Source organism: Paraburkholderia sp. SUR17 (genome assembly GCF_029536165.1).
GTDB classification, from domain to species: domain Bacteria; phylum Pseudomonadota; class Gammaproteobacteria; order Burkholderiales; family Burkholderiaceae; genus Paraburkholderia; species Paraburkholderia kururiensis.
In genome coordinates this window covers 1,320,958-1,782,330 of record NZ_CP120509.1, presented here as the reverse complement: position 1 = coordinate 1,782,330, position 461,373 = coordinate 1,320,958, and the positions used below count along the sequence as shown (strand labels likewise).

Genomic DNA, 461,373 nt, shown 5'->3' with positions numbered 1-461,373 from the left:
GTAACGCAGCAGCCGCGCCCAGACTTCTTCGCGGCTGAACGGTTTGCCGCCGATATAACGCGTCACCTGCGGGTCGGACCACATGGCGAGACTATCTTCGAAGTCGTCCGCGGTATGCGGGCGTAGAACGAGGCGTGGCGTTTCGAGCGTCGTGGCGGGCTGCATGGCGTGTCCTCTTAGTCCTCGTGCCGCACGAAGTCCGCGATCGCGGCATTCAATGCGGCGGGCGCATCGCGATGCGGCGAGTGTCCGCAGTCAGTCAGCTTCACGAGGTGTGCGTGCGCCACGCTACGCTGGATTGCATCGATCTGTTCCATCGTGCCGTATTCGTCGTCGTGGCCTTGCACGGCGAGCAGGCGGCAGCGAATGTCGGGCAGCACCGCCGTGATGTCCCAGGCCCGAAACGCGGGGTCGAGCCAGATGTCGTTCCAGCCGAAGAACGCGGAGTCCACGTCGTCGTGATAACGCGCGAGCTTGTCGCGCAGATTGCCGTCGTCGTACTCGATCTTCGCTTTCGCGATGCTCTCGACCGAAACCTGCTCCACGACCACGTGCGGCGCGATGACGACAGCGCCGGCGAGCGCCTGCGGAAAAGCGCAGGCGTAAAGCAGTGCGATGGATCCCCCGTCGCTATGACCCACGAGCCACATGCGTTCGCGTTCAGCGGCATCGATGCCGAGCGCGTCGAGCAACTCCGGCAGAATCTCTCGTGCCTGCTGGTGCATGAATTCAACGGGCCATCTGGCCTCCGCGGCGCGCGGCGTGGACTTGCCGTAGCCGGGACGCGAGTAGACAAGCCCGCGAAAACCCAGTGCGTCGCAGAGCGTTTGCGGCCATTGCTTCCACATCGCCACCGACCCGAGCCCCTCGTGCAGAAAGATGGCGAGCGGCGCATCGTGCAGTCCGGCGTTGAGCCAACGGTATTCGATGCGCAGCGGGCCGTGCGAGCGCGTAGCCGGCAGCGCGGCAAACGCGTGTTCCGTGGCGGTGGTGCTGGGCAGGACGCTGGCGGAATCGGACATAACGGACATGAACACGCACCTCAAAGCAGTTCGCGTAGTTTGAACCGTTGAATCTTACCCGTTGCGGTCTTCGGCAGGTCGTCCACGAACTGGATGTCGCGCGGATACTTGTGGGGCGCGAGCCGTTCCTTCACGAATGCCTTCAGCTCGTCCACGAGCCTATCGAGTGGCGCAATGCCGGGCTTGAGCACAACGAAAGCCCGCGTTTTCACGAGCCCGCCGTGATCGACGCCCACTACCGCGGCCTCCAGCACCGCCTCGTGCTGCACGAGCACCATCTCGACTTCCACGGGCGACACGTATTGGCCGCTGACCTTCAGCATGTCGTCGCTGCGCCCCGCGTAGACGTAGCAACCATTGGGCAGTTTGCGATATTTGTCGCCGCTGCGCAGCCATTCGCCCAGAAACGTGGCGCGGCTTTTCTCGCGATTGCCCCAGTACATGAGCGCGGCGCTAGGCCCCTTGATATAGAGGTCGCCCACTTCGCCTTCGGCCACAGGCTGCCCGGCTTCGTCGCGCAGTTCGACCTCGTAGCCCGGCACAGGGCGTCCCGTCGTGCCGTACTCCACTTCGCCCGGCCGATTCGAGAGAAAGATGTGCAGCATTTCCGTCGAGCCGATGCCGTCGAGAATTTCGCAGCCGAAATGCGCAGTAAAGCGCTCGCCGACTTCGCGTGGCAAGGCCTCGCCGGCCGAGGCGCACACGCGCAGTGCCACATCGTCGCGAGCGGGCAATTGAGGTGACGAGAGCATGTTCGCGTAGAGCGTCGGCACGCCGTAGAAGATGGTGGGGCGGTGCTTCGCGAGGCGCTCGAACACGGCGGCGGGCGTGGGGCGCTCAGCCATCAGTACAGTCGTGGCGCCCACCGAGAGCGGGAACGTGAGGCCGTTGCCGAGTCCGTACGCGAAGAAAAGCTTGGCCGCAGAGAACACTACGTCATCCTCATGAATGCCGAGAACGGGTTTGGCGTAAAGCTCCGCGGTCCAGTACAGGTTCGCGTGAGTATGCACGGTGCCCTTGGGCTTTCCCGTTGAACCCGACGAGTAGAGCCAGAAGGCGATGTCGTCGGCACCCGTGGATGCAGGCTTCGCGGCGGGCGCGGCCTGATCGGTCAGCTCGTGCAGCACGCGCTGCGGTGCTTCGGCGGTCGCGTCCATGGGACGCGAGACGATCAGCATGCAATCGTCGCTTTCGGCGCCCGCGAGCGCTTCGCGCACGTTGGCGAGTACGGGGCCCGACGCGATCACGGCACGCGCGTGGCTGTGCGAGAGCATGTAGGTGTAGTCGGCCGATGTGAGCAGCGTATTCGCCACCACAGGCACGACGCCCGCGTAGAGCGCGCCGAGGAACGCCACCGGCAACTCGACCGTATCCTGCATGACGAGCAGCAGGCGCTCCTCGGCGTGAATGCCGAGGGCTTGCAGTGCACTGGCGAAGCGCCGCGCGCGGTCTTCGAGATCGCCGTAGGAGGTGGCGCCTGCATCGTCGATATAGGCCGCCTTGCTCGCACGCGCCTGGTTCAGACGGAACACGTGCGTCGCGAAATTGAACTGCGCCGGCGGCGGTTCGGCAATCGATACGGGCCGGTTGGCCGGCGTTTCCAGCAAGGCTTCCATGGTTCCTCCAGGCTTGTGCGGCCAAGGGCCGATCTGCGTCGGGCTCTGCGGGCCGCGTGTGTCTCGTCTCTCTGATCTCAATGCGCTTGCATGTGCCGGCTGAACGCATTGCCGTTCGTTGACGGCTTTGACGTGTGGCGGGTTGTGTCTCTCGGGTCTATCGTTTTGCTGCGAGTTACGGTTGATCGATTCGCGTGGTGAGTTGCGCGATCGCGTCGATTCCCCCGGCGGCCTGCTGGATCGCGGCACGCCGGTGATAGAAATGCAGCGCGCGCCGACCGCCCAGTTCTTCTCCGCCGCCTGCGCGGCCGGGGCCGCCGTGGAGCGACATCGGCATGACGTTGCCGTGGCCGGTGTGACTGGTCTGCGCGTTCGGCGAGACGACGTGCACGCGACCGTGCGAATCGGCAAGCGCCAACGCCACGCGGGCGAGGTGGACGTCGTCGTCGCCATAGACGGATGCAACGAGCGACCCGTGAGCGCGCCGCGCGAGTGCGATGGCATGCGCTTCGGGCAAGGTGTCGCCTGAAGGGATGCCTGCGCTTTCGATGCGGTACGGTGCCACTGTGGCCACAGGGCCGAACACTTCGACGTCATGGAGGTGCTTCGCGGTGTCGGGGTCACGCATGGCGAAAAGATGCGGGCCGATGCATGCGGCAACGGAGGCGTTCGCATCGACGAGTTGCACGGTCGATCCGTCGAATGCGAGCGTGGCCTCTTCGCGCAGCAGCGCAATGCCTGCGCGCACGTTCTCGAGTTGAGCACGGCTCACAAGCGACCCCATGTGTACGCTTTCGTTGCGCGGGTTGCCCACCGTGACCCCGGCGAGTTTGGCCTTGAGCGCTTCCACAGCCTCGTCGAAAAGCGGCGCCGGCACGAACGCGCGGCGAATCGCCGTGCATTTCTGGCCGGACTTCACGGTCATTTCACGCGCTACCTCGTTCACGAACAGGTCGAATGCGGGCGAGCCGGGCGACGTGCCCGCGCAGAGCATTGCGCTATTGAGGCTGTCGGCCTCCACGTTCAGCCGCGCGCCGCGCTCGACGAAAGCAGGGTGAGCGCGCAGCGTCGCCGCAGTTTGCGCGGAGCCGGTGAAGGAAACCACGTCGAACGCCTGAATCTGATCGAGCAGACCCGCCGCGCTGCCGCAGATGACGGAGAGCGCGCCGGGCGGCAGGATGTTGGCCTCCACGACGTCGGCCACCATGCGGTGCGTGAGCCAGGCCGTCGCGGTGGCGGGCTTGACGATGATCGGTACCCCCGAAAGCAGGGCGGGGCCGGCTTTTTCCCACAGTCCCCACGAAGGGAAGTTGAACGCGTTGATGAGGAGTGCCACGCCGTGCGTGGGTGTCAACACGTGCTGAGCGGCGAACGACTGGTCCTTGCTGAGCGACACGGCGGCGCCTTCGCGCAGCGCGCGCACGGACCCGAGCGATGCGCCCAGCTTCGCGTAATACGAGAGCGTGAAAATGCCACCGTCGATGTCGACAGCCGAGTCGTTGCGTGTCGTGCCGGAGTTGGCGGTGGCGATCGCGTAGTAGTCGTCGCGTTTCGATTGCAGCAGCTTCACGATGTCAGCGAGCCGCGCGGCGCGCTCGGCATAAGTGAGCTGACGCAGCGCGCTGCCGCCTTGCTCCCGCCCGAAGCGGAATGCATCCGGCAGATCGATCCCGTCGCTCGACACGCGCACGAGCGCTTCGCCCGTTACAGGATCACGCAGCATCGTGCCGTCGCCCTGGCCGGCAACCCAGCGGCCGCCTGCATGATTCTTCAGAAGCTCAGTCATGGGTGTGTCTCGCCTCGTCAGGATGCGGTGAACTCGATTGCGCCTTCCGGCAGCAGATAGAGCACCAGTGCGCGGCCTTCGGAAACTGTGGGCCGATGCGCGCTGCCCGGGCCGTACACGCACCAGCCGGCAGAGCGGCCGTCGAATAAGGCGCCTTCGGTGAGCGGCATGATCAGGTCGATCTCGCCGTTGGGGTGACGATGATGTGGACCGGCAATCTCGTTCATGTCCACCACGTCGACAGAAAAGCCATGCAGCTCCGGCACTGGCTTGAAGACGCGCCCGTAGAGGATGCCGCCCGCTTCCCGGTTACAGAGCCAGCCTTGGGTCACGCCCGCGCGGCACGCGTCCGCCAGGTCCCGGAACATCGGGCTGTCTTCTGGCCAGGTTGCGTTGAGCCATGTGGAAAGGGCATCGTCTAGCGGTCTGCCGGCGATCTGTTCCGTCACGCCTGCAATCAGGCGCTGGAATTCCTGAGGGGACATGCCTGTCTCTCTCCAGTGTTTGGCGTATGCACGCAAGTTCATGCGGCTGCGTGGCTAGCGCGTGCCCGGGGTGCGATGTGGGCAGCGAGCCTGGCAGGTGCAGCGGCGGCAATGAATTGCCGTTGCTGCCTGCTTCGGCGCGGCAGAGACGCATCGGACTCCGATCGAGGCGCAGCGGAAGATTTGTGATCGAAGTCATTTGTGGCGAAAATTAACCGTTCGCCATGATGCATGTCAAGCACTATAGTACATCTACCGATAAGCATGGACCGCAAAACATGAAGCAAACTTACGCCGGAGAGCTGCGTGCCGAGGCCGCGGAAGAACTGGGCAAGACCGAAGCAGAGCGTGAAACACGCGATCCCTTCCTGTCGGCAATGGGCGAACGCGTGCGTCTGCTGCGGGCGCGCCGGGGCATGACCCGCAAGTCGCTGGCCTCTGAGTCGGGGCTTTCGGAACGCCACCTTGCGAATCTGGAGTCCGGCACGGGAAACGCCTCGGTGCTTGTCCTGCGGCAGATTGCGGCCACACTCAACTGCGCGCTGGCGGAGATCATCGGCGACGAAACGACTTCGTCGGCGGAGTGGCTGCTGATTCGCGAACTGCTGCACGGGCGCGACCAGGCCGCGCTGCAACGCGCACGCATTGCGCTTTCCGAGATGTTCTCGCAGGCGCCGCGCGACCCGCACCGCCAGCACCGCATTGCGTTGATCGGCCTGCGCGGCGCCGGCAAGTCCACGCTGGGCCGCATGCTGGCGCAGGAACTCAAGGCGCCGTTCGTCGAACTCACGCGCGTGATCGAGCAACTGGCCGGCTGCCCGCCCGCTGAAATTCACTCGCTTTATGGCGCGAGTGCCTACCGTCGTTATGAGCATCGCGCGCTGGAGGCCGTGATCCGCGAGCATGAGCGGGCTGTAATCGCCTCGCCTGGCGGGCTCGTTTCCGAACCCGGCACGTTCAACACGCTGCTTGCGCACTGCTTCACGGTCTGGCTCCAGGCGAGCCCGGAGGAGCACATGCGCCGGGTGGTGGCGCAGGGCGACCTGCGTCCCATGTCCGGCAACAGCGAGGCGATGGACGACCTCAAACGCATTCTGGCGGGACGCGACGAACTCTACGGCCGCGCCGACATGACCTTCGATACGAGCGAAAAGACGCTCGCGGACGCCTATCTGCAACTGCGCGACCGGCTCGCCGTCAGGCTGGCGGCTGAAGCCGACAGGGAAGCTTCGCGGGCGGGCTAGCGCTAACGACGGGTTCCACCCACACCGGGGGTGGCGGTCGGGGTTTACCCGCTAACATGCATTAAAATGCATTTATAGGCTTTACATGGGAAATGCAGTGCATTATGTTTCGGTGAAACAGCATGCACTGCACCGTCCAGGAGACACCCATGTCCTCAGCGCAAGCCGCTCACCCGCTTCATGCCACCGCTTCCACCCCTTCCGCCGCAGCCCCGCTCGGGGTCGCAGCCACTCGCGTCGACTACCGTACCGATCCATCCCAGTACCGCCACTGGAAGCTGACGTTCGAGGGCCCCGTGGCTACGCTCGGCATCGACATCGCCGAAGATGGCGGCATTCGCGACGGCTACCGTCTGAAGCTGAATTCATATGACCTCGGCGTCGACATCGAACTGCACGATGCAATCCAGCGCATCCGCTTCGAGCATCCCGAAGTTCGCAGCGTGGTGCTGACCAGCCTGAAGGACCGCGTGTTCTGCTCGGGCGCCAATATCTTCATGCTCGGCCTGTCTTCGCATGCATGGAAGGTCAACTTCTGCAAGTTCACGAATGAAACGCGCAATGGAATGGAAGACTCGTCGCGCCATTCCGGACTCAAGTTTCTCGCCGCGGTAAACGGCGCGTGCGCGGGCGGCGGCTATGAACTCGCCATGGCGTGCGACGAAATCTGGCTGGTAGACGACCGCTCGTCGTCGGTGGCCCTGCCGGAAGTCCCGCTGCTCGGCGTGCTGCCGGGCACGGGCGGACTGACGCGTCTGACCGACAAGCGCCATGTGCGTCACGATCGCGCCGATATCTTCTGCACGGTGGTGGAGGGCATTCGCGGCGAGCGCGCCAAGGCGTGGCGCCTCGTGGACGAGGTCGTGAAGCCGAATCAGTTCGATCACGCTATCAAGGCGCGCGCGCTGGAACTTGCTGCGCAGAGCGACCGTCCGGCGGAGGCGAAAGGCGTAGCGCTCACGCGTATCGAACGCACGGACCGCGAGAACGGACTCTCGTATCACACCGTTGAAGTCGCGATCGACCGTGCGCGCCGAATCGCCACCTTCACGGCGAAAGCGCCGCAAGGGCCGCAGCCGGACAGCATCGACGCCATCGTGGCGGCCGGCGCCAACTGGTGGCCGCTGCAGTTCGCGCGCGAACTCGACGACGCGATTCTCTCGATGCGCACCAACGAGCTCGACATCGGCACGTGGATCTTCAAGACGGAAGGTGACGCACGCGCGGTGCTCGCCACCGACGCGGTGCTCATGGCGCATCGCGAGCACTGGTTGGTGCGCGAGACCATCGGCATGCTGCGCCGCACGCTCGCACGTATCGACGTATCGTCGCGCTCTTTGTTTGCGCTCATTGAGCCGGGCTCATGCTTCGCCGGCACGTTCGCTGAACTCGCATTCGCCGCCGACCGCAGCTACATGGCGGCGCTGCCCGCCAACGAGGACGAAGAGCCCGCCATCACGCTCTCCGAAGTCAACTTCGGTCTGTATCCCATGGTCACGCATCAGTCGCGCCTTGCGCGTCGTTTCTACGACGATGCCGCGCAGCTCGACGCCGTGCGCGCCACGATCGGAACGTCAGTGAAGCCGGTCGAGGCCGATCGTCTGGGTCTCGTCACCGCTGCGCCCGACGACATCGACTGGGCCGACGAGATCCGCATCGCGCTTGAAGAGCGCACCGCGATGTCGCCGGATGCACTGACAGGCCTCGAAGCGAACCTTCGCTTCAACGGACCCGAGACGATGGAGACACGCATCTTCGGCCGCCTCTCTGCCTGGCAGAACTGGATTTTCAACCGGCCAAACGCGGTGGGCGAGAAGGGCGCGCTCAAGGTGTACGGCAAGGGCAGCAAGGCGCAGTTCGACGTGGCCCGCGTCTGAAGCCGCATTCGCCGCAGGCGCAACGCAAACCGACACTCGCAGCATTCGCACAAGGAACCGATATGTCCACGATCACCTCGATCAACTACAGCGAGAAGATTCCGAACAACGTGAATCTCGCCGACGATCGCACGCTGCAGCGCGCGCTCGAACAATGGCAACCGAACTTCCTCTCGTGGTGGGCCGACATGGGCCCGGACGGCTCGCACGACTACGACGTGTATCTGCGCACGGCCGTGAGCGTCGATCCCGGTGGCTGGGCGCATTTCGATTACGTGAAGATGCCCGACTATCGCTGGGGCATTTTTCTCACGCCAGGCGAGGCCGACCGCAAGATTCATTTCGGAGAACACAAGGGGGAGCCCGCGTGGCAGGACGTGCCGGGCGAGCATCGTGCGAATCTGCGCCGCATCATCGTCACGCAGGGGGACACGGAGCCGGCGTCGGTGGAGCAGCAGCGTCATCTGGGCCTCACGGCGCCTTCGCTCTACGATCTGCGCAACCTCTTCCAGGTGAACGTGGAAGAGGGCCGTCATCTGTGGGCGATGGTTTATCTGCTGCATCGTTACTTCGGCCGGGATGGTCGTGAGGAAGCCGAAGCGTTGCTCGGTCGCCGTTCGGGTGACGAGGACAACCCGCGCATTCTGGGCGCGTTCAACGAAAGAACGCCTGATTGGCTCTCGTTCTTCATGTTCACGTACTTCACGGACCGCGACGGCAAGTTCCAGCTGTCGGCGCTTGCGGAGTCGGGTTTCGATCCGCTGGCACGGACGACGAAGTTCATGTTGACGGAAGAGGCGCATCACATGTTCGTGGGCGAATCGGGTGTCTCGCGTGTCGTGCAGCGCACGGCCCAGGTGATGAACGAGCTTCGCACCGAAGACCCGGCACGGCTGCGCGCTGCAGGCGTGATCGACCTCGACACGATCCAGCGGTATCTCAATTTCCACTACTCGGTGACGGTGGACCTGTTCGGTGCGGACCAGTCGTCCAACGCCGCAACGTTCTATAGCTCTGGCCTGAAGGGACGCTACGAAGAGGGCAAGCGCGATGACGATCATCAATTGAACGGCCAGCAATATCGCCTGCTCGACGTGGAGGACGGCCGGCTCGTGGAGCGCGAGGTCCCCATGCTCAACGCGATGAACGAGGTGCTGCGCGACGATTACATCAAAGACTCCGTGGCGGGCGTGAATCGCTGGAACAAGGTCCTCGAAAAGGCCGGCATCGATTTCCGCCTGACGGTGCCGCACAAGGCGTTCAATCGCCGCATCGGCACGTTCGCGGGTGTTCGTGTCTCGCCGGATGGCCGCATCGTGAGCGAAACGGAATGGGCCGCGAATGAAGCTGCGTGGCTGCCTTCCGCAGAAGACCGCGCGTACGTGGCCTCGCTGATGGGTCGCGTGGCCGAGCCGGGGAAGTTTGCGAACTGGATTGCGCCGCCGGCGATGGGCATCAACCGTCAGCCCGTCGAGTTCGAGTACGTGCGTTTCAACTAAGTCTTTCCGCGCGGCGGCGCACGGTGTCATGCGGCACAAGAGAGCCGCCGCCACGGAAAGGGGAGCAGACATGAACGGACCCGCACCCATCGAAGTCCTCCGGCAGCATCTGATCGATCCCGAGATCTGCATCCGGTGCAACACCTGCGAGGAAACCTGCCCCATCGACGCGATCACGCACGACAGCAACAATTACGTGGTCGACGCTGAAGTCTGCAACGGCTGCATGGCGTGCGTGCCGCCGTGCCCCACGGGCGCGATCGACAACTGGCGCACGGTATTGAAGGCCGACGCATACGGCGTCGGAGAGCAGCTCACGTGGGACGCGTTGCCGGCACAAAGTACGGCGGCGAGTGCGGCACTCGACTCGCTTGCCCAGCAGACGGCGCTCGAGGGGAACAGCGCGGCGAGAACAGCGGGCATGGAAGACGACGAATCCGAAGGACCCGACGTGGACACCATGCGTGGTTCCACGGTGCCGCCATGGTCGGCCGCGAAGCCATACGTGAATCTCTACACGCACAAGGCGCCTGTGGTTGCGACAGTGGCCGGCAATTACCGCGTGACCGACGAGACCGCCGAAAGCGACATCCACCACATCGTGCTCGACTTCGGCGCATTGCCGTTTCCCGTGCTGGAAGGCCAGTCCATCGGTATCTTGCCGCCGGGCGCGACGAAAGACGGCAAACTGCACCATGCAAGGCAATATTCGATTGCGAGTCCACGCGACGGCGAGCGCAAGGGCTACAACAACGTGTCGCTCACGGTGAAGCGCGTGACGCGCGACCACCATGGCGATGCGGCGCACGGCGTGTGCTCGAACTATCTCTGCGATCTGAAAAAAGGCGACCGCGTGCAGGTGATCGGGCCGTTCGGCAGCACGTTTCTGATGCCTAACCATCCCGATTCGCATCTGCTCATGATCTGCACGGGAACAGGATCCGCGCCCATGCGTGCAATGACGGAGTATCGGCGTCGCCGCAGGCTGAAGGGTGCAACGGGAAAGTTGATGCTGTTCTTCGGTGCGCGCACGCGCGAGGAGCTTCCGTATTTCGGGCCGCTCACGAACTTGCCGAAGGATTTCATCGATACCACGTTGGCGTTCTCGCGAACGCCAGGCGAGCCGAAGCGCTACGTGCAGGATGCGATGCGCGAACGTGCTGCTGACGTTGCGCAACTGCTCAGGGATGCCAACACTTACCTCTATGTGTGCGGCTTGAAGGGCATGGAGGAGGGCGTACTGCAGACACTGCGGGACATCGCCGGGCAGCACGGCCTCGCGTGGGACACGCTATGGCCGCGCCTTGTCCGGGAAGGGCGCCTGCATCTGGAGACTTATTGAGTTGCAACCGGCGCCACAGCGGCGGTGCTGACTACGGGCGCATTTGTGCCGTGCAGGTTCAACGGCTGCCCACCGTTTATCGTCGTGCGGCCGCCGTCGCTGAAGAACGCCTGCTCCGCAGCATGATTGAGCACGAGAATGCTGATGCGGCGATTGGTGGGTTCGTCGGCCACGTTGCGATCGAGCGGCAGCACGTCGGCGAGCCCGCGCACCTGCAGCACCTTGTCCTCACGCATGCCGCCGGCTACGAGCGCGCGGCGCGCCGCATTGGCGCGATCTGACGAGAGATCCCAGTTCGAATAGCCGGCCGTACCGCCGCTGTAGGGTACGGCATCGGTGTGGCCTGCAATCGAGATGCGGTTTTCCACGTCGTTCAGTGCGGAGCCGATCTGCATAAGGATCGTGGTCGCATAGCTCTCCGGTTTCGCGCTGCCTGATGCGAACATAGGCCGGTTCTGCGAATCGACGATTTCGATGCGCAGCCCTTCGTTCGTGATGGAGATGCGGATCTGGTCCTTGAACGCGCGCAATGCAGGGGTCTGCTCGATCAACGCGGAGAGCTTCGCTTTCAATTGCTTGAGCTTTTCCGTATCGGCCGGCGCGGGCACCGCGACCGACGCCGCATGCGCTGATGCAGGTTGCGGCTGCTGTTGCGCACCGTCGCCGGGCTTCGTGTTCGCGAGGTCGCGGCCGCCGCCTTGTACGACATTGGGGCGCGAGGCGCCCGAGCCGTCCTTCGTGCCGAGCATGACCGAGAGAGGCGTATTGAAGTAATCCTCAATACCCTGCTTCTCGTATTTCGACGTGGACCCGAGCAGCCACATCAGCAGGAAGAACGCCATCATGGCCGTCACGAAGTCGGCATAGGCGATCTTCCATGCGCCACCATGATGCCCGTGCTCTTCGTGGCGCCGCCCGCGGCGCACGATGATGGCCGCCAGTTCTTCGCGCTGCGAGGACCGGTTCCCGTTGGAAGGTTTCGTCGCCATACGTGACTCCCCGCGGGTCAGGCCGCTTTGGGCGACTTCGTCGCGCGCACCGCGTCTTCGAGTTCCTGGAAGCTCGGGCGGTCCGCAGTGAAGAGCACCTTGCGACCGAACTCGACGGCGATCGCGGGCGCATAGCCGCTCAGCGACGCGAGCAGCACGGCCTTCACGCACTGAAACGGTTTCGCTTCGGCGCGTCCGCGTGCACTGAGCAGGTCTGCAACCGGGCCGATGAAGCCATACGAAAGCAGGATGCCGAGGAAGGTGCCCACGAGCGCGCCGGCAATCATCTCGCCAAGTACCGCGGGCGGCGCGCCTACGGACCCCATGGTGTGCACGACGCCCATCACGGCGGCCACGATGCCGAACGCGGGCAGGCCATCTGCCATCTTCTGGATGGCCTGTGCCGCCACTGAAGACTCGGCGTGATGCGTTGCAAGCTCTTCGTCCATCAAGTCCTGCACTTCGAGCACGTTGACGTTGCCCGTGGACATCATGCGCAGATAGTCCACGATGAAGTCGAGCAGATGATGGTCTTCAAGCACGTGCGAGTACTTCTGGAAGATCGCGCTTTCCTCCGGCGCGTTGACGTCCGCCTCGAGCGCCATCATGCCGTCCTTGCGCGCCTTCTGGAGCAGCTCGTACAGCAGGGCGATGAGCTCGAGATATTTTTCCTTCGAGTAGCCGGGGCCCTTGAAGCACGCGGGCAGGCTTTTCAACGTTTTGCGAAGTGTGGAGACAGGATTGCTGACCACGAACGCGCCCACGGCGGCACCGAAGATGCAGAGGAATTCGAACGGTTGCACGAGCGCGGGCAGATGCCCGCCCACGCCCACGAAACTGCCGATGACCGACCCAATCACGACCACCCATCCAATGGCGACAAACATGCTGGCTCCCAGAAAGCGGATTGCGGCATGGCACTGAAACGGGTGTTCCAAAGCGAACGTCGCGCATATCCATGGTTGTTGTATGGCCTTGATATCGGCAGCAGCGCGAAGTTGCTGAAGTGTGGTCGCGTGAGAATTTTCCATGCCTCGTTGTTCGATGTTTGCGTTCTGCATGCATCGTCGACCCGAGGAATGGGTCCGAGCGCTCAGGCCCTTGAATCTTCGGAAGCAGTTGAGGCGCATGGTCGCAGCGGCCCGCGTCCTTGGCTGGTGTTGCCGCAGCCGGCGCTTTGGCGCCCGCGCGGTGAGATAATCCGTGACTTTCCACCATTCTTCGTATCCGCAGGAGCATGCCGTGACGCGCATCGACAATCCGCAGCACGATCAAGAAGCCGGCGTGGCCGACGCCACCCAGGACACCACCCGCATCGACGACGTGCGCATCGGCGCGGTGCGCCCGCTCATTTCCCCGGCGCTGCTGCTCGACGAACTGCCTGTGCCCGAGGCGACGCAGACGCTCGTTGAAGCAAGCCGCGCCGCCATTGCGAATGTGCTGAAGGGGCGCGACGACCGTCTCATCGCGGTGGTAGGGCCGTGCTCGATTCACGATCACGATCAGGCCATGGAATACGCACATGCCCTGAAGCGCAGTGCCGACGCGCTGCGTGACGAATTGCTGATCGTGATGCGCGTGTATTTCGAAAAGCCGCGCACGACGGTGGGCTGGAAAGGCTACATCAACGACCCGCGGCTGGACGGCAGCTTCCGTATCAACGAGGGGCTGCGTGCGGCGCGCCAGCTGCTGCTCGACATCGACGCGCTAGGTCTGCCCACGGGAACGGAGTTTCTCGATCTGCTGAGCCCGCAATACATCGCGGACCTCGTCGCGTGGGGCGCAATCGGTGCGCGCACGACGGAAAGCCAGAGCCACCGGCAACTCGCTTCCGGCCTGAGCTGCCCGATCGGCTTCAAGAACGGTACGGACGGCGGCGTGCAGATCGCCGCGGATGCGATCGTTGCGGCGCGCGCGAGCCACGCCTTCATGGGCATGACGAAGATGGGCATGGCCGCGATCTTCGAAACGCGCGGCAACGAGGACACGCACGTGATCCTGCGCGGCGGCAAGAAGGGGCCAAACTACGACAGCGCATCGATTGCCGAAGCCTGCGCCGTGCTGCATGCGGCGGGGCTGCCCGAGCAGGTCATGGTCGATTGCTCGCATGCGAACTCGAACAAGTCTCACCTGCGTCAGCGCGACGTGGCCCACGATCTGGCGCTGCAACTATCGGCGGGCGAACGCCGCATTGTGGGCGTGATGATCGAGAGTCACCTGGAAGAGGGACGCCAGGACCTCAAGCCGGGCGTGCCGCTCAAGCGTGGCGTGTCGATTACCGACGCATGCCTTGGCTGGAGTCAGACGGAGCCGGTGCTGCAGGAACTCGCCGAGGCCGTGCGGGCACGCCGTCGCGCCTGAACTTTATTGCACGTCACTCCATACCGCTGCGCGCTCGTCTGTCCGGGCGGTTCAAGCCCACCAAGGCATATGGGCGCGCGGCTGCATATTCAGTCGTCGATCGACTCGTGCACCGCCTGTGCGCCGCGGCGCCAGTAGCTCGACGCACGAATGCACTTCTTGTCGACGCCACGCTCGTTGCACAGATACTCGCGCACGGCGCGGATCGCTGACGACTCGCCCGCGGCCCAGACGAAGCCGGTGCCCGGTGGTAGATACGTTTCGCGCACGGCTTCGACCAGTCCGCACGCATCGCCGCGCCACGCCTCGTCGCGATAGCGCCAGACGGTGTAGAGGCTGGCGGCCGTACGAAACTCGATACGCGCGGACGGATCGCCCACTTCGAGCACGACCGCCGCGCGCACGCCTTGCGGCAGTTCTTCCAGGCGGCGGGCGATGGCGGGCAACGCGGTCTCGTCGCCGACAAGCAGGTGCCAGTCGAAACCCGCCGGAATCACCATCGACCCACGCGGCCCCCCAATGCCGAGGTATTGACCGGCTTTCGCCTGTGCCGCCCATGCCGAAGCAGGCCCTGCATCGTGCAGCACGAATTCGATGTCGAGTTCGCGCGCGGCACGGTCGAAGCGGCGCGGGGTGTAGTCGCGTGCAACAGGTTTGGGCAGACCTTCCGGCCAGACAATGCCTTCGGGGCCCAGGGTGGGCAGAGTGGGTTTCGTCGCGCCCGGTTCCGGGAAAAAGACCTTTACGTGGTCGTCGAACGAGGCGGACTCGAAATCATGCAGGTCGTCGCCCGTGAGCGTGACTCGTACCAGCGAGGGCGTGACTGCATGCACTCGCGCGACCTGCACCAAACGGAACTTCAAGGGATGACGGATACGTATTACGTCGAGACTGGCATTCTCTTGCATGAAGCCCTCCAGATTGGATGCATTGGCGTTCAGATGTCGTCTGCGGGGCTGCCGCCGCGCTGACCGCCGTGCTGACCGTCGCCCTCAATTTCCGCCGTGGCGCGGGCGAGGATGGCGGCAATGCGGCGCTGCTCGTCGGGCGTCGCATCGGTGCGGCGCAATAGTGCATGTTTGAGCGCGCGTCGCGCTTCCACGAGTTCGGGCACCCAGCCGCCTTCCGTCGTGTCCGGAGCTTCTTCGCCCGCGAACGCGCGACGCATGATGTCCATCTTGCGAGCGATGTGCGTGAGTTTGGCGAGCATCAGGTCGGCGCGTTCACGGTTCTCGGCCAGATAGACGCGGCCGGCATCGGACAGCTCATAGCGTTTGCGGTTGCCTTCTACCTGCACCGTGACGTAACCCACTTCCTCCAGATAGGTGAGTGCGGGATAGACCATGCCGGGGCTCGGGCTATAGAAGCCGTTCGAGCGTGCATCGAGCGCCTTGATGAGTTCATAGCCGTGGCTGGGCTGTTCCGCGAGCAGCGCGAGAAGCAGCAATTGGAGGTCTTCGGACGTGAATTTTCGTGCACGTCCGAAGCCGTCGCCTTCGCCGCCGAAGCCGCCCGGGCCGCCGAATCCCTCGCCCCAGAACGTGCCGCCGCGGCGATGATGGTGGCGGCCCATGGCGTGCCAGAGCGCATGAAGTGAAAAGCCGTCACGGAACGGATGGGCGCCGCCGTGTCGGGAAAACGGGTGATGACGCATGGGATGATTCCTCATAAGTGTCGTAAAACGTATCTTAAGATATATATCGTAAGAGCGTCTGTCAAACGGTTTTTCAGCTGAACGTGTTTTGGCTATCGCCGGCCAGTTTCTATAGGCGGCGAAATCTGCAGCCACACCTAAGCGCCGCTCGATTGCCGGGGCCGCACGGGATGCTCTGTCGCGTCGAGATCGGTGAAGTGGCCGGTCCACGCCACCGGTGGGTAGGCCCGATACGAGTCAGGAAAAGGGCGGCGCCGCGCGCGGCGCGTCGGCCGAGACAGGCATCAGCGCGGCGCCGCTCCGGCAATGGGTGGATGAGTTTTTCCAGGAGGCGGCAGATGACCTGAAAGCCCGTTTTCCGGAACACTAAGGGATGAGGCGTAGCGTGCCCGCTCTCAGCGGACCGCTATGCTTGATGCCGCAATCGCGTCGAGCATGTTCTTCGTGGCTGACGACGCGAAGGAAAAGTTCATTGAGGTGATGGCCCCCATTCTCGAAGCAAAATCCAGATGGGGAAGTGCGGGTCTTCGTAATCGATTTCAGCAGAGGCACTGTTACTGCAACACTTTACGAACGGTGCCGATGACGCGTTGCATATAGGAAGCGTCTGAGGCGGCCACAGCTTGATTGGGACTTTTACGTCTTCGCTGTGTCCTGACTGCGACCGGAGAATTGCATTTCGCTCGCGCAGCAGAACGACGTGCATTCATCTACTCGGAGGTCCGGTCCGTGCCGTCCTTTGCGAGTTCGGTCAATGCGGCCATGGCCCGCTTGTACGGCCCGAGATCCTCATTTGCAGCCTGCAGAATCAACGCTCCTTGCAGGCGCGCCACCCAGTCTTCCGCGAAATGCCGCGCCCGTGCTGGCGACATGCCACTTTCGCGCGCCAACGCTTCGACAGCGTCGATCCAGTGCGAAAACGCCAGTAGCAGACCGTGCCTCGCAACCGACCCGATATTGGACGTCGCGAGTTGCCCGAGCACGCAGGGCGTGCGTCCACCCAGGTACATCCGATCCAGCGCGGCCACGATTTTGCGGATGCGGGCTTTCAACGTGCCGGCCGATTGGGCCGCGTTCAGGATTTCACGATCGATCACCGCCGTTGCGCGCTCGAGTACCGCCGCAGCCATCTGTTCCTTTCCTTCGGGGAAATGGTGATAGAGGCTCGATTTGCCGAGGCCTGTTGCGCGCGACAGATCAGCAATCGACGCCCCCTCGAACCCCCGGTCCCGGAACACGGTGAACAGCCGGTCGATGATCTCGTCCTTCGATGCCTGAGCGGTAGCCATGGTTCTTTCGCCTCTCCAGAAAACTGATCGTTCGGTACAGATCGAAAGGGTAAGTCGCCTTGATCCACAAATCAATCCTTGACACGCGCATCCTCACCTACTACTGTACCGATCGTTCGGTTCAGTGAATGTGCGCAATCAATTCAGGCCGACGCCTCTTTCCGTGATCCAGGAGAACTCGATGTCCACGCTCGCCACGTATCAAACCGTTTCCGTCACCGACCGCCGCACCGGCACCGCCGTCAACCTGTTCTACCGCGAAGCCGGGCAGAAGGACGCGCCCGCCGTGCTGCTGCTGCACGGTTTTCCGACTTCGAGCCATCAGTACCGCGGGCTGATCGATCGTCTGGCCGACAAGTACCGCGTGGTTGCGCCGGATCTGCCCGGTTTCGGCTTTTCCGACGCACCCGACGCGAAGACGTTCGGCTATACCTTCGACCACCTCGCCGAAGTGATCGAAAGCTTCACTGATGTGATCGGCCTGACGCGCTATGCGTTGTACGTGTTCGACTACGGCGCGCCGGTGGGCTTCCGCCTCGCTGCGTCCCGCCCGGACCGCGTGTCCGCGCTCGTCTCGCAGAACGGCAACGCCTACGAGGAAGGTCTGAGCGAAGGATGGAACCCGATACGCGCCTATTGGGAAGACCCGTCCGATGCGAACCGTGAGCAGCTCCGCAGCCTTCTGGCGGCAGGGACCACGCGGTTCCAGTACGAGCATGGCGAGCGCGATACGTCGCATATCGCGCCGGAGAGCTACACGCTCGACCAGCATTTTCTCGATCGCACGGGCAACGACGAGATCCAGCTCGACCTGTTCGGCGATTACAAGACCAACGTCGCCGCCTACCCGCGCTTTCATGAGTATTTCCGCACGCATCGTCCGCCGACCTTGGCTGTGTGGGGCAAGAACGATCCGTTCTTCCTGCCGGCAGGGGCCGAGGCGTTCCGGCGCGACATCCCTGATGCCGAGGTGCGTTTTGTCGATGCCGGCCACTTCCCGCTCGAATCGCATCTGGACGAAGTGGCAGGCATCGTTCGGGCATTCTTCGCGCGGACGCTGGACGTTGCGCAAGGTCCGGCATTGTTCGGTGCACTGAATGACGTGCCGGCGTCGGATGAAACCGGGCCGCTGTTCGACGCCATGCGTGGCGTGTTCGGTTTCGTGCCTAATCTCGGCCATGCACTTGCGGTCGATCCGCCAGTGCTCTCCGCATACCTGGCCTGGCTCCATTCGCTCAGTACAACTTCGCTCGATGCGGTGGCGCAGCAGGTCGCAATGGCCGCAGCAAGCCGGGCGAATGCCGCCGACTATGGCGTAGCTGTTCACGCGACGCTCGCCGGCAAGCTCGGCGCGTCTGCAGACGTGGTCGATGCGCTGCGCAGCGGCAGCGTGCTCGCCGATCCGAAGCTGGAAGCGGTGCGCCAGTTCGCGACTGCCATCGCGTTGAAGCGCACCCAGGTGTCGGATAGCGACGTCAACATGTTGAAGGCGGCGGGTTTCGATCGTCGTGCGGCGGTGGCGATTGCAATGGCCGTGGCGGGCAAGACGCTCGTCAACACGGTCGCTCACTTGTCGCGGGTCGAGATCGACGCTGGCTTCCAGCCGGGCGCTGCTGCCTGACGCTGCCTTGCCGATGCGCCCGCGTACACCGCGGGCGCGGCAGTCAGCCGGGCAGGAAGACGGGCTGACGGCTGACGAATAGAGGAAAAGAAGGAAGGCGCTCAGGCTGAAGGTCTGAAGGCGGTCGAAAGGCCGAAAGTATCGAAATCGACGCTATCTTCGACACTCAATCCTCAGGAACCGGGCGGGCGCCAACATGACGGGCGCTATAGAGCAGCGCGAGCAAGCCTGCACTCGAATGCCGACGATCTGCCAAAGGCCGTCGGCGCAGGCAAGCAAACGCGGTCAACAGAATGAAGGCAATGAGTCCAACGCCTCGCGCCTGCATTGAGCGGATCAATCAATGCAGACCGCTCACGCCGCACCCATCAAAAAATAGACCGTCCCGTAAGCGTGGTCAGCCATTCCAGCGACTGGACGCCCGCCAGCGAATTGCCGTTCGCATCGAGCGCCGGCGACCAGACGCACGCCGCCATCTCGCCGGGCAGAACCGCGACAATGCCGCCGCCCACGCCGCTCTTTGCCGGCAGGCCGACACGGTAGACGAAGTCGCCGGCCGCGTCGTAGGTCCCGCAGGTGAGCATCAGCGCGGACAGGCGTTTGGCCGAACTGGCGTCCAGTACCCGTTCGCCGGTGGCGGGCGACACACCGCCGTTGGCGAGAAAGAGCGCGGCCCGTGCCAGCTCCACGCAGTTCATCGAGATCGCGCACTGGCGGCAGTACGCATCGACGACGGTTTCCGGGGGCATTTCCATATTGCCGAAGCTCGCCATGAAATGCGCCATCGCGCGATTGCGGTGCGCGTGTTGCAGCTCCGATTCCGCCACACGAGCCTCGTAGTCGATGCCGGGTTCGCCCGAGAGCCGCCGGATGAACTCGACCAGTGCCGTTTCCGCCTGCACGAAGCGGCGGCACAGAACGTCCGTCACCACGAGCGCACCTGCATTGATGAACGGGTTGCGGGGTTTGCCGTGTTCGGCTTCCAGCTGCACCAGCGAATTGAACGCGGTGCCCGACGGTTCGCGTCCCACGCGGTGCCACAGGTCGTCGCCGAGCAGTTTGAAGGCGAGCGTGCACGCAAAGAGTTTCGAGATGCTCTGGATCGAAAAGCGTGTGTCGGCTTCGCCCGTGCGGAACATCTGACCGTCGATCGTCACGACCGCCATGCCGAAGCGGTCGCCGGATATGCGTGCGAGTTCGGGAATGTAGTCGGCCACGCGTCCGGTGCCGAGGTAGGGCTGCACGTCGTGGCGAATCTGCTCGAGGATCGGGGTGTAGTTCATGAGGGCAAGAGACGGGCGAAGGCGAATACAGTCAGTCGGATGCTCAATGGTGCAGGCTGCTTCGGCACCTGCGTTTCAGTGCCTGCGCCCACGAGGGACGCAGCGTAGTGCAATGCAGTTCAGTTCAGTGCAGACGACGTGGGACGGCATTGTAATCGGGACTGCACTGCAGCAGGCGCCGCCGCGTTCTGCGGCGTGGTTTCATCCCGTGGAGGCTGTGCTAATCTGGTTTGTTCCCGCCCTGATCCGGGGGAAACAGACAGCATGATGGAAAGCCGCGATCCGACGGCGCCGGTGCGCGCCGTCTACGTGCTCGAGCAACGGCATGAAGGCAGCGAAGTGCCGTGGCGTGCGGAGCCGCGTGCCCAGTTGATTCGCTCGGGTAGTGGTGTGTTGACCGTGCGCACGGAGTCCGCGCTCTGGGTGGCGCCGCCCGGCCATGCGGTCTGGGTGCTGCCGGGCGTGCTGCACCGGCTGTCGTCCACGGCGCCGCTGGCGCTCCATACGCTCTACGCCGAAGGCGAACCGCTGCTCGTACCGGGCGCCGCGGCCGTGCCGCCCGTTGCGTTCGTGCCCGCACAAGGCTGCGTAGTGGCCATCGACCGGTTGACCGACGAACTGCTGCGAGCCGCGGCCATCTTCGGCCTGGGCTATACGGAAGAGGGCGCTCAGGCGCGGCTCGTGCAGGTCATCCTGGACCGCGTGCCGCAACTCGCCGTCATGCCGCTTTCATTGTTCCTGCCGCGCGACCCACGCATCCAGCGCGTGGCCGACATGCTGGTCACGAACCCGGCGGATTCCCGCGTGCTCGATGAACTCGCGGAAGCGGCTGGCGTGACGGCCCGTACAGCGGCGCGTCTCTTCGTCCGGGAAACGGGGCTCACGTTCGGTCAGTGGCGCCAGCAGTTGCGGCTGCTCGTCGCGCTCGAGAAGCTCGGCGCAGGCGCAAGCGTGACCCAGGTGGCGCTTGAAGTGGGCTACAACGACGTGTCGTCGTTCATCGCGGTCTTTCGCGATGCACTCGGCGAAACGCCTGCACGATATTTCCGCTAAGGCGCGCCTCTGGATGCGACATTCCGCAGCCGGATTATCGCGAACCCCGACGAACCGCAGACGAACTGCACTTCAATGCGCTCCGGCCGCATCTCCGCCGCCGCCCTTTGCGGGCCGCGTAATCCAGATCAACGGAATGATCAGCACGAAGATGATGGCCGAGACGTAGAAGATGTCGTTCAGCCCCATCATCGCGGCCTGCGTGTTCAGCGTGAACTCGAAGAGCGCATTCGCCGACGGTTGACTCAGGTGCAGCAGCGTCTGCGTGGAGTCGATCTGCTGGCGAAAGAGCGGGTTGTCCACCGTTGCCTGCTCGGTGAGGCGCACGTGGTGCAGCACGGTGCGGTTATTCCAGGCGTTGGTGGAAATGGAGGTGCCGATGGCGCCGCAGAATACGCGCACGAAGTTCGACAGGCCCGCCGCGGCCGGCACCTTGCTCGGCGGCTGCCCCGCGAGAATGATCGCGGTGAGCGGCACGAAGAACATGGCCATCGGAATGCCTTGCAGCAGCGTGGGCAGCACGAGGTGCCAGGTATCGATCTCGATCACGTAACGCGAGCGCATGTAGAAAACGATGGCGAACCCCACGAACGCGAGCGTCGCGATGATGCGTGCGTCCGAGCGGGGCAGCACGCGCCCCATCACCGGTGCGAGGATCACCGCGAAAATGCCGAGCGGCGCGGTGACGAGGCCGGCATCGACGGAACGATAGTTCAGGTATTCCTGCATCCACTGCGGCAGCAGCACCAGATTGCCGAAGAACACGGCATACGCGACGGAAATCGCCACCGTGCCGCCCAGGAAGTTGCGCTGCGCAAAGAGCCGCAGGTCGACGATAGGGTGCTGCTCCGTCAGTTCCCAGACCAGAAAGAACGCGAAGCCTATCAACGCCGTCACGCCCAGTCCCACGATGAACGGCGAATTGAACCAGTCGAGGTCCTTGCCCTTGTCGAGCATGATCTGCAGCGAGGCCACCCAGGTGATGAGCAGCCCGAGCCCCACTACGTCGATAGGCGGCTGCCGCGTGGCCGATTCGCGCTTGCGATAGATGGACCACGTGATGGCGGCCGCGAAGATGCCGACTGGAATGTTGATGTAGAAGATCCAGGCCCAGCTGTAGTTGTCCGTGATCCAGCCGCCCAGCGCGGGCCCCGCGATAGGCCCGACGGTCGCCGTCATGGCCCATAGCGCCAGCGCGGTGGCGGATTTTTCCTTCGGCCAGGAGCCCAGCAGAATGGCCTGCGAGAGCGGGATCAGCGGTCCGGCCACGGCGCCCTGCAACACGCGCGCGGCGAGCAGCACCGGCAGGCTGGGCGCGACGCCGCACAACCACGACGCCACTACGAACATCAGGATGGCGCCCACGAACAGCTTCACCTGGCCGATGCGCTGCGTGAGCCAGCCGGTGAGCGGAATCGACACGGCGTTCGAGGCCGCGAATACCGTGATGACCCACGTGCCTTCGTCCACGGAAACGCCGAGGTCGCCCGAAATAGTGGGAATCGCGACGTTGGCGATCGAGGTGTCGAGCACGTTCATGAACGTGGCAAGCGCAACGGCGATGGTGGCAAGCACGAGCTGGCCGCCGGCGAGCGGCGGCGGGGCAGCGGTGGCGGGCGCGGAAGCCGGCGAAGGCGCGGCCGGCGTAGCAGACGCAGTCCGTGGCGGATTCAAGCGATATCTCCGGAAAATCGGGCCGCATGTGCCGACGGGGTGGCCGGCTCACACCGATCAGCCGGTGTGCAGCCACAGGAAGACACCGGCCTCGACAGCGTGCAGAAACGTTGGCGCGAAATATCGATGCAAACCGCTCACACAAGACGCCAGCTCGCAACGAACATGCGACGGCGTGCGGCGGAATGCGGCAAGGCGCCGCGAAAGATGCGAATCGGGCCAAGCTTACCCGCATTCGGACATGCACGTCGGCGCGGTGCGCAGCGGTCGCCGCCCGCAAATTTCAGGCTGCCGGCATGGGCGCCTGCACAGGACGCCTGCACTGAAACGCGCGGTATGCTCGCGTTTGGGCACGCGCCCGGGCATGAGTCGCCGGACCATGCCGCAAAACCACATGCAGGGGATTGCAATGAGCTGGGAATCGTTCGAACACGGTTGGCGCCTTGCGCCGGCCGACGCGCCCGCGCGGGCGCTCGTCGTGCTGCTGCATGGCGTGGGCAGCAACGCGCAGGATCTCGTGCCGCTCGCCGACGCATGGCGCGGCTCGCTGCCGCAGGACGTGGCGTGGGCATCGCTCGACGGCAGCGAGCCGTTCGACGGAGGTTTCGGCGGGCGCCAGTGGTTCAGCCTGCGCGACATCGACGAGACCCGTCGCGGTGAGCGTGTCGTCGCCGCCTGGCCTGCACTCGAACGCATGTTGCGCGCCGAACTTGCGCATTGGGGGCTGCAGGGTTTCGGTCAGCTTGCACTCGTAGGCTTTTCGCAAGGGTCCATCATGTCGCTCTATCACGCTGCAACGCACGATGAGGGCGCCATGGCCGTCGTGGCCTACTCCGGGCGGCTCGCCGTGCCGGTCACCGCGCACAGCCGCACGCCGCTCACGCTCGTGCACGGTGTGGAGGACGGCGTCATTCCCATCGCGGAGCTCGAACGGGCGGCCAACGCGTTCAGCGACGCCGGCTTCGCCGTGGGTGCCTATGCGTTGCCGGGCGTCGGCCACACCATTTCGTCGCAGGGCGCCATGCTGGGCCGCGAAGCATTGGCGCGCGCCTTTTCGGCCCTTTAGCGAAGGGCGGTGCGCATGGAGACCCGCTCCATGACCCGCGCCGAAATACGCGGAAACATTCCGGGATGCCAAATTATTCTGGCGCGGCTAAAGTTTGCGGCGGCATGCGCCGTTAACGGTTCCAATAGGCCGTCATGGCCAGCAGGAACCGTCCGGCGCGTGAGGTAGCGCGGCGTTCGCCACCGCGCGGCGCGCCAGGGCGGCGACGATTCCGATCGCCCGGGCGGGGCGGTCGACGACACGAGCCGAGCCCACTCATGGCCAGAACAACGCCGCACCCCTCCTTCCTGAAACGGTTGTTCCGCCACGACGTGGCCGTGGATCTCGGCACGGCGAACACGCTCATCTACACGCACGACGAGGGCGTTGTGCTCAATCAGCCCTCGGTGGTGTGCTTCCAGAAACACGCCGCGCCGGGCGAAGCTCGCGTGGCGGCTGTCGGCAGCGAGGCGAAGCAGCTGCTCGGCCGTACCCCCGGCAACCTCGAAACGGTACGGCCCATGCGCCACGGCGTGATTGCCGATTTCTCCGCGGCCGAGCACATGATCCGTCAGTTCGTGGACATGGCCCAGCAGCGCCGGCTGTTCGGGCGGCGCGCGTCGTTCACCATCTGCGTGCCCGCGGGCGCGACGCATGTAGAGCGCCGGGCGATTCGCGAGGCGGCTGTGGCCGCCGGAGCGGGGCGGGTGAACCTGATCGGCGAATCGCTGGCTTCCGCGGTGGGCGCGGGCCTGCCGGTGTCGTCCGCCACGGGTTCGATGGTCGTGGACATTGGCGGCGGCACGACCGAAGTCGGCGTGGTGGCGCTGGGCGGTCTTGCCTACAGCGGCTCGATTCGCGTGGGCGGCGACCAGTTCGACCAGGCGATCGTGAGCTACGTGCGCAACCTGTTCGGCGTGCTGCTCGGCGAGCCCACGGCGGAGCACGTGAAGAAGACCATCGGTTCGGCGACGCGCGACGTGCCGCGGCAACGCATGAACGCGACCGGCCGCAGCCTCGACGACGGCCTGCCGCGCACCGTTGAACTCAGCAATCACGACGTGGCCGACGCAATCGTGTCGCCGCTCAAGCAGGTGATCGGCGCGGTGAAAGACGCGCTCGAAAACGCGCCGCCCGAACTGGTCACCGACATTGCGAGCACGGGCATCGTGCTCACGGGCGGCGGCGCGCTGCTCGCGAACCTGGACCGGTGCCTTGCGGCGGAACTTGGCGTGGCGGTGCGCATCGCCGACGAGCCGCTGACCTGCGCCGTGCGCGGCGCAGGCGCGGCCGGGCAGGTGCTGGACGAGTACGCGTTCGAATAAGCGCTACAGGCGCGAGCAACCGGCACGCCCGCACGGTACGACGAAAGCCGCGTCGCACGCGCAAAGCGCTGCCGTGGGACAATCCACCGTTCTTTCATTGTCTCTGCGCCCATTTTCAGCGGATGTTTCGATCCCGCTGCGGCGCGTTCTCTTGTCTGTGAATCAACGTCCCGCTTTTGCTCTGGCTCACTCCGTTCGAGCCGATTCCGCTCGCGCGGCTTTCGTCCCGTCCTTCATTGCGCTCGCCAACGGCTTACGCATGCCCTACGTCGAGGCCGGCAGGGGCGAACTGCTGCTCTTCGTGCACGGTTCGCTGTGCGACTACCGCTACTGGCAACCGCAACTCGATGGCCTTGCCGCCCGCTATCGCTGCGTGGCCGTGAGTCTCACGCATTACTGGCCCGACGCCGACCGGCAGAGCGCCGTGCCCTTCAGCTGGAGCCGCCACGCGGACGAACTTGCGCAGTTCGTGGAGCGCCTCGGTGCTGGCCCCGCGCACGTGGTGGGCCATTCGCGCGGCGGCTGCGTGTCGTTCCATTTCGCACGGCGGCATCCGCAGCACGTACGCACGCTGACGCTCGCGGACCCCGGCGGTCCGTTGCAGATCGAGGGCCGCCCGCCCGCGCAATTGCCGGAAACGGTGAATGCGTTGCGGGCCCGCGCGGCGCAACTGATCGAGGACGGGCACGTCGATGCCGGGCTCCAACTGTTCGTCGATTCGGTGAGCCGCCCGGGCTTCTGGGCCAAAAGCACCACGACGTTCCGCACCATGGCCACCGACAACGCGCACACGCTCGCCCGCCAGTTTCGCGATCCGCTGCCGGCCTATACGCCCGCCGACGCAGCCGACGTGCGTTGCCCCGTCCTGCTGATCGACGGCGAAAAAAGCCCGGACATGTTTCGGCGTACCGCCAGCGCGCTCGACGCGTGGCTGCCCGATGCACGGCGCGAAACAGTGCAGGGCGCCTCGCACGGCATGAACCTCGCGCATCCCGCGGCGTTCAATCGCTACGTCGATACGTTCATCGCAGGCGTGAAGGCGAGGGTGCCAGAGCACGGCATGTGAGCGCTGGTGCGCGCTTCGTCTTCAAGGCGCGAAACGCTTACAGTCAGCTTGCTTCGAGTATTGCGAGTCCCGAGACGGTTTGTTGTGTTGCACAGCATCAATTTGGCCAGTTCCTCGCCTTAGAATGCGAGGCCAGAGCCGCGACAGGTCGCCGCAACCCGCGCGACGGCACACCGCGTCTTTCATGCCCCGGCAAAAAAGGACTCCGAAGATGAACGAATCGAACACGCACGCCACGCTGCGCTTTTCCGATAGCGACCAGACCATCGAGCTGCCCGTCTACAAGGGCACGTTGGGCCCGGACGTCATCGACATCCGCAAGCTGTACGGTCAGACCGGCAAATTCACGTACGACCCGGGCTTCATGTCGACGGCGGCATGCAATTCGGCGATCACGTACATCGACGGGGACAAGGGCGAACTGCTGTACCGCGGCTACCCGATCGACAACCTCGCGCAAAACGCCGACTTCCTCGAAACCTGCTACCTGCTGCTCAAGGGCGAATTGCCCAACCAGGCCCAGAAGGACGAGTTCGTGAAGACCGTCACGAGCCACACGATGGTCCACGAGCAGATGCATCTCTTTTTCCGCGGCTTCCGTCGCGACGCGCACCCGATGTCGATTCTCGTGGCTGCGGTGGGCGCACTCTCGGCCTTCTACCACGACTCGCTCGACATCAATAACCCGCGTCATCGCGACGTGTCGGCGATCCGCATGATCGCCAAGCTTCCGACGCTGGTGGCGATGGCGTACAAGTACAGCATCGGTCAACCGTTCGTGTACCCGCGCGATGACCTCTCGTACAGCGCCAACTTCATGCGCATGATGTTCTCGAACCCGTGCGAGGAGTACAAGGTCAACGACGTGCTGGTGCGCGCGCTCGACCGCATCCTGATCCTTCACGCGGACCACGAGCAGAACGCCTCGACTTCGACGGTGCGCCTGGCCGGCTCGTCGGGCGCGAACCCGTTTGCGTGTATCGCGGCCGGTATCGCCTGTCTCTGGGGCCCGGCACACGGGGGCGCCAACGAAGCGGCGCTCAACATGCTCGAAGAGATCGGCTCGCCGGACAACATTCCCGAATTCATCCGTCAGGTGAAGGACAAGAATTCTGGCGTGAAGCTGATGGGCTTCGGCCACCGCGTCTACAAGAACTACGACCCGCGTGCGAAGCTGATGCGCGAGACGTGCCACGAAGTGCTCGAAGAACTGGGCCTGCACGACGATCCGCTTTTCAAGCTCGCGATGCAGCTCGAAAAGATCGCGCTGGAAGACGAATACTTCGTGTCGCGCAAGCTGTACCCGAACGTGGACTTCTACTCGGGCATCGTGCAGCGCGCGCTGGGCATTCCGACCTCGATGTTCACCTGCATCTTCGCGATGGCACGTACGGTGGGCTGGATTGCGCAGTGGAACGAAATGATCGCCGACCCTGAGCAGAAGATCGGCCGTCCGCGCCAGCTGTTCATCGGCGCCACGCCGCGCGAAGCGAAGCCGATCGCGAAGCGGTAATCGAGGCCGTCACCGCATTGCTCTGAACCAAAATCGCTCCCTCTGCTCGAAGCCTCTACAATCGGCGGCGTGCGTCGGCTAAACGCGGCGCACGCGATGCATTCGGCAGACACGGCACAGGAGCGATGCAATGCAGGATCCAGAAGCACTCGGCGGTGTAACGCACGCAGGGGGCGTGGACCACGCCCCCTCTCCCCAGCACGATGCAGACGGCGCGTTCATCCCGACAGAGGCCGCGCATGTCGCCAGCATGACCCAGCACGTGCTGAAGTCCGGCGACACGTTTATCGTCAACGACTCGCTGGGTGACATCACGGGCCACGACGACGGTCTCTTCGTCAACGACACGCGCGTGCTCTCGTCGCTGAGGCTCACCTTCGGCGGGCGCGCGCCATCGCTGCTCTCGGGCAGCGTCAGCAACGACAACACGGCGTTCACCGCGCATCTCACCAACCGTCCGCTGCCGCCGCTCGGCGGCAGCAGCACCCCCGAAGGCGTGATTCACGTTCAGCGTGTGCGCGTGCTCTCGGGCACCGTGCTCAACGAGGCGATCGAACTCACCAACTACGGCACGAGCGACGCTGTCGTGCCGCTTTCCATCTCGTTCGCGAGCGACTTTCGCGACATGTTCGAAGTGCGCGGCCTGAAGCGCGAGAAGCGCGGCAGTATCGAGCCCGCACGCATCGAGAACGACGAAGTGCGGCTCGACTATATCGGCCTCGACCGTGTGGCACGGCGTGTGCGCATCGCGTTTTCGCCCGCGCCCGACAAGCTGTTCGGCGACCGCGCCGATTATTCCGTGCGGCTGCCGGCGCAGGCGTGCGTATCGGTCTATCTGTCGGTTTCCGTGCACGTGGAGGCGCTGCCCGACGCACCGCGCGACACGCCGAGCGCGGGACCGGTGCAGCCCGCGCATCTCGTGAGCGAGGCGCACCTCTCGCAGATCGACGCGGCGCGCCCGCGTGTGGGCCGGGCCGCCGTGCGTGCGGCGATGGTGGATGCCCACCTCGTCATGCGCGAGCGCAGGCGCACGACGGCGCGCGTGCGTTCCAGCAATCCGCTCTTCAACGGGTGGATCGAGCGTTCGCTTGCCGACCTGGGTCTCCTCACGACCGATCTGGCAAGCGGTCCGTATCCGTACGCGGGCATTCCGTGGTTCTCCACTCCGTTTGGCCGCGATGCCGTCATCACGGCGCTGCAGAGCCTCTGGATGCAGCCGGCGCTTGCGCGCGGCGTGTTGCGCTTTCAGGCCGAGCACCAGGCGCGCGAGAACTCGCCGTTCCGTGATGCAGCGGTCGGCAAGATCATCCATGAGATGCGCAAGAGCGAGATGGCGGCCACGGGCGAAGTGCCGTTCGCGCAGTACTACGGCGGTGTGGACACCACGCCGCTCTTCATCGTGCTGGCAGGCGCCTACGCGGCACGCACCCACGACCTCGCGCTCATCGACGAACTGTGGCCCGCGCTGGAACGCGCCGCGAACTGGGTGGCCGGCGTATGCGATCGCAATCGTTTCGGGCTGCTCGATTATCAGCGCGAGTCCGAAGGGGGCCTTGCGAACCAGGGCTGGAAGGACAGCCACGATTCGGTTTTCCACGCGGACGGCCGCTTTCCCGAAGGCCCGATCGCGCTCGTCGAGGTGCAGGCCTACGCGGCCGCGGCATTCGACACGATGGCGCATTTCTCGGCCCTGCGCGGCCTCGGTAAGGACGCCGCCGCCTGGGCCGCACGCGCCGCGAAGATTCGCGCGTGCGTGGAGGAACGCTACTGGATGCCCGAATCGGGCTTCTACGGCATCGCGCTGGATGGCCGCGGCGAACTGTGCCGCGTGCTCGCATCGAATGCGGGGCATTTGCTCGCGTTCGGCTTGCCTTCACCGGAGCGCGGCAAGCAGGTGGTGGACGCGCTCGACTCCGCGCTGTTCCACACGGGCTGGGGCGTACGCACGCTGGCGGCGGGCCAGCCGCGCTTCAATCCGATGGCCTATCACAACGGGTCCGTGTGGCCGCACGACAACGCGCTCTGTGCGCGCGGTCTCGTGCGCTACGGCGGCAAGGCCGTGGCCGTGCGGCTGCTGCAGGCGCTGTTCGAAGCGGCCGTGACCTTCGACATGCGTCTGCCCGAGCTTTTCTGTGGCTTCCCGCGCCGCCGCGGCGAACCGCCTACGGCTTATCCCGTCGCGTGTCTGCCGCAGGCGTGGGCGGCCGGCTCGCCGTTCATGATGCTTGAAGCGTGCCTCGGCATCACGATCGACGCCGCGAGCCGCGAGGTGCGCATCGAGCAGCCCATGCTGCCCGAGGGCATCGACTGGATCGAGGTCGGCGACCTGCAGGTGGGCGAGGGCTCGGTCTCCATCGTGTTCCGGCGTATGGACGGCAAGGTCGTGGCATCGGCGGACAAGGGCGACGTGAAGGTTGTCGCGGTGCTGTAGGGGCGCGTTCGCATTCCGGTGAACGTGGGCGGCGCAACTCAAGGCCGCTCACGCACGGAGTCTTGCATGTCGCCCGATGCCCCGGTGATACCATTCGTTGCCGCCGCCACTTCGCTGTCGCCGCATGCCCGATACCTTCGACCAGCTCGCCGTTCTGATTCGTGCCCGCTTTGCCGGGCTGAGCCCGCAATTCCAGACGGGCGCGGCGTTTCTGCTCGATCATCCCGACGAAGTGGCCGTGCTCTCGATGCGCAAGGTGGCCGATCGCGCCCAGGTGCAGCCGGCGTCGCTCGTGCGGCTTGCGCAGCAACTCGGCTTTCCCGGCTGGAACGAGATGCGCGAACTCTTCGTGGCGCGCGTGCGCACGCGGCCCGAGCCGCTCACGAATCGCGCCCGCTCGCTCGTTGCGGGCAACGCCAAACAGTCGCTCGCACACGATCTGCTCATCGCGCAGCAACACAATCTCGATGTAACGGCCGCGCAGAACGAACGCACCTTGATCGAGGCCGCGCGCATTTTGCGTCGCGCGCGCCACGTGCACGTGGCCGGTTACCGGTCGTGCTATGCGGTGGCCTTCGGGCTCGTTTATGGCTACCGGTTTTTCCGTTCGTCCGTTTCGTTGCTCACAGGCGAAGCGGGCACGCTCGACATGCAGCTGCGAGCCATCGATCGCGACAGCGCGACGGTTGTGATCAGCTTCGCGCCGTATTCGGTGGAAGCGGTGCGCGTGGCCGAAACCGCGCTCGAAAAGGGCAGCAAGCTGGTTGCGATTACCGACAGCGCGGTGTCGCCCATCGCACTCAACGCCGACAAGTTGCTGATCTTCTCGCACGAGAGCCCGTCGTTCTTCCCGTCGCTCGTCGCGGCCACCGCGATTGCCGAGTCGCTCGTGGCGCATCTGCTCGCGCTGGAAGGCGCGGGTGCTGTCGAGCAGCTCGAGCAGGCGGAGCGTTCGTTGCACGCGAAAGGCGACTACGTGCCCTGACAGGCGGCGTTTCGACGTTCCGTCCCGCCGCTTGCTTCGTCCTTCACGCTTCGTCCCTTCATAAGCACTTTCCTGCGGCTTTGCGCGCGCGGTATGGCCGCATTCGGGCGCTGTTCTTGCTCCCTGGTTCGCAGATTCGGTCGCGTTTGCCTGTGTTGCCGCTTCGATCTCATTTGACAACAAATGTTGTGATACAGTGCGGCAATGCAACGGAGGAGCCGCATGTCTACCGTCTTTCACCGCATGCCGAAGCAGCCGCTGCCCGTCGCCGTAGCCGGCGAGGGTATCGAGATCATCGATTCGATGGGCAAGCGCTATATCGATGCAAGCGGCGGCGCGGCCGTTTCATGCCTCGGCCATAGCCATCCGCGTGTGATCGAGGCGATTGCGCAGCAGGCGCGGCAACTGCCTTATGCGCATACCTCGTTCTTCACGAACGAAGCTGCCGAGGCGCTTGCTGACCGGCTTGCCGCCGCCGCGCCGCAAGGGCTTCGCCATGTGTATTTCGTTTCGGGCGGCTCCGAGGCCATCGAAGCCGCGCTCAAGCTCGCGCGCCAGTACTTCGTGGAACGCGGCGAGCCGGCGCGCCGCCACTTCATTGCGCGACGTCAGAGCTATCACGGCAACACGCTGGGCGCGCTTGCGATTGGGGGCAACGCCTGGCGGCGCGAGCCGTTCCTGCCGCTACTGATCGAGTCCCACCATGTGAGCCCGTGCTTCGCGTACCGCGAGCGGCGCGACGGAGAAACCGACGACGCCTACGCACAGCGTCTTGCCGACGAACTCGAGCAGAAGATCCTCGAACTCGGTCCCGACACGGTGGCGGCCTTCGTCGCCGAAACAGTGGTGGGCGCCACAGCGGGTGCCGTGCCGCCGGTGCGCGACTATTTCCGGAAGATCCGCGCCGTCTGCGATCGCTACGGTGTGCTGCTGATTCTCGACGAGATCATGTGCGGCATGGGCCGCACCGGCCATCTGTTCGCGTGCGAGGAGGACGGCGTCACGCCGGACCTGCTCACCATCGCGAAGGGGCTGGGCGCGGGTTATCAGCCGATCGGCGCGACGCTCGTGAGCGAGCGCATCTACGAAACCATCGTGGGCGGTACCGGCTATTTTCAGCACGGCCACACCTACATCGGTCATGCCACCGCCTGCGCGGCGGCACTGGAAGTGCAGCGCGTGGTCGCGGAGGATCGCCTGCTCGACAACGTGCAGGCGAGGGGAGAGCAACTGCGCGCCCGCTTGCTCGAACGTTACGCGCGGCATCCGTATGTCGGCGACGTGCGGGGGCGTGGGTTGTTCGTGGGTGTCGAACTGGTGCACGATCGTGCATCGAAAGCGCCGTTCGATCCTGCACTCAAACTGCATGCCGCGATCAAGCGCGAGGCATTTTCGCGCGGTCTGATGGTGTATCCCATGGGCGGCACGGTGGATGGCAGGTTCGGCGACCATGTGCTGCTGGCGCCGCCGTTCATCTGCACGGCCACTGACATCGACACGATCGTCGAACGCCTCGCCGAAGCGATCGAAGCCGCGTTGCGAAAGAGCGGCGTCGCGACCGGAACTTGCTGAACGGCAGTGCATGATGCTGCGAGCGGCTGTCTGCGCGGCTCTCTATCTGCGGTATGTCTGCGGTATGTTGTGCCGATATGCGGCCGCGTGATTCAGGCGAAGCGAACCTTTTCAGTCAAGGCACTGCCATCCATGAGCGAACGTCTTCCCCCATTCGATCTCTCGCACGCAACGCCCGCGCAGCGCGCCGTGCTCGACGAGATCCTCTCCGGCCCGCGCGGCAATCTCAACGGCCCGTTTCTCGGCTGGATCCACAGCCCGGCGCTGGCACAGCACGCACAGCGCCTCGGCGCCTTTTGCCGTTATCAGACGGGCCTACCGCTGCGGCTTTCCGAACTCGCGATTCTCGTGACGGCGGCACGCTGGCGTGCACAGGCCGAGTGGCACATCCACTATCCGATCGCGCTCGAAGCCGGGGTGGCGCCGGCGCTCGCCGAGGCACTGCGCCAGGGCAACCCCCCCAAATTCGACGATCCCGACGATGCATTGATCCACGCCTTCGCGTCGGAACTCTACGACATGAAGCGCGTTTCCGATGCCACCTACGCGAAGGCCGTGGCCCGCTTCGGCCATGAAGTGGTGATCAACCTGGTCGGCCTGCTTGGCTACTACGCGCTGGTCGCGATGACGCTGAACGTCTTCGAGATGCGCGCCCAGGGGCAGGACACGTTGCCGTTCGCAGAATAGTGCAGGCTCACGGCGGGGCCGGACCGACGGAAAGATTCTGCAGCGGGCGCCGAAAACACAGCATCGGGAAGAACCGCCTATGATGAAGTCCGGTTCGCGCCCACGCTCGCCGGCGTGTGTGCCTGCGATCGATGCCTGCGCCACTCCCCCAGGGCGCGACCGTTGCGGCGGGCATCGCTTGCGCGAGACGGGCTCCGCCGGCGCGGCACACACTGGAGAGTGCGATGAAGCGCAAGGCATCGGCAGTCTGGCAAGGCGGCCTGCAGGACGGCAAGGGCTCCATTTCCACCGATAGCGGCGTCCTCGAGGACACCCAGTATTCGTTTTCGACGCGCTTCGAAAACGGTATCGGCACCAATCCCGAGGAACTGATTGCGGCAGCGCACGCCGGCTGCTTTTCGATGGCGTTGTCCGCCGAACTCGGCAAGGCCGGCATCAAGCCGGAGCGCATCGGGACCACCGCGACCGTCACGCTCGACAAGGCGGGGGCAGGCTTCGCCATTACCGCCGTGCACCTCGACGTGACCGTGAAGATTCCGGGCGGCGACAAGGCTGCATTCGACAAGGCCACGGCCGATGCAAAGGCGGGGTGCCCGGTCTCGAAAGTGCTGAACGCCACCATCACGATGGACGCGAAACTGGAAAGTTGAGCGAGTCCATCGGGCAGAACGTGCGCTCTGCCGTCCCGCCCTATTTGTGCCCCATTGCCGCCTCATTTGCCGCCGTATCGCCACTGCATTGCCACCATCGCGGCCATGCAGTCGTTGCGCAGCCGTTGCGTAACCGCCGGCGCGCCGGCGGCGCTCTCTCTGACACTCACTTCACAAGGACAACAACCATCATGACGACCGAGGCAACCCGACCTTCGGGAGAGGGGGCCGCAGGCGGTGCCACTGGCCCGTTGGCCCATGACCCCATCAGCCACGTGGAAAGCCAGACGGAAACCCACGCGGAAACCCAGGCGGAAAAGGCCCGGCGCTTGCGCGCCTTGCACGAAGCGCCGGGCGCATTCGTGATTCCTAACCCTTGGGACATCGGCTCGGCGCGGCTGCTGGCCGCGACAGGCTTCAAGGCGCTCGCCACCAGCAGCGCCGGCTATGCGTTCTCGCGCGGCGTGCCCGACAGCGCGGTGGGCCGCGAACAAATGCTCGTGCACCTCGCAGAAATCGCCGCGGCCACCGACCTGCCCGTGAGCGCGGACCTCGAGAACGGTTTCGGCGACGCGCCCGAAACTGCGGCGCAGACCATACGCCTCGCCGCCGGGGCGGGTGTGGTGGGCGGCTCGATCGAAGACGCCACCGGCCGTGCCGACAATCCCATCTATCCGTTCGAACTGGCCGTGGAGCGTGTGCGTGCGGCCGTGGAGGCGGCACGTGCATTGCCGTTTCCGTTCACCTTGACCGCGCGCGCCGAAAATCACCTGCACGGCCGCGACGACCTGCGCGACACGATTCGCCGCCTTCAGGCTTACGAGGAGGCCGGCGCCGACGTGCTCTACGCGCCAGGCCTGCGCTCGCGCGAGGACATTGCGGCCGTGGTGAGCGCGCTTACGCGGCCCGTCAACGTGTTGATGGGATTGCAGGGCGCCGTGTTGAGCGTCGCCGAACTAGAGGCGCTGGGGGTGAAACGGATCAGCGTGGGCGGGTCGCTCGCGCGCGCCGCATACGGGGCGTTCCTGCGCGCCGCGCGCGAGATGCACGACCGCGGCACCTTCACCTACGCAGCGGACGCGGTGAGCCACGTCGAAATCAGCGAACTGCTTTCGCGTGCGCCGCGCGAGACGCCGGCGGGCTGAAATACGCCATGCCCCTGCTCACCGGTGAACCGCTCTTTTACAGATAAATGCATAACGATTAAAGAAATGCTGGAAAAACGTTTTCGATATGCGTGAGATATTGTGCAGTGCGCCGTAAATGCCATTGCCTGACAAAATCGCCATCATGAAAACAGTATGATTATTTGTTGATTAATACCGGGTGCGCAGCGAGCGTGCGCATTTCGGCATGTTTTACGGACGTTCGTTCGAGAATACGTAAGACCTGCCGCCGCAAGGCCCGCTGCGGCGCCATGTCGCGCGGGGCGGCGCGCGGCTTGGCGCGTTTTTGCCCGCACCCAGGATTTCCCCAGGTATATTCATCTGCCTGTAAATCGAATTTATAAAAATCGCTTGCAGACGGTTATTGGCATTGTTAATCTTGGCTGGCCTTTTAACGCTTCGTGCCGGTCGGCGCGAAGAAAAGCGAAAAAGGCGCAAGGCAATTCGCCGTGCCACCCCGCCACGGGCTTCAAGTCACGGTTTTCCATTGGGGATCCTCATGTCCAGCGCAACCCTGATCGACATGCAGCAGGAGCAGAACATCGGCATCGGCGACGTGGTCGCGCTCAGATCGGGCGGGCCGCGCATGACGGTGACCTACGTGGGACCGGTGGGGTTCGCGAACGGGGACTGGCTCGTGTGCCAATGGTTCGACGAGCAGGGCGAGCTGCGGCAGGACATGTTTGCGCAGGACCGTGTGCGGCTCGAGCCGCGGTCCATTCCGCCCGGCTCGGTGCAGATGCATCAGTATTTCGGCATCGCAACCGTCGGGCGCATGTGACCTAGGTGGCGAGGCAGCGCGGCGCCCGACGAACCGTCGCGCGCTGTCTTGCGCTGTCTCGTGCCAACGCCTCAGCCGTCGCGCCCGGCCTGGACTGCCTTCGCCATTTCAGTGGTCTGCGACCAACCCAGCCGTTCATACAGTGGCCGCCCCATGTCGGTAGCGTGCAGCACCGCATAGTGAAGACCGCGCGCGCTGAAGGCGTTGTCGGCCCACTTCATCAACGCGTGCGCCAGTCCGCGCTGCCGGTACGCCGGTTCCACATAGACGTTCAGCACGTAGCCGCGCCGGTCCTGGTCCGGATGCAGCGGGTGGGGCGGCCACGCTATTTCCATCAAGCCGATCCCGGCAACGGGCCGCTCGCCGTCCATCGCCACGAACCCGAAGTACGAACCGTCGTTGAGACGCGGGGCGAGCCACGCGCGAAACGCCGGCGTCATGCGCGCGAGGTCCTCGGGTTCTTTGCCCGCCTCGAGGAACATCGCGTGCCGGTGATGGCACACGAGGTCGAGGTCGTCCGGTGTGAGCGGGCGGATGGGCAACGCAGCCGCGTCTACAGCCGCGTCCCGCGTCATTTCTGCGCTTCCGTTGCCATACGGGCGGCGAGGCCGATCAACACCGTGCCCATCAGCCAGCGCTGAAGCGCGAGCCACGCCGGCCGGCCGGCCAGGAACGCGGCGATCGAACCGGCCGTCATGGCCACGATTCCGTTCACTGAAATGCTGAGCGCAATCTGCACGACGCCAAGTGCGAGCGACTGCTCGAGCACGCTGCCGTGCTGCGGATCAATGAACTGCGGCAGCAGCGAGAGATAGAGCACCGCGATTTTCGGGTTCAGCAGGTTGGTGACGAAGCCCATCGCGAAGAGCTTGCGCGGGCTGTCCGCGGGCAGATCGCGCACCTGAAACGGCGAGCGGCCGCCCGGACGCAAGGCCTGCCACGCAAGCCACAGCAGATACAGCGCGCCGCCGAAGCGCAGCGCGTCGTAGGCGAACGGCACGGCGAGCAGCAGCGCGGTGATGCCGAACGCGGCGCACAACATATAGAACACAAAGCCGAGCGCCACGCCGCCGAGCGAAATCAGCCCTGCCGTGCGCCCCTGGCAGATGGAGCGCGAGATCAGGTAGACCATGTTGGGTCCGGGCGTGAGCGCCATGCCGAGGGCGACGGCGGCGAAAGCGAGCAGGTGGGTGGTTTGCGGCACTGCGGGCTCCTGTCGGGTGAGGTGGTGAGGGGCGGATTCCGCGGAAGGCGCCCGCACTTCATCACGGGCGGACGTGAGATGCATTCGGGTGCTGATTATTTCATGCACCCGAGAAGCGCGCTCGGCATGCACCGGCCATTCGCTATTTCTGCGCCCGGTCGCGTGCAGCGGTGCGCCTCACACGTGTACTGACCCGCTCGGCGAGTGCACGCGAAAACTGCCCCATGCTGAGCAGACGCCGTTTCTCCGTTACGTCCACAGCGACATTTTCCGGCGGGTTCGGCTGCAGCGACCAGTAGAGCGCGAGCAACCAGCCGAATACGGTCCAGCCCATCACAGCGTTGAAGAGGGCGATCGTGAGCACGTCGCGGCGCTTGCGCCGGTCCGCAAGAATCGACGGCAGGAAGTAGAGGGTCAGCGCGGCGAACACCTCGACCGCCTGAACGAGCAGATTGTTTCCCATAGCCCTCCCTTTGAGTGGTGCAGGGCAGTGCACCCTGAATGTGCCGATTTTCGCGTGAACGGGATGCCGGTGCCCAGTGCCGTCAGGCCCGCTTCGCCTACGCGCGCGGCTTCCCGCGTGCGCGGCGCGAACCACGCCGCCAGACGGATCGGTCTATCATGGGCGTTTTCATTTGCAGGGGCAGCCCATCATGATCTCCGACACGAAAGAAGCCCATCAGGTGAATCACGACACGCTGCGCGAATTCGTCGAGCGTAAGTGGAACGACGAGATCGTGCCGGCGCTGACCGACTACATCGCGGTGCCCGCGAAGAGTCCCGCGTTCGATGCCGACTGGGCGCGCCACGGTTACATCGAGCGCGTGGTGGCCGACGCCGCGCAGTGGGCCGAAAAGCAGCCGGTGCGCGGCCTCACGCTCGAAATCGTGCGCCTGCCGGGCCGCACGCCGGTGATCTTCTTCGAAACGCCGGCCACGCGCTCGGGCAGCACCGACACCATCGTGCTCTACGGCCACCTCGACAAGCAGCCGGAGTTTTCGGGCTGGCGCAACGACCTGGGGCCGTGGACGCCCAAGCTCGAAGACGGCAAGCTCTACGGCCGCGGCGGCGCCGACGACGGCTACGCCATCTACGCGAGCATCACGGCGCTGGCCGCGCTCGACGCCCAGGGTATCGAACGTCCCCGCTGCGTGGGCTTGATCGAGACCTGCGAGGAGTCGGGCAGCTACGACCTGCTGCCTTATGTGGACGCGCTGCGCGAGCGGCTCGGCAACGTCGGCCTCGTGGTGTGCCTCGATTCGGGCGCGGGCAACTACGACCAGCTGTGGCTCACCACGTCGCTGCGCGGGCTCGTCGCGGGCGACCTCGAAGTGCAGGTGCTCGACGAAGGCATTCACTCGGGCGGCTATGGTGGCATCGCGCCGTCGAGCTTCCGCGTCATGCGGCAGCTCTTCGAACGGCTCGAAGACGCGGCCACGGGCAACCTGCTGCCCGAAGGCTTTCACTGCCCGATTCCGCCGCAGCGGCTGCACGAGGCCGAGGCCACCGCGAAGATTCTCGGCGACAGCGTCTGGAAGAGCGTGCCTTGGGCGTGCGGACAGGACGGCCGGCCGGTGCTGCCCACCACCACCGATCCGCAGCAGGCGCTGCTGAACTCGACGTGGCGTCCGTCGCTTTCGGTGACCGGCGCGGCGGGCTTGCCGTCGCTTGCCGACGCGGGCAACGTGCTGCGTCCGCGCACGGCGTTCAAGCTTTCGCTGCGCCTGCCGCCACTCGTGGATGCGGCTACGGCCGTGGCGCAACTGAAGTCGCTGCTCGAACTCGATCCGCCCTACAACGCGAAGGTCACGTTCAAGCCCGACGCGGGCGCGGCTACCGGCTGGAGCGCGCCGGACCTCGCGCCGTGGCTGTCGTCTGCACTCAACGACGCCTCGCGCGAGCACTATGGTGCAGATTGCGCCTACATCGGCCAGGGCGGCACGATTCCGCTCATGAACGTGCTGAAGGCGGGCTTCCCGAACTCGCAGTTCATGGTGTGCGGCGTGCTGGGACCGAAATCGAATGCACATGGCCCGAACGAATTCCTGCATGTGCCGTACGCGAAGAAGCTCACGGCTACCGTGGCCGAAGTGATCGCGGCCGCGCCGTGACGTCTTTCCGGCGCGTCGTGCCTGCGAGGGCGCCGCGCCGGCTTCTCATCTTTCCACTGCATTTGCCACCCAGGAGCGACTCCGTCCATGAACGACGCCACCCGCACGACTGCCGCTGCCTCGCCACGCATCCTGCCCGACCGGCTGCACGCCTATGTGCGCGCCATCTGGGAGCATGCCGGGAGTGCCGCGCAGGAAGCGCGGCTGGTGGCCGACCATCTCGTGGCCGCCAATCTGGCGGGCCATGATTCGCACGGCGTGGGCATGATTCCGCGTTACGTGGCGTCGCTGCGCGAGGGCGAACTGAAGCTGAACCTGCACGCCCAGGTGGTGCGCGATGTGGGCGCGGTGCTGACCATCGACGGCGGCCGCGGCTTCGGCCAGGTGGTGGCCGCCGAGGCCATGGAGCGCGGCATCGAGCGCGCCGCGAAGCTGGGCGTCTGTGCGGTGGGGCTGCGCAACGCGCATCACATCGGGCGTATCGGGCATTGGGCGGAGCAGTGCGCCCAGGCCGGGCTCGTCTCGTTCCACTTCGCCAATGTGGCGGGCGACCCGCTCGTCGCGCCGTTCGGCGGCATCGACCGGCGCATCGGCACGAATCCGTTTTGCGCCGCCTTTCCGCGCACGGGCAAGCCGCCGCTCGTGCTCGATTTCGCGACGAGCGCAATTGCCTACGGCAAGACGCGCGTGGCCTACAACCAGGGCAAGCGCGTGCCGGGCGGTGCGCTGATCGATCACGCGGGGCGGCCCACCGTCGAACCGAAGGTGATGCACGAGGCGCCGTTCGGCGCGCTCATGCCGACGGGGGGAGAAGCCAGCGGCCACAAGGGCTACGGGCTCGCGGCGATGTGCGAGATTTTCGGCGGGGCGCTTTCGGGCGGCTACACCACGCATGCCGACACGCTGGAAAAAACGAGCGCGATCGTGAACTGCATGCTGTCGGTGATCGTGGACCCGAACGCGTTCGATGCTGGCAATGCCGAAGCCGAAGCCGAGGCGTTCATCGAGTGGGTCAAGGCGTCGCCGCGCGCCGAGGGCGTGGAGCGCATCTACGCGCCGGGCGAGCCGGAGCGCGAGATGCGCGCGCAACGCGAAGCGCACGGCGTGCCCGTGGATCCCGCGACGTGGCAGCAGATCCACGACGCTGCGGTAGCGGCCGGCATGCCCGCCGACGAGGCACGCCGCTGGGCGGCCGGCATGGATTGAATACGCGGCGGCGCAACGGCCTGCCGACGCGGGGCAAGGTGAGGGCGCCGGCTTCCTGTGCTGCCGCATCACGATCCTTGCTCTTCGTGCAAGCAGGCCCCGCGCAATTCGCGGGCGCAGCGAAATTCGATATGCGGCAAGCATAAATCCCGTTCTCTTTCAATGAGCTTTACGGCGGAAAAGGCGCGCAAAAAATAATTAAAGCCCTTTCGCCCGCTTACCAATATCTCTCTATTGCGTTTCATACGATCGCATCGCTTTTTGCGCGTGAGATGAACCTCCGTGCAAGGCGGCCGATCGCCCGCCTCCCGGCACCAGGAAAGGCGCGCCGTACAACAGGGGCCGCCCTGGCTTTTGTGCGCCAGCGCTCATGACCGATCAGGGTTTCTACTCGATTATGTGACGTAACCATCCTCTTCGAATGGATGCCTGTTTTAGGCTCGTATTGCTTTACCCCCATGAAATCACCTAAACAGGACCGATCAAAATGAGCCTCCAAAATCACCACGCTTGCCGCCCGTTCGTCGATGCCGGCCATCTTTCCCAGCTCTGTGCCTACTACGAAGAAGGGCGCAACGTCATGTGGATGATGCTGCGTTCGCAGCCTCGTCCGTGCTTCAACCTCGAACTCGTTCACGACATCCTGGCGCTCGCCCGCGCCGCCCGGCAGTCCGGACTCCCCATCGATTTCTGGGTGACGGGCTCGCTCGTACCGTCCATGTTCAACGTGGGCGGCGACCTCGATTTCTTCTCCGAGGCCATTCGCGCGGGCAGACGCGAGGAGATGATGGCCTACGCGCGCGCCTGCGTGGACTGCGTGCACGCGGCCTCGCGCGGGTTCGACACGGGCGCGGTATCGATCGCGATGGTGGAAGGCACGGCGCTGGGCGGCGGCTTCGAAGCCGCGCTCGCGCATCATTTCTTGCTCGCGCAGAACGACGCGCGGCTCGGCTTTCCCGAGATCGCCTTCAACCTGTTCCCGGGCATGGGCGGCTATTCGCTCGTGGCGCGGCGCGCCGGCATGCGGCTCGCCGAAGAGCTGATCGGCGGCGGCGAATCGCACACGGCCGAATGGTATGCGTCGCGCGGCCTCGTGGATCAGCTGTTCGAACCGGGCGAGGCGTACACGGCGACGCGCACCTTCATCGATACGCTGCGGCCCAAGCTGAACGGCATTCGCGCGATGATCCGCGCGCGCCAGCGCGTGCTGCAGCTTTCGCGCGCGGAGCTGATGGAGATCACCGAAGACTGGGTGGACGCCGCGTTTTCGATCGAGGAAAAGGACCTCGCGTTCATGGAACGGCTCGTCACGCTGCAGAACCGGCGCACGTCCGCGACGCGGATGCAGATGGCGCAAGCGGTCTGAGCGGCGTTCTTCCTGTTTCGTGTTTATTTCGTGTTCGTTTCGCGTTTGCCTTGGACAAGCGGCTTTGCGGGCGGCGTTACGTGACGCCGCCCGTAACAGCCGCGATGTTCTGCGCCACATGGCGCGCGCGTGGTGACCGCTGACCGCGCGCCATGGCCGCGACTGGCGGCCTCGCGCCTTGATCCCGCAAGCCCGTTGCCCCGCCGACGTGCTCACCGATTGATATGGCACGCATTCTGCTGAGAGACGCCGCCTTCTCAACCGCAGTACTCACTCGAAAGGTCGGCGACATGAAAAAGAGCTTCACGCTTGCGGCTGCCGCGCTTGGCGCAATGGCGGCTTTTGCAATGGCACAAAGCAGTGTGGCGATAGCGGAGACAACGACAGCAGGCTTGCCGGTAGGGGCAATCAGCGGCAACGGTGGTGCCGCCAGCGATGGCAATAACGTGACGGTCGGCGGCGCGGGCAGCGCGAGCATCGGCTCGGGCGGCGGCACCGTGAGCGCGAGCCTCACGCTGCCCGGCGGAAGCGATCCGCTTGCGCCTGTGACGGGGGCGTTGGGTTCGTTGCCGAATGCAGCGAGTGGCGGCAATCCGCTGGCGCCGATTACGAGCGTGTTGGGCTCGTTGCCGAATCCCACGAGCGGCGGTAACCCGCTCGCGCCGATTACGAGCGTGTTGGGTTCGTTGCCGAACCCAGCGAGTGGCGGCAATCCGCTGGCGCCGATCACGAACGTGTTGGGTTCATTGCCGAACCCAGCGAGTGGCGGCAATCCGCTGGCGCCCATCACGAATGTCCTCGGCTCACTGCCGAATCCCACGAGCGCCGGCAACCCGCTGGCACCGATCACGAACGTGCTGGGCTCGTTGCCGAACCCCGCAAGCGGTGGCAACCCGCTGGCGCCCATCACGAATGTCCTCGGCTCACTGCCGAATCCCACGAGTGGCGGCAATCCGCTGGCGCCGATCACGAACGTGCTCGGCTCGTTGCCGAACCCAGCGAGCGGCGGCAACCCGCTCGCCCCCCTCACCAACGCCCTCGGCGGCGTCACCAACGGCGGCAGCCCGATCGCGCCGATCACGAGCATTCTCAGCTCGCTGCCGAACCCGGCGAGCGGCGGCAATCCGCTCGCGCCTCTCACGACCGCGCTCGGCGCCCTGACGACCGCCGTGCCCGCGCCGGGCAGCGGCGGCGCGTCCATCGCGCCGCTCGCCACGGCGCTCAACACGGTGGCGGGTTCGAGCGCCAACGCGGCCGTTGCCGGGGCGGGTGCGCTCGGCGCGGGCTTCGGAGCAGGGGGAAGCGCACTCGGCGGCGCGATTGCCGCGACGGGCAACGCCATCGGCGTGGGCGCGAACGCGACAGGTGCTGCGGTGGCGTCCGGCGCCAATGCGCTCGGGGCGTCGGCGGGACCGTCCACGGCGAGTCTGCTTGCACCGGTCACGGGGCTCGTGGCCTCCGTGACCAACACGGCGTCTCATACGGGCGGGGGCACCGTGAGTCCGCTCAGCCCCGCGACGAGCCTGCTCAGTTCGCTCAACGGAGCTTTGCCGAAGTGATGAAGTAACCGCACCCTCGGGTGCGGACACGCACGCCGGGCACATCCGTGTCCGGCGTTTCGCTTTTCCGGACGCTGTCGCCGAGAGTCGTCCCGTACCGCGTCAGGCGATCAACCTCGGCCGCTGCCTTTCCCGCAGCCACGCCTCGAAATCCGCGGCCGGCATGGCGTGCGCGTAGAGATAGCCCTGCACGTAGTCGACACCCAGGTCCTGCATGAACCGCTCTTCCGCCACGGTCTCGATGCCCTCGGCCACGACCTTGAGGTTCAGTTCCTGTGCGACGGCCACCATGGACCGAACCAGTGCCTGCGATTTCGGCTTCTCATGAATCGCATGCACGAAACTGCGGTCGAGCTTGATGACGTCGAGCGGAATGCGGCCGAGCTGCGAAAGCGACGAGTAGCCGGTACCGAAGTCATCGAGGTGCACTTGTGCACCCAACTGCCGGAATTGCTGGATGCGTTCCAGTGCAGCCGCTTCATCTTCGATCAGGCAGCTTTCCGTCAACTCGATGTCAATGAGGCACGGGTCGAGCTTCGCCTGCTCAAGCGCCTCGCGGAAGTGCCGCACCACGTCGGTATCGGCAAGCTGCCGCGGCGACACGTTGATGGCCACGCGAAGGTTCAGGCCGCGCTCCTTCCAGATCGCGGCCTGGTCCGCGGCCGTGCGCATGACCCACTGACCCAGCGCGCCGATCAGACCGGACTCCTCGGCATAACGGATGAACTCGCCCGGCATGATCTGGCCGCGCTCGGGTGAATTCCAGCGCACGAGCGCTTCCACGCTCTGCACGGTGCCGCTCGCGAGGGTGATCTTCGGCTGATAGCAGAGCGTGAGCTGCCCTTCGTCGAGTCCGCGTCGCAGGTTGGTATCGAGCCACATGTACTCGGCAACCTTGCGGTTCATCTCGGGCGAAAACACGCGCCAGGTGCGTTTGCCTTCATCTTTTGCCACGTACATGGCCGTGTCGGCGCAGCGCACCATCGTTTCCAGCGTGCCCGCGTGATCGGGGCACAGGGCAATGCCGATCGAACAGCCCGTGTAGACCTCGACGAGCCCCAGGCTGAACGGCACCCGCAGACGCTCCAGGATGCGCTGCGCCGTGGCCTCGAGCGCGGCCCGGGTCGTGGGCGCCGCCAGCACGATGAATTCGTCGCCGCCCAGCCGGGCGAGGGTATCGCCCGGATCGAGGCAGGCGCGTATCGCGTCGGACACGTCTTTCAACAGCCTGTCGCCGAACAGGTGGCCGTAGTGGTCGTTGACCCGCTTGAAGTTGTCGAGGTCGAGAAACAGAATGCCGACGGCCTCGTCCGCGGACCGGTCGGCAATCGCCGCGCGAATCTTGTCGTGAATCGCGTTGCGGTTCGGCAGGCCCGTGAGCGAATCGGTGTTGGCGAGTTCGGTGAGCCGCGTCTGCGCACGACGCTCTTCGGTAATGTCCGTGCCGGAGCAGATCAGGTATTGCTCGTTCACACCGCTGCCGCTTTGCACGAACTTGTTGCGAAAGAGGAAGAGCCGGTCGCCATGAACGGTCTTCACCCACCGTTCCACTTCATACGAGACGCCGCGATTGAAAAAGCCCGAAATGTTCTGGCTCGACGCCGCGCCCGCTTCCTCGGACATGAACAGCGCCCACACGTTGCGGCCCACCACGTCCTCTTCCTTCATGCCGGTGAGTTCTTCGGCAAGGCGGTTGAAGCGCTGGATGCGCCCCGCGCGGTCGACGATCACGACCACCGAATTCACCTCGGAGACCACTTGCTCCGCAAACGAGAGCCCGTGCACGAGGTCGCGCGCCACGGACTCGGTATCCGCCCATTCCGACGCGGTGCCGGCCCACGCGTTCGGGCCCAGCTTGCGGCCCACCAGATGCAGCCGCACGGGCTCGCCGAAGAGGCGCAGCTCGAGTGTGAGGTGAGAGGTGACGCCGGTGAGCTGGCGGATCTGCGCCGCCTGATGCCCCGAGAGCGCAATGGCGACGTCGGCGGGCCCAGGCCCGGTTTCAGGCGTGAGCTCCAGCGCGTTGCTGTCGCCCGAGAGCCGCCAGCAAGGGCTCGTCGTGCCGAAGCGGGCATACAGCAATGAGTCGGATTGGTCGTCGTTCATAAGTCCCTGTCGCGGAAATCCAGATGACCTGCGTCGAAACAGCGTTGAAGTGCGAGTTGCGGTGCGGGTGCGCGGATAACGCCGAGCTTGCGTCGACTGCTTCGATTGTAGCGAAGCGCGCGCTTGTTATGGCCCCGCCGTGGTATCGGCATCCATTTCGCATGCCTGAAGGGCGCTGGGCCCTTATTTCATGCGGTTTTCTTGCCATAAGCAATACGCGAACCGCGATCTTCGCGACACGCGAAGATCGCGGCACGGGGATAACGCAAGTCACAGGAGCGATTTTTGCGGCTGCCTCTTGCTTCTTTTCGCTTCCTCACCCCGCCAATACGACTTGCTTCGCATGGCTGCACATCGTTTCGGACCATCGCGCCGCGGGCGATTGCGGCCCGCGGCGCCCCCGTGCGATGCTCGCGAGGCGAAAAAGCGCGCTATTCGCATAACGCCCAATATCGCAAACAAATAACGCCCACGGAACAACCGAAAGAGCGCGCGACGGAGACCGGTCCGGTTGTCTACCCAGCAAGGAGGAGACATGAGCACACCGTCGCACGTCCGTTCCCCGTCGGGCATCGCCACTACTGAAGCAGAAAGCCGCGATGCCGCGCGCGCGCCTGCGCACAGAAGCGCCGCCGCACGTGGAGCGATGGCACGATCGTTCGTTATGCAATGCATTTCGATGCACGCCGCGCCTCGCGCCCTGGCGGCCGCCGGCCTGCTTGCGTTTGCGACGGCAGCAGGCGTCGCCTTTGCCGACACCCAGGTGGGCCAGCCGCTGCCCCCGCCGCCGGATCAGCTCTATGGCGACCTCTTCGTCGCGGTGCAGACGGCGCAGATCTACCCCGACCAGAAGACTTTCGTCGATGCCACGCCGAACGCCGCGCCGGCCGCCATCGTGCAGGCCTACGAGCAGCAGAAGAACCAGCCGGGCTTTTCGCTCGCGGCTTTCGTGAACCAGTACTTCACGCCGCCCAGCGAGCCCGTGATTACGCCGCCCGCGAACCAGACGCTGCGCGAACACATCGACTGGCTGTGGCCGGCGCTCACGCGCACCACCACCAGCGCGCCGCCGTACAGCTCGCTGATTCCGATGCCGAAGCCGTACGTGGTGCCGGGCGGCCGCTTTCGCGAGGGCTACTACTGGGACACCTATTTCACGATGCTGGGGCTCCAGGAGTCGGGCCATGAGGATCTGGTCGACAACATGCTCGACAACTTCGCCTACATGATCGACACCTTCGGCCACATTCCGAACGGCAATCGCACCTACTACCTGGACCGCTCGCAGCCGCCGTTCTTCTCGTACATGGTGGAACTCGCGGCGAACCAGGAGGGCGGCAAGGTCTACCAGAAGTACCTGCCGCAACTGCGCAAGGAGTACGCGTACTGGATGCAGGGCGAGACCGGCACGGCGCCCGGCACAGCCACGCGCAACGTGGTGGTGATGCCCGACCACACCGTGCTCAACCGCTACTGGGACGAACTGGATACGCCGCGCGACGAGTCGTATCTGGAAGACGTGCAGACCGCGCAGCAGGCAACGGGCCGCCCCGCGAGCGACGTCTACCGCAATCTGCGCGCCACGGCCGAGAGCGGCTGGGACTTCAGCTCGCGCTGGTTCGGCGACAACCAGACGCTCGCCACGGTCCGCACCACATCGATCGTGCCTGTGGACCTGAACAGCCTGATGTTCCATCTTGAACTCACGATTGCGCGTGGCTGCGGCGAGTCGCTCGATTTCCGATGCGTAGGCGAGTTTGTGGGACGCGCGGCGAAGCGGGCCATCGGTATCAACCATTATCTCTGGAATCCGAAAGGTTACTACGGCGATTACGATTGGCAGCTCGGCAAGCCGCGCGACAACCAGACGGCGGCGATGCTGTATCCGCTTTTCGCAGGCGCCGCGTGGCCGGACCGCGCGCAGAAGACCATTCAGGCGGCGCGCAATGTGCTCGTGCAACCGGGCGGACTCGCGACGACGACCTGGAACACCGGCCAGCAATGGGACGCGCCGAATGGCTGGGCGCCGCTGCAATGGATCGCGATTCAGGGCATGAAGCGCTATGGCGCATCGGATACCGCACAGCAGATCGGTCTGCGGTTTCTCTCCGATGTGAAGGGCGTGTACGCGTCCCAGCAGAAGCTCGTGGAGAAGTATGTGGTGGAAGGCGCGGGCACGGGCGGTGGAGGCGGCGGCGAGTATCCGCTGCAGGACGGCTTTGGCTGGACCAACGGCGTGACGTTGAAACTGCTCGACCTGTACGCGCCGGGGCAATGACAGGGTGACTTCGTGACTTCGAAAAGCGCAGGCGGAAAGGAGGAAAAGGCCTCATGACGATCGATCGCATGGGCAGCGTACCGCGCGGCCCGATCACGACGGGCGGCACGGACGAAACCGCGCAGGCGCAACCGGCGACACCGCGCACCGCGCCACCGCCGTCTACGGGGGCGGCGCGGCACGCGGTACTGGGTGCGTTGACGGGCGACTCGCCGCGCGGTGGAGCGGCGCCCAACAGCGGGCCGCGCGCCGGTGCAGCGCCCAACACCGGGCCGGCTGGCGCCGCGCCTCACCCGGACGGCGCTTCCCGTGTCGGTGGCGTCGGTGGCATCGGCGGAAATCGCGCAGCCGGCGGCATCCGGCGCGCGGACGAAAAGCTGCGCACGCTCTTTCGTGCCACGAAGCGCGCGGGCGAGGCGGGCATCGGCAAAGCCCGCGAGCAGGCGAGCGCGCTGAAGACGCGCTTCTTCAGCTTCGCGCGTCCGCTGCGTACGCGCGTATCGACGGGCTGGCCGCCGCAGGGCGGCTACGGCACGCCGTACGCGTCGTTCGTGCGGCCTGCGCCGTGGTCCGTGCGCTACGGCTCGCCCTACGGTTCCTCGTATGGATCCTCGTATGGAACCTCATACGGCGCCTCTTTTGCGACGATGACCGGCACCCGCCTGATGTCGGACGCGATGTTTGCGCTGGCGGCCGGCGGTGTTGGAGCGCTCGGTGCGGGCGGGCTCGGGATGGGCTCGTCGTTCGGCATGGGGATGCTGGGCTTCGGACTCGCGCCGCTCGTCACGGCCGGCGTGTCGTCGCTGCTGGCGGGCGCCATTGGCTACGCCGTGTCGCGCCGTCAACGCTTCGCACAGCCCGGCTACGGCTGCATGTACAACGCGCACGGGTTTCCTGCGCAGGGGCCGTATGGCCCCGACCTGAACAGCATGTGGCAGCAACCGATGCAGCGGCCCATGCCGAGAGTCGTGCAGGGCACCGTGGTGTGACTGCCGAGGCCGCGGGCTGATTGATGTGTGCGGCAATGAGCCTGCACATCCACCCGCGCCCGTCTATTTGGCCGGCGCGTGCTGCTTCGCGATCTGCTGGCGACACCAGTCGAGATACCTGGGGTACATCTGCGTCGCGGGCACGTTTGCATACTTGCCGTATAGCGCCTCGACGAGTTGAGGCAACTCCGTCAACGCGAGCATGCGCGAGTCGTAGGGCATCTGCTGTGCTGCGAGGTGGATGCGTTGCAGTTCGTCCTCCTTCGATATGCCCGAGTCGCGCGCCTGCGCGATCGCCTGGGCGGAACGGGCCTGGCCTTTGCAGATGCCGTCGGCGTAATCGTCCGCATGCGCGGCGCCCGCGCACGTGACGGCGAGCGCCGCAGCGCAGGCGATGCGCAGCGCGAAGCGAGCGGGGTTCGGCAACGGGCTGAGGCGTGATTTCATCGGGCCGGGGTGATGATCGAAAGAGCGGTCTGGACCGTCGATGATAGGTAGGCCGCACCCCTCATGCAAACCGCGCGCTTCGCTTCGTGCGCGCCGCGTTCGCTCACCCGGAACCCGTTCACGCCGGCAAGGCGCTCACCCTCGCTACGCGCCCAGCTGCGGTGGCTGCCGCCGGTCCAATGCTTCGAGCACGTCGAACGAAACATTCTCGGTCACGATCTCGCGGTCGCCCGTCGCACTCGTGCGGGTATGCAATTGCGCGAGCACGTTGAGTCCCACGCTGCGCGTGTCCGTGCTGCGTTCTTTCACCTTGAGTTCGATCGGCATCCACGAATCGGGGTCGCCCAGAATCTCGGCGTTGCGTGCTTCCACCTGCTCGCGCAGTCGTTCGTCGCCGCCCGACTGCGCGAGCGCCGCCGTGTTCGCATCGATGCGCAAGGCCGCGCCCTCGCGCAGACGAAAGCGGTGCATGTACGTGAGGTTGGGGCGCTGGTTCTTGCGCACGTCGGCGAGATGCTGGTCGATGCGCTTGCCGGCCGCCACGCGAGGGTCGTCGAGCGGGCCGCTGGAAGACGCGGTGCCCGCCTTGTTGCGTTGCGCCACCTCTTGCGCGGCGAACAGGTCGATCAATTCGGGCCGCCCTGCGTCAAGCGCTTCGGTGTAGTGCTTCGCGTCGAGGTATTCGACGTCGAGCATGCACGCGCGGTGGTTCAGCTTGCCGTCTTCGCGCACGAGTTGCAGCTTCGCGGAGCGGTTCTTGTCGCCGAGCGTCATCGTGCCCATGGGCGCGTCGAGCGAGAACATGCCGATGCTCGAATGGCTGTTCGGATCGAGCGGATGCGAAAAGCTCGGCTTGAAGCCGCCACGCAGCTGCCAGCGCGAGCCGAGTCCCACGCGGTGCTGTTCCACCTGCATGCGTCCCGTGCGTTCCACCGAATCGACGGACTGCTTCGAGTGTTCCCAACCTGCGCCCAGGGTCGGCCCCACGCTCACCGAAAGCTGCTTCGCGTGCTTGCCCGTGACGGGGTCGGTCTCGGTATCGGCGCCAAGGCTCGCGGCCTTGAACATGGCCGTGGCATCCACCGTCACGCCGCGGCGCGTGGTTTTCTGCTGGCCGTCGGTCCAGCTCACGGAGACGTCGGGGTCGTCGAAATACTGTTGCGCGAGGCGGTTCCACACGCCGTTCGAGCCGTCGTTGTGTTCGAGGGTGGCTTCGTGGAACACGTGATCGACGATCGTGCCGAGCTTGGCGCGCATCGCGTCGTCGTCGTAGCCCGAGCCGTCGGGCTTCACGCGGCGCGCCACGCGCAGCGACACGCCGCGCGGCTCCTGCAGGTCCTGCGAATGGAGGATGGCGCTTGCCACCACGCCCGCGCGCAGCGACGTCACGCCCACGTCAAAGTCGTAGCCCACCAGCACGCCCGCGCCGTAATGCTGCTGCCGGCTGTGCGCGGTGCCGACGAACATCTCCACGCCGTGCGTCGCGCGGCTCACTTCCACCACGGCCTCGCGCGTACGCGAGGCGCGCACGTCGATGCGCGGCGAGACCGGAATGCCGTGGCCGTGCGTGAACGCGTGCACGGTTGCATTGAGGCCGCGCGTGCTCACGCCCTGGCGCCCGCCGTCCGTGAGCCGCAGTTTCGCGCCCGACTGCAGGTTCGCCACCACGTCTTTGAGCGTGTCGTGCACGTCGTCCACGGTGTTCGCGGGGCGCTTGTCCTGAGCGGGATCGGCGAGCGCGCGCAGCGTATCCACCTCGTTCCAGAAGTCCGATTCGGCACCTACGTGGGCCACCTTGCCCCACACGGCGAGCCGTTCGATGTCGAAGCGTTGCTTCGCGATCTTGCTGAACGGCTTCGTTTTCGCGAGCTGGTCGGGCGGCATCGACTGCCAGCGCGCCACGTCTGCTTTCACGCTCGCGAGTGTTTCGGCGGAGGGCACGTCCGCTTCGGTCAGGCCATCGCACATTTGCGCGGCGCGTTGGGCCACGGCGCCGAGCGCGTCCTCGTCCATGCGGCCGCGCGCAAAGCCGCCGCGTTCGAGCCACACGTCGAGCGCCGCGAGTTCCACGAGCGATTGCGCGGGCCGCGCGTGCGTGAATGCGGTGGCCGGCTGCATTGCGTCGTGCTGTGCGAGCGCCGTGCGCGCGGCGCCCATGCCCCTGGCGAGCGCGGCGCGCTCCTGCTCCACGGTCTTGCGCGGCAGGCCTTGCGTGCCGAAGGTGAGCGCGGAGAGCGGCGACGCGCGCTTCGCGGCGAACATGCGCGGCAGCAGCGTCTTCCAGCGGTTTTCGCCGACGCGGTTGATCGTCTTCGCGGAGAACTTGTTCAAACGCTCGCGGGCCTGCGAGAGATCGCTGCCGCGGCCATCCGCGGTGAAGCCCTGGCGCCACGCGAAGAACGCGCCTTTCTGGTCCGGCGTGAGCGCATCGCGGCCGTGTTCGAGATGCGTGGCCGCGGCATCGAAGGCACGCTTTGCGAGCGCGTCGGGGCCGGGCACGGAGGCATCGAGCGGACCCGTGCCTTCGGCGAGTCCAACGCTTTCGGCAACGGCGGCCGGCGACGGATCGCTGTGGCGCGGATAGCTCGTGCCGGGCGCGTGCGGGTCGAGCGCGTCCGTGGCTTGCAGCAGCACGCGCGTGGCCGTGCGCTGCGGGTCGCCGGCGAAGGGTTGGCCCACGGCGCTGCGCAATGCGTCGAGCGCGGCGAAGCCTTCGCCCGAGCGCGCGAGCGTGCGTGCGACGAGCCAGGCTTGCCGGTCCGCGGCGCTCGTCGAGCGCGCCGTGTGCGGTGCGTTGAAGTCGAGCATGCCCACGCGTTCGAGCGCGAGATGTGCGCCGTCGATGTCCGTGACGCCGGCCTGGCGCAGCGCCTGGGCCATCAGTGCGCCGCGGGTGGCGGCTTCGGCGGCGCTCGCGGGCGTGGGCGGATCGGGCTGCGGCGTGAGGGCGTAGAGCCGGCTTGCGAGGCCGGGGACGTCGAGCAGCCGGTCAGGCGGACACGCGAACTGGCCGTGCACGTAATCGAGCAGGCGCTCGCGCGTGGTGCAGGCATCGAGCGCAGGCGGCGCGGGCACACGCAGCTGGGCAGGAGCGCCTGAAGTCTGCGCGTTTGCAGAAGCAGCGGGCTTCGACACCGTGCGGCCGATGGCGCCCGTCACGAGACCGTCGGTACTCGCGAGCATCGAGCCGCCCACGCGGGCGCGCCGCGGCGGCTGGGTCGTCGCGTAGCGCTTCGTGCCCTGCACATAGTTCTCGGGCCCCGATGTCTTGCCGTGCGTGCTTTGCTGATAGATCGCCGTGCCGACGTCGAAGCGGCGCGCGCGCAACGTATCCATCTTGCGCGCCATCGTGGACTTGAGCCGGTCCAGCACACCATGCGGCACGGCGGGCTGAGGGCCTTCGAGTTGATGCGAAGGCGCGGTGCTGGGCGGTTGAGCCGGGGCATTGCCCGTTGCCGGCGTTGCACCTGCGGCGGAGGGCGATGTGGGCGATGTGGGCGAGGTGGGTGAGGACCCCGGCGCCGTTTCGACGAAGCCCGGCGTGGGCGGCAGATTGATCCGGCTGTGTTCGGGCATGGAAGCGGTGCGTCGCAGCGCAGCAAACGAAACCGGCTTGCACTATGGTCGCCGAATGTGACACGCCGCAGCATGGTGCGAAAAGGGCGCTCGCGGGGCGAAGTGCACTGTAACGGGAGGGCATGCGCGGAAGCGCGCGGCGCATGCGTGTTCACGCTTTGGGAATGCGCCCGTGGCGGCGCGGGTTTCGCGGGCACCGTGCACGACCTTCGCTTCGATTGCGCAATGGAACGGGAAATGCTTGATTCGCGCGCTCCTACCCACGGGAGCCGTGCCATGACCTCTCAGCTCACCACCCGGTTTTCGCACGTCAGGCCGCAGGAGACGCCGTTCGAAGGCGAGGGCCTGCGCGATTTCTTCCTCTATCGCGATCTCGGCATTGCGCAGGCGACCGGCGGCAAGGTGATCGCGCAACTCGTGAAGGCCAACCACGCGCCGGAGCAGGGCACGGGCTGGCATCGTCACGAAGCGGAGTTCCACATCGTCATCATGCTGAAGGGCTGGGCGCGCTTCATGTACGGCGACAAGGAAACGCTCGTGGCGGCGGGCGACTGCGTGCATCAGGCACCCGGCATCGTGCACTACCTGTTCGACTACTCCGAAGACATGGAGTACCTCGAGATCGTGAGTCCCGCAGACTTCAAATCGATCGACGTGGAAGGGCCGTGCGAGGTACCCGCGCCTACGCCGTGGGCGCGTGCCGCGGCGACGTCGTAGGGCGACGCGGTCAGCGGTGCGTGTCGGCGCGCGACGGTTAGCGCGTCACGCTTGCCTCGTTATGCGCAGGCGGCGGTGCGCTCGAATTCAGGCTCGAACTCGGGTGGACGACGCTCAGGTGGACGACGAGGCCGCCGCTTTCGCGAGCGCGGCCTTCGTAAGTGCCTGCGCCTCGATGAGCGCATGCAGGCTCACGAACTGCCCGGCGGTGCCGTCTGCACTCGAGGCGAGGCGATTCGCGCGCGGCTCGTTGTCGTGGATCGTGGCACGCACCAGCGGATAGATCTGCGTTTCCCACTTGCGTCCGTTGAACACACCGTAGTGGCCCACACCGGTCTGAACGTGATGCGTCTTCATATACGGACGCAATTGCGAGCAGAGTTCCTGCGCGGCCACCGTCTGGCCCACGGAACAGATATCGTCCTTCTCGCCTTCCACCGTGAGCAGCGCCGTGCGGCGAATCGCAGCCGGTTCCACGAGCCGCCCGCCCACCTTCAGTTCGCCGCGCGGCAACGCGTATTGCTGGAACACCGTGGCGACCGTCTCCAGATAGAACTCCGCCGTGAGGTCCGTGGTCGCGAAGTATTCGTCGTAGAACGCGCGAATCTGGTCGGCCTTCGCGGCGTCGCCTTTCGCGCGCTCGAAATACAGTTCGGAAAACGAAGTGGCGTGCCGCTCCATGTTCATCGACATGAACGCGGTGAGCTGCACGAAGCCCGGATACACGCGTCGCTGCGCGCCCGCGAAGCCCGGCGGCACCACGCCGATGAGATGCTTCTCGAACCATTCGATCGGCTTGCTGTTGGCAAGGTCGTTCACGCGCGTGGGGTTGACCCGGCAGTCGATGGGCCCGGCCATCAGCGTCATGCTGGCCGGTTGCGCGGGATCGTCGGTGGCCGCCATCAGCGAGACTGCGGCGAGCGCGGCGACGGTGGGCTGGCAGATGGCCACGAGGTGCGAGTCCGGGCCGATGCGATGAATGAACGAGACGAGATGTTCGACGTATTCGTCGAAGCCGAAACGCCCCGCGGAAAGCGGGATGTCGCGCGGGTTGTGCCAGTCCGTGATGTAGACGTCGTGGTCCGCGAGCATGGTGCGCACCGTGCCGCGCAACAGCGTGGCGAAGTGGCCCGACATGGGCGCGACGATCAGCACGCGCGGCTGCGGTGCGGCCGTTTCCTTGCGAAAGTGCAGCAGCGAGCCGAACGGCGTGCGCTTCGCCACTTCTTCCACGACGGCAACACGTTCGCCGCCCACCTCGACGGTATCGATGCCGAAGCGCGGGCGGCGATGCGTGAGACCCGCCACCTCGATCAGTTCGCATAGCGCGGTGAAGGTGCGCCCGTACGGCGTGGCCGCGAGCATCGGCCATGTGTCGCAGGCGGCGCGTGCGAACGACGCCCAGGCGCGCAGCGGCCGCGTGAGGTCGGCGATGGCTTGGTACGACGGGTAGGCAAGCAGATTCATGGCGTGTGCGCGGTGGGGCAGGCCCGTGGTGCAAAGGCAATACGTGTGCCAGTGGGCGGCAGGGGGGCAGTAGTGGGGGCGGCAGTGGGGGCTGTAGTGGGGGCGATAGTGGGCGGTGCGTGTGGGGAATCGGCACGCGCTGCGCTGGCCCGCCCCGAGGCCGCGTTTCTTCGATGCCGATTGGCATGGTGCTTGCACCACCGCGGGCATTCGTGCTCGCCGCGCAGGCGGTTCGTTTTGCGCAGCATCCTGGTGCGTATGGTGCCGTTCGAGTGCGGCCGGCACCTTGCCGGACAGCTCCCGGTGCATGCACGCACCGAACGAAACGGAGACCCCTATGGCCAAAACCGCGAAAACGACATTGACGGTCAGCAGCTACAACTACTCGTCGTGGTCGCTGCGGGGCTGGCTGCTCGCGAAGCTGTCGGGGCTCGAATTCGAGACAGTGACGGTGCCCATCGATGCCGCCGCGCGGGCCGAACTGCTGCTGCTCTCGCCATCCATTCTCGTGCCGTGCCTCGAACACGACGGCATCAAGGTATGGGACACGCTCGCCATTGGCGAGTACCTCAACGAGATTCGTCCCGACGCAGGTCTGCTGCCGCGCGAGCGCAAGGCACGCGCGCACTGCCGCTCCATCTGCGGCGAGATGCATTCGGGCTTCAGTGCACTGCGCTCCGCATTGCCGATGAATCTGCGCGGCTATTTCCCGGGCTTTCGTATCTGGTCGCGTGCGCAGGACGATATCGAACGCGTGCTCGCGATCTGGCGCGAGTGCCTGGCCGGCTACGGCGGCCCGTGGCTCTTCGGCGAGGAGATCGGCATGGCCGACGCGATGTACGCACCCGTCGTCACCCGCTTTCTGACCTACGACGTGAAGCTCGACAAGGACATTGCGGAGTACTGCATGCGCGTGCTCGCGCAACCGTTCGTGGCCGGGTGGATCGGGATCGCGAAAGCGGAGACAGAAGACATCGACGAACTCGATATGGAGTTTTAACGCAAGACCGGCGCTTTGTTCTATCGCTCCTTGCCCTGCGAAATTTCGTCATACCGCGCCTGCAGGTCCGCTGCGCGCTCGATCTCGCCCGCCTTCGCCGAGCACACGATCAGCCCGATCAGCGCGTGCTGGCGTCCGGTGTTGTCGGCGCAGGCATTGGCGAGGTCGTAGGCCTGTTGCCAGGCGGCCGCGACTTCGTCGAGCGGCGCCTGCACGAGCGGCAGCGTTCGCGCGAGGGCCGCGTACAGGCGCATCTCGTCGCGCACGCGGCGCGGCGAAGCGTCTTCGGCGCGCGCCACGGCCGCGCGAATGGTGCGCACGTATTCGTGCGTGAGGCCGAGCGCACGCCAGAGCGGCTCGGAGCCTTCCACGAGCGCGAGCACGAGATCGAAGCGGTCCGCGTGAATGGCCCAGTCGAACGCGCTGCGCAAGTCCGCAACGTCGTTGCGGTCCAGTACGGGGTGACGCGTGTCGGCCACGCGATCGCGCCGTGCCGCGAGCCGCGGCACCAGCGACTGCGCATGGGCCGCGGCGGCGCGCGAGAATTCGCCGCCTTGCCAGAGCGCGTCGAGCGCGAAGGCGCGCACGGGCGCGGGCAGGCGCAAGGTCGGGCCGGTTTCGTCGTCGATCTGCTCGACGAAGCCCGCTTCGATCAGATTGGCCACATGCGTGTCCACGTCGAAGTCGGCGCGTGTGGCGATGGGGTTGCCGAGGGAGGTGCCGAGGGGGTTGCCGATGGCGTTGCCGAGGACCACGCGGTTCGGCGCCGCGCATTCGGCCAGCAGCCGCACGGCCGAGCAGCGCGAGAACTCCCCGGGAAAAACGGCGAGGCGCATGAGGCACTGGCGCGGCGCGTCGTCCAGTTCCGCTACCGCGAGATCGAGCACGGCGGCAAGCGGCGCGGCGCGCGATACCGGCACGTAGAGCGCGCCCGCACGGTGCACCATGAGGTCGTCCAGCGCGCGGGCGAACGCGATCAGCGCGGCGTCGAGCGTGAAGCGCGTGCGCGCGCGCCGCGCGATGGCCGCGGCCGCGAGTTCCAGCGCGAGCGGCACGCCGTCGAGGCGCCTCGCGATCAGCGCGGCGGCCGCGAGCGTGTCGGCGGCGAGGCGTCCCGCGTCGAAGAGCGCGAGGGCGCTCATTGCGCTGCGGCTGCGGCGCGTGTCGGCGGGGTGCGCTGCGAAGGGCGTGCCGGGCAGCGTGGCGATTCGTGCGAACAGCAGGCGCAGGGCGTCGAACTCGGGCGCATCGACGGGCCCCACGTCGAGGCGTTCCGGCGTGCGCAGCGGGCCGAGCGGCACGACCTGCTCGCCGGCGAGAAAGAGCGGGGCAAGGCTCGTTGCAATGACGTGCACCGACGTCGCGGCCACGAGCGTATCCACGAGCCAGCCGGCTGGCTCGCTCAACTGCTCGCTGCAATCCACGATCAGCAGGAGGCGCCGCGTGGCGAGCGCCGCGACGAGCCGTTCGAATGCGGCAATGCCGGGCTCGGGCGCAATGCCGGGCTCGGGCGCAATGCCTATTGCGAGCGCCACGGTTTCGGCCAGGCCTTCGCCCTGCGCGTCGCGCGGCAACGTGACGGAGAGCACGCCGTCGGGGAAGTGCGCCCCGAGCCGGCGCGCCACCTCGCGCGCGAGCCGCGTTTTGCCGATACCGGGCGCACCCGCCAGCGTGACGATGCGCGTAGCGGGCACGAGGCCGAGCAATTCGGAGAGTTCCGCGTGGCGGCCCACGAACGGCGTGAGACGCGTGGGCACGCGCAGCGCATGCGCGGGTTCCGCCAAAGACGTTTCTTCGCCGGCGCGCAGCGGCTGCTGCGCGCCATGCGCTACCGCATCGTCTTGCGCCGCATCGGTTTCGATCGTTCGGACCGGCGCGGCGAGCCGGTAGCCGAAGCCGGGCACGGTCACGACGAGATCGCGGTCGGCACCCAGTGCGCGGCGCAGCGCGGACACCTGGGCCTGCACGGTGTTGTTGTCCACGCCTGCGCGTGCGGAATCCGAGGGCCAGCCGCGCTCGCCGAGCCGCGCAAGCGATACCGGCCGGCCCTCGGCTTCCACGAGCGCGCACAGCAGTTCGAGCGCGCGGGCGCCAATCTCGACGGGCACGCCGTCGGCGGTGAGGCGGGGAGGGTGCGGCGACAGCCGGTAACGGTTGAATGCAAAGACCGGCCCCGTAGGTCGTGGTAACGACATCGTGGCTCTCCATCGTGAAGGGCGGCCCGGGTCGTGCCGGGGCTCGCGCAGCGCGTGTGGGGTAACGCGCCGGGTTGCGCCTTTATGCGCCGGCCGCCGTCTTGAGACGTCCGGGTTCGATCAAAATGCCGCAAGCTTATTGCGTTGCAGGCGGATGGGCAAGAACGCCCACGCGGCGAGGCGCGTTGCAGCGATGCGCCGCGCATGGTGCGCATCGCTGCAACGCACCATCTCGTACGCGCCGTTTTGTCCGCTGCCCGCGCGAGGTATCGCTCAGGCCGGCTCCCAGTCGATGCTTCGCGCGAGCCAGTCCGTGGCCGCATCGGCTTGCGGCGGCGCAGCGACGGGGCGCGTCTTCGCGTAGAGGTAGCTGTCGCCGGCGGCGAGGCCGAGGTTCGGCCGGCACTCGTGATTCACAAGCCGGCCTTCGAGCGTGAAGCCGAGCCGCTCCATCCCGCTGTGTGCTTTGCCATCCACGGCGCAGTACGCGAAGATGCGCAACACGCTCGGCTGGGCAATGGTCCAGTGAAGCAGCCGGCGAAGCGCGTCGAGCGACGCGCGCCGCCGGCGTGCCGGCCCTGGCCGGCTGATCATGAAGCCCACTTCGACGCGCGGCAGCGTCGCCTGCATCTGGATCTCGCCGGCAAGCAGCCCGGTTTCCTTGTGCTCCATCACCCAGCGGAACGCGCTGCCGCTTTCCCAGTCGGCGCGCACGGCCTCGATGTAGGCGAGCGTCTCCTCGCGCGTGCGATGGCGCGGCATGCGCATGTAGCGCGTGGTTTCCTCGTCGCCGAGCATTTCTTCGAACAGCGCCTGCGCGTCGCGGCTTTCGGGCGCGCGCAGCAGCAGCGTGTCGGTCTCGAACCGTTCGGGCGGACGGAACTGCAGCATCGTGAACTCCACCGGATGGGGCAGTCGATTATGTCCCTCGCTGCGCCGCGTGCCACGCCGTGGTGCGAACGCAGGCGGCGGGGGACGAAGCGCAAGGGGCGTGCTGCCGCGCGTTCACGCGGTTCGTCCTGCGGTCGAGTGCTTCGTGAACCTGTGCGTGCGAATGGGCGGCTTGCGTTATCTGTCTGCTGTGCCGGGTCGTGCGCGAGCGCGGCCCGATCCGCCCAGAACGAACGAGGTTCCATCCGATGACGAAACTCGACGGCGTCTCCACGTCCTTGCCAGGCTCCATCCCGATCACGCCGGGCCCTGCGAAACCCGAGCCGGCGAGTTCGAAGCAGCCGGGCACGCTCACGGGCACGGTGCTGCCGCCCTCCGCGCAGGCCGTGCCCGGCGCGCAGCTGGCAGGACTGGACTCGACGGGCGCGACGCACGGCAAGCACCGGAAGGCTACTTTCGCGGCGGGGGCGTCGGGCGTGACGGCTATCGGCGCCGCGCCCTCGCTGCGCAAACGCGGCCTCGACGATGCACAGGCGAAGCGCGCCGCGCTCGCGCTGCGGCCCAAGGGCAGCGTGGCGAAGCCCGTGACCGACAGCACGCATTCGAGCACCCACGAACCGCCGCCGCCGCTCGAAGAGGTGCTGACGCCGCCGCACGAAGACACGCCCACGGCCGACGGCGCTCAGGCCGCGGGCAAGACGGAGCAGCCTGCGGGACTGCACGAGATGGCGGCGCTGCACAAGCTCGCGGAGGCGCGCCGTCAACTGAGCGAGCACTGCACGCAGGCTCTCTCGAAGATCATCGAGAAGGGTGTGGAGATGGTCGTGGAGGCGTCAAAGGCGGCGTAAAAGGGGCTGCGCAAGAGGCTGCGTACGATGATGCAGAAGAAGCCGCAGAGGAGATCGCCTGAGAGGCGGCATAAGCGGGCAATGTAAGCAGGCGACATAAGCGCCGGCGCCACGGCGCGCCTAAGAACCGTCACGCCCTCAGCCACATATATTCGCCCGCCACCACGCCCTCGAACATCTCGTCCGTCGATTCGATGATGTTCTGGCGCCAGTAGCGTCCGTGCTCCGCATAGTGCGCGAGCAGATCGGCGAGTACGGCGCCGTCCACGTCCGGCGTCATCGGCACGCGCAGCACGAGCACGATGCCGCCCGTGTCGGTGTCGAGCCCGAGTTGCGCCTGGTCCTGCGCGTAGATCAGCAGGTTCGCTTCGAGCATCAGGCGAAACACCGTGAGCGTGCGCCCCGCCGTGACCGCGCCGTAGTGAAAATTCGCGTAGAGCGCTTCGAGGTCGTTCTCGAAGTGTTCGAGGCGCACGTCAAAGCCTTCCACTTCGATGGACCGCGTGCGCAGCACGTGGGCCGCATCGGCGAGTCCGACGGTGCGACACAGGTCCTCGACGAGTTGCGCGTAGCGCTCCGATGGATTCAGGTTCACAGGCAGCCGAAAGAGGCGAAGCGGAAACGAAGAGCGGCCGGCGTGCGTCGCGAGCGGCGGCGCGTACCGGCCGGTGATGCAGTTTGCGAAGCTGGGGTGGCTAAGCCGCCCGTCAGCCTGCGCGCGACGCGTCCTTCACGTTGCTTGCGCCGCTCTTCGTGACGTTCGCGAGCGACGACGCCATGGACTGTTGCAGCTGCATTTGCGCCGATGCGAGCGTCATCTGGTTCATCTGGTCGGTGATGCCTTGCATCTCGCCCATCGTGGAGGCGCTGCCAAGGGCGCCGGTGAGCATTTGAGCCATATCGTTACTCCTCGTTGAAGTGACAAGATTGCCTTCCGGCACGGCGGCAGCAGCGCAGCCGTGCTGCTGTGCCGGAAAAGCCTCGTGCCCGGCGCCGCGTGCCGTGTTGCGCCCGCGGTGTGCCGGTAGCTGCGCCGCGTGTGTCTTACGCAGCGCCGCGTTTTTCCTGCAGGTGCGCGACGATGCGGCTCGCCGCCAGCATGCCGCGATAGAGCTTGCCGAGGTTGTCGCGGTCGGTCGCCGTGGCGCCCACCGTTTCGCTGATGTTCTTCGCGGTGGCATCCAGCGCCGTGCGAATCGCCGCGATGCGCGGGCCGCCGTTCGGGTCGGCCAGCGTCTTCTGCAGATCGTTGAAGTCGGCGGCGCAGGCTTGCAGGGGTTCGTACATGTCGTCTCTCCTACGGGATATGCGGGGTGGGGCGGCTTGCAGCGGCGGTGCTCGAAGCGCTGTTCGAGGCGGCGCTCAATGCCGCATGCGAAGCGGTATTCGGAGCGGTAGTCGATGTGGTATTCGATGCGGTATTCGATGTGGTATTCGATGCGGCGGCGGCGGCTCCGGAGCCTGCTGCTGCGGCCCCTGAAGCCGCGTCCGGGCCCGGCGCCGGTTCCATCACGCCCGTCGCCGCGCCGGTGGTCACGGTGGGCGGCACGCCGCTCGCGCTGTTCGCCTGCGCCGCGGCCGCGCCCGGGGCGCCGCCGGCGCCGTCTGCACTGGCGGCTGTCGTGTCCGAGGCAGCCGCCGGCGGATCGGGCTGCGCATAGATGTGCTTCACGCCGTCCGGCGTTTCCGCGTAGCGCACCGTGTCCGAGGTCATCAGCATCGAAAACGACGGCGGCAGCGGCTGGTTCTCCGTGGACTGCGTCACGTGGCTGCGAATGGCGCGCACGTTTTCGCTCAGATCGTGGCGCACGCGCGCGATGGCGGCGTCGAGATCGGCTGGATTCGACACGCTGCCTGTCACGTCGAACGCACCGTTGCCCGCGTACGCGACGCGGGCGCCGCGTACGCCGAGCGAATCTTCGATGCTGTGCACGTCGTTCTGCGCCACGTCGTAGCGTCGATAGATCGACGTCTGCGAAAAGCGCGAAAGCAGGCGGCGCACCGCGACGTCGTCCTCGGGCGTCGCCACCATGCCGGTGACGAGCACCGTGTTGCCCTCGGCGTGCGCGCGCAGCTCGTTCTGGTGCGCGGCGGCGAGCGTGTCGTTGACGCGCTGCGCGAGGCCGCCCGCGTCGTGAGGCAGCGCGGCGCGGCTCACCATCGTGGTCATCAGCACGGAGCCGATCACGATCACGGCACCCAGCATCGCGCAGGCGAGTGCGATGCCCGCAATCTTGCGGCGGCGCGAGCGTTCGGCCTCGCGGCGTTCCTCGCTGGGCTTGATGAGCAGCGTGGAGAGCAGATCGAGGTCGCTTGGCCAGGCCGCATCGGACCAGCCTACGCACAGCACGGTCTCGCCGAACTGCATGGGAACGAAGTCGACGAGCAACACGGTGCCGGGGTCGATGGGGCTGCTGGCGTCGGCGAGCGTGGCGCCTGTCGCTGGGTCTGCGGCCAGGTTTGACGCCGGGTTCGCGCCACGCGTGCCGCCGGTTTCGAACCCGCCGGTTTCACCGGCGCTCGCGCCGGCCGCACCGCCTTCCACTTCGACCGCTTCCGCCGCATCCGCCGTCTCGGCCACGACGCGCCGCGCGCTCACCACGCCGTCCGCGTCGACGGCGAGCAGCACGTCGGCGCCGCGCCAGTCGGAGATGCGGATGTCGGCGTCGTCGTCCGGGCCGATGCGGTGCGTGCCCGGACTCAGACGCAGCTCGGCGCCTGCATGAACACCCGTCAGGATACGCAGCAGTTTCATCGTGTGGACGGACCCGACCCTGTAAGCGTGAGGCAAATGCGTGCACGGTGGCGCACGCGTCTGACGCTACTCTAGCCGCCTGATAAGGCGCGCCGGCCCGCGATGCGAAGCGCTCAGCGGCGAGGCGAATCGATTGGGCATGTGCCGCTTTTCATGCGCCGTGGCGCGGGCGACGGCGCGCTACTCACGCTCGGCTCGGTGGCGCTCGTTTGCGCTCGTTTGCGCTCAGGTATGCCCGGATGTACTCACCCCCGCCGACGCGCGAGCATGCCGCCGCGCAGCACCTGTAGCGTGTCGGTCTGATGGGCGAGGCGCGTGGAAGTGGTGGGCCGCGATGCGCTGAAAATCAGCAGCCCGAGCAGCAGATTGAAGCGGCCGACGCGGTCGGCGAGCAGCGTTTGCGCAGCATCGCCATCGGCGGATGCCGGAAGCTCGGCGGAAGGCGGGCTGGCTGGGGAGCTAATGGCCGGGCTAACAGCGGGGCCAATACCGGGGCCAACAGCGGGGCCAACAGCAGGGCCAACAGCAGGGCCAACAGCAGGGCCAACAGCAGGGCCAACAGCAGGGCCAACAGCAGGGCCACGAACCGACGAATCAAGCGCCGCGCCGCTCGCCGGCAAGGCGCCCGGCGCCGCGCGTAATGCCGTGCTCAAAGCGGCGTGCGCGGCCGCGCCCGTCCGAGGCGAGCTCGCGCCCATCGGCGCAACGGCGCCAGCCGTTCGCCCGCCGCCTGGCCGCCGCTCGCTCGCCTCGATCAACCGCTGCCGCGCCGCCCCCAGCGTGGCCGGCGAGAACGGGCCGTAGGCGCGCTGCACGGCGAGCAGATCGAGCATGGCTTCGTGAATGCGCGCATCGAGCGGCGCCTGAGGGTTCGCGCTCATGCGCTGACGCAAGTCGAGCAACGTATCGCTGAAGGCATCGAGCACTGCGTTCTCTCGCGCGCGCTCGTTCGGCGCCGCGGCTGCGATGCCTTGCAGCGCGCCTTGCGCGAGCGGCGGCACCGTGGCGCCCGGGCGGCTCTTCACGGCGGGCAGATCCGTTGCCGCTTCGCCATGACCATCGCCGTCGCCATGATGTTGCTGGCCGCTTCCGCTGCCCCCTCCGCCGCCGTCGCGCGTCACGCGGCGGTGTTCTTCGGGCGCGTGGCCGCCGTCGTCGATGTCGTCGGAGCCGCCGCTCACGTTGCGGCGCGTCCGGCGTTCGGCGCGGCGTTTGCGCGCGAGCGAATCCGCGAGTTTGCGCGCACGCAGCTGGCTGCGCGTGGGGCCTTGCGGCTGGGCCTGGTAGCCGAAGGTCGTGTCGCGATACTGCACCGCGAAGCGTGCCGCACTGCTGTCGTTCGAGCTCGGCGTGGCATTCGTCTGCGCCTGGTTGATCGACGACGTCTGCGCCGGTTGCGGCGTCTGCGGCGGGCCGCCGATGCGTGTCATTGCGGCACCGCCGTCTGCATGATCTCGTTGGCGAAGTGCAGGATGGCGGCCGCCGAAAACGGCGCGGCAATCACGATCGCGACCGTCACCGCGACGAGCTTCACGCCGTGCGAGAGCGTCTGGTCCTGCATCGACGTGATGGCCTGCAGGAACGACACGCCAAGGCCCACCACCGCGGCCACGATCACGATGGGCAGCGACACGTACATGCACAGCAGCATGCCCTGCGTGGTGAAGCGAACGAGCGTATCGACGTCCATGAGCTTTTTCCCGCGTTGCGCTACTTGTAGGTGAGCACGAGGCCGTGAATGAGCGTGGACCATCCGTCCATCACCACGAAGAGCAGCAGCTTGAACGGAATGGCGACGTTGGTGGGTTGCACCTGGTTCAAGCCCATTGCGAGCAGCACGTTGGCGATGATGAGGTCCACCACGATGAACGCGATGTAGAGCAGAAAGCCGATCTTGAACGCGTCCGTGAGCTCGCTCAGCGTGAACGCGGGCGCAAGCACGATCAGGTCGTTTTCGTGCAGGCTGCTCGCGGCGTCTTTGGGCCACACCACGTTCGCGGAGCGGATGAAAAACCGCTTCTCGCGTTCGTTCGCGTGTTTCTGCAGGAAGCTGCGAAACGGCTCGCGCGCGGCGCCGAACGCCTGAATCAGCGCCTGCGAAGGCTGCCCCGAAATCTGCTGGCCTTCCAGCGTGTGCGCGGCCTGCATGCCCACGGGCGCCATCACGTAAAGCGACACGAGTATCGCGATGCCGTTGAGCACCATGTTGGGCGGCACTTGCTGCACGCCCAGCGCGTTGCGCAGGAGGCCCAGCACGACCACGATCTTGGCGTAGGAGGTGACCACCATCGCGACGAAAGGCAAGAGGCTGATCGCAACGACGACGAGCAGCAGCCCGGTGATGTCACTGAACTGGACCATCGCCGTGCGCCATGCGCAGAATCCGGATGCCGAGGTGTTCGCCCACTGTGACGAGTTCGCCGTAGCCGATGGTCTGGCCGTGCGTGACGAGTTTCAACTGCGCGTCGGCCACGGGCGTCGGAAGTTCGAGCACGTAGCCCGGCCGCAACGCGCAGAGCTGCGAAAGCGGCAGCGCGACGGTATCCACTTCGAACTGGACCGGCAGATCCAGCTCGCCGATTTCGATCGGGTTCTGCGCTTGATCGTCGGCGAGCGCGTCGTCGGCGCGCACGGGGTCCAGTTCGTCGGACATGGTCGGCTCCTTCGTGATGACTAGCGTGTGCCCGTCGAATTGCGCGGGCGCGTGCAGACGGATGAGGCCAGGCGTGCCCCAGGCGGCAATCGCGAGGGCGGTGCCGGCGGGGTGAGGCGCGTCCGGGCCGGCGTGGCTGTCGTGGCTGGCGGGCCCGTTCGGGTCCGTGAATGAGGCCTGTGCTGCGTGCGCCGAGTTCGGGACGTGCTCGCCGGGGTCGGCATGGGAGCCGTCCGCCGTCGCCGCGTTTCGTGCCGCGCGCGCGGCCGCGGCCAGCAGCGGCGCAAGGCTCGCCGTGAACGTGCGCAGCAGCACGTCGCCGGGCGCGAGCGCCCGCAGCGTTTCGATGGAAAGACGGCGCGCGCCCAGCACGAGCCGGCCGGGCACGCGCAACTGGCCGAGCCTCGCGCGCAGTGCCGCAGCGGCATCGGGCGCACCGTTCGCGTGTTTGTCGGCGTGGTGGCCAACGTCCAGCAGCGCCGGCAAGCCACGGCGCGCGAGCGCGGACATCTGCGTGGCGTGCGCCTCTTCGAGCACGGCGAGCAGTGCCGGGGTGAGCGCGATTTGCGCGGCGACGCGGCGGCCGTCGAGCGTGAAGGCCAACGCCACCGATGCAGCCTGCGCATCGCTTGCGAGCAGGCCGCGTGTGAGCCGCACGACGTGCAGATCGCCGAGGCCTAACGCGGCAATGCGCTGGAACAGCGGCTCCAGCAGCACACCGAGAATCGCGGCGCGCAACGCGCGGTCGCTGTCGGCGGATGCGGACGTGGCCCCACGCGCAGGCGACGTGGCGATAGCCAGCGCGGGATGCGCGGCGAGGTCGAACGCTACGTGCAGGGGGCCTGCGGCGTGCGCGAGTTCGAGCACGCCGGGCATCTCGAACGACGCGGCGAGGGCCTGTGCGGACAGATCGCGCGGCGCGATGCCTTCCACCGATGCCTGCCAGTCCACGATGCTCAGCCCATGACCCAGCACGACCGGCGTGCGTGCATCGCAGAGCACGCGCGACGCACGCGCGGCCAGGTGGGCGACGGCGCGCAGCGGCAGGCGTTGCGTGCCGTCGCCTGCCGCGGCGCTGCGCCCCAGGTCGGGCACGTTCTCAGTCAGGTTCGCCGCGTGACGCGCGCGAGCCGGATGCCCGGTCTCGTGCGCGGAGCGCGGCGTTGCCTCCAGGTGGGGCTCGCCGGCCGGCATTTCAGCAGTCAGATGGCCCATGCAGTGTGGCCCCGCAAGGCGGGCGCGTTCGTCGAGCGTTGAGGGTTGCGCCGCTGCCCAGCGGGTGAAACCACTGAGACGGGTAAGAAGGGAAGCCGTGACGCTCACCAGACCGAAAGCTCGATGTCGCGCGGCGTGCCCCACGCGCGCAGCAACTGGTCCAGTTCGCGCTCGAGCAGCGCACTGTGGTGCAACAGTAGCTGCTTCGTATCGGCGTCCGGCGTATCGAACCGAAGCGAAAGCCTGAAACGCGAAAGCGAAAGATACAGCGTGGTGTCGGGCAGGATGGCGCGGTCGAGCGGCATCTGCACGTCCCAGTTGCCCGCATCGCCAATGGCCTGGTCGCTCGCGAAGGCGGCCACCTCAGTGGCAAGCGAGGTGGCCAGTTCGAGGAAATGGCTCTGCGTGCGGAACATCGAATCGACGATGGGCAGCGTGACGTGCGCGAGCCGCTCGGGCAGCAGGTCGTCGCTCGTGGGCGGCGCGGCGTTGCTGTGGCCGGCGAGCGGCGAGCCTGGGCTGCCGCCGTGCGTTTCGCTTGTGTTGGCTGCTGCGTCGTCCGGCGTGTCGTCGTGCTTGAGCCGGTTGTGCGCGGGCGTGTCGTGGTCTTCTGATGCGCTCGTGTCGCCCGACGCGCCCGCATCCCGGCCCGGCGGTCTTCGCGCGCGCACGCGACGCGCGAGCGCGGCGTAGTCGAAGCGTTTCGCGCGGGCTTCGTCAGGGAGCGGCTGCGGTTCGGCGTCGCCTGGAATGATGCGCAGCGGTCGGGACTCGATGTGGGCCATGAGCGTGGTGGGCGCGATTGAATGCGCGGTCAGATCGTGACGCGGCCGAGCGGTTGCAGCTCGACGTGCTCACCCAGCTCCTGGTACGAGTACACCGAAAGCCAGTTGAGCCGCGCCTCGATCATGCGGCGCACGTAGCGGCGAATGTCCATCGACGTGACGAGCGCCACGCCTTCGCGCGGCACCTGGCCCACGAACGACTGGATCTTGTCGATGAGGTAGTTGGCCTCGTCGGGCGGCAGCGCGAGGAAGTTGCCGGTGGGCGTCTGCTTGATGGCCTGGCGGATGTGCTGCTCCACGGGCAGGTCGAACAGCACGGCCGGCAGCTGCCGCGCGCCGCCTGCCGCGCGATGCGCGAGAAAGCGCGCGAGGTCGCCGCGCACGTACTCTGTGAGCATCAACATGTCCTTCTCTTTCGCGCCCCACACGATGAGGCTTTCCAGGATGTTGCGAATGTTGCGGATGGGCACCTGTTCTTCGAGCAGGCGGCGCAGCACGTCGGCAATGCGCTGCGGCGGCAGCACCTTCTGCACCTCGGCGACGAGGCCCGGGTAGTCGGTGTTCTGCTGGTCGAGAATCCACTGCACTTCCTGAATGCCGAGGAAGAGCGACGCGTGGCGGCGCAGCATCGCGACCGACGCATGCGCGATGACCTGCTCCGCGCGCCACGCCTGGGTCTTCGCGGACAGCGCTTTTTCTTCGATCCAGTAGGTGGGGCCGGGGCCGCCGTCGAGGCCGGGGCGTTGTTCGGCGCGTTCGCGCAGCGTGGCGAGGTCGGCGGCGGTGAGTTCGCCTTTGAGTGGAGTGGGCGCGTTCGGCGATGTGGCCTGGCCGGTGCCTGTGCCGTCCGTCGCGCCATTGGCCGCATTCACTCCTCTCAGCCTCGCCGGCTCCGGCAGCATCACCTTGCCCGCGGGCAATTCGAACGAGCAGTACGGCACGTCGTGCATCAGCAGCTCGCAGGTGGAGGGCGGCAGCGCGTCGCTCGTCCACATCGTGATGCCGGGGAAGGGCAGGCCCAGATACTCCTGGAGCTTGCTGCGCTCCGCTTCGAACGAGCTGTCGAGCGCCGCGGTGGAAAGTCGCGCCACGAGGTCCGGCGCGATGCGCACGCCGAGCGGGCAGGCGAACTGCGGCGGGCGCGCCAGAATGGCGGGCACGTCCACTTTCGAGCCGGCGCGCTGCATGGCGTTGACCGCTTCGGTGGCATGCGAGGCGGACGCGGGCTGCTTCCTGCCGAGCCGCCACGCGCAGAACGCGAGCGTGCCCGAGAGCAGCAGAAAGAGCGAAGTGGGGAAGCCCGGCACGGCGGCGAAGCCCACCAGCAGCAGGCTCGCGAAGTAGAGCGCGCGGGCGCTCGTGGAAAGCTGGCGGCCAATCTCGTCGCCGAGCGAAAGCTGCTTCGCCTCGCGCTCGTCGGCCACGCGCGTAATCATGATGCCCGCCGCAACCGAGAGCAGCAGCGACGGAATCTGCGAAACCATCGCGTCGCCCACCGAAAGAATCGAGAACCGGTTCGCGGCCTCGCCCGCCGACATGTCGTGATACGCCACGCCCACCGCGATGCCCGCCACGATGTTGATGAGCGTGATGATGAGCCCCGCAATGGCGTCGCCCTTCACGAACTTCATGGCGCCGTCCATGCCGCCGTGCAGCTGGCTTTCCACGGCGAGCGTCGCGCGTTTTCTGCGCGCCTCTTCGGGCGTGATGATGTTCGCGCGCAGGTCGGCGTCGATGCTCATCTGCTTGCCGGGCAGCGCGTCCAGCGTGAACCGCGCGCCCACTTCGGCCACGCGTTCCGAGCCCTTCGCGATCACGATGAACTGCACCGTCGTGATGATGACGAACACCACGAGCCCCACCACGAGGTTGCCGCCCACCACGAGTTCGCCGAAGCTTTCGATGATGTGGCCCGCGTCCGCATGCAAGAGGATCGACTTCGTGGACGCGATGTTGAGCGAGAGCCGGTAGAGCGTGGTGAAAAGCAGCAGCGAGGGGAACACCGAGAGCGATACCACGCTCGGCACGTACATGGTGATCATCAGCAGCGTCACGCTGATCGTGATGTTCACCGCGAGCAGCACGTCGATCAGCTCGGGCGGCAGCGGCAGGATCATGAGCGAGATGATCGCCACCACCAGCATCGCGATGCCGATTTCCCCGCCTGCCGGCAGCTTCAGGGACTTGAACATGCGGCTTTCTCCGTGGGATCAGTTCGGCAGCGCGCTGCCTGTTTCGGGCTTCTTCACGGCGAGCGCGTCCACCCAGCGCAGAATCGCGGCCACCGTTTCGAACAGTTCTTCGGGAATCGGCTCGTCGAGCGCGACCTTGTACAGCGCGCGCGCCACCGGGGGATTGCCGATGATGGGCACGTTGGCGTCCTGCGCGAAGCGCCGCAATTGCGCGGCTTGCTCGTCCATACCCTTGGCGATGACGAGCGGCAGCGGATGCTCGTCGGGCGCGTAGCGGATTGCCACCGCGTAGTGCGTGGGGTTCACGATCATCGCGTTGGCAAGCGTCACGCGCTGCTGCGGCGCCGCGGCGGTCATCAATTCGCGCGCGAGCCGCTTGCGCTCGCCCTTGATCTTGGGGTCGCCTTCCTGCTGCTTGTACTCGCGCTTCACTTCGTCTTTCGACATGCGCATGCGCCGCATGAACATGAAGCTTTGCAGCTTGACGTCCGCGGCGCCGATCACGACGAACACTGCCGCCGCAATCAGGCAGAGCTTCACGAGCAGGCTCCAGAGCATGGTGGAAAGCTCGGGCAGCGGCTGATAGAGCGAGCCCACCATGAGCGGGAACATCCAGCGGATCGTGAACCACATCACGGCCCCGACGATGGCGGCCTTGATGACCATCTTCACGAGTTCGATGATGGTGCGCATCGAGAAGATGCGCTTCAAGCCCGCCATTGGGCTCGCGTTCTGGATGTTGGGCACCACCGGCTTGGTCGCGATCTGGAAGCCCACCTGCGGAATCAGCGCGGCCACGCCCGCGGCAGCGGCCACGGCAACGCAGGGCACGACCACGAGCAAGGTCTCGCCGCCAATCTTGTAGAGGCGCGCCACGAGCGCGGGCAGCGAGTGGTCGCCGGAGACGAAGTCGAGCGTGAGCGTGACGATGGTGCGAAACGCACCCGCGAAGACGCCCGCGGCAAGCAGCAGCGTGCCGGCCACGGCCACCATCACGACGGCATCGACCAGGTCCGTGCTCTTCGAGACCTGGCCGTCCTTGCGTGCATCGCGTAGCCGCTTCGATGTGGGTTTCTCGGTCTTTTCCTCGCTCATCGCCTGGTGCCCCGGGCGGCGAAGGCCCGCGGGTAATGGGTGACTGATGGGTGACTGATTGCCGGGTGACGGATGCGTCACGAGATACGCAAAAGGCGCACGCCTTGTGCGCCGATGTTCGACGATATCGGCTGCATGCGGCGCGGGTGCGGGCGAAGCGAAGCGGCTGGCGGGCAAGCGAAGGGGCGGGGCGTGCAGAGGGGCGGCTGGGCCATACTGCGGCTTCGCGGCGGTTTGCTTCGCGACTGCCTTGCACCTGTCTTGCACCTGCTTCGCAGCTGTCCCGTACCTGCCCCGCTCGGGCAATGACCATGACGGAGGGCGCCGTGAGAGGGTTGGCCGTGGTTGCGGTGCTTATCGGGCTCGTCGCCGTGCCCGTGCCGGGACGCGCCGCCGATGTCGGCTTCGAGCAGATCAAGATACCGAACGGGGCCGAGCCGCCGCTCGTCGCCGGTATCTGGTATCCGGCCGATGCGCCGGCCGCGCCGCATTCCGTGGGTGCACTCACGCAGGCCGCGGGACCCGATGCGCCCCATGCGCCCGATGCGTCCATCGCCGGCGATCATTTGCCGCTGGTGGTGCTGTCACATGGCGGCGCCGGCTGGTATGGCGCCCATTACGACACGGCGCTCGCGCTGGCCCATGCGGGTTTCGTTGCGGCGGCCGTGAGTCACGCCGGTGACACCGTCAATGACCAGAGCGGCGTCCTGCAACTGTGGCGCCGTCCTGAACAGCTACACCGCCTGATCGATTACATGCTCGACACGTGGCACGGGCACGAGCGGCTGGACGGAAAGCGCATCGGCGCGTTCGGCTTTTCCAACGGCGGCTTCACGGTGCTCGTGGCGGCGGGCGGCGTGCCGGACCTTTCGACGATCGCCCCGTTTTGCGAAGCCCACGCTGGGCAGGACCTCTGTGAAGCGCTGCACCATGCCGGCGTCGATCTTCATTTCGCGGCGAATGTGCCGGCACGGGCGTGGGTGCACGATCCGCGCATTCGCGCGGCGGTCATTGCGGCGCCTGCGTTCGGCTTCGCCTTCGGCCGCGCAGGGCTCAGCGGCGTGCGCGTCCCGCTTCAGCTCTGGAGCGCCGCCGACGATCGCCATCAGCCGCATCCGTACTACGACGAGCCGGTACGCGACGGTTTGCCTCGCGCACCCGACTATCGCCTCGTGGCCGACGCCGGCCACTACGACTTCCTGCCGCCGTGCGGCGCGCGCCTTTCGCGGACGCAGCCTGCACTCTGCAGCAGCCTGCCTGGGTTCGACCGTGCGGCGTTCCACGATTGGTTCAACGCAGACGTGGTGCGGTTTTTCAGGGCCATGCTTCCGTAGCGAACGGCAGGTTGCGAGACCGCCGTCATCGCTCGTTTTGCCGCCGCCTGTCGTGACTTGCGCTTCCCGGTTGGCCCGCAGTTGCCCCACCCGTTGCCTCGCTGCGTACCCGCTTCGCACCCGTTGCGCTCGCTTCGCGTTGCCGCTGCTCTGGCGGGGCGGCGCTGCGTATCGTTGGCGTGAACCATTGCGGCGGGCGTGAACCATTGCGGTAGTGAATCGACCCGTCGCGCCGCATCGTGGTCTTCTTTCACTCTGTGCAGGAGCCTTTCGACATGAGCGTGACCTCGCCGAACTATCTCAACTGCAGTCCGGACATCGTCGGTGGGCTGATCGAGACCGTCTCGACTGCGCTGCTCTCGAACTTCCCGAAAGTGGAGGCGGACCCGTACGACATCGAACTCGTGCTGGACGCCTTGCGCGTGCTGCGCCCGAAGGTGGCCGAGATCGACACCTTCGAGGGCATCATCCACATGACCCGCGGCCACTGGGACGACGCCGTGCGCGTGTTTTCGCGCGTGGTGGAGAACGCGCCGCACTTCGCGTATGCGAAAGCGCTGCTCGCGTTCTGCCTCTCGGTGAAGGGCGATCCGAACTGGCGTCAAAGCGCGGCCGAGGCCGTGCAGGCCAACCCGAGCCGCGACACGCAACAGCTCGTGCGCGCGCTGGAAGCCCGCGAGGATCTGCTCGACGCAGTGCGCAAGCATCGCAACGGCGGCCCGCTCGAAATCCCGCTCTCGGTCACCACGCTCAACGACGAAGAGGAAGAGCGCGCCGCCACGGCGAGCCCTCAGCCGAGCACGCGTCAGCCTCAGGACCCGCTCGCGCAGCAGGGCTACCAGGGCTATCTGCGCGCTTGAATGGACCTGAGCGCGCGACGGCGTCACGCCTCTACGTCTAGCCGTTGCGCGTAATCGCACGCAATCGCATGCCGTGACTTGCAACGGCGTAGAAGCAACCTTCCCGCAGGAGAGCGGCAATGAGCGTATCGGTGACGGCCAAACAGGTGGAAAGCGCCTTGCAGGCCACCCAGCAGGCGAGCGACCCGTCGCTCGCGCAGCAAGGCGAGAAGTTCAGTTCGATGATGAAGAACCCTCGCATGGCGAAGCCCGAGCACGCGGACGGCGAGAACACCAACGTGGTGTCGAAGCTCGTGGCCGCGCAGGACGCCGAGATCCAGCAGTCGGTCAACGACGTCGTGCAGTTCTCGCAGCAGGCGCCGCAGATGTCGATGAACGAGATCATGGCCGCCACGACGAAGATGACGCTCGAAATGGCGAGCACGCAGCTCGACATGGAAGCGAAGATGGGCGTGGTGGACTCGTCCAAGTCCGCTATCGAAACGTTGATGAAGAACCAGTAGCCATGCACGCCACGACGGGCCACGCGGCACGATCCCTCCGGCAGCCGGAACCCAGGCGGCGTAGCGCGCGCGGCGCCGCGCTCGTGGCCACGCTCGCGCTCTGCGCGGCGTTGGCCGGTTGCCAGAAGGAGCTGTACAGCAATCTCACGGAGCAGGACGTCAACGAGATGCTGGTGGCGTTGCTTGAGCAGGGCGTGGACGCGTCGAAGGCGACGCCCGACAACGGCAAGACCTGGGCGCTCGACGTGGACAGCAATCAGATCGTGCGCGCCGTGGAAGTGCTGCGCTCGCGCGGCCTGCCGCACAGCAAGTACGACGATCTGGGCAGTCTCTTCAAGAAGGACGGGCTCGTGTCCACGCCCACCGAAGAGCGCGTGCGCTTCATCTACGGGCTTTCGCAGGAACTCTCGTCGACGCTTTCGAAGATCGACGGCGTGATCGTCGCGCGCGTGCAGATCGTGCTGCCGAACAACGATCCGCTCGCGCAGCAGATCAAGCCGTCTTCGGCGTCGGTGTTCATCAAGTACCGCCCGGATTCGGACGCGGGCGCGCTCATCCCGCAGATCAAGACGCTCGTCATGCACAGCGTGGAAGGGTTGACCTACGACGCGGTGAGCGTCACGGCTGTGCCGGCGGACCCGGTCGAACTCTCGAAGCTGCCGCAATCGCATTCGCCGCTGCCCGTCATTGTGGGCGCCGTGCTGGTGCTGGTGATCGGCGCCGCAGGCCTCTTCCTCTGGATGAAGCGCGGCGTGCCGCACAAGGCGGGCGGCGGTTCGCCCAAGGGCGGCACGGGCGACGCGCTAGGGGCGAAGGTCAATGCGCTGCTCGCGCGGCTGCGGCGCGCGGGCCCTTCTTCCACGGCCTGAGGGCGTGGTTATCGAAACGCCCGGAACTGGCGGAAACAGCGGAACCATCAGGATTCAGGCGGGGATTCGGGCACATATCGCACACGTCATGGGTGCTTCTACCGGCTTTCCTTTCGCACGGGCTGCCGCCGCATTCGCGGCGTGGGAGCGCAACGCGCGCACGGCGGTGCAATGGGCGCATCCGTCGTGGCTCGCGGGCGCGTTGGGCGTGGCGCCCGCGGCGCTCGATACGTTCTACGCGGCGCTGGGCGGCAACACGAATGCCGAACCGCGTGCCAACGCAAACGGCCACGGCTTGCGCCGCAACGCCGTCGATGCCGCGTCGCGCGCCTTGCTTCGCGCACTTCACGTGCCGCCGCCCGCATTCGACACATGGTTCAGGCCCGGCCCGCAGGTGCTCGACGCCTTGCCGGCCGTGCTCGGTCTGAACGTGCTGCGCATGCGCGCGCTGCTGTTTCGCCGCGCGGACGTGCGGCGGCTCATCGACAAGCGCAGCCGCATGCAGCTGGCGCAATGGGTCGGCGTGCCGCTCGACCGTCTGCTCGCCCAGGCGCCGGGCACTGCGGCAACGAACGCACCGGACACGGCGCGGCTCGTCGCGCGCGGCGCGATGCCGGCGCTCGATGCGCTCGACGCCGGCACGCTCGCGCTGGAAGGCTACGCGCTGATGGCGCGCGACGCCCATGACCCCGGCACGGCGCTTTCAGCGAACCTTGCCGGCCCCGCCGACGCGCCGTGCCCGCTGCTGCGCCTCGCCTTGCCGCGTGAATTGCCGCCCGTGCCGTGGCTCGACGCCGCCGCGCGCGAGCCCGATCCGTTGGGCACGCCGCAGTTGATCGCGCGCTTTCCCGAACTGCTTCCGGAGTGGGCATGGTTATCTGGCTGAGATCCGACCGCAATCTGCCGAACCCGGCCGAGGTGCAGGCAGGCGTGAATGGTGTGAAGCACATCGGCGTGCACGGCGACGTGGTGCCGCGTGCCGCGTTCGGCGCACTGATGTCGCTGGAAGCGGGCTACGCCCAGCTTGCGGCCGACCGCGAAGCGATGCTCGGGCAGGCACAGGCCGAAGCGCAGGCCATCATGGAGGCCGCGCAGCACGAGGCCGCGGCCATTCTTGCCGACGCCCGCGCGCAATACGACGAGGCGGCCCAACGCGGCTATCGCGACGGCGAAGCGCGCGCGCTCGCCGACTGGATGGCGCGCCAGGCCGATGCCGGCGACGACCAGCGCCGCACGCAATTGAAGATGCGCGAGCGCCTGGCCGAAATCGTGACGGTCGCGGTCGAGCAGATCGTGCACGTGCAGCAGTCCGAGCAGTTGTTCGAGCGCGCGCTCGCCACCGTGGACCGCATCGTCGAAGGGGCCACGTATCTGCGCGTGGCGGTGAGCCCCGGCGACTACGACAAGGCTTGCGTCGCGTTCGAGCGGCTTTCGTCGCGCTGGCGCGAACTGGGGCGGCCGTTCCCGCTTTCGGTGGTGGCGGACAAGCGGCTGGCGCCCGGCAGCTGCATCTGCGAATCGGACTTTGGCGCCGTGGACGCGAGCCTCGCCACGCAGCTGCGCGCCATGCGTTCGGCGGTGTCGCGCGCGCTCAAGCATTCGGCAGGCGAAATCGACGGGCTGGCGTGGCAGCAGGCGTCCGATGAACCGGGCAACGCCGATGCAGGAGAACAAGCCGCGCCCGACTTCGAAGATCGCGCCCTGCACGAGTCCGACCCTGACCCCGACCCGCAATGAGCACGCCCCAGGACACTTCGGCCACCCGCGCTGCGGTCTCGCGCCGGCTGCTCGACGTCGAGCGTCTGACCGACACCATCGAGCAGGAGATTCTCGCCACGCGCAGCATTGCGCGCACGGGCAAGGTGCTCGAAGTGATCGGCACGCTCGTGAAGGTGGGCGGCCTCGACGTCTCGCTCGGCGAGCTGTGCGAGTTGCGCGCGCCGAACGGCGCGCTGCTGCAGTACGCCGAGGTGATCGGCTTCACGCGCGACGTCGCGCTGCTCTCGCCGTTCTCGCGGCTCGCCGACGTCTCGCGCTCCACCCAGGTGGTGGGGCTCGGCCGGCCGCTCTCGGTGCCCGTGGGCACGGCGCTGCTGGGGCGCGTGATCGACAGCCTCGGGCGGCCCATCGACGGGCTCGGTCCCATCGACGCCACCGGGGAGCGCCCCATTTTCGCGGACCCGCCCGACCCCATGAGCCGCCGCCTGATCGAAGCGCCGCTCGCCACCGGCGTGCGCGTGGTGGACGCCATGATGACGCTTGCCGAAGGGCAGCGCATGGGCATCTTCGCGCCTGCGGGCGTGGGCAAGAGCACGCTGCTCGGCATGTTCGCGCGCGGCGCGCAGTGCGACGTCACGGTGATCGCGCTGATCGGCGAACGCGGCCGCGAAGTGCGCGAGTTCATCGAGCTGATTCTGGGCGAGGAAGGCATGGCGCGTTCCGTCGTGGTGTGCGCGACTTCGGACCGGTCTTCCATCGAACGCGCGAAGGCCGCCTATGTGGCCACCGCGATTGCCGAGCACTTTCGCGACGAAGGCTGCCGCGTGCTGCTGATGATGGATTCGCTCACGCGCTTTGCGCGCGCCCAGCGCGAAATCGGCCTCGCCGCGGGCGAGCCGCCCGCGCGGCGCGGCTTTCCGCCCTCCATCTTCGCGGAGTTGCCGCGCCTGCTGGAGCGCGCGGGCATGGGTGCGCGCGGGTCGCGCGGGTCGATTACGGCGCTCTACACGGTGCTGGCCGAAGACGAATCGGGCAGCGATCCCATTGCCGAAGAAGTGCGCGGCATTCTGGACGGCCACATGATTCTCTCGCGCGAAATCGCCGCAAAAAATCAGTACCCGGCCATCGACGTGCTGGGCAGCCTCTCGCGCGTCATGCCCCAGGTGGTGCCGCGCGAGTACGTGGCCGCGTCGGCGCGGCTGCGCGAACTGATGGCGAAGCACCGCGAAGTGGAGATGCTGTTGCAGATCGGCGAGTACCAGCCGGGCGGCAACCCCGTGGCGGACGAGGCCATCGGCAAGATCGACGCCATTCGCGCGTTCTTCTCGCAGGGCACCGACGAATTCGCCTCGCCCGACGAGACCGGCGCGCAACTCTTCGCGCTCGCGAACGGCTAACGCCTTACGCCTTATGCCGCCAGCAAGCCCAGGAACGAACCGGACGCCATGACCGCCAACCGACGCCGCATCGCTGCCCTCACGCGCACCACCGAACGCCGCGAGCGGCTGGAGGAGACGCTGCGCGCCGCGCTCGCGGCACGGCGCGAGGAGGCTGTGCAACTGGCGGCGCAGCGTGACGGCAAGGCCGCCGAGGTGCAGCAGGCGCGCGAAACGCTGGCGCAATGCCATGCGAGCATCGGCGACATGATGGGCGGCAGCGCGGCGTTTTCGCTCGCCGATCTCAACGCGGCCATGCGCTACGCCGAAGTGGTGGCCGACCGCGTGCGCGTGCTCGAAGCGGATCTGGCCGCGCTCGTTGCGGCCTGTGAGGCGAAACAGCAGGAGATCGTCACGGCGGTGCGCGCCATTGCCAACAACCGCGGGCGCATCGAACTCTGCAACGAGCGCATTGCGGCGCTGCGCCGCCGCGACGACGAAGCCGCGAGCGACGCCGCCGACGAGGAAGCCGAAGAAGCCGCGCTCGCACGCCTCGCCGCGGCGGCACGGGCCGCGCGCGAAGCGCACGAGAGCCGCGACCTGCGCCGCGACGGGGGCGACAGGCTCGACAACAACGCCACCCGCCCGCATGAACCCGCATGAACGACCTCTTCAATGCGCTGCCGCAACTGGGCACCACGTTCGTTGGCTACATGACGCTGCTCGGCATCTGCTCGGTGCGCCTCCTCGTCATCATGTCGATGTTTCCGCCCACGGCCGACGGCGTGCTGCAAGGCGTGGTGCGCAACGGTGTGGCGATGCTGCTCAGTACGTTCGTGGCCTACGGCCAGCCGGCCTCGCTCATGACCACGCTCTCCGGCGTGCATCTGATCGAACTCGGGCTGCGCGAAGCCGTGATCGGGCTCGTGCTGGGCTATGCGGCCTCCACCGTGTTCTGGGTGGCGGAAAGCGCAGGCACCTACGTGGACGACCTCACGGGCTACAACAACATGCAGGTCACCAACCCGTTGCGCGAGGAGCAGTCCACGCCCACGGGCGCGCTGCTTTCGCAGGTGGCCATCGTCGCGTTCTGGACGCTGGGCGGCATGACGTTCCTGCTCGGTGTGGTCTACGAGTCGTATCACTGGTGGCCGTTGACCTCGAATACGCCGGTGGCCGCGAACATCTTCGAAAGCTTCGTGCTGCGCCAGACCGATACGCTCATGCAGACCACCGCGAAGCTCGCCGCGCCCATGCTCTTTATCCTGCTCATGATCGACTTCGCGTTCGGCTTCGTGTCGAAGTCGGCGCAGAAGCTCGACCTCATGACCTTGAGCCAGCCCGTGAAGGGCGCCATGACGGTGCTGATGCTCGCGTTGCTGGTGGGCATCTTCGTCGATCAGGTGAAGGACCAGCTCGTGCTCACGAGCCTCGGCGAACAACTGCGCGCCATCGCGACCGCGCAGCCGCACCATTGATGCCGCGGGCGTCCGCTTGCGCCACCACCCATCACGCATCGAACCTCAACAGTTCTCAAATCGCGCGCGCCAATAAGATTTGTTGAAGATGTGGGCGAGGGGCTCCGATACATTGGGCTCACATGGTCGCCTGTCAGGCTGGCCCTTCAACAAGGAGTGCACGATGTTCCTGACACCCTATTTCCCGCTTGCCGCTGCGCTTACCGTGCGCCGCCTGCCCGCGGGCTTTCTCGACAAGGTGCTCGAAGGCAATCTCGGCGCGGCGGGCGCACAGGCCAACCGCTGGGCGGAAGACGCGCATCAGAGCACCGACATGCCGTACCTGCTGCAACTGCACGCGGACATGCAGATGACGCTCGGCATCGGCGACGAAGCCGAAGAGCAGTACCGTCGCGCGCAGAAGGTGATCCGCACGCCGCGCGAAGCCATTCGCGCCGCGTCGTGCCGCAACGCGGGCTGGCAGGCGCTGTTCCGGCACCGGCTTGCCACGGCGCTCTCGTGCTTTGCGCGCGTGGTGGACGAGACCGGCATCGACCCGCTGCAACGCATGGAGGCGCGGCTCGGCATCGTGTGCGCGCTGCACGAACTCGGGCAGTCGCGTGCCGCGGCCGAAGCGCTGGACGAACTCGCGGCGATGGCCGCGTCGTCCGCGGGCGGCGCCGTGAACGGCGAGCCTTCGTACTGGCGCGACGTCATCACGACGCTGCGCTTCGATCTCGCCGTGCAGCGCGAACTGCGCTCGGCGGCGGCGCTCTCGGACCACGCGTACTGGCAATCGGGCATGACCGACGACCGCACGCCGGGCAGCGGCGAAGTGACCGAAACCGCGGATCTGCACGAAGTGGCCGCGCTGCGCGTGCGGGTGCCGCTGCTGCGCGAGCGCATCGACTATCTGCGCCAGCTGCGTGCGCTTACGCGCGGCAACCGCAATGCGATGGACGCGCTCACCGCGCATCTGACCTGGGCGCAGCACACGGGGCTGCACGAATACCTGCGCACGGCGCGGCTGGAAATCGTGCTGGCCGCGCTCGCCTCCGAGTCGCCGCAACTGGCTGAAACGATGCTCGAGCCGCTGCATCGCATCGACTATGCGGCCTCTACGGGGCACCGGCAGCTCGAATATCTCTACTGCGTGGCGAAGGTGCGCCAGACCCAGGGCCGTACGCGCGAATCGATGCAGTTCTACAGCCGCTACGCGCTGATCTGCGCGCAGTGTCTGCGCGACGACGCCGCGGCCATCGTGCCGTTCGCGAATCGCGCGCCGCGCCACGGCGCGCAACTCGACGACGTGGGCGCGCGGCTGCCTGCGAAGTACCGGCGCGCGTATCGCTATCTGCAGGAAAACCTCGATCGCCGCGATCTCTCGGTGCGCGAGGTGGCGGCCGAAGTCGGCGTGACCGAACGCGCGCTGCAAAGCGCGTTCAAGAACTTCCTCGGGCTCTCGCCTACGGAGCTGATTCGCCGGCAGCGCATGGAGCGCATTCGCGCCGAGCTGCTGCGCGACTCGTTCACGAGCGACCGCAGCGTGCTCATTGCCGCGAACAAGTGGGGCGTGCAGAACCGCTCCACGCTCGTGAACGGCTACCGCAAGCAATTCCACGAAGCGCCTTCGGAAACGCTGGAACGCTAGCCGCCTTCGCATCGCAGGCGCACTGCGCCCGGCATGGCCCTCCACGGTTCGCGCCGCTGCTGGTCACAGCGCGCGCGGCCGTGGCGGTCGAGACGTCCCACCTCCCAACGAACGACGTTGTCCCCATGAATAGAAAAAAACTCGTCTGCGCCGTCTGGATGGCGGTGTTCGTCGCGACTGCGATGCCGGGGCTCTCCGCCGATGCGGCGCCCATCCGGTGGCGCAATTCGGCGGTTCATATTTCGGTTGAAGGCAAAGATCTCAAGGACGTACTGCGCGACTTCACCGCGGGGCAGGGCGTGCCCGCCACCATCTCCGGCGACGTGCACGGCACGGTGACAGGCCAGTTCGACATGTCGCCGCAGCGCTTTCTGGATACGCTCGCGTCCACCTTCGGCTTCGTCTGGTTCTACGACGGCAACGTGCTTTCCATCAGCGACGCCAACAGCGTGACGCGCCAGGTGATCAAGCTCGACCATGCGCGCGTGTCGGACCTGAAGGCGTCGCTCGATCAGCTGCACATTTCCAACCCGCGTTTCCCGATCATGTTCGACGCGGAGCAGGGCACGGCGCTCGTGAGCGGCCCGCCCGCCTACGTGCAGATGGTGGCCGACGTGGCGAAGCGGCTCGACGACAACGCGGAGCAGCGTATCGGGTCGATGGTGCGCGTGTTCCCGCTGCACCACGCGTGGGCCGCGGACCACAAGGTGCAGATCGACGGCAACACGGTGAACGTGCCGGGCGTGGCGAACGTGCTCGCGAAGATGTACCACCCGCAGGGCAACGGCGGTTCGGACGGCACCGATGCGGGCGGCCAGCGCAACGCCGTGCAGCCCACCATGCAGCGTCTGCAGCCCATGCAGGACGTGACGGGCAGCACCTCGGGCGGCGGCTACGAAGGCGCGGGCAATCCGCCGCTGCCGCCGGGCATGGCGGGCGCGGGCACGCCGACGGCGCTGGGCGGGCTCATCGCGGGTATGGGCGGAGGTGGTAATGGTGGCGGTGGCGCGCCGCTGCCGGGCTATGGCGGGGCCGGTGGCGCATACGGCGGCGCATATGGCGGATTCGGCGCCAACGCCTCGCAGAGCGGCTATGGCGCAACGCCCATGGGCGGCACGGACAACCTGCCCGTCATCGTTGCGGACCCGCGCACGAACTCCGTGCTCGTGCGCGACCTGCCGCAGCGCCTGCCGCTCTACCAGACGTTGATCGACCAGCTCGACGTGAAGCCGAGGCTCGTGGAGATCGAGGCGCACATCATCGAGATCGACGAAGACGCGTTGAAGCAGATCGGCGTGGACTGGCGCGCGCACAACAGCCACATCGACCTGCAAACGGGTAACGGCATCACGCAGCAGAACGGCTACAACGGCAACATCAACCCGACCTTCGATACGCGCACGCTCTCGGACGGCACCACGGTGATCGACACGTCGCCGGTAGGCGGATCGCTCACGGCCGTGATCGGCAACGCGGGCCGCTACCTGCTGGCGCGCGTGAACGCATTGCAGAACAACAACCTCGCGCGCATCGATGCAAGCCCCAAGGTCGCGACGCTCGACAACGTGGAGGCCGTGATGGACCACAAGACGCGCTTCTTCGTGCGCGTGTCGGGCTACACGTCGGCGGATCTCTATCAGGTCTCCACCGGCGTGTCGCTGCGCGTTCTGCCGCTCGTGGTGGACGAGGACGGCAAGGAGCGCATCAAGCTCAACGTGCACATCGAAGACGGCACGCTCACGGGCCAGCAGGTGGACAACATCCCGATCATCACGACGAGCACCATCAACACCGAATCGTTCGTGGGCGAGGGCGAGAGTCTGCTGATTGCCGGCTATCGCGTGGACAGCACGACGAACGGCGAGTCGGGCGTGCCGGGCCTGTCGAAGATTCCGCTCATCGGCGCGCTGTTCCGCTATCGCAGCGACGAGCACAGCCATATGGAACGGCTCTTTCTGCTCTCGCCGCGCATCATCGAGTTCTGAAGCGTAGAGAAAGGGGAAGCGGGCGGCTGCGCCCGCTTGTCTTTCTGCGGATGCGTCGACGCTTCGGCGACTCAGTTGCGGCTGCTGCGCGGCGTGCGTGGCGTGTGCGGGGTGTGCGGGGTGTGCGTGGTACCGGCCCACGGCGTGCGCACCACACGCGCAGCCGTCTGCGCACACGCCGTGAGGCTGGCGGCGGGCGGTACGTAGGCGTCGCTGTCGGTATCGGACCACGGGCGTGCATCGAGCGCCGCCGCGCTGCCCGCGGGATGCACCTGGGGCCGCAACGCTTCTTCGAGCACGAGCGATTCGGCCGGGTCGGCGGGTGCGGCACTCGTCACCGCGGCGGCTTCCTTGCGCTGCACGACTGCGGCAAGCACGGCGACATGGCGAGGCGTGGCCGTGCGCATCACGTTTTCGGGCTCGCGCGCGGTGTCGCGTGTGGCCTCGTTGTGACGTGCAGCGCCCGTGCCGTTCAACTCGTGCGCCTCGTCTTCGCATTCCGCCACGGCGGTTTCCGCCAGCTCGATGCGGTAGCCGTGCGCGTACATCGTGCGCAGATGCACGCCGTGCGCGCCGTTGAGTTCGAGCTTCTTGCGCAGCTTGTAGATGTGCTGCTCGAGCGTGCGGCCCACGATGTCTTCCGAACTGCTCCACACCGCGCCCGCAATCTGGCGGCGGCTCACGTATTCGCCGGGACGCGAGAACAGGAGCCATGCGGTGGCGAACTCGCGTGACGTGAGGCGCACCGTATCGCCCGCCACGTGAACCACGCACGAGCGGCGGTCGAGCCGATAGACGCCGCACTCCAGGCGGTCGTCGGCGTCCGAAGGCTGGACGGGTTGAAAGCGGCGCAGCGCGAGATGCACGCGCAAGACGAGTTCGCGCGAATCGATGGGAGAGAGCACGACGTCGTCGGCGCCCGCGTCGAAGGTGCGGGCAATGCTGGCGCGGTCGCTGCGCGCGCCCACCACGATGAGCGGCGCACGGCGGTCCGCATAGCAGGCGCGGCGCGCGAGCACGGGGCGCAGCGGATTCACGCCGGTGTCGGCGTCGATCAGGATCGCACTGAAGTCTTCGCGATAGACGGCGCGGGCGAGCGTAACGTCGTCGGCGAACTGGCTGCAGGTGGCGCCGTCGGCCTCGAAACACTGACAGATCAACCTGAACAGCGCGGTGCTCCTGGTCATTACGGCTAGTTTCATTTTTCCTCCGGTTGTCCTGTCGCCCGGCGTCCCCCTGCACTCGCACGCAATGCAAACCGTATCGAGACCGTAGCCGTCGCAGCGAATGATCGGAAGGTAGAGCGGCGGGTGTTTCAAGGCTGTAACGGTTTGTTTCATACCGATTGCCTTATGTCACCCTGGTAAAACCTGAAGAGGCGTAACGAAAAACGCCTATGCGCGTTTCAGCGCAATTCGCGCAAAGTTAACCGCAAAATCGATAGAAAATCGCGTCACGTAGATTTTGCGCGATTGCATGCAGCTTTCGGTCAATTCGACCTGACATGCCGTGAGAGGCGCGCTGGGCAAGCGTTCCCCTTAGATATTACGAATGTGAAAGGATCGTTTAAGCTTATTGAGCTTTGCGCTGCTCATTCCTGCGCCATTTGCATGAACGTGGCGTCGTGGCGAAGTCGATATGCATAACTGCTGCTGACACCTTATTGCCATGTTCTGCAAAAACGGCAGACGTGGAGGACAGTCTGCCGTGTGCCGCACCATCACTCGCGCGCGGCATCGCCGCTCGCGCTGGCGGGCACATCGCTCGACGCCACGGCGTGCGAGACGCTTGCGCCAGGCGCGGGCACGGGCGTCGTCACGGCGTTGCCCGCGGTGGGCTCCGCGTTGCGATAGAACAGGTACGTGGCCGAATAAGGCACGAAGAGCGAAACGCCTTCCTGGTCGCATGCGGGGTCGGGCGGCATGCCACCTGTCGTCTGTACGCGCTGAACCGAACTCGTGCGAGCGAAGCGGCCTTCGCCGCGCCGCTCGCCGGCATTGAAGCGGGCGACGAGCCGTTGCCACGGCAGCGCGTTCGCGGCCACCACTTCCTCGCCCACCACGCGCCCCACCACGTAACTGCCGTCGTAGCCCACGAAGTAGCGGCCCGGTGCCACGGTGCCCACGCTGCGCCGCGCAGGGTCGACGAGCGTGGCGTCCGAACCCGTCGCGACCCAGGTGAGCGCATCGCCGTTGCGCCGGCACGTGTAGGTCGTATCGCCCACTGCGGTCAGCACGTCCTGCAGCACTTCGTTTTGCGTGGCGCGCAGGGCTTCGGGCAGCGTGTCGTTGGCGGGCGGAAGCTGCGCGGTGGGCGGCGTGGTGCAGGCCGCCGCCATGAACGCGAAGCACGCGGGCATGGCGAAGCGCGCGCCGCGCGACAGACGGCGGCGCGGGGCAGCGGGTTCGCAGGCAGCAGGCGGTCTTTTCATCGACGGTGTGATCGCAGTTCGGGTCATGCCGCGAAGGCCCGCGCGGGCCAAACGTCGAAACGTCCCGGCACGGGCAGCGGGCGCGCGAGGTGACGGGTGAGCGGGCGCGCATGGCTTGAATGAGACCCGAAACGCGCACTGCGGATGCGGACCGACCCGAACTCTTGAACGCTCGCGCGCAATGAGGCGGGTATGGATCGCTTCACGCGGCCGGTAGCGGCGGCAGCGCCGGCACCGGCACGCCGAAAACGTGCAGCAGCAGAACCGTGTTGAGTGCGAGCACCACGACGGTGGCGAGTGTCGCGACGATCGTCATGAACCGGCTGTTGACGAACGGCCCCATGACGGCGCGCCGGCTCGTGAAGATCACGAGCGCGATCATCGGCACGGGCAGGGCGAAGCTCAGCGCGACCTGGCTGTAGACGAGGGCGTCCGTGACGTTCACGCCGGCCGCCACCACTACGAATGCGGGCGCCATCGTCACGACGCGGCGCAGCCACACGGGAATGCGATAGCCCGTGAAGCCCTGCATGATGATTTGCCCGGCGAGCGTGCCCACGGCGGAACTCGACATGCCCGACGCGAGCAGCGAGACGAGAAAGACCGCGCCCGCCGCCGCACCGAACAACGGCGTCAGCGTGTGGAACGCGGCGCCGATCTCGGCCACGTCGCGATGCCCGGCATGGAACGCACCCGACGCCATGATCACCATCGCCATGTTGACGAGCCCCGCGAGCGAGAGCGCGACGATCACCTCGCGGTTGGAGAAGCGCACGAGCTTGCGACGCCCGGCGTCGTCACGGGCGGGCGCGCGGGCCTGCGTGAGTCCGGAGTGCAGATAGATGGCGTGCGGCATGACCGTGGCGCCCAGAATGCCCACTGCAATCGCGAGCGCACCGGAGTCGGGCAACTGCGGCACGAAGGCGCCTTGGGCCGCGGCGCCCAGGTCGACGGGCACGATGAGCAGTTCCACCACGTACGAGAGCGCAATGGCCGCAATCAACGCGCCGATGATGAGCTCCACGGGCCGAAAGCCGCGCCGCCCGGCGCTGAGAATCGCGAACGTCACGACGGCGGTGATGGCCATGCCGACGAGCAGCGGCAGATGAAACAGCAGCGAAAGCCCGATGGCGCCGCCGAGGAATTCGGCGAGGTCCGTGGCCATGGCGGCCGCTTCGCTTACGCCCCACATCGCGTAGACGACGGGCTGGGGGAAATGGTCGCGCGAGATTTCGGCGAGATTGCGGTTCGTCACGATGCCGAGTTTCGCGGAGAGCGCCTGGAACAGCATGGCAATGACGTTCGCCGCGAGCACCACCCAGAGCAGCGCATAGCCGTAGCGCGCGCCGGCTTGCAGGTTGGTGGCGAAGTTGCCGGGGTCCATGTACGCGATGGACGCCACCACGGCCGGCCCCGCGAACAGCAGCACCGAACGCAGGCCGCCGCTCCTTCCGCCCAGCGCCTCGCCGATGGCGAGCGTCGTGCGTTGCGTGAGGCCTGGCCTGATTGGTCGCCGTGCGGGTCGTGCGGGTGGTGCTGCGGGCGTGCCCATCGCGTGAACCTCGTCTTGAACTCAATGTGCCTCGAAGTGGCAAGACTGGTGCCTGATTATCCTGCGCGGCTCGCGAGTCTGCTTGCGGCGCTCTGCGTGGGTGCGTGAAGCCTTGCTGGCATGGAGCGAGGCGTGGCGGCCGATGCGACCGGCGAAGCGGTGCCGGTCAAGGTTCATGACCGCCGACGCCATGCAGAAAGAACAAACGGACGTGCCGTTTGCACGGCACGAGTTCAATACCGCTGCTTTAGTACCGCTGCTTCAGTACCGCTGCGCGAGCCGCATGCGCATCTGGTTCTTCGTCGTGGGGTCGAAGTCGCCGAGGTAGTCGAAGCGGCCGCCCACCAGCGTCGCCACGGGCACGCCGTCGCGAAAGAGCACGCGGTTGCCGGCCACCGCGGGCACTTTGTCGCCGGCCAGCACGGTGCCGACCAGGTTCAGCGGGTCCGTCGCCGAAACGCAGACGAGCACGCCGTCGTTGGCATGGCGGCGCACCTCGCGCAGCACCGGAATGGCTTCGGGCAGCGCGAACTGTTCGCCGGAGAGTCCTTCGATGAACCGTCCGCCGCGCACGTGGCCGCGCGCTTCCAGGCGATGCAGCACGCGCAGCAGGTCGCGCCACGGCGGCAGCCAGGGCGCTTCGCGCGCGAGCAGTTGCCAGAACACCACGCCGTAGCGGCGCAGCAGCGTGAGGGCGACGTGTTCGAGCAGCTCGGGTTCAGTCTGCGGTTTGCGGACCACGGGCGCGATGGCCCGGGTTTCGCGTTGCGCCGTGCTTGCAGCGTTCGCCGCGTTTTCTGCATTGGCCACCGGCCGGCGCAGCAGCGCCCAGCGCCCTGCGTCCTCCATGCCGCCGATCAGCGCGCCCGCGCCGCGGGGCCGTCGGCTGCCGTAATAGGCGTTGCGCTTCGCCACGGGCTTGATGAGCGCGCGCAGACCGGCAAAGCCGTCCGCATTCGCGAGCCCCGCGGCCACGAGTTCACCGAGCGCGTTTTCCAGTTCTACCGGCAGCAGATGCGCGTGCTGCGCGAGTTCGTCGAAGAACATCGCGCCGTGTTGGGCCAGCAGGTCGTGCACGCGTTGGGCGCGCGCCGAGAGTTCGCCGTCCGCCTCGCCGACCAGCGCTTGCCAGTGCAGCAGATGCCGCCGCGGCAGCAGCACGACGGGCGTCGCGCGCACGGGGCCCGCTGCCGTGCGCGCTCGCGCGCCGAGCCGTGCCCACACCACCTTGCCCGCGCGGCACACTTCGTCCAGCCAGGTGGTCGAGTAGTCCTTCACGCGTGCCGGCAGGATCTCTTCTTCCCACGCGCCTGCCGCGGCTTCCCAGCCTTCGAACTGGTCGAGCACGGCGGCGAGCGCATCGCGGCCTTCCACGCGCGTGGCAGGGCTCACGTGCTGCCATTCGAACAGGAAGCGCATGAAGTCGTGGCGCTGCACCGGTTCGATCTCGCGCCGCAGCCGCCGCACCGTGTAGCGATGAATGCGCGCGAGCAGGTGCCGCTCGCACCATTCGTCGTCGACGGCGCCGGGCGTGAAGCGGCCGCGCATCACGTAGCCTTCGGCTTCGAGCTTCGTCAGCGCGAGCGCAACGGCCGAAGCGGGCAGCGCGAGCGACCGCGCGATCACGGGCACCGGCTGCGGCCCGAAGCCCGTGAGCCGCGCGCGGATCACTTCGACGAGCGCGTCTTCTTCGTGCCACGGCGCGTCGTGCCCTGCGGGCGGTCGCAGCGCGGGCTCGCACGGTGCCTGCGGGTAGAGCGCTTCCAGGCACGTGAGGCGTTCCACGGGCACCCAAAGTGCGTCGCCGAGCGCCACTTTCATGCGCGTGGCGCGGCCCGCCTGGGCGAGCGCGGCGAGGCAGGCGGGCCAGCCATCGCTTTTTTCGGCCTCGCGTTCGTTGATGCAGGCAAGGCCCATCAGCGCCTCGTGCATCTCGTCGGCGTTGCGCACGAGCGGCCAGGCTTCGGCTGCCACGCTTTCGATGGCGGCGGCGTCGAGCGCGCCCAGGTCGTCGGCGGATTCGGGGTCGGTCCAGCGGCGGCTCAGCACGGCCTGCGTGCGGCGCTCTTCGAGCGGCGCGTCATCGAGGAAGGCATACGGCCGCGCGCTCAGAATCTCGGCTGCGAGCGGCGACGGCGCGGGCAGGTCGCGCGCCACGAGCTTCACTTCGCCCGCCTCCATGCGATGCAGCAGGCGCAGCCAGCCGTCGGTGTCCATCGCGTCGTGCAGGCAGTCGTCCACGGTCTGGTTCACGAGCGGATGGTCGGGCAACTCGCGTTCGCCCACGATGTTTTCGAGGCAGGCCACCTGGTCCGGAAACACGGCCGCGAGCAGGTCTTCGCTGCGCATGCGCTGGATGGGCGGGGGCGTCTTGCGCCCGCCCGTCTGACGCGGCAGCGCGAGCGACGTGGTGGCGTTCCAGCGCCAGCGCACGCCGAAGAGCGGCGCATCGAGCAGTGCCTGGATCAGGATGTGTTCGGCCGAGTTGGACCGCAGATAGCGCCACACTTCGTCCAGCGCGAAGCTGTGGCTACCGGTGAGCGAGAGGATGATCGCGTCTTCGGTCGCGGCGGCCTGAAGTTCGAAGTTGAAGCTGCGGCAAAAGCGCTTGCGCAGCGCGAGGCCCCACGCGCGATTGATGCGGCTGCCGAATGGCGCGTGAATGACCAGCTGCATGCCGCCCGATTCGTCGAAGAAGCGCTCCATGACGAGCGTGTGCTGCGTGGGCAGCACGGTGAGCGCGGCCCGCGCGCGGGCGAGGTATTCGACGATCTGGCGCGCGGCGCCTTCACTGAGGCCCAGTGTCGAAACGAGCCAGCCGATGGCGGGCGCGAGCGCGGCGGCGCGGCGGCCGGCGTGTGCGTCATTGGCGCGCTCGCTACCATCGGCGCCTTCGTCGACTTCATCGCCTTCGCCACGTTCATCACCTTCCGCGCCAGGCGCCGCTGCCGCGAGCCGCCGCTCGACTTCCTCGCGCAGCCGCGCAACGGCAGCCGAGAGTTCGTCGCTGCGCCCCGGCGCCTCGCCCAGCCAGAACGGGATGTTGGGCGGCTGGCCCTGGGCGTCTTCCACGCGCACGCGGCCCGCCTCCACACGCAGAATCCGGTACGACGCGTTGCCCAGCTGAAACACGTCGCCCGCGAGGCTTTCCACCGCGAAGTCCTCGTTCACGGTGCCGATGTTGACGCCTTGCGGTTCGAGCAGCACGGCGTAGTCGGCGTTGTCGGGAATCGTGCCGCCCGACGTGAGCGCCACGAGCCGGCTGCCGCGCCGCCCGCGCAGCGTGCGGCTAACGGCATCGCGATGCAGCCACGCGCCGCGCACGCCGTGGCGGCCTGTGTAGCCCTCGGCGAGCATGCGCAGCACCGCGTCGTACTGCTCGCGCGTAAGCGCCGCGTAGGGCGCCGCGCGGCGCACGCGTTCGAACAGCGCGTCCTCGTTCCACTCGGCGGCGGCCACTTCAGCCACGATCTGCTGCGCGAGCACGTCGAGCGGTGCGTGCGGCATGACGAGCCGGTCCAGTTCGTTGCGGCGCACGCAGTCCAGAATCGCGGCGCATTCGATCAGATCGTCGCGCGAGGTGGGAAAGAGCCGGCCTTTGGGCACGGCGCCCACCTGGTGACCCGAGCGGCCCACGCGTTGCAGGAACGCGGCGATGGTGCGCGGCGAGCCGATCTGGCAGACCAGATCGACGTCGCCGATATCGATGCCCAGTTCGAGCGACGCCGTGGCCACCAGCACGCGCAACGCGCCCGCCTTGAGCCGCTGTTCGGCGTCGAAGCGGTGCTCTTTCGCGAGGCTGCCGTGGTGCGCGGCGACGGCTTCTTTGCCGAGGCGGTCGGTGAGATGGCGCGCCACGCGCTCGGCCATGCGGCGCGTGTTCACGAACACGAGCGTGGTGCGGTGCTGCGCGACGAGTTCGGCGAGGCGGTCGTAGACGCGCTCCCAGACGTCGTTGGCCATGACGGCTTCGAGCGGCTCGGGCGGAATCTCGATGGCGAGGTCGCGCTCGCGCACGTGGCCCACGTCGACGATGGCGCAGTCGATGGGGTGCCCTTCGGGGTCGAGCGGGAGGGCGGTGGCGGTGCTGTCGTCGGCTTTTGTGCTGCGGCGGGCAGCATGGCGGCCCGTGTGGCGCTGGGCGGGCGTGGTACTGCTTGTACCGCGGCTTGTGTCACGGCTCGTATTGCAGCTTGTCTCACGGCTCGTATTGCAGCTTGTATCGTGGCTTGCAGCGCTCTGCGTCTTGCTGCTTGCGTCGGCGACGTGCCCGGCCGCCGCCGCGCTACCCACCAGAAAACGCGCCACGGTCGTGATGGGCTTTTGCGTGGCGGAAAGCCCGATGCGCGGCAGGCGCCGGCCGCACAGCGCATCGAGGCGTTCCAGACTCAACGCGAGATGACAGCCGCGCTTGTTGCCGGCCAGTGCGTGAATCTCGTCGACGATCACCGTGCGCACCGTGGAGAGCATCGCGCGCCCCGAGGCCGACCCCAGTAGCACATAGAGCGATTCGGGCGTCGTGACGAGGATGTGCGGCGCGCGCTTGCGCACGGCGGTGCGTTCCTGCTGCGACGTGTCGCCGGTGCGCACGGCGGTGCGAATTTCCACGGGCGGCAGGCCGCGCTGCGCGAGTTCGTCGGCGATGCCGGCGAGCGGCGCTTCGAGGTTGAGCCGGATGTCGTTGGAAAGCGCTTTGAGCGGGGACACGTAGAGCACGAGCGTGGCGTCGGGCAGGGCCGCGGCCGCGGTGTTTTCGGCGGCATCGGGACTGGCGGCCGGATCAGCCGGCTTCGCAGGCGCGGCCTTCGCCGGATGGTTTGCTGCCTTAGCCGAAGCCTGCGTCGCGTTAGCCGGATGCTTCGCCGCATTCCCGAGCCCTTTGCGCACGAGTTCGTCGATCGCGGAGAGGAACGCCGTGAGCGTCTTGCCCGAGCCCGTGGGCGCTGCGACCAGCGTGGAGCGTCCGCTGCGGATGAGCGGCCACGCCGCGGCCTGCGCCGCGGTGGGCGCAGCGAAGCGCTTGCGAAACCAGCTGGCCACCGCGGGGTGGAAACCGGCGAGCGCGTCGGCGGGAGCAGGACGAGAGTTCATGGTCGCGTAGTTGGGGGTGCGGCTCGCGATATCCAATGCCAGTGCTATGGCCCTTGTTTGCGTGTGGCGTGCGGGGTGGCGGTACGCAAATGTGGCGCGCGGCATGGGGCGCGCATGGGACGCCTCAGCGGCGTGGAACGCGAAAAAGAGTCTCGCAGGTTTTGCGAGGGGCTGCCAGGGGCGCCTTGCGGCTTATTGTGGTTCGACGCTTCTGGTGCTTCTGGTGCTTCGGATGCATTCGCCGCTTCTGTCCCCCGCGCTCGACGCACATGCCGCGCTCATCGCCTGCCGCACCGTCTCCTGACCATCGCCTTTCAGCGTGTCCGCGGCTCTGCGCGTCGCGCGGGCCTGCAGTATGCTCGGTTGCTCCCTGGGTTGTTCCTCAGTTGTTCCTCAGTTGTTCATTCCCTCCCTCCCACCATGGAGTCCTACGATGCGTTACAACCAGCTGGGCCGCACAGGCGTGTTCGTTTCCGAGCTGTGTCTCGGCACGATGACGTTCGGCGGCGAAGGCAGCATGTGGCAGCAGATTGGAGAAGTGCAGCAAGGCGATGCGGAGCGGCTTATCGGTCGCGCGCTCGATGCAGGCATCAATTTCATCGATACCGCCGACGTCTATTCGCAGGGCCGCTCCGAGCAGATCACGGGGCAGGCGCTGAAAAACCTCCAGGTGCCGCGCGACAAGGTGGTGGTCGCGACCAAGGTGTACGGCCAGGTCGGCGAGTGGCCGAATTCGCGCGGTGCGTCGCGCTACCACATCCTCGACGGCGTGAAGGCGAGCCTTACGCGCTTGCAGCTCGATCACATCGACCTCTACCAGATTCACGGCTTCGACCCCGCTACGCCCATCGAAGAGACGGTACGTGCGCTGGATACGCTCGTGCAGCAGGGCCACGTGCGTTATGTCGGCGTGTCGAACTGGGCCGCGTGGCAGATCGCGAAGGCGCTGGGCATTGCGGAGCGCCTTGGCCTCGCGCGGTTCGAGACGCTGCAGGCGTATTACACGCTCGCCGGGCGCGACCTTGAGCGTGAGATCGTGCCGATGCTGCAAAGCGAGGGCGTGGGCTTGATGGTGTGGAGTCCGCTCGCGGGCGGCCTGCTGTCAGGCAAGTACGGACGCGATCAGCAAGGCGAAGCCGGCAGCCGCCGTACCACGTTCGACTTTCCGCCCGTGAATCGCGAGCGCGCGTGGGACTGCGTGGATGCGATGCGCGGCATCGCGCAGAGCAAGGGCGTTTCGGTCGCGCAGATCGCGCTCGCCTGGCTGCTGCATCAGCGCGTGGTGACCACGGTGATCGTGGGCGCAAAGCGGCTCGAACAGCTCGACGACAACATCGCGGCCACCCAGGTGGAACTCACGGCCGACGAACTCGCGAAGCTCGACGCAGTGAGCCGGCTGCCCGCCGAGTACCCGGGCTGGATGCTCACGCGCCAGGGCGATCCGCGCCGCGAGCAGATTGCGCAGTCGCGGCATCCGCGCGGAGCCGGCGGGCAGTAATGCGTCTTTAACAGCGGCCTCGCGGCCTGGCGCCGGTTGCCCGCACCGGATGCTGGCTTCTTCGACCTTCGACGCTGCTCGCCGGCTCCGGATGTGGGCGTCGACGGTTGGCGCCGGCCGCTGACTTCGACCGTTGGCGCCCGTCGCCGGCTTCGGATGTAGGCACCGGTCATTCGCTCGCAAAGTTCGTCCCGAAAGCTCGCTCCAGTCGCCGGTACCACCGCACAGACTCTGGCTCCGGTTCAGACGACTCGTCGTCGCCCGTTTGAGCCGCGCCGGCCGTATTCGTGCGGTTCGAATGGCTCGTGCCGCCCTGTTTGGCCGACCCGCCCGAACTGCCCGAGCCGCCGGGCTCCCCGGCGCCGCTCATCAGGCTCGGCACGCGCAGGCCCATCACGGTGGCCTTGAACCGATGCCGCGCGTGCCGGTGTTTCGCCGAAAATTTCATCGTGGATGCTCCTTGGTGGCTTGTGGGAGCACGCATGGCCCGCGTGCTTTCCGTTCCTCGTGGATGTCTCTCTCGATCGATACGCTGTGGCCTCGCGCAACCCATCGCCTCGCGGGCTTACGCGCTCATGCGCTCATGCGCGCGAAGTTCGCGCTCGCGAAATCCCAGTTGATGAGTTTCGCCATGACGTGTTCGAGATACTCGGGCCGGCGGTTCTGGTATTGCAGGTAGTACGCGTGCTCCCAGACGTCCACGGTGAGGAGCGGCACGAGTCCGTGGGCGAGCGGCGTGTCCGCGTTGGCGGTCTTGATGACGGCGAGCTTGCCGCGCTGCGCCACGAGCCAACCCCAGCCGCTGCCGAACTGCGAGGCGCTCACGGCGGCGAGCTTCGACGTCACCTGGTCCACCGAACCGAAGTCGCGCACGATGGCCGCGTTCAGCGCCTCCGACGGGCGCGTCGGCGACGGGCTCAGCGACTGCCAGTAGAAGTTGTGATTCCACGCCTGGGCCGCGTTGTTGAACACGGCCTCGTGCTCGGGTACGCCATAGCTGCCGACGATCAACGCTTCGAGCGATTGCCCCGCGAACGGCGTGTTCGGCGTGAGCTTCGCGAGGTTGTCGAAGTAGCTGCGGTGGTGCTTGCCGTAGTGAAACGAAACGGTCTGTGCGGAGATCACGGGCTCCAGTGCGTTCTCGGCGTAAGGCAGTGGCGGCAGCGTTTGCGGCGATGCGCCCGATATGACCGATGCTGCCGATGCGACCGCAGTGCCGCCCACGTGCGCGGCGCCGCCCGGTGTCTGCGCGGCGGCCGTACCCGCCGTACCCACGAGCCCCGCCGCGCTGCCGATTCCGGCGAGCGCGAGCCCGGCCCCGCTGGCGGCAGTTTTCGTGAGGAAGGCGCGGCGTGCCGCGAGCGTCTGTTCGTTCATGGAAACCTCGAATGGGAGTGGAGCGGGTTGAGCGAATAGGGATCGCCACCCGAAAACAGCTGACTCCCTCGGGTTGTTCCATTGTGCGCCGCCGATTTTTCGGGAATATTTCGCGCGCCCGATGGAATAAGCGCCAGGTCTCGCGTGTTCCGCCGCGCCGCGGGCATACCCCTTGCTGAACGTCGGTGGCAGGCTGCATGCGCTGCAGAGGCGTTGCGCGTGCGGTGCCGCTTCAAGCTGCTTCTATCTGTATTCCCACTCTTTGAGGAGTTCGACTGATGTCCGACACACTTCAAGGTTGCAAGGTGGCCGTGCTGGCCATGGACGGTTTCGAGCAGGCAGAACTGGTCGAGCCGCAGCGCGCGCTGGCAGGCGCGGGCGCAACGGTGCACGTGATCTCCGCGAAGGCCGGCAAGATCCAGGGGTTCAAGCACGTCGACAAGGGCGATAGCGTCGCCGTCGACAAGACCTTCGACACTGCGAAGCCCGACGAGTACGACGCCGTGGTGCTGCCCGGCGGCGTGGTGAATGGCGATGCGATCCGGCTGATACCGCAGGCGCAGGCCTTCGTGAAAGCCGTGGACGCCGCGAAGAAGCCCGTCGCCGTGATCTGCCACGGCGGATGGCTGCCCGTGTCGGCCGGCATCGTGAAGGGCCACACCATGACGAGCTGGCCTTCGCTGCAGGACGACATCCGCAACGCGGGCGCCACGTGGGTGGACAAGGAAGTCGTGGAAGACGGCAACTTCATCACGAGCCGCAAGCCCGACGACCTGCCTGCGTTCAACAAGGCGCTGATCGCCCGGCTTTCGCAGCAGCATCAGCGTGCGTGAGTCTTCAGCGTGAGTCTTCAATGAGCGCATTCGCCGGGTGCATTGCCGACCCGGCCCCTTCGTGCGGAGATGCCCGAGATGAACATCCGTTTTCCCGATGAGGCACCGGTTTTCGACGGTTCCGCCCTGGCGCTGCGGTTCGTGGCCGAAGTGGACGGTGAGCCGGTGGTCTGCTCGGTGACGGCCGAGGCGCTCGAAGACCATTTCGGCGCGCGCTCCGTGCTGGAAGCCGAGCTGGTGGGCGCGTTCCAGCGTGGCCGCGAATCGATTCATCGCGTCTGCTGCGACGCGCTCGAACAGACCGGCGGCGGGGGCGCTGCACTGCACAGCGGGCTCTTTCGCATCGAGCGGAACTGAGTGCGTGCTAGCGGTGCGGGTAACAACGGGGTGGGGCGCGGCCGGGCATTGCATATGCTGTAAATCTCTACATGCGATTCACGATGCGGACTGCGATGCCCGCTCGAATGCGGGCCCGGATGCAGGCAGGCCTTGAACGCACGCCTCAATGCAGGCCGCGACTGTACGTCTTGAACGCGCGCCTTGAATGCATGCGTCAATGCAGGCGTGAACGCAGGCCTCAATGCAGATCTTTAATGTACGTCTCAATGCAGGCTCAATGCAGGTTAAAGCGCAAAGGGGGACGCCATGTCACTGATCGTCGCCGGCCGTTTCACCACCTTTCCCGCCGCCGAGGCTGCCGCCCAGCGGCTTTTCGACCACGGCTTCATCGAAGAAGACGTGTCGCTCTTTTACGTGAACCCGGGCGGGCAGCACGCGCGCTTTCCCGTGGGCGGCGACGAGTACGCCGACCCGCAGGCCGCGCAAAGCTCGAAGGGCGCGGGCAAGGGCGTCGTCATCGGGTCCGTGATCGGGGCCGCGGTAGGCGTGGCCATTTTCAGCCTGTTCGCCGCGCCCGTGATCATCTGGATCGCCGCCGCGGGGGTGGGCGCTTATGTCGGCTCGCTTGCGGGCGCGATGTCGCACACGAGCGGCGGCGGCAAACGACGCGAAACCGTACACGGCGGCTCGCATCCTTCCGGCGTGCTGCTCGCCGTGCACGTCACCGCGGAGAACCAGCAGGAGGCTGCGCGCCTCTTGCGCGAAGGCGGCGCCGAAGAGATCGAACGTGCAAACGGCCGCTGGCAGCAGCGTCGCTGGGTCGATTTCGATCCCACGCACGCGCCGCAAACCATGCAGACGGCGCAAGACTCGCGCGTTTGAGGCAGGGTCAAAGCAGATCCAAAGCCGGTTCAAAGCGCATTCAAAGCCGGACGCCGGGCGTGCTCCACGTGCGCCGATGCCGGCGCGTTCGGGGTGATCGGAGAAGGGCGGCGCGCGTTGCCCATTCTCGCAAGGAGGCGTTCACATGGCTGACGTCATGGCAGTGCTCAACGATCTCGTCGAAACGTCGAAAGACGGCGACCGCGGCTTTCGCAAGGCCGCCGAAGACGCGCAGAGCGCCGAACTAAAGGCCCTGTTTCTCGACCGCGCCGACCTCTGCGCACGCGGCGCGCGCGAACTCCAGGACGCCATTCAGGGCATGGGCGGCAAGCCGGGCACGGGCGGGTCGCTCGTCGGCACGTTGCATCGCGGCTGGGTCGACGTGCGGCTTTCCATTCGAGGGCGCACGGACCGCGGCATCCTCGCCGAATGCGAGAAAGCCGAGGACGTCGCGAAAGAGCGTTACGAGGCCGCGCTCGCGGCCGACCTGCCCGACGACGTGCGACCCGTCGTTAAGCGTCACTACGACGTGTTGATACGCACGCACGAGCGCATCCGGGCGCTGCGCGATGAGGCGTCAAGCTAGCGGAGCCGAACCGGCAGCCTGCTGTTCGCCGCACGGAACCCGGCGCGTGGAGCTTCCCGCATCGGCGGCAGCGGCAGCGGCGTGTCGGCGACATCGGCATGGCGGCGGTAGCGGCATAGCAACGGCATAGCAACGGCATAGCAACGGCATAGCAACGGCATAGCAACGGCATAGCAACGGCATAGCAACGGCATAGCAGCGGCATAGCAACGGCATAGCAACGGCATAGCAACGTAGCGGCATCGAGCCCATGACCCGTGCCGCCGTCCGTCATCAATCCGACGCCGACACCTTCAGTTCATTCTTCACCACCTTCACCCCCGAGAGTCCCTGTGTGACTTCGGACGCAGCCGTCCGGTCGCCCGAGGTAGGCACGCTGCCTGTGAGCCACACCACGCCGTTGCGCGTCTTCACGTGGATGTGCGAAGACTTCACGTTCTTGCTGAGCAGGCTGGCCTTCACCTTCGTCGTGATGGTGGCGTCGTCGAGCCGCTGACCCATCGTTTCGGACCCGGCGGGCGGTGCCGAGCTTTCCTGCGCGCTCACATTGAGCGCGAAGAGGGCGCAGGCGGTACAGGCGATCACGCTGACGGACTGAATCATTGGAGAGATTTTCATTGTGCGTTCCTCCCGGAGTGCTGAACTGGCAGTCACCTTTACCGCAAGCCGCGTGCCGCGCCGCGGCATGTCATGCGCCCGCAGCAAGCCTTACCGGCGCAACGCCGCGCGGCCCGTGCCTTTGGCGTTTTCCGCCCATGGCGCGCTGCGCGATGCGGCGTCCCGCACGCCGGCGCACGCTTCTTGCCAGACGTTTGTAAAAAGCGCGATGCCGCACACACGTTAGCAGCCGTCGCGCGCGCGCCAACGCTTTACGGAACAACGCATTGCCTGCACTGGTATAGCAGTTGCTTTAAAGAGGCCTGTCATCGATATGACTCACTCAGGACTGCCATGCCGCCTTCAATTGAGCTACGTACAAGACAACACCTCGCCCTCACGCCCCGGCTGCAGCAATCCGTACGGCTGTTGCAGCTGTCGTCGCTCGAGTTCCAGCAGGAGCTGCGCAACGCGCTCGACACCAATCCGTTTCTCGAATACACGCCCGCGCCAGGCGAAGACGGCGACACGCCGCCCCCCGCCCGCGAGGACGGGCTCGCGGCGCCTGCCGAGCTGCCGGCTTCCACCGACATGCCGGGCGTCGCCGAAGAGTCGGGCGCCGAGCGCACCCTGCAGGACGAACCGGCTGGCGGCTATATGGCCGACGCGCCCGAGCGCATGGGCCTGCGCCGCAGCAACCAGGACGACGACGGCCAGGGCTCCGATCCCGCGGACTGGGTTCGCATGCAGCCCACGCTGCGCGAGCAGTTGCACGAGGCACTGCGTCTCTATCCGCTGGGTCCGCGCGACCGCGAAGCGGCCCGCATCATCATCGAAGCCCTCGACGACGATGGCTATCTACGCCAGGACCTGGACGAACTCGCCGCGGTGGCGGACTTCGCGCCGCCGCTCACCGAAACCGAACTCGTGATCGCATTGCGGCTCGTGCAGTCGCTCGACCGGCCGGGCATCGGCGCGCGCTCGCTCTCCGAATGCCTCACGCTGCAGCTCGATGCCATGCCGGCCACGACGCCGGGCCGCAATATCGCACGCGAGATCGCGGCTCACCATCTCGAACGGCTCGCACGTCGCGAACAGGCGGAACTGCAAAAGCAGCTGGGCTGCGATGCCGACGCGCTGCGCGTGGCCTGCGCACTCGTGCGCAAGCTCGACCCCAAGCCCGGCAATCACTACGGCCGCGCCGAAGACAGCTACGTGGTGCCCGACGTGATCGTGCGCCCCGTGCGTAACAAGTGGGTCGTGACGATCAACCCCGCAGTGCTGCCGCGTGCGCGCATCCATCGGCTCTATGCGGAGTTGTTCGCGCAGTCGGCCGGGTCGAGCCATTCGCCGCTCGCGCAGCAGTTGCAGGAAGCGCGCTGGCTGATCCGCAACGCGCAGAAGCGTTTCGAAACCATCCTGCGCGTGGGCGAGTGCATCGTGCAGCACCAGCGCGCGTTCTTCCAGTACGGCGAAATCGCGCTCAAGCCGCTCGTGCTGCGCGACATCGCCGAGGAACTGGGCCTGCACGAATCCACCATTTCGCGCGCCACGGGCAACAAGTACATGGCCACGCCGCGCGGCATCTTCGAGTTCAAGCACTTCTTCCCGCGCGAACTCGAAACGGAAAGCGGCGGCCGGTGTTCGGCGGCCGCCGTGCGGGCACTGCTCAAGGAAATGATCGAGGCGGAAAACGCGCGCGAGCCGCTGTCGGATGTGGCGCTCGCGAAGATGCTGGCCGATCAGGGCGTGATGGTGGCGCGGCGTACCGTCACCAAGTACCGCCGGCAGATGAAGGTGCCGCCGGCGGATTTGCGGCGCAATCTGTAGGCGGAACGTGGAGAGTTAGAGGCGCGGCGCGTTGCGTTGCGCAAACGCGTTATCGGGCAAGAGGCCGGCGCGCCTGGCGTCTGCGGAGCCCACGAGGGCCGCTTGCGCGGTTGTTTGCGGCCGGGCTCCACTCTTCGCCGCTGGCAGAGGGGCTTCGGTTGGTCCTCAGTTGGCCTTCAGTCCGCTCTATCCGCCCTCAGTCCGCCCATTCCTCCGGCAACCCCTGCGTGAGCGTCGAGACGAAACGTGCCGTCTCGGCCTCGCGCGGCCGCGTGAAGACGTCGCGCGCGGCGCCCGCTTCCACCACCACGCCGCCTTGCAGGAACACTACGCTGCGCGCAATCGACGCCGCAAGCCGCAGGTCGTGCGTCGCGATCAGCATGGTCATGCCTTCGCGCGCGAGTTGCCGCAGCACGTCCACCACTTCAGCCGCGAGGCCCGGGTCGAGCGCCGATGTGGGCTCGTCGCAGAGCAGCACGTCGGGCGAGGGCGCCAGTGCCCGCGCAATCGCCACGCGCTGTTGCTGCCCGCCCGAGAGCGTCATGGGCCAGGCATCCGCCTTGTGATCGATACCGACCTTCGCGAGCAGGTCCAGCGCGCGCTGTCTGGCGCGCTCGCGGTCCCATTTCTGCACGGTGATAAGGCCTTCCATCACGTTCTCGATCACGCGCAGATGCGGGAACAGCTGGAAGTTCTGGAACACCATGCCGGTGCGCCGGCGCACGCGCAGCACGGCTTCACGCGCGGGCTTGCCGCCGCGCGTGAAGGCGATGCGTTCGTCGCCGGCTTCGAGCGTGCCCGCGTCCGGAATTTCGAGCAGGTTCACGCAGCGCAGCAGCGTACTCTTGCCGCTGCCCGACGGTCCGATGAGTGCCGTCACCGTGCCCTGTTCGAGCGCGAGGTCCACGGGCTTCAACACCTGGTGGTCGCCGAAATACTTTTCGATTTTCTCGAGCCTGATCATCACTGACCCTGAAACACTGCATGTTGACCGAAGCGCCGTTCAAGGCGCACCTGCGCCGACGAAAGCACGGAACTGAACACGAGATAGATGAGCGCGGCCTCGGTGTAGAGCACGAGCGGCTCGTACGTGACCGACGCAATGCGCTGCGCGGCCTGGAAAATCTCCGGCACCGTGAGCACGGCGGCAAGCGACGTGTCCTTCACGAGCGAGATGAACGAGTTCGACAGCGGCGGCAGCGCCACACGCGTGGCCTGCGGCAGGATCACGCGGCGCAGCGCCTGGCTGCGCGTCATGCCCATGGAGTAGGCGGCTTCCCACTGCCCCTTCGGAATGGACTCGATCACGCCGCGAATCACTTCGGAGTTGTACGCGCCCACGTTGAGCGTGAAGCCGATGATGGCCGCTGTGAGCGGATCGAACACGATGCCCACGTTGGGCAGGCCGTAGAAGATCACGAAGAGCTGCACGAGCAGCGGCGAGCCGCGAATGAGCCACACGTAGAAGCGCACCACGGCCACGGCCCACTTCGGGCCGAACAGCCGGACGAGCGCCGCCACGAAGGCAAGCGCGAGCCCCAGTGCGAACGAGATCAGCGTGAGGGGAACGGTGAAGACGAGCCCCGCGTAGAGCAGGGGCCACAGGGAGTCTGCCATCAGGTGCAGCGTGGCGGGCATGGTGCGGATTCGCTCCTCTCTTGTTCGTTGCTCCAATGCAGACGGGCCGTGCGTTGGCGGCACGGCCCGTCATGCGCTCAGTGTTGGGAGCTTACTTCGAAACGTCCTTGCCGAAGTACTTGTCGGCAATCTTCTGGTAGGTGCCGTCGGCCTTGAGCTCCGCGAGCGCCTTGTTCAGCGCGGCCTGCAGTTCGGGGTTGCCCTTGCGGATCAGGATGGCGGACTTGTCGCTGTCAGGCGAATCGTCGATGGCGACGATCTTCACCTTCGCATCCGGGCGGTGCTTCTTGAAGTCGAGGAACGAGAGGCTGTCGTTCACCGTGGCGTCCACGCGGCCCGAGGTGAGCAGGTCGATCGATTCGTTGAAGCCCTGCACCGGCACCACTTCGGCGCCGTTGTCCTTGGCGATCTTGCCGAAGTTGCTGGTGAGCGTGTTGGCCGACTTCTTGCCCTTCAGGTCTTTGAAGCTCTTGATCGTGGTGTTGTCGGCACGCACGATGAGGGCCGCGTGCGAGGCGATGTACGGGTCGGAGAAGTCGTACTTCTCCTTGCGCGCCGGCGTGACGGACACTTCGTTGATCACGGCGTCGTAGCGCTTTGCATCGAGGCCTGCAATGAGGCCGTCCCACTTGCCTTCCACGAAGTCGGCCTTGACGCCGAGCTTCTGCGCCACGGCGCGTCCAATCTCCACGTCGAAGCCGGTCAACTGGCCCGAAGCATCGTGAAACGTGAACGGCGCGTAGGTGCCTTCCGTGCCGATCTTGATGGCGCCGGCCGACTTGATCTGGGCGAGGTCGTCGGCGGCGAACGCGGCGGTGACCGCGGCTGCCTGCAGGAGTCCGATCAACAGAAGAGAGCGGATGATTTTCATGTTTGCGTGGCTCCGTGATGAGTAATGTCCCGCGCGCCCGGCCTCTGCAATGTCAGCGGTCGCGCTGGTGGAGCGGACTGTAGCAAAAACCGGTTATTTCCACAAAGCATTTGGTACCTGATTAATATGCCTTGCGGTAATAAAGAAGCGTCCGCGTAGGCGTGGGCGCGCATGCCGGATGCCTGCTTTGGCCGTGAAACCGAATAAAATCCGAGCGTTCGCTCGTATTCAGACCCGCCCGCTTGCGGCTTCGCGGCTTCGCGTCTTCCGTTCGCTCCCTTCGCCACCCCTTGCCATGAACCGTTCTTCGTCCGCTGCCGCGTCCCGTCGAGCCGATCCGCTGGCCCCGCGCAAGCGGCCCGCGCAGCGCCGTTCGGCCGCGACCGTCGAGGCGATTCTGGAAGCGGCGGCGCGCATCCTGGAAACGGCGGGCTTCGAAGGCTATACGACCAATGCCGTGGCCGAGCGCGCGGGTGTCAGCATCGGTTCGCTGTATCAGTACTTTCCGAATCGCGACGCGCTCACGGCCGCGCTGATCGATCGCGAAACCGCCACGCTCGTGGCGGACGTGCAAGAAGCGGGCAAGGCGCCCAGCTGCGAAGGCACGCTGCGCCTGTTGATCCGCGGTGCGGTGCGGCACCAGACGCGGCGGCCCGTGCTGGCTCGCCTGATCGACTTCGAGGAACGCCGTCTGCCGCTCGGTGAGCGTGAACAGCACGTGGCGGACACGATCGTCGCGATTCTTCGGGAGGCGTTCACGCGCGCCGATGCGCCTTCATTGGCCGACCCCGCTACCGCCGCAGCCGACGTGCTCGCGATGACGCGCGGCATGATCGACGCCGCCGGCGAACAGGACGACATCCAGGAAGACAGCGCCGCCGCCGCGCTGGAGCAGCGCGTGATGCGCGCCGTGGTGGGCTACCTGTTCCGGCAAGACGGCCGGTGGCCTGCGCCTTCGGGCGGGCAGAAGACACCCGACCCCGGCGCGCCTACGCCAGCCGCCTGATCAACGCCGCGGCGGCAGCGGGATTACGGACCTTGTGTCCGCTGATCACGTAGAGATATACGTCGCGGTGCTTCGCCGGCAGCGGTTTCGCACCCGCCGTTGCGAGATCGTCCGGCATGCCGCCCGCAGCCCACGTGCGGGCGCGTTCGGCCCAGCGGTCGAGTGCCTTGTCCGTGTAGCCTTCCGGCTCGCCTTCGGCGGTGCCCATGATGCGGGCGTAGACGAACGGCGCGCTCAGATCCGCGATCTGCGGATAGTCCGAATCCCCTGCGATCACCACTGCCGCGCCGTGCTCGCGCGCGAGCGCGATGAACGCCGGCGAGCGGAAGCTCTCGTGGCGCACCTCCAGCGCATGGCGCACCGGCTGGCCCGCCACGCTTGCAGGCAGCAGCGCCAGGAAGGCCGCGAAGTCGTCGGGGTCGAAGGCCTTGGTGGGCGCGAACTGCCAGTTCACGGGGCCCAGTTTCGCCTTCAGGTTCATCACGCCGCTCGCGAAGAATTTCTCGATGGAGGCGCCTGCTTCGGCGAGCACGCGCCGGTTCGTCGCGAAGCGCGGCGCCTTCACGGCGAACACGAAGTTGTCCGGCGTTTCGTCGTGCCACTTCATGAAGCTCTCGGGGCGCTGCGAGCCGTAGTAGGTGCTGTTGATCTCGATGGACGTGAGCACGCGGCTCGCATATTCGAGTTCGCGCTTCTGGGTGAGCCCTTCGGGATAGAAGGCGCCGCGCCACGGCTCGTAATTCCAGCCGCCGATACCGATGCGGATACGCGATTGAGGCGTGTTTTTCATGGGTGGAATGTGCCGCGCAACGGTGGCGCTGCGGCCGTGCTGTAGGAGTGGAGCAGTGTAGCCGAGCCAGGGCGCGGCCCGCATTCGGCTCTTCGGCCCTTCGGCTCTTCGGCCCTTCGGCCCTTCGGCTACCCATCGACGACCCACGTATCGCGACCCCACCGTCCTCGTCGGCCACGCGCCAAAAGGTAACTTGACCCACGTCAACCCCCGCCGGCCGCCAGCACCGATCATGAACGCATGAGTGGTGTGCCTGCGCGTGTCATGCATCGAAAGATCGCACGCGCGCAGGCGCAGCGAGCTTCACGGCACGAGGTCAGTCATGGACGATTCAGCACACGATGGGGGAACACCGTTCGCCTTCAGGCGGCTTCTGGTCGCAACAGAAGGCGGCAGCGGACTGCGGCCGCTCACGCGGTTCGCGCTGCGGCTCGCCGCCGCGGATGCACGCGTGCGGCTCACGGACGTGGTCTGCAATCCCGTCACGCTTTTCCCGACGCTGATGCTCAGTTATCCCGACTGGGACGACGCGCATCGGACCATGGTGTACGGGGCGCACGCGGCGCTCTGCGATGCAGCCCGCGAGTTCGCGCACGGAGGTGTCGTGCCCGAGGCCGATCTGATCGATCTGTCGGCCGGCCGCACGAATGCACCCGACGCGTTGCGTCACGCCGCGGCGGCGTGGGGCGCGGACCTCGTCGCCGTCTCGGCGCATCCGCACGGGCACCGCTGGGCGTGCCGGCTCGACCCCGAAGAAGTGGCCGCAGGCACGCATTGCCCGGTGCTTTACGTGCCCGCACAACGGCTGGCCGGCGACGATCTGAAGCTCGAGCGCGTGCTCGTGGCCGTGGACGGCAGCGACACGTCGCTGCTCGCGCTGCGTATCGCCCTGGCGGTGACGCCGCCGCAAGCCGAACTGCGCGCCATCCATGTGGCCGACCGCGCCCTCGGCGTGCCGAGGCGCTGGCGCGAGGCCATCGTGGACGAAGAGGGGCGCCGCGCGTTGAAGGCGGCCGCGGCGCTGATCGAAGGCTGCGGGCGCATGGCGCCGGTCGGCAGCATCGAAACCGGCGACACCGACGACGACGTGCCCAGCGCGATCACGCGCGAGGCGAAGCAGTGGCACGCCGACCTCGTCGTGATCGGCTCGCATGGCGGGCGCGGTCCCGGCCACTGGATGGCGGGCAACGTGGCCGCGCGCGCGTTGCGCGACACGCCCTGCGCGGTGCTGGTGTGTCCGCCGACGAGCGTGGCGCAGGCGCATGCAGTCGAAGCGCGCGCGGGCACCGCCAGCGCAGCCGAAGCGGAGTCGCCCGCTGAAATACCGGGCGAAGCCCCGAGGGCCGTCCAGCCCACCGTTTTCCTGTAGTGCCAGCAGTCCTGCGCGCCGGGCGCATGCATCAACAAAGAGACAGAGGTGAGTCATGTATCAAAAGATTCTGGTGGCGGTTGACGGTAGCGAATCGTCCAAACGCGCGTTGAACGAGGCGGTCCGCATGGCGTCGCTCGGCAAGGGCAGCGTGCATTGCGTCTACGTGGTGGACAAGTCCGCGCTCTTCACTTACGCGGGTTACTACGACCCGGTCGCGCTGCTCGACGCGTTTCGCCGCGACGGCACCGAAGCGCTCGAAGCCGCCGGCAAGGCGGTAGCCGCCGCAGGCCTTGCGGGCGACACCGAACTCGTGGAAACCGAAAGCGCCGGCGACGACGTGGCGGCCTGCCTGCAGCGCTGCGCCCAGCGTTACGGCGCCGAACTCGTGGTGATGGGCACGCACGGCCGGCGCGGCGTGCGGCGCGTGGTGCTGGGCAGCGTGGCCGAACGCTTCCTGCGCTTCTCGACCTGCCCGGTGCTGCTCGTGCGCAGCGACGACGTGGAAAAGGCGGCGGCGAAGTCATGAGCTACATCGGTAAGGCACAGCGGCTATTCAACGGACCCAAAGACGGCGCGAAGCACGGGGAGCGAGCCATGGTGCGCAAGGAGTATCGGATCGTTCTCGCGGCGATTGCCGTGTTCACAGCGTTGGCCGGCCTCGGCTTCGTCATTCACGGGCTGCTGTTCGAGGCCGGCGCGTCGTTTCGCTATGGCATGGCGGCCGTCGTGGTGGGGATCGCGGGGTTCGTCATGCTGCTCAACCCCACGCCGAAGGACGACGCCTGACACGCCATACGCGATGAAACGAAGCCGCAGGAGCACCACGACATGAAGGGAATCTTGCGGCTGGCGTTCAAGCTGCTCGTGAACGACAGCGCGAAGTTCACCGCGCTGATCGTCGGCATCACGTTCGCCGTGTTCCTGATGGTGCAGATGACCTCGCTGTTCTCGGGCGTGCTGAACCGCTCGTCGGCCACGGTCATCAACGTGGGCGCGAAGGTCTGGGTGATGGACCCGGCGGTGAAGACCATCGCCAACAGCATCGGCATGCCCGACTACGTGCTGGACGCGGTGCGCAGCATAGACGGCGTGAAGTACGCCGTGCCGCTCTACTCGGGCGGCGCGCTCGTCAAGCTGCGCGACGGCACCTACCAGGCGGTGACGGTGATCGGCCTCGACGACACGAGCCTCTACGGCTGGCCGCGCATGAAGACGGGCCGCATCGAAGACATCTACGCGGAAAACGGCTTCATCGCCATCGACGACGCCGAGTTCGTCAAGCTCAACAACCCCACGCTCGGCACCGACTTCGAACTGAACGACCACCGCGGCAAGATCGTGGGCATCGCCACCGTGTCGAGCAGCGGCCTCTTCGGCACGCCCACGCTCTACACCACGTACACGCGGGCGGTCGAATACATTCCGTCCGCGCGCTACACGACCTCGTACGTGCTCGTGGAGCCGAAATCCGATGCGGACATTGCCCACATTCAGGCCGTGGTGAAGTCGCTCGGTTACGTGGCCTACACCAAGGAAGAGTTCATGCAGCGCATCTCGCGCTTCTACAAGTACGAGACGGGGCTCGGCACCAACATCTTGCTGATGACGGTGATCAGCTTCATCGTGGGGCTCTCCATTTCGGGGCAGACGTTCTACACGTTCATTCTCGAAAACCTCGAGAAATTCGGCGCGCTCAAGGCCATCGGCGCGAAGAGCCACGAACTGGTGGGCATGATCCTGTTTCAGGCCACCTTCACGGCGCTGACGGGCTACGGCCTCGGCGTCGGGATCTGCGTGGGGCTCATCAGCCTCGTGCGGCTGCGCATTCCCGGCTACGCGGCGCTCATCACGTACTTCAACCTGTTGCTCGCGTTCGGCATGGTCGTGGTGATCGCCGCGCTGTCGAGCTACCTCGGCGTGCGCCGCGTGCTGCGCATCGAGCCGTTCGACATCTTCCGCGGCTAGGTGCAACGCCATGCCCAAACTCGCGACCCTTCCGAAGCTCGCAATCGACGCACACGGCGTGGACAAATGGTTCGGCGAAGGCGAGGCGCGCACGCGCGCGCTCGCGAACGTCAGCATGCAGGCGCGCTACGGCGAGATGCTGCTGATCGTGGGACCGTCGGGCAGCGGCAAGACCACGCTCCTGAGCGTGATCTCCGGCATCCTGCGGCCCGATGGCGGCGACGTGGTCGTGGACGGCGTGGACCTCTGGAAGCAGCCCAACGACGCAATCGCTGACTTTCGCCTGAACCGCATCGGCTTCGTGTTTCAGGACTACCACCTGTTCCCGCGTCTCACCACCGCGGAAAACGTGGCGATTCCCCTGATCCTCAAGCGGCGCCCCTGGGACGAAGCCATGACCGAGGCGCGCAAGTATCTCGACATCGTCGGCCTTGGCAACCGCGCGGGCATTGCACCCGTGAAGCTGTCGGGCGGCGAGCAGCAGCGCGTGGCGATTGCGCGCGCCGTGGTGAGCCAGCCCGACATCCTGATCTTCGACGAGCCCACGGCGTCGCTCGACGGCGACACGGGCCGCTCGATCATCGACTTCGTGAAGCACCAGGTGCTGAGCGACACGCGCTGCATCGTGATCGTCACGCACGACAGCCGCATCTTCGACTACGCGGACCGCATCCTGCGCATGGAGGACGGCCAGCTCAAGGGCATTGAAATGGGAGGCGGGGAGTGAGGCAGAAGCTCTTGTTCGCGGCGGCTTTCGTGGGCTTCGTGGCCGCCATGATCGCGGCGTGGGTGTACGGCATCCAGCAGCAGCCGCAGCCGCCCGTCTTCAAACCGGCGTCGAATCCCTACGCGCAGGGCGTGTACGCCGAAGGCATCGTGGAGAGCGATCAGCCCGCGGGCGCGAACGTCAACGTGTATCCGGACGTCTCGGGGCGCGTGACGCGCATTCTCGTGCGCGACGGCGCCGCCGTGAAAGCCGGCGACGTGCTGCTCACCATCGACGACACCGTGCAGCGCGCTACGGCCGAGCAACTGGCGGCGCAGGCGGACGCGGCCCAGGCCATGCTCGACGAACTGCACGCGCAGCCGCGTCCCGAAACGCTCAACGTGGCAAGCGCCCAGGTCACGGCCGCTGCCGCCACGCTCAAGACCGCTGAAGACCAGTACGCGAAACAGCAGCGCGCACATGACATCGACCCGAAGGCCATCAGCCGCGACGCGCTCGACAACGCCGCGAACGGCGTGAAAGTGGCGCGCGCGAACCTGGACGTGGTGACGAAGCAATACCAACTCACGCGTGCGGGCGCCTGGACGTTCGACGTGCGCAACCAGGAGCGCCAGGTCGTGGCGCTGCGCAAGGCCGCGGCGGCGGCCGGCGCGCTGCTCGACCGCTACACGCTGCGCGCGCCGGCAGACGGCGTGGCGCTCGCCGTCAATGCCGCGACGGGCGGCTACGTGTCGTCGCAGGGCGTCTACGAGACCTATTCGCAGGGCTACGCGCCCGTCGTGGTGCTCGGCACGCCGTCGAACCGGCTCAACGTGCGCTGCTACGTGGACGAGATTCTCATCAACCGGTTGCCGGATGCGAACACCGCGGCCCACAAGCTGAAGGCGCGCATGTTCGTGCGCGGCACCCAGGTGGAGGTGCCGCTCGAGTTCGTACGCATCCAGCCTTACGTCACGCCGAAGATCCAGCTTTCCGACCAACGCACCGAGCGCGTGGACGTGCGCGTGCTGCCGGTCATTTTCCGCGTTGCGCCGCAGAACGCCGTGCGGCTTTATCCGGGACAACTCGTCGATGTGTACATTGCTGCCCAGTAGGCGCGCGCGCTTTGCGCTCGCCGCCTGTTTCAGTGCGCTTGCGCTTCAGGGCTGCATGGTGGGCCCGAATTTTTCGAAGCCCGGCACGCCGCACGTGGACCGCTATCTGCCCGGCGAACCGCTGCCCGCCACGCTCACCGCGGCCGGCGCCGCGCAGACGTTTTCGCCCGGCGCGCCGCTGCGCGACGACTGGTGGACGCTGTTCCAGTCGAAGGCCATCGACGCCGCCGTCGACGAAACGCTCACCGGCAACGCGACGCTCGCGGGCGCTCAGGCGTCGCTGCGGCGCAGCGAGCACGAACTGCGCGCCGGCGCAGGCGTGTTCTTCCCGCAGGTGGATGCCGGCGCCAGCGCCCTGCGCGAGCGCTACGTCGGCGCGCGTCTGGGCAGCGGCGCCGCGCCCACGATCTTCAATCTCTTCACGCTGTCGGCGAGCATCAGCTACGCCCTCGACATCTGGGGCGGCGAGCGGCGCGCCGTGGAAGGGCTCGCGGCGCAGGTCGATGCCGACCGCTACGCCCTCGTCGCCACGTGGCTCACCCTCACTTCGAACGTGGTCAACGCGATGATCGCGCGCGCGGCCTACAGCGACGAGATCACGGCCACCCAGGAAATGATCGGCCTCGTGGACGAACAGATCGCGCTCACCAAGGCTCAGTACGAGGCCGGCACGGCGGCGTGGACGGCGGTGCTCACGCTCGAAAACGAGCGCGCGACGCTGCAGGCCTCGCTGCCCGCGCTCGCGCAAAAGCGCGCGCAGACCGAACACCTGCTCGCCACGCTCGCCGGCATGCTGCCTGCGGACTGGCAGGCACCGCCGGTGTCGCTCAGCGACATCGCGCTGCCCGCCACGCTGCCCGAGACCGTGCCGTCCGCGCTTGTCGCGCGCCGGCCCGACATTCTTCAGGCCGAAGCGGCGCTCCATGTGGCGAGCGCGAACATCGGCGTGGCGACGGCGGCGCTGTTGCCTTCTGTCACGCTCTCGGCGTCGGGCAGCTTCAACGGCACGACCGTGCCAACGCTCTTCGGCAGCGCGGGCAAGGCCTGGACGGTGGGCGCCGACGCCACCACGCCGCTTTTTCATGGCGGCTCGCTCTGGTTTCAGCGCGAAGCCGCGAAAGATGCCTACGACGCTTCGCGCGCCGCGTATCAGCAAGTGGTGCTGGCGGCGTTCCAGCAGGTGGCCGACACGCTGCGCGCGCTCCAGCACGACGCCGAGGCGCTCGCGGCGCAGACGCGGGCGGTGGAGTCGTCGTCGGAGGCGCTGCGGCTCCTGAAGGTGAGTTACGAGGTGGGCACCGTCGATTACCTGCAAATACTCATCGCGGACGGCCAGTACCACCAGGCGCGCATTGCCTGGCTCCAGGCGAACGCGCAGCGGCTTCAGGACACCGTAGCGCTCTATGCGGCGCTGGGCGGCGGATGGAACGAGGCGCGATAGGACGGGGGAGGGAAGCGGTGGCGCCCAGGCGTGGCGATGCGAGAGGTGGCACGAGAGGTGGCACGAAAGGTGGCACGAAAGGCGACGCCGTCGCGCACACGGAGCCTGCCTTTGCGCACAGCCGCAAGGGCCGCGACCGACTCCGCCGCGCTTGACTCAGGTCAAGCGCGTGCCGCACACGCCCCCTATGCTGGTTTCAGAGCCACGGCGTGCGAGGCGCGCCGCGGCATGCGACGAACCCTCGCCGGAACGACCCGCCATCCCGGCACCTCCGTCTGAACAGCCCGCTACCCACAGGCCGCGATCATGCAGATTTCCTTTCCTCCCGAGCCCCCCGAGTACGCCGGCCGGGATCTCGTTCTCACGTTCCCCGCCATCGTGGACGACACCTACGTGCAGTGCACGATCACGGCCGAGGCGCTCGAAGACCACTTCGGCGCCGCGTCCCCGCGCGAGGAAGACCTGATCCAGGCGTTCAACGCGAACCGGCCCGCAATCGAACGCGCAGCAAGGACGCTGCTCGGCGAACTGGGCGCGAAGCCCGTGCTGCTGCATAGCGGCTATTTCCGCTTCTACGAATCGCAGGGTTGAAGCGTCCGGTTGAAGCGTCCGACCTCGGCCGCCTCGGGTGATAAGCGAGCGCACCTCAGCGCACGACCGTCATTCGCAGACCCCGTCCAGCATTGACGAGTCCGACGGCACACCGCCCGCGCCAACGGCACGTGGCGCCACCCCCGCAACCGCCCGCAGGCGCGCAAAGAGCGGCGCCCACCATTCGGCCGTCTCGAAGCGCGCCGGCGCCACTTCCGTGTTGAAACGCACGACGAGCGCTGCCTCGTCCGCCGTGAACGGTTCCGCCTGCGCAAGCTGGGCCGCGAGGACGGCGAGGCCCGCATCGGATGCGTCGCGTCCCGTTGCCGAGCGCGTCGTCACGCGCGCTTCCAGACACGTGCGGCTCGCGTCGAAATCGAGCAGAACCACGGGCACGCCGAGCTTGCGCGCCAGCGCGACGAAGCGTGCGCGGTGCGCCTGCTTGAGGAACGTGGCATCCACGAGCGCGGGGTAGCCGGCCGCGAGAATCTGTTCGGCGATGTCGAGCAGATGCGCGTATTCGGCGTCGATGGCCGCGGGCGTGTAGGCGCTGGCCGGCAACGTCCGTTCGACTACCGGTGACAGAGGGCGCGCGCGCTTGCGCTCCGTGTCGCTCGCCACGCGGATCGCGCCGCTCAGCCGTGCGAGCGCGCGGCTTGCCACCGACTTGCCCGAGCCCGAATAGCCGTGGCAGAGCAGCAGAAAGGGCTGGCGCGGGGCCGTCATGCGCATGGCCACCTGCGCGTAGTCGGGTGGGGCCGACGCGCCCGGCGATTGTCCCCGTACGCCGCGCGCCGCGCGCACGGTCTGCGCTTTCAGCCTCGCCACCATGGCTCGCACGAGCGCCCGGTAAGCGAGGTAGAGCGGCATCGGGGCCAGCGCCGCGAAGTCGCCCGTGGCCTGAAGCCAGCGGTCCAGCGCCCGCCGTGCGAGATCGGCGCGGCCATGCGCTTCGAGGTCCATCAGGAAGAAGGCGAGGTCGTTCGCGACATCGTTCCAGCGCAGGGCGTCGTTGAATTCGATGCAGTCGAACATCAGCGCGTCGTGGCCGCGGCGCACGACGTTGTCGAGGTGCAGATCGCCGTGACAGGCGCGCACGAAGCCCGCGGCGCGGCGCGCCTCCAGCAGCGGCGCAAGGCGCGCGAACTGGCTCTCGATCCACGCGTACAGCGCTGCGCCGCCCGGCTCGTCGGTACGTGGTGGCAGCACCGCTTGCACCTGCGCGCGAAGCCGCTCAGCACCGCCGTAGCCGGGATGCGGCGAGCGGCGCGGCGCACGCAGATGCCAGGCGGCGAGCCGGTCTACGGCGCGGTCAATATCCGCGGCAGCCAGCGCGTTTCGTGCGACGAGCTTCGAAAACAGCTGCGATTCGTCGAAGCGGCGCATCTGCACCAGGTAGTCGACCGTGCGGCCGCGGTCGTGGCCGGCAGCAGGCAACGCACACCGACGCCCCGTGCGGACCACCGGCACCACCGCGCGATAGAGCGGCCCCGCGAGCGGCCGGTTCAGCTTCAACTCGGCCTCGCAGCAACGCAGCCGGTCGGCAAGCGAGCCGAAATCCACGAAGCCGAAGTTGACGGGTTTCATCCGTTTGTAGGCGAAACGGCCGGCCAGGTAGATCACGGAGATGTGCGTTTCGACGCGCCGGATGCGTCCCGCCGGATGCCGGTACGTCACGGCGCGGCGCAGGGCGGCGTCCACGGCGCGCGCTTCGTGCCGCGCCTCGCGTGGCACGAAGCGTGTGCCTGTGCGTCGATGAAGCGAGTGCATTGAACGAGCCAAAGACGGACGAGGCAAAGGCTGGCGGCGGCGTGGCATCGTCATGATGGGCAGGGGCTCGGTTCAGTAGCGCAGATAGCGTGCCCGCACGCGTCGAAAGCGTGCGCTGTCGGCGGCTGCGATGGCGGCGGCGGTGTCCACGGCGGCGTCCACTGCGGCGTCGCGCAGGGCGTTGGAGACGAGCGTCGAGCCCACTGCGTCGCGCGTCGCGGCCAGGTCGAAGGTGTCGGGCCAGAGCGCGTGAAGCGTCGCGATCATCGTGAGGCCCACGCGCGCGGGCTCGCGTGCCGGGTTCGCCTTCACCACGCGCACGCCGTGGCACAGCACACCGTGCCAGCGCGATTCGGTGGGCACGAAGTCGATGGGCTCGAAGCGGACGTCGGTCTGCGCCGAGTTCAAGGCGGCCGCCAGCTTCGCACCATCCATCCACGGCGCGCCGATCCATTCGAACGGATGCGCCGTGCCGCGCCCCACGCTCACGTTTGCGCCTTCCAGCAGCGCCACGTCGGGGTACAGGTCGAGCTGCGCGGGCGTGCGCAGATTTGGCGACGGCGGCACCCAGCCGAGTCCCGTGTCGGCGGGGCGCATGGCGCGCGCGTAGCCCGTCATCGGAATCACGCGCAGGTCCGCGCCGATGTGCCGTTCCGCGTTGAAGAGCGCGGCCAGTTCGCCCACGGTCAGGCCCGGCAGCAGCGGCAGCGGGAAGTAGCCCGTGAACGACTCGCGTCCGGCATCCAGCACCGGGCCGCCGAAGCGGTCCGCGCCCTGCGGGTCCGGGCGGTCCAGCACGAAGAGCGGAATGCCGCGCGCGGCCGCGGCTTCCAGCGCGTAGCCGAGCGTGGTCTCGTAGGTGAAGAAGCGCACGCCCGCGTCCTGCAAGTCGAAGACGAGCGCGCTCACGCCGTCGAGCGATTCCGGCGCGAAGCGCTGGCCGCGTCCGTAAAGGCTGTGCACGACGAGCCCCGTGGCGGCGTCACGCGCGTCGGCTACGCGTTCGTCCACGTCGGTGGTGAGGCCGTGCTCGGGCGCGAAGAGGGCCACGAGCCGCATGCCGGGTGCGCGCGCCAGCACGTCGACGGTGCGGTGGCCTTGCGCGTCGAAGCCGGTGCGGTTCGTGACGAGCCCCACGTTGAAACCCGCGAGCGGCGCGAATTGCTGGGCTTCGAGTACGTCGATGCCGGTTGCCACGGGTCCGTACGATGCCGGCAACACGGCCGCGAACGCGAGCGCCGGCGCGGCCCACGGTGCGCGTTGCGCGAGGGCCGCGGCGGAAAGCGGCGCCTGGCGGCTCGCGAGCAGCGACGTGATCTGGTCGCGCAGCGGCCGGGCGTCGCCGCTGTCGTCGGGATGCACGCGGTTGGTCAGGATCACGACGAAACGGCCCGTGGCCAGATCGATCCAGAGCGCGGTGCCCGTGTAGCCCGTGTGGCTCATCGTGCCCACGGCCGGCAGCCGGTCGCGGTTCGCGACGAGCGGCGCGCCCGTTTCCCAGCCAAGGCCGCGCCACGAGCCGGCCCGGCCCAGCGTGTCCAGCGTGTCCGGTGTGGCCATCGCGGCCACGCTTTGCGGCGTGAGCACGCGTACGCCGCCAAGCTGCCCGCCATTCAGCAGCATCTGCGCGAAGCGCGCGAGGTCCGCAGCCGTCGAAAAAAGGCCCGCGTGGCCCAGCATGCCGCCCGCGCGCGCGGCGATGGGATCGTGGACGCGTCCGCGCCGCAGGCTCCCGTGGTCCATCGTCGTGGGTGCCGTGCGGGCAACGTGCGCCGCGTCGGGCAGGAACATCGTGTCGCGCATGCCGAGCGGGGCGAAGACGTGCTTGCGGCACCACGCGTCGAGCGGCATGCCCGACACGCGCGCCACCAGTTCGCCGAGCACGATGAAGTTGATGTCGCTATAGATCACGCGTTCGCCGGGCGGCGTTGCGGGCGTGCTCGCCGCGATGCCGCGCAGCAGCGCGGCGCGGGCTTCGTCCGGGGCGGCGGGCGCGGGCAGCGGTGGGTCGGGCGGCAGCCCCGAGGTATGCGTGAGCAGTTGCCGCACGGTGATGGCGTCTTTGCCGCCCGCGGCGAACGCGGGCCAGTAATGCGCGACGGGCTGATCGAGTTCGAGCCGGCCGCGCTCCACGAGCTGCATGACCGCCGTCGTCGTAGCGATGACCTTGGTGAGCGAGGCGAGGTCGAACACGGTGTCTTCGGTCATCGGCTCGCGCTCGGGCGTGACCATGCGGTCGCCCCAGGCTTCATGCAGCGCGATGTGGGTGGCGTCCCCCGCTACGACCACTGCGCCGGGCACGCGATGCGCGGCGATCTGGCCCGCGACGATCTGCGCAAGCTGGGCGCGGGTGGCGGCGTCGAAGTCGGCTGTGGAAGAAGCCGATGCGGTGAGGGCGGGCGGGGCGGCTTCGGGTGTCGCGGTGGTGGCGGTGGTGGCGGTGGTGGCGGGCGGCGCGGCGTTCCCGGTCTGGGGCTGGGGCTGGGTATCGGCCTGGTTCTCAGCCTGGTTCTCAGCCTGGTTTTCAGCCCGGGTCTCGGCCTGCTTTTCAACCCGGGTCTCACCCTGCGTTTCAGCCTGGCTCGCGCTCGTCAACATCCACAGCGCGGCGAATGCCACGAGCCCCAGGCGCTTCACGAGCGCCGCCGCCATCGCAGCAACGCCCCGCCGCGCATGGCTTCGCGTGGCGCCCGTGTCCCGTCGCACGCGCACCCCGCTCAATGCGGCAACTGCGCCGGATCGTAGTGATTGCGCGGGTTCCATAGCATCCAGCCGTCGGTGTCCGCGCTGTCGGCAGCGTCGGTCTGGGCGCGGACCTCGTCGGCGCCGAACTCGCGGTGGTCGAACGCGTAGTCGCGAAACGCCTGGAGCCACGGACGGAACCGCACGCCCGGCAGCCCGGTGCGCGCCTTCGCTTCGGCCAGCGACCGCCGCACGATCTGCCCCGGGTCCGTGGTCGGTTTCGTGCAGCCAGGCAGGCCCCACGTGAAGCCGGACGGGTAGAGCATAGGCGAGATGTAGTCGAGCGGGCCGCCCAGCAGTTCGAGCTGCTGGCCGATCGCGGTGTCGTCGGTATTCCAGCAGACGTAGCCGAAGATGTCGGCGGCCACGAACACGTTGTAGGGCGCAAGGCGGGCCCGCGCCGCCTGCAGGAAGCCGACGATGGCCGCCGTGCGGTTCGCCTGCGTGTTGGGCTCGGCAAAACGCAGGCCGCTCGCATCGGGAAAGCGCACGTAGTCGAACTGCACTTCGTCGAAGCCGAGCCGCGCGACTTCCTCCGCCACGTCGAGGTTGTGCGCCCACACCGCGTGCGAAGACGGATCCACCCACTGCAGATGCTCGCGGTCGCGCCACACGTGGCCGCTTTCGTCGTGCACGGCGAGTTCGGGGTGGGCGCTCGCGAGCGGATCGTCCTTGAACACCACGATGCGCGCGATCAGATAAAAGCCCTGTTCGTGCAGTTGAGCGACGAGTGCGGCGAAGTCGCGCCGGATGGGCGCGTGCTCCGTCAGTTGCGCGGTGGCGCCAATCGCGTCGCGCGCGGCGCTCGGGTAGGGCGTGAGACCGCGATCGCCTTTCATGTCGATCACGAGTGCGTTGATGCCGTTGCTTTCCTTGAGGCGCACGGCGCCCTCGCGCAGCGTTTCGTTGTTCACGCCGTACACCGAGAGATAGACCGCGCGCGGCCGGAACGGCGTGAGCGCGACCGTCACCGGTTCGCCGCCGGCCGAGGTGGCCTGGCCGCGCAGATACCCGGGTGCACGCGCTTCGACGATGGGCGCGGCGAGCGTGCTGGAAAACGCGCCGTTGGCGTCCGTGTGCTGCGAAACCCCGCCCACGGTGACGGTTGCGCCGGGCACGGGCGCGTGCGTGGAGGCGTCGATCACGACGCCGCTGATGGCGGCAGTCGCGGCGAGTGCGAGGGACGGCGTGAGTGCGGCGACAAAGACCGCGATGAAAGCGGCGGCGAAGGTGGCTGTGAAGGTGGCTGCGAACCTGGCTGTGAACCTGGCTATGAATCCGGCTGTGATTCTGGCTGTGACTCTGGCCGCAAGCGTGGCTGCACGCGCGGCCGCCAGGGTGGCGGCGAGCGCGCCGGGCCTCGCGCCCGCACGGGCGTCGATGCGAGACCCGGCACGACCGCCGGCGAAGCCCCTGTCGAGCACGCCACGAACCCAGGCCAACACGCTCGCCCGCAAAGGCGTCCCCCTTCTGCCAGGTTTGGCCCTCATCGTGCGGACTCCCCGGACGACACCGCGGGCGTCACCGTTTCGCCCAGCAGCCGCGCGAGCACAGCGGGCGTGCAGGCATCCACCATCAGGAAGCGCGGCATGGCGAGGAGCCGCGCGCGAGGCGTCACCTTGTGCGCCTCGAGCGTGAAGGCCGCCTTGTAACCCGCTTCGCCCGCAAGCGTGACGAGTTCCTCGTCGTAGACGCCGAACGGCCACGCGAGCATGTCCACGTCCGTGCCGACCTCGGCCTCTATTCGCTCGCGCGAATGTTTGAACTGCGTGAGCACGAAGCGCCGGAACTCGTCCGGTGCCTGGCGGCGGCGTTCGATGTTGAAGTTCGGATGCCACCACGTGTGTGATTGCACGTCGAAGAGTCCGGTGTCGTGCAGCGTGCGCAGTTGGTTCCACGTCAGCGCATAAGGCGCGTTGGAAACGGCGCTCGGATAGACGAACAGCGTGACGGGCAAATGCTCGCGCTGCACGATGGGCAGCATCACGTCGTAGACGGAACGGTGCCCATCGTCCACGGTGAGGGCCACGGCCTTGAGCGGCAGCGTGACGGGTGGGCTGGCCGGCCCGCCCGCAGATGCATTCGCGGGCGCACGTTTCGCCTCGTCCTGCTGCGCGTGCAGCCACGTCACCACGTCGCGCAGCGGCACGAACTGATAACCGTGCTCGCGCAGGAAGCGCAGCTGCGCCTCGAAGGTTTGTGTGCGCACCGTCATCGAATCTTCCGCCGTTTCGGCGAAGCGGTGATATACGAGAATCGCGACTTCCCGTGTGCCCTGCGGGTCCGGTGCGCTACCCACCGGCGCGCCACCCGCGCCGCCGGCCCAGGCCATGCAGGTCGTCCAGCCAATACCTGCCGCAAACATACGCCACCCCCGTCCGAAAAATTGTTGCATTCAAGCCTCTGCCTGTTCTTTGCCCGCTGTGTGCCTTGCTATGTGCCTCGGTGTGCCTGGGTATGCCCGCTACCGCGTTCTGCCGACGTTTCGTCGATGTCTCATTGCCATGGCGCGCTTGTGCGCACCCGCGCGGCGGTTGCGCGCCCGAATGGCCGGTTCATTGCCGCTTCGGTCAATCGCTATCGGGCAAGCGGCACGAGGCCGCATTTCGCCGCGTTGGACGTATTCGACCCGTCGAGCGCCCTTGCTGGCTTGATCTGAGTCAAGCGGGTCCGCCCCCGTGAAAACGGTTACGCGCCCACGAGAAGCGGCCTTTGGCCGCGCGCGCCCCGCAGCGGCGGCGCGCGCAGCACCGTATCCCCGTAATTCGCGTTTCGCGGCCGTTTGAGCAGGGTGGCGCCCGCTTGATCGGTATCAACATTTGCCAGGGCGTGTGCGCGATGCTGGAGGCCGAATCTCGCGCGTTGCTCACGCGTTCGTTGCTCACGCATTTCTCGCGCCTTGCTCTTCCATTCACGTGCACTTCACCGCGCAGGAGACGCCTCATGAAGTCCGATGCAACACTCAAGCAGGACATCGAACAGGAGCTGTACTGGGACCCCGCGCTCGACGCGCGCAGCATCGAAGTGGCGGTCCACGACCGCATCGTCACGCTGCGCGGCTCGGTGTCGAGCTGCGCGCAGAAGATCGCGGCACAGAAGGCCGCACAGCGCGTGGGCGGCTGCCGCGCGCTCGTGCTCGAACTCGACGTGCCCGAGCCGCCGCCGGGCGCACGTTCCGACGAGGAACTGGCGCAGGCCATCGTCTCGGCATTGAAGTGGCAGGAGGGGCTCGATGAAGAGTCCATCCAGGTCGAGGTGGAGCGAGGCTGCGTGACGCTCTCGGGCGAGGTCGACTGGGGCTACCAGCGCCACGCGGCCGAAATGCTCGTCTCGCGCATGCGCGGCGTGGTGGGCGTGATGAACCAGATCGCGGTGCGCGCGAACGAGGCCGCCGCGGACGTCGGCACGCAGATCGCCGCGGCGCTTGCGCGGCGCGCGCAACGCGAATTCGCGGGCATTGCCATCGACGCGCGCGACGGCATCGTCACGCTCACCGGCACCGTGAGTTCGCTCGCCGAGAAGCGCGCGGCGTGCGGGGCGGCGTGGTCGGCAAGAGGCGTGCGCTCGGTGGTGGACCATCTCAACGTGGCGTGACGCGGGCGCGGCATTGAGCCGTCAGCAGTTTCACCGGTCCGCCGTTGCGCGGCTGGTCAAAGAGGGCATCAAAGCCGGTATCGAAGCCGGTACCGAAGCGCATGCACAGGCAGATACGCAGGCCGATGCCAAAGCAGATAGTCGAAGCAGATATAGAGGAAGAGGACACACATCATGACCCGTTCCACTGAACCCGGCGGCACGAAAATGCGCCGCGACCATCAACCCGGCGCCCGTACCGACGACAGCTACCGTCAGCCGAAGCGTGAGGCAGGCGGAACCACTTGCAGCCAGTGCGGCGCGACCTGTGAAAACGGCCGCTGGACCTGGCGCGCCGCGGCGGACGACGCGCGCCAGATCGTCTGCCCCGCGTGCCGCCGCATTCTGGAAGGCGCGCCCGCGGGCGAGCTCGTGCTCTCGGGCGACTACCTGCAGGCTCACGTCGACGACGTGCTCGGCCTCTTGCGCAACCAGGCCGCGGGCGAGGAAAAGGAGCATCCGCTCGAACGCATCATGGCCATCGATTCCGCCGATGGCCAGGTGGTGGTGCGCACCACGGGCCCGCATCTCGTGCGCCGGCTGGGCGAAGCGATGCTCAGAGCCCACCAGGGCGAACTCACCATCAGCTACGGCGAGAACGAAGCCCTGTTGCGCGGCGCGTGGTCGCGCGGCGCAACGGGTAAATAGGCATCGCAACGAGACCACCGCAACGAGACCACCGCGACGAGGCGGAAAACGGCAGAGGTCCATGGAAAAGAAAAGCGACTACACGGGCGTGCTCATCACGATGACGTTCGTCGCGATCGTCATCGTGCAACTGCTGATGCTGAAGACGACGAGCACCACCATCGCCTACAGCGACTTTCACCGGCTCGTGGCGTCCGCTCAGGTGCAAGACCTTGAAATCGGTCCGACGACGATCGCGGGCACCTTGCGCATGCCGGACGCGGCAGCCGCATTGCCTGCATCCGACGCCGCCGCGGTCAAGGAAGGCGGCGCGCCGTGGCGCTTTTCCACCACGCGCGTGCCCGACGACCACCTGATCGACAACCTCACCGCGGCGGGCATCCGCTATCGCGGCGTGGCGGAGAGCACGTGGCTCGGCTCGCTGCTCTCGTGGGTGCTGCCGCTCGTGGGCTTCTTCCTGTTCTGGACGCTGCTCATGCGCCGGCCAGGCGGTCTGCAGGACTTCACGGGCATCGGCAAGAGCAAGCCGCGCGTCTACGTGCAGAAGGAAACCGGCATCACCTTCGACGACATCGCCGGTATCGACGAGGCCAAGGCCGAGCTTCAGCAGATCGTCGCGTTCCTCTGCAACCCGGAGCGCTACCGGCGCCTCGGCGGCAAGATTCCGAAGGGCGTGCTGATCGTGGGCGCGCCGGGCACGGGCAAGACGCTGCTCGCCAAGGCCGTGGCGGGCGAGGCGGCGGTGCCGTTTTTCTCGATCAGCGGTTCGGCGTTCGTGGAGATGTTCGTGGGCGTGGGCGCCGCGCGCGTGCGCGACCTCTTCGAGCAGGCGCAGCAGAAGGCGCCCTGCATCGTCTTCATCGACGAACTCGACGCGCTCGGCAAGGTGCGCGGCGCGGGTGTGACCTCGGGCAACGACGAGCGCGAGCAGACGCTCAACCAGCTGCTCGTGGAGATGGACGGCTTCCAGCCGAACTCGGGCGTCATCATCATGGCCGCCACCAACCGGCCCGAGATACTCGACCCGGCGCTGCTGCGTCCGGGCCGGTTCGACCGTCACATCGCCATCGATCGCCCTGACGTGACCGGGCGCCGCCAGATTCTCGCGGTGCACGTGAAGCACGTGAAGCTGGCGGCGGACGTCGATCTGGGCGAACTCGCGGCGCGCACGCCGGGCTTCGTTGGCGCCGACCTCGCGAACGTCGTGAACGAAGCGGCGCTGCACGCCGCGGAGCTGGAAAAGCCCGCCGTGGAAATGGCGGACTTCGACGAAGCCATCGACCGCGCCATGGCCGGCATGGAACGCAAGAGCCGCGTGATGAACGAGCACGAGAAGATCATCATTGCGCACCACGAAGCAGGCCACGCGCTGGTGGCGCAAAGCCGCGAGCATTGCGACCCCGTGAAGAAGGTGTCCATCATTCCGCGCGGCGTGGCGGCGCTCGGCTACACGCAGCAGGTGCCTACGGAAGATCGCTACGTGCTGCGCCGAAGCGAACTGCTCGACCGGCTCGATGCGCTGCTGGGCGGGCGCGTGGCTGAAGAAATCGCGTTCGGCGACGTCTCCACGGGCGCCGAGAACGATCTGGAGCGCGCCACCGCGATGGCGCGGCACATGGTGGCGCGCTACGGCATGAGCGAGCGCATTGGCCTCGCCACGTTCGGCGACGCCGACGGCAATGCGCCGTTCCCGTTCGCGCCGGGCGCTTCGGGCGAGCGTTGCAGCGAGAGCACGGCGCAATTGATCGACGAGGAAGTGCGACGGCTGCTCGCCGAGTCGCACGAGCGCGTGATGCGCACGCTGATGGCGCGCCGCGACGCGTTGGAGCGAATCGCACAGCGGCTGCTCGAACAGGAAGTGCTCGATCACGAGACGTTGTTGCGGTTGATTGCGGGTGAAGACGCGAAAGCGGGCGAGAGCGAGGGCGAGGCCGCCGACCCCGCTGGCGCCACCGCCACCGCGACGCCGCCCGCCGCGGAGCTTGCGGCCCAACCCGGCGCTCAATCCGGCGCCCAACCTTACGCGGAACCGGCAAGCGCATTGCCCGCTGAGCCAGCCTCCGGGGCCGCGCCCGAACCGGCCATGGCCAGTTCCCCGAACGAGCCTCACCATGCCGGTCCATAACGCCGATTTCGCCGCGGTGTTTTCCGAGATCGCGGACCTGCTCGAAATCGAAGCGGCGAATCCGTTTCGCGTGCGGGCTTACCGCAACGCGGCGCGCACCGTGGGCGGCTACGGACGCGACGTGGCGCAGATGATCGCCAAGGGCGAGGCGCTGGACGACATCCCGGCCATCGGCACCGACCTCGCCGCAAAGCTGCGCGAGATTGCCGCCACCGGCTCGTGCGCGCTGCTTCAGCGGCTGCGCAAGGAATTGCCGCCCGCCATCGTGGAGTTGCTCGACGTGCCGGGCCTTGGCCCCAAACGCGTGCGCATGCTCCACGACGCGTTGCATGTGGATACGCTGGAGCAGCTTCGCGAAGCCGCGCAGTCGGGCGCCATCCGCACGCTGCCCGGCTTCGGCGAGAAGACCGAGGCGCATATCGGCGAAGCGTTGGCGAGGCGGCTCCAGCATCGCGAGCGGCGGTTCCTGTTGCCGTTCGCAGCGCAATATCTGGAGCCGCTGCTCGCGTACCTGCGCGCGACGCCCGGCGTCGTGCAGGCCGTGGCAGCCGGCAGCTTCCGGCGCATGCGCGAAACGGTGGGCGATCTGGACATTCTTGTGACCGCGCATCAGCCCGCCGCGGTCACGGCGCGCTTCACGCAGTACGACGAGGTGGCGCAGGTGCTCGCGGGCGGCGAGACGCGCGCCAGCATCGTGCTCAAGTGCGGGCTCCAGGTGGATCTGCGCGTGGTGGTGCCGGAGTGCTTCGGCGCCGCGCTCGTGTACTTCACGGGGTCGAAGGCGCACAACATCGCGATGCGCCGCATGGCGCAAGACCGCGATCTGAAGATCAACGAGTACGGCGTGTTTCGCGGCGAGCGCCGCATCGCGGGTACGACGGAAGAATCGGTGTATGCCGCGATCGGGCTGACATGGGTGCCGCCCGAACTGCGCGAAGACCGCGGCGAGATCGACGCGGCGCGCGAAGACCGGCTGCCCGCGCTGGTGGAGCGCAAAGACCTGCGCGGCGACCTGCACGCGCACACCAATGCCACGGACGGCCGCAACAGCCTGCGCGAGATGGCGCTCGCGGCGCGCGAACGCGGCCTCGACTATCTCGCCATCACCGACCACTCGCAGCGCCTCGGCGTGGCGCACGGGCTCGACGCCGCGCGCCTCGCGCAGCAGATCGACGAGATCGACCGCCTGAACGAGACGCTCGACGGCATCGTGCTGTTGAAAGGCATCGAGGTGGACATTCTCGAAGACGGCCGGCTCGATCTGCCCGACGACGTGCTCGCGCGGCTCGACCTCGTGGTGGGCGCGGTGCACAGCCACTTCAACCTTTCGCGCGAGGCCCAGACCGCACGCGTGCTGCGCGCCATGGACCACCCGCACTTCACGATCCTCGCGCACCCCACGGGGCGGCTGATCGGCGAACGCGACGCCTACGATCTCGACCTTGCGCGCGTAATCGCGCACGCGCACGAACGCGGCTGCTACCTGGAACTCAACGCGCAGCCGCAGCGGCTCGACCTGGAAGACGTTGCGTGCCGCGAGGCCGCGCAGGCGGGCGTGCTCGTTTCGGTGAACACCGACGCGCACAGCACCGACGACCTTCGCCATCTCGATACCGGCATTGGCCAGGCACGGCGCGGCTGGCTGACGAAGCGCGACGTGCTCAACACGCGCACGCTCGCACAGTTGCGGCCGCTTCTCGCACGCACGATGGGCAAGGGGCGCGGGCATGGCGCATCCGCGGACGCCGGCGCCAGGTCGGCTGGTCACGCCGCCGCCGTGCCGCAAGACGCTCGCGGACCCCTCCCTGTCACGCGGAGCTGACGTGGTCCGCATGCCGCGCTGCCGTTTCGTGAGGCCGGCAGGCGCCGTGTACCCCGTGTACCTTTACCTCGCGCGTTGCCACCATTGTCCGTATCGTCCGACATGACCCGCCGCCCATCATGACGAGACCGCGAAAGCCCCGCGCCCCCGCCACCCTGACGCTCGACGCGAAGGTCGAACGGCTGCGCGATCCGGCCGCCTGGCCCGAGCGGCCGCAGGCCGTGCAATGCATCGAAACCCATATGTCGTGGGTCTTTCTCACCAACGGTCACGCGTGGAAGCTCAAGAAGCCGGTGCGCTACGAACAGCTGGATTTCCGCACGCTGGAGGCTCGCCGCCACTTCTGCGAGGAAGAGTTGCGGCTCAACCGGCGGCTCGCGAACGGCGTCTATCAGCGCGTGGTGCCGCTCACGCTCGACGCCGAGGGCGTGCTGCGTCCCGGCGGCGAAGGCACCGTGGTGGACTGGCTCGTGAAGATGAAACGCCTGCGCGCGGATCAGATGCTCGACTGGGCGCTCGCCCACCAGACCGCCACGGCACGCGACGCGCGAAACATCGCGGAGCGCCTCGCCGCGTTTCATCGCTCGCTCGCCGCCGCGCCATGGACGCCCGAGACCTACCGAAGCACGCTGCGCGAAGGCATCGACGAAAACGAGCGCGAACTCTGCAAGCCCGCGTTCGGCCTGCCCGCTGACGAGGTGGCCGCGCTCTGCGCGCAGCAGCGCGCAATGCTGGCCAACCACGCCGCGCGCTTCGACGAGCGCGTGCACGGCGGCTGGGTGGTGGAAGGGCACGGCGACTTGCGGCCCGAACACGTATGCCTTGCGCCGCCGGTTGCCGTGATCGATTGCCTTGAGTTTTCGCAGAGCCTGCGAACGCTCGACGTGCTCGACGAAATTGGCTACCTCGCGCTGGAATGCGAGCGGCTGGGCGCGCCCGTTTTCGCGCGGGCATTGCTCAAGGCGTACGGCGAGGCTTATGGGGAGGCGGGCGGCGCGCGCGTCGATGCGGCGCTCGTGAACTTTTATCAGAGCTACCGCGGGGCGGTGCGCGCGCGGCTTGCCGCGTGGCATCTGCGCGAGCGCGCGTTCCGGTCGGGGGCGCAGGCGGTCGTGCATTGGCGCGAGCGCGCGGCGCAATACCTGGCACTCGCGCAACTGCACGCGCAGCGCGGCGCGCGTGCGTTCGCCGAGACGCCTCAGTGCTGCAACAACTCCACGATCGAGCCGCCCGTGTGAATGCGCGCGATGGCCTCGGCGAAGAGCGGCGCGGTATCGAGTACGGTGAGCTTGTCGAGAAGCGCGCCGGGTGGCACGCGCCACGGCGGCACGGTGTCGGTAATCACGACCTGCTCGAACGCCGGTTGTGCGCAGGGGGTGTCGCGAGCGGGTGTCGGTTCGGCGGAGGTGGAGGCGGAACTGCGAATGGGCGCCGGTTCGGTGGAGGCGGCATCGTGAACCGGCGCCGCGGTGCTCTGCGAGCGCGCGCCATCCTGCGAGCCAGCCCGCACGCCCGTGCCCAGCACCTGCGCCGCCGCGCCAATGAAGAGCCCGTGCGTGGCCGCGGCGTACACCGTCCGCGCGCCCAATGCGCGGCAGTCCGCGGCGACGTGCGCAAGTGTGGTGCCGGTGCCGATCAGGTCGTCCACGATCACGGCGCAGCGCCCGTTCACGTCGCCCACGATGGGCTTGCCCGTGACCACGCCGCCCGCCCGCAGCTTGCCCGCGAAGGCGGCCTCCACGGGCCGGCCGAGGTGCGCCGCGAGCCGCAGCCGGAAGTCTTCGGCGCGCCGGATGCCGCCCGCGTCGGGCGACACCACCACGACGTCCTCGTTCGCAAGACGCGATGCGAACCACGCGGCGAAGAGGCCATTGGCCTCCAGATGCTCGGTGCGGCAGCTGCGAAACGCGTTCTGCCAGGCGGCGAGGTTGTGCACGTCGAGCGTGACGATGCGGTCCGTGCCGACCGCTTCGAACAGCTGGGCGACGTAACGCGTGGTGACGGGGTCGCGCGGCTGCGACTTGCGGTCTTTGCGCGCGTAGGCGAGATAGGGCACGACCGCGCAGACGCGCGCGGCCGAAGCGTCTTTCAATGCGCCGAGAAAGAACAGCAGGCGGCACAGCTTGTCGTTCACGGTTTCGTGCGCGTCGCCGTAGAGGGAGTACACGACGTAGACATCGCTGCCGCGCACGTTCACGAGGGGGCGCGTCTTGTGCTCGCCGTCTTCGAATGCGCGCTCTTCGTGTTCGCTCAATGCGATGCCCAGCTGCGCGGCGATGCGCGCGCCGAACTCGCGCGTCGCACCGAGCGCGAACAATTTCAGGTCCGTCTGGTCCATCATGAAGATTGCCTCGCTTCGATTGGCCTGCCTGCGCTCGCTGCGCTCACTGCATTGACGCGTTCCTGTTCATGAAGCACTTCGATGTATTCAACGGCGATGCCGACGGCATCTGCGCCCTCCACCAGCTGCGGCTCGAGCAGCCCATGGAGGCTACGCTCGTCACCGGCGCGAAGCGTGACGTGGCGCTGCTGCAGCGCGTCGAAGCCGTGGCCGCGGCGGGAGACTCCGTCACCGTGCTCGACGTTTCGCTCGAGACGAACCACGCGCCGCTCGTCGCGCTGCTCGACCGGGGCGTGGACGTCGAGTTCTTCGATCATCACTATGCCGGCGCCGTGCCGGTGCACGCATTGCTTGCGGCTCATATCGATCCGGCCCCGGACGTGTGCACCAGTCTGATCGTGGACCGACACCTGCGCGGCAAGCACCGCCTGTGGGCCATTGCGGGCGCGTTCGGCGACAACCTCATGGGACCGGCGCATGCACTGGCTGTGCAGGCGAGGCTTGCCGAGCGCGACGAGCAGCAGTTGCGCGAATTCGGCGAAGCCATGAACTACAACGCCTACGGCGACAGCGAGGCCGATCTCATCGTGCCGCCCGCCGCGCTCTATCGCGCCGTGCGCCCCTACGCGGACCCGTTCGAATTCATTGCGACCACCTCGCTCGTGGAGCAGCTTGCCGACAGCCGTCGGCGCGACATGGCGCTTGCGCATCAGCAGCGGCCCGCCGCGGAACTGACGTGCGGCAGCGTCTATGTGCTGCCCGACGCGGCGTGGTCGCGCCGCGTGCGCGGCGCGTTCGCGAATGCGCTGGCGAACGCGGCGCCGCAGCGGGCACATGCGGTGCTTTCCGCGACGCAGTGCGGCGATTTCACCGTGAGCGTGCGCGCGCCCGTCGGCTTGCCCTACGGCGCGGACTGGCTGTGCCGCAGCTTCGCGACAGGCGGCGGACGCATGGCCGCGGGCGGCATCAACAGGCTCGCGCGCGAGCGCTTCGACGAATTCGTGCAGATGTTCCGGCATGTGTTCGAGGCCGCCTGAAACGTGACGTGAGACAAGCCCGTTTGACGCGCGGTTGACTTCCGCCTGCATCCCGCTTGAAGCTGGCTTGGACCGGATTTGAACTGCGTCCGCAGCCGCGTCTGAATCCCGCCTGGGTTTCGCGTTGATCTCGCGGGGGTTTCGCCGGAGTCCCGCTTGAGCCGCTTCGGTCACTCGGCCCCGCGCTACCTCCGGCATTTCATCTGCGGCATCTCACCTGCGGCATCTCACCTGCGACACCTCAACGCGCTGCCTGCACCGCAGGCAGGCCCACTGTCTGCGCGAGGATGGGCAGCTCGTCTTCGTTGAGGCTCAACGCATCGGAAAGCACGCGATGGTTGATCCAGCCCCGCACCACCGTGGCGAGCCCCGCCGATGCGCAATACAGCGACACGTTCTGCGCGATGGCGCCCGCGGCCACGGCGGCGAACGTTTCGCGCTGCGACTGCGGCATGCTGAGCAGCGCCGACATACGGATTACGTAGACGAGATCGAGCGGCGCCGCGCCCACGAAGTCCTGATAGCCCGTCATGTTGCGCGCGTCCACGGCGTGCTTGAGCACCAGCCGGTGTTGCGGCGCGTCGTAGCGGTACACGCCGTTGGGCAGCGCCGCGTAGATGTCGACCTCGTTGAATGCGTGCGCCGAGGGCGCGGTGCGCCCGCCCGTGAGCGGCCGGTTCACGCCGTCCGCGGCCCAGAGCAGTTCGCCGAGTATGGCGGGCGAGAGCGACGTGGGCGCGAACTCGCGCGTGCTCGTGCGAAACGAAAGCGCCGTCATGAGCGGCAGGCCCGAGCGCAGGTCGGGTTGCGGCAGCTCGATGACCGGCGGGGTTTCGCCTTGCGGCTTCGGCGGCTGCGTGGCAGGCGCCGGCTTGTATGTCAGGAGTTGCTTCTGGCTCATGTCCCACTCCGTTGTGCGTGACGGTGGATATTGGTGCGCGCGAGCGCCGCGCGCTGCCTTTTCACGATAGCGGGTTGGCGCCGGGGCGCGCTTGATTTCAGTCAACCGGCCCGGTGGCGTAAAAGACCTTTCCATCGAAGTACCCGCGCCGCAGAGGGGGCGGGTGTCGGCTCGATTCGAACCGGTTGCGACCGCGCGTGCGCATCGCGTTTTGTGTGCGTCGCGTGATGGGCCAATTGTCTCCAGAAGGCCGAAATGAGGCGCTGGGGGCGCCGTTGACCTGCATCAGAAACAGGCCCCCACCCGCATGCAAAGCTGGGTCTGCATGGGCGAGCCTGCGTGCCTGGATTTCGCAGGCAGACAGCCCGGGTGAACGGGTGCACTTATCCGGCTCGCTCATTTGGCAAGTCATTTGGTAACTCATCTTGCAACTTCAGCGGCAGCGAGGAGAAGGCGATGAAGACGGACGCGCAATTGAAGCAGGACGTGGAAGACGAACTGGAGTGGGACCCGGCCGTGAAGGCGACGGACATCGGCGTGGAAGTGTCGGACCGCATCGTGACGCTCTCGGGGCATCCGTCGAGCTACGCGGAAAAGGTGGCGGCCGAGAAGGCCGCGCATCGCGTGGCGGGCGTGAAGGCCGTGGTGGTGGAGATGCACGTGCGGCTGCTCGGCGACGACGTGCGCACCGACGAAGATATCGCCAACGCCGTGCGTTCCGTGCTGCGCTGGACCGTGGGCCTGCGCGAGGACGACGTGAAGGTGCAGGTCGAGAAGGGCTGGGTCACGTTGAGCGGCGAGGTGGAGTGGGCGTATCAGAGCCACATTGCGAATCGCGCGGTTTCGCAGATGCGCGGCGTCACGGGTGTGTCGAACCGCATCGACGTGCGCGGCGACGTGGATTCCGAAGACATCGGTACGAACATTGCCAAGGCGATGCAGCGGCACGCGGAACGCGAGACGAAGCACATCCAGATCAAGGTGCAGGACGGCACGGTGACGCTCTCGGGCAAGGTGGGCTCGTACGCGGAGCGGCAGGTGGCCCGCGGCGCGGCGTGGTCCGCGCCGGGCGTGCGCGCCGTGATCGACAACCTCGTCGTGGAGTGATGCGCCGTGCAGCGGATCGACATGAATCATGCAACGCATCGCGCACCTCGCCACGCAACCCGCGATGCCACTGAAGCAACCGGCACGGCCAGTGCGATGCGTGCAGTGCATGCGGTGAGTGTGGTGACGCAGCGGCGCGCCTGCCACAGGAGCCAACCATGACCATCCTCGGCAACGTACACGAAGGGCACTGGTCCGTGGCGGTGGAGACGGCGCCGGCGCCGGGCGGCGCGCCCAGGGTGCATGGCGCGCATGAGGTGCATGGCGCGGACGGCTCGCACGGCTACGTGTGCGAAATCTGCGTGACGCACGAGCGGGCCGGCGACAAGCTGTTCGAGCACCGCTTCCGTCACGCCCGCACGTTCGCGAGCGAGCGCGAGGCGGTGCTGGAGGGCCTGCGCGAAGGGATGACGTGGATCGAATTGAAGATGGCGAACGCGTTCGACATGTGAGAAGACGCGTTCGAGAGGCGAGCGCGCGGCAAGCGGGCTACAAGCGGGCTGCAAGCGCCGCGCGCTTCGCGGGAATCGCGGGAATCGCGTCAGCCCTCGTTGCGCGCCGGGGCAGGCAAGCAGGTTGCGGTAGCGGACCTGGTCAATGAGGAAGGCGAGGCCGCAGGCAATGCGGAAGGCGATGCGGAAGGCAATGGCCCAGGCGCCGTCGCACCAGGCGACACCGCGGGCGACGCATCGGCGGGCGAACTGCCCGGCGCGTTTTGCGGCATCGAAGCCGCGGGTTTGCCGTCCTGTCGAATGGCGTGTTCGACACCGGGCGTCAGGACGTAAGGGACGAATGCCGCAAGGGCAATCCATAGCAGAACACCGGCAACCATGTTGCTCTCCTCGAGTGAGCGACGCCGCATGACGGAAGGTCTGGGATGCGTGGAAAGCGTCGCAATAGCTTCAATTTACGAAGCGAGCCGCGGTGGCTGTTGATGGAACTCAACCCATTGGTGTGCACGCACACGAAAGCAAGACCGGGCGCGAGGGCACATGAAAAGTCGCACGAAAAGTTGCACGAAAGGTCGCACGAAAGCCCGGCATCAAGCGGGCAAAACGTATCCAGGAGGCGTGAAGTGAATGCAGCAACCATCTGTACCCGCGATGTCGTCACGTGCCGTCAGGACACCACGGTGCTCGAAGCGGCACGGCTCATGCGCAATCACCACGTGGGCGATCTGATCGTGGTGGAGGAGTCGGCGTCGGGCCGCATTCCGCTCGGCGTGATTACGGACCGCGACATCGTGCTTTCCGTCGTCGCGAAAGAGGTCGATCCCGCGAAGCTCTTTGTGAGCGAGATGATGTCTACGCCCGTCGTATCGGCATACGAATGGGAAGACGAGTGGCAACTGCTGCGCCGTATGCGGCTGCATGGCGTTCGCCGCCTGCCGGTACTGGGCGACGCGGATGAACTGATCGGCATCGTCGCGTTCGACGACCTGCTCGAAGCGGCCTCGGGATTTCTCTCCGAGCTATGGCTCGTGACAGGCCGGCAATCGCACTTCGAGGAAAAGCACCGTACTTGAGGGTTTTAGGCGGCGAGTTGCGACGCGGAGATTCGAGGCGGACATGCCAGACAGAGATGCGTGGCGAGATACGGAGCGCCCCGCCCCGCCACGCCCCGCATCAAGCCCTGAACGTTACCCCGTGACCCGCGTGCCCGCCGTACCCTTTGCCATCTCTTCGATCCGATCCAGCGCGCCGATCACCGCAGGGCGCCCCGTCTGCGTGGCGAACGCGCAGGCGGCTTCCACCTTCGGTCCCATCGATCCCGCCGCGAACGGCATCTTGCGCAGCTCCGACGCCGCGACCTCGCGCAGCGCACGCTCGCGCGGCGTGTGCCAGTCGAGGTAGACGGCGTCCACGTCCGTGGCGATCAGCAGCAGGTCGGCTTCGAGCTGCTGGGCGAGCAGGCTGCTGCACAGGTCCTTGTCGATCACGGCTTCCACACCCGTGAGCCCCTTGCCGTCCGGCGCGGTGGCCACCGGAATGCCGCCGCCGCCCGCGGCGATCACTACCGTGTCGTGCGCGAGCAGCCAGCGAATCGGGTCGATCTCCACGATGCGCTGCGGTTTCGGCGACGCCACCACGCGCCTGAAGCCGGCGCCGTCCGGCGCAATGGACCAGCGGTTGCGAATGGCGAGCCGTTCGGCGTCGTCCTTCGGGTACACGGGGCCGATCGGCTTGGTGGGATGGCCGAACGCCGGGTCTTCGGGGTCCACCTCCACGCGCGTGAGCAGCGTGGCCACCGCGCGCTCGCGCGGCAGCGCATTCGCCAGCTCCTGTTCGAGCAGATAGCCGATCATGCCTTCAGACTCGGCATCGAGCACGTCGAGCGGCGTGGCCGAGGCGTTGCCGCCCGCTGCCGACTGCAGCGCGAGCATGCCGACCTGCGGCCCGTTGCCGTGCGCGACCACCAGCTGATTGCCGGCGGCGAGCTTCGCGATCTGCGATGCCGCGCGCCGCGTATTGGCGATCTGGTTCGGAATGGTGAGCGGCTCCGAGCGTTTGAGCAGCGCGTTGCCGCCAAGGGCGACGAGAATTCGCATGAGGATTCCTTCGTTGGCTTGTGCTCGCCGGCGCGCCACGCCTTCGCGTGGCACGCCGGCGCCGTGCTAGGCGAGGGTGGCGACGAGCACGGCCTTGATCGTGTGCATGCGGTTTTCCGCCTGCGAAAACACGATGGAAGCTTCGGACTCGAACACCTCGTCGGTCACTTCGAGTTCCGTGAGGCCGTACTTTTCGTGGACCTGGCGCGCCGTTTCCGTTTCGAGGTTGTGATACGACGGCAGGCAGTGCATGAAGCGCGCACGCGGCTTGCCGGTGGCACGCATCAAAGCCGAGTTCACCTGATAGGGCTTGAGCAGCGCGATGCGCTCGCCCCAGGCATCCACGGGTTCGCCCATGGAAACCCACACGTCCGTGTAGACGAAATCCGTACCCTTGACCGCTTCTGCGGGGTCTTCGAGCAGTTGCACGCGCGCGCCCGTGGTTTGGGCCAGCTCGCGCATCTGTGCGACAAGATGCTCTTCGGGCCAGAGGGCGCGCGGCGCGGCGATACGCACGTCCATGCCCATCTGCACGCCGCCGATCAGGAGCGAGTTGCCCATGTTGAAACGGGCGTCGCCCAGATAGCAGAACGACATCGTATCGAGCGGCCGTTCGCCGAACTCTTCCATGGTGAGCAGATCGGCCAGCACCTGGGTGGGGTGGAATTCGTCGGTGAGTCCGTTCCACACCGGCACGTGCGAATACTGCGCGAGGTCTTCCACCGCGGTTTGATGGAAGCCGCGGTATTCGATGCCGTCGTAAAGACGGCCCAGCACACGCGCCGTGTCCTTCAGCGATTCCTTGCGGCCCAGTTGCGAGCCGGCCGAATCGATATACGTGACGTGGCCGCCCTGGTCGTGCACCGCGACTTCGAACGCGCAGCGCGTGCGCGTGGAGGTCTTCTCGAAGATGAGCGCGATGTTCTTGCCGTTCAGGCGCGGCACTTCGTTGCCCGCGTACTTCGCGCGCTTGAGTTCAGCGGCGAGGTCGAGCAGAAAACGGATGTCGCGTGGGCTGAAGTCCTGCATGTTGAGCAGGCTTCGATTGCGAAGATTGAATGCCATGGTGTCGGTTTCCTTGAGCCGGTTGGGGCGTCTTGAAGAGGCCGGCGCACAACGTTTCCGTAACGAACGGCAACGAACGTGCGAGGTGCGAGGTGCGACGTGAACCGTGCGCCGGCCGCGTGAAGTCAGATGGGGTCGCGCTCGATGGGGCAGGTCATGCAATGGCCGCCGCCGCGCCCGCGGCCCAGTTCGCCGCTCGGAATGGTGATGACTTCCACGCCGGCCTTGCGCAGCAGCGTGTTGGTGTAGACGTTGCGGTTGTAGGCCACCACCACGCCGGGTGCGAGCGCGATCACGTTGTTGCCGTCGTCCCATTGCTCGCGTTCGGCTTCCCACTCGTCGCCGCCGGTGGCCACCGTGCGCAGCTTCGGCACGCCGATGGCGCCGGCCACCACGTCGAGGAACGGCGCGGTTTCGGCGCGCACGTCGAGTTCGCCTTCGCGGTCGCCGGGGCGCAGGCTGATGGTGTGAATGCTGTTCACCACTTCCGGGAAGATCGTGACGAGATCGTGGTCGCAGAACGTGAACACGGTGTCCAGATGCATGGCGCCGCGCGAGCGCGGCAGTTGTGCCGCGATCACGCGCTTTACGCCCTGCTGCGCGAAGAGGGCGCGCGCAAGCTGCGCCACGCCTTGCGGCGAACTGCGCTCGCCCATGCCAATGGCCACCACTTCGGGCGAGAGCGGCATCACGTCGCCGCCTTCTATGGTGGCGCCGCCGTGGTCCACGTCAGGGTCGCCCCACCAGACGCGCGGGCCGCCTTCGAAGAGCGGATGGAAGCGGTAGATCGCGGTGGTGAGCAGCGTTTCCTGCCGGCGCGCGGGCCAGTACATGGAGCCCAGCACGACGCCGTTGTTGATCCAGCAGCTGTTGTCGCGCGTGAAGAGCGCGTTGGGCAGGGGCGGCACCACGAAGCCCGCGTGATCCAGACACTCCGCGGTGATGCCGGCCGGGCGGAACGGCAGCTCGGCCTTCACGATGCCGCCAATCAGACGCGTGGCGAGTTCATCGGCCTTCATCTCGTCGAGCCAGGGGCGCAGTTGCGCCGCGAGTTCGCCGTCCATCTGCCCGGCCGCGAGCTTGCGCGAAAGAATCCATTCGCGCGCTTCGGGGTTGCGCACCACGTCGGCGAGCAGGTCGTGCGTGTCGAACACTTCGACACCGCGCTCCTGCATCGCGCTCACGAATGCGTAGTGGTCGTTCCTGGCCTGGGTGACCCACAGCACGTCGTCGAACAGCAGGTCACGGCAGTTGGCCGGGGTGAGCCGGGCCTGGGCCAGGCCCGGACGGCAGACGATCACCTTGCGCAGCCTGCCGGTTTCGGAATAGACGCCAGATATCACGATGTGTTCTCCGCGTTACAGACTGAGGCTACCGGTGGCGAGCAGCCACGCGGCGGCAATGGCGAGACCGACGATGGCAGCGAGAATCACCGCTTCGAACGGCTGGAAGATGCGCGCTTTCTGCTCGCGCTTGGCCCACGCATAGAGCACCACGCCCGGCGCATAAAGCAGCGCGCTCAGCAGCAGGTATTTGAGGCCCGCCGCATAGAGCAGCCAGCAGCAATACACCACGGCCAGCGCTCCGATTCCGATGTCGCGATACCGCGCGCTTTCGCCCGCGGTGTAGCCGTCGCCCTTCACCGCGATCAGCGCCGCATAGACGGCGGAGAACAGATACGGCACGAGGATCATCGACGTGGCGAGCGAGATCAGCGCGAGGTACGTCGCGTTGGAAACCAGCGTGACGATGAGGAACAGCTGCACGAGCCCGTTGGTGACCCACAGCGCGTTCGCGGGCACGCCGTGCTCGTTCTCGCGCTTGAGGAACGCGGGCATCACGCCGCCGCCGGCAGGGGTGAACAGCGTTTCGGCAGCCAGCAGTGTCCAGGCAAGCAGCGCGCCGCCCACCGAAATCAGCAGCCCGATGTTGACGAGCACCGCGCCCCAGGTACCCACTACCTTCTGGAGCACGCCGGCCATCGAGGGGTTCTTCATGCCCGCCAGCTCGGGCTGCGAGACGATGCCGAGCGAGAGCAGCGAAACGCCCATCAGCAGCGCCAGCACGACCACAAAACCCAGCACGGTCGCGCGGCCCACGTCCGAGCGCTGCTGCGCGCGCGCCGAATACACGCTCGCGCCTTCAATGCCGATGAACACCCACACGGTAATGAGCATCGTGCTCTTCACCTGATCGAGCACGCCGGGCAGCTTCGGATTACCCCAGAAGCCCGCGGAAAACTCCTGCGCGTGAAACGCCGCAGCCGCAATGGCGATGAAGAGCACGAGCGGCACGATCTTCGTGACGGTGGTCACGGCGTTGAGCACGGCTGCGCTGCGCACGCCGCGCAGGATCACGAAGTGCATGATCCACAACGCGACCGAGGCACCCACGATGGCCGCGCGCGTATTGCCCTCGCCGAAGATCGGAAAGAAGTAGCCGAGTGTGCCGAACACGATCACGAGGTAGCCGACGTTGCCTATCCACGCGCTGACCCAGTAGCCCCACGCGGAGTTGAAGCCGACGAAGTCGCCGGCGCTGGCGCGCGCATACGCATAGATGCCGTTGTCGAGCTGGGGCTTGCGCAGCGCGAGCGTCTGGTAGACGAAGGCGAGCATCAGCATGCCGGCGCCGGTGATGAGCCAGCCGATCAGCACGGCGCCGGCGCCCGCGCCCGATGCCATGTTTTGAGGCAGCGAGAACACGCCGCTGCCGATCATCGAACCCACGACAAGCGCGGTCAGCAGACCGAGTTTGAGACGTTGGGGGGACGTTGTGCTTGAAGAAACAGGCGGCACGGGCGCCGCGCCAGGCGGTGTGCCATGCAGGTGACGAGCCAGGGGTTTCATGAGAGGTACTCCAGTGGGGAGACGTCTCATTAAGTCATGCGAAACCGGGGCGGCGTTTGATGTGGATCAGTCAGGGTTAGTCGGGATGACCGATTCGGGATGCGGCGTGATGAACCACTACGGAGCTATTGCGCACGGCGGTGTACGAGACATGCCGTGTGCATTTAGATGCCTTTTTTATGGTGCTTTTGTGTCGCGCGAGGAGGAAGAGGAGGAAGAAGCGGAAGAGGCGGCGAGCAGGCGCAGCATTGCGCCCAACCGCTTTCAGGCCGGCGCCTGCTCCACCAGCATGTCGCGCAACGCAGCGGCAAACCGCTGCAACGAAGCCACGGACCCGGCCACGCTCTGATACTTCTCGCGGCCAATCTGTCCGTCGAGCGTGACGAGCATGCCCGCTTCGCGAGCAAGCGCGAGCAGCGTATCGGCCTCGGCGCAGACATCGGCGCTTGAAGGCTGCGGCTGGGCATGTTCCTGCGTGCGTGGCTCGCCAGCGTATGGCGTACCGCGGCGCTCCGGTTCGGGATAGACAGCGCCGGCATCGCTGTAGCGGGCAACGGACATGGCGTAGGACATGGCAGGTCTCCTTGGCCGCGTAGGGGAACGCCGGGCAACGTCAATGGAGCGAGGAGCATTGGAGGCGTTGCAGGCGGTGCGGCGAAAACGTTCTTTCCATGAACCCAGTATCGGATAGCGCGTGCGCCACCGAAATCAGACCGTGCTGAACTTCGCGTAAGGGATCGCCGACGCCTTCAGCATTTCCCTACACGGCGGGCGGCGTCTGCGGCGCGCCAACGGCGAGCGCCGGTTCGCCGCAGTGCAAAAGAATGGCGGCGCGCGTGCTGTCGCGTAGTTGCGTCATGGCGGCAAAGTCGCGGCCTTCGGGCCAAATGGGCGGCATCACCGTCACGGTGACGGACCCGGCGCGCGGAATCCATTCGCCGTCGCGCATCGCAGCACGCATGCCGTTGAGCGCGACGGGCACCACGGGCCGCTGCGCGAGGCACGCGGCGCGAAACGCGCCCAGATGGAATTCGCGCAAGCCCGCCGCGCGCGTGAAGGTGCCTTCGGGAAAGAACAGCAGCGCGTCGTGCCCCGGTGCGGTTGCGCTTTCCACGAGCTTCGCCTCGTCTTCGAGGCTGCGCCGGTAGTCGGTCCGTTCCACGAAGCGTGTGCCGAGCGCGCGCAGCAGGCGTCCCGCGAAGGGGCGCGTCGCGAACTCGCGTTTGGCCACGAAGTTCACGGGCGGGGGTAACACAGTGGGCAGCACGGCGAGCAGCACCACGGCATCGAGATAGCTTGCGTGATTGGCCGCGAGAATAGGACGAACCGCTGTGGTTTTCGCGCCGCTTGCATGAAGTTCGGTTTCGGGTTCGCCCTTGATGTTCACATCAGCGCTCACCTCAGCGTTCACCTTAACGCTCACATCGAGACCCGCTACGCGCAGGAACAGCCGGCAGGCGCCCGAGGCGATACGCCAGTTGCGCGGCACGTTCCGGCTGAACGCGATGGCGAACCAGACGGGCGGCGCGAGCAGCGCGAAGGCGATCCAGCAGTAGAGGCCGCGCGCGGTGCGCTCAACGCGTTGCACCGCGCGACGCCAGAGCGGCGCGAGGCTGGCTGCGGCGATATCGGCGAGTTGCCGCCACACGCGGTGTTCGGGCAGCCGTTTGCCGTGCCGCTCGTAGCATTCCAGCGTCGCCGCGTGGCGAATCTTGCCGCCCGGCGTCTTCAAGATGCTGTGCGGCGCGACGAAGCCGATTTCCTCGGGCGGCGCGCCGTATAGCGCGATCGCGGCGGCGTTGATCCGGGCCTGCAGCGCGGCGTGATCGGTTCCCGTAGCAGTATCGGCAGGCGAAGGCGCTGCGGTCTCCACGACGATGACCACGCGTTCGGTGCCGCTGCGCGTATCCGTGCTGCCGCAGACGGCCACGCCGCCCGGCACGACGCCGGGCAGGCGGCCGATCGCGTCTTCCAGTTCGTAGGGAAAGAAGTGGCGTCCGCCGCGAATGATCATGTCCTTCACGCGACCCGTGATGAAAAGCTCCGCGTGGGCCAGGTAGCCGAGGTCGCCCGTATCGAGCCAGCCGTCGCGGATCAGCCGCGCCGTCTGCGCCGGGTTGCGATAGTAGCCGCGCGTAGCCGACGTGCCGCGAAACTCGATGCGCCCTACGCGCCGCTCGGGCAGTTCGAGCCCGTCGTCGCCGACGATGCGCAATGCCGTTCCGTCAAGCACCGTGCCGCAGCTCACGAGTTCGAGCGCATTCGCATCTGCGGAGCGGGAGGGCACCGCGATGCCCCGAGCGTTGAGCGGCTCGCGCTCGATCCGGTCCACACTCAAGCCGCGCCCCGGCTGCGGGAAGGTCAGGCCGAGGGTGTTTTCGGCGAGTCCGTAGACGGGCGTGATGGTGGTCTCGCGCAACCCGAATGGAGCGAGACGCTCGGCGAAGGCGCGCATGGTGGCCGGACTCACGGGCTCCGCGCCGCAGAATGCATAGCGCAGCGACGAGAGGTCGAGCCCTTCCAGATCGCGCTCGGGCAGTTGATGCGCGCAGCGCTCGTAGGCGAAGTTCGGTGCGGCGGTGATCGTGCCGCGATAGCGCGCAATCATCGCGAGCCATCGCTGAGGCCGCGCGAGGAACGTGAGCGGCGAGGTCACGATGAACGGCAGGCCGTAGTAGAGCGGCGCCATCCACGCGCCGATCAGTCCCATGTCGTGATAGAGCGGCAACCAGCTCACGAGCACGTCGTCGGCGTCCACGCGCATGCGCGTGCCCATGGCGCGGAGGTTGGCGAGCAGGTTCGCGTGCGTGAGCACGACGCCCTTCGGGTCGCCCGTGCTGCCGGAGGTGTACTGGAGCAGCGCGATGTCGTCGGGCGAGGCGGCGGCCGGCGCTTCGAATGGCCGCGGCACGATCTGCGCGGGCGTGACGACGTGCTGAAGCGTTGCTACGCGAATGCGCAGCAGCCGTGCGACGGTGGCGACCTCTTCGAATGCGATCAACACCTTGACCCGGGCGTTGGCGAGGATCGCGGCGTGCCGCCGCACATGCTCTTCGATCTGCGCGAGGCTCGCGGGCGGATAGACAGGCACGGGAATCGCGCCGCACATCAGCACGGCCATGAACGAGACGAAGTAGTCGCAACCGGTGGCGAGCATCAGCGCAACGGTGTCGCCGGGGTCGACGCCGAGCGCGCGCAGGCCGCCTGCCATGTCGCGCGCCCGGCGGTCGAGTTCGCCGTAGGTAAGTGGCGTTTCCGTGAGGCCGTCTTCGAGCACGATCAGGTGCGTGCGCTCGGGGTGACGCCCGGCGTGCCAGGCGAGGGCGGCGGTGAGGGTGAGGGCGTCGGCGGGTTCGTCGAGAGCGGGCTTTGCCGGGGTGATCTGCGGCGTGGCGGGTGCAACGGCGACGATATGCGGTTCAGCGGGTGTTGCCTGCGTGGCGGCGTTCTGTGCTGCGGTTGTTGCTGTGGCTGCCGTCATCGCTTGCAGGGCACGCAGCACGTCGGCAGGCGTGAGCGCCGACGCGAACGTCTCCACCGGCAGCGGCGTATTGAAGGCCTGTTCGATGCGCGTGAGCAGTTCGGCGCGCGCGAGGCTGTCGAAGCCGAGGTCGCGTTCGAACTGCGTATCGAGGCGAATGCGGCCTCGCACGTGAGCTTCGCCGCGCAGTTCGCCGGCAAGCTGGTCGATTACGTCGGCTAGCTGTGAGAACTGCGGTGCAAGCTGAGGTGAGCGCCGCGGTGCTTCAGTCGCCGCGCCGGGCGATTGTCGTGATGGAGCCGGGACCTCGTCCATCGCAGCCTCCTTGTGGTGTTGGCGCTCGCATGGGCAAGTCACGTGGACCATGCGCGCGCACCCCTTCATGCAGTCGCTTCATGTGGCCGCTATATGCCGCCTGTTCGTGCCGCCGCTTCACGTTGCCGCCTCGTGCCAGCGCATGATGGCGGCCCAGATGTCGGCGGCTGTTTCGCAGAAGACGAACAGCTTCGTGTCGGCCTCCGAGATCATGCCTTCGTCCACGAGGAAGTCGAAGTTGACGACGTTACGCCAGTACGCCTCGCCCACGAGCACGACGGGCAGCGGCTGGATCTTGCCGGTCTGCAGCAGCGTGAGCACTTCGAAGAGTTCGTCGCAGGTGCCGTAGCCGCCGGGGAAAAAGACGCCCGCCTTCGCGCGCTCGAGCAGATGCAGCTTGCGGATCGCGAAGTAGTGGAAGCGAAAGCACAGATCCGGCGTGACGTAGGGGTTGGGGTATTGCTCCCTCGGCAGCGAGATGTTGAGGCCGATGCTGGGCGCGTGCTGCTCGAAGGCCCCGCGATTGGCGGCTTCCATGATGCCGGGCCCGCCGCCCGTGATGATGGCGAGCTTGGGTAGCACCGAACTGCCCGCGGTGCTGCCCACGAGTTCGCCCAGTTCGCGCGCCACGTCGTAGTAGTGGCTGCGCGCGAGCAGGCGCTCGGCGACTTTCACGGCGCGCGCCTGTTCGGCGTCGTCCGGTTGCGCCGACGCCGCCGCGCGCGCCTCGGCAAGCCGGCGCCGCGCGACGGCGGGCGCCGCAATGCGCGTGCTGCCGTACACCACGACCGTGTGCTCGATGGCCTGCTGTTGGAGCCGCTGCTCGGTCTTCCAGTAGTCGAGCTGCAACCGCACGCCGCACATTTCGGGGCTTTGCAGGAAGGCGGCGTCTTCGTCGGCTTGCAGATACGTGGGGCTCGTCACGAGCCGGCGCACGCGCGCCGGCAGCCCGAGCGGCAGCGCGTGGGCATCTACTGCACTCGTCGCACGCCGGTTGGACGCAGCGGGCGCTGAACTAAGGCGCTTCTTCAACATGAGCTTTTCAAGGTTCGTGGCCGGCGCCGATGCCGGCGGCGAATTCCACGATACGAGGCATCCGTTGCGCGCGATTGATCGTCGTCAAGGGCTCACCGCATGCACGTGGGCGCGCGTGCTGCGCGCACGCATGGCGCTGCGGACGTTCCCTGCGCGCATTCGCCTGCTTGACACATATCAACGGGAAAAGCGCGTGAGCGGCAATGATGTCTACAACGCTCAACCGTTCGATCCAATGCTTGAACGGCCTTCATGAGCAGTCTTCATGAGCAGCCCTCATGAGCAGCAACAGAGCGCCGCATCGAATGGCGGGAGGTAACCATGGGAATCGGCATGCAGATCGTCTATCTCGGCTTTGCTGGATCGGCACAGATAGAAGCAGAGGCCGGTGCCCAGCTCGTGCGCCTGTTTCGCTTTGCGAGCGGGCTTGCGGGCTGCCACCTCGCCATCGAACTCATGCGTTCGAACGGCGATCGCGATCATCCACGCTACGACGCGCGGCTCGATCTGATCACGCCTTCTCACGAACTGAAGCCCGTGCGTCATTGCACGAGCGACGATCCCAATACGGCGGTCAGGCAGGCTTTCGACGAAGCCGAGAAGCAACTGGAGCAGTTGGAGTTGGAGTCGGGGAAGCGGTAGCGCCGCGGCGGCGCGCGACAGAGCGGCAACGCGAAGGGGCGGTTAGCCCCTCTCCATCCGATTCGCCGCTTGATGTAACAACAGGACTAACGACAGGCGTAACGACAGGAGGCGAAAGATAGCGGCAGTCAGACCGGCCCTGCGAACAGGCCGCTTTCCGGCGCTGTCTTCATCTCGTCGACGCATTGCACGTGCCAGTGGCCGCTCACGGCCGGGTGGTGCGAATGCCGGTGCCACAGCACGCGCCCGGTTTCACCTTCGAACGGACCATTCGCCGCGCCCAGATCGAGCCCTTCGAGTTCGCAGAGCACGCGCTCTGTCGCAGGGTCTGCGATGCGCGTCGTGCCGTCTGTCGTGGCCAGGTTCCCCCACTCGGGAAGATGCATGCCGGCGTGCCCTTCGCGCGACCACTTGCGCGCCTCGTTGTCGAGCCAGAGGATCGCGTAGACCGCGGGATCGGTGCTGTCGAACGTGTCGAGATGGATGGTGATGCGCATGGCGTTCTCTCCAGTGGTGGGCGTGCAGTGCGCCTACTGCGTCATGACCCATTGGATCAGCGTATGGGCGTCCTCGGGCGAAAGCGGACCGCCGCGCTCGGGCGGCAACGGCATCGGCGTGTCGCCCCAATGGGCGCGGCCGCCCAGGCGCAGCTTCTGTTCGAGCATCACGGTGGCGTCGGGCACCTTGCGATAGCGTTCGGCGATCTGATGAAACGAAGGCGCGAGAAACGGCGAGTCCGACGTATGGCAGAACATGCAGTGCTGCTGATCGACCAGCTCAGTGGGTTCGGCCATCCGCTTCGTTTGCTGCGCGTGCGCCGCGCCGCTGCCGGCAAGCCCTGCCAGACCTGCAAAGCCCGCGAGCAACGCCGCGCAAGCGCTCATGTTCTTGTATGTGGCCTTCATGTCTCATGCTCCTCAATGACGCTCGATTCCGGATCCAGTCTAAAAGGGACGCCGGTTCAGTCATTGATGCGCGTCAAGGCGGTTGTGGCGCGGCGAAGGCGCGCGTTGGAGCCGGCCCGAAGGTGCCCTGAAGGTGCCTTGAAAGTGCCCTGAAGTTGCCCTGAAGCGGCCTGGCGCCGGCCTCAACCTGACATCGAGCCGGCCTTGATCCGACATTGAGCCGACATTGAGCCGGCAAGCCGCGACGTTGCGCGATGCCCTCACGACACCACGTCGGCAAGCGGCCGCCGCGGTGCGTGCATGGCATCGGGGCCGCGGCCGATGCGCAGCAACAGCTGCGGCGTGGACGTCGTGCCGAGCGCCGCCCGCAGCCGCTCGCGCAGCTCCGGCGTTTCGATGGGCTGGTTCAGATACGACGCGGTGTAGCCCTCGTGGACCGCGGTCAGCAGCAGGCGTTCGAGCGCCTGGCCCGTGGCGAGCCACGCTTCGGCGTTGTCGGCGCCGGTGGAGAGGGCCACGAGGAGCGGCGAGCCTTCCACGAGCCGGTGATGCGCCGCGGCCATGCCGCCGCCCACGTCGAAGGTGCGAATCACCGAGGTCAAGAGCGGCGCCGCGACGTCGAGCAGCGCGGGCACGCCCGCCGCATAGGCCGGCATGCCGTCGTCGCTGCGGCGCGGATGCACCCAGCTCGCCAGTTCGCGGCGAAAGCGCGCGTCCGCGAACTGAACGCGGTCGGCATCGGCGATGAGTTCGGCAATGCGCTCGCGCTCCGCGGGGGCGTCGATGCACGCGACGTCCGCACCCTCGGCCGCGCCGGCTTCGATCAAACGGCGCTGCGCGGCGGGCGGGACCGGTTCGTCGGCGAACGCGGCGCGCGTCGTCATGCGTCGCACGATGGCGGGAAAGAGCGCCTCGAGCGAGGCATCGCGATGGCCGCCGGGCACGATGCGCACGTGGGCCAGCACGTCGGGGTCGGCATGCGACGGAAACACCGTGATCGCGTAAGCGAGGCCGAAGTGCTGCAGCGCCACGCGCAGATTGAAGAGCGCCGCGCCGCAACTGATGATGAGTTCGCGGTCGAAGGGATCCACGACGGGCAGCGCGCGCAGGCGGTCGGCGCATAGCGTCACCGCGTCGCGGTCCACGATGAAGCGCCAGGGCTGCGTGTTGTGGCTCGACGGCGCGAGCACTGCGTACTGGAGCGCGAAGCGCAACTTTTCTTCGACGCCGGCGGACGGTGCGAGCCGTTGTTCGTCGACATCCCACGCGGCGGAACGCGTAACATGGTCCATCTGCGGCCTCCCTCGGCTGATACGGAAGATGAGCGGAACGTGCGGAATCTTCGCAATGAGTGCAACGAGCGGAATGCGAAGCCGCCGCATGCACGCAGGCACCGCGCCGCCATTCGATTTATCGTCGCAGCGCGCGGTGGGGGCGGAGTTGATGCAGGTCAGCGAAGGAGAGACAGCGTGCGCGCGATGGTATTCGACGGCTCAGGACCGTATCTCAAGGAAATGTCGTTGCCCGACCCGGTGCCCGAAGCCGGGCAACTGCTGATCGACATCCACGCGTGCGGCGTGTGCCGTACCGACCTGCACGTTGTCGATGGCGAGCTCACCGAACCGAAACGGCCCGTCATTCCTGGCCACGAAATCGTGGGCACCGTGGCCGCGTTGGGCGAGGGCGTAACGGGCTTCGCCGTGGGCGACCGCGTGGGCGTGCCGTGGGTTGGGCATACCTGCGGACATTGCCGCTATTGCCTCGCGCACCGCGAGAACCTCTGCGACGATCCGCGCTTCACGGGCTATACGCTCGACGGCGGCTATGCCGAGCGCACCGTCGCCGACAGCCGCTACTGTTTCCATCTGCCCGAGCGCTACAGCGACGTCGAAGCCGCGCCGCTTCTCTGCGCGGGACTGATCGGCTATCGCACGTTGAGCATGGCGGGCGACGCGCAACGTATCGGCATCTACGGCTTCGGCGCGGCGGCGCACATCGTTGCGCAGGTGGTGCGCCATCAAGGCCGCGAAGTCTATGCGTTCACGCGCAGCGGCGACGCTGCCGCCCAGGGGCTCGCGCAGCGTCTGGGGGCCGTATGGACGGGTGGCAGCGAGGAGACGCCGCCCGCGCCGCTCGACGCCGCGCTGATCTTCGCGCCCGTGGGCGCACTCGTCCCGCTCGCGTTGCAAGCGGTGGTGAAGGGCGGCACGGTGGTCTGCGGCGGCATCCATATGAGCGACATCCCCTCGTTTCCCTACGCGTTCCTGTGGGGCGAGCGGCGTGTGGTGTCGGTGGCGAATCTCACGCGCGAAGACGGCCAGGCCTTCATGCGCATTGCCGGCGCAGTGCCGCTCGCCATCGAGACAACGCCGTACGCGCTAACGGACGCGAACCAGGCGCTGGACGATTTGAGAGCGGGGCGCGTTTCGGGGGCGGCGGTGTTGGTGATGAGGTGAGCGTGGCAGGCGCGGCCTGCTTCGCTTAAAAACTCGATAGCCGCGGCAAGCTCGATGGGCCGGGGACCGCCCTGAACTTGCAGTCAAACGCCCTGGGGATGGGACGCCGCCGCATACCCCGCGGCAGCATCCAGGCATGCCGCGGCGATCTGTTCGACCACGGGTGTCCACTGTCCCGGCTCCGCTTGCCTGAACAAGCGCATCGTTCCCGGATACCAGGGCGAATCCGTTCGCCCGCGCACCCATCGCCAGTCGAGCCCCAGCGCCGGAAGCATGACCCAGCACGGCTTGCCCAACGAACCGGCAAGATGCGCGACCGCGGTGTCTACGCTGATCACCAGATCGAGCTGCGCGATGAGCGCCGCACTATCGGCGAAATCGGTGATGTCCGGTGCGGCATCGAGCACGAAGGGGCGGCCCTCGAGCGCGCTCACCTCGGCTTCCCCTTGGCCTTTCTGCAAACTCACGAAGCTGACGCCCGGCACGTTCAGCAACGGCCGCAACGTTTCGAGCGAGGGCAGGGACCGGTTGCGATCATTGCCGTGACCGGCATGGCCTTTCCAGACGAGGCCGATTTTGAGTCCCTTCAGCGGCGCCACCCGAGCCCGCCATGTCTCGACGAGCGCCGCATCCGGCTGCAGGTACGCGGCGGGGGGAATGGACCCGAGCGTGGTGCCGGCAAGATGCGCGATGCTGAGCGGCAACGTCCAGTAGTCGTACGGGGCGCGCGCAAGATCGGAATGGCCATCGACCACTGCGTCGATCCCCGGCAGGCTGCGGAACAACCGGTGCAGCGCCGGCGCGCAGGCGAGCGTGATCCACGCCGCGCCGCGCGCTTTCAGCAACGACAGATAGCGCCCGAACTGGATCATGTCGCCGAAGCCCTGTTCCTGCCAGACGAGCACGGCCTTGCCTTGCAGCGATTGCCCCTGCCATTGCGCGTAGGCAACGCCGGGCGGCGCCGCGGTCCGGTCCGTCAAAGCGGCGTCGTAGCGGGCTTCGAATAGCGGCCAGCCTTCTTCGAACCGGCCGAGGCTCAACAGCAGCGCGCCGAGCTTGCACCGGGCATCGGCGTAGTGGGGGTCGATTGCGAGCGCTTTCCGGTAGGTGGCTTCCGCTTCCTGCAAGCGCTCTAGTTCGACGAGCACCGTCCCGAGACTGTGAAGCAGAACCGGATGATCGGGAAACAGCGAAAGTGCCTGGCGGCAGGCGGCCTCGGCATCCGGCAAGCGGCCGCACGTCTTCAGCAAGGCACACAGATTGTGGTGCGCCTCGAGGTAGTCGGGGCGCACCGCCAGCGCCGCGCGGTAGCACGTCTGCGCCTCGGCAGATCGATCGAGACCATGCAGCAGCACGCCCAGGTTGTAATGCGCTTGAGCGCAGTGCGGGTCGGCTTCGATCGCCATCCGCCAATAGCGTTCGGCATCGAGCTTGTGATCCAGATGCAATGCGCAAGCCGCGGCCAGATTCAACGCTTGCGCCCGCTCAGCGCCATCGGGCACGCCCGCTTCGAGCACCGGTTCGAGTGCGCTCAACGCCGCGGCTACGTTGCCGCTCGAATAAAGCGAGACCGCCGTCTGGTATCGGTCGGCGCCCAAGGGCAGATTCGATTGTGCGGGGTCCATCGATGGTCTCGTTGTGTGCGTCGAACGTGATGGATCGGGATTCTACGCAGTTTCGCCATCAGGCCGACACACGAACCGCGCCTCGTCTCACCTGCGCCTGCCCACCCCCAACGCCACCCCGACCAGCCCCACCGAAACCGCCGCAAAAATCCCGTCCGCCCAGAGGTGTCCTACGTACCTCGACAGCACCGCCACGCCCACCGCCGGCAGCGAATTGCCGCTATAGCAGCACAACAGATACGCCGACAGCAGTTCAGCGCGATGCTCCGGCGGCGCGATGCGGTTGACCTCCTGGAGGCTGCCGCGAAATCCGTAGGCGGAGGCGATCCCGCATAGGGCGGTCGCCCCGATCAGCACCGCGATCGATCCGGCCACCTGCGCCCACAGCAGCAGCGCGAGGCTCGGCGGGAGCAGCCACAAGCCGGCGAACATCGTGGCACGGGCCGTGAGCGTGGGCGTCAGGACGACTGTGGCCGCGCCCACTGCAAACAGTTCGGCCACCACGGCGCCGCTGAGTGCGGGGCTATGCACGTGCATGCTGTTCGCGAGCAGGTTGGGCAGCAGCGCGGCGTAGAAGCCGAGCAGCGCGAAGGTGGCGAACGCCGTGACAGCGGGTGCCACGAACGCGGCGCGCGCTTGCCCAGGCACGCCGATACGGGGCCTGAAAGACAGCGGCTGGCTGGCGTGCGTCGAGTGCTCGACGGTCTCGCGCGTGCGCAGGGTGAGCGCGGCGGTCACGAACAGGATCAGCAGGTAGACCCCGTAGACGGTGCGCAGCGGCCACGGCGCGAATTGCGCGAGCAGGCCCGCCACCGCCACGCCACCGGCGAGACCGGCCAGGTTGACGGCTGCGGCGAGCCGGCTCGCTGGCGCCTTGTCTTTGGCCGAGTGCAGGTCGGCGATCCACGCGGTTGCCGTCGCCGCGCCCACGCCGATGGCGAGGCCGCTCGCGGCCCGCGCGATGAAAAGCAGCGCGGGATGGATGGCCAGCAGGAACAGCAGCGCACTCGTGCCGCCCACGGCGAGCACCAGCAGGCTCACGGGCCGCCGGCCGGCCTGGTCGGACACGCGTCCCATTGCGAGCAGCGCGCCCAGATTGCCCACCACATACGTCGCATAGACGAGCGTGATGGTCAGGTCGGACAAGCCGAACGCGCGCTGATAAAGCGGGTAGAGCGGCGTGACGAGGGTACTGCCGGCATAGAGCGTGCCGAGCAGCACGGCGGCCGCGACGAGCGATGCGTGACCGGTCAGCGCCGCGGGCTGCGAGAGGCGTGCGTGCATGGCGTCCTCCGCGGTGTAGATACCCCGACGAAGGCAGCAAGGCCTGTTCCGCCGCGGCGCGTCAGGCCTGTAGCTGGCGCGGTATGGCCCCGTGGGCGGGCGGTATGGCCCGGCATGGCCCGGCGGGGCCTGGCGCCTGGCTTGGCGCAGCGCCACGCGGCGTGGCGTGGCCTGGTCCGGCCCGGCCCGGCCCGGCCCGGCCCGGCACTGCGGGCCACATCGGCACGGCCCGCGCTCAGACGGTGCTTTTTGCCGCCTGAATTATCTTCCAGCCGTTGCCGGCGGGGTCGCGAAAGCCGGCGTCCACGCTGCCGAAGCGGTCCACCGGTTCCTGGGTGAACTCCACGCCGCGGGCTTTGAGTTGCGTGTAGCTGGCCCGGCAGTCGTCGACGGAAAGCACGAGCGGCGGCATGGCGCCCTTGGCCACCATGGCGAGCAAGGTTTGCGCGGTGGCGGCGTCGTGGATGGGCGGCCCAGGCAGAAACAGACCCAGCTGGAACGACGGCTGGTCAGGGTGCTGCACCGTGAGCCAGCGGTACGGGCCGTTGCTTACGTCCGTATGCACGCGAAAGCCGAGTTTGTCGACGTAGAACGCGAGCGCTTCGTCCTGGTTGTCGACGTAAAGGCCCACCACGTTGATGCCCTGATTCATGACGCCTCCTCCTCCTGGGTAGATGGCGCGAATGTAGCGCCGGCCGCGCGGCGGCGCTTCTCCAAAACTGCGATGGTGAGGTCGGGACGCTGCGCGGCCTTCAGCACGCAGGCGGGGATGCGCTCCAGTTCGCGCGTGCTGGCCGGCTCCGTGCGTGTCGCGGCGCGCAGGGTGCCGGGGCTTTGGCCCGTGACATCGCGAAACACGCGTCCGAACGTGCCGAGGCTCTCCCAGCCCGTGGCGAAGGCGATCTCGGTGACGCTCAGTTCGGTGTCGCGCAGCAGGGCGATGGCCTGCTCGATGCGACGCGTGAGCAGATAGCGGTGCGGCGGCACGCCGAAGGCACGCTTGAACGAGCGCGCGAAGTGGGCCTCGGAGACGCCGCTGACCTGCGCAAGACGCCCGACGGGCCAGGCCTCGTGCGAGGCGGCGTCCATGCGGTCTTTGGCGCGCAGCAGGCGGCGGAGCAGGGCGGGGTCTTCGAGGGCGCCGTCGGTTGCCGAAGCAGGACACAAAGCAGGCGAGGCGGCACGACGGTCTGATCGGGCGGGCATGCGTCTTCGGACAGTGAGTGGGCTGGCGGGATGCCGTAGTTTAGGCTGCATCGTGTGGCAGGAGTGAAGGTGGCAGGGGCCGCCGAAGCTGGCCGGGCCTCAGGCCCTATGCTGCGCGGCACCAGACAGCACCAGTTGTCCCCAGATCAGCCCCAGCCGAATGGCAGCAGTCTGGCGTTTTGCCCGGCCTTGTCCTGCCGGCAGCGCGATCCCGCCACACGTAGTACGCTTCGCGCCAGAGCCCTGCCCGCCTGTCATTCCCGAATTGGACCGCCATGCCCTCACATTTCTCCTGCACGATGTGCGGCCGCTGCTGCCGGGATCTGCGTCTTCCGTTGAGCCTTGCCGAAGCGGCGGGCTGGCTGCGCGACGGCGGAGAAACGCAGTTGCTCTGCGACGCGATTCCGTGGCCCGTCGAGCCGGCCGCCGACGATCGCCTCGCGGCCTACAAGTTCAGGCGTTCCTTCCCGGCGATGAGCGGCACGCTGCCGTTACGCGTAATCGTGACCGTCGTGGCCGCGTTCGACGGGCCGTGCCCGCATTTGCAAGCCGACCTGCGCTGCGGTGCGTACGATCGCCGGCCGCGCGTGTGTCGCATTTATCCGGCGGAGATCAATCCGTTCATCGAGCTTCAGCCGGCCGCCAAACTGTGTCCGCCCGAGGCATGGGATGAACGTCATCCCGTGCTCGAAGTGGCGGGGCGTTATGCGGACCCGTCGCTCGTGGCGACTATCGAGGCTTTCCGCGAGGCCGATATCCACGACGTCGGAGCCAAACGCAAACTCTGCGACGTGCTGGGCGTGCGCACGGCGGCGTTGGCGAACGAGGGCTTTGTGGTGATCGCGCCGGGGCGCGAGCCGATGGCGAATGCAATCGCTGCGGCAATGCGCGAGGACGAAGTCGTTGGCGAAGATGCGAACCCGGCATCGTGGATCTTGATTTCGAACCGTCGCAGCACACGTGACACGTTGGCTTCCGTCGATGCAGAGGCACGCGCACCGGACGCCTTGCCCGACCTGCACGAATACCTCGGGTTTCACGCGGCAAGCGGCGAGTGATTGGGCGGGGGTGATGGTGGCCGGCGATACGGCGCATCGCGCAAATCGCGGCCGACAAAATCAAACAGCCCAAAAAAAAGACGGCGCATTGCTGCGCCGTCAAAGCACACACCTCTTTCGAGGCACTTGCACCCACTCATTCGCCGGAACCATCCGGCTAACCTTACGTCCTCAACATTGGCCGCACTGTCATGCGCGGCCAACAGACATGCTGCGTACTGCCGCGTGCAACGCTCACACGCGGGCCAGTCCTTCCATATTCGTGATGCGGATCTGCTTGCCGTGCGTATCGACGAGCTTCTCGCGCTGGAACTTCGAGAACATCCGGCTGACCGTTTCGAGCTTCATGCCCAGGTAGCAGCCAATTTCTTCGCGCGTCATGCGCAGGTGGAATTCGGAGGCCGAGTAGCCACGCGACTTGAAGCGGCTCGACAGATTCAGCAGGAACGTGGCGAGGCGTTGCTCCGCGCTCATCGTGCCCAGCAGCATCATGAGGCCCGACTCGCGGACGATCTCGCCGCTCATCATCTGGTGCACGTGATGCTGCATCGACTTCACTTCGCGGCACACCACTTCGAGCAGGCCGAAGGGAATGATGCAGACCTGGCTGTCTTCCAGCGCGACGGCGTCGCAGCTGTGGCGGCCCGCGTAGACACCGTCGAGGCCCATCGCATCGCCGGCAATCTGGAAGCCCGTGACCTGCTCGCGGCCATCGCGATGAATCACCACGGTCTTGAACGAACCGACGCGCACCGCGTAGATGCTCTGGAACGCATCGTTGCCGCGATACAGCGCTTCGCCGCGGCGCACGTTGCGCGTGGTGCAGATGATCGAGTCGAGCCGTTCGAGCTCCGCCGTGGTCAGGCTGGGCGGCAGGCAGATGGCGCGCATCGAGCAGGTGGAGCAGCGCGTCACGGCGCGCTTGGCGGTGTCGGCACGCGTATCGGCCGGTGCGTCGACAGGGGCAATCGGGTACGTCTGATAGCCGGTGTGGGGCGAGCCAGACGAAACAGCTACGTCGCAGGCGGTACTCGAATACATGTCAATCTCCTAGGCGACAGCACGCGTGCGATGCGTGCGGGCAATTGCTTCAACGGCGCTGCGGGCTTCTTCGAATTCGGCTGTCTTGTCGAAGAAGTACTGCGCTCCCGCCGCGAGGCTTGCTTCGCGAAATGCCGGACCTGCGTGATTCGTCAACATCATCGTGACCACAGGCTGGTTCGCTGCGGTAACGGCTTCAATCAGTTGGAGGCCGTTGCCTTGCGCGAGCCGTAGATCGGCGATCACGAGATCCGGGCAGGATGTTGCAATTCCTTCGAGCGCGGCGGATACGTCTTCCGCTTCTCCCACCACGCACACTCCGTCGATCCTGCCGAGCGAGAGCGAGATTCTTCGTCTCACCGGTACCGAGTCTTCCGCGAGGAAGACTTTCAGCTTGGCGGACCGTTCTGATTTCATGGGTGCAAGTATGGTCTGCGATTCACGGAATTTAAATCGGCGACGGTTGAACTTTCAGTAGGGCGGAAGGAATGCGTGTAGGTCGATTCCTACAGCGGGCGGGGTGTTTGCCGGGCGGCCGGTGTGCCCTGTGAGGCCTTGAATGCGGCGATATGCCGCCGTTCGGCTGGCTCGCGCTTTACTGCGCTTCATGCGCGATTCATCAGCGCTTTGGTCGATCTTTTTAGTCGGTCTTTCTAGTCGGTCTTTTAATCAGCGCTTTTATGAGCGCCTTGAGGAGCGTTGCGCAGGCGAGCGTGAAACGAACCGGAACAGGTTGCCCGCGCAACGGCAGGAGAGTGGGCAGCAGAACGCAAAGCGACGACGCAGGGCATACCTTCGCGCCTTGCGGTTTTCGTCAGACTTCGTCGTTGTCGTCGAACAGCTTGTGCCGCATCGCATAGCGCACCAGCGCGGCTTCGTGCGGCATCTGCATCTTTTCGAGAATGCGCGTTTTATAGGTGCTCACGGTCTTCGCGCTCACGCATAGCTCCTGCGCGATTTCGGAGATGCTCTGGCCCGCCGCGATGCGGCGGAACACGTCGAACTCGCGGTCGGAGAGGCGCTGGTGCGGCAGCGTGTCCGCGGGCTCGTTGAGGCTCTGCGCGAAGCGCTCGGCCATGGCGAGGCTCACGTAGACACCGCCCGCGGCCACCTTCGTCACCGCGGAAACAAGCTCCGTGCTGGCACTTTCCTTCGTGAGATAGCCCGACGCACCCGCCTTGAACGCACGCACCGCGTATTGCTGCTCGGCATGCATGGTGAGCACGAGAATGCGCAGATTCGGTTTCTCGTCCTTGATCTGCCGGATCAGTTCGACGCCGTTGCGCCCCGGCATGGAAAGGTCGAGCACGAGCACCTGCGCTTCGGTGGAGCGTGTGAGCGCAATCGTCGTCGCGCCGTCCCACGCTTCGCCGGCCACCTCGAAGCCGCTGGCGTTCTGCAGGATATGGCGCAGCCCGTCGCGTACCAGCGTATGGTCGTCGGCGATCAGTACCTTGATCATGAAAGTGTCTCTTCCTGTTGCACGGCCTCGCGAGGGAAGGTGACGGTGAGGGCGAAGCCCTTGCCGTCGGCCGTGTCGATCGCAACCGAGCCGCCCAGCATATGGGCGCGCTCGCGAATGCCGATGATACCGAACGACTTGCCGGCGCGACCGTTCGTCCCATTCGCAAAGTGGGTACTGCCCGGGGCGTTGGCGCCGTCTGCGCCGGCAGGGTGGCTGCCGCGTCCGTTATCGCTCACGCGCAGCACGCAGAAGTTGCCCTCCACGCGCAGCATGAGTTCCACGCGCGTGGCCTCGGCATGCTTGGCGACATTGGTGAGGGCTTCCTGGACGATGCGAAAGAGCGTGGTCGCGCTCGTGCGCGAGAAATTCGTGTCGCCGGGGGCGATGCGCCGGTCCACCTCGATGCCGTAGCGGTGTGTGAAGTCGCCCGCGAGCCAGTCGATGGCGGGCAACAGGCCCAGGTCGTCGAGCATCACGGGACGCAGGTCGGCGGCAATGCGGCGCACGGAAGCCACGGTGGCGTCGATGAGCCGCCGCATGCTGCGAAGCTGCTCCAGCGTGTCGGTGCTTGCGCCGGAATCGGGCCCCACCATGTGTTCCAGCGCGGAGAGATCCATTTTCAGGGCGGTGAGCTGCTGGCCCAGATCGTCGTGCAACTCGCGCGCGATGCGGGTCTTTTCCTCTTCGCGCACGTTTTGGAGGTTGGCGGAGAGTTCGCGCAATTCCTCGCGCGACTGCTTGAGATCGTTTTCAGCGCGCACGCGCTCGGTCACGTCGCGCAGCATCACCGTATAGAGCTTGCCGGTGGCGTCGCGGATCTGCGAGATCGAGGCTTCGATGGGGAATTCCTCGCCGTTCGCGCGCAGGCCATACAGCACGCGCTGGCGGCCCATCTGACGGTCGGAGACGCCTGTCACGCCGAACTGCTCGACGTGCCGCGCATGGCCTTCGCGGAACCGCTCGGGCAGAAAGCGCGCCAGCGGGGCGCCGATGGCGTCCATCGCGGAACAACCGAACACGCGTTCCGCCGCGGGATTGAAGATCACTATGCGCTGCGATTCGTCGATAGTGATGATGGCCTCCATCGACGAGCGAATGATGCCCATCATGCGGGCCTCGTTGAGCGTCGACTGGGTGCGCGATTCGCCCGCCACCTTGCGCGAGTCGGCATAGAGGCGCGCGAGCACGAGGACGAGCGCTGCGAGCACGAGCGAAGCGACCACGCCGGCCACCGCTACCGTCGTCTCCACGCTGGCGTTGGCGGCCGCAGCCGCACTGCCGGCCGCCGACCAGGCCAGCGTAAACGTCGTGCCGCCGAACGAGAGCACGGTGGAGCGATGCAGCGCGTTCGTGGACGACGTGTTCTCTTCGTCGCCGCTCGCGGTCGCGAAGACGGGCGCGGACGCCTGGCCCGTGTAGACCTGCAGGTCGAGGCCGCGCTCGCCGAAGCGGGCGGGGTCGAACAGGCGGTCGGGGTCGAGCCGGGCGAACAGGATGCCGGCGAGGTGGGCCTGCCGGTCCGTGGCCGTTGCCGGCGTGGCCGGGGTGCCGTACACCGCCAGATAGAGCCACAGCGGGGGGCGCTCGTCGGCGTTGTCCTGCGGCCCTTGGCCGGGGCCAGGCGCGGCCAGCGCTACCTGCGCCGATTCCACCGCGCGCGAAAGCGCGACGCGGCTGTCAGGCGTATTGGGCAGCGCGAAAGCCGGGGCGTCTTCGGCCGCGGGGGCGACGAGCGTAGCCGTGAGGGGCGCGGATGCTTCGGACGCGGCGCCGGGGAAGGTGCGGCCGCGCACGTCGGCGTAGCCCAGCACGCGTACGGGCGAGCGGCCGCCCTCGAGATCGAGCCGGTTGACATATTCGCGCCATGCGGCCGACGTGGGCGCCGGGACGGCACCCATCAGCCCGCGTGCGCCGTTCAGCACGGCGGCGCTGGCTGCGAGTTTCTGCTGAAGGACTGCGGTGACGCGCGTCGTGCGCTGCTCGAAGCGCGTTTCTCCGGCATGCGAGAGTTCCTGCTGCACGACCCACAAGGTCGCGAGCGTAGCGAGCAGCCCCGCCACGAGTGCCACGGTGGCTGCCAGCATGGGTTGCCGCGACAACCGCGGGCCGTTTCTGGCCGCCGCGGGGCCGGCGGATTGGGGACTAGCGGTCATGTGATTCCCGCCGTATCGAGCTCATAGGGACGCAGTCTCATGTCTGGATGCGGTGTGAATGTACGTCTTCGCGGGTTTGCGAATGCAATACCCGCTTCGATCAAGGAAATTGTGAGCGAATTGTGACTGTTTTACACGGCTTGCGCCAGTCCGAAGGCCGCCCCGCGCCGGTCAGCGGGAGATCGGGCGGCTTTTCGCAGGCTTCTGGCGCACTTTGCGCGGGGGCGCGCCGGCGGTCTGCCGGAAAGCGGATGCATAGGGAATGCATATCTGCCGCATTTCTGTTCTGGTTCGTTGCGGGCTGCACGCGAGGGCCTTGACCCCTCTTGCCGCTTGATCCTCGTCAACGACGCGGCCGGCCCCATCGCCAGACTGCTCGTTAAGCGCACTGCGCATCATCGCGTCGTGATGGGAGATGCGACGCGCCCTCTGCATTCAACGTCAAGGGCCTGGCCCGGGAGGCAAGATGTACAAGCGGATTCTGGTAGCGATCGACGGCAGCCGCAGCGCGCGGCGGGCGCTGGACGAGGCCGTAAAGATTGCTCAGGCGAGCGGGGCCGTGGTGGCGGCCGTCTATGTGGCGGAACACCACGCGCAACTCGTGGACGTCAACACGCCGTTCGCCGAGGACGTGCCGGCGGACACGCGCGGGGGCTCGGCAACGGCCGCGCTCGAGGACGCCGAAGAACGCTTCCGCCAGCAGAAGGTGCAGGGCACGGCACGCGCCGTGGACGCCTACGGCGAAGACGTGGCCACGGTGCTGCGCCGCGCCGCGGATGAAACCGAGGCGGACCTGATCGTGATGGGCACGCGCGGGCTGCACGGCTTGCGGCGCCTGCTGCTGGGCAGCGTGGCCGAGGCCGTGCTCAGGACCGTGGACAGGCCGGTGCTGGTGGTGCGGTATGACGCGGAGGCTGAGGCGAGTCGTTGAGTGTGTGCAGGACGGCGGATGGTGCGTGGAACGCGGCTGATGGGGCCGCGTTCTGGCAGATGTGAGCAGGGTGGGCCTCCACGGCTTTGGCGGTTGATTAGGTTGATTAAAGCCTCAGACGAATCGGTCGTTAACTTGAGCCGCGACGTGGGGCCGAACGCTCGGCGCCGCCGTCGCTTCGCGAAGCGACTCGGTTACGACCCATACAAATCAAAAGAGAGGGCTACCCATCCCCGGCATTCCGGCCAGTCCGGCTGCGCCTGACGAGGCCTCCCTCTCAACGGATGAACTGCATGAGCAGATTCAGGCGGCACGCGCGGACCTGATACGGTTGGCCTGCGACCTGGCTGACCGCGAGGCCCCGCGCTGACGCAGGGGGCTGCGAGGGAGCCCAGGCCGTCTTTCGCCTTTCCCCGCGAACGGACCATGCGTCCCGATGGCGCGCCGTCCGATGCAACGGGCACCGTCTTTGTCAAAGATGGTTAGCGGCCATAGACACCCCCGCACCTGCTCCGGTATGACTGGCAGCTGATCTGTCATTCATTTCCTGCCGGACAGGGAGAGCACCGTTGACTCCTGCAACAGCGTATTCCGATGCCGCCGCACGCGCGGGCATCAACATCCACCCGTTCTACAGCCTGGACCTGAAGGGCACACCAGCCGCAGCGCTCGCGGACGTCTACGCGTTCGACGGCGAGCGCGGCATCGGCGAACCGACGAAGTACACGATCCGGTTCACCCATCCCCGGCACGACCTGTCGCGTAGCGATTCACGGTTCAACGTCACGGCGCTGCGCAACGTGGCGGTTGCGGCGGGCGAAGAGCTGTCGCTGTTCGCGCACCGGCTCGGCATCAGGATGTTCGCGGCGCGCGGGAAGGTGCAGATACAGGCGCAGTCCGACGCGATGGAACTGGTGGCGCAGAAGAACGTGCAGATCACGAGCGCGGACGGCACGGCTACGGTCAATGCGGCCAACGGTGTCGTACTGAGCGGCGGCGGCACGGCCTATATCAAGGTGCACGGCGACCACGTGGAGATCGGCGGGGCGGGCAGCCTGATCCTGAAGGTGCCGGACATCAGCAAGCAGGGGCCGGGGGCGCTGTCGCTGCCGGTGCCGAAGTTTGGGCAGATGGATATCGCAAACGACGAGCGGTTCATCCTGAGCGACGGCATCACGGGCCGCCCTGTCGCGAACCGCCCCTACAGGATCGAGCTTGCCGATGGGCAGATCGTTGAGGGCGTCACCGGCGAACAGGGCGAGACCTCGCTGAGCCGCAAGGACGTTGCCCAGGGACTCAAGCTCACCCTGCTGAATCACAAGGAAGTCTGATTCATGAACGACAAGACCAACCCGCCCGATAGCGCGGCAGACAGTGCCGATGCGCCGAAGCCCTACCGGCATTCAACCGCCACGCGCGTCGTGCCCATGCAGCGCGATCACCTGGGGCGGCCGTACTGGGAGTCCTATCACACGCCGTCGAGCTTCGAGGTACGCGCCGAGTGCCGGATACCGCCGCACATGCCGGGCGTCATCATCTTCGTGCATGGCGTCAATTCCACGGGCGAGTGGTATGACGCGGCGGAACAGGCGTTGTGTGCCGGCCTGAATGATCGTCTGCACCGAACAGAAGAAACGAAGCTAAAGGCGAATGCCTATATCACTGCGGACTCCGATGGTCGCCCCATTCCACGCCAGCTCGATCCGACAAAGCGCGGACATTCGCCCGTGATCCGCTTCTACTGGGGTTACAGCGCGGCTTCGGGTACCGAACGGAACTGGCGTATTCCCCTTCGCAATCCACGCGGCGTCGATGCGTGGGCTCCCGAATGCACCAGCGATGGCTTCACCGGAAAGGGGCCGTGGTACTGGGGAGGCGGTCCCTTCCAGAACGGCACCAACAACCTGCAGCAGGTATGGAGCGAAGCGGGCTTCAAACGTCATGTGCTCGGATTCGACATGGAGGCGTTGAACACGGAAGCCGATCGCCAACTGCAGGATGCGCCCCCGCGCTCCTACTACGCGCACGCGGCCCAGCGACTGGCCGACCTGATCGACCGGATTCGCGTCGAGTGCCCGCGCGACACGGTGACGGTGATGTCGCATAGCCAGGGCACCATGATCGCGATGGCGGCCACCGCCATATGCAAGACCCGCGCGCCCGATGCGCTGTTCGTGATGAATTCGCCGTATTCGCTCGATGACAAGGTTACGGATGCACTGGCCTGCGGACCAGAGCGCCCCACTCCCGAAGCACGGGTCAATACCTTCCGGAACATCGCCAACCGCATCAAGGGCGATAAGCGCGTCTTCACCGAGGCGCAATTGCGGCAGTTGCAGTGCGGCGCGTCCGAGGACATGGACTTCTGGCGACCGGATAACGGGCGTGAATCCGGCGTGGACGAACGCGACAATCACGGCAGGCTGTACGTGTATTTCACGCCGCACGACCGCGTGATGGGCGCGGTACCGCTGCAAAGCATCGGTTGGCAGGGCGTGGACGACAGGCTGCTCGCCGAGCTGGGCGATACGGTCAAACAGCGCATGCTGGCACGCGGCACGCCCGTGGGCGACGCGCCGGGCGTGAAGAGGTACGGCACGTTACCACCGATTCCCGAAGACAAGCTCGTACCAGGTGCGAAGCCGACAGATTTCTGGAATGGAAACCGCGATATTTTTTCGCCCCTCATGAAACTGTGGGCCGTACCCCATCCCGACAAGACCGTGACTATCAACGCGGAAGAGGTGCCGCAGCCCGTCACGGCGGAAGAAATGCGGCCGTTCGAAAACTCGCGTAAAGGAGTGGATGAAATGGGCAAGTGGGTTTCCGATCCCAATGACCCGAACGGAGGGCATTACGCTGATCCCGATTACCGTTATATGCGCTCGATTTATCAGCCGGAACGTACCGTGACGACAGAGGATATTTATAGCTCGACGCGCACGACCCGGCTTGAAACGCAGGAGGAAATGTTGCAGCGGCTCGATACCTATCACGCCGAGCCGACCAACCACAGCACGCTGCCGCAGCACGAAGCTTTCATGCGTCGCGTGGTGGCCTACGATCTGCCGGTCGGCTTTTGCGATTCGTATGAGAGGCCGGCGTTCTGGACCCGCCTGATGAAGCTGGCCGACTGGACACAGGGCTATGACGATTACTTCGGGTCTGGCGCGCCTCAAAGCATCATCAAGCCGCCGCATATCGATTGGGATACGGTCGCCGAAGAGCAAAGCAGGGCCGAAGCCGAACAGCTCAGGCAGCAACAATGGAAGGGGGCTTGATGAGATACGTCACAGCCGCAATGGTGCTTGTCGCCCTCATGCAAGGGTGCACCGCACAGACGCCGGAGCACGCGAGCTTCGGACTCGGAGATTTCATGAGTTCGGCGCTCAAGGAATTGCCGTATGACTCGCCGCCCCAGGTCATCTACCGGATTGACGACCACCGGTTTGTAACGCTGGAACGTTACCGTGATTGCAACCACGGAGAAACCTACTACAACGACACCCGTGCCGGCATCCGGAAGCACGTGGGTCGAGGTCTGTTCGAAAACTTCCAGGGGCACGTCATTAATGCCGATCCGTCTGGAATGAACATTGTTTTGCCGCTCGCCTATCCGGATGGACTGATTTGTGGTAATGGCGAAAAAGGCTGCATCGTGCCTTTATGGTATTCGACAGACGGCGGGAAAACCTTCCATTCCAAGGTGTACATGGATCACAGTTTCAACGCGTTTGAAGACTCGAAACGATACACGGTCGCCGCCACCCAAAATAAGCTCTTTGTAGCTCAGGTCGATTACGGAGACGAGAATGGCGATCCTTATGTGAAAGAGTATCCGCTAGTTCCCGATATCGACCTGAGCAAGCCATATCCCCCAGGAATCCACGGCTCTACATTTATGGCCTCGAAGCGACCAGGCATTTTTTCAAAGCTCAAGACGCCATCCGGCCAGGACCGCATCATCTGCAATTCCTCGATCAAGCCGACCAATCCCGACGCGCCGCTGGCTCCGCAGTAAGGCGTCGGGCTTGATTACACAGCAACAGGAAACATCATCATGAACCCCCCCCGTATGTCTCGGCGATCCAACCACGCACGGCGGCGTCATCAAAACCGCGTCGTCAACGTTCAACCTCGATGGCAGAAAAGTCGCGCTGTGGCACGACATCGTGTCGTGCCCCCAGCACGGCGATAACCCGATCATCGAATGCGCGGAGGGCTACAGCGAAGACGGCCGCAAATGGGCCGTCGATCTGTGCCGCACACGGTGCGGCAGCCAGGTCATCGCCCGCAGTACGGGAATGAACATCGCATGAGCCGGATGTGGGTTATTCGCCTAACGACAGCCAGGCCGAGAGCCGGCGATAACCGAAGCGCGGCACCTCTTGCGACGCTGCAATCAACTGATCGCCCAGCAGCTGGTCTTTCTCCGGCTGCTTGAGCGTGTAGGTCGGCATCCGGCGACTGAATCCCAGGTAACGATATGCCTTGCGTTGTGATAGACCCCGCCGAGTCGGGACAGAACGTCTGCTCCGTGATGTTGTGCCGCTTGCACAGATCCTTGACCGGCTCCTCGCGGCGCTCGGCTTCCCGCAGGACACGGATGATCTGTTCGTCGGTATGGCGCTTCTTCATCGAGTTCTCCTTGCCTCCAGGATAAGAGAACTCACTTGCCGTTTGGCTACACAATCCGTCATTGAACCGCGCGAGCGGGCGTCGCCGCCCGCTGTGCACGCTAGAACCGATGCACGATACCCACGCCGGCCGCGACCTGACTGCGCGATGACGACGGAGCGCCACTGAAGCCATCGCCAATCGACGGCGTGGCGACGACGACCTTGTGGTTACCCGACAAGGTATCGCCGTTCGCACGCTGATACGCCTCGACCATGTAGAAGCCCGTACGCTTGGACACGGCGTAGTACTGCGACAGCGTGAACTGGTGATACTGCGCGGCGTTGGTGATGCCGTTAGCCAGGGTGGCGCGTGTGTAGCTATAGCCACCCGCGAAGTCCCACGCTGCCGAGGGGTGGAAGTGCAGCACCGCGCCCGCCGTGTTGAAGATGGCCGTGTTGCGGAACGACGAACCCGTGCCGGGGATGTACTGGACGTTCGAATACGAAGCTGACACGTCCCATGCGTCCGAGAAGCGGTAGCCGCCCGTCACCGCGAAACGCTGCTGCGCCTGCGCGGTCTGGTAGCCGTTGTTGATGGCGGAGACGGCCGTTTCCGCACCGCCGTTCGATGTCGTCGACGAGGCACCCCAGGCGCCGCCGCCGGGCGTCGAATTGTTCACGCGCTGATACGCCGCCCCGATGCCAAGAGGCCCGTTCGTGTATTGCAGGCCCGCGCTCCAGGTCGATCCGGCATTGATGCTGCCCGGCACGCCGCCGAACGCATACGAGGCGGCGAACGTGAAGCCGCCCAACGTCGGCGATTGATAGACCAGCGAGTTGTTGGAGCGGTAGATGTTGTCGAGCGAGTCGATATCCCCGGGATGCGCGCCGAAGTAGCCGGTGATCCAGGTGGTCGGGCTCCACGGCGAGAGCATCGTGTAATAGGCCGTGTACTGGCGGCCCGCCGTCAGCGTACCGAAGCGCCGGTTGGTCAAACCCACCCACGACTGCCGTGTAAACATGCCACCGGAAAACTGCGAGGTGCCGTTCGTGCTGTTCACGCCCGCTTCGAGCGTGAAGATCGCCTTGGTGCCGCCGCCCAGATCTTCGCTGCCCTTGAGCCCGAAGCGACTGCCTGCCCACACGCCGGCGGTCATCTTCACCACCGAATGACCGTTCGAGGTCGAGCCGACCGAGGTCGCACTGTTCTGCCAGGCAAGGCCGTTATCGACGATCCCGTACAGCGTCACGCCGCTCTGTGCATGGGCGCTCATGGCTGCGCCGCCAAGCACGCACGACGCGATGATGGTCTTTTTCATAATTAGTCATCCTATTTGATTGACAAAAAGATCTCTACTACCGTGAAACCCTGTTGCGTGTATCAGGAAAGCGTGGCGAGCCAGTGCGCCGCGCGCGCAAGCACGGCGTCCGCCGAATCGAAGCATTCGACGCCCGCCACCAGCGGTGCGTCGCAGACCGCGAACACCGGCTTGCCCCATTGCAGTCCGAGCACAATCTCGGACAGCGTGCCGAGGCCACCACCCACCGCGATGAGGCACAGCGACGCGCGTGCGATGAGCGCGTTGCGCGTGATGCCGAGCCCCGTGGGCAGCGCCACACCGAGGTACGGATTCGCGCCTTGCGCGTCCTCTTCGGGCAACAGTCCTATTGCGATGCCGCCCGCGCGCTGCGCGCCACGCGCGGACGCTTCCATCACGCCGCCCTTGCCCCCGCCAAGAATCGTCATGCCGGCCTGTGCAAGCGCATAGGCGATGGCCTCGGCGACGCGCAACTGCTCTGCGGTCGCCTCGCGCGGGCCGATCACGCCCACCGGCATCCGATGCCGGTTCTGCGTCCGCTGACGCGCGGCGAGGTCCGCGAGCGCGGCCTCGGCCAGCATCGGGCATTCAATGTTGCCTTGGTCTGACAATCCATTCCCCCATTGCAAGAACACAGGTGCACAGCGCCGTCAGCACGATGGACAGCACAGCCGCCTGCGAGAAATCGGTCTGCCCATCGGACAGCTTCAGGTACATCAGCAGCGGCAGGATGTTGATCTGCGTGCCGGCCAGTGCGACGGCAGTGCCGTAGGTCCCGAGCGCGATCGCCGCAACGAGGCACCACGCCGACGCCACCGAGGGCCACAGCTCGCGCCACGCCACGTCGATCCAGGCGCGCCACGGCCCTGCGCCGAGCGTCAGCGCCGCGTCGAGCGGGCGCCGGTCGAAATTCGCGAAGGCCGGGTAGAGCATCAGCGCAACGCGTGGAATCAGGTAGTACGCGTAGGCGATCACCAGCCCGAAAGTGGTGTAGATCACCCCGCCCACGCGCGCCGGGTCGGCGCCCAGCTTCGCGAGCAACAGGGTTACGAACCCTGCGCGGCCGAACGTCAGGATGAAGCCGTAGGCAATCACCAGACCGGAAAATGCGAGCGGCACGCCGAGCATTGCCAGCCAGAGCCGGCGGCGCTGCGGCGACTGCCCGGCGAGCGCGATTGCCAGCGCGATGCCGACCATGGTGGACAACGTGCCCGAGGCCGCCGCAAGCCCGATGGAGCGGACGATCGCGTCGCCCACCAGTGGATCGCCGAACACGGCGCCAAACGCGTGGCCGCCGCCGTCGAACGCGGCCACGACCAGCGACGCGAGCGGCAGCGCGAACGCGACGGCGAACAGGATGGCGGCCGGCATCGCGCCGAAGCGGCGCAGCAGGCCCGCGTTGCGGGTATCGAGTGTCGGGTGTCGCATCACCGGCCGCCCTGGCTGTCGTGACAGAACGTCATGCCGTTCACTGGCCGAGCGTCGCCTGCGACCAGAGCTGGTCGACCAGCGCCTTCTTCGCCGCCGCCTTCGCGACGTCGAGCGGATGCACCTGCGGCGCGTCCGGCATTCTGGCGGCCACCTCCGGCGCGAGCGTGACAGCGGGCACGGCGGGGCGCACGTAACCGCGCGCGAACAACGCCTGCCCCGCATCGCTCATCACGTAGTTGAGCCAGAGCTGCGCCGCGGAAGGATTGGGTGCGTTCTTGACGAGGCTCATCGCGTAGGGGGCCGACACGCTGCCGTCCTGCGGAATCACGACCTCCGCCGTGTCGCCCATGCCGTCGACGTAGCGCGCCTTCAGCCCGTCGTTCTCGTAGCCGATCAGAACCGGAATCTCGCCCTTCACGAACTTCGCGTAGGGCGTGGTGCCCTCCACGCGCATCACGTTGCCGACGGTCTTCAGTTTGCCGAAGAAATCGGCGCCCGGTTTCGGATCGTCGACGCTGCCGCCCATCGCGTAAGCCGCCGCGAACACATCCACCTGGCCCTGGCCCGTCGAACGCGGATCGAGGTAGACCACGGCATTGCGGTACTCGGGCTTGAGCAGGTCGGACCAGCGCCGCGGCACTTCCTTCACGAGCTTGCGGTTGACGAGGAACGCGATGTTCAGCGAGTGGACGGTGAACCAGCGGCCGTCGGGATCGCGGAACACTTGCGGCAGCTTGTCGAAGTTGAGCGGCTTGAACGGTGCGACCAGGTCCTTCGCTTTCGCGTCGAGTGCGGAAGCGGCGAAGTAGTACGCCGTGTCCGCCTGCGGACGGCGGCGCGCCTTGTCGAGTGCCACCACGGTAGCGGCCGAGCCGATGTCGTTGTAGGTGATCTCGACCTTCGGATAGCGCTCGCGAAAGCCGGCGAACAGCGACTTCCAGTTGGCCCACTCGGGGCCGGTATCGAAAGAGACGACGAGGCCTTCGTCGGTCGCCTTCTCGTAGAGCGCCTGCTCGCCAGCGTACAGCGGCACACGCGGCTCGGCATGAGCCGCGCACGCGAGCAGCGCGCCGAGCGCGAGCGCAACGGCACGCATACGTTGGATCAAGGTAGGTGTGGCAAACATCGTGGTTCTCCGGGATGCGTAAATGCGTAAGAGAGGCCGGTCAGGTATCTGACGAAGCAGAGGGGTGTGTGGATTTCAAGAAAAGCCGGCTGCGCACGGCGCGCCGCACGCGCATTTATTCGCGCGCCGCTGCCGGCAGTACACGCAGATGGCGCGGGTCGATGGCAATGCTGTGCTCCGCCACGACGCGGCCCTCGCCGAGTAGCGGCGCGGCGGCCCCGTGCGGGAGGAAGTCATAGCGGTGTGTTGAGCCGAAGTAGCGGACCTCGCCTCGGGTGCCGCAAACCCGATTTGCGCAGCCCGGCTCGGGGTCGGCCTGCACATGCTCGGGACGGAGCAGCAGTTCGACGGCGTCGCCGGGGCGATGCCTGCCTGTCTCGGCGCAAAGCGTCGTGAAGCCGACGTCGATGCGGTCGGTGGTCATCACGCGTCCGCGCAGAATCGTGGAATGTCCGATGAAGCGCGCGACGCGCACCGAGGCCGGCGCCTCGTACAACTCGCGCGGCGTGCCCACCTGCAGCACCCGCCCGTCTTCGACGATGGCAACGCGATCGGCCATGCTGAGCGCCTCGTCCTGATCGTGCGTCACGAGCAGAGTGGTCGCACCGCACGCACGTTGCAGCGAGCGAATCTCGTCGCGCAGTTGATGGCGGATGCCGGCATCGAGTGCGGCGAGCGGCTCGTCGAGCAGCAGCACGCGCGGCTCGATGACGAGTGCGCGGGCCAGCGCGACGCGCTGCTGCTGGCCTCCCGAGAGCTGCGCCGGCGGCCGGTCAGCGTGATTCGCGAGGCCCACGCGGTCCAGCATGGCGAGCGCCTGGCGGCGCCGTGCGCCGCGCTCGACGCCGCGCATCTTCAGGCCATAGGCCACGTTGTCCGCCACGCTCAGGTGTGCGAACAGCGCGTACTGCTGAAAGACCATCCCGACGCCGCGCCGCCAGACCGGCTCGCCGGCAACGTCTTGCCCGCCGATCGCGATGCGACCGGTGTACCCGGTCAAGAGCCCCGCCGTGAGGCGAAGCAGCGTGGATTTGCCCGATCCGCTCTGGCCGATCACGGCCAGCAGTTCGCCGGGCGCGGCCTTCAGGGAAATGTCGGCGATGCCGTGCGACGCGCCCGGATACGTGTAGCTGACGGTGTCGAATTCGAGACTCATGGTTTCACTTCAGTCGTTGCACGGTGGTGATCGAGGCAAGCGTCGCAGCAACGGCGAGCACGAGCAGCACGACGGTCGCGGCACAGGCAAAGCCCGAGGCGCCATAAAACGCCTGCAGCAACACGACGGGATAGTTTCGATAGCGGAAGCCCGCAATCAGGTTGGATATCTGGAATTCGCCTATCGACAGTGCGGCCACCATCACCAGACCCGCAAACAGGCTGTGACGCAGGCTGGGCAGCGCAATGGTCAGGAACTGGCGCAGCGGCGTGGCGCCGAGCGTGGCCGCGCAGGCTTCGAGCGTCGCGAGATCGAGGTGGCGCAGGTCGGCCAGCAGCGTTTGCAGCAGGTACGGCATCGTCAACACCGCATGCGCGGCGATCATCAGCCACAACGTACCGAGCCACGGCAGCGCATCGCCGCCGAACACGGCGATATAGCCGAACCCGAGCGTCAGCGCAGGCACGGCGACAGGCAACAGCATCACAAGCCGCGCGGCGAGGCCGTGACCGGCGCGCGCCCGGTGATGAAGCGCATAGGCGAGCGGAACGCCGAGCACGGTGTTGAGCGCGCAGCACGCCAGCGCGACCGTGAGGCTCGTGCCGAACGCGCGGCGAAAGCTCGGATCGGCTGCGAGATCGGCGTACCAGTGTGCGGTCAATCCGGTCGGCAGCAGCGTATTGGTCCAGCTCCGGCCGGTTGAGCCGATCAGAAGCAGCGCGATGGGCAGCAGCAGGTAGAGCGCGAACAGCACGACGACTGCCCGCACCAGCATGCGCCCCGGCGCCGGGGCGCGCGTGCTGCGACAAACAGGAACACCAGCCGGGCGAGCCGTGGCGGCAGGAGAGTGCATCGGGCAATTCCGTAAACGAGCGACAGGACGGCGCTAAAACCAGTTGAATCAGTCACCTGGCTTCGCTATGACGGTCGCCAGTGTGCGATCCCGACATGGCATCGTCATGAAAAAAACGTACAAACCACGCATCGATCTTTGCGAATCCGGAATACCTCGAGATGAAGCACCTCTATCCGAACATGGCCGAACTGCATGCGTTCGCAAGTTCAGCGAAACATCTGAACTTTTCGTATGCCGCGCGCGAACTGGGGCTCACGCCGAGCGCGGTCAGCCGCCAGATCGCCAACCTGGAAACGCTGTTCGGCGTGAAGCTGTTCACGCGCGAGGGGCGCAATCTGTCGTTGACGAGGGCGGGGCAGCTTTATCACGGACGCGTGACGGCTCCGCTTCGCGAGATCGGCAATGCTTCACTGGAACTGCTGAGCGTGCGCGAAGACAGCGACCTGCTGACTATCGCGAGCGTGCCGACCTTCACGACCAAGTGGCTGGTGCCCAGACTGCCGTCGTTTCTGGCGGCGGCGCCGAACGTCACACTGAGTTTCCGGCGCCATCTGGCACACGGCGACCCGTTCCCGCTCGGGCTCGACGCGGCGATCCGCTATGGCGACGGCCGCTGGGACGGCCTGTGCTGCGACTATCTCGACGGACGCACTTTCGTGCCGGTCTGTTCACCCGGCTTCGCGGCAAAGCACGCGCTGCGCACGCCGGCCGACCTCGCCGCCGCGCCGCGGCTCGTGCATGAGCAGGCCGAAAGCGTCTGGTTTCAGTGGTCGCAAGCCTATGGCGTTGCACCCATGAACGCATTCTCGGGACCGCGTTTCGAGCAGTACGCGGTGTTGATCCAGGCGGCGCAGTCCGGGCTTGGCGTCGCGCTCGTCCCGGCGTTCCTGATAGGCGTACCGCTCGCTGCGGGCGCGCTCGTACAGCCCATGGACGCGCCCGTCGACGTCGACGATCAGGGGCACTTCCTCTGCTATACGCCCGAACGCTTCGATACGAGTACGGCATTACGCAAACTGCGGGACTGGATGCTGGGAGAATTTGCTGCCGCGCGACGCGGTGGTTTCGGCACCGCATCGTCTGTGACACGGGTTGAAGACGGGGCCGCCAAATGGAGCTCGATCAGTCAGACGCCAGGCGATGTTGCGCAGGACTTTCGTGAGGGCACCTCCAGAGCATCTGATTCGCAAAATAAACTCGCTTGAGAAGGGATTGCGTTTCGTTGAAAGGCAGGTAGTCAGCGATGTCGGTCGGGTCGACATGCTTGCACAGGACGCAAGCGGGCGCCGGGTCGTTATCGAGTTGAAGGTCGGAGAGGTGAAGGATGCCGCAGTCGGTCAGATTGACAGGTACCTCGGTTGGTACGCCCGGCGGGATGGTAACCCCCGCGAGGAATGTTGATAGCCAGCGATTTTCCCGAAGCCGTGCGCTCTGCGGCGGAATCTGTAAAGTAGCTTGCGCGGGTGCGGTATGCCCTTGCGCGGTTGTTCGACGGGAACCGGAAGGCGCAGATCGCGCTATCGACCGAACCGGTAGCTCATCAGAACGGGCGCTGCGCACGCCTGGCATCCTCTTTCGGCGAGCTGTGGCGTGGCATGTCGCTACTCCGTGCGCGACGCTGAGGCCTGTACCTGAAGTATTCGCCGCGCGTCGTCTGGCCGGTACCGTAACGTAGACCGTATTAATCGTGTCAACGTTGCGACAATAATGGTGTCAATCCGCCGTGTCGACGCGCGCTGACATCGGCTCGGCCTTGCGGGACAAGCGTTTGCGGGCGCAAATTAAATGTGTCAACGACTACGGGACATCTGATCTGGCCGACTCCGTCGATGTCGGGACGTCCGTCTCCGCTCGACGGACTGAGCGGCCGTGCGAAGGCAAGTGCGAAGCGGCTAGGTCTCTGGACGGCCGATAGTGTTGAAAAACTCGGTGATGGGCGATCTCGCGAGGTTTTGAGGGGTCGTCTTACCCTTAGCAGATGCACGCGAGCGGTTTGTAGACCGATCTGAGAGGCCGAAATTTTTGCGAGCGGTCCGAAAACGGCGCTCCACGAGTTTTTCAACACTATCGGCCACAAGGCGTCACCTGCACCGAAATTCTGAACGTCCGCTCGGGTTTGGCGAACGGACTATCGCGACGTTTCCATCCCTTCTAGGTGGGGCTTTGTGGCACCCCGCTGCGGGCGACCATCTCGGAAATCCCCCGGAGCCTAATGCATTCGATTTCGCCCGTACGGGTCTGTACGGCTTGGTAGAAATTGAAGTCCACACGGCTGGCTTCCTTGCATTTCCGCTCTATGATTTCAATGATCTTAATCTTGTCTGTTGCGGGCGTGCGAATGCCAAATATTATCCCGTCCAGAGAGGAAAAGTCGTATTTCATCGCTCTGAGCTCTGTATCAACATCGAGATTGAAGCCGTCCGACTGATAAACAAGTCGGGATTCGCCTTCGGCCTGCCACGCGCGAGTTTTGGTCGACGTGCTGTATCGGGCGTCCTTCCAGTACGCAGTGCGCCAGTCGCTTTCCTCAACTGCTGTTCGTTTCCCACACTTGCTTTTCCGGCCTTGATCGTCATACATCCACTGGCGATTCAGCACCGGTATCGTGACGGCGTGTAGCGTGTCGAAGAAGTTCTGTTCGAGGTGCGCCGTCTCGTAGTTGACAGGCAGGAACTGAAGATTGACGTAGCTGAAAATGATGTTGCCATTGAATCCGACCGGCATGTTGATTCGCAGCGACGGTCTGCTTGCCGAGTCGAGCACGGTTTTGTACTTAAGGCAGACACCTGCATGTGAATCGCCGTAATAGGCCCACATTGCTTCTCCACTGCAACTCTCCATGAAACACGCGGCGAACCAGCGCGGATACATGAGGGTACGAAGGTTCAACACGTAGGCTCTACAAAAGTCGTTGTGGACGAATGCGCGGTTTTTGTCCTGTGCGTCGAGTGTGCTCTTGTAATAGTGGAGTATGCTGTTTTCTTCAGCGCCGAGCATGAGCAGCTTGTACTGTTCCTCGCGCTTTTCAAAGTCGTTGCCGCAAGCCGCGTCGAGCTGATCCGCGATCTGCATCGAGCTGCGTGCGCGACCGATGGCGCCCTGGAAGAACTTCGAGAAGTCTGGCACCTTTGCATTGGTCTCGGCGTTCGCTTGCTCCCCGTACCACTCATAGCAGGCGAACATCACGAAAGGATGAATGGCTTCGAGATGAGCATTGAGTTCGTATGGGCCGATGCGCCGGGGCGTCTGGGCGATTCGCTCGATGTAGTTACCGATAACTTCGTGCTCAAATATTCGCTCGCGAAGTTGGATGTGCTCCGCGCGTATCCCGTTGATAAGCGGATCTCGTATGTGCAGAAATCTCCATTCGGCTGTTTTCTGCTTCTGTTCTGCGTCAGCGAACAGGCCAAGGGCAAGCAGCACGCAGTTTAGATAGTGCCGGAACAGATTCCGCCATATCACCTCATCGCCTTGCCAGTACACGTTAATATGGCCTTCGAGTGGATCGTTTAGCTGTTCGGGAGCAGCGAAGTAAATCTCCGAGTTCTCTAGTTCTTTCTTGTTGAGGAGATTCTTGACGTTGCGGAACCTGTACGTGTAACCCGCACCGTTTGTCTCTTTCGTTGTCATTTGGCGGCTAAGTGTCGGTTCGTCAGAAACAGCAGGTGAAGGCACGCTCAAGAGTCGGTAATCAGCGCGTGCGCGTCGGCGAGGTCTTCGATCCTGCCAGCACCAAGTGCTATCAGCGCCGGTAGTTTGGTCACCTTCCGGAAATTGGCGTCACTCGTTAGGAACACGTCGCGGCCAGCGTAGATATGACTCCAAAGCGCAAGTACATCACATTTTCGGTTTCGCCATTTCCAATACTCGTCCGGGCGTTGATCGCATGGAAGTTGAGGTGTGCCCTCGGGCGGCAGTAACGCCTTATTGGGAAACAGCACGCCGTGGATTTTTGTCTCTAGCTCGATCATTGCCTCGTTTGAGAAAAAACTCCAATCCCAGAACGTTAGATCGAAGTATGCAATTGGCATGAGCAAAGACAGGTGATCTAGTTTCAGCCGCGCAAGCCTTTCACGGAAGATGCCAAAGTTCTCAATCTCCCCCGCACGTTGTTTTTCCGACGCGCTGATCGCAACCAGCGCGACGTCGATGCGACCCTGTGCATGCGCGTTAACTAACTGACGAATCGCCGAAGCAGCGGGGCGATCCTCTTCGATAGCGACGATGGCATTCGTATCAAGTGTCAGTCGCAGCATAGTTGCAGGATCTGAGAGGTTTGGGCCGTCGTGAGGATACTCCACCCTTAGACTAAAGCGCCGTCTTTCTTCTTTATATCAGACGCTCACACCTAGATGCCGAGCGGCTCCAACGGGTCTGGTCACGCCTTTTGCATCGCGAGCACGCCCGCGACGATCGCCGCACTCGGTCGTCAGGCTCTGGTCGGCCAATTCGGCCGTTCGCTCAATTTTCGCGAATGACCGCTCAGTCGTCGACATTGGTCAATCATAACCACACAGAGCGTTGCCGCGCGCTATCGAATCCGCACGCTGTGCCAAACCTCGTTATGGCCGTCCGCTGCATGATCGGCTGGTTTTTCCATCAAGCCACGATATAAGGGCGTTCCCTTTAAGGCCTACTGCGATCCGCGATTAGCCACAGACGTTATGGTCAGGTCGCGAGTAGGTCTGTCGACAGGTGCAGCGAGTGCTGGCGGGAAGTTCCTTTCTCAGTCGCCTTCGCACGATTTCGCGTTGGGCATTCCTTTTCCGTCGAACACGTACAAGGTCATCCCGTGCTCGCCGACCAGCATGCCGTCGCTCACGCGCGGAGCGGCGTCACGGCTGGGGTCGCTGTGAGCAGTGTCGCTTGCACGGGAAGTTCTTTCATGTCTATTCTCCGTGGCCGTCGTTCCCGACGACATAAAAACTCACCGTGGTGCCATAACACGGAGCACAGGACGGCCGTCGACGTTCTTCAGTGGGAAAAATACGTGGTGTGCCGATGGATCGACGCCGACCACATGTGCGTTCGAGCCGACGCTGCCCTCGCCAGTCTTCGACACGGTCGACGAACTAACGGTGAACATCGACACGATGCCCGCTTCGCCGGCAACGTAGAGCGTGCTTCGATCCGCATCGAACGCGAGGACGTCCGGGCCTTCGCCAACGTCGAACGACTGGATAATCTGCCGCGACAGTAGGTTCAGTTCCAGAAGCCTGGCATTGTCTTCGCAGGCAATGAACGCGAGATGGTGTTGCGAATCGATATACAAACCGTGGTTGCCCCTGGCGCCTGGCAGGTCGATCCGCGCGACGATTGCATCGTTCACTGGATCGATCTCGACAAGCTGTCTCCGTGATTGTGCGTTCACGAAGATGTGGCGAGACGAAGCGTCGTACTGTGTGTTGCCGACGGTGCCGCCCAGCTCGATCGTGTTGGTGCGACGGTTGGTTTGGGTGTCGATTACGGTCTCAGTCCCGCCCGTCTCGTCGGACACGTACAGTTTGTGGGTGTCGGGCGCGTAGGCCATGCCGTCCGGATAGACGCCGCCCGGCATGCGAGCGGTGATCTTCAGCGTATCCTCGTCGATGGCAACGACCTCATTCGAGCCAGTCGCGGACGCATAAACGCGCGACAATTCAGGCACAACAAGCACGCCATGTACCTCGGCAATGTCGCCGATGCGAGCGACCACGCGCGAATTTTGTGTGTCCACTACGATGACTTCGCCATCGCCCAGATGCGCAATAAACAGCAGATGGCGAGCGGGATCGAAGCTCTCGTAGTCGAGACGGGTCGCACGCCCTGGCAAGGGCACATCAGTGACATACGTCAGCGGTAAGGTAGCGCGCACCGATGAACTGGCGGCCTGAGGAACGCGATACATGAGCATGCCTGCGACTGCGGACAGCACGCAGAGGATCGCATACAGGAGCACGGCTTTGCCGCACAACAGCGGTTTGTGCATCATGATGACCCTCCGTCCGGGCGAACGCGTCGGAATGCGGCGAGCAACGAAAGGTCATAAACAATCTTGAGCACACCGCATGCGACGAGCGGTGCACCGAGCCATCCCAGTCCAAGCAGCACCCCGGATAGCGCCGGTGCCAGCGCCGCCGCGAGACTTCGTGGCACTGCGGTGAAGCTGGCGGCAGCCGGCCGCTCAGCCGGCGTAACGATCGACATGACGTATGCGCTGCGAGTCGGTACATCCATCTGCGAAAGCGCACCGCGCGCAAGGAGCAGCGTCAGAGTCAGCGAGAGGGAAGGCGAAAATGCAGCGCCAATAAGGCATGCGCTCGACGGGATGTGTGTGAACACCATCGTGTTGAGCAAGCCGATACGGCGCGACAGCGGCGCAGCAGCCAGTTGGGAACCCGCGCTGAGCAGCCCCACCCAGAAAAAGAACTGCCCCGCCGCGCCGAGCGACAGTCCAAACCGCTCGATCAGCCACAAGGTCAGCAGCGAATTGACGAGAAGGCCACCAGCAAAGGCATCGACACTGAAAAGCAGAGCAAGGCGCATGACGATGCCGCGCGAAGGCCCAAGCGGTGCCGGTGGCACGTCAGTCGCCGAATGACGCGACGGTAGATGCCTGTAGAGAACCCAGACGATGAATCCCGTTGTCGCGTAGACGAGAAACATTGCGCGCATTGCCGTGAGCGGTGTGACCGCCACGTGTGCAGATATCCAGTCGGGCAATCCGGCCGCGAGGGCGCCAAGTGCTGCAGAGAGGGCACCGATCAGGCTATAGCGCGCGAACAGTGCGGTACGTGCATCGCCTCTCGCCGACTCCGCGAGCCGAGCGTGTTCAAGCGGGAGAAACAGACTGACATCGCCCGAACTCGGGTTCAGCGTGCCAACGAACGCAACGATGAGCAGCGGCAACAGCGACGACAGTCCCGCGAATGCCAGACCGGTGGCAAACATGAGTGCTGCCGCGAAGCGCAGCAGACCGCGCGACGCAAAGCGATCGCCGATGACACCCACCAGCACGGTTGCGAAAGCCGAGCCGAACAGGGTGGTCGTGCTGACGAGGCCGACAGCCAGTTGTCCAAAGCCCAGCGCCAGCAGATAGCCGGGTAGCAGCACCGCGATAAAGCCGTCGCACACACCGCGGAGCCCACGCGCAATCAACAGGATCAGCGCGCTGCGCTCGACCCCTTCGGGAAGGAACAATGCCGGACGGGTCACGATACCCATGCTGATCGCCGGACAGGCTCGGAATTCATGTCACGCCGCTCTTTGCGCAGGCATCGCAGCCCGTAGCCTCGACGCGGCATTGTCCCAGTTGATGATGCTGAAAAGCTGGTTGACGTAGTCGTTGCGCCGATTCTGGTACTTCAGATAGTAGGCATGCTCGAACACATCGAGGATCAGGACGGGCTGGATGCCCCACGCCGTGAGCTTCTGATGGTTCTCGCATTGCAGAATCATCAGCCTTCCCGTCGCCGGATGATAGCCGACCACGCCCCAGCCCGACGCCTCGACAGCTACCGTTGCAGCGATCAACTGGCCCTTGAACTTCGCATACGAACCAAAATTCCTGTCGATTGCCTTCGCCAGATCGCCCTTCGGCTCCCCGCCTTTTCCTGAGATGCTTGTCCAGTAAACCGTATGCAGGATGTGACTGGACAGTTGGAAGGCCAGCTCCTTTTCGTAGAACTTCACGAGCGCGAAGTCGTTCGAATCGCGGGCCTTCGCAAGTGCGTCTTCCGCCTTGTTGGCGGCGGCTACCGCGGGCTTGTGATGAAAGTTGTAGTGCAGTTCGACCGTGCGGGCATCGATCGCGGGTTCGAGTGCATCGTAGGCGAACGGAAGTGGGCCGGCTGCATATTTGCCATCTGCATCGGTCAGCTTGTCGACAAAGCCTGGTTCGTCAACGGCGTATGCGTTTTGCGCCTGCGTGAGCAGAACACCGGCGCCGACGGCGGCCGTGTTGTGCAGGAAAGTACGACGTGTTGCCATGACTGCTGTCCTCGCAGGTGGACGCACGCACAGGCAATCAGACGGCGTGCGAATGAACGAGCGGATACACGACAAGACCGATGAGCGCAGCTGCGATCACGATGACCGGTTCCTGCAGTTTTTTGAAACGCCAAAGCAGTAACGCGGTCGCGAGCGCCAGTAGAACGGTCGGCCAGTCGACCATGGAACGTCGCGCGATGACGATTACCGAGCCGGTGATTGCGCCAACGGCAGCGGCGGTAATGCCGTCGACGAATGCCTTGACGGCGGGCAGCTTGCCGTACTTCTTGAAGTACGGCGCGGGCAGCACGGTAAAGAGATAGCACGGCAGGAAGGTGCCGAGCGCAGCCACGCAGGCACCCGCAAAACCTGCGACCAGATAGCCGATGAAGCCAACGGTGATGACCACCGGTCCGGGTGTAATCATCGCGACGGCGACGGCGTCGACGAATTGCTTGTCATTGAGCCAGTGATGTTCGGTGACCACACCGCCGTACAGGAACGGCACAATCGCCAGCCCGGAGCCGAACACGAAGGCACCGGCCTTCGCGAAGAAAAGACCGATCTGGCTGAGCAGCGGCCAGTCAAGGCCGCCAAGTACCCCGCTTGCAGCGGGCAACTGCGTTACCGCGATGGCGTTCAGCCCGCCCTTCGCCAGCCATCTGGGCGGAGCGACCACGAACCAGTTGAGGAGGCCGCCTGCGATGAAGAGCCACGCGATTTCCGATTCGGTGATGACCGTCACCACAGCTAGCGTCAGATAGATCGCCCAAAGAAGCCTGCTCCTGCCGAGAGTCCGCGTGGTGAGCTTGTAGGCGCTCATTGCGATGATGCCGACTACGGCAGCACCGACACCATAGAAGGCCGCCTGCATCCAGGAAAGGCCGCCGAAATGCGCGTATGCCCAGCCGACGCCGACGACCATCAGGAACGACGGCAACACGAAAGCGATACCTGCTAGCGTCGCGCCGACGAGGTGATAGTGCACGTATCCCATATAGATGCCGAGCTGTGCAGCCAGCGGTCCCGGCATCATCTGCGCGAGCGCCAAACCCTCGCGGTAATCGGATTCGCTTATCCAGCCACGCTGCTCTACAAGATCGCGGTGCATGTAGCCCACGAGCGCGACCGGGCCGCCGAACCCGAACGTGCCCAGTCTCAGCATGTACAGCACCAACTGCCCCAGTGTGTAGCCTGGCGCCGTTGCCGTCGTCGTGTTCATGATCGTTCCCCGGTCTCACGACTCCTGGCGGCAGACGCGAAATGCGTGTAGAGCGAATCCAGCACACGACCCATTTCGTCGAGCAGCTGATCGTCGTCGGTCGCGCGCTCCCTGGCGCCCGCCATCACGGCTTCGAAACCGATTGCTTCGGGAACGGGGACGCCGCCGACATCGAGCGTATGGACCATCTCGCCAAGCCGAAGCAGCGCCGGATTCTTGTCGAGGCCGAAGCTCGCAATGAGTACCTCGAACGTCACGCGCTCGCCGACGTGAGTGAACGCCGCACCGTCGAAGTCGAAACCGAGCGCGTCGGTGGGGCATGCGCCCGGCGATGTGAGCCAGATGAACCGGGCGTCGCGATCAATGAAGCGCCGGATCAGCCAAGCGCTCGCCACGCGATCGACCCACATATGCTGACGTGTGGCCCAACTGCGGCCCTGATAGTCGCCCACTGACAGGCTTCGGATCGGCCGCTCGGCGGAATGAGGCTCGCCTGGCGACAGCACGGTGTCGACCAGACCGATAAAGTCCTGCCACGCAGCCTCGGCGCGGGTCGAGGCGTCGCCCGGAAAATAATCGATTGCGACGATGGCTTCGTAGTCCTTGCGCAGCTTGCGCAGCAACTTTGTCAGATCGGCCGCCGACTGCCCGGAAACGGTCTTGCGTGCGTCGTTCAGTGAGCGCATGAACCCCGCGTGATCTTCACCGCGATCGAAAAGCGCACGGAATTCTTCGTCCTGCGCGGCATCCAGGCTCGGTGCACGTAACAGATGAGCGGTGCCACCACTTTCAGCGATGGCGTTCGCCAGTTCGCGCAGCATCTGCTCGCGCTCTTCGGTGTAGGGCAGCAGATAGATGCCATCGCGCAGCACAGCACATCCCTTCGCTTTCAGCGTTCGCCAGAAGCGCATCCGCGCTGTGGCGTTCTCGGTTGGAAGCGTGAGAACGAGCAGGGACCAGCTTGTCGCAGTATTCATGTAGCGTAAACTACACGCATGTAGCGTAATCTACAAACTAAATTTTCCGGCAGTGTCGAAATAGACGGCGGCGGAGAGAGCCGGATATCGGCCCGACGAAGGCGAGGCCATCAACTGGGGATTCAGTAGGCGTGCGCTTCCGGCGCGTACACCATTGAGCGCACGCGTCGTGGCCGCGTGCGACCATTGCTGAATAGGGCTGCCGAACCTACGGTCGGAAAGCAGCGCAGGATAGGGGTCCGGATCGAAGAAGCATGCCTCTTCAGTCGCCGCTGACGCAGCGCAAGTCGGAATTGAGATGACGCTATTCAGAAGCGGGTGTATGGCCGATTACACGTCGAAAACAGTCGGACGAGTTGCGTGCCGGTCTGGCGGTTTTGGGTCGACAACCGTCACCAATCTCCCCAACTCCCCCAAAAAAAATGCCCACCACTCACCTGTCCCAAAAAGTGAATGGCGGGCGCAGCCGATGCGCGAGGGCTTGTCGCGCTTCCGGGACCGAAGATTCAGTCGCCTTTCCTGCATTCGTTCACGGTGCTTTGCCGGCGCCCCTCAAGGCGCCGATTAATGCGTCAATTAATGGCACCCCTCAATGCGCCATCAAAACCGGCACCGTCATCGCCTCCAGCATCGTGCGCGTCACTCCGCCCAGCACGCGCTCCTGCACCCGCGTATGCCCATACGCGCCCATCACGAGCAGATCAGCATGCACGTCTGAAAGGCGGTTCAGCAGCGACGTGCCTACGCTCATGCCCGCCACGTGCGGCATCGTCGCGAACGACGCGCTCACGCCGTGGCGCGCCAGATACGCGGCGAGGTCGATGCCCTCGGGCGCGTCGAGCGAATCGAGGTTCTCGTTGTGGCCGTGTTGCACCACCTGGATCGTGACGAAGCGCGCGCGGCGCAGAATGGGCAGCGCGTCGTGCACGGCGCGCGCGGACTCACGGCTCGCGTCCCACGCAATCAGCACGTTTTCGCCGAAGGTGCGCATCTTGCCGATGTACGGCAGCACGATGGCCGGCACGCCGCTCGCCATGACGAGATCGCCCACGAAGTTGCTCGCGATGTACGCGGCGGGGTCGTCCGGGTCGTACTGGCCCAGCACAAGCACGTCGGCGTGGCGCGCGTGGAGCGTGGCGGCGTCGATTGCCTCGCCGCGCGGCGCGCGCCATTCCGCGGAGACGCCCGCAAGGCGCGCCGCTTCGTTGAAGCCTTCCTCGGCGCGGCGGGCGCGTTCGGCCTGCTGTGCTTCGTTCACGGCGAGGCGCAGGCTTTCGTCGTCGCGATAGATCGGCCGGAACAGATCCTGGCAGACCACGTAGAGCCCGATCAGATGCGCGTCGTTGCGGCGCGCGAAGTCGCAGGCGAAGGCGAGGCGCGTAGCCGCCTGACGGCTGTCGTCCAGGTGAACGATGATCGTGCGCCAGGCGGTGGTGCGGGCGGACGCGTTCATGACGGCTCCTTCGCGCTTTCGGGCGACTGCTTTTCGGGCGACTGCTTTTCGCGCGACTGTTCGGAGGCTGCGTTGTGCACCGGCTCAGGCTGATCGGGGTGGACCTCGCCGTGCGCCGGTATCAGCAGCACGGCGCAGGGCGCCGTACGCAGCACGCGTTCGGCCACGCTGCCGAGCACCAGCCGCCTGAAGCCGCGTCGTCCGTGCGTGCCCATCACGATGAGATCGGCGGGCAGGGCCTGGGCGGCGAGGCGAATGCGATGCGCCACGTCTTCGCCCGGCGGCTCCACTTCCACGATGGTCGGTGTGCCGTGCACGCCGTGCTCGGTCATGCGTTGCGCCGCATCGGCCATGACGCGCGCGCCTTCGTCGCGAAACGCGTCGCGCACGATGGAGGGGTCGTAGCCCGGCGCGTCGAACGGCAGCACGGGAATGTCGATTACGTAGAGCGGCGTCAACTGCGCGCCGCTTTGCTGCGCGAGCTGCAATGCTGTGTCGAGTGCGCGCGACGACGTTTCGCTACCGTCCAGCGCGACGAGAATTCGGGTGTACATGGCGGGCCTCGGGCTCGAATGACATGCGTTCAATCATCGGTAGAGGACCGGCAGGCGGTCCTGATCTGGATCAAGCGGCGGGGTCGCGTGAAACGGAGGCAACCGGGCGAGTGGCGTCGCCCAGCAACTGCCACGCGCTTTGCGCGGCCACCCATTCTTCGTTGGTGGGTTCCACCACCACGGTGACGCGGCTCGACGGCGTCGAAATGACGTGGGCGTTGGCGCGGTTCGCGTCGCTATCGAGTTCGATGCCGAGCCACTGCAGCGCCGCGCACACGCGCTCGCGCACGGGCGCCGAATGCTCGCCCACGCCCGCCGTGAAGACGAGCATGTCGAGCCCGCCCAGCAGCGCCACGAGCGCGCCTGTTTCGCGCACGATACGGCGCACGTAGAGCGCGAGCGCGTCGCGGGCGCGTTCGTCGTGGCTCTCGGCGTCGAGCAGCACGCGCGGATCGCCCGACGTTCCCGACACGCCCTTGAGCCCCGCTTCGTCGTAGAGCAGCCTGCCGAGTGCGCGATGCGACAGCCCGCGCACTTCGATCAGGTGCAAGAGCACGCCGGGGTCGATGGAGCCGCAACGGGTGCTCATCATGAGCCCGTCGAGCGCGGAGAAACCCATCGTGGTGGCCACGCTTTGCAGGTTCTGCAGCGCGCAGAGGCTCGCGCCGCTGCCCAGATGTGCGGCCACCACGCGACCGCGCGCCTGCGCGCCGAACGCTTCGCTGAGCGCGACCGAAAGGTACTCGTACGAGAGCCCATGAAAACCGTAGCGCCGCACGCCTTCGTCGAACATGGCGTGCGGCAGCGGCAGCAGTTGCTCGCAGCGCGGCAGCGTGCGGTGGAACGTGGTGTCGAACACGGCGACCTGTGGCACGCCGGGCAGGGCGCGCATCAGAATCTCGATGGCGCCGATGTTGTGCGGCTGATGCAGCGGCGCGAGCGGAATGAGCGTGCAGAGGTCGTCGAGCACGGCTTCGTTCACCACCACGGGCGCCGTATGGCGCGCACCGCCATGCACGACGCGATGTGCAACGGCGGCAAGCTGTACGTGATCGTTCTGCGTGCGCACCCATTCGATCACGGGCGCAAGCGCCGCGCGGTACGGGTCGCCGTCCGACGCCCCCGCCTTGATGGGCACGTCGACACCGTCCACGCGCATCCGCAGCGTCTCGCCGATGCCCTCCACTTCGCCCGAGCGCCGCGGCCGGCGCGGCGGACCTTCGGCGGCGCGCTCGCTGTGTTCCTCGTCAGCAGGGCAATCGAACAGCGCGAACTTGATGCTGGACGAACCCGCGTTGAGCACGAGAATGGCGGCGGGCGTGGGCGAAGGCATCGGCGAAGGCATCGGTGTCGGCGTGGGCATCGACGGCATTCGCCTTCAGTGCGACATCAGCACGGGCATCGTCATGGATCGCAGCAGCGTGCGCGTGGCGCCGCCCATCACCAGTTCCTGCCAGCGCGCGTGGCCGTAGCCGCCCATCACGATGAGGTCGGCACCGGCGTCGGCTGCGCGCGAGAGCAGCGTTTCGCCCACCGGCACACCCGACGGACTCTCGAACTCCACGACCTCCACGGTCACGCCATGGCGCGCGAGCACAAGCGCGACGTCCGCGCCCGGAATGCGGCTGCCCGACGGCTCGCCGCGCGTGCCGTTGATGGTGAGCACCGTGGTCTTCTTCGCGTGGGCGAGCAGCGGCAGCGCGTCGTGCATGGCACGCGTGGCTTCGCGGCTGCCGTCCCAGGCCACCACCGCGTGGTGTCCGATGGACGGAAACACGCCCGTGTAGGGCACGAGCAGCACGGGGCGCCCGCAGGTCATCACGAGGTTTTCGGCGAAGTGGTCGGCGATGTACGAGTCCGGGTCGTTGGGGTCGTTCTGGCCCGCCACGATCAGGTCCGCATAACGCGCACGGCGCGGCACGGAAAGGTTCGCGTATTCCGTGGTGGCAACCCATTCGCCTTCCACCTTTGCGCGCGCGATCTCGGCGTGAAAGAGCCGCTCCAGCGCCGCGCGGTGCTGCGTGCGCTTGCGCTCGTGTTCGATGAAGTAGTCCGCCGACCCGGCCATCACGTAGAACGAGCGCGGCTCGGGCGTGAAGGTGGCGAAGAGGCCGGTGAGATGCGCCCCGAACTGGCTCGCGAGCCGCAGCGCGATTTCGAGGCGCGGATGCGCCCGTTCGCTCGTATCGAGGTGAACAACGATGCTCTTGTAGCTCATCGCGCGTGCTCCGCAAAAAAGAACCAGGGTGACGGTATGCCATGGAGTCTAGAAAGCGCCGCGCGTACCCCGTTGATGCAGATCAAGCGCGAAGGAGTGCGGCCGTCTTGCGCCGATGCCGCGGCGTGTTGCGCCGGTGCCGTATGTGCCCTATGCGCCGTACGCACCGTACGCACCGTATGCGGGGCCGCTTCGCTTGCTGCGTATGAAAGCGCCGCCTTCGGTGCACCGCAGCAGGGAACGCCTGGCGGGATTGATACAGGTCAACGCCCGAGAGGACCGGTCGCCTACAGTGAAACCCGACCATCCGGCAGCGGCGTGCTTCACGCGACTGAACCGGTCGAACCCATCGAACGGGCTCGGCTGGCGCACCCGTGCCGGAGCGCCCGAACATGGGAACGCGCGGGGTCGTCGACACACGAGGAAAGGGATCATGGCAAACGAATACAACGCGTTGCTGGAAACCTGCCGGGCCAACGCGACCATTGCACTACGCATGCTCGCGCTCGGCCAGCAATGGCGACAGCAGGCGCTCGCATGGCAGCAGCGCCGCGTCGAGCGTGACCGCAACGCCGTGCAGCAGGCGCTTGGCGCCCTGGCTCACGCGCAGGACTGGAACGAGATGGTGGCGGGCTACCACACCGTGGTGCGCGACTACCTCAGCGTGAGCACGTCGCTCTGGCAGGACGGCATCCAGATCGCCACGCAGGCGCCGCGCGAGGCCGGCAACGGCGTGCAGGAAGCACTGCGCCAGTGGCAAGGCGCCTGCACGGGCGAGTGGCACAAGCTCACCGCCGCCAACGGCGCCGCGCTGCCCATGCGCGACTGGATGGCCGCGTTCGAGCGCACGGCTGAGTCGGTAGCGCATGCGGTTGCGCAGGCATCGGCCTCATCGGCCTCATCGGCCTCATCCCCGGCCAGCACCGAAACCGCAGACTCAACGACCACTGCCGAACCCTCGGCCCGACAAACAGCAGCCGCGCGTTCGCGCGCCGCGAAAGGAGACCGCCATGCCGACTAAACGCGTTGCATTCGTGACGGGCGGCATGGGCGGCCTCGGTGCCGCGATCAGCCGACGGCTTCACGACGCGGGCATGACCGTGACCATGTCGCATTCCGAAGCCAACGACCACGTGTCCACCTGGCTCACGCACGAGCGCGACGCCGGCCGCACGTTCCACGCCTACGAGGCCGACGTCGCCGACTTCGATTCCTGCGAGCGCTGCGCGCAGCGCGTGCTCGAAGAGTTCGGCCAGATCGACGTGCTCATCAACAACGCCGGCATCACGCGCGACTCCACGTTCATGAAGATGAACAAGACCGACTGGGAGACCGTGATTCGCACCGACCTCGACGCGCTCTTCAACATGACCAAGCCGTTTCTGCCCGGCATGGTGACGCGCCGCTTCGGGCGCATCGTGAACATCGGGTCGGTGAACGGCTCGCGCGGCTCGTTCGGGCAGACCAACTACTCGGCGGCGAAGGCGGGTATTCACGGCTTCACGAAGTCTCTCGCGCTCGAAGTGGCGAAGCACGGCGTGACGGTCAACACCGTGTCGCCCGGTTTTCTCGCCACGCACATGGTGGAAGCCATACCGAAGGACGTGCTGGAGGCGAAGATCCTGCCGCAGATTCCGGTAGGGCGCCTCGGCCAGCCCGACGAAGTGGCGGCGCTCATCGCGTTCCTGTGCTCGGACGATGCCAGCTTCATCACGGGCGCGAATCTCGCCATCAACGGCGGCATGCACATGCAATGACCGAGGCCAACGCACAGCCGACCGCGCCGGCGAACGCACAAACGCCTGAAAACGAGCCGGCTTCCGCGAAACCCGCGAAGGTCACGAAGGCCGCGAATGTTACGAAGGCGCGCAGGAACGCTGCGCATCGTTCGGGGCAAGCCATCGAGCCTGTCGAGGTCACGCTGCATCCCGACCGGCTACCCGCGCCCACCACTCGCGACGACCCGCTCGACCGCGCCGCGCATGCCGCGCTCGCCATGACGACGGGCGGCCTTTCGCCCGCTTCCATGGCGCTCGCCTGGCTCGACTGGAGCATGCATCTGTCGGCGTCGCCGGGGAAATGTCTGGAGCTTGCGCTGCGCGCCTGGCGCGACGCGTGGCTGCCGGGCGCGGGCAGTGCGCTGGCGGCGCACGCAGCACCCAACGACACGACCCACCACCCGCAGCCCAACGAGCAAGCCGCCCCGGCCACGCCCGACCCGCGCTTCGCCGCGCCCGCCTGGTCGCTCTGGCCGTTCTGCGTGTATCGCGACACGTTTCTCGGCATGCAGCGCTGGTGGGAAGACGCCACCACGGGCGTGCCCGGCGTGGAGCGGCACCACGAGGAACTCGCACGCTTCGGCGCGCGGCAATGGGTCGACGCCTGGTCGCCCGGCAATTTCGTGGCGACGAACCCCGCCGTGCTCGAAGCCACCGTGAAGACCGGTGGCGCGAACTTCGTCGCGGGCGCGCAGCAATGGCTCGCGGACTTCGAAGACATGGCGGCAAGCCACGTGGCGGGCCGTCCGCGCAGCCCCTCGGCCTACCAGCCGGGCCGCGACGTGGCCATCACGCCGGGCAAGGTGGTGTGGCGCAACGCGCTCTGCGAACTGCTGCAATACGCGCCCAGCACGGTACACGTGGCGCGCGAACCAGTGTTCATCGTGCCGTCGTGGATCATGAAGTACTACATCCTCGACCTGCAGCCGCACGATTCGCTGGTGCGCTTTCTCGTCGATCAGGGCTACACGGTCTTCATGATTTCGTGGCGCAATCCGGGCGCGGAAGCGCGCGATCTGGGGCTCAACGACTACCTCTCCGACGGCCTGCTCGCAGCCCTCGCGCAAGTGCGCGAACGCTGCGGCGAGCCTGTGCATGCGGTGGGCTATTGCCTTGGCGGCACGCTGCTCGCCATCGCTGCCGCGACGCTTGCGCGCGACGGCCACACGGACGCGCTGCGCTCCGTCACGCTGCTCGCGGCACAAACGGATTTCACAGAGCCGGGCGAACTCGGCCTCTTCATCGACGCGAGCGAACTGGCCGCGCTCGATGCGCTGATGTGGCGCCAGGGCTATCTGGACGGCGCGCAGATGGCCGCCGCGTTCCAGTTGCTCAACGCGCGCGACCTGATCTGGTCGCGCATGATGAGCGAATACCTGCTGGGGCGCCGCTCGAAGCCCAACGACCTGATGGCCTGGAACGCGGACACCACGCGCCTGCCGTACCGCATGCACACGGAGTACCTGCACAGCCTGTTTCTGGACAACGACCTCGCCGCAGGCCGCTATCACGTGGACGGGCGCAACGTGGCGCTCTCCGACATCGAATGGCCCACGTTCGTGGTGGGCACCGAACGCGACCACGTTTCGCCGTGGCGCTCGGTCTACAAGCTGCTGCTCTTCACGCACAACCCCGTCACGTTCCTGCTGACCGCGGGCGGCCACAACGCCGGCATCGTTTCCGAGCCGGGGCACGCCGGGCGCCACTACCGCTGCGCCACGCGCGAGCGCGGCGCCCCGTATCGCGGACGGCAGGAATTCCTCGACGAAACGCCCGTGACCGAAGGCTCCTGGTGGCCGCGCTGGACCGAATGGCTGCGCACGCAGTCGAGCGGGCAAGTGAAAGCGCGAGCCGTGCCGGACGGACTCGGTGACGCCCCTGGCACCTACATCTTCGAACCATGAACGACATCCTCAAGACAGACGGCGAGCCCGCGCTCGAATACGACACGCGTGTGCCCGTGGGCGGTGTGACCCAGCCGCTGGTGGTCGGACTGCCGGGCCTTTTGCCCGCCGCGAACGGCGAGATGCCCGCGCTGCTCGCCATGGCGCATCGGTGCGGGCCGGTGCGCACGGCGATCGTGCATCCGTGCGACGCATCGAGCCTTGCCGCGCTGGTGGAAGCGAGCGCGGGGCGGGGTGCGGGCTTCATCGACCCCGTGATCGTCGCGCCGCGCCGCAAGGTGGAAGCCGCAGCCGCGCAGGCAGGTATCGACCTCAGCGGCATTCCGATCGAAGACGTGCCGCACAGCCACGCGGCCGCGCAGCACGCCGTGGAGCTGGCCGCGCGCGGCCAGGTGCATGCGCTGATGAAAGGCAGCCTGCACACCGACGAGCTGATGGGCGCCGTGGTGGCGCCGGCCTCGGGCCTGCAGACGGGCCGGCGCATTTCGCATTGCTTCCTGCTGCATGCGCCCGCCTACGAGCGCCCGTTCATCATCACGGACGCCGCCGTCAACATCGCGCCGGACCTCGCGCAGAAATTCGAGATTGCGCGCAACGCCATCGGCCTGGCGCACGCGCTCGGCGTGGAAGAACCGCGCATGGCCGTGCTGTGCGCGGTGGAGACCGTGAACCCGCAGATGCATTCCACGCTCGACGCCGCCGCGCTCGCCAAGATGGCCGACCGTGGGCAACTGGCGGGCGCCGTGGTGGACGGCCCGCTCGCGTTCGACAACGCGATCTCCGACGTCGCTGCGCGCATGAAGGGCATTACCTCGCCGGTGGCGGGCCGCGCCGACATCCTGCTCGTGCCCGACATCGAAGCCGGCAACATGCTCGCGAAGCAGCTGGAGTTTCTGGGCGGGGCCGCGAGCGCCGGCATCGTGCTGGGCGCGCGCGTGCCCATCGTGTTGACGAGCCGCGCGGACAGCGTGCCGGGGCGCATCGCGTCGTGCGCGCTCGCGGCGATTCTGGGCGCGCGCGAACGCGATGGCGCAGGCTGAACGCGGCACGGCATGCCGGGGAACGTCGAGCGCCGTCGACGCGCATCAACGCTGATCGGCGCCCATCGAAGCCGGTTGATACACGTCAACGGCATGCGGGCACCGGGTTCTAGAGTAAGAGCATGCAGCCACGCGCTTCGACCGAGTGGCATGCGGACTGGCCCGCTCCCGGGGCGCCGGACCCGGGAGTCGAACGGGGCGCTTTCAACCGGACCTGAAAACGTTTGAGGAGCAAGCAATGAGCAATCTGACCCGTTACGACCCGTTTTCGCTCGAACCTGTCAGCGACCTGTTTCAGGGACTGTTCCGGCCGCTGCGCGGTATCGCGCCCGCGGAGGAAGAACAGCTCGCCGCCATGAAGATCGACGTGACGGAAGACGACAAGGCCTACACCGTGAAGGCCGAACTGCCGGGCGTGGAGCGCAACGACATCGACGTGAAGATCGACGGCAATCTGGTGTCGATCAACGCGAAGGTGGAGCGCAACAAGGAACTGAAGGAAGGCGAGCGCGTGGTGCGCCGCGAGCGCTATTCGGGCACGTTCAGCCGTTCCTTCACGCTCGCCGCGGACGTGGACGAAGCCGGCGCCACCGCGCAGTACAAGGATGGCGTGCTCGCGCTGACGCTGCCGAAGAAGGCACCCACGGCGCGCAAGCGTCTCGAGATTCAGTGAGGCTTTAGCATGGGGTTCGGTACGGCCCCAGTACGGCTTCACCGAGACACGAGCGGAAAGTACGCCACGTGAGTGGCGTGAAAAACCGGGTGCATCGTTGCAGATGCGCCCGGTTCTTTTTCTGCGCGGCGCGATGGTGGCGACGGGTCGGGGCGTGGGCAGCTTCCATGCGGCGCGCGGTATCAGGCAACCGCCAACCGCCAACCGCCAACCGCCAACCGGCAACCGGCAACCGGCAACCGGCAACCGGCAACCGGCAACAGCCTCCCCGCCGCGTGCACGTAAGCAAGCGTCAGCGCCTACACCTTGCAAGGCTCCGCATCGGGGTGATCCGGCAGCTCAGGCAACTCCACCGATTGCATCCACGTCGGCACCTCGCAGCGCCAGTGCAGCGTTTCCTCGATGCGGCGGCGCAGGGCGTCCGCGGCCGCGGGCTCGCCGTGCGTGACGAAGGTGCGCTCGGGCGGAATGGAAAGATGGCCCAGCCACGCCAGCGTCTCGCTGTAGTCGGCATGGGCGGAGAGCGACGAGATCGTTTCCACGTGGGCGCGCACGCGCACGTACTCGCCGTGAATCTTGATGGACGGTTCGTGCGCCGCGAGCGCCGCGCCGCGTGTGCCGGCTGCCTGATAGCCGACGAGCGCGATGGTATTGCGCGGGTCCGGCGCGTACGCCTTCAGGTGATGCAGCACGCGGCCGCCCGTGGCCATGCCGCTGCCCGCGATGATCACCATCGGCCCGCGATGCTCGCCAATCGCCTTCGACTGGTCCACCGTGCGCACCATGATCGCCGCCTTGCCGATGGCCTCGGCCTGCGAAAGCGTGAGCCGATGGTCGCGCAGATGGTGGCGGTAGATGTCCGTCACGCTCGTCGCCATCGGGCTGTCCAGGTAGACGGGCACGTTCGGCATGCGGCCCGCCACCTTCAACTGCGCGATGTAGTGAAGGATCTCCTGCGCGCGCCCCACGGCGAAGCACGGCATGACCACGACACCGCCGCGCGCGAAGGTCTTCGAAAAGAGCGCCTCGAGTTCGTCGATGGGGTCGCCCGGCTCGTGCAGACGGTCGCCGTAAGTCGATTCCACCACGAGGTAGTTCGCGTGCACGGGCGGGGCGGGTGCCCGCATGATCGGATCGTTCGGACGCCCCAGGTCGCCCGAGAACGCGATGAGCTTGTGGCCGCAGCACAGCACCACGCTCGCGGCGCCCAGAATGTGGCCCGCGGGCAGCAGCCGGAACGCGACGCGCTCGTTGAGCGGCGTGGGCACGTCGAAATCGCGCGGCACGAACTGGCGCAACACGCGCTCCGCGTCGTCCACCGTATAGAGCGGCAAGGCGGGATGGTGCTTCGAATAGCCATGCCGGTTCGCGAATTCGGCCTCTTCTTCCTGAAGCCTTGCGCTGTCGCGCAGCATGACCTCGCAGAGATCGAGCGTGCCCGGCGTGCAATACACCGGCCCGCGGTAGCCGTTGCGCGCGAGCACGGGCAGGTAGCCGCTGTGGTCGATATGCGCGTGCGTGAGGATCACGGCATCGAGCGAATCCACCGGCACCGGCAGCTCGCCCCAGTTGCGCAGCCGCAGGTTCTTCGTGCCCTGAAACAGCCCGCAGTCGATGAGAATGCGCAGTCCGCCCGCTTCGAGCAGATATTTCGATCCGGTGACAGTTTCGGTTGCGCCGAGAAAAGTGAGTTTCATAGCAGGTCCATAGGGGAATGCGCGGTCGCATTTCTGTTGCGCTTGCTGGTGCGCCTGTCGGAAAAACGCCGCCTGCCTCATTGCACTCGCGAGGGTCCGATGGGCGCTTGATATGGATCATGAAACGCGGGCTGGCGCTTTCTATCCTGTGCGCATGTGGTTTCGCCGGACATGCATCGCCGGCGCGCCAGACCGCCGTCTTCCACATCAATGAATCAATCCCGTCGTCCCGCACGGAGGCCTGCCATGCCGGCTGCCCGAGTTCTCGTGGTCTATTTTTCCCGCTCCGGCACCACGGCGCGTCTTGCGTCCATGCTTGCCGGCATGCTGCACGCAGACCTCGAAGCGATTCGCGAAAGCGGTGCTGACCCGGATGCGGAGCGTAACGGTGCACGTAAGGGTGCACGCGGCTATCTGCGCTCGCTCATTGAAGCGGTGCGGCAGCGGCCCGCCGCCATCGAGCCGCCCGTGCACGATCCGGCCGCCTACGACGTCGTGATCGTCGGCTCGCCCGTCTGGGCGCGCAGCGTGAGTTCGCCGGTGCGCGCGTGGCTCGTGGCGCACCGCGCGTCGCTGAAGCACGTGGCGTTCTTCTGCAGCCTGGGCGGCAGCGGCGCGGCGAACGCGCTCGACCAGATGCGTGTACTCGCGGGCAAGCCGCCCGTCGCGCAGTGCGAAGTGACGGCAAGCGACCTGCATGCCGGCAAAGACCTACGGCTGATCGCGGAATTCGCCCAGCGCATCGGCCAGCGCCTGACCGTGCTCGACACGGTCGAATGGACCTTGTGACGAACTGAGGAGAACGCTCATGAAAGTCGAGGAATGCCACAGCGAGGGGACGGTTCACATCCCCATGTCGTGCAACCTTCAGGAAGCAGCCACACAGATGCGCGCGCAGCACGTGGGCGCGCTCATCGTGACCGACCCGGCGGGCGATCGCATCGTGGGCATCGTGACGGATCGCGACATCGTGATCGAGTCCGTTGCCAAAGGCACATCGCCTACGGACACGCTCGTGGGCGAGGTGATGACGCCGCGCGTCGCGACGATCGACGAAAAGGCCGACCTTGCCGACGCGATGCAGACCATGGCGAGCCAGGGCGTGCGGCGGCTCGCGGTGACGCGCGAGGGCGCGAGCATCGTGGGCGTGCTGTCGCTCGACGACGTGGTGGAAGCGCTGGGCCGCGACTGGACGCTGCTTGCCAGCATCGTGCGCCACGAGCAGAACCGCGAGCGCACGGCGAGCGTGCAAACGCCGTTGCCGATGTGAGTGCCGCCTGTGAACCTGTTTATGTGAACGCTATTTCTGCGCCCTGAAGAAAGACCCGCTCCGGCGGGTCGTTTTTTGCCGGCGCCCGCTCATGCGTTCGCGCCTGTATCGCTTTCTGCTTTTTGCGCTGCTCTTTGCCGTGACCCCCAACCCGTTTCCGATCCGAGCCACGCACGCATCATGCAAAAAACCGAAGCCGTCGACGCCATGGGGCAGCGCAGTCTGTTGCTGCCCGCGTGGATCCAGCAGGCCCTCGCCGCCAACGAGCGCCTGAAGCTCTATCTGAGCGTGTTGCAGGCCGCGGCCTCGCACGCGGATCATCCCGAGCGCGAGGCGCTCGATTTCTCGGCCGAAATGGCCGCGGCGCAAACCGACGCAGCATGGCTGCGTAATCTGCCGGCCACCGCCTCGCGCGTGGACGACGCGTTGCTGCTGCCCGAACTGCCGCGCCTCGTGAAACGGCTGGCCGAAGAACTCGCGACAATGGCGCGCCCGCTGATCGAGACCGAGCCGGACCGCGAAAGCGCAGCGAACGCGTTCCGCGCGCGCGTCGCGCACTGGAGCGCATGGCTCGGCGCGCTGGAGGGCGACCAGCTCACCACGGCCCAATTGCATGCGCTCACAAGCGGCGAACGTAGGGGAGAGCGCGACAGCCAGCACGGCGGCCCACACCACAACCCGCACGACAGCCAGCAGGACAGCGAAGACAGCCTGCACCTGCTCGTCATGGACCTGCACCGCCAGCTCAACCAGCTGGCCGCAGCGCTCGCGACCGAAGACGTCGATGGCGCGCACGTCTGGCAGGTGCTGCCCGACGACAAGCTGCGCATTGCCGCGTTCATGCGCGGCCTGAACCGCACGGCGCCGCTGCGCTTCGACCACCCCGGCCTCGGCACCGCGGCCACGCGCGACGGCACGCGGCTGCTGCTGCAAAACGACATCGGCGAAAACGACGTGCACGTGCTCGTCGTGCAGGTGGAGGGCCGCACCGTCACGCTGCGCTATTCGGACCTGCATCGCGTGCGCTTCGAGTTCTTCCAGTCGTTGTTGCAGCCGTACGGGGCGCGCTGGGGCAATCTCGAATCGAAGATCGAGGCACGTTTGAACGAGGGCGACGCGTTCACCTTCGGCACCGCCTGGTTCGAATGCGCCGACGACGCCGCGCTCGACGCCACGCTCGAAGGCATCGGTTCGCGCATCGTGTTCTTGATCGACTGGAATCGCGCGCGCAAGCGGCTCTTGCCGTTCGTCGGCAAGGCCGGCGCGATCGCGGTGCTCAAAGAGGCCGCGCGGCTCGACGCAGGGCACATGGCGTGGCTCAAATGCGGCGGCGAAGCGCTCGTGTACGCAGCCATGCAGGACGTGGGGCAGGGCGCGTTCCGCACGTTTCGCATCGGCGACCGGCTCGACACCGTGCTGGGCGACGAAGACGCGCAGGCGTTTCTCGTCGAAGTGCTGCGGCTCGCGAGCGCGGCGCTGCTTGCGGGGCAGCCCGCTGCGCTCGTGGCCGACGAAACGCGTCTTTTGCTCGCGCGCAGCGTGCGGCATCGCAGCGAGGAGTTCGAGCTGCTCGAAGAGCACGCGGCGTATTGCCATGCGTTGGCACAGGCCGTGAGCGACGGGCTGGAACACGACGTGATGCAGCCGGTGGCCGGCGGTGCGGGCGCTGGCTCGTCATCTGCGCCGGCCAGCGCCGCGCAGGACCTCGCCGCGCGCGCGAAGCGCTGGGAGCGTCAGGCCGACCACCTCGTCATGCGCGCCCGCGAAGAAGCGCAGCGTCAGCCGCGCTGGCAGCCCTTTGCGCGCGTGGCCGAACTTTCCGACGACATCGCCGACGCCCTCGAAGAAGCGGCGTTCCTGATGAGCCTGATTGCAGACGGCCACCAGCAAGGCTTTACGGGCGACGTGCGCGAGACGCTGTTGCAACTGGCGCGCACGGTGCTTTCGGCCATGCAGGAGCACATCAAGGCGCTCGCCATTGCGCGCGACCTCGGCGCCGGCGCGGACATGACCGACAGCGACGCCTTTCTCGCCGCTACCTGGAACGTGCTGCGTTCGGAGCGGCAATGCGACGAACTGCTGCGCCACGCTCGACGCGCGATGCTCGCAAGCCTGCGCGACGCGCCCGCGCTGATGCTCGCCAACGATCTGGCGCAGGCACTGGAACTCGCGTCGGACCGCTTGCTCGCCGCGGGCTATGCCTTGCGCGACGTCGTGTTCGGACAAACCGGAGAGCGCCGATGAGCGTGCAGACAATCATGCAAACCGCAGCACAGACCGTCGCGGTCGCGGATGAACGCACGGGCAACGGCAACGGCAACGGCAACGGCCAGTGGCCCGAGGACGTGCATCTGATTGGCTGCGGCGGGCCGCAACGTGGCGGCTTGAAAGCCGCGGGCCATGCACGCGCGCAACTGGGCGACGAACGCGCCGCGGCCCTTCGCACACCCGGGCACACCGACACCGCGCTCGTCGCGCAGATCGGTTTCAAGGCTTATGGTCTTTCGCGCATGGCGGCGCTCGGCTTGCCGGTGCCGCCGGCCTTCGTGCTGGGCACGCGCTATTGCAGCGACGACAACGCCCGCCGTCGCGCCGTCGAACGCGCGGTGTGGGGGCCGCCGCTGCAACAAGTGGAACAAGCCTGCGGCCAACGTTTCGGCGACCCGCGTAGGCCGCTTCTCGTTGCCGTGCGCTCGGGCGCGCCGGTTTCGATGCCGGGCATGCTCGACACGCTGCTCGATATCGGCCTGTGCGATGCCACGGTGCCGGGCTTCCTGCGGCAGACCGGCAATCCGCGGCTGGTGTGGGACACCTACCGCAGGCTGGTGGCGAGCTACGGCGAGTTGATCGACGGTATTTCGCCCCAGGTTTTCGCCGACGAATACGCCGCGCTCGCCAACGTGGCAGGAATGGCCGGCGGCAGCAGCGACGAACGCGACGCCTTGGACTTCGCGCAGTTGCGCCAGCTCACGCGGCGGTATCTCGCCGCTTACGAGCGCGCGGCGGGTCGTCCGTTTCCGCAGGCGCCCGAGGCGCAACTGGCCGGCGCCATCGGCGCCGTGCTGGCGAGCTGGCAGTCGGAGAAGGCCGCCGCGTTCCGGCGCCAGTGCGCAATCAGCGAGGACGTGGGCACCGCCGTCACCGTGCAGGCGATGGTGTTCGGCAACGGAGGCGGGCGTTCGGGCGCGGGCGTCGGTTTCACGCGCGACCCGTCCACCGGCGAGCGGGCGCCCTGGGTGGATTTCCTCTTCAACGCGCAGGGCGAAGACGTGGTGTCGGGGCGCCGCGAAGCGTTCGGCCACGATGAACTGGCGCGCGTGATGCCGGCCGTATGGGACGCGCTGCGCGAAGCGGCGAGCCGGCTCGAACAGGCGTTCGGCGACATGCAGGACTTCGAGTTCACCGTGCAGGACGGGCGCCTCTTCCTGCTGCAGACGCGCAGCGGCAAGCGCACGCCGCAAGCGGCGGCGCAGATCGCGCTGGATCTGCTCGACGAAGGCCTGATCGACGCAGGCACCGCGCGCGAGCGTACCGCGGCGATCGCGGAGTCTGCTCTCGCGCACACGCGCGTGGTGTCGGCGTGCAACGCAGGGCGCCATGCAGAGGGTGACGATGCGGGCGGCGCGCAGCCGCTCGGGCCGCTGGTGCCACTCGTGCCGCTGGTACCGCTAGCCCGCGCGGCAAGCGCGACAAGCGGCGTGGCCACGGGCGAGATCGCGCTCGACGAACCCTCGGCGCGCGAGCGGCACGCCGCGGGGCGTCCCGTGATTCTCGTGCGACGCGACGCGGACACGCACGACCTCGTCGCCTTGCAGGCCGCGGCGGGGCTGCTGACGCGCCGCGGTGCCCGCACCTCGCACGCCGCGGTGGTCGCGCGGCAACTCAGCAAAGTTTGCCTGACCGGTTGCGAGGCGCTCCAGATCGACGACGCGGCCCACACGGTGCAGATCGGCGGCCGCACGTTCAATGAAGGCGACACGCTGACGCTGGACGGCAACGAAGGCGCGATCTACGCCGGCGAGACGCGCACGGTAACGGAACCGCTGACGGAACTGAGGGCGCGGTTGGCGCGGCTGCGGTCGGCGTGAACGGGGTTCAGGCCGGACGACTGTTCTGTAGGCACGCGCCTACACGCCGTGCCTCGCGATTACGTGAATTTCCGCCGGCGCTGATTTAAGCCTTGGCCGTTGCTGCCGATACTGTAGTCATGGACGCGCACGCGACGGGGATGTCCCGATTCCCCGCCGCGAAGGCACGAATGAAGGAGCGGACCATGAACGGCAATGCACTCTCCCTGCGCGCACTGGCGAACAAGTGGGTAGCGTCCACGGCTCACTCGGCCCACGTGACGCACGGCAGGCTGAGCGCGAGCCGGCGCCGCTACGTCTGCGTCGAGTACGGTTCGCAGAAGGGCCGGCTCGCCATCCTGTTCTTCCGTCACGACGACGGCTCGTGGAACGTCTTTCCGCCCACGAGCGACCTGCTCGCGACACGTTGCGCACCAACACACGCTTTGGCCGCCTAACCGGGAGCCCGCCATGAACGCGATTACCCGACACCTCAGACGCGCCCGCCGCGACAGCCGGACGTTCCGTTTCGCCATGCCGCGTGGGGCGGGCACGTCGTCCTGCCGCCGTCTGCGGCTCACCGGTTTTTCGCACGGCGCGCTCTGCCTGCTCGGCGCGCCGCCTGCGCGCCAGGCTTCGCGATGAGTTTTCTTCTCGCCCGCTCGATTGCGATGGCCTTGCGGCGCGGCGTCGCGATGCCTCACGCGTGGCCAATGCGCGTGATGCACCTCGGGCACCTGAGGCCCCTGACGCTGGCTGCCGCGCTGGCGAGCCTCACCGCCTGCGCCAGTAACGCGGACGTCACCGCGTTGCGCCGCAACGAAATCCAGTTGCAGCAGGCGCGCGCCCAGGCGTCGGTGACCTGTGCGAGCGAGGCGCAATGCAATGCCGCCTGGCAGCTCACCCAGGACTACATTGCGAGTCACTCGGTAACGGACGTGACGCGTGCCGACGCCAACGTGATCGAGACCGCGCAGCCGCACGGTTTCGGCAAGGTGTGGCTCGCTGCGTCGAAAGCCCCTGCGGATGGCGGCGGCTCGCTCATTCGCCTCAAGGCGATGTGCGACGGCATGTATCGCAGCGACGGCACGCCGGGATGGTTTTATCAAACCTGCTCGGATGCGATCCGGCGCATCGACGAAGGGTTTCGCAGTTTTGTGGAAGCGGGCTTGAAGCAGAAATAACGCGCCTCAAGCGCACGAACTAAAGGTCCGCCCAGAACTGCTCCAGCATCGGATGCACTTCTTCCCGCCAGCGCGGGCCGAGAAACAGGTCGTAGTGGTCCGCGCCCGCAATCGTGCGCTGCATGCGCCGCGCTGCGGGTATCGCGGTGCACAGCGCCGCAGCCGCGTGCGTTTGTCCCGCGCCTACGATGTCGTCGCGGTCGCCCTCCACCGTGCAGAGCGCCGTCGACGTCAACGCCCCCAGCGCGACGCGACGCCCCGCGACGTGCCAGGTGCCGTGCGGCAACAACCGTTCCTGAAAGATCACGCGAATCGTGTCGAGGAAATAGCGCTCGGTCATGTCGAGCACGGACGCGTACTCGCTCAATTCGCGCAGCCTGCGCGTCATTGCGACCAGATCGCCGGTCATGCAACTCGCCCAGTAATGCGCCTGCAACTCGAGGTAACGGTGCGGATGCGCGGCCACGAGCGCGGCGTGCTGGATGAAGCCCGGATACACGCGCCGCCCTTTGCCCGCATACGGCGGCGGCACGACGTCGATGACATGGCGCTTGAACCAGTCGATCTCGTGATCGTGCGCGAAGCGGTCGATGGGCGTGGGGTGCAGGCTCGCATCGATGGGGCCGCCCATGAGCGTCACGCTCAACGGCGCAAAACCGTTGCCCGCCTGCGCATCCGCGGCGATCAGCGCCACGGCGGCGAGCGCGGGCACGGTGGCCTGGCACACCGAGAGCACATGGACGGCGCCCGCCGCGCGAATGAAGCGTTCGAGCGTGAGCACATAGTCGTCGAGCCCGAACGGACCGGCTTCGGCGGGCACGTCGCGCGCGTTGGCCCAGTCGGGCACGTAGACGTCGTGCTGTTCCAGCAGCGTTTCCACTGTTTCGCGCAGCATGACCGCATGGTGGCCGGCGAGCGGCGGGCAGAGAAACACGGCGGGCGAGCCGGACGCTGCGCGCGGCGCTTCGGCTGTGGCGTGGCGGGGGACGGCAGGGGCGGCAGCAGAGGAGGCAGCGTTGGCCGTGTCGTCGCGGGCGGCGGAAGCGGTGTCAGGATCAACCGCATCGGACGCCACGCGACGGAAGCGGCGCAGCGTGCAGAACGGCACGCGCGCCACCACGTCCTCGACGACAGCGACCGGCGTGCCGTCCACCATCACGTGTTCGATGCCGAAAGGCGGCGGCTCGGGTGACGTGTAGCCCACGGCGGTGAGCCAGTCGATGCCTTCTGAAGCGTCCGTCGGCTCGGCTGGTGGTGCGTCGTGCAGCGTATCCGACGGTGCGCGCGAAGCGCTTCCTGCACCCGATGCGCCGCATGGCTCTCGTTGCGCGTTCGCATTTCGCGATGTGCGCGAGGGTGGTTGTGCCCACGGCTGCATCGTGCGTGCCATACCTCGCTGGGCCTCAAGCCACGCGTACCACATCCTGTCTCCCGTCAGTCCCTAGAACGCCACCTGGAGCACGTAATCGAAGGCGAGCACGCCGGCCGACACCAGGAGGCCCAACGTGAGATTGCCGAGCCGGTGTTCCAGGTCCGGATGCCGGCCCAGCCAGGTCCACGCGAGGAACGCGGCCTGCACGGCAAGCTGGATCGCGAAGGCCGTGAGCATCAGCAGATACTCGTAGCCCATTTCCTTGAAGGCGGCGAAGTGAAAACCCTGCATCGCGATCCATTCGCCCACACGATATATCTCGTAGAGCACGAAGAGAACCGGAAAGACGTAGCTGACGATATAGGTCGGAATCGTCGCGTGGCGCAGTTCCAGATGGAAGGGGTGAGCGATTTGCATGACAGTCTCCTCACAGGGCGCCGAAGCGGCACCCCTGTCAGATTAGAGCTTAGATAGCGCGCTAAGGTCCGGCTTGATGCGTATCAAGCCGCGCATTGGGCAGAGCGGACTGAAGGGACAGAAAGAACGGAAGGGACAGAAGAAGGCCGTAGCACCAGAAGGGCCGTTGATACCGAACACCGCAACGTGGCTTTTGATCGCACTGTCTCGCGCGATCGCCCTTCGTCGCGCGGCAACGTGCCTGCGATAGACTCGAACCGATCGTCTGCGGGTGCCGGCGCGTGGTTTGCGACGGTGCTTGCCCCGGCAAGGCGACAACAGCGACATCGGTTACGAAAGAGATACCGCTGCCGGCATCCGACCCGCGGACTCCATGCAAGAGGAACGAGCAAATGAAAGACGCATATGAACGACGCGCGCTGCTGCTTCATCTGGGCAGCGTGCTGCATGCCGCGAGCCAGATCGCGCAACGCAAACCCGGCGCAGTGTCCGCAAGCCATTGGCGTACCGCAGGCGACCTCGCGCAAGCGCTGCCCTGGCTCGAACATCTCTCGCCGCGCATCAGCGGTCCCGAGTTCGTGACGCGCGCATTGCAGGCGTTCCGCACGTGGCCCGAAGCGCTGCTCGCGCTGCCGCTCGATCACGCGAAGCTGGCTGAGCCGGTGCGCGAGCATCTGTTCGCGGGCAATCCGCGCGGATGGCAAGCCTATGTCTCGACGCTGCGCGCCGACGTGCCGTGGTTCGGCGAGGGCATAGGCGCTGAAACGTCGGGCGAATCGGGATCCGCGGCGCAAACACTCGATGAAGCGGATACGGGTGAGCGCGAAGACGAAGCCAACGAAGCCCCCGACAGCGGCGAAACCGAAGCCGCCGACGACGGCGCGGGCGGCGTGGAAGGCGCGGGCGGCGCGGGGTCGAAACGCGAAAGCATGGAAGGGACCGGTGAAGATGGCCAGAACGTGGAGCGCCAAAGCCCGGAAGGGCAGGCTCCGATCTATCCCTCCTGGCCGTGGAAGCCGGGCGTCTGAGGTGAATGAGGAGGCGAGGTCGCGGGCACCCGCAGCGCGCCCCGACCTTTGATCCCCGTCAAGCCCCGACCCGCCTGCAATGGCACGCTTGTCTGCACATTCGTAAGACAGGAGCGCGCCATGGCCACGCATACCACGCAGGTCGTCTGGTTCGAAGATCTGCGGCGCAGCGACGTACCGACCGTAGGCGGCAAGAACGCATCGCTTGGCGAAATGGTGGCTACGCTCGCCCCAAGCGGCGTGAAGGTGCCGCCGGGTTTTGCGACCACCGCCGGCGCGTACTGGCATTTCGTCGAGGCGAACGGCCTGCGGCAGACGCTTGCCGTCACGCTGCGCGAACTCGCCGAAGGCAAGCTCACCCTTGCGGAGGCGGGCGACGCCATTCGCCGTGCGATTTTGCGCGGCGAATGGCCCCAGCAAACCGCCGATGCCATTCGCGCCGGCTACCGCGCACTGTGTGCGCGAGCCCATCGTGACGATCTCGACGTCGCCGTGCGCTCCAGCGCCACCGCCGAAGACCTGCCCGACGCCAGCTTCGCGGGCCAGCAGGAAACCTACCTCAACATCCGCGGCGAACGGGCGCTGCTCGACGCGTGCCGTCGCTGCTACGCGTCGCTGTTTACGGACCGCGCCATCGCCTATCGCGAGGCCAAAGGGTTCGACCATCTGAAGGTGGCGCTCTCGGTGGGTATCCAGCAGATGGTGCGCTCGGACGTGGGCGGCGCGGGCGTGATGTTCTCCATCGACACCGAAACCGGCTTCGACAAGGTCGTGCTCATCAACGCCGCGTGGGGCCTTGGCGAAAACGTCGTGCAGGGGGCGGTGGACCCGGACGAATACGAGGTGTTCAAGCCGCTGCTGGAAGACGAGGCGCACATGCCGATCATCGGCAAGAAGCGCGGCGAGAAGGCCCAGAAGATGATCTACGCGAAGGCCGATACTTCTTCCCCGCTCGCCACGGCGCCCACCAAAAACGTGCCGGCGTCGAAGGCCGAGCGTGCCGCGTTCGTGCTGACCGACAGTGAAATTCTCACGCTCTCGCGCTGGGCCTGCATCATCGAAGGTCACTACGGCCAGCCGATGGATATCGAATGGGCCAAAGACGGCCTGACGGGCGAGATGTTCATCGTCCAGGCGCGGCCGGAGACGGTGCAATCGCGGCGCGAGGCGAGCGCCGTGAAGACCTACCGCATCACGCAGGCGGGGCGCAAGCTGGTGGCGGGCGTGAGCATCGGCGAAGCGGTGGCGGCAGGCACGGTGTGCGTGATCGAGAGCCCGCGCGACATCGACCGCTTCGTGGACGGCGCCGTGCTCGTCACCGAGACCACCGACCCCGATTGGGTGCCCATCATGCGCCGCGCGGCGGCCATCATCACCGACCACGGCGGACGCACCTCGCACGCGGCCATCGTGAGCCGCGAGCTGGGCTTGCCGGCCATTGTCGGCACGGGCAACGCCACGCATCTGCTGCACGACGAGCAGGAAGTGACGGTCTCGTGCGCCGAAGGCAGCGACGGCTTCGTCTACGAAGGCATCGCGCAATACGAAGTCGAGGAGATCGACTTCAGCAGCATTCCCGCTACGCAGACGAAGATCATGCTGAACCTCGCGAATCCCGCCGCGGCGTTCCGCTGGTGGCGCATTCCGGCCGACGGCGTGGGCCTCGCGCGCATGGAGTTCGTCGTGAGCAACCACATCAAGATTCATCCGATGGCGCTTGCGCGCTACGACACGCTCACGGACGAAGCCGCGAAAGCCACCATCGCGGCGCTCACCGAAGGCTACGAAGACAAGACCGAATACTTCGTGGAGCGCCTCGCGCGCGGGCTCGGGCGCATCGCGGCGGCGCATTATCCGCGGCCCGTCATCGTGCGCATGAGCGACTTCAAGACCAACGAATACGCGCATTTGATCGGCGGCGCCGAGTTCGAGCCCGCCGAAGAAAACCCGATGCTCGGTTTTCGCGGCGCGTCGCGCTATTACTCGCCGCGCTACCGCGACGGCTTCGCGCTGGAGTGCCGTGCCATCGAGCGGCTGCGCAACGAAATGGGCTTTTCCAACGTGATCGTGATGATCCCGTTTTGCCGCTCCACCAAAGAGGCGGACCGCGTGTTGCAGGTGATGGCCGAAAACGGACTCAAGCGCGGCCAGGACGGCTTGCAGGTCTACGTGATGTGCGAGATTCCGTCGAACGTGATTCTCGCGAAGGCCTTCGCTCAACGCTTCGACGGCTTTTCGATCGGCAGCAACGACCTGACGCAGCTCACGCTCGGCGTGGATCGCGATTCGGCGGACCTGGCCGGCCTCTTCGACGAGCAGGACGAAGCGGTGAAGTGGATGATCGGCAGCGTCATCGCGCAGGCGCACGAGGCCGGCGCGAAGGTGGGGCTCTGCGGCCAGGCGCCCAGCGACCACCCCGAGTTCGCGGAATTCCTCGTAGCCTGCGGCATCGATTCGATTTCCGTGAGTCCGGACAGCTTCATCGCCGTGAAGCGCCGCGTGGCGGCCGCTGAATCGGCTGCTTCAAAGAAAACCACTCAATGACGCGAATGACGCCTCAATCGATGCAGACCACCTTCCACGCAGACCCATCGCCCACACCCGGGATTCTCACGGTCACGCTGAATCCCGCCGTCGATGTCGCGACCTCCGTGGAGCGGCTCGTGGAGTCGCACAAAATGCGCTGCACGCACGCGCAGCGCGACCCGGGCGGCGGTGGCATCAACGTGGCGCGCGTGATCCAGCGGCTATCCAGTGGTAGCGGCGACAGCGGCGGCAGCGGCGACAACAGCGGCAACTGTGTCGCGCTCTACCTTGCGGGCGGCGCAACGGGGCAGATGCTGCGCGAACTGCTGGAGGCGGAGCACGTGAGCGGCGTGTGTATCGAGATTGCCGGCGAGACGCGCGAGAACTTCTCGGTGCGCGAAACATCGACGGGCCGCGAGTACCGCTTCGTGTTGCCGGGGCCCACGGTCACGGCGCACGAATGGCAAGCCTGCGCGGACTATCTGGCTTCGCTCGATCCGCCGCCGCGCTACCTCGTGCTGAGCGGCAGCCTGCCGCCAGGCCTGCCCGCGGACGCGTGGGCGCAACTCGCCAGAACAGCAAAGGCACGGGGCACGCGCGTGGTGGTCGATACGTCGGGGCCCGCGCTGGCGGCCGCGCTCGACGCTGGCGTGTATCTCGTCAAGCCGAGCTTGGGCGAACTGCGCGCACTCACGGGTCGGCCGCTCGACACGGAGCCCGAATGGCGCGAGGCAGCGCGGCAACTGGTGCGCGAACGCCGCGCGCAGAGGGTGGCGCTCACGCTGGGCGAGCGCGGCGCGCTGCTGGTCAGCGAGGACCGCACGCTGAGCGCTCCGGCGCTCGACGTACCGGTTTCGAGTTCGATCGGCGCGGGCGACAGCTTTCTGGGCGCGATGGTCTGGGCGCTGAACCGGCAAGCCGGCCTCGACGAGGCGTTCCGCTACGCGCTTGCAGCGGCCAGCGCCACGCTGCTCACCTCGGGCACGCGGCTTTGCAGTGCGGAAGAAGTGGCGCGGATGGTGGGGGAAATGGCGAAGAGGGGAGCGTCGGTAGGCTGATTACGCCGCCCGTTCCGCCGCATACACCGCCGCCTGCACGCGCGAGGTCAGATTGAGCTTGCGCAGGATGTGCTGCACGTGAATCTTCACCGTGGTCTCGGCGATCGCCAGCGAGCGCGCGATTTCCTTGTTCGTGGCGCCGCGTGCGATGTGCTGAAGAATTTCGGCCTCGCGGGCGGAGAGCGTATCGATCGGGTCGCGCTCCACTTCGGTCGCGGGCGCTGCGGGCGCAGCCTGCAACTGCTGGAACGCGCTCACGAGCTTGCCCGTCATCTCGGGGCTGATCGTCGATTCGCCCGCCACGGCGCGCACGATGGCATCGGCCATCACGTCGCTGTCCACGGTCTTGAGCAGATAACCGCGTGCGCCGCCGCGCAGGGCGGCCGCGAGATCGCGTTCGTCTTCGCTCACCGTGAGCATCAGCACGCCGGCGCGCGGCGCCGCTTCCTTGAGGCCCGCGAGCGCATCCACGCCGTTCACGCCGGGCAGGTGATTGTCGAGCAGGATGATGTCGGGCTGCGTATCGGCGGCGCGGCGGTAGGCTTCGCCCGCGTCGCCGGCTTCGGCCACCACCTCGAAGCGTTCGTCGGAGGCGAGCAGCGCGATCAGGCCGCGGCGAAAGAGCGTGTGGTCGTCCACCACGAGCAGGCGCGCAGGCTTGCGCGCTGTAGTGGCCGGCAGGGTTGGCGTGTTCATGCGGCGAGCCTCCGCGGTTCGGGCAAGGTGAGCACGACGCGCGTGCCGGCGCCTCGCGCGGAAGTCACCGTGACCGTTGCGCCCACGCGCTCGGCGCGCTCGTGCATGATGCGCAGCCCCACGTGTGTCTGGTTGCCGGCGTGCTCTTCGGCGGCGAAGCCGCAGCCGTCGTCGCAGACTTCGACGCTCCACTGCGGCGCCTGCTTGACCTTCACCCACACCTGCGTGGCGTGCGCGTGCTTGCGCACGTTCGAGAGCGCTTCCTGCACCACGTGCAGCACCTGGACCTGAACGTCGGCGGGCAGCGGCACGCCGTCGTCGTTCACCGAAAGATGGGTGGCGAGGCCCGTCTGATGCTCGAACTTTTGCAGCGTGATGCGCAGCGCGGCCGCGATGTCCTCTTCGTTCGTGCGGGTGCGGAAGTGCACGAGCAGTTCGCGCACGTCGGAGAGGCTTTCGTGAATGCCCGCGTCGAGCTCGCCCACGGTGCGCGTCACTTGCGCGTCGTCGTCGCGGCGCAACGCCGCGCGCAGCAACGCGATCTGGATCTTCATGAACGCGAGGCTCTGCGCGATCGAATCGTGCAGTTCGCGGGCGAGCAGCCCGCGTTCCGCGGCCACCGCGGCTTCGCGCTCCAGTGCGCTCGCGCGCAAACCTTCGATCGCCACCGCCAGATGGTTCGCGAGCGTGTCGAGCAGGCCGCGGTCTTCGTCCGTGAGGGCGGCCTGGGTTTGATAGAACAGGTCCATTTCGCCGACAAGGCGGTCCTGCAAGCGCACGGGCACGCTGACTACGGTCCGGTAGCCGGCGCGCTCGCAATGGCCGAGCATCGCTTCGGCGCTTTCGGAGTGGATCGGGATGACGCGTGTGAGCGCCTCTTCCTGCGGCTGCGCGCACAGGCAGTCGCCCGTCATCACGCAGTGCTCGTTGGCGGCCACCTCGGCAGGCAGGCCGTCGGAGGCCAGCATCACATAGCGGCGGTTCGCTTCGTCGGACCAGCGGATGGCGGCCGCATCGGCGTGGGCCGCGCGCCGCACGCGCTGGGCGAAGCCCTGGGCCAGTTCGTCGAGCGTCGCGGCGTGCGCGGCGAACGCGGTGGCCTGATAGAGCGTGCTCAACCGTTCGTGCTGGGCGGCAAGGCGCACCGTCTTTTCCTCGACCTTGACTTCGAGGTTCTGGTAGAGCCCTTGCAGCGTTTCCGCCATGCGGTTGAAGCCCTCGGAGAGTTGGCCGAACTCGTCGCTCGAATCCACGGCAACGCGCGCCGAGAGGTCGCCTTCGCGGGCGCGGGCGAGCCCTGTTTGCAGCCGTTCGAGCGGATTGAACACGAACAGGTAGGCCGAGTAGAGCAGCGTGACGGCGCTTGCCACGGTCAAGGCCACCATGAAGAGTTGCAAGGCATTGAGAATGCCGGTGAGCGACGAAAGCCGTGTTTCCACCGAAGACACCAGCACGTCGATGTGTTCGACGAACGCCTCGGCCTGCCGCGCGGCCTCGGCGGCGCTGGGCGCCGCGGGGCCGGTCCATTGCGCGCGCAGCGTTTGCCAGTCGCGCTGGACGTCGAGAAAGGCTTGTGTGGAGCGGGCATCGTGGGGCAGGAACAACGGCCGGGCGGGGTCGCCGCTTTGCAGCAGTACGACGCTGCGGTCGAACTGCGCGACCTGCTGCGCCAGTTGGACCGCATCGCCGCGGCCGAGCGTCTGGGCGATGCGCCAGGTTTGCATCCGCATGCGCCCGGCCTCGTTGACGGCCGCGGCGCCGCCTTCGAGCTGCCAGCTCGCCCACAGCGTAAAGCTGATGGAGGAGAGGGCGACCAGCAGCAGCGTGCCGCCGATCAGGCCGAGTTTGGCCGAGAGGGTACGAAACCGGCTCATTGAAGTCCTTCTATTGCGCTTTTCTGGGTGCGGCGGGGTGCCAGGGTGCAGCAGGGTGTTGTGCTCGTGCCGCGGGTGCCACCGCGGGTGCCATATACCGCGTTTTTTGCCGGTGGTTCGCCCGTCGTCCGCCTGCCGCTGCTCCTGATGCCCTCGCGACCGGTCAGCCGGTAAGGGCGAGAGCACGTCTCAAGACTCGGGCGGCCAGCGCACGCTGCGTCGCTTCGCCATCTCGCGGCCCATTTCGGCGCGGACGGTTTCGTCCATAGCGGCCTGCACGGCGGGATACGCTCCGCTTTCCTCCGCCTCGATGTGGGCGCGGTACAGCGTTGCAAAACCGGCCCAATCGGCAAAGGCGTCTGGTTCGGCATCGCGGCCTGCGGCACGTTGTGTTTTTACCGTCCACCGGCCGTTGATCACTTGATCGAGGTCAAGCTTGATGGCCTGCCAGCGTCTGGACATCTCGACGTGATCCTGCTTCAGGCGCTCCACCAGGTGCTTCTGTTCGGGCGTCCCGTGGGCGGCCAGGGCGGGAAAGACGTGCCGTTCCTCGTCCTCGTGATGGGCGGGCGCCGCGATGTCGAAATATCGGACCACATCGCGGGCGGCTTGCTGCGCGGCTTCATCGCACCCCGTTTCGGCAAGTCTTGCCGCGAGGCGTTCGAGCAGACGCAGCATGCGTTCGGCGTTGCCGTGGCAGGCGGCGAGCATCTCGAACGGCTCGTCGAAGCTGGCGGCGGGTCGGGAACCGGGAACGAGTAAGGGCGGCATGGCGGGGCTCGGTCAAAGGCGGCGTTGAAGGGGGGGCAGTGTTGCGCGGAGGTCCGCTCGCTATGAGCCAGCCCTTCCCGAACCTTCAACGCGCCCACAGGTAACTGAAGACCCCCGCCGGGCTGTGCGTAATCGCGACGGAGGCGATGAACAGGTAGAGCGCAAGCGCGGTGCCATAGGCGGCGCCGCGCGCAGTGAGCGTTTTGCCGCGCTTGAGCGCGACCGACCCCGCCAGGATGTACGCCACCAGCACCAGCAGCTTGGTGCCGAGCCACGCGTCGTGTACCGGGTTCAAACGCAGCGTGGCCCACAAGGTGACGCCGGCCGCGAGCAGCAGCGTATCGATCACGTAGCTGGCCATGCGCCAATGGCGGCGCATGGGCCACGGCCGCTGCAACAGCACGGCCGCGCCGCGCGTGGCGAAGAGGGCGCCGCTGCACGCGGCGAGTGTCATGTGCGCGTGCCGCAGCGCGGGCCACATTTCGATCAGGGACATGGTGCGGGAGAAGAGCGTCCGGTTGCGTCGGCGAGGAATCCACCCACGCAACCTTCGACGGAACCGCTATTGGACCAGCGGCGTAGGCACGCTGTCGAGATCCACGCCCGTGACGTCCGCCTCGCCTGCCAGCACGGTCACGTACTGGCGCAGCGCGGTGACGAACGCCTGCTGCCGCAGCGACTGCGCGGCGGCCTGGCTCACCGCCTCGAAGGGCGGCACGGTGCCCGGCTCGCGCGCCAGCACGTCCACCACGTGCAGGCCGAAGCGGCTGTGCACGAGTTGCGGCAGCACGCCTGTGTCGCGAATGCCGAAGATGGCGCGCGCGAACTCCGGCGCACATTCCTCGGCGCGCAGCCAGCCCAGCTGTCCGCCTTCGGCGGCGCTTGGGCAGTTCGACAGTTCGGCCGCGGCGCGGGCGAAGCTCTCGTCGGCGCTGCTCGCGGAATCGGTGTCGTGGCAGCGCAGCTGGAGCAGGCACGCTTCCGCGCGCTGACGCAGCAAGGTGATGTCCACGCCCGGCGTCACCGCGAACAGGATGTGCCGCGCGAGCAGCCGCTCGCCAATGGCGTAGCGGTTCGGGTTGGCGTCGTAGTAACGGCGGCATGCTTCGTCCGACGGCTCGGGCACCTTGAGCGCGGTTTCCAGCAGCGCCTCGATGGCCGCCGACGCCGCCGCGCTCGTGGCGCCCTGTACGGGCGCCGGGTCGTCGGCGGGGAGCAGGCCGGCGGCGATGGCGGCCTGGCGCAGCAGTTCGGTGCAGGCGCGCTGGCGCAGTTCGTCGGGGCTCAACGCCTCGTCGGCCTGATGCAGCGGCACGCCGTTGATGGTGGCGATATCGACGAGGTCAGCGGGAGCCGCGACGGGCGAGTCCAGGGTGTTCATGGTGTTGTCTCCTTGCTGGGCGTTATGCCTTGCGGCGCGCCGAGGGCAAATTCATGCGGCGCGAGCGCACCAGCTGATAGGGGCGAAACAGATAGCCGACCGAGGCGAATCCGCTCCAGATGTGCACGAGCCGGCTGAACGGAAACAGCAGGAAGATGGTCATGCCCAGCACGATATGCACCTTGAACGGCCATTCGACAGCGGCGAGGAAAGCCGCATCGGGACGGAACGTGACGACGTGCTGCGCCCATTCGGCAAGCGAAAGCATGGTGGCGGCGTCGCCGCGGTCCGCGTACGAAAACGGCAGCGTCACGAGACCGAGGCACAGCTGGAACCAGAGGATCGCGAGAATCGCGAGGTCGGTGCGGTGGCTCGTCAGGCGAATGCGCGGGTCGAACATGCGCCGGTGCAGCAGCAGCGTGAGGCCGATGAAGCAGATCACGCCGGCCGTGCCGCCCGAGAGAATGGCGAGCATCTGCTTGTGCTGCGCGCTGATGAACGGCGAGTAGATGAAGTGCGGCGTGAGCAGGCCCACCGTGTGCCCGAAGAGCAGGAACAGGATGCCGATGTGGAACAGGTTGCTGCCCCAGCGCAGTTGCCCCGCGCGCAGCAGTTGCGACGAGTCGCTCTTCCACGTGTACTGGTCGCGGTCGAAGCGGGCGAGGCTGCCCATCAGGAACACCGCGAGGCAGATGTACGGGTAGACGCTGAACAGGAAGGTGTTGAGGGCGGAGTTCATGCGGACGCTCCCTGCGAAGAAGAAGGACTGGACGATGAGCGATGCGACGCCGCGGCGCCGCGCACGATGCGAATGGGTTGAGGCGCGCCGGCCTGCGCCGCCGCTGCTGCCTGGGTATCCGGCGAGATGCTCGCCGACGCACAGGCGCCGAACGCCTCCGGCTCGCTCCAGCTTTCGTCGAGCGCGGGCTCGGCGGGCACGGCCACGGGCTGCGCCGGTTGTCCGGCCAGATCGAGCAGGGCGCCCAGCACGCTTGCGTAGTCGCTCTCGCGCTTGGTGAGCGCGCTGAAGATGGTCTGCACGATGTGCGCGACTTCGCCCAGCAGGCCCACCGCCGATTGCGCCGGCTGCGTCGACGCGTATTCGAGCAGCACGGTGAGATGGTCGGGCAGTTCGTTCGAGGCGAGGTACATGCCCGCGGCCTCGTAGGTCTGGATGAGGTCGATCATCGCGGGGCCGCGGTCGCGCGAATCGCCGTGCACGTGCTCAAAGAGATGCAGCGCCGTGCCGCGGCCGCGATCGAACAGGTCCACGTAGACGGCTTCGGATTCGAGGCCCGGGCGCGTGGTCAATGTGTCGATCAGCGTGTCGAGCGCCGCAAGCCGCGCCGCGCCGAGCACGGGCTCTGCGTGCAGCGCCTCGCGCACGTCGGGCAGGTCGGCGCGCATGGCGGCGTCCGGGTAGTCGAGCAGGCGCGCCAGCGCGCGCAGCGTCACCGGCAGGCCGTGGGAAGAAAGGGTGCGGGACGTCATGCTCAGATCTCCACCTTGATCGGAATGGTGCGTTTCTTTTCGCTGCCGAAGAGGCTCGTTTCCGTCGTGCCTTCCGAGCAGCCGTTGCCGAAGCTGAAGCCGCAGCCGCCGCGCACGTTGAACGCGTTCTCGGCGTACTCGCGGTGCGTGGTGGGAATCACGAAGCGGTCTTCGTAGTTCGCAATGGCCATCACGCGATACATCTCTTCCACCTGGGCGGGCGTCAGGCCCGTTTGCGTGAGCGCTGCGTGGTTTTCCACGCCGTCCACGTGCTTGCCGCGCTGCCAGGCGCGCATGGCGAGCATGCGTTCCAGCGCGCGCACCACCGGCGCCGTGTCGCCCGCCGTCAGCAGGTTGGCCAGGTACTTCACGGGAATGCGCAACTGGCGCACGTCCGGAATCTCGCCGTTCGCGCTCACGTGGCCCGCCTGCGCAGCGGACGTGATGGGCGAGAGCGGCGGCACGTACCAGACCATCGGCAGCGTGCGGTATTCCGGGTGCAGCGGCAACGCCACCTTCCAGTCCACGGCCATGCGGTAGACGGGGCTCGAACGCGCGGCTTCCAGCCAGTTTTCGGGCACGCCGTCGCGACGGGCCTGCTCGATCACTTCGGGGTCGTTCGGGTCGAGGAAGATACCGAGCTGCGCCTCATAGAGGTTGCGGTCTTCGGCCACGCTTGCCGCTTCTTCGATGCGGTCCGCGTCGTAGAGCATCACGCCCAGGTAGCGGATGCGGCCCACGCAGGTTTCCGAGCACACCGTGGGCTGGCCCGCTTCGATACGCGGATAGCAGAAGATGCACTTCTCGGCCTTGCCGCTCTTCCAGTTGTAGTAAATCTTCTTGTACGGGCAGCCCGACACGCACATGCGCCAGCCGCGGCACTTGTCCTGGTCGATCAGCACGATGCCGTCTTCCTCGCGCTTGTAGATGGAGCCCGACGGGCACGACGCCACGCACGCCGGGTTCAGGCAGTGCTCGCACAGGCGCGGCAGATACATCATGAAGGTGTTCTCGAACTGGCCGTAGATGTCCTTCTGGATGTCGTCGAAGTTGCGATCCTTGCTGCGCTTCGAAAATTCACCGCCCAGAATTTCTTCCCAGTTCGGACCCCACACGATCTTCTCCATGCGCTGGCCCGTAATCAGGCTGCGCGGGCGCGCGGTGGGCGCGGCCTTCATTTCGGGCGCGCTGTGCAGATGCTCGTAGTCGAACGTGAAGGGCTCGTAGTAGTCGTCGATCTGCGGCAGGTTCGGGTTCGCGAAGATGCGCATCAGGAGCTTCCACTTCGCGCCCTGGCGCGGGACGATGGAACCGTCGGCCTGACGGATCCAGCCGCCGTTCCACTTGTCCTGGTTCTCCCATTCCTTCGGGTAGCCGATACCCGGCTTCGTTTCCACGTTGTTGAACCACGCGTATTCCACGCCTGGGCGGCTCGTCCACACGTTCTTGCAGGTCACGCTGCAGGTGTGGCAGCCAATGCACTTGTCGAGATTCAGCACCATGCCGATCTGTGCGCGTACTTTCATGTCTGGCTCCTTGTGATCGACGATGCTTCAGGGGTTCTCGCCCTGCGACTGGAAGGCTTTCGCGAGCTCGTCGCCGCGCGGCGTGTCGAGCCAGTCCACTTGTTTCATCTTGCGGACCACGACGAACTCGTCGCGGTTGGTGCCGATCGTTCCGTAATAGTTGAATCCGTAGGCAAGCTGCGCGTAGCCGCCAATCATGTGAGTGGGCTTGAGCACGATGCGCGTGACGGAGTTGTGAATGCCGCCGCGCACGCCCGTGATCTCCGAGCCCGGTGTGTTGATGATCTTTTCCTGCGCGTGGTACATGAGCACCATGCCCTGATTTACGCGCTGGCTCACTACCGCCCGCGCCGCAATGGCGCCGTTGATGTTGAAGAGTTCCACCCAGTCGTTGTCTTCGATGCCGGCGCGCTTCGCGTCGTCTTCCGAAAGCCATACGACGGGGCCGCCGCGGTTGAGCGTGAGCATCAGCAGGTTGTCGCTGTAGGTGCTGTGAATGCCCCACTTCTGGTGCGGCGTGATGAAGTTCAGCACGATCTCGGGCTCGCCGTTCGAGCGGATGTTGTGAATCTCGCTCGTCGCTTTCAGATCCACGGGCGGGCGATAGCTCGAAAAGCCTTCGCCGAACGCGATCATCCACGGGTGGTCCTGGTAGAACTGCTGCCGCCCGGTGAGGGTGCGCCAGGGGATCAGTTCATGCACGTTGGTGTAGCCCGCGTTGTAGCTCACCGTCTCGCTTTCGATGCCGCTCCACGTCGGCGAGCTGATGATCTTGCGCGGCTGCGCCTGCACGTCGCGATAACGGATCTTCTCGTCTTCGCGATAGAGCGCGAGGTGCCGGTGTTCGCGGCCCGTCGCCTTCGAGAGCGCGTCCCACGCCTTCACGGCGACGTGGCCGTTGGTTTCGGGCGCGAGTTGCAGAATCACCTCGCAGGCGTCGATGTCGGTGACGATCTTCGGCATGCCTTCCGTCACGCCGGGTTCACGCGTCACGCCATTGAGTTCGCCCAGTTGCCGCACTTCGGTTTCGGTCTGCCACGCAATGCCCTTGCCGCCGTTGCCCACGCGGTTCATGAGCGGCCCGAGCGCCGTAAAGCGCTTGTAGAGGTTCGGGTAGTCGCGCTCCACCACGTTGATCTGCGGCGCGGTCTTGCCCGGCACCACGGGGCATTCGCCCTTGTGCCACTCCTGTACGCCGAACGGCTGCGCAAGCTCGCCCGGCGAGTCGTGCATGAGCGGCGTGAGCACGACGTCTTTCTCGACGCCGAGATGCCCCACGCTCACTTCGCTCACGGCCTTGGCGAAACCCTTGTAGATCTCCCAGTCGGAGCGCGCTTGCCAGACCGGGTCCACCGCTGCGGAAAGCGGGTGGATGAACGGGTGCATGTCGCTCGTGTTGAGGTCGTTCTTCTCGTACCAGCTCGCGGTAGGCAGCACGATGTCCGAATAGAGGCACGTGGTGCTCATGCGGAAGTCGAGCGTGACGAGCAGATCGAGCTTGCCTTGCGGCGCGTGCTCGTGCCATTTCACTTCGGCGGGCTTCGCGTCGTCGCGGCCCAGGTCCTTGCCTTGCACGCCGTTTTCGGTGCCGAGCAGGTGCTTGCAGAAATACTCGTGACCCTTGCCCGACGAACCCAGCAGGTTCGAACGCCACACGAACATGTTGCGCGGCCAGTTCTGCGGCGCGTCCGGGTCTTCGCAGCTCATGCGCAGACTGCCGTCGGTGAGGCCCTGCACCACGTAGTCCTTCGGCTCCATGCCTTGCGCCGCCGCGGCCGCCGCGATATGCAGCGGGTTGGTCTCGAGTTGCGGCGCGCTGGGCAGCCAGCCCATGCGTTCGGCGCGCACGTTGTAGTCGATCATGCTGCCGCCGTACTGCTTGCGGTCGGCGAGCGGCGAGACGATTTCGTCGACGTTGAGCTTCTCGTAGCGCCACTGGTCGGTGTGCGCGTAGAAGAAGCTCGTGCTGTTGGTCTGGCGCGGCGGACGCACCCAGTCGAGCGCGAAGGCGAGCGCGGTCCAGCCCGTTTGCGGACGCAGCTTTTCCTGGCCCACGTAGTGCGCCCAGCCGCCGCCGCTCTTGCCGATGCAGCCGCACATCATGAGCAGGTTGATCACGCCGCGGTAGTTCATGTCGGCGTGGTACCAGTGGTTCATGGCGGCGCCGATGATGACCATCGAGCGGCCCTGCGTCTTGTCCGCGTTGGCGGCGAATTCGCGCGCCACGGTGACGATCTGCTCGCGCGGCACGCCGGTGATGCTCTCGGCCCAGGCGGGCGTGTAGGGCGCGTCGTCGTCGTAGCTCGCGGCGCCGCTGCCGAAGCCGCGGTCGATACCGTACTGCGCGGCCTGCAGGTCGAACACGGTGGCGACGATCGCTTCGCGCACTTCGCCGTCTTTGCCGAGCGGCAGGCGCACGGCGGGCACGCGCGCCATGTTGATGTCGCCTTGCTGCGCATTGGCCGGGAAGTGCGGCGAGGTGATGCCGCCGAAGTAGGGGAATGCCACGTCGACGATCTCGTGGGCCTGTTCTTCACCTTCGATCACGGAAAGCTTCAGGCGCACCGGCCCGCCGTGGCGCGCTTCCTTGTCTTCGAGGTTCCACTTGCCTTCGTCGTCGCGGCCCTCTGCGCCCCAGCGGAAGCCGATCGAGCCGTTCGGCAACACGGCGTGGCCCGCCATGTCGAACGCCATGGTTTTCCATTCGGGGTTGTTCGACTGGCCCAGCTTGCCGTTGAAGTCGCTTGCGCGGAGATAGCGGTCGGGCACGAGCGTCGTGCGGCCGTCGGGCAGTGTGTGCTCGCGCAGCAGCACGAGCATGGGCAGGTCGGTGTAGCGGCGCGCGTAGTCGTCGAAATAGGCGCTGCGGGTGCGGAAGTAGAACTCGTTGAGCGCGACGTGGCCCATCGCCATGGCGAGCGCGGCGTCCGTGCCCTGGCGCGGATGCAGCCAGAGGTCGGAGAGCTTGGCTACTTCGCTGTAGTCGGGCGTGACCGCCACCGTCTTCGTGCCCTTGTAGCGCACTTCGGTGAAGAAGTGCGCGTCGGGCGTGCGGGTCTGCGGCACGTTGCTGCCCCACGCGATGATGTAGCTGGAGTTGTACCAGTCGGCCGATTCGGGCACGTCGGTCTGCTCGCCCCACACCTGCGGGCTCGAGGGCGGCAAATCGCAGTACCAGTCGTAGAAGCTCATGCACACGCCGCCGATCAGGCTCAGGTAGCGGCTGCCCGCGGCGTAGCTCACCATGCTCATCGCGGGAATGGGCGAGAAGCCGACGATGCGGTCCGGGCCGTGCTGCTTGATGGTGTAGACGTTGGCCGCCGCGACGAGCTGGTTCACCTCGTCCCACGTGCTGCGCACGAAGCCGCCCATACCGCGCACCTTCTGGTAGTCGCGGCGGGCTTCGTCGTCTTCCACGATGGACGCCCATGCGGCCACCGGATCTTTGGCCACGGCAAGCGCCGCGCGCCAGCGCGAGAGCAGCCGGCCGCGCACCATCGGGTACTTCACGCGGTTGGCGCTGTAGAGGTACCACGAGTAGGAGGCGCCGCGCGCACAGCCGCGCGGTTCGTGATTGGGCATGTCCCAGCGCGTGCGCGGATAGTCGGTCTGCTGGGTTTCCCACGTGACGATGCCGCCCTTCACGTAGATCTTCCAGGAGCACGAGCCCGTACAGTTGACGCCGTGCGTGCTGCGCACGATCTTGTCGTGCGACCAGCGGTTGCGATAGGCGTCTTCCCACGTGCGGTCCTCGCCCGTGGTGACGCCGTGTCCGTCCGAGAAGCTTTCCCTGGGCAACACGAAGTGCGTCAGGCGATCGAGGAAGTGACTCATGTAACGGCTCCGTTTGAAATCAGCAAGAATCAGCAAGAATCAGCAGGGCATAGGCGCGTTGCGGCGGGCGTAGTGCCACCAGGTCACGGCGATGCAGATGAGGTAGAAGGCGATGAACACGTAGAGCGCCGCTTCCGGGCCGCCCGTGAGCGCAATCGAGCTGCCGTAGCTCTTCGGGATGAAGAAGCCGCCGTAGGCCGCCATGGCTGCGGAAAAGCCGAGCGTGGCGGCGGCTTCGGTGTTGCCTTCCTTCGTGGCGCGCGCCACGGCGTCGCGGTCCTTGGGGTTCACTTCGCGCAGCTTCAGCGTCTGGAAGATCACGGGGATCATGCGGAACGTGGAGCCGTTGCCGATGCCCGTGGTGAGAAAGAGCACGAGGAAGCTCGAAAAGAAGCCGCCGAACACGCCGCCCGAAGGACCGGTGGGCAGGAAGTACAGCACGCCGCCCACGGCGCAGGCCATCACGACGAAGTTCCAGAGCGTGACGCGCGCGCCGCCCAGCCGGTCGGCGAGCCATCCGCCGAACGGACGCACCACCGCGCCGACGAGCGGCCCGAGCCACGCGTAGGCAAGCGGGTTGATGCCGGGGAACTGGCTCTTGATGAGCAGCGGAAAGCCTGCCGCATAACCGATGAACGAGCCGAAGGTGCCCAGATAGAGCACGCACATGAGCCAGTTGTGCTTGCGGCGGAAGATCACGGCCTGCTCGGAGAACGACGCCTTGGCTTCGGCCAGATCGTTCATGCCGAACCAGGCGGCAAGCGACGCAATGGCGATCCACGGCACCCAGATGAACGCGGCGTTCTGCGTCCAGACCTGGATCGTCTCGTGATTCTTGATGATGGTTTGCGGCGCGCCGCCGAAGATGCCGAAGACGCCGGCGGTCACCACGAGCGGGCTCAGGAACTGCACCACCGAGACCCCGAGGTTGCCGAGGCCCGCGTTCACGCCGAGCGCCGAGCCCTTGCGCTCCTTCGGAAAGAAGAAGCTGATGTTGGCCATGCTCGAGCTGAAGTTGCCGCCGCCGAAGCCGCACAGCAGCGCGAGCAGCAGCATGGTGGGGTAGCTCGTGGTGTTGTCCTGCACGGCAAAGCCGATGCCGAGCGCGGGAATCAGCAGCGACGCGGTGGAGATCGCCGTCCAGCGGCGCCCGCCCACGAGCGGCACCATGAACGAGTAGAAGATGCGCAGTGTGGCGCCGCTCAGCGCGGGCGCGGCGGCGAGCCAGAACAGCTGGTTCGTCGAATAGTGAAAGCCGAGCGAGGGCAGGCTTACGGCCACCACGCTCCACACCTGCCAGATGGCGAAGGCGAGAAACAGCGCCGGCACCGAGATCCACAGGTTCAGTCGCGCGACGGCTTCGCCCTCGCGTTCCCAGAACGCCTTGTCTTCAGGCGTCCAGATTTCGAGCAGACGGCCGCGCCGCGAGCCCAGGGGTTGGGAGTTCATTTGGATTCTCCTTGAGAGGGGCGCACATTTGCCACATTGAGCACGTTGGCCGTGCGCACTTCGGTCCAGTACATCCAGATCAGCGAGACCCAGACGATTCCGTAAAGCAGCATGAAGGCGCTGGAGCGGATGCCGGTGAGGTCGAGCAGCGCGCCGAACAGAATGGGCAGCAGGAAACCGCCGAGGCCGCCCGCGAGGCCCACGATGCCGCTCACGGCGCCGATGTTGTGCGAGAAGTCGTTGCTGATGTACTTGAAGACGCTCGCCTTGCCGAAGGCCCAGCAGATGCCGAGCAGGAACATGAGCGCGGTGAAGGTGTAGACGTTGAGGCCGACGTGGAAGGTCTTCGCGCCGGCCACCGTCGATACGGTGAACGAGGTTTGCGGGTAGCTCAGCAGGAAGAGGCAAACCCAGCTCACCCACATCACCCACCAGGTGACGCGGTGCGCGCCGTGACGGTCAGAGAGCACGCCGCCAATGGCGCGCAGCACGCCGCCCGGCAGCGAGAAGCAGGCCGCGAGCAGGGCGGCCACGCGAATGTCGAGCCCGTATTCGCCGACGTAGTACTGCACCATCCAGAGGCTCAGGCCCACGTAGCCGCCGAACACGATGCTGTAGTACTGGCAGTAGCGCAGCACCTTCGGGTCTTTCAGCACGCGCAGCTGTTCGGTGAAGGTCGTGTTGGCGGGCACCACATGCTTCGGGTCGCTCGCGCTGCCCAGCCAGAAGACGATCAGCGTGCCGAGCAGCAGCGCGGCGTAGACCTTGGGCACGCTCGTCCAGCCGTACGCCACGAGCAGCGCGGGCGCGAGAAACTTGTTGACCGCCGCGCCCGAGTTGCCGGCGCCGAACACGCCCATCGCCGTACCTTGCCGCTCCTTCGGGAACCAGCGTGCGACGTAGGGCGTGCCCACGGAGAAGGCACCGCCCGCCAGCCCCAGCACGATACCGATGGCGAGGTAGTGCCAGTACAGCGTCGCATACGCCATCAGCCAGACGGCGGGCACGACCACGGCGAGCAACACGGCCATGACGATGCGGCCGCCGAAGCGGTCGGTCCAGATGCCGAGCGGCACGCGGATCAGCGACCCGGAAAGCACCGGCATCGCGGTGAGCAGGCCGAACTCCGTCGCGTTCAGTCCGAGTGTCTTGCGGATGGGAATGCCGATCACGGCAAACATCATCCAGACCATGAAGCACACGGTGAACGCGAAGGTGCTGACCGCCAGTACGGACCAGGCCTTGCGGGGAACGGGAGTGGGAGAGCTGCGCACGGCGTACCGCCATCGTTGACAGGATGGCTCATTGTGGTTGGTGGGCCGGTGCCTGAATATCCGCCCGGTGGGTGCACGGGGCGAAGCGGAAGAACGATGCCGAAGGGGGCGGGGTAGTTCGAAAGAACTATGTCGTGGGGCGCGTGCCGATGAAAGACCAGGCGCGAATGGCGTCGTGCGCCGACAGGCATGCGGCGTGCGGCCCCATGCGAACGCGTGCGCGCAAGCAGGGCATGCACAGGTCGCCGCGCAGCAGTTGCGTAGAAAGGCCGTGCGGAAAGATCCGCTTACAAAAACGCTACGGCGTTCGACAACGCAGGGGCGGGGCTTGTGGTCAAATGCGCATCGACCTTGAGTTTTGTGAAGCCATGTGTACCCAGCATTCGAGTATTAACCCCTCCGGCAGTCTGATGAATGGCGCGCGAGCGCGTGCAGCGGGCCTGCGCCGCATCGCGTTGCGAAGCGCGGCGGCGCTTGCCGTGCTGACCGTGGCAGGCTGTGCGGCGTATCCCTACAACACCTACGGCACCTACGACAGTTCGTATTACGGCGGCGCGGTGGACAACGGCTATTACTACGCGCCGTACGGACCGGCAACCGTCTATGACAACGGCCCCGTCTACTACGGGCCGGGCTACGGCGGCTGGTATGGCGACCGCGGTTACTGGCGCGATGGCGACCGTGATTGGGGACACGGGTCGTGGGGCGACCGCGGCCGGCCGCCGCAAGACCCGCGGCCGATGCCGGGCCACCGGCCGCCGGGTGGCGGCCCCCCGGGCGCGCGATCGCCGGCTCCCGCAGCGGCGGCCGCACCGGCGCCAGCGCCTTCTGCGGCTCCGGCACCGGCACCGTCGGGGGCTCGCGGCGGTAACGGTGGCGGTGGCGGCGGTGGCGGTGGGGGAGGAACCCGGCGCGGCCCGCAATGGGGCCAGGGCGGCGGCTGGCATTGATGGACCCTAAGGGGTCCCGATGAAGCGCCGAATGAGCACCAGGAAGCGCTCTGACGAAAGGTAAATGAAATTTTGTGTGCCGCTTGCCCGTCTGCAGCGGTGCGCGCACATGAGCCTCGCGCCTCGCCTCCTTTGGGCGCTTGTCGGAAAACCCCTACACGCAACTCGTCCTGCGCTGATTTCTTCGAATCGGCGTGTTGTGGATACTGCACCTATGAATGCGGAAACCCTCGTGCCCTCCCTGAACATCTTTCTCGTGGAAGATTCGACGCTCGTGCGCAAGCGGCTTGCCGCTTTGCTAGAGGCGCTCGGTGGCGTGAAGATCGTGGGCGAAGCGGACGAACCGGTCTCGGCGCTGGCGGGCATTGCCGCTGCCGAAGACGTGGACATCGCAATCGTCGATCTGCAACTGCTCGAAGGCAGTAGTGGCCTCACGGTGCTCAAGGGGCTTGCGAGCCAGCATCCGGGCATCGTGCCCATCGTCCTCACCAACTCGGCTTTGCCGCAGTACCGCGACGCGTGTTTTGCCGCGGGCGCGCGCTACTTCTTCGACAAGGCCACCGAAATCGGCACGCTGCGCGACGTGGTGCGGCGCTTTGCCGAGGGCACCGAGTCTGTCTGAGCCGACAGACGCCTGTCTGCTCCCCGCCTTACCCCTCAGCGTTTCTCTTCCCACACCGGTCGTCGCACGCTCCGCTTGGTCTGCGCGAGCCGGTTGACGCACGTCAATGCCGCGACCCCGCCGCGTTCTACGCTGAACACGCGCTTCGTCAATGGTCGTCGGAGGCAGACAAGAGGAATTGCATCATGCACGTCGGAAAAATCGTTACGCGTCCCGTGGAGACCTGCGGCGTCAACGAGAGCGCCTCGGCGCTCGCCGCACGCATGCGCCAGTCGCACGTGGGCAATCTCGTGGTCATCGAATATCGCAACGGCGAAGCGGTGCCGGTCGGGCTCGTGACCGACCGCGACCTCGTCGTGACCGTGCTCGCCAACAAGCTGGACGCCGAGCGCGTCACCGCGGGCGAGATCATGTCGCGCGGCGTCGTGGTCGCCAACGAGGGCGACGAAGTGAGCGTCGCGCTCGAACAGATGCGCCGCTCGGGCGTGCGCCGCCTGCCGGTGGTCGATGAAACCGGCAAGCTCACCGGCATCGTCGCGATGGACGACGTGGTCGAATATCTCGCCTCGATGCTCGTCGACGTGTCGCGCGTGGGCCGGCTACAGGCGATCGAGGAGCAGCGCTTCAGGGGCTAGGGAAGTGGGCTGGCGCGTAGCCTCAGTGAAACTGAGCCGTGAAACCTGGCTGTGAAACCTGGCTGTGAAGCCCAGCTGTGAAGCCCGGCTGTGAAGCCCGCGGCAAGAAAACCGCATGCTGCACTGCGGCGCTAAATCGGCAAACCCGATAAGCAAGTGAGAAATTGCTGGTAGGGCATCGCGCCCCGGGCTGTTCCAATGGAGGCTTTCGGCCCGTCCATTCGCCTTTGTGCGGGACGGGCGCGTCATTCCTCCGGTTCGAACTGCCATGCCGCTCACGTCGCTCACGTCGCCCAGGTCCATCCAGCAGTCAACGTCTTCAACGCCTCGCCTTCCTCGACCGCCCGATCCCGCACGCGTGCAGCGCATCGCAGACGCCGCCGCCGCACTCGCCGCCGCCCGCACGCTGGCCAGCGCCGTCGCAGCAGGCGCTGCGGCGCGCGACCGCGAGCGCGCATTGCCGTGGGACGAACTCGACCAGTGGTCCGAAAGCGGACTCGGCGCCATCACGGTGCCGCGCGAATACGGCGGGGCCGACGTCTCGTACGCCACGCTCGCCGAAGTGTTCGTGACGCTGTGCGAAGCGGACCCCGCCCTCGGGCAGATTCCGCAGAACCACTTCGGCGTGCTCGGTCTGCTGCGCGAAGCCGGCACGCCGGAACAAAAAGCGCGTTTCTACGGCGAAGTGCTGGCAGGCCGACGCCTCGGCAACGCGGGACCCGAGCGTCGCGCCACCCCGGCCGGCGCCGTCGCGGCGCCCACCATCCTGCACGGCACCACGCGTTTGCAGACCACGCCCGACGGCCTGCGCCTCTCGGGCCGGCGCTTCTATTCCACGGGCGCGCTCTTCGCGCACCGCATTCCGACGCGCGCCACCGACGACGAGGGCCGCGCCGTGCAGGTCTGGGTGCCGCGCGACGCGCCGGGCGTCACGGTTATCGACGACTGGAGCGCCTTCGGCCAGCGCATCACCGCGAGCGGGACCGTTGAATTCGACAACGTTCCCATCGACGCGAGCGACGTGGTCGCGGTCTGGCCGCTCGCCGACCGTCCCGGCCTGTACGGTCCGACTTCGCAGTTGATCCAGGTCGCCATCGATCAAGGCATCGCCCAGGCTGCCGTTGCCGACGCGCTCAGTTTCGTGCGCGAGCGCGCGCGGCCCTGGATCGACTCAGGCCTCGAGCATGCGAGCGACGACCCTTACATCATCGCGGACGTCGGCCGGCTGGAGATCGACCTGCACGCCGCGCACGAAGTGCTGATGGAGGCGGGCCGCACGCTCGACGACCTCGCGGCGCGGCAACAGGCCCGGCAACACCAAAGCCCGCTCGATGCCGAAGCGAGCGCGCAGGCGTCGGTGGCCGTGGCCGAAGCGAAGGTGCTCACCACGCGCATCGCGCTCGAAGCGAGCGAGAAGCTCTTCGAACTGGCGGGCTCCGCGGCCACGCGCGCCGCGCACAACCTCGACCGCCACTGGCGCAACGCCCGCACGCATACGCTGCACGACCCGGTGCGCTGGAAGCTGCACCTGCTCGGCAACTATCACCTGAACCACGTGCTGCCTGCGCGCCACGCCTGGAACTGACAAGGAGCCCGACGATGACCGTCGAACTGACTGCGGCGCCCGACGCTGCCGCTACGACCTCGGTTGCCCACGCGCCGCAGTCTGCCGGACTGACGGCTCCCAGCGTACCCGCTCGAATCGAAAACGACGCCCACGCCGTTCAGACCGCCGTTCGCCTCGCCGCGCAATTCGCGCCGCAGGCCGCGCTGCGCGACCGCGAGCGCCGCCTGCCGTGGGCCGAACTCGATGCCTTCGTCGCGAGCGGCCTGTGGTCCATCACCGTGCCGCGCGCGTACGGCGGCCCTGGCGTCAAGGCGGGCACGCTCGCAGAAGTGATCGCGACGATTTCCGCCGCGGACGGCTCGCTCGGCCAGATTCCGCAGAACCATTTCTATGCGCTCGAAGTGCTGCGCGTAGGCGGCAGCGCGGCGCAGCAGCGCTTCTTCTACGACCGCGTGCTGGCGGGCGAGCGCTTCGGCAACGCGCTCGCCGAGATCGGCCAGCGCGACTTCAAACGCCGCACGCGGCTCACGCGCACGAGCGCGGGCTGGCACATCGACGGCCGCAAGTTCTACTGCACCGGCGCGCTCTACGCGCACTGGATTCCGACGCTCGTCGTGGCCGAAGAAGATGGCCGCGATGTCTCGTATCTCGCGTTCGTGCCGCGCCACGCGCGCGGCGTCACCGTGATCGACGACTGGGACGGGTTCGGGCAGCGCGTGACCGGCAGCGGTTCGGTGCAGTTCGAGCACGTCGAGGTGGAGCCCGAATGGGTGGTGCCGTTCCAGGCGTCGTTCGATCGCGCGACCCCTATCGGGCCGCTTGCGCGGATCATGCATGCCGCCATCGACCTGGGGCAGGCGCGCGGTGCGTTCGCCGCCGCGCTCGAGTTCGTGCGCGAGCACGCGCGCCCATGGATCGACGCGAAAGTAGCGCGTGCCGCAGACGACCCGCTCGCCATCGTGCAATTCGGCGACCTCGCCGCACGTCTGCGCGGCGCCGAGGCGTTGCTGCGCCGCGCGGGGCGCTTCGTCGATGCCGCGCAGGCCGCGCCCGACGAAGCCTCCGTTGCCGAGGCCTCCATCGCCGTGGCCGAGGCGCGCGCGGCCACCACCACTATTTCGCTCGACGCCGGCTCGCGCCTCTTCGAACTCGCGGGCACGGCGGCCACGCTCGACGGTCTCGGCCTCGACCGCTTCTGGCGCAACGCGCGCACGCACACGCTGCACGATCCGGTGCGCTGGAAGTACCACGCCATCGGCAACTTCTATCTGAACGGCACCCGGCCGCCGCGCCACGGAGCCCTGTAATGCCGAACACGCGCGCCCGCAAACGCATCCTGCTCAACGCGTTCAACATGAACTGCGTGGGCCACATCAACCACGGTCTGTGGACGCATCCGCGCGACCGCTCGTCGGACTACCGGCTGCTCTCGTACTGGACGGACCTCGCCCGCACGCTCGAACGCGGCCTCTTCGACGGGCTTTTTCTCGCGGACATCGTGGGCGTCTACGACGTGTATCAGCGCAACGTGGACGTGACGCTGCGAGAGTCGATCCAGTTGCCCGTCAACGACCCGACGCTGCTCGTGCCCGCGATGGCCGCCGCCACGCAGCACCTCGGCTTCGGCGTGACGGTCAATCTCACCTACGAGGCGCCGTATCTGCTTGCGCGGCGCTTCTCGACGCTCGACCACCTCACGCAAGGCCGCATTGGCTGGAACATCGTGACGGGGTATCTCGACAGCGCGGCGCGTGCGATGGGGCAGCCCGCGCAACTGCCGCACGACGAACGCTACGACCGCGCCGACGAGTATCTGGAGGTGCTCTATCAACTCTGGGAAGGCAGCTGGGAAGACGGTGCCGTGCGGCGCGACAAGGCCGCGCGCGTCTACGCGGACCCGGCAAAGGTGCACCGCGTGGAGCACACGGGCCGCTATTACGACGTGCACGGCTACCACCTCGCCGAGCCCTCGCCGCAGCGCACGCCGGTGCTGTTCCAGGCGGGCAGTTCCGGCCGCGGCCAGCGCTTTGCCGCGCGCCACGCGGAATGCGTATTCATTTCGCCGCCCAACCGCGAGGTGGGACGCGAAACGGTGCGTGCGCTGCGCGAGCAACTCGTGAAAGCGGGCAGACGGCCCGACGACGTGAAGGTGTTCGTCGGCGCGGCCGTGGTGCCCGGTGCAACCGAGGCCGAAGCGCGCGAGAAGCACGCCGACTATCTGCACTACGCGAGCCGTGAGGCGGGCCTCGCGCACTTCGCGGCGAGCACGGGCATCGACTACGCGCAATACGACCTCGACGAGCCCGTGGACTACTCGCCGGGCAACGCCATCGAATCCGCGACGCGCACCGCGCAGGCACACGGCTGGACGCGCCGCAAGCTGCTCGACCTGTTCGCGTTGGGCGGCCGCTATCCGGCGATCGTCGGTACGGCGGACCAGGTGGCCGACGAGTTGCAGAAGTGGGTGGACGAAGCCGACGTGGACGGTTTCAATCTGAGCCGCACGGTGGTGCCCGAAAGCTACGAAGACTTCGTGGATCTCGTGGTGCCCGAACTGCAGAACCGCGGCATCTACAAGACGGCTTACGAAGCGGGCACGTTGCGGCACAAGCTGTTTGGCGAAGGCGACACGCTGCCCGCGCGGCATGCGGGAGCGTCGTTTCGCGTGGGGCATGGGCATGCTTCGGAACCCGAAGTAGCGGCCGGCAGCGAACGAGGCGACTCGCAGCTGTTCGTGTCCACGTCCGCGAAAAGCATATGAAAAAACGTTGCTTGGTGCGCTGCGGCGCGTTCGCTACGATGCAGCGGACTTGCCACCATCGCGCATAAGCGCCTCGTCCTCATGTCCACCGTTGCCGACGCTTCTAATCTTTCCCCCGCCGTTTCCGTTGATGGCGTCGATGCCGCCGATGCGGTCCATCCACTACCGCACCACGACAGCACAGCACCGCTCGTCGTGCGATCCGCCGAAGACGTGGCGCGCATTGTCGGCTCGGGCGCCGCGAAGGGCGGCAACGCGCGCTGGGTTATCGCGATTGCGCTGGGCGGCGTGTTCCTCGATGCCTACGACCTCACGTCGCTCGCGTATGGCGTGAAGGACATCGCCCGCGAGTTCGCGCTGAGTCCCGCCCAGGTGGGGCTCGTGTCGGCGGCCATTACGTTTGGCGCGATCCTGGGGGCGCTCGTGGGCGGCTATCTCACCGATCGTATCGGGCGCTATCGCGTCTTCATGGCCGACATGCTGTTCTTCGTGGTGGCCGCCATTGCGGCCGGCCTCGCGCCGAACGTGTGGGTGCTGGGTGGCGCGCGTTTTCTGATGGGCTTCGGCGTGGGGCTGGACCTGCCGGTGGCCATGGCGTTTCTCGCGGAGTTCTCGAAGGTGACGGGCAAGAGCAGCAAGGCCGCGAGCGTCGCGGCGTGGTGCCCGGCGTGGTACGCCGCCACGAGCACCTGCTATCTGCTCATTCTCGGGCTCTACGCGGTGCTGCCCGAGCATCAGTTGGGCTGGCTGTGGCGCTTCACGCTCGCGTTCGGCGCGGTGCCTGCGCTGCTCATCATCGCCGTGCGCAGCCGCTATATCAGCGAGTCGCCCGTGTGGGCCGCGAATCAGGGCGACCTGGAAGGCGCGGCGCGCATTCTCAAGCGGGCGTATGGCGTCGAGGTCGTCGTTCAACGCGACGCCGCGCCCGTGTCGAAACCGCGCGTGGCCTCGTGGCGCAGCTACGGTGCGCTCTTTCGCGGACGCTACGCGCGGCGCACCGTGCTGGCCGCGACGATCGGCGCGGCGTCCTCGTTCGGCTACAACGCGATCGTCTACGGCTTGCCCGTGATTCTCGCGAGTTTTCTCAAGCAGGGGCCGCTCACCACCATCGTCGCGGCCTTGGCCCTGAACCTGCTGTTCGCGTTTGTGGGTGGCTTGATCGGCGTGCGCTTCGTGTCGCGCTTCGGCGCCTGGAAGATGACCGCGGTGGGGCACGCATTGCAGTTCGCGTCGCTGATCGGGCTCGCGCTGATCGGGCGTCCGGGCAGCGGCCTCTTCGTGGTGCTCGCCATTCTGCTGCTGGGCGGGTATCTGCTGGGGCAGGGGTTCGGGCCGGGCGCGCACAGCATGAGCTTCGCGTCGCTCAGCTACCCGACTTCGTTGCGCGGCGTGGGCGTGGGCTTTAACCAGACGCTCGTGCGCACGGCGTCCACGGTCTCGCTGTTCCTGTTTCCGATTCTCGCGGCGGCGCTCGGCACCCAGGTGTTCTGGGTCATCGCGCTCGCGCCGTTGACGTCGCTCGTCGTGCTGCTGCTCATCCGCTGGGACCCGGCGGGCTACGACATCGACGCCGAGGACTACGGGCGAGGGGCGGCGGTCGGCGCAGCGTAGACCGCGTCTTTTCTCCAGGGCTTCGGGCCGGGCTGCTCTCCGGCCCGAACGGTTCGCACAAAGAGGACTTCGCGAGGCACGAACAGGAATCGCCCTTGCGTTCCCCTTGCGTTCCTCTGTGTCCTGATATGCGAGGCGCGGCTTCTGAGCCGCCCCTCGTGTGTCGTTTCGGCAAGCACGTGACACGTCGCCGCACCTGGGTGCGGCGCGCGCCTTTCGTCGCCTTTAGTGGCCTTCAGTAGCCCTTCGCGGCTTTCCCTGGCGCTCCCTCGCTTTCTCTGACGGATACCTGCCATCAGGCCTGGGGAACGCGGTCATTTCGGACTATCGTGGAAGAGTCAGCCTGCGTGTCGGTCCGGCTCATCGTCAGAGCTATCGCGCCAGCCCGCCCGCAGGCCGCGCCCGAGAAACACAGCACCGCGCGTCTTTGCGTTCTGCCCTTGATTTCTCCGCCACCGCGCGCACCTTGCAGAAAGCGCACAGGTGCGCGGTTTGCGCGTCCTGTGTTTTGCGGTCAATGGCTGCGCCGGCCCGGCGCGCCGTCACACAACGGGAACCCGATATGGCACGACAGACCTGTGAAATCTGCGGCGCGCGGCCCGCCGCCGTTCGCGTCGCAATCATCCAGAACGGCTATCGCCGTTTCCTCGACGTCTGCGACTACCACTACGCGCAACTCACGCGCCATCAGCGCACGCTTTCGCCGCTCGAATCGCTGTTCCTCGGCGCCATGGCCGACAACGGCGGTCAACCCGCGGGCTACGGCCAGCCGCAACCGGACACGCCCGCGGGCGTCGCGACCGGCGTGCCGCCCGAGGAAGGCCCCGGCCTCGAACGCTACTTCAGCGAAACCGCGCGCGAGTTGCTGCAGCGCGCCGCGGAGCGCGCGGTGCAGTGGGGCCGCCGGCAGATCGAGTCCGACCATCTGCTGTACGAACTCGCAGGCAACGACGTGGCGGCCGGCATTCTGGCGCGGCTCGGCGTGGACCCGAGCCAACTGCGTGCGTACATCGATGCGAACGCGCCGAAGGGCGCGCCCAGCGACGTGCCCGAAAACGACGCGATTGCGGTCTCGCCGCGCGTGAAAAGCGCGCTGGACCGCGCCTTCCTCGCCTCGCGCCAGCTGGGCCAGGGCTTCGTCGGTCCGGAACATCTGCTCGTGGGCCTTGCCGACGTGCCCGACAGCTTCGCGGGCAACGTGATGCGCAACTACGGCATCGACGCGCGCAAGCTGCTGGAACAGATGGTGCAGTCGGGCACGGTGCAGGCCGGGCGCGACCGCGCGGGTCCGCCCAAGGGGCCGAGCACGCCGCATCTGGACCGCTATAGCCGCGACCTCACGGCCCTCGCGCGCGAGGGCCGGCTCGACCCCGTGATCGGCCGCTCCAGCGAGATCGAAACGATGGTCGAAGTGCTCGCGCGGCGCCGCAAGAACAACCCGGTGCTGATCGGCGAGCCCGGCGTCGGCAAGACCGCCGTGGTGGAAGGGCTCGCGCAGCGCATCGTGGGCGGCGACGTGCCCGAGTCGCTGCGCGACAAGCGGCTCGTGGAGCTCAACGTGAACTCGCTCGTGGCGGGCTCGAAGTATCGCGGCGAATTCGAGGAACGCGTGAAGCAGGTGATCGATGAAATCACCGAGCACCGCGAGGCGCTCGTGGTGTTCGTCGACGAGATTCATACGATCGTAGGCGCGGGGCAGGGCGGCGGCGAAGGCGGGCTCGACATCGCCAACGTCTTCAAGCCGGCCATGGCGCGCGGCGAACTGAACCTGGTCGGTGCCACCACGCTTTCCGAGTACCAGAAGTACATCGAGAAGGACGCCGCGCTCGAACGGCGCTTCCAGCCCGTGTTCATCGCGGAGCCGAGCGTCGAGCAGACCATCACGATTCTGCGCGGCCTGCGCGACAAGCTGGAGGCGCATCACAAGGTGACGATCCAGGACTCGGCGCTGGTGTCCGCGGCCGAGCTGTCGAACCGCTACATCAGCGGCCGCTTCCTGCCCGACAAGGCCATCGACCTCATCGACCAGGCCGCGGCGCGCGTGCATCTGTCGGGCACTTCACGGCCCGCGCGCATTCTGGAACAGGAAGCACAGCTTGCGCAGCTGCGCCGCGACCAGGACTACGCGGCCTCGCGCAAGCAGTACGAAAAGGCCCACACGCTCGGCGAGGAGATCACCCAGGCCGAACGTGCGCTCGCCGAGGCGACGGACTCGTGGAAGCGCCAGATGGAGTCGAACACGTCGGACGTGCGCATCGAGCACATTGCCGAGATCGTCGCGAAGATCACCGGTATTCCGGTCACGAACCTCACCACCGAGGAGCGCGAGCGCCTGCTGCACATGGAAGAGCGGCTGCACGAACGCGTCATTGGCCAGCAACGCGCGATTGCCGCGGTGAGCGACGCGGTGCGCCGTTCGCGTGCGGGGCTGCACGACGTGCGGCGTCCCACGGCGGTGTTCCTGTTCCTCGGGCCCACGGGTGTGGGCAAGACGGAACTCGCGAAGGCGCTCGCGGAAGTCGTATTCGGCGACGAGAACGCCGTGGTGCGCATCGACATGAGCGAGTACATGGAGCGCCATTCGGTGGCGCGGCTGATCGGCGCGCCGCCGGGCTACGTGGGCTACGAGGAAGGCGGCCAGTTGACCGAACGCGTGCGGCGGCGGCCCTATTCGGTGATCCTGCTCGACGAGATCGAGAAGGCGCATCCGGACGTCTACAACGTGCTGCTCCAGGTGTTCGACGATGGCCGCCTCACCGACGGCAAGGGGCGCGTGGTGGACTTCAGCAACGCGCTCATCATCGCGACGAGCAACCTCGCGTCCGACGTGATCGCGGGTCAGCGCCAACGCGGCCCGGGCTTTCTGTCGGGCGGTGCGGCGTCCGTGGAAAGCGGCGTGATGGGCGAGTTGCGCCAGCACTTCCGGCCCGAGTTCCTGAACCGCATCGACGACATCATCATCTTCAATGCGCTCACGCAGGAAGAAATGCGCGCCATCACGACGTTGCAGCTCGACCAGGTGAAGCGCGTGGCGCGCTCGCAGAACGTGGAGATCGACTTCGACGAGAGCGTGGTGGACCGGCTCGCCACTCAGGGCTATCGGCCCGAGTACGGGGCGCGCGAACTGCGGCGCCTGGTGCGTCAGACCATCGAGAACGAATTGGCGAAGCGCATGCTGAGCGGCGACATTCGCGAAGGCGCGCACGTGCGATGTGCCATCGACGCGGCAACGGGCGAGGTAACGTTCGAGCCCGCGGCATCGGGCCCGGGTCGCGCGGACGGCGAGACGAAGGTGGCGAAAGAGGAGCCTTCGATCCCGCCGCTTCATGAGCGCAGTGCGGACGGCGCGGCGGGCGGACCCGCAGGCAGTGAAGCGCGCCCCCCTTCGGCCGAGGGCAACTCGCAGCAGCGGGGTTCCGGGCCGCTGCACTGAGAAGAGACGCCCTCGCGTCACTTCACGTAGAACCGCAGAACGACGACGCGCGGCGGGGCAACCCGCCCGCGCGTCACTGCACGTCCTGCTTCAACGCGCCCGCCATCCACCGTTCTTCCGACGCCTTCAGGTGAGCGCGCATCGCGGTCTGTGCCGCGATGGGGTCGCCCGCCTGCAAGGCCTTGAGAATGTCTTCGTGCTCGCGCACGGCCACCGACCACGTCTGCGCGCTCTCGGCGTGCCCGCGCATGGCCGCGGCAATGGGGTCGTGCCGGCTGTCGAACAGTTCGCCCACGAAGCGCGCGAGCACCGAATTGCCGGTGGTCTCCGCAATCAGCATGTGGAATTGCCGGTCGGCATCCACCGGCGACTTGCCTGCCGCCGCCAGTTTTCGCATGCGTTCCACCACGCGGCGCAGGCGGTCCAGGGTCGCCGCCGTGAACTTGCCGGTGGCCAGCACGATCACGGTGCCCTCGATCGCGATGCGCGCCTGCATCAGCTCCGACGGGCTTTCGCCCAGCGCGGCGATGGCATGTTCGCCGCCCGCGTTGCCGCCGCCCGCCACGTCGCGAACGTACACGCCCGAGCCCATGCGAATCTCGACCTGACCGCCTATTTCCAGCGCGATCAGCGCCTCGCGCAGCGACGGACGCGACACGCCCAGCTGCTGCGCCAGCTCCCGCTCGGGCGGCAGACGTTCGCCCGGCGGAAATTCGCCTTGGCGGATCAATGCGAGGATCTGCGCAGCCACGGATTGGTAAAGCCGCTTGGGTTCTGTCTGTTTCATCGGAGGCTCGTTTCTGAGCGGTTTCACGCGCAAACGACCAGCGTCGCAAGCGGGGACGGAGTCTAGCATACGCGTCTCCTGCCCCATTCGGCGCGGGTTTGCGCGTTCCTCGGGGTTTTCACCAATGGTCAGGGCGCTTATAAAAAAACGATATTGGCTTGACCAAACGGACGGTGGCGACACGAAATTCAGTTGAATTGATCGCAACCGGCCTGACCGGTGCCAACCTGGGCTGACGTAGAGATGGCGCGACACTGCCCGAAATTGCACGAGCGGGCACGTCCGCAGCCCGGGTTTTCGTCACACAGAACAACCATGGAGACGGGAATGGCAAGTCCCAGCGTCCAGCCGGCCGGCACGGCCGCGCCGGAGCAGTCGCCGCTGCGCGAGATTTTGCGGCTGGAAGGCGTCGGCAAGCGCTTTCCGGGCGTGGTGGCGCTCGACGGCATCGACCTCGATCTGCGTTACGGCGAGGTGCATGCCATCTGCGGCGAAAACGGCGCAGGCAAATCGACGCTGATGAAGATCATCAGCGGACAGTACCGCGCGGACGAGGGCGCGATCCACTACAAGGATCAGCCGGTGCAGTTCCAGTCCACCACGCAGGCGCAGGCCGCGGGCATCGCCATCATTCACCAGGAGCTGAACCTCGTTCCGCACCTCTCGGTCGCGGAGAACCTCTACCTTGCGCGTGAGCCGAAGCGCGGCCCGTTCGTCGATTACCGCCGGCTGCACGAGAACGCGCGGCGCTGCCTCGTACGCATCGGACTCGACGTGTCGCCCACCACGCTCGTGGGCGCGCTCTCCATCGCGCAACAGCAGATGGTGGAGATTGCGAAGGCGCTGTCGCTCGACGCGCAGGTGCTCATCATGGACGAGCCCACGTCTTCGCTCACCGAGCAGGAGACGGTGCAGCTCTTTCGCATCATCAAGGAGCTGCGCGCCGCGGGCGTCGCGATTCTCTACATCTCGCACCGGCTCGACGAAATGGCCGAGATCGTGGATCGCGTCACCGTGCTGCGCGACGGACGCCACATTTCCACCCAGGACTTCGCCGCCACCACCGTCGATGAAATCGTCGCGCGCATGGTGGGGCGCCCGCTGCACGACGCGTATCCGCCGCGTCAGTCGGTGCCCACCGGCGAGGTCCTGCTCGCCGTGAACGACCTGCGGCGCGAGGGCGTGTTCGGCCCCGTGTCGTTCGAGCTGCGACGCGGCGAGATTCTGGGCTTCGCCGGGTTGATGGGCGCGGGCCGCACCGAGGTGGCGCGCGCCATCTTCGGCGCAGACCGCACGGATGGCGGCGCAGTGCTGCTCGCCGGCGAAGCGGTCACCATCCGTTCGCCGCGCGAAGCCATCAAGCACGGCATTGCCTACCTCTCCGAAGACCGCAAGAAGGACGGCCTCGCGCTCGCCATGCCCGTATCGGCGAACGTGACGCTCGCCAACGTGCGGGCCATTTCGTCGCGCGCCGGCTTTCTGCGCTTCGACGAGGAAGCGGCCGTGGCGGAACGCTACGTGCGCGAACTCGGCATTCGCACGCCGGGCGTCGCGCAGACCGCGCGCAATCTCTCGGGCGGCAACCAGCAGAAGGTCGTGGTGAGCAAGTGGCTGTACCGCGGCTCGAAGATCCTGTTCTTCGACGAACCCACGCGCGGCATCGACGTGGGTGCCAAGTACGCCATCTACGGGCTCATGGACCGGCTTGCCGCCGACGGCGTGGGCGTCGTGCTGATCAGCTCGGAGCTGCCCGAACTGATGGGCATGACCGACCGCATCGCCGTGTTCCACGAAGGCCGCATCACCGCGGTTCTCGAAACGAAACAGACTTCTCAGGAAGAAATCATGCACTACGCGTCGGGGCGCACTCATGCTTGAAATGACATCGGATCGAAGCGAAGCGGTCGACAAGGCCGCACGGCAGCGGCGCCGTGACCTGATTCAGAAGTTCGCCGCATTGGGCAGCCTCGTCGTGCTCGTGATCGCGTTCTCGCTCACGAGTGCGGCGTTCTTCTCGGTGGGCAACCTGATGACGGTCTCGCTGCAGGTGACCTCCATCGCCTACCTGGGCGTGGCTGCAACCTGCGTGATCATCACGGGCGGCATCGACCTTTCCGTCGGATCGGTGCTCGCGCTGGCGGGCGTGGTGGCCGCGTTGCTCGTGAAGGCGGGCGCGCCGGTGCCGGTCGCGATGCTGGGCGGCGTGCTGGTGGGCGGGCTGTGCGGCTTCGTCAACGGGCTGTGCGTGACGCGCATGGGCCTGCCGCCCTTCATCGCGACGCTCGGCATGATGCTCGTGGCACGCGGCGTCGCCTTGCAGATCACGGGCGCGCGGCCTGTCTCGGAACTGGGCGACGCGTTCGGCGCACTCGGCAACGGCGCGCTCTTCAAGATTTCGCACATCGGCGCCGACGGTTTTCCCGACACCACGTTCCCCGGCATTCCGTATCCCGTGGTGATCATGGTCGTGCTGTTCATCGCGGCGTCGATCTTGCTGTCGCGCACCGCGCTGGGTCGCCACATCTACGCGGCGGGGTCGAACGCCGAGGCCGCGCGGCTCTCGGGCGTCAACGTGCGCGGCGTGCAGCTTTTCACCTACGTGCTCTCGGGCCTGCTGGCGGGCGTCACGGGCTGCGTGCTGATGTCGCGGCTCGTCACCGGCCAGCCCAACGAAGGCGTGATGTACGAACTCGATGCGATTGCGAGCGCCGTGATCGGCGGCACGTCGCTGATGGGCGGCGTGGGCACGATCTCGGGCACGGCGATTGGCGCGTTCGTGATCGGCGTGCTGCGCAACGGCCTGAACATGAACGGGGTATCGAGTTTCATCCAGCAGATCATCATCGGCGTCGTGATTCTGGGCACCGTGTGGATCGATCAGTTGAGAAGCAGGAAGCGGTAAGCCATCACAGGCGCAATTCCAACAACACGTCCCTAACCACGGGCATAGGAGCGAGACATGAAAAAGCTTTCCATCCTGGCCGCGGCCGCCACGCTGTGCGCCGCGTTCACCACTTACGCACAGGCTGCGGGCGGCGAGATCGCCGTGATCGTGAAGACCGCCAATTCGAACTACTGGCAGAACGTGCAGAAGGGCGCCACCGCCGCCATGGCGAATGCCAAGGGCTACACCATGACCTTCCAGGGTCCGGCCGCGGAATCCGACATCGCTGCCGAAGTGAACATGGTGGAGAACGCCGTGACCCGCCACGTGGCCGGCATCGTGCTCGCGCCGTCCGACCCGGACGCGCTCGTGCCCGCCATCAAGAAGGCCTGGGAAGCGCACATTCCGGTCGTGCTGATCGACTCGATGATCTCCGACGCGGGCAAGCAGTACTACCAGTCGTTCCTTTCGACGGACAACAACAAGGCCGGCGAACTCTGCGCGAAGGCGATGATCGCGAAGCTCGGACAGACGGGCAAGGTGGCGATCATGTCGTACGTGCCGGGCGCGGGCTCGGAAATCGGCCGCGTGGGCGGCTTCCGCAAGTACCTCGCGGCGCATTCGAAGCTGCAGATCGTGGGGCCGTTCTACTCGCAGTCGCAGATGGCCACGGCGCTGAACCAGACCACCGACGTGCTCTCCGCGAACCCTGACCTCAAGGGCATCTTCGGCGCCAACGAGCCCACGGCGATCGGCATGGGCCGCGCGCTCGCGCAGTCGGGCAAGGCCGGCAAGGTGGTGGCGATCGGCTTCGACGGCAACCAGGACCTGCAAGGCTTCGTGCGCGACGGCACCATCCAGGGCATCGCCGTGCAGAGCTCGTATCAGATGGGCTACAAGGGCATCCAGACGCTCGTCAACGTGATCGACCACAAGCCGGTCGAAAAGGTGGTGGACACCGGCGTCGTGATGGTCGACAAGCAGAACATCGACACGCCTGAGGCGAAGAACGTCCTCTATTGATTCCGCTTTGAAGCAGTCGTATTGAACCCGACCGGCCGCGCCCGCTGTATGGCGCGGGAAGCGTTGCGCGTTGCCAGGCGCGGCCGGTCCACTGGAGAAGAAGTCACATGCTGAGCGTCATTTGCGAATCCCCGGGCGTGCTGCGTTCCGAGCAACGCGACACGCCGCTGCGCGGCGCGGGCGAGGTGTTGCTGCGCGTATCGCGCGTCGGCATCTGCGGCACCGACCTGCACATCTTCACGGGCAACCAGCCGTACCTTTCGTATCCGCGCGTGATGGGGCACGAGCTTTCAGGCATCGTGGTAGAGGCCGAGCCGCAGACGAAGCTCGCCGCGGGTGACGCCGTGTACGTGATGCCGTATCTCTCCTGCGGGCAATGCGTGGCGTGCCGGCAGGGCAAGACGAATTGCTGCGTGAACATCAAGGTGCTGGGCGTGCATCGCGACGGCGCGCTGGCCGAATACCTGAGCGTGCCCGCGCAGTTCGTCCACAAGGCCGACGGCGTGACGCTCGACCAGGCCGCGATGCTGGAATTTCTCGCCATCGGTGCGCACGCCGTGCGCCGTGCCGACGTGCAGCCGAAAGAGCGCGTGCTCGTGGTGGGCGCGGGGCCTATCGGCATGGCCGCGATGATCTTTGCGGGGCTGCGCGGCGGCGAGGTGACCTGCCTCGATACGCGCGCCGACCGTCTCGCGTTCTGCGCGAGCCACCTCGACATCCAGGCCACCGTGCAGACCGGCGCGGGCGACGTGGAGGCACTCTCGAAGCGCACGAACGGCGAGTTCTTCGACGTGGTGTTCGACGCCACCGGCAACGTGAACGCGATGAACCGCGGCTTCGAGTTCATCGCGCACGGCGGCAAGTACGTGCTCATCTCCATCGTGCCGGGCCAGATCACGTTCTCCGATCCCGAGTTCCACAAGCGCGAGGCGACGCTGCTGGGTAGCCGCAACGCGACGGCGCAGGACTTCGAAACCGTGCTCGCGGCGATGCGCGAGGGCAAGATTCCGGACAAGGCGCTCAACACGCACCGCATGCGGCTTGCCGACGTGCCCGAGGAATTCCCGAAGCTGCTCGATCCGCAGCAGACGGTGGTGAAGGCGCTTGTCGAATGCTGAGCGCCGGATATGGGTTGCCTGCCTTTCTTATTCTTGAACGTCGTCGTTGCGCATGAGCGAACCCATTAGCGGACCTATCCGGGCACCCATCCAGGCGCCCATTCTTCAGTTCGGCACCAGCCGGTTCTTGCAGGCGCATGCTGCGTTGTTCGTTTCGGAGGCGCTCGCGCGCAATGAGGCGCTGGGCGGCATCGCCGTCGTGCAGACGACGAGTAACCCCGTGAGCCGTGCGCGCATTGCGGCGCTTGCGTCGGGCGAGGGCTACCCCGTGCGGATTCGCGGCATGGAAGCGGGCGCCGCCGTGGATCGCCTGGTGATGGGGCGTGCCATCCGCGAGGCGTGGATCGCCGACGATGACTGGCCCGCTATCCGCCGTGCGGCGATTGAAGACATGCGCGTGATCGTCTCGAACACGGGCGATACGGGCTATCGGCTCGACGAGCGCGACGCCGCTTCGCTACTCGCGCAGACCGACCACGTGCCGCGCAGTTTCCCCGCCAAGCTGCTCGTGCTGCTGCACGCCCGCTGGAGCGAACGCCCCGATGCGCCGGTCTCCCTTTTTCCGTGCGAGCTGGTGGCGAACAACGGCGACACGTTGCGCGACATCGTGACAGGCCTTGCGCGGCAATGGCGGGCGGACCCCGCGTTCGTATCCTGGCTCGCAGCGCATTGCGTCTGGGCCAATTCGCTGGTGGACCGCATCGTGTCCGAGGCCATCGAGCCGGTGGGCGCCGTGGCCGAGCCCTATGCGCTCTGGGCCATCGAACGGCAGCCCGGACTCGAGCTGCCGTGCACGCACCCCGCCATCGTGCTGACCGACGACCTGAACAGCTTCGAACAGCTAAAGCTGTTCTTCCTGAACCTGGGCCACACCTGGCTTGCCGGGCAGTGGCTCGCGCAAGGCCGGCGCGCGGACGAAACCGTGTTCGAGGCCATGAACGACGAGGCCATGCGTGCTTCTGTGGAAGCCGTCTGGCAGGAGGAGGTCATGCCCGTGTTCGTGGCCATGGACCTCACCGAACGCGCCGAGGCGTACGTGGCCAGCGTGCGGGAACGGTTTCTGAATCCGTTTCTGCGGCATCGCCTTGCTGACATTGCGCAGAATCACGCGGAGAAGGTGAAGCGGAGGATGGCGCCGCTCGTGGCGTTGGCACAGGAACGCGGAGTGGGTGCCGCGCAAGCGCGATTGAAGGCGGTGATCGCGCGGCTAGAAAACGCTTGAACGGCAGTACCGCCTCCGGCTGGGTGGCGTCGCCTCCGGCTTACGGGACCACCGCAGCCGTATCCACGCGGTAGCAGGTGGGAATCGCGTTCTTCTTCGGGCGCTGATCGATCAGCTTGTAGCCACCCGCCGACACGCGCGACTGCGGCGAACTGAACGTCACCACCTTGCCGGAGTCGCCGTCCGTGGTGCTCACCTGGCCGATGACGAGCGGCGCAACCACGGGGTCGGTGCGTGCCGAGTCCGCGTCGATGATGCGGCGCACGTGCGAGAGAGGCTGCACGCACCAGTCCGCCTTCATTCAGGCCGCCGGAATCACGAACGGACGGCACGCCTCGCCCGCGAAATGGCGGTCGATGATCATCCACGGGGCTTTGCCGGCGCTGCTCCGCCGTGGCGGGATCGTAGAGGCTGCCGCCCGGACCGTTTCCCAGATCGCTGAAGTGCTTGCCACTCCCCATGATGACGGGCGAGACGATGTAGCCGTTCGCATAGGTTCGGTAATTCACTCCGATGAACGGGTGAAGGTTGGGGTGTCTGGAAATGGGGGCGTCTCGCTGATAAATAGCGGCAGGATCATAGCCGGTATCGTGATGTGGATGGTTTATAAAAAGCTTTGAGAAAAACGCCAGGGCGGATTATCGAAAAATGCGCCCGGATACAATAAAAATCGCAGGCAGGATCAAATTCCATTGACCGCCGTGAAGTTATTCAACCCCACTGGAGACGGCCGAGCCGGATAGCCGGCAAAACGGTCGCCGCCAACCCCGCGAAACCTGACTGTGGCTGCCTTGCGGCCTTATCGGGGCCCCAGCGTTCGCCCTTCGAAAAGTCCTAAAGAATCCCTTTGCGATGCCGTTTATGAGTTGTTTCGCGTTGGAATCTTTACTTCGCAAAAAGAGATCGCCCAATAAAAGGGAATAAAAATGCGATCGCACAACAATGGCGCCGGGTTGCATTGATTTGGTGCGATCTGTCGCCCAGGAAGGGCGAATTTAAACCATAGGTCGAGGGGAAGTCATGGCGGATGCCAATGAGATTGTCGATTTGACGCGAGAAGTTCACCGTATTGCGAAGGGCAACGTATCGGATATCAACGACATCAATCGTGAAACCACGTTCCTCGCCATCAACGCGCTGATCGAATCGGCCCGTGCCGGCGACGCCGGGCGCGGTTTTGCCGTGGTCGCGAATCAGGTCAAGGTGGTGTCGCAACGCATCGGACAGTTGACCACCGAGCTGGGCCGCGAACTCACGGCCCTGGGCGACCGGATGATCACGCAGCTCGAGCAGCAGGAAGCGCAGCGCCTCACGGATCTCGCGCTCAACATGATCGAGATCATCGACCGCAATCTCTACGAACGTTCCTGCGACGTGCGCTGGTGGGCCACCGATTCCGCGATCGTCGATTGTCTCGCACACGACAGCCCCGAACACCGCGCGTTCGCCTCGGAACGCCTGGGCGTGATACTCGACAGCTACACCGTGTACCTCGATCTGTGGGTGATCGACATGGCAGGCAACGTCGTCGCCACCGGCCGGCCCGGCCAGTTCGCGGCGGCAGGGCACGAGAACGTGGCGGACAAACCGTGGTTCAAGGCGGCGGCGAAGTCGGCGTCGGGCGCCGAGTACGCCGCCGCCGAACTCGAGTCGATGGAGGCGCTCGGCGGTGCCGCCGTGGCGACCTACGCCGCGGCCATCCGTGAAGGCGGCGCCAACAGGGGGCGTCCGCTCGGCGTGCTCGCGGTTTTTTTCAACTGGGCGCCGCAAGCCTCGACGGTGGTCAAGGGCGTGCGTCTGTCAGCCGAAGAGTGGACGCGTACGCGCTGCCTGCTCGTCGATGCGCGCAAGCGCGTCATCGCGAGTTCAGACGGCAAAGGCGTGCTGCAAGAAGTGCTGCCGCTCAAAGTGAGCGATCCGAAGGCCGGCGCGTACCGACCGGACGCGGACACATTGGTGGCCTACGCGCTCACGCCGGGCTATGAAACGTACGAGGGGATGGGGTGGTACGGCGTGATCGTGCGCAAGCGGGCGGGGCGGTGAGATGAAGTGAAGTGAAGTGAAGTGAATTGCATGCACCATCCACTGTTTAAGCGGATGGATGGTGCATTTATCAGGGCGCGCCGGTTATCTAGATATCCACGGTAGCCGTGGCCGGCAAATGGGTACGCAAGATTTCCAGGCTTCGTTGCTGGTCGGCCCGCGACATTTCATAGAGCGACAACCGGGCTTTACGCACTTTGCTACGGGCATCGTCCGGCCGGGTATAGCGGATGACCAGGGTAAACCAGCCGCGTTTCAGGCTGATGATATTTTTGTAGTGAATGACCGATTTTTCGACTTGACAAAACTCGTCATAAAATCTGGCGCGAGTCATGAAAATCAGCCAAACGAGCATGATGGTAGGCAAAATAAAAATTTTCCAGAGATCGCTAAAATCCAGACCGGAAAACGGACCCGAGAAAAAGTACATGACCACTGGAAGTACGACGACCCAGAGTATGATCAGAGAGGGTATCGCAAACCGGTTTCCGCGTACGACAAATTGCGGCTCGATGATGGCCGGATTATCGGGTGAAGTGGGTTGTGTCATTGGTTTTCTCGTCAAAATGGATTGTGCGTGAAAATGACGGTGGGATGCCATAAAACCCGTAAATCCCATAAATCGTTGCAGCGGCGATGCCATCTTAGGCACCTGCCGCCCATAAATCAATCTCGAATCCGGGTTGACGGATTATGTTTATCTATTCTGCATATTTGAGAAAAACATAATCGGATTCCGGTCATTCCCTTCATTTCCTGCGCAGTCGCGCCCGGGAAATCACGCCAGGCGTCCGAAGCCACGGCGGCATCCGAACCTGAAACGCATCGCGCGCGGCCGAGCACAGCGACCCGCTGCCAGGTCAGCTCGTAACGTGTCAAAGCGTGTCAAAAGCGCGCCGCCGGCCACCATCCATGCCCGTTGAGCGATAATCCGGTGTTCGCCTTCTTGCTGCCTCAACTTCTTCGAAACGTCCAATGAACCGCTGGCGCGTGCTGTTGCTGATTCTGCTGCTGACCGGGGCAAGCCTGCTGCTTCGCCCTGCAGCGGCAGCGTGGGCGCGTGCGGCCATGCCCTGCGCGGCGCAGCAGTGCAGCGCGCCGGCCTTGTCTTCGTCAATGGCACACGACGAGGCCCACATGGCCGCGCCCGAGGCGCCGGTCGGGCGTCCGCATCACGCGCTCGCCGCCACGGTAATCGGTGATTCCGCCAGCGCGGCTCATGGCGGTTGCGGCGTGAGCGGCCATTGCCACGTGGCGGGCCAGTGCGGCGGGATGGCCGCCGCCTGTTGTACCGCGGCAGCGGCGCCCGGATTCCTGTTTTGCGCTGGCCTCACGAAAGTCGCGATGCTGCGCGCCTTGCCGCCCCGCTCCGACGCAGCCGCCCATTTCCTCACGGGCGGTATTGAACGTCCGCCCCGGCTTTTCCTTGCCTGAGTGTCCCGGCCGTTGCTGACGGCCTGTCGCTTGTGGGCTGCCCGATCGTCGGGCTGCCCGGCCCATTCATGTCAAGGAAAGCATCATCATGAAACGCTTCAACGACGCGCACGTTGCGTCTCTCCACACGCCCGGCTCCGCCAGCGAGCCCGACAAGACCACGAGCCGCCGACGGTTCGTGACCAGCGCACTCGCCGGCGCCGCCGCGCTCGCGCTTTATCCTGCGCGCCTGCCGCGCGCGTGGGCGGCCGAGGCTCCGGCGGCTGCCGCCCCCAGCTCTGCCGGAACGGCAGCGGCAAAGCAACTGGCCGTCGTACGTCGCACGATCGAGGTGAACGGTCGCGCCGCGAGCGTCTACGGCGTCGTGCAGCCGAACGGCGCGCAAGGCATCCGGTTGACTGCGGGCGACGCGTTCGACGTCGCGCTGCGCAATGAAACCAGCGACGCCACGCTGATCCACTGGCACGGCCTCACGCCGCCCTGGAACCAGGACGGCGTGCCCGACGCTCCCATGCCGCTGCTCGGGGCGCACGCTCAGCAGCGCTACCACTTCCCGGTGAACGCGCCCGGCACCTACTGGATGCACGCGCACACGTTGCAGGAGCAGCAACTCCTCGCGGCGCCGCTGATCGTGGCCGATCCGGCGGATGGCCGCCGCGACGAACAGGAAGTCGTCGTCATGCTGCACGACTTTTCGTTCAAGTCGCCCGAAGAACTGCTGGCGAGCCTGACGAAGGGCGGCCAGCACGGCGCCGCGCCGGATGCCCACGGGAGCCACGGCGCCATGAGCAGTCAAGGCGCCATGGGAAGCGCGCACGCGGCGGGCGACATGAACATGAGCGGTATGAAGATGCAGCAGCCTTCATCGGCCCACGACTCGATGGCCGGCATGGACATGAGCGGCATGAACGACAACACGCACGACATGAGCAGCATGGCCGGCAGCATGCCCATGGACCTCAACGACATCGACTACGACGCCTATCTCGCCAACGACCGCACGCTCGCGGACCCCGAAGTCGTGAAGGTGGAGCGGGGCGCACGGGTGCGCTTGCGCATCGTCAACGGCGCGACGGCTACGGCGTTCACGGTGGACCTCGGCGGCCTCACCGGGTCGCTGATCGCCGTGGACGGTCAACCCGTGCAGCCCGTAACGGGCCGTCGGTTCCCGGTCAGCATGGGGCAGCGCATCGACGTTCGTTTGCAGTTGCCCAACGATGCACGCGCATTCCCGGTCCTCGCGCTGCGCGAAGGCGCAAGGGAGCGCACCGGCATCGTTCTGCAACCCGCCGGCGCTCCGGTGCGCAAGATTGCCTCCACGGGCGCTGCCGCAGGGCCCGTGCTCGACCTCGCGCTGGAATCCCGGTTGCGCGCCGCTTCGCCGCTCGCGCCACGGCGCCCGGCCCAAACCTTCCAGATGACGCTCATGGGCGACATGGCCGCTTACCGCTGGGCGCTCGCCACGCAGCCGCGCATCGAGGTGGACCGCGGGGAGCGCGTCGAAGTGACGATGCGCAACGCGAGCATGATGGCGCACCCGATGCATCTGCACGGCCACCACTTCCAGGTGGTCGCCATCGACGGCCATCGCGTCAATGGCGCGGTGCGCGACACGGTGCTGCTGCCGCCGGGACGCTCGGTGACGATTGCCGTCGATGCGAACAATCCCGGGCAATGGGCGTTTCACTGCCATCACCTGTACCACATGGCGGCGGGGATGATGACGACCTTCGCGTATCGCGCGTAGCCGCAGTAACGAACGCGGCCCTGGGCGAATCGATCAAGCCAGGGGCGGCGGCCACTTTCTTCCGCCCAAAACAAAGCCGGCCTCGCCAGGAAGGGTTCCTGGGAGGCCGGCGTACTGTCCGGTCAAGACGGCATCGACTTCGCTCGCCTTATTGGCGAGCCCGCCGTGCTCAGGCCGTAACGTTGATCATCGTGCCGATGGTCTGGCCGCTCGCGTTGACGACGGGCGGTTGCGTCTGCGGTTGGGCCTGCACCGCTTTGGCGCCGCTGTCGTCGGCATCGCCGTCGATATCCGGGCCCACTTCCTGTGCTTCGTTCCCCGTAGACGCATAGCGTGCCGACTGCTGGGCAGCCTGCATCGACATGGCGACCTGACTGCCAATTGAAGAGATGGTCATTGCGCACCTGTTTTATGAATGGAAAATGACCAACCGCGCCGGAGCCACCTTCACTTCGATCACCACAACCGGACGGCCCACGCGCGAGTGGCCGCCTGCATCTTACGCGCCCGCTGCTGAAGGGAGCCTTAAGGGCGCACTTAAGGACGCACTTAAGGACGCGCGCGCCGCGCCGCCTGCTGCCCCGCGCCGGCCTTCGTTCTCGTCTGCTCACCATGCCGCCGCCGCGCCGCGAGGCAGTGTTCCACCGCCTCGCTCACGGTCGCGAAGAACGGCGTGCGGCTGCCGAACCGTCCAAACATGCCGTAGGCGCGCAGCCAGTCCTTGACCGGATCCTTCATCTCGGCAAAGCCGAGGCGGATGCCCTCGGCTTCCAGTTCGTCGCGCAGGGCGTCGAGCACGTCGGCGGCGGTCACGTCGATGTCGGTAATCGGCTCGGCGGCCACGATCGCCCATTCCACCCGGGTCGGCGAATCGGCAATGGCGCGGCGCAGATGGTCCGCGAAGATGTTCGCGTTGGCGAAGAAAAGCGGCGCGTCCCAGCGGAACAGCACGAGCCCCGGCAGTTGCTGTGCCTCGGGATGACGGCTCACGTCGTGATAGCCGCGCATGCCCGTGACGCGGCCCAGCACGGCATCGTAGGGATGCCACGCGCGCCACACGAACGAGAGCAGCGCGAGTCCCACCGACAGAAAAATGCCCTGAATCACGCCGAGCAGCACGACGCCCGCGAAGCACAGCATCGACACCGCGAACTCGCTGCGCCGGGTGCGAAAAAGCCGCGCCACGTTGCGGATTTCGACAATGCCCACCGACGCGCAGATCACGATGGCCGCCAGCGCCGAATACGGCACGTGGGCCAGCAGCGCGGGCGCGGCGAGCAGCAGCGCGGCCATGCAGGCGGCGGCCACGAGCCCCGTGACCTGCGTCTGCGCGCCGGCCGCCTGCGCCACCGGCGTGCGCGACGAACTGCTGCTCACCGGGCATCCCTGGAACAGCCCGGCCAGCAGGTTCGCCGCGCCCAGCGCGATCAGTTCCTGGTTGCGGTCGGCCTCGGTGTCCGTGCGCGGGGCAAACGCGCGCGACAACACGCTGATGTCGGCAAACGAAACGAGCGCGATGGCAATCGCGCCGCCTGCGAGTCCGCCGATCTCGGCGAACGTCAACGTTGGCCATTGCGGCCGGCCCCCGCCGGACGGCAGCGCCCCGATCACGGCGAGCGTCACCTGGCGTTGGTCGTGCAGCCACCAGCCGGCGAGTGCGGCCACCGCGCAGACCACCAGCATGCCCGGCAGCGACGGCGCGACCCGCCGCAGCACCATGATCGCGACGATGCACGACACGCCGATAGCCGCTGCGGCCACGTTGGCCTCACCGTCGGCCACGCCATGCGCCACGTGCAGCAGCGAGCCGGCGAAGGTGTGGCTGCTGCCGTCGAGCCCGAGCAGCCGCGGCAACTGGCTTGCCGCAAGCGTCACGGCAATGCCGTTCAGATAGCCATAGCGGATAGGCTGGGAGAGCAGGTCGGAGACGAAGCCGAAGCGCAGCAGGCCGAACAGCACGCAGACGGCGCCGGCCATGATGGCCAGCATGGCGGCCAGCGCCACGGTGTGGCCGGCGTCGCCGTGTGCGAGCGGCAGCACGGTAGCGGCAATGAGCGCGGCGAGGGCGGAATCGGGGCCGAGCACGAGGATGCGGCTCGGACCGAACACGGCGTAGCCCACGAGCGCGGCGATCGTGGCATAGAGCCCGGCCATGACGGGCAGGCCCGAGGCCTCCGCATAGCTCATGCCGACCGGAATCAGCACGGCCGTCAGCGCGAGGCCGGCGAAGAGGTCCTTGGCGAACCACGCGCGCTGGTAGCCGCGCAGCATCGCGACGCCCGGCACCCAGCGATCGAGACGCGACACACCACGTGCGGCGCCGGAGGGCAAGGGCGGTTCGGGACTGGACATGGTGAGCTGGGGTGTGCGGGTGGTGTGATGGAGCGACTAGATGAGACGTCGGGGATATCCCCACATTAGTTCACTCGCGCCCCGGCCGCGGTTTGACGTGGGTCATCCGTGGCGGGGCGCGCGTGCATTGCACGCCAGCGGGGCACTCGGGGGCACTCGTCCGGAAACTCGCCGCGCCGCTCGCTCAAGCCTCGGTCGCCGAAAACTCCTGGAACGCCTTCAGCGCGTGCGCGGCGTACATCATCGACGGACCGCCGCCCATGTACACCGCGGTGCCCAGCACGTCGTCCAGTTCCGCGCGCGTGATGCCGAGTTTCACCAGCGTTTGCACGTGAAAGCCGATGCAGTCGTCGCACCGGCCGGCAATGGCGATGCCGAGCGCGATGAGTTCGCGCGTCTTCCTCGTCAAGGCGCCGTCTTTCGTGCCCGCTGCCGCAAGCTGGCTGAAGGTGGCCATGAGTTCGGGCTGGGTCTCGCGCATGGCGCGCATCTGGCCGGAAACCGCGGTGACTGTGTCCTTGAAGCTGGGGATGCTGCTCATGCTGGCCTCGCTGTTGAATCGACGGGGCTTTAACGATACGAAGGTTCGTGCCGACATCGTTTGATCTGCTGCAATAGACGGTTGAGCGCCTTCACCGGCGCGCTGGGCCGACGGCCCCGTGTGCGAACCGTCCCCGGCGCATGACTGGAATAGCGTCTATGATCACGTTTTCCGCCACGTATTTGCGCGACCGCACACGGCGCGCACGGAGCACTCGCATGCATCGCATCGGCTATCTGTTGTCGGACGGGTTTCAGATCATGGCGCTCGCCACCCAGGCGGTGTTCGAGTACGCCAACGACACCGCGGGCAGCCCCTTCTACACCATGGCGCACTACTCGGCCGAGGGCGGCGAGGTGCGTTCGTCGGTCGGGCTCGCGGTGGGCACGCGGGCCGCGGGGCCACGCACGCAGGCGGACACGTGGATCGTGGCGGGCGTGAGCGACCCGCTCGCCGTGCCCGCAGAGCCCGCCGCGCTCGCCTTCATCCGCAAGGCCACAGGCCGCGCGCGCCGCGTCGCGGCCATCTGCACGGGCGGTTTCGTGCTGGCGCAAGCCGGCCTGCTCGACGGACGCCGCGCCACCACGCACTGGGCCTTCGCCCGCGAGATGCAGAAGCGCTTTCCCGGCATCCGCGTGGAAGAAGACCGCATCTTCATCATCGACGGCCCGCTCTGGACGTCGGCCGGCATGACGGCAGGGCTCGACCTCGCTCTCGGCATGGTCGAGAAAGATCTGGGCGCGGACGTGGCGCGCACGGTCGCGCACAAGCTCGTCATGCATCAGCGGCGCGCGGGCGGCCAGTCCCAGCATTCGGAGATGCTCGATCTCGCGCCGAAGTCCGACCGCATCCAGAACGCGCTCAATTACGCGCGCAAGAACCTGACGCGTCCGCTCACGGTGGAAGAGCTGGCCGCGGCGGCGCATCTGAGCGCGCGCCAGTTCAGCCGCGTGTTCACGATGGAAACGGGGCAATCGCCCGCGAAAGCGGTGGAGGGGCTGCGGCTGGAAGCGGCCCGGCTCATGATCGAGCAGAGCCGGCATTCGCTCGACGTCATCGCGAAGGAGACCGGCTTTCGCGACCGGCGCCACCTGCGCGAGGCGTTCGTACGCGGCTTCGGCGTGCCGCCGCAGGCGGTGCGGCGCGAAGTGCGCAGCGGGGCTCACGCCACCGCCACCTCCGCGTAGGCCTCGCGGCTTGCCACCCGCAACGCTTCCACCATCACTTCCGCCGCCGGCGAGAGCAGCCGGTCGGCCCGCGTGATGATGCCGAAGTCGTCCATCTGGCAATTCATCTGCAGCGGCAGGATCTCCACCATGCCGTGGCCCGCGTAGTAGCGGCCCACGTCTTCGGCGATCACCGCGATCATGTCGCTCTGTTCCAGCACTCGCGTAATGAAGAGCAGGGCCGAGGTCTCCACCACGTTCGACGGCGGCGCGAGGCTCGCGCGCTGGAACATCATGTCGAAGCGGTGGCGCAGCACGCTGCCCGCGGGCGGCACGACCCAGGCGAAGCGCTCCACGTCGGGCAGTGCGGCCGGCGCGCGGGCCAGCATGGGGTGGCCGGGCCGCACCACGGCGCAGATCGGCTCGCCGGCGAGCGGCTCGTAGCGCAGTTGCAGCGCGTCGTGGTCGGCGGAAAGACGCCCGAGCACCACGTCGAGCTTGTCCTGCGCGAGCCGCTCCAGCAGCACGTTGCTCGCTTCGATTTCCACGGAAACACGCATGTTCGCGTGCGTGCGCTTGACCGCTGCCACGGCCGCGGGCAACACGCGCACGCTGGGCGAGGTGATGGCGCCCACGGCCACGTGGCCGAGCCGCCCGGCCTTCAGCGCCGTCAGTTCCTCCTGGGCCTGGTCGAGGCTCTCCAGCACGGCGCGGGCATGGCGGATCAACGCGTCGCCGTAGAGCGTGGGCCGCATGCCGCGCGGCATGCGCTCGAACAGCACCGCGCCCAGCAGTTCCTCCAGTTCGCGCAGCACCTTCGAAGCGGCCGGCTGCGTCATGTTCAGCGTGGCCGCCGCGCGATGGATGTTGCCGGTTTCCGCCAGCGCCACGACCAGCAGCAACTGGCGTGTTCTGAGGCGAGTTCGGACGTAGGAAGGGCTCGTTTCCAGCATGGCGTAGGTATTTACACTAATGTCGAAATAGATATCGTAAACGTCTGGATTTTCATTGGAAGGTTATCAGACTTGTCCTTAAACTGTGCCGCATATTTCGCCTTGAGAACAAACAGAGACGATGTCGGCTTCGAAACCCAAACTGCGCTCCCAACAGTGGTTCGGCACCACGGACAAGAACGGCTTCATGTACCGAAGCTGGATGAAGAACCAGGGCATTCCGGACCACGAATTCGACGGCCGGCCCATTATCGGCATCTGCAATACGTGGTCGGAACTTACGCCGTGTAATGCCCATTTCCGCAAGCTCGCGGAGCACGTGAAGCGCGGCATCTACGAAGCCGGCGGTTTCCCGGTGGAATTCCCGGTGTTCTCGAACGGCGAGTCGAACCTGCGGCCCACCGCCATGCTCACGCGCAACCTCGCGAGCATGGACGTGGAAGAGGCCATTCGCGGCAACCCCATCGACGCCGTCGTGCTGCTCGCCGGCTGCGACAAGACCACGCCGGCGCTCTTGATGGGCGCGGCCAGTTGCGACGTGCCGGCCATCGTCGTCTCCGGCGGCCCGATGCTCAACGGCAAGCTGGAAGGCAAGGACATCGGCTCCGGCACGGCCGTCTGGCAACTGCACGAGTCGCTGAAGGCGGGCGAGATCGACCTGCATCATTTCCTTTCGGCTGAAGCCGGCATGTCGCGCTCGGCCGGCACCTGCAACACGATGGGCACGGCCTCCACGATGGCGTGCATGGCCGAAGCGCTCGGCGTGACGCTGCCGCACAACGCCGCCATTCCCGCCGTGGATGCGCGCCGCTACGTGCTCGCTCACATGTCGGGCATCCGCATCGTGGAGATGGCGCTGGAAGGGCTCACGCTCTCGAAGCTGCTCACGCGCGAGGCGTTCGAAAACGCGATTCGCACGAACGCGGCCATCGGCGGCTCCACCAACGCCGTGATCCACCTGAAAGCGATTGCCGGGCGCATCGGCGTGCCGCTCGAACTGGAAGACTGGATGCGCATTGGCCGCAACACACCCACCATCGTCGACCTGCTGCCCTCGGGCCGCTTCCTGATGGAAGAGTTCTATTACGCGGGCGGCTTGCCGGCGGTGCTGCGGCGCCTGGGCGAAGCGGGCCTGATCCCGCATCCCGACGCGCTCACCGCGAACGGCAAGACGCTGTGGGACAACGTGCGCACGGCGCCCAACTACAACGACGAAGTGATTCGCCCGCTCGACAAGCCGCTCATCGCGGACGGCGGCATCTGCATCCTGCGCGGCAATCTGGCGCCGCGCGGCGCGGTGCTGAAGCCCTCGGCGGCAACGCCCGAGCTGCTCAAGCATCGCGGCCGTGCCGTGGTGTTCGAGAACTTCGACCACTACAAGGCGACCATCAACGACGAGTCGCTCGACGTGGATGCGAATTCCGTGCTTGTCATGAAGAATTGCGGTCCGCGCGGCTATCCTGGCATGGCCGAAGTGGGCAACATGGGCCTGCCGCCGAAGCTCTTGCGGCAGGGCGTGAAGGACATGGTGCGAATTTCGGATGCCCGCATGAGCGGCACCGCTTACGGCACCGTGGTATTGCACGTGGCGCCGGAAGCCGCGGCGGGCGGTCCGCTCGCGGCGGTGCGCACGGGCGACTGGATCGAGCTGGACTGCGAAGCCGGCCGGCTCCATCTGGACATCAGCGACGAAGAACTCGCGCGGCGCCTGTCCGACGTCGATCCGCTCGCAGCACCGGGCGTGGCCGAGCAGAGCGACCGCGGCGGCTACGCGCGGCTCTACGTCGACCACGTGCTGCAGGCCGACGAAGGCTGCGACCTCGACTTCCTCGTGGGTCAGCGCGGCTGCGCCGTGCCGCGTCACTCGCATTGAGTCATTGAGGCATTGAGCAGGACTTGAGAGTCATGAACACGAACGCGAAGCGTCCTTACAGCGGCATTTTCCCGGTGGTGCCTACCACCTTCACCGAGACCGGCGAACTCGATCTGGCGAGCCAGAAGCGCGCTGTCGACTTCATGATCGACGCCGGTTCGGACGGCCTGTGCATTCTCGCGAACTTCTCCGAGCAGTTCGCGCTGACCGACGACGAGCGCGAGACGCTCACGCGCGCGATCCTGGAACACGTGGCAGGCCGCGTGCCCGTCATCGTGACGACGACGCACTACGGCACCCGCGTCGCCGCCGAGCGCAGCCGCCGCGCGCAGGACCAGGGCGCGGCGATGGTCATGCTGATGCCGCCGTATCACGGCGCCACCTTCCGCGTGCCCGAGCCGCAGATCTACGACTTCTACGCGCGCGTGTCGGATGCCATCGACATTCCGATCATGATCCAGGACGCACCCGCGAGCGGCACGGTGCTCTCCGCGCCGTTCCTCGCCCGCATGGCGCGCGAGATCGAGCAGGTGGCGTACTTCAAGATCGAAACGCCGGGCGCCGCGAACAAGCTGCGCGAACTGATCCGGCTGGGCGGCGAAGCCGTGGAAGGTCCGTGGGACGGCGAAGAGGCCATCACGCTGCTGGCCGACCTCAACGCGGGCGCGACGGGCTCCATGACGGGTGGCGGTTTTCCCGACGGCATCCGTCCGATCATCGAAGCGCACCGCGAAGGCCGCCTCGACGACGCCTTCACGCTCTATCAGCGCTGGCTGCCGCTCATCAATCACGAGAACCGTCAGGCGGGGCTGCTCGCGTGCAAGGCGCTCATGAAGGAAGGCGGCGTGATCGACTGCGAACTGCCGCGCCATCCGCTGCCGGCCATGCATCCCGAAACGCGTGCCGAACTCGTCGCCATTGCGCGCCGGCTCGATCCGCTCGTGCTGCGCTGGGCGAAGTAAGCACACGAGAACCGCGCAAAGCAAAGCCACCATGACGACGAATTCGACCTACAGCATCGCCATCGCGGGCGTCGGCAAGATTGCCCGCGACCAGCATCTGCCCGCCATCGCGGCTCACAGCGGCTTCGACCTCGTCGCCTGCGCGAGCCGCCATGCCGAGGTGGACGGCGTGCGCAACTACAAGACCATCGAAGAACTGCTTGCCGCCGAAAGCGAGCTGGACGCCGTGTCGCTCTGCGCGCCGCCCCAGGTGCGCTACGCGCAGGCGCGCGCCGCGCTGGAAGCCGGCAAGCACGTGATGCTCGAAAAGCCGCCCGGCGCGGGCGTGAGCGAAGTGGAAGCGCTGCGCGAACTCGCGAGCGCCCACAACCGCACGCTCTTCGCGACGTGGCATTCGCGCCATGCCAGCGCCGTGGAACCGGCGCGCGGCTGGCTCGCGCAACGCACCATCCGCGGCGTGCACGTGCGCTGGAAGGAAGACGTGCGCCGCTGGCATCCGGGCCAGCAATGGATCTGGGAGCCGGGCGGTCTCGGCGTCTTCGATCCGGGCATCAACGCGCTTTCCATCGTCACGCGCATCCTGCCGCGTGCGGTGCTGCTGCGCGCGGCCACGCTGTGGATGCCCTCGGACGCCGCCACGCCCATCGCCGCGGAACTCGACTGCATCGATACGCTCGGCGTGCCCGTGCGCGCGGAGTTCGACTGGCGCCATGGCCCGGTCGAGCAATGGGAAATCGACGTGGAAACCACCGATGGCCTGCTCTCCATCAGCGAAGGCGGCAAGCGCCTGTCGATTGCGGGCGAGCCGGTCGAGCTTGGACCTGAGCGCGAATATCCGTCGCTCTATGAACACTTTCACACGCTCATCGCGAACGGCGCGCACGACGTGGACGTGCGTCCGCTTCAACTGGTGGCCGACGCGTTCCTGCTCGGCCGGCACGTGGAGGTGGAAGCGTTCGGCGGCTGAGCGGTCTTGTTCGGGACCGCACCTGCCGCAGCCGGCAAGGCAGAACAAAACAGAAGCAACACCCACGCTTGAAGCAGCTTGAAATTAGCTTGAAACCAGCTTGAAACAAACGGTTGAACAACAACCACTCACCAGGAGACTCGCATGACCCGCACCCTTCGCCGTCTGACCCTGCGCGCCGCGCTCGCCGCCATGTGCGTGGCGCCGCTCGGCATGCTCGCCACGGCCCAGGCCGACACGCCGCTCAAGATCGGCTTTCTCGTGAAGATGCCCGAGCAGGCATGGTTCATCAACGAGCAGAAGGCCGCCACGGCGCTCGGCAAGCAGGAAGGTTTTTCGGTGGTGAACATCGGCACGCCGGACGGTGAAAAGGTGCTGTCGGCCATCGACAACCTCGGTGCACAAGGCGCGCAAGGCTTCGTGATCTGCGCACCGGATGTGCGTCTCGGACCGGCTATCGCCGCGCGCGCGAAGCGCTACAACATGAAGTTCGTGACGGTGGACGACCAGTTGGTCGATTCGTCGGGCAAGCCGCTTGCCACCGTGCCGCACCTCGGCATGTCGGCGTTCAAGATCGGCAACCAGGTGGGCCAGGCGATCTCGGACGAAATGAAGAAGCGCGGCTGGAAGCCCGAAGAAGTGGGCGCGCTGCGCGTGACGGACTACGAACTGCCCACGGCCAAGCTGCGCACCGACGGCGCCACGCAGACGCTGCTCGCCAACGGCTTCAAGAAGGAAAACATCTTCGACGCGCCGCAGAAGACCACCGACGACGAAGGCGGCTTCAACGCAGCGTCGCCCGTGCTCGCACAGCACCCGAACATCAAGAAGTGGGTGGTGTTCGCGCTGAACGAAGAAACGGTGCTGGGCGCCGTGCGCGCAACGGAACAACTGCACATTCCGTCTGCCGACGTGATTGGCGTGGGCATCAACGGCGCGGGCGAAGCGTTCGCCGAGTTCCAGAAGAAGGAACCCACGGGTTTCTATGGCACGATCGCGGTGAGCTCGACGAACCACGGCAAGCAAAGCACGCAGAACCTCGTGGACTGGATCCGCAACGGCAAGCAGCCGCCCGCCGACACGCAGACCACGGGCAAGCTGATGACGCGCGAAAACTGGCAAGCCGTGCGCACCGAGCTGGGCATTTAATCTGAAGGCGTGCGGGCAGGGATGCAATGACTGAAACGATGACTCATGCCGGCGCGGCCACCGCGCTGGCGAGCGGCGGCAACAACGGTGCCGGGCGCGCTTACCTCGAACTCGACGGGATCTCCGTGAGTTTTCCGGGCGTGCGCGCGCTCGACCGCGTGTCGCTCACGGTGCGCGCCGGCGAAGTGCTCGGCTTGATGGGCGAGAACGGCGCCGGCAAATCGACGCTGCTCAAGGTGCTCTCGGGTGTGAACCATCCGCAGGAAGGCACGCTGCGCTTGAACGGCGTGGAGCACCGCTTCGCCACCACGCGCGCCGCGCTGGATGCGGGCATCGCGATCATCTATCAGGAACTGCATCTCGTGCCCGAGCTGACGGTGGCGGAAAACCTGATGCTCGGGCAGTTGCCGAACCGGCTCGGCGTGGTGGACGAGAGCACGCTCGTCTCGCGCGCCATGGACGAATTGAAGCGTCTTGGCGAGCGCATCGACCCCAACACGCCGGTCAAGAATCTCTCCATCGGCCAGCGCCAGATGATCGAGATCGGCAAGGCGCTGATGCGCGACGCGCGCGTCATCGCCTTCGACGAACCCACGAGCTCGCTCTCGGCGCGCGAGACGGTCAACCTCTTTCGCATTATCAACGCGCTGCGCGCCGAAGGGCGCGCCATCATCTACGTCACGCACCGCATGGACGAGGTCTACGAGCTGTGCGACCGCGTCACGGTGTTCCGCGACGGCCGCCACATCGAGACGTTCGAGTCGGTGGACGGCCTCGAGCGCGACCGGCTGATCGCCTGCATGGTGGGCCGCTCGATTGCCGACGTCTACGGCTACCGGCCGCGCGAGGCCGGCGACGTGATGATCGAGGCGAAGGGCCTGATGGGCCCGGGTCTGGCCGAACCGATCTCGTTTGCCGCGCGGCGCGGCGAGATCGTGGGCTTCTTCGGGCTGGTGGGCGCGGGGCGCTCCGAACTCATGAAGCTGCTGTACGGCGCCGAGCGGCCGAGCGCGGGCCACGTCGAACTGAACGGCCGGCGCGTGGCCTTTGCGAGCCCGCGCGACGCCGTGCGCGCCGGCATTGCGCTGTGCCCCGAAGACCGCAAGCAGGAAGGCATCGTGGCCATCGCATCGGTGGCGGACAACCTCAACATCAGCGCGCGGCGCCATTTCAGCCCCGCGCGCTTCCTGCTCAATGCGCGCCGCGAACGCGAACTCGCGCAGGAATACATCGCGAAACTCGCCATCAAGACGCGCAACGGCGACACGGCCATCGGCACGCTGTCGGGCGGCAACCAGCAGAAGGTGATCCTTTCGCGCTGGCTCGCCGAGCGCATCGAAGTGTTCCTGATGGACGAACCCACGCGCGGCATCGACGTGGGCGCGCGCGCCGAAATCTACAACCTGCTGTACGACCTGGCGGCGGCCGGGCGCACCGTCGTGATGGTGTCGAGCGATCTGGCCGAGGTGATCGGCGTGGCCGACCGCATCATCGTGATGCGCGAGGGCCGCATTGCCGGTACCGTGCCGAAGGCGCAGGCCACCCCCGACGAACTGATCAAGCTGGCGCTGCCGCGCTAGCGCGACGGCATTGCTGATTCACCCGGATCTCCGGACACCGGACGTACCACGAAAGACGAACACGAGATGAGCCAAGCCATGCAACCCCAGGGCACTTCCTCCGTTACCGAACCGGCCGCCGAAGCAGTTGCCGAAGCAGCCGGGCCCATCACGCCCCGCAAGGCGCGCACATGGGACGTCATCAACAAGTCGGGCATCGTGGTGGTGTTCGTCGTGCTGTTCGCGGTGCTCTCCGCGACCGTGCCCGACTTTCTCACCACCCGCAACATCCAGGGCCTGCTGCTCTCGGTCACGCTGATCGGCTCGATCGCGGTCACCATGATGTTCGTGCTCGCGCTCGGCGAGGTGGACCTTTCCGTCGCCTCCATCGTCGCGTTTTCAGGCGTGGTGGCGTCCACCGTCATCACGCAGTCGCATAGCGTGATGCTCGGCATTGCGGCCGGCGTGCTGGCGGGCGGGGCGGTGGGCCTCGTGAACGGCGTGCTGATCGCGCGCTTCAAGATCAACTCGCTGATCGCGACGCTCGCCATGATGGAAGCGGTGCGCGGCCTCGCGTTCCTCACTTCGAACGGCGACGCCGTGATGATCTCGGAAGAGCGCTTCTTCGACCTGGGCGGCGGCTCGTTCCTCGGCATCTCGTTTCCGATCTGGAGCAACATCATCGGCTTCGTGGTGTTCGGCTTCCTGCTGAAAAAGACGGTGTTCGGCAAGAACGTGCTCGCCGTGGGCGGCAACAGCGAGGCGGCGCTGCTCGCGGGGCTGCCCGTGACGCGCATCAAGGTGGTCGTGTTCGTGCTGCAAGGCCTCGTGACCGGCTTCGCGGGCGTGATGCTGGCCTCGCGCATGAGCCTGGGCGACCCGAAGACCTCGGTGGGGCTGGAACTGGGCGTGATCTCGGCGTGCGTGCTGGGCGGCGTGTCGCTCACGGGCGGCGTGGCGACGATCTCCGGCGTGCTGGTGGGCGTGCTGATCATGGGCGCGGTGCAGGACGCCATGAGCCTCATGAACGTGCCGACGTTCTACCAGTACCTGATTCGCGGCGGCATCCTGCTGCTCGCGGTGCTGTTCGACCAGTTCCGGCGCAGCCGCCGGGCGGTTTGAAGCACGGCTGAGGGAGCCGCTGAGGCGGGCAGGCGTTCGGGCTCACCAACGCCACGCCAGCACTTCTTGCGCATCGCCCACGCGCTCCACGCGCACCCCGAAACGCCCGCCTTGCTGCGCGAGCGTTTCGTGCAACCAGGCCACGTCTTCGTCGCGTGCATGCGCCAGCCGGAAATGACGGATGCGCATGGGCACCGCTTGCAGTTCTGTGAGCAAACCGGTGGCCGCGTCCAGCACCGGAAAATACATCAGCGTGAGGTCGGGCCGGTACTGCGCGTGGCCTGGAATGCCCTCGTAGTCGTTCAGAAAGTCGCCGCAGCCGTAGAACACCGGCTTGCCGCGATACACCTCGATCGCCCGCACGTGATGCGACGAGTGGCCGTGGATCACGTCCGCGGCGCCCGCGTCGATGAGCCGCTCGGCGAATGCCTGTTCCGCGCGCGAAACGTGGAAACCCCAGTTGTCGCCCCAATGCAGCGAGATCACGACGAGGTCGCCGGGCCGGCGCATGTCAGCGACGTGGCGGGCAACGGCGTCGGCGGTTTTTATCGATAGATCGGGCAGCACGTTCACGCCGTTGTGCCGGGCGCTCGCGGCCCAGGCGGGCGGCACGCCCGCGGTTTCGCTGCCGTATGCGTAGACGAGAAGCCGGCGGAGCGGGGCGGCGTGTTCGTCCTCCTGAACGGATACGGGCGGGCCGCCCGCTGCACTGTCCTCTCCCAGCTCGATCACAGCCGGCGCCGCCGCGGCTTGCGCGTCGTGGCCCGCACCCGCCGTCCGGATGCCCGCTTCGTGCAGGCACGCGAGCGTTTCGTCGAGCCCCGCGTAGCCCCAGTCGAGCACGTGGTTGTTGGCGAGCACGCAGCAGTCGGTGCCCGCTCGCACGAGGCACGTCAGGCTCGCCAGATTCGCGGGATGCATGCGGTAGTGAATGCGCTTGTCGGGCCACCAGGCATCGCTCGTCGTCACGGCCGTTTCCAGATTGACGATGCGCGCGTGCGGTGCGCGCTCGGCCAGCACGGCGAGCGCATCGCCCCACGGATAAACGGCATCGACAGGTAACGGAATGCGGCCCGTGGCGCGCACGGCGAGCTTCACGTACCCGGTGGCGGAGCGCACGTAGGGCTCGTGGAGATCAGGCTGGCCCGGGTGGGGCAGGATCTGGTCGATGCCGCGGCCCAACATCACGTCGCCGCACAGGAAGAGGCGCACGGCGGTGCGCGGCGCGGCCTGCTGCCCGGCGGCGTTCGGGGCAGCGTTCGAGGCGGGGATAGGGTTCAGCTTGGGATCGAGCTTCGCTTCTAGCTTCATGTGCATGTCCGGCGGGTCGCTGCGGACCAGTCTGGAAACGGTTCGCCCGCGCTCTTTGATCTGTGTCAATTGAAACGCCTGTGCGGCCGCCACAATCATTCCGATCTGTTCAGCATCGGACCGTGGCGCGCACCCGCCGGACCAATAAACCAATGAATTCACCCGCCATCCTGGTCCTCACCGTCCTGGTTCTCAGCGTCCTGCTGATTGCCGCACTGGCGGCATCGGCCTGGCTGTTCGCCAGAATGCGTCGCGCCGTGAAGCAGGCCGAAACGCAGGAGAACCAACTGCAAGCCATCGTCTCGACGGCAGCAGACGCCATCGTCACCGTGGACGAGCAGCACCGCATCGTCATGTTCAATCCCGCCGCGGAACACATGTTCGGGCGCGCGGCCGCCACCGTGCTGGGCGAAGACGTGGGCTTGCTGATTCCGGTGCGCTTTCGCGCCGGCCATCGCCAGCACGTGGCCCGCTTCGGCAAGGAAGGCGTAAGCCTCAAGACCATGAACGGCGGCCGCGACGTGGTGGCGCTGCGTGCCGACGGCACCGAGTTCCTGATCGATGCGTCCATTTCCCGCGCAACCGCGCTGGGCAAGCGGTTCTATACCGTGGTGGCTCGCGACATGACGGAGCGCCACCGCTTTCAGAACGCGCTGCGCGAGAGCGAGATGCGCTACCGCGAACTCGCGCGTTCGCTGCAACGCGTGCGCGAGGACGAGCGCGCCGTGCTGGCGCGGCGGCTCCATGAGGGGCTCGGGCAGCCGCTCACCGCGCTCAAGATGGAGATGTCGGCGCTCGACGCGCAAACGCACCGCGACAGCCTCGCGCGCATCGAAGGCGAGAGCGACGCCGCCCGCGCGCTGCGCGAGAACGTGGACGGACTCGTGGACCATCTCGTCGCGCTGGTGCGGTCGCTCGCGTCCGAGCTGCGTCCGCCGATGCTCGACGACCTGGGCCTCGCCGCCGCGCTCGACTGGCTGGCCGGCGACCTCGCCACGCGCTACGGCCTGCGCGTGGCGCTCGACGTGACGGAGACCGAACTGGATCGCGACGTGGCCACCGTGCTCTATCGCATCGTGCAGGAAACCCTCGACGACGCGGGCCGGCAGCAGCGCGATGCGGACTTTTCGCTGGTGCTCGGGAAGACGGGCGGGTTGGTGGTGCTGAGCCTTGGTGAAGAGCCACGGCGTGGCGCGGATGCAGGTGACGAGCGCGGCGAGGCACATGATGCGAATGGTGCGAATGGCACGAGTGGCCCGGCCAATGTAAGCGGTACGGTGGCTGCGGCGGGTGTTATCGGTGCAGCCGGCGCAGCCGGTGCAGCAGGCGTGAGCGTCGTGTCGCAGCCGGCCATCCGCACGCCCACGCCCGCGTGGCTGCTCTCCGTGCAGGAGCGCGTGGCCGCCTTGGGCGGTCGCGTCGAGTATGTGCCTTCGAATGGGCCCTCCAGCGCGTCTCCGACGGCGACAGGCGGCACGCTCGCCATCTCCATTCCGCACAACGGCGAGGCAACCGCCGCCGTGCCGGACTGACCCGTTCGGGTCCGCCCGGGTCGGCCTGGGTCAGCTCGCGTCGGCTCACCTAAGCCGACAACCAGCCGTGCTGCGTTCTTCGACGGCGTGGCGAGCTTCGCGTAACGGCGGACTTCGTTGCGCCGCCTCGTCAACGCCTGGCTCGTATGCGTTCGCCACACTGCGCCGGTTCGGTGACAGTGTGTGCCGCTCCCTTCCATCGAACCTTGTGCTGCGCTCGTCACGCGCGCCATTGCTGTAAGGCCTGCGCGCCATCGCCGGCGCCTTGGCCCACACCGTTGTTCGCTCTGCTGCACTGCGATCGGCATGAGAGCTGCTTGCGGCCTCGCGGTGCGGCCGGTCGGCAGGCGTCGTCGCCTCCCCCATCGGGCCCGCCAGGAGAAGAAGGAGGAGCGGCCGATGGCATTGGGCGAAAAGCTTCAGGACTGGCGCGCAAGCGCGCTGCGGCTCGAAGACGAAGTGGGCAAGGTCGTGATCGGCCAGCAGCCGACCATCCGCCTCATCACCGTGGCGCTCTTCGCGCGCGGCCACGTGCTGCTGGAAGGCGGCGTGGGCGTGGGCAAGACCACCGTGCTGCGCGCCTTCGCGCGCGCCGTGGGCGGCGAGTTCGAACGCGTGGAAGGCACCATCGACCTCATGCCGGGCGACCTCGTCTACCACACCTACGTGGATGCCGAAGGCAAGCCGCGCATCGACCCCGGCCCGCTCTTGCGCAAAGGCGAGCGGCTCACCACGTTCTTCTTCAACGAGATCAACCGTGCGCGCCCGCAGGTGCAGTCCCTGCTGCTGCGGGCGATGGCGGAGCGCTCGGTCTCCGCGTTCGACCGCGAATATCGCTTTCCGCACATGACCGTGTTCGCGGACCGCAACAAGGTGGAGAAGGAAGAAACCTTCGAGCTGGCCTCCGCTGCGCGCGACCGCTTTCTGTTCGAACTGAACATGCCGACGCCGGCCGACCCCGACGTGCGCCGCGCCCTCGTGTTCGACACTGTCTTCCACGACGCCGACGCGCTCATCGAAACCGTGCGGCCGGGCGTGGTGGCCTGGGAGGAACTCAACAGCATGGGCGCGGCGATCCAGCAGGGCATTCACGCGAGCGAGGCGATCGAGCGTTACGTCCTCGACATCTGGAGCGCGACGGAAACGCCGCAGACCTTCGGCATCGCACTCGACGACGTGGACATGGACCGCCTGATTCTGGCGGGCGCGAGCCCGCGCGGCATGAGCGCGCTGCTGCGCGCCGCGCGCGTGAGCGCCTGGCTTGCGGGCCGCTCGCACCTCACGCCGGAAGACGTGCACGCCGTGCTGCCCGCGGCGCTCGGCCATCGCGTCTTCTTCACGCCCATTTACGAACTGCGCCGCCAGGAACTGGCCCAGGCGCTGGTGGCGCAGATCGTGGCGCGCCTCGCGGTGCCTTGAGCGCCGGGGGGAGGAGGGAGACACCGTTCATGAAGGCGCCGCGCGAATTCCATTACCGTCTGCCGGGCCGCGCAAGCGGTTTTCGTCCCGGCTCGCACCCGGGCACGAGCTTCGGGCCTGGGCAGGAGTTCGCGCTGCACGCGCGGCTCGTCGATTACCCCGACCCGCGCCGGCTCGACTTGCGCGCGAGCATTCAGTCGGTGCGCGGCGAATGGCTCGTGCGGCTCAATCTGCAGCGCGTGGCGGTGCCGGTGCAGGTGATCGTGGACGTGTCGGCGTCCATGCGCTTCGGCGTGAAGCGTTCGAAGCTCGACGTGGTGGCCGACTTCGTCGAGGCGCTCGGCTACAGCGCATTCCGGAGCGGCGACCGCGTGGGCATGGCCGCGTTCGACCACACCGAACGCAACGATCTGAGCGCGCCGCCGCGCTACGGACGCGGCAGCGGCGACGTGATGGCCGCGATGCTGCGCAGCGAGGCGGCTGCGTCCCACGCGGACATGCCGGCGCCATGGAGCAACGCCGCGGGCAATGGCACGGCGGCGCTGGCGCGCGTGGTGGCGAAGCTCGCCGGGCGGCAGGCACTGGTATTCATCGTCTCGGATTTTCATTGGCCGCTCGACGGCATGCCCGCGATTCTCGACATGCTCCTGCACGCGCACGTCGTGCCGATGGTGGTGTGGGACCCCGCGGAACTGGACGCGCCCGAACGCGGCGGCCTGCTCGACGTGCGCGACATGGAGACCGGCGCGCGCCGCACCGTGTGGCTCTCGGGCCAGGTGCGCGCGAAGTGGCGCGAGGCCGTGGCGCGACGGCGTGCGGAACTGGTGAGCCTCTTCGGCAAGCGCGCCATGGCGCCGTTCTTCATGGAAGGCGAGTTCGAGCCCGAGGCGCTCTCGCGATACTTTCTGGAGCAGAGCGTATGAGGCAGCGTGCGGCGCGTCGCGACGAGGTCCGGCGAGGCGGCGTGATGCGCGTCGCTGCGCGGACCGCGGCGAGCTCCGTTGCAACGTCCGTGGCAACTTCGGCGCTGCTCGCGGTTGCGGCTTCATGGGTGACGTTTGCGATGTTCGCGACGTTCGCCTCATCCGCGGCCGCCGCAGAGTGGCCAGCCCGCGTGGCCGAGCCGCGCGCGTTCGGCCACACCATCGGCGACGTGCTGACACAACGGGTGCTGCTCGAAGCGAACGGCCATGCCGTGAGCGCTGTCGCCATGCCCTCGGCGGGCCGCGTCGGCGTCTGGTTCGAGCGTCGTGCGGCGCGCATCGAGACCGACGCTGACGGGCGGCGCTGGCTGGTCCTCGACTATCAGCTCACCAATGCGCCGCTGGCGCCCACGCAGGTCGCGTTGCCCGCGCTCGAACTGAACACCGCGGCAGGCGACGTCCTGCGCGTGCCCGAATGGCGCGTCGGCATCGGGCCGCTCGTGGCGGATGGGGCGTCCACCACCGCCTCGGCGGATGCATTGGGTATGTCGCCGATAGCCGACCCGCAGGCGGGTTTGAGCGGGATACAGCCCGATCGCCTCGCAGCGCCGGTCGCGCTTGCGCCCATCCGTCGGCGGCTGGGCCTCGGGCTCGCCGCGCTCGTGGTCACGCTCGCCGCGTGGGGCGCGTGGGCGTGGTGGCGCAATGCGCGCGAAGCCGCGCGGCTGCCGTTCGCGCGAGCCTGGCGGCAGATGCGGCGGCTCGATGCACGAGCGGCGCAATCCGAATCCGCGTGGCGCGTTCTGCACCGCGCGCTCAATGAGACGGCGGGGCACGTCGTGCATGCGGGGTCGCTTGCCGCGGTGATCGGTCGCGAGTCGTGGCTGCAACCGCTGCGGCCTCGGCTCGAACAGTTCTACCGGCAATCGGACGAGCATTTCTTCGCGGTGGCACGGCGCAGCGATGCCGCACCTACCGACGCCGCCACCGCTGCGGCCGCTGCCGCCACCGATACGCGCGGCCTCGTCGATCTGTGCCGCGCGCTCTATCTCGCGGAAAGGCGCCGGCAGTCATGAGCGCGTCTCTCATTGCACCTATCGGCTCGCCCATCGACTTTGCCGCGCCGTGGATGCTCCTCTTGCTGCCGCTCGCGCTGCTGCCTTTCGTTCCGCGTCGCGACGACACACTGCCGTTCTCGTGGTCCGCGTGGCTGCCGCCCGACCGTGTGGGCCGCGTGCTGGGCTGGGTCTCGCGCGCGGCCGCCGCGCTCGCGATGGCGGCGATCGTGGTGGGACTCGCGCAGCCGGGCCGCATCCATCTGCAGGCGCACCGCACGGGGCGCGGTGCGGAGACGCTGATTCTGATGGACCGCAGCGGCAGCATGAACGGCGTGATGGCGAGCAAGGGCGCCAACGCCACCGGCGACGCCAAGAACACCGTGGCGCGCGCCGCGCTCGACGAGTTCGTGAACGGCCGGCCCAACGACCGGTTCGCGTTCATGATGTTCGGCATCAACCCCATGCTCGCCGTGCCGTTCACCTACGACCACGCCGTGATTCGCGCCGCGATCGGCAGCACGCAGATTGGCCGCGGCATGCCCGATACGCAGCTTGGCCGCGGCCTGCTCGCGGCCATCGGGCAATTCGACGGGCTGCCCTGGACGGGCCATCGCGCCATCGTGATGGTTTCCGACGGCGGCGCGAAGCTCTCGGACACCGAACGCAAGCTCATTGCCGAAGGGCTCGCGCGCAACCGCATCGCGCTGTATTTCGTCTTTCTGCGCAGCAGCTTCTACGGCGCGAAGCTCGACGCGGCCGCGCGGCAGGGCAGCGCGGCGCCCGAGGCGGACCTGCACCGCTTCTTTCTTTCGCTCTCCACGCCGTACAACCTCTACGAGGCGGGCGACCCCGGCGCCATGACGGCGGCGATGAACGAGATCGACCGCCAGCAGAGCTTCCCCGTTTCGTTCGTCGAGCAGTTGCCGCGCCAGGACCGCAGCGGCGTCTGCTTTGCCGTGGCGCTCGCGGGCTGCGCCGTACTGCTCGCGGCGCGCGTCCTTCAGGTACGGAGCTGGGCATGAAACGCACCACCGTTCACGCCGTATTTGCCGTCGCCGCACTTGCGTGCGCGGTGTTTGCGGGTGCAGAGGCGATCCGGCTCGTGAAGGCGCAGCGCGTGAATGACGAAGTCGCGGCGGTGGCGCGCGGGCTGGCGGCTGCATCGGCTGCTGCACCGGCCGCTTCGTCGGGCATTGCCGCTGCCGCAAGCAGCGCCGATACGATCGATTCGCTCGCGCCGCGCCCCGTGCAGCTTGCGCAGGCCGTGGCGCTTGCGGCGCAGCGCCGGTACGACGCCGCGGGACGCCGCTTCGAGGTGCTCATCGAAAACGGTGTGCACGACGAGACCGGGCGCGCGGCACTGTTCGATCTCGCCAACATGTATCTGCGCGAGGGCGCGGGCGCCAGCGACGACGCGGGCACGAGCCGGTCGGCACCGATGATCGAGCAGGCCAAGGCACGCTACCGCGCGCTGCTGCGCATGACGCCCGACGACTGGGACGCGCGCTACAACCTGGAGCGCGCGCTGCGGCTCGCGCCCGAGCAGCCTTCGGAAGCTGCCGCCGAGGTCGCGACGAAGAGCCGGATCAAGCTGCGCGGGGCGCAGAGCGAGGACCTGCCATGACGCGTCGTGCGCCGGCAGGGTCGGCCGGGCGGGTTAGGTGGGTCGGCCACCTCGCGCGCCGTCTTCTGCATGCGCCGAGGCACGTCCTCGCGGGCCGCGACTGGGCGGTGGCGGCCGCGCTCGTGCTGCTGGCCGCGGCGTTCGCAGTGCCGTCGGTGGAACTGCCGCGCGATACGTTCACCTACATGGTCACCTTCGACATTACGCAGAGCATGGACGCCGAAGACATGAGCCTGAACGGGTCGCCCGCGAGCCGGCTCGACTTCGCGAAGGCCGCGATGCGCGATGTGCTGGGTCAATTGCCGTGCGGCTCGAAGGTGGGCTGGAGCGTGTTCACGGGCCAGGCTGCGCTGCCGCTCGTGACGCCCGTGGAGGTGTGCCGGCACTACGACGCGCTGCTGGCGTCGCTGGGCGCAATCGACGGCCGCATGCGCTGGACCAACTGGAGCCGCATCGCGGAGGGCGGTATCTACTCGGCGGTGCGGGTCGCGCACACGATCGGTCAAAGCGCCGCGCAAGGCAGCGGCCCGGGCATCGCGCAAGCGGACGGACAAGCGGACGAACAAGCGGATAAACCAACGGACGAACCAGCGCGCGGGCCAGCCACGGCCGCACGCGGCGTCGCGGTGGTCTTCTTCACCGATGGCCAGGAGGCCCCGCCCATCCTGCCTTCGAACGGCCCAGCGATCGAAATCGGCGTGCCGGGCGTGAAGGGCTGGCTCATCGGCGTGGGCGGCGACCAGCCCGTGCCGGTGCCGAAGACGGACGCGACCGGCCGCAAGACCGGCTACTGGAGCGCCGCCGATGTCGTGCAGGTGCCGCCGGCGGACCGCCCGCCCGGCGCGGGGGAAAGCCACGAGGAATTGTCCGGCCTGCGCGAGCCGTACCTGGCTACCGTGGCGAACCGCATCGGCTTCGGGTATCGGCGGCTGCTCGGGCCGGCATCGCTCGCGGCTGCACTACGCGACCCGTCGCTCGCGCACCGGGAACCCGTGCCCACCGACGTGCGTTGGGTGCTCGCACTCTCGGCGCTGTTGCTGCTCGCGTGGCGCTATGCGCGGTTCAGCCGCCTCACGGTCCTCACAGCCCTCACAGCCCGTACTCGCCGGGAAACGTTCGCAGCGAACTCTGCACCACCGTTGCCGCACCGTCGATGAGACCGCAACGCCCCGAGCGAGGCAGCAGCGTGGCGAGGCTGGCAAGCGCATCCACGTCGCGCTGCGTGGCCACGCCGGTGTCGATCCGGTGCAGTAGGCGCGCCATCTGGAACGTGCCGCACTTGCAAGGCGGACATTGTCCGCACGACTCCGCTGCAAAGAATTCCACGTAGCGCGCCACCTCGCGCACGATGCTCGTGCCTTCGCCCAGCACGATCATGGCGCCCGTGCCGAGGCTGGAGCCGCGTGCGCGCACCGAGTCGAAGTCGAGCGCGACGTCGAGGTCGGCGGCGCTCAGGAGCGTGTTCGACGGCCCGCCCGTGAACACGGCCTTGAACGCCTTGCCGCCCAGCATGCCGCCGCCGCAGCCGAACACGAGGTCGGCGAGCGGCGTGCCCATCGGCAACTCGTAGAGGCCGGGGCGCAGCACGTCGCCCGAAAGCGAATAGAGCTTCGTGCCGCTCGCTTCGCCGATGCCGAGCGCACGGTGCGCGTCGGGACCGTCGCGCAGGATGTGCGAGACGTTGGCGATGGTCTCGACGTTGTTGATGAGCGTGGGGGCGCCCCCAATGCCCGACTGCGCGGGAAAAGGCGGCTTGCTGCGCGGGAAGGGGAAGCCGCCTTCGAGCCACGAGACGACAGCCGTTTCCTCGCCGCCGATGTAGCGGCCCGAACTCTCGTTCAGCGCAAGCGCGAGCGGGTGCCCGAGCGCCGTCGCGAGCCGCGCGAAGAGCGGGCTTGTCTGCCATTGCGCGAGCGCTTCGCGCATCGCGGCGAGTGCGTCGTGCTGACGCCGGTTTACGTAGAACACGACGTGCGTGGCGCGAATCGCGAGAGCCGCGATCAGCGCGCCTTCGATTACCTGATGCGGCGTGCGCGACAGCAAATGGCGGTCCTTGAACGTGCCGGGTTCGTCCTCGTTGCCGTTGACGACGACGTAGCGAGCCGTCGGCGCCGTGCCGGGCAAGGTGGGGTCTTCCGCTGCGCTGGTACCCGCGTCGGTGCCCGCGCCGGTACCCGCGTCCACATTCGCAGGCAGCCCGCCCGCCTGCGCGGCCGCGCGCCATTTGCGGTGGGTCGGAAAACCCGCGCCGCCCATGCCGACGAGGCGCGCGGCCTCGATGGCGTCGATGATCGCCGCTGGGTTCGCGAGCGCGGCATCGAGTCCGCGCCCGCCGCCTGCTGCGAGCCAACGTCCGTAATCGGCCCCCACGTCGAAGCGGGGGCTCAGGAGCCGTTGGTTCAAACGCTCGTCCAGATGATGGTTCAGGCCGTCCATGTCGAGTTCCCCTTCGCGCCGCCAGCCAGATGGCGGCGCAGATCGAAGTTGCCGTACCCGGGGTACAGGAGCGGCGCGCGCGGGGCGGCCGTCTCGCCCGCCGTGGCCAACGCACGCCGAAATGCCGCCACGTGGCCAAGGCCGGCGCGGCCCGTCGGTCCACGCTCTGCCGCGCATGCGGCCGAGTGCACGCCCGCGCGCCGGCCGAACGCGATGATGTCGAGCAGCGCATTGCCCATCAGCCGGTTGCGGCCGTGTATGCCCCCCGCCACCTCGCCGGCGGCGTAGAGCCGCGCGACGTCGGTCGACGTGTCTGTGCCGATGACGACGCCGCCGTTCTGGTAATGCAGCGTCGGATAAACGAGCAGCGGTTCGCGTGTGGGGTCGATCTGGCATTTCGCGGCCAGATGGGCGAGCCCCACCAGTTGCGTCGCGAGCAGCTCCGGCTGGCGAGCGAGCAGGTCCGGTGTGTCGATGAACACGCCCCGGGCACCGTCGCGTTCGATGCCGCGTCCTTCTGCGCATTCGCGCAGGATCGCGGCGGCGACGACGTCGCGTGGCGAGAGTTCGTCGATGAAGCGCTCGCCCAGGCCGTTGACGAGACGCGCGCCCGCCGAACGAACGGCCTCCGACACGAGCGCGCCCGCCAGATGCCGCGGCCATGCGATGCCGGTGGGGTGGTACTGGAAGCTGTCGAGGTCGGTCACGCGTGCGCCTGCCCGATACGCGATCACGAGGCCGTCCGCCGTTGCGCCGTAGTGATTCGAGGTGGCGAAACCCTCCAGGTGCAGCCGGCCCGCGCCGCCGGTGGCGAGTACGACCGCCCGCGCCAGCACGGGGCGCAGCCGGCCGTGCTCCAGATCGCAGAGCACGGCGCCCGCACACGCGCCGCTCTCGTCGGTGAGCAGTTCGAGCGCGGGCGCCCGGTTCAGCACCGTGATGCGCCGGTCGAGTTCCACTGCTTCGCGCAGCACGCGCATCATTTCGAGCCCGGTGAAGTCGCGATGCGAGAGTACCCGGGCGGCGCTCGTGCCGCCCGCGCGTTTGCGCAGCAGCCGTCGGCCGTCGGGCTCCAGATCGAACGCGACACCAAGGCCGATCAGCCAGCGGATCGTGCCGGGGCCATCGGCCACCAGTTGCGCCACGAGTTCGGGCCGGGCCGCGCCGTGTCCGCCGCGCAGCGTGTCGTCGTAGTGGCGCGCGATGCTGTCGTCGCTGCCCACGGCGGCCTCTATGCCGCCCTCGGCCATCACCGTGTTGCTGTCGCCCACGCGCAGTTTGGTGGCGACGATCACGTCCGCGCCCGCGGCGGCAGCTTCGAGCGCCGCGGCCGCTGCGGCGCCGCCTCCGCCGATCACGAGCACGTCCGTGACAAGCGGCGGGGCGCCGGCCAGGTCGACTTCGTCGATCAGCGCGTCCGACTCCAGAAGCCGCGCAAGCGCGGGATGGCACGCGTGACCCGCATTCGGGCCGACGCGCAGCGGCGTGCGCGCGCTTGCGCGGTGGTCGGGGTGATAGGCGGCGAGGAGGTCCGCGGCGGAGGTACCGGATTCCCGCAAGGGCACGTCGCGCCCCGGCAGCAGACGCATGCGTGCGTCGTCGTAACGGATGGAGGCAGCGGTCATGGTCGTGTCACTCCGTGTGAGCGTGGCGTTCGACGCTGTGCGCCGGACTACCTTGGCCGGCGGTGTCCTGACCGGCCGTGTCCTGTTGCGCGAGGCGCGCGATGAGATCGACGGGCCGCAGCGTCAACGCCGTCTGTACGCGCCGCGCCGCGAGACCCAGATGATTCGGCCAGATCCGCTCGGGGCAGGCGAGTGTGCAGAGGTTGCACATCACACACGCATCGAACACGCCGGACGCGCCGGGCAGGTCGCCCGCCACCGCGAGCGCCACGCCGCGCTCGACGTCGATGCCTTTGGGACACGCGCGCGTGCAGCCGCCGCAGTGGCGGCAGTCGTGCGCCTCGGGAAACACGCGCATCAGTTCGTGGTGCGCCTGCCAGCCGTCGGCGAACTGGCCGATCTCGTAGCGGTGCGGCTTGTCGGGCGTGAAGTAGTCGATGAAGCTCACCTGCATGCCGTCTTCCACGCGCGTTTCGCAGGCCAGCAGCGGCGTGACCTGGCGTTCGCCCGCGCGTCGCACGAGGCAGCGGCATGCGCCGCATACGCCCTGGCCCATGCAGCCGACGTTCGCCGTGAGCGCGCCGGTATGGGCGGCGGCCTCGACGATGGAAAGCGTCGCGGCGACTTCGGCCGTGCGGCCGTCGATCACGACGGTGATGCGCCGTTCGTTCGTCATCCTGATCCTCGTGGACGAATGGTTCGAGTGCGCCTGCCGTACCGGTGCGGGACCGATGCCGGAAGGCGCGACGCGCTGTCCAACGCAAGGAGCAGGCCACGCGGGATGCGGCGGGTTGGCGCAGAGGCCGCGAACCGCCCGGCGCCGGTGACGGCGGCGGCAGCGTCCCGCGCCATCCAGGGAACAACGCGTCGGCCGCGGCCCGGCGTTCGGTTTTTCGAACCCGTTACGCGGCCTGTGTTCGGAAAACCGAACGCGCCGCGCACAAAGCACGGGGAAGCTTGCGCTGTATCAACGGGTGAGGGCTTCTGGTCTGGTGGCATGAGGCTTGCCTTGAAAGAGCGCGCACGACGCGCGCCGCCCGCCCTTCTGGCGCGGCAAAAGCAACGGAACACCACGATGACCACGACTGTAACGATCAAGCGCGCCGACGACGAAACGGGCAGCGACCCGCCGGCCGACTGCCGTTACCACCGGCGTTGTGCGGGGCGATGCGAGCGTCTCGCGACGGAAGCGGGCGACCCCGCCGAGCTTTCCGGCCTCTCGTGCATCCGCTCGTTCCGGCGGCGCGACGCCATCATCTATCTCTCGCTCACCTTCGTCGTCACCGTGCTGTGCTTCGTGGGCGCCTACCGCTACTTCTTCGACCTGGGCATGGCCAGTCTGGAGGCTTCCACGAGCCGCGAGTTGCCGGTGTACGTGCAGCGGCTCGAACGCGAAACGGACCGGTTCGACACGCTGCTGCTCGCGCTCTCCATGAACCGCGACGTGGCGGCGTACCTGAAGGGCGACCATTCGCGCGAGCGTAGCGATGCGCTCGACAGGATGCTGCGCGACCTCAACGACAGCACGGGGGCGCTGCAGACCTATCTGGTGGATACCACGCTGCACGTGGTGGCGTCGTCGATGCCCGACGGGCCGGGCAGCTTCGTCGGCCGCGACATCTCCTACCGGCCCTATGTGCAGCGCGCGCAGCCGGGGCGTGTGGTGGGCTACTACGCCGTGGGGACCACCGGCAACATGGCCGGCTACTACCTCGCGACCGCCGTGAACGACGACGCGGGCCGGCGCGTGGGCATCGTCGCGACCAAGATCGGCCTCGACCGGCTCGAGCGGGACTGGCTGCATGGCGTCGAGCGCCGTGTGGTGGCGCTCGACGAGAACGGCGTGATCGTGCTGTCGTCGCGGGCGGACTGGAAAGATCGCCTGACGCACGTCATCACGGACGCAGAACGCCGCCGCTTCTACGAGACCCAGCAATACAACCGCGCGGACCTGCGCCCGCTCGCGTGGGGCAGCGTGACCCCGCCGTTCGGCGAGCGGCCTTTCCTGCGCGCCGGATTGCCCGGACAGGAACGCGACTATCTTGCCGTCACCGCGCAGCTGCCGGAGCTATCGATGCGGCTCGTCGTGCTTGCCGATCCGTCCGACACGCAGCAGCTCGCGCTCGCCCAGGCCGGCTTCGTCGCGTTTGCGGTGGCCGTCGTCGCGCTGTTCGCGCACATCGTCTACGAGCGGCGCCTCAATACGCAGGAGCAGCGGCTCGCGCGCGAAGCGCTGCAGGCGGCGCACGAGCGCCTCAAGGCGCGCTTCGAGCACCGCAGCGCGGAGCTGCGCATTGCCAACGAAGACCTCAGGAAAGAGGTGGCCGAGCGTATCGAGTCCGAACGCCGGCTGCGCAGTTACCAGGACGAACTCATCCGCACCGAAAACCTTGCCGTGATCGGACAGCTTTCCGCGGGGCTCGCGCACGAGATCAACCAGCCGCTCGCCGCCATGTCCACGCTTTCGGAGAACGCCGTGCGCTTCCTGCAGCGCGGCGATACGGCCACGGCGCAGTTCAACCTGGGCCGCATCAGCGAACTGGTCACCCGCATGGGCACGCTCACGGGACGTTTGCGTTCGTTCGCGCGGCGCTCGAGCGGCGAGATCGTCGCGATGCCGCTCGTGCCGTCCATCGAAAACGCGGTTGCGCTGCTCGCCCACCGGCTCGAAAAGGAACACGTCGCGGTGAAGATCGACGCGCCGCCCGGGCCGCTTTTGGCCTTCGGCGAAACCGTGCGGCTCGAGCAGGTGCTCGTGAATCTGCTCTCGAACGCGATCGAGGCGATGGAGGCGAGCCCGGTACGCGAGATCGTCATTCGCGCATATCGCACGTATGGCGACGGCGAGCATGCGTTCATCGAGGTGCTCGACAACGGCATCGGCCTGTCCGACGCCGTGCAGGCGAGATTGTTCGAACCGTTTTTTACCACCAAAAAGACGAGCGGCCTCGGGCTCGGACTCGCCATTTCCGCCGACATCGCCACGAGTTTCGGCGGCAGCCTCACCTGCGAAAACCGGCCGCAAGGCGGAGCCCTGTTCCGCCTCACGCTGCGCGCCGCACCGTCTGAAGGAAACGCATCATGCTAGAAAACATCGACGTCCTTGTCGTCGAGGACGACGACGACGTGAGACTGGGTTGCCTGCAGGCACTCGCCCTGGAAGGCGTGCGCGCAGCGGGCTTCGAAAGCGTGGAGAAGGTGCCGCGCAATCTGCCGCGCGACGGCGCCTTCGTGGTTGTCTCCGACATCCGGCTGCCGGGCATGGACGGCATGGCCTTCCTGCGCCAGCTCGTGGAACGCGACGCTGACCTGCCCGTCATCCTCATCACGGGACACGGCGACGTGCAGATGGCCGTGCAGGCCATGCGCGACGGCGCCTATGACTTCATCCAGAAACCGTTCCAGTCGCGCGAACTCGTTTCGGTCGTCAAGCGCGCGCTGGAAAAGCGCTCGCTTGCGCTCGAAGTGCAGCGGCTGCGCCGCCAGGTGGCCGAAATCGGCGGGCTCGAGCAGCGCATCATTGGCCGCTCGCCCGCCATCGTCGAGCTGCGCGAGTTGGTGGCGGAACTGGCGCCGCTCTCCACCGACGTCATGATTCTGGGCGAGACCGGCACCGGCAAGGAACTCGTCGCGCGCTGCCTGCACGATCTTTCGGGACGTAAAGGGCCGTTCGTGGCGCTCAATTGCGGCGGCCTGCCGGAGTCGCTCTTTGAAAGCGAGATATTCGGTCACGAGGCCGGTTCGTTTTCGGGGGCAACGCGCCAGCGTATCGGCAAGATCGAGCATGCGCAGGGCGGCACGCTGTTTCTCGACGAGATAGAAAGCATGCCGCTCGCCATGCAGGTGAAGCTGCTGCGCGTGCTTCAGGAGCGCAGCGTCGAACGGCTCGGCTCGAACCGGCTCATTCCCGTGGACTTTCGCGTGATCGCGGCCACCAAGGCCGACCTGCTCGCGCTTTCGGAAGAAGGGAAGTTTCGCGCCGACCTGCATTTCCGCCTCAACGTCGCGACCATCACGCTGCCGCCGCTACGCTCGCGTCAGGAAGACATTCCGCTGCTGTTCGACGTGTTCGTGCAGCAGGCGGCGTTGCGACTCGACCGGCCTGCGCCGCCCATCAAAGACACGGTGGTGCGCGAGCTGCTGGCCCACAAGTGGCCCGGCAACGTGCGCGAGCTGCGCAATCAGGCCGAACGCTACGTGCTGGGTCTCAAGGGTGCGCCAGGCACGCAGGACACCGAACCGGTCTCGCTGACAGCCACCGTCGATGCGTTCGAGCGCGGGCTCATCGTGGAGGAGTTGCGCCGTCATGGCGGCAATCTGTCGCGGGCGGCCGAGGCGTTGCACATTCCGAAGACGACGCTCTTCGGCAAGATCCGCAAGTACGAGATACAGAGCGAAGACAGCTGACGGCCGCGTGCGCTTTTTTCTGCGCTTCGTTTTGCGCGCTTTGTTTTGCACGTTTCCTCCGCCCGTTCCTCCGCTCGTTTCCTTCCCTCTGCCTTTCCGCCTGCTTCTGTGTGCGGGCTTCGCGCTGCGGCCGAAGCCCGCTTGTCGCGTTGCCCGTCGTGTTTCTGCTTCGTGCTCGTGCTGCTTGTGTTTGATCGTGCTGCGCGCGCCATGCGCCGATGTTCAGGCATTCGAAATACCGAACGGCCTTCGAAGCCCGCATTCGTAAAACCGAACGGCAACATCTGAGGAGGGTCATCGCTGTCGCCCGCAAACCCTTGCCTGACAAGGGTTTGCGACGACCAGGCCAGATTGGCATACCCCTTGCGAAGTAGATCGCGAAAGCTCTCGCGAGCTTGTGTCAGTACGACTTCCGATCACACCAGAGGAATTGCAATCATGGCCATCACCAATGCTGCCGAAACGAAGAAGCTCAATGTGCGCGTTGTCGCCCCGCTCGCGGGCGCCGCGCTGCTGCACGATCCGGCAAAGAACAAGGGTTCGGCATACACCCACGAAGAGCGCCGCCAGTTCGGCCTCGAAGGTCTGCTGCCGCACGCAGTGGAATCGCTCGACCGCCAGGTGGAGCGCGTGCTTTCCCATCTCGATAGTCTCGGCGACGATCTCGCACGCTACGTCTATCTGATCGATCTCGAAGCGCGCAACGAAACGGTGTTCTACAAGACGATCATGTCGGACCCGAAGCGCTTCATTCCGATTCTCTACGACCCGACCGTCGCCGACGCCTGCCTCGCGTTCGGCAACCTGTATCGCCGCGCGCGCGGCATGTACATCACGCGCGACATGAAAGGCCGCATCGCCGAAGTGCTGCGCAACTGGCCCGAGAAGGACGTGCGCTTCATCTGCGTGTCCACGGGCGGGCGCATCCTCGGCCTGGGCGATATCGGCGCGAACGGCATGGGCATTCCCATCGGCAAGTTGCAGCTCTACACGGCCTGCGCCGCGGTGCCGCCCACCTGCCTGCTGCCGGTGCTGTTCGACATCGGCACGACCAATGACCAGCTACGCGCCGACCCGTTCTATATGGGCACACGCGAAATGCCGCCCAGCGAAGCCGAACTCGACGAGTTGACCGAAGAATTCGTCCGGGCCGTGGAGGACGTGTTCCCGAACTGCTGCGTGCACTTCGAAGACTGGAAGGGCACCGACGCCATCCGCATGCTCGACCGTTATCGCGACCGCATTCTTTGCTACAACGACGACATTCAGGGCACGGCGGCCGTGGTGCTCGCCGGTATCTCGGCGGCCTTGAACCAGACAGGCGGCAAGCTGGCCGACCAGCGGTTCCTGTTCCTCGGCGCGGGCTCGGCCGGTATCGGCATCGCGAAGCTGATCGCGGCGGAACTGCAATCGCGCGGTCTGTCGGCCGAAGAAGCGCGCAAGCGCGTGCGGCTCTTCGACGTGAACGGCCTCGTGGAATCGTCGCGCACCGACCTCACGGAAGCGCAGAAGCTGTGGGCGCAGGACGAAAAGCCGAGCCGCAACTTCGTGGAAGTCATCGAACGCTTCAAGCCCACCATGCTGGTCGGCGTGTCGACCAAAGGCGGCGCGTTCACGAAGGAAGTCATTGAAGCGATGTCCCGCCTGAACGAGCGGCCCGTCATCTTCGCGCTCTCGAACCCGACCAACAAGGCGGAGTGCACCGCCGAGCAGGCCTACACGTGGTCCAACGGCCGTGCGCTCTTCGCAGCCGGCGTGCAATTCGACGAGTTCGAGCTGAACGGCGTGCAGTACCGGCCGGGCCAGGCGAACAACTTCTACATCTACCCGGCCATTGGTCTTGCGACCTACGCATGCCGCCCGACGCGCCTGAACGACGAGTGCTTCATCGTCGCGGCGCACGCCACGGCAGACCAGGTCGGCCCGGCGCTGCAGGCGAAGGGCATGTTGTTCCCGAGCCAGGAGCACATCCTGGAAACGGAAATCACGACTGCGAGCCGCATTGCCGAATACATGTTCGATTCGGGCCTTGCCGGCGTGCCGCGGCCGCGTGAAATCCGCTCGTGGATCGAAAGCATGCTCTACCGGCCGGCCTACTGAACGCCGCCCCGGCACCCCGGATGCGCATGCAGCGTGCGCATCCGCCACTACTCGAATCAAGCGGGTGATTCATCATGGAATACTTTGTCCACACGCTCCAGAAGTACCCCGAGATCGCGCTGTTCCTGACGATCGGCGTGGGCTTCTGGATCGGTAATCTCAAGCTCGGCAAGTTCAATCTCGGCGTGGTGACCTCAACGTTGCTCGCCGGGCTGCTGATCGGCCAGATCGGCATCAAGCTGCCTGTCGCCTTGCAGTCCACGTTCTTCGCGATGTTCCTGTTCGCGGTGGGTTACGCGGTGGGACCGCAGTTCATTCGCGCGCTGCGCAGCGACGGCCTGCCCCAGGTGATCTTCTCGATCATCGTGTGTCTCGCGGGTACCGGCACGGCCGTCGCGCTCGGCAAGCTGCTCGGCTACAACGGGGCCCTCACGGCAGGGCTGCTTTCGGGCGGCTACACCAACTCCACGGTGCTGGGCGTGGCCACCGACCTGATCCAGCAGTCCGGCCTGCAGCAGGCCCAGTTGCAGAGCGCGCTTGCGCTCCTGCCTATCGCTTACGCGGTCACGTATCCGTTCGGCACGATCGGCTCGGCGTATCTGCTCGCCAACGTCGCGCCGAAGGTGTTCGGCTTCGACCTCGCACGCGAATGCGAGAACTACGAGCGCGAGCACGGCGTGGGCACGCCGATCGGCACGACGGCCTACCGCGAATACTCGGCGCGCGCGTTCCGCCTCACGAACCCGGTGCTCATCGGCAAGACCGTGTCCGACGTCGAAACCCTGTTCAATCGCGAGATTTTCGTGCGCCGCATGCGTCTGGGCGACGGCATGGAAGTGATTGACTGTAAGGGCGAAACCGTGTTGATGGCGGACTCCATCATCGCGGTGTCCGGCGGTCTCGCGCCGCTGCTCGCCTACGAGGAGCAGTTCGGCCCCGAGGTGAAGGACGTGCCGCTGCTCGACTTCCCGACAGAACTGCTCGACCTCGTGGTGACGAGCAAGGCCTACGCGGGCAAGACACTCGGGGAGATCTCCGACGCGCTCTTCGGCGAACCTGGTCGCGGCGTGTTCCTCACCAACGTCACTCGCTCGGACATCCTGCTGCCCATGCGGCGCGAGACGAAGATTCAACGCGGCGACGTGCTGAAGATTCTCGGCGCACGCCAGGACGTGGCGAAGATCGCGCGGACGCTCGGCTATGCGGACCGGCCGCTCGAAGGCTCGGACATGGCGTTCATGGCCTTCGGCATCGTGGTGGGCAGCCTGATCGGTGCGATCACGGTGCATATCGGCGGCGTGCCGTTGAGCCTGGGTACGGCGGTGGGGGCCATCGTGGCCGGCATTATCTGCGGCTACCTGCGCTCCACGATGCGCACCTTCGGCCACATTCCCGGGCCGGCGATCTGGGTGTTCAACAACGTGGGCCTGAACGGCTTCATTGCGTGTGTGGGACTCAACGCGGCGCTGGGTTTCGTGAGCGGCATCCAGCACTACGGGCTCACGCTGTTCCTTGCGGGCACCCTGGTGACGATCGTGCCGATCATCGTCGGCTTGCTGCTCGGACGGTACGTCTTCAAGTTCCATCCGGGGATCTTGCTGGGCGCCTGTGCGGGTGCACGCTCGACTACGGCGGCGCTCGGCTCGCTGCAGGAAGTGGCGAAGTCGAACGTGCCCGTGATCGGCTACGCGACGGGCTACGCGGTGTCGCGGCTCGTGATGGCGCTGCTCACGATCGTGGTCGTGAACGTGTTCTAGCGATGACTGAACGGCGGCCAGTCTGGCCGCCGCTCGTGCGGATAGAGAAGGGGAGCGAAATGATTGGAGCGATGTTCGGTGTGCCCGTGCTGTGCGTGCTCGCACTCGTTCACCTCTACTGGGCGTTCGGCGGGCGGCGGGCCGTCACCGTTGCCGCTTCGGCGCACAGCGGCGCGCGCGGCGTACGGCCGTCACGCGCCGCGCTCGTGGGGATCGCGGGGGCGTTCGGCGCGGCGGCCGCCGTGGTCGCGATGCGGGCCGGCTGGATCGACCTCTGGCGCGATCCGCCCAGCGTGAGAATTGCCGCCGGCATGGTTGCGCTTGCGTTCTCGCTGCGGGCAATCGGCGACTTCCGGTATGTCGGCGCATTCAAGCGCAACGGCAACGCCTCGGTGTTCGGCTTCGTGGATACGCTGCTGTGCTGCCCGCTGTGCATCGCGCTGTCCGTTGCCGCGATTTCGCCGGTGTAGGGCCTTGGGGGAGGCCACATGAAGCAGCTACGCGAGGCACCCAGACGAGGCAGCCAAATTTTGACCAAGACGGCCGCAAGGCCGTTTTGGTGCAATAGGACCATGACGGCGTGCAGCGCGCAGGGCGTGCTTGCCGCGCCGCGCTCGCCGCCGCTTTCCCCGCTTTCCCGGGGCTTTTGCCGCTTTCACGTGTTCATTTGGTCACACGGTTTGGTCCATGCCCGATTCCCGAACGTCTGGAGCTTTCAGCACAACTACCGCCCACCCTCCGCAGCGCATGGCCGGCCGCGTCTGCCTCGTCACGGGCGGCGGCAGCGGCATTGGCCGGGCCACCGCGATTCTGATGGCGCGCGAAGGCGCGGCCGGCGTGATCGTCGCGGGGCGTCGCCGTGAGCCGGGCGACGCCACCGCGCAAGCGTGCCGCGAGGCGGGACGTGAAGCGGGACTTGAAGCGTGCCGCAAAGCGGCAAGCGAAGCGGGCTCCGGGTCCGGCTGTGACGCCCATTACGTGCAGGCCGACGTCACGCGCGAAGCCGACGCCGCCGCGCTCGTCGAATTTGCGCTCGCACGCTTCGGCCGGCTCGACGTCGCGTTCAACAACGCCGGCTACCAGGAGCCGCGGGCGCTGCTCGAAGCCCAGACCCGCGAGACCTTCGACGCCGTGCTCGACGCGAACCTGCGCTCCGTGTTCTACGGCCTCAGGCACCAGATTCCCGCGATGCTGGAACGCGGCGGCGGTCGTATCATCGTGAACGCGTCGGTGAGCGGCATCCGCAATCCCAATCCGGGGCTCGCGCTATATTCGGCGTCCAAGGCCGCCGTCATTTCGCTCGTGCGCTCGGCGGCGATGGAATGCGCGCCGCGCGGCATTCGCATCAACGCCATTGCGCCGGGGCGGGTGGTAACGAGCATGATGCTCGGCTCCGGCATCGACCCGAACGCCATCGCGGCGAGCCTGCCCGTGCGGCGTCTTGGCGAGCCCGAGGAAGTCGCGCAGGCGGTGGTGTGGCTCGCATCGGACGATGCGTCGTACGTCGTTGGTCACGTGCTCGCGGCCGACGGCGGTTTTCTCTCTTCGTGAGTCGTGAGGTACCCGTGACCCGCTCCACTGTCCGAGAACGGATGCGCTACTGGACCGAGCCGGCCCTGCCGGGTCTTTCGTTGCTGCGCGCGAATCTGCTGGGCCACCGCTACACGCCGCACGTGCACGAGGCGCTGGTGCTCGCGGTGACGGAAGAGGGCGGCAGCGCGTTCTTCAGCCGCGGCAGTACGCAGCGAGCCAGCACGGGCCAGGTGCTCGCGTTCAACCCGATGGAGGTGCACGCGGGGCACACCGTGGACAGCGAGATCTGGCGTTATCGCGGGTTCTATCTCGAACAGCCGGCGCTCACGGCCCTGCGTGCGCAGATCGGGCTTGCAACCGAGCCCGGCTTCGTTGCCAACGGACTCGCCGATCCGCAACTGGCGTGTGCGCTGCTCTCGGCTCACGCGCTGTTCGAAGCGGGCGAAGGGCAGGCCGGGCACGAGACGCTGATCGCGGCGCTCGGCACGCTCGTCACGCGCCACGCCGGCATGCCGCTCAAAGGCGCACGACCTCTGCATGCACGCACGGTCATCGAGCCCGCGCTGCAACTCATCGCCGATCATTACGATGCGCCGATCACGCTCGACCAGATGGCCGCGGCCTGCGAGATCACACCGTTTCGTCTGATCCAGGCGTTTCGGGGTGCTACCGGTCTCACGCCCCATGCGTGGCTCGTCCAGACCCGGCTTCGTGCAGCGAGCCGGTTGCTGCGCAGCGGCATGACGCCGGCGGAAGCCGCGCTCACGAGCGGCTTCTGCGATCAGAGCGCATTGAACAAGCACTTCGTGCGGTGCTACGGGATCACGCCTGCGGCTTACGCGCATGCTTACATGTAGCCATATTTAGCCTTACTGAATGTAAGTGAACTCGATGTCTGCAGTGTGGTCCCGGCCACAGTCTGCGGCGCAGTCCCGGCGCAATCTCGACACAGTGGATAGAGCGGCGCGCACCGTTTTTTAGTCGTGCTTCCGGTTGTGCCATCGAGCGATTGACTTCAGTCAAATCTGGCACGCGCCGTACTCCTATATTGAATCCGTGTCCGATGTGCGCCGATACGGCAAAGTGTGACTCGTTGATTCAAGAGCCAGCACCGTCGGACCCGCAAAAACAAGAAGCGGAGGGGACGACATGACTAACCGGACAAGACGGCATTGGCTTGCCGTATTCACACTCATTGCGGCCGCGCTGTCGCATGCGCCCGCGGCACGAGCGGTTCCCGCATTCGCGCGGCAGACCGGACTGGCCTGTGTTGCATGCCACGTCAGCTTCCCGGAACTCACACCGTTCGGGCGTTTCTTCAAGCTGACCGCCTACACGCTATCGAACAAGTGGACCATTCCGCTCGCAGGCATGGCGCAGGTTTCGCAGACCAACACGCGCAGCATCAACAACGCCAACTACGACTTCGTGCGTAACCAGGACGTGGTGCTGCAACAGGCGAGCCTCTTCTACGGCGGACGCATCGCCGGTCCGGTAGGCGCTTTCGCACAGTGGACCTATGACGGCGTCGCACATCACAGCGGCATCGACAATACGGACATTCGCGCGGCAGGGCATTTCACGCAGGGCGACATCGACTTCATCTACGGCGTCACGGTCAACAACAACCCGACCGTGTCGGACGTGTGGAACACCACGCCGGCGTTTGGTTTCCCCTATGCGTCGAGCAGCGTTTCGCTCACGCCGATGGCGGCCACGCTGATCGACGGCGGCCTCGCCCAGCAGGTGGCGGGAGCGTCGGCGTACGCGTTCTGGAATCGCAGCGTATACGCCGAATTCGGCTTCTATCGCACCGCCGACCAGATGTTCTCCGTGTTTCGCACAGGGCAGGACATCACCACGCCGGGTGCCGTGAAACGCCTGAGGGGTGCCAATCCGTATTGGCGGGTGGCCTACAACCGCGAGTTCGGGCCGCATTCCATCGAAGTGGGCACGTTCGGGCTGATCGCGGACGTCTATCCGGACAACACGATTCCAGGTTCTCCCACCGACCGCTTCAGCGATTACGGCCTGGACCTGCAGTACCAGTACCTCACGCTCTCGCATGCCTTCACCACGCAGATCACGTTCATTCACGAAAAGGAGGACTGGAGCGCGAGCTTTCCGAGCGGCGGCATTGGCGCGGGACCCACACCCAGTAATCCGACGGATCACCTCAACACGCTCAAGCTCAAAGCTTCGTATTACTACCTGCGCAAGTACGGCGCGACGCTCGCGTACTTTTCGACGACAGGCAATGCGGACGCGGGCCTGTACGGCGCCGTTCCCGTGACCGGCAGCGCCAACGGCCTGCCCGACACGCGCGGTCTCATCTTCGAACTCGATTACCTGCCGCTGCCGCAGATAAAGCTCTCGCTGCAATACACGTGGTTCCTCAAGTTCAACGGCGCGCGCTTCAACTACGACGGCAACGGACGAAACGCCAGCGACAACAACACGCTGTACATGCTTGCCTGGTTCGTTTTCTGATCTGCGGGGTCATTCATGCGCACTCTTTATCTCCCGATTCCGCAGGCACCGTCGCGTCTCGCGGCCTGGCTCGTTGCCGTCGCGGCGGTCTTTGCCGGTCTGCCGTTACTCGCGCATGCCGAAAACAGCGAGCGCGGCGAGCGTCTCGCCGGCCAGTTGTGCGCCGCGTGTCACGGCGTGCACGGCCACAGCGAATCCCCCATCTTTCCGCGACTGTCCGCGCAGACGCCCGAGTATCTGACGGCACAGCTCAAGGGCTTTCGCGACCACGCACGCGGCGAAACCGATGCGCGCTCGTACATGTGGGCCATTGCATCGCAACTCGACGATGCCACGATCGCGTCGCTGGCCGACTATTACTCGCATCAGGAGCCAGTGCACGGCACGCCGGGCGACGCGGCGTTGCTCGCGAAGGGGCAAGACCTCTTCGAACATGGCGCGCCGGATCGAGGCACGCCCGCGTGCGCGTCGTGCCACGGCGAGCAAGGGCAGGGCAACGGCACATTCCCGCGCCTCGCGGGCCAGCACCGCGAATATCTGCAACGGCAGATCGAAGTCTTCAGCAACGGCACGCGCGCCAACGCGCCGGTCATGACGGCCATTGCCCACTCGCTGGATGCGGACGAAGCCAAAGCAGTGGCCGCGTGGCTGGAGTCCCGGTAGGGCGCGGCGGCTAATTGTCTTGCGTAGCGTCGGACCGCGGGGCGTCCTTGCCCGCCGATCTGACGCAATTCCGGCCGGCGCGTTTGGCTTCGTACAGTGCGAAGTCTGCGGCCTTCGTCAGTTCATCCAGGGACGCCGGGTGCGCGCGTCGTCCCGTCGCGCACCCGATGCTAACCGTGAACGGATGAAGGCCAGGCGTACCGGCTTCGTGCCGCGCCTGCCACGATCTCTCCAGCTCCTCGCGTATGCCTTCGGCGATGAGCAAGGCGTTCGCCCCGTTCGTGTCGGGCAAGACGACCACGAACTCCTCGCCGCCATAGCGAGCGGCGCAATCGCCACGGCGGCGAACGCGTTGCGCGATGCAGGCGGCGAGATGCTTCAACGCCTTGTCGCCTTCGGCGTGCCCGTGCTTGTCGTTGTATTGCTTGAAATGATCGGCATCCACGTAGAGCACCGAGAGGGAACTGTCGTTACGCTGCAATCGCTCCCACTCGTTTTCCAGCACTTCGTCCAGCGCGCGCCGGTTTTTCAGGCCCGTCAGCGAATCGGTTTGCGTGAGTTCGGTCAGGCGGTATTCGGCGAGTGCGCGGTCGCGTAGCGCAAACGCCAGCAGCCAGACCACCGCGCAAAAAGCGAAGCTGATGGCCGAGGCAGAAACGCCCACGATCCACGAAAGCGTTCTCCATGAGGCGAGCACGTCGTCGAGCGCGGGTGCGACGACGGCGATCAGCGGCGTACCGGGCACGCGCTGAAACGTGTAAAGCCGGAGCACGCCATCCGTCGATGAACGCGCCGCATAGAAGCCCGATGCCTCGTTCACCATGCGCGGGAAAGTAGGCGACTTGTTGAAGTTCGGCGCGAGCGCCGGCGGCAAGTAAGGATTCCTTGCCACCAGGGTGCCGTTGGTGCGGACGATGGCGGTGATGCCGTGCGGGCCGACGTCGAGGTCGTCCAGCAGGTGCCTGAAATACGCCACGTCGATGGCGACCAGCGCCACGCCCTTGAAGGAGCCGTCTGCGTTGTCGATGCGTCGGCTCAATGCCATGGCTTCCACGCCACCGCGCGAGCGTGCGCGATACACCGCGGAGATGTACAGGCCGACCTTGGCCGACTGACGATGCACCAAGAAGTAATCGCGGTCGCTGAAGTCCCAGCGGTGCGTGCTCGAACAGCAGCCGTCTATCAGTTGCCCACGCGCGTCGGTCACGCCCATGCCAGTCACGTAACGCGAAGCGGCCGTGCGGTTGAACAGCAGTTCGTGCCGCACGTCGGCGTCCATGTGTTGCACGGCAGGCTTGCTGAGCGCCACGATCAACGTTTGCAACGATTGATCTGAGGATTCAACGGTGCGCGAGATATTGCTCGATAAAACGGCGACCACGTTTCTGGAGGTCTCGTGAGCGTGCGCGATCGCGGTGTCGCGCGCTGCGACGAGTGTGAGCAGGCTCACGGCCAGCACGCCGGCCGCCAGCAGCGTGCCGAGCGCGCCCACGATGAAAGGACGGCGGCCCGCGATAACGGCCGCCCGCCTGACAGAATTAGGAAACACGGTAATCGTCTTGTAGGGGCCGATCTTGTCTAAAGCGTTGACGGCAGGGACGGCTGTGAGGCGCGGATTGCCGGCGTGGTGTCAGCCGGATTATCGGCACAATGGCGGGAAAATTCAGGGTTTCGCCGCTGTTTTATTGAGGTGGTTTCCGGTGGCGCCCCCGGCGACGCAGTTCGCGTCACGCGAATTTGGCGGCGCTGCGCCAACACGGCCCGCCGTTGGATGCCCCCCAGGCTTATGCCGCTCCATCGAGCAAAGCGATAGCGTCACCGCGCCGTTTTCGCCTTTCCCAACCCTGCGCCATTTCGATTTATAGCTTCATGCAAAGAACACACTCAATTACATAATTGCACCGACCACGACTGATAATCGAATGACGTCCGAATGACATCTTTGTCATAAATGGTACCCGGCATAAATAAAGTTATGCGAATCCGTGCCTATCGCGGCGATCGTGATTTTTGATTGGAAACCTCGCGAACGAATCCATTAAATACGAGGGGCGTCACGATCTCGCGGCGCACAGCCAAAGGAAAATGTAATGGATCGCATTGTAAAAAAACTTGCCAGGACAGTTTTGTCGATTTCGATATCGACTGCTGTGATCAACATCGCCTATGCTGCGTCCCTCACAAACGACAACGGCACGCCCGTTGGCGACAACCAGAACTCCCAGACGGCCGGGCCGGCTGGCCCCGTCCTGCTACAAGATTCGCACTTGATCGAGAAACTTCAGCGCTTCGACCGCGAACGCATTCCCGAACGGGTCGTGCATGCCCGCGGCACCGGTGCATTCGGCGAATTTGTCGCAAATGCCGATATTACCGATTTGACCAAAGCCCAGGTATTTACGCCCGGTACCACGACACCCGTTTTCGTGCGATTTTCAACGGTGATGGGTTATCGCGGGTCGCCGGAACAGGCGCGCGATCCACGCGGATTTGCAGTGAAGTTTTATACGATGCAGGGAAACTGGGATCTCGTTGGTATCAACTGGCCGATTTTCTTTATTCGCGACGCAATCAAATTCCCGGATTTCGTCCATGCCAACAAGCCGAGCGCGGTGACCGGCGTGCAAGACCCGAACCTCGCGTTCGACTTCTTCGCCCACACGCCTGAAGCCACCAGCATGCTGACGCATCTTTACACCGACGAAGGCATGCCCGACTCGTATCGGCACATGGACGGCTACGGCGTGCACGCATTCAAGTTCGTCAACGCTCAAGGCGAGGTGCACTACGTGAAATTCCACTGGAAGAGCGAGCAAGGCGTGCAAGGCATTCGCCCGCAAGACATCGCCACGTCCGTGGGCCGCGACTGGAATCTGATGACGGACGACCTCTATGGCGCGCTGAAGGCGGGCAGCGATCCGAAGTGGGATCTCTACATCCAGGTGCTCAATCCGCAGGACCTGAGCAAGTTCGACTTCGATGCGCTCGACGACACGAAGATCTGGACCGGCGTGCCGGAGCGCAAGATCGGCACGCTCACACTGAACCGCGTGCCCGACAACTACTTCCAGAGCACCGAGCAGTCGGCTTTCGCTCCGTCGCGCATGGTGCCGGGCATCGAGGCATCCGAAGACCGCATGCTGCAAGGCCGGCTCTTTGCCTATGCCGACACGCAGATGTACCGCCTGGGCGCGAACTACAACGATCTGCCCATCAACCGTCCGCGCGTGGCTGTCACGAACGACAACCAGGACGGCAAGATGAATTACGGCGACCGCCAGGGCGAGATCAACTATGAGCCATCCGGCATCGCCGAACTTGCCCAGGACCCGAAGGACAAGATGGTCAACACGCCGTTGTCCGGGACCACGCAGCAGGAGGCGATTCACAAGACCCTGGACTTCCGTCAGGCGGGCGAGTACTACCGCACGTTGTCCCCGCGCGACAAGAGCGATCTCGTGACCGCGCTGGCCGGCGACCTTGGCCGCGTCACCAACGACGCAAACAAGTACACGATGCTCTCGTACTTCTACAAGGCCGACGCCGATTACGGCACGCGCCTCGCGCACGCGGTGCATGCCGACCTTTCGCGAGTGCAGTCGCTCGCCGCGAGGCTTGACGGATGAAGCCTTCCAGCCACGCAGGTTTCTTGAGGCGCGTGGCGCGGCGCGTCGGGGCGCATGCCGTAACGAGCGTGTCGGTTTTGCTCGTCGCGACAGGCATCGCCCTGACGTTCGCGGGCTGCGTACGGTTGCCGGAGCGGCCATCGTACGCAGCCGCTCAGCCCGCGGCCCTTCGCCGGTTCGACGACGACTGGTTCGCGGCTGCCCGTGTGGGCCGCGTCGACATTCTGCGGGCGCTCGTCGAAGCCGGGTATCCGCTCGATGCCACCAATCGAAGCGGCTATACGGCTGTGATTCTGGCCGCCTACGACGGTCAGCCCGCCGCGCTCGACTATCTGCTGAACGCGGGTGCCGACCCATGCATGGGCGACCACAACGGCAACACCGCGCTGATGGGCGCCATCTTCAAAGGCGAGTCGCAGATCGCGCGGCGGCTGATGGACACCCGGTGCGCCATCGATGCGACCAATCACGCGGGTGAGACACCGCTCGCCTTCGCGGTGCTGTTTGGCCGGCTCGACCTCGTGCCGCTGCTCGTCAAGCGAGGCGCGGACCCGAACCACGTGGACGCGCGCGGACGCTCGCTGCTGGAGGTGGCGGCCGGCCAGCGCAACGAATCGGCGGTGGCGGCACTGCGCAGCGTGGGTGCAACGCAGTGAGTTGGTCACCGAGGTGCTCACATCGGTCGACCGCTGAATACTTTCAAGTGAATTGCCTGTGTCATGAGAATCCTGATTGTCGAAGACGAACCGAAGATGGCCTCGTATCTGCGCAAAGGCCTGATGGAAGCGAGCTTTCAGGTGGACAGCGCGCCAGACGGCCGGGAAGGGCTCTTTCTCGCCCTTGAAGAGGACTACAACCTGATCGTGCTCGACGTGATGCTGCCCGAACTGAACGGCCTCGAACTGCTGCGGCAGTTGCGCACGCGCAAGCAAACGCCCGTGCTGCTGCTCACGGCGCGCGACACGGTGGAAGACACCGTTGCCGGACTCGAAAGCGGCGCGGACGACTATCTGACCAAGCCGTTCGCATACGCCGAGTTGCTCGCGCGGATTCGCGCGTTGCTGCGACGGCCCGCACACTCCGCCGATACCGTGCTTTTCGTGGGCGATATGGAAATCGATCTGCTGAGGCGCCGCGTGCGCCGCGGCAGCGCACGTATCGAACTCACCGCGCAGGAATTCGCGCTGGTGAAGCTCTTTGCCGAGCGGCAGGGCGAGGTGCTGACACGCATGTTCGTCACATCGCAGGTGTGGGATATGAATTTCGACAGCGATACGAACGTGGTGGACGTTGCCATCAAACGGCTGCGCAGCAAGATCGACCATCCGTTCGAGACGAAGCTGTTGCACACTGTGCGCGGCATGGGTTACGTCATGGAGACGCGGTCGTGACGGCGACGGAATCGTCGTGGTCGATGCTGCGGCGTCTTTCGTGCATGTTCTCGCTGGTCGCGATTCTGGTGCTATCGCTTGCGGGCGGGCTTCTCTATCACTCGCTTTCGTTCGAACTGAGACGGCGCGACGACGCCGAAATTGCCGTGCAACTCGCGCAGTTCACGCAGCGCGCGCAGGAACTGGGTACGCCACGCGCAATCTCGCAAAACGGCGACCTGTTTCGCGAAGCCCTGGTCGCGCATCCGCTCGTCTTCTTTGCGATATTCGACGCGCGAGGGCACACGCTGACCGACTCCGCGCGCTCGGGCCGGCGTATCACGGCAGCGGCACAAGAGGGTGGCGAGCCGTGGGCGCCGTATACCTGCAATCCGGCAACGCTCGGCCCGTCGCGCTGTATTTTCGCGGACCAGTTGCTGCCTTCGGGCGAGCCGGTGCGCGTGGTGCTGGCGCATCAGGCCGTCGTGCGTGACGCGGTGATGCGCGACTATCAGCAGGACGCGTTGCTCACCATGCTGGCCGGTTCCCTGTTGATGGGGCTGCTCGGCTACGCCATCACGCGACGCGGGCTTGCGCCCGTGAAGTCCATCGGGCAGCGTATTTCACGCATCGAAGCGCACAGCCTGGGCGAGCGGCTCGACATGGCCGCAGGTCCCGTCGAACTGCACGACATCGCAATTCCGGTGAACCGCATGCTCGATCGCCTGCAACGCGCGTTCGCGCGGCTTTCGCAGTTTTCGTCCGACCTCGCGCACGACATGCGTACGCCGCTTGCCAACATGATCGGCTCGTCGCAGATCACGTTGTCGCGCGAGCGGTCGGTAGCCGAGTACCAGGCGTTGATCGATTCCAATATCGAGGAATGCGAGCGGCTGCAGCGCATGATCGAGACGATGCTCTTCATTGCGCGAGCCGATCACGCGAAAGAGCCCTTGAAAATAGGGGTATTGGACTGCCAGGGCGAGTTTTCGAGACTCGCGTCCTACTTCGACGCCGTGGCCGAAGACAAGCGCGTGCGCCTCGTCATGGACGGCACGCTCCCCATTCCGGCCGACCCGACCATGTTTCGCCGCGCCATGAGCAATCTGCTCTCCAACGCGCTCGATCACGCCGACGCGGAATCGGAGATCGCCATTCGCGCGTATCGCGCGAACGCGTACGTGGCCGTGGAGGTGACGAATCACGGCGCAACCATTCCGCCCGGCCATCTCGACAAGGTCTTCGACCGCTTCTATCGCGTCAATCCCGCACGCGAACAGTCCGCGAAAAACATGGGGCTCGGGCTTGCCATCGTGAAGTCGATCATGGAATCGCATCGCGGCAGAGTGGACGTGATGAGCGCGGCCGGTCGCACCACCTTCACGCTCTACTTCCCCGTCATCGTCTAACGCCGCGTCGGCACCACGAAGCCGACGCGCGCCTTCGCGGATGTCAAAGATGACATCCCGCAGTCACCTGATAATCAGTCGCGCCTGACCAGAATGGCTCCGGTAATGACCGAGGCAAAACGCGTTGCATCGCGCGTACGCCTCATCCATCTATCGAGAGCATCCGTGAAAAATTCGAAACGCAGGCGTATTGCCTTATCGGCCAGTGCAGCCGCCATCGTGGCCCTCATCGGCGTGGTGGCCTTGCACGGGCATGCGTCCACCGCAGCAGAGGCGACCCAGCCGCCGGCCACACCGTCACCGGCGAATGAGGCACCTGCTGTGCCTGACACGGTGCAGGTTTCCGCCGACGCGCTCAACAACATGAACCTGCACCTCGCAACGGCCGAGCTTCGCCCAGGCGTGCACACCGTCACCGCGACCGGCGTGGTCAGCTTCGACACGACACGCGTCGCACAAGTCAGCGCAGCATCCAAAGGACGGATCGAAGCCCTCGACGTCGCCGTGGGCGACCGCGTTCACGCGGGCCAGCAACTCGCGGCGCTGGACGAGTTCGATCTGAGCGACGTGCGCGGCCAGATCGCCAGCGCGCAGGCCGCCGTGGCGGACGCGAAGTCGGCGGCCACCACGGCGCAAGCCGCCCTCGCGCGAGCACCCGCATTGGTGGCGGCGGGCGGTCTCGCACAAAGCGAACTGGAGCGCCGGCGCGCCGCAGCGGTCAGTGCCGAAGCCATGCTGCGCTCGCGCGAGGCGGACCTGCAGAAGTGGATGGCCATGAGACAGCGGCTGATGCCCATCGGCGCAGGCACGATGCAAGGCCGGCGAAGCGGCGCCCTCGCGCAAATGAGTCCGCGCGATTCCCTGGGAGCCCTGATTGCGCCGTTCGATGGCGTCGTGACGAGCGTGGGCGTCGCAGTGGGCGACATGGTGGAAACCTCGGCACCCGTTGTTACGCTGGCCGACCCGTCCACGGTATGGGTGGTGGCGAACGTACCGGAACGCGAGGCCGCGAGCGTGCGGCCAGGCGAGACGGCAACGGTTCGCTTCGACGCGTACGCGGGGCGCACGTTCAGCGGCCACGTGGTCGATGTCGCGAGCCAGGCCGATGCCGCCACCGGCACGGTCGCCGTGCGATGCGAATTACCGAATGCGGACGGTGCCCTGCGAGCCAACATGTTCGGCACGGTGGCGATTGCCGCGCCGCTTGATCACGCTGCCGTGCTCGTGCCCGAGGCCGCGCTTCAGGACGTGAATGGCCAGACCGCCGTGTTCGTACCCGCGGGCAAGGGGCGTTTCGCGTGGCGTGCCGTGCGGGCGGGCGAAACATCGAATGGCATGACGGAAATCGTGAGCGGCGTGGCGAGCGGAACGCCCGTTGTCACGGACGGCAGCTATTGGTTGAAGGCGGCGTTGCTGCAAGGCGCCATTCCGGACGAAGGCTAGGGCGGGGCAAAAACCATGATGACCAAGATCGTGAATGCGGCGCTTCGCAACCGCGCCGTCGTACTGATTCTGGTGGCCGCGATGGTCGGCATCGGCATCGTCAGCATGCAGCGGCTGCCGTTCGATGCCGAACCGGACATCTCGCCCATTCAGGTGCTGGTGACCACCCAGGCCGCGGGCCTCGCACCCGTGGACGTGGAGCGTTCCATCACGTCGCCGGTGGAACTGGCGCTTCAAGGGTTGCCGGGCATGCAGGGCCTGCGGTCCATTTCGCGCTACGGCCTCTCGGTCGTCTACGTGCGTTTTGCCGATGGCACCGACATTCATCTCGACCGCAATCTGGTGGCCGAGCGCCTGCAGACGCTGCAGCTTCCACCCGGCACGAATACGCCTCAAATGGGCCCGTTGTCGGATGGCCTGAGCGAGATCTACCAGTTTCGCGTCCATGGCCGAGGCCAGTCGCTCATGACACTGCGCACGCTGCTCGACTGGCAGATCGCGCCGAAGCTTCGCGAAGTGGAAGGCGTGGTCGACGTCAACGTGAACGGAGGCGAACTCAAGACCTACGAGGTACAGGTGCTGGACGATGCGCTCACCCGCTATGGTCTCTCGATCAGCGACGTCTTCAACGCCGTGCAGATGAACAACGGTGCGACCGGTGGCGCGACGATCGAACACAACGGCGGCGAGTCCATCATTCGCGGCGAGGGGTTGCTGCGCGACACGGCGGATATCGGCAACATCGTGCTGCGTACGGGGCAGGGCGGCACGCCGCTTTACGTGCGCGACGTGGCGCACGTCACCGAAGCGCCCATGCCGCGCCTCGGCGCGGTCACGCATGACGGCAAGGGCGAGGCCGTGGTCGGCGTCGTGCTCATGGGACTGGGGCAGAACACGCGCGTTGTCGCGCAACGCGTGCAGCAGGCCATCGCCGCGATCAACAAGACCTTGCCGCAAGGCGTGCAAATCACGCCGTACTACAACCGCGCGGATCTGATGAACCGCGTGCTCGACACGGTAGCGCACAACATGGTGGAAGGCGCCGTGCTCGTGATCGCCGTGCTGCTTCTGCTGCTGGGCAACGTGCGCGCGGGGTTGGTGGTGGCGTCGGCGATTCCGTTGTCGATGCTGGCTGCGGCCATTGCGATGTACTGCGCCGGCATGTCGGGCAACCTCATGAGCCTCGGCGCCATCGACTTCGGACTGCTGGTGGACGGCGCGGTGGTCACCATCGAGAACGTCGTCAGACGCCGTTCGCTTGCGCCGGACGGCCCGATGCTGCCCGTGGTGCGCGAGGCGGCCGGTGAAGTGGCGAGGCCCGTGACGTTCGCGGTCCTCATCATTACCGCCGTGTATCTGCCCGTGCTGAGTCTTCAGGGCATCGAAGGCAAGATGTTCCGCCCCATGGCCATGACTGTGATCTTCGCGCTGATTGCGTCGCTCGTGCTCACGCTCACGTTGATGCCCGTACTCGCCAGCTTCCTGTTGCGCGGGAGGATCGCCGAACACGAGAGCCGCATTGTGGGCTGGGCGAGACAACGCTACGAGCCGATGCTGGCAACCGCCACGCGCCATCCCGTGCTCACCATCGGTGTTGCGCTGGCGCTGCTGGCTGCCGCGTGCGCCGCGGGCACGCGCCTGGGTGCGGAATTCCTGCCGCACCTGGAAGAAGGCGCGTTGACGGTGACGACCACCAAGCTGCCCGGCATCTCGGTGCCCTCGGCCGTACAGGCGCAGACGATGGTGGAGCGCACGCTGATGCGCTTTCCCGAAGTGCAGTCCGCGGTCACGCTGGGCGGTAGTTCGGAAATTCCCACAGACCCGATGGGCGTGGAGCAAAGCGATACCTTCATCATGCTCAAGCCCAAGTCCGCCTGGAAGACCGCGCAGAGCCAGGACGGCCTGGTGGCGGCCTACTCCGACGCGCTCGATCGCGCTGTGCCGGGGCTCACGTTGAGCTGGGACCAGCCTATCCAGATGCGCATGGACGACCTGCTTGCAGGCGTGCAGGCCGACGTGGCCATCATGGTTCACGGCAACGACCTCGACACGCTGCACGACACGGCGGAGCGCATCGCGGCCATCGTGTCGCGCGTGCCGGGCGCCGCCGATGTAGAAGCGCAGCAGACCATTGGCCAGCCTTATCTGCGCATCGTCGTGAATCGCGAGGCGGTCGCGCGCTATGGCTTGAACGCGTCGCAGGTACTGGATCTCGTGCAGTCGCTGGGTGGCCGAACCGTTGGCCAGATCGTGGACGGAGAAGGGCGTTTCGACGTGCGCGTGCGCCTGCAGTCTCAGGATCGCGATGACGTAGCGCGTATCGGCGACCTGCGCGTGAGCGACGGCGCGGGCCACGCCGTGCCGCTTTCCGAAGTGGCCGACATCCGCATGGAGCCGGGTCCGTCCACCATCGAACGCGAGGACGGGCAGCGCGTGATCATGGTTCAGGCCAACGTGCGGGGCCGCGATCTCGCCGGTTTCGTGAGCGCTGCGCAGCACGCGGTGGACACGCAGTTGAAACTGCCGCCCGGCTACACCGTGTCGTGGGGCGGCAGCTTCAAGAATCTGCAGGAAGCGATGGCGCGCCTCTATGTCGTGGTGCCCGTCGCGCTGGCAGCAATCTACGTGCTGCTTTACCTGATGTTCAACAGCGCAAGTCTCGCCGCACTAATCTTCTTCAACGTGCCGTTCGCGGCTATCGGCGGAATCTTTGCGCTGTGGCTGCGCGGCCTGCCGTTCAGCATTTCCGCGGCGGTCGGCTTCATCGCGCTGTTCGGCATCGCCGTGCTCAACGGCGTGGTGCTGGTGAGCTACATCGTCGAAAAACGTTCGGGTGGGCTCAGCGCGGTAGCCGCCGCGAAGCAGGCCGCATTGACACGGCTGCGGCCGGTCCTGATGACCGCAACCGTGGCGAGCCTCGGCTTCCTGCCGATGGCCTTTTCGACGAGTTCCGGCGCGGAAGTGCAACGTCCGCTTGCCACCGTCGTGATCGGCGGCCTGGTTTCCGCGACGCTGCTCACGCTGCTCGTGTTGCCGTCCGTCTACCCGTGGTTCGACCGACTCGGAAAGACGGCACACACGAGTGCACCGCAAGAGACGAACGAGCCGCAATTCGCAGAGTAATCAGGGGACGACCGTGTACGCATTGAAACGTATCAGCCTGCTGCTGCCGCTCGTGTTGGCCGCCTGCGCGGTGGGGCCCGACTTCCGGCAGCCCGACGCACCGGGCAACGCGGGTTACGCACCGTCGCCATTGCCGCCCATGACGGACGGCGCCGCGCCGCAACGCTTCGTGAGCGGCGGCGACGTATCCGGCGAGTGGTGGACGCTTTTTCAGTCTCACACGCTCGATGCATTGGTTGAGCGCGGCCTGAAGGCGAGCCCGACCGTGGCCGCGGCGCAGGCCGCGCTGACCGCTGCGCAGGAAAACGTGCTCGCGCAACGCGGCTCGCTCTTTCCCGCCATCGGCCTCGATGCATCGGGCAGTCGCAACGAGACTTCCACGGCAAGCCTCGCGCCGGTCGCAGCAAACAATCAGCGCATCTATTCGCTCTATACGGGCGAACTTACGGTGTCCTATTCGCTGGACGCGTTCGGCTTGAACCGCCGCATGATCGAGTCCGCGGCGGCGCAGGCCGACAACCAGCGCTTCGAACTCGAAGCGGCGCGTGTGACGTTGAGCACGAACATCGTGCTCGGCGCGATCAATCAGGCCGCGCTGCGCGATCAGATCGGCGCGCAGCAGGCGGTGATCGCCGCAGACACTTCGCTTGTCGATATCGTTCAACGCCAGCATGCGGCAGGAGAAGCATCGCAGGCCGACGTGCTGCAGCAGGAGACGGCGTTGGCGCAGGCCCAGGCTGCTTTGCCGCCGCTCCAGAAGCAGCTCGCGTTGCAGCGCGACGCGCTGGTCGCGCTCGTTGGCGGGTATCCGAACGAGGACGTTGCCGCCGGTTTCGAGTTGTCCTCACTGCATTTGCCGGAGGATCTTCCGGTCAGCGTGCCGTCGAAGCTCGTCGAACAGCGGCCCGATATTCTCGCGGCGGCTGCGGCGCTGCATGCGGCGAGCGCGCAGGTGGACGTGGCGATTGCGAACCGCCTGCCGCAAATTTCGCTGACGGCTGCGCTCGGCACCTCGCCCAACGCCGTGGCCAATGCGTTCACACCGTACAACCAGTTCTTCAACGTGATCGGCAAGGTTGCTCAGCCGCTCTTTCAGGGCGGGGCGCTGCTGCACCGCCAGCGCGCAGCCCAGGCGGCCTTCGTCGAGGCCTCTGCGCAGTATCGGTCCACGGTCATCAACGCGTTTCAGAACGTGGCGGACGTGCTGCAAAGCGTGCAGGCCGATGCCCGCACGTTGCAGGCCGCGCTTGCCGCCGCCGATGCCGCATCGCGCAGTCTCGCGATTGCTCGCGTGCAACTGCAATCCGGGGAGGCGTCGAGTTTGTCGGTGTGGGTCGCGCAACAGGCGAGCGAAGCGACGCGCATGGCCGCCATCCAGGCGCGGGCCGCGCGTTTCGCGGATACGGCGGCGCTGTTTCAGGCCGTGGGTGGCGGGTGGTGGAACCAGACGGAGCGAGCGCCCGCGGTGGCGCCGCGTGGGTGATGGCTCGTTTGACTGGCGTTTATGACTTTGAGGCGGTATATGAAATCGATTGTTCCTGCTTTGCTGATCACGGCCGGCCTGGCCGCCTGTGCATCCTCACAAGACTCCGCAGCCGCTGCGCATCTGAACGGCACGCGTGTGGTCGATTTCGCCGGCAGTACATGCGGCAACCCGAACATGCACGTGAAGATGCCGGTGTGTCTCTTTCCACGGGTGCGGCCATGACAAACATCAGCGCATGGACTGCATCAGAGGTCGAATGGAAGCGTGCCTGCCGGGGCTTTTTTCACGATGTTCAGGGTCGTGCTGATGTGATCTTCCAGCGCGAGTGCCGCGCGCGCGTCGGCGCGCTGCATGGCCGCTTCGAAAATCCGTAGATGCTCTTCGTGCACGTCGCGATGCGAATCTTCGAGCCCGATGCAGACGCGGCGGTAACGTTCGCCGTGCTGAGACAGGATGCGCAGCACCAGGTAAGTCCATGGCGACGCCGCCGCAGAGATCAGTTCCTCGTGGAAGCGGCGGTTATGGACTTCCCAGGCGGGCCGGTTCTCCACCGAAACGGGTTGCTCGAAACCGGAAAGCAGGTCGAAGCTTTGGCGCACACGCTGCTCCCAGGCCGCGTCGCCGCGGCGCACGGATTCGCGCAATGCGTCCACTTCGATATGGATGCGCAGACGCGTAATGTCTTCGAGATCGGCGAGCGACATCGGCATGACGCGGAATCCGCGCTGGCCTTCGGCCACTACGAGCGCGTCGCTGACGAGCCGCGTGAGCGCTTCGCGCAGCGTGCCGGCGCCCACGCCGTAGACGTCCTTCAGATGCTCCACGCGCAGCTTCGTGCGCGGCGGATAGCGGCCTTCGATAATGTGCTGGCGCAACTGGTGATAAGCCTGCTCGCCCAGGGTACGGGCATGTGCGCCGTTGGCTTCGTCTGCGAGCGTCTGCATGCCGGCCGCGCCGGCATCGGCGGTCGGCATGGCGTCGATCGCGAAAGCGAGGCTGAGCGGATGCACCGGATCGGTTGTATTCACGATTGCTGATTCTCCTTGTCATGATCCCGGCTCAGGCGATAGCTGAGCTGAGGCCGCGTGAGTCCGAGCATGCGCGCAGCGGCGGAAAGATTGCCGTCCGCGCGGTCCACCGCCTCGCGCAGCAACGCACGTTCAAGACCGTCCAGCCCTGCGCCCGAGTTCTGCAACTGTTCGAGCAGCGCCCGGCAGTCTACCGGGAGCGCATGGCCTTCGGTAATGAGCCCGCGCCGGTCCACGGACGCGCCTGCCGGCAGCGTGATGCCTGGGAACAGGTCTCTCGCCTCGATCTCGCGGTTGGGCCTCGACAGAATCACCGCACGCTCCACGAGATTCTCCAGTTCGCGCACGTTGCCAGGCCACGCGTGATTGCGCAGCGCCTCGCAGGCGTGGTCGGTCAACTTGGGTGCCGGCTTGCCGTGCAGCCGCGCAAAACGTTCCAGCATGGTTCGTGCCAGTGCTTCGATGTCACCCTGGCGTTCGCGCAGCGGCGGGATGACGACAGGGTAGACGTTGATGCGGTAGTACAGGTCGGCGCGAAAGCGGCCCTCCTGCACGGCGCGGCCCAGGTCCTGGTTCGTAGCGGCGACGAGGCGCACGTCGATGCGGCGGCCCTGTGTCGAGCCCAGTCGTTCGATTTCGCTCTCCTGGATGGCGCGTAGCAGCTTCGCCTGCACGTCCATGGGCAACTCGCCGATTTCGTCGAGAAAGAGCGTGCCGCCTTCGGCGCGCTCGAAGCGGCCCGCGCGCGCGGCCTGAGAACCCGTGTATGCGCCTTTCTCCGCGCCGAACAGTTCGGATTCGATAAGCGCATGCGGAATCGCCGCACAGTTGACGGCGACGAATGGTTTGTCGGCGCGAGGACTCAGGGCATGCAGCGCGCGGGCGAAGCGTTCCTTGCCCACGCCCGTTTCGCCGGTCAGCAGCACGGTGACTTTTGTCGGCGCCGCCGTCTGCAGCAGTTCGTAGGCATGCCGAAACGCTTCGGACTGGCCGGTCAATTCCGTGCGATTCGCATCCGGCTCGATCTCGAGCCGCAGCGACTCCACCTCGGTTTGCAGGCTCTGGAGGGTGTTGAGCAGCGACTCGGCCTTGAACCACGACCCAAGCTCTTCAGCGTCGTCCCACTCCTCGAGCGGCTTGCCCTCGATCAGGCAATGCGCGTCGCCCTTGCACGTGCATGCCGTTTCGCGAAACAGGATGGTGCGGCCCATGAACGCGCTCGTGTACCCCGACGCGTAGCCGATCAGCATCCAGCACACGGGCTCCGTTTGCAGGCCGAAGTGTCGCCGGTGGACTTCGGCTTCCCACGAATGCTCCCACCTGAATTCGCCTGCAAAGCGCCCGGTTTCGATATCGACGTCGAAGCGTACCGGCGCGACCTGCGCCGCACCTTCGAGCATGTGGAGTTGCGGGCCGACGGCGAACATGTCGTAGAGCGATGCATTGCCGCGTATTTCGCGCGCAAGCACGGCATCGCGCTCGCCTGCGGCAAACCCGGCGCGCGTGAAATAGCGGCGCGTGGGCGCGGGCCCGACGCTTTCCATCATCTCCTTCCTCAAGGCGCCCAGCGCGGCCGCGTGGATCAGCACCATGCGCTGGTCGCCGAGCCAGATGCGCCCATCGGCAGCCGAAAAATGGATCAGCCGCCGCAGGTCGGCGTCAGAGGGAAAGGGAGCGGGTTGGGGCGGCATCATGTCTCCTTCGTCGAGATTTTCCTCTTTCCTCGCCACGAGGCAGCGGAAAGGGCGACGATTTCACGATTTCATCAATTGCGCGGAAAGGCCTTCATCAAAACATAAGACGGCCATGCAAATCAATGTCTTGAGTGCTGCCAGAGGGCACTTTCCAGGCCGGGTTAACCTTGATTGTGGGGTGTCGGGTGCGATCCGCTCGTCAGTGTTTTCCCTCGATTATCGAGATTTTTCGGTATTCGGGCACTCGCGTGGCATGGAGGCTGCATGAATGGCCGGGCATGAAGGAGACACGCGCCATGACCAGACATCCGGTAGCCGGACCTCCGGCACTCGGGCAGGAAGACAACGACGCATTCGACCCGACGCGCAGGTTCGTCAGGGTCACGGGCATCAACCGGCGGGGATTCGTGGAGTTCGAATTTTCCGTCGGCATACCTGAGCTTTGCGTCGAACTGATGTTGCCGCGCGCCGCGTTCGAAGAGTTCTGCATTGCGCAGAACGTCGTGCGGCTCACGGCAGAAGGCGAACCCATGACCAGCAGGAGCAGGCAGTGACGATCGATCTGAAAACAGTGGATATCAAGCCGCTGCGGCACACGTATGCGCACGTCGCGCAATACATCGGCGGCGACAAGACGGCTTCGCGCTATCAGGAAGGCACCATGGGCGCGCAGCCCGCGGTGAATTTTCATTACCGGCCCACGTGGGATCCGGCGCACGAGCTGTTCGACAGTGCGCGTACCGAGATTCGTATGGAGAACTGGTACGCGTTGAAAGACCCGCGTCAGTTCTACTACGCATCCTGGACGATGACGCGCGCCCGTCAGCAGGACACGATGGAGTCGAACTTCGAATTCGTCGAGTCGCGCGGCATGTTCGCCCTCATACCGGAAACCCTCGTTGCGCAGGCGTTGCGTGTGCTCGTGCCTTTGCGTCACGTTGCGTGGGGCGGCAACATGAACAACTCGCAGATCTGCGCCGTGGGCTACGGCACCGCGTTCACCGCCCCGTCCATGTTTCACGCCATGGACAACCTGGGTGTCGCGCAGTATCTGACGCGGCTCGCGCTGTCCATGTCCGGTCCGGAAGTGCTCGACGAGGCCAAAGACGCCTGGATGAACGACCCCGTCTGGCAGACGCTGCGTCGCTACGTCGAAGACACGCTTGTTCTCGCGGACCCGGTGGAGCTGTACGTGGCGCAGAACGTCGCGCTGGACGGCCTGCTGTACCCGCTGGTCTACGACCGCTTCATCGACGGACACGTCGCGCTTGCCGGCGGCAGCGCGGTGGCCATGCTCACCTCGTTCATGCCGGAGTGGCACGACGAATCGGCACGCTGGATCGACGCGGTGGTGAAGACGATGGCCGCTGAATCGGAAGACAACAAGGCATTGCTGACCCAATGGGTGCGCACCTGGGAAGCGCAGGCCGCCGCAGCGCTGCTGCCGGTTGCCGAACTGGCCTTCCCCGGCAGCGGCCACAGCGCGCTCGACGAGGTGCGCCAGCAACTGCGCACGCGGCTCGCGAAGCTTGGTATCGAGCCTTGACGTTGCCGTGCGACGAACTCGCCGTCAGCCACTCACCGAACGCCCCTAATTCAGGAACATTCCATGTCCAACGTATTCATCGCCTTTCAGGCCAATGAGGAATCCCGACAGATCGTCGAGGCCATCCTTGCGGACAACCCCAGTGCCGTCGCCGTGGAATCTCCCGGCATGGTCAAGATCGATGCGCCCGGGCGCCTCACCATCCGCCGCGAAACCATCGAGAACCTGACCGGCGCACGCTTCAACCTGCAGCAGCTGCATGTGAACCTCATCACGTTGTCAGGCCATATCGACGAAGACGACGATGAGTTGACGCTGAGCTGGAAACACTAAACGACAGAGCATCGAATCGAGAGGGAAGGAGACACGAATGGACACGCCCGTACTGAAAAAGAAACTCGGCCTGAAGGACCGCTACGCGGCCATGACCCGCGGCCTTGGCTGGGAAACGTCGTATCAGCCCATGGAGAAGGTGTTTCCGTACGATCAGTACGAGGGCATCAAGATTCACGACTGGGACAAATGGGTGGACCCGTTCCGCCTCACCATGGACGCCTACTGGAAGTACCAGGGCGAGAAGGAAAAGAAGCTGTACGCCGTGATCGACGCGTTCACGCAGAACAACGCCTTTCTGGGCGTAACCGACGCGCGCTACATCAACGCGCTCAAGCTCTTCATTCAGGGCGTGACGCCACTCGAGTACTACGCGCACCGCGGCTTCGCTCACGTTGGCCGCCATTTCACCGGTGAAGGCGCGCGGGTGGCGTGCCAGATGCAGTCCATCGACGAACTGCGTCACTACCAGACCGAAACGCACGCCATGTCGACGTACAACCGGTTCTTCAACGGCATGCATCACTCGAACCACTGGTTCGATCGCGTCTGGTACCTCTCCGTGCCGAAGTCGTTCTTCGAAGATGCCTGCACGGCCGGGCCGTTCGAGTTCCTCACGGCGGTGAGCTTCTCGTTCGAGTACGTGCTGACCAATCTGCTGTTCGTGCCTTTCATGTCGGGCGCGGCCTACAACGGCGACATGTCCACGGTGACGTTCGGGTTTTCGGCACAGTCCGACGAATCGCGCCACATGACGCTTGGCATCGAATGCATCAAGTTCATGCTCGAGCAGGACCCGGGCAACGTGCCCATCGTGCAGCGCTGGATCGACAAATGGTTCTGGCGCGGCTACCGGCTGCTCACGCTGGTCGCAATGATGATGGACTACATGCAGCCCAAGCGCGTCATGAGCTGGAAAGAGGCCTGGGAGATGTACGCCGAGCAGAACGGCGGCGCACTGTTCCGCGACCTCGCGCGCTACGGCATTCGCGAGCCGAAGGGCTGGAAAGACGCCTGCGAAGGCAAAGACCACATCAGCCACCAGGCATGGGCCACGTTTTACAGCTTCGGAGCGGCGGCGCCGTTCCACACGTGGTTGCCGCGCGAAGACGAGATGGCGTGGCTTGCCGCGAAGTATCCCGAGAGTTTCGACGCGCTCTACCGGCCGCGCTTCGAACACTGGCGTGAACGCGCGCAGGCCGATGAGCGCTTCTACGTGAAGACGCTGCCCATGCTGTGCCAGACCTGCCAGATTCCGATGCTGTTCACCGAGCCCGGCAACGCAAAGAAGCTTTGCGCGCGCGAGTCCGATTACCTCGGCAACCGCTATCACTTCTGCAGCGACCACTGCAAAGAGATCTTCGATCACGAGCCCGAGAAGTACGTGCAGTCGTGGCTGCCCGTGCATCAGATCTACCAGGGGCATTGCTTCAAGCCCGGCACGGACCCTACGGTGGAGGGCTTCGATCCGCTCGCGGCCGTGCTCGACTACTACGAGGTCAGCGAACACGACAACAAGGACTTCGAAGGTTCCGAAGACCAGAAAAATTTCGCAGCCTGGCGCGGCCAGGCTACGGGCAACTGACCGGCAGGAGGCAGCTATGACCATCGTTGCGCTGAAACCCTATAGCTTTGCCCCGCAGGACACGGTGGAGAAATTCCCGGCGCCGCTGCTGTATGTGGCCTGGGAAGACCACCTCATGTTCCCCGCGCCGTTCTGCCTGCCGGTGCCGCCGCAAACGCCCTTCGGAGCGCTCGCCGCGCAGATTCTGCCAGGCATCTACGGCTACCACCCGGACTTCGCGAAGATCGACTGGAGCCGGGTTCAGTGGTTCAAGTCAGGCAAGCCGTTTCAGCCTGACAGCGCGAAGACGCTGGCGGAAAACGGCATTGGCCACAAGGACCTGATCCGCTTTCGCACGCCCGGATTGACTGGCATTAGCGGCTCGTGAGCGGCCTCACCTGAAGTCTTGACGTATTCATCATCATGAGCCATCAACTGACCATCGAGCCTCTTGGCGCCACCATCGAAGTCGAGGAAGGACAGACGATTCTCGACGCCGCGCTGCGCCAGGGAATCTATATCCCGCACGCCTGCGGTCATGGGCTGTGCGGCACGTGCAAGGTCGAGATCCTCGACGGAGAGGCTGATCTGGGCGACGCCAACCCGTTTGCCCTGATGGACTTCGAACGCGAGGAGCGCAAAGCACTGGCCTGTTGTGCCACGCTCACCAGCGACGCCGTGATCGAAGCCGACGTGGAAGAAGATCCGGATGCCGAAGTGATTCCGGTGAAAGACTTCACCGCCGAAGTGTCGCGTATCGTCCAGCTCACGCCGACCATCAAGGCCATTTATCTGCGGCTCGACGACGCGTTCCACTTCCAGGCGGGACAGTACGTGCAGCTCGAGATTCCGGGCCTGCATCAAAGCCGTGCGTTTTCCGTCGCGAATGCACCGGCCGACGTTGCAGCCACCGGCGAAATCGAACTGAACGTGCGGCAGGTTCCCGGCGGCGTCGGCACGGCTTATCTGCACGAGCAACTGGCGGTGGGGGACAGGGTGACGTTGTCCGGTCCTTACGGCCGCTTCTTCGTGCGCAAGTCGGCACACGTGCCCATGATCTTCATGGCGGGCGGTTCGGGGCTGTCGAGTCCACGCTCGATGATTCTCGATCTGCTGCAAGGCGGAGCGACCGAGCCCATCACGCTGGTCTACGGTCAGCGCAATGCGGCCGAACTGTACTACGACGACGCGTTTCGCGAACTGGCCCGGCAGTACCCGAACTTCCGCTACGTGCCGGCTTTATCGGAAGGCGGGGCAGGAACGGCGATGCAGGCGCACGGCGTCGTGGCGCATGGCTTCGTCCACGAAGCGGCGAAGGCGCATTTCGACAACAACTTCGCGGGGCACAAGGCGTACCTCTGCGGGCCGCCCGCCATGATCGACGCGTGCATCACGACGCTCATGCAGGGACGGCTCTTCGAAGGCGACATCTACCACGAGAAGTTTATTTCGGCGGCCGATGTGCAGCAGGTGCGCAGCCCGCTCTTCAGGAACGTCTGACATGAACGCGAGCGAGCCGAAGGTTGCGATAACCATCGCGCAGACAGGCGAGCATTACCCCTGCGCCGTAGACGAGTCTCTGCTTGCGGGCATGGCGCGCCTGGGGCGCCGGGGCATTCCCGTCGGCTGCCTGAACGGCGGCTGCGGCGTGTGCAAGGTGCGCGTGCTGCGCGGCGAAGTGCGCAAGCTGGGGCCAGTCAGCCGGGCGCATGTGAGCGTGGAGGAAGAGGAGGCCGGCTACTCGCTGGCTTGCCGGATCGCCCCGCAAGGGGACGTTGAGCTGGAAGTGGCCGGCAAGATGCAAAAGCCGTTTTTCAAGGGATTCGCCTGCGAGGCATCCCGTAGTGGTACCGACTAGACAGGAACGGAGGAGAGACACCATGGGTGTGATGCGAATCGGCCATGCCAACCTGCGGGTAATGGACATGGATGCGGCGCTCAGGCACTACCAGAACGTGCTGGGCCTGAAAGAGACATACCGCGATAACGCGGGCAACGTGTACCTGAAGTGTTGGGACGAATGGGACAAGTATTCGCTCATTCTGAGCCCGTCCGATCACGCGGGCCTGAACCACGTAGCCTACAAGGTGGAGAACGACGCCGATCTGGACGTGTTGAAGGAACGCATCGAGGCCTACGGCATTCGCACACAGATGCTGCCCGAAGGCACGCTGCCCGCAACGGGCCGCATGCTGCAGTTCAACCTGCCGAGCGGCCACGACCTGCGCCTCTACGCACACAAGGAGCAAGTGGGAACGGACGTCGGATCGCTCAACCCCGATCCGTGGCCTGACGACATCAAGGGCTCCGGCGTTCACTGGCTCGACCACTGTCTGCTCATGTGCGAACTCAACCCGGAAGCGGGCATCAACCGCGTGGCCGAGAACACGCAGTTCATGAAAGAGTGTCTCGACTTCCACCTGGCGGAGCAGGTGATGGTGGGACCGGGCAACAGCATTCAGGCGGCAACGTGGCTGTTCCGCAGCTCGACGCCGCATGACATCGCGTTCGTGGGCGGACCGACGAACGGTCTGCACCACATCGCGTTCTTCCTCGACGACTGGGCCGACGTGTTGAAGTCAGCAGACGTCATGGCGAAAAACAAGGTGAAGATCGACGTAGCCCCCACACGTCACGGCATCACGCGCGGCACGACCATCTACTTCTTCGACCCGAGCGGCAACCGCAACGAGACCTTCGCTGGGCTGGGCTACATGGCGCAGCCGGACCGTCCCGTCACCACGTGGACCGAAGACCACCTTGGCCGCGGCATCTTTTTCCATTCAGGCGAGCTAAACGAGGCCTTCACGAGCGTCTACACCTGAGGGCATCGCGCTGCTGCCGGAACCCGTTGTTTCCGGCAGCAGCCAATCTTCCGGTTTCATGAACGAACACGAACACATTGCATAAACGATCATGCTGACGACAGAACCCAAGGCCGCGTCGCACGGTGCGAGCGCAGCCACCGCCGATGGCGGCATCCCACTGATCCGAAACTTCATCGACGGCGAGTATCTGGACGGTACGCGCTGGTTCGACAAGCGGTCGCCGCTCAATCACGCCGTGATCGCCCGCGTGGCGGAAGCGGGCCGCGAGCAGGTGGATGCCGCGGTGCAGGCCGCACGCGCGGCCTTGCACGGGCCGTGGGGCACGATGACCGTGAGTGAACGCGTAGACGTGCTCTACGCGCTGGCCGACGGCATCAACCGCCGCTTCGACGACTTTCTCGCCGCGGAAGTGGCCGACACCGGCAAGCCGATGAGCCTTGCGCGGCACATCGATATTCCGCGCGGTGCGGCGAACTTCAGGGTCTTCGCCGACGTCGTGAAGAACGTGCCCACGGAGTTCTTCGAAATGTCCACGCCGGACGGCGCGGGCGCAATCAACTACGCCATGCGCCGCCCCGTTGGCGTGGTGGGTGTGATCTGCCCGTGGAATCTGCCGCTGTTGCTCATGACGTGGAAGGTGGGGCCCGCGCTCGCCTGCGGCAACACGGTGGTGGTGAAGCCTTCAGAGGAAACGCCGCAAACGGCCGCGTTGCTCGGTGAAGTTATGAATGCCGCCGGTGTGCCGCGTGGGGTCTATAACGTCGTGCACGGTTTCGGTCCCGGGTCGGCAGGCGAGTTTCTGACCACGCATCCGGGCGTCAACGCCATCACCTTTACCGGCGAGACGCGCACGGGCGCGGCCATCATGAAGGCCGCCGCGGACGGCGCACGGCCGGTGAGCCTCGAGATGGGCGGCAAGAACGCGGCCATCGTGTTCGCCGACTGCGATTTCGATGCGGCCGTGGAAGGCACGTTGCGTTCGTGTTTCGCCAATGCGGGGCAGGTATGTCTTGGCACCGAACGCGTTTATGTGGAGCGGCCCATCTTCGAGAAGTTCGTCGCGGCCCTCAAGGCCGGTGCCGAAGCGCTGCGCATCGGTTTGCCCGACGACCCGGCGACGGGTCTTGGACCGCTCATCAGCGAAGAACACCGCCGCAAGGTGCTGTCGTACTACGCGAAGGCCGCCGAGCTGGGCGCGACCGTCGTGACGGGCGGCGGCGTACCCGACATGCCAGGCAACCTGAAAGAGGGGGCCTGGGTGCAGCCCACGCTCTGGACCGGTCTGGGCGACGATTCGCCCATCGCCCGCGAGGAAATCTTCGGCCCGTGTGCGCTCATCATGCCGTTCGATTCCGAACAGGAAGTGATTCGGCGTGCCAACGACAATCCGTATGGGCTTGCCACGGCGATATGGACCACCCACCTCGCGCGCGCGCATCGCGTGGCGGCTTCCATCGAGGTGGGCATCGCGTGGGTCAACTCGTGGTTCCTGCGCGACTTGCGCACACCGTTCGGCGGCGCGAAGCAGTCGGGCATCGGCCGGGAAGGCGGTGTGCATTCGCTCGAGTTCTATACGGAGCTCAAAAACGTGTGCGTCAAGCTGTGACGCACGCAATTTGATCAACCTGCCACCAGGAAGATTCATGGAATCCACGTTGATTGCCGAGCTTGGCGACAGGCTCTACGGTGCGTTGAACGCGCGCGAAACGATTGCGCCGCTGAGCGATAGTTATCCCGACATGTCCATCGACGACGCCTATCACGTCCAGCAGCGCATGGTGCAGCGCCGGCTGGACGCCGGGGAAACGGTCGTGGGCAAGAAGATCGGTGTGACGTCGAAGGCGGTCATGGACATGCTCGGCGTCTATCAGCCCGACTTCGGTTATCTGCTCTCGGGCATGGTGTATGGCGAGGGCGAGAGCATTGCCGTGGACACGCTGATCCAGCCCAAGGCCGAAGGCGAGATTGCCTTCGTGTTGAAGAAAGACTTGCTTGGCCCCGGCATCACCAACGCGATGGTGCTGGCCGCAACCGAATGCGTGATGCCGTGTTTCGAGATAGTCGATTCACGCATTCGCGACTGGAAGATCCGCATTCAGGACACCGTAGCGGATAACGCATCGTGCGGTGTGTTCGTGCTCGGCGATCGCGCGGTCTCCGCACGTGCCGTGGATCTCTCGACCTGCGGCATGGTGCTGGAAAAGAACGGCGAGGTGATCGGCACCGGCGCAGGCGCGGCAGCGCTCGGCTCGCCCGTCAACGCCGTCGCCTGGCTCGCCAACACGCTCGGGCGCCTCGGCATTCCGCTCAAGGCCGGCGAAGTCGTGCTCTCCGGCGCACTAGCCGCCATGGCGCCCGTCAAGGCCGGCGACAACTTCCGCCTTTCGCTTGGCGGCATCGGCGCGTGCTCGGTGCGCTTCGGCTGAACCTCATCGTCATTCAAAGGACATTTCCCATGACACAGAAAATCCGTTGCGCGTTGATTGGCCCGGGCAACATCGGTACGGACCTGCTCGCGAAACTGCAGCGCAGCCCGGTGCTGGAGCCCGTCTGGATGGTGGGCATCGATCCCGACTCCGACGGCCTCAAGCGGGCCCGAGAACTGGGCATCAAGACCACGGCAGAGGGCGTGGACGGGCTGCTGCCGCACGTGAAGGCCGACAACGTACAGATCGCCTTCGACGCCACGAGCGCCTACGTGCACGCCGAAAACAGCCGCAAGCTCAATGAACTCGGCGTGATGATGATCGACCTCACGCCGGCGGCCATTGGTCCGTACTGCGTGCCGCCCGTCAATCTCAAGGAGCACATCGGCAAACGCGAGATGAACGTCAACATGGTGACGTGCGGCGGCCAGGCCACCATTCCGATGGTGTATGCCGTCTCGCGCGTGCAGCCGGTGGATTACGCGGAGATCATCGCGACCGTGTCGTCGCGCTCGGCCGGGCCGGGCACGCGCAAGAACATCGACGAGTTCACGCGCACCACGGCAGCGGCGGTAGCGCGCGTGGGCGGTGCAAGGCAGGGCAAAGCGATCATCGTCATCAATCCGGCCGATCCGCCGCTCATCATGCGCGACACCGTCCACTGCCTGACGGCGGACGCGCCCGACGAAGCGCGCATCACCGACTCCATTCTCGCGATGATCGAAGAGGTGCAGCGCTACGTGCCCGGCTACCGGCTCGTGAACGGGCCCGTGTTCGACGGCCGGCGCGTGTCCGTCTATCTGGAAGTGGCGGGACTTGGCGACTACCTGCCGCGCTACGCGGGCAATCTCGACATCATGACCGCCGCGGCTGCGCGCACGGCCGAGATGTTCGCCGAAGAACTGCTTGCTGGTCGCATCACGCTTGCGCCCGTGGAAAGCGCGGCTGCCTGATCACCGCGATTCACGGCCCGCACGCATTCGAACATCGCTGAATAAAGGAAACGCCATGAATCTCAAAGGCAAGCGCATTACCGTGCACGACATGACGCTGCGCGACGGTATGCACCCGAAGCGCCATCAAATGACGCTCGACCAGATGCGCAGCATCGCCCAGGGTCTGGACGACGCCGGCGTGCCGCTCATCGAAGTCACGCACGGCGACGGCCTGGGCGGGTCGTCGGTGAACTACGGCTTCCCCGCTCACACGGACGAGGAATATCTCGGCGCCGTGATTCCGCTGCTCAAACGCGCGAAGGTCTCGGCACTGCTGCTGCCGGGCATCGGCACCGTCGATCATCTGAAGATGGCGCACGGACTCGGCGTGCACACCATTCGCGTGGCAACGCACTGCACCGAAGCCGACGTGTCAGAGCAGCACATCACGCTCGCCCGCAAGCTGGACATGGACACCGTGGGCTTCCTGATGATGAGCCACATGAACAGTCCCGAAGGCCTCGTGAAGCAGGCGAAGCTGATGGAAGGGTATGGCGCGAACTGCATCTACATCACTGACTCGGCGGGCTACATGCTGCCCGAAGACGTCAAGGTGCGTCTCACCGCCGTGCGCGATGCGTTGAAGCCCGAAACGGAGCTGGGCTTTCACGGTCACCACAACCTCGCGATGGGCGTGGCGAATTCGCTTGCTGCAATCGAATGCGGCGCAAGCCGTATCGACGGCGCTGCAGCCGGGCTCGGCGCAGGTGCCGGCAATACGCCGCTCGAAGTGTTCGTCGCCGTGTGCGACCGCATGGGCATTGAAACCGGCGTGGACGTCTGGAAGATTCAGGACGTGGCCGAAGATCTCGTGGTGCCCATGATGGATTTCCCCATTCGCATCGACCGCGATTCGCTCACGCTCGGCTACGCCGGCGTGTACGGCTCGTTCCTGCTGTTCGCCAAACGCGCGGGCGAGAAGTACGGCATCCCGGCGCGCGACATTCTCGTCGAACTGGGCCGACGCGGCATGGTGGGCGGCCAGGAAGACATGATCGAAGACACCGCGCTCACGCTGAAGAAAGCGCGCGAACAGGCCGCCCGCAAGGAAGCCGCATGAACCTGCCCATCGACACCATTCAATCGCTCGCGGCGCACCTCGACGAGTGTGCCCTTCATGCGCGCGACACCGTGAAGATCACGGACACCTGGCCCACCATGGACTGGGACGACGCCTACGCCGTGCAGGACGTCATGCGGCAACGGCACATGGCGCGCGGCGCACGGCTCGTGGGTTACAAGGCCGGCCTGACCTCGCACGCGAAGATGCGCCAGATGGGCGTAGAAACGCCCGTGTTCGGCTATCTCATGGACACGTTCGCCATTGAAGACGGCGGTGTCTGCCGCGCAAGCGAACTCATTCACCCGAAGGTTGAGCCGGAAATCGCCTTCGTTACGCGTGCAGAACTGAAAGGGCCGGGCTGCCACATCGGCAACGTACTGGCCGCAACGGACTTCGTTCTGCCAGGCATCGAAGTGATCGACAGCCGTTACCGCGACTTCAAGTTCGACCTGAAGAGCGTGGTGGCCGACAACACGTCGGCCGCGCGCTTTGTCGTGGGTGGCCAGCCGCTTGCGGTGGAAGGCGTGGACTTGCGCACCATCGGCATCGTCATGGAAAAGAACGGGCAGCCGGTTTCGTTCGGCGCGGGCGCTGCCGTGCTCGGGCATCCGGCCGCGGCCATAGCCATGCTCGCTAACCATCTCGGGGCTCGCGGCGAATCGATTCCCGCGGGCAGCCTGATTCTTTCCGGCGGCATCACGGAAGCGGTGGCCGTGGAAGCCGGCGACAACATCACATTGCGCGTCCAGGGGATGGGTTCCACCGGACTGCGCTTCATCTGACAAGGAGGCCATCATGCCGATTGCCCAGCTTTATATCCTGGAAGGCCGCGACGACGAAAAGAAGGAGCGGCTGATCGCCGAGGTCAGCGAAGCGATTCATCGCGCCATCGATGCGCCGCTCGAATCGGTGCGCGTCATCATCGTCGAAATGCCGAAGGAGCACTTCGGCATTGGCGGGCAGAGCGCGAAAAAGCGCGGACGCTGATCACGAGGCGCCGCGTTGCGTGCGGCGCCCATTCCTCTCTTTTGCCGGACTCCTCCATGCAGACCCAACCTCAAGCCGCAAAGAGCATTGTTGCCAACGGCATACGCACCCATTACCACGACATGGGCGAAGGGCCCGTGGTCCTGCTGATTCACGGCTCGGGGCCCGGTGTCACGGCCTTTGCGAACTGGCGGCTCACCATGCCGGCGCTGGCGAAACGGTTTCGTGTGATCGCCCCCGACATGGTGGGCTTCGGCGACACGGAACGCCCGGCGGGCTACCGCTACTCGATGGAAAACTGGGTAGCACACCTGATCGGGCTGCTCGACGCATTGGGCGTGGAGCGCGCGCACGTGGTGGGCAACTCGTTCGGCGGCGCACTCGCGCTCGCCCTGACTGTCGAGGCACCCCAGCGCGTAGGCCGGCTCGTGCTGATGGGAAGCGCAGGCACGCCGTTTCGCATCACGGAGGGGCTGGATGCCGTGTGGGGCTATACCCCCTCGATTGAAAACATGCGCGCGCTACTCGACGTCTTCGCCTATGACCGGTCGCTCGTGAACGACGACCTGGCGAAGTTGCGCTACGAAGCGAGCGTACAGCCCGGTTATCAGGAGTCGTTCTCCAACATGTTCCCGGCGCCGCGCCAGCGGTGGGTGGATGCGCTCGCAAGCCCGGAGCAGGCAATTCGCGCCATTTCGCACGAAACGCTGATCGTTCACGGCCGCGAAGACAAGGTCATTCCGCTCACTTCTTCGCTGCGGCTCGCGGAGCTGATTCCCCGTGCGCAGCTTCACGTGTTCGGCCAATGCGGTCACTGGACGCAGATCGAGCACGCCGCACGCTTCAACCGCCTCGTGACGGAGCATTTCGGCGAAGCGAGCGCATCGCCTTCGGAGGCCGCGTAGTCGAAAGCCCGGAGCACAGTGGTGAGTAGCATCCGTAGTATTACGTATTACTAAATATAGACATAAGGAGACAGATGTGAAAGGCAATGGCATCCGTGTAGCGGTCGCGCTATGCATGGCGGTGTGGGCGGGCCGTTCGATGGCGACGGACGTATTCAACCTGGAAGGCTTCGGCCCTGTCTCGCGCGCCATGGGCGGAAGCGGCGTGGCATACAACGTGGGTCCGGCCGCGATGATGCTGAACCCGGCCACGCTCGGCCTGATGAGCGACGGGCGATATGTCGATCTGGGCCTCGACATCGTCACGACCGACATCAAGGCCACTAATACGGCCACCGGCGAAACAGCGACGTCGGGCAATCACGGCAATAACAACGGCCCGTATTTCGCGCCCGAGACGGCGTTCGTCTACCGCCACGGTCGCTATGCATTCGGCGTGGGCGCGTTTGCGGAAGGCGGGCTGGGCACCCAGTTCGGCGGCAGCAGTTTTCTGTCACGCACCACCACCAACGGCATCGATACCGGCTTCGACAATTTCTCGCGGCTGCTCGTATTGCGCATTCCGTTTGCCCTCTCGTATGACGTGACGGACAAACTGACGGTGGGCGGTTCGCTGGACGCGGTCTGGACCTCGCTGAACCTCGGCATGTTGCTGGACGCCTCGCAGATCGGCACGCTCGCGGCGCAGCGCCGTGCCTCGGGCACGCTGCTTCCCACACTGGCCAGCGTGCCCGGACTCTCGGGCGGCTACATTAATTTCTCGCACAACGGCATAGTGGGGGGCGGCGCCGACGCCTGGGGAATAGGCGGCAAGCTGGGCCTCACGTATCGGCTCACGCCGGACACCGTGCTGGGCATGGCATACAACTTCAAGACGCACGTGGGTGATCTGGGCGGCCATGCAACGTTGTCCGCCGTGAGTTCCGTTGCCGGGAATATTCCGCTCTCGGGCGAAGTAAGGGTCCACAACTTCGAGATGCCGGCGCAGTTCACGGCGGGCATCAGCCACCGCTTCAACGAGCACTGGAGCGTTTCGGCCGACTACCAGCGCGTGTTCCTCGCCAGTGTGATGAAGGACATCAACGTGACCTTCGTGCAGTCGGGCACCGGGGCGAACCTCAATCTGTCGTTGCCGCAGAATTATCGCGACATCAACGTGTTCGCGATTGGCGCGGAATACCGCTACAACGCGAGCCTCGCGTTCCGCGCGGGCTTCCACTACGCGCAGGAGGCCATTCCGAACAACACGCTGTTCGCGGTCATACCGGCCATTCCCACCACGAGCCTGACGGGCGGCGTCTCGTATGCGTTCGGCAAGAACGATCAGGTGGATTTCGCACTGTCGTATGCGTTGCAGAAGACCTTGACGAATGCGAGCCAGCCGAACACATCCGTGCCGATCAAGGTGACTCACTCGCAGCTCAACGCGGCAATGGCCTGGCAAAAGCGGTTCTGAAGCACGGCGCCGCCTCGTCCTACATGAGGCGGCGCTGTGCGCAATATCAGGCGCGGTCCACGGGAATGCCGTATTTGCGCAGGCGATAGGCGAGCTTCGGGCGGCTGATGCCGAGCACACGCGCAGCAAGCGAAAGATTGCCGTTCGCCTCCGCCACGGCCGCGCGCAGCATGGCGGCCTCCGTCTCGGGCAGTCCCGGACGGCTTGCGCCGGCCAGCGCGGGCGGCACAGCCTCGACCGGTTCGTTCAGAAGACCGATGTTGCCGCTGCGCTTCAGAATGAACGACGAGACGTCGATCTCCTCGCCCGTCGTGAAGAGATGGCACAGGTCGAGCGCGCCACCGTCTTCGGCCAGAATCACGGCGCGCTCGATCATGTTTTCGAGTTCGCGCACGTTGCCGGGCCAGTCGTAGTTGAAGAGGGCGTCCACCGCACGTTCGCGGAACCCCGTGATGTGCTTGTCGTGCTTCTTGGCAAGGCGCTGAAGAAACCAGTTCATCATCAGCGGAATGTCGTCGCGGCGGTCGCGCAGCGGCGGAACGTGAATCGGAAACACGTTCAGGCGGAAGAACAGGTCTTCGCGAAAGAGCCCGGCTTTCACGGCTTCCCGCAGATTGACGTTGGTTGCCGCCACCACTCTCACATCGATCTTGCGCGTGCGCGTGTCGCCCACGCGCTCCAGTTCACCTTGCTGGAGGGCGCGCAGCAGCTTGCCTTGTGCCGTGTAACTGAGCGTGCCGATTTCGTCGAGAAAGAGCGTGCCGCCGTTGGCCCGTTCAAAGCGGCCGGCGCGTGACGACGTTGCCCCGGTATAGCCGCCGCGCTCCACGCCGAAGAGTTCGGACTCCATGAGATGTTCGGGAATGGAGGCACAGTTCACGGCCACGAACGGCCCGTCGGCGCGCTTGCTGAGGTTGTGCAGGTTGTTGGCAAACACCTCCTTGCCGACGCCGCTTTCGCCGAGAAAGAGCACGGTGGCCTCCGTGGGCGCCACCTTGTTGACCATGTGGCACACCGTGTTGAAGCCGGCGGAAATGCCGACCACGCCAACGCTGTGTTCGGGCGCCTCGGCAATGCGTTCGGCAACGCGATTGGCGGTGGGCTGGGCGGCTTGCGGTTCCAGCGACCATTTCGCGAAGTCGCCGATCTGCAGGAAGCGCAGATCGTCCTGCGGGTCTTCCCAGTCTTCCACCGGCTTGCCCACCACGCGACATTTTGCGTGCCCCATGCCGCGGCATTCGATTTCGCGCCACAGAATAGGGCGCCCCATGAAGGCGCTCGTATAGCCGCAGGCGTAGCCGGTCAACATCCAGCAAACCGCTTCGTTGCCGATGCCATAACTTGCGATGTGCGTTTCAGCCTCGGCACAATCGATCAGATAGAAGTCGCCGAAGTAGTGCCCGCGTCCCACGTCGATATCGAGCGCGATGGGTTCGCAATGCACGATGCCTTCAAGCGAGACCAGTTGCGGGCCGGCGAGAAAATCGTCGTAGCTGTTCGACCCCGCGCGAACCTTGCGCGTCATCGCGGCGTCGCGTGTGCCCGCCTGATAGCCGATGCGGGTCACGAGACCGCGTGCGGTTTCCTTGCCGAGGCTCTCGATCAATTCCTGGCGCAGCGCCCCGAGCGAACTGATGTGCATGAGCATCATGCGCTGGTCGTCCAGCCAGATGCGGCCTTGCTGAGGCGCGAAACGCAGGCGTTTCGCGAGATCGTGAATAGCCGGAACGCGGACCTCTTTCGACCGCTTTCCGTCTGGTTTGCCGTTCGCGAAATGAGCGGACGGGTCCATTGGCGAGGCGGTATGACTGGCCCCGTGCGTGTGGCGTTTCGGCATGCTGGCTCGCTCGCTTCCGGATGGGCGTTCGATGCCGTGAAGCGTGGGCGGGCGATCGTCCGATCGCCCGCAGGCCGCGCCGGAAGCTGGGAATCGTGATGGGTGTGCTCAGGTTACGCTTCCCGGCTCGCCGTGGCGATTGGTGTAAATACGCGATTTACGCGATGGCGGCCGTCAGACGAAACGGTCGAAGTGGATCTGATCGAACGGCACGCGATGCCGCTGCATCAGCATCTCCTGCACGGCTTCGATCATGGGTGGCGGACCTGCGAAATAGAACGCGTACTGGTCCAACGGCAACGCGAGGGCGCGTTCCACTTCGGCATGAATGAAACCCGTTGCCCCAGCCCACGGCGGTTCCGGCTGCGGCGACGAGAGCACGACCGAGGCAGACAGACGTTCGTGCGCGAGTGCGTCGATCTCCGCCGCGGCACCCAGATCGGCCTGCGTGCGGGCCCCGTAGAAGAAATGCACGCGCGGCCCTTCCGGCTGCGCCAGGGCACCGCGCGCAACGGAGAGCATGGGCGCAAGTCCCGATCCGCCCGCAATGCAGACGATCTCGCGTGAGGCGTCGTCGCGCAGATGCGCATGACCGTAGGGGCCGTCGATCGTAATGGACTCGCCCGTCTTCAGCGCATCGAACAGGCTGTTGCTGCCGGCGCCGCCAGGCACGCGGCGAACGATGAACTGCCAGATGCCGTCCTCGTTCGGGAGATTGGACATCGAATAGGCGCGGGCGCCTTGCACGTGCGGCGGATAGAGCAGGGCGTATTGGCCCGCGCGGAACGATGCATCGCCGGGTGCGCGGAACGTGAACTCGCTCAGGTCGGGCGTGAGCACCCGGCTCGCCTCCAGCGTGGCTTCACGGCGAACCGGCGGCACGACGGGGCGATAACTCTCGTCGCAGCGCACGCGTATCGTGCAGTCGCCAAGCGGGCGCGACTGACAGGCGAGGCGCTTGCCGCGCTTGTGGTCGCGCTCCGTGAGGCCAGGCGCCTCTGGCCAGAGCGTTTCCATCGTTCCTGCGACGAGTTCGAAACGGCAGGCCCCGCAGCCACCCACACTGCATTCGTGCGGCAAGCCGACGTCGGCACGCAATGCACCGCGCAGCAAGGTGTCTTCGTCGGCGCCGACGCTGAACTGCGCGCCGCCTTCGATCGTGATGTGATGTTTCATCGATTGCTTCCGTTCGTTCGCGGCCGGCTTGCGCCGGCCTTCGCTCACAGACCCATCGCGCGTCTGAATTCACGCGTGGCGGCCTTCGCCGACGCGGCTGCATCCGGCGCATCGGGCAGGGCGGCACACCAGGCGTCGATGGCGTTGTCGGCGAGCGGCTCCCACTTGCTCACCCAGTTCGTCAGCACGGCGTGATTGCCGTCCTGCTCGAGTGCCATGCGCACGAGCGCGGTGGCCCAGCGTCGATGCCGTTGCGCGTCGAGGAGATGAGCATCCGTGATGAGTCCCAGCAGCGTGTCGCCGTTGTGACGCGCTGCGGTGCCTAATGCGCGCAGCACGGTTTCTTCCACCGCGGGGCGCACGACGAGACTCAGGGCAACGAAGTTTTCGGCCCAGTCCCACGCCGTGAGCGCTTCTTCCACCACCCTGCGCCACCCTTGCCATGCCGGGTCTTGCTCCCAGTAGCGCCGCTCTTCGGTGCCGAGGCCCACGTCGGTGAAGGTCTGCATGAGTTCCTTCGTCCGGTACGCCGTGTGCGTGAGCCAGCGCAGCGAGTCAGCGGTCTGGTAGGCGGCGCAGTTCGAGATGGTGGAGGCCGGCGCCATCTGCGTGAGATAGGCGGAGCCCATCTGCAGCGCGTGGAACAGGAAGCGCGCCGGCGTGTAGAGGCGGGCGAGCGTGCCGGCCCACGTCGGTGCGAGCATGGTGTCGTGCCCGCGTGCCGAGAACTGATCGAGCAGGCCGAACACATAGGTTTCCTGACCGTCCTGCAGCATGTTGTAGGTGCGGTAGACGATCTCGTCCGGGTCGCGGAACGCGTTCCAGTCGGCGTGCTTGAGCGGCGACGCGTTGCGGTACTGCTTGAACCATTGCGCCATGCCGAAGTTCGGGTCGAGTTCGAACGGCGCGTCGGGGTTGTCGGTCGTGTAGTGCAGATTGGTGGACACGATCTCGTACTCGCTCGGCTTGCGCCGGCGCGTAGCAAGGTGGCTCCACGTTTTCAGGGGTTTGAGAACTTCGGGTTGAGTCATGCTCGTCTCCGGTCAAAGCGTTTTTTCGTAATAGAAGCGCACGTAGTCGTCGGTCGTTTCGATGCGGCCGGAAAACGAGCTGAGGTTCACTTCGAGTTCGGACATCCTGAAGGGTCTGCCCAACGTCTCTTCGAGCGTCGCGCGGCGCAGAATCAGTTCGCCGTCCGCATAGATGCGAACGTAGGCGAGCTTGTCGTCCACGCAGATCGTTTTGTCGGGATTGTCTTCGTGCGCTGCCTCGATGACGCCGGTGGTAATGCTGCTTGCGCGCAGCACGGGGCCTACGCGGTTGTTGCGGTAGGCCTCGCCTGTGTTGTCGGTGGTCATGGGTGTTCCTTCGGAGTCAGGAATGAGCGAAGAGGGGCTCGACGCCCTCGACGGCCACGAAAACATCGTCGCCTTCGATCTTCACGGCGTATTCGGCGAGCCGGCAGTCGCCCGGGTTGATGCCCTTGCCGGTGTTGGCGTCGAAGGTCCATTGGTGGGCCCGGCACATCAGCACGCGGCCGTCGAACTTGCCTTCCACGAGCGGGATGTCCTGGTGCGGGCAAATGCCCTGGAACGCGCGCGGTTCGCCGCCTTCGGGGCGCACGAGCACGATCACGTGGCCGTCCACTTCCGCTTCGGTCATCTCGCCTTCCCAGAGGTCGTCGAGCGTGCAAACTTTCTGGAACGTCATGTCGGCCTCAGTTTTCGCAAAAGATGAATTCGAGCGTTTCCATGGGGCGAATGTCGGTCTCTTCGAGCTTCGCATCGCGGGGAAAGAACGCTTCGCTGCCCTGGCGGCGCACGCGCACCACCTTGTCGGGCTGGGGCGCAACACGCCGGCCCACGGAATGGTGTGCCGCCGCGGCGGCTACCTCGTCCATCGTATTGCCGGTATCCACGGCCACGAGTTGCAATACGAAGTCGTACTGAAAATTGGAAATCACAGGGAAAAGTGCCATGTCGTCCTCCATGAGTTGGCCGCTTCAGGCGGCTTTTTTCTGATAGCGCTGGTCGCGATACGCTTCGATCCACGCGTAGTGGTGTGCGTCGTCGCCGCTTTCGCCGGGTGCGAGGCCCATGTACTGGAGCGCGCCCATGAGGTTAGGCGGCTGGATGTGGCCCGCGAGGAAGCGATCGACAAGCGTCAGGTGATCGCGATAGCGCAGCGGGTCTTGCTGGAACACCCAGCGGTCGATCTCCGAATTGAAGTGATAGGTGCGGCCGTTGTAGTCGAGCGGATAGTCCTTCACGTTCCAGCCCTTGCCGGGAATCGCGCAGATGGGTAGCTGGCTCATGTTGCAGACGATGGGCAGCGTCTCGGGAACCGTGAGTTCGGGTTTGCCGGCGAGCAGGTTGTCGATGATGACGTCCCATGCCTTGCCGAACGTATCGTTCCAGCCCGGATACTTTTCTTCGAGCCAGTCGCGGCAGTCGGGCGTCATGCCGGCCGCGGGGTTCCACCAGACCGTGGGCCGCCAGAACCAGATGCCCATCTGGTAGGCGTGATGCTGGTAATCGAACTCGTTGATCATCTGGTCCCAGTACCAGGGGAGGTCGAGACCCAGGTCGATCAGCGTGCGTTCGAACTGCCCGACAATCCACTCGCGCATGAATTCCTTGAACGACTGCTTGCGGTGTTCGAGCGGCGTCGCGTAGTCCATGGACGAGCCCGTGAGCAGACAGAAAAGACGCCATGCGCGCGCGATCGCGATGTCCACGAGCTTTTGCGCTTCTTCCTTGCGGCCGTTGGCGATGAGGATCTGCAGCGCGGGGCCGCCAATCTGCGCGTGGCGCGACTCGTCGGTCTGGATGCTCGAGATCAGGCTCGCGAACGTGAAGTCGCCGGCTTCCGCGGCGTCCGCGGCGAGTCCGAGGAACTGCATGTTCGTGAAACCCGTTTCGAACGCGAAGGTCAGCATGACCGCGATTTCGATGGCGCTGCGCGACATGAACAGGTCGTCGAACGTATTGCGCGCGGCAATGGCGCCCCATTCGTTCGTGTGATAAGCCTTGTGCGCCCAGTCGAACTGGCGGTCTTTCGGGCAGTAATCGTGGGGGAAAAACAGCTGCAACTGGCCGTGACGGTTTTCGTCGAGCATGCCGAACGTCGCCATGTTGCGCATGCCGGGGGCACGGCCGAAACGCGCCATGCGGGCCTCCGCGCTCATGGCCGCGTACTCGCCAAGGGCGATGGCGCCGTAGTGCGCCTTCAGAATGGACAGCCAGCCGGGATCGGCGTCTTCGAACATGCGGCTGCGTTCGAGGGCCGCTTTCACTGAATAGGCGCCGGCGTCTTTTTCGCGCTGCACGCGCACGTATTCGGGATACGAGGTCTTGTACGGCTCGTCGTACGTTTCCCAGTCGGCCATCGGAATGCCCTGGGCGCCGGACATGATCTCGGGGAAGAGCTCGGACTCCGCGACGTAGGTCGGAGTCCAGTTGGTGGCACGGGCAATGTCGTACCAGGCCGCGCGTTCCAGTAACGCCATGGTGATGTCTCCTTGTTGGGATGGATGCGTTGTCCCGGAGCGGCACGCAGAGCACCGGGCGCAGCATCTCAGAGCAAGGGCAATACCAGTGAGGGCGATTTAGCCGATCGAATGAGGGAAAATCCCGAGATTTTTCGGGTAAACGGGCGGCCGATAGCGCCTCTTTGCGACTATGAGACACCCCTTTCGGGATCGCTACAGACGGATTTGATGAGGTGGTGAAACGCTGCTGTACGGTAAAGCGGAAGATATTTGATGAAGGGATGAATCTCGATATTTCTGTTTTAGGCACTCAAGACAGAAAGCCTCAGGCGAACGCGCGTCAGCATCGGCAAGGCATCGCTTCACTCGCTCTGCGCGGGCCGGCATTCAGCCTGATACCACCGGTCCACCAGCCGCTGCGCCGCCTGGAGGTCGTCCGGATAGTACGGATCCCACGCCCATGCCGGCCGGTAACCCGCTTCCTCCAGCGCCGCGAGTTCGCTCGCGTTGCGCTCGCGCGTGAGCGGCGCGTGGTTCCTGAGCGCGGTCAGGTCGCGGCATTGCGCGTCGCTCAAATGCCGTTGCGGCCCTGCCTGCATGCCGCTCACGGCGCAGCCTGCGAGCGAGAGCACCAGCACCGCGCCTATCGGCCAGCGTTTCGTGGGGTATTTCATGTTGCGACTCCCTTCGGTGAGGCGATAGTGTCGCGCATTGCGTGTTCCCGCGGCGCCAGACGGGCATCTGCGCGGTTGCCGCGAAGGGGGCGCTCTTGCGTGGCCCGGCATCGGCCGCCGCCCGGATCGCCTTGAACGCGTCACGACGGCCAGCACGGGCGAACGCGGCGCGGCTGAATAGGGCCATATTCATCAGATGACCATGGCGGCGTCTGATGTTGTGCCTTCTGAACGTCGCCATCTGTCTGTGGCCGCCGCATACGAATTTCCCGCACAAATAGCGGCAAATCGCGGGGACGAAGCCAAAACAACGTAAGCGGCCGCCAAGCTGATTCCAGGGTTAACACGATAAAAAACATCAGATGTCTGATGTATAGTCGGTTCATCAAGATATTCGAGCAACCTCATGCGACTGAGCGTCGAGCACTCCATGCGCGACAAGATCCAGGAATCGTTGATGGCCATGATCCGGGAGCGTTCGCTCAAGCCCGGCGATCAGATTCCCACGGAGATGGAGCTGTGCGAACTGCTCGGTGTCGGCCGTTCGAGCCTGCGCGAAGCCGTGGCTCAAATGATTTCGCATGGGCTGCTGTCGCGCGTGCAGGGCAGGGGCACCTTCGTCAGGCAGATTTCGCTGAAGCTGCAGGGCGGGCTGGACGACCTCATGTCGGTGACGGACATGATCCGCAGCGTCGGCGCCGTGCCGGCCACGCGGCGGCTGCAGATCGATGACATCGAGGCGAACGAGAGCCTGGCGGCAAAGCTGCGCATCGAGATCGGCGCACCGTGCGTGCGTATCGAACGCGTGCGTTGCGCGGACGACGCGATCGCGGCCTACTGCATCGACACCGTGCCGAAGGCGATCTTCGATGCGGCGGGCGGGCGCATCGGCGAGTCGCTGTTCGCCATGTTCGGCCGGATCGGACGGCGGCTCTCGCATACGCACACGTCGATCCAGCCGACCATTCTGACGCCGCGCGATCTGCCGGAACTAGGCGACGGTTTCGGCCTGTTCCTGCTGCTGGACGAAGTGGATTTCGACGAAAGCGGCGAGCCGATCTGCTACAGCAACGACTACTACAACACGAGCATCTTCAAGTTCGATCTGGTTCGCAAGAAACGGTAAGGCCGGTTCGAATGCGGAGGAGACAGACATGGAATTTGAGGCACTCAGCTCTGCGGAGCTGTCGACGTACCTGCGTGGCGTTCCATCGTTGTATTCGCTCTTGAACGAGCCTGACGAACTCGACATCACCGAAGTCGGCGACGGCAATCTGAACTACGTCTACTTCGCGACCAACACGCGCGCGCCGGATCGCAGTGTGGTCGTCAAACAGGCGCCGCCGTTCCTGCGGCTCGTCGGCAAGACGTGGCCGCTGACACGCCACCGCATGGAGCGCGAAGTCGCCGCGCTGCGACGCTTCGGCGCGCTGTGCCCGGCGCACGTGCCGCGCGTCTATCACGCGGACAGCGAGCTGTTCCTCGTGGTGATGCAGCGACTGTCGTCGCACCGCATCCTGCGGCAGGGGCTGATGGACGGCGTCGTCTATCCGCGCCTCGCCGGCCATCTTTCGACGTATCTCGCGCATACGCTGTTCTACGGCTCCGACCTGTACCTCGCGTCCGACGTGAAAAAGCAGGCCGTGAGTGCTGCAGTCAACACGGAGCTGTGCCGCATTACCGAGGACCTCGTCTTCACCTGGCCGTTCGAGGACCATCCGTCGAACGTGTACAGCCCGGCGTTTGCACGCGCCGAGATCGAGCGGCTGTGGCAGTCGCCGGCGCTGCGCGTGGCGGTGGGCGAGATGAAATGGTCGTTCATGAACGACGCCGAGACGCTGCTGCACGGCGATCTGCACACCGGCTCGATCATGGTCAACGAAGACGAGACCTACGTGATCGATCCGGAATTCGCCTTCTATGGGCCGATGGGTTTTGATATCGGCGCTGTGCTCGCGAACCTGCTGCTCGCCTGGTTCTCGCGCGCATGGCACGACCGCCACGCTGAGCCGTCCCGCGACGCGCCGTCGTACGGCGACTGGCTGCTCGCGCAGGCCGCCGCCATCTGGAATGGTTTCGCAAGCGAGTTCGCCACGCTGTGGCGCGAACACGAGAGCCGCCGCGGCAGCCACTTCATCGGCGGCGATCGCGGCGGGGCCTGTGCCGAAGCGTTTCGCGCGCGCTTCATCGAGCGGCTCTTCGAGCAGTCGCTCGGCTTCGCGGGCTGCAAGATGATCCGGCGCATCGTGGGCATGGCGAAGGTTGCGGACATTACGAGCATCGCCGACAACGCGTTGCGCGCCACCGTCGAAGTGCGTGCGCTGCGCTGCGCCGAACAACTGCTGCTGCGGCGCCGTCAATTGCGCAGCATCGAAGACGTCGTCGCGCTCGCGCGCGACATCGCCTCAACCCGCCCGGCGCTCGCATGAACGCGGCGGCCCGGGCCTGCATTGACCTTTTTGTTCTGGAGTTTTCATGGTTTCGCCGTCGCCTCTCGTGAACCTGCCCGCTACCCTGACCTGGGCGGACGATCAGCTACGGATCCTGGATCAGACTCGCCTGCCGCAGGAAGCGGTGGTCGAGACGCTGACGAGCGCCCACGAAGTGTGGCGCGCGATTCACGAACTGCGCGTGCGCGGCGCACCGGCGATCGGCGTGGCCGCGGCATACGGGCTGTGCGTCGCCGTGCAGGCGTCGCGGCACTTGCCGCTCGACGCGTTCCGCGCGGCGCTCGCGGAACAGGCTGCCTATCTGGACAGCGCGCGGCCCACCGCCGTCAACCTGAGCTGGAGCCTCAAACGGATGCTGCGCGCGGCCGAGTGCGCAAACGCCACGGACACAGCCGGCCTCTATCGCGCGCTCGTCGACGAAGCGCAGGCGATCCATCGCGAAGACCAGCGGCTGTGCGCAGGCATCGGCCAGCACGGCGCGCCGCTCATCCGCGAGGGCAGCGGGGTGCTCACGCACTGCAACGCCGGCGCGCTGGCCACCACGGGCATCGGCACCGCGACCGCGCCGATCTACGAGGCGCAGCGCAACGGCGTCGCGTTTCGCGTGTATGCCGACGAGACGCGGCCGCTTCTGCAGGGCGCGCGCCTCACGGCTTACGAGCTGCAGCGCGCGGGCGTCGACGTGACGCTCGTCACCGACAGCATGGCGGCCTCGCTGATGGCGCGCGGCCAGATCGACGTCGTGATCGTGGGCACCGACCGCGTTGCCGCGAACGGCGACTTCGCGAACAAGATCGGCACGCTCAATCTCGCCATCGTGGCGCGCTACTTCGGCGTGGATTTCTACGTGGCGTGCCCGTCGTCCACGCTCGATCTGGATACGCCGGACGGCCGCGGCATCGTGATCGAAGAGCGCGGCGCGAGCGAGGTCACGCACCTCGGCGGCCGCATGATCGCGCCCGAAGGCATCAAGGTTTTCAATCCCGCGTTCGATGTGACGCCGCACGATCTCGTGACCGGCTACATCACCGAGGCAGGCATCATCGGCTCGCCGTACGAGGCGAATCTTGCGGCGCGGTTCGGGCGGGCAGCATGACGGGCGCATCCCCCCTCCGTCCCGACGAGGCCGCGCTGCGCGAGGCCATCGTGCACACCGCGCGCGAAATGGAGCGGCTCGGCATCAACCAGGGCACCTCGGGCAACGTCAGCGCACGCTGCGCGGACGGCCTGCTGATTACGCCGAGCGGCGTACCGGCCACGGCGCTTCATGAGGACGCCATCGTCTGGCTGCCGCTCGACGTCGCCGCCGATGCGCCGGTACTGAACGAACGCAAGCCGTCGAGCGAGTGGCGCATGCATCGCGACATCCTGCGTGCGCGGCCCGAACTGAACGCGGTCGTGCACACCCATTCGGTGGCCGCGACCGCGATGGCGATCCACCGTCGCGACATCCCCGCGCATCACTACATGGTGGCGGTAGCCGGCGGCAATTCGATCCGCTGCGCGCCGTACGCAACGTTCGGCTCGCAGGCGCTCTCGGACTATGCGGTGGCCGCGTTGCAAGACCGCTATGCCTGCCTGCTCGCGCATCACGGCGTGATCGCGGCGAGCGCGACGCTCTCGCGCGCGCTGTGGATCGCCAACGAAGTGGAAGTGCTGGCGAAGCAGTATCTGCTCGCGAGCCAGCTGGGTACGCCGCCGCTCCTGAGCGACGACGAGATGGCAGAAGTGGTGGAGAAGTTCAGGAACTACGGCATGCGCGGCACGTCCGGCAACGGCGCGCACTGAGTCCGGCAGGCCGTGGCACGGCGTTGGCAAGACACGCGTGGCCGGATCACCGGCCACGCGAATACAACTTCAACGATGGAGACACACATGGCCTGGAACGCAGGAAGATTCGACCGTTGGTCCCTGTTCGGCACGTCGGCAGGCGCCGCGTTGCTGTGCGCGGCAGCCGCGCTGGCGGGCTGCTCGAAGAGCGAATCGCCGTCCGCCGCGGGCACGGCGAGCGATGCGGGCGCGAGCGCACCGGCCGTCGCGGCGGCGTCCGGTGCGGGCGGTGGCGGCAAGACCAAGATCGGCTTCTCGGTCTCGACGCTGAACAACGCGTTCTTCGTCGGCCTGAAGCTGGGTGTCGAGAAGGGCGCGCAGCAGCAGGGCTTCGACCTCGTTCAGACCAACGCCAATGGCGACGCCCAGCAGCAGGTGAACGACGCCATCAACCTGCTGAGCCAGGGCGTGAGCGCACTCGTGCTCAACCCGATCGACTCGAAGGCGATCATTCCGGCCGTGCAGAAAGCCAACCAGATGGGCGTGCCGGTGTTCACGCTCGACCGCGGCTCGGACGGCGGCAAGGTCACCTCATTCGTCGCGTCGGACAACGTCGCGCTCGGCCGCACCGGGGCGAAGTGGATCGCCGACCAGTTGAAGGCGCGCTACGGCTCGCCGAAGGGCAACGTGGTGGACCTGATCGGCCTCGTAGGTACGACGGCGGCCACCGACCGCGAAAAGGGCTTTAGCGACGAGATCGCGAAGTATCCGGACATCAAGGTCGTGGCCCGCCAGGAAGGCGCGTTCGATCAGGAGAAGTCGCTGAACGCGATGACCGACATCCTGCAGAAATTCCCGCAGATCGACGCCGTGTTCGGCGCCAACGACGACAACACCGTCGGCGCCGAAAAAGCCATCGACAACGCTGGCCGCTACAAGCCGCTCGGCGACCGCCAGCACATCCTCGTGATCGGCGCGGACGGCACGGCGCAGGCGCTGTCGGCCATTCGCGCGGGCAAGCAGGATGCGACCATTTCGCAGAACCCGATCCAGATGGCGGCGAAGTCGCTCAGCTTCATTGCCGACTACATCGCGAAGAAGCCGGTGCCGGCAACTTACGCGTGGCCCACGCTCCTCATCGACAAGTCGAACATCGACTCCGACGCGGTGAAGAACTACGGGTTGTGGTCCGAGCAGGTCAGCCAGTAGCCGCACGCCGGCGCAGGTCGCCGCAACAGGTGCGCCGCGCGGGCGGCGGCGCACCGCTCACTGCAGGACGCAAGCATCCATGCACGACGCAACGAGTTCGCAGCACCAGCATGCCGCCTTCGCGCCGCCGCGGGGCGAAAGCGGTGTGCCGCTGCTGCACATGGAAGGCATCGTCAAGAGCTTTCCGGGTGTGAAGGCGCTGCGCGGCGTGAGCCTCACGCTGCACGCAGGCGAGGTGATGGCGATCGTCGGCGAGAACGGCGCCGGCAAGTCGTCGCTGATCAAGACGCTTTCAGGTGCCTACGAGCCCGACGAGGGCACCATCGAGATCAACGGCGCGCCGCTCGCGCGCGGCACCCACGCGGCCATCGACGCGGGCGTCGCGGTGATCTACCAGGAGCTTTCGCTGATCAACGACATGACGGTCGCGGAGAACCTGTTCCTCGGCCGCATGCCGGCGCGCCGCGGCTTCGTGCTGCGCCGCGAGGCCGACGACCTCGCGCGGCGGGCGCTCGCACAGGTGGGGCTCGGCGGCGTGTCGCCTTCCATGCGCCTTGGCGACCTGCCGCTCAACAAGCGGCAACTCGTGGAGGTGGCGAAGGCGCTCGCGCGCAACGCACGCATTCTCGTCATGGACGAGCCCACGGCGGCGCTCCAGCACGACGACATCGCGAACCTCTACGGCGTGGTGCGACGGCTGCGCGGGGAGGGCATGGGCATCATCTTCATCTCGCACCACCTCGAGGAAGTGTTCGAACTGGCGGATTCGGCGGTGGTGATGCGTGACGGCAAGACGGTGGACTGGCGACCCATGCCCCAGTGGACCGAGCAGGACCTCGTGCAGGCGATGGTGGCCCGCACGCTCGATTCGTTCTACCCGTGGGAGCCGCGCGAATATGGGCCCATCGCGCTCGAGGTGCGCAACCTCGCGAGTCCGCCCGTGGTGCGCGAGGCGAGCTTCAGCGTGCGCGCGGGCGAGATCGTCGGCATTGCGGGCATTGCGGGCGCGGGACGCACCGAACTGCTGAAGGCGATCTTCGGCGCGCAGAAGGTGACGCGCGGCGAGATTGTGGTTCGCGGCGACAGAGTATCCCTGCGTTCGCCCACCGACGGCGTTGCCGCCGGGCTCGTCTACACGGCGGAAGACCGCAAGCTCGAAGGTCTCGTACTCGACGCGAGCATCGAGGAAAACGTGGCGCTCTCCAGCCTCAAGTCGCTCGCGACAAGCGGCTTCGTGCGCAGCGCGCGCAAGCGCCGGCTCGCGCAGGAGGCGAGTGCGCGCTTCGCGGTGCGCGCGCCTTCGGTGACGGCGATCACGGGCAACCTCTCGGGCGGCAACCAGCAGAAAGTGATTCTCGGCCGCGCGAGCGCGACGCAGCCCGCCGTCATCATGCTGGACGAGCCGACGCGCGGCATCGATATCGGCGCGAAGACCGAGATCTACACGCACATGGTGGCAATGGCGCGCGCGGGCGCGGCCGTGCTGATGGTGAGTTCGGAACTGCCCGAACTGCTCGGCATGTCGGACCGCGTGCTGGTGATGTACCGCGGCAGGATCGTGACCGAACTGGCGCGCGATGAGGCCGATTCGGAGAAGGTCATCCAATGGGCGACGACAGGAGTAGGCGCATGAATTCCACGGCAGCCAGCGAGACCGACGAACACCGTCTGTCGAGCCGCTTGATGAGGAAGCTTCGGCAGCAACTTCGCAGCGGCCTCGGCCCGCTGTGTGCCGCGCTCGCGATCATCTGCATCGCGCTCTCGTTCGCTTCGCCCGAGTTTCTCACCACGAGCACGCTCACCAACATCATGGTGCAGGTGTCGGTGGTGGGCATCGCGGCAGTAGGGGGCACGTTCGTGATCATCACGTCGGGCATCGATTTATCGGTCGGCTCGCTCGTCGCGCTGTCGGGCATGGTGGCGGCCACCCTGATGGCGGGCGCGGTGCCCGGCAACCTCGGGCTCGGCGTCGCGGGCCTCGCGGTGGCCATTGCGGTGGGCGCAGGCGTCGGCATGATCAACGGCTTCGCCGTGGCGTGGCTGCGGCTCGTGCCGTTCATCGTCACGCTCGCGATGATGGCCATGGCGCGCGGCCTCACGCTGGCCATCTCCGACGGGCGCACCAAGTTCGACTTCCCGAACGCGTTCACGGTGTTCGGCGCGAAGTCGATCGCGGGGCTGCCCATGCCGATGATCGTCATGCTGATCGTGTTTCTCGTCGGTCACGTGCTGTTGCGCAAGACCACGTTCGGGCATCAGGTGTTCGCGGTGGGCGGCAATCGCGAGGCCGCGCGGCTTGCCGGCATCCCGGTGCAACGCGTGATGTTCCTGACCTACGTGCTGGCGGGCGTGACCGCCGCGATCGCGGGCATCGTGCTGGCCGGGCGCCTGAATTCCGCGTTGCCGTCGGCGGCCAACGGTCTCGAGCTGCAGGTGATTGCCGGCGTGGTGATCGGCGGCACGTCGCTCGCGGGCGGGCGCGGCTCGATTGTCGGCACCTTTATTGGCGTCGTGCTGATCGGCGTGATCAACGTGGGGTTGTCGCTGCTCGGCGTCAATCCCTTCTGGACGCAGTTCATTCAGGGCGGCGTGATTTTCGCCGCCGTCATGCTCGACGTGGTCGGCCAGCGACGCAAGCACTAGGCGCCGGCGCTCATCGATCGTGCAGGTATCGCTCTCAAGGAGATACGCGTGAAGAAGATCATCAACCAGCCGGACCAGTTCGTCGACGAAGTGATCGACTCGTTGCTCATGGCCCATCCGGGCTGGATCAAGGCCGCCACGGCCGACCGCCGCGCGCTCGTGCGCGCCGACGCGCCGAAGCGGGGGCGGGTAGGGATCGTGACGGGCGGCGGGTCGGGCCACATGCCGGGCTTTCTCGGCTATGTCGGCGAGGGGCTGTGCAGCGGCGTGGCGGTGGGCAACGTGTTTTCGTCGCCCTCGGCCGAGCAGATCTTCGAAGCGACGAAAGCCGTCGACGGCGGCGCCGGCGTGCTGTACGTGTACGGCAACTACGGCGGCGACGTGTTCAACTTCGACCTTGCGGCCGATCTCGCCGAGCCCGAGGGCATCGAGATCAAAACCGTGCTGCTGACCGACGATGTGGCTTCCGCGCCGGCCGGGCGCAGCAGCGAGCGCCGCGGCGTGGCCGGCATGGTGTTCGCGTTCAAGTGCGCAGGCGCGGCCGCGGAGCGCGGCGATTCGCTGGAAGAGGTCGCGCGCATTACCGCGAAGGCGAACAACCACTGCCGCACGATGGGCGTGGGCCTGTCGCCCACGATCCTGCCCGCGGCGGGCAAGCCGACCTTCACGCTGCCCGAAGGCGAGATGGAGATCGGCATCGGCATCCACGGTGAGCCCGGCACGCATCGCGGCGCGCTGGAGAGCGCGGACGCGATCGCCGACCGCCTGATGGGCGAGATCCTCGCCGACCTGAAGGCGCCGCAGGGCGCCCGCATCGCCGTGCTCGTCAACGGGCTGGGCGCCACGCCGCTCGAAGAACTGTACGTGCTGTACCGGCGCGTTGCGAAACTCACGACGGACGCGGGGCTTGGGATCGCGCGCGCGTATGTCGGCGAGTACGTGACGAGCCTCGAGATGGCAGGCGCGTCGATCACGGTCATGCTGCTCGACGACGAACTCGAGGCGCTGCTGGCGGCGCCAGCACGCTCGCCGTTGTTCCACGCGTGGGACAGCGTGGCAACGGGCCCGGTAAGGAGAACGGCATGAGCGTTTCCGCCAATCAGGTGCGCGACGTGGTGAGCCGCGCGCTGACCACGTTGCAGGCACACGCCGACGAGCTGCGCAGCCTCGACGCTGCGCTTGGCGACGGCGATCTGGGCATCACGGTCCAGTCGGGATCGAAGGCGGTGATCGCCGCCTGGGCCGCGCTGCCCGCAGAAGCGGCGGTGAGCGACCTGCTGCTGGCCGCGGGCAAGGCGTTTTCCACCGCCAATCCGTCCACCTTTGCCGCGCTGGTGGGCGGCGGGCTGCTCGCGGCGGCGAAAACCGTGACCGGCAAAACGGAGGCCGGCAAGGTCGATAAGGTCGATAAGGCCGACGTGCTGGCTATCGGCCGCGCGGTAGCAGGACGGATTGCCGAACGCGGCAAGAGCCAGCTGGGCGACAAGACCGTACTGGACGCGCTCGTGCCGAGTCTCGACGTGCTTGACGCTGGCGAAGGCGAAGCGCCGCAATTGCTCGCCGCGATGATCGCGACGGCGCACGAGCGAATCGACGCAACGGCCGGACAGCAATCGCGCAAAGGCCGGGCTGCCTGGGTTCAGGAGCGCAGCGTCGGGCATCCTGATCCGGGGGCGACTGCGTATCTGCGGTTTCTGGAGTGTCTTCGGGATGCGTGGTGAGAAAGATGGTGCGGCCCGGCGGTTGTGGCCGGGCCGCGTATGTTTAACCGCCTTAAAAATGTCGATAATTTATCTTATGTAAATTCAATGACCGGGAACGAGAAACCCTCACCTCCGGTCCATCCGACGTCCTGCATATCCCACGTCCTGCGTTCCCTGCACCTAACCCCAGCCTGCCTCATCCATACCGCCGCAGCTTCAAAAACGCCTCCGCCGCCATTACGGCATCGTTGAGCGCATCGTGCGCGTTGCGCATGGGAAGCCCTAGCGCATCCATCATGGTCGCAAGGCGCAGGTCGATGTCCGGCGCGCCTTGCTGGCGCCATGGCGGCAGTCGGCGAAACATGTAGTCGTAGAACATGGCCGACACCTCGATCCTGCGCTGCGGCAGACCAATGCCCAGCATGGGCACCGCCACCCGGTCGAGCATCGCCAGATCGAATTCGAGGTAATAACCCACGAGAGGCCGGCTGCCGATGAAACGCAGCAGCGCTGCCAGCGCCTGCGCAACCGGCACGCCATCGGCCAGGTCTCTGGAACGCAAGCGGTGCACGCATACGCTGTCACGCGAAACGTCCCGTGTGGGGCGGATCAGCATCTCGAATCGCTGGCTGGTCAGGATCACGTCGCCGACAATGCGGACCGCCGCGATCGAAATGATTTCGTCCGCGCGCCTGTCCAGCCCGGTTGTTTCGCAGTCCAGCGCAACATATTCGTCAGGTGGCGGCGGTTCGAACATGAAGCGGTAGGCCGGATCCCTCAGCCGACGCGCAAGCCATTGCCGGCGCAGCGGCTGCAGCCAGGCACTGGATGCGAGCGTCACGCCCCTGCTCCGCTCACAGGAACTCGGTCCGGAAGCGCTGCCGCAGCAGCGTCCTGAACCGCTTCACCACGCCGAGCGCGTCCTTGAGCAGGTCGCGCTCCAGCGACGACAGATGCCCAACCTGCACTTCGCCCGACACGGGCCTGTGCGCGTCGATTTCCGCGAGACCGGCCTTCAGGCGCAGCCCCATCAGAAAATGCAGGCTTTCCGTCAGTTCCGAAGCCATATCCGCGCTCACGGCGTCATGAGCGATCAAGGCGTCGAGCCGTTGCACCGTACCGGTCTCGCGCGTGACCCGGTACGCGAGCGCGAGGCTGCGCACGCCGTGCACGATCGGGAAGATGCCTTCCTTCTTGATGTCCAGCCCGCGGTCGGCATCGGCGAGGGTGAGCAGCCGGTTCCACCATCCCTGCGTGTTGCCGAACGCTTCGGTTGCCGACGCAAACCGCGCGAGCATGACTTCGCTGTCCAGTGCGAACTCGATCAGCGACGCCCGCAACTGGTCCAGCAGCGCGGCGTCTCCGCACACGGCACGCGCGTCGAAAAAAATGGCGAGGTTCATCAATCCTTCGGCATCCGGAGCGATGAGCCACTCGCGGATGCGCCGGCCGAACGCACTCACCGGCATGCACCAGTCGGGCCGGCTCAACATGATGCCGCCCGGGCACGGCGGATAACCGAACGCGGCGAGCGCATCGGAAAACCGCGCGACGATCGCGTTCAGGTCCGCGGGCGGGCTGTATCCATCGCGCAGCACCAGAGCGTTGTCCTGATCGGTCTTGAGCAACTGCTCGCCGCGCCCTTCGCTGCCCATGACGAACAGGCAACTGTTCGCGACGAGGTCCGGCGGCGCAATCATCTTCCACGCGCGTTCGAACAGGCGCCCGTTCACCTCCTGCACCTGGCGCGCAATCAATTCCACGCGCGAGCCGCCCCGAAACAGCAGCGACACCATGCGCGTGACGCTCGACGCCGCCTGGGCAAGCGCGTCCAGATCGCGCGCTATGTCGATCTGCTCGGCCAGCAGGAACGAATGGTTGGCGAGAAAGCTGAAGACGTCGAGCGATTCGAGCAGACCCACCACGTCGTTGTCTCGCATGACGACGAGACGATGAACGCGGTGGCGCAGCATGGTGGTGAGCGCGTCGCCGATCTGCGAGGAAACCGGCACGGCGACGAGCGTGAATTCGCTCATCCTGCCCACAGGCAAGCGGTCCAGCGGCGTGCCGTCGAGAATCGCCCGTTGCAGCGACGTGCGCGTGAAGATGCCGAGCCGCGGCGGCGCGGTGGTGTCGTCGCGCACCAGCACGCTCGACACGTTGTGCTCCTGAAAAAGCCGGACGACGGAGACCACGTCCGCACCCGCGTCGACAAAATGCGCCGGCCGGATGAACGCGGCGTCGACGCGAGCCAGCAGCAGCGACTGCATCTCCTCCTGGCTGCGCCGCTGCGCGATGACACCGAGCTTCCTGCCGATATCCGAGAAAAGCAGCGCGCCAAAACCGGTGTTGGACGCAATCAGGTCCTTTACCGTCTGGCGTGCGAGGCGGTACGCGAGCACCTCTTCGGTCGCGACGAAGCGGCTGCCCGACTTGCCGGCCACGAGGGCGCGTCCGTCGAAGCAGTCGTCCGGCCCGTAGGTCGCCACGACCTCCTCGCCTTCGTACTGCGTGACGCACCCTTTGGTTACGACGAAGAGATACGCGGGCGTGGCGCCCGCTTCGAGAATGGCTTCGTTTTCCGCGTAATACGCGATATCGACGTTATCGCGCACGAGGCGCCGTTCGCCCTCGTTCAGGCAATCGAACGGCGAAGCGGCGAAATTGAAGGCGTTCGGCATGGATGCCTGTCCAGACGAAAAGCGTGCGGACCGCCTTCAAACAACTCATGCGGTCCGCACGCCTCTACCGTTGCAGCAATGCTCTGCGGCAATACGCTTAGTGGCCGGAGGCGCGCGCGGCACCCAGCCCGGTTTCCGAGCGTACCTGCTGAATGGCGAACGACTCGCGCTCGCGCTTTGCCCGCTCGCTGCGGTCGAGCACGGAGAAGAGCCACACGCCCACGAAGCCGATGGTCATCGAGAAGAGTGCCGGCGACGTGTACGGGAACCACGCCGAACCCTTCGGATAACCCAGCGTGGCTTCCCACACCGAAGGCGACACGATGGTCAGACCCACCGACGAAATCAGCCCGAGGAACCCGCCGATCACCGCGCCGCGCGTGGTGCAGCCCTTCCAGAGCATGGAGAGGAACAGCACGGGGAAATTGGCCGAGGCCGCGACAGCGAACGCGAGCGACACCATGAACGCGATGTTCTGCTTCTCGAACGCGATGCCGAGCACGACGGCCACGATGCCGAGCACTACGGTCGTTACGCGCGACACGCGCAGTTCGTCGGCGCTGTCCGCCTTGCCGCCGCGGAAGACGGTGGCGTACAGGTCATGCGAGACCGCAGACGCACCCGAAAGCGTGAGACCCGCGACGACCGCAAGAATGGTCGCGAACGCCACAGCGGAGATGAACCCGTAGAAGACGTTGCCGCCCACGGACTTCGCCACGAGCACGGCCGCCATGTTGGCCGTACCGGCCCCGCCCTTGATCACGCCCTTCGCGACGTCGGCCAGTTCCGGATTGGTGAGCACCAGCGTGATCGCACCGAAGCCGATGATGAAGATGAGGATGTAGAAGTAGCCGATCCACGTCGTGGCCCACAGCACCGACTTGCGTGCCTCCTTCGCGTCCGGCACGGTGAAGAAGCGCATCAGGATGTGCGGCAGACCTGCCGTGCCGAACATCAGCGCCATGCCGAACGAGATGGCCGAGATGGGGTCTTTGATGAAGCCGCCGGGGCCCATCACGGAGCGTCCGATCTTCGCCGCTTCTTCAGGCGACTTGCCCGCCGCCGAGGCGATAGCCGTCTTCACCTCGACGCCCTTTGCGAACAGCGCTTCGGGGCTGAAGCCGTACTGCGACATGACCATGATGGCCATGAACGTGACGCCGGCCAGCAGCAGACAGGCCTTGATGATCTGCACCCACGTGGTCGCCGTCATGCCGCCGAACAGCACATAGACCATCATGAGACCGCCGACGATCACGACCGCCACCCAGTAGTCGAGCCCGAACAGCAGCTTGATGAGCTGCCCCGCGCCAACCATCTGCGCGATCAGGTAGAACGCGACCACCACGAGCGTGCCGATAGCGGCGAACGTGCGGATGGGGCCCTGCGCGAAGCGGTAGCCGGCCACGTCGGCGAAGGTGAATCGCCCCAGGTTGCGCAGGCGTTCGGCCATCAGAAACGTGATGACGGGCCAGCCCACCAGGAACCCGATCGAGTAGATGAGCCCGTCGTAGCCACTCGTCATCACCGCGGCGGAAATGCCCAGAAAGGAGGCCGCGGACATGTAGTCGCCCGCAATGGCAAGACCGTTCTGGAAGCCGGTGATGCCGCCGCCCGCCGTATAGAAGTCGGCGGCCGAGCGCGTGCGTGAAGCGGCCCACTTCGTGATCCAGAGCGTGCCGGATACGAAGAGCGCAAAGAGAACGATGGCCGTCGTGTTGGTGGCCTGCCTCGTGGTTTGTCCGACGTCGCCGCCTGCAGCCAGCGCCACGCCCGTCCACGAAAGGGCCGCGAACGCGGCAAGGCTGATGAGATGTTTCCTGTTCATTTCGCAACGTCCCTGAGAATGTCCTGCGTCATGCGGTCGTATTCGCTGTTGGCCCGGCGCACGTAGATGCCGGTGATGACGACCGTAAAGACGATCAGTGCCACGCCGACGGGGATGCCAACCGTCGTGACGCCGGTGCCGATGGGGCGTGCGAGGAACGACTTGTCGAACGCGATAAGGGCGATGTAGCCGTAGTAGACGAGCAGCATCAGGGTGATCAGCAGCAGCCCGAGGCCGTTACGCCTTCGTTTCAGTTCGGCGTACCCGGGGTGCGCCTGGATCTTTGCGATCAGGGGATCGTCCATTTGAGGTCTCCTCGATTGTTCTGCATGGGACGCCTCATTCTCGCCACGGATGCTGACTGACTTCTTACGCGGCAGGCGGAAATCCTTGCTTCGCGCGCCGTGGTTTTCCCTGGGCTGAGGCTATTTTCGGCATGCGCGCGCAATAGGAAATGCATGCCGGAATCACGCCGGCATGCCGCGGTGGTTCGTCAGGTTCCGTGAGGTTCGTCAGGTTCGGCGGTCAGCTGAGCGGCCCTGCGCAGCCGATGGCGTGCCGCCGCGCGATCTCGTCGAGTTGCGCCCGCCACTCGGCCACCTGCCCGGCATCGTGCAAATCTTCAAGATCGCGCAGCAGCGCGGCGACTCGCGGTTCGTACGCGTCCACGCCCGACCTCGTCAACGCGTGCAGCAACGGGCCGTCCTGACCCGCCGTGTAGTAGCCGATCCCAAGACCTTCCAACGCGCAGCTGTAGTACTCGTCGTTGATGAGCACCCCGATGGCGCATCGGTGTCCGTAGCGGCCCCGAAGTCGGCAACTGCCGCTTTCGTCCTCGGAAATGGCCCCTTGCGTCAGCAGATGCGACTGCACCGTCGTGAAAATTTCGTTGAGCCCTTTCATCGCCGGCCACCCCAGGCCATCATGCGGTTCGTTGCAGGTCGTTCCAGGCTTCGTGCGAGCGCTGCTTGCGCCGCCAATCTCAGCCTCTCTGCTTTTTTATCGTCAAATAGAACGACCGGCCGCATCCTGACAAACCCTGTTTCGCCGTGGTGTGACGCTCGCTTGTGCGCTTTCCACGCTATCAGCGCCTTCAGCGCCCCCTGCCGCCCTCCCCGCGCGGCTTGGCCGCCGCGAGCGTATGGCCGACCGGTAACGACCTCCAGCGTTTTCGCGTGGTGAAGGCGTAGGACGGATGCAGGACGAGAGCACGCCGGCCTTCGGCGAAGGCGGCCAGCTTGGCGCACACGCGCGCATTCACGCTTTGCGCCGGGAAATTGCCCTGCGCATCGGCTTCGCCTGCCGGTAAGCCCGTCAGCAGGCCGATCGCTTCATCCACCGTTGCAATCGCGTAGATGTGGAACTGCCCCGCGGCCGCGGCTTCCACCACGTCCTCGCGCAGCATCAGGTGCTTCACGTTGGCCTGCGGGATGATCACGCCCTGCTCGCCGGTCAGTCCGCGCGCGCGGCACAGATCGAAGAACCCTTCGATCTTCTCGTTGACCCCGCCGATCGCCTGCACCTCGCCATGCTGGTTCACGGATCCCGTCACGGCCAGCGACTGCTTCACGGGCACATCCGCGAGCGAAGAAAGCAGCGCGCATAGCTCCGCTACAGATGCACTGTCGCCCTCCACCTGGCCGTAGGTCTGCTCGAACGTGAGGCTCGCGGCGAGCGGAACCGGCTGGTCGCCGCAATAACGTGCCGTGAGAAACGACGACAGGATGAGCACCGCTTTCGAGTGCACCGCGCCCGCCAGCTTCGCCTCGCGCTGAATGTCGATGACCTGCCCCTCGCCCGCGTGCGTGCGCGCCGTGATGCGCGCGGGGTGCCCGAAGGTGAAGCCGCCCATTTCGGCCACCCACAGACCGTTGACCTGGCCCGGCCGCGCCCCGCTGCTGTCGATGAGCAGCGTGCCGCGCAACGTCTCTTCCGCGAGGCGCGAGCGGACGCGGTCGCAGCGTGCCACCTGCGTGTCGAGCGCACGCTGCACGTCTTCGCGCGCCACCACCGCGGCGCCCCGCTCGCACGCCCGGTAGTCCGATTCGCGCAGCAGGTCGACGAGCGTGCGCATGTGCAGCGAGAGCTTTTCGGCGTCGCCCGCGTGGCGCGCCTGCTGTTCGATCACGCGCGCCACGGCACCGGCATCGAGCGGCAGCAGGTGCTGGCGCCGCGCCGCCGAAGCAATGAGCCGCGCGTAAAGCATCTGGCTTGGGCCGTCGCGCTGCAGGTCGTCTTCGAAATCGGCGGGCACCTTGAACAGCTCGCAAAAGTCGGGGTCCAGTTCGTAAAGCAGGTAATAGAGCCAGCGCTCGCCAAACAGGATCACCTTCACGTCGAGCGGCACCGGCTCGGGCTCCAGCGAAACGGTGCTGACCATGCTGTACATTTCCGCGAGCGATTCGATGCGGATCTCGTGCTTGAAGAGCGCGCGCTTCAGCCCTTCCCAGGCAAAGGGCTGACGCAGCACCTTGTCGACTTCGAGCAGCAGATAGCCGCCGTTCGCGCGATGCAGGTCGCCTGGCTTGATGAGCGTGAAGTCGGTGACGAGCGTGCCGAGCAGCGCCCGATGCTCCGCCCGGCCAATCAGGTTCTGGTAGGACGGGAAGTCCTGGAACACGACCGGCGCGCCGGCGTCGCCCTCGTGGTCGAGCAGCACGTTGACCTGATAGCGCGAGAACGATTCGTTGCCCGGGGCCGCATCGCCGTCCGGGCCTTTGCGGAATTCGTCGACGCTGTCGAGCACGTCCAGTTGCACGGCATCGAGATACGTCAGCACGTGCGGCAGATCGGCATAGCGTTGCCGGACCTCGTCCACGAGATGCGCCACCGCGGCCATGGCGACCTCGCGGTTCAGCGCGCGCAGCCGCTCACGCCGCTCCTTCTGCCAGACGGGCACCTGGCGCAGCAGCCGCTCGAGCCGCTCCTGCAACGCGGCAAGCGCCGTGTCGAAGGCGCTTCGCCGTTCCTGCGCAAGCTCCTGATATTCCTTTTCGCTGAACGTTTCCCCGTCGTGCATGGGCGCAAGCGAAAAACCGAGCGGCGTGCGCACGAGCGCCACGTTCTGTTCGGCCGCATCGTCGCCCAGCGTGGTGAAGGCCTTCTCCTGGAGCGTGGCGAATTCGGAGTCGATCTGTTCGGCCCGCGCGCGATACGCGTCGCTTTCGAACGATGCGGGAATGGCGAGCCGCAGCTCTTCCACGAGCTGGTACATGTCCCGCTGCAATTTGCTCGCGCGGCCGGGCGGCATACGAAGCGCACGCGGCTTGTGCGGCTGGGCGAAGTTGTTGACGTAGCACCAGCCGTCCGGCGCGGGCTGCGTCCTCGCGCGCTGCTTCAGAAACTGCTCGAGCACCGTGTGCTTGCCCGAGCCCGACGGCCCCAGCACGATGAGGTTATAGCCGTCGTGGGCCATTTCGATGCCGAAGCGGATGGCGTCCACGGCACGTTGCTGACCGACGATATCCGGCGGATCGGGCAGATCGGCCGTGGTTGCAAAGCTGAATTGTTGCGGGTCGCAGACACGGCGCAGGCGGTCTGCGGGGACAGGCAGGGTGAGGGACATGGAGAACGAGCCCTTTCGTTATGGATGATGGAGGTTCGTGTGCCGCACGATCTTCCTCAGGACCAGCGCGGCGGCCGCGATCAGGCAGACGACCACGAACCACAGGGCAAGGACGTAGCCGATCAGGAGCCAGAACTCTTCGACGCGCTGCTGGAGCACGCGCGCCTGGTAGGACGGTGCGTCGTGTGCGGCGTCCGCGAACGACACGCGATAGCGGAAAAAGGACCGGCAAACGGCGCTCTCCGGTTCGCGGGACGCGAACAGCGAGCCGGCCGGTATCGCTTGCACGCTCGCGCATTCGGGCGCGTTCATGCCGGCCACGATCGCGGCATCCACGGGATGATCGTAGGTAGCGCCCAGCCACGTCACGGCGGTCGCAAAGGCGAAGCTCAAGACGAGCGCATGGAACCACCGGGTCGCGCGGCGATGCCGCCGGCCATGAAGCCTGGCTTTCATGACGTCACTCCACGTTGTTTCGCGTTGTGCTGCGTTGCCCGCACCGCCCTTGCTCGCCCCGCAAACGTGCGCACGCACCCTGCGCGGCGTGGCGAAAACGGTCGTGCCGGTATCCGTTCATGCTGTGGATTTCACGGCTCGTACCTGTTGATATGGCTCAAACTTGTCGGCCGCGGGAATAAATGGGCGAGCTGGAGCCGGCAGACCGCGCGTCGGGCGGTCTGCCGGCATGAGACATCGCGTCTCAGGAAGGGAGGAGGCAGAAGGCGCTTGCGGGCATGCGCAAGCGCGGTGAGATCGGGTTAGTGGATTCGACGCGCTTCGACATGCCCCGCGCGGATGTTTCAGTCTTGCGGATCGAGGTCGAAAACCTGTTCCATCATCGCCCACTGCTCGCCTTCGGGCGTTCCGGCAAGGCGCATCTGGCACGGGTCGGTCAGCTTCCACCAGCGCTGGGTCTCGGGGTCGGCGGCCATTGCGGCCATGTCGGCGGCGAAGTCGTCGCCGTGGTATTCCCAGTAGCCGAACAACAGGTTTTCCGGCTCGCGCAGGAAGATCGAGTAGTTGCGTATGTTGCTTTGCCGGATCCGTTCGAGCACCGCGGGCCACACTTGCGCGTGCAGCCGCCGGTACTCCGCGATCTGTTCCGGCCGGATTCCCACCACCATCGCCATCTTTCGCATGCGTCCTCTCTATGCGGTTTGCAGGTTCGATGCGTCGACGGTGAATTCCACGTGCGCGGCCGCGCGAACCGCGTCCCAGTCCCACTCGATGCCAAGGCCCGGTTCGTCCGGAGCATAGGCGTGACCGTCTTCGATACGCACGCGGTTCGTCGTCAACGAATCCAGTTGCGGAATGTACTCCAGCCAGCTCGCGTTCGGCACCGCCGCGCACAGGCTCACGTGCAGTTCCATCAGAAAGTGCGGACAGATGTCGAGGTTGAGCGCCTCGGCCATATGCGCAACCTTCAGCCACGGTGTGATGCCGCCCACGCGGGCGACGTCGGCCTGCACGATCGCGCAGGCATCGGCCTTCACGTATTCGCCGAACTGGCCCAGGTGATACAGCGACTCGCCCACGGCGACCGGCACGCTCGTCGCAAGCGAGAGCCGGCGATGGGCATCCACGTTCTCCGCGGGCATCGGCTCCTCGAGCCAGCCAGGGCGAAACGGCTCGAATGCGTGCGCGCGCCGCAGCGCTTCCTGAAACGTGAAACCCTGATTGGCGTCGGTCATGAGCTCGAAGCCCTCGCCCACGGCTTCGCGCACGGCTTCGAGGCGACGCACGTCCTCCGAAACGTGCGGCCGCCCCACTTTCAGCTTCGCGCCGCGAAAACCGTCCGCGCGCGCCTGCAACGTCTGCTCGACGAGTTCTTGCGTCGACAGGTGAAGCCAGCCGCCCTCGGTCGAATACGTTTTCGTGCGCGGTTTCGCACCGCCTGCCGCAACCCACAGCGGCACGCCTGCGACGCGCGTGTTGCGGTCCCACAGCGCGGTATCGATGGCGGCCAGCGCGAGGCTCGTGATCGCGCCCACCGCGGTTGCGTGCGTATGAAACAGCAGGTCGCGCCAGATCGCCTCGAACGCAGCCGGGTCGCGGCCGATGATGCGCGGCGCCAGGTGATCGCGCAGCAGCGCGACCACCGACGACCCGCCGGTGCCGATGGTGTACGTATAGCCGGTTCCGCTGCTGCCGTCGTCGCAGCGAATCGTCACGAGCACGGTTTCCTGCACGACGAACGACTGGATCGCGTCGGTGCGCTTGACCTTCGGCTGCAGATCTACCTGGCGGATTTCGACCGCATCGATTCTTGTCATGGACATTCGTCTCCGAACGGGAATGGTCACGCCGCGTCGCCCGGCACTGCAACGTCTCAGCGCCTCAGCGTCTCAGCCTTTTACACCGCCCAGCGTGAGCCCGGCGATCAGATGTTTCTGCACGATGAACGTCAGCACGATGGCGGGCACGATGATGACCACCGCCATCGCGCACATGCCCGCCCAGTCCACCGAAAACTGCGCGGTGTAGTCCATCAGCCCCACGGGCAGCGTCTTGGTTTCGGGGCTGCGGCACAGCTGGGTGGCAAGCGCGAATTCGTTCCAGCTCGTCAGGAACGAAAAGATGCCGGCCGACGCGATACCCGAACGCGCAAGCGGCAACTCCACGCGCCAGAACGCCTGCCAGCGCGTGCAGCCGTCGATCAGCGCGGCCTGCGAGAGTTCGATCGGCACTTCGCGAAAGAACCCGTCGATGAGCCACACCGTGAACGGCACGTTCATCGCGAGGTAGACCACGATCACGCCGAGGCGCGTGTCGAGCAGCCCCGTCCAGGCCCACAGCATGAAGATAGGCAGCGAGAGCGCGATGCCGGGAATGGCCCGCGTCAACATGAGCAGCACGAACAGCACGTTCTTGCGGCGGAACTCGAAGCGCGCGAACGCATAGCCGCCCAGCACGCCGATCACGAGCGCCGCGGCCGTGCTGACGCTCGAAATGATCAGCGAATTCACGAAGTACTTCGCGATGGGCAGTGACGCCATGGCGCCGAAGCCGAACATCGCACGGAAGTTGTCGAGCGTGTAGCTGCTCGCCACAAACGGCGACTCGTTGGAGAGAATCGCCACGTTCGGGCGAAACGCATTGAGCACGACCCAGAGCCCGGGCAGGCAGATCACGCACATCACGGCGAATACGCCCGCCCACAGCGCGCAGCGCTTCACGGCCGCGCCCCACGGAAACGGGGCCGATGCGAGGATCAAGGGTTGGGCAGCTTGTGGCTCGTTCATCTATGCCGGTCCCATGTGCCGCCGAGCGGCATTGAGTTTGCGAAAGAAGTACAGCGTGAAGAGAATCGACACGAGCACCGACACGTAGCCGATCGCGTTCGCGTAGCCCATGTGCGAGTCGTCGTAGGCGATGCGGCCCACCATGGTCCACAGCAGTTCGGTGCGGCCTCCGGGGCCGCCGTTCGTCATGATCCGCACGATGTCGTAGGCGCGGCCCACGTCGAGCGAGCGGATGGTCATCGCGATATAGATGAACGGCATGAGGTACGGCAGCGTCACGTAGCGGAAGGTCTGCCACGGCGTGCAGCCGTCCACCTTCGACGCCTCGACGGGATCTTTCGGCAGCGCCATGAGCCCCGCGAGCAGGATCACGGCGAACACAGGCGTCGAGTTCCACACTTCCGCGACGATCAGCGAGGCGAGCGCCAGGTGTTCATTGACGAGAAACGGCACCGACGTCTCTATGCCGAACACCGACTGGAGCAGATGATTGATCACGCCGGTGCTGTCGTTCAGCATGAACTTGAACTGGAACCCGACCAGCACCGGCGAAAACATCATCGGGAACATCATCACGGTGCGCAGCGCGCGCTGCCCTGCCGTTACGCGGTTCAGCAGCAACGCGATGCCGAGGCCCAGCAGCATCTCCAGGTTCAACGCGACCGTGAGAAACAGCACCGTGCGGCCGAACGCCGACCAGAAGTCGCCGTTGGCGAGCGCACGCGCGTAATTGCGCCAGCCGATGAAGTGCGTGAGCGTGGCCGGATCCGTGAGCCGGTACGACGTAAAGCTCGTGTACAGCGAAAACAGCAGCGGCAGCACGACGACGATCGCGACCGAAAGAAACGCCGGCAACAGCAGCTTCGTGGGCAGCGACAAGCGCTCGCGCACGACCTGTGGCGCGTAAAGCGCGCGCCGTGTGAGCGGTGAATTGCCGGGGTGCATGTCGTCGCCGTCCTGTCGTTCGAGGTTCGCCATTTGTCGGCAGGTGAGATCAGTCAGATCGATCGGTCACTCGTCCTGGGCCGCGTCCTGCATGATGTCCGAGACTTTTTTCGCGGCATCGTCGAGCGCCGCTTTCGAACTCTTGTCGCCGATAATCGCCTTCTGCAGTTCGGGCCACAGCGCGTTGGAGATCTCGTTCCATTGCGCGATGCGCGGCGGCGTGAACGAATCGTCCTTCGCCGCGGCACTGAACACGGCGATCGCGTTCGCCATGTAGTCGTCGTGCTTCGCCTGAAACTCCTTCACGGCGTCGCGCTGCGCGTCGAGCCGCGACGGAATGGTGCCGAGGCGCGCCTCCACCATCTGCGAATCATGGCTTGTCAGGAACTCGATGAAGCTCGCCGCGATGTCGGGCCGGTTGCATGTCTTCGTGATCGAGAAACTGTGCGAGCCCGACCAGCCCGGCCGCTTGCCGGCCGCACCAAGCGGTGCGCGCACCACGCCGACGTTGCCCGAAAGCTTCGAGGTCTTCGGGTCGTTGTAGAACGACGCGAAGCCGGGCCAGTCCATGTCCAGCGCCACTTTGCCCGCGGCGAAGTTGTTGCCCAGGTCGTCCCACACGTAGTTCGGCGCGCCCTTCGGCACGGCGCCGGCCTTGTAGAGGTCGACGAACCAGTCGAGCGTCTTCACGCCCGCGGGCGAGTTGAACACGGGCCGCATTTTCGCGTCGAGCAACTGGCCGCCGTTCGCGACGAGCAGCGAATAGAAGGTGCCGGTCAGCGCCTCGTCCTTGCCGGGGAATTGCGTGCCGTAAAAGCCAGGCGCCTTCGTGAAGAACTTGGCCTGCTGCGCGAATTCAACGAAATTTTTCGGCGGCGCCAGCGCTTCGTTGAACTGCTTGCGGTACGCGGCCTGGGTGGCGGGATCGTCGAAGACGGTCTTGTCGTAGTAGAGCGCCTCGATGTCCGTCGAACGCGGAATCTGCACGAGATGCCCCTTCACTTCCGACTGCTTGAGCAGGCTCGGCGCAAATTGCGCGAGATAGTCCGCGGGGAAAAGGCCCTTCAGGTCACGGAAGATCGGATACTGAGCGGCGAAGTTGGTGTGGTTCGACGACACGCAGTAGTCGATGTGATTCGACGCGATGTCCTGTTTCAGTTCGCGATCGAGCTCGAAATGGCTCTTGCGCGACACGATTTCCACCTTCGCGCCGGTCTGCTTTTCCCACAGCGGAATACGCGTATAGAGCGCCTCGTACTGCACGCCGCCTATCAGCTTTACGCGCAGCGTGTAGCCCTTGTATTCGTTGTCGGCATGCGCCGCGCCGGCAGCGACAATGCCCGCCAACGCCAGTACCGACACCACCGCCCGCACGATCGCACCGTGCGCTGCCTTCCTCCTGTTGCAGCCCGACATGTTGCGTCTCCTTGTGTTGGCCGTCGTGCCGCGACGGCTTTGCTGTTGCGGGTTGTCATGCCATGCGTCGTACCGCTTCGCTGTTCCGGGTGTTCCTGTCGCTCCGCGTTGCCCTTGCGACTCGCGCCGGCACGCAGGGTGGCCCCGTCAACGAAGACGTCGGCCGCTTTCCTCGTCAAACAGATACACGTGCTCCGGCGCCGCGTGCAGCGTCGTGACATTGCCCGGCTTCAAGGCAGCGCGGCCGTTCACCAGCACGCAGCACCGCTCGCTCGCAATCGTGCCGAACAGTTCGGTTGCCGCGCCCGTGGGTTCCACCACGTCGACGCAGAACGGCAGACTGCCGGCCGTGTCGGACGCCCGATGCGGCACCAGATGCTCGGGCCGCACGCCCACGGTCACACGCTGCCCCGAGGCCGCTGCTACCACCGGCGCGGCCAGCGCGCTGTCGCCGATACGCACCCGCGCGCCCTCGCCGGTGCGCTCATAGATGCCGCTGAAGCGGTTCATGGCAGGCGAGCCGATGAAGCCCGCGACGAACAGGTTGTCGGGATCGTCGTACAGCTCGAGCGGTGCGCCGATCTGTTCAATGGCCCCGCCGTTCAGCACGACGATGCGGTCGGCCATGGTCATCGCCTCGATCTGATCGTGCGTCACGTACACGGTGGTCGCCTTGAGCCGCTGGTGCAGCGCGCGGATTTCGGCACGCATCTGCACGCGCAGCTTCGCATCCAGATTCGACAACGGTTCGTCGAACAGAAAGACCTTCGGGTCGCGCACGATCGCCCGGCCCATCGCCACGCGCTGCCGCTGCCCGCCCGACAGATGGCGCGGATAACGGTCCAGCACACCTTCCAGCCCGAGAATCGCAACGGCTTCGCGGGCGCGCGCATCGATCTCTTGCGGTTTCAGGTCGCGCAGCTTCAGCGCGAAGGTGAGGTTTTCCAGCACGCTCATATGCGGATAGAGCGCGTAGTTCTGGAACACCATCGCGATGTCGCGTTCCTTGGGCGGCAAGCTGTTGACCACGCGCCCGTCGATCAGGATGCGCCCGTGCGTCACGCCATCCAGGCCCGCCAGCGCCCGCAGCAGCGTGGACTTGCCGCATCCGCTCGGGCCCACCAGTACGAGAAACTCGCCATTGCGCACGGTCAGGTCGATGCGCTTGAGCACCGGCACCGCGCCGAACGACTTCTGAACCTGCTCGAACACCACCTCGGCCATGCGTGCGTCTCCTCCAGCGGAACTGCGTCTGCAACGGACCGGGCGCACGATGCGTCGCGACCCCGGCTGCGCCCCTGCGCTTTGGCCCTGCGCTTTGGCCCTGCATTTCGCCCCTGCACTGTGCCTGATCCCCTGTGCGATATTTTATTTATAAAATTCTCTTTCATACATAAAATGATGGTCGGTGTTTTCCCGCCCCCCCTCGGCGTGCTTGCGCATCGGTGTATCGGCTCCGGCGGCCCGCGGTGCGGCACTACAATCGACCCCGGGCGACATCCGAACCTTTCCCCGGCATCTGCGAAGGACACTACGTTGGACACGACGCGCTACTCGGCACCGGCTCTCGAAAAGGGCCTCGACATCATCGAACTGCTGGCCAACCATCCCGAGGGCCTGTCGCTCGTCGAGCTTGGCCGCGCGCTTGGCCGCACGACGAACGAAATCTTCCGGATGGTCGTGACGCTGGAGACCCGCGGCTACCTGATTGCGAACGGCGAACGCTACGCGCTCTCACTGCTGCTGTTTCGACTCGCGCACCGGCATCAACCCGTGCGTTCGCTCGTGTCCACGGCGTTGCCGCTGCTGACGCAACTCGCGAACGAGGTGCGGCAGTCGTTTCATCTGTGCGTCTATCAGGCGGGGCGCGTAATCATCGTGGCGGGAGTGGAAAGCCCCGAGCGCTGGGGTTTCTCGCTGAAGGTGGGCACGCTCATCGGCATGACGGACACGGCGTCGGGCCAGGTGCTGATGGCGTTCCAGGACCCGACTGAGCGCGAGCGCATGCTCGCCCTGCACGTACCCGTGGATGGCGAACTCGAAGTCGATGCGCCGGCGCTTGCGCATGAACTCGACCTCATCCGGCAGCGGGGTTTCGCGCGCATGCCGAGCCGCCAGGTGAAGGGCGTGCGCAACCTCGCCTACCCGGTGTTCGGCCGCGACGGACACGCCATCGCGTCGTTGACGACGCCTTATATCGAGCGCATCGACAACGCGCCCGTGCCGTCGATTGCCGAGGTCGGCGAAAAAATGAAGGAAGCCGCGAACATGCTGACCACGCTGATGGGACTGGACGTGTACTGGCACGCACCGTCGGATTGATCGGATACGCCGGATGGCGGCTATCGGTGATTCCGATATTCCTGAAATATCGCCAATGCCGATATCTTGAATTTATCGCTATTCCCGATATACTGCGTTTATCGACATTAGCGATATTTCATTTCATGCGGCAACTCATCACCACATCAGAGCAAGTCGGGCAGATCCTGCGCAGCGCGCGGCGGGCGAAGGGGCTCTCGCAGGCTCAGGCCGGCATTCGGCTCGGGCTCAGCCAGAACCGCGTGTCCGAACTCGAGAAGGGGGCGGCCACCGTCACCGTCGCGCAACTGCTCGCCATGACCGCGCTCTACGACCTCCAGCTCGAAGTGGCGAGCCGCGGCGAGCCAGGCGCGACGGCGTGGTGACCATGGGCCGTCCTACCCATACCCGCGCACTCTCGGTCTGGGCCAACGGCGCGCGCATCGGCGAATGGCGCAACCCGGCCAGCGGCGCCATGGAGTTCCAGTACGACGCCGGCTGGATGTCCTCGCCGCTCGGCCGTCCGCTCTCGCTCTCGCTGCCGTTCGGGGTCGACACCACGCCGCTGCGCGGCGACCGCGTGCGCAACTTCTTCGAGAATCTGCTGCCGGACAACGAAGCCATTCGCCAGCGCATCGGCGCGCGCTTCAAGACGCCGTCGCTCGACGCGTTCGACCTGCTGGAAGCCATCGGCCGCGACTGTATCGGCGCGTTGCAGATTCTTCCCGCGAACGCGACGTCCGACGGTTGGGACACCGTTAGCGGGCGCGTGGTGGACGAGGCCGCCATCGAGCGTCACCTGCTCGACACGGTATCGCCCAACCCCGGCCGCGCAACGGCGGATCAGGACGCGGACGACTTCCGCATTTCGCTTGCCGGCGCACAGGAGAAGACGGCCTTTCTGCGCTACGAGGGCAAATGGATGCTCCCGCACGGCGCTACGCCCACCACTCATATCTTCAAGCTGCCGCTCGGGCTGATTGGCGGCCGCAAGGTGGACATGCAGGCATCGGTTGAAAACGAGTGGCTCTGCATGCGCATTCTGGGCGCCTACGGGCTGCCCGTTGCTTCCACGGAGATGCTTCAGTTCGGCAGCCAGAAGGTGCTCGCCGTGGCGCGCTTCGACCGGCGCTTCACGCCGGACGGCAAGACGTTGCTGCGTCTTCCGCAGGAGGATTTCTGCCAGGCGCTGGGCCTGCCGCCTCATCTGAAATACCAGCGCGACGGCGGGCCGGGACTCGTGCAGATTGCCGACCGGCTTCGGCAGTCCGCGAATGGGCTGAAGGACATCGAAACGCTGCTTGGCGCGCAGATTCTGTTCTGGATGCTGGCCGCACCGGACGGTCACGCGAAGAATTTCAGCCTCCACCTGCTGGCGCGCGGCGCCTTCGCGCTCACGCCGCTCTACGACGTGATGTCGATCTGGCCGGTCGAAGGCGACGGCGGCAGCCAGTGGTCCTGGTACAAGGCGCGCCTCGCCATGGCCGTTCCCGGCAATCACCCCCGCTACCGCATGCAGGAGATCCGCCGCGCACATCTGGACGAGATGGCCCGGCGCTGCTTCTACGGCGAGAACGCGGCGTCGCTCATCGCGCCGATTATCGAGAGAACACCGGCGGTCATCGCCGAAGTGGGCGCGGCGTTACCGTCAGGCTTCCCGCCGCGCGTGGCCGAGACCATTTTCAAGGGGCTGCAGCGCAATGCCGATGCGCTTGCAGGCGAGTACGATTCATGACGCCTGCGGTCCGCCTCGTGTTTCCTCGGCAGCCACGACTCGCTCGAGCGCGGCTTCGAGCATGACTCTCGCCTGGTTCGCCACGTTGCCCAGGTGCCGATGCAGCACGGCGTCGTCCACCGATCGCGAGGTGCAGTCGTCGCTATAGCGCTCGAAGGCGTCCAGACGAATGATCAGTTCGCCCAGGTGCTGCGGACATTCGCAGCGCACCACCGACGACTGAGCCATCACGCGTTCCAGCGTTTCGTCATCGAAGCGGCGCGGCGCACGCACGCCGTTGCTCTCCAGACCCACGGGCGCTTCGCCCTTGCCGCCCGCGTAGAGGTCGCCCGCGAGCTGGCGCATTTCCACGGCACTCATCGGTGCGCGGTACAACCGCACGCCGCCCATGCGCAGCGTTTCAGTCGCCTGCGCGTTGCCGTATGCGTAGCTGACGGCAGCCATCCGCGCATGCAGCCGGTCGCGCATCTCCAGCACTTGTGCAGCCAGTTCGCGGGTGAGCGAAAGCACGTCGATGACGAGTGCATCCGCCGACGCACCCTTCCCCGCTGCCGTGCCAACCTCGGTCAGGCCTGAGAAGTCGAGCCGTTCCACGGCGTCGGCACGCTGCGTCTGTTCGAGCGCGGCCCGCAGCCGACGCGAGATCGCAGCGCCTACCGTTGCAATGCGCACGCGCTGTCCCGACTCCTCGTGCGCGGCTTGAGCGGATGCCACGGCGCCGCCCGGCCGCGTCTGCAAGAGCGCTTCCAGCTGATTGTGAGCGAGGCGCGCCACCGAACCGATGGCATGCCCTTGCCGCACGAGCGCCTTCAGCAGCACGAGCCGGCGCACGTCGTCCTCCGAATACAGACGCTGCCCCGACTCGCTCTTCAACGGACCAATCACGCCGTAGCGCCGTTCCCACATGCGCAGCGTCGTAGGCGGCATGTTCGCGAGCCGCGCCGCTTCGCCGCTGCGGTAGCGGTGCCCGCTTTCCGTTGGGCTCACGCGTTCCTTATTGCCACGGGATGTGGCCGCCGCCGGCTTGGCCTTTGTCTTCATGCGGTCTCCTGATTCCTGGAGGACATGGGTGGGCTTCGAGCCCGTGGGAAGGGATGATAGCGCACGAGCCTCCTTTGAAACGAATTCTCGTGACATTGCAAGACTTAATCCCGTATCTTCCGATTCACTCCGATTGATATACCCTACACTCGTCACGCAATCGGATAAACTGTCACACATCTTCACCGCCCCACCCGCCGATGCCGTCCCGCTCGCCTCGCCCTTCGCAACCGCCCGTTGTCGTCTGGTTTCGCGACGATCAGCGTCTCGCGGACCATCCCGCGCTGGAATACGCCGCGGCGAGCGGCCACCCCGTTGTCTGCGTCTATGTCTACGATCCGGAGCCGCACGATGCGCGTCCGCCAGGCGGCGCCGTGCGCTGGTGGCTGCACGAATCGCTGCGCGAACTCGATGCCGCACTGGCAGCGCGCGGTGGCGGACTGACCGTGCTGTACGGCCCCGAACAGGAGGTCATCGAAACGTTCGTCGCGCAGACCGGCGCGGCCAAGGTGTGCTGGAACCGCCGCTATTCAGCCGCGCAGCGAAAGACGGACGCCGCCATCAAGTCGGCGCTGAAAGCGCGCGGCATCGAGGTGTTCACCTTCAACGGACACCTGCTGCGCGAGCCATGGACCGTCACCACCCGCGGCGGTCAACCGTTCCAGGTATTCGGGGCGTACTGGCGCGCGGCGCGGCACGACTATGCGCCGGAGTTGCCCCGCCCAGCCCCAGGGCGTATCGACTTTTTTCGCGTGCCGGAGCACGTCACCTCGCGCGTGAAGGCGCTCCCGGACCTGAAACTTCAGCCGTGCGCGCCGGATTGGGCAGGCGGATTGCGCGAGACCTGGCAATGCGGCGAAGAAGCGGGACAGCGCCGGCTCCAGCAATTTCTCGCCGACACGCTCGCCGGTTACGCCATCGGCCGCGACACGCCGGGCGCGCAGGCCACGAGCCGGCTGTCGCCGTATCTTCGCTTCGGCAATCTCTCGGTGCGGCAGGTGTGGTACGCGGCGCTGGAGGCCAGTCGCGCCGGCCCTCGAGCAGATCGTCAGGCAGGGGCAGACGCGTGCCGCGCAGCCCCGCCTATTGCGGCAAGCCTCGACAAGTTTCTCGACGAGCTGGGCTGGCGCGAGTTTTCGTACCACCTGCTCTACCATTTCGCGCCGCTCGATCGCGTGAACTTCCGACGTCAGTTCGATGCCATGCCGTGGCGCGACGACCCTGAATCGCTGGATGCCTGGCAGCGCGGCACGACCGGCTATCCGCTCGTCGATGCCGGCATGCGCGAGCTGTGGCACACGGGCTGGATGCACAACCGCGTGCGCATGGTGGCGGCGTCGTTTCTCGTCAAGCACCTGCTCATGGACTGGCGGGCGGGCGAAGCCTGGTTCTGGGACACGCTCGTGGACGCCGACGAAGCCAGCAACCCCGCGAGCTGGCAATGGGTCGCGGGCACCGGCGCCGACGCCGCGCCGTACTTCCGGATTTTCAATCCCGTCCTGCAGGGGCAGAAGTTCGATCCCGAAGGCGACTACGTGCGGCGCTGGGTGCCGGAACTGGCGCGGTTACCCGATGCATCGATCCACGCACCGTGGCGCGCGCAGCCGGCGCAACTAGAGGCCGCGTCGGTGCGGCTCGGCGAGAGCTATCCGTGGCCGATGGTCGATCATCAGCATGCACGCACGCGAGCACTCCAAGCGCTCCACGCCCTGCAGCGGTCGCGCGGCGAACAGGCGGACAGTGCGGCATAGGCGGAGGCATTCCGCTACGCCATCGACGATCGGTGATCGGAACAGATCGCGGCGGGTAGACCGGTCCGTACCCCGTTAGCTTCGAACGTCCCCCCGTGTCGATTCCTCTATCCCTCGCGCGCCTCTTTCAAGCGGCCTCGCACAAGCCTGCAGCCCCGCCGCGCAGCGCCCGGCCACTTCGTCGCGGCACGGGCCTTGCGGACTCTCTGCATGCATGTCCTCGATTGGGACGCGCAATTCGTCTATGACTTTCGGGAGGAATTCGATCATGAAGACTTCAGTGAAGAGAATGCTCGCATCGATCGCGGTGGCCACGTTCGCGGGCGGCGCATTCGCTCAGGCGGGCGGTGGTGCCGGCGCAGGCGGCGCCGGCAGCGCGGGCGCGGGTGGCGGTGGCTCAGGTGGTAGCGCAGGGGTGGGCGCGGGCGGCGGCACGACCGGCGGTGCGGGCGGCGTGGCTACACCGGGCACGTCGCCGGGTGCGGGGACGATGGGCCGCTCAGGCACCAGCCCGACCGACAGCGGCTACGGCTCGCCGGGCGTGACCGGCACGGGCGGCGGCATGGGCACGGGAACCGGGGCCACACCACCGAACCATTCCCGCATGGGCCGCTCGAACAGCGACAACTATGGCGGCGAGAGCAACGATATGAATAGCCCGAACCAGAGCGGTCAGTAGCAACGTGGCAGCATGGCGGCGGGCTGCGCGGGCGCCGTGGCGTCTGTGCGGCCCGCCCCTGTCGCGGGGCCCTGCAACGCAGGCCGTGTAGTTTCTTCGTCCATGCGTTCATTCCGGCAGGCCGCTCGATGCCAACTTCGATTGCCCGCTTCGCAACGCCCCCACGCGAAAGGTGATGTGTCGGCGCATCGAGCACCGGGCGGTCGCCGTGTTGGTTCAAACGCTCGCTTCACCAGGTCGGCTCACCGGCCGGTCTCAAAAGCCGGTCTCAAAAACCGCGCGTCACCTGCGGCCCGAAGGTCTTTTCGTGCACGGCCTGGCAGTGCGCGCATCGCGTGGCTGTCGGGCAGGCAAGAAGCCGCTCCTCACCCACCGGCTCGCCACAGCCGCTGCACGTGCCATAGCTGCCGTCGTCCATGCGCGCCAGCGCCGCCTTGATTTCGCGAAGCTCCGCCAGATGCAGGTCGATCACCGCGTGGTCGATGTCGGCGAACAGATCCGCTGAGGACTCGTCGCCCTCGTCGGGCGCGCTGCCGGCCATGTCCGCGTAGGGTTCGTCCGCGCGATGCGCCTCGCGCGACCCGATATCCGCGCGAACCGTTCGCTCGCGCTCCACCAGCAACGTGCGCAGGGTTTCCATCTGGCGTGGGTCCAATGCGGTCATGATTCGCTCCTCGTTGTCACGCGCGCTGTCGTGCGCGTCGTCATCGTCATCGTCATCGTCATGCAAATAGGCTGTCGGGGTGGCCCGCCCATGTGATCCGGATCATTGCGTCCGGACCAGCAACACAGCCACGACCGCGGACAACCGCCCGGACCACCCTTTCCGTAACCCTATCGGCACGGTTCTTCGAGGAATTGACGCACGTCAATCCGGCCGCGGCGGCGGCGGTTAGCGTATCGGTCACGCACGCTGCGACTGACGTCGACGGTCGAGCGGCGACCAGCAACGACAACCTTCGAGTGACCGAAACAATGAAACTACCTTTGGACATTTCGTTTCAGGGCGTGGACCGCTCCGATGCCGTGGAAGACGCCGTGACCCGGCATGCCGAAAAGCTCGACGGCATCTATCCGGACATCATGCGCTGCCGCGTCAGTTTGATCCTGGAGGAGAAGCACAAGAGCCAGGGCAAACAGTTCAACGTGCGCATCGACCTCACGATTCCGGGCCGCGAACTCGTCTCGAACAACGAGCGCAACGAAGACATCTACGTCGCGTTGCGCGACGCGTTCAAGGACATCACGCGCATGCTCGAAGACGCCGTGCGCAAGCAGCGCGACGAAAGCCGGCAACAGCCGTAGGCTGCCGCCTTCCCGCCGTATTTCCCTCGCCGGGCGTCCCCCATCTGGCGTCGCTCATGTGGCATCGCTCATCTGGCATCACCCGGCAACATCTGGCAACACCCGGCACGAGCGGAGGTCTGGCATGACCGCCCCGCTCGGGCTCACCCCGCTACCTTCACCTCGATCTCGTCGTAGCGCTTCACGCGGTACACGAGCGCCGACACCAGCCAGCACAGCACGAACAGGCCGATCACGAAGTAGCCGACAAGGCCGAAGTTTTCGGAGGCCAGCGCGAGCGTGTCCCAGAACGGCCCCTTGAGCGCGAGCTTGTCGGCGGCCAGCGCGAGCACCTCCACGCCGCCAATCGCCACCGCCACCACCACCGAAACGAACGTCACCGTCAGGTTGTAGTAGAGCTTGCGGATAGGCCGCACGAACGCCCAGCGATAGGCGCCCGTCATGAGGATGCCGTCGGTCGTATCGACCAGCGACATGCCCGCCGTGAAAAGCACCGGCATGACCATGACCGACCAGAACGAGAGACCGTCCGAGGCCTGGGCCGCGGAGATACCGAAGAGCGCGACCTCCGTGGCGGTATCGAAGCCGAGCCCGAACAAGAATCCGATGGGATACAGATGCCAGCTGCGCGACGCGAGCCCGAAGAGCGGCCGGAAGATACGCGCCAGCAAGCCACGCTGCGCGAGCAGCAGGTCGAGATCCTCCTCCACCAGCACCCCACCGCGCCGCACCGCGCGAAACGTGCGATACACCGACTTGAGAATCGCGAAATTGGCCGCCGCGAGCAGAAACAGAAACGACGCCGACACCACCGTCGAAATCATGCCGCCCACGGCCCTGAACTGCGGAAACTGCGCGGCGATGCGTGTGGTCGCGCAGGCCACGGCCACCGACATCAGCACCACCACGGTGGAATGCCCCAGTGAAAAGAACAGCCCCACGCACAGCGGATTGCGACGTGCGCCGACGAGCTTGCGCGTCACGTTGTCGATAGCGGCGATGTGGTCCGCGTCCACGGCGTGGCGCAAGCCGAACGTGTAGGCGAGCAGCGCGGTGCCGAGCAGCACCGGTTTGTCGTGAAACACCGCGAAGGCCCAGCCCCAGGCGGCAACATTGAACGCGAGCAGGAAGGCGTAGATGCCGGCCACGCGGCGGCGCGACGTGGCGGGTTCATCGTTGAACAACTGGAACGCTCGTTCGAGCACGGCAACTCCCTGCGGTTGGAATTCAAGGCGGCATAAGCGTGCGGCGGTACGTGGCGCTTGACGGTGATACAACGGCGACACAATGGCGGCACAACGGAAACACTCACGGCGAGCGCCGCATGGGTTGCAGCGAGACCCGGCAAACTCGCGGGCGAGTGTACGGGCCGCCTTCCTGGACCGTCAAGCAATGGAAAGAATTGGCCAACGGAATGGCTTTGGCCGGCGCCTTCGCGTGCGCATCGACACGCGCCGATATGCGTACTGGAAGCGTCTCTTTCGTCAGTTAGAATCGGCCCGTCATTCCGAAAGAAAAATGAAACCTGGGAGCGCGACGCATGCGACGCGGCACGAACAAACTCAAACAACCTGCCTTCTGGGCCACCGCGACCGCTGCGACCATCGTGGCGCTGGGTCTTCTCGGCGCCACGACGTGGCGGGCCGATGCGGCGCGCATCACGCACGTGTCGCCGCAGGGCACCGTGGCGCAGGTCAGGCAGATCGTCGTCAAGTTCGACGAAGCGATGGTGCCGTTCGGCGCGCCCGACCTCGCGGCACCGGCCGCCGTGAAATGCAACGACGCCTCCGCGAGCGCGGGCCAGTCGCGCTGGATCGACGAGCGCACCTGGGCCTGGGACTTCTCCGCTGACCTGCCGCCTGGCGTCGCCTGTTCCGTGGACCTGAAGGACGGGCTGAAGTCGTCGGCGGGCAACGCGCTCACGGGCCCACGGCACTACGCGTTTCAGACAGGCGGTCCGTTCGTGCAGGACGTCGAGCCCTCCGGCGACGAGATCGAAGAAAACCAGGCCTTCGTGCTGAAGCTCAACGGACCGGCAACGGATGCCTCGGTTAAGCAGCACGTGTGGTGCGAGTCGAGCGGACTCGGCAACCGCATTCCCGTCACCAATGTGGACGCCGCCACGCGCACGGCGCTTTTGAAGCGCTTCCGTCTGCAAAAGGAAGCCGCGCGCGTGCTCACGCTGCAATGCCAGCAGGCCCTGCCTTCGGGCACGAAGGCGCAACTGGTCTACGGCAAGGGCGTGGCGAGCCCGAGCGGCATTGGCAACGACGTGGAACGCCGCTTCGACTTCAAGGTGCGCGAACCCTTCGCCGCGAGCTTCAGTTGCGAACGCGAAAACGCCAGGGCGCCCTGCACGCCGCTGCGTCCCGTGCGCGTGCAGTTCAACGCGCCTATCGCGCGCAGCGACGCCGAACGCCTCCGCCTCAAGGGACCCGACGGCGATATCAAGCCGACGTTCTCGCCCGACGACAAAGACCCGCAAACCAGCACCGTCGAATTCGCGGCGCCATTGCCCGAACGCGCCCAGTTGAGCGTCGTGCTGCCCGTCGGCCTCAAGGACGCGAGCGGCCGCGCGCTCAGCAATGCCGATCTGTTCCCGCTCAAGACCACGACCGGCCCGCTGCCGCCGCTCGCGAAATTCTCGTCGGGCACGTTCGGCATCATCGAACGCTTTGCCGAGCCCGACATGCCCGCGCTCGTGCCCGTCACGCTGCGCAACGTCGAGGCGGATCTCCACATTGCCGGCCTCAACGCCGGCAACGCGCAGTTCTCGAAGCTGCGCGTGGAAGCCGACAGCGACATTCGCAGCTGGATGCGCAACGTCGAGCGCTTCGACAACTACACGATGACGCGCAAGGAAATTGCCGAGGCGATGCCGAATCTGCTCGATCACAATCCGTATCCCGTGATCGTGAAGCCGCGCGCCGAAGCGGACGGCTCCAGCGAGGACGACCCGAAGAATCCCCGCATCGACGTGCGCTCGCTCTCGCTGCTCACGGGCCGCGCCAACATCGAAACGCTTTCGCTGCCGAAGGCCGATCCCAAGGCGCTGCGTCCGTTCGAAGTGGTGGGCGTGCCGGTGACGAAGCCCGGCTTCTACGTGATCGAACTGGCGTCGCCCGCGCTCGGTGCGTCGCTGCTGGGCAAACAGGCGCCCATGTATGTGCGCACCGCGGTGCTCGTCACGAATCTCGGCGTGCACTTCAAGCAGGGCCGCGAAAACAGCGCGGTGTGGGTGACGACGCTCGACAAGGGCCAGCCCGTGCCGAACGCCGATGTCCACGTGAGCGATTGCAACGGCGACGAAGTGGCTTCCGGCAAGACCAATGCACAGGGCGTGCTGATGATCGCCGGGCCGCTCGCGCCACGCGCCGAATGCGGCAACGACGCCTTTGGCGGCTTCTTCGTCTCGGCGCGCATCGACGACCCGAAGACGGGCCACGACATGGCATTCGTGCGTTCGGACTGGAACCGCGGCATCGAGTCGTGGCGCTTCAACGTGCCCACCGACACGAGCCTCGATCAGACCGTGCGCGCCCATACCGTGTTCGATCGCACGCTGCTGCGCGCGGGCGAAACGGTGTCGATGAAGCACCTGATCCGCGTCGAAACGATGCACGGCCTCGCCTTCCCGCAGACCTACCCGACGCGCGTCACCATCCGTCATACGGGCAGCGGCCAGACCTGGCACCTGCCGCTCAAATGGGCTGCCGACCACACCGCCGACTCGACCTTCGTTATTCCGGCCGCGGCCAAGCTGGGCGAGTACGAAGTCTCGCTCGACGACGGCAACGTGAATGCCGCATCGGGCGAGGCATCGGACCAGGCATCGAGCAACGCCGACGATAACAACGACAACAACAATGACAGCGGCGAAGGCGACGCCGTGCGCCACAGCTACACGTCGGGCAGCTTCCGCGTCGAGGAATTCCGGTTGCCCGTCTTCAAAGGCACGATCGCCGTGCGCGACGAGAAGGCCCACCCGCTCGTGGCCGCGAAGGAAGCGCCGCTCACGCTGCAGATCGAGTACACCTCGGGCGGCGGCGCGTCGGGCCTGCCCGTGCAGGTCTCCGCGCTCATTAAGAGCACCTCGCCCGCGTTCGCGGACACGTATCCCGACTACAGCTTCGTGCCCTACGTGAAGCGCAACGACAACGCGTCGTCCGACACGAGCGACGACGAAGACAGCGCATCGCAGCAATCCACCGACGACGGCTCGAAGCTCATCGCCGACAAGGAGCCCGTCACGCTGGACCGCAACGGGGCAGGCCGTCTCACGCTGAAGAACCTGCCGGCCGTGGATGCGCCGAAGCGTCTCGCGCTCGAAAGCACCTTCGCGGACCCGAACGGCGAAGTGCAGACCATCAGCGGCAGCGCCACGCTGTGGCCCGCCGCGGTGGTGGCGGGCGTGAAGTCGGGGCAATGGGTGTCGGTGGGCAACACGGTGCCCGTGAAGGCGCTCGCGCTCGACCTGCAAGGCAAGCCGCGCGCGGGCGTGCCGCTCGACGTGCACGGTATCGCGCGCATCACCATCACGTCGCGCAAACGCATGGTGGGCGGCTTCTACGCGTACGACAACCACACCGAAACGAAAGACCTCGGCACGCTGTGCAGCGGCAAGAGCGATGACCACGGCCTGCTCGCCTGCGACGCGAAGCTCAAGGAAGCGGGCAACGTCGACCTCGTCGTGACGGCAAAAGACGGCGACGGCAATGCGTCCACCGCGACCACTTCCGTGTGGGTCACGCGCGAGGAAGACCTCTGGTTCGGCGGCGAGAACACCGACCGCATCGACGTGCTGCCCGAAAAGACCGCCTACGAGCCCGGCGAAACCGCACGCTTCCAGGTGCGCATGCCGTTCCGCTTCGCGACGGCGCTCGTCGCCGTGGAACGCGAAGGCGTGATCGAAACGCACGTCGTGAAGCTGGACGGCAAAGACCCCACCATCGACCTCAAGGTGAACGAGGCGTGGGGGCCGAACGTGTACGTCTCCGTGCTCGCGCTGCGCGGGCGCATTCACGAGGTGCCGTGGTACTCGTTCTTCACGTGGGGCTGGAAGGCCCCCATCGAATGGGCCCGGGCGTTCTGGTACGAAGGGCGCCAGTACGAGGCGCCCACGCCGCTCGTGGACCTCTCCAAACCCGCGTATCGCTACGGCCTTGCGGAGATCAAGGTAGGCACGGCCGCGCATCGCCTGGCCGTCACCGTCACGCCCGATGCGAAGACCTACACCGTGCGCGGCAAGGCCCACGTCAAGCTGCGCGTGCAGATGCCGGGCGGCAAGCCCGCGCCCGCGGGCACGCAGATCGCCGTGGCCGCCGTGGACGAAGCCCTGCTCGAACTCATGCCGAACGACAGCTGGGACGTGCTCGACGCCATGCTCCAGCGGCGCTCCTACGGCGTGGAGACGTCGACGGCACAGATGGAGATCGTCGGGCGCCGGCACTTCGGACGCAAGGCCGTGCCCGCGGGCGGTGGCGGCGGACACGGCGCCACGCGCGAACTGTTCGACACGCTGCTGCTCTGGAACCCGCGCGTGACGCTGGACGCGAACGGCGAGGCGTCGCTCGTCGTGCCGCTCAACGACTCGCTCACGAGCTTTCGCATCGTCGCCATCGCCGCGGTGGGCGACGGCACGTTCGGCACGGGCAGCGTTTCGATTCGCAGCACGCAGGACCTGCAACTGATCTCGGGCCTGCCGCCGCTCGTGCGCGAAGGCGATCAGTTCCGCGCGCAATTCACCGTGCGCAACACGACGGCGCGCGCGATGAAGGTGGTGGTTACGCCGAACGTGCCAGGCCTCACACTCGCGCCGCAAACGGTCGACGTCGCCGCCGACTCCGCGCGCGAAGTAGCGTGGACCGTCACGCCGCCCGACGGTTTGTCCGAAGCGTCGCCCGCCGCGCTCGCCTGGAACGTGGCCGCCGCCGAACAGGGCGGACCGCACGCCAGCGATGCGCTGAAGGTCACGCAGCGCGTTACGGCGGCCGTGCCCGTCACCGTGCAGCAGGCCACACTCACGCAGGTGGACGGCTCGTTCTCGCTGCCCGTGGCCGCGCCGCCGAATGCGACCACCACGCAGGCCGGCGTGCCGCGCGGCGGCATCGCGGTCTCGTTGCAGCCGAAGCTCTCCGAAGGGCTGCCGGGCGTGCGCCGCTGGTTCGAGCGCTATCCGTACAGTTGCATCGAGCAGCAGACTTCGCGTGCGCTGGGCCTGAACGACGTGGCGCAGTGGCAGGCCGTGGTGGCGCGCATGCCGGTGTATCTGGACCGCGACGGTCTGGCGAACTACTTCCCGCCCTCGGACGACAGCGGCAACACGGGCAGCACCGCGCTCACGGCGTACCTGCTCTCGGTCACGGACGAAGCCGCGAAGCTCGACCCGCGCTTCGCCCTGCCCGACGACCTGCGTGCCAGGATGGAGAGCGGTCTCGCCGCCTTCGTGGAAGGCCGCCTCGAGCGCAAGTTCTGGGCGCCGCGCAAGGACCTGGACCTGCGCAAGCTCGCCGCCATCGAGGCGCTTTCGCGTCACGGTGCCGCGCGTGCCAGCATGCTCGATTCGATCGAGGTCGCACCGAACCAGTGGCCCACCTCCGCGGTGCTCGACTACTACGCGATCCTCTCGCGCGTGAAGGACATCCCGCAACGCGACGACAAGCTCGCGCAGACCGAGCAGATCATCCGCGCCCGCCTTACGTATCAGGGCACGCGCCTCACCTTCTCCACCGCGGACGGCGACGACCTCTGGTGGCTCATGACGGGCACCGAAACGAACGCGGCGCGCACGGCGCTCACGTTCGTCGATGCACCGGGGTGGAAGGACGAGATGCCGCGCCTCGTCGCGGGCCTGCTCGGCATGCAGAAGAACGGCGCGTGGCAGACCACGACGGCGAACCTGTGGGGTCTGCTCGCCGTGCAGCGTTTCTCGCGCGCCTTCGAAAGCGTGCCCGTGACCGGCCAGACGCGGCTTCAACTGGGCGCGACCACGAAGACGATCGCGTGGAGCCAGCCGGCATCGGCGGCGGCGAATTTCGCGTCCGCTACGGCGATCACGAAGACCGCGAACACGCGCAGCGTGTTGCTGCCGTGGCCGGCCGAGGCGCGCGGCGCGCCCGCCACAGCGCCCGGCGCGCTTTCGTTGACGCTCACGCAGGACGGCACCGGCAAGCCGTGGGCCACCATCGAAAGCCTCGCGGCGGTGGCGCTCAAGGCGCCGTTCGCCGCGGGCTATCGCATCACGAAGACGGTGACGGCGGTGGACCCCGCGGTGAAGGGCATGGCCAGAGGGACGTACACGCGCGGCGACATCGTGCGCGTGCACCTCGACATCGATGCCCAGACCGACATGACCTGGGTGGTCGTCAACGATCCGGTGCCCGCGGGCGCGACCCTTCTCGGCTCCGGCCTCGGCCGCGATTCGGAGGCCGCCACGCAGGGCGAACGGCAACAGGGCGACGCGTGGCCGGCATTCGTGGAGCGCGGCTTCGACGGTTATCGCGCCTACTACGATTACCTGCCGAAGGGGAAATTCTCCGTGGAATACACCATGCGGCTCAACAACGTCGGCACGTTCGGACTGCCGCCCACGCGCGTCGAGGCGCTCTACGCGCCCTCGACGTTCGGGGTGCTGCCGAATGCGTCGGTGGTCGTGCGGCCGGTGGCGCAGTGAAGGGGAAACGCGCGATGGGCGACGGGCGGGCAGTGGCGCGGCGCCTTGCCCACGCCACCCTCTGCGCGCTGCTCGCCGTTGCCGCGCCGCTCGCGCACGCCCTGCCCTCGTTCAACGACGTGCGCGCGCAGTGGCGCAGTTCGGACTGGCTGCTGCTCGCACGCGACGGCACGCCGCTGCAACGCACGCGCATCGACAAGACCGAGCGGCGCGGCGACTGGGTCGCGCTCGCGGACGTCTCGCCGGCGCTGCGCGAAGCGATCGTCGTTTCCGAAGACAAGCGCTTTTACGAGCACAGCGGCGTCGACTGGCACGGCGCCGCCGCCGCGGCCTGGGCGAATCTCTGGAACACGCGCACGCGCGGCGCGTCCACCGTGACGATGCAGCTCACGGGCCTGCTCGGCGACGACCCCCAGCATTCCGGGCAGCGGTCCGTCGCGCAGAAGGCGGGGCAGGCGGTGAGCGCGCTGTGGCTCGAACGCAGCTGGCGCAAGGACCAGATTCTCGAGGCGTATCTGAATCTCGTGCCGTTTCGCGGCGAGACGATCGGGCTCTCGGCGCTTTCGCTCACGCTGTTCGGCAAGGCGCCCTCGGGCCTCGACGAGCGCGAGGCCGCCGTGGCCGCTGCCTTGATCCGCGCGCCCAACGCGCCCTACGCCCGCGTGAGCGCGCGGGCCTGCCGGATTCTGCGCGACATGAAGGCGCCCGAACGCTGCGCGAATCTGGCGAGCTTCGTGCAGCTCGCGTTCGCGCGGCCCGCACCCGCCGTGCTCGCCGTTTCGCCCGAAGCCGACACGCTCGCGCCGCATTTCGCGCGGCGCATCGCGGCCGAAACGCGTCCGGCGGCCGGGGCACGCATCACGACGACGCTCGACGCCCGCCTTCAGCGCTTCGCCTCGGACACGCTCACGCGCACGCTCGTCGAACTCAACGCGCCGGCGCATCGGCGCAACGTGCACGACGGCGCCGTGGTCGTGCTCGACAACGCGACGGGCGACGTGCTGGCGTGGGTGGGTTCGTCGGGCGGGCTCTCGGGCGCGCGCGACGTGGACGCCGTGCTCGCGAGCCGCCAGGCCGGCTCCACGCTCAAGCCTTTCCTCTATGCCAAAGCCATCGACGAACGGCGCCTCACCACGGCCTCGCTGCTCGACGACGCGCCGCTCGACCTCGCCGCGGGCGGCGGGCTCTACATTCCGCAGAACTACGACAAGGACTTCAAGGGCTGGGTGAGCGTGCGCACGGCGCTCGGGTCGTCGCTGAACGTGCCCGCCGTGCGCACGCTCGTGATGGTCACGCCGCACCGCTTCGCCACCACGCTCACGGCGCTCGGCCTGCCGCTCACGCAGAGCGGCGACTACTACGGCTATTCGCTCGCGCTCGGCAGCGCGGACATCACGCTGCTTTCGCTCGCCAACGCGTATCGCGCGCTGGCCAACGGCGGCGTGGCGTCGCCCACGTATGACCTGCCGCGTCATCCCACTGTGCCGTACGCGACGGCGCCCGCCACGCCGCGACGCGTGTTCAGCGCGGGCGCGAGCTACATCGTGACCACGGTGCTCGCGGACAACAACGCACGCACCCGCACCTTCGGTTTCGACAGCCCGCTCGCCACGCGCTTCTTCTCGGCCGTGAAAACGGGCACGAGCAAGGACATGCGCGACAACTGGACGGTGGGCTTCACCTCGCGCTACACGATCGGCGTGTGGGTAGGCAATGCGGACGGCGAACCGATGTGGGACGTCTCCGGCGTGACGGGCGCAGCGCCCATCTGGGCCGCCGTGGCCGGCTACCTGCACCGTCACGTGCCGAGCGACGCGCCGCGCATGCCCGCGGGCGTCGTGGAGACGCGCATCGCGTTCGAGCAGAACGTGGAGCCCGCGCGCAACGAGTGGTTCCTGAGCGGCACGCAAACGCCGGTAGTGGGACTTGCAGCGGATGCGGCGGGCGCGCCGGCTGGAGCGCGTGGAACGTCGTCGGCTGGCGCGGCGCGAGGGGTGCATGCAGCGCAGTCGGTGCAATCGGCGCAATCGGCGCAACCAGGAAAGGGCGCGCCGCGCATCGGCTCGCCCACGGATGGCACGCTCTTCGCGCTCGACCCGGACATTCCCGCCACGCGCCAGCGCATCGTCTTCGAGCGCGAGAGCGGGTCGTCCTCGCGCAGCGCGTGGCGGCTCGACGGCAAGCCGCTCGGCCACGACGACCGCGTGACCTGGTTGCCGTGGCCGGGGCGGCACGTGCTGGAACTCGTGGATGCGAGCGGCACGAGCGTCGACGCCGTGCACTTCGAAGTGCGCGGCGCAACGGCGCGGCCGGGTTATGCCGCGGGCAATCGTGCAACGGGCAAGGCAGGCGCGCGTGCGACGGCGCCGGGTTCGGGCGGTGGGCAAAACCCGGCGCGCTCGGGTTCGCCCGGCGCGTAGCAAATGGGGTGGCCACCATCCGCGACAGGCGCGGGGAGGACGGCGAATCGTGCCGGGTCTGTATCGGCCGCTGTCACGAACGATGCGGACGGTCAACGCCGCGCCGTGGGAACCCAAACCCGAGCCTTGAGCGGCAATCCGTATATCCCGCGCGATCGCATGGCGAATCGTGCCGCGCCTGTATCGGCGACCGTCACGATGCGGACGGTTGATCCCAAGCGCTGAGCGCTAAACCGAATGAGCATCGCCCCGCGTTCAGTCCGCCTGCGCCACAGGCTGCGCCTGGGTGCCCTGCACCACCGGCGCCGCATTCGCGTTCTTGCCCTTCACACCAACCGCCGCCACGACCTGCTTCGCGATCGAATCGGCCAGCCGTTTCGCTTCGGCTTCGAACGTGTCGTGCTTCGCTTCGGAGACTGCGTGCAGCCCGCCGCTCGTCGCCACCGACGTCGCCAGGCTCCCCGCCGCCGCGCCCACGCCGCCCATGGCGACCATGCCCGGCGCCTTGCCGCTGTCCGCAGTGGCATCGAAGCGCTGCAACGGCGACAGCACGCCGCCTCGCGGCTGATACAGCAGTTGCACCGACGCCTCCACCTCGCTCTTGCCCGCGCCAAAGCCGATCAGCATGCGGCGGCTGCGCCGGCCGGCATCGAGCGTGTCGAGGCTGCCTTCGATCACGAGCACGCTCTTGCCGGGCGGCGTCGAAAGCGTCGAGGGCGGCACCGACGCGAGCACGGCATCGAGCCCCTTCGCCCGCAACTGCCGCACGAGTTCGCTCGCCACCTGGCCGCGCACCGCGAGCGCCTCGTTGTATTGCTGCTGCACCGCGGACGTCCCGCTGAACGACGCCTTCAACTGCCGGCTCAGGCTGTTGTCGAACTGGACGGTCGCCGTGGCCTCGTCGAACGGGTAGACGTAGATCACGTCGGGCCGCACGGGTGCGGGCGCGGCATAGGCCTGCACGCCGCTGATGCCCGAGGCGCAGCCGCCGAACGCGAGACACGCGGCCACGAGCGTCGCACTCGCCCAACGCCGCGCGCGGCGCACGGCCCATCCTGATGAAAATGACATCGGCATCTCGTTCCACCTGCCCTCGTTCACGCTGAAATAGCCGGCCCGTTCCCGTCGAAGGCGAAAGACAGGGAGAGGCCGGTGCGACTACCGTGACGGCGACGCCGGCGAGGCGCGCCGTGGTTCACGCGGTGGTTCAATCGTGCATCGCGGACTGACAGCTGTACATCGCGTACTGCCAGTTGTTCGTCGCGTGCCGCTATCTGTGCACCACGTACTGCCAGCTGTACACGCGCGTACCGCCAGTTGCGCATCACGCCAGTTGTTCACTGCGTGCCGCCCCTGGCGCACCGCGTACCGCTCAGGCCCAGTGCGGCGGAATCCACACGCCGCCCACCCAGTGGCCCGGTACCCAGACGGCGGGTCGAACCGCGGGCGCCACGTAGACGGTGGTCGGCGCGACGCCATAGGCGGTCTTCGCGGGAGCCGGCGCCATCACCAGCGGCGCCGGCGGAACGTAGGTGACCACCGGTGCCGGCGCCGCGTAGACGACGGGCGGAGGCGCCACGATGACAGGCGCGGCCACGACCGCGGTGCCGCGCAGCACCCACGTCGCGGCGCAAGCCGAGACGCTCGTCATGGCGAGCACGCCGGCCGTCGCCGCGAATGCAAGCTGACGCGAGAGGTGGTACGAGACGCGCGTCGTCCGTATCGCCGGATTCGAGGTCTGCGCCTTGCCTGCTAAACCGATACGGTTGATGAGAGATGAGAAGTTCACGGAACGTCCTTCAGTGTGTAGGCCGCGTGTCGAACGCGAAGATCGGCACGATCAACTCGATCGGCAAGCGCTGGAAACGCGGCGGGTTGCGGATGGCTGCCAATGTAGAAGAACGCTCGCGCGGAGTCTGTTGGAAATTCATGTCGTGCGGTTTCACGGCTTTTTTTGAGCCGCGTTTTTGAGGTGCGCTTTTTAAGGCATATTCCTAAAATGGAACAAAAATTCCATTTCACTGGATGATGCAATTTCCGTTGTACATCACTGCGGTCTTGTCTATGCTGAGGTCATACGTGCGCCCGCGCGGCGCGCGATGCACGCGGATGGACGACATCGCATCGTCCCGCAGCAGCCAATTACACGATCACAGGACCGGCCGATCAGGAGACACGCCATGCAAAGCTTCAGTCCCGCCGAATGCACGCCCGAAGCCGTGGTGGACGCCCTGCTCCACGGGCCGGGCGCAGTCCGCGTGCGCGGCCTCTTCAGTCCAGTTCAAGTGAGCGAAGCGCGCAGCGTCGTGATGGCCCATTCCGACGCCCGCGCACAAACCGTCACGCACTTTCAGGGCGAGGCCGCGCAGGCGGCGCGGCTGCATCTGCAACGCCGCGTGTGGAATCTGCTTGCAAAAGGGGACGTGTTTTCGCAGATGGCCGAGCAACCGCTGATCGTTGCCGCCATGCGCGCGTTTCTCGGCGAGGATTTCGTGATGGGATCGATTGCCGCAAACCGCATCCTGCCCGACGGCCCCGGCCAGGAACCGCACATCGACTACCCGTATTGGGATCTGCACGCGCCGCAGACGTTTCCCGTGGGCATCAACGCGAGCTTTCCGCTCAACGCGCAGGTGACCATTCCGCTCGATCCGTTCACGGCGCAAACCGGCGCCACCGCGTTCGTGCCGGGCACACAGCGCGACCTGCGCTACCCCGGCCCCGACGACCGGTTCTTCGAACGCTGCGAGCGCATGGAGGCGGACCCCGGCGACGCCATCCTGTTCTTCGGCGCCACCTGGCACTGCGCCATGCCGAACCGCAGCAACAGCGACCGCAGCGCCATCCTGATCCAGTACCTGCCGAAGTTCGTGAAGCCGATGGAAGACCTGCGCGCAATGGTGGGAGAGGCGTTCGTGAAACGCGCGAGCCCCACCATGCGTCAACTGCTCGGCCTCACGTACCCGTATCCGCAGAATCTGGACGACGTAACGGGCGCCGCCAACACCGAAGGACGCGTGAACGCGGCGAGGTACTGAGCCCTGAGGTACTGAGTCCGATAGCCGGCGCCGCTACTGCCCGCCGTCGAGCCGATTGACCCGGAAGTCCCCTGCCAGCGCGCCGGGACCGCGCTGTTCCATCAGGCTGCCGAACTCGTTCGAGATGCGCTTCAACGCATGCCGCTTGCCTTCCAGGCCGCGCTGCGTGAAGTCTTCGTAGGCGCCGTCGTCGAAGGAAACCGTCACCGACGCGCGGTGCCCTCCGTTTTCAAAGCCGATGTGCAGCGTGTGGTCCGGGCGTTCGTCGATATGAAAACCGATCGCGCGCGCTTCGAAGTAGCGGCCCAGCGTCTCGGCCACCTCTCTCATTTCGCCTGCCTGTACGTGAATGTTCATCGCGGCTCCGTGGTGACGAAGGGCGGCACCTTGCTTCTCGTCCTGCTTCTCGTCTGCTTCCCGTCTTTTATGCTCCGACGTCTTGCCGCCCAACAACGGCGTCGCGCTGCATGGTGCGTTCCTGCGAGCGGCGCCGTACATGGCGCAACGCGCGGAGCGGCCCTCTCAGCGCGAAGCATCCCGCCAGCAAGTCCGAATGCGGTGTAGTCAGACGTAAAGCGCTGTGCGCGGATTGAAATGTTTGCCCGCACGCTTGCAATAGTTGCGCACTCTTCTGAGGAATCGTGTTTTCGCAAGCGGCCGTTTCGCTGCGATGCAGCGTGTCCGGCGGCTTTCCAGCGTATTTCGGCGCGGACCGAAACTTGCTGCGCATCACCGCTTTCCCTTTGTTCGCCCGGCACGCATGCACGTCTGGCCGCCTGCGAGCCACGATTCCGCCTCCGATGCCTTTGCACACTGCCGCACCCGGCCCGCGCGTAGCCGATGCTCCACTACCCCTACGGACCGTGTCGCCGCCTCCGGCCCCCGTCATGCGTCGCCGCGCGCTGTGCGTCGCGCGCACCTGGCGGCCACGAACGATCGCTGCATGGCACACGGCCTTGCGCGGCCTGCGCCACGCAGCGGTGTGCCTCGCGTGTCTGTGGCCGCTTGCGCCGCACGCGGCCGGGCTCTCGCATGGCTTCGTTCCGTTGCCCCACGCCGTGGCGGCGTCCGCGGGAAAGGCCGGTCAGGCGCCGAATCCGCATGCGCAGCCGTCGCCGGTCGTGGCGGTGCCGCCCTCCGAGCTGTACGGCGACCTCTACCGCGAAGTCGAACTCGCACGCGTGTTTCCGGACAGCAAGACCTTCGCGGACATGGAGCCCACCGTGCCGCCGCAGCAGGTCATGGCGGCGTTCGCGCAATACCGGGCCCAGCATCCGGACGAAGCGGCATCGCAAGCAGCCGGTGCGTCGGGGTCCGCTGCTGCGGCCGCTGCCGTCGTTGCATCGAGCGCGGCGAAAGGCAACGGCGCGTCGTCCCCGCTCGCGCAGTTCGTCGCGCGCTATTTCACGCTGCCGGGGCGGCAGGCGAAAAACTGGACGAGCGATCCGAACCAGGACGTGACGAGCCACATCGATACGCTCTGGAACGTACTGCGCCGCAATCCCGACAGGGTGACGAACGCGTGGTCGTCGCTGCTGCCGCTGCCGAAGCCGTACATCGTGCCGGGCGACCGCTTCGACGAGATCTACTACTGGGACTCGTACTTCATCATGCTGGGCCTTGAAACGAGCGGGCGCCACGATCTCACGCGCGACGAACTCGACAACTTCGCCGCCTTGATCGACCGCTATGGCCACATTCCAAACGGCAACCGCACCTACTACCTGAGCCGTTCGCAGCCGCCGTTCTTCGCGCAGATGGTCGAACTCGTCGCGCAGCGCGACGGCGACGCGGTCTACCTGCGCTATCTGCCCGAACTCAAGGCGGAGTACGCGTACTGGATGGAAGGCAGCGCGAACCTCTCGCCCGGCCACGCGTCGCGACATCTCGTGCGACTGGCCGACGGTACGCTGCTGAACCGCTACTGGGACGAACGCGATACGCCGCGCGACGAGTCGTATCGCGAAGACGTGCTCACCGCGCAGGCCGTAAAGGGCCGCGAGCCCACTTCGCTGTGGCGCGACCTGCGCGCGGGCGGCGAAACAGGCTGGGACTTCAGCTCGCGCTGGTTCGCCGACGGCAAGACGCTTGCCAGCATCGAGGTGACGTCGCTCGTGCCCGTCGATCTGAACAGCCTGCTCTACCTGCTCGAACGCACGCTCGCGAAGGCGTATCGCGTGCAGGGCGATGCCACGCATGCCGAAAACATGGAGCAGCACGCACGCATTCGCGCCGATGCGATCCGGCGTCTGCTCTGGGACCCGCAATTGCGCGCGTTCGGCGACTACGACTTCGCGCGCGGCACGCTCACGCACCGGCTCAGCGCGGCGACCGTGTACCCGCTCTATGCCGGTGTCGCGACGCGGGAGGAAGCACGTAGCGTCGCCGAAACGCTGAAGACTGCGCTGCTGCGTCCGGGCGGACTCGCCACGACGCGCGTGAACACCGGCCAGCAGTGGGACGAGCCGAACGGCTGGGCGCCGCTGCAATACCTCGCCGTGATGGGGCTGCGCCGTTATGGCGAAGCGGAACTGGCACGCACGATCGCCACTCGCTGGATCCGTACGAACGTTGCGTACTACCAGCGCACCGGCAAGCTCGTGGAAAAGTACGACGTAGACGTGGCGAACCGCGTGGCGGGCGGCGGCGAATATCCGTTGCAGGACGGCTTTGGCTGGACCAACGGCGTGCTGCGTGCGCTCATGAAGCTCTACCCCGACGTGGCGCGCAACACACGACCCACCGACGTGCCCGAGGGACCGTCGGGGGTTTCGGCCGCGGCGTCGGCGGCGAGGCAGGCGCCGAAGACCTCGCACCGCTTGCAGGCGGCGCCCGCCGGGGCCGCCAAATGATCCCAATGAAAATCGCCGTGAACGACCTGCCCGAGGAATTCGCGAACCCTGTCTCGGCGCGGCCGCTGCACGACAGAAAAACGATGCGATGCAACGCGACCGAGAGCACCGTCCGGCATGGCTGTTGCTTGAAGCAATACGGGCGCCGCAGTGCGAAGCCCGCATGTCATGAAGGGCGGGCCGCCCTGACGTGGGCCGCCCTGACGCGGGCCGCCCCTGCGGCATTCTCGAGAGACGCGGTGCAATGGCAACGATCATGAGCGTCGGCAGCATCAACGCGGACTTTCAGGTGCGCGTGGATGCGTTGCCGCACAACGGCGAAATGGCGATGGGCCGGGAGTTCGCGAGACTCTCGGGCGGCACGGGTCCGAACGTGGCCCGCGCCGCGCAGTTGCTCGGCTTCGGCACGCAGGTGCTCGGCATGGTGGGCGACGACGACCTGGCCGACCAGGCACTGGGCCCGCTGCGCCGCGCGAACGTGGACGTCTCGCACGTGCGGGTGGCGCACGGTCACGCCACCGCGGTGGCCACCAATCTCGTCATGCCCGACGGCAGCCAGCACAAGGTCTTCGCGCCCAACGCAAGTGCGGCCTGGAGCGACGACGACCTCACCGCTGCGCGCACGGCCATCGACGCGCTCGCGCCCGACGACGTGCTCGTGGTGAGCTGCGACATCTCGGCGGCCGCGGTGACCTGCGCGCTGCAGGCCGCGGCGCGGCGCGGCCTTCGCGTGGTGCTCGATCCGGTACCGGGCGACCGCGTATCGACGCGCGCCGTGCGCAAGCTATGGGCGCACGTGTCGGCCGTCATGCCCGACGACACGGCGGCCAGCCGGATGAGCGGCGTGAGCGTCAGCGACGACAACAGCGCAGCGCGCGCTGCCCAGGTGATGCACGCACGCGGCGTCGCGCTCGCCTGCGTGCGGCGGGCGCATGGCGGCTGCGTGGCGGTGTTCGACGGCAACACGCTGTTCGTCGCGCCGCAGCCGGTCACGATCGTGGATACCTCAGGCGCCGACGACGCCTTTGCCGGCGCCCTCGCCGTTGCCCTTGCGGAAGAACGCGGGCCCCTCGATGCCGTGCTTTTCGCGGCGGCGGCTGCGCATCTCGCGCTCACGCGCTACGGCGCGCAGGCTTCGTGCGGCGAACGCGACGAGGTCGAAGCGATGCAGGCCACGTTGCGGCCCCTGGCGCGGTTGTATCGGTAGTGGCGGGCGTCGCGCTTTTGCGTGGCGACGTGGCAACGTGGCAACGTGGCAACGTCGAGGCATCGCGGCGTCGTATCGTTCGACGCGTTGATGCCCTCACCGCCGACACGCGCTCACTCGTCGTAGGCGGCCATGACGAGCCACAGGTCGCGCTCGCTGGTCTGCACGTGCGCCGCGAGCGCGTACGACGCGTGCGGATCGCACATCTCGCGCAGCAGGCTCTGCGCCGCTTCGCTGTTGCCGAATACGCGCTCGGATACGCGGCGCACTTCGTCCTTGCCTTCGAACATGCGGCGGTTGTGCTGGAACACGAGCGGTTGCTGCTTCCACTCGTTGAAACGCTCCTTCACGTGCGTGAAGTCGCCGCCGCACACGTTCGCCTGGTAGTGCGTGTGCGCGCTCTTCGGCACGCTGGGTGCACTGCCTGCGTCGGCGAGACGGGTTGCGTGAACGTCCCAGCTGTCGGGCCCCGAAAATGATCTGTCTTCCATGATGCCTCCCCACTGCGTGCTGCCCGCCGCCCGTCTTTCAGGTGATCGCCGGTGGGCGGAATGGCGGCGCAATCGGTGGTGCCGTGCTGTGTGGTGTGTGTGGCACGCGGCCGTGCAGCACGTGCTGCACGGTGGGTGCTGCCCTGTGGGGGCTACCCAGTCGGGGCCGCGAGACGCTGTTCGCGCCGTGCTGCGTCCGCCGGGTCGCCTCTGTCCTGCCGCGCCGATAGCATGAAAGCACGACGGTGTATCCGCGTGTGTTGTCCTACCCACGGAGGAACCCGAAATGCCCGCTCGCCTCGCCCACCCCACTCACTCCACTCACACCACCGTCACCTACGGTGCCTTTGTGATCCACCTGGCGCCACGACTGCTGCAAACGGGCGCGATGCCGCTACGGCCGTGATTGCCGCGCCGGACGGCAGCGAACGCGTCGTCGGCGTCGTTGGCGTGGACGGCAATTTCGCACTGCACGACGAAGCACGCAACCGCGCGGTCGAACTGGCGATGGCGTGAATCGATCAACGCCGCATGGCGTCCGACCATCACGTGCGCGGCGGGTAAGGTGGTCGACCCGAGTGGACGACGCGAACGAAGCCGGGCGGGGTATCGCGCGAGGCCTCGCGTTCGCATCGGTTCTTACCGCTACGCGTCCGTCCGTCGACAACTCTGTCGGCCAACCCACGAGCTAATCCACCGCCCAACCCACCGGCCGGCCACTGCGCCATTACTGGCTCGCGCCCGACGCCGGCGCGAGGCCCGAAGCCGCCGAGGCCGGCGCTGCGCCCATGCCGCTGTTCATGCCGCCGGCGGCCGCCGTGCCGCTCGCGCCCGCGGAACTGTTGGTGTCGGTGCTGCTGTTGTCGGCGCGCTTGCAGCCGGTGCCGCCCATTGCGATCAATGCGATAGACGAGACGACGAGCATCTGTTTCAAAGCCGGTTTCATGAGCCCCTATTCTGTTGCTAGTCCTGGAGCTCACCGACCCGCAAGCGGTGTTCCCATCTGCCGTGGCCCGGCGCGCGCGTTGTAGCTGAATGTGCGGGCGCGAGATGAAGTCATCGAGCGTGCGAACCATGCAAGCGCTCCAGGCGAATCGCCATTGCGCGGCCCATGCGGGCTGCCACGCATCGGTCGCGGCAACGCGGGTACACTGGCTGCTCGCTTTTTCCTTCCCCTCGTGCGGCCTCGCCGGGCGTAGTCTCGCGGCGCCGCACGCCTCTCGCCGGAGCCCTTCATGCGCATTGAAACCGCGTTTCTGTTCGATCTCGACGGCACGCTCGTCGACAGCGTCTATCAACACGTGCTCGCATGGAAAGAGGCGCTGGACCAGGAAGGCATCGAGCTGTCGGTCTGGCGCATTCACCGCAAGATCGGCATGAGCGGCGGTCTGTTCACGAACCAACTGCTGCGCGAAACGGGCGGCGACATCAGCCCCGCGCGCGTGGACCGGTTGCGGCAACTGCATGCCGATGCCTACAAGCGTCTGCGTGCCCAGGTGCGCCCCCTGCCGGGCGCGCGCGCACTACTCGATGCGTTGAGCGAAGCCGGCACGCGCTGGGCCATTGCGACGAGCGGCCGGCTCGAAACCGCGGCGGTGAATCTGGAAGCGCTCGGCGTGGATCCGGCACTCAACACCGTGGTCACGCGCGACGACGTGAAGTATGCGAAGCCCGATCCGGATCTCTTCATCGCAGCCGCCGCGCGGCTCAACGTGCCGATCGAACACACGGTCGTGGTGGGCGACAGCATCTGGGACATGCTCGCGGCACGCCGTTGCCGGGCGCTAGGCGTTGGGTTGCTCTCGGGTGGATACGGGGCGGAAGAACTGGAGCGCGCAGGCGCGCTGCGCGTCTACGACGATCCCGCCGATCTGCTGCACCATCTCGACGAGGTTGCGGCGCGGCCTTGAATCGCCCCGGTGCCCGATATCTGCCGGATACCCGCGCCCCTCCATTGCGCGGCGTCTCACGGCAGCGCTCACCAGTCCGGTGCGTTCGCGTCGAGCGCGTGGCCGGCACGGCGATTGACGACGCGGTACGGGCGTTCGTGCTCGTCCAGCACGCCGCGCCATTCCGCGAGCCGCGCGAGCGAGTCGGTGCGCAGCACCGCGAAGGTGCGGCCCGAACGCGCCTTCGCTTCGGTCAGCTCGATCGTGCCGCTGGCACCCTCCGTGCCGTTGCCGCTCGCCGGCAGCGCGCGCAGCATCGGCACATCCCGCTCGTGCAGTTGCAGCTCGTATTGTCCAGAGTGACCCATGGCAGTCTCCTGAGGAATCGGAAGTATTTCAGCGCGCTGGCGTAGCGCGCGTTGGTTGGTCTGTTGCTTGGTCTGTTGCTTGGTCTGTTGCTTGGTCTGTTGGTCCGTCTGCGGGTCCGTCTGTGCGCACAGTCTCCGGCCGATGCGCGTTTTTTCAACACACCGAAGCGGCGCGCGCCGCGAGCGCAAGCTGCGTCCCTGCGAAAACAGCACGCCCCGTTCCCGAATGAGCGACTTCCAGCGGCGCCGCTCGCTGCCTGGGCACTCCGTATGCGAGGGATCGCAGGAAGCGCCCCGAACGCAGACACGGATGCCTCCCGCCCCGCTTGCGCCGGCTTGCATCGCCCCAGGGAAAGTGCCGTCATCGCACCTTCCACACGACGTGCGGCAACGGCGTATGCTCGTGACCATGGCAGCGGCAGCGGACCGCAGCAGACCAAAGCGGACATCACGACATGTCGCGCTGCCTGTTTTCCGGCCTTCTCCCCTGGCGTTGTTCCCATTCCGCGCAAGGCTAGCGATGAACCCGTCCAACGCATTCGCCGCACCCGAATCCGTGCCGCGCATCACGGTGGTCGTGCTCACGCATAACCGCGTGCGGGTGGTGCTGGAGACGGTGGCGCGCCTGCTCGCGCTGCCTGACGCGCCGCACCTGATCGTGGCGGACAACGGTTCCACCGACGCTACCGTGAAGCTGATCGGTTCGCTCTTTCCTTCGGTCCGCATCGTCCAGTGTCTGGGCGACCTTGGCGCATCGGCGCACAGCCGCGCGGTGGCCCTCGCGCACACCGACTACGTGGCATTCACCGACGACGACACCTGGTGGGAACCGGGCGCCCTCACCGAGGCCGTGCGTGTGTTCGATAGCGCGCCGCGCGTGGCGGTGCTGAGCGCACGCGTGGTGGTTGGCGACGAGGGCGAGACGGATGCGCGCTGCACGCGCCTGAGCGCGAGTCCGCTGGATCGAAACGGGTTGCCCGGCCCCGCGCTCACGAGCTACCTGGCCGGCGCATGCGTGTTCCGGCGCGCGGCCCTGCTCGCCGTGAACGGCGACGAGCCGCTGCGCTTTGCGAGCGGCGACGAAGAACGCGTGGCGCTCGACCTTCTCGCGCAGGGCCACGCGATCGTCTACGGCGAAGGCGTGGTGGCACGCCGCTATCCGGGCGGCGATAGTGAAAACGGCAGCGGCAACGATGGCGAAAATAGCAGGCGCGCCAACCATCGCCGCGACGGTCCCGACGCCAGCCTGCGACGGCGCATCGCCGCACGCCACGCAGCCTGGGTGGCGTGGCAGCGGCTGCCGCTCGCGAGCGCCGTGGGCGCCACGTTGCGGGCCTTCGGCGTACTCGCACGGGAGCATGCGTTGTGGCGCGACGCATGGCCGTTGATCGCCGGCATCGGTGCAGCGCTCAAACGACGCCGCCCGGCACCGCCCAATGTGCTCGCGATGCGCCGCAAAGTGCTCGATGCCGAGCGCCTCGAACAAGCACGCGCCGCACGCGCGATGGCCGAAGAGCATCACCAGCACCCGGCGCGTTGATGTTGTGGCGCCGTTATGGCGTTGGCGCATTCGGCGCGTTCGCTCACGCTCCATCTTCGCCGGCTTCTCCGGCCCTTCTGCGCGGTCTCTGGAACACCCCTTGCTGAACGCCTGCTAAACGACATGAGCGAGCTTTTATCCTGACCGATGAGCCGCCTGCAAAGCGCAAGCGTTCACCCGGCCACATCAAAGCGCTAACCGGATCCCCCCATATCGTCCCGAGACTCCTCGCCATGAGCACCACTCGCTCCGCTCATCCTTCCACGCGCACACGCAGCGGCCGTCCGCCCCGGCAGCGGCACGCGCAGGCGAAGGAACATCACGCCCGCACCCAACCGGACGCAGGCAAAGCCAAAACCAGCACGCGCCGCTGGTCACATGAAGTCATGGAAAAGAGCGATGCGCTCGATCTCGAAAAAGGCGTTTTCCGCAGCGGCAGCGCCGACGAGATTGCCGAGTCGCTGAAACGCTCGTCGCTTGCGAGCAAGCGGCGCAAGGGCACGCCGTTTCAGTCGGCGATGTCGATGCTCAATTTCTACATCAATCGCGCCGGCAGGCACCTGCCCAAAACCCGGCGCACGACGCTGGAGCGCGCCAAAAAGAAGCTGCGCGAAGCGTTCGGGCGCGCGCCTTGAAGGGTGGGTGGACAGTGTGTCCTGACGTGCCCGGGCGAACGTTACGCGCGGCTCCCGTCGAGCTGCCCCGCGCCGCTTCAGCCGCTTCCGTGGCCTTCGCTGCCCTCGCGTTCTCGCGTGGCAGCGGCAAGCGAGTCGAGCAGTTCGATCACGCGCAGCGGGTCAACGGGCTTCACGAGATGCTCGGCGAAACCTTCGCTGCGCGAACGCGCGATGTCCTCGGTACGCCCCGAGCCCGTGAGCGCGACGAACGCCGTCCCGCCCGTGCCGGGCAATTCGCGCAGACGCCGCGCCAGCGTGTAGCCGTCCATGCCCGGCAAGCCGATGTCGAGCAGCACGACGTCCACCGGCGAGAGCGCGCTCACCCGCTCGATCGCCTCGTCGGCATCGGCGGCCGTGCGCACTTCGTGCATGTCGAGCACCATGGCGAGCGACTCCGCGGCGTCGCGGTTGTCGTCCACGATCACCACGCGCAGCGGTCGGCGCGCGCTGGCTTGCGGCGCGGCGGGCTCGGTGACGGCGGACGCCGCGCTCGCCTGCGCCACGGGCAGGCGGATCCTGAAGTGGCTGCCGCGATTGATGCCCGCGCTCGACGCAATCGCCTCGCCGCCGTGCATCTCGGCGAGCGTGCGCACCACCGAAAGACCGATGCCGAGACCGCCCACCGCGCGGCCCGGCCGGTCCTCGGCCTGCACGAACAGCTCGAACACGTGCGGCAGCTCGGTCGCCGAAATGCCGATGCCCGTATCGCTCACCTCGATCAGCGCACGCTCGCCCTCGCCGCCGCCCTCAGCGCGCACGGCGACGCGAATGTCGCCGCCGTCGGGCGTGTACTTGAGCGCGTTGTCGACGAGGTTCGAAACGATCTGCGTGATCCGCGTGACGTCGGCGTCCACATACACCGGCGCGTCCGGCATCGAAACGGCGATGCGGTGATGCCGTTCCTCCGCGTGCGGCGCGTTGATTTCGAGCGCGCCCGCCACGGCTTCGCGCAGATCGAACACGCGGCGCTTGAGCGTGATCTTGCCCGTGGTGATGCGCGAGACTTCGAGCAGGTCGTCGATCAGGCTGGAGAGGTGGCGAATCTGCCGGTCCACCACGCCCGGCACCCAGCGCGCCTGCGGCGGCAGTTCGGCCTCGCTGCGCTTGAGCACCCATGCGGCGTTGCGGATGGGCGCAAGCGGATTGCGCAACTCGTGCGCGAGCGTGGCGAGAAACGCGTCCTTGCGCCGGTCCACTTCGCGCAGCGTGTCTTCCACGCTCTTGCGGTCAGTGACGTCGGCGAGCGTGCCGATGAACGCGTTCGCGTCGCCCTCGGGCGCGTAGCGGAAGCTGCCGCACATTTCGAGAAAGCGCAGCGCGCCGTCGTTGCGGCGAAAGAGGCGAAAGAGCGCGTTCACCTGGCGGCCCGGCACGTCGTCGGCACGCACCTGGGACACGAGTTCTTCCAGATCTTCGGGATGCACGCAGCCGAAAAACTCTTCGCTCGACATCGGCCCGTCTTCGGGACGCTGCCCGGTGATCTCGTACATGCGGGCGTTTTCCCAGACGGCTTCGCCCGTCTCCACGTCCCATTCGAAAATGCCGAGCCCGGCGGCCGCGGCCGCGATGCGCAGCCGCTCTTCGCTGTCCTGCTGCGCCGCGAACGCGAAGTCGCGGGCGCGCAGCGAGTCGTTCACGCGCTGGTTCTGCTCTTCCAGCAACTGGCGGATGGCGCCGTAGATCATGGCGCTGAACAGGTCTTCGATAAGCTGGTGCGCCCGCGGCTGTGTGTCGTCACGGTGCGCGCGATGCGCGAAAAACTCGCGCGTGGCCTGCTGCGTGCATTTCTGCAGCAGGTCGAGTTCGCGAAACAGCGCATCGAGCTGATAGCCGTGCTGCCAGCGGTGCTTGCCGTGCTGGCGCGCGTCGCGCTCCACCTGGCCGTAGCTCGCCTGCGGCACGGCCGCGCGCAGCGCCTGGCAGACTTCGTCGAAGACCTGCGGCAGATAGTCGATGAGCTGCGCATTGGTGAGCCGTCCGGTGTTTTCGATGGCAGGATCGGAACGCACGAGCCGCAACCAGCGGCGTGTGATCAGCCATCGTTTGCGTTCCAGCCAGTTCGCAAGATCGGCGAAAGTCTTTCCCGCCTGCGTGTCCATTTGCGGTTCTCCAGGCTGCGGTCCGAGCCGCCGGCCCCCGTTTCTCCGATATCGGGCGATAACGGCCGGCGCCGGGCATCCCCGGGCCGGCCGCGCAATCCTTGCGTGCAAGCACATTCGATGCCCACTGCGCTCGCACGATGTCGCTTTCCGGCATGCAAACTGCTTATCCCATGCCCCAATGGGTTGCAGTGGTGCGGGCGGCGCGCTGCAACGCGTGCGTGGAAAACGCGACCAGACGGCGCCGCCTGCCCCACGTGCCGGGGGTTGCCGGCGTGTATCTCTGGCTGGCAAGAATTACATTAGATGGACGTTATGACCGACCACCCATCTCGCCCGCACGCGGGCCACAGCGCCCCATCGTCCGGCGCGGCGCCCAGAGGAGATGCCGATGACCGCTTCGAAGCGGTGGTCCATTCGATCGAGGACTACGCGGTCTTCCTGCTCGACAGCAACGGCTTCGTCACGAGCTGGAACCGGGGCGCGGCGCGCATCGAGGGATACGAGGCAGAAGACATTATCGGCAAGCACTTTTCGCGTTTCTATACGCGCGAAGCCGTGGCGCGCAACTGGCCCACCTACGAACTGGAGCAGGCCACGCTCACGGGCCGTTTCGAAGACGAAGGCTGGCGCGTGCGCCAGGACGGCACGACGTTCTGGGCCAACGTGGTGATCACCGCGATCCGCAATCGCCGCGGCGAACTCACCGGTTTTGCGAAGATCGTGCGCGACCTCACCGACCGGCGCCGCCAGATGGACGCGCTGCGGCAAAGCGAGGAGCGCCTGCGGCTCTTGATCGAAAGCGTGAACGACCACGCCATCTTCATGCTGGATCCCACCGGACAGGTGGTGAGCTGGAACAGCGGCGCGACCAACATCCACGGTTATCAGCCCACGGAGATCATCGGCCGGCATTTCTCGACCTTCTACGTGCCCGAGGACATCGCCGCCGACAAGCCCCGGCGCAATCTGGAAACGGCGAAGCGGCGCGGCCGCTTCGTGGACGAAGGCTGGCGCATGCGCAAGGACGGCTCGATGTTCTGGGCCAACGTCACGCTCACGGCGGTGTATGACGCCGACCGCCGCCTCACCGGCTTTGCCAAGATCACGCGCGACATGACCGAGAGCCGGCACCGCGACGAACTGGAACGCTCGGGCCAGCGCATGCGCGACTTCCTCGCCACGCTCGCGCACGAACTGCGCAATCCGCTCGCGCCCGTGCGCAACGCCATCAGCTCGATGCAGATCGAGCGCGACGTGCCGGCCGGGGTGGCGCGCTCGCGCGACTTGATCGACCGGCAGATCGCGCACCTCTCGCGCCTCGTGGACGACCTGCTCGACGTGGGCCGCATCACGTCCGGCAAGATCGAGCTGCGCCAGGCGTCCGTGAATCTGGGCGACGCGATCGGCAACGCCATCGAGGCCGCCCGGCCGTTCACGGCGCGACGCGGCCAGACCGTGGACGTCCACCTGCCTGCGGACCCCGTGCTGCTCAGGGGCGACATGACCCGGCTCGTGCAGGTGTTCCAGAACCTGCTGCACAACGCGGCGAAGTTTTCGCCCACCGATAGCCGCATCGCCATCAACGTCGAGGTGGAAGAGCGCACCGTGGAGATCCGCATTCGCGACCTGGGCCGCGGCATCCGCCGGGAAGCGCTCGAAACGATCTTCGACCTTTTCACCCAGGAGCGCACGGGGCAGGACGCGCTCGACGAAGGACTCGGCATCGGCCTCACGTTGTGCCGCTCGCTCGTGGAGCTGCACGGCGGCACGATCTCGGCCATGAGCCACGGGCACGGCACAGGCAGCACCTTTATCGTGCGGCTGCCGCGCGGCCCCCGCGAGCCCGAGCAGGCACCGCCGCCGCTGCCCGTGCAGGCCGTGCCGGACGCGCACCTGCGGGTGCTGGTGGTGGACGACAACCGCGATTCCGCCGACAGCCTCGCCATGCTGCTCGAACTCAAGGGCCATGACGTGCGCGTGGCCTACGACGGCGCCGCGGCACTCGACCAGGCAGAGCGCTTCGTGCCGCACGTTGCGCTGATCGATATCGCGATGCCGAAGATGGACGGCTACGCCGCGCTGCGGGTGCTGCGCCAGCGGCCCGAACTGGCCGACACGTACTTCGCCGCGATGACGGGCTTCGGCCAGCAAAGCGACATCGCGCTCTCGCGCGAAGCCGGCTTCGACATGCATCTCATCAAACCCGTGGACCCGCAGTTGTTCGACGAACTGCTCTCGCAGGCGGCAAAACGACAGGCAGCGCGGCAGCAGCGGCCACCTCTGCGGTGAAGCGCGAATCTCGCGCTGAATCTCGAGCTACTGCGCCGCCATGTGGGCATCGACGATGGGCGCAAGGAAGCCTTCGAAGCCGGTGAGAATGATCTGCACGCCGATGCACAGCAGCAGGAACGCCGACACGCGCAGCGCGACGCGCGTGCCTTCCGCGCCCAGATAGCGCGCGAGCACCGAGGCGCGGCTGTACGTGTAGTAGATGACGAGCATCACGAGCCCCGAGATCACGAACGACGCCACGCCCGACAGCAGGAACTCGGAGAGCTTGTGCGTGCGGTTCGCGTTCAGCGCGATCACCGTCGCCATGGTGCCGGGGCCGGTGGTGAGCGGCACGGTGAGCGGGAAGAAGGTCTTCGCCGTGGCCGACTCCGGTTCGACCTGCGGCACGGCAGAGGCCGAGGCGGTCTCGTTCATGCGCACGCGTGTGTCCGGCGCGTTGAGCATCTGCCAGCCGCCCACCGCAACGGCAAGGCCGCCGCCAATGCGCAGCGCCTCGATCGAGATGCCGAAGAAATGCAGCATGGGCGTGCCGACGAAGAACACGACGATGAGCACGAAGAACGCATTGATCGCGACGCGCCGCGCGAGGAAGCGCCGCTCCGCGTCGGAAAGCGATGCCGTGCGGTCCAGAAACACGAACGCCACGCCGAGCGGATTGATGATGCTGATGAGCCCCGTGAAGCCGAACAGGATGTCGGAGATCAGGCTTTCTATCATGCTGTGGTCGAGTCCGGAAAACGTCGGTTGAACGCAGGGTGAACGCAGGTGAAAAGTGCGAGCAGTGTAACCGCATCGGCAAGCACCTGGATCACGCATGCCGGTACGGGCAAACGATGCTGCGCGACGCGGCCGGATGGGCGGCCCGGGCACCGGAAGCATGCTGCGACGCACACGTTCCGGACGCATCGAAAGACCTGTGTGTCCCGATGCGCGGACGCCTTTCAAAGCGCCTTCACTATTTTTGATCTGCTTTACCTGGCCGATCCGGCGGGCATACAGTCGAACGGATAACACGCAGTCTCCGACGCATCCACCCCGTTCCAGGAGTCGCTCATGTCCTTCCGGTTGCTTGCTGCCTTGCCCTTCATCGGCATCCTGCTCGGCGTGCCGTTCGTGAACCGCGTCGAGCCGCTCGTGCTCGGCATGCCGCTCGTGCTCGCGTGGATCGTGCTGTGGGTGGTGCTCACGGCGGTCATCATGGCGATCGTCTACCGGCTCGATCCCGCCAACCGGGAGCCGCAAGGCGCGGATGTCCGAAGCACGGCACCGGAGGTGCGTTCATGAGCAGCGCTCTCGTCATCATTGCCGCCGTCACGCTGCTTGCGCTCTACCTTGGCATGCGGGCCCGCCGCGGCCACGACATGAACCTCGAACAATGGACCGTGGGTGGCCGCAGCTTCGGCACCGCGTTCGTGTTCCTGCTGATGGCGGGCGAGATCTACACGACGTTCACGTTCCTCGGCGGCAGCGGCTTTGCGTACGGCAAAGGCGCGCCTGTCTACTACATCCTCGCGTACGCGACGCTCGCCTACGTGCTCTCGTACTGGCTGCTGCCGCCTGTATGGCGCTATGCGAAGGCGGAGCGGCTCGTCTCCCAGCCGCATTTCTTCGCGCGCAAGTACGCGAGCCCGGCGCTCGGCGTGCTGGTCGCGCTGGTCGGCGTCGCGGCGCTCGTGCCGTACCTCGTGCTCCAGCTCAAGGGGCTCGGCATCATCGTGTCCACGGCGTCGTACGGCGCCATTCCTTCGACGGCGGCCATCTGGATCGGCGCCGCGGTCGTGACGGCCTACGTGATGGTATCCGGCGTGCGCGGCTCGGCCTGGAATTCCGTCGTGAAGGACCTGATGATTCTCGCGGTCGTGCTGTTCCTCGGCATCTATCTGCCGATTCATCACTACGGCAGCCTGGGCGAAATGTTCCACGCCATCGACGCCGCGAAGCCCGGCTTCCTCGCGTTCCCGGCCAAGGGGTCGAGCGTGATCTGGTTCCAGTCCACCGTGCTGCTCACGGCGCTCGGCTTCTTCATGTGGCCGCACACGTTCGGCTCGGTCTACACCGCGAAGGACGAACGCATCTTCCGGCGCAACGCGATGGTGTTGCCGCTGTATCAGCTGATCCTGCTGTTCGTGTTCTTCTGCGGCTTCGCGGCGTCGCTCAAGGTGCCGGGCCTCAAGGGCGGCGACATCGACCTGTCGCTCTTCAGGCTCTCGCTCACGACGTTCGACCCGTGGTTCGTCGGCGTGATCGGCGCGGCCGGTGTGCTGACCGCGCTCGTGCCGGGATCGATGATCCTCACCACGGCGTCCACGCTGCTTGCCAACGACGTCTATCGCGGCCTCTTCAACAAGCGCGCCGACGACCGCGTTATCGCCCGGCTCGCACGGCTTTTCGTGCCGATCGTGGCGCTCGTCGCGGTGCTGTTCACGCTGCACGGCGGCGAGACCATCGTGGCGCTGCTGCTGATGGGCTACAACTTCGTCACGCAGCTGTTCCCCGGACTCGTGTGCAGCCTCGCCGCGCACAACCGCGTCACGAAACAAGGCGTGTTCTGCGGCATCGTGGCGGGCGTGGCCGTAGTGGTGACCACCACCGTCATGCACATCAGCGTCGCGCAACTGCTGCCGTTCCTGCCGGATGCGCTCAAGGACATCAACATCGGCTTGCTGGCGCTCGCGCTCAACGTCGTGGTGCTCGCGCTCGTGAGCGCCGCCACGCAGCCGCGTACGGAAGCCGGCGGGTCGCACGCCGAGGTGCATTGACGCCATACGCCGACATGCGCTGAGGTCCGAAGCTGACCTGCGACAAACCCGAGGCACATCCTGAGCCAACCCGTCGTCGCGCCCGCGTAGTTCCCAGGGCGCGGCGGCGGGGCTGCCGTGATAAGGTGACGGGCCTTTCCACACGCCTTTTCTGCCGCCCTGATCCATGGCCCAGCCTTTCGACGACGCCGAACGCGCAGCCGTATATCGCGCCATCTACGAGCGGCGCGATATGCGCCACTTCACGCCCGGACCGGTCGCTCCCGAAGTACTTGCGCGTCTGCTGGACGCGGCGCACCACGCGCCGAGCGTGGGCTTCATGCAGCCGTGGCGCATCCTGCGCATCACCGACACCGCGGTGCGCACGGCGCTGCACGCCATCGTGGAGCGCGAACGCATTGCCACCGCCGACGCGCTCGGCAAGCGCCGCGACGAGTTCATGAAGCTGAAGGTGGAAGGCATGCTCGAATGCGGCGAGCTGCTGGTGATGGCGCTCATGGACCGGCGCGAGCCGCACGTGTTCGGCCGCCGCACGATGCCGGAGATGGACCTGGCGTCGGTGGCCTGCGCGATCGAGAACATGTGGCTCGCAGCGCGCGTCGAAGGGCTCGGCATGGGCTGGGTGTCGTTGTTCGACGTCGATGCGGTCCGCGCGCTGCTCCGCATGCCGGCGGGCGCAAAGCCGGTGGCGATTCTGTGCCTCGGCCACGTCGAAGCGTTCTATCCGCAACCGATGCTGGAAATGGAGCACTGGGCCGAGCGCCGCGCGCTCGACACCTGTGTGTTCGAAAACCGGTGGCACGACGATGGTGGCGATGGCGGCGATGGCGGCGATAGCGCCGATACGGCTGGCTGATCGCACGCTGGACCGGCCAGGCCGCACACATGGAAGCGTGCGGCCCAGTTGGGTGAAAGGCTACGAATGCTCCAGATATTCGGCGCGAGCGCGGTTCACGCGCCGTCGCGCATGCATACCGCTTCGATGTTGTTGCCGTCCGGATCGATGAGAAACGCGCCGTAGTACGTTGGGCTGTACTCGGGTCTCAAGCCGGGGCCGCCGTTGTCCTTGCCGCCCGCGCGCAGGCCTTCGCTGTGGAAACGCGCTACGGCGTCGCGGCTCACCGCCTCGAAGGCAAGATGGACACCGCGCGGCGTTGCGGCATCGTCGTGAGTCGCATGCAGCCACAGCTGCGGATGCCCAGGCTTGCCCAATCCCGCCAGGTCGCCTTCATGCATGCATAGCTCGAAACCGAGCGGCGCGAGCGTCTGCTCGTAGAAACGCACGCTGCGCGCCAGATCCGACACCCTCAAACCGATGTGATGGAACATACGTTTTCTCCTCGTTGGCTATCGAACGCGATGCCAGCATACGGCGTACCGGGGCGCGACGCCTGGGGAAAATTGCTTCGAGCGTTCGGCTTTCTGGCGGGCCGCCCGTGCGCGGCTGGCCGTTCACGGCCGCCGTGCTTCAACGTGCCAGCGGCTTGATCGACACCACGCCGGGCAACGCGCCGTCTTTCGCGGGATGCAGCTTCACGCGCCACGCGCCGGCGCCCGCGTAGGGGAACTCGGCGAACGCGCTCTTCACGAGGAACGGCACGGCGTGAGCCGCGTCGGCATCGTGGTCGCGGCTCACGGCCACGACCTTGTAGACCTCGCGCGCAGCCTCGCGGTCGAAGAAGCGCAACGTGAGCACGTGAACGTAGCTGCGCAGAAAGAACCAGAATCCCGACGACGACGGCATGCTGCACGAACCGCTCGCGTCGCCGCATTCGGGCACGTCGAGGCCGATCGACGCCGCGCGCGTGGCGTGAGCGATCGAGACAAGATAGCGAGGATTGGCGCCCGCCGAGCCGGCATCGCGAAAACCATAGCTCGCAAGCGCGCTGCGTACCTGCGCTTCGTACTGCAAACGCACGTCGCTCGTTTCCTGCGAAGCCGTGCGCGCGAGACGGTAAGTCGTGTCGCCCTCTGGCGGGCGCGGCATGCTGGTGGCGCGCACATTCGTGTTGACGTCGGCACAGCCGGCAAGACTGACCGTCGCGAGCGCCGCAAACGCCGCGATGAGCGATGGGCGGACCGTCACAGGCGGGAATTTCATCGAGGCTTCCGCATCAAGGGGTTCCGGCGCCTCGCAATTCGTGCGCCGCCGGGTTCGGCGACGCTGCTCGGGCGCCACGCGCTGCCGCGCTCGCACAGCAAAGTGCTTGCGACGGACAGGCTCACCACGTGAGCGTAAACGATTGCACCGCGCTTGCCTGCTGGTAGAAACGGCCATGCTCGAACTGCTCGGCGATCACCGTCCAGTAGTAGACGCCGCGCGGCAGGTTCTGGACCACCACCTCCGCCCCCGTGACGTCGGTCTGATCGACCAGCGGCCGCGCCAGATCCGGCGTCGTCGCCAGCACCAGGCGATAGCGCGTGGCCACGTCCGGGCGGCCCGTCAGCCAGCGGAACACGTAGTCGTGCGAGTCCGCCCGCGCCGTGGCCGAGGTGGTCAGGCTGAACTGCCGGCGTTCGAAAGCATAGGTGCGTGGCAGGCCTTCCAGACCGTTCGCATCGATTGCGCTGATACGGACGAAGTAGGTCCCGTCGGACAGATCGCCGAACGTGGCGTGCGGCGTGTCCACGCGCTGGTCGCGGATCACGTCGAGCAGGCCCGCGTCGCGGCCCACCTGCACGCGGTAGCTGCGCGCGCCGTCGAGTGGCACGAGGTCGAAGGCCACGTCCGGTGCGTCCTGGATCTTGCCCGGCTGCACCAGCGACGGCTCGGCCAGCAGCGCCAGGGGCGCGCCCGCTGCCGCCCCCGCCCGCGTCACGCTGCCGAACTTCGCCTTCACGAGTTGCGCCGACGCGGCCAGCGGCGCGCCCGCAGGCGGTGGCGTAGCGCCCGCTGCGTCGACGCCTACGGCCCCGTCGAGCACTTCCACCGCGCTCACCTGCGCGCCGGCGTCGTAATTGACCCGGAAGCGCGTGCCGCGCACGCCTGCCACCACCGACGGCGACCGGATCTGGAAGCGGCTGTCCTTCTTCGTGGCGTGCGTGACTTCGTTATCGACCTCGCCACGCTCGAGCCGGATGAGACGATCGGTGGAGCCTGTAAAGACCGTCTGGCGCAACCGGTCGAGGCCGATCGAGGAGTCCTGCGGCACGCTCACGTGCGAGCCGTCTTCGAGTTCGAGCGTGACGAAGCCGTTGTGGCCGGTACGGATGCGGTCGCCTTCGGTAAGCTTCATGCCGATGGCCAGCGGCGTGTAGCCCCCGTTGCCGTAGGCCCGTTCGACGGGACCGCTGGTGGCCACGACCGTCGCCGCGACGCGCTCCTCGCGCAGCAGTGCGACGGGCAGACGCAGCGTGACGCCCGGCTGCAGATGTCCCGGCGTGCCGACGTGGTTCAGGCGTGCGAGCGTGCGCCAGTCGCCGGAGTCGCGCAGATAGCGCGCGGCGATGTCGTAGAGCGTGTCGCCCTTGCGGGTGACGTAGGGGGTGGTCTGTTGCCCGGCGGGCTGCGCCCGGGGCTCACGGGCTTCGGTCGGGAGCGCCCACGCGAGGCTCAATGCCATGACAAGCGCGGCAAAACCCTCCACCACGCTGTTGCCGTGCTGTCCAACGGTATGCGAATGCTTCGGCATCGTCGGCGCGAGGCTGGCCGGCGTCACTCATCCCCCTTTTCTACGCGCTCCAGCCGATAGCCATAACCGTAAATGGGCGTCAGCCGGTAGCCGTTTTCGGGCCGCAGGCCAAGCTTGGCGCGCAGCATGGAGATGTGCGTGTCCATGGTGCGTGACGGAATGTCCGTGTCCTGTTTCCAGATCATGTCGAGAATATGCGCGCGAGAGAGCGGCCGGCTCAGGTGCTGGAACAGCAGCAGTGCAAGCTCGAATTCCTTGTTCGTAAGGGACACCGCCTTGCCTCTCGCGCTGACCTGCTTGGCGCTCAAGTCGAATTCGAAGTCGTCGAAGGTTTCCTTCAACGCCATGGGCTTGATCTGATAGGCGCGCCGCAGCAGGGACCCGACTCGCGCGAGCAGCATGCCCGCCGTGACCGGCTTCACCACGTAGTCGTCGGCCCCGCTGTTGAGGATCGACATGATGTCCGTCTCACGGCTGCGGCTCGTCATGAACAGCACCGGCAGCCGTTCCGAGAGACTTTGCCTCACCCAGCGCAGCACCTCTTCGCCGGACATGTCCGGCACGTTCCAGTCGAGCACCAGCAGATCGAAGGTCTGCCGGCGCAGTTGCTTGACCAGTTCGCGCCCTTCCGAGAACGAGTGGCAGATGTGTCCAACCGTCGAGAGCGTCTGGCACACAAATTCTGTCTGAGCCTGATCGTCATCGAGAACCGCAATTCTCATAACACCCCGCAACGCAAATTCGTTGTCCATCGTTGGTGAATGGCGAGGCGAATATCCGCCCATTTCCTGAGCGCTTCCTTCGCGCTCTGGCCGCGATTTTGTCCGCGACTGTCTCCCATTAACGGTTAAAAGCGTGGGCCACAGCCGCTCGTGGCCGCGCGGCGCAATCATGCAATCATGAAAAGGGGCGAGGAAATGCCGTGATGACATTGCCGTGAACCCCTTGAATTGGCGCGCTCGACGCTTGACTGCTCATGCTTGCGATCGGGGCGTTCATGATAATCGAAAACCCCTACCCTCTTATCGCAGAGCACCCGCGCATTCGGAACGGAGTTTTGCTAATGCGATCAGGCCCGCCTTCTGACCTTCGTCGCAGGCCTGTTGCGGCGTCGTCCCGTTCGCCTTGTCCATGACCACCTCGCGGCGCGCGTTAATCCGCGACATGGCGCACAGTATAAGAAGTCAGCAAACCGAAAATTTAAAGATTGTCAAAATCGGCGGCACTCCGCGTCCGCGTTCGAAGCATCGGCGCGCGGCCGCCACGTTCACGCCAAGCGGCGCAACGTCTGACGCTTCCAGCGGATGGTGGCGATCGCTCTCCTGTACACGCGTCCAGCAGCGGACCGATGCACCCACTTTGCCGCATGCCTGGATGCGCTTGCGAAACTGCTGCTGATGCAGATCATCGTGGCCTCCCTCGCTCATTTGTTCGTCTTTCGTCATGCCTCGACGCCTTTCGGCGCACTCCGAAAAAACCGGCGGCGGCAGCGCAAACTGCACGGCCCATCCGTTTGCCACTACCGCCGCCCTTTTTACGACCGCCGCCATTCCGGCTGTTGTTCTTTTCTATTGTTTTTCTTGTCATGGCGAACTGGCGTTCGCTCTTCTTCTCTCCCTGCCCCGTCGCCCCAGCTACCGTCGATACCAGCCTGAGCCCCCGTAGCTAAACCGCGTCATTCCCGCGTCATTCGCAAAACTTGTGATCATTGTGGACGGCAATCTGTCACGGCATTGTCAGAGATTGTCAAATCCTGAGGCCTGGTTTGTTAAGCATTGAAAAACCGTGGCACTGGCCGGCGATATTGGGTTCGGACGCGGCCTTCCCGGGCCTTGCTCCGCTTTGCCTGCACATCCATCAAGAGGGAAAAGAGTGCGTCTGGAGAAGCCTTTACGGGCCCTTAGCAAGACCTTTGTGGGCCCGTTGGCGGCGACGCCCCTAAGGGCGCCGGCCAATTCAAACGTCCTGCTGCAACGTTGCGTTACCGAAGCGTGTGGTGTGCCTCGATACCTCGCTCGGTGACACCCCCAACAGGCGATTCATCCACGACGCAAGATGGCTCTGATGCGCGAATCCCACCTCGAGCGCGATCTGCCCTACCGTCAACCGGCCTTCCAGCAGCAATCCCTTCGCGCGGTCCACACGCCGATGCACCACGTATTGATGAACCGGCGCCCCAAAGGTCTCGCGAAAGAGCACCTTGAAATGCGGCACGCTGAGGTGCGTCACCGCGGCGAGGTCCGCGAGCGTGAGGCGTTGGTCCAGATGCGCCTCGATATAGTCGGCCACGCGTACGGCCATGGCCGGGGCGAGCGTACGGCGCTTCGCGCCGGCCACGGGCACGGCTTCGATCAGCCGCACGACGATGGCCGTGCACAGGCTCTCGGCATAGAGGGCGTTCGACGCGTCGTCGGCGTCGAGTTCCGCCCTCAGCGCCCACGCGAGGTGCTCGAGACGCTTGTCGCGCAACTGGAACTGCGGCTGGAGTTGCGCCTGCGAGGATTTCAGGTCGAGCCGTCCGACGACGTCCTGCACGAACGCCTCGCCGAGCCAGATGCGCAGCAGTGTGCAGTCGGCCTCGTCGGCCCATTCGCCGTCGAGGCCAGCCGGCACCACGTCGGCATCGCCGTGTGCCTGGATGCGCGGCCTGCGCCGCCCGTTGCAGACGCAATTCGCCTTCACCGCCGCGCCCACGTGCACGCCAATGCGGTGATGATCCGCGGCGGGAATGCGATGCACGCCCGCCGGAATCTGCAATAGCTCGGCGCCGAAGCCCTGCCAGCCGAGCGCCGCGCTCGATTGCACGCTCACGGCCGAGCTTGGCAACGGCGCGGGATTCTGCTTCAAAACGGCGGGGATTGCACTCATCGCGGGGGCCTTCCGAAACGGTGAATTCCTGCATTGTGCTGCGTCCTGGCGGCGGCTGCAGCGACTGGCTTCGGTTCGAGGGTTGCCTCGCAAGAGGCTGCAGCGGATGCCGGCCATCGCATCGCTCAGTCTGTCATCCAGATCTGCTCATGGGCATCTTTGCCTGAGCGCGCGGCGCGCCGCGCTTCCCTACCATGCGGCTCTACCGTCAACGTACAGACAAGGAGCCGACCGTGTTCGTCATCTTCGGGGCATCAGGCAATGTAGGACGTGCAACCGTCACCGCGTTGCGCGAGTCGGGCCGCCGTGTGCGCGCCGTGGTACGCGACCGGCGTCATGCGCCGTCGCTCGAGGCGTTGGGCTGCGAGGTGACGACGATAGACCTGAACGATCGCGAGTCCGTGGAGCGCGCCATCCGCGGCGCCCAGGCCGTGCAGATGCTGTGTCCGGTTCCGGACGGCGCCCACGACCCCGCAGCCACCATGCGCGACATGATCGACGTGAGCGCCGCCGCGTTGCGGGCGCAGCCGCCCACGCGCGTGCTGGTGTTGTCGGACTACGGCGCAGAACGCGATGAGAACACCGGCATCACGCGGCTGTTTCACTATCTCGAGCAGCAGGTCAAGCCGCTCACGTCGAACCTGATCCTGCTGCGTTCGGCCGAGCACATGGAGAACTGGGCGCGCGTACTGCCGGCGGCGCGCGCAGCCGGCGTGCTGCCGAGCCTGCATCATCCGCTCACGAAGCGTTTTCCGACCGTCGCCGCGCGCGACGTCGGGCTGGCTGCCGCGGCGCTGCTACAGGACGAAGCGCCCACACCGACCTCGCGAGTCGTCAGCATCGAGGGGCCGCGGCGCGTTTCGGCGTGGGATGTCGCGAGCGCACTCGGCGACGTGCTGGACCGGACAATCGAAGCGCATGCCCTGCCGCGCGAAGAATGGGCGGCGGTGTTGCAGCGAGCCGGGCTCAGCGCTCGCCACACCCAGTTGATTGTCGACCTCTACGATGCGCACAACCTGGGCCGCATCGACGTCGAAGCCGGAGCGACCGAACGGCGTTTTGGTACGACGACGATCGAAGCGGTGCTGTCGGAGTTGACGCAGCGGACGGATGTGGCAGCGCGGGCGTGATGCGATGCGCTCTTTCTATATCCGGCCGTCGTATTCGACCTGTTCACGCGTCGGGTGGTTGGCTGGGCGTTCTCGACACGTCCTGATGTCGATCTGCTCGTGCAGGCATTGGAGATGGCCCATGAGCAGCGTGGTCGACCGCAAGGCTTGCTGTTCCCCCGGATCAAGGCGCGCAGTATGCAAGTCGGAAATTCCATCAGCGCCTGTGGCGCTATCGGATTCAGCAGAGCATGAGCCGTCGCGGAAATTGCTGGGACAACTGCCCGGTGGAAAGGCTGTTCCGCAGCGTCAAGACGGAATGGCTGCCTATCTTGCCAGCGATGATTCCGGCTTTGTGACGGCGGCGACATTCCGGATCGATGGCGGCATTCGCTGCGCAGTCACTGTGCCCGTGTGGCCCCGTCCAACGGGGCTGCGATGGCATGTATTGGCTGCGCCCAGGTGAGGATGCGTGCGGTAGGTGTTAGCGAAGCGTTGGGATATTGAAACGATTCGTAGATGCAGACCTAAACGTTGAGGGAACGCTCCGGCCGCCGCTGTTCAAGATCTGCGGCCACCATCGGGCCGCGCATGTTGTCCCCGTCAAGACGTGGCCATGCCGCGACGCTGCCTGACACAGCCACCGCCGGGCTATGCAAACGACGCCAGATCGGCGTTGCCGCCGCAAACCACCACGGCGATCTTCTCACCGGGCGAACGCACATAGGCGCCCGAGGTCAGTGCCGCAAAGGCAGTTGCGCCTCCGGGCTCCGCAACGATCCTGAACTTCTGCCATAGCGCCAATTGCGCTTCGCGAATCTGCTCGTCCGACACCAGTACGGAATCCTGAACGTTCGGCAGAAGAACGGAAAAAGGCACATCGCCGACACGCCTGCACCCGAGCGAGTCTGCGGCGATGCCGCCCGTGTCGACGTCGACGGGCATATGGGCCTGCAACGCGCGATTAAGTGTCGGGCATTGCTTCGGTTCGACGGCCACTACCTTCACGCGGCCAGCAAACCAGGCTGCGATACCGCCGATGAAGCCGCCGCCGCCAACGGAAATCAGAATGGTATCGACCTCCGGCACTTGCGCGTCGAGTTCGATCGCGATGGTTCCTTGTCCTGCGACCGTCGCGGGGTCGTCGAAAGCATGCACTTTCAGGGCGCCCGTTTCAGCCGCCCGCGCCTCGCTGGCCGCGAGCGCTTCGACATAGTTGTTGCCAGCGACGACAACCTGTGCGCCAAGATTTGTCAGCATCTTGCGCTTGAGCGCGGTCGCAAGGCTCGGCACATAGATCTCTGCGCGAGCGCCGAGCTTTTGCGCCGCGTACGCGACGGCGATACCGTGGTTTCCTCCGGACGCCGCGACCACGCCAGCACGCGGAAGCGGCTCGCCGAGCAGCCGGTTGAACGCACCTCGCGGTTTGAACGAGCCCGTCACCTGGAGCGATTCGAGCTTCAGGAAGGTATCGCCGGGCACGTTGGAGAGGCCGGGCTCGACCCGCATGACCGGCGTGGTGCGAATGTAAGGAGCGATACGCTGCGCGGCCGCGCGAATGTCTTCTTTCGTGATCATTTGACGAGATCCTCGTAACCGGTTTCCTGCTGGCGCACGGAAGGGATCACCGTGACCGGCGCCTGGCGGCGTTCGTCGACGGTCAAGCGAAAGATGTCGGGACGGCTATAGTGGCCCGTCACGTCGAAATCGAACTTGCCGCGCGCAACGTTTCGCAGGTCGATCTCTGCTGTAAGAATGGTTTCTTCGCCGAACGCGGGGCCCGCGAGAATCTGGCCGAACGGATCGACGATACAGCTTCCTCCGGCCTGAACCACCGCTTCAGGAGCGTCGCCGAACAGACTGGCGTATGCGTGGGGAAAATCGCGTCGGCGCAAAAACTGGTTGCTTGCAAGCACGTAGCACCGACCTTCTATGGCGATGTGTTGCATCGACGCGACCCATGTCGGCCTCGAGTCGGCCGTGGGCGCGCAATAGAGTTCAATACCCTTCGAGTACATCGCGGTGCGCATCATGGGCATGTAGTTTTCCCAGCAGATCACGGCGCCGAGCTTTCCTAGTGCCGTGTCGAGCACGGGCATGGTGGAGCCGTCACCATAGCCCCAGATCAGTCGTTCCGCGCCGGTCGGCATCAGCTTGCGATGTTTGCCGAGAAAACCTCCTGCTGGGCTGAAAAACAGCACACAGCAATAGAGCGTTCCTGCGTCACGTTCGATCACGCCGATCACCATGTGCACGCCGTGGCGGCCCGCTATTGCGGCGAGTTCGTCGACGCACGGCCCCGGTACATCGATCGCCGATTCCCAATACTCGCGGTACGCATCTCTCCCTTCGTCACTGCGTCCACCTACGTACGAGCCGAACGCATGTCCCTTCGGATAGCCGCCCACAAACGCTTCGGGGAAGACCACCAGCTTCGCGCTGCGAGCCACAGCCGACGCGACGAGGTCGTCGACCTTTGCCAGGGTGCGGCGCTGGTCAAAAGGAACAGGCGTGCCCTGGATGACGGAAGCGACCCACGGCCCTTCCCTGTTGATGTCGTTCATTATATCTCCTTGTGTATCTATAGTGAACGTGTTAGTATCAATTTCGAACATCATAGGCGCTTGTCCAATTTGTGGCAAGCGGTGGATGGTCGTCTGCGCGCACTACGTTGAGGAGAGGGAACTGATGGGAGAGATCGCCACGGTCAATAGCGTCGAACACGCCATCCGGCTCGTCGAACTGATGGCCACTTCGAACAGTCTTCTCAGCGTCAGTCAGTTGGCGCAGTCTCTCGAGTTGCCGCGTGCAACCGTGTACCGGCTCCTCAAGACGCTGGCGCAACGCGAATGGATCATTCAGGATGACAAAACGTATCGCCTCAGTTTCAGGCTCGCTGAGCTTTTTCGCGGCGCCGGTGCAAGTGCCCAGGCAGCGCTGGCCGAGCAGGTTGCACCGCTGCTGCAGCGCCTTGTAGATGAAACGGGCGAAACGGCGCACTTTGCCGCGCTCGACGGCGACCGCGTCGTCTACCTTGCGAAAGTCGATTCCCCGCATCCCATTCGTATGTTTTCCCAGGTCGGCTGGCGCGGGCCGCTACATGCAACCGGCGTGGGCAAGGTGCTGCTCGCTTCGGCAGAAGCCAAGCTTCTTCCACGAGTGTGCGAGCAGGGACTGGAGCGGTTCACGCCGAATACGATTGTCAAAATCGATCAGCTTCAGGCCGAGTTGGCGCGAATCCGCGAGCAGGGATACGCGTTGGATGCCGAAGAGTTGATCGCCGGTTTGACATGCGTCGCGGTGCCGGTCGTGAGCGGAGGACAGGTTTGCGGTGCGCTATCCGTTGCGGGCCCAACCGCTCGCATTGGCCATCCAGCGGCCTTGGCGAAAATCCTTAAAGCGGCGGCGCAGACATTGCCGGCATCGTTGTAGAACCGCTGGAAGTTCCATCCGGGGGCGCGGCTTTCCTCGTCGACGTCGGACTGGTCGCGCACCGCGTTCCAGATGGGGAAATCGAAGTGATCCATCACCCGGTCGAATCGCGTGATGCTGGCAAGCAGGCGCATCGCAAACCGCGAGTAGGCTTCGACAGCGATATCGAGCGCCGGCTTCGTGACGGTCGGCTGGAACACGATGTCGCCACGCGCCACCATCTCGCGCTCGGTGCGCCGACGGAAGCCCTCCGCCACCCGGAAATGGTCGAATGGGCCCTCGCCTATTCCAGGCCGCCCGCAATAAATCCGCCGAGCTGGAAATAATGGGTTAATTCAGCGCATGTTATATTCTGCCGCGCACTAAAACCCTGCGCTTAGACTGTCTACAACGTACCAATAAAACGGTCTTCAAAGCGCAAACAACAAATGCTCCACAACGCTGACGCATTCCCCGGCTCATTCGAAACCCGGCCGGTTTGCGCCGGGGGAAAAGAATAATGAATCGCGTTTATCGGCTCGTCTGGAATCCCGTCCGACGGCAAGTGCAAGTGGCGTCCGAACTCACGGCCACCCCGCGCGGCAATACAAATGACAGCCGGCCCGTGCGCGGCGCTCTCGTTCACTCGGCCGCGCCAACCCTTTCCATTATCGCGGCGGCAGTGGGCCTCGCCGGCTTCTCACCGACGGCATCGGCCGTCACATGCTCCGCAACGTCCACCGCGGGATGCAGCGCCGTTGGCGGCGCGGGCATACCGGCCCGCACCGGTAGCGGCGGCGCCGGCAACGGCAACGGCGGCGGCGCGAGCACCTTCAATGTGAGCACCGGGACGACCGACCTCATCCCCGGGTTCGCATCCTCGACGGGCGTCGGCGGCCAGGGGGCAGCCACTCAGGATGGATCAGGCGGACCCGGGGGCGCTATCGGCGGATCGGGCTCCGGCTCGCTCGGGGTCAACACCTCGGTAGTCGGAATCAACGGAACGGCCGGCCCGCTCGCGACGAACTTCGGCACGGGCGGCGGCGGCGGCGGCGCGGGCTTCGTTTTTTCCGGATTTAATCTGACGTTGGACTCCGGCGCGACGGTTCTAGGCGGCGCGGGCGGCGTGGGCGGGCAAGGCGCAGCCCCTGTGGTTTCAAATGGCGGCGGCGGTGGTGGCGGCGGCACCGGTTTGCTGTCGACCGCCGCCGGCACAGGCATCGTCAATAACGCGACCGTGGCCGGCGGTGCCGGCGGCGCAGGCGGTGGTGGCGGCGCGACCGGATCCGGCGGCGGCGGCGGCGCAGGCGGAGACGGCATGCTTCTGCTCGGCGCCAACACGAATATCGTCAACACGGGCAGCGTGACCGGCGGCGCAGGCGGGGCTCCGGGTAACGGAAGTTCCGAAATCCCTAACACGACAGGCGGCGGTGGCGCCGGCGTTCGCCTCGTCGGCGCGGGCAGTTCCATCGCCAACATCGGGACGATCAGCGGGGGCAACAGCTCGGCAGGCGTTGCGGGGGCCGGTATCGTGACGTATGGCAACACGACGATCACCAACGGAGGGACGATCAGCGGCGGCCTGAGCGGCGGAGCAAACGCGTCGTCGATCGAGTTCGGTGGCACCGGCAACACGCTGAATCTCCTGTCGGGCTCGACGCTCAACGGCGCGGTCACCCTCGATGCCGGCGCAACCGCCACCATCGCCGCTCAAAATCCGGGGCTGTCGCTGGCCCCGTCGGTGGTGCTGACCGACTCGGCCTCGACCGTGACCTTCAGCGGTATGGCCACCGGCCTCACCATATCCGGCGTAGTGGCCGGCGCAGGCAACACGGTCGTGACGGGCACCGGCGGCAACATCACGATGGCGGCCGTCAACACCTACACCGGCAGCACGACTATCAGCGGGGGACAACTCGCCCTTACCGGCAGCGGCAGTATCGCGGCGTCCAGTGGTTTGCTCGACAACGGTCTATTCGACATTTCAGGAACGACGAGCGGCGCACAGATCAAGAATCTGACGGGGTCGGGCACGGTTGCACTCGGAACCCGCACGCTAACGATCACAAACGGCAACGGTACATTCAGCGGCTCCATCGGCGGCACCGGCGGCGTGACCACCAGCGGCACCACGACGTTGGCGGGCAGCAATACCTATATCGGGGCAACGACGATCAGCGGCGGCACGCTGGCGCTATCCGGTGCGGGCGCCATCTCGGCATCGAACGGCGTAGTCGACAACGGTACGTTCGACATTTCGGGAACCACGAGCGGTGCGCAGGTCAAGCAGTTGACCGGCACAGGCACGGTGACGCTCGGCGCGCGCACGCTCGGCGTGACCAATGCGTCCGGCACGTTCGCGGGCTCCATCAACGGCACGGGCGGGTTCTTGCTGACATCGGGCACGCAGACGCTTACCGGCGCGAACAGTTACACCGGCGGCACGATGATCACTGCGGGCACGCTCGCGCTATCGGGAGGCGGCGTGCTGTCGTCGGCGACGCCCATCACGCTCGCGTCGTCGAATGCGACGCTCGATCTTTCGGCCGCCAGCGCTCAGCAGTTCGCCAACCTCAGCGGCGCATCGGGCTCGCGCGTCGTGCTAGGCAGCAACGCGTTGACCGTAGGCGATGCAACCGATACGACATTCGGCGGTACCTTGTCGGGCCCCGGTGCGTTCGTTAAACAAGGCACGGGCACGCTGACGCTCGATGGCGTCAGCAGCGCGTTCTCCGGAACGACGACCGTCGCCGCCGGCACGCTTGAAGTTGGCGATGCCGCCAATCCGTCGGCGCTGCTAGGCGGGAATGTACAGGTCGCGTCGAATGGGACGTTGCGCGGTCACGGTAGCGTTGCCGGCAACGTCACGAATGCGGGCGTGGTTGCGCCAGGCGGCACGATCGGAACGTTGACGCTCGGCGGCGACTATACCCAGGCGTCCAACGGCACGCTTTCGATCGAAGTCAGCCCGACCGCCGCATCGCAATTGCACGTCGGTGGCGCCGCGGCGCTAAACGGCACGCTGCACATCGTTTATGACCCGGGCACCTACAGCGCGGGCCGCTATGCGTTGCTGAGCGCCGGCAACGGCGTGAGCGGCAGGTTCTCGAGCGTCACCAACAGCGCGCTCGCGGGGGCGGATCTATCGTCGCTGCAACAATCGATCACCTACGGCGCGAACGAGGTCGACCTTGCTCTCGCCGCTGCGTCTAACACGACGACAGGCGGAACCACCCCGGTCGTGATTGCGCCGCAGGACACCACCATCTTTGCAACGGAGGGCACGTCGGCCTTGAACCGGGCACAGACGATCAGCTCCGCCCTCCTCGCCCGCTCAGGACGGAACAGCGTAGCCGGCGGTTCGGCCACCTCGCCGGCCGGCAGTTGGATTTCGGCGACGGGCTCGAGCACGAAGGTCTCGGGTACCGACGGCCGCCCCGGCTTTCTCGCGCGCGAATACGGGTTCATGGCCGGTATCGATCATCGCGAAGGGGCCGGCACGGTAGGCATCGCCGCCGGTTACTCGCACACCTCGATCGACGAATCTTTGACCGGCGATTCGAGCGCCGCCGACACGCTGCGCGTAGCGCTCTATGGCGCGCGTTCTTTCGGCCCGATCGATCTGGCTGCAACGGTCGGCTATGGTCTCGATTTTCTTTCGCAGAAGCGGCCGTTCGGATCGATCGGTACGGCCGAGGGCGATCACTATGGCAACGAGTTCAGTGCCGCGCTGCAAGCAGGGATGCCGATCGCTGTCGGCAGCGTCACGATGACGCCGCGGCTCGGACTGCGGTATGCGTACTTCCGGGGCAACGGGTTTGGCGAAAGCGGTGCGCAGGGGCAGAACCTGTCCGTCGACGCGGACAACGCACGCAGCCTGCAACCGTTCGTCTCGCTCGCGATCGACAAGGCGTTCGGCAATACGCTCGCGCCGATCGACGTCCAGTGGCGGATTGGCTACGCCTGGGAGGCGCTAAGCCATGCTCGCGGCTTAGCCGTCACGTCGCAAGACGGTACGACGTTTTCAGCGCCGGGCACCGACCTTCCACGGGCCTATCTCACGACGGGTGCCAGCGTAAGCTTCCATCCCGCGAAGTCCATGTCGGTGGCGGTGGGGTTGGACGCGCTGCTGAACGTGGGGCATGCGTCGGCACAGTCGGCCTATGCGAGGCTCGACTACCGGTTCTGACCTGCGATTACGGTCGCGATCGTACGGCGTTGAATCCGGTCACGCGACGATGCCAGCAGGCGTGTCATGGTCGCTGAAGCAACTTCGGCTTCGCGCGCCAGGATATGCTCAGCGATGGCACCGGCGAACGACATTGCCGGCCATTCACCGAGCTTAACCTGTCGCCTGCGGCTGTCGACGGCAGACTTGTCGCGATACGTCCAGGATTTGCGGTTCGTCGAAGCTTGCAGGCGCAGCCCCGAAACCCCCTCGAACGTCATGTGCTCGCCGCTCGGCGGCTTGGCTGCGGCGCGTGCATCGAAGCGCATTCTTCCCTCGGCGTAGGTTTTTTCTGAGGAAAGAATATGCGGCGCAGGTTTCCTGGCAACATTGAAAAACCTGCGCCGACCTCTCAAGTCTTGACGCACGGAGACAAGCGTCGATGTGCTGACGGCGGATCATCCTGGCTCACAACAGGCGACTGCGGACGACTATCGAATTCTGGCTACTCGTTTTCCTCGAAGTAATGCCCGAACTTGACCTGCTTGGTCCGGATATACCGCTCGTTTTCCTCGCGCACGGGAATTGCCAGCGCGACGCGCTCGCAAACGGGAATGCCGTGCTTCGCGAGTGTGTCGAATTTCTTCGGATTGTTGCTCATCAGCCGCACTGACGAGACCTTCAGAATGCGCAGGATGGCGGCCGCCGAGTCGTACTCGCGCGCGTCGTCGGGCAGGCCCAGTTCCAGATTGGCCTCGACGGTATCGAGCCCCTGCTCCTGCAGCGCGTACGCGCGAATCTTGTTGGAGAGCCCGATGCCGCGCCCCTCGTGGCCGCGCAGGTACAGCAGCGCGCCACGCCCTTCAGCCGCGATGTAGCGCAACGCGAGATCGAGCTGCTCGCCGCAGTCGCAGCGATACGAACCCAGCACATCGCCCGTGAGGCATTCGGAATGCAGCCGCGTCAGGACGGGTTCTCCGTTCGCGACGTCGCCCATCACGAGCGCCACGTGCTCCGCGCCGCCATCGGCGACACGAAAGACGTAGGACATGAAGGTGCCGTAGCGGGTGGGAAGCGTGGCGGCTGCATCGAGCACGACGCATTCGTCGGTGATTGCGCCAGGTGCGCACGGCGGCTCGTGAGGCGTAGACATGATGTTCGAAGATGCCAAGGCTTGATCCGGCGTGCTGCCGGGATGTGGTATGGACGGGCAGTTTACCGCCAATCGCCCCGGCGCACCGCAATGCGGGCGCGGCGAGGCATCGTCAGCCCCAATCCCCCGGCCGGTTTGCGCCGCCTATACTGGAACGGAGCCTGCCGGCAGCGCGTCGCCGAGAAAAGTCGGGGATGCGCGGCGCCACGCCGGCAGACCTTCTCTGACGAAACGGAGCCGCCTCATGACAACCGTTGCACAAGTACTCAAATCGAAGCCGGAGCAAACCGTCTACACCATCCTGGCGGATGACTCGGTCTACAACGCGATCAAGCTGATGGCGGAAAAGCAGATCGGCGCGCTCGTCGTCAAGGAAGGCGAGGCGATCGTCGGCATCATTACGGAGCGCGACTACGCACGCAAAGTCGTGTTGATGGACCGCTCGTCGAAGGTCACGCCGGTGCGGGAAATCATGAGCCCGCACGTGCGCTTCGTGCGCCTCGACCAGACCACGGACGAATGCATGGCGCTGATGACCGAGCGCCGCATGCGGCACCTGCCCGTCATCGATCAGGAGAAGCTGGTGGGAATGGTCTCGATCGGCGACCTGGTGAAGAACATCATTGCCGAACAGCAATTCACGATCGAACAGCTGGAGCACTACATCACGGGCGGCAAGGTATGAGCGCCACGCGGCGGGCGACGCAAAGGCCGGTGATGCAAAAAAAGCCCAATCGATAGCGGTTGGGCCAAGCCGCCTTCCGGCGGCGGAGGTTCCACAAAACCTGTCTTATGGTCGAGCCGCGCACGGCGCGTCAATGAGAGCGCCTGCGCGACCGCCTTCGAGCGAAACGGCATCCGGCGACGTGCCTCGTCGCGCAGCAATCAGTCTGTGCGCGGTGGGGCGCCGCGCACGACTTCCTCGCTCAGTCGCCGAATCAGTTACCGAAGTAAGTGGATTGCTGCGGCGTCACGTGCACCGGCTGACCCGCCTGCGACGAACCCGACGTCGACGGACCGTAGCCCGTGTCGGCGGTACGTTGTTGCGCCATCGCGGTGCCGTTCTGCGCGGCAACGCGCGCTTCGGCGGCCTGGATGTCGGCCGGATAGGTAGCGTCGTTCGATACCGCCGGGTTGTAGCCGGCCCGTTCGAGGTCGATCAGTTCCTGGCGCACTTGTGCGCGGGTCACGGGGCCGTTCGACTGGGCGAACGAAGCAAGCGGGGCAGCAAGCGCAACGGCAACAACAGCAGCCTTGATCAGGGACTTCGAGTTCATGATGATTACCTCCAAAAATTGTTTTGTCGCTGGCTCGTCACACCATGTGTCGAGCAAGTGACTCCAGTTTAGGAAGCCGATCACCAAGGGAAAACACCTATTTTAGATAAAGATTTTTTCGGCTCGGAGAACAATGAATGACACGCTCCGGACTTGCCGCGCCACTCGATAGCAAGATGTAAGGTTTTCCGCGCCCGGGCCGTGGCGCGCAGAAATTGCGGAACGTCGGCTGATGGCCCGGCCCGAGCTATTGCGCCGCCAGCAGTTTGCGAGGACCACTGACGAACGGGCTCCCCGCTTCGTAGAAGCGCAACATGTGGTGCATCTCACGCGACAGCCCAATGCGCTTCGTCGCCGCCACGGCCTTCACCGCGGCATCGCCGTGAATGGGCATCTGCCCGATCCACAGTCCGTGACCCGTACAGAGGTCCTGACCATCGAATGCCTGGCCAATACCGAATGCGCGCGTGAGCCGCCCGGGCCCGCGCGCCAGATCCCGCAACGGTGCGCCGTTACGGCGCGCAGTCATCGCGGCGATGCCTTCGAGCGGCTCGATGGCGCGAATCAGCACGCCCGCCCCGATGCCAGCCGGCTCGCTCGACATGTTGAGCATGTACTCCGTGCCATAGGTGAGTCGCACGTAGGCGTGGCCGCGCTCGAGGAACATCGAGCCGTTCCAGGCACGGCGCCCGATGAACGCATGGCTTGTCGAATCGCCGACCGGATAGGCCTCCATCTCCACGATGCGTCCGCTCAAACGGCGCTCGTACAGAACAGGCTCGGCCTCCCCGTTCCTGATGCCTGGGACGCCTCGCACCGGAAACGGCTCGGCGAGGTCGTAGACGAGATACTTGCCCACCATGAAGCGCGCCAGCTCGACCGTGTCGAGCGGCAATTCGTCGCGCGTGAGCGGCACGATGGGCAGCAGAGGCGTCGAGTCGCAGCCGGCGGACCGCGTACCGCCTGGCGTCGCGGTGCGTACGCGGCCCTTGCGCTTCGTCTGTTGTTGCAATGCTTCGCCCGTGGGCGCGTTCCGAGTCACGTTTTTCCCAACTAGAGTATCGTTAGCTTGCCGCGCGTCCCGAGGCTTGCAACACGGAGCGTGCGGAGCTGGTTCTCGCGCATTATCGCCACAATTTCTGCAGTATCAGCAGTTGCTGTACGCGCAGCGCCGCATTTCCCGCAATAACGTTCACTCAGGTTTCATTCGGCAACGCCCGCAGCAACAGGCGGTTGCAATGAACGCCCTCGACATCATGACAACTGGAGAAAACGCATGAAGGCAATTCACGCAATCAGGATGGCAGTCGGCGCACTCGTCGTCGCGGCTTCGGTCAACGCATGGGCGCAGGCGAGCGACACCAGCGCCGCAACCGACACCGCCAACACCGCCGCGTCGGCCAAGGCGAGCAAGAAGGCTGCACGCACGGCCAATCGCGCCTTGCAGAAGAAGGTGCGCGCCGCGCTCGCCCATGCGAAAGGCATTTCAGTGGCCAACATCACGGTCCGCGCGAACAACGGCGCCGTGACGCTCGCGGGCACCGTGCCGGACGCCTCGCAGATCGATCAGGCCACGCAGGTGGCACAGGGCGTAGCCGGTGTCACGTCGGTCAAGAACGCGTTGACCGTGCGTTCCGAGGGCGGCCAGTAAGTACGGCGATTCCCGCTCGCGCTTGCGTCAGCCTTGCGCCTGTTTCCCGCCTTCCTGTCTTGCCGGCATACGGTGCTTCGCATGGCCGAGGCGGGAGGACGGGGCAGGCGCCTGCGCGGCCGCCGGCATTAGCCCTGCGCGCGGCGTTGCATTTCACGGGCAATCACGATCTGCTGGATCTGCGTGGTGCCTTCGTAGATGCGAAAGAGCCGCACGTCGCGATAAAACCGTTCGATCCCGTATTCGCTCATGTAGCCTGCGCCGCCGAAAATCTGCACGGCGCGGTCAGCCACGCGCGAGCACATTTCCGTGGCGAACATCTTCGCGCATGACGCCTCAGCGGTAACGCGCTCGCCATCGTCGCGACGGCGCGCGGCGTCCACGATCATGCAGCGCGAGGCGTAGATTTCGGCCTGGCTGTCGGCAAGCATCGCCTGAATCAGCTCGAATTCCACGATCGGCTTGCCAAACTGTTTGCGCTCCATCGCATAACGCAGCGCGTCTGCCAGCATGCGTTCGGCGGCGCCAGTCGCCACGGCGGCAATATGCAGACGGCCCTTGTCGAGCACCTTCATCGCGGTCTTGAACCCGACGCCTTCACGCCCGCCGATCAAGCTCTCAGCCGGCACGCGGCAGTTCTCGAAGATCACGTCGCACGTGTGGGCGCCCTTCTGCCCCATCTTGCGGTCGATCTTGCCCAGCGACAGTCCCGCCGTATCGCGTTCCACGACGAATGCCGAAATGCCGCCGGCGTCCTTGCTTGCCGGGTCGGTGCGCGCCATCACCGTGTAGATGCCCGCTTCCGGCGCGTTGGTGATGAAGCGCTTCGTGCCGTTCAGTACGTAATGGTCGCCGTCGCGAGTGGCGGTGGTGCGCAGCGACGCGGCGTCGGAGCCGGCTTCCGGCTCGGTCAGACAGAATGAGCCGATGAGTTCGCCCGAGGCGAGCCGCGGCAGATACTTCTGCTTTTGCCCGGGCGTCCCGTCGATCACGATGCCCATGGACCCGATGCCGTTGTTGCTGCCCACCGCGGAGCGGAACGCGGGCGACGTCTTGCCGAGTTCCATGGCGGCCAGCACTTCCTCTTCCATGGTGAGGCCAAGCCCGCCGTATTCCTCCGGCAGGCAGAGGCCGAACAGGCCAAGCGCCTTCATCTCGGCGAGCAGGGCCTCGGGAATCTGGTCGGTTTCGGCGACGATCGCTTCGGCGGGCACGAGGCGCTCGCGCACGAAGCGGGCAATGCTGTCGAGCAGCAGGTTCAGCGTTTCCTGGCTACGAATCACAACGTCTCCTTCGGCGGCTCTTCGGGTTTGCGGCGCGGGTCTTTGCTTCGGTCGGTCATTCGGTCGCCCGATGCGGTGAAGAACGCCCACTGTCATTTGCTATATTGGATCGGGCCTGTTCATCCGGCAGACGAAGCATAACTGTTGCCGCGCCGTGGCATCGACGAACCACAAGAGGAACGACCGCATGACGACGACATCGACCGCGCTGCCCCGCTGGACCCTCCTCACGCCGATTGCCGCGTGGATCGTGCTGTGCGCAGGCCTGCTGTTGCCGGGTCACGCGCCGCTGCTGGTGCTGGTGGGCATCGCGCTCGCGGGGGCAGTGTTTGCGGGCGTGCATCACGCAGAGGTGGTCGCGCATCGCGTGGGCGAGCCGTTCGGCACGCTGGTGCTCGCCGTCGCGGTGACCGTGATCGAGGTGGCGTTGATCGTCTCGGTGATGATCGGCGGCGGTCCGGAAAAGGCGGGCCTCGCGCGCGATACCGTGTTTGCGGCGGTGATGATCGTGTGCAACGGTATCGTCGGCCTTTGCCTGCTCATGGGCGGCTTGCGCCACCGCGAGCAGGACTTCCAGATTCGCGGGGCGAGCGCGGCGCTCGCTGTGCTGGCGTCGCTCTCCGTGCTCTCGCTCGTGATGCCCAACTACACGAGCCAGAACCTCGGCCCCATGCTCTCGCCCTCGCAGCTCGCGTTCGCGGGCGTGTCGTCGCTCGTGCTCTATTGCGTGTTCGTATTCGTGCAGACCGTGCGGCACCGCGATTACTTTCTCGCAGCGGGCAACGGCGAGCACCACCATGCGGCGCCGCCCAGTGCGCGCGTCGCGATGGTGTCGGCGGCGCTGCTACTGGTCAGCCTCGTCGCTGTCGTGCTGCTGGCCAAGCTGCTGTCGCCGGCCGTAGAAGCGGCCGTGCGCGAGGCGGGTTTGCCCGAAGCGGTGGTGGGTATCGTCATCGCCGCGCTCGTGCTGCTGCCCGAAGGCCTCGCGGCGTTGCGCGCGGCGCGCGCGGACCGGCTGCAGACGAGTCTCAACCTGGCGCTGGGCTCCGCGCTCGCCAGCATCGGACTCACGATTCCGACCGTGGCGGTCGTCACGCTGGGGTTCCACATGCCGCTCGCGCTCGGCATCGGCGGGCGGGATACGGTGCTGCTCGTGCTGACGCTGATCGTGGGTACGCTCACGCTCGGCACCGGCCGCACGACCATCCTGCAAGGCGCCGTGCACCTGTCGCTGTTCGCGGCGTATCTGTTTCTTTCGGTGGCGCCGTAGGTCTTGCTGCGAGCGTCCGGTGTTAAGGCTGATGCCGCCTCATGCGCGGGCGCTTCGCGTGATCGCCCCGGGTTGTGGTTCTTCGCCGGTCCTTCGGGGCGGCCGCTCAGTTTGCCCTCAATGAGCCCTCAATGAGCCCTCGGTGAGCCCTGGGTGAGCCCTGGGTGAGCCCTCGGTGAGCCCCTCAGTCGGCCCAATGGGCCGCAAGCCACTCTCGAAAGCGCTGCACCTTTTGCAGATGCGCCACGCTTTCGGGATAGACGAAAAAGTAACGCGCGCCCGTGGTGAGCACCGTATCGAACGGACGCACGAGCCGCTTCGCCGCCACGTCTTCCTCGATCAGCGCCAGGTCGCTGATCGCCACGCCGAAGCCCTGCAGCGCCGCGTTGGTCGCCAGATCGAGGGTTTCGAAGCTCGGCCCGTGGCTCGCATCGACACCGCTCGCCTCGCTCACGCCCGCGTGCGCGAGCCACATCTTCCAGTCGCGATGATCGCGCGTGGGATGCAGCAGCGTGTGCCGCGCCAGATCTTCGGCCCGCGCGAGCGGTTTATCGACGAGCAGTTCGGGCGCACACACCGGCGTCAGGCGTTCCTCGATCAACGGCACCGCCTGGACATCCGCGCCGGGAGACGTACCGTAGACGATGGCGGCATCGAACGGCTCCACCTCGAAATCCACATCGTGCTGCCACGTCGTGGTGATCTGCACGTGCAGGTCCGGATACTCGCCCTGAAAGCGCATGATCTTCGGCAGCATCCAGCGCATCACGCAGGTGGGCACCTTGAGCGCGAGATCGGTGCGCTGGCGCGTGAGACGCAGCGAAATTTCCTCGATACGGGCAAAGCTCTCCTTCACCGCCGGCAGCAGCAACTCGCCTTCGGCCGTGAGCGTGAGCCCTTTCGCGTGACGCTTGAACAGCGGAAAACCGTAGTAGTCTTCGAGCGCAAGAATCTGCCGGCTCACCGCACCTTGCGTGAGACACAGATGCTCCGCCGCACGCGTGAAGCTGCGGTGACGCGCGACGGTCTCGAAGATCTGCAGGGCGTTCAGAGGCGGAAGTCGTCGCATGGCGGGGACGGCGGGAGGAGCAGGATGGTTGGGCGGCCAAGCATCAGTAAAACTCATCCCGACCGGTGCGGCGAAACGAGCTTTTGATGCGCTTGGGGCCACAGGATAAGCGAACAAAAACCGATGCGGTGTGGGCGGTTACCCTGGAGGTATGCGAAGCGCTCATACCGCCGGCGCGCGGGCGCAGAGCTGCGGCTGTCGATCGGTAATGGAAGCGGCTGTCGCCAACCGGCCGCCGGCGTGCAATGTTCGTGAGGTCCGTGATGACGTCACGACCCGTTTAGCCGCGCGAAGACAGCCTGGTCAGCGTGTGCTTTGCTTCTGCGCCGCGTCGTCCAGGGCCTCGATCTGCCGGTCCACCAGCGTGAGCCTGAGCGGTTTGTCGGCATCCAGCTTTTTCTTTTCGATGACGCGCTTCCAGGCGCTGTCCTTACCCGGCTCCCGGTAGAGCGCCACGATCGCGACGTACCTTGTGCCGGGCTCCATGGGCTGCGAGAGGCTCACCGACGCGCCGGGGTTCAGCACCGAAGCCATGCTGGCCTGCAGATCCTGTGCGAGCACGGTGCGGTCGTTCTTCAGCAGATCGTCGTAGGACGCTGCGTCGAACAACTTGCGCTCCTTGAGCTGATACACGCGGACCGCGACCGACGTCGGACGGCCAGCATCATCGGGATTGAGCGCCTCGCGCGCCGACAGATCGACGTTGAGCGTCTTCACCTGCTTGAAGAACACGGCGTGATACGCGCTCGCCGTCGAGTCGGACACGGCCTGCCAGGCGCCGCAGCCCGACAGTGCCAGCGCCAGCGAGATGGTTGTTGTGATGAAACGGATCGACATCTTCAGTCCTTGTCAGGCGGATTGGGGTGAGGCTGAAACAGACGCAGCGCGCGGAAAAGCCTCATAGACCCCCAGCGAAATATTGATGCGCCGCTCTGCCTGCGCCGGCAGCACCGTGGTCCAGCCCAGGCGCGGCGACGGACCTGCGCCAGGCGGGCCGATAGAAGGCTGCGGCGCGTGGCGCGACGACATCTCCATGCGCAGATGCACGTCGGCCTTCACGCCCACGTAAAGCTGCACGAAGGCCATCAACTCGCGATGCAGCGACGCGCCGGGCAGCAGGTCGTGCGCCTGGCGCCGGTCGGCAGGCCGCAGCGTCACGCGCACCGCGCGGCTGCGATACGCCATGCGTCGGCCCAGCACGTAGCCGCCGCCGAGCCCCTTGCCTCTGCCGCCTTCGTTCGTGGCCGCGCCGAGCGGCTGTGGCTTGCCGGTCGACGTCGTGACCGGCCAGAACTCGTTCACGTGCACGTCGACGCCGGGCGCCGCCAGCGCAATCACGCCTGCGAGCCCCTCCGGCGTGCGCGTGCGCTGGACCAGCAGACCGAGCAGCGCGAGCATGCGCGAGTCGGGCAGGCCCGCGCGCGCCGGCTTGTCGCCCCAGCCGAAGCCCGCAAGGCACAGCAGGCTGCGCGAATGCGCATCGGCGCCACCTGCCCGGAAGCTCTCGGCATGGCGGTACTTCTTCCACGCGCGATACAGCAGCGTGACGTAACGGTGATTGAACTGGTCGAGGAACGACTCGACCGCTTCGTGGCCCTCCTCGCGCATCACGATGTCGTCGATCATGTGCGACGGCACCGCGGCATCGACGCCGTACAGGCCCATGAACGTCGTGCGTACTGTGGGTGGTGCGTCGGGATGCTCCTCGTCGAACCCGACGGAGGCGATCTCGCCAGCGGGAAAGCCGGTGCGAGGCCGCGGACGGAAGCGCACCGGTTCGTGCTCCGGCGTGTCGCGGGTACCAAGGCCAGGCTGGTCCGGCGCACGCGCTTCCAGCAGCCGGCACAGTTGCATGAAGCTCATCTGCGGCGCGCGTGCGAGCAGCGACGCTACAAGCGGTTCGAGATGGGACAGGCTGGCTGCCTTCATGGCCGCACTCATAACGGTGCCCGCTGTGCCTTGCTGCGCGACCATTCCACCCGCGCCTGCGACGGCAGGCTCACGATCGCGAGCTTCGTGAACAGGTTGATATCGGCGTAGAGCGCGAAGAAGCGATGCAGCAGTTCGCCGAACAGCATCACGTCGCCCTCGCCCGCGAACGCGTGGGAATCGAGCGTCACCTCGATCAGCACGCCGCGCTCGACCGCGCCGCCCGTCACCTCCTCGATCAGTTCCTGCGAGACCCGCAGGATGCCGGCGAGCCGGCGGCGGTTGAGTTCGTCGTCGGTCCAGTCGTAGAGCGCGAGCGCGCCGCGCAGCACCTCGGCGCTCATCATCGAGAGGAAGTTCGGCGCGAGATGCGACAGCAGGCGCCACTGGAAGCGGTCCTGGGTGGGTGGATAGAGCGGCAGCGTCGGCGACACGAGGTTGCGCACGCCCGTCACGTTCGGCGTACTGGCCGCCAGTTCGTCGAGGCTCGCCTCGCGCAGACCCTTGCGCGGCAGCAGGCCATTCGTGCCTGTCACGCGCAGCGAGAGGCTTTCCTCGGGCAGCATGTCCATCGTCTCCCACGCGTGGCCGCCGAGAATCACCCACGTTTCGTGCAGACCTGACACGCCGGGTCTCACGCGGCTGTGGAAATAGCGCTCGGGCGCCTCGTGACGCAGCATGCCGCCGCGGTGCCGGAACGTCGCGAACGGCACGTATTCGTAGCGCTCGGCTGTCTCGTGGTCGAAGGTCTCGATCGCGTCGACCGAGTAGGTTTCCACGTGCGCGCCCTGGTGGCCCGCGGGCACCACGCGGTACTCCGTCTCGTGGTGGTTGATCACGATGGGCTCGGCATCGAGTTCGAACAGGTTGATCACGGGGCTGCAGAAGAGGCGCACGTTCTCTGCGCCGAACCGGTGGTCGGCGGGCCAGGCGTGCTGCAGCACGATCTCCAGCTCAAACCGGTCCGATTTCTCGGGGAGCTTCGCGACGTCAAGACCACACAGGTCCACAAAAAGAAACTTCTCGCGGAACGTGAAGTATTCGAGCAGCAACTGGTAGCCGGAGAACGCGGCATCGGCCTTGGGCCACAGCCGCTCTTCTGCGGAAAAGCCGGCGGGCTCGATCGTGACGCCCGAAAGCGGCACGGCTTCGCCGTCGCGGATTTCAGGCACACGCCAGTGGACGGCTTCCACCTGACGCGTGAGCGCAAGATGCATCGCGAACGCAGTGGGCAGGTCCGCGTTCAGATAGAGGCGCAGCAGCGACAGATCGATCTCCTGCCGGCGCGCCGAGTGGTGCAGTTGGAAACCCAGGCGGATCACCGAGCGTCCGTCGTGGCGCACGGTCGGCCCGGCATGCGTGATCGACAGCGGCTGCACGGTGACGTCCTGCGTCGTGCGGTAGAGGCACTGGACCGTCTTCGGCGTCGTGCCTTCCGCGCCGGCGGGCGGCGGCACGGCGATGGGCGCGGAACGCACCGGCACGCCGGCCGGCACCACCTCGGTCTTCTGCAGCTTCTCGGCAAGCGGCATGAGTTCGACCACCGAGAGCGATGGGATCATCCGCAGGTAATGCGGCCACAGCAGGCTCACGAGGCCCTCGGTCAGCTCGGGCAGCTCGTCGTCGAGCTTCTGTCTGAGTCGCCCGGTCAGGAACGCGAAGCCTTCGAAGAGTCGTTCGACATACGGATCGCGGTCGCCCACGCGGTCGAGGTTGAGCAGGCGCGCGCGGTCGGGATGCGCCTTCGCGAACTCCCTGCCGGACTCGCGCAGGTAGCGCATCTCGGCTTCGTAGTAGCGCAGGATGGGGTCGTCGTTTTTCATGGGTTTGTTCTTATGAGAGGGCGAGCGCGCGCGCCGGATCCAGCACGGTCAGTTCCGCCTGCAGTTCGCCGATGCGCCGCGCGAGCGCCGGCTTATCCGCATCCTTGCGGTTGCTCATGGCCTTCAGCGTGCGAAGCAACTGCTGCTTGATTTCGAAGACGAGCGCCGGCTCCCAGCTCGCGAGCGGCAGCGAACGCGCCGCGCCGTCGAGTTCGTTCAGCAGTGCCAGCGCCGTGTCGGGCTTCCCGCCGTAGTCGGCGAGGCGCGCCATGACGAGCCGTTGCAGGTAGCGGTGCCGCTTCGTCTTCATGCCGGGCAATGCGTCGAGCCAGCCAAACGCCGCCTCCACGCCCTCGCGCGCCGACAGGTCGCGGGCCTGCGCCTCGATCTCGGGCCAGTCGCCGGCCGCCTCGCCTTCCTTGTCGGCCGACACAGGGAACGGCGCCACCGTCTCCCCTGCTTCAAGGTCGCGTACTACGGCGTGACGCGCGATCCATTCGAGCGTCGCGTCGTCGGCGAACGGCGTGCCGTCGTTGAAGGCGAGACGCTCGATGCCGGGCAGCCGTTCGAGGAACAGCGCGAAATCCGCGCGCAGCAGTTCTCGCCAGGTGCTGTACGGCGCGCCGACGTGATCGAGCGCCACGTGCTGGAAGTACTGGAGGTCAAACCACAGGTGATTCACGCCCTCCATGAACGCGCCCTCGACACGTTCGAGCAGTTCGTGCCACTGCTTCTGCAGCACGAGCCGCTTCATCTGCTGGCGCAGTTCGCCGCGCGGCGGTGGCAGACGCGTCTGAGCCTTGGCATCGGCGGGTGGGACTTCATGCAGCGTGTCCCAGCGCACGCTGCGCACGAGCCGCACCGAGGGCAGATAGCCGTTTTCCTGATCGCGCAGCCACACCGCCATCGTGCGGGCCTGGTCGAGCAGGTCGCGTGTGGACCCGATGGGGCTCGACGTGGCCGTCCTCGCCGACGGAACCGCTGCCGCTGCCACGCCCGCGTCTGCCTCCGCCGCGCGTGCAGGCTCGGCCTTCTGGTCGAAGCGGGACACGAGCGGCTGCAGGTTCGGCCGCGCGGCTTCGGGCCACGTTGCGGTTCGTTCGAGCAGCACGTCGAGCGCGGCAAGCGCACGTTCGAGGTCCTGCGGTGCGAAGGCACCCCGGCGCTCCAGCAGCTCGATCATGCGCGTGGTCGCCAGCATTTCGAGCGCGCCCTTCTTCGCTTCGGCCCGTGCGGGGAGCAGCGCTTCGCCGAAGCGGTCGACGAGTGCAGCCGCCAGTTCGAGGCCGTCCGCAAAACCGGCGGCACCGTCCTGCCTCAGCCGCGCGAACGCGTAATAGCCCGCGAGACGCAGGTCTTTGCCGGTCTCCTTCAGTAGCTGCTCGCAGGAACGGATGATGAGGCCATCGTCGATGCCCGAGAGCTTCTGCGTTTCCTCGCGTACTTCGAAGAACACGTCTTCGTAGCCGGGGTCGCGGCCCGCCCCACCCTCGCCAGGCAGCGGCTGGACCCAGGCAGACCAGGCATCGAGGCGGGCGCGCGCGAGTTGCTCGCCGTCGTCGCGGGTCGGAAAAAGGCGCTTGAAAAGTCCGCCCAACATCATTGAACCTCCGGTACGTAGCCGCCGGGCAGCGGCATGGCGGCGTGCTTTGCCGCGGCGATGGCAGAAGCCGGCAACGGCGGTGGACTGGTGCCCGAAAGCTTCGGTCCACCGGCAGCCGGGCCCGTCACGAAGACCCGCGCCGGCAGCGTGAAGTGGCGCAGCTGCAGCACGTCGAGCGGCCCCGCGCCCGCCTCGCTGCGCAACTGGACCTTGAGCGGAATGCCCTGGCTCGTGTCGGGCGTCCACGTCAGCAGGTAGCGTGCGCTGTCCTGCTGTGAAACCTTCGCGCGCTCGAGCAGCCGGACCAGGCCGAAGCGGCCCTGCGCATCGAGCGCGCTGCGCAGTCCGCCCTGCGCCGTCTGCCATTCGACGTGCGAGAGGTTTTCGAGCGACTGGCCAGGCCATTCGAACGGCGTCCACTCCTGCTTCTGGTTGAAGTAGTGCAGCTCGCGTCCGGACAGCACGAACCTCATGTCGGTCACGCCCGGCGTGGGCACCGCGCTCAGTTCGTAGCGCACGTGCGCGTCGCCGGACGGGAACACGACCGACGAAATGCGCGTGAGCTGGTTGAGGCTCCTGAGGAACGCCGGATCGATGGTCAGCGCGCCATGGTCCGCGCCTTGGGCCGCCACCCACCGGTCGCCCTGCCGCTCGACAACACCGGCAAGCTGCGTCGTCACGAACTGTGCGATGACGCCGTTGTCGGGCCGCATGAAGCGCGCCATCTCGGGCAGCGACGCATCGTTGTCCGAATCCGCGAACGGATAACGGCCGCCAAACGAGCGGTTCCAGTCAGCGACGATCGCGCTGCGCCAGATGTCGTTCAGGCTCGACGCGGCAGGCTGCACGACCACCTGCCAGGTCTGGTCGAGCGGCGCGCGGAACAGCTCGCCGAAACCGGCCCACTGCTCGCCGAGGCTGGCGGCCACGCGGCTCGCGTAGTCGCGGCTTTCGGCGATGTCGGAGGTCTTGCCCTGCAGCACCGACTGCGCGGCCATTCGGGCCATCGCGTCCGGGTCGCTGCTCGAGACGATCTGCGTGGCTTTGAGGCGCATCGCCGTGACGCGTTCGAGGTAGCGCGCGAGGCTCAGGTCGCCCGTTGCAGCCTGCTGAACCGCGGCCTTGCTGCCCGCTGGCGCGGGCTGAGCGATGTCGCTGCCCGTGAGCCGCAGGATCGGCCCAAACGCCATGGCGAGCGGCGCGAGTTGCGGCTGCGCCTGCTTCGACGGATTTTTTTCGTCGGCGCCGACGAGCTGCTGTGTCTTGCTGATCAGCGTATCGGACAGCGACTGCGCATTCGCGCCCGCCCCTGCCTGCCAGACGATCGCGTTCATCAGCGCGACGAGCGGCGAGCGTTGCGGGTCGGCCAGCAGCGTGAGCTGGTCGGCGGTGGCCGAGAGCGTGGGGGCCGGCAGCCAGCGCAGGCTGTTGAGAAACAGCGCCCATGCGCGCGTGTAGTCGTCGAAGTAACGCTGGCGCAGTTCGGCCTTCAGCGTCGACGGCGCGGGGTTCGTCGCTTTCGTGTCCGAGAGCACCCAGTCGCCGGCGACGTCGCGCTGCCCGCTCGCCTCGTCGATGGCCTTCGAGATGCGTTCCTCCCACGCGGTACGCGTGAACACGCCAGGAATGGTCGCCGTCGTGTTGAAGAGACCGCGGCCCGTGGTGTCGCCGAGCAACGTCGCGAGGGACACCGGCGGGTACTTCGGCGACGCGTCCGCGATGATCTGCTGGTACAGCGCGTCCTTCGAGTTCTGGATGCCGCGCACGCCGATGACAGTCTGACGCGTGGCCGCGATCAGGCCGCCGTCGGGCACGATGGCCAGCGACGAACCGTCTGCCGACGCACCGCGTCCGACGTGGTTCGCAAAGAACGCGATGGTGTGCTGGCGCAGGTCCTCCCAGGTGCCGGCGGATACGGACGAGTTCTCCGGTCGCGCGGGTACCGCGGTAGCGACCAGTTGCGGCGCGAGGAACGCGGCCATCGCGCGCTCGGGCTTCGCCAGCATCAGGTAGGCCTTGAGCGTGTCGTAGGCGGCCTGCACCTGCGCGTTGCCGCCGCTCGCGATCTCCGCGTCCGACAGCGAAGCGAGCTGGCGCAATCGCGACTCGAGCCTCTCGCGGATGGGACCGACGAGGATGCGACCCGCGGCGTTCTCGTAGCCCGGCCACAGGGCTGCCAGCAGCGCGGCGTCGTGGTTCAGGCCGAAGCGTGTTGTCCAGGGGGCACCGTCGCGCTGACGGGTTTCGAGCGTGTCGATCTGGCGGTCGAGGCTGTCGAGCGTCTGCAGGGCCTGCGTGCGGTCTTGCGAGGCGGAGTGCTTCGTCAGCGTGCCGCCGGCTGCCTGGATGGTTGCGCGGTTCGTGAAGCCCGAGATCGTCGTGCCGGTGAGCCACAGGAGAAGCATGGCGGTGGTCAGCCATGCTGCGGTGGTCGATAGCGAGAAACCGACGCGGCGGCCGTGGACCGTGCGGCTGTGGGTGGCGACGATTTGCCAGATACTGCGGTGTTGCGGGCTGCCAGCCGGCTCGTCGTCGTTCGCGTCGGCAGACGCGGGCAGCGCCAGCACCCGTTCCTTGAACAGCGGTGCGAAAAGGAGGCCGTGGACAGCGTGGCGCCACAGGCGGGACTGCGACGTCTGCTGGACCAGGCCGGTCAACCCGTCGCGCAGCCGGTCGATATGTCGCGAGAGTTCGACGGAATAGCGATCGGAGGCATTCCGCGTGAGTCGTACGACGCCGGCATCGGCGAGGTCGTATGAGAGCCCCTGCAGGGACCGGTTGATCTCGTCCTGGTTCACGAGCGGGCGTGACCATGTGAAGCCGATGGCGTCGTCGGGACCCGATGTTTCGCTGCCGAAATCGGTGACGTTGAGCAGGTAGGCAGGCGCCGCCCAGCGCAGGGCGCGGGCATGGCGGGCGAGCCGCTGGGCGAGGCCATCGGTATCGAATGGGGCGTTCGCGGAGCTACGGCCGCTCACGATGCCTACGATGGCATCGACCGGGCGACGGCGGCGCAGGCGGCGGATCTGGTCGAGCCAGTCCGTGTCGAGCGTGGTGGTGGTTTGTTTTGCGTAGAGCAGGACCGCGTCGCCGGTAATCAGATACCCCTTGTCAACAAGTCCCGGCGCCAGGCGCTTTACAAGCGGTTCGTCGCCAGCAAGGAGAACCCAGCGTTCGCGGTAGCGCCAACGGAAACCGTGACGGTCGCTCAGGGCATTGCGAAGCAATGTAGCCCGGTCGGCTTGTCCCGACGATTGACCCTGATCGTCGTGGTCCACGGACGCTGCGCGCCTGCCGGCGTCGTAACGGGCAAACCAGCGGGAAGCTCTCAGCGATGCGATCCACAGCAGCACCACCTCGAAGTACTTGACCAGCAGGATTACCACCAGCAAGGCGCACAGCAGCGAAAGCTCGATGATGATGCGGGTATCGCGAGACCACCCGTGACGGAGCCCCTCGACCCATATCGCGATACCAAGCGCAAGGAAGACGATGACAGCCGCACTGCCAATGAAGAGGCCGGCCGGTCGAGTCTTGTTTTCATTCCTGTTGTCGTTCATGTCTGCTTTCTGCATATGAGGGCGATCAGTTCCTCACCTTCGCCACATAGCACCAATTGCGGATCGCCCGTTGTCCGGGCACTTTCTGCGGCAAGGGCGACGGCCAACCACGGCCCTGCGCCCGAGCAGTCGCCCACCGACGTCTCGAGCGCGATCCATCGCGTCTTATCCGGGAATAACGCGGCTTGCCGAACTGCACTCATAGCGTCACTGGTCAGGCCATGCACCCACACCGTGTGCAGGCGACCGCGCAAAGATTGTCCCCAACGGGTTGCAAGCTCAAGCGTCGAAGCGGCGGCATCAAGCGTGCCTTTGGCTGGCCGGTGCAGACGTAGTCCAACGGGATTGGCCGGTGACGTAAGGCGCGGGTGCCCAACGAGCAGGGCAACGCCCGCCTCTGCAACGCCATCAGACAGGACGGCACTGATTGCATCGCGAAGCTCAATAGCTACCAACAGGTTGGCTGTGTTGATGTATTGCTTGTCAAGCCACGCGTCCGTGCGGAAGAGCGGAATCGGCTGTTCACTAGGCACGACGTCCACCTTTAACGCGGGGACTCGTTCAGCGAGCACCTCCCGTAGCCGGGTCCCGACGGCCCCAGATTTGAGCCTCGACCGATGATGCAGCTCGACCTGCAGATTCGTTCGCGGTGGAAGAGCGCTGAGCTGCGGCAGGAGACGGTCGATCAGACGTTCGAGCAGCCACGTACAAACGGCGTGATGGCGGGCATGTTCGGCGAGTTCGTTACCCGGAAGAAAATGCATATCGGGGATGTCGAGCCAACGTGCATTGACTTCGCTATCGGCGACTGCGCCGCTTGCCCGAAGCTTCGCCAGTTCAGTTCCGTTTAGGATTCCTTCGAGCGAATTTTCCGAATCGTTCGCGGCGAAGCACCAGGCATGGCCCAGTACCGTCAGCGGCCGGCCCGCCACGGCATGACACGCCCGCTCTGCCTCATCGCTGATGCGGTTGGTCGCAATCGCCTGATTGCGACGGACATAGCCGTATCCGAGCCAGGAGCACAGCAGAAATGCCCACGCCATGAATGGGTAGCCCGCGACACAAAACCAGAACCACAGCGTGTTCGTCGGCGCGCCCGCAGGCCATAGCACGACCGCCAGTGCCGCTCCTGCGCCCATCACCAGAATCAGCAGGATCGTCCAGACGACCATCGACGGCTGCGGCGCGGGCGGCACCGCTACCCGTGGCGGCACGCGATTGAAATCAACAGGCATCGCTTATCGAACCCGCGCCCCGGCGGAAGAGGCAATGAGGACGGCCCCACACCGCGTGTGATCGCCATCACGCGATATCGGCGTGGCGCCATCCTTCATCCTGCCGCTGCCTTCGACGATTTCGTTGTCGCCGTGGATCGGGCACGACACCTTGTCACCGACACGGGCGGCCCGACGACCCTTCACCTTGATGCGATCCGAGCCGGTCAGGATCTTGCCGCCGTGGCTCGTTGAGTCGCCTTCGTATGCGAGATTTTTCATTTAGTGTTTTCCCTTGTGAATTGATGAGGTGCCAAGATGGCATCTTTGGGTGCGTAGAATTCCCCTTCACTTGGGTTTCTGACAATATGCCAAATGAGATGTCCATCATTTACCTTCAGAACTGCCTTTCCATTCTTTACGCCAAAGAAAGAAGAGGAGTTGACGACTGCCGATTTCCCAGTGCCATCGACAACCCCATCAATATTTTGATTTTTTCATCGTCACAGTCCGTCTTGTTGCCGCTTTGCGTCACTGCACAATACTGCCCTTGAAGCTTTTTGCCTTATTGCTCTAGATTAATTGAAAACGTCATCGTGCCCGGAGAATTATTCCAGCCCCATTCGCTGGCAAAAGGGGGAGACTGGAGGCGCCACCCACTGGCCGAAGTCGCGGCGAATATGCACACAAAAATTGAGCTCTTATTTTTATTCATGATGCCGATCCCTTACAGTTCAGATTCGTTGAATTGCCTCCGCAGGCGATATTTTTAATCTCCTCAGGTTTCAGTTAATTACGCCAGTGGGATTGTTTTCAGGAAATCGAAAGCACGCTCCATCGCGTTGGTTGCTCAGTAGCCGAGACGGTTAAGCGCTTTCCGGATAGAAGCAGCATCTTTAAGCGGATAATGAATGAGCTTTCCATTCATCTCGCCATCCCATCCTTCACCTAGTTTTCTCATAACATCCTCTTGGCGCAAAAACGGTTTACCTAAATTTCCGAGCGCAAGTCTATATACGTAAATTTTGTAGTAGTCACCTTGAATATCTGACGCTTGAGAGTTCGTCGACCATTTCACTAGAACCACGACATCTTTCCTATTTCGATAAAAGACTGTGACAATTTGAGGACTACCGCCCTCTACCTCATAGGTGTCTACGATTTTCGTAGACTTCCCGGTACACGCCCATCGCATATCTATAGAGTAGTCTGGTCTACCGATCGCGGGTGAGTCATTCGCTAAATTGACAGCATAGAAATCCAGATTGCACCCTTTCTCAAGCTGTTCAGCTGAAAGTTGTTGAAGCATAGACTCAGCACACCACCCGGACATTGAGCAGGTTGTGGCAACGCATATAAGAAATTTAAAAAGCAAGCCTTTTTTTACCATCCATTTCCTCCTGTCAACGTTGAACTCCAGTCTTGCGAGCATGGCATACGCCCTTGGTTAATTATCGAAAAAGCCAATTTTGCAGCAGCCTTTCGTCGCCCGAAGTCCTTTAGCGCAGGGTTGATCTTTTTCGTAACTGCCTTTACGTTGTTTCTGTCAGAACTTTGGCTAATAGCGTGGTTGGTCCAATACCATGCGGACGAATCGGTCGCAACATGCCTGTCGGTTTCTACCTTCAAAGGGTCTGCGACAACATCGATATTGCTAGCTTCCTTATATCTTGCATAATTATCATACCATGTGAGATGCAATAGACCTCGCCCTCTATAGTCCACGAGAGGATTCGCGTTGTCGCCAAAGAGAACCACGCCCAGCTCTGGATCATTATTTATTAAGTGTGTCTTGGTGTACTGTTCCATTTGGGGCGTCACCCAATCTGGATGGATACGCTTCAACCCAGCCGCAAGGGCGCTCCGATAAATATCCCACAATCGATTGCCGTCCTTGTATCTCAGGTTTTCACGGAAAGCGGTAAAACCACCGCACTCGACCTCACATTGTCCAAAGAAGTGCGCCACCCTGTGGCACGTATTAATCTCGAATTTTTCAAAGGCGGCATTCAATTCAGGGGCAAATCCTGCCGCATCTTCGGTCGTGATCCTTGCGAAAATCTTTTGTAGGACAGTTGATGTAACCGTGAGATCAGATCCACAGTGAGCGCACGTTAGAACACATGGCGATGCAAAATTCCCCCCTAACGCAATCGGATGAATATGAAAAACCTCCGACGCCGGAAAACCCGGTATGCCGGCCTTCACCTCATCCCACCACGCGAGCGCCTCGATCCGCTTCTGCTCTTCCTCGTGCTGCGGCTTAGGCCCCGTCTGCTTCTCCAGCTCGACGATCAACTGCTTCCACTTCGACGGGTTCGCCCATTCGCTCTCATGCTTAACAATCAGCCGGGACGCCGCCTGCATCAACCACGGATATCCCCCGCGCCCAGTCTGCGCCAGCGTGCATAGTTCATCTGCTGCCTGCTTGCCATCGCCTCTTGTGAACAGGGTGCCGTACACCTTGAGCATCAAGGGGCTGAGCTTCGAACGCGAAGCAAGGTCGGCAACATTGGCGCCGCTCGCATAATCGACCCACTTCTGGGTGGTCGCAAAGATCGTGTGCGCCGGATCATGGGTATCCCCCAGACACTCAAAGTCGATCCACTTCTGCGCGAATTCTCGCGTCACCCGTCCCCCAGCGAAGTTGAAATCACACACCCAGCCGTCGATCGATTGACCTTGTGCATTCACGCCCTCGACGTGCCACCAGTTCACCGGGTAACCGGGATTGGGATTCGGATGCGGTTCGGGGATTCGCCGCTTCGGGTCGCGCGCCAGTTCGGCGAGCGAATACACCTGAATCGCGTCTGTCTTTCTCGACTGCGGGTCTGCACCCGGAACGAATTTATTGTCCTGGGTGTGTTGATACAGCACCGTGCCCGGCGCGATCCGCAGAATTGTCGGCTCGGATGGCAACCCCAGCGTCGCCCAGTCGTCCTTGTGCGGACCGTGCTGGTTGACCCATGCACGCCCCTGCTCAAGGAACGACTGGATGCTGTCGTCGCAGAACACCTCGATGTGCGCCATCCGGGTTCCGGACGTGCATTGGTTCAACGAGTCGTAGCGGCCGAGGTGGCCAATCAGATCGCCCGCCTTGACCGGAATGCCGCCTCCATCGCCCTGCGGATCCCCCTTTGTGCACATCTGATTCGTCGTCACGATCACACGGTCGAACATCGAGTCCGGGATGACCTCCTCGACGACCGGCCCGCCGTTTTCCTGGCCGAGATAAACCCAGCCGCCAATAGCACGGGAGGGCTCGACGTAGCCACCGGCGTCGGGCGGATACAGCGATGCCCCGTGCAGGTCCATTACCTGGCCCCAGCCCTTCTCCCTTTTGCCGGTGCTGACGCTCGCGCCCTGCGGCAGGATGCCAATGATTTCTCCGTGCGGGCGGCTTTTGCGAACCCGCAGCCCCTGCTGCGACGGATCGGCGATCTGCCCGCTACGGCCCGGTAAAGGCTTGTCCTGCGCGTGCGGTGTGATCTTCCATTGCCGTTGCCAGTACGACGGTTTTTCACACTTCGGGAAGTTCGCGTAGTCATCCCGTGACATCAGGTGCATGTACAGGCTGTAGAACGTCAGCTTCGTGCCCTGCGGGAACTCCATCGTGTGCCGCACCAGCGCGAAGCCCGTGCTATAGGGCGCCTTAACGGGCAATCCGCTACCGGCCTCGGCGATCTCGCTAAGCGGATATGTCTTGTTGGCGCGAAACGCGATCAGAACGCCATCGGCGATGCAACGCAGCCCCTCGTCAAGATCCAGCGATTGCCCTGCGCCAGCCTCCGTGATGTGGATACCGCCGTGCCACATCCCCTTGCGACTGACGAGATACGCGCCTGACGTCTCGCGTTCGGCCAGCAGCCGGTAAATCTCGTGTTCGTCGGTGAATTGAGTCGAGGCCTCGGACTTGCCCCGTCCCTTTCGACGGAACGGAAAGGCGAACGGCAACGGCTTCAGCTTGACTGGTGCCGGGGTGGGCACCTGCGGCTTCTTCGGTGCTGGTTGGCTTGTCATGATTGAGCTTATTCAGAAAATCCGAAGTTCGTTGCGTCCTTCACGTCGTTGAGCGGCGCCCTGGACCATGTCGGGAATTTGAAGCTGCCACCGTCCGGGTCGTCGACTTTCAGGTCGCCCTTGAGCTCGATTTCTCCGGCCGGACTACCGAGAATGATCTTGCCGCCCGAGAGCTTGATGTAGGCACCGGACCCGTCGCCGAGCGTGACACCCTTGCGGCCCGTGATGATCACTTCGCCGTCTGATGAACTGGCTGTCATGTCCTGCATCGACATCAGTTCCATCGTGTCGGACTGCGCCTGGACCTGGACTTTGCCCTTCGCGGCGAGAATCCGGATCCCGAGCCTCGCCGCGAAAAAGGAAATCGCCTCGCCAGCGGCGACTGCGATACGCTTCATGACGCCAATGTCGAGCCCGTCACCTGCGGTAACGAACATCTGCTTGCGGGCCGCGAATTGCATCTGTCCGCCGCTCGCGAGGCCGATGCCTTCCGGAGCTGTCGCCACAATGACCGGCTGCTGCAGACCCTTGAGCTTTTGTTGGATCAGCTCGCGCTGTTGATCGATGTCAGCCTGCAGCGCCTTCGCAGCATTCGCTGAGTCATTCAGCGCACGCAGGATCTGTTCGGCCTGCTCAAGCGTCACGTCTGCATCCTGCATGGCGAGTTGCTTGCCCGCGGCGCCCGGTTGTTCCTCGGCGGTGACCAACACACCCTTCGCGCCACGAACAGCAGTCGGCCCATCGGAGCGCAGCTCGGCACCTTGCCCACGCTCCTTGCGATCCCCATCGACCATATGACCAAGATTCAGCTCACTGGTCTGAAACGGCGTCGTCAGGTGAATGTGCTCGATCCCCTCCCTGTCCTCCATCCGCATCTCGTTCTGCGCGGCGGTGCGAACGATGTTGCGGGTGTTGTTCAGGTTGTTGACGAGATCCGGGTGCAGGCTGTCGTGCATGGCCCCGAGGATCACGGGCCGGTCGGGATCACCTGCAGTAAAGACGAGCGCAACCTCGGCCCCGTCGATCAGCGGGAAGTGGTGGCCGTAGGTGTCGCCGCTGTACGGCTTGGCAAACCGCACGGGCCGGCTCGTGCCGCCCGGACTCCACTCGTCCAGGTCGAACGGCAGCTTGATGACGTACCAGCCCTGCTCGGTCAGATACGCGTACTTGTAGTTGCCCGGCGACGTGATGCGCCCCGGCAGGATGCCATCGATACTCGGCCGCGCAATCCGTGCCGTCGGCGTGCGCCAAACGCGGTCCGATGGAATGCCCTCGAACGTGACGTGGTAGGCCTCGTTACGTGCGCCCCGAGCCTTCACGGTCGTCACGAAGATCCCGTGCTTCGCGTCGGCCGGATTCGGCTCCACCCGCATCACCTCGCCTGCTTCCAGCCAGAACGGATTGCCCGCGCCCGTGTACGTGAGCTGGTCCGCAAGCCACGCTTCGTGCCGCAGACGCGCAATGCGTTTGCCTTCCTCCGGCGTCTCGTAGTGCTCGCCCCAGTGGTAATCCACCGCGTCCGTGGTCGCGTCGCTCCGCGCCGTGTTCTCTTCAACGAGCAGCGATACGCCCGCCTGACGGTGGTTGTAGTCGTGCAGGCGCACCGCTTCCGGCACTCGGCGGCTGCGGCGCGTGAGCGATTTGATGGCGTCAGCGCCCGCGCTTTCAAGGCCGCTGTCGCGACGGTACGGCACCGTACGCTGCCTGCGCGCATACGCGTCCAGATCGTCGCCGAACACGATGACGGTGTGGTCCTTCTTCTGCTCCCAGCGGAACCAGATGCCCTCCTGCGCGCAGATCCGCTGGATGAAGGCGAACGTCGTCTCGTGGTATTGCGTGACGTACTCGTGCCGCTTGTATTTGCCCCGCAGATTGAACACGAAATCCACGCCGGAGCGGTAGCCGTAGTGCCGCAGCGTATCGGTGACGATCTCCTCCACCGACTGCTTCTGGAACAGGCGGCTCGTCACGCCGCGGTTCAGGTCCGCCATCTTCGGTTCGAGCACGACCCGGTAGTGCGTCTCGTCGGCCGACGTCGCGAATTCATCGAAGCGCGTGACGATGCCGTGCACGGTATACGCCGCCGGCACGCTGCTGAACTTCTCCGCGTTCTCGCCGAACATCCGGCGCAGGTTGTCGATGTTGGGGTCGACCGGCGTGATGTTGAACCTCGCTGGCCGTCCCAGCACCTGGTCCATCGGAATGCCAGCCACCGGACTCGTGAACTCGATGACGTAACGGTACAGCTCGCTCACCCGGTCGACGCAGGCGAACCGGAGGATCGAGAACGGCGCCGGGTGTGGCGCCAGCTTCAACTCGTACGCCTGCAGCGGCAAGACCATCGACATGCGAACACCTTTCGGGAAGCAGCACGCCTCACGAGACGTGAGGCGTCGGACAGAACAGCCGCCGGGCGTCACGCCCGGCGGCCCATGCGGTCACCAGAAGCGTTGAATCAGCTCTTCGCCTTCGGCATCTGCGAAACCAGCGACAGGCCGATGTCCATCCCTTCCACCTGGAAGTGCGGAATGATGAAGAGCTTGATGCGGAAGAAGCCCGGGTTGTCCTCGATGTCCTCCACCGTCACCTTCGCCTCGCGCAGCGGGTGCGATGCCTGAAGCTCGTCACCGGGGTCCTTCATTTCCGTCACGAGCCCCTTGATCCAGCTGTTCAACTCGAGTTCGAGCAGACGCCGGTCCTTGGTCGTGCCGATGTTCTCGCGCTGGATCAGCTTCAGGTAATGCGCGATACGCGAGAGCAGGAAGATGTACGGCAGACGTGCGTTGATGCGGCTGTTGGCCGTGGCTTCCTTCGTCTCGTAGAGCGCCGGCTTCTGCGTGGAGTTGGCCGAGAAGAAGCACGCAAAGTCGTGATTCTTGTAGAACGACAGCGGGATGAACCCGAGGTTGGCGAACTCGAACTCGCGCGTTTCGGGAATCAGCACTTCGGTCGGGATCTTCGGCTGCACGCCAGTGCCCAGGTCATACAGGTGAACCGGCAGGTCTTCGACCTTGCCGCCTGCCTGCGGACCGCGAATCTGCACGCACCAGCCGTTGTTCACAAAGCTGCGCACCATGTTGGCGGCGAACGCGAACGACGCATTCATCCACAGATACTTGTCGTGGTCCGGGCCCTTCACGGCCTCTTCGTAGTTGAAGGCACGCACCGGCACCGTGTCCTTGCCGTAAGGCAGGCGACCCAGCACACGCGGCATGACGAGGCCGACGTAACGGGCGTCGTCGGTATCGCGGAAGCTCTTCCACTTGATGTACTCGGCGCGGTCGAAGTAGTTCCCGATGTCCTGAATGGCGGCAACCTCTTCCATCGACTGCTTGCCGAAGAACGCCGCCCCCACCGAGCCGACGAACGGCATGTGCGCCGCCGCCGCGACCTTCGAGATGTTGCGCAGGAGCGCCACGTCCATCGGCGAGCTCGTGAACTCGAAGTCGCTGACCATCGCGCTGATCGGCTGGCCACCCGGCGTGTCGTATTCCTCGATGTAGGTCAGGCGATACAGGCCGCTCTGGATGATTTCCGGCGTGTCCTCGAAGTCGCGCTGCAGCGCATCCTTCGAGACGTCGAGCACTTCGATGCGCGCGTTCTTGCGGAAATCCGTACGCGAAACCAGCAGCTTGAGACCGCGCCAGCGGCCTTCCAGCGCCTGGAATTCCGGCGTGTGCATCACGGCGTCCAGTTGCTGGCTGATCTGGCGGTCAAGCTGTCCGATGTAGAAATCGAGCAGCGACTTGTCGAGCCGGTCGACCGGCTTGCTTTCCTTCGCGATGAGGTTGAGCAGCGCGTCCATGCCGCGCGCCACGCGTTCGTCGGGCGAGGCTTCCGAAAGCGTGTCGTTGTCGCGGAACGCTTCGAGCGGACGCGCCTCGGCGACGGGTTTCAGGTTGATCTTGTTGCACAGCGATGCATAGACGCTGTCGTTTTCCAGCACAACGGTCTCGGTTGCGCCCTGGCGGGATTCGTTCTGTTTCATGGATGACTCGGTTCTTCGTATGGCGACGTGGTTGCGGAACGCGGTAAAGGCCGTCTTCGACCTTCCACGCTCAGGCATGGCCTTCCGGCTGTGTCGCGGCCGTGGCGACCTGCGCGAGTTCGCCGCGCAGCCTGTCCGACAGACGTTTGTCCTTGAGGATCTTTTCGAACTCGCGGCGGAACGTGCCGTTGTCGAGCAGGTTCGACTTGAGGTCGCGCAGCAGATTGCGCATGGCGAGCAACGCCTGCAGCTCTGGAATCTGGCGGGCAACCTGCTCCGGCTCGAAGTCTTTCATCGACCGGAACGACAGATTCACGGGCAACTCCGAGCCATCGGCGGCCAGGGTGTTATCCGCAGCGATCTTGAGGTCCGGCGCATAGTCGGCGAGCACCGCATCGAAGTTGTTTTTGTCGATATTGATCTTCTTGCGCTCGGCCAGCGGCGCCTGTTCACGGCCGGCGCTGAAGTCGCCCGCGACCAGCAGCTTGAGGGGCAGTTCAACCTTCTTCTGGGCTCCGCCCGTATGCAGATCCAGCGTAATTGAAACGCGACTCTTCGGAATTTCTCGTTGGAAGCTATCCATTGGTAGTCCTCTTTTTGGGGCGATTTGAGCTATGAGGAAGTGCACGCCTGTGCTGTGCACGGAACGCCCCTCCGGATGCTTAGGCATGGCTATTACCGGTCGTATTGAGCGCCATCAACAATCGCAGGTTGCGTGATCGTGTGATTTGCCCTATACGGCGAAATGGAACAGCACCTTCGGACGGCAAACGGGAGAGCGTCGCAGAAGGTTACGCGATAGAGGGATGTCCAATTGTCAAGGATTATCAAGCTTGACTGCCGGCACCCTCATCTACCTCATCAGCTCGACAGTTAGATTCAATCTCTTATATGCGTATTGATTGAATTGATTCTTGGCAAACAGGAAATTCAATTTGGGCATTGAGTTTTCCAATTTAACAAACATTCGATTCCGGGTTACGAAGAAACCATCGATCACAAAAATAGAATCCGCAAGATCAGGATTGACAATTATTCATAATTCAATCAACCACGCCATTAAAATGGCAATCCAAGTTCATCGTGTATTCATTAGTCTTCCAGCCCGTATATCAGGCTTGCGCACCCGTAAGCTATAACCAGATAAACAGCAGACCATGCGGATCGACAAACCGCTCTGGCATGAGGGCCTCATCCTCTCCCAGCAGCACTTCCAGCAACAGGACAGATGGACCGGCTTCGCGATGCAGCAGGTCGCATCCGTCGCGCTTGCCGATCCTTGGGGCACGCTCGGCATCGAGGTCGACGAAGAAGCGCTCGCCACGGGACGCGTGAAGCTCACGCGGCTGAAACTGCGCTTTCCCGATGGCACCCCAGTGGACACGACGGTGGCCGACCCGCTTCCTCCGGCACGAGACCTTACAAGTGGCGTGCCCGCCGATCTCCAGTCCGTCACCGTGCTCGCGGCACTCGCCCTGCCCGACGCCAACGGCAGCAACTGCCGCTTCGACGAGACGTCGCTTGCGCGTCCACGCCGTACGTACCGTGAGTTCGTCAAGGTCACAGACATGAATGGCACCGGCGACGCGGAGATTGCCGCAGAGCGTCACGCGGTGCGCCTGCTGTTCGACTTCGAGCCGCACGCCGACGACACAGTCTGTGCAGTCGCCCGGCTCACTCGCGGAGCGGGCGGTCAGTTCCAGGTCGACCACCGGTTCGTGCCGCCGTGCCTGACGCTTGCCAGCCACCCGTTGCACCTCGAACGCATCAACCGGCTCGCCGATATCCTGCTTGCAAAAAGCGCAGCGCTGGGCGCGCGCCGCAGCGAGCGCATCGAACAGGTTGCCGAGTACGGCGTAGCTGACGTACAGCTCTTCTGGCTGCTTCACTGTATCCATGCGGCGTGGCCGCAGTTGCACCTCTTCGCCACCCATCCGGCCCGCTCGCCGGAGCAGTTGTACGGCACCCTCGCGCAGCTCGCCAGTGCGCTCACGACGTTCTCGACCGCAACGTCGCTCACCAACATTCCGTCCTACGACCATGCCCGTGCCGACGAGGTTTTCTCAAAGCTCGAGAACATGATCCGCGACCTGCTGGACGCGATCATTCCGTCGCGCGTCGTATCGATCGGCCTGACCCGCAAGAGTCCGACCACCTGGGCCGGACAGTTTCTCGATAGCCGGATCGTGGAAGACTCGGCCGACTGGTATCTGTCCGTCAACGCGCCCGTGTCCGTGTTCCAGCTGGTCGAACAGTTTCCCCGGCTGTGCAAGATCGGCGCGCCGGACGACGTCGAACACATCGTCAATTCCGCGCTGCCCGGCATCGGGCTGAAGGCGGTACAGCGCGTTCCCGCCGCGATACCGGTGCGTCTGGACAATCAGTATTTCGCGCTCGATTCCAGCGATCCCGCGCACGCACGGATGCTGGCCGCCCGCGCATGCCAGGTCTATCTGCCGGCATCGGTGCCTGATGCGTCGCTCGAACTTTACGCGGTGCTGCGCTCATGAACGTCCTGCCCTCTCATCGCCACGAGCCAGCCCTGATGGATGCCGGTGAAGCACGCACATCGGCCCGCGGCATACGCGACCTTCTGCGCGACACAGCACTCCTCGTGACGACGCTCGCTGGCAGCCGGAAGGTCGACGATCCTGTGGGGTTCCGTAGCCGCTGCGAGCAGATCATCGACCAGTTTTCGGGCGCGCTGGGACGACGCGGCTATCCGGACGACGTGCGTCACGACGCCGTCATGGCACAGTGCGCCTTGCTCGACGAAACGGCGCTCCGGTATCTACCGCCGGACGTCCGCGCCGACTGGGAACTCGCGCCACTGCAGGTGGGAAGGTTCAGTCTGCACGATGCAGGGGAGCGGGTGTTCGAGCGGCTCGAAACGCGCATGCGCGAGGCCGCACCACATATCGATCTGCTGGAGTGTTATGCGGCCATCCTCGGCATCGGTTTTACCGGACGCTATGCACGCGAAGGCGAGGCGAAGCGCGCCGGACTGATCTCATCGCTGAACGCCCAGTTGGAAAAACTTCGGCCATCGGCGGATCGTCCTTTCGTTGTCGACCGCGCGGGACGCAGGTTTTCCGATCTCTTCTACCGGCTTTCGCCGTGGGCCGTTGCCGGGCTGGCGTGCCTCGTTGCTGCGATCGTCTGGGGCGCCTGGTCCGCAGCGCTCGATCTGCACGTCGCGCAGCTCGCGCCGGCGAAGGCGCTGCGGCCGTGAAGTCCGAACTCCCTATGCTTGCTCCGTCCGGTGTGCGGCCACCCGACGATGGCCACGAGGGGCTCGGTTACCCGTTCCGGCTGATGGCCGTACTTGGGGCCGTGCTCGCGCTCGCCGTGATCTGGCTCGTGTTGCCCGCTGGACGCGGCGTGACCTGGGCATTGACCGCGACCATTGCACCGCTCACGCTGGCACTGGTGTGGTGGCGCACGCACCAGCTTTCCCGCGCACGGGAGCAGGCCGCGCACGTGCTTGCCGCACTGGGAGCGGCAACCGCCGACATCCCCGTCAGGTTGCGCACGCGCATGCCGCTCGTTCTGGTGACCGGCGACGGCCTGCCCGCGCTGTTCGACCGGAACGCCGGGGCGCGCTTCGCGCATGTCGGCGATGGAGCGATCTGGCTGCGGGTCGATCGTCCCCAGGAATTGCCGAGACTCGCCGTTGCCGTCAGGCAGTGGCGCGACGGCCGGGCACCGGACGGTGTGGTGCTCTCTGTCGCGCCCGCCCTGCACGCCGGCGCCGACATGATGACGCAGCAGTTGCGTGTCGTGCGCCAGTCCGTTGCGGATGCGGCACGGGTACTCGGCACCAGACTGCCCGGGTATGTGGCGGTCTATCAACGGCTCACCACGACGGGAACGTCGGGTGCGGCGGACAGCGAAGCGGCCGGCACTGCCGATGTCGGCCTGGCCCTGCCGCCACGCTGGTATGGCGTCTCTTCTGCGGCGCCGCTCGTAGACGCCGTACGGCTCGATGGCGTGATCCAGGCGGCAGAGGACGAAGCCCGCCTGACGGCTGGCGACCGGAAGACCACGGAACGAGCAGCCGCGCTCGCGTCGATTGTCGGATGGACCCAGCGCGTCGTACTCGGCACACTGGCCGACCGGCAGCAGCCGGCCACGCCCTGGCCACTGTTCGGTGCCGGCTGGATCGACTGCGGACCCGCCACCAGACCGGACCGCCCATGGGAGCGCGACGTCGCGATGCAAACGCACGTCCTGCGTGCGGACGCGGCTGCTTCACCGCTACCGTGGCCGTTGCCGCAGCCGCTTGTGGAGGCGATGCCACGGCGGCACTGGATGTCGCCGCGTCTTGCGGCCCTGGCCCATGCGATCGCGCTGCTCGCGTGTGCGGCCATCGCCGCGTTCTGGGCCTCCGCAAGAAACAACGATGCGCTGCTCACGCGTATCGGCGCCGATCTCGGGCGCTATTCGATGATCCCCGTATCGCACGACACGGCAAGACACGACGCCCTGCATGCGCTCGTCGCAGACCGGGACGAGCTCGACCGGTACACGCGTATCGGTGTCCCGCTGCGTCTGTCGTTCGGCATGTTCCGCGGCGCCCGGCTGATGCCTGCGCTCAACGACGCGATCGCCTCATATGTCCCGCCTCCCCCGCCGCCGGCCGTCGTCACGCTCGACAGCATGTCGCTGTTCGACAGCGGCAAGGCACAGCTCAGGCCCGGTTCGACGCGTGCGATGGTCGGTGCACTGGAGATGATCAAGGCGCATCCGGACAAGCGGATTCTCGTGGCTGGCTACACCGACAACGTCGGCACGCCAGAGAGCAACCTGAAGCTGTCCGCAGCGCGCGCCGAAGCCGTACGCGACTGGCTGGTCGAGGCATCCGCCCTCCCCGCCACGCAGTTTGCCATTCAGGGCTACGGCGACACGCGTCCGCTCGCCACCAACGATACGCCCGAAGGGCGCGCAAGAAATCGGCGCGTGGAGATCACGCTGGTGCCCGACACGGCAAAAGACGCGCCATCGTCCGAAGCATCGAAGAGTTAAGGCTTTCTAGTCCCCGAAGCTTCCTGCTTCGGGATTCCAGTGCCCGGCCACAGGCTCCGGGCAATCGTCGTAGTAAGCAGTACATAACAGGGAGTTAAGCAATGGCAATTCCGGCCTACATGTGGCTCAAGGACGATGGCGGCGCCGACATCAAAGGTTCCGTGACGGTGCAGGGCCGTGAGGGCAGCGTCGAGCTTGTCGCCTTCAATCACGGCGTGCACATCCCGACCGACGGCAACACCGGCAAGCTGACCGGCACGCGCGTTCACAAGCCCATCACCCTGACGAAGGAAACGGACGCCTCCACGCCGTACCTGTACAAGGCGGTAACGAGCGGCCAGACGCTCAAGTCGGTTGAGATCAAGTGGTACAAGATCGACGACGCGGGCAAGGAGAAGGAGTACTTCAACACCAAGCTCGACAACGTCAAGATCGTCGCGGTCAATCCGGTGATGTACGACATCAAGAACCCGGACTACGAGAAGCACAACCACCTCGAGAACGTCGAGCTGCGCTACGAGACGATCACGTGGTCGTACAAGGACGGCAACATCATCCACAAGGACACGTGGAACGAGCGTTCCTGATATCCGCAGTGTGTGCCGGGACCGCGTGATCCTCCGCCGGTCCCGTTTTTTCCGGTCCGCCAGTCCGGCTTGCGGACTGGTCCTTTTTCTCCGGAGTCTCGCTGCTAAACAGTGCGGATTCCTTTCAATCCGGTCCGTCCCCTCATGACTCTCCGCGATACGACTCACCTCCTCCGCAGGCTCAATCCCCACTGCGCGAAAACACTTGAGGCGGCTGCCAGCCTCTGTCAGGGACGCCTCGCGGGCGAGATCTTCGTCGAGCACTGGCTGCTGAAGTTTCTCGAGGAGGGCGACGGCGACATTCCCGCCATCCTCGACCACTACGCGGTGGACGTCGATTTCGTGTGGGAGGCCCTCCTCGACACCATCGAACACGTGCCGCGCAACCTTAGAGGCAGACCGGCGCTTTCTGTCCAGCTTGCCACCGTGCTGCAAGCTGCATGGGTACGCGCATCCGACGAAGGCGAGGACGCGCTGATCCGCTCGGGACACCTGCTGCAGGCGATCGTCGATACGCCGCATGCGCTGCGCGCTCAGAAGGCATGGCCGCTGCTGTCGATAAGCAGCGCGCAGATCGGGCGCCTATTGCGGCGTCTTGGTCACCTGTCGTGCGAGAACGGGCCCGAAGACGATGAACCGGAAGCAGAAGAAACTGCGGTTGAACCCGCCACCGATATCCCACCGGGCACAGGCGCTGGCAATGCCACGCAGGCGCCGCCCTCCCGGCGCAGCACCGAAGGCGAAGCCCTCGCCCGCTTTGCCATCGACCTCACAGAGAAGGCCCGCAACGGCCAGATCGATCCCGTCTTCGGACGCGACCGTGAGATCCAGCAGATGGTCGACGTGCTCGCGCGCCGCCGCAAGAACAATCCGATCCTCGTCGGGGAGCCCGGTGTCGGCAAGACTGCGCTCGTCGAAGGCCTCGCGCTGCGCGTGGCCGAAGGCAGCGTGCCGAACGTGATTCGCGACGTGCGCATTCTCACGCTCGATCTCGGCCTGCTGCAGGCCGGCGCCGGCGTGAAGGGCGAATTCGAGCAGCGCCTGAAGAACGTGATCGACGAGGTGCAGGCGTCGGCCGTGCCCGTCCTGCTCTTTATCGACGAAGCCCATACGCTGATCGGCGCAGGCAATGCTGCCGGCGGCGCCGACGCGGCGAACCTGCTCAAGCCCGCGCTCGCGCGCGGCGAGCTTCGCACCATCGCAGCCACCACGTGGTCCGAATACAAGGAATTCTTCGAACGCGACGCCGCGCTCGAACGGCGCTTTCAGGTCATCAAGGTCGACGAGCCCGACGACGATGCCGCCTGCCTGATGCTGCGCGGCCTCAGGAGCCGCTACGCGACATACCACGCCGTGCACATCCGCGACGACGCACTCGTCGCTGCGGTGAAGCTCTCGCGCCGCTACATTCCCGCACGCCAGTTGCCGGACAAGGCAGTCGACCTCATCGACACCGCCGCTGCACGCGTGCGCATGGAGCTGGAATCTCCGCCCGCGGAACTGCAGCGCGCCCGCGCCGCCGTGTCGGCGCTGGAACTGGAACGCGCCACGCTCGATGACGACGCACGCGCCGGTATCGGCGATGGCGCAGCGCGCCGCACCGCGCTCGATAGCGCACTGGAACAGGCAAGGACCGATCTGGAGCAGTTCCAGGCCCGCTACGACGACGAACTGAAGCTGGTCCAGACGCTGCTGGAACAGCGTGGCATCGATCCGGCTGCGCGCGATGAAGCGTCACTCTCCCAGTCCCGCGAGGCGCTCTCCCAGGCGCAGGGCAAGACGCCACTCGTCTTCGCGGACGTCGACGCGCAGGCCGTCGCGCGAGTGGTGGCCGAATGGACCGGCGTGCCGGTGGGCGACCTTGTGGAAGACGAGCTGCAGAGCCTGCTCACGCTCGAAGCGCAGCTGGCCCGACGCGTGGTGGCGCAAGATGACGCCCTGTCTGCGCTCGCCGAAAGCCTGCGCACCGCGAAGGCAGGCCTGCGCAGCGAGCACGCGCCGCTCGGCGTGTTCCTGCTGGCCGGACCCTCGGGTGTCGGCAAGACCGAAACGGCGCTGGCGCTCGCGGACCTGCTGTTCGGCGGCGAAGCAGCGCTCACGACCGTCAACATGTCGGAGTACCAGGAAGCCCACACAGTCTCGCAGCTCAAGGGCTCGCCGCCCGGCTACGTCGGCTATGGCCGCGGTGGCGTCCTCACCGAAGCGGTGCGCCAGCGGCCCTACAGCGTCGTGCTGCTCGACGAGGTCGAGAAAGCGCACCGCGACGTGCTCGACATGTTCTATCAGGTGTTCGACCGCGGCACAATGCGCGACGGCGAAGGCCGCGAGATCGACTTCCGCAACTGCGTGATCCTGATGACCTCCAACCTGGGCAGCGCCCAGATCGACGAGGCGACGGCTGGCAACCCGGAGATTGCGCACGCCGCCCTGCTCGACGCGATTCACCCCGAACTGGTCGCGCACTTCCAGCCCGCGCTGCTCGCGCGTTTCCAGACGCTCGTCTACCGGCCGCTCGATGTCGCGGCGCTTGCCTCCATCGTGCGACTGAAGCTGGCGAAGGTCGCGGACCGTCTACGCCGCCAGCACGGCGTCGAACTGACATGCGACGAATCGCTCATCAGCGCGATGGCCGAACTGTGTCTGGCACGCGAGTCCGGCGCGCGCAACGTCGATGCGTTCCTCAACCAGCGCATCCTGCCGACGGTATCGCGTGAGCTGCTGGCGCGCATGGCCAGCGGCACGGCGCCGGGGAAGATTGCGCTCTCCAGCTCCGCTGAAGGCAACCTCGCGATCGACTTCGCCGACCAGGCCGGCGAGGCCGACATGGTCGATAGCGACGCCGCGCCCGCGTCGGTAGTCGCCTGACGGAGCGCACACGATGCCGGTCGGCCCTTCCCTCTACGACATGCTGCTCGGACAGATCGGCGGCGAGCCGCTGGCCGCATACGACGACCGCACGCTCGAATGCATGAGCGTGCAGCAGAACGTGCAGCGCATTCTCAACACGCGCGCGGGAGCGCTCAAGCATCTGCCGGACTATGGTCTCCCGGATCTGACCAACATCTACAAGGCACTGCCCGCCTCCTCGCACATGCTCAAGCAGCAGATGGAGGCCACGCTGCTGAAGTACGAGCCACGCATCCGTTCCATCGACGTCGGGATCATCGAAAACAACGACCCCGGCGTACTCGTGAGCTTCGAGCTGACGTGCCACCTGAAGAAGGCTGGGCTCGTGCGCTTCGGCACGTATTTCGAGCCGCCGGGACGCATGCGTCTGAAGCGGCGCGTACAGGAACACAGTTGATTCACCCGGAAAGTAGTAGCAACAAGCGATTTCTTATGTCGAACAGTTCAAGGCAGTACCAGGCGAATGTAGTCCAATCGAGCCCACGGCATACCGGAAGTGCAGGACGTATCGGGCACGGCCGATGCCACGCGCGGCGCGTCTGCGCGTCGTTCGTGCTTCTTTTTGTTGCGGGATTCGCCCGCGCAGAATACCGGGAACAGTGGTTGAGTCCGGCGGAACTCAGAAAGGAAGCGCAAAAGCATTCGGCGACCGCGCCTGGCTCCAGCCGCCCTCCGCATCGGCCCGAGGCTCGCGACAAGCGCGCAATGCAGCGTGCTCGGCATAGCGCCCCGTCGGCCTCGCGGACGGACGTGACACAGACAGATCCCACGCAGACCGACCCTATAGCGGCATTCGCGCGCGGCAAGCGATGAACCAGTGACGCCCGTGAGGGGGCGCGCGGCCAGCACGCCGGCCTGGCCCTCGCGACCCTGCCATTTCTCCAGTCGATAACCGGAATACCCGTCGGCGGAGTCTCCCGCCAGCCCGCTCCAGGTGGGAGACATCGCTTCGGACGCGATGCACGACCCCGCGCGCAAGCCTCGAAGCTGCCGGTCGACGCTCATCCAGCGCTAGCCGCACCCCTCGTCATTCCGCAGCCCGGTCCGCTAACAACACCTCGGACCAACGCGCCCGTGCTCACCCGCCTCTCACCCATGAGCCCCGCTCATGCCGCCCATGCAGAGATTTCGATTGTTGGGGGATTTTGGCAAACCTAGAGTGCGTTCGAACCCCATCCTTCGGGGCTGCTTCCGGTCCGCCAGTGCCCCTGCGGCCCCCTGCGGTCCCATTCGACAGAGGAAAACGATGAACCGCTCTCCATCCGTGCGCGGCCAGCACGCCGAACGCCGCTTTGCCTCAGCCCCAGCGCGCCTGTACGCCCATGCGTCGCGCGTTGCTCGCACAGCCTGCATCGGTGCGGCTGCGCTCATCGCCCTTGCCCCCGCGGCCCATGCCGACGCCATCGACACCATCGCGAAAGCCGGCGTCGTCAAGATCGGCGTGTTCGAAGACTATCCGCCGTTCGGGTCCATCGGTCCGGACATGCAGCCGCAAGGCTACGACATCGACGTCGCGAACCTGATCGGCAAGGCGCTCCACGCCAAGGTGGAACTCGTGGCCGTGACGGGCGACAACCGCATGGCCTACCTTGCGGACCACAAGGCCGACATGCTGCTCTCGGTGGGCGAGACGCCCGAGCGGGCCAAGGTCATCGACTTCTCGCAACCGTACGCGCCGTACTACCTGGCCGTCTTCGGACCGAAGGCGCTCGCCGTGAAAAACGCGGGCGACCTGGCCGGCAAGACCATCGCCGTGGCACGCGGCACGCTGGAAGATTTGTCGGTGAGCAAGATCGCGCCGGCGAGCGCATCGATCAAGCGCTTCGACGACCCCAACGGCGCCATTTCTGCATTTATTTCTGGTCAGGTACAGTTGCTCGTGGTCGGCAACGACGTGGGCGCCACGATTCTGGCGCGCCACCCCGCCAACGACCCGGAACAGAAATTTTCGCTGTTCAGCTCGCCCGACCACGTCGGCCTGAACAAGAACGAACCGCGCCTGATGCAGCAGGTCAACAGCACGATTGCCCGCGCACGCAAGGACGGCACGATGAACGCAATTTCGCAGAAGTGGCTGCACGCGCCGCTGCCCGCCGATCTCTGAAGTCTCTGAGGCCTCTGGGGCGGCACCGCGCGCGCCGCCGTGCGCTGCACGCTTTTTGGAAACGGTGATTCCCCTCGATGACATACGCGTTCGATTTCAGCGGCTTCGGCCTCTATGCGGGCATGCTCGCGCGGGGCGCGGCCGTGACCGTGGGGCTCACCGCCGTTTCCACCGTGCTGGGCGGGCTGGTGGGCGTGGCGGGCGCGAGCATCGCCGTGTCGGGGCCGCGCACGGCCCGCGCGGTGGTGGCGGCCTATGTCGAGCTGATCCGCAACACGCCGTTTCTCGTGCAGCTCTTCTTCGTGTTCTTCGGGCTGCCCAGCCTCGGCATCCACATCGACGAGGTGCAGGCCGCCGTGCTGGCCATGACGGTCAATCTGGGTGCCTACGCCACGGAAATCGTGCGCGCCGGCATCGATTCGATTCCGCGCGGCCAGGTGCAGGCCGCCATGGCGCTCGGGCTGCATCCGCGCCAGACGTTTCGTCACGTCGTGCTGCCGCAGGCTCTTGCCAACGTTTTTCCGGCGTTGCTAGGCCAGGTATTGATCGTGATGCTCGGCTCCGCGGTCGTCTCGCAGATTTCGGTCCCCGACCTCACCTACGCGGCCAACTTCATCCAGTCGCGCAACTTCCGCTCGTTCGAGAGCTACGTGATCATTACCGCGGCCTATCTCGTGCTCTCCATTGTGCTGCGCCAGTTGCTCAACCGGCTCGGCAAGCGGCTCTTCGCGGGTCGTGCGGCGCGGGCCACGTCGGCAGTGAGTCAAGCTGGAACGCGGCGCCGCGGCAAGCTGTTCGCGCGCGCATCCATTGCCGACACTACCGCGAACTCGCCCGCCGTTTCGCCGGCCGTTCGCACGGAGCGCTCGTCATGATCGAATTCACGCTCTGGGACATCGCGCGCAACCTGATTTTTGCCGCGCGCTGGACGGTTTTGCTCTCGCTCATCGCGTTCGGGGGCGGCGGCGCGGCGGGCCTCGTGCTGCTCGCCATGCGCGTGTCGCCCGTGGCCTGGCTGCGCCGCGTCGTGGTGCTCTACGTCGAGCTGTTTCAGGGCACGCCGCTCCTGATGCAACTCTTCCTCACGTTCTTCGGGCTGCCGCTCGTCGGCATCGACGTCTCGCCGTGGTTTGCGGCGACGATCACGCTCACGCTCTACACGAGCGCCTATCTCGTGGACATCTGGCGCGGCTGCGTGGAAGCGGTGCCGCGCGGTCAGTGGGCGGCCGGCGCGAGTCTCGGTATGACTCATGGGCAACAGCTGCGCTACATCGTGTGGCCGCAGGCGCTGAAAATCGCGGTCGCGCCCACTGTCGGGTTTCTCGTGCAGGTGGTGAAGAGCACGGCGCTCACCTCGATCATCGGCTTCGTGGAACTCACAAAGACCGGCACGATGATCACCAACGCGGCGTTCCGCCCGTTTCCGATCTACGGCATGGTGGCGCTCATCTATTTCGCGATGTGTTTTCCGCTCACGTGGTTTGCCCGTTCGCTCGAACGGCGTCAGCGGGTCGCGCAGCGTTGAGCGCCTGTCCGGCCGAGCCTATCTGGCCGAGCCTGTCTGGCCGCAGATCGCACCATAAGCGAGGGCAGGCAAGCGATGCCGAACGCGCACCGCCTGCCCGCCGCTCTGTCCTTCATCGCTTCGTTCAATGCATCGCGGTCTGCGTGCCGCGGCGTATCTTCGCCACGTCGTCCGCGCTGACTGCCGGCGCGTGATTGTTCCAGCCCGCTCGAATGAACGTGAGCGCGTCCGCGATCTGCCGGTCCGTCAGCACAGAGGCGAACTGCGGCATCGGATACGGCGCCGGAATGCCCTGAATCACGAGGTCGGGCGTGCCGTTCAGCGTGACGTTGATGAGCGACGACGCGTCCTTCTCTAGCACGTTGGGGTTGCCGGCGAGCGGCGCGAGCATCGGCGCGAACGCGCGGCCGTCGGTGCCATGGCAGTGCATGCAGTAGGTGGCGTAGACCTTCGCCCCTGCATCGCCGGCCGGCCGCGTGAGCGACACCTTCGTGGCCTGCGCGTCGTAGGCGTACTGCGGTTGTCCGTTGCCGCCCGCGGGCGCCAGCGACTTCAGGTAATGCGCGATCGCCCCGACGTCGCTGTCCGTCATGGCCTGGGTGCTGTTGTTGATCACCTCGCTCATCGAACCGAACGCCGACGCATGCGCGTTCGCCCCCGTCTTCAGGAATTGCGCGAGTTCAGCCTCGGACCAGCGCCCGAGCCCGACGTTGTGCTCGCCCGTCAGATTCGACGCATACCAGTTGTCGAGCAGCGCGCCGGAGAGATAGAGACCGCCACGTTCATCGAGCGCCTTCTCCTGGAACAGCGCGCCGCGCGGCGTGTGGCACGAGCCGCAGTGCCCGAGGCTCTGCACCAGATACGCGCCACGGTTCCACGCCACGTCCTGACCGCTCTTCGCCTGATAAACGCCCTTCTCGAGGAACACCGCGTTCCACAACTTGAGCGGCCAGCGCATGCCGAGCGGCCAGGGAATCTGCGGCACGCGGTTGGCCTGCCTGACCGGCGCCACGCCGTGCATGAAGTACGCGTAGAGCGCCTTCGTGTCGTCGTCGCTGATCTTCGCGTACGAGGCGTACGGCATCGCCGGGTACAGGTTGTGGCCGTCCTTCGCCACGCCCTCGCGCAGCGCGTGCGCGAAGTCCTCTTCCGTGTAGCCGCCAATGCCGGTTTCCGGGTCCGGCGTGATGTTCGTCGTGTAGAGCGTGCCCATGGGCAGGGACATCGGCAGGCCGCCCGCGAACGGCTTGCCGCCCTTCGCGGTGTGGCATGCCACGCAGTCGCCCACTTTCGCGAGGTAGGCGCCGCGTGCGACCAGCGCGTCGCTGGCTGCGTTGGTGGCAGGATTGTCCGCAGCATGGGCGTGCGGGGCAAACAGGACGGTGGCAGTGAATGTGGCCACTGCGGTGGTCAATGCAGTGGCCACAGCGGTCGCCACTGCGGAGGCCACCGAGGTGGCCGTACCAGCGGCCACCGTCATTGCGTTGAATCGCTTCATCGTACGGTGCCTCCCGTCAGGCGGTTTGAGCGTTCTGAAGCTGGCGGCCCACCGGCAATTGCCGCAGCCGCTTGCCCGTAGCCGCGTAGATCGCGTTGGTGATGGCGGGCGCGAGCGCCGCCGTGCCCGGCTCGCCGATTCCGCCCGGCGCCTCCGCGCTCTTCACGATGTGAACCTCGATGGGCGGCGTCTGGTCGATGCGCATCATCCGGTAGTCCGTGAAGTTGGTCTGTTCCACGCGACCGTTGCGGATCGTGATCTCGCCATACAGCGCAGCCGTAATGCCAAAGATCACGCCGCCCTGGATCTGCGCCTCGATGGTCGATGGATTCACGGCCATGCCGCAATCCACGGCGCACACCACGCGGTTCACGGCCACCTCGCCCTGCTGGTCCACGGTGACGTCGGCCACCATGCAGAGATAGCTGCCGAACGCGTGCATGACGGACACGCCGCGGCCCTGGCCCTGTCCCTTTGGCAGCGCGCTGCCCCAACCTGCCGCCTGCGTGGCGACGTCGAGCACGTGCGCCGCGCGCGGTGACTTGCCGAGCAGGTCACGGCGATATTTCACGGGATCGGCCTTCGCCTGCGCGGCGAGTTCGTCGATGAAGCTCTCCACCACGAACGTGCCGCGCGTGGGACCCACGCCGCGCCAGAACGCCGTGGGTACCGTGTGCGGCTCAACCCGCACGTAATCGATCAGCTGGTTCGGCAGGTCGTAGGGCAGATCGACGGCCACCTCCACCGCGTCGGGATCCACGCCGTTCTTCACGGCGGGCGGCGCGAAGCGCGCAAGAATCGACGACCCCGCGATGCGATGCTGCCAGGCCACCGGCTTGCCGTTCGCATCGAGCCCGGCCGAAAGCGTGTCGTAGTAGTACGGGCGATACATGTCGTGCTGGATGTCTTCCTCGCGCGTCCAGACCACCTTCACGGGCGCGTTCACCTGCTTGCCGATCTTGAGCGCCTGCGTGATCGCGTCCACTTCGAGGCGTCGCCCGAAACCGCCGCCCAATAGAAAGTTATGCACGACGATCTTTTCGGCAGGCAGCCCCGTGATCTTCACGCCCGCATCCACGGCGCGCGTAGGCACCTGCGTGCCCACCCAGATATCGCAGCCGTCGGGACGCACATGCACCGTGCAGTTGATCGGCTCCATCGTGGCGTGCGCGAGGAACGGCTGCTGGTAGACCGCATCAATGCGCGTCTTCGCTTCGCCGAACGCCTTGCCCACGTCGCCGTCTTTGCGGGCCACCGCGCCGTCGTGTTTCGAGGCATCGGCGAGATCGGCCACGATCTGCTGCATCGAAAGCGTTGCGGCCGGCCCCTCGTTCCATGTAACGACCAGCGCGGAGGCGCCGCGTTTCGCGGCCCACGTGTGGTCACCGATCACGGCCACGGCGTTGTCGATCTTCACGACCTGGCGCACTCCCGGAATCTTCTTCGCGTTCGTGTCGTCGACGGAAGCGACGGTGCCGCCGAACACGGGGCTGTTCACGATCGCGGCATAAACCATGTCCGGCAGCCGCACGTCGAAACCGAAGCGCGCCGTGCCGTCCACTTTCTCCGGCGAATCGAGGCGCTTCGTCGGCTTGCCGATCAGCGTGAACTGCTCGGGCTTCTTGAGCGGCACGTCTTGCGGCACGGGCAGCTTCGCCGCGGCATCCACGAGTTGGCCGTAAGCGATGCGCCGGTTCGTTTCCGCGTGCACGACCTCGCCCTTCTCGGCGTGGCACGACGCCGGGTCCACCTGCCACTGCTGCGCGGCGGCTGTCACGAGCAGCACGCGCGCGGTCGCGCCCGCGCGGCGCGCCGGCTCCCACGCATAGCGGATCGAAGTGGAGCCGCCCGTAAGCTGGCCGCCCAGCAGCGGGTCCATGAACAGCTTCTCGTTGGGCGGCGCGTGATCGAGCGTCACGCTTTCGAGCGGTACTTCAAGCTCTTCGGCCATCAGCATCGGAATCGACGTGTAGACGCCCTGGCCCATTTCGACCTTCGGCATGACGAGCGTGACCTGGCCGTTGCGGTCGATCTGGATGAACGCGTTGGGCGCGAATACGCCCGCGGGCGCGGGTTCGCTCGCATCGCCGCCCACCACGGATTTGCGTGCCGCGCCGCCTGTATCGGTGGCTGCAGCGTTGTTCGCCGCCGCTTCGTCGCCGCTCGCCGCCCGCACGCTGAAGCCGAGCAGCAGACCGCCGCCGGCGAGCGCGCCAAGCGTCATGCCGGCCTTGAGGAAGGTGCGGCGCGAGAGACCGCGTTCGTGCGGCGCGAGCGTCGCGTCTGCCGCTTCGAATGCTTCGGGCGCGTCGCCTTGTGCGTGCTTGCCTGCTTCGAGGAGTCCGCGCGACATGTCACGCCCCCTTCGCGGCGTGCTTGATCGCCGCGCGAATGCGGTTGTAGGTACCGCAGCGGCAGATGTTGCCGGCCATCGCGGCGTCGATGTCGGCGTCGCTGGGTGCAGCGTTTTGCGCGAGCAGCGCAGTGGCGGTCATGACCTGACCCGACTGGCAATAGCCGCACTGCACCACATCGACCTCGCGCCATGCCTGCTGGATCTTCTGGCCGGCAGGCGTTGCGCCTACGGCTTCGATGGTCGTGATCTTCTTGTCGCCCACTGCGGCGACGGGCAAGACACAGGAGCGCACGGCCGCGCCATCCAGATGCACCGTGCAGGCGCCGCACTGTGCAATACCACAGCCGAATTTGGTTCCCGTCAGTCCGACGAGATCGCGCAGCACCCAGAGCAGCGGCATATCGGGCGGAGCGTCCACCGTATGGATCTCGCCGTTGATGTTTAGCGTCGTCATGAACAACTCCGATTGTGGGCTATTGTTTGTGAACACGGGCCAATGAAGCGCCATGCGGATGAACTGTTCTGCATTGCGCACGGATGGTCGATTGAAGACTGAAAGAACGCGATTGCATTGCACGAAAATGCAGTGAATCCGGAGCGAATCGAGAGCGGCAAAAAATTGTAGCCGCTGCCGGCAAGACGCGTCGCCAGACTGCACAATGCCGCATGAGGCATCATGCATTGCATGCCACCCCATCCTCGCTACGCAGCAACTGCATTGCAGTGCATCGCATCGCATTGCGTCTTCCGACCACCGACAGGAGCCCGACCATGAACGAACAGCGCGCCATCCAGTTCCTCACTGAAGTGCGCAAGCCCCTGCTCGCGCTCCACAAGGCGATACTCGACCACGAACGCGCGTCCTATGAAGCGGAGTACGGCCCCACCACAGCCGCGAGCTTCCTGCAGGTTCTCATCAATGGCGAGGCGTTTCGCTGGATCACGCCGCTCTCTACGGTGATCGCCAATATCGACGAAACGCTGGACGGCAAAGACGCCACCGCCGACGACCGCATCGGCTCCGCACAGTCGGTCAGGGCGCTGTTCGGCAACGAAGGCATGCAGCAGGCGTTTCTGGAGCGGTATCGCGCGTTGCTGCAACAGAGTCCCGGCGTGCTTCACGAGCATGCGCGCGTCGCGCAAGTGCTGCGAACCGTGGAAGCCGCGTAGCGCGCGGACGATTGACGCTCGACCGATTCGTTGCCCTCATCCCATTGCCCTCATCTTTCGCGAGGCATCGTTCATGAAGCCATGGCTGCTCGATCAGCGTTATCTCTTCCAGGGTCAATCCGTACCGTTTCGCGTAAGCGGCAGCGGCAGGCCACTCGTGCTCATCCACGGCACGCCGTTTTCGTCGTGGGTATGGCACCGCGTCGCGCCGTGGCTCGAATCGATCCGCACGGTCTACGTCTATGACCTGCTGGGTTACGGTCAGTCGGAGCAACGCGCGGGGCAGGAGGTCTCGCTCGGCGTACAGAACGAACTGCTCGCGCAACTCCTTGCGCACTGGGAACTGGATCGTCCCGATGTGATCGCGCATGACTTCGGCGGCGCCACAGCGCTACGCGCGCATCTCATCAACGGATGCGAGTACCGCAGCCTGACGTTGATCGATCCGGTCGCGGTGGCGCCATGGGGCTCGCCGTTCGTGCGGCACGTGCGCCAGCACGTCGATGCGTTTGCGGGCATGCCGCCGTATATCCACGAAGCCGCCGTCAAGGCCTACGTGCGCGGCGCCGTGGCGCGTGCCATTCCGGACGGCGAGTTGCAGCCCTATGTGACTCCGTGGCTCGGCGAAACGGGCCAGGCCGCTTTCTATCGCCAGATTGCGCAGATGGATCAGCGCTACACGGACGACGTGGAGCCGCGCTACGGCACCATTCGCTGCCCCGTGCAGATTCTTTGGGGCGAAGACGATCAATGGATTCCGCTTGAACGCGGCCGTCATCTCGCGAGCGTGATTCCGTCGGCGCGGTTCCGGGCGGTACCGAACGCAGGACATTTGATGCAGGAAGATGCCCCGGAGGCCATCGTCGCGGCGGCACTCGAATTCCTTCGTTAGAGGCTCAGCAGGGGCTCGGTGGTATGCACGCCAGCCGTTGCCGGCCATGCACGATCGTGCCGTGCAACTTACTGCATACCTACTGCACTCCCTACTGCCCTTTGCGCCCGCTTCCGCCCGCCTGCAGGCCAGCCGCAGACGTCAAAGGCTTCGCGCCCGCGTTGAGCTTTCTCCACAGCGTCGTCTTGCTGATGCCCAGCATCGCGCACACCTGTTCGCGATCTCCGTTGCAGGCGTCCAGTGCGGCGCGAATCTCGTCGGCTTCAACGCGTCGGCTGCGTTCGCGCAACGAGAGCGCAGCCGACGCCGGTGCGCTGCCCTCCGTATCGGCGACTGCAGCCTCCGCCGGCTCCTTGTCGAACAGCTCGGGGGCAATCGAGTGCAACACCTCATCCGTCAGCGTTGCGCCCGGGTCCGTTGAATCGGCCAGTTCCACCGCTGCACGCTCGATCACGTTCTGCAGCTCGCGCACATTGCCGGGCCAACTGTGGCGGCACAGCGGTTCAGCTGCCGGCGCGAGCATCGCCGCGGCATCCGTCAGGCTGGTCACGCGCGGTGCGAGCCGTGCTTCGCGGCGCGCAGCGGCCAGCAGCAGTTCTGCCGCGAGCGGCATGATGTCCGCCGTGCGTTCGCGCAGCGGCGGCAGCGCGATGTTCAGGATGTTGAGACGGTAGTAGAGATCGGCGCGGAACTCGCCGGTCTCGATGGCATCCGTGAGCGCGCGGTGCGTCGCAGCCACGATGCGCACGTCCACGCGTGTCGGCTCCGTTGCGCCGAGGCGAATCACCTCGCGCTCCTGCAGCACGCGCAGCAGCCGGCTCTGCAGGGGCAACGGCATCTCGCCGATCTCGTCGAGAAACAGCGTGCCGCGATGCGCCGCTTCGATCAGGCCAGCTTTGCCGCCGCGCCGCGCGCCGGTAAACGCGCCCTCCTCGTAGCCGAACAGTTCGCTTTCGAGCAGCGCCTCGGGGAATGCTCCGCAGTTGATTGCGACGAACGGAAAGTCGCGGCGGCCGCTCGCGCGGTGCAGCCCCTGGGCCACCATTTCCTTGCCTGTGCCGCTCTCGCCGCGAATCAGGACGGTGGCGTCCGAGGCCGCGTAGCGCAGCGCAAGCTGCCGCGCGCGTTGCATCGCGGGCGATTCGCCGACCAGATCGTCCAGCCGGTAGCGCGCCACGAACTGCGGCGCGCGCTGACGCGAGCGCAGCGTGCGATCGAGCCGCTCCACGGCACGTGACTCCTGGAAGGTCAGCACGGTGCCGGTCGTCACGCCCTTGTCGACAATCGGTCCGCGATGCAGGACGTAGCTCGAGCCGCGCACCGTTTCCAGCGACTCGCCCTGCCCGTCGGGTCCGAATACGGCCATGTCGCGCACGGTCGCGGCCACGTCGGGCGCGAGGTCGGCGAACCGGCGCCCCGCACAGGCATTCGGGTCGATGCCGAGCACATTGGCGAGCCGCTGGTTGATGGCTTCCACGCGGCCGGCGGCATCGAGCGCCACCACGCCGTCGCGCAGATGCTGGAGCACGTTGTCGAGCCGCTGCCGCCGCACGCCTTCGCGCCACGTGGCCTGGGCGACGTCGAGCGCGTTGTCGAATGCGGCCTGCACCGAGGCGCGCGAGTAGAGGAACACGGCAGCCAGCCCCGCGCGCGCCGCCAGATCCGTCACGAGCCCGGGGCCGACGATCGTGCCTACGCCGCGGTCGCGCAGGTCCAGCACGCAGGTCTCCGCGTCCTGGGCGGACTGGTACGACGCGAACACGACGTCGATGCCGTACGCGGCCACGAAACGGCGCACCTCGGGCGGCGTTTCGCCATACGTCACCAGCGCGACGGACGACGACGCATCGCGCCGCGCCCTTGCCAGCGCGTGCATCACATCGAAGCCGGTGGGCATGACGAGCACCACCGGCACATCGATGCGCGCCTTCAGATAGGTGCCGTTCGAACCGGCGGCCACCACCACGTCGGGCCGGCTCGCGCCGGCCGCGGCGATTTCGTTCGCGGCGTCTTCGTAACCGCGCGAGACGATGCGGAGATCCGCGCGCTCGATGTATTCCGACGCGATGTCGCGGAACAGGTCGCGCAGGCGGCTGATGCCGATGGCCCACACGCGCGGTCGCGGGCCGGGTTCGGGAAGGCGATTCATGACGATGGAACGTTGACGGCAAGGTGCTGCCGGGATAGCAGAGGATCTAGCCTCATTATGGACTACGTGTTGCGTTTTTGAAATTCGATATTCCACATATGAAACCACGGCCTGTGCTGGCTCGCATGCCTCTTCGAGCAGTTTCCCACCGAATCAACAGGTTATCGCCCGGGATAGGGCTCGGCCCGCTATTGGCCCGGTCCTTGCAGTACTTGCGCAGCCGGAACCGGCTCGTGCGACTTGCTCTTCTGCGCCGAGGCCGGTTCCCCCCGCTCATTCCTCATTGCGCGCCGACGCGCCGCCCCCAAGGAGACGAACCATGAACAACGCATCCCTCGCCAGCGCGGGCGCCCGCTTCCGCGCGGTCGTCGCGACCGAGCAGCCGCTGCAGGTGGTCGGCGCGATCACCGCCTACGCCGCAAAAATGGCCGAAGCGGTAGGCTTCAAAGCCCTCTATCTCTCCGGCGGCGGCGTTGCGGCCAACTCGCTCGGCGTACCCGATCTGGGCATCAGCACGATGGACGACGTGCTCATCGACGCTCGCCGCATCACGGACGCCACGCCGCTGCCGCTCCTCGTCGACATCGACACGGGCTGGGGCGGCGCCTTCAACATCGCGCGCACCGTCCGCTCGTTCATCAAGGCCGGCGTAGCCGCCGTTCACCTCGAAGATCAGGTCGGGCAGAAGCGCTGCGGCCACCGCCCGGGCAAGGAATGCGTGCCCAAGGAAGAGATGGTGGACCGCGTGAAAGCCGCCGTGGACGCCCGCACCGACGACCAGTTCGTCATCATGGCCCGCACCGATGCAGCCGCTGCCGAAGGGCTGGATGCGGCCATTGAGCGCGCCGTTGCATACGTGGAAGCCGGCGCGGATATGATCTTTCCGGAAGCGATGAAAACGCTCGAGGACTACCGCCGCTTCAAGGCCGCCGTGAAGGTACCGATTCTCGCCAACCTCACGGAATTCGGCAGCACGCCCTTCTTCACCGTGGACGAACTGCGCGACGCGAACGTCGATATCGCGCTCTATTGCTGCGGCGCGTATCGCGCCATGAATGCAGCGGCGCTGAACTTCTACGAAACCGTGAAGCGCGACGGCACGCAAAAAGCCGCGGTGCCGACGATGCAGACGCGCGAGGATCTCTACCGCTATCTCGGCTATCACGCGTACGAGCAGAAGCTCGACGCGCTGTTTGCCGGCAAAAAGTAACCCCCATACAAAGACTGAGGACGACACCATGAGCGAAGCAGACAACACCACCGCAACCGCCAGCGGCTTCAAGCCCAAGAAATCCGTCGCACTTTCGGGCGTGACCGCCGGCAACACCGCGCTGTGCACCGTGGGCCGCACCGGCAACGACCTGCACTACCGCGGCTACGACATCCTCGACATCGCCGGCGCCTGCGAATTCGAGGAAGTCGCCCACCTGCTCGTGCACGGCAAGCTGCCCAACGCCGCCGAACTGGCCGCCTACAAGACGAAGCTCAAGGCCCTGCGCGGCCTGCCCGCCAACCTGAAGGCCGCGCTCGAGTGGATTCCCGCCTCCGCGCACCCGATGGACGTCATGCGCACCGGCGTCTCCGTGCTCGGCACCGTGCTGCCCGAGAAGGACGACCACAACGTGCCCGGCGCACGCGACATCGCCGACCGCCTGATGGCCTCGCTCGGCTCCATGCTGCTGTACTGGTACCACTATTCGCACAACGGCCGGCGCATCGAGGTGGAAACCGACGACGACTCCATCGGCGGCCACTTCCTGCACCTGCTGCACGGCACCGAGCCGCGCAAGTCGTGGGTCGACGCGATGCACGTCTCACTCAACCTCTACGCCGAGCACGAGTTCAACGCCTCCACGTTCACGGGCCGCGTGATCGCGGGCACGGGCTCGGACCTGTACTCGGCCATCACGGGCGCCATCGGTGCGCTGCGCGGGCCGAAGCACGGCGGCGCCAACGAGGTCGCCTACGAGATCCAGTCGCGCTACCAGACGCCCGACGAGGCCGAGGCCGACATCCGCCAGCGCGTAGCAAACCGCGAAGTGGTGATCGGCTTCGGTCACCCGGTCTACACGATCTCGGACCCGCGCAACAAGGTCATCAAGGACGTCGCGAAAAAGCTCTCGAAGGAAGCCGGCGACATGAAGCTCTTTAACATCGCCGAGCGGCTCGAAAGCGTGATGTGGGACGCCAAGAAGATGTTCCCGAACCTCGACTGGTTCAGCGCGGTCTCGTATCACATGATGGGCGTGCCCACGGCCATGTTCACGCCGCTCTTCGTGATCTCGCGCACCTCGGGCTGGAGCGCCCACATCATCGAGCAGCGCATCGACAACAAGATCATCCGCCCCAGCGCGAATTACACGGGGCCGGAGAACCTCAAGTTCGTGCCCATCGAAAAACGCTGAGACGCCTTGCGAGCGGCGGTGTAACGTACTCCGTTACCACGCCGCTCGCCTGGGCGATTGTGCGACGAGGTGGGTTCCGCCGCACCTCGTCCGATCAGCCGATTGACCCGCCGCGCCCCTGCCCCCGATCATGACGATCATTTCCGCCCCCGCAATGCCATGAATACCGCCTATCGCAAACCCCTGCCCGGCACCCGGCTGGACTACTTCGATGCGCGCGCCGCCGTCGAGGCGATCCAGCCCGGCGCGTGGGACACGCTGCCCTATACCTCGCGTGTGCTCGCCGAAAACCTCGTGCGCCGCTGCGACCCCGCCACGCTCACTGAATCGCTGAAACAGTTGATCGAGCGCCGCCGCGATCGCGACTTTCCGTGGTTCCCGGCGCGCGTGGTCTGTCACGACATTCTGGGGCAGACCGCACTCGTCGATCTGGCGGGCCTGCGCGATGCCATCGCCTCGCAGGGCGGCGACCCGGCTCAGGTGAACCCGGTCGTACCGGTGCAGCTGATCGTCGATCACTCGCTGGCCGTGGAATGCGCGGGCTTCGACCCTGACGCGTTCGCGAAAAACCGCGCGATTGAAGATCGCCGCAACGAAGACCGCTTCGACTTCATCAACTGGACGAAACGGGCCTTCCGCAACGTCGACGTGATTCCGCCGGGCAACGGGATCATGCATCAAATCAATCTGGAGAAGATGTCGCCGGTGGTCCAGGTGAGCGACGGCGTGGCCTACCCCGACACCTGCGTCGGCACCGACAGCCACACGCCGCACGTCGATGCGCTGGGCGTGATCGCCATCGGCGTGGGCGGGCTGGAGGCCGAGAACGTGATGCTGGGCCGCGCGTCGTGGATGCGGCTGCCCGACATCGTCGGCGTCGAGCTGACAGGCCGCCGGCAACCCGGCATCACGGCCACCGACATCGTGCTCGCGCTCACCGAATTCCTGCGCAAGGAAAAGGTGGTGGGCGCGTATCTGGAGTTCCGCGGCGAAGGCGCCTCGACGCTCACGCTCGGCGACCGCGCGACCATCTCCAACATGGCGCCCGAATACGGCGCCACGGCGGCGATGTTCTTCATCGACAGCCAGACCCTCGACTATCTGCGCCTGACGGGCCGCGACGACGCGCAGGTGCAGCTCGTCGAGACCTACGCGAAAGCCGCGGGCCTGTGGGCCGATTCGCTTGCCCACGCGCAGTACGAGCGCGTACTGAAGTTCGATCTTTCGAGCGTGGTGCGCAACATGGCGGGGCCGTCGAACCCGCACCGGCGCCTGCCCACGTCGGCGCTCGCCGAGCGCGGCATCGCGGGCAAATGGGAAGACGTGCCGGGCCAGATGCCCGATGGCGCCGTGATCATCGCCGCGATCACCAGCTGCACGAACACCAGCAATCCGCGCAACGTGATTGCCGCTGCGCTGCTCGCGCGTAACGCGAACGCTCGCGGGCTCACGCGCAAGCCGTGGGTCAAGAGTTCGCTCGCGCCGGGATCGAAGGCGGTCGAGCTTTATCTGGAAGACGCCGGGCTCCTGCCGGACCTCGAAAAACTCGGCTTCGGCATCGTGGCGTTCGCATGCACGACGTGCAACGGCATGTCGGGCGCGCTCGATCCCGTCATCCAGAAAGAGATCGTGGAGCGCGACCTCTACGCCACCGCGGTGCTCTCCGGCAACCGCAACTTCGACGGCCGCATTCATCCGTACGCGAAGCAGGCATTCCTCGCCTCGCCTCCGCTCGTGGTGGCCTACGCGATTGCGGGCACGATCCGCTTCGACATCGAGCGCGACGTGCTCGGCACCGGTCCGCAAGGCGAGCCGGTCTATCTCAAGGACATCTGGCCGTCCGACGAGGAGATCGATGCGATCGTCGCGCAGAGCGTGAAGCCCGAGCAGTTCCGCCGCGTCTACGAACCCATGTTCGCCGCCACCGCCGCAAGCGCCGAGCCGATCAGCCCGCTCTACGACTGGCGCCCGCAAAGCACGTACATCCGCCGGCCGCCGTACTGGGAAGGCGCGCTTGCCGGCGTGCGCACGCTGCAAGGGCTGCGGCCGCTCGCCGTGCTCGGCGACAACATCACGACAGACCACCTGTCGCCTTCGAACGCGATTCTCGCCAACAGCGCCGCGGGCGAATACCTCACGAAAATGGGCCTGCCCGAAGAGGACTTCAATTCGTACGCGACGCACCGCGGCGACCACCTCACCGCGCAGCGCGCGACGTTTGCGAACCCCACGCTCGTCAACGAAATGGCCGTGGTGGACGGCAGTGTGAAAAAGGGATCGCTCGCGCGCATCGAGCCGGAAGGCAAGGTCGTGCGGATGTGGGAAGCCATCGAGACCTACATGGAGCGCCGGCAGCCGCTCATCATCGTGGCGGGCGCGGACTACGGCCAGGGCTCGTCGCGCGACTGGGCTGCGAAAGGCGTGCGCCTCGCGGGCGTGGAAGCGATCGTGGCCGAGGGCTTCGAGCGTATTCACCGTACCAACCTGATCGGCATGGGCGTGCTGCCGCTCGAGTTCAAGGCCGGCGTGAACCGGCAAACGCTCGGCATCGACGGCACCGAAACGTTCGACGTGATCGGCGAGCGCAAGCCGCGCGCGGATATCACGCTCGTCATTCATCGCCGCAATGGCGAACGCGTCGAAGTGCCCGTCACCTGCCGGCTCGATACGGCCGAGGAAGTGTCGATCTACGATGCGGGAGGTGTACTGCAACGCTTTGCGCAAGACTTCCTCGCGCAGTCGAAAGCGGCGGTCTGAACGAGACGGAAAAAAGGGAAACGACATCACCATGGCTCACCTGCCCCAGATCCGCATTCCCGCCACGTACATGCGCGGCGGCACCAGCAAAGGCGTGTTCTTTCGCCTCGAAGACCTGCCCGAAGCCGCACGCGTGCCGGGCGCGGCACGCGACGCGCTGCTGTTGCGCGTGATCGGCAGCCCCGACCCGTACGGCAAGCAGATCGACGGCATGGGCGGCGCGACGTCGAGCACCAGCAAAACCGTGATCGTGGCGAAGAGCAGTCGGCCCGATCACGACGTGGATTACCTGTTCGGCCAGGTTGCCATCGACCGCGCGTTCGTCGACTGGAGCGGCAACTGCGGCAACCTTTCGGCCGCCGTGGGTCCGTTCGCGATTGCGAACGGACTCGTCGATTCGAGCCGCATTCCGCATGACGGCGTGGCGGTCGTGCGCATCTGGCAAGCCAACATCGGCAAGACCATCGTCGCGCACGTGCCCATCACGGCGGGCGCCGTGCAGGAGACCGGCGACTTCGAACTGGACGGCGTGACGTTCCCCGCGGCCGAGGTCCAGCTCGAATTCATGGACCCGGCTGCCGAGGAAGAAGGCGCCGGCGGCGCGATGTTCCCCACCGGCCACCTCGTGGACGACCTCGAGGTGCCGGGCGTCGGCACGCTCAAGGCGACCATGATCAATGCCGGCATTCCGACCATCTTCGTCAATGCCGAGGCGATCGGCTACACGGGCACCGAGTTGCAGGACGCCATCAACGGCGACCCGAAGGCCCTCGCAATGTTCGAGACGATCCGCGCGCACGGCGCGCTGCGCATGGGTCTCATCAAGCAACTGGACGAGATCGCCACGCGTCAGCACACGCCGAAAGTGGCGTTCGTGGCGAAGCCGGCGGACTACGTGGCGTCGAGCGGCAAACGCGTCGCGGCAGGCGACGTCGATCTGCTGGTGCGGGCGCTCTCAATGGGCAAACTGCACCACGCGATGATGGGTACGGCTGCCGTGGCTATCGGCACGGCAGCTGCGATTCCTGGCACGCTCGTGAATCTGGCGGCAGGCGGCGGCCCGCGCGAGGCGGTGCGCTTCGGTCACCCGTCCGGCACCTTGCGCGTTGGAGCGGAAGCGACGCAGATCGACGGCGAGTGGAAAGTCACCAAGGCGGTGATGAGCCGCAGCGCCCGCGTGCTGATGGAGGGTTGGGTGCGGGTGCCGGGAGATACGGTATAGGTGCGTAACCTTCGCGCCGGCGGCGAACTTCCGGCGCTCGCCACCACGCTCACCCGTTCTGACTACGCAAATACGCCATCGGGTCCACCGGCTTGCCGTCTCGACGCACTTCGAACAGCACGGCGGCGCGTGAGCGATTGTCGGCCCCCATCTCGGCGATCTGCTGGCCCTGGCGCACGATGTCGCCCGTCTTCACGAGCAGCCGGCGGCTATGGGAGTAAGCGGTCAGAAAGTCCTTGTTGTGCTGGACGATGATGAGACTGCCGTATTCGTTGAGACCGGTGCCCGCGAACATCACCTTGCCGTCGGCGGCAGCACGCACGGGATCGCCTTCCTTGCCGCCGATCTCGATGCCCCGGTTCTCGCCGGGCTGGAACGACTCCACCACCTGCCCCTGTGCAGGCCACGCGAGCGACACGGCCGAGGCGTGACGCGAAATCGCTGAAGCAACACCGTGCGTATCCACGCCGCCCTTCGCCTGAACCGGTACGGTCTGGCGCGACACGATACGCAGCGTCTGGCCAGGCTTGATGCGGCTCGACGGCTTCAGCCGGTTCCACGCTGCGAGGTCTTTCACCGGACATCCATGGCTCTGCGCAACACGCTGCAAGGTGTCGCCGCGACGCACCTTGTAGAAAACCGTCTTCGTCACAACGGTTGTCGCGCCTGCACCGGCCGCCCCCTGGCCTGCGTCCGCGGCAGCATCCGACGTCGTCGCACCGGGTGTTGCACCCGTGCCCGATGCCACCGGATCCGGCACCACGGTGGGCTGCTCGGGATTCGCCGCGCACCCGGCCAGCACGACCGCTACCCATACGCCGGCCAAGCCCGCTCTCGTCCGGTAGAAACTGTTGAAACGACTTCTCGCCATCTCTCGCTTGACTCCTGCTCGAAATGTCCGCAGTTGCCACGCCTTCTGGACGCGGCGCCCGCACCCGCTGTCTCGCTATGCAAGAAATGCGGCGCTTCTGCTGTCAAAATTGCACAAAATGGCCTGATATGACCCCAAAGTTACGCAACATTGTAAAATGCACATGACAGTCGACGGGGCGTTTCAAACACTCTGATACAAATGTTTATCGACCCTGATCAAGCTGAATGCGCTTTCGGCGCGGCTCGGCATCGTGGGAAAAGGCGTGCCCTATAACGCGACATAACGGCAAAGGCTGGCGCAACTTGAGGCTGGAGCGTCGTTCGGGAGAGGTGTTTCAAACGACATATGCCGACGGCGGAATTGCTTCCCGCGCGGGAAACGAAAAACCCGCTGCCGCACGGCCTGCAAGACAAGCCGGCGAACAACGGGCCGCGTACGAACAGGGGCGCGGCGCGCCTACCGCGCGCCGGAATAGCACCCTTTGGATTTAGAACTTGTGGCGGATCGCCGCGCGGAACGCGAACTGATGCTGCGACGACGACACGCCGGCCGAACCCGGAATATAGGCGTCGTCGAGGATCGTGCCGGTCCGGTCGCCAGCCACCTTCTGGTAGGCGCCCTGCAGATAGAAGTCGGTGCGCTTCGACAGGTTGTAGTCCGCCATCAGGCCGAACGTGTGGTACTTGGGCTCGGGGTTGCCCGTCGAGGCATCGAACTTCGACAGCGTGTAGACGTACTGCGCGCCCACGAAGAACGACGGCGTCAGCTGGTACTTGCCGTTCACTTCGAAGTTCTGGTACTTGAGCGACGACGGGTTCTCGCCCGACGGCAACGCAATCGAGCCGACGTAGGCCGAACTGACCGGTTGCGTCACGTTGGTGTTCGTGTACGCGAAGCCGACCGTCGCGGGCCCGAACGTGTAGTTGACGCCACCGCCGAAGATGCGCAGGCGCTTCGAGTCGAAGTTCTCGTCGTCGCCGGGGCCGGCAATCGCGCCGCCCGACGTCGTGCCCGGATTGTTGGCCTGCAGGTAGGCGGCCGCAACGAGCAGGCCGCCGTTCGCGTACTGAGCCCCCAGGCTGTACTGGCGATTGTTCGCGAAGTTCGTCGAGTTGCTGAAGCTGTACGTGCCGCCGAACTGGAAGCCGGAGATGTCCGGGCTCGCGTACTTGACGGTGTTGTTGACGCGGAACGAGTTGTCCGTGTTGTCGTTGTCGTACGGGTGCGAGAGCAGGTAGCCGCCCCAGTTGCCGTTTGCCGTGGTCTGCGCAAGGTAATCGACCAGCGAGTCGTACTGGCGGCCCAGCGTGACCGTGCCGTACTGGCTGGAGGTCAGGCCGACGAAGGCCTGGCGCCCGAACATCCGGCCGCCCTGGCCGAGACGGCCCGAGTTCACGTCAAACCCGTTTTCGAGCGTGAAGATCGCCTTGAGGCCACCGCCCAGATCTTCCGCGCCCTTCAGGCCCCATCGGCTGCCCTGGGCATAGCCGCTCTCGAGCTGATACGCCGAGTGGCCGCCCGAGTTGCTCGTGTAATTGAAGCCTTCGTCGATCACCCCGTACAGCGTCACGCTGCTCTGGGCAAACGCGGGCGCCGCGAACGCGGCGAAGGCAGTGGATACGGCAAGCGCGATGACCTGTTTTTTCATGGATATCTCCGTTCCCTTTTGCTATTGGTTCTGACGTACTACTTTCAGAAACTTGTTGTCTTTATGTCGCCCGCCGGGCCGTCTTGAAGCGGCCGTCAAACCGGGCGAGATAGCGGAAATGATCGTTGCACGCCGAATTGGGCGCGTCTATTGGGGGGGGCGCTGCCCGTGACGAAATCGTTGCTAAATGCCCACGCCCGGTGCATCAATCCGGCAGATTGACTGTCTGCCCTGTTTCGGCCGCGGTTCGGGCGCATGTCGGCCGCGGTTCGGCCGCATGTCGGGCGCAGTTCGGCGGGATGCCGGGCAACCTCAACCATTCGTAACATCAAGACGGCCATTCCTCTCACCTTTTACGGAACTCTGCGCACCCCCCAGGGTCATCCCTAATCTTCGGGGTCGTCCCATGCGGATGGCGCCGTCCGTCGCCGTGCCGTCGAACCGCGTTCTTGCATCCCCTTTCGCCGGCATCGCTTCCGCTTTCTTCCGCGTGACGTCCGGCTGTCTGCGTCGCGCACGTCGCTGTTGCCCTGAATGCCCATGCAAGCTTCCGCGTCTTCGCGCCTTGTCGAACTGGATTTTTTCCGCGGGCTCGTCCTGCTCGTGATCGTCGTCGACCATATCGGCGGCAGCATCCTCTCGCGGTTCACGCTGCACGCCTATGCCCTGTGCGATGCCGCCGAAGTGTTCGTGTTTCTCGGCGGCTACGCGACGGCCGTGGCCTATGGCGCGCTTGTGGCGCGCCGCACCGAGTCCGCGGCGCGCCAGCGTTTCCTGCGCCGCGCGTTCGAGATCTATCGCGCGTTTCTCGTCACAGCCGCGCTCATGCTGGTGGTCTCGGCCGTGATGCTGATGCTCGGCATTGACGCGCCCAACGTAACCACCGCCGACATCGAGGAACTCGCCGCCACGCCGCTCTCCGCACTGGCCGACATCCTGCTGATGCGCCGTCAGCCCTACCTCGCGGGCGTGCTGCCCATGTATGCGCTGTTCGCGCTCGCGGTTCCCGCGATGCTGCCGCTCGCCCGGCGCCGGCCGGTGGTGCTGCTCGTGGGCAGCATCGTACTGTGGGCAGCAGCGCCTTACGCGGCGGACTGGCTGCCTCACGCCGAAGACGTCCAATGGGACTTCAATCCGCTCGCCTGGCAACTGCTCTTCGTGCTGGGCGTACTCGCGAAGTGCCAGCCCATCTATCAGCGCGTGAGCGCGCATCGTCTGGGCTGGCTTGTCACCGTGGCCGCGGGCGTGGCGTTCGTGGTTGCCGCCTGGTACCGGCTCGGCGTGGAGACCGCCCCGCCCGACGGCAGCTTCAAGCAGAACCTGGCGTGGTTCCGCCTCGGCAACTTCATCGCGATTGCCTGGCTCGCGGCAGGACTTGTCGAAGCCGGCTGGGTCAGGAAGGTGGCACGGGCGTTACCGTGGATCGGCCTCGTGGGGCGCAAGGGCCTGCTGTGCTTCGTGTGCGGCACGGCGATTTCGCTCGTGGTCGACTCGCTGCTCTTCAAGCTCACGGAGGGCTACCTCAACTACCCGCTGGGCCTTGCCGCCGATGCCATCGCCATCGGCACGCTGCTTCTCGTCGCGAAGAGTTCGGAGCCGATCACGCGTGTGCTCACGGTGCGGGTGAAGACGACGGCATAGCGACGGCTGACGCGATTCATCCGGCGCCGTCGCCGGAATAGCGAACGCCGCAGGCTGGTTACGCGACGGCCTGCCCGCGGCCGCCTGCTAGCATGGAGGCCCACACAGCGCGAGCCCTGCGCGGCTTTTCTTGCCCTTGCCTTCGATGCGCCGACTTCTCCGTCCTGTCTTTCGGTCCGTTCTGCTGTCTGTTGTGCTTTCACTGGGCGCCGCTGCGGCCATGCAGGCTACAGCCGCGCAGGCCAGCACCGTATCGACCGCGACCTTCTACTCGCCCGCGCTGGCACGTGACTGGTCGTACGTCGTCTATCTGCCGACGGGGTACCGCAACGACGCGGGCCACTATCCCGTGCTCTATCTGCTGCATGGAAACAACGGCAACGCGATGGACTGGGTCACCCAGGGCCGGCTGCAGGCCACGGCGGACGCGCTGATCGAGCGCCACGCCATTGTGCCGGTGGTGATCGTGATGCCGCAGGGCGGCACGGACTGGTACGTGGACCGCAAGGAAAAAATCGAAAGCGCGTTCTTCGACGACCTGCTGCCCGAGATCGAGCGGCGCTACGCGGTGTCGAACCAGCGCAACGGGCGCGCCATCGGCGGGGTGTCGATGGGCGGCTTCGGCGCGCTGCGCTATACCCTGGAGCAGCCGGAGCGCTTCTGCGGCGCGCTGTTGCTGTCTCCCGCCGTCTATTCGAACGAGCCGCCGCTCTCGTCGGCCGCGCGCTATGTCGGCGTGTTCGGCGACCGGCAGTTCGACCCGCACATCTGGCACGCGCTCAACTACCCGGCGCTGTGGCAGGCCTATATGGCGAAGCCGTGGCGCGTGCCGATGTTCATCGCCTCCGGCGACGGCGATCTCGTGATCCAGGCGGAGGCGTCGCAGCTGTACACGCGGCTGCGGCTCGCGAACAATCCGGCGGCCCTGAGGATCGTCGATGGCGGGCATACCTGGAACGTGTGGCGCGATCTGTTGCCGGCGGCGCTCACCTATACGCTCGACTGCGTGCGCTGAAGACGCCGGCCATATCGCGGCGCAGCGGTGCAGCGGCACAGCAGTCCAGCAGCGGTGAGGCGCGCAGGCGGCCAGTGCCGAAAAATCCCGGCCGCCCTGCCCTCCCTGCCCGCTATACCAGCCCTACCCGCCCCACCCGAGCCTCACCGCCTCGCCGCCGTCTCGCCGCTGCCCGGCTGCAGCCACTCGTCCCACAGCACCATGAGGATGGTCATGAGCGCCGGCCCGATGAAGATACCCAGCAGCCCGAACGTCCCCGCCCCGCCCAGAATGCCGAACAGCACCAGCAGGAACGGCAGGCGCGAGGAGTTGCCGATCAGGACGGGCCGCACGAAATGGTCGGCCACGAAGGTGATGACGAAACCGGCGGCGGCAAGCGCGAACGCGGCCACCGTCGCGCCCGGCACGAGGGCCAGCCACAGCGCCACGCCGCAGAACACGATGGGCGCGCAGAACGGGAGCATCGCGGCGACCGCGGTTACGGCGCCGAGCAGCGCCGCGTGCGGCACACCGGCCATCGCGTAGCCGGCGCCGAGCAGCACGCCTTCACCCAGTCCAACCACCACGAGCCCGCTCACCGTCCCGCGCACCGCGGCGCCCATGCGTTGCGCGAGTTCGACGCCGCGCTGGCCGAAAGCGCGTTCGGCGCCGCGCAGGAGCGTGCCTGAGAGGCGCGGCCCCGCCTGGAAGATCACGAACACCGTCAGCAGCGTAAAGACGAAATGCAACAGCGCGTGGGCCGCGCGCAGTCCGAAGCGCTGGCCGAACGCCACCACGGCGTTGCCGTGCAGGTCCTTCATGGCGGGCGACGCGCCGAGCGGCTGGGCGAGATTGGCCTGCCACCAGTCGGTCAGCTGGCGGCCGCCGAACGGCAGGTGCGTCACGAAATCCGGCACCGGCACGCCCGTTTCCTGCACGCTGCGAACCCAGCCGATCAGGCTATGCGCCTCGCCGGCCGCCTGCGCAATGCCCAACGCCACCGGCAAAAGCACGAGCAGGCCGACGGCGAGCGTCAGCAGCGCCGCGATCAGCGTCGTGCGTCCCTTGAACCAGCGGCGGCTTTCAATGCCGCGAAAGGCCGGCCACAAAGCGATGGCGATGACACCCGCCCAGGCCACGGCGGGAATGAACTCGCGGACCATCCACAGCGCGAGGAGCACCAGCGCCGTATAGAGGACAGCGGCCGCGGCGCGCTGGGTCTGTTGCTGGGTGGTGAGTTTGGGAGCAGGCGAATGCGGGTTCATGTAACCTCGGGCACCGGGCGGCAGAGCGGCACCTGCACACGCGCGGGCCGCCCGACCGGCAAAAGCCTCAATCTTAAGACAAGGCGCACCGTGCCCCGCCATGAGGCATCCGACGCGGGCGGACAGCCGCAACTGAGCGCAAGACACCGCAAAGATTGGGTCCAGGTCGTCGCGCGTAGGACAACACTGCGTTGCAAAAATGTTAGATATCGCAGCCGACGCCCGCAGAACCCCATTCGTTCGGCCTTCGCGCGATACCTCCGCGCATTGTTGCGTCTCGCGGAATGGTGTTTCAACCGCGACACAATGGCACTTGCTGCGCCGCAGGTCTACATTCGGCACACCTCTTCCTGGAGCCGACAATGAAGACCAGATTGTCCCTGCTTGCTCTTGACGGCGCGAACGGCGAACGGATCGAAATTCTCGAACAGTCCGACACGACGCTGGTGATCCGCTGGGTGGAACCCGGCCGATGTCACTACGGCGAACAGCGCTGGCGCCGCCGCTCGGCACACACCTCGGGGACATGCGCAGTCACGCGCCGCAAGATCCGCCGCGGCGACGCCGTTTTCAAGCCGGCCGAGCGGCCGGCTCCGCTGAATGCATCGGTGATGATCGCCGCCGAGGTATTCGGCAGCCTCGCCACGGCCGAGTAGTGGCGGCCGGAACAGTCGCAGCGAGGCACTCGAATAGTCGGCCGCGCGGGTAGCCCACCAGCTAGCCAACGCTCGAACACGGCGCAGGACGCGCGGTGCGGGCCACCGCCGAACCAGCCGTCCAGCCGCTCAAGGCGCTCGATGCGCTCGATGCGCTCAAGGCCGGCCCAAGCCCTCCGGCATCTACGCCGCCAGCGGCGCAGCCACTTCACGGGCCGCGGCGCCCATCGGCAGTGGCATGGCCTGCCCCTCGTCGCGAGCCGGCTTCGCGGGCTTGCCCGCCCGCGACGGCGGCTGGCAGATCGCACAGGCTTTGTTGCGCCGCAGCTCGTATTTGTGGCCGATGAACTTGCCGCTGCAGCGCGAACACTGCGTCATTTCCAGAAGGCCGCCATTGAAGAAGCGCACGAGCGTCCAGGCGCGCGTGAGGTCGAGCTGCGGTTCGAGCCCGGCATGCGTGCAGTGCTCGCGATAGAGCCGGTACCCCTTCGTGAGCGCATCCAGATGCGAGCACTTCGCCTCGTTCTTGAGAAACACGTAGGTGTTGTAGAAGAGCGAGGCGTGGATGTTCGCCATCCATGTCATGTACCAGTCCGCCGACGACGGCAGCATCCCTTTCGGCGGCGACTCGCCCTTCACTTCCCGATACAGCCTGACGAGGCGGTCGCGCGGCAGCGCGAGTTCGCTTTCGAGCACCTGCATGCGCGCGCCCAGCTCGATCAATGCAATGGCGCGCAGGACTTCCTGGGCGTCTTCCGTCAGGCTTCTCGTGGGCATGGTGCTTCCTGGGTTCGGTGAGTGGCGTGAAACGAGCAACGTGAAATGAACGATGTAAAACAGGCAACGCGAAAGGCGCGCCGATCAGGCGAACTGTTCGGCCGGCCGGCCCGACAGCAGGACGGCCGTATGGGTTTGCGCAAAGCCGGCGGTCTTGTCCTGTGACATCAGCGCGCCGAGCATCGCGTGGTCGTTGAAACGGAAGAAGCACAACAGCTGGTCGCAGGCCGCGAGCTTCACCGTCTGCGCGAGCGACAGGCCCGAGAGCAGGTCGGCGAGCGGCTCCGAAAGGCCGAGGCGGAACATGCCCGCCGGCCGGTCTTCGCGCAGCAGGCGCTGGGCGAGCATCAGATAAGACAGATTGATTTCGCGGATCGATTCCAGCGCGTCGCAGCTCTTCATGGCCATTCCTGGTGAGGTGGGTCCGGATTGAAACGTGGGTTGAAACGTGGGTTGAAACTTCGGTCCTGACTTCGATTCGCACTGCCTATGCCGCTAAACCGGCGACCAGGCAGCGACTGCAACCAGCAGTTCAGCCTCAGCCGCCGTGTTGCTTCAAACAGTTGCCGGGAGGGCGATGCAGCGGTCCGCATGGACGCTCGCCACACCCGACGCAATGAGGCTTCGCGCCAGTTCGCGCAGCAGATGCTGCGTCAGGGCGCCTGCGCCACCTTCGGCGAGGCGAAGCAGTTCGATCAGGTCCTGGGCGGTGCGGCTCATGAGCGTCTCCTGGTCGCGCGGCCCCGTCGTAACACCTGCCTTGGGGCCGGCTCGTATCCCCGGCAAACGTGAATTTCTTGTGACGGAAGTATTGTTCAGCGCTAAGGCGAGCGAAATCAGCGGCGCCTGAAGATGGCGTAGTCACGTCCACCGTGCTGTCAGCGTTTTCCTACGCGTGCAAGGCGAGCGGGCTACAGGTGATGGGTTTCAAACGCAGGTATGGCAAGGGTTGCCGGATGGACCGCTGCGCAAGGGGTGAAAAGCAGGCGCTCGGCGGGCGAAAGTGGGGGCGCGAAGCGGTTCGAAACTCATCCGCCGCGCGCCGAATGGCGAGCGGCAACCGCGGATTCAACCAGGAAAGCGCACACCTCCCGGTGCAGACGCCGAACGCCAGGGCTCGTGGCCAGCGCGCGCCAGCAGCCGTGCACGAGACCGTCCAGCACGACGAACCGGCTGCGTCCGCCCGCCGCCTCGACGCGCTGCGCAAACACACGTGCATCGTCGCGCAGCGGATCGTGCTGCACGGCAATCGCGAGCAGGGGTGGCAAACCGTCGAAACGCGCCGCGTCGAGTGGCACGGTCCACGCAGGCGCTGGCGCATCGGCCCAGCAATGGCGAGCGAACACGCGAACGTCGGCGAGGCTCAGCAGCGGCGCGTGCGCTTCGGTGTCGCGCGCCGGCGGCTGCGGCTCACGGGCCAGCATCGGATAGACGAGCGCCACGCCGTGCAACCGCTCTCCAGTCCGCATGGTTCCGGCCAGCCGCTCGTCGCGCAGCTTCAGCGCGACGCCTGCGGCCAGCGTGCCGCCCGCGCTGTCGCCCGCGAGCAGCACGGGTCCGGCCACATCGGGAAACGGCAGGCGTGCGGCGAGCGCCGCGCGCGTCACCTCGAGGCAATCGTCATGCGCGGCCGGCGCGCGATGTTCCGGTGCGAGCCGGTAATCCACGGCGACGACGTCGAGCCCCGTGTCGGCGGCAAGCCGTGCCGTGATCGCCGCGTGGCTGTCCAGCGAGCCGAGCACGAAACCGCCGCCGTGAAAGAACAGCACGACGCCGCGCAGCCGCCGCGTATCGAGTGCCCGATACCGCCGCAGCGCGATCGCATGCCCCGCCTCTGCTCGCCAGACCGCGTGATCGACCGCCACGTTCGGCGGCAACGCAGGTGCGAACGCCGCAGCATAACGGTCGTAGAGCGCGCGCTGTTGCTGCACAGGAAGCCGTGCGGCGCCCGCGGGGTAGAACGCCAGCGTGCGTTCAGCGAAGGCCGCGATCTCTGGCTCCAGCATCGTCTCACCCGCTGCGCGTCATCAAGCGGGGCTCGCGAGGCGCTCAGGCGCCCCGCTTCTCGGGCAGCCCGATTACGCGGCCCACATACGCGGGCCGCGGCACGCCCGCCTCCATCGCCGCGAGCTCACGCACGCGGTCGAGCACGTCCGCATCGAAGGGCGCCGAACGTGGCCCTGTCGTATCGACATGCAGCAGCATCTGCTCGCCCGCCGCCACAGGCTCGTCGTGGCCATGAGCGAACAATTCCAGGTAGAGGTGCAGCCGCTTCGCGTCGTGCGCAAGCACGCGCATCTCGACGCGCACCGGCGTGCCCTCCTTGATCTCGTGCAGGTAGTGGATATGCGCTTCGAGCGTGTACACCGAGCGATGCCGCGCCTTGCGCGCGGCGTCGTCGAGACCGATCGCGTCGAGCAGCGCGTCGGTGGCGAAGCTGAAAATCAGCATGTAGAACGCGTCGCGCAGATGGCCGTTGTAGTCCACCCACTCCGCGCGCACGGTATCGCGATACGCCACGCGTTGCACAACCTTCTCCATCGCTCCTCCACTTGTCGTTGCAGCGTCGCTGCGCTTCACTCTTCGAAGCGCAGCCCGTGTTTCGCCTTCGCCTCGCCCACCGCCGCCAACACGTTCGTGATGCACTCGTCGCGATAGCGTTCGAGCGCCTTGATCGACCGTGGCCCGACCTGTTCCGCGGTGCCTGCCACCACGCGGTCGATCAGTTCGTCTGTGAGCTTCGGCGCCACGAGCTTCGTCCACGGCAATTCGAGCGCGGGGCCGAACTGCTGCATGAAGTGTCGCATGCCGGCGTCGCCGCCCGCGAGCGTGTAGGTCAGAAACGTGCCCATGAACGACCAGCGGATGCCCGCGCCGAAGCGAATGGCGTCGTCGATCTCGCCCGTCGTCGCCACGCCCTCGTTGACGAGGTGCAACGCCTCGCGCCAGAGCGCCTCGAGCAGCCGGTCCGCGATGAAGCCCGGCACCTCCTTGCGCACCCGCAGCGGCCGCATGCCGAGGCCACGATAGATCGCCATCGCGGCCTCCACGGCGTCGGGCGCGGTGCGCTCGCCGCCCAGCACCTCGACGAGCGGCAGCAGGTAGACCGGATTGAACGGATGCCCCACCACGCAGCGCTCGGGATGCAAGGCGCTCGCATAGAAGTCCGTGGGCAACAGACCCGAGGTCGACGACGCGATGATCGCCTCCGGTTTCGCGGCGCGGCTCACCTGCGCGTGCAGCGAGAGCTTGAGGTCCTCGCGCTCGGGCGCGCTTTCCTGAATGAAGTCCGCTTCGGCCACGCATGCTTCCACGGTGCTCACGAAACGCAGCCGCTCGGGCGACGCGCCCGGCTTCAGCCCCACGCGTTCGAGCGCCGGCCACGCGTTCGCGACGTTGTCGCGCAACTGCTGTTCGGCGCCTGCACCCGGGTCCCAGGCTACGACGTCGAGCCCGTTCGCGAGCGCGCGCGCCACCCAGCCGCTGCCGATCACCCCGGCGCCGATTGCCGCAAAAGTCTTGATGTCCTCGATCACTGCCATTGCGCCTTGTCCTTTGATAGTCCTTCGAGAGTCCTTTGATTGCTGCCTGGCTGCGTGTTCAGACGAACGCTGCCACCGGCCGCCGTTCGAGCAGCCGCTCGCCGCGCGCGGGCAGGCCGAGCTTCGCGCGGCCTTCGGCCGGCGTGAGCACGCGGCCGCCCAGCCGTTCGACGATCTCGCGCGCCCGCTGCACGAGCGAGCCGTTGCTCGCGTGCACGCCACGGTCGAGCCAGAGGTTGTCTTCGAGCCCCACGCGCACGTGGCCGCCCAGCAGCATGGCCTGCGCGACCATCGGCATCTGCATGCGGCCAATGCCGAAGCCCGCCCACTGCGCACCTTGCGGCAGGTTGTCGACCATCGCCTTCATGGTGGTGGTGTCGGCCGGGGCGCCCCACGGAATGCCGAGGCACAGCTGAAAGAGCGGCGGCGCATCGAGCAGCCCTTCCTTCAGCATTTGGTTGGCGAACCACAGGTGGCCCGTGTCGAAGATTTCGAGTTCGGGCTTCACGCCGAGCGCCTGGATGCGCTTCGCCCCCGCGCGCAGCTGCGCGGGCGTCGAAACGTAGATGGCGTCGCCGTCGCCGAAATTGAGCGTGCCGCAGTCGAGCGTGCAGATCTCGGGCAGCAGTTCCTCGACATGCGCAAGCCGCGTGAGGCCGCCCACGAGGTCCGTGCCGGGACCGAAGCGCATGGGCTCCTCGCCGGGCCCGATCTCGAGGTCGCCGCCCATGCCCGCGGTGAGGTTGATGATGACGTCCGTGTCCGCCGAGCGGATGCGGTCCACCACTTCGCGGTAGAGCGCCGGATCGCGGCTGCCGCGGCCGGTCTGCGGGTCGCGCACGTGGCAATGCGCGACCGTGGCGCCAGCCTTCGCGGCCTCGATGGCGGCCTCGGCAATCTGCTTCGGCGTGACGGGAATGGCGGGATGCCTGCCGACCGTGTCGCCGGCGCCCGTGACCGCGCAGGTCACGATCACTTCGTAGTTCATACGTGCTGTCCTGTCGTTGCGGATGGAATGGTGCGTGCGCGTGGCGCGGGGTTGCGTGGGTTCCGTCGCTCTACCCCGCGCGACAACGCTCAGAGCCCGAGCCAGGCCTTCACCGCGGGCAGGCCGTCCTTACCGTCGTAGGTCTTCACGCCGGCCAGCCACGCGTCGAGCACCTGCGGGTTCTTGCGCAGATACGCCTTCGCGGCATCCGCGGGCTTTTCTTTCGCCATCACGGCCTGCATCACCTGGTTTTCCAGTTGCGTCGTGAAGCGCAGATTCGAGACGAGCTTGCCCGCGTTCGGACAACGCGTAACGTAGTCCGGCGACGTGAGCGTGTAGACACGCGCCTCGCCGTAGTTCGGCCCGAACACGTCGTCGCCGCCCGCGAGATAGTTCATGCTCATTTCGATGTTCATGGGATGCGGCTCCCAGCCGAGGAACACCACCCATTTGTGGTCGCGAATGGCGCGCTGCACGGTGACGAGCATGCCGGCCTCGCTGGACTCCACGAGCTTGAAGCCCGCGAGCCCGAACTGGTTGGTGTCGATCATCTTCTGGATCTTCGCGTTCGCGCTGCTGCCGGGCTCGATGCCGTAGATCTTGCCGTCCAGCTGCTCGCGATGCTTCGCAATGTCCGCGAAGGTCTTGAGGCCCGCCTCGTACTCGTAGCCCGGCACCGCGAGCGTCGCCTTCGCGCCTGAGAGGTTGGGCGGTTCCAGCACCTGGATCGACTTCGCCGCCACGAACGGCGCAAGCGCCTTTTCCTGCACGGGCCACCAGTAGCCGAGCGAGACGTCGAGCTGCTTGCTCTTCAGGCCGGCGAACGAAATGGGCACGGAGGCGACCGTCGTGGTGGGCTGATACCCGAGCCCCTCGAACACGGCCGAGGCAAGCGCCGTGGTGGAGGTGATGTCGGTCCAGCCGATGTCGGCGAAATGCACGGCGCGGCAACTGGGCGGGTCTTGCGCCAGCGCGGGTTGCGCGGACGTGACGGCCAGCGCAGCGGCGGTGGCCACGGTCGCCGCAAGGGCGTGGAGGCTTGACTTCATGGCGGTCCCCTTCTTTGGTGTATCCGGTTTATGAGTCGAGGCTGAAACGGTGGGTACGTCCTGATTGCGTGACGCTCTTCGCGTGACGTAAAAGTACAAGTCCATATTGGCCCCAAAGCGACCGGCTGCGACCCGTTCTTGCCCCGCTGCGACCATGAGGGAAAACCAGCAGAGGCGGGCTCGGGGACCGCGGCGCGGAACTGGCTGCGGCGATGGCACCAGCAGCAGCGGCAGCGGCAGCGGCGCCACGGTGCGTGCCGACACGGGCGCCAGGCATCGTCCTCAGGCGCGCCCGCCCGCACCTAGCCGGCCACACCTGGCCGCCTGAATATTGGCGCCTTGTCGGTGTCCATGCGGCTTGCTACGCTCGCCGCAAGCCGGCGGCGCCGCCGTCCGTTTCGTCTGATCGAGCAATGCCTGAAGACATCTCGTTCCTGCTGCTGCCGGGCTTTTCGGCTATCGGCTTCATGTCCGCCGTGGAGCCGCTGCGCGTCGCCAACCGCTTTCGCGGCGAGCTGTATCGCTGGCACATCCTGAGCGTGGACGGCGCGCCCGTCGCGGCGAGCAACGGCATCACGCTGAATGCGGAGGCCGCATGCGGCGACGCCGACGTGCGCGCCGTCGGCACGCTCTTCGTCGTGGCCGGGTTCGAGCCGCTCGTCTGCTACACCCGCGCGTTGGGCGACTGGCTCGCGCGGCTCGATCGGGCGGGCGCGACGCTGGGCGGCATCGATACGGGCGGCTTCGTGCTGGCCGAGGCCGGCCTCTTTCGCAAGACCGATCGCCTCACGGTGCATTGGGAGGCGCTGTCGGCATTCCGCGAGCGCTACCCCGCGCTCGACGCGAGCCAGGAACTCTTCGAGATCGGCGAGCGGCGCATCACGTGTGCGGGCGGCACGGCCTCCATCGACATGATGCTGGACCTGATCGGCCGCCGCCACGGCGCGGACCTTGCGGCGCAGGTGTCCGAGCAGTTCGTGCTCTCGCGCATTCGCCAGCGCTCGGACCATCAGCGGCTCGAAATCGCGGCGCGCTACGGCGTGCACAACCGCAAGCTGATTCAGGTGATCGGCGCGATGGAACAGCACATGGAAGACCCGCTCTCGCCCGACGATCTCGCAAGCGAAGTGGGCGTGACGCGCCGGCAGTTGGAGCGGCTGTTCTGCTCCGCGCTGCAGGACACGCCCACGCACTTCTACCTTCAGTTGCGGCTCAACCGCGCGCGCGAATTGCTGCAGCAGACCGATATGTCGATTATGTCCGTGTGCGTGGCGTGCGGCTTCGAATCGCCGTCGCACTTCTCGCGCACCTACCGCGCGCGCTTCGGCACGAGCCCGCGACGCGACCGGCGACCGCACGACGGGGCGCGTCGGAGCCAGAGAGAGGATGAGGAAGCGGTCGGGGCGGCGTGATGAGATGTGATGCAGAATGTGATGCGGGACGTGGTACGCGTGACGGCCGACGCGAAGCCGCGTGTTACTGACGCATTACTGACGCATCACTGAGGCACGCGCGCTGTGAAGCACGCCGCAAAACACGCCTCGATCGCGGCCTTCACCTTCACTACCGCCGCGTCGCGCAGCGCGCTGCTGCGCCAGCCCAGTTCGACGGGATAAGCCGGCAGATTCACGGGGCACGGCAAGCGCCGCAGGCCCGTCACGCGCGCAATCGCGTCGGCGGCGTGTGCGGGAATCGTCGCAACGGCGCGCGAGCCTTTGAGTAGCCACGGCAGCGCGGCGAAATGCGTGGTGGACGCGAGCACCGTGCGCTTCAGTTCGAGCGCCGCGAGCGCTTCGTCCACGATGCCCACCACGCCGCCCGACGAAATCAGCAGGTGCCCCAGCGACACATACTGTTCCAGCGTGAGCGCGTAGCCGACATCGGGCACCGCATCGCCGTCCAGCAGACACGCATAGCCGCCCTGCCCGACCACCTCGTGGCCGAGGCGCGCGCCGAAACCGCCGGCAGCAATCGCGAGATCCATGTCTTGCCGCGCGAGCGCCTCGCTCACAATCTGGCTATGGGTTTGCCGGAAGATCACGCGCAGGCCTGGCGCCTCGCGTGTCACGCGTTCCATGATGGGCCGGCCAAGGGCGAGTTCGAAGTCGTCGGACAGTCCGATCGATACCGCGCGGCCATGAAATGCGGCCGTATCCGGCGAGGCCATGGCGAGGCTCTGGCGGCAGCGGTCCAGCGCCTCGCTGATCACGGGCTTCAATTCGCGCGCCCGTGCCGTGGGTGACAGCCCGCGCCCCGTCGGTACGAAGAGCCGGTCCGCGTACAAGGTGCGCAGCCGCCCCAACGCCGCGCTCACGGCGGACTGCGTCATGTCGAGCCGGATCGCCGCGCGGCTTGCGCCGCCTTCCTCGAACAGCGCCTCGAAGATCGTGAGCAGATTCAGATCGACGCCGGAGATATCACCGCGGTTCATAGCTGAAAGTTGGAGTGTGCGTGTTGCGGATGCAGCGGCCGCGCCATGATGAGGGCCTTCATTGTTCCCGAGAGGAGTCCGTCATGCCCCGATCCGTTGTTGCCGCATTGCAGATAGGCGCGTCCCCGCGCGGAAAGGCCGACACGTTGCAGCACATTCTCTCGTTCGAAGAACGCATCCGCGCCGCGGGCGCGAAGCTGGTGATTATGCCGGAAGCCCTGCTGGGCGGATATCCGAAGGGCGAGATCTTCGGCACGCGGCTCGGCTACCGCTTGCCCGAAGGCCGCGAGGCGTTCGCGCGCTACTACGACAACGCGATCGACGTGCCGGGATCGGAGACCGAAGCGCTCGCCGAACTCGCCACGCGCTGCGAGGCCACCCTCGTGATCGGCGTGATCGAGCGCGCGGGTAGTTCGCTCTATTGCACGGCGCTCTTCTTCGACCCAGGCGCAGGGCTCGTGGCAAAGCATCGCAAGCTGATGCCCACGGGAACGGAGCGCCTGATCTGGGCGCAAGGCGACGGCTCCACGCTGCCCGTAGTCGAAACAGCCGCGGGCACGGCGGCGGCGGCAATCTGCTGGGAGAACCACATGCCGCTGCTGCGCACCGCGATGTACGCGAAGGGCGTGCAGGTATGGTGTGCGCCGACGGTCGACGAACGCGATGTCTGGCAGTGCTCGATGCGCCACATCGCGCACGAGGGCCGCTGCTTCGTGGTGAGCGCCTGCCAGGTGCAGCCCTCGCCCGCGGCGCTCGGCATCGAGGTGCCGGGCTGGGACCCGAACCGGCCGCTCATCAACGGCGGCAGCGTGATCGTCGGGCCGCTGGGCGATGTGCTCGCGGGACCGCTGCGCGGCGAAGCGGGACTCGTCACGGCCGAAATCGACACTGACGAGCTGGTGCGCGCGCGTTACGACTTCGACGTGGTGGGCCACTACGCGCGGCCCGACGTGTTTTCGCTCGCGGTGGACGAACGCCCGAAGCGGACGGTCGCGTTCCAGCGCGAAGCGTGAATTGCGGTCCGGTCCGCGCGGTGCAGCGCTACGTAGAGCTATGCGACATGAGGCTGCATGACGCCGCGGACCGGACCCGTTCGCTCAAAGGCGAATGCGCTTCAAGCCACGAAGCACGCTCAGAACGAATGCCGCATGCCGATGCGCACGTCCGCCTGCGTCGTGGTGGTGGAAGGCGTGAAGCTGTAGCCGATCACCGCATTCACGCCGCTCGACGCCTTGAGCCAGTCGCCGGAGATGTACACGTCCGTGCGCTTCGAAAGCAGATAGTGGAGCCCTGCGGACAGCTGGTTCCAGTGGTGCCCTTCGAAGTGCGTGTACTGGTAGCCGCCAATCGCACTGAACGCCGGCGTGACCTGCCAGCTCGCGCCGCCTTCGGCCACCTGCATGTGCGAGGTGTTGCCGAACGCCTTGATCTGCGTGTACGTGAAGTTGCCCATCAGCGTGACGTTGCCGATGGCATAGCTCGACCCGATGCCGAACGTGCCCTGGCGATCCACGGGGAAGGAGTTGCTCGAATAGAGGTCCGTGATCGCGCCCGTTGCCGGATCCACGCTGATGGTCGGACGGCCGAGGAAGGTGCTCGTGCCGATCATCGCGTACGGGTCGAACGCGTAGATGCCGTGCGGATTGTTGAGCTGCGTATACGCGGCGCCCAGCGTGAACGGCCCGTTCGCGTAGTGCGCGCCCACGCTCCATGCGCTGTCCTGATGGAAATTGCCCGCCACGTTGCCGAACGAATACATGCCGCCGAACATGAAGCCCGCGAACTCGTTCGAGAGGAACTTCACCGAATTCGGCAGACGGTCGCCGTTGAAGCGGTCGAAGTCGCCCTGGTGGATCGCGTAGCCGGAGGCCCACGCCGACACGTTGTTGAGATAGACCATCTCCTCGGTCATGTCGAGCTGATTACCGAACGAGAGCGTGCCCCACTTGTTCGAGAGACCCACGTACGCCTGGCGCCCGAATTCCGCACCGCCGAAACCGGTCTGCCCGTTGCCCAGGTGGAAGCCGTTTTCCAGCACGAAGACGGCGGACAGACCGCCGCCCAGGTCCTCGGTGCCCTTCAAGCCCCAGCGGTTGCCGTACGAAATGCCGTCGTCGAACTTCACGACGTGCGAGCCGCCCGTGTTGTTCACCCACGTAATGCCGGCATCGAGGATGCCGTACAGCGTCACGCTGCTCTGTGCGTGGCTCACGGCCGGCATGCCTGCGAGCGCAAGCGCGACCCCTGAAAGTGCGGCGTTCAGTCTTTTCATCGTTGGCTTCTCTTGTCGGTCTGGACGGATGGAGGGCTTCGGCTACACGGACATCAATACGCGGGTCGTCGTCTTCGCCCGGATCGCACGTGCCGCGTCAAAGCACGGTCGCCGCCGCGTATCCCCATTGCATGACGCGCGCGACGATGAAGGCACAGTACAAGCCCATATTTCGTGCAACGCGACCGAAGGCGACATCGATTGGTCTGATTGCGACACCAGGGGAAAACGAGAATGGGCCCGCATGCATGCCGGGCCCATTCCTGTTCGACTTCCGTTCAATTCCATTCAGGGATGCGATACGTCGGAGACCTAATGCAGTCCGAGCGAGGCATTCACGGCTTGCAGGCCGTCCGCGCCGTTGACGGTGGTGACGCCCTTGAGCCACGGCTGCAGCAGCGCAGGATTGCTCTGCAGCGCGCGTCGTGCCGCGGTGGTCACGTCCACCTTGTCCTGCAGCACGTTCGCAATGATGTGGTTCTCCAGATCGACGTTGAACGTGATCTGCGTGAAGAGGCGCGCAAGGTTCGTGCACTCGCCGGCAAAGCCCGCACGCGTGACCGTATTGACCGTGGCGCCCCCGTAGTTCGGCCCGAAATACGCGTCGCCGCCGCCCAGATACGTCAGGTGGAACTTCGTGTTCATCAGATGCGGCTCCCACGCGAGGAACACGATCCACTTGTGGTCGCGCACCGCGCGCTCCACCTGCGTGAGCATGCCCGTTTCGCTCGATTCCACGATGGACCAGCTGCCAAGGTCGAATGCCTTGTCGGCAATCATCTTCTTGATGTTCTGGTTGGCGGGTGCGCCGGGCTCGATGCCGTAGATGTGCTTGTCGAACTGGTCCGCGTGCTTCGCGAGGTCGGCGAAGGTATGCACGCCTGCGTTCGCCACGTAGTCGGGCACCGCGAGCGTGAACTTCGCATTGGTGAGATTGGCGTGCAGCACGTCGATGGCGTGGTCGTCCATAAACGGTTTCACGAGCGGCCCCTGGGCCGGCATCCAGTTGCCGAGGAATACGTCGATCTGCCCTTTTTTCAGGCCCTGGTACGTGATGGGCACCGAAATGTTGGAGACGTTCTGCTGATAGCCGAGCGCCTTCAGGATCACGCCCGTCACGGCGTTGGTCGCGTCGATGTCGGTCCAGCCCGGGTCCGCCATGCGCACCGTCGTGCAGGCCGGCGGTTCGGCGGCGTTCGCCGTGGACGTCGCCGCGGCGAACGGCATGGCAGTGGCAACGGTGCACAGCAGCACTGCAATCCAGCGGTGTTTCATTGAGGCCTCCATCTTGAATGTTGGTATGGAACGAGATGCTGATAACGATTGCACTAACGTGAAACCAACGCGTGGCTAACGTGTAGATGAGCCTGCCGGCACGCGCGGAAACCGCGCGAGCGCTTCGAGCGTATCGAGTTCGATGTGATTGCGCATGTAGCGCTGGCTCGCGTCGGTGAATGGCTGCCAGTCCCACGACTGGATGCGCCCTTGCGTGGTCGCCTCGAAGTGAAAGCGCCGCCGCCGTTGGCTCGCGAGCACGTCTTCGTGCAGCGCCTTCAGGTTCCAGCGCTGCGCCAGCTCGGCGCGAAACGTTGCCATGAGCGAGGCGAAAGACGCATCCTGCGCAAGGTTGCGCAACTCCTGTGGATCGCGCGCAAGGTCATAGAGCTGGTCCGGATCCGCAGGCGAATGGATGAACTTGTAGTCGCCGCGCCGCATCATCACGATGGGCGCGATGGCGCCTTCTGCAAGGTATTCGCCGATCGCAAGGCCTTCGCTGCGTTCCCCACGTTCCCCAAGCAGTTGCGGCACGAGGCTCGTGCCGTCGATGGCATCGGGCCATTCCGCGCGCGGCTCGCCGGTGGCGAGTTCAACCAGCGTGGGCAGCAGATCGA

General features: G+C 66.2%; 389 protein-coding genes and 5 pseudogenes (2 of these 394 cut by a window edge). 203 read left to right on the top strand and 191 right to left on the bottom strand.

The genetic code is table 11. The features are described 5' to 3' along the window. The 5 genes from P2869_RS25295 to P2869_RS25275 all read right to left on the bottom strand — a co-directional run. A protein-coding gene (locus P2869_RS25295) for a GNAT family N-acetyltransferase (RefSeq protein WP_017775599.1) crosses the window boundary here: on the bottom strand, positions 1–165 show its 5' end (the start). Its footprint begins 369 nt before the window's first position; only the first 165 of its 534 coding nucleotides appear in the window; its start codon is at positions 163–165; the stop codon falls past the left edge of the window. Positions 166–176: 11 nt separating this feature from the next. Then, positions 177–1,022 carry an alpha/beta hydrolase gene (locus tag P2869_RS25290; protein ID WP_277599845.1) on the bottom strand — a complete coding sequence of 282 codons (846 nt, stop codon included), beginning with the start codon at positions 1,020–1,022 and terminating at the stop codon, positions 177–179. Positions 1,023–1,042: 20 nt separating this feature from the next. After that, positions 1,043–2,638, bottom strand: a complete 1,596-nt coding sequence (locus P2869_RS25285; protein WP_277598304.1) for a benzoate-CoA ligase family protein — start codon at positions 2,636–2,638, stop codon at positions 1,043–1,045. 175 nt (positions 2,639–2,813) lie between these two features. After that, positions 2,814–4,424 carry a 3,4-dehydroadipyl-CoA semialdehyde dehydrogenase gene (locus P2869_RS25280; protein ID WP_277598303.1) on the bottom strand — a complete coding sequence of 537 codons (1,611 nt, stop codon included), beginning with the start codon at positions 4,422–4,424 and terminating at the stop codon, positions 2,814–2,816. Between the two features lie 17 nt (positions 4,425–4,441). Then, positions 4,442–4,909, bottom strand: a complete 468-nt coding sequence (locus tag P2869_RS25275; protein WP_277598302.1) for a DUF4863 family protein — start codon at positions 4,907–4,909, stop codon at positions 4,442–4,444. A 278-nt stretch (positions 4,910–5,187) separates the two neighbouring features. On the opposite strand from P2869_RS25275, the gene P2869_RS25270 reads away from it, so the two are divergent. The 4 genes from P2869_RS25270 (at position 5,188) to boxA (ending at position 10,871) form a co-directional block, all read left to right on the top strand. Further along, positions 5,188–6,153 (top strand): helix-turn-helix transcriptional regulator, encoded by a 966-nt coding sequence (locus tag P2869_RS25270; protein WP_277598301.1) that lies wholly within the window; start codon positions 5,188–5,190, stop codon positions 6,151–6,153. A 149-nt stretch (positions 6,154–6,302) separates the two neighbouring features. Beyond that, a complete protein-coding gene (gene boxC, locus P2869_RS25265) occupies positions 6,303–8,030 on the top strand; it encodes a 2,3-epoxybenzoyl-CoA dihydrolase (protein WP_277598300.1) in 1,728 nt (575 codons plus the stop codon). A 71-nt stretch (positions 8,031–8,101) separates the two neighbouring features. Then, positions 8,102–9,529 carry a benzoyl-CoA 2,3-epoxidase subunit BoxB gene (boxB, locus tag P2869_RS25260; RefSeq protein ID WP_126877254.1) on the top strand — a complete coding sequence of 476 codons (1,428 nt, stop codon included), beginning with the start codon at positions 8,102–8,104 and terminating at the stop codon, positions 9,527–9,529. 70 nt (positions 9,530–9,599) lie between these two features. Beyond that, entirely contained in the window at positions 9,600–10,871 is a 1,272-nt protein-coding gene (boxA, locus tag P2869_RS25255) for a benzoyl-CoA 2,3-epoxidase subunit BoxA (RefSeq protein WP_277598299.1), read from the top strand. On the opposite strand, the gene motB is transcribed toward boxA, so the two are convergent. Together motB and motA are read right to left on the bottom strand one after the other, a co-directional pair. Beyond that, positions 10,865–11,860: a flagellar motor protein MotB gene (gene motB, locus P2869_RS25250; protein WP_277598298.1), complete on the bottom strand. Its 996-nt coding sequence runs from the start codon at positions 11,858–11,860 to the stop codon at positions 10,865–10,867. The genes boxA and motB overlap by 7 nt on opposite strands. A gap of 17 nt (positions 11,861–11,877) precedes the next feature. Then, a complete protein-coding gene (gene motA / locus P2869_RS25245; RefSeq protein WP_017775609.1) occupies positions 11,878–12,747 on the bottom strand; it encodes a flagellar motor stator protein MotA in 870 nt (289 codons plus the stop codon). A 355-nt stretch (positions 12,748–13,102) separates the two neighbouring features. Between motA and P2869_RS25240 the strand changes: the two genes are divergently transcribed. Then, a complete protein-coding gene (locus P2869_RS25240; RefSeq protein ID WP_277598297.1) occupies positions 13,103–14,221 on the top strand; it encodes a 3-deoxy-7-phosphoheptulonate synthase in 1,119 nt (372 codons plus the stop codon). A gap of 89 nt (positions 14,222–14,310) precedes the next feature. Here P2869_RS25240 and P2869_RS25235 read toward each other — a convergent pair whose 3' ends face one another. The 3 genes from P2869_RS25235 to P2869_RS25225 form a co-directional block, all read right to left on the bottom strand. Then, the gene (locus P2869_RS25235) at positions 14,311–15,129 is read right to left on the bottom strand and encodes a siderophore-interacting protein (RefSeq protein ID WP_199544358.1); all 819 of its coding nucleotides are present in this window, start codon (positions 15,127–15,129) and stop codon (positions 14,311–14,313) included. A gap of 29 nt (positions 15,130–15,158) precedes the next feature. Further along, a complete protein-coding gene (locus tag P2869_RS25230) occupies positions 15,159–15,875 on the bottom strand; it encodes a PadR family transcriptional regulator (protein WP_277598296.1) in 717 nt (238 codons plus the stop codon). Between the two features lie 710 nt (positions 15,876–16,585). Then, positions 16,586–17,164, bottom strand: coding sequence for a TetR/AcrR family transcriptional regulator (locus P2869_RS25225; RefSeq protein ID WP_277598295.1), 579 nt, complete (start codon positions 17,162–17,164; stop codon positions 16,586–16,588). Positions 17,165–17,345: 181 nt separating this feature from the next. Here P2869_RS25225 and P2869_RS25220 point away from each other — a divergent pair, with 181 nt between their 5' ends. After that, a complete protein-coding gene (locus P2869_RS25220) occupies positions 17,346–18,785 on the top strand; it encodes an alpha/beta fold hydrolase (protein WP_277598294.1) in 1,440 nt (479 codons plus the stop codon). Positions 18,786–19,153: 368 nt separating this feature from the next. On the opposite strand, the gene P2869_RS25215 is transcribed toward P2869_RS25220, so the two are convergent. Beyond that, complete coding sequence (locus P2869_RS25215) at positions 19,154–20,068, bottom strand: glutaminase (RefSeq protein WP_277598293.1); 915 nt, start codon at positions 20,066–20,068, stop codon at positions 19,154–19,156. Positions 20,069–20,332: 264 nt separating this feature from the next. On the opposite strand from P2869_RS25215, the gene P2869_RS25210 reads away from it, so the two are divergent. Then, entirely contained in the window at positions 20,333–21,121 is a 789-nt protein-coding gene (locus tag P2869_RS25210; protein ID WP_277598292.1) for a helix-turn-helix transcriptional regulator, read from the top strand. 72 nt (positions 21,122–21,193) lie between these two features. Here the strand turns inward: P2869_RS25210 and P2869_RS25205 are convergent, their stop codons facing one another. After that, complete coding sequence (locus P2869_RS25205) at positions 21,194–22,795, bottom strand: DHA2 family efflux MFS transporter permease subunit (protein WP_277598291.1); 1,602 nt, start codon at positions 22,793–22,795, stop codon at positions 21,194–21,196. Between the two features lie 409 nt (positions 22,796–23,204). On the opposite strand from P2869_RS25205, the gene P2869_RS25200 reads away from it, so the two are divergent. The 11 genes from P2869_RS25200 (at position 23,205) to P2869_RS25150 (ending at position 36,016) form a co-directional block, all read left to right on the top strand. Continuing rightward, positions 23,205–23,861, top strand: a complete 657-nt coding sequence (locus P2869_RS25200; protein WP_199544371.1) for a dienelactone hydrolase family protein — start codon at positions 23,205–23,207, stop codon at positions 23,859–23,861. Between the two features lie 257 nt (positions 23,862–24,118). After that, positions 24,119–25,165 (top strand): rod shape-determining protein, encoded by a 1,047-nt coding sequence (locus P2869_RS25195; protein WP_277598290.1) that lies wholly within the window; start codon positions 24,119–24,121, stop codon positions 25,163–25,165. 259 nt (positions 25,166–25,424) lie between these two features. Further along, the gene (locus P2869_RS25190; RefSeq protein ID WP_017775622.1) at positions 25,425–26,231 is read left to right on the top strand and encodes an alpha/beta hydrolase; all 807 of its coding nucleotides are present in this window, start codon (positions 25,425–25,427) and stop codon (positions 26,229–26,231) included. Between the two features lie 211 nt (positions 26,232–26,442). Next, positions 26,443–27,744 carry a citrate synthase gene (gene gltA, locus P2869_RS25185; protein ID WP_017775623.1) on the top strand — a complete coding sequence of 434 codons (1,302 nt, stop codon included), beginning with the start codon at positions 26,443–26,445 and terminating at the stop codon, positions 27,742–27,744. Positions 27,745–27,874: 130 nt separating this feature from the next. Beyond that, the gene (locus P2869_RS25180) at positions 27,875–30,175 is read left to right on the top strand and encodes a glycogen debranching N-terminal domain-containing protein (RefSeq protein WP_277598289.1); all 2,301 of its coding nucleotides are present in this window, start codon (positions 27,875–27,877) and stop codon (positions 30,173–30,175) included. Between the two features lie 124 nt (positions 30,176–30,299). Then, the gene (locus tag P2869_RS25175; protein ID WP_277598288.1) at positions 30,300–31,160 is read left to right on the top strand and encodes a MurR/RpiR family transcriptional regulator; all 861 of its coding nucleotides are present in this window, start codon (positions 30,300–30,302) and stop codon (positions 31,158–31,160) included. A 222-nt stretch (positions 31,161–31,382) separates the two neighbouring features. Further along, positions 31,383–32,732 (top strand): aspartate aminotransferase family protein, encoded by a 1,350-nt coding sequence (locus P2869_RS25170; protein ID WP_277598287.1) that lies wholly within the window; start codon positions 31,383–31,385, stop codon positions 32,730–32,732. A gap of 132 nt (positions 32,733–32,864) precedes the next feature. Further along, complete coding sequence (locus tag P2869_RS25165; RefSeq protein WP_277598286.1) at positions 32,865–33,419, top strand: carboxymuconolactone decarboxylase family protein; 555 nt, start codon at positions 32,865–32,867, stop codon at positions 33,417–33,419. A gap of 224 nt (positions 33,420–33,643) precedes the next feature. Beyond that, the gene (locus P2869_RS25160; protein WP_017775628.1) at positions 33,644–34,069 is read left to right on the top strand and encodes an OsmC family protein; all 426 of its coding nucleotides are present in this window, start codon (positions 33,644–33,646) and stop codon (positions 34,067–34,069) included. A gap of 191 nt (positions 34,070–34,260) precedes the next feature. Next, on the top strand, positions 34,261–35,214 hold the full coding sequence (locus P2869_RS25155; RefSeq protein ID WP_277598285.1) for an isocitrate lyase/phosphoenolpyruvate mutase family protein: 954 nt from the start codon (positions 34,261–34,263) through the stop codon (positions 35,212–35,214). A 520-nt stretch (positions 35,215–35,734) separates the two neighbouring features. After that, positions 35,735–36,016 carry a YodC family protein gene (locus tag P2869_RS25150; protein WP_017775630.1) on the top strand — a complete coding sequence of 94 codons (282 nt, stop codon included), beginning with the start codon at positions 35,735–35,737 and terminating at the stop codon, positions 36,014–36,016. A 71-nt stretch (positions 36,017–36,087) separates the two neighbouring features. On the opposite strand, the gene P2869_RS25145 is transcribed toward P2869_RS25150, so the two are convergent. The 3 genes from P2869_RS25145 to P2869_RS25135 all read right to left on the bottom strand — a co-directional run bounded on the left by P2869_RS25145 (position 36,088) and on the right by P2869_RS25135 (position 37,683). Continuing rightward, a complete protein-coding gene (locus P2869_RS25145) occupies positions 36,088–36,591 on the bottom strand; it encodes a GNAT family N-acetyltransferase (RefSeq protein WP_277598284.1) in 504 nt (167 codons plus the stop codon). Further along, positions 36,588–37,220, bottom strand: coding sequence for a LysE family translocator (locus P2869_RS25140; RefSeq protein WP_277598283.1), 633 nt, complete (start codon positions 37,218–37,220; stop codon positions 36,588–36,590). Before P2869_RS25140 ends, P2869_RS25145 begins: the two co-directional genes overlap by 4 nt. 142 nt (positions 37,221–37,362) lie before the next feature. Then, on the bottom strand, positions 37,363–37,683 hold the full coding sequence (locus P2869_RS25135) for a superinfection immunity protein (protein WP_277598282.1): 321 nt from the start codon (positions 37,681–37,683) through the stop codon (positions 37,363–37,365). Between the two features lie 190 nt (positions 37,684–37,873). Between P2869_RS25135 and P2869_RS25130 the strand changes: the two genes are divergently transcribed. The 4 genes from P2869_RS25130 to P2869_RS25115 all read left to right on the top strand — a co-directional run bounded on the left by P2869_RS25130 (position 37,874) and on the right by P2869_RS25115 (position 43,462). Further along, a complete protein-coding gene (locus P2869_RS25130; RefSeq protein WP_026121628.1) occupies positions 37,874–39,331 on the top strand; it encodes a M20 family metallopeptidase in 1,458 nt (485 codons plus the stop codon). 87 nt (positions 39,332–39,418) lie between these two features. After that, the gene (locus P2869_RS25125; protein WP_277598281.1) at positions 39,419–40,537 is read left to right on the top strand and encodes a malate/lactate/ureidoglycolate dehydrogenase; all 1,119 of its coding nucleotides are present in this window, start codon (positions 39,419–39,421) and stop codon (positions 40,535–40,537) included. A 487-nt stretch (positions 40,538–41,024) separates the two neighbouring features. Next, positions 41,025–41,903: a crotonase/enoyl-CoA hydratase family protein gene (locus P2869_RS25120; protein WP_017775636.1), complete on the top strand. Its 879-nt coding sequence runs from the start codon at positions 41,025–41,027 to the stop codon at positions 41,901–41,903. Positions 41,904–42,193: 290 nt separating this feature from the next. Then, complete coding sequence (locus P2869_RS25115) at positions 42,194–43,462, top strand: hypothetical protein (protein WP_277598280.1); 1,269 nt, start codon at positions 42,194–42,196, stop codon at positions 43,460–43,462. A gap of 102 nt (positions 43,463–43,564) precedes the next feature. Here P2869_RS25115 and pdeR read toward each other — a convergent pair whose 3' ends face one another. Beyond that, complete coding sequence (pdeR, locus tag P2869_RS25110) at positions 43,565–45,568, bottom strand: cyclic di-GMP phosphodiesterase (protein ID WP_017775639.1); 2,004 nt, start codon at positions 45,566–45,568, stop codon at positions 43,565–43,567. A gap of 679 nt (positions 45,569–46,247) precedes the next feature. Between pdeR and treA the strand changes: the two genes are divergently transcribed. Further along, complete coding sequence (gene treA, locus P2869_RS25105) at positions 46,248–47,846, top strand: alpha,alpha-trehalase TreA (protein WP_277598279.1); 1,599 nt, start codon at positions 46,248–46,250, stop codon at positions 47,844–47,846. Positions 47,847–47,899: 53 nt separating this feature from the next. Next, complete coding sequence (locus P2869_RS25100; RefSeq protein ID WP_277598278.1) at positions 47,900–48,835, top strand: hypothetical protein; 936 nt, start codon at positions 47,900–47,902, stop codon at positions 48,833–48,835. A 63-nt stretch (positions 48,836–48,898) separates the two neighbouring features. Here P2869_RS25100 and P2869_RS25095 read toward each other — a convergent pair whose 3' ends face one another. Then, entirely contained in the window at positions 48,899–49,282 is a 384-nt protein-coding gene (locus tag P2869_RS25095) for a hypothetical protein (protein ID WP_277598277.1), read from the bottom strand. Between the two features lie 144 nt (positions 49,283–49,426). After that, on the bottom strand, positions 49,427–52,858 hold the full coding sequence (locus P2869_RS25090; protein WP_277598276.1) for an autotransporter: 3,432 nt from the start codon (positions 52,856–52,858) through the stop codon (positions 49,427–49,429). 276 nt (positions 52,859–53,134) lie between these two features. Between P2869_RS25090 and P2869_RS25085 the strand changes: the two genes are divergently transcribed. Continuing rightward, on the top strand, positions 53,135–53,575 hold the full coding sequence (locus tag P2869_RS25085) for a cupin domain-containing protein (protein WP_277598275.1): 441 nt from the start codon (positions 53,135–53,137) through the stop codon (positions 53,573–53,575). Between the two features lie 114 nt (positions 53,576–53,689). Here the strand turns inward: P2869_RS25085 and phaZ (P2869_RS25080) are convergent, their stop codons facing one another. Then, entirely contained in the window at positions 53,690–55,042 is a 1,353-nt protein-coding gene (phaZ, locus tag P2869_RS25080; RefSeq protein ID WP_277598274.1) for a polyhydroxyalkanoate depolymerase, read from the bottom strand. Between the two features lie 337 nt (positions 55,043–55,379). Here phaZ (P2869_RS25080) and P2869_RS25075 point away from each other — a divergent pair, with 337 nt between their 5' ends. Beyond that, positions 55,380–56,042, top strand: coding sequence for a glutathione S-transferase (locus tag P2869_RS25075; RefSeq protein WP_017775645.1), 663 nt, complete (start codon positions 55,380–55,382; stop codon positions 56,040–56,042). Between the two features lie 20 nt (positions 56,043–56,062). On the opposite strand, the gene P2869_RS25070 is transcribed toward P2869_RS25075, so the two are convergent. Both P2869_RS25070 and P2869_RS25065 read right to left on the bottom strand, forming a co-directional pair. Beyond that, on the bottom strand, positions 56,063–58,237 hold the full coding sequence (locus P2869_RS25070) for a winged helix-turn-helix domain-containing protein (RefSeq protein WP_277598273.1): 2,175 nt from the start codon (positions 58,235–58,237) through the stop codon (positions 56,063–56,065). A gap of 273 nt (positions 58,238–58,510) precedes the next feature. Then, entirely contained in the window at positions 58,511–59,128 is a 618-nt protein-coding gene (locus P2869_RS25065) for a GNAT family N-acetyltransferase (RefSeq protein WP_277598272.1), read from the bottom strand. Positions 59,129–59,376: 248 nt separating this feature from the next. Here P2869_RS25065 and P2869_RS25060 point away from each other — a divergent pair, with 248 nt between their 5' ends. Continuing rightward, complete coding sequence (locus tag P2869_RS25060) at positions 59,377–59,976, top strand: hypothetical protein (protein ID WP_017775649.1); 600 nt, start codon at positions 59,377–59,379, stop codon at positions 59,974–59,976. A gap of 130 nt (positions 59,977–60,106) precedes the next feature. Here P2869_RS25060 and P2869_RS25055 read toward each other — a convergent pair whose 3' ends face one another. From P2869_RS25055 to sctU, 11 genes are all read right to left on the bottom strand, one after another. Next, entirely contained in the window at positions 60,107–60,565 is a 459-nt protein-coding gene (locus P2869_RS25055; RefSeq protein ID WP_026121632.1) for a CesT family type III secretion system chaperone, read from the bottom strand. A gap of 118 nt (positions 60,566–60,683) precedes the next feature. Beyond that, on the bottom strand, positions 60,684–60,875 hold the full coding sequence (locus P2869_RS25050; protein ID WP_126877149.1) for a hypothetical protein: 192 nt from the start codon (positions 60,873–60,875) through the stop codon (positions 60,684–60,686). Positions 60,876–61,020: 145 nt separating this feature from the next. Next, entirely contained in the window at positions 61,021–61,263 is a 243-nt protein-coding gene (locus tag P2869_RS25045; RefSeq protein WP_017775652.1) for a hypothetical protein, read from the bottom strand. A 10-nt stretch (positions 61,264–61,273) separates the two neighbouring features. Continuing rightward, positions 61,274–62,731 carry a secretion protein gene (locus P2869_RS25040; protein WP_277598271.1) on the bottom strand — a complete coding sequence of 486 codons (1,458 nt, stop codon included), beginning with the start codon at positions 62,729–62,731 and terminating at the stop codon, positions 61,274–61,276. Positions 62,732–62,976: 245 nt separating this feature from the next. Then, positions 62,977–64,161 (bottom strand): hypothetical protein, encoded by a 1,185-nt coding sequence (locus tag P2869_RS25035; RefSeq protein ID WP_277598270.1) that lies wholly within the window; start codon positions 64,159–64,161, stop codon positions 62,977–62,979. Then, on the bottom strand, positions 64,158–64,421 hold the full coding sequence (sctS, locus tag P2869_RS25030; protein ID WP_017775655.1) for a type III secretion system export apparatus subunit SctS: 264 nt from the start codon (positions 64,419–64,421) through the stop codon (positions 64,158–64,160). Before sctS ends, P2869_RS25035 begins: the two co-directional genes overlap by 4 nt. A gap of 20 nt (positions 64,422–64,441) precedes the next feature. Further along, positions 64,442–65,092 carry a type III secretion system export apparatus subunit SctR gene (gene sctR / locus P2869_RS25025; RefSeq protein ID WP_199541819.1) on the bottom strand — a complete coding sequence of 217 codons (651 nt, stop codon included), beginning with the start codon at positions 65,090–65,092 and terminating at the stop codon, positions 64,442–64,444. Then, the gene (gene sctQ, locus P2869_RS25020) at positions 65,076–66,599 is read right to left on the bottom strand and encodes a type III secretion system cytoplasmic ring protein SctQ (protein WP_277598269.1); all 1,524 of its coding nucleotides are present in this window, start codon (positions 66,597–66,599) and stop codon (positions 65,076–65,078) included. Before sctQ ends, sctR begins: the two co-directional genes overlap by 17 nt. Positions 66,600–66,703: 104 nt before the next feature. After that, complete coding sequence (gene sctP / locus P2869_RS25015; RefSeq protein ID WP_277598268.1) at positions 66,704–67,384, bottom strand: type III secretion system protein SctP; 681 nt, start codon at positions 67,382–67,384, stop codon at positions 66,704–66,706. Between the two features lie 29 nt (positions 67,385–67,413). Beyond that, positions 67,414–69,576: an FHIPEP family type III secretion protein gene (locus P2869_RS25010; RefSeq protein WP_277598267.1), complete on the bottom strand. Its 2,163-nt coding sequence runs from the start codon at positions 69,574–69,576 to the stop codon at positions 67,414–67,416. Between the two features lie 18 nt (positions 69,577–69,594). Then, the gene (gene sctU / locus P2869_RS25005) at positions 69,595–70,671 is read right to left on the bottom strand and encodes a type III secretion system export apparatus subunit SctU (protein WP_017775660.1); all 1,077 of its coding nucleotides are present in this window, start codon (positions 70,669–70,671) and stop codon (positions 69,595–69,597) included. A 326-nt stretch (positions 70,672–70,997) separates the two neighbouring features. On the opposite strand from sctU, the gene P2869_RS25000 reads away from it, so the two are divergent. The 11 genes from P2869_RS25000 to sctC all read left to right on the top strand — a co-directional run bounded on the left by P2869_RS25000 (position 70,998) and on the right by sctC (position 82,425). Beyond that, positions 70,998–72,005, top strand: coding sequence for a dienelactone hydrolase (locus tag P2869_RS25000; RefSeq protein WP_277598266.1), 1,008 nt, complete (start codon positions 70,998–71,000; stop codon positions 72,003–72,005). A 275-nt stretch (positions 72,006–72,280) separates the two neighbouring features. Next, positions 72,281–72,865, top strand: coding sequence for an HrpB1 family type III secretion system apparatus protein (locus tag P2869_RS24995; protein WP_277598265.1), 585 nt, complete (start codon positions 72,281–72,283; stop codon positions 72,863–72,865). A gap of 119 nt (positions 72,866–72,984) precedes the next feature. Beyond that, entirely contained in the window at positions 72,985–73,368 is a 384-nt protein-coding gene (locus P2869_RS24990; protein ID WP_017775663.1) for a type III secretion protein HrpB2, read from the top strand. A gap of 2 nt (positions 73,369–73,370) precedes the next feature. Next, positions 73,371–74,237 carry a type III secretion inner membrane ring lipoprotein SctJ gene (gene sctJ, locus P2869_RS24985; RefSeq protein WP_240658971.1) on the top strand — a complete coding sequence of 289 codons (867 nt, stop codon included), beginning with the start codon at positions 73,371–73,373 and terminating at the stop codon, positions 74,235–74,237. Between the two features lie 88 nt (positions 74,238–74,325). Then, positions 74,326–75,123, top strand: a complete 798-nt coding sequence (locus P2869_RS24980; protein WP_277598264.1) for a type III secretion protein HrpB4 — start codon at positions 74,326–74,328, stop codon at positions 75,121–75,123. Then, complete coding sequence (gene sctL / locus P2869_RS24975) at positions 75,108–75,974, top strand: type III secretion system stator protein SctL (RefSeq protein ID WP_277598263.1); 867 nt, start codon at positions 75,108–75,110, stop codon at positions 75,972–75,974. The genes P2869_RS24980 and sctL overlap by 16 nt, the downstream gene beginning before the upstream one ends. Then, positions 75,971–77,353 (top strand): type III secretion system ATPase SctN, encoded by a 1,383-nt coding sequence (sctN, locus tag P2869_RS24970; protein WP_277598262.1) that lies wholly within the window; start codon positions 75,971–75,973, stop codon positions 77,351–77,353. The genes sctL and sctN overlap by 4 nt, the downstream gene beginning before the upstream one ends. Positions 77,354–77,401: 48 nt before the next feature. Continuing rightward, a complete protein-coding gene (locus P2869_RS24965; protein WP_277598261.1) occupies positions 77,402–77,995 on the top strand; it encodes a type III secretion protein in 594 nt (197 codons plus the stop codon). Then, the gene (gene sctT / locus P2869_RS24960; RefSeq protein ID WP_277598260.1) at positions 77,992–78,810 is read left to right on the top strand and encodes a type III secretion system export apparatus subunit SctT; all 819 of its coding nucleotides are present in this window, start codon (positions 77,992–77,994) and stop codon (positions 78,808–78,810) included. The genes P2869_RS24965 and sctT overlap by 4 nt, the downstream gene beginning before the upstream one ends. Positions 78,811–78,973: 163 nt before the next feature. Further along, entirely contained in the window at positions 78,974–80,440 is a 1,467-nt protein-coding gene (locus P2869_RS24955) for a helix-turn-helix transcriptional regulator (protein WP_199541827.1), read from the top strand. Positions 80,441–80,565: 125 nt separating this feature from the next. Next, positions 80,566–82,425: a type III secretion system outer membrane ring subunit SctC gene (sctC, locus tag P2869_RS24950; RefSeq protein WP_277598259.1), complete on the top strand. Its 1,860-nt coding sequence runs from the start codon at positions 80,566–80,568 to the stop codon at positions 82,423–82,425. Positions 82,426–82,496: 71 nt separating this feature from the next. Here the strand turns inward: sctC and P2869_RS24945 are convergent, their stop codons facing one another. The 4 genes from P2869_RS24945 to P2869_RS24930 form a co-directional block, all read right to left on the bottom strand. Next, positions 82,497–83,627, bottom strand: a complete 1,131-nt coding sequence (locus P2869_RS24945) for a response regulator transcription factor (RefSeq protein WP_277598258.1) — start codon at positions 83,625–83,627, stop codon at positions 82,497–82,499. Positions 83,628–84,145: 518 nt separating this feature from the next. Further along, positions 84,146–84,856, bottom strand: coding sequence for a DUF3455 domain-containing protein (locus P2869_RS24940; RefSeq protein WP_277598257.1), 711 nt, complete (start codon positions 84,854–84,856; stop codon positions 84,146–84,148). Positions 84,857–85,058: 202 nt separating this feature from the next. After that, a complete protein-coding gene (locus P2869_RS24935) occupies positions 85,059–86,408 on the bottom strand; it encodes an Nramp family divalent metal transporter (RefSeq protein WP_277598256.1) in 1,350 nt (449 codons plus the stop codon). 261 nt (positions 86,409–86,669) lie between these two features. Beyond that, positions 86,670–91,499, bottom strand: coding sequence for a DEAD/DEAH box helicase (locus tag P2869_RS24930; protein ID WP_277598255.1), 4,830 nt, complete (start codon positions 91,497–91,499; stop codon positions 86,670–86,672). A 433-nt stretch (positions 91,500–91,932) separates the two neighbouring features. On the opposite strand from P2869_RS24930, the gene P2869_RS24925 reads away from it, so the two are divergent. After that, on the top strand, positions 91,933–92,997 hold the full coding sequence (locus tag P2869_RS24925; protein WP_277598254.1) for an aldo/keto reductase: 1,065 nt from the start codon (positions 91,933–91,935) through the stop codon (positions 92,995–92,997). Between the two features lie 169 nt (positions 92,998–93,166). Here the strand turns inward: P2869_RS24925 and P2869_RS24920 are convergent, their stop codons facing one another. Beyond that, on the bottom strand, positions 93,167–93,445 hold the full coding sequence (locus P2869_RS24920) for a hypothetical protein (protein WP_277598253.1): 279 nt from the start codon (positions 93,443–93,445) through the stop codon (positions 93,167–93,169). A 125-nt stretch (positions 93,446–93,570) separates the two neighbouring features. Then, positions 93,571–94,374, bottom strand: coding sequence for a superoxide dismutase (locus tag P2869_RS24915; protein WP_346833749.1), 804 nt, complete (start codon positions 94,372–94,374; stop codon positions 93,571–93,573). Between the two features lie 278 nt (positions 94,375–94,652). Here P2869_RS24915 and P2869_RS24910 point away from each other — a divergent pair, with 278 nt between their 5' ends. The 4 genes from P2869_RS24910 to P2869_RS24895 all read left to right on the top strand — a co-directional run bounded on the left by P2869_RS24910 (position 94,653) and on the right by P2869_RS24895 (position 97,014). Next, complete coding sequence (locus P2869_RS24910) at positions 94,653–95,207, top strand: type 1 glutamine amidotransferase domain-containing protein (protein WP_199541832.1); 555 nt, start codon at positions 94,653–94,655, stop codon at positions 95,205–95,207. Positions 95,208–95,276: 69 nt separating this feature from the next. Then, a complete protein-coding gene (locus P2869_RS24905) occupies positions 95,277–95,564 on the top strand; it encodes a DUF1488 domain-containing protein (protein WP_277598252.1) in 288 nt (95 codons plus the stop codon). A 288-nt stretch (positions 95,565–95,852) separates the two neighbouring features. Further along, the gene (locus P2869_RS24900; protein ID WP_017775681.1) at positions 95,853–96,428 is read left to right on the top strand and encodes a glycine zipper family protein; all 576 of its coding nucleotides are present in this window, start codon (positions 95,853–95,855) and stop codon (positions 96,426–96,428) included. Positions 96,429–96,573: 145 nt separating this feature from the next. Next, positions 96,574–97,014, top strand: coding sequence for a PA2169 family four-helix-bundle protein (locus P2869_RS24895; protein WP_199541833.1), 441 nt, complete (start codon positions 96,574–96,576; stop codon positions 97,012–97,014). Positions 97,015–97,287: 273 nt separating this feature from the next. On the opposite strand, the gene P2869_RS24890 is transcribed toward P2869_RS24895, so the two are convergent. Then, entirely contained in the window at positions 97,288–97,632 is a 345-nt protein-coding gene (locus P2869_RS24890; RefSeq protein ID WP_277598251.1) for a BON domain-containing protein, read from the bottom strand. Positions 97,633–97,965: 333 nt separating this feature from the next. Here P2869_RS24890 and P2869_RS24885 point away from each other — a divergent pair, with 333 nt between their 5' ends. Next, positions 97,966–99,441: an RNA polymerase factor sigma-54 gene (locus tag P2869_RS24885; RefSeq protein ID WP_026121640.1), complete on the top strand. Its 1,476-nt coding sequence runs from the start codon at positions 97,966–97,968 to the stop codon at positions 99,439–99,441. 196 nt (positions 99,442–99,637) lie between these two features. Here the strand turns inward: P2869_RS24885 and P2869_RS24880 are convergent, their stop codons facing one another. From P2869_RS24880 to P2869_RS24870, 3 genes are all read right to left on the bottom strand, one after another. Next, a complete protein-coding gene (locus P2869_RS24880) occupies positions 99,638–100,405 on the bottom strand; it encodes an amino acid ABC transporter ATP-binding protein (protein WP_277598250.1) in 768 nt (255 codons plus the stop codon). Next, positions 100,405–101,079: an amino acid ABC transporter permease gene (locus P2869_RS24875; protein ID WP_017775687.1), complete on the bottom strand. Its 675-nt coding sequence runs from the start codon at positions 101,077–101,079 to the stop codon at positions 100,405–100,407. The genes P2869_RS24880 and P2869_RS24875 overlap by 1 nt, the downstream gene beginning before the upstream one ends. 91 nt (positions 101,080–101,170) lie before the next feature. Beyond that, positions 101,171–101,950 (bottom strand): amino acid ABC transporter substrate-binding protein, encoded by a 780-nt coding sequence (locus tag P2869_RS24870; RefSeq protein WP_017775688.1) that lies wholly within the window; start codon positions 101,948–101,950, stop codon positions 101,171–101,173. A 295-nt stretch (positions 101,951–102,245) separates the two neighbouring features. Here P2869_RS24870 and P2869_RS24865 point away from each other — a divergent pair, with 295 nt between their 5' ends. Then, positions 102,246–102,956: a TetR/AcrR family transcriptional regulator gene (locus P2869_RS24865; protein ID WP_126877128.1), complete on the top strand. Its 711-nt coding sequence runs from the start codon at positions 102,246–102,248 to the stop codon at positions 102,954–102,956. On the opposite strand, the gene P2869_RS24860 is transcribed toward P2869_RS24865, so the two are convergent. Beyond that, positions 102,940–103,746: a DUF72 domain-containing protein gene (locus P2869_RS24860; RefSeq protein ID WP_277598249.1), complete on the bottom strand. Its 807-nt coding sequence runs from the start codon at positions 103,744–103,746 to the stop codon at positions 102,940–102,942. The two genes, P2869_RS24865 and P2869_RS24860, sit on opposite strands and share 17 nt — an antisense overlap. 322 nt (positions 103,747–104,068) lie before the next feature. Between P2869_RS24860 and P2869_RS24855 the strand changes: the two genes are divergently transcribed. The 8 genes from P2869_RS24855 (at position 104,069) to P2869_RS24820 (ending at position 110,936) form a co-directional block, all read left to right on the top strand. Then, positions 104,069–105,115 carry a universal stress protein gene (locus P2869_RS24855; RefSeq protein ID WP_277598248.1) on the top strand — a complete coding sequence of 349 codons (1,047 nt, stop codon included), beginning with the start codon at positions 104,069–104,071 and terminating at the stop codon, positions 105,113–105,115. Between the two features lie 55 nt (positions 105,116–105,170). Then, entirely contained in the window at positions 105,171–105,644 is a 474-nt protein-coding gene (locus tag P2869_RS24850) for a universal stress protein (protein WP_126877127.1), read from the top strand. Between the two features lie 68 nt (positions 105,645–105,712). Further along, on the top strand, positions 105,713–105,904 hold the full coding sequence (locus P2869_RS24845) for a DUF2964 family protein (RefSeq protein WP_026121641.1): 192 nt from the start codon (positions 105,713–105,715) through the stop codon (positions 105,902–105,904). A 42-nt stretch (positions 105,905–105,946) separates the two neighbouring features. Continuing rightward, positions 105,947–107,083, top strand: coding sequence for an ABC transporter permease (locus P2869_RS24840; protein WP_277598247.1), 1,137 nt, complete (start codon positions 105,947–105,949; stop codon positions 107,081–107,083). A 10-nt stretch (positions 107,084–107,093) separates the two neighbouring features. Continuing rightward, the gene (locus tag P2869_RS24835; protein WP_017775695.1) at positions 107,094–107,810 is read left to right on the top strand and encodes an ABC transporter ATP-binding protein; all 717 of its coding nucleotides are present in this window, start codon (positions 107,094–107,096) and stop codon (positions 107,808–107,810) included. Continuing rightward, positions 107,807–108,904, top strand: coding sequence for a biotin/lipoyl-binding protein (locus tag P2869_RS24830; RefSeq protein WP_277598246.1), 1,098 nt, complete (start codon positions 107,807–107,809; stop codon positions 108,902–108,904). Before P2869_RS24835 ends, P2869_RS24830 begins: the two co-directional genes overlap by 4 nt. Further along, complete coding sequence (locus P2869_RS24825) at positions 108,882–110,345, top strand: efflux transporter outer membrane subunit (protein ID WP_277598245.1); 1,464 nt, start codon at positions 108,882–108,884, stop codon at positions 110,343–110,345. Before P2869_RS24830 ends, P2869_RS24825 begins: the two co-directional genes overlap by 23 nt. Before the next feature lie 306 nt (positions 110,346–110,651). Further along, entirely contained in the window at positions 110,652–110,936 is a 285-nt protein-coding gene (locus P2869_RS24820) for a DUF1488 domain-containing protein (protein WP_277598244.1), read from the top strand. Between the two features lie 69 nt (positions 110,937–111,005). Here the strand turns inward: P2869_RS24820 and P2869_RS24815 are convergent, their stop codons facing one another. From P2869_RS24815 to P2869_RS24800, 4 genes are all read right to left on the bottom strand, one after another. Continuing rightward, positions 111,006–112,706 (bottom strand): bifunctional aminoglycoside phosphotransferase/ATP-binding protein, encoded by a 1,701-nt coding sequence (locus P2869_RS24815; protein WP_277598243.1) that lies wholly within the window; start codon positions 112,704–112,706, stop codon positions 111,006–111,008. 72 nt (positions 112,707–112,778) lie between these two features. Beyond that, entirely contained in the window at positions 112,779–115,412 is a 2,634-nt protein-coding gene (locus tag P2869_RS24810) for a serine hydrolase (RefSeq protein WP_277598242.1), read from the bottom strand. Between the two features lie 11 nt (positions 115,413–115,423). Next, positions 115,424–116,662, bottom strand: coding sequence for a putative glycoside hydrolase (locus P2869_RS24805; RefSeq protein ID WP_240658987.1), 1,239 nt, complete (start codon positions 116,660–116,662; stop codon positions 115,424–115,426). A 272-nt stretch (positions 116,663–116,934) separates the two neighbouring features. Then, on the bottom strand, positions 116,935–117,780 hold the full coding sequence (locus tag P2869_RS24800) for a polysaccharide deacetylase family protein (protein ID WP_277598241.1): 846 nt from the start codon (positions 117,778–117,780) through the stop codon (positions 116,935–116,937). Positions 117,781–118,391: 611 nt separating this feature from the next. Between P2869_RS24800 and P2869_RS24795 the strand changes: the two genes are divergently transcribed. The 5 genes from P2869_RS24795 (at position 118,392) to P2869_RS24775 (ending at position 124,914) form a co-directional block, all read left to right on the top strand. Beyond that, positions 118,392–119,042, top strand: coding sequence for a BON domain-containing protein (locus tag P2869_RS24795; protein ID WP_026121643.1), 651 nt, complete (start codon positions 118,392–118,394; stop codon positions 119,040–119,042). A gap of 174 nt (positions 119,043–119,216) precedes the next feature. Further along, a complete protein-coding gene (locus tag P2869_RS24790; RefSeq protein ID WP_126877120.1) occupies positions 119,217–119,729 on the top strand; it encodes a BCAM0308 family protein in 513 nt (170 codons plus the stop codon). Between the two features lie 61 nt (positions 119,730–119,790). Next, a complete protein-coding gene (gene ftsH / locus P2869_RS24785) occupies positions 119,791–121,854 on the top strand; it encodes an ATP-dependent zinc metalloprotease FtsH (RefSeq protein WP_277598240.1) in 2,064 nt (687 codons plus the stop codon). After that, entirely contained in the window at positions 121,841–123,676 is a 1,836-nt protein-coding gene (polX, locus tag P2869_RS24780) for a DNA polymerase/3'-5' exonuclease PolX (protein ID WP_277598239.1), read from the top strand. Before ftsH ends, polX begins: the two co-directional genes overlap by 14 nt. 119 nt (positions 123,677–123,795) lie before the next feature. Beyond that, complete coding sequence (locus tag P2869_RS24775; protein WP_277598238.1) at positions 123,796–124,914, top strand: hypothetical protein; 1,119 nt, start codon at positions 123,796–123,798, stop codon at positions 124,912–124,914. On the opposite strand, the gene P2869_RS24770 is transcribed toward P2869_RS24775, so the two are convergent. Next, a complete protein-coding gene (locus P2869_RS24770) occupies positions 124,875–126,014 on the bottom strand; it encodes a ribose-phosphate pyrophosphokinase (protein ID WP_277599843.1) in 1,140 nt (379 codons plus the stop codon). The two genes, P2869_RS24775 and P2869_RS24770, sit on opposite strands and share 40 nt — an antisense overlap. A 71-nt stretch (positions 126,015–126,085) precedes the next feature. On the opposite strand from P2869_RS24770, the gene P2869_RS24765 reads away from it, so the two are divergent. Beyond that, positions 126,086–127,054, top strand: coding sequence for an acetyltransferase (locus P2869_RS24765; protein ID WP_277598237.1), 969 nt, complete (start codon positions 126,086–126,088; stop codon positions 127,052–127,054). A gap of 241 nt (positions 127,055–127,295) precedes the next feature. Here the strand turns inward: P2869_RS24765 and P2869_RS24760 are convergent, their stop codons facing one another. After that, complete coding sequence (locus P2869_RS24760) at positions 127,296–127,955, bottom strand: nitroreductase family protein (RefSeq protein WP_017775712.1); 660 nt, start codon at positions 127,953–127,955, stop codon at positions 127,296–127,298. Positions 127,956–128,411: 456 nt separating this feature from the next. On the opposite strand from P2869_RS24760, the gene P2869_RS24755 reads away from it, so the two are divergent. The 3 genes from P2869_RS24755 (at position 128,412) to P2869_RS24745 (ending at position 130,587) form a co-directional block, all read left to right on the top strand. After that, positions 128,412–129,062 carry a BON domain-containing protein gene (locus P2869_RS24755; RefSeq protein WP_017775713.1) on the top strand — a complete coding sequence of 217 codons (651 nt, stop codon included), beginning with the start codon at positions 128,412–128,414 and terminating at the stop codon, positions 129,060–129,062. A 158-nt stretch (positions 129,063–129,220) separates the two neighbouring features. Next, positions 129,221–129,514 (top strand): UDP-glucose 4-epimerase, encoded by a 294-nt coding sequence (locus P2869_RS24750; protein ID WP_199541848.1) that lies wholly within the window; start codon positions 129,221–129,223, stop codon positions 129,512–129,514. A gap of 623 nt (positions 129,515–130,137) precedes the next feature. Further along, a complete protein-coding gene (locus P2869_RS24745) occupies positions 130,138–130,587 on the top strand; it encodes a CBS domain-containing protein (RefSeq protein ID WP_017775715.1) in 450 nt (149 codons plus the stop codon). A 114-nt stretch (positions 130,588–130,701) separates the two neighbouring features. Here P2869_RS24745 and arcC read toward each other — a convergent pair whose 3' ends face one another. From arcC to P2869_RS24710, 7 genes are all read right to left on the bottom strand, one after another. Then, positions 130,702–131,610 (bottom strand): carbamate kinase, encoded by a 909-nt coding sequence (gene arcC, locus P2869_RS24740; RefSeq protein ID WP_017775716.1) that lies wholly within the window; start codon positions 131,608–131,610, stop codon positions 130,702–130,704. Between the two features lie 66 nt (positions 131,611–131,676). Continuing rightward, positions 131,677–132,675: an ornithine carbamoyltransferase gene (gene argF, locus P2869_RS24735; RefSeq protein ID WP_017775717.1), complete on the bottom strand. Its 999-nt coding sequence runs from the start codon at positions 132,673–132,675 to the stop codon at positions 131,677–131,679. Positions 132,676–132,800: 125 nt separating this feature from the next. Next, positions 132,801–134,018 (bottom strand): arginine deiminase, encoded by a 1,218-nt coding sequence (locus P2869_RS24730; protein WP_017775718.1) that lies wholly within the window; start codon positions 134,016–134,018, stop codon positions 132,801–132,803. 15 nt (positions 134,019–134,033) lie between these two features. Then, positions 134,034–135,524, bottom strand: a complete 1,491-nt coding sequence (gene arcD, locus P2869_RS24725; RefSeq protein ID WP_277598236.1) for an arginine-ornithine antiporter — start codon at positions 135,522–135,524, stop codon at positions 134,034–134,036. 264 nt (positions 135,525–135,788) lie between these two features. Next, positions 135,789–136,097, bottom strand: a complete 309-nt coding sequence (locus P2869_RS24720; protein ID WP_277598235.1) for a hypothetical protein — start codon at positions 136,095–136,097, stop codon at positions 135,789–135,791. Positions 136,098–136,284: 187 nt separating this feature from the next. Beyond that, entirely contained in the window at positions 136,285–139,320 is a 3,036-nt protein-coding gene (locus tag P2869_RS24715; protein WP_277598234.1) for an AMP-binding protein, read from the bottom strand. Between the two features lie 117 nt (positions 139,321–139,437). Then, the gene (locus P2869_RS24710) at positions 139,438–140,355 is read right to left on the bottom strand and encodes a TIGR00730 family Rossman fold protein (protein WP_277598233.1); all 918 of its coding nucleotides are present in this window, start codon (positions 140,353–140,355) and stop codon (positions 139,438–139,440) included. Between the two features lie 16 nt (positions 140,356–140,371). Here P2869_RS24710 and P2869_RS24705 point away from each other — a divergent pair, with 16 nt between their 5' ends. Both P2869_RS24705 and P2869_RS24700 read left to right on the top strand, forming a co-directional pair. Continuing rightward, complete coding sequence (locus tag P2869_RS24705) at positions 140,372–140,611, top strand: hypothetical protein (RefSeq protein WP_277598232.1); 240 nt, start codon at positions 140,372–140,374, stop codon at positions 140,609–140,611. Positions 140,612–140,676: 65 nt separating this feature from the next. Next, positions 140,677–140,997, top strand: a complete 321-nt coding sequence (locus P2869_RS24700) for a hypothetical protein (protein WP_126877108.1) — start codon at positions 140,677–140,679, stop codon at positions 140,995–140,997. 128 nt (positions 140,998–141,125) lie between these two features. Here P2869_RS24700 and P2869_RS24695 read toward each other — a convergent pair whose 3' ends face one another. The 3 genes from P2869_RS24695 to P2869_RS24685 all read right to left on the bottom strand — a co-directional run bounded on the left by P2869_RS24695 (position 141,126) and on the right by P2869_RS24685 (position 143,194). After that, entirely contained in the window at positions 141,126–141,494 is a 369-nt protein-coding gene (locus P2869_RS24695; RefSeq protein ID WP_017775725.1) for a DUF3564 domain-containing protein, read from the bottom strand. Positions 141,495–141,527: 33 nt separating this feature from the next. Further along, entirely contained in the window at positions 141,528–141,902 is a 375-nt protein-coding gene (locus P2869_RS24690; RefSeq protein ID WP_017775726.1) for a c-type cytochrome, read from the bottom strand. 260 nt (positions 141,903–142,162) lie between these two features. Continuing rightward, on the bottom strand, positions 142,163–143,194 hold the full coding sequence (locus P2869_RS24685; RefSeq protein WP_277598231.1) for a nitroreductase family protein: 1,032 nt from the start codon (positions 143,192–143,194) through the stop codon (positions 142,163–142,165). A gap of 177 nt (positions 143,195–143,371) precedes the next feature. On the opposite strand from P2869_RS24685, the gene P2869_RS24680 reads away from it, so the two are divergent. Continuing rightward, positions 143,372–144,358, top strand: a complete 987-nt coding sequence (locus P2869_RS24680; protein WP_277598230.1) for a zinc-dependent alcohol dehydrogenase family protein — start codon at positions 143,372–143,374, stop codon at positions 144,356–144,358. 83 nt (positions 144,359–144,441) lie between these two features. On the opposite strand, the gene P2869_RS24675 is transcribed toward P2869_RS24680, so the two are convergent. The 4 genes from P2869_RS24675 to P2869_RS24660 all read right to left on the bottom strand — a co-directional run bounded on the left by P2869_RS24675 (position 144,442) and on the right by P2869_RS24660 (position 148,473). Beyond that, positions 144,442–145,893, bottom strand: a complete 1,452-nt coding sequence (locus P2869_RS24675; RefSeq protein WP_277598229.1) for a tetratricopeptide repeat-containing glycosyltransferase family protein — start codon at positions 145,891–145,893, stop codon at positions 144,442–144,444. Between the two features lie 177 nt (positions 145,894–146,070). Then, positions 146,071–147,267, bottom strand: coding sequence for an MFS transporter (locus tag P2869_RS24670; protein ID WP_277598228.1), 1,197 nt, complete (start codon positions 147,265–147,267; stop codon positions 146,071–146,073). A 235-nt stretch (positions 147,268–147,502) separates the two neighbouring features. Beyond that, positions 147,503–147,919, bottom strand: a complete 417-nt coding sequence (locus P2869_RS24665) for a VOC family protein (RefSeq protein ID WP_277598227.1) — start codon at positions 147,917–147,919, stop codon at positions 147,503–147,505. Continuing rightward, a complete protein-coding gene (locus P2869_RS24660) occupies positions 147,916–148,473 on the bottom strand; it encodes an AraC family transcriptional regulator (RefSeq protein WP_277598226.1) in 558 nt (185 codons plus the stop codon). Before P2869_RS24660 ends, P2869_RS24665 begins: the two co-directional genes overlap by 4 nt. 275 nt (positions 148,474–148,748) lie before the next feature. On the opposite strand from P2869_RS24660, the gene P2869_RS24655 reads away from it, so the two are divergent. After that, a complete protein-coding gene (locus P2869_RS24655; RefSeq protein ID WP_277598225.1) occupies positions 148,749–149,531 on the top strand; it encodes a YkgJ family cysteine cluster protein in 783 nt (260 codons plus the stop codon). A gap of 234 nt (positions 149,532–149,765) precedes the next feature. Here P2869_RS24655 and fnr read toward each other — a convergent pair whose 3' ends face one another. The 4 genes from fnr to P2869_RS24635 form a co-directional block, all read right to left on the bottom strand. Then, the gene (gene fnr / locus P2869_RS24650; protein ID WP_017775733.1) at positions 149,766–150,572 is read right to left on the bottom strand and encodes a fumarate/nitrate reduction transcriptional regulator Fnr; all 807 of its coding nucleotides are present in this window, start codon (positions 150,570–150,572) and stop codon (positions 149,766–149,768) included. Between the two features lie 9 nt (positions 150,573–150,581). Next, positions 150,582–150,989 (bottom strand): response regulator transcription factor, encoded by a 408-nt coding sequence (locus tag P2869_RS24645; RefSeq protein ID WP_277598224.1) that lies wholly within the window; start codon positions 150,987–150,989, stop codon positions 150,582–150,584. Between the two features lie 397 nt (positions 150,990–151,386). Next, on the bottom strand, positions 151,387–152,034 hold the full coding sequence (locus P2869_RS24640) for a response regulator transcription factor (RefSeq protein ID WP_017775735.1): 648 nt from the start codon (positions 152,032–152,034) through the stop codon (positions 151,387–151,389). Continuing rightward, positions 152,031–154,121, bottom strand: coding sequence for a PAS domain S-box protein (locus tag P2869_RS24635; RefSeq protein WP_277598223.1), 2,091 nt, complete (start codon positions 154,119–154,121; stop codon positions 152,031–152,033). Before P2869_RS24635 ends, P2869_RS24640 begins: the two co-directional genes overlap by 4 nt. Before the next feature lie 535 nt (positions 154,122–154,656). On the opposite strand from P2869_RS24635, the gene P2869_RS24630 reads away from it, so the two are divergent. The 5 genes and pseudogenes from P2869_RS24630 to P2869_RS24610 form a co-directional block, all read left to right on the top strand. Beyond that, complete coding sequence (locus P2869_RS24630; RefSeq protein ID WP_199541857.1) at positions 154,657–155,121, top strand: universal stress protein; 465 nt, start codon at positions 154,657–154,659, stop codon at positions 155,119–155,121. 569 nt (positions 155,122–155,690) lie between these two features. Then, positions 155,691–156,452 carry a DUF2345 domain-containing protein gene (locus tag P2869_RS24625; RefSeq protein ID WP_277598222.1) on the top strand — a complete coding sequence of 254 codons (762 nt, stop codon included), beginning with the start codon at positions 155,691–155,693 and terminating at the stop codon, positions 156,450–156,452. Between the two features lie 3 nt (positions 156,453–156,455). Further along, entirely contained in the window at positions 156,456–158,402 is a 1,947-nt protein-coding gene (locus tag P2869_RS24620; RefSeq protein WP_277598221.1) for a DUF3274 domain-containing protein, read from the top strand. Continuing rightward, positions 158,402–159,142 (top strand): hypothetical protein, encoded by a 741-nt coding sequence (locus tag P2869_RS24615; RefSeq protein WP_277598220.1) that lies wholly within the window; start codon positions 158,402–158,404, stop codon positions 159,140–159,142. Before P2869_RS24620 ends, P2869_RS24615 begins: the two co-directional genes overlap by 1 nt. 70 nt (positions 159,143–159,212) lie before the next feature. Beyond that, a pseudogene (locus P2869_RS24610) lies at positions 159,213–159,440 on the top strand (PAAR domain-containing protein); the annotation flags it as partial. Positions 159,441–159,455: 15 nt separating this feature from the next. Here P2869_RS24610 and P2869_RS24605 read toward each other — a convergent pair. The 7 genes and pseudogenes from P2869_RS24605 to P2869_RS24575 form a co-directional block, all read right to left on the bottom strand. Continuing rightward, positions 159,456–159,759, bottom strand: a pseudogene (locus P2869_RS24605) (transposase); the annotation flags it as partial. 100 nt (positions 159,760–159,859) lie between these two features. Then, positions 159,860–161,062, bottom strand: coding sequence for a porin (locus P2869_RS24600; RefSeq protein WP_277599842.1), 1,203 nt, complete (start codon positions 161,060–161,062; stop codon positions 159,860–159,862). Positions 161,063–161,121: 59 nt separating this feature from the next. Then, entirely contained in the window at positions 161,122–161,640 is a 519-nt protein-coding gene (locus P2869_RS24595) for a TIGR00725 family protein (protein ID WP_277598219.1), read from the bottom strand. Between the two features lie 7 nt (positions 161,641–161,647). Continuing rightward, entirely contained in the window at positions 161,648–162,487 is an 840-nt protein-coding gene (locus tag P2869_RS24590; protein ID WP_277598218.1) for an ABC transporter permease subunit, read from the bottom strand. A 40-nt stretch (positions 162,488–162,527) separates the two neighbouring features. Then, entirely contained in the window at positions 162,528–163,616 is a 1,089-nt protein-coding gene (locus P2869_RS24585) for an extracellular solute-binding protein (protein WP_277598217.1), read from the bottom strand. A 115-nt stretch (positions 163,617–163,731) separates the two neighbouring features. Next, positions 163,732–164,772 (bottom strand): ABC transporter ATP-binding protein, encoded by a 1,041-nt coding sequence (locus tag P2869_RS24580; RefSeq protein WP_277598216.1) that lies wholly within the window; start codon positions 164,770–164,772, stop codon positions 163,732–163,734. Between the two features lie 4 nt (positions 164,773–164,776). Then, positions 164,777–165,625: an ABC transporter permease subunit gene (locus P2869_RS24575; RefSeq protein ID WP_277598215.1), complete on the bottom strand. Its 849-nt coding sequence runs from the start codon at positions 165,623–165,625 to the stop codon at positions 164,777–164,779. Between the two features lie 161 nt (positions 165,626–165,786). Between P2869_RS24575 and P2869_RS24570 the strand changes: the two genes are divergently transcribed. After that, positions 165,787–166,833, top strand: a complete 1,047-nt coding sequence (locus P2869_RS24570; protein ID WP_277598214.1) for a LysR substrate-binding domain-containing protein — start codon at positions 165,787–165,789, stop codon at positions 166,831–166,833. Then, a complete protein-coding gene (locus tag P2869_RS24565; RefSeq protein ID WP_277598213.1) occupies positions 166,769–167,029 on the top strand; it encodes an endonuclease NucS domain-containing protein in 261 nt (86 codons plus the stop codon). Before P2869_RS24570 ends, P2869_RS24565 begins: the two co-directional genes overlap by 65 nt. A gap of 750 nt (positions 167,030–167,779) precedes the next feature. Here the strand turns inward: P2869_RS24565 and P2869_RS24560 are convergent. From P2869_RS24560 to P2869_RS24510, 11 genes are all read right to left on the bottom strand, one after another. Then, positions 167,780–169,303, bottom strand: coding sequence for a DUF2971 domain-containing protein (locus tag P2869_RS24560; RefSeq protein WP_277599841.1), 1,524 nt, complete (start codon positions 169,301–169,303; stop codon positions 167,780–167,782). Between the two features lie 2 nt (positions 169,304–169,305). Then, the gene (locus P2869_RS24555; protein ID WP_277598212.1) at positions 169,306–169,884 is read right to left on the bottom strand and encodes a hypothetical protein; all 579 of its coding nucleotides are present in this window, start codon (positions 169,882–169,884) and stop codon (positions 169,306–169,308) included. Positions 169,885–170,555: 671 nt separating this feature from the next. Continuing rightward, positions 170,556–171,521, bottom strand: a complete 966-nt coding sequence (locus P2869_RS24550) for a YncE family protein (protein ID WP_277599840.1) — start codon at positions 171,519–171,521, stop codon at positions 170,556–170,558. 74 nt (positions 171,522–171,595) lie between these two features. After that, positions 171,596–172,831 carry an MFS transporter gene (locus P2869_RS24545; protein WP_277598211.1) on the bottom strand — a complete coding sequence of 412 codons (1,236 nt, stop codon included), beginning with the start codon at positions 172,829–172,831 and terminating at the stop codon, positions 171,596–171,598. Positions 172,832–172,861: 30 nt separating this feature from the next. After that, positions 172,862–173,596: a superoxide dismutase gene (locus P2869_RS24540; protein WP_277598210.1), complete on the bottom strand. Its 735-nt coding sequence runs from the start codon at positions 173,594–173,596 to the stop codon at positions 172,862–172,864. 37 nt (positions 173,597–173,633) lie between these two features. After that, entirely contained in the window at positions 173,634–174,818 is a 1,185-nt protein-coding gene (locus P2869_RS24535) for a chromate transporter (protein ID WP_277598209.1), read from the bottom strand. Further along, entirely contained in the window at positions 174,815–175,795 is a 981-nt protein-coding gene (locus P2869_RS24530; protein WP_277598208.1) for a chromate resistance protein ChrB domain-containing protein, read from the bottom strand. Before P2869_RS24530 ends, P2869_RS24535 begins: the two co-directional genes overlap by 4 nt. Before the next feature lie 589 nt (positions 175,796–176,384). After that, positions 176,385–177,248: a universal stress protein gene (locus P2869_RS24525; protein WP_277598207.1), complete on the bottom strand. Its 864-nt coding sequence runs from the start codon at positions 177,246–177,248 to the stop codon at positions 176,385–176,387. Further along, positions 177,245–177,802, bottom strand: a complete 558-nt coding sequence (locus P2869_RS24520) for a universal stress protein (protein ID WP_277598206.1) — start codon at positions 177,800–177,802, stop codon at positions 177,245–177,247. The genes P2869_RS24525 and P2869_RS24520 overlap by 4 nt, the downstream gene beginning before the upstream one ends. Before the next feature lie 70 nt (positions 177,803–177,872). Next, positions 177,873–179,174 carry an acetate/propionate family kinase gene (locus P2869_RS24515; protein WP_277598205.1) on the bottom strand — a complete coding sequence of 434 codons (1,302 nt, stop codon included), beginning with the start codon at positions 179,172–179,174 and terminating at the stop codon, positions 177,873–177,875. A gap of 6 nt (positions 179,175–179,180) precedes the next feature. After that, the gene (locus tag P2869_RS24510) at positions 179,181–180,020 is read right to left on the bottom strand and encodes a universal stress protein (protein ID WP_017775759.1); all 840 of its coding nucleotides are present in this window, start codon (positions 180,018–180,020) and stop codon (positions 179,181–179,183) included. Between the two features lie 433 nt (positions 180,021–180,453). Between P2869_RS24510 and P2869_RS24505 the strand changes: the two genes are divergently transcribed. The 5 genes from P2869_RS24505 (at position 180,454) to P2869_RS24485 (ending at position 185,415) form a co-directional block, all read left to right on the top strand. Continuing rightward, positions 180,454–181,041: a hypothetical protein gene (locus P2869_RS24505; protein ID WP_277598204.1), complete on the top strand. Its 588-nt coding sequence runs from the start codon at positions 180,454–180,456 to the stop codon at positions 181,039–181,041. Continuing rightward, positions 181,031–181,777, top strand: a complete 747-nt coding sequence (locus P2869_RS24500) for a beta-ketoacyl-ACP reductase (RefSeq protein ID WP_017775761.1) — start codon at positions 181,031–181,033, stop codon at positions 181,775–181,777. The genes P2869_RS24505 and P2869_RS24500 overlap by 11 nt, the downstream gene beginning before the upstream one ends. Continuing rightward, on the top strand, positions 181,774–183,702 hold the full coding sequence (locus P2869_RS24495) for an alpha/beta fold hydrolase (protein ID WP_277598203.1): 1,929 nt from the start codon (positions 181,774–181,776) through the stop codon (positions 183,700–183,702). The genes P2869_RS24500 and P2869_RS24495 overlap by 4 nt, the downstream gene beginning before the upstream one ends. Further along, the gene (locus tag P2869_RS24490) at positions 183,699–184,742 is read left to right on the top strand and encodes a bifunctional enoyl-CoA hydratase/phosphate acetyltransferase (RefSeq protein WP_277598202.1); all 1,044 of its coding nucleotides are present in this window, start codon (positions 183,699–183,701) and stop codon (positions 184,740–184,742) included. Before P2869_RS24495 ends, P2869_RS24490 begins: the two co-directional genes overlap by 4 nt. Positions 184,743–184,980: 238 nt before the next feature. Then, positions 184,981–185,415: an Hsp20/alpha crystallin family protein gene (locus P2869_RS24485; RefSeq protein ID WP_017775764.1), complete on the top strand. Its 435-nt coding sequence runs from the start codon at positions 184,981–184,983 to the stop codon at positions 185,413–185,415. A gap of 299 nt (positions 185,416–185,714) precedes the next feature. Here P2869_RS24485 and P2869_RS24480 read toward each other — a convergent pair whose 3' ends face one another. Next, positions 185,715–187,112: an MBL fold metallo-hydrolase gene (locus P2869_RS24480; RefSeq protein WP_126878295.1), complete on the bottom strand. Its 1,398-nt coding sequence runs from the start codon at positions 187,110–187,112 to the stop codon at positions 185,715–185,717. A gap of 246 nt (positions 187,113–187,358) precedes the next feature. On the opposite strand from P2869_RS24480, the gene P2869_RS24475 reads away from it, so the two are divergent. The 6 genes from P2869_RS24475 to P2869_RS24450 all read left to right on the top strand — a co-directional run bounded on the left by P2869_RS24475 (position 187,359) and on the right by P2869_RS24450 (position 193,633). Next, on the top strand, positions 187,359–187,901 hold the full coding sequence (locus tag P2869_RS24475; protein WP_277598201.1) for a flavodoxin: 543 nt from the start codon (positions 187,359–187,361) through the stop codon (positions 187,899–187,901). 19 nt (positions 187,902–187,920) lie between these two features. After that, positions 187,921–188,382 carry a CBS domain-containing protein gene (locus P2869_RS24470; RefSeq protein ID WP_277598200.1) on the top strand — a complete coding sequence of 154 codons (462 nt, stop codon included), beginning with the start codon at positions 187,921–187,923 and terminating at the stop codon, positions 188,380–188,382. Between the two features lie 180 nt (positions 188,383–188,562). Continuing rightward, positions 188,563–190,626, top strand: a complete 2,064-nt coding sequence (locus P2869_RS24465; RefSeq protein WP_277598199.1) for a phosphate transport regulator — start codon at positions 188,563–188,565, stop codon at positions 190,624–190,626. Continuing rightward, positions 190,623–192,470 carry a PEP/pyruvate-binding domain-containing protein gene (locus tag P2869_RS24460; RefSeq protein WP_277598198.1) on the top strand — a complete coding sequence of 616 codons (1,848 nt, stop codon included), beginning with the start codon at positions 190,623–190,625 and terminating at the stop codon, positions 192,468–192,470. The genes P2869_RS24465 and P2869_RS24460 overlap by 4 nt, the downstream gene beginning before the upstream one ends. A gap of 185 nt (positions 192,471–192,655) precedes the next feature. Further along, positions 192,656–192,907 (top strand): hypothetical protein, encoded by a 252-nt coding sequence (locus P2869_RS24455; RefSeq protein ID WP_017775770.1) that lies wholly within the window; start codon positions 192,656–192,658, stop codon positions 192,905–192,907. A 183-nt stretch (positions 192,908–193,090) separates the two neighbouring features. Further along, positions 193,091–193,633 (top strand): hypothetical protein, encoded by a 543-nt coding sequence (locus P2869_RS24450; RefSeq protein WP_277598197.1) that lies wholly within the window; start codon positions 193,091–193,093, stop codon positions 193,631–193,633. A gap of 19 nt (positions 193,634–193,652) precedes the next feature. Here P2869_RS24450 and phaZ (P2869_RS24445) read toward each other — a convergent pair whose 3' ends face one another. Both phaZ (P2869_RS24445) and P2869_RS24440 read right to left on the bottom strand, forming a co-directional pair. Further along, positions 193,653–195,023: a polyhydroxyalkanoate depolymerase gene (gene phaZ, locus P2869_RS24445; protein ID WP_277598196.1), complete on the bottom strand. Its 1,371-nt coding sequence runs from the start codon at positions 195,021–195,023 to the stop codon at positions 193,653–193,655. Positions 195,024–195,074: 51 nt separating this feature from the next. After that, positions 195,075–195,422 carry a hypothetical protein gene (locus P2869_RS24440; protein WP_017775774.1) on the bottom strand — a complete coding sequence of 116 codons (348 nt, stop codon included), beginning with the start codon at positions 195,420–195,422 and terminating at the stop codon, positions 195,075–195,077. A gap of 392 nt (positions 195,423–195,814) precedes the next feature. Here P2869_RS24440 and P2869_RS24435 point away from each other — a divergent pair, with 392 nt between their 5' ends. The 3 genes from P2869_RS24435 to P2869_RS24425 all read left to right on the top strand — a co-directional run bounded on the left by P2869_RS24435 (position 195,815) and on the right by P2869_RS24425 (position 200,034). After that, positions 195,815–196,450, top strand: a complete 636-nt coding sequence (locus P2869_RS24435) for a hypothetical protein (protein WP_277598195.1) — start codon at positions 195,815–195,817, stop codon at positions 196,448–196,450. Positions 196,451–196,570: 120 nt separating this feature from the next. Next, a complete protein-coding gene (ppsA, locus tag P2869_RS24430; protein ID WP_277598194.1) occupies positions 196,571–198,994 on the top strand; it encodes a phosphoenolpyruvate synthase in 2,424 nt (807 codons plus the stop codon). A gap of 5 nt (positions 198,995–198,999) precedes the next feature. Continuing rightward, positions 199,000–200,034, top strand: coding sequence for a 1-phosphofructokinase family hexose kinase (locus P2869_RS24425; RefSeq protein WP_277598193.1), 1,035 nt, complete (start codon positions 199,000–199,002; stop codon positions 200,032–200,034). On the opposite strand, the gene P2869_RS24420 is transcribed toward P2869_RS24425, so the two are convergent. The 11 genes from P2869_RS24420 to P2869_RS24370 all read right to left on the bottom strand — a co-directional run bounded on the left by P2869_RS24420 (position 200,035) and on the right by P2869_RS24370 (position 214,330). Then, a complete protein-coding gene (locus tag P2869_RS24420; protein WP_017775778.1) occupies positions 200,035–200,730 on the bottom strand; it encodes a response regulator in 696 nt (231 codons plus the stop codon). Next, a complete protein-coding gene (locus tag P2869_RS24415) occupies positions 200,727–202,604 on the bottom strand; it encodes a type IV pili methyl-accepting chemotaxis transducer N-terminal domain-containing protein (RefSeq protein WP_277598192.1) in 1,878 nt (625 codons plus the stop codon). The genes P2869_RS24420 and P2869_RS24415 overlap by 4 nt, the downstream gene beginning before the upstream one ends. A 189-nt stretch (positions 202,605–202,793) precedes the next feature. Continuing rightward, positions 202,794–203,315, bottom strand: coding sequence for a hemerythrin domain-containing protein (locus tag P2869_RS24410; RefSeq protein WP_277598191.1), 522 nt, complete (start codon positions 203,313–203,315; stop codon positions 202,794–202,796). 145 nt (positions 203,316–203,460) lie between these two features. Then, positions 203,461–203,871, bottom strand: coding sequence for a SirB2 family protein (locus tag P2869_RS24405; protein WP_199541873.1), 411 nt, complete (start codon positions 203,869–203,871; stop codon positions 203,461–203,463). A gap of 66 nt (positions 203,872–203,937) precedes the next feature. After that, positions 203,938–204,756: a peptidylprolyl isomerase gene (locus P2869_RS24400; protein ID WP_277598190.1), complete on the bottom strand. Its 819-nt coding sequence runs from the start codon at positions 204,754–204,756 to the stop codon at positions 203,938–203,940. A gap of 22 nt (positions 204,757–204,778) precedes the next feature. Further along, the gene (gene narI, locus P2869_RS24395; RefSeq protein WP_017775783.1) at positions 204,779–205,495 is read right to left on the bottom strand and encodes a respiratory nitrate reductase subunit gamma; all 717 of its coding nucleotides are present in this window, start codon (positions 205,493–205,495) and stop codon (positions 204,779–204,781) included. Next, entirely contained in the window at positions 205,492–206,247 is a 756-nt protein-coding gene (narJ, locus tag P2869_RS24390) for a nitrate reductase molybdenum cofactor assembly chaperone (protein WP_277598189.1), read from the bottom strand. Before narJ ends, narI begins: the two co-directional genes overlap by 4 nt. A gap of 2 nt (positions 206,248–206,249) precedes the next feature. After that, the gene (gene narH, locus P2869_RS24385) at positions 206,250–207,773 is read right to left on the bottom strand and encodes a nitrate reductase subunit beta (RefSeq protein WP_017775785.1); all 1,524 of its coding nucleotides are present in this window, start codon (positions 207,771–207,773) and stop codon (positions 206,250–206,252) included. Positions 207,774–207,800: 27 nt separating this feature from the next. Beyond that, on the bottom strand, positions 207,801–211,607 hold the full coding sequence (locus P2869_RS24380; RefSeq protein ID WP_277598188.1) for a nitrate reductase subunit alpha: 3,807 nt from the start codon (positions 211,605–211,607) through the stop codon (positions 207,801–207,803). Between the two features lie 39 nt (positions 211,608–211,646). Continuing rightward, entirely contained in the window at positions 211,647–213,056 is a 1,410-nt protein-coding gene (locus tag P2869_RS24375) for a NarK family nitrate/nitrite MFS transporter (RefSeq protein ID WP_017775787.1), read from the bottom strand. Further along, positions 213,053–214,330, bottom strand: a complete 1,278-nt coding sequence (locus tag P2869_RS24370; RefSeq protein ID WP_277598187.1) for a nitrate/nitrite transporter — start codon at positions 214,328–214,330, stop codon at positions 213,053–213,055. The genes P2869_RS24375 and P2869_RS24370 overlap by 4 nt, the downstream gene beginning before the upstream one ends. 410 nt (positions 214,331–214,740) lie before the next feature. Here P2869_RS24370 and P2869_RS24365 point away from each other — a divergent pair, with 410 nt between their 5' ends. The 8 genes from P2869_RS24365 to P2869_RS24330 all read left to right on the top strand — a co-directional run bounded on the left by P2869_RS24365 (position 214,741) and on the right by P2869_RS24330 (position 225,909). Beyond that, positions 214,741–215,280: a hypothetical protein gene (locus P2869_RS24365; protein ID WP_126878279.1), complete on the top strand. Its 540-nt coding sequence runs from the start codon at positions 214,741–214,743 to the stop codon at positions 215,278–215,280. 214 nt (positions 215,281–215,494) lie between these two features. Next, positions 215,495–215,902, top strand: a complete 408-nt coding sequence (locus P2869_RS24360) for a response regulator transcription factor (protein WP_017775791.1) — start codon at positions 215,495–215,497, stop codon at positions 215,900–215,902. A 185-nt stretch (positions 215,903–216,087) separates the two neighbouring features. Then, the gene (locus P2869_RS24355; protein ID WP_017775792.1) at positions 216,088–216,537 is read left to right on the top strand and encodes a CBS domain-containing protein; all 450 of its coding nucleotides are present in this window, start codon (positions 216,088–216,090) and stop codon (positions 216,535–216,537) included. 268 nt (positions 216,538–216,805) lie between these two features. Then, a complete protein-coding gene (locus tag P2869_RS24350) occupies positions 216,806–218,122 on the top strand; it encodes an SfnB family sulfur acquisition oxidoreductase (RefSeq protein WP_277598186.1) in 1,317 nt (438 codons plus the stop codon). 14 nt (positions 218,123–218,136) lie between these two features. Further along, positions 218,137–219,411, top strand: coding sequence for an SfnB family sulfur acquisition oxidoreductase (locus P2869_RS24345; protein ID WP_277598185.1), 1,275 nt, complete (start codon positions 218,137–218,139; stop codon positions 219,409–219,411). After that, the gene (locus tag P2869_RS24340) at positions 219,411–220,865 is read left to right on the top strand and encodes an LLM class flavin-dependent oxidoreductase (protein WP_277598184.1); all 1,455 of its coding nucleotides are present in this window, start codon (positions 219,411–219,413) and stop codon (positions 220,863–220,865) included. The genes P2869_RS24345 and P2869_RS24340 overlap by 1 nt, the downstream gene beginning before the upstream one ends. An 81-nt stretch (positions 220,866–220,946) precedes the next feature. Next, entirely contained in the window at positions 220,947–222,476 is a 1,530-nt protein-coding gene (locus P2869_RS24335) for an MFS transporter (protein ID WP_277598183.1), read from the top strand. Between the two features lie 562 nt (positions 222,477–223,038). Beyond that, positions 223,039–225,909 carry an ATP-dependent Clp protease ATP-binding subunit gene (locus tag P2869_RS24330; RefSeq protein WP_277598182.1) on the top strand — a complete coding sequence of 957 codons (2,871 nt, stop codon included), beginning with the start codon at positions 223,039–223,041 and terminating at the stop codon, positions 225,907–225,909. 73 nt (positions 225,910–225,982) lie between these two features. On the opposite strand, the gene P2869_RS24325 is transcribed toward P2869_RS24330, so the two are convergent. Further along, complete coding sequence (locus tag P2869_RS24325; protein WP_017775798.1) at positions 225,983–226,696, bottom strand: FadR/GntR family transcriptional regulator; 714 nt, start codon at positions 226,694–226,696, stop codon at positions 225,983–225,985. A 327-nt stretch (positions 226,697–227,023) separates the two neighbouring features. Here P2869_RS24325 and P2869_RS24320 point away from each other — a divergent pair, with 327 nt between their 5' ends. The 5 genes from P2869_RS24320 (at position 227,024) to P2869_RS24300 (ending at position 232,943) form a co-directional block, all read left to right on the top strand. Continuing rightward, positions 227,024–228,574 (top strand): sugar ABC transporter ATP-binding protein, encoded by a 1,551-nt coding sequence (locus P2869_RS24320; protein WP_277598181.1) that lies wholly within the window; start codon positions 227,024–227,026, stop codon positions 228,572–228,574. Then, positions 228,567–229,598: an ABC transporter permease gene (locus P2869_RS24315; protein ID WP_017775800.1), complete on the top strand. Its 1,032-nt coding sequence runs from the start codon at positions 228,567–228,569 to the stop codon at positions 229,596–229,598. Before P2869_RS24320 ends, P2869_RS24315 begins: the two co-directional genes overlap by 8 nt. 57 nt (positions 229,599–229,655) lie before the next feature. Further along, complete coding sequence (locus tag P2869_RS24310; RefSeq protein WP_199541886.1) at positions 229,656–230,603, top strand: ABC transporter substrate-binding protein; 948 nt, start codon at positions 229,656–229,658, stop codon at positions 230,601–230,603. 107 nt (positions 230,604–230,710) lie between these two features. Further along, on the top strand, positions 230,711–231,721 hold the full coding sequence (locus tag P2869_RS24305; protein ID WP_277598180.1) for a zinc-binding alcohol dehydrogenase family protein: 1,011 nt from the start codon (positions 230,711–230,713) through the stop codon (positions 231,719–231,721). Positions 231,722–231,809: 88 nt separating this feature from the next. Next, positions 231,810–232,943, top strand: coding sequence for a mannitol dehydrogenase family protein (locus tag P2869_RS24300; RefSeq protein ID WP_277599839.1), 1,134 nt, complete (start codon positions 231,810–231,812; stop codon positions 232,941–232,943). Between the two features lie 40 nt (positions 232,944–232,983). On the opposite strand, the gene P2869_RS24295 is transcribed toward P2869_RS24300, so the two are convergent. Then, the gene (locus tag P2869_RS24295) at positions 232,984–233,244 is read right to left on the bottom strand and encodes a hypothetical protein (protein ID WP_277599818.1); all 261 of its coding nucleotides are present in this window, start codon (positions 233,242–233,244) and stop codon (positions 232,984–232,986) included. Between the two features lie 719 nt (positions 233,245–233,963). Here P2869_RS24295 and P2869_RS24290 point away from each other — a divergent pair. After that, positions 233,964–234,986 carry a methyl-accepting chemotaxis protein gene (locus tag P2869_RS24290; protein ID WP_277599817.1) on the top strand — a complete coding sequence of 341 codons (1,023 nt, stop codon included), beginning with the start codon at positions 233,964–233,966 and terminating at the stop codon, positions 234,984–234,986. 88 nt (positions 234,987–235,074) lie between these two features. Here the strand turns inward: P2869_RS24290 and P2869_RS24285 are convergent, their stop codons facing one another. Beyond that, the gene (locus P2869_RS24285) at positions 235,075–235,629 is read right to left on the bottom strand and encodes a hypothetical protein (RefSeq protein WP_277599816.1); all 555 of its coding nucleotides are present in this window, start codon (positions 235,627–235,629) and stop codon (positions 235,075–235,077) included. 332 nt (positions 235,630–235,961) lie between these two features. Here P2869_RS24285 and P2869_RS24280 point away from each other — a divergent pair, with 332 nt between their 5' ends. Both P2869_RS24280 and P2869_RS24275 read left to right on the top strand, forming a co-directional pair. Then, positions 235,962–236,420 (top strand): hypothetical protein, encoded by a 459-nt coding sequence (locus P2869_RS24280; RefSeq protein ID WP_277599815.1) that lies wholly within the window; start codon positions 235,962–235,964, stop codon positions 236,418–236,420. Positions 236,421–236,508: 88 nt separating this feature from the next. Then, entirely contained in the window at positions 236,509–238,167 is a 1,659-nt protein-coding gene (locus tag P2869_RS24275; protein ID WP_277599814.1) for a multicopper oxidase domain-containing protein, read from the top strand. Positions 238,168–238,336: 169 nt separating this feature from the next. On the opposite strand, the gene P2869_RS24270 is transcribed toward P2869_RS24275, so the two are convergent. From P2869_RS24270 to P2869_RS24260, 3 genes are all read right to left on the bottom strand, one after another. Next, positions 238,337–238,564 (bottom strand): hypothetical protein, encoded by a 228-nt coding sequence (locus P2869_RS24270; RefSeq protein ID WP_277599813.1) that lies wholly within the window; start codon positions 238,562–238,564, stop codon positions 238,337–238,339. Between the two features lie 152 nt (positions 238,565–238,716). Beyond that, on the bottom strand, positions 238,717–240,519 hold the full coding sequence (sulP, locus tag P2869_RS24265) for a sulfate permease (protein ID WP_277599812.1): 1,803 nt from the start codon (positions 240,517–240,519) through the stop codon (positions 238,717–238,719). 184 nt (positions 240,520–240,703) lie between these two features. After that, positions 240,704–241,060: a carboxymuconolactone decarboxylase family protein gene (locus tag P2869_RS24260; RefSeq protein WP_277599811.1), complete on the bottom strand. Its 357-nt coding sequence runs from the start codon at positions 241,058–241,060 to the stop codon at positions 240,704–240,706. A gap of 218 nt (positions 241,061–241,278) precedes the next feature. Between P2869_RS24260 and P2869_RS24255 the strand changes: the two genes are divergently transcribed. Continuing rightward, on the top strand, positions 241,279–242,247 hold the full coding sequence (locus P2869_RS24255) for a GlxA family transcriptional regulator (protein ID WP_277599810.1): 969 nt from the start codon (positions 241,279–241,281) through the stop codon (positions 242,245–242,247). On the opposite strand, the gene P2869_RS24250 is transcribed toward P2869_RS24255, so the two are convergent. Further along, positions 242,223–243,179 (bottom strand): LysR family transcriptional regulator, encoded by a 957-nt coding sequence (locus P2869_RS24250; RefSeq protein WP_026121666.1) that lies wholly within the window; start codon positions 243,177–243,179, stop codon positions 242,223–242,225. The genes P2869_RS24255 and P2869_RS24250 overlap by 25 nt on opposite strands. A gap of 121 nt (positions 243,180–243,300) precedes the next feature. Here P2869_RS24250 and P2869_RS24245 point away from each other — a divergent pair, with 121 nt between their 5' ends. The 6 genes from P2869_RS24245 (at position 243,301) to araH (ending at position 250,811) form a co-directional block, all read left to right on the top strand. Further along, positions 243,301–245,052, top strand: a complete 1,752-nt coding sequence (locus P2869_RS24245) for an IlvD/Edd family dehydratase (RefSeq protein ID WP_277599809.1) — start codon at positions 243,301–243,303, stop codon at positions 245,050–245,052. Positions 245,053–245,084: 32 nt separating this feature from the next. Continuing rightward, complete coding sequence (locus P2869_RS24240) at positions 245,085–246,014, top strand: dihydrodipicolinate synthase family protein (protein ID WP_199541893.1); 930 nt, start codon at positions 245,085–245,087, stop codon at positions 246,012–246,014. 31 nt (positions 246,015–246,045) lie between these two features. Then, positions 246,046–246,981: a Gfo/Idh/MocA family oxidoreductase gene (locus P2869_RS24235; protein ID WP_126878262.1), complete on the top strand. Its 936-nt coding sequence runs from the start codon at positions 246,046–246,048 to the stop codon at positions 246,979–246,981. Positions 246,982–247,125: 144 nt separating this feature from the next. Then, positions 247,126–248,130, top strand: a complete 1,005-nt coding sequence (locus tag P2869_RS24230; RefSeq protein WP_017775819.1) for an arabinose ABC transporter substrate-binding protein — start codon at positions 247,126–247,128, stop codon at positions 248,128–248,130. A 26-nt stretch (positions 248,131–248,156) separates the two neighbouring features. Beyond that, positions 248,157–249,710, top strand: a complete 1,554-nt coding sequence (gene araG / locus P2869_RS24225; RefSeq protein ID WP_277599808.1) for an L-arabinose ABC transporter ATP-binding protein AraG — start codon at positions 248,157–248,159, stop codon at positions 249,708–249,710. Positions 249,711–249,776: 66 nt separating this feature from the next. Continuing rightward, entirely contained in the window at positions 249,777–250,811 is a 1,035-nt protein-coding gene (araH, locus tag P2869_RS24220) for an L-arabinose ABC transporter permease AraH (RefSeq protein ID WP_277599807.1), read from the top strand. A 42-nt stretch (positions 250,812–250,853) separates the two neighbouring features. Here araH and P2869_RS24215 read toward each other — a convergent pair whose 3' ends face one another. Further along, on the bottom strand, positions 250,854–252,221 hold the full coding sequence (locus tag P2869_RS24215) for a CapA family protein (RefSeq protein WP_277599806.1): 1,368 nt from the start codon (positions 252,219–252,221) through the stop codon (positions 250,854–250,856). A 53-nt stretch (positions 252,222–252,274) separates the two neighbouring features. Here P2869_RS24215 and P2869_RS24210 point away from each other — a divergent pair, with 53 nt between their 5' ends. From P2869_RS24210 to P2869_RS24180, 7 genes are all read left to right on the top strand, one after another. After that, a complete protein-coding gene (locus P2869_RS24210; RefSeq protein ID WP_277599805.1) occupies positions 252,275–253,654 on the top strand; it encodes a PAS domain S-box protein in 1,380 nt (459 codons plus the stop codon). Between the two features lie 399 nt (positions 253,655–254,053). After that, positions 254,054–255,073 carry a MoxR family ATPase gene (locus P2869_RS24205; protein WP_277599804.1) on the top strand — a complete coding sequence of 340 codons (1,020 nt, stop codon included), beginning with the start codon at positions 254,054–254,056 and terminating at the stop codon, positions 255,071–255,073. Positions 255,074–255,102: 29 nt separating this feature from the next. Next, positions 255,103–255,996, top strand: coding sequence for a VWA domain-containing protein (locus P2869_RS24200; RefSeq protein ID WP_277599803.1), 894 nt, complete (start codon positions 255,103–255,105; stop codon positions 255,994–255,996). A gap of 89 nt (positions 255,997–256,085) precedes the next feature. Continuing rightward, the gene (locus P2869_RS24195; RefSeq protein ID WP_277599802.1) at positions 256,086–257,072 is read left to right on the top strand and encodes a calcium incorporation protein MxaA; all 987 of its coding nucleotides are present in this window, start codon (positions 256,086–256,088) and stop codon (positions 257,070–257,072) included. Continuing rightward, positions 257,069–258,076: a vWA domain-containing protein gene (locus tag P2869_RS24190; protein WP_017775827.1), complete on the top strand. Its 1,008-nt coding sequence runs from the start codon at positions 257,069–257,071 to the stop codon at positions 258,074–258,076. The genes P2869_RS24195 and P2869_RS24190 overlap by 4 nt, the downstream gene beginning before the upstream one ends. After that, positions 258,073–258,678: a hypothetical protein gene (locus P2869_RS24185; protein ID WP_199541900.1), complete on the top strand. Its 606-nt coding sequence runs from the start codon at positions 258,073–258,075 to the stop codon at positions 258,676–258,678. Before P2869_RS24190 ends, P2869_RS24185 begins: the two co-directional genes overlap by 4 nt. Continuing rightward, positions 258,675–259,835: an MxaL protein gene (locus tag P2869_RS24180; RefSeq protein WP_277599801.1), complete on the top strand. Its 1,161-nt coding sequence runs from the start codon at positions 258,675–258,677 to the stop codon at positions 259,833–259,835. Before P2869_RS24185 ends, P2869_RS24180 begins: the two co-directional genes overlap by 4 nt. Here P2869_RS24180 and P2869_RS24175 read toward each other — a convergent pair. The 3 genes from P2869_RS24175 to P2869_RS24165 are packed head-to-tail and all read right to left on the bottom strand — an operon-like array spanning position 259,768 to position 263,415. Further along, a complete protein-coding gene (locus P2869_RS24175; RefSeq protein ID WP_277599800.1) occupies positions 259,768–261,114 on the bottom strand; it encodes an NADH-ubiquinone oxidoreductase-F iron-sulfur binding region domain-containing protein in 1,347 nt (448 codons plus the stop codon). The two genes, P2869_RS24180 and P2869_RS24175, sit on opposite strands and share 68 nt — an antisense overlap. After that, positions 261,102–262,739 (bottom strand): FAD-binding protein, encoded by a 1,638-nt coding sequence (locus P2869_RS24170; RefSeq protein WP_277599799.1) that lies wholly within the window; start codon positions 262,737–262,739, stop codon positions 261,102–261,104. Before P2869_RS24170 ends, P2869_RS24175 begins: the two co-directional genes overlap by 13 nt. A 7-nt stretch (positions 262,740–262,746) precedes the next feature. Next, a complete protein-coding gene (locus P2869_RS24165) occupies positions 262,747–263,415 on the bottom strand; it encodes a 4Fe-4S dicluster domain-containing protein (RefSeq protein ID WP_277599798.1) in 669 nt (222 codons plus the stop codon). A 399-nt stretch (positions 263,416–263,814) separates the two neighbouring features. Between P2869_RS24165 and P2869_RS24160 the strand changes: the two genes are divergently transcribed. The 9 genes from P2869_RS24160 to P2869_RS24120 all read left to right on the top strand — a co-directional run bounded on the left by P2869_RS24160 (position 263,815) and on the right by P2869_RS24120 (position 275,689). Beyond that, positions 263,815–265,827, top strand: coding sequence for an ATP-binding protein (locus P2869_RS24160; protein ID WP_277599797.1), 2,013 nt, complete (start codon positions 263,815–263,817; stop codon positions 265,825–265,827). Continuing rightward, the gene (locus tag P2869_RS24155; protein WP_042301692.1) at positions 265,821–267,146 is read left to right on the top strand and encodes a sigma-54 dependent transcriptional regulator; all 1,326 of its coding nucleotides are present in this window, start codon (positions 265,821–265,823) and stop codon (positions 267,144–267,146) included. Before P2869_RS24160 ends, P2869_RS24155 begins: the two co-directional genes overlap by 7 nt. 438 nt (positions 267,147–267,584) lie before the next feature. Then, positions 267,585–269,246 carry an NAD-dependent malic enzyme gene (locus tag P2869_RS24150; RefSeq protein ID WP_042301693.1) on the top strand — a complete coding sequence of 554 codons (1,662 nt, stop codon included), beginning with the start codon at positions 267,585–267,587 and terminating at the stop codon, positions 269,244–269,246. 74 nt (positions 269,247–269,320) lie between these two features. After that, positions 269,321–271,003 carry an aspartate-alanine antiporter gene (gene aspT / locus P2869_RS24145; protein WP_277599796.1) on the top strand — a complete coding sequence of 561 codons (1,683 nt, stop codon included), beginning with the start codon at positions 269,321–269,323 and terminating at the stop codon, positions 271,001–271,003. A 59-nt stretch (positions 271,004–271,062) separates the two neighbouring features. Next, positions 271,063–271,473: a DUF3995 domain-containing protein gene (locus P2869_RS24140; protein ID WP_026121668.1), complete on the top strand. Its 411-nt coding sequence runs from the start codon at positions 271,063–271,065 to the stop codon at positions 271,471–271,473. Between the two features lie 217 nt (positions 271,474–271,690). Next, positions 271,691–272,554: an SDR family NAD(P)-dependent oxidoreductase gene (locus P2869_RS24135; RefSeq protein ID WP_277599795.1), complete on the top strand. Its 864-nt coding sequence runs from the start codon at positions 271,691–271,693 to the stop codon at positions 272,552–272,554. Positions 272,555–272,595: 41 nt separating this feature from the next. Next, positions 272,596–273,393: an AraC family transcriptional regulator gene (locus P2869_RS24130; protein ID WP_277599794.1), complete on the top strand. Its 798-nt coding sequence runs from the start codon at positions 272,596–272,598 to the stop codon at positions 273,391–273,393. Positions 273,394–273,685: 292 nt separating this feature from the next. Continuing rightward, the gene (locus P2869_RS24125) at positions 273,686–275,026 is read left to right on the top strand and encodes a hypothetical protein (RefSeq protein ID WP_017775840.1); all 1,341 of its coding nucleotides are present in this window, start codon (positions 273,686–273,688) and stop codon (positions 275,024–275,026) included. A 15-nt stretch (positions 275,027–275,041) separates the two neighbouring features. Beyond that, entirely contained in the window at positions 275,042–275,689 is a 648-nt protein-coding gene (locus tag P2869_RS24120) for a c-type cytochrome (protein ID WP_277599793.1), read from the top strand. 10 nt (positions 275,690–275,699) lie between these two features. On the opposite strand, the gene P2869_RS24115 is transcribed toward P2869_RS24120, so the two are convergent. Further along, entirely contained in the window at positions 275,700–277,238 is a 1,539-nt protein-coding gene (locus P2869_RS24115; protein WP_277599792.1) for a sensor domain-containing diguanylate cyclase, read from the bottom strand. 541 nt (positions 277,239–277,779) lie between these two features. Here P2869_RS24115 and P2869_RS24110 point away from each other — a divergent pair. From P2869_RS24110 to P2869_RS24080, 7 genes are all read left to right on the top strand, one after another. After that, positions 277,780–279,315, top strand: coding sequence for a catalase (locus tag P2869_RS24110; protein ID WP_277599791.1), 1,536 nt, complete (start codon positions 277,780–277,782; stop codon positions 279,313–279,315). 77 nt (positions 279,316–279,392) lie between these two features. Continuing rightward, positions 279,393–279,971: an ankyrin repeat domain-containing protein gene (locus P2869_RS24105; RefSeq protein ID WP_277599838.1), complete on the top strand. Its 579-nt coding sequence runs from the start codon at positions 279,393–279,395 to the stop codon at positions 279,969–279,971. 63 nt (positions 279,972–280,034) lie between these two features. Then, positions 280,035–280,706 carry a heavy metal response regulator transcription factor gene (locus tag P2869_RS24100; RefSeq protein WP_017775845.1) on the top strand — a complete coding sequence of 224 codons (672 nt, stop codon included), beginning with the start codon at positions 280,035–280,037 and terminating at the stop codon, positions 280,704–280,706. Then, positions 280,703–282,094 (top strand): heavy metal sensor histidine kinase, encoded by a 1,392-nt coding sequence (locus P2869_RS24095; RefSeq protein WP_277599790.1) that lies wholly within the window; start codon positions 280,703–280,705, stop codon positions 282,092–282,094. The genes P2869_RS24100 and P2869_RS24095 overlap by 4 nt, the downstream gene beginning before the upstream one ends. A gap of 165 nt (positions 282,095–282,259) precedes the next feature. Further along, positions 282,260–283,537, top strand: coding sequence for an efflux RND transporter periplasmic adaptor subunit (locus tag P2869_RS24090; protein WP_277599789.1), 1,278 nt, complete (start codon positions 282,260–282,262; stop codon positions 283,535–283,537). Positions 283,538–283,552: 15 nt separating this feature from the next. Next, complete coding sequence (locus P2869_RS24085) at positions 283,553–286,660, top strand: CusA/CzcA family heavy metal efflux RND transporter (protein ID WP_277599788.1); 3,108 nt, start codon at positions 283,553–283,555, stop codon at positions 286,658–286,660. Positions 286,661–286,673: 13 nt separating this feature from the next. Then, on the top strand, positions 286,674–288,143 hold the full coding sequence (locus P2869_RS24080; RefSeq protein ID WP_277599787.1) for an efflux transporter outer membrane subunit: 1,470 nt from the start codon (positions 286,674–286,676) through the stop codon (positions 288,141–288,143). Positions 288,144–288,391: 248 nt separating this feature from the next. Here the strand turns inward: P2869_RS24080 and P2869_RS24075 are convergent, their stop codons facing one another. Further along, a complete protein-coding gene (locus P2869_RS24075; RefSeq protein WP_277599837.1) occupies positions 288,392–289,120 on the bottom strand; it encodes a GntR family transcriptional regulator in 729 nt (242 codons plus the stop codon). A 50-nt stretch (positions 289,121–289,170) separates the two neighbouring features. Beyond that, positions 289,171–290,865: a sigma-54-dependent Fis family transcriptional regulator gene (locus P2869_RS24070; protein ID WP_126878301.1), complete on the bottom strand. Its 1,695-nt coding sequence runs from the start codon at positions 290,863–290,865 to the stop codon at positions 289,171–289,173. A 299-nt stretch (positions 290,866–291,164) separates the two neighbouring features. On the opposite strand from P2869_RS24070, the gene P2869_RS24065 reads away from it, so the two are divergent. From P2869_RS24065 to P2869_RS23990, 16 genes are all read left to right on the top strand, one after another. Beyond that, a complete protein-coding gene (locus P2869_RS24065; RefSeq protein WP_126878227.1) occupies positions 291,165–291,422 on the top strand; it encodes a phenol hydroxylase subunit in 258 nt (85 codons plus the stop codon). Further along, positions 291,419–292,414: an aromatic/alkene monooxygenase hydroxylase subunit beta gene (locus P2869_RS24060; RefSeq protein ID WP_277599786.1), complete on the top strand. Its 996-nt coding sequence runs from the start codon at positions 291,419–291,421 to the stop codon at positions 292,412–292,414. The genes P2869_RS24065 and P2869_RS24060 overlap by 4 nt, the downstream gene beginning before the upstream one ends. 63 nt (positions 292,415–292,477) lie before the next feature. After that, the gene (locus tag P2869_RS24055) at positions 292,478–292,747 is read left to right on the top strand and encodes an MmoB/DmpM family protein (RefSeq protein ID WP_017775855.1); all 270 of its coding nucleotides are present in this window, start codon (positions 292,478–292,480) and stop codon (positions 292,745–292,747) included. A 37-nt stretch (positions 292,748–292,784) separates the two neighbouring features. Next, on the top strand, positions 292,785–294,332 hold the full coding sequence (locus tag P2869_RS24050) for an aromatic/alkene/methane monooxygenase hydroxylase/oxygenase subunit alpha (protein ID WP_277599785.1): 1,548 nt from the start codon (positions 292,785–292,787) through the stop codon (positions 294,330–294,332). Positions 294,333–294,348: 16 nt separating this feature from the next. Further along, positions 294,349–294,699, top strand: a complete 351-nt coding sequence (locus tag P2869_RS24045) for a phenol hydroxylase subunit P4 (protein ID WP_277599784.1) — start codon at positions 294,349–294,351, stop codon at positions 294,697–294,699. Positions 294,700–294,734: 35 nt separating this feature from the next. Beyond that, complete coding sequence (locus P2869_RS24040; protein WP_277599783.1) at positions 294,735–295,811, top strand: 2Fe-2S iron-sulfur cluster binding domain-containing protein; 1,077 nt, start codon at positions 294,735–294,737, stop codon at positions 295,809–295,811. A 1-nt stretch (position 295,812) separates the two neighbouring features. Continuing rightward, a complete protein-coding gene (locus P2869_RS24035; RefSeq protein ID WP_017775859.1) occupies positions 295,813–296,169 on the top strand; it encodes a 2Fe-2S iron-sulfur cluster-binding protein in 357 nt (118 codons plus the stop codon). A 22-nt stretch (positions 296,170–296,191) separates the two neighbouring features. Further along, positions 296,192–297,136 (top strand): catechol 2,3-dioxygenase, encoded by a 945-nt coding sequence (locus P2869_RS24030; protein WP_126878223.1) that lies wholly within the window; start codon positions 296,192–296,194, stop codon positions 297,134–297,136. 91 nt (positions 297,137–297,227) lie between these two features. Next, on the top strand, positions 297,228–298,745 hold the full coding sequence (locus P2869_RS24025; RefSeq protein ID WP_277599782.1) for a 2-hydroxymuconic semialdehyde dehydrogenase: 1,518 nt from the start codon (positions 297,228–297,230) through the stop codon (positions 298,743–298,745). A 37-nt stretch (positions 298,746–298,782) separates the two neighbouring features. Then, positions 298,783–299,565 (top strand): 2-oxopent-4-enoate hydratase, encoded by a 783-nt coding sequence (gene dmpE / locus P2869_RS24020; protein WP_277599781.1) that lies wholly within the window; start codon positions 298,783–298,785, stop codon positions 299,563–299,565. Between the two features lie 29 nt (positions 299,566–299,594). Then, positions 299,595–300,518, top strand: coding sequence for an acetaldehyde dehydrogenase (acetylating) (locus tag P2869_RS24015; RefSeq protein ID WP_017775863.1), 924 nt, complete (start codon positions 299,595–299,597; stop codon positions 300,516–300,518). 55 nt (positions 300,519–300,573) lie between these two features. Beyond that, positions 300,574–301,620 (top strand): 4-hydroxy-2-oxovalerate aldolase, encoded by a 1,047-nt coding sequence (dmpG, locus tag P2869_RS24010; protein ID WP_042301710.1) that lies wholly within the window; start codon positions 300,574–300,576, stop codon positions 301,618–301,620. Continuing rightward, positions 301,617–302,405 (top strand): 2-oxo-3-hexenedioate decarboxylase, encoded by a 789-nt coding sequence (gene dmpH, locus P2869_RS24005; protein WP_277599780.1) that lies wholly within the window; start codon positions 301,617–301,619, stop codon positions 302,403–302,405. The genes dmpG and dmpH overlap by 4 nt, the downstream gene beginning before the upstream one ends. 13 nt (positions 302,406–302,418) lie before the next feature. After that, entirely contained in the window at positions 302,419–302,610 is a 192-nt protein-coding gene (locus tag P2869_RS24000; protein WP_042301712.1) for a 2-hydroxymuconate tautomerase, read from the top strand. Positions 302,611–302,666: 56 nt separating this feature from the next. After that, entirely contained in the window at positions 302,667–303,515 is an 849-nt protein-coding gene (locus P2869_RS23995; protein WP_277599779.1) for an alpha/beta hydrolase, read from the top strand. Between the two features lie 76 nt (positions 303,516–303,591). Beyond that, the gene (locus tag P2869_RS23990; RefSeq protein WP_277599778.1) at positions 303,592–304,971 is read left to right on the top strand and encodes an outer membrane protein transport protein; all 1,380 of its coding nucleotides are present in this window, start codon (positions 303,592–303,594) and stop codon (positions 304,969–304,971) included. Between the two features lie 46 nt (positions 304,972–305,017). Here P2869_RS23990 and P2869_RS23985 read toward each other — a convergent pair whose 3' ends face one another. The 8 genes from P2869_RS23985 to P2869_RS23950 form a co-directional block, all read right to left on the bottom strand. Beyond that, positions 305,018–306,763, bottom strand: coding sequence for a sigma 54-interacting transcriptional regulator (locus P2869_RS23985; RefSeq protein ID WP_017775869.1), 1,746 nt, complete (start codon positions 306,761–306,763; stop codon positions 305,018–305,020). A gap of 219 nt (positions 306,764–306,982) precedes the next feature. Further along, positions 306,983–307,984, bottom strand: a complete 1,002-nt coding sequence (locus tag P2869_RS23980) for a 2Fe-2S iron-sulfur cluster-binding protein (RefSeq protein WP_277599776.1) — start codon at positions 307,982–307,984, stop codon at positions 306,983–306,985. Between the two features lie 44 nt (positions 307,985–308,028). Continuing rightward, positions 308,029–309,015 carry an aromatic/alkene monooxygenase hydroxylase subunit beta gene (locus tag P2869_RS23975; protein WP_277599775.1) on the bottom strand — a complete coding sequence of 329 codons (987 nt, stop codon included), beginning with the start codon at positions 309,013–309,015 and terminating at the stop codon, positions 308,029–308,031. Positions 309,016–309,027: 12 nt separating this feature from the next. Continuing rightward, positions 309,028–309,342: an MmoB/DmpM family protein gene (locus P2869_RS23970; protein ID WP_017775872.1), complete on the bottom strand. Its 315-nt coding sequence runs from the start codon at positions 309,340–309,342 to the stop codon at positions 309,028–309,030. A 16-nt stretch (positions 309,343–309,358) separates the two neighbouring features. After that, positions 309,359–309,694 (bottom strand): Rieske 2Fe-2S domain-containing protein, encoded by a 336-nt coding sequence (locus P2869_RS23965; RefSeq protein WP_017775873.1) that lies wholly within the window; start codon positions 309,692–309,694, stop codon positions 309,359–309,361. A 7-nt stretch (positions 309,695–309,701) separates the two neighbouring features. Then, the gene (locus tag P2869_RS23960) at positions 309,702–309,962 is read right to left on the bottom strand and encodes a toluene-4-monooxygenase system B family protein (protein WP_017775874.1); all 261 of its coding nucleotides are present in this window, start codon (positions 309,960–309,962) and stop codon (positions 309,702–309,704) included. A 24-nt stretch (positions 309,963–309,986) separates the two neighbouring features. Continuing rightward, positions 309,987–311,492, bottom strand: coding sequence for a toluene monooxygenase (locus tag P2869_RS23955; RefSeq protein ID WP_042301718.1), 1,506 nt, complete (start codon positions 311,490–311,492; stop codon positions 309,987–309,989). 344 nt (positions 311,493–311,836) lie between these two features. Beyond that, on the bottom strand, positions 311,837–312,148 hold the full coding sequence (locus P2869_RS23950) for a DUF4148 domain-containing protein (RefSeq protein ID WP_199541924.1): 312 nt from the start codon (positions 312,146–312,148) through the stop codon (positions 311,837–311,839). Positions 312,149–312,554: 406 nt separating this feature from the next. Here P2869_RS23950 and P2869_RS23945 point away from each other — a divergent pair, with 406 nt between their 5' ends. The 9 genes from P2869_RS23945 to P2869_RS23905 all read left to right on the top strand — a co-directional run bounded on the left by P2869_RS23945 (position 312,555) and on the right by P2869_RS23905 (position 321,941). Beyond that, positions 312,555–313,274 carry a GntR family transcriptional regulator gene (locus P2869_RS23945; protein WP_277599774.1) on the top strand — a complete coding sequence of 240 codons (720 nt, stop codon included), beginning with the start codon at positions 312,555–312,557 and terminating at the stop codon, positions 313,272–313,274. Positions 313,275–313,302: 28 nt separating this feature from the next. Next, entirely contained in the window at positions 313,303–314,577 is a 1,275-nt protein-coding gene (mtnK, locus tag P2869_RS23940; RefSeq protein ID WP_277599773.1) for an S-methyl-5-thioribose kinase, read from the top strand. Between the two features lie 46 nt (positions 314,578–314,623). Then, positions 314,624–315,694, top strand: coding sequence for an S-methyl-5-thioribose-1-phosphate isomerase (mtnA, locus tag P2869_RS23935; protein WP_277599772.1), 1,071 nt, complete (start codon positions 314,624–314,626; stop codon positions 315,692–315,694). Next, the gene (locus tag P2869_RS23930; RefSeq protein ID WP_126878214.1) at positions 315,691–316,386 is read left to right on the top strand and encodes a class II aldolase/adducin family protein; all 696 of its coding nucleotides are present in this window, start codon (positions 315,691–315,693) and stop codon (positions 316,384–316,386) included. Before mtnA ends, P2869_RS23930 begins: the two co-directional genes overlap by 4 nt. Before the next feature lie 87 nt (positions 316,387–316,473). Next, the gene (locus P2869_RS23925) at positions 316,474–317,577 is read left to right on the top strand and encodes a sugar ABC transporter substrate-binding protein (RefSeq protein WP_017775881.1); all 1,104 of its coding nucleotides are present in this window, start codon (positions 316,474–316,476) and stop codon (positions 317,575–317,577) included. Positions 317,578–317,656: 79 nt separating this feature from the next. Continuing rightward, on the top strand, positions 317,657–319,210 hold the full coding sequence (locus P2869_RS23920; protein WP_277599771.1) for a sugar ABC transporter ATP-binding protein: 1,554 nt from the start codon (positions 317,657–317,659) through the stop codon (positions 319,208–319,210). After that, positions 319,207–320,220: an ABC transporter permease gene (locus P2869_RS23915; protein WP_126878211.1), complete on the top strand. Its 1,014-nt coding sequence runs from the start codon at positions 319,207–319,209 to the stop codon at positions 320,218–320,220. The genes P2869_RS23920 and P2869_RS23915 overlap by 4 nt, the downstream gene beginning before the upstream one ends. Positions 320,221–320,268: 48 nt before the next feature. Next, positions 320,269–321,306 carry a dihydroxyacetone kinase subunit DhaK gene (locus P2869_RS23910; RefSeq protein WP_199541929.1) on the top strand — a complete coding sequence of 346 codons (1,038 nt, stop codon included), beginning with the start codon at positions 320,269–320,271 and terminating at the stop codon, positions 321,304–321,306. Further along, the gene (locus tag P2869_RS23905) at positions 321,303–321,941 is read left to right on the top strand and encodes a DAK2 domain-containing protein (RefSeq protein WP_277599770.1); all 639 of its coding nucleotides are present in this window, start codon (positions 321,303–321,305) and stop codon (positions 321,939–321,941) included. The genes P2869_RS23910 and P2869_RS23905 overlap by 4 nt, the downstream gene beginning before the upstream one ends. A 178-nt stretch (positions 321,942–322,119) precedes the next feature. On the opposite strand, the gene P2869_RS23900 is transcribed toward P2869_RS23905, so the two are convergent. The 13 genes from P2869_RS23900 to ugpC all read right to left on the bottom strand — a co-directional run bounded on the left by P2869_RS23900 (position 322,120) and on the right by ugpC (position 336,824). Next, entirely contained in the window at positions 322,120–322,764 is a 645-nt protein-coding gene (locus tag P2869_RS23900; protein WP_277599769.1) for a 3'-5' exonuclease, read from the bottom strand. A gap of 13 nt (positions 322,765–322,777) precedes the next feature. Then, the gene (locus P2869_RS23895; RefSeq protein WP_277599768.1) at positions 322,778–324,604 is read right to left on the bottom strand and encodes a DUF294 nucleotidyltransferase-like domain-containing protein; all 1,827 of its coding nucleotides are present in this window, start codon (positions 324,602–324,604) and stop codon (positions 322,778–322,780) included. 97 nt (positions 324,605–324,701) lie between these two features. After that, positions 324,702–326,432 (bottom strand): cation acetate symporter, encoded by a 1,731-nt coding sequence (locus P2869_RS23890; RefSeq protein ID WP_277599767.1) that lies wholly within the window; start codon positions 326,430–326,432, stop codon positions 324,702–324,704. Next, entirely contained in the window at positions 326,429–326,737 is a 309-nt protein-coding gene (locus P2869_RS23885) for a DUF485 domain-containing protein (RefSeq protein ID WP_017776099.1), read from the bottom strand. Before P2869_RS23885 ends, P2869_RS23890 begins: the two co-directional genes overlap by 4 nt. A gap of 220 nt (positions 326,738–326,957) precedes the next feature. Further along, on the bottom strand, positions 326,958–327,335 hold the full coding sequence (locus P2869_RS23880; RefSeq protein ID WP_277599766.1) for a hypothetical protein: 378 nt from the start codon (positions 327,333–327,335) through the stop codon (positions 326,958–326,960). Positions 327,336–327,525: 190 nt separating this feature from the next. Continuing rightward, positions 327,526–329,997: an ATP-binding protein gene (locus P2869_RS23875; RefSeq protein WP_277599765.1), complete on the bottom strand. Its 2,472-nt coding sequence runs from the start codon at positions 329,995–329,997 to the stop codon at positions 327,526–327,528. 18 nt (positions 329,998–330,015) lie between these two features. Further along, the gene (locus P2869_RS23870) at positions 330,016–330,453 is read right to left on the bottom strand and encodes a hypothetical protein (protein WP_126879612.1); all 438 of its coding nucleotides are present in this window, start codon (positions 330,451–330,453) and stop codon (positions 330,016–330,018) included. Between the two features lie 344 nt (positions 330,454–330,797). Next, a complete protein-coding gene (locus tag P2869_RS23865) occupies positions 330,798–331,136 on the bottom strand; it encodes an L-rhamnose mutarotase (protein ID WP_277599764.1) in 339 nt (112 codons plus the stop codon). A gap of 9 nt (positions 331,137–331,145) precedes the next feature. Continuing rightward, entirely contained in the window at positions 331,146–332,270 is a 1,125-nt protein-coding gene (locus tag P2869_RS23860) for a mandelate racemase/muconate lactonizing enzyme family protein (RefSeq protein ID WP_126879610.1), read from the bottom strand. A gap of 72 nt (positions 332,271–332,342) precedes the next feature. Continuing rightward, a complete protein-coding gene (locus P2869_RS23855) occupies positions 332,343–333,173 on the bottom strand; it encodes a carbohydrate ABC transporter permease (protein ID WP_346833760.1) in 831 nt (276 codons plus the stop codon). Between the two features lie 66 nt (positions 333,174–333,239). Further along, the gene (locus P2869_RS23850) at positions 333,240–334,217 is read right to left on the bottom strand and encodes a sugar ABC transporter permease (RefSeq protein ID WP_277599762.1); all 978 of its coding nucleotides are present in this window, start codon (positions 334,215–334,217) and stop codon (positions 333,240–333,242) included. A gap of 33 nt (positions 334,218–334,250) precedes the next feature. Further along, on the bottom strand, positions 334,251–335,600 hold the full coding sequence (locus tag P2869_RS23845; protein WP_277599761.1) for a sugar ABC transporter substrate-binding protein: 1,350 nt from the start codon (positions 335,598–335,600) through the stop codon (positions 334,251–334,253). Positions 335,601–335,747: 147 nt separating this feature from the next. Next, a complete protein-coding gene (gene ugpC, locus P2869_RS23840; protein WP_277599760.1) occupies positions 335,748–336,824 on the bottom strand; it encodes a sn-glycerol-3-phosphate ABC transporter ATP-binding protein UgpC in 1,077 nt (358 codons plus the stop codon). Positions 336,825–337,136: 312 nt separating this feature from the next. Between ugpC and P2869_RS23835 the strand changes: the two genes are divergently transcribed. The 3 genes from P2869_RS23835 (at position 337,137) to P2869_RS23825 (ending at position 339,636) form a co-directional block, all read left to right on the top strand. Then, positions 337,137–337,922, top strand: a complete 786-nt coding sequence (locus P2869_RS23835; RefSeq protein ID WP_199541939.1) for an IclR family transcriptional regulator — start codon at positions 337,137–337,139, stop codon at positions 337,920–337,922. Between the two features lie 125 nt (positions 337,923–338,047). Next, positions 338,048–338,287, top strand: a complete 240-nt coding sequence (locus P2869_RS23830; protein WP_042301760.1) for a helix-turn-helix transcriptional regulator — start codon at positions 338,048–338,050, stop codon at positions 338,285–338,287. A 2-nt stretch (positions 338,288–338,289) separates the two neighbouring features. Further along, positions 338,290–339,636 carry a type II toxin-antitoxin system HipA family toxin gene (locus P2869_RS23825; RefSeq protein ID WP_277599759.1) on the top strand — a complete coding sequence of 449 codons (1,347 nt, stop codon included), beginning with the start codon at positions 338,290–338,292 and terminating at the stop codon, positions 339,634–339,636. Here the strand turns inward: P2869_RS23825 and P2869_RS23820 are convergent. Continuing rightward, positions 339,631–340,677, bottom strand: coding sequence for a MerR family transcriptional regulator (locus P2869_RS23820; RefSeq protein ID WP_277599758.1), 1,047 nt, complete (start codon positions 340,675–340,677; stop codon positions 339,631–339,633). The two genes, P2869_RS23825 and P2869_RS23820, sit on opposite strands and share 6 nt — an antisense overlap. 200 nt (positions 340,678–340,877) lie before the next feature. On the opposite strand from P2869_RS23820, the gene P2869_RS23815 reads away from it, so the two are divergent. Continuing rightward, positions 340,878–342,428, top strand: coding sequence for a deoxyribodipyrimidine photo-lyase (locus P2869_RS23815; protein ID WP_277599757.1), 1,551 nt, complete (start codon positions 340,878–340,880; stop codon positions 342,426–342,428). A 268-nt stretch (positions 342,429–342,696) separates the two neighbouring features. Further along, on the top strand, positions 342,697–343,107 hold the full coding sequence (locus P2869_RS23810) for a hypothetical protein (protein ID WP_277599756.1): 411 nt from the start codon (positions 342,697–342,699) through the stop codon (positions 343,105–343,107). Positions 343,108–343,375: 268 nt separating this feature from the next. On the opposite strand, the gene P2869_RS23805 is transcribed toward P2869_RS23810, so the two are convergent. Then, positions 343,376–343,771: a TraR/DksA family transcriptional regulator gene (locus P2869_RS23805; RefSeq protein WP_277599755.1), complete on the bottom strand. Its 396-nt coding sequence runs from the start codon at positions 343,769–343,771 to the stop codon at positions 343,376–343,378. Positions 343,772–344,082: 311 nt separating this feature from the next. Here P2869_RS23805 and P2869_RS23800 point away from each other — a divergent pair, with 311 nt between their 5' ends. After that, a complete protein-coding gene (locus P2869_RS23800; protein ID WP_026121713.1) occupies positions 344,083–344,412 on the top strand; it encodes an HPF/RaiA family ribosome-associated protein in 330 nt (109 codons plus the stop codon). Positions 344,413–344,555: 143 nt separating this feature from the next. Here the strand turns inward: P2869_RS23800 and P2869_RS23795 are convergent, their stop codons facing one another. After that, positions 344,556–345,617, bottom strand: a complete 1,062-nt coding sequence (locus tag P2869_RS23795; RefSeq protein ID WP_277599754.1) for a HoxN/HupN/NixA family nickel/cobalt transporter — start codon at positions 345,615–345,617, stop codon at positions 344,556–344,558. A 335-nt stretch (positions 345,618–345,952) separates the two neighbouring features. Between P2869_RS23795 and P2869_RS23790 the strand changes: the two genes are divergently transcribed. Then, positions 345,953–352,084: an Ig-like domain-containing alpha-2-macroglobulin family protein gene (locus P2869_RS23790; RefSeq protein WP_277599753.1), complete on the top strand. Its 6,132-nt coding sequence runs from the start codon at positions 345,953–345,955 to the stop codon at positions 352,082–352,084. A gap of 14 nt (positions 352,085–352,098) precedes the next feature. Further along, positions 352,099–354,504 carry a penicillin-binding protein 1C gene (gene pbpC / locus P2869_RS23785; RefSeq protein WP_277599836.1) on the top strand — a complete coding sequence of 802 codons (2,406 nt, stop codon included), beginning with the start codon at positions 352,099–352,101 and terminating at the stop codon, positions 354,502–354,504. A gap of 255 nt (positions 354,505–354,759) precedes the next feature. On the opposite strand, the gene P2869_RS23780 is transcribed toward pbpC, so the two are convergent. Both P2869_RS23780 and P2869_RS31145 read right to left on the bottom strand, forming a co-directional pair. Beyond that, positions 354,760–355,575, bottom strand: coding sequence for a DUF4410 domain-containing protein (locus P2869_RS23780; protein ID WP_277599752.1), 816 nt, complete (start codon positions 355,573–355,575; stop codon positions 354,760–354,762). 301 nt (positions 355,576–355,876) lie between these two features. Further along, complete coding sequence (locus P2869_RS31145) at positions 355,877–356,293, bottom strand: hypothetical protein (RefSeq protein WP_199541947.1); 417 nt, start codon at positions 356,291–356,293, stop codon at positions 355,877–355,879. Between the two features lie 391 nt (positions 356,294–356,684). Here P2869_RS31145 and P2869_RS23770 point away from each other — a divergent pair, with 391 nt between their 5' ends. Then, positions 356,685–357,542: a phytanoyl-CoA dioxygenase family protein gene (locus P2869_RS23770; RefSeq protein ID WP_277599751.1), complete on the top strand. Its 858-nt coding sequence runs from the start codon at positions 356,685–356,687 to the stop codon at positions 357,540–357,542. Positions 357,543–357,575: 33 nt separating this feature from the next. Here the strand turns inward: P2869_RS23770 and P2869_RS23765 are convergent, their stop codons facing one another. Next, positions 357,576–358,040, bottom strand: a complete 465-nt coding sequence (locus P2869_RS23765) for a hypothetical protein (RefSeq protein WP_277599750.1) — start codon at positions 358,038–358,040, stop codon at positions 357,576–357,578. Positions 358,041–358,429: 389 nt separating this feature from the next. Here P2869_RS23765 and treF point away from each other — a divergent pair, with 389 nt between their 5' ends. Further along, positions 358,430–360,394: an alpha,alpha-trehalase TreF gene (gene treF / locus P2869_RS23760; protein WP_277599749.1), complete on the top strand. Its 1,965-nt coding sequence runs from the start codon at positions 358,430–358,432 to the stop codon at positions 360,392–360,394. Between the two features lie 256 nt (positions 360,395–360,650). Beyond that, positions 360,651–361,601 carry a PfkB family carbohydrate kinase gene (locus P2869_RS23755; protein WP_199541951.1) on the top strand — a complete coding sequence of 317 codons (951 nt, stop codon included), beginning with the start codon at positions 360,651–360,653 and terminating at the stop codon, positions 361,599–361,601. A gap of 113 nt (positions 361,602–361,714) precedes the next feature. On the opposite strand, the gene P2869_RS23750 is transcribed toward P2869_RS23755, so the two are convergent. Both P2869_RS23750 and P2869_RS23745 read right to left on the bottom strand, forming a co-directional pair. After that, entirely contained in the window at positions 361,715–362,092 is a 378-nt protein-coding gene (locus P2869_RS23750) for a hypothetical protein (protein WP_346833757.1), read from the bottom strand. 727 nt (positions 362,093–362,819) lie between these two features. Beyond that, positions 362,820–363,038, bottom strand: coding sequence for a hypothetical protein (locus P2869_RS23745; protein ID WP_233411619.1), 219 nt, complete (start codon positions 363,036–363,038; stop codon positions 362,820–362,822). A gap of 289 nt (positions 363,039–363,327) precedes the next feature. Between P2869_RS23745 and P2869_RS23740 the strand changes: the two genes are divergently transcribed. Then, on the top strand, positions 363,328–364,002 hold the full coding sequence (locus P2869_RS23740; protein ID WP_017776069.1) for an HAD family hydrolase: 675 nt from the start codon (positions 363,328–363,330) through the stop codon (positions 364,000–364,002). Positions 364,003–364,070: 68 nt separating this feature from the next. Here P2869_RS23740 and P2869_RS23735 read toward each other — a convergent pair whose 3' ends face one another. After that, positions 364,071–364,349, bottom strand: a complete 279-nt coding sequence (locus P2869_RS23735; RefSeq protein WP_017776068.1) for a hypothetical protein — start codon at positions 364,347–364,349, stop codon at positions 364,071–364,073. Between the two features lie 520 nt (positions 364,350–364,869). Here P2869_RS23735 and P2869_RS23730 point away from each other — a divergent pair. Both P2869_RS23730 and P2869_RS23725 read left to right on the top strand, forming a co-directional pair. Beyond that, entirely contained in the window at positions 364,870–365,889 is a 1,020-nt protein-coding gene (locus tag P2869_RS23730) for a glycosyltransferase family A protein (RefSeq protein WP_277599748.1), read from the top strand. A gap of 233 nt (positions 365,890–366,122) precedes the next feature. Then, positions 366,123–366,524: a DUF3175 domain-containing protein gene (locus tag P2869_RS23725; RefSeq protein ID WP_033350932.1), complete on the top strand. Its 402-nt coding sequence runs from the start codon at positions 366,123–366,125 to the stop codon at positions 366,522–366,524. 77 nt (positions 366,525–366,601) lie between these two features. Here P2869_RS23725 and P2869_RS23720 read toward each other — a convergent pair whose 3' ends face one another. Next, positions 366,602–368,665, bottom strand: a complete 2,064-nt coding sequence (locus tag P2869_RS23720) for an ATP-binding protein (protein ID WP_277599747.1) — start codon at positions 368,663–368,665, stop codon at positions 366,602–366,604. A gap of 306 nt (positions 368,666–368,971) precedes the next feature. Here P2869_RS23720 and P2869_RS23715 point away from each other — a divergent pair, with 306 nt between their 5' ends. Beyond that, positions 368,972–370,957 carry a PAS domain S-box protein gene (locus tag P2869_RS23715; protein WP_277599746.1) on the top strand — a complete coding sequence of 662 codons (1,986 nt, stop codon included), beginning with the start codon at positions 368,972–368,974 and terminating at the stop codon, positions 370,955–370,957. 27 nt (positions 370,958–370,984) lie between these two features. On the opposite strand, the gene P2869_RS23710 is transcribed toward P2869_RS23715, so the two are convergent. Continuing rightward, positions 370,985–371,677 carry a MarC family protein gene (locus tag P2869_RS23710; protein ID WP_277599745.1) on the bottom strand — a complete coding sequence of 231 codons (693 nt, stop codon included), beginning with the start codon at positions 371,675–371,677 and terminating at the stop codon, positions 370,985–370,987. A 336-nt stretch (positions 371,678–372,013) separates the two neighbouring features. Here P2869_RS23710 and P2869_RS23705 point away from each other — a divergent pair, with 336 nt between their 5' ends. The 3 genes from P2869_RS23705 (at position 372,014) to bluB (ending at position 374,575) form a co-directional block, all read left to right on the top strand. Next, on the top strand, positions 372,014–372,244 hold the full coding sequence (locus P2869_RS23705; RefSeq protein WP_017776062.1) for a DUF3311 domain-containing protein: 231 nt from the start codon (positions 372,014–372,016) through the stop codon (positions 372,242–372,244). Continuing rightward, the gene (locus P2869_RS23700; protein WP_277599744.1) at positions 372,241–373,719 is read left to right on the top strand and encodes a sodium:solute symporter; all 1,479 of its coding nucleotides are present in this window, start codon (positions 372,241–372,243) and stop codon (positions 373,717–373,719) included. Before P2869_RS23705 ends, P2869_RS23700 begins: the two co-directional genes overlap by 4 nt. Positions 373,720–373,885: 166 nt before the next feature. Next, a complete protein-coding gene (bluB, locus tag P2869_RS23695) occupies positions 373,886–374,575 on the top strand; it encodes a 5,6-dimethylbenzimidazole synthase (protein WP_277599743.1) in 690 nt (229 codons plus the stop codon). A 95-nt stretch (positions 374,576–374,670) separates the two neighbouring features. Here bluB and P2869_RS23690 read toward each other — a convergent pair whose 3' ends face one another. From P2869_RS23690 to P2869_RS23665, 6 genes are all read right to left on the bottom strand, one after another. Next, positions 374,671–375,048, bottom strand: a complete 378-nt coding sequence (locus tag P2869_RS23690; protein WP_126879588.1) for a VOC family protein — start codon at positions 375,046–375,048, stop codon at positions 374,671–374,673. A gap of 139 nt (positions 375,049–375,187) precedes the next feature. After that, the gene (locus P2869_RS23685; RefSeq protein ID WP_277599742.1) at positions 375,188–375,820 is read right to left on the bottom strand and encodes a DUF4136 domain-containing protein; all 633 of its coding nucleotides are present in this window, start codon (positions 375,818–375,820) and stop codon (positions 375,188–375,190) included. 121 nt (positions 375,821–375,941) lie between these two features. After that, a complete protein-coding gene (locus P2869_RS23680; RefSeq protein WP_277599741.1) occupies positions 375,942–377,351 on the bottom strand; it encodes a FecR domain-containing protein in 1,410 nt (469 codons plus the stop codon). Between the two features lie 23 nt (positions 377,352–377,374). Continuing rightward, positions 377,375–378,073 (bottom strand): response regulator transcription factor, encoded by a 699-nt coding sequence (locus P2869_RS23675; RefSeq protein WP_017776056.1) that lies wholly within the window; start codon positions 378,071–378,073, stop codon positions 377,375–377,377. A gap of 462 nt (positions 378,074–378,535) precedes the next feature. After that, the gene (locus P2869_RS23670) at positions 378,536–378,796 is read right to left on the bottom strand and encodes a hypothetical protein (protein WP_277599740.1); all 261 of its coding nucleotides are present in this window, start codon (positions 378,794–378,796) and stop codon (positions 378,536–378,538) included. 511 nt (positions 378,797–379,307) lie between these two features. Beyond that, positions 379,308–380,219 (bottom strand): AraC family transcriptional regulator, encoded by a 912-nt coding sequence (locus P2869_RS23665; protein ID WP_277599739.1) that lies wholly within the window; start codon positions 380,217–380,219, stop codon positions 379,308–379,310. A 233-nt stretch (positions 380,220–380,452) separates the two neighbouring features. On the opposite strand from P2869_RS23665, the gene P2869_RS23660 reads away from it, so the two are divergent. Both P2869_RS23660 and P2869_RS23655 read left to right on the top strand, forming a co-directional pair. Beyond that, on the top strand, positions 380,453–381,349 hold the full coding sequence (locus tag P2869_RS23660; protein WP_277599738.1) for an NAD(P)H-binding protein: 897 nt from the start codon (positions 380,453–380,455) through the stop codon (positions 381,347–381,349). A 12-nt stretch (positions 381,350–381,361) separates the two neighbouring features. Beyond that, positions 381,362–381,657, top strand: a pseudogene (locus P2869_RS23655) (DDE-type integrase/transposase/recombinase); the annotation flags it as partial. Positions 381,658–381,979: 322 nt separating this feature from the next. Here the strand turns inward: P2869_RS23655 and P2869_RS23650 are convergent. Beyond that, the gene (locus tag P2869_RS23650) at positions 381,980–382,906 is read right to left on the bottom strand and encodes a threonine/serine dehydratase (RefSeq protein WP_126877424.1); all 927 of its coding nucleotides are present in this window, start codon (positions 382,904–382,906) and stop codon (positions 381,980–381,982) included. After that, positions 382,903–383,892 carry a nitrilase-related carbon-nitrogen hydrolase gene (locus P2869_RS23645; protein WP_277599737.1) on the bottom strand — a complete coding sequence of 330 codons (990 nt, stop codon included), beginning with the start codon at positions 383,890–383,892 and terminating at the stop codon, positions 382,903–382,905. Before P2869_RS23645 ends, P2869_RS23650 begins: the two co-directional genes overlap by 4 nt. Before the next feature lie 124 nt (positions 383,893–384,016). Between P2869_RS23645 and P2869_RS23640 the strand changes: the two genes are divergently transcribed. Continuing rightward, positions 384,017–384,760: an IclR family transcriptional regulator gene (locus tag P2869_RS23640; protein WP_277599736.1), complete on the top strand. Its 744-nt coding sequence runs from the start codon at positions 384,017–384,019 to the stop codon at positions 384,758–384,760. 29 nt (positions 384,761–384,789) lie between these two features. On the opposite strand, the pseudogene P2869_RS23635 reads toward P2869_RS23640, so the two are convergent. Beyond that, positions 384,790–385,017 (bottom strand): annotated as a pseudogene (locus tag P2869_RS23635) (ATPase); the annotation flags it as partial. A 242-nt stretch (positions 385,018–385,259) separates the two neighbouring features. Between P2869_RS23635 and P2869_RS23630 the strand changes: the two are divergent. Further along, positions 385,260–388,928, top strand: a complete 3,669-nt coding sequence (locus tag P2869_RS23630; protein ID WP_277599735.1) for an autotransporter domain-containing protein — start codon at positions 385,260–385,262, stop codon at positions 388,926–388,928. 110 nt (positions 388,929–389,038) lie between these two features. Here the strand turns inward: P2869_RS23630 and P2869_RS23625 are convergent. After that, positions 389,039–389,236, bottom strand: a pseudogene (locus P2869_RS23625) (alpha/beta hydrolase); the annotation flags it as partial. Between the two features lie 176 nt (positions 389,237–389,412). Further along, positions 389,413–390,060 carry a GTP cyclohydrolase II gene (ribA, locus tag P2869_RS23620; protein ID WP_026121705.1) on the bottom strand — a complete coding sequence of 216 codons (648 nt, stop codon included), beginning with the start codon at positions 390,058–390,060 and terminating at the stop codon, positions 389,413–389,415. A 244-nt stretch (positions 390,061–390,304) separates the two neighbouring features. Here ribA and P2869_RS23615 point away from each other — a divergent pair, with 244 nt between their 5' ends. Then, positions 390,305–390,745, top strand: a complete 441-nt coding sequence (locus P2869_RS23615; protein ID WP_017776046.1) for a CBS domain-containing protein — start codon at positions 390,305–390,307, stop codon at positions 390,743–390,745. A 253-nt stretch (positions 390,746–390,998) separates the two neighbouring features. Here the strand turns inward: P2869_RS23615 and P2869_RS23610 are convergent, their stop codons facing one another. Together P2869_RS23610 and P2869_RS23605 are read right to left on the bottom strand one after the other, a co-directional pair. Continuing rightward, positions 390,999–391,337 carry a DUF4148 domain-containing protein gene (locus P2869_RS23610; RefSeq protein ID WP_042303940.1) on the bottom strand — a complete coding sequence of 113 codons (339 nt, stop codon included), beginning with the start codon at positions 391,335–391,337 and terminating at the stop codon, positions 390,999–391,001. A 247-nt stretch (positions 391,338–391,584) separates the two neighbouring features. Further along, complete coding sequence (locus tag P2869_RS23605; protein ID WP_277599834.1) at positions 391,585–392,265, bottom strand: DNA-3-methyladenine glycosylase; 681 nt, start codon at positions 392,263–392,265, stop codon at positions 391,585–391,587. Between the two features lie 348 nt (positions 392,266–392,613). On the opposite strand from P2869_RS23605, the gene P2869_RS23600 reads away from it, so the two are divergent. After that, positions 392,614–392,988 carry a BON domain-containing protein gene (locus tag P2869_RS23600; RefSeq protein ID WP_026121703.1) on the top strand — a complete coding sequence of 125 codons (375 nt, stop codon included), beginning with the start codon at positions 392,614–392,616 and terminating at the stop codon, positions 392,986–392,988. A gap of 128 nt (positions 392,989–393,116) precedes the next feature. On the opposite strand, the gene P2869_RS23595 is transcribed toward P2869_RS23600, so the two are convergent. Further along, positions 393,117–394,271 carry an acyl-CoA dehydrogenase family protein gene (locus P2869_RS23595; RefSeq protein WP_277599734.1) on the bottom strand — a complete coding sequence of 385 codons (1,155 nt, stop codon included), beginning with the start codon at positions 394,269–394,271 and terminating at the stop codon, positions 393,117–393,119. A 187-nt stretch (positions 394,272–394,458) separates the two neighbouring features. Between P2869_RS23595 and P2869_RS23590 the strand changes: the two genes are divergently transcribed. Beyond that, a complete protein-coding gene (locus P2869_RS23590) occupies positions 394,459–395,541 on the top strand; it encodes an ionic transporter y4hA (RefSeq protein WP_277599733.1) in 1,083 nt (360 codons plus the stop codon). Positions 395,542–395,725: 184 nt separating this feature from the next. Here P2869_RS23590 and P2869_RS23585 read toward each other — a convergent pair whose 3' ends face one another. The 13 genes from P2869_RS23585 to tssB all read right to left on the bottom strand — a co-directional run bounded on the left by P2869_RS23585 (position 395,726) and on the right by tssB (position 415,330). Then, positions 395,726–396,610 carry a LysR substrate-binding domain-containing protein gene (locus tag P2869_RS23585; protein ID WP_017776040.1) on the bottom strand — a complete coding sequence of 295 codons (885 nt, stop codon included), beginning with the start codon at positions 396,608–396,610 and terminating at the stop codon, positions 395,726–395,728. A 303-nt stretch (positions 396,611–396,913) separates the two neighbouring features. Beyond that, positions 396,914–397,447 (bottom strand): type VI secretion system lipoprotein TssJ, encoded by a 534-nt coding sequence (gene tssJ, locus P2869_RS23580; RefSeq protein ID WP_017776039.1) that lies wholly within the window; start codon positions 397,445–397,447, stop codon positions 396,914–396,916. A 12-nt stretch (positions 397,448–397,459) separates the two neighbouring features. Next, positions 397,460–398,539 carry a type VI secretion system baseplate subunit TssG gene (gene tssG, locus P2869_RS23575; RefSeq protein WP_152495064.1) on the bottom strand — a complete coding sequence of 360 codons (1,080 nt, stop codon included), beginning with the start codon at positions 398,537–398,539 and terminating at the stop codon, positions 397,460–397,462. Between the two features lie 8 nt (positions 398,540–398,547). Continuing rightward, positions 398,548–400,362, bottom strand: coding sequence for a type VI secretion system baseplate subunit TssF (tssF, locus tag P2869_RS23570; RefSeq protein ID WP_277599732.1), 1,815 nt, complete (start codon positions 400,360–400,362; stop codon positions 398,548–398,550). A 10-nt stretch (positions 400,363–400,372) separates the two neighbouring features. After that, complete coding sequence (tssA, locus tag P2869_RS23565) at positions 400,373–401,962, bottom strand: type VI secretion system protein TssA (RefSeq protein WP_267880076.1); 1,590 nt, start codon at positions 401,960–401,962, stop codon at positions 400,373–400,375. Then, positions 401,962–405,525: an ImcF-related family protein gene (locus tag P2869_RS23560; protein ID WP_277599731.1), complete on the bottom strand. Its 3,564-nt coding sequence runs from the start codon at positions 405,523–405,525 to the stop codon at positions 401,962–401,964. Before P2869_RS23560 ends, tssA begins: the two co-directional genes overlap by 1 nt. Continuing rightward, entirely contained in the window at positions 405,522–406,760 is a 1,239-nt protein-coding gene (locus P2869_RS23555; RefSeq protein ID WP_277599730.1) for a hypothetical protein, read from the bottom strand. Before P2869_RS23555 ends, P2869_RS23560 begins: the two co-directional genes overlap by 4 nt. A 3-nt stretch (positions 406,761–406,763) precedes the next feature. Beyond that, on the bottom strand, positions 406,764–407,021 hold the full coding sequence (locus P2869_RS23550; RefSeq protein WP_277599729.1) for a PAAR domain-containing protein: 258 nt from the start codon (positions 407,019–407,021) through the stop codon (positions 406,764–406,766). 568 nt (positions 407,022–407,589) lie between these two features. After that, positions 407,590–408,129: a hypothetical protein gene (locus P2869_RS23545; RefSeq protein WP_277599728.1), complete on the bottom strand. Its 540-nt coding sequence runs from the start codon at positions 408,127–408,129 to the stop codon at positions 407,590–407,592. Further along, a complete protein-coding gene (locus P2869_RS23540; RefSeq protein WP_277599727.1) occupies positions 408,123–410,759 on the bottom strand; it encodes a glycoside hydrolase family 19 protein in 2,637 nt (878 codons plus the stop codon). Before P2869_RS23540 ends, P2869_RS23545 begins: the two co-directional genes overlap by 7 nt. Before the next feature lie 8 nt (positions 410,760–410,767). Further along, positions 410,768–413,107 carry a type VI secretion system Vgr family protein gene (gene vgrG / locus P2869_RS23535; RefSeq protein WP_277599726.1) on the bottom strand — a complete coding sequence of 780 codons (2,340 nt, stop codon included), beginning with the start codon at positions 413,105–413,107 and terminating at the stop codon, positions 410,768–410,770. A gap of 107 nt (positions 413,108–413,214) precedes the next feature. Then, positions 413,215–414,747: a type VI secretion system contractile sheath large subunit gene (gene tssC / locus P2869_RS23530; RefSeq protein WP_277599725.1), complete on the bottom strand. Its 1,533-nt coding sequence runs from the start codon at positions 414,745–414,747 to the stop codon at positions 413,215–413,217. A gap of 70 nt (positions 414,748–414,817) precedes the next feature. Then, positions 414,818–415,330 (bottom strand): type VI secretion system contractile sheath small subunit, encoded by a 513-nt coding sequence (tssB, locus tag P2869_RS23525; RefSeq protein ID WP_017776030.1) that lies wholly within the window; start codon positions 415,328–415,330, stop codon positions 414,818–414,820. Positions 415,331–415,904: 574 nt separating this feature from the next. Between tssB and tssK the strand changes: the two genes are divergently transcribed. The 9 genes from tssK to P2869_RS23480 all read left to right on the top strand — a co-directional run bounded on the left by tssK (position 415,905) and on the right by P2869_RS23480 (position 426,895). Further along, complete coding sequence (tssK, locus tag P2869_RS23520; RefSeq protein WP_277599724.1) at positions 415,905–417,257, top strand: type VI secretion system baseplate subunit TssK; 1,353 nt, start codon at positions 415,905–415,907, stop codon at positions 417,255–417,257. After that, on the top strand, positions 417,254–417,979 hold the full coding sequence (locus P2869_RS23515; protein ID WP_277599723.1) for a DotU family type IV/VI secretion system protein: 726 nt from the start codon (positions 417,254–417,256) through the stop codon (positions 417,977–417,979). The genes tssK and P2869_RS23515 overlap by 4 nt, the downstream gene beginning before the upstream one ends. After that, the gene (locus P2869_RS23510) at positions 417,976–419,772 is read left to right on the top strand and encodes an OmpA family protein (protein WP_277599722.1); all 1,797 of its coding nucleotides are present in this window, start codon (positions 417,976–417,978) and stop codon (positions 419,770–419,772) included. The genes P2869_RS23515 and P2869_RS23510 overlap by 4 nt, the downstream gene beginning before the upstream one ends. Positions 419,773–419,873: 101 nt before the next feature. Next, on the top strand, positions 419,874–420,359 hold the full coding sequence (locus tag P2869_RS23505; RefSeq protein ID WP_012733890.1) for an Hcp family type VI secretion system effector: 486 nt from the start codon (positions 419,874–419,876) through the stop codon (positions 420,357–420,359). Between the two features lie 144 nt (positions 420,360–420,503). Next, a complete protein-coding gene (gene tssH, locus P2869_RS23500; protein ID WP_277599721.1) occupies positions 420,504–423,224 on the top strand; it encodes a type VI secretion system ATPase TssH in 2,721 nt (906 codons plus the stop codon). 13 nt (positions 423,225–423,237) lie between these two features. Next, entirely contained in the window at positions 423,238–423,663 is a 426-nt protein-coding gene (gene tssE, locus P2869_RS23495; RefSeq protein ID WP_017776025.1) for a type VI secretion system baseplate subunit TssE, read from the top strand. Positions 423,664–424,512: 849 nt separating this feature from the next. Further along, the gene (locus tag P2869_RS23490; RefSeq protein ID WP_277599720.1) at positions 424,513–425,370 is read left to right on the top strand and encodes a transporter substrate-binding domain-containing protein; all 858 of its coding nucleotides are present in this window, start codon (positions 424,513–424,515) and stop codon (positions 425,368–425,370) included. A gap of 77 nt (positions 425,371–425,447) precedes the next feature. Further along, the gene (locus P2869_RS23485) at positions 425,448–426,245 is read left to right on the top strand and encodes an amino acid ABC transporter permease (RefSeq protein ID WP_277599719.1); all 798 of its coding nucleotides are present in this window, start codon (positions 425,448–425,450) and stop codon (positions 426,243–426,245) included. Beyond that, positions 426,242–426,895, top strand: coding sequence for an amino acid ABC transporter permease (locus P2869_RS23480; protein WP_277599718.1), 654 nt, complete (start codon positions 426,242–426,244; stop codon positions 426,893–426,895). The genes P2869_RS23485 and P2869_RS23480 overlap by 4 nt, the downstream gene beginning before the upstream one ends. 124 nt (positions 426,896–427,019) lie before the next feature. On the opposite strand, the gene P2869_RS23475 is transcribed toward P2869_RS23480, so the two are convergent. From P2869_RS23475 to P2869_RS23465, 3 genes are read right to left on the bottom strand one after another with little or no spacing between them, the layout of a single operon-like run. Next, positions 427,020–428,393: a cytochrome c gene (locus P2869_RS23475; RefSeq protein WP_277599717.1), complete on the bottom strand. Its 1,374-nt coding sequence runs from the start codon at positions 428,391–428,393 to the stop codon at positions 427,020–427,022. Between the two features lie 16 nt (positions 428,394–428,409). Further along, entirely contained in the window at positions 428,410–430,746 is a 2,337-nt protein-coding gene (locus P2869_RS23470; RefSeq protein ID WP_277599716.1) for a xanthine dehydrogenase family protein molybdopterin-binding subunit, read from the bottom strand. 1 nt (position 430,747) lies between these two features. Next, a complete protein-coding gene (locus P2869_RS23465) occupies positions 430,748–431,203 on the bottom strand; it encodes a (2Fe-2S)-binding protein (protein WP_199542023.1) in 456 nt (151 codons plus the stop codon). A 317-nt stretch (positions 431,204–431,520) separates the two neighbouring features. Between P2869_RS23465 and P2869_RS23460 the strand changes: the two genes are divergently transcribed. Then, positions 431,521–431,919 (top strand): hypothetical protein, encoded by a 399-nt coding sequence (locus P2869_RS23460; RefSeq protein ID WP_199541990.1) that lies wholly within the window; start codon positions 431,521–431,523, stop codon positions 431,917–431,919. 73 nt (positions 431,920–431,992) lie between these two features. Continuing rightward, positions 431,993–432,811 (top strand): alpha/beta hydrolase, encoded by an 819-nt coding sequence (locus P2869_RS23455; RefSeq protein WP_277599715.1) that lies wholly within the window; start codon positions 431,993–431,995, stop codon positions 432,809–432,811. 91 nt (positions 432,812–432,902) lie between these two features. Here P2869_RS23455 and prpR read toward each other — a convergent pair whose 3' ends face one another. Continuing rightward, positions 432,903–434,960, bottom strand: a complete 2,058-nt coding sequence (prpR, locus tag P2869_RS23450) for a propionate catabolism operon regulatory protein PrpR (RefSeq protein WP_277599714.1) — start codon at positions 434,958–434,960, stop codon at positions 432,903–432,905. Between the two features lie 319 nt (positions 434,961–435,279). On the opposite strand from prpR, the gene prpB reads away from it, so the two are divergent. The 4 genes from prpB (at position 435,280) to prpF (ending at position 441,344) form a co-directional block, all read left to right on the top strand. Next, positions 435,280–436,170, top strand: coding sequence for a methylisocitrate lyase (prpB, locus tag P2869_RS23445; protein WP_017776015.1), 891 nt, complete (start codon positions 435,280–435,282; stop codon positions 436,168–436,170). Positions 436,171–436,198: 28 nt separating this feature from the next. Next, complete coding sequence (gene prpC, locus P2869_RS23440; RefSeq protein WP_277599713.1) at positions 436,199–437,365, top strand: 2-methylcitrate synthase; 1,167 nt, start codon at positions 436,199–436,201, stop codon at positions 437,363–437,365. A 159-nt stretch (positions 437,366–437,524) separates the two neighbouring features. Next, positions 437,525–440,122, top strand: a complete 2,598-nt coding sequence (gene acnD / locus P2869_RS23435; RefSeq protein ID WP_277599712.1) for a Fe/S-dependent 2-methylisocitrate dehydratase AcnD — start codon at positions 437,525–437,527, stop codon at positions 440,120–440,122. A gap of 31 nt (positions 440,123–440,153) precedes the next feature. Continuing rightward, a complete protein-coding gene (prpF, locus tag P2869_RS23430; protein WP_277599711.1) occupies positions 440,154–441,344 on the top strand; it encodes a 2-methylaconitate cis-trans isomerase PrpF in 1,191 nt (396 codons plus the stop codon). A gap of 49 nt (positions 441,345–441,393) precedes the next feature. Here the strand turns inward: prpF and P2869_RS23425 are convergent, their stop codons facing one another. Then, a complete protein-coding gene (locus P2869_RS23425) occupies positions 441,394–442,215 on the bottom strand; it encodes a peptidoglycan DD-metalloendopeptidase family protein (protein ID WP_026121698.1) in 822 nt (273 codons plus the stop codon). A 490-nt stretch (positions 442,216–442,705) separates the two neighbouring features. Beyond that, complete coding sequence (locus tag P2869_RS23420) at positions 442,706–443,866, bottom strand: porin (RefSeq protein ID WP_277599710.1); 1,161 nt, start codon at positions 443,864–443,866, stop codon at positions 442,706–442,708. Positions 443,867–444,406: 540 nt separating this feature from the next. Here P2869_RS23420 and P2869_RS23415 point away from each other — a divergent pair. Then, positions 444,407–445,507: an OpgC domain-containing protein gene (locus P2869_RS23415; protein WP_277599709.1), complete on the top strand. Its 1,101-nt coding sequence runs from the start codon at positions 444,407–444,409 to the stop codon at positions 445,505–445,507. Between the two features lie 220 nt (positions 445,508–445,727). Continuing rightward, entirely contained in the window at positions 445,728–446,522 is a 795-nt protein-coding gene (locus P2869_RS23410) for an alpha/beta hydrolase-fold protein (protein WP_277599708.1), read from the top strand. A gap of 143 nt (positions 446,523–446,665) precedes the next feature. On the opposite strand, the gene P2869_RS23405 is transcribed toward P2869_RS23410, so the two are convergent. After that, positions 446,666–447,766, bottom strand: coding sequence for an AI-2E family transporter (locus tag P2869_RS23405; protein ID WP_126877459.1), 1,101 nt, complete (start codon positions 447,764–447,766; stop codon positions 446,666–446,668). A gap of 362 nt (positions 447,767–448,128) precedes the next feature. On the opposite strand from P2869_RS23405, the gene P2869_RS23400 reads away from it, so the two are divergent. After that, positions 448,129–448,422 carry a DUF3331 domain-containing protein gene (locus P2869_RS23400; RefSeq protein ID WP_114812497.1) on the top strand — a complete coding sequence of 98 codons (294 nt, stop codon included), beginning with the start codon at positions 448,129–448,131 and terminating at the stop codon, positions 448,420–448,422. A gap of 183 nt (positions 448,423–448,605) precedes the next feature. Here the strand turns inward: P2869_RS23400 and flhC are convergent, their stop codons facing one another. The 8 genes from flhC to P2869_RS23360 form a co-directional block, all read right to left on the bottom strand. Continuing rightward, positions 448,606–449,199 carry a flagellar transcriptional regulator FlhC gene (gene flhC, locus P2869_RS23395; RefSeq protein WP_199543590.1) on the bottom strand — a complete coding sequence of 198 codons (594 nt, stop codon included), beginning with the start codon at positions 449,197–449,199 and terminating at the stop codon, positions 448,606–448,608. 84 nt (positions 449,200–449,283) lie between these two features. Then, positions 449,284–449,601: a flagellar transcriptional regulator FlhD gene (flhD, locus tag P2869_RS23390; RefSeq protein WP_017776003.1), complete on the bottom strand. Its 318-nt coding sequence runs from the start codon at positions 449,599–449,601 to the stop codon at positions 449,284–449,286. Positions 449,602–449,754: 153 nt separating this feature from the next. Then, positions 449,755–449,919: a hypothetical protein gene (locus P2869_RS23385; RefSeq protein WP_017776002.1), complete on the bottom strand. Its 165-nt coding sequence runs from the start codon at positions 449,917–449,919 to the stop codon at positions 449,755–449,757. A gap of 308 nt (positions 449,920–450,227) precedes the next feature. After that, complete coding sequence (locus P2869_RS23380) at positions 450,228–451,205, bottom strand: alpha/beta hydrolase (protein WP_277599707.1); 978 nt, start codon at positions 451,203–451,205, stop codon at positions 450,228–450,230. Between the two features lie 43 nt (positions 451,206–451,248). Beyond that, entirely contained in the window at positions 451,249–451,740 is a 492-nt protein-coding gene (locus tag P2869_RS23375; RefSeq protein WP_277599706.1) for a thioesterase family protein, read from the bottom strand. Between the two features lie 35 nt (positions 451,741–451,775). Continuing rightward, entirely contained in the window at positions 451,776–452,741 is a 966-nt protein-coding gene (locus tag P2869_RS23370; RefSeq protein ID WP_277599705.1) for an L-carnitine dehydrogenase, read from the bottom strand. Between the two features lie 58 nt (positions 452,742–452,799). Then, the gene (locus tag P2869_RS23365; protein WP_042302237.1) at positions 452,800–453,729 is read right to left on the bottom strand and encodes a 3-keto-5-aminohexanoate cleavage protein; all 930 of its coding nucleotides are present in this window, start codon (positions 453,727–453,729) and stop codon (positions 452,800–452,802) included. 89 nt (positions 453,730–453,818) lie between these two features. Beyond that, positions 453,819–454,778 carry a choline ABC transporter substrate-binding protein gene (locus P2869_RS23360; RefSeq protein WP_277599704.1) on the bottom strand — a complete coding sequence of 320 codons (960 nt, stop codon included), beginning with the start codon at positions 454,776–454,778 and terminating at the stop codon, positions 453,819–453,821. A 413-nt stretch (positions 454,779–455,191) separates the two neighbouring features. Between P2869_RS23360 and P2869_RS23355 the strand changes: the two genes are divergently transcribed. After that, on the top strand, positions 455,192–456,190 hold the full coding sequence (locus tag P2869_RS23355; RefSeq protein WP_277599703.1) for a GlxA family transcriptional regulator: 999 nt from the start codon (positions 455,192–455,194) through the stop codon (positions 456,188–456,190). 86 nt (positions 456,191–456,276) lie between these two features. Here P2869_RS23355 and P2869_RS23350 read toward each other — a convergent pair whose 3' ends face one another. Then, positions 456,277–457,209, bottom strand: coding sequence for a LysR family transcriptional regulator (locus P2869_RS23350; protein ID WP_277599702.1), 933 nt, complete (start codon positions 457,207–457,209; stop codon positions 456,277–456,279). Positions 457,210–457,292: 83 nt separating this feature from the next. On the opposite strand from P2869_RS23350, the gene P2869_RS23345 reads away from it, so the two are divergent. Then, positions 457,293–458,222, top strand: coding sequence for a carbon-nitrogen hydrolase family protein (locus P2869_RS23345; protein WP_277599701.1), 930 nt, complete (start codon positions 457,293–457,295; stop codon positions 458,220–458,222). A gap of 119 nt (positions 458,223–458,341) precedes the next feature. Here the strand turns inward: P2869_RS23345 and P2869_RS23340 are convergent, their stop codons facing one another. The 3 genes from P2869_RS23340 to betC all read right to left on the bottom strand — a co-directional run. Further along, positions 458,342–459,481 (bottom strand): porin, encoded by a 1,140-nt coding sequence (locus tag P2869_RS23340; RefSeq protein ID WP_017775993.1) that lies wholly within the window; start codon positions 459,479–459,481, stop codon positions 458,342–458,344. 312 nt (positions 459,482–459,793) lie between these two features. After that, positions 459,794–460,756: a choline ABC transporter substrate-binding protein gene (gene choX / locus P2869_RS23335; RefSeq protein WP_017775992.1), complete on the bottom strand. Its 963-nt coding sequence runs from the start codon at positions 460,754–460,756 to the stop codon at positions 459,794–459,796. A 75-nt stretch (positions 460,757–460,831) separates the two neighbouring features. After that, a protein-coding gene (gene betC, locus P2869_RS23330; RefSeq protein WP_026121694.1) for a choline-sulfatase crosses the window boundary here: on the bottom strand, positions 460,832–461,373 show its final stretch. It continues 1,021 nt past the right edge of the window; the window shows 542 of its 1,563 coding nt (coding positions 1,022–1,563); the start codon falls outside the window, past its right edge; the stop codon is at positions 460,832–460,834.

Bases quoted from the DNA above. Each gene is read 5' to 3' on its own strand.
- P2869_RS24690 (WP_017775726.1), bottom strand. From the start codon at position 141,902: ATGAAGGCCACATACAAGAACATGAGCGCTTGCGCGGCGTTGCTCGCG.
- P2869_RS25120 (WP_017775636.1), top strand. From the start codon at position 41,025: ATGAGCCTCCAAAATCACCACGCTTGCCGCCCGTTCGTCGATGCCGGC.
- P2869_RS24520 (WP_277598206.1), bottom strand. From the start codon at position 177,802: ATGTACACCCGAATTCTCGTCGCGCTGGACGGTAGCGAAACGTCGTCG.
- P2869_RS24450 (WP_277598197.1), top strand. From the start codon at position 193,091: ATGAGTTTTCTTCTCGCCCGCTCGATTGCGATGGCCTTGCGGCGCGGC.
- P2869_RS25125 (WP_277598281.1), top strand. From the start codon at position 39,419: ATGAACGACGCCACCCGCACGACTGCCGCTGCCTCGCCACGCATCCTG.
- P2869_RS24575 (WP_277598215.1), bottom strand. From the start codon at position 165,625: ATGCACTCTCCTGCCGCCACGGCTCGCCCGGCTGGTGTTCCTGTTTGT.
- P2869_RS24465 (WP_277598199.1), top strand. From the start codon at position 188,563: ATGCAAAAAACCGAAGCCGTCGACGCCATGGGGCAGCGCAGTCTGTTG.
- P2869_RS23725 (WP_033350932.1), top strand. From the start codon at position 366,123: ATGAGCACCACTCGCTCCGCTCATCCTTCCACGCGCACACGCAGCGGC.
- P2869_RS23410 (WP_277599708.1), top strand. From the start codon at position 445,728: ATGCAGGCTACAGCCGCGCAGGCCAGCACCGTATCGACCGCGACCTTC.
- P2869_RS24505 (WP_277598204.1), top strand. From the start codon at position 180,454: ATGGCAAACGAATACAACGCGTTGCTGGAAACCTGCCGGGCCAACGCG.
- P2869_RS23815 (WP_277599757.1), top strand. From the start codon at position 340,878: ATGCCGTCCCGCTCGCCTCGCCCTTCGCAACCGCCCGTTGTCGTCTGG.
- P2869_RS23685 (WP_277599742.1), bottom strand. From the start codon at position 375,820: ATGAAATTCCCGCCTGTGACGGTCCGCCCATCGCTCATCGCGGCGTTT.
- P2869_RS23585 (WP_017776040.1), bottom strand. From the start codon at position 396,610: ATGCGACGACTTCCGCCTCTGAACGCCCTGCAGATCTTCGAGACCGTC.
- P2869_RS24475 (WP_277598201.1), top strand. From the start codon at position 187,359: ATGCCGGCTGCCCGAGTTCTCGTGGTCTATTTTTCCCGCTCCGGCACC.
- P2869_RS23870 (WP_126879612.1), bottom strand. From the start codon at position 330,453: ATGAAAGCCAGGCTTCATGGCCGGCGGCATCGCCGCGCGACCCGGTGG.
- boxC (WP_277598300.1), top strand. From the start codon at position 6,303: ATGTCCTCAGCGCAAGCCGCTCACCCGCTTCATGCCACCGCTTCCACC.
- P2869_RS23960 (WP_017775874.1), bottom strand. From the start codon at position 309,962: ATGGCACTTTTCCCTGTGATTTCCAATTTTCAGTACGACTTCGTATTG.
- P2869_RS25075 (WP_017775645.1), top strand. From the start codon at position 55,380: ATGGCCAAAACCGCGAAAACGACATTGACGGTCAGCAGCTACAACTAC.
- P2869_RS23380 (WP_277599707.1), bottom strand. From the start codon at position 451,205: ATGCTGGAGCCAGAGATCGCGGCCTTCGCTGAACGCACGCTGGCGTTC.
- P2869_RS23930 (WP_126878214.1), top strand. From the start codon at position 315,691: ATGACGGGCGCATCCCCCCTCCGTCCCGACGAGGCCGCGCTGCGCGAG.
- P2869_RS24375 (WP_017775787.1), bottom strand. From the start codon at position 213,056: ATGAACTCCCAACCCCTGGGCTCGCGGCGCGGCCGTCTGCTCGAAATC.
- P2869_RS24665 (WP_277598227.1), bottom strand. From the start codon at position 147,919: ATGAATCAGGGCATCAACGTGGTGGGCCTTTACGTCGACAACCAGGAC.
- P2869_RS24230 (WP_017775819.1), top strand. From the start codon at position 247,126: ATGACCCGCACCCTTCGCCGTCTGACCCTGCGCGCCGCGCTCGCCGCC.
- aspT (WP_277599796.1), top strand. From the start codon at position 269,321: ATGGAATACTTTGTCCACACGCTCCAGAAGTACCCCGAGATCGCGCTG.
- P2869_RS24770 (WP_277599843.1), bottom strand. From the start codon at position 126,014: ATGGACCAGACGGACCTGAAATTGTTCGCGCTCGGTGCGACGCGCGAG.
- araG (WP_277599808.1), top strand. From the start codon at position 248,157: ATGACTGAAACGATGACTCATGCCGGCGCGGCCACCGCGCTGGCGAGC.
- motA (WP_017775609.1), bottom strand. From the start codon at position 12,747: ATGTTTGTCGCCATTGGATGGGTGGTCGTGATTGGGTCGGTCATCGGC.
- P2869_RS25100 (WP_277598278.1), top strand. From the start codon at position 47,900: ATGACGATCGATCGCATGGGCAGCGTACCGCGCGGCCCGATCACGACG.
- P2869_RS24580 (WP_277598216.1), bottom strand. From the start codon at position 164,772: ATGAGTCTCGAATTCGACACCGTCAGCTACACGTATCCGGGCGCGTCG.
- P2869_RS25190 (WP_017775622.1), top strand. From the start codon at position 25,425: ATGCCCTACGTCGAGGCCGGCAGGGGCGAACTGCTGCTCTTCGTGCAC.
- P2869_RS23920 (WP_277599771.1), top strand. From the start codon at position 317,657: ATGCACGACGCAACGAGTTCGCAGCACCAGCATGCCGCCTTCGCGCCG.
- P2869_RS25150 (WP_017775630.1), top strand. From the start codon at position 35,735: ATGTCCAGCGCAACCCTGATCGACATGCAGCAGGAGCAGAACATCGGC.
- P2869_RS24070 (WP_126878301.1), bottom strand. From the start codon at position 290,865: ATGCCGCCCCAACCCGCTCCCTTTCCCTCTGACGCCGACCTGCGGCGG.
- P2869_RS23925 (WP_017775881.1), top strand. From the start codon at position 316,474: ATGGCCTGGAACGCAGGAAGATTCGACCGTTGGTCCCTGTTCGGCACG.
- P2869_RS23425 (WP_026121698.1), bottom strand. From the start codon at position 442,215: ATGGCGAGAAGTCGTTTCAACAGTTTCTACCGGACGAGAGCGGGCTTG.
- P2869_RS23850 (WP_277599762.1), bottom strand. From the start codon at position 334,217: ATGGCGAACCTCGAACGACAGGACGGCGACGACATGCACCCCGGCAAT.
- P2869_RS24470 (WP_277598200.1), top strand. From the start codon at position 187,921: ATGAAAGTCGAGGAATGCCACAGCGAGGGGACGGTTCACATCCCCATG.
- P2869_RS23550 (WP_277599729.1), bottom strand. From the start codon at position 407,021: ATGAAAAATCTCGCATACGAAGGCGACTCAACGAGCCACGGCGGCAAG.
- P2869_RS23845 (WP_277599761.1), bottom strand. From the start codon at position 335,600: ATGTCGGGCTGCAACAGGAGGAAGGCAGCGCACGGTGCGATCGTGCGG.
- P2869_RS24955 (WP_199541827.1), top strand. From the start codon at position 78,974: ATGTTCCTGACACCCTATTTCCCGCTTGCCGCTGCGCTTACCGTGCGC.
- ppsA (WP_277598194.1), top strand. From the start codon at position 196,571: ATGGCCACGCATACCACGCAGGTCGTCTGGTTCGAAGATCTGCGGCGC.
- P2869_RS24965 (WP_277598261.1), top strand. From the start codon at position 77,402: ATGACCGCCAACCGACGCCGCATCGCTGCCCTCACGCGCACCACCGAA.
- sctR (WP_199541819.1), bottom strand. From the start codon at position 65,092: ATGGTCCAGTTCAGTGACATCACCGGGCTGCTGCTCGTCGTCGTTGCG.
- acnD (WP_277599712.1), top strand. From the start codon at position 437,525: ATGAATACCGCCTATCGCAAACCCCTGCCCGGCACCCGGCTGGACTAC.
- P2869_RS25065 (WP_277598272.1), bottom strand. From the start codon at position 59,128: ATGCTGCAGTTCCGTCCGCCCGAACGGTTCGAGACCGACACGCTGCTG.
- P2869_RS24035 (WP_017775859.1), top strand. From the start codon at position 295,813: ATGAACGCGAGCGAGCCGAAGGTTGCGATAACCATCGCGCAGACAGGC.
- tssA (WP_267880076.1), bottom strand. From the start codon at position 401,962: ATGTTGGGCGGACTTTTCAAGCGCCTTTTTCCGACCCGCGACGACGGC.
- motB (WP_277598298.1), bottom strand. From the start codon at position 11,860: ATGGCGACGAAACCTTCCAACGGGAACCGGTCCTCGCAGCGCGAAGAA.
- P2869_RS23810 (WP_277599756.1), top strand. From the start codon at position 342,697: ATGAAGACTTCAGTGAAGAGAATGCTCGCATCGATCGCGGTGGCCACG.
- phaZ (WP_277598196.1), bottom strand. From the start codon at position 195,023: ATGGCACGCACGATGCAGCCGTGGGCACAACCACCCTCGCGCACATCG.
- P2869_RS23805 (WP_277599755.1), bottom strand. From the start codon at position 343,771: ATGACCGCATTGGACCCACGCCAGATGGAAACCCTGCGCACGTTGCTG.
- sctT (WP_277598260.1), top strand. From the start codon at position 77,992: ATGAACGACCTCTTCAATGCGCTGCCGCAACTGGGCACCACGTTCGTT.
- P2869_RS25210 (WP_277598292.1), top strand. From the start codon at position 20,333: ATGATGGAAAGCCGCGATCCGACGGCGCCGGTGCGCGCCGTCTACGTG.
- P2869_RS24840 (WP_277598247.1), top strand. From the start codon at position 105,947: ATGAAGGGAATCTTGCGGCTGGCGTTCAAGCTGCTCGTGAACGACAGC.
- P2869_RS24405 (WP_199541873.1), bottom strand. From the start codon at position 203,871: ATGTCCCTGATCGAAATGTGGCCCGCGCTGCGGCACGCGCACATGACA.
- P2869_RS24815 (WP_277598243.1), bottom strand. From the start codon at position 112,706: ATGCACTCGCTTCATCGACGCACAGGCACACGCTTCGTGCCACGCGAG.
- P2869_RS24495 (WP_277598203.1), top strand. From the start codon at position 181,774: ATGACCGAGGCCAACGCACAGCCGACCGCGCCGGCGAACGCACAAACG.
- P2869_RS23715 (WP_277599746.1), top strand. From the start codon at position 368,972: ATGGACGTTATGACCGACCACCCATCTCGCCCGCACGCGGGCCACAGC.
- P2869_RS23475 (WP_277599717.1), bottom strand. From the start codon at position 428,393: ATGAAGCGATTCAACGCAATGACGGTGGCCGCTGGTACGGCCACCTCG.
- P2869_RS23750 (WP_346833757.1), bottom strand. From the start codon at position 362,092: ATGGAAGACAGATCATTTTCGGGGCCCGACAGCTGGGACGTTCACGCA.
- P2869_RS24330 (WP_277598182.1), top strand. From the start codon at position 223,039: ATGGCACGACAGACCTGTGAAATCTGCGGCGCGCGGCCCGCCGCCGTT.
- P2869_RS24480 (WP_126878295.1), bottom strand. From the start codon at position 187,112: ATGAAACTCACTTTTCTCGGCGCAACCGAAACTGTCACCGGATCGAAA.
- P2869_RS25290 (WP_277599845.1), bottom strand. From the start codon at position 1,022: ATGTCCGATTCCGCCAGCGTCCTGCCCAGCACCACCGCCACGGAACAC.
- P2869_RS24715 (WP_277598234.1), bottom strand. From the start codon at position 139,320: ATGGACGAGGTCCCGGCTCCATCACGACAATCGCCCGGCGCGGCGACT.
- P2869_RS23825 (WP_277599759.1), top strand. From the start codon at position 338,290: ATGGGCCGTCCTACCCATACCCGCGCACTCTCGGTCTGGGCCAACGGC.
- P2869_RS25175 (WP_277598288.1), top strand. From the start codon at position 30,300: ATGCCCGATACCTTCGACCAGCTCGCCGTTCTGATTCGTGCCCGCTTT.
- P2869_RS23670 (WP_277599740.1), bottom strand. From the start codon at position 378,796: ATGACGAAAGACGAACAAATGAGCGAGGGAGGCCACGATGATCTGCAT.
- P2869_RS23615 (WP_017776046.1), top strand. From the start codon at position 390,305: ATGACAACCGTTGCACAAGTACTCAAATCGAAGCCGGAGCAAACCGTC.
- narJ (WP_277598189.1), bottom strand. From the start codon at position 206,247: ATGACGTCCCGCACCCTTTCTTCCCACGGCCTGCCGGTGACGCTGCGC.
- P2869_RS23945 (WP_277599774.1), top strand. From the start codon at position 312,555: ATGCGACTGAGCGTCGAGCACTCCATGCGCGACAAGATCCAGGAATCG.
- P2869_RS23340 (WP_017775993.1), bottom strand. From the start codon at position 459,481: ATGAAAAGACTGAACGCCGCACTTTCAGGGGTCGCGCTTGCGCTCGCA.
- P2869_RS24155 (WP_042301692.1), top strand. From the start codon at position 265,821: ATGCTAGAAAACATCGACGTCCTTGTCGTCGAGGACGACGACGACGTG.
- sctP (WP_277598268.1), bottom strand. From the start codon at position 67,384: ATGGCCCACATCGAGTCCCGACCGCTGCGCATCATTCCAGGCGACGCC.
- P2869_RS24790 (WP_126877120.1), top strand. From the start codon at position 119,217: ATGACCCGTTCCACTGAACCCGGCGGCACGAAAATGCGCCGCGACCAT.
- P2869_RS23645 (WP_277599737.1), bottom strand. From the start codon at position 383,892: ATGAACGACATCAACAGGGAAGGGCCGTGGGTCGCTTCCGTCATCCAG.
- tssB (WP_017776030.1), bottom strand. From the start codon at position 415,330: ATGGATAGCTTCCAACGAGAAATTCCGAAGAGTCGCGTTTCAATTACG.
- P2869_RS23885 (WP_017776099.1), bottom strand. From the start codon at position 326,737: ATGGACGATCCCCTGATCGCAAAGATCCAGGCGCACCCCGGGTACGCC.
- P2869_RS25195 (WP_277598290.1), top strand. From the start codon at position 24,119: ATGGCCAGAACAACGCCGCACCCCTCCTTCCTGAAACGGTTGTTCCGC.
- P2869_RS24880 (WP_277598250.1), bottom strand. From the start codon at position 100,405: ATGATCAGGCTCGAGAAAATCGAAAAGTATTTCGGCGACCACCAGGTG.
- P2869_RS23770 (WP_277599751.1), top strand. From the start codon at position 356,685: ATGCAAAGCTTCAGTCCCGCCGAATGCACGCCCGAAGCCGTGGTGGAC.
- P2869_RS24885 (WP_026121640.1), top strand. From the start codon at position 97,966: ATGCCGCCTTCAATTGAGCTACGTACAAGACAACACCTCGCCCTCACG.
- P2869_RS23465 (WP_199542023.1), bottom strand. From the start codon at position 431,203: ATGACGACGCTAAACATCAACGGCGAGATCCATACGGTGGACGCTCCG.
- P2869_RS25085 (WP_277598275.1), top strand. From the start codon at position 53,135: ATGACCTCTCAGCTCACCACCCGGTTTTCGCACGTCAGGCCGCAGGAG.
- P2869_RS23545 (WP_277599728.1), bottom strand. From the start codon at position 408,129: ATGGTAAAAAAAGGCTTGCTTTTTAAATTTCTTATATGCGTTGCCACA.
- P2869_RS24755 (WP_017775713.1), top strand. From the start codon at position 128,412: ATGAAGACGGACGCGCAATTGAAGCAGGACGTGGAAGACGAACTGGAG.
- P2869_RS23915 (WP_126878211.1), top strand. From the start codon at position 319,207: ATGAATTCCACGGCAGCCAGCGAGACCGACGAACACCGTCTGTCGAGC.
- P2869_RS24980 (WP_277598264.1), top strand. From the start codon at position 74,326: ATGGGTGCTTCTACCGGCTTTCCTTTCGCACGGGCTGCCGCCGCATTC.
- P2869_RS23400 (WP_114812497.1), top strand. From the start codon at position 448,129: ATGAAGACCAGATTGTCCCTGCTTGCTCTTGACGGCGCGAACGGCGAA.
- P2869_RS23830 (WP_042301760.1), top strand. From the start codon at position 338,048: ATGCGGCAACTCATCACCACATCAGAGCAAGTCGGGCAGATCCTGCGC.
- P2869_RS23370 (WP_277599705.1), bottom strand. From the start codon at position 452,741: ATGGCAGTGATCGAGGACATCAAGACTTTTGCGGCAATCGGCGCCGGG.
- P2869_RS23420 (WP_277599710.1), bottom strand. From the start codon at position 443,866: ATGAAAAAACAGGTCATCGCGCTTGCCGTATCCACTGCCTTCGCCGCG.
- choX (WP_017775992.1), bottom strand. From the start codon at position 460,756: ATGAAACACCGCTGGATTGCAGTGCTGCTGTGCACCGTTGCCACTGCC.
- P2869_RS24270 (WP_277599813.1), bottom strand. From the start codon at position 238,564: ATGACCATCTCTTCAATTGGCAGTCAGGTCGCCATGTCGATGCAGGCT.
- dmpG (WP_042301710.1), top strand. From the start codon at position 300,574: ATGAATCTCAAAGGCAAGCGCATTACCGTGCACGACATGACGCTGCGC.
- P2869_RS23865 (WP_277599764.1), bottom strand. From the start codon at position 331,136: ATGCGAAAGATGGCGATGGTGGTGGGAATCCGGCCGGAACAGATCGCG.
- P2869_RS24340 (WP_277598184.1), top strand. From the start codon at position 219,411: ATGCCGAACACGCGCGCCCGCAAACGCATCCTGCTCAACGCGTTCAAC.
- P2869_RS23735 (WP_017776068.1), bottom strand. From the start codon at position 364,349: ATGGGTCACTCTGGACAATACGAGCTGCAACTGCACGAGCGGGATGTG.
- P2869_RS23755 (WP_199541951.1), top strand. From the start codon at position 360,651: ATGAGCGTCGGCAGCATCAACGCGGACTTTCAGGTGCGCGTGGATGCG.
- P2869_RS24515 (WP_277598205.1), bottom strand. From the start codon at position 179,174: ATGCCGTCGATGCCCACGCCGACACCGATGCCTTCGCCGATGCCTTCG.
- P2869_RS23950 (WP_199541924.1), bottom strand. From the start codon at position 312,148: ATGAAATACCCCACGAAACGCTGGCCGATAGGCGCGGTGCTGGTGCTC.
- P2869_RS23385 (WP_017776002.1), bottom strand. From the start codon at position 449,919: ATGAGCCGCACCGCCCAGGACCTGATCGAACTGCTTCGCCTCGCCGAA.
- P2869_RS25135 (WP_277598282.1), bottom strand. From the start codon at position 37,683: ATGGGAAACAATCTGCTCGTTCAGGCGGTCGAGGTGTTCGCCGCGCTG.
- P2869_RS25270 (WP_277598301.1), top strand. From the start codon at position 5,188: ATGAAGCAAACTTACGCCGGAGAGCTGCGTGCCGAGGCCGCGGAAGAA.
- P2869_RS23350 (WP_277599702.1), bottom strand. From the start codon at position 457,209: ATGAACCGCGGTGATATCTCCGGCGTCGATCTGAATCTGCTCACGATC.
- P2869_RS24845 (WP_026121641.1), top strand. From the start codon at position 105,713: ATGGTGCGCAAGGAGTATCGGATCGTTCTCGCGGCGATTGCCGTGTTC.
- arcC (WP_017775716.1), bottom strand. From the start codon at position 131,610: ATGCGAATTCTCGTCGCCCTTGGCGGCAACGCGCTGCTCAAACGCTCG.
- P2869_RS24400 (WP_277598190.1), bottom strand. From the start codon at position 204,756: ATGAACACCCTGGACTCGCCCGTCGCGGCTCCCGCTGACCTCGTCGAT.
- P2869_RS24760 (WP_017775712.1), bottom strand. From the start codon at position 127,955: ATGAGCCAGAAGCAACTCCTGACATACAAGCCGGCGCCTGCCACGCAG.
- P2869_RS24440 (WP_017775774.1), bottom strand. From the start codon at position 195,422: ATGCAAATCGCTCACCCCTTCCATCTGGAACTGCGCCACGCGACGATT.
- P2869_RS23955 (WP_042301718.1), bottom strand. From the start codon at position 311,492: ATGGCGTTACTGGAACGCGCGGCCTGGTACGACATTGCCCGTGCCACC.
- P2869_RS23680 (WP_277599741.1), bottom strand. From the start codon at position 377,351: ATGCCGAAGCATTCGCATACCGTTGGACAGCACGGCAACAGCGTGGTG.
- P2869_RS23880 (WP_277599766.1), bottom strand. From the start codon at position 327,335: ATGAAAGGGCTCAACGAAATTTTCACGACGGTGCAGTCGCATCTGCTG.
- P2869_RS24255 (WP_277599810.1), top strand. From the start codon at position 241,279: ATGCATCGCATCGGCTATCTGTTGTCGGACGGGTTTCAGATCATGGCG.
- sctJ (WP_240658971.1), top strand. From the start codon at position 73,371: ATGCACGCCACGACGGGCCACGCGGCACGATCCCTCCGGCAGCCGGAA.
- P2869_RS23995 (WP_277599779.1), top strand. From the start codon at position 302,667: ATGCAGACCCAACCTCAAGCCGCAAAGAGCATTGTTGCCAACGGCATA.
- P2869_RS23640 (WP_277599736.1), top strand. From the start codon at position 384,017: ATGGGAGAGATCGCCACGGTCAATAGCGTCGAACACGCCATCCGGCTC.
- P2869_RS24345 (WP_277598185.1), top strand. From the start codon at position 218,137: ATGACCGTCGAACTGACTGCGGCGCCCGACGCTGCCGCTACGACCTCG.
- P2869_RS24765 (WP_277598237.1), top strand. From the start codon at position 126,086: ATGAAGCACTTCGATGTATTCAACGGCGATGCCGACGGCATCTGCGCC.
- P2869_RS25045 (WP_017775652.1), bottom strand. From the start codon at position 61,263: ATGTACGAACCCCTGCAAGCCTGCGCCGCCGACTTCAACGATCTGCAG.
- P2869_RS23405 (WP_126877459.1), bottom strand. From the start codon at position 447,766: ATGAACCCGCATTCGCCTGCTCCCAAACTCACCACCCAGCAACAGACC.
- tssG (WP_152495064.1), bottom strand. From the start codon at position 398,539: ATGAAGGCAGCCAGCCTGTCCCATCTCGAACCGCTTGTAGCGTCGCTG.
- P2869_RS25115 (WP_277598280.1), top strand. From the start codon at position 42,194: ATGAAAAAGAGCTTCACGCTTGCGGCTGCCGCGCTTGGCGCAATGGCG.
- P2869_RS23355 (WP_277599703.1), top strand. From the start codon at position 455,192: ATGCCTGAAGACATCTCGTTCCTGCTGCTGCCGGGCTTTTCGGCTATC.
- P2869_RS24720 (WP_277598235.1), bottom strand. From the start codon at position 136,097: ATGTCCTACGCCATGTCCGTTGCCCGCTACAGCGATGCCGGCGCTGTC.
- P2869_RS24570 (WP_277598214.1), top strand. From the start codon at position 165,787: ATGAAGCACCTCTATCCGAACATGGCCGAACTGCATGCGTTCGCAAGT.
- P2869_RS24775 (WP_277598238.1), top strand. From the start codon at position 123,796: ATGACGAGACCGCGAAAGCCCCGCGCCCCCGCCACCCTGACGCTCGAC.
- P2869_RS24170 (WP_277599799.1), bottom strand. From the start codon at position 262,739: ATGACCGCTGCCTCCATCCGTTACGACGACGCACGCATGCGTCTGCTG.
- P2869_RS23460 (WP_199541990.1), top strand. From the start codon at position 431,521: ATGAACGAACAGCGCGCCATCCAGTTCCTCACTGAAGTGCGCAAGCCC.
- P2869_RS24295 (WP_277599818.1), bottom strand. From the start codon at position 233,244: ATGAAGGCGGACTGGTGCGTGCAGCCTCTCTCGCACGTGCGCCGCATC.
- P2869_RS25130 (WP_026121628.1), top strand. From the start codon at position 37,874: ATGATCTCCGACACGAAAGAAGCCCATCAGGTGAATCACGACACGCTG.
- P2869_RS24065 (WP_126878227.1), top strand. From the start codon at position 291,165: ATGACCAGACATCCGGTAGCCGGACCTCCGGCACTCGGGCAGGAAGAC.
- P2869_RS24335 (WP_277598183.1), top strand. From the start codon at position 220,947: ATGTCCACCGTTGCCGACGCTTCTAATCTTTCCCCCGCCGTTTCCGTT.
- P2869_RS23360 (WP_277599704.1), bottom strand. From the start codon at position 454,778: ATGAAGTCAAGCCTCCACGCCCTTGCGGCGACCGTGGCCACCGCCGCT.
- P2869_RS25170 (WP_277598287.1), top strand. From the start codon at position 31,383: ATGTCTACCGTCTTTCACCGCATGCCGAAGCAGCCGCTGCCCGTCGCC.
- P2869_RS25040 (WP_277598271.1), bottom strand. From the start codon at position 62,731: ATGAAACTGCTGCGTATCCTGACGGGTGTTCATGCAGGCGCCGAGCTG.
- P2869_RS25215 (WP_277598293.1), bottom strand. From the start codon at position 20,068: ATGAACTACACCCCGATCCTCGAGCAGATTCGCCACGACGTGCAGCCC.
- P2869_RS23745 (WP_233411619.1), bottom strand. From the start codon at position 363,038: ATGAAACCGGCTTTGAAACAGATGCTCGTCGTCTCGTCTATCGCATTG.
- P2869_RS24915 (WP_346833749.1), bottom strand. From the start codon at position 94,374: ATGAACGAACAGACGCTCGCGGCACGCCGCGCCTTCCTCACGAAAACT.
- pbpC (WP_277599836.1), top strand. From the start codon at position 352,099: ATGGGCGACGGGCGGGCAGTGGCGCGGCGCCTTGCCCACGCCACCCTC.
- P2869_RS24435 (WP_277598195.1), top strand. From the start codon at position 195,815: ATGAAAGACGCATATGAACGACGCGCGCTGCTGCTTCATCTGGGCAGC.
- P2869_RS24490 (WP_277598202.1), top strand. From the start codon at position 183,699: ATGAACGACATCCTCAAGACAGACGGCGAGCCCGCGCTCGAATACGAC.
- dmpE (WP_277599781.1), top strand. From the start codon at position 298,783: ATGGAATCCACGTTGATTGCCGAGCTTGGCGACAGGCTCTACGGTGCG.
- P2869_RS24990 (WP_017775663.1), top strand. From the start codon at position 72,985: ATGAGCGTATCGGTGACGGCCAAACAGGTGGAAAGCGCCTTGCAGGCC.
- P2869_RS24025 (WP_277599782.1), top strand. From the start codon at position 297,228: ATGCTGACGACAGAACCCAAGGCCGCGTCGCACGGTGCGAGCGCAGCC.
- P2869_RS24250 (WP_026121666.1), bottom strand. From the start codon at position 243,179: ATGCTGGAAACGAGCCCTTCCTACGTCCGAACTCGCCTCAGAACACGC.
- P2869_RS24175 (WP_277599800.1), bottom strand. From the start codon at position 261,114: ATGGACGGCCTGAACCATCATCTGGACGAGCGTTTGAACCAACGGCTC.
- P2869_RS24710 (WP_277598233.1), bottom strand. From the start codon at position 140,355: ATGTTGAAGAAGCGCCTTAGTTCAGCGCCCGCTGCGTCCAACCGGCGT.
- prpB (WP_017776015.1), top strand. From the start codon at position 435,280: ATGAACAACGCATCCCTCGCCAGCGCGGGCGCCCGCTTCCGCGCGGTC.
- P2869_RS23720 (WP_277599747.1), bottom strand. From the start codon at position 368,665: ATGGACACGCAGGCGGGAAAGACTTTCGCCGATCTTGCGAACTGGCTG.
- P2869_RS24310 (WP_199541886.1), top strand. From the start codon at position 229,656: ATGAAAAAGCTTTCCATCCTGGCCGCGGCCGCCACGCTGTGCGCCGCG.
- P2869_RS24045 (WP_277599784.1), top strand. From the start codon at position 294,349: ATGACCATCGTTGCGCTGAAACCCTATAGCTTTGCCCCGCAGGACACG.
- P2869_RS24750 (WP_199541848.1), top strand. From the start codon at position 129,221: ATGACCATCCTCGGCAACGTACACGAAGGGCACTGGTCCGTGGCGGTG.
- P2869_RS24315 (WP_017775800.1), top strand. From the start codon at position 228,567: ATGCTTGAAATGACATCGGATCGAAGCGAAGCGGTCGACAAGGCCGCA.
- P2869_RS23480 (WP_277599718.1), top strand. From the start codon at position 426,242: ATGATCGAATTCACGCTCTGGGACATCGCGCGCAACCTGATTTTTGCC.
- P2869_RS23965 (WP_017775873.1), bottom strand. From the start codon at position 309,694: ATGACGTTCCAGAAAGTTTGCACGCTCGACGACCTCTGGGAAGGCGAG.
- P2869_RS23665 (WP_277599739.1), bottom strand. From the start codon at position 380,219: ATGAGTGCAATCCCCGCCGTTTTGAAGCAGAATCCCGCGCCGTTGCCA.
- P2869_RS23415 (WP_277599709.1), top strand. From the start codon at position 444,407: ATGCAAGCTTCCGCGTCTTCGCGCCTTGTCGAACTGGATTTTTTCCGC.
- prpC (WP_277599713.1), top strand. From the start codon at position 436,199: ATGAGCGAAGCAGACAACACCACCGCAACCGCCAGCGGCTTCAAGCCC.
- P2869_RS25275 (WP_277598302.1), bottom strand. From the start codon at position 4,909: ATGTCCCCTCAGGAATTCCAGCGCCTGATTGCAGGCGTGACGGAACAG.
- ugpC (WP_277599760.1), bottom strand. From the start codon at position 336,824: ATGGCCGAGGTGGTGTTCGAGCAGGTTCAGAAGTCGTTCGGCGCGGTG.
- P2869_RS25160 (WP_017775628.1), top strand. From the start codon at position 33,644: ATGAAGCGCAAGGCATCGGCAGTCTGGCAAGGCGGCCTGCAGGACGGC.
- P2869_RS23630 (WP_277599735.1), top strand. From the start codon at position 385,260: ATGAATCGCGTTTATCGGCTCGTCTGGAATCCCGTCCGACGGCAAGTG.
- P2869_RS24135 (WP_277599795.1), top strand. From the start codon at position 271,691: ATGCCCGATTCCCGAACGTCTGGAGCTTTCAGCACAACTACCGCCCAC.
- P2869_RS24120 (WP_277599793.1), top strand. From the start codon at position 275,042: ATGCGCACTCTTTATCTCCCGATTCCGCAGGCACCGTCGCGTCTCGCG.
- P2869_RS23740 (WP_017776069.1), top strand. From the start codon at position 363,328: ATGCGCATTGAAACCGCGTTTCTGTTCGATCTCGACGGCACGCTCGTC.
- tssK (WP_277599724.1), top strand. From the start codon at position 415,905: ATGCGGATCGACAAACCGCTCTGGCATGAGGGCCTCATCCTCTCCCAG.
- pdeR (WP_017775639.1), bottom strand. From the start codon at position 45,568: ATGAACGACGACCAATCCGACTCATTGCTGTATGCCCGCTTCGGCACG.
- P2869_RS24540 (WP_277598210.1), bottom strand. From the start codon at position 173,596: ATGGCAACACGTCGTACTTTCCTGCACAACACGGCCGCCGTCGGCGCC.
- P2869_RS24875 (WP_017775687.1), bottom strand. From the start codon at position 101,079: ATGCCCGCCACGCTGCACCTGATGGCAGACTCCCTGTGGCCCCTGCTC.
- P2869_RS24565 (WP_277598213.1), top strand. From the start codon at position 166,769: ATGTTGCGCAGGACTTTCGTGAGGGCACCTCCAGAGCATCTGATTCGC.
- P2869_RS23490 (WP_277599720.1), top strand. From the start codon at position 424,513: ATGAACCGCTCTCCATCCGTGCGCGGCCAGCACGCCGAACGCCGCTTT.
- P2869_RS24860 (WP_277598249.1), bottom strand. From the start codon at position 103,746: ATGAAAAACACGCCTCAATCGCGTATCCGCATCGGTATCGGCGGCTGG.
- P2869_RS24905 (WP_277598252.1), top strand. From the start codon at position 95,277: ATGCCCGAGATGAACATCCGTTTTCCCGATGAGGCACCGGTTTTCGAC.
- P2869_RS24215 (WP_277599806.1), bottom strand. From the start codon at position 252,221: ATGATTGTGGCGGCCGCACAGGCGTTTCAATTGACACAGATCAAAGAG.
- gltA (WP_017775623.1), top strand. From the start codon at position 26,443: ATGAACGAATCGAACACGCACGCCACGCTGCGCTTTTCCGATAGCGAC.
- P2869_RS25225 (WP_277598295.1), bottom strand. From the start codon at position 17,164: ATGGCTACCGCTCAGGCATCGAAGGACGAGATCATCGACCGGCTGTTC.
- P2869_RS23765 (WP_277599750.1), bottom strand. From the start codon at position 358,040: ATGTACGGCGCCGCTCGCAGGAACGCACCATGCAGCGCGACGCCGTTG.
- P2869_RS24055 (WP_017775855.1), top strand. From the start codon at position 292,478: ATGTCCAACGTATTCATCGCCTTTCAGGCCAATGAGGAATCCCGACAG.
- P2869_RS24890 (WP_277598251.1), bottom strand. From the start codon at position 97,632: ATGAAAATCTCTCCAATGATTCAGTCCGTCAGCGTGATCGCCTGTACC.
- P2869_RS24645 (WP_277598224.1), bottom strand. From the start codon at position 150,989: ATGAAATCAGAACGGTCCGCCAAGCTGAAAGTCTTCCTCGCGGAAGAC.
- flhC (WP_199543590.1), bottom strand. From the start codon at position 449,199: ATGCCCACGAGAAGCCTGACGGAAGACGCCCAGGAAGTCCTGCGCGCC.
- P2869_RS24455 (WP_017775770.1), top strand. From the start codon at position 192,656: ATGAACGGCAATGCACTCTCCCTGCGCGCACTGGCGAACAAGTGGGTA.
- treF (WP_277599749.1), top strand. From the start codon at position 358,430: ATGCGTCGCCGCGCGCTGTGCGTCGCGCGCACCTGGCGGCCACGAACG.
- P2869_RS24800 (WP_277598241.1), bottom strand. From the start codon at position 117,780: ATGGCCTGGGCCGGCGGCGCGGGTGGCGCGCCGGTGGGTAGCGCACCG.
- P2869_RS24870 (WP_017775688.1), bottom strand. From the start codon at position 101,950: ATGAAAATCATCCGCTCTCTTCTGTTGATCGGACTCCTGCAGGCAGCC.
- P2869_RS24185 (WP_199541900.1), top strand. From the start codon at position 258,073: ATGAAACGCACCACCGTTCACGCCGTATTTGCCGTCGCCGCACTTGCG.
- P2869_RS24110 (WP_277599791.1), top strand. From the start codon at position 277,780: ATGGATCGCATTGTAAAAAAACTTGCCAGGACAGTTTTGTCGATTTCG.
- P2869_RS23700 (WP_277599744.1), top strand. From the start codon at position 372,241: ATGAGCAGCGCTCTCGTCATCATTGCCGCCGTCACGCTGCTTGCGCTC.
- P2869_RS24685 (WP_277598231.1), bottom strand. From the start codon at position 143,194: ATGGACCATGTTACGCGTTCCGCCGCGTGGGATGTCGACGAACAACGG.
- P2869_RS24820 (WP_277598244.1), top strand. From the start codon at position 110,652: ATGCAGATTTCCTTTCCTCCCGAGCCCCCCGAGTACGCCGGCCGGGAT.
- sulP (WP_277599812.1), bottom strand. From the start codon at position 240,519: ATGTCCAGTCCCGAACCGCCCTTGCCCTCCGGCGCCGCACGTGGTGTG.
- P2869_RS23560 (WP_277599731.1), bottom strand. From the start codon at position 405,525: ATGAACGACAACAGGAATGAAAACAAGACTCGACCGGCCGGCCTCTTC.
- P2869_RS24190 (WP_017775827.1), top strand. From the start codon at position 257,069: ATGAGCGCGTCTCTCATTGCACCTATCGGCTCGCCCATCGACTTTGCC.
- P2869_RS24930 (WP_277598255.1), bottom strand. From the start codon at position 91,499: ATGAACTCTCGTCCTGCTCCCGCCGACGCGCTCGCCGGTTTCCACCCC.
- P2869_RS23980 (WP_277599776.1), bottom strand. From the start codon at position 307,984: ATGAAACATCACATCACGATCGAAGGCGGCGCGCAGTTCAGCGTCGGC.
- P2869_RS23600 (WP_026121703.1), top strand. From the start codon at position 392,614: ATGAAGGCAATTCACGCAATCAGGATGGCAGTCGGCGCACTCGTCGTC.
- polX (WP_277598239.1), top strand. From the start codon at position 121,841: ATGCCGGTCCATAACGCCGATTTCGCCGCGGTGTTTTCCGAGATCGCG.
- treA (WP_277598279.1), top strand. From the start codon at position 46,248: ATGCACGCCGCGCCTCGCGCCCTGGCGGCCGCCGGCCTGCTTGCGTTT.
- P2869_RS23540 (WP_277599727.1), bottom strand. From the start codon at position 410,759: ATGACAAGCCAACCAGCACCGAAGAAGCCGCAGGTGCCCACCCCGGCA.
- P2869_RS24040 (WP_277599783.1), top strand. From the start codon at position 294,735: ATGAGCCATCAACTGACCATCGAGCCTCTTGGCGCCACCATCGAAGTC.
- P2869_RS25035 (WP_277598270.1), bottom strand. From the start codon at position 64,161: ATGACACGCATCGGCGGCCCGCCGCAGACGCCGCAACCGGCGCAGACG.
- tssC (WP_277599725.1), bottom strand. From the start codon at position 414,747: ATGAAACAGAACGAATCCCGCCAGGGCGCAACCGAGACCGTTGTGCTG.
- araH (WP_277599807.1), top strand. From the start codon at position 249,777: ATGAGCCAAGCCATGCAACCCCAGGGCACTTCCTCCGTTACCGAACCG.
- P2869_RS24100 (WP_017775845.1), top strand. From the start codon at position 280,035: ATGAGAATCCTGATTGTCGAAGACGAACCGAAGATGGCCTCGTATCTG.
- P2869_RS24615 (WP_277598220.1), top strand. From the start codon at position 158,402: ATGAGATACGTCACAGCCGCAATGGTGCTTGTCGCCCTCATGCAAGGG.
- P2869_RS24285 (WP_277599816.1), bottom strand. From the start codon at position 235,629: ATGGCATCGCCGCTGCAACGATTTATGGGATTTACGGGTTTTATGGCA.
- fnr (WP_017775733.1), bottom strand. From the start codon at position 150,572: ATGTATTCGAGTACCGCCTGCGACGTAGCTGTTTCGTCTGGCTCGCCC.
- P2869_RS24350 (WP_277598186.1), top strand. From the start codon at position 216,806: ATGCCGCTCACGTCGCTCACGTCGCCCAGGTCCATCCAGCAGTCAACG.
- P2869_RS23485 (WP_277599719.1), top strand. From the start codon at position 425,448: ATGACATACGCGTTCGATTTCAGCGGCTTCGGCCTCTATGCGGGCATG.
- P2869_RS23555 (WP_277599730.1), bottom strand. From the start codon at position 406,760: ATGCCTGTTGATTTCAATCGCGTGCCGCCACGGGTAGCGGTGCCGCCC.
- P2869_RS24895 (WP_199541833.1), top strand. From the start codon at position 96,574: ATGGCTGACGTCATGGCAGTGCTCAACGATCTCGTCGAAACGTCGAAA.
- argF (WP_017775717.1), bottom strand. From the start codon at position 132,675: ATGGCATTCAATCTTCGCAATCGAAGCCTGCTCAACATGCAGGACTTC.
- P2869_RS23650 (WP_126877424.1), bottom strand. From the start codon at position 382,906: ATGATCACGAAAGAAGACATTCGCGCGGCCGCGCAGCGTATCGCTCCT.
- P2869_RS24940 (WP_277598257.1), bottom strand. From the start codon at position 84,856: ATGAAAAGACCGCCTGCTGCCTGCGAACCCGCTGCCCCGCGCCGCCGT.
- sctS (WP_017775655.1), bottom strand. From the start codon at position 64,421: ATGGACGTCGATACGCTCGTTCGCTTCACCACGCAGGGCATGCTGCTG.
- P2869_RS23790 (WP_277599753.1), top strand. From the start codon at position 345,953: ATGCGACGCGGCACGAACAAACTCAAACAACCTGCCTTCTGGGCCACC.
- P2869_RS24995 (WP_277598265.1), top strand. From the start codon at position 72,281: ATGAGCGTGACCTCGCCGAACTATCTCAACTGCAGTCCGGACATCGTC.
- P2869_RS23610 (WP_042303940.1), bottom strand. From the start codon at position 391,337: ATGAACTCGAAGTCCCTGATCAAGGCTGCTGTTGTTGCCGTTGCGCTT.
- P2869_RS24280 (WP_277599815.1), top strand. From the start codon at position 235,962: ATGAACCGCTGGCGCGTGCTGTTGCTGATTCTGCTGCTGACCGGGGCA.
- prpF (WP_277599711.1), top strand. From the start codon at position 440,154: ATGGCTCACCTGCCCCAGATCCGCATTCCCGCCACGTACATGCGCGGC.
- P2869_RS23470 (WP_277599716.1), bottom strand. From the start codon at position 430,746: ATGTCGCGCGGACTCCTCGAAGCAGGCAAGCACGCACAAGGCGACGCG.
- P2869_RS24635 (WP_277598223.1), bottom strand. From the start codon at position 154,121: ATGCTGGCAGCCACCGTGGCACTCGTGGCGGGGCTGCTCGCTACGCTC.
- P2869_RS24320 (WP_277598181.1), top strand. From the start codon at position 227,024: ATGGCAAGTCCCAGCGTCCAGCCGGCCGGCACGGCCGCGCCGGAGCAG.
- ftsH (WP_277598240.1), top strand. From the start codon at position 119,791: ATGGAAAAGAAAAGCGACTACACGGGCGTGCTCATCACGATGACGTTC.
- P2869_RS25220 (WP_277598294.1), top strand. From the start codon at position 17,346: ATGTCCACGCTCGCCACGTATCAAACCGTTTCCGTCACCGACCGCCGC.
- P2869_RS23705 (WP_017776062.1), top strand. From the start codon at position 372,014: ATGTCCTTCCGGTTGCTTGCTGCCTTGCCCTTCATCGGCATCCTGCTC.
- P2869_RS25280 (WP_277598303.1), bottom strand. From the start codon at position 4,424: ATGACTGAGCTTCTGAAGAATCATGCAGGCGGCCGCTGGGTTGCCGGC.
- P2869_RS24700 (WP_126877108.1), top strand. From the start codon at position 140,677: ATGGGAATCGGCATGCAGATCGTCTATCTCGGCTTTGCTGGATCGGCA.
- bluB (WP_277599743.1), top strand. From the start codon at position 373,886: ATGGCCCAGCCTTTCGACGACGCCGAACGCGCAGCCGTATATCGCGCC.
- P2869_RS24180 (WP_277599801.1), top strand. From the start codon at position 258,675: ATGACGCGTCGTGCGCCGGCAGGGTCGGCCGGGCGGGTTAGGTGGGTC.
- P2869_RS24850 (WP_126877127.1), top strand. From the start codon at position 105,171: ATGTATCAAAAGATTCTGGTGGCGGTTGACGGTAGCGAATCGTCCAAA.
- P2869_RS24275 (WP_277599814.1), top strand. From the start codon at position 236,509: ATGAAACGCTTCAACGACGCGCACGTTGCGTCTCTCCACACGCCCGGC.
- P2869_RS24085 (WP_277599788.1), top strand. From the start codon at position 283,553: ATGATGACCAAGATCGTGAATGCGGCGCTTCGCAACCGCGCCGTCGTA.
- P2869_RS25145 (WP_277598284.1), bottom strand. From the start codon at position 36,591: ATGACGCGGGACGCGGCTGTAGACGCGGCTGCGTTGCCCATCCGCCCG.
- P2869_RS23590 (WP_277599733.1), top strand. From the start codon at position 394,459: ATGACGACGACATCGACCGCGCTGCCCCGCTGGACCCTCCTCACGCCG.
- tssH (WP_277599721.1), top strand. From the start codon at position 420,504: ATGACTCTCCGCGATACGACTCACCTCCTCCGCAGGCTCAATCCCCAC.
- narH (WP_017775785.1), bottom strand. From the start codon at position 207,773: ATGAAAGTACGCGCACAGATCGGCATGGTGCTGAATCTCGACAAGTGC.
- P2869_RS24655 (WP_277598225.1), top strand. From the start codon at position 148,749: ATGCCCTCACATTTCTCCTGCACGATGTGCGGCCGCTGCTGCCGGGAT.
- P2869_RS24670 (WP_277598228.1), bottom strand. From the start codon at position 147,267: ATGCACGCACGCCTCTCGCAGCCCGCGGCGCTGACCGGTCACGCATCG.
- P2869_RS24160 (WP_277599797.1), top strand. From the start codon at position 263,815: ATGACCACGACTGTAACGATCAAGCGCGCCGACGACGAAACGGGCAGC.
- P2869_RS25180 (WP_277598289.1), top strand. From the start codon at position 27,875: ATGCAGGATCCAGAAGCACTCGGCGGTGTAACGCACGCAGGGGGCGTG.
- P2869_RS24555 (WP_277598212.1), bottom strand. From the start codon at position 169,884: ATGCTGCGACTGACACTTGATACGAATGCCATCGTCGCTATCGAAGAG.
- mtnA (WP_277599772.1), top strand. From the start codon at position 314,624: ATGGTTTCGCCGTCGCCTCTCGTGAACCTGCCCGCTACCCTGACCTGG.
- tssE (WP_017776025.1), top strand. From the start codon at position 423,238: ATGCCGGTCGGCCCTTCCCTCTACGACATGCTGCTCGGACAGATCGGC.
- P2869_RS24795 (WP_026121643.1), top strand. From the start codon at position 118,392: ATGAAGTCCGATGCAACACTCAAGCAGGACATCGAACAGGAGCTGTAC.
- P2869_RS24530 (WP_277598208.1), bottom strand. From the start codon at position 175,795: ATGAATACTGCGACAAGCTGGTCCCTGCTCGTTCTCACGCTTCCAACC.
- sctL (WP_277598263.1), top strand. From the start codon at position 75,108: ATGGTTATCTGGCTGAGATCCGACCGCAATCTGCCGAACCCGGCCGAG.
- P2869_RS24510 (WP_017775759.1), bottom strand. From the start codon at position 180,020: ATGAGCTACAAGAGCATCGTTGTTCACCTCGATACGAGCGAACGGGCG.
- P2869_RS24835 (WP_017775695.1), top strand. From the start codon at position 107,094: ATGCCCAAACTCGCGACCCTTCCGAAGCTCGCAATCGACGCACACGGC.
- P2869_RS24150 (WP_042301693.1), top strand. From the start codon at position 267,585: ATGGCCATCACCAATGCTGCCGAAACGAAGAAGCTCAATGTGCGCGTT.
- P2869_RS24935 (WP_277598256.1), bottom strand. From the start codon at position 86,408: ATGGGCACGCCCGCAGCACCACCCGCACGACCCGCACGGCGACCAATC.
- P2869_RS25235 (WP_199544358.1), bottom strand. From the start codon at position 15,129: ATGCAAGAGAATGCCAGTCTCGACGTAATACGTATCCGTCATCCCTTG.
- P2869_RS24425 (WP_277598193.1), top strand. From the start codon at position 199,000: ATGACGCCTCAATCGATGCAGACCACCTTCCACGCAGACCCATCGCCC.
- P2869_RS24865 (WP_126877128.1), top strand. From the start codon at position 102,246: ATGAACCGTTCTTCGTCCGCTGCCGCGTCCCGTCGAGCCGATCCGCTG.
- P2869_RS23505 (WP_012733890.1), top strand. From the start codon at position 419,874: ATGGCAATTCCGGCCTACATGTGGCTCAAGGACGATGGCGGCGCCGAC.
- P2869_RS24325 (WP_017775798.1), bottom strand. From the start codon at position 226,696: ATGAAACAGACAGAACCCAAGCGGCTTTACCAATCCGTGGCTGCGCAG.
- P2869_RS24500 (WP_017775761.1), top strand. From the start codon at position 181,031: ATGCCGACTAAACGCGTTGCATTCGTGACGGGCGGCATGGGCGGCCTC.
- P2869_RS25285 (WP_277598304.1), bottom strand. From the start codon at position 2,638: ATGGAAGCCTTGCTGGAAACGCCGGCCAACCGGCCCGTATCGATTGCC.
- P2869_RS24945 (WP_277598258.1), bottom strand. From the start codon at position 83,627: ATGAAACTAGCCGTAATGACCAGGAGCACCGCGCTGTTCAGGTTGATC.
- P2869_RS24590 (WP_277598218.1), bottom strand. From the start codon at position 162,487: ATGCGACACCCGACACTCGATACCCGCAACGCGGGCCTGCTGCGCCGC.
- P2869_RS24585 (WP_277598217.1), bottom strand. From the start codon at position 163,616: ATGTTTGCCACACCTACCTTGATCCAACGTATGCGTGCCGTTGCGCTC.
- P2869_RS24290 (WP_277599817.1), top strand. From the start codon at position 233,964: ATGGCGGATGCCAATGAGATTGTCGATTTGACGCGAGAAGTTCACCGT.
- P2869_RS23975 (WP_277599775.1), bottom strand. From the start codon at position 309,015: ATGACTCAACCCGAAGTTCTCAAACCCCTGAAAACGTGGAGCCACCTT.
- P2869_RS23895 (WP_277599768.1), bottom strand. From the start codon at position 324,604: ATGCCGAACGCCTTCAATTTCGCCGCTTCGCCGTTCGATTGCCTGAAC.
- P2869_RS24420 (WP_017775778.1), bottom strand. From the start codon at position 200,730: ATGAACACGCCAACCCTGCCGGCCACTACAGCGCGCAAGCCTGCGCGC.
- P2869_RS24000 (WP_042301712.1), top strand. From the start codon at position 302,419: ATGCCGATTGCCCAGCTTTATATCCTGGAAGGCCGCGACGACGAAAAG.
- sctC (WP_277598259.1), top strand. From the start codon at position 80,566: ATGAATAGAAAAAAACTCGTCTGCGCCGTCTGGATGGCGGTGTTCGTC.
- P2869_RS23985 (WP_017775869.1), bottom strand. From the start codon at position 306,763: ATGGACCCGTCCGCTCATTTCGCGAACGGCAAACCAGACGGAAAGCGG.
- boxA (WP_277598299.1), top strand. From the start codon at position 9,600: ATGAACGGACCCGCACCCATCGAAGTCCTCCGGCAGCATCTGATCGAT.
- P2869_RS23375 (WP_277599706.1), bottom strand. From the start codon at position 451,740: ATGGAGAAGGTTGTGCAACGCGTGGCGTATCGCGATACCGTGCGCGCG.
- ribA (WP_026121705.1), bottom strand. From the start codon at position 390,060: ATGTCTACGCCTCACGAGCCGCCGTGCGCACCTGGCGCAATCACCGAC.
- P2869_RS24410 (WP_277598191.1), bottom strand. From the start codon at position 203,315: ATGCTCGCCGCCTGCCACGGCAACGCCGAACGCATGCTGCGTCTGCTC.
- P2869_RS23710 (WP_277599745.1), bottom strand. From the start codon at position 371,677: ATGATAGAAAGCCTGATCTCCGACATCCTGTTCGGCTTCACGGGGCTC.
- P2869_RS25200 (WP_199544371.1), top strand. From the start codon at position 23,205: ATGAGCTGGGAATCGTTCGAACACGGTTGGCGCCTTGCGCCGGCCGAC.
- P2869_RS23860 (WP_126879610.1), bottom strand. From the start codon at position 332,270: ATGACAAGAATCGATGCGGTCGAAATCCGCCAGGTAGATCTGCAGCCG.
- P2869_RS24920 (WP_277598253.1), bottom strand. From the start codon at position 93,445: ATGAAATTTTCGGCGAAACACCGGCACGCGCGGCATCGGTTCAAGGCC.
- prpR (WP_277599714.1), bottom strand. From the start codon at position 434,960: ATGAATCGCCTTCCCGAACCCGGCCCGCGACCGCGCGTGTGGGCCATC.
- P2869_RS24140 (WP_026121668.1), top strand. From the start codon at position 271,063: ATGATTGGAGCGATGTTCGGTGTGCCCGTGCTGTGCGTGCTCGCACTC.
- P2869_RS24485 (WP_017775764.1), top strand. From the start codon at position 184,981: ATGAGCAATCTGACCCGTTACGACCCGTTTTCGCTCGAACCTGTCAGC.
- tssF (WP_277599732.1), bottom strand. From the start codon at position 400,362: ATGAAAAACGACGACCCCATCCTGCGCTACTACGAAGCCGAGATGCGC.
- P2869_RS24355 (WP_017775792.1), top strand. From the start codon at position 216,088: ATGCACGTCGGAAAAATCGTTACGCGTCCCGTGGAGACCTGCGGCGTC.
- P2869_RS23970 (WP_017775872.1), bottom strand. From the start codon at position 309,342: ATGACCACCGACAACACAGGCGAGGCCTACCGCAACAACCGCGTAGGC.
- P2869_RS24200 (WP_277599803.1), top strand. From the start codon at position 255,103: ATGAAGGCGCCGCGCGAATTCCATTACCGTCTGCCGGGCCGCGCAAGC.
- arcD (WP_277598236.1), bottom strand. From the start codon at position 135,524: ATGAAACCCCTGGCTCGTCACCTGCATGGCACACCGCCTGGCGCGGCG.
- P2869_RS24165 (WP_277599798.1), bottom strand. From the start codon at position 263,415: ATGACGAACGAACGGCGCATCACCGTCGTGATCGACGGCCGCACGGCC.
- P2869_RS25230 (WP_277598296.1), bottom strand. From the start codon at position 15,875: ATGCGTCATCACCCGTTTTCCCGACACGGCGGCGCCCATCCGTTCCGT.
- P2869_RS24235 (WP_126878262.1), top strand. From the start codon at position 246,046: ATGACGACGAATTCGACCTACAGCATCGCCATCGCGGGCGTCGGCAAG.
- mtnK (WP_277599773.1), top strand. From the start codon at position 313,303: ATGGAATTTGAGGCACTCAGCTCTGCGGAGCTGTCGACGTACCTGCGT.
- P2869_RS24825 (WP_277598245.1), top strand. From the start codon at position 108,882: ATGTGTACATTGCTGCCCAGTAGGCGCGCGCGCTTTGCGCTCGCCGCC.
- P2869_RS24855 (WP_277598248.1), top strand. From the start codon at position 104,069: ATGGACGATTCAGCACACGATGGGGGAACACCGTTCGCCTTCAGGCGG.
- P2869_RS24015 (WP_017775863.1), top strand. From the start codon at position 299,595: ATGACACAGAAAATCCGTTGCGCGTTGATTGGCCCGGGCAACATCGGT.
- P2869_RS25090 (WP_277598276.1), bottom strand. From the start codon at position 52,858: ATGCCCGAACACAGCCGGATCAATCTGCCGCCCACGCCGGGCTTCGTC.
- dmpH (WP_277599780.1), top strand. From the start codon at position 301,617: ATGAACCTGCCCATCGACACCATTCAATCGCTCGCGGCGCACCTCGAC.
- flhD (WP_017776003.1), bottom strand. From the start codon at position 449,601: ATGAAGAGCTGCGACGCGCTGGAATCGATCCGCGAAATCAATCTGTCT.
- P2869_RS23690 (WP_126879588.1), bottom strand. From the start codon at position 375,048: ATGTTCCATCACATCGGTTTGAGGGTGTCGGATCTGGCGCGCAGCGTG.
- vgrG (WP_277599726.1), bottom strand. From the start codon at position 413,107: ATGTCGATGGTCTTGCCGCTGCAGGCGTACGAGTTGAAGCTGGCGCCA.
- P2869_RS25060 (WP_017775649.1), top strand. From the start codon at position 59,377: ATGACGAAACTCGACGGCGTCTCCACGTCCTTGCCAGGCTCCATCCCG.
- P2869_RS25050 (WP_126877149.1), bottom strand. From the start codon at position 60,875: ATGGCTCAAATGCTCACCGGCGCCCTTGGCAGCGCCTCCACGATGGGC.
- P2869_RS25070 (WP_277598273.1), bottom strand. From the start codon at position 58,237: ATGTCGTTACCACGACCTACGGGGCCGGTCTTTGCATTCAACCGTTAC.
- P2869_RS24050 (WP_277599785.1), top strand. From the start codon at position 292,785: ATGGACACGCCCGTACTGAAAAAGAAACTCGGCCTGAAGGACCGCTAC.
- P2869_RS24380 (WP_277598188.1), bottom strand. From the start codon at position 211,607: ATGAGTCACTTCCTCGATCGCCTGACGCACTTCGTGTTGCCCAGGGAA.
- P2869_RS24900 (WP_017775681.1), top strand. From the start codon at position 95,853: ATGTCACTGATCGTCGCCGGCCGTTTCACCACCTTTCCCGCCGCCGAG.
- P2869_RS23455 (WP_277599715.1), top strand. From the start codon at position 431,993: ATGAAGCCATGGCTGCTCGATCAGCGTTATCTCTTCCAGGGTCAATCC.
- P2869_RS24305 (WP_277598180.1), top strand. From the start codon at position 230,711: ATGCTGAGCGTCATTTGCGAATCCCCGGGCGTGCTGCGTTCCGAGCAA.
- sctQ (WP_277598269.1), bottom strand. From the start codon at position 66,599: ATGGGCCATCTGACTGCTGAAATGCCGGCCGGCGAGCCCCACCTGGAG.
- P2869_RS24620 (WP_277598221.1), top strand. From the start codon at position 156,456: ATGAACGACAAGACCAACCCGCCCGATAGCGCGGCAGACAGTGCCGAT.
- P2869_RS23365 (WP_042302237.1), bottom strand. From the start codon at position 453,729: ATGAACTACGAAGTGATCGTGACCTGCGCGGTCACGGGCGCCGGCGAC.
- P2869_RS25155 (WP_277598285.1), top strand. From the start codon at position 34,261: ATGACGACCGAGGCAACCCGACCTTCGGGAGAGGGGGCCGCAGGCGGT.
- P2869_RS24130 (WP_277599794.1), top strand. From the start codon at position 272,596: ATGCGCTACTGGACCGAGCCGGCCCTGCCGGGTCTTTCGTTGCTGCGC.
- P2869_RS23820 (WP_277599758.1), bottom strand. From the start codon at position 340,677: ATGAAGACAAAGGCCAAGCCGGCGGCGGCCACATCCCGTGGCAATAAG.
- phaZ (WP_277598274.1), bottom strand. From the start codon at position 55,042: ATGAATCTGCTTGCCTACCCGTCGTACCAAGCCATCGCCGACCTCACG.
- P2869_RS24640 (WP_017775735.1), bottom strand. From the start codon at position 152,034: ATGATCAAGGTACTGATCGCCGACGACCATACGCTGGTACGCGACGGG.
- P2869_RS24030 (WP_126878223.1), top strand. From the start codon at position 296,192: ATGGGTGTGATGCGAATCGGCCATGCCAACCTGCGGGTAATGGACATG.
- P2869_RS23800 (WP_026121713.1), top strand. From the start codon at position 344,083: ATGAAACTACCTTTGGACATTTCGTTTCAGGGCGTGGACCGCTCCGAT.
- sctU (WP_017775660.1), bottom strand. From the start codon at position 70,671: ATGAGCGAGGAAAAGACCGAGAAACCCACATCGAAGCGGCTACGCGAT.
- P2869_RS24075 (WP_277599837.1), bottom strand. From the start codon at position 289,120: ATGCCGACCGCCGATGCCGGCGCGGCCGGCATGCAGACGCTCGCAGAC.
- P2869_RS25095 (WP_277598277.1), bottom strand. From the start codon at position 49,282: ATGAAATCACGCCTCAGCCCGTTGCCGAACCCCGCTCGCTTCGCGCTG.
- P2869_RS23675 (WP_017776056.1), bottom strand. From the start codon at position 378,073: ATGAGAATTGCGGTTCTCGATGACGATCAGGCTCAGACAGAATTTGTG.
- P2869_RS23905 (WP_277599770.1), top strand. From the start codon at position 321,303: ATGAGCGTTTCCGCCAATCAGGTGCGCGACGTGGTGAGCCGCGCGCTG.
- P2869_RS24660 (WP_277598226.1), bottom strand. From the start codon at position 148,473: ATGCCCGCCCGATCAGACCGTCGTGCCGCCTCGCCTGCTTTGTGTCCT.
- P2869_RS23780 (WP_277599752.1), bottom strand. From the start codon at position 355,575: ATGTCATTTTCATCAGGATGGGCCGTGCGCCGCGCGCGGCGTTGGGCG.
- P2869_RS24260 (WP_277599811.1), bottom strand. From the start codon at position 241,060: ATGAGCAGCATCCCCAGCTTCAAGGACACAGTCACCGCGGTTTCCGGC.
- P2869_RS23515 (WP_277599723.1), top strand. From the start codon at position 417,254: ATGAACGTCCTGCCCTCTCATCGCCACGAGCCAGCCCTGATGGATGCC.
- narI (WP_017775783.1), bottom strand. From the start codon at position 205,495: ATGAACTCCGCCCTCAACACCTTCCTGTTCAGCGTCTACCCGTACATC.
- P2869_RS24550 (WP_277599840.1), bottom strand. From the start codon at position 171,521: ATGCTCATGTATCGCGTTCCTCAGGCCGCCAGTTCATCGGTGCGCGCT.
- P2869_RS23730 (WP_277599748.1), top strand. From the start codon at position 364,870: ATGAACCCGTCCAACGCATTCGCCGCACCCGAATCCGTGCCGCGCATC.
- P2869_RS24245 (WP_277599809.1), top strand. From the start codon at position 243,301: ATGTCGGCTTCGAAACCCAAACTGCGCTCCCAACAGTGGTTCGGCACC.
- P2869_RS24925 (WP_277598254.1), top strand. From the start codon at position 91,933: ATGCGTTACAACCAGCTGGGCCGCACAGGCGTGTTCGTTTCCGAGCTG.
- P2869_RS24545 (WP_277598211.1), bottom strand. From the start codon at position 172,831: ATGGGTATCGTGACCCGTCCGGCATTGTTCCTTCCCGAAGGGGTCGAG.
- sctN (WP_277598262.1), top strand. From the start codon at position 75,971: ATGAGCACGCCCCAGGACACTTCGGCCACCCGCGCTGCGGTCTCGCGC.
- P2869_RS24535 (WP_277598209.1), bottom strand. From the start codon at position 174,818: ATGAACACGACGACGGCAACGGCGCCAGGCTACACACTGGGGCAGTTG.
- P2869_RS24415 (WP_277598192.1), bottom strand. From the start codon at position 202,604: ATGAGCCGGTTTCGTACCCTCTCGGCCAAACTCGGCCTGATCGGCGGC.
- P2869_RS24125 (WP_017775840.1), top strand. From the start codon at position 273,686: ATGACTAACCGGACAAGACGGCATTGGCTTGCCGTATTCACACTCATT.
- P2869_RS24360 (WP_017775791.1), top strand. From the start codon at position 215,495: ATGAATGCGGAAACCCTCGTGCCCTCCCTGAACATCTTTCTCGTGGAA.
- P2869_RS24460 (WP_277598198.1), top strand. From the start codon at position 190,623: ATGAGCGTGCAGACAATCATGCAAACCGCAGCACAGACCGTCGCGGTC.
- P2869_RS24525 (WP_277598207.1), bottom strand. From the start codon at position 177,248: ATGAACGCGTCCGCCCGCACCACCGCCTGGCGCACGATCATCGTTCAC.
- P2869_RS24210 (WP_277599805.1), top strand. From the start codon at position 252,275: ATGAATTCACCCGCCATCCTGGTCCTCACCGTCCTGGTTCTCAGCGTC.
- P2869_RS24365 (WP_126878279.1), top strand. From the start codon at position 214,741: ATGAATGGCGCGCGAGCGCGTGCAGCGGGCCTGCGCCGCATCGCGTTG.
- tssJ (WP_017776039.1), bottom strand. From the start codon at position 397,447: ATGTCGATCCGTTTCATCACAACAACCATCTCGCTGGCGCTGGCACTG.
- P2869_RS24695 (WP_017775725.1), bottom strand. From the start codon at position 141,494: ATGCGCATCACCATCCATCTCGACACGTTCGACAGCACCGATCCCGCG.
- P2869_RS23875 (WP_277599765.1), bottom strand. From the start codon at position 329,997: ATGTCCCTCACCCTGCCTGTCCCCGCAGACCGCCTGCGCCGTGTCTGC.
- P2869_RS23345 (WP_277599701.1), top strand. From the start codon at position 457,293: ATGCCCCGATCCGTTGTTGCCGCATTGCAGATAGGCGCGTCCCCGCGC.
- P2869_RS24630 (WP_199541857.1), top strand. From the start codon at position 154,657: ATGTACAAGCGGATTCTGGTAGCGATCGACGGCAGCCGCAGCGCGCGG.
- P2869_RS24205 (WP_277599804.1), top strand. From the start codon at position 254,054: ATGGCATTGGGCGAAAAGCTTCAGGACTGGCGCGCAAGCGCGCTGCGG.
- P2869_RS24910 (WP_199541832.1), top strand. From the start codon at position 94,653: ATGTCCGACACACTTCAAGGTTGCAAGGTGGCCGTGCTGGCCATGGAC.
- P2869_RS24240 (WP_199541893.1), top strand. From the start codon at position 245,085: ATGAACACGAACGCGAAGCGTCCTTACAGCGGCATTTTCCCGGTGGTG.
- P2869_RS24595 (WP_277598219.1), bottom strand. From the start codon at position 161,640: ATGCTGGCCGAGGCCGCGCTCGCGGACCTCGCCGCGCGTCAGCGGACG.
- P2869_RS25010 (WP_277598267.1), bottom strand. From the start codon at position 69,576: ATGTTCAAGTCCCTGAAGCTGCCGGCAGGCGGGGAAATCGGCATCGCG.
- P2869_RS23890 (WP_277599767.1), bottom strand. From the start codon at position 326,432: ATGAACAGGAAACATCTCATCAGCCTTGCCGCGTTCGCGGCCCTTTCG.
- P2869_RS25165 (WP_277598286.1), top strand. From the start codon at position 32,865: ATGAGCGAACGTCTTCCCCCATTCGATCTCTCGCACGCAACGCCCGCG.